This is a genomic window from Synechococcus sp. M16.1 (assembly GCF_014279895.1).
Taxonomy (GTDB): Bacteria; Cyanobacteriota; Cyanobacteriia; order PCC-6307; family Cyanobiaceae; genus Parasynechococcus.
Genome location: NZ_CP047954.1, coordinates 1,190,048 through 1,624,088 on the forward strand (window position 1 = coordinate 1,190,048; position 434,041 = coordinate 1,624,088).

The 434,041-nt window shown below is 61.9% G+C and carries 525 protein-coding genes, 6 tRNA genes, 4 pseudogenes and 1 riboswitch (2 of these 536 cut by a window edge); of the genes and pseudogenes, 258 read left to right on the forward strand and 277 right to left on the reverse strand.

Annotated elements, in window-relative coordinates; translation table 11 throughout:
* A protein-coding gene (locus tag SynM161_RS06780; protein ID WP_170950614.1) for a hypothetical protein crosses the window boundary here: on the forward strand, window positions 1-185 show its 3' portion. 58 nt of this gene lie to the left of the window's left edge; only the last 185 of its 243 coding nucleotides appear in the window; its start codon lies off the left edge, out of view; the stop codon is at window positions 183-185.
* Window positions 186-228: 43 nt separating this feature from the next.
* On the opposite strand, the gene SynM161_RS06785 is transcribed toward SynM161_RS06780, so the two are convergent.
* Window positions 229-393 (reverse strand): hypothetical protein, encoded by a 165-nt coding sequence (locus tag SynM161_RS06785; RefSeq protein WP_186540441.1) that lies wholly within the window; start codon window positions 391-393, stop codon window positions 229-231.
* Window positions 394-415: 22 nt separating this feature from the next.
* On the opposite strand from SynM161_RS06785, the gene SynM161_RS12060 reads away from it, so the two are divergent.
* From SynM161_RS12060 to SynM161_RS12070, 3 genes are all read left to right on the forward strand, one after another.
* Window positions 416-697: a hypothetical protein gene (locus SynM161_RS12060; protein WP_255441725.1), complete on the forward strand. Its 282-nt coding sequence runs from the start codon at window positions 416-418 to the stop codon at window positions 695-697.
* An 82-nt stretch (window positions 698-779) separates the two neighbouring features.
* A complete protein-coding gene (locus SynM161_RS12065) occupies window positions 780-944 on the forward strand; it encodes a hypothetical protein (RefSeq protein ID WP_255441726.1) in 165 nt (54 codons plus the stop codon).
* Between the two features lie 51 nt (window positions 945-995).
* Window positions 996-1,637, forward strand: coding sequence for a serine hydrolase (locus SynM161_RS12070; protein ID WP_255441727.1), 642 nt, complete (start codon window positions 996-998; stop codon window positions 1,635-1,637).
* Between the two features lie 227 nt (window positions 1,638-1,864).
* On the opposite strand, the gene SynM161_RS06795 is transcribed toward SynM161_RS12070, so the two are convergent.
* Window positions 1,865-2,056 carry a hypothetical protein gene (locus SynM161_RS06795; protein ID WP_115082393.1) on the reverse strand — a complete coding sequence of 64 codons (192 nt, stop codon included), beginning with the start codon at window positions 2,054-2,056 and terminating at the stop codon, window positions 1,865-1,867.
* Window positions 2,057-2,153: 97 nt separating this feature from the next.
* Between SynM161_RS06795 and SynM161_RS06800 the strand changes: the two genes are divergently transcribed.
* Together SynM161_RS06800 and SynM161_RS06805 are read left to right on the forward strand one after the other, a co-directional pair.
* A complete protein-coding gene (locus tag SynM161_RS06800; protein ID WP_186540443.1) occupies window positions 2,154-2,405 on the forward strand; it encodes a hypothetical protein in 252 nt (83 codons plus the stop codon).
* 146 nt (window positions 2,406-2,551) lie between these two features.
* Window positions 2,552-2,881 carry a hypothetical protein gene (locus SynM161_RS06805; protein ID WP_186542693.1) on the forward strand — a complete coding sequence of 110 codons (330 nt, stop codon included), beginning with the start codon at window positions 2,552-2,554 and terminating at the stop codon, window positions 2,879-2,881.
* 12 nt (window positions 2,882-2,893) lie between these two features.
* Here SynM161_RS06805 and SynM161_RS06810 read toward each other — a convergent pair whose 3' ends face one another.
* Window positions 2,894-3,259, reverse strand: coding sequence for a hypothetical protein (locus SynM161_RS06810; RefSeq protein ID WP_255441728.1), 366 nt, complete (start codon window positions 3,257-3,259; stop codon window positions 2,894-2,896).
* Between SynM161_RS06810 and SynM161_RS06815 the strand changes: the two genes are divergently transcribed.
* Both SynM161_RS06815 and SynM161_RS12075 read left to right on the forward strand, forming a co-directional pair.
* The gene (locus SynM161_RS06815; RefSeq protein ID WP_186540445.1) at window positions 3,259-3,645 is read left to right on the forward strand and encodes a DCC1-like thiol-disulfide oxidoreductase family protein; all 387 of its coding nucleotides are present in this window, start codon (window positions 3,259-3,261) and stop codon (window positions 3,643-3,645) included. The genes SynM161_RS06810 and SynM161_RS06815 overlap by 1 nt on opposite strands.
* Window positions 3,646-3,649: 4 nt before the next feature.
* Window positions 3,650-4,015, forward strand: a complete 366-nt coding sequence (locus SynM161_RS12075; RefSeq protein ID WP_255441729.1) for a hypothetical protein — start codon at window positions 3,650-3,652, stop codon at window positions 4,013-4,015.
* Here the strand turns inward: SynM161_RS12075 and SynM161_RS06825 are convergent.
* The 3 genes from SynM161_RS06825 to SynM161_RS06835 form a co-directional block, all read right to left on the reverse strand.
* Window positions 4,000-4,293: a hypothetical protein gene (locus tag SynM161_RS06825; RefSeq protein WP_114989309.1), complete on the reverse strand. Its 294-nt coding sequence runs from the start codon at window positions 4,291-4,293 to the stop codon at window positions 4,000-4,002. The genes SynM161_RS12075 and SynM161_RS06825 overlap by 16 nt on opposite strands.
* Complete coding sequence (locus tag SynM161_RS06830; RefSeq protein WP_170951019.1) at window positions 4,293-4,439, reverse strand: hypothetical protein; 147 nt, start codon at window positions 4,437-4,439, stop codon at window positions 4,293-4,295. The genes SynM161_RS06825 and SynM161_RS06830 overlap by 1 nt, the downstream gene beginning before the upstream one ends.
* Window positions 4,440-4,609: 170 nt before the next feature.
* Window positions 4,610-5,470, reverse strand: coding sequence for an SDR family oxidoreductase (locus tag SynM161_RS06835; protein ID WP_186540447.1), 861 nt, complete (start codon window positions 5,468-5,470; stop codon window positions 4,610-4,612).
* 65 nt (window positions 5,471-5,535) lie between these two features.
* Between SynM161_RS06835 and SynM161_RS06840 the strand changes: the two genes are divergently transcribed.
* A complete protein-coding gene (locus SynM161_RS06840; RefSeq protein ID WP_186540449.1) occupies window positions 5,536-5,940 on the forward strand; it encodes a YccF domain-containing protein in 405 nt (134 codons plus the stop codon).
* Between the two features lie 31 nt (window positions 5,941-5,971).
* On the opposite strand, the gene SynM161_RS06845 is transcribed toward SynM161_RS06840, so the two are convergent.
* Both SynM161_RS06845 and SynM161_RS06850 read right to left on the reverse strand, forming a co-directional pair.
* Entirely contained in the window at window positions 5,972-6,325 is a 354-nt protein-coding gene (locus SynM161_RS06845; RefSeq protein ID WP_186540451.1) for a hypothetical protein, read from the reverse strand.
* A gap of 449 nt (window positions 6,326-6,774) precedes the next feature.
* Window positions 6,775-7,011 carry a hypothetical protein gene (locus SynM161_RS06850; protein WP_006851383.1) on the reverse strand — a complete coding sequence of 79 codons (237 nt, stop codon included), beginning with the start codon at window positions 7,009-7,011 and terminating at the stop codon, window positions 6,775-6,777.
* 85 nt (window positions 7,012-7,096) lie between these two features.
* On the opposite strand from SynM161_RS06850, the gene sodC reads away from it, so the two are divergent.
* Window positions 7,097-7,633: a superoxide dismutase family protein gene (sodC, locus tag SynM161_RS06855; RefSeq protein ID WP_186540453.1), complete on the forward strand. Its 537-nt coding sequence runs from the start codon at window positions 7,097-7,099 to the stop codon at window positions 7,631-7,633.
* 1 nt (window position 7,634) lies between these two features.
* On the opposite strand, the gene SynM161_RS12080 is transcribed toward sodC, so the two are convergent.
* Entirely contained in the window at window positions 7,635-7,769 is a 135-nt protein-coding gene (locus SynM161_RS12080) for a hypothetical protein (protein ID WP_255441730.1), read from the reverse strand.
* Window positions 7,770-7,829: 60 nt separating this feature from the next.
* On the reverse strand, window positions 7,830-8,000 hold the full coding sequence (locus tag SynM161_RS06860; protein WP_186540455.1) for a hypothetical protein: 171 nt from the start codon (window positions 7,998-8,000) through the stop codon (window positions 7,830-7,832).
* Window positions 8,001-8,112: 112 nt separating this feature from the next.
* Here SynM161_RS06860 and SynM161_RS06865 point away from each other — a divergent pair, with 112 nt between their 5' ends.
* Window positions 8,113-8,379 carry a hypothetical protein gene (locus SynM161_RS06865; protein WP_186540457.1) on the forward strand — a complete coding sequence of 89 codons (267 nt, stop codon included), beginning with the start codon at window positions 8,113-8,115 and terminating at the stop codon, window positions 8,377-8,379.
* A gap of 24 nt (window positions 8,380-8,403) precedes the next feature.
* On the opposite strand, the gene SynM161_RS06870 is transcribed toward SynM161_RS06865, so the two are convergent.
* Entirely contained in the window at window positions 8,404-8,649 is a 246-nt protein-coding gene (locus SynM161_RS06870; RefSeq protein ID WP_186540459.1) for an RNA-binding protein, read from the reverse strand.
* A gap of 192 nt (window positions 8,650-8,841) precedes the next feature.
* Between SynM161_RS06870 and SynM161_RS06875 the strand changes: the two genes are divergently transcribed.
* A complete protein-coding gene (locus tag SynM161_RS06875; protein WP_186540461.1) occupies window positions 8,842-9,015 on the forward strand; it encodes a hypothetical protein in 174 nt (57 codons plus the stop codon).
* On the opposite strand, the gene SynM161_RS06880 is transcribed toward SynM161_RS06875, so the two are convergent.
* Both SynM161_RS06880 and SynM161_RS06885 read right to left on the reverse strand, forming a co-directional pair.
* Window positions 9,012-10,205 (reverse strand): glycosyltransferase family 2 protein, encoded by a 1,194-nt coding sequence (locus SynM161_RS06880; RefSeq protein ID WP_186540463.1) that lies wholly within the window; start codon window positions 10,203-10,205, stop codon window positions 9,012-9,014. The genes SynM161_RS06875 and SynM161_RS06880 overlap by 4 nt on opposite strands.
* Before the next feature lie 30 nt (window positions 10,206-10,235).
* Window positions 10,236-10,553, reverse strand: a complete 318-nt coding sequence (locus SynM161_RS06885; RefSeq protein WP_025362236.1) for a DUF3303 domain-containing protein — start codon at window positions 10,551-10,553, stop codon at window positions 10,236-10,238.
* A 139-nt stretch (window positions 10,554-10,692) separates the two neighbouring features.
* Here SynM161_RS06885 and SynM161_RS06890 point away from each other — a divergent pair, with 139 nt between their 5' ends.
* A complete protein-coding gene (locus SynM161_RS06890) occupies window positions 10,693-10,872 on the forward strand; it encodes a hypothetical protein (RefSeq protein WP_186497653.1) in 180 nt (59 codons plus the stop codon).
* On the opposite strand, the gene SynM161_RS06895 is transcribed toward SynM161_RS06890, so the two are convergent.
* Window positions 10,861-11,397, reverse strand: coding sequence for a DUF924 family protein (locus SynM161_RS06895; RefSeq protein ID WP_186540465.1), 537 nt, complete (start codon window positions 11,395-11,397; stop codon window positions 10,861-10,863). The two genes, SynM161_RS06890 and SynM161_RS06895, sit on opposite strands and share 12 nt — an antisense overlap.
* Window positions 11,394-13,067, reverse strand: a complete 1,674-nt coding sequence (locus tag SynM161_RS06900) for a protein adenylyltransferase SelO family protein (protein ID WP_186540466.1) — start codon at window positions 13,065-13,067, stop codon at window positions 11,394-11,396. Before SynM161_RS06900 ends, SynM161_RS06895 begins: the two co-directional genes overlap by 4 nt.
* 108 nt (window positions 13,068-13,175) lie before the next feature.
* Between SynM161_RS06900 and SynM161_RS06905 the strand changes: the two genes are divergently transcribed.
* Entirely contained in the window at window positions 13,176-13,325 is a 150-nt protein-coding gene (locus SynM161_RS06905) for a hypothetical protein (RefSeq protein WP_170950618.1), read from the forward strand.
* A gap of 16 nt (window positions 13,326-13,341) precedes the next feature.
* Here SynM161_RS06905 and SynM161_RS06910 read toward each other — a convergent pair whose 3' ends face one another.
* From SynM161_RS06910 to SynM161_RS06920, 3 genes are all read right to left on the reverse strand, one after another.
* Window positions 13,342-13,518 (reverse strand): hypothetical protein, encoded by a 177-nt coding sequence (locus tag SynM161_RS06910; RefSeq protein WP_186540468.1) that lies wholly within the window; start codon window positions 13,516-13,518, stop codon window positions 13,342-13,344.
* A gap of 3 nt (window positions 13,519-13,521) precedes the next feature.
* Window positions 13,522-13,683: a hypothetical protein gene (locus tag SynM161_RS06915; protein WP_170950619.1), complete on the reverse strand. Its 162-nt coding sequence runs from the start codon at window positions 13,681-13,683 to the stop codon at window positions 13,522-13,524.
* Window positions 13,684-13,766: 83 nt separating this feature from the next.
* Window positions 13,767-13,919: a hypothetical protein gene (locus tag SynM161_RS06920; RefSeq protein ID WP_170951563.1), complete on the reverse strand. Its 153-nt coding sequence runs from the start codon at window positions 13,917-13,919 to the stop codon at window positions 13,767-13,769.
* Between the two features lie 106 nt (window positions 13,920-14,025).
* On the opposite strand from SynM161_RS06920, the gene SynM161_RS06925 reads away from it, so the two are divergent.
* Together SynM161_RS06925 and SynM161_RS06930 are read left to right on the forward strand one after the other, a co-directional pair.
* Window positions 14,026-14,187, forward strand: coding sequence for a hypothetical protein (locus tag SynM161_RS06925; protein WP_170950620.1), 162 nt, complete (start codon window positions 14,026-14,028; stop codon window positions 14,185-14,187).
* Between the two features lie 110 nt (window positions 14,188-14,297).
* Window positions 14,298-14,726, forward strand: a complete 429-nt coding sequence (locus SynM161_RS06930; RefSeq protein WP_115082409.1) for a tellurite resistance TerB family protein — start codon at window positions 14,298-14,300, stop codon at window positions 14,724-14,726.
* On the opposite strand, the gene SynM161_RS06935 is transcribed toward SynM161_RS06930, so the two are convergent.
* The 5 genes from SynM161_RS06935 to SynM161_RS06955 form a co-directional block, all read right to left on the reverse strand.
* Window positions 14,723-14,872 carry a hypothetical protein gene (locus SynM161_RS06935; RefSeq protein ID WP_170950621.1) on the reverse strand — a complete coding sequence of 50 codons (150 nt, stop codon included), beginning with the start codon at window positions 14,870-14,872 and terminating at the stop codon, window positions 14,723-14,725. The two genes, SynM161_RS06930 and SynM161_RS06935, sit on opposite strands and share 4 nt — an antisense overlap.
* A gap of 46 nt (window positions 14,873-14,918) precedes the next feature.
* Complete coding sequence (locus SynM161_RS06940; protein WP_170950622.1) at window positions 14,919-15,101, reverse strand: hypothetical protein; 183 nt, start codon at window positions 15,099-15,101, stop codon at window positions 14,919-14,921.
* 108 nt (window positions 15,102-15,209) lie between these two features.
* Complete coding sequence (locus SynM161_RS06945) at window positions 15,210-15,377, reverse strand: hypothetical protein (protein WP_186540470.1); 168 nt, start codon at window positions 15,375-15,377, stop codon at window positions 15,210-15,212.
* Between the two features lie 48 nt (window positions 15,378-15,425).
* Window positions 15,426-15,617 carry a hypothetical protein gene (locus tag SynM161_RS06950; RefSeq protein WP_115132746.1) on the reverse strand — a complete coding sequence of 64 codons (192 nt, stop codon included), beginning with the start codon at window positions 15,615-15,617 and terminating at the stop codon, window positions 15,426-15,428.
* Between the two features lie 71 nt (window positions 15,618-15,688).
* Complete coding sequence (locus SynM161_RS06955; RefSeq protein ID WP_006850785.1) at window positions 15,689-16,054, reverse strand: AbrB family transcriptional regulator; 366 nt, start codon at window positions 16,052-16,054, stop codon at window positions 15,689-15,691.
* Between the two features lie 244 nt (window positions 16,055-16,298).
* Here SynM161_RS06955 and SynM161_RS06960 point away from each other — a divergent pair, with 244 nt between their 5' ends.
* Both SynM161_RS06960 and SynM161_RS06965 read left to right on the forward strand, forming a co-directional pair.
* Window positions 16,299-16,508 carry a DUF1651 domain-containing protein gene (locus tag SynM161_RS06960; RefSeq protein WP_186540472.1) on the forward strand — a complete coding sequence of 70 codons (210 nt, stop codon included), beginning with the start codon at window positions 16,299-16,301 and terminating at the stop codon, window positions 16,506-16,508.
* Between the two features lie 124 nt (window positions 16,509-16,632).
* Window positions 16,633-17,088, forward strand: a complete 456-nt coding sequence (locus SynM161_RS06965) for a lipocalin-like domain-containing protein (protein WP_186540474.1) — start codon at window positions 16,633-16,635, stop codon at window positions 17,086-17,088.
* 18 nt (window positions 17,089-17,106) lie between these two features.
* Here the strand turns inward: SynM161_RS06965 and SynM161_RS06970 are convergent, their stop codons facing one another.
* On the reverse strand, window positions 17,107-17,364 hold the full coding sequence (locus SynM161_RS06970; protein WP_244276277.1) for a hypothetical protein: 258 nt from the start codon (window positions 17,362-17,364) through the stop codon (window positions 17,107-17,109).
* Between the two features lie 82 nt (window positions 17,365-17,446).
* Between SynM161_RS06970 and SynM161_RS06975 the strand changes: the two genes are divergently transcribed.
* On the forward strand, window positions 17,447-18,685 hold the full coding sequence (locus SynM161_RS06975; RefSeq protein ID WP_186540476.1) for a cytochrome P450: 1,239 nt from the start codon (window positions 17,447-17,449) through the stop codon (window positions 18,683-18,685).
* Here SynM161_RS06975 and SynM161_RS06980 read toward each other — a convergent pair.
* From SynM161_RS06980 to SynM161_RS07015, 8 genes are all read right to left on the reverse strand, one after another.
* Window positions 18,667-18,933 (reverse strand): hypothetical protein, encoded by a 267-nt coding sequence (locus SynM161_RS06980; RefSeq protein WP_186497637.1) that lies wholly within the window; start codon window positions 18,931-18,933, stop codon window positions 18,667-18,669. The genes SynM161_RS06975 and SynM161_RS06980 overlap by 19 nt on opposite strands.
* A 65-nt stretch (window positions 18,934-18,998) precedes the next feature.
* Complete coding sequence (locus SynM161_RS06985) at window positions 18,999-19,223, reverse strand: hypothetical protein (protein WP_186540478.1); 225 nt, start codon at window positions 19,221-19,223, stop codon at window positions 18,999-19,001.
* 12 nt (window positions 19,224-19,235) lie between these two features.
* On the reverse strand, window positions 19,236-19,844 hold the full coding sequence (locus SynM161_RS06990; RefSeq protein WP_186540480.1) for a hypothetical protein: 609 nt from the start codon (window positions 19,842-19,844) through the stop codon (window positions 19,236-19,238).
* Between the two features lie 71 nt (window positions 19,845-19,915).
* Window positions 19,916-20,155, reverse strand: coding sequence for a hypothetical protein (locus SynM161_RS06995; RefSeq protein WP_244278654.1), 240 nt, complete (start codon window positions 20,153-20,155; stop codon window positions 19,916-19,918).
* A 163-nt stretch (window positions 20,156-20,318) separates the two neighbouring features.
* Window positions 20,319-21,188: a phycobilisome rod-core linker polypeptide gene (locus SynM161_RS07000; protein ID WP_186540482.1), complete on the reverse strand. Its 870-nt coding sequence runs from the start codon at window positions 21,186-21,188 to the stop codon at window positions 20,319-20,321.
* 175 nt (window positions 21,189-21,363) lie between these two features.
* Window positions 21,364-21,597 (reverse strand): hypothetical protein, encoded by a 234-nt coding sequence (locus tag SynM161_RS07005; RefSeq protein ID WP_115082419.1) that lies wholly within the window; start codon window positions 21,595-21,597, stop codon window positions 21,364-21,366.
* Window positions 21,598-21,717: 120 nt separating this feature from the next.
* Window positions 21,718-22,428 (reverse strand): response regulator transcription factor, encoded by a 711-nt coding sequence (locus SynM161_RS07010; protein WP_186540484.1) that lies wholly within the window; start codon window positions 22,426-22,428, stop codon window positions 21,718-21,720.
* Between the two features lie 25 nt (window positions 22,429-22,453).
* Window positions 22,454-22,639, reverse strand: a complete 186-nt coding sequence (locus tag SynM161_RS07015) for a hypothetical protein (RefSeq protein WP_186540486.1) — start codon at window positions 22,637-22,639, stop codon at window positions 22,454-22,456.
* Window positions 22,640-22,836: 197 nt separating this feature from the next.
* On the opposite strand from SynM161_RS07015, the gene SynM161_RS07020 reads away from it, so the two are divergent.
* The 7 genes from SynM161_RS07020 to SynM161_RS07050 all read left to right on the forward strand — a co-directional run bounded on the left by SynM161_RS07020 (window position 22,837) and on the right by SynM161_RS07050 (window position 26,630).
* On the forward strand, window positions 22,837-23,064 hold the full coding sequence (locus SynM161_RS07020) for a hypothetical protein (protein ID WP_186540488.1): 228 nt from the start codon (window positions 22,837-22,839) through the stop codon (window positions 23,062-23,064).
* Between the two features lie 665 nt (window positions 23,065-23,729).
* Complete coding sequence (locus SynM161_RS07025) at window positions 23,730-23,909, forward strand: hypothetical protein (protein ID WP_115009186.1); 180 nt, start codon at window positions 23,730-23,732, stop codon at window positions 23,907-23,909.
* Window positions 23,910-23,943: 34 nt separating this feature from the next.
* Complete coding sequence (locus tag SynM161_RS07030; RefSeq protein ID WP_115009187.1) at window positions 23,944-24,135, forward strand: hypothetical protein; 192 nt, start codon at window positions 23,944-23,946, stop codon at window positions 24,133-24,135.
* A gap of 103 nt (window positions 24,136-24,238) precedes the next feature.
* Window positions 24,239-24,394 carry a hypothetical protein gene (locus SynM161_RS07035; RefSeq protein ID WP_170951393.1) on the forward strand — a complete coding sequence of 52 codons (156 nt, stop codon included), beginning with the start codon at window positions 24,239-24,241 and terminating at the stop codon, window positions 24,392-24,394.
* 176 nt (window positions 24,395-24,570) lie between these two features.
* Window positions 24,571-25,527: an orange carotenoid-binding protein gene (locus tag SynM161_RS07040; protein ID WP_186540490.1), complete on the forward strand. Its 957-nt coding sequence runs from the start codon at window positions 24,571-24,573 to the stop codon at window positions 25,525-25,527.
* A complete protein-coding gene (locus tag SynM161_RS07045; RefSeq protein WP_255441731.1) occupies window positions 25,517-26,260 on the forward strand; it encodes a fatty acid desaturase in 744 nt (247 codons plus the stop codon). Before SynM161_RS07040 ends, SynM161_RS07045 begins: the two co-directional genes overlap by 11 nt.
* Window positions 26,261-26,309: 49 nt before the next feature.
* Window positions 26,310-26,630, forward strand: a complete 321-nt coding sequence (locus tag SynM161_RS07050) for a hypothetical protein (RefSeq protein WP_115161907.1) — start codon at window positions 26,310-26,312, stop codon at window positions 26,628-26,630.
* Window positions 26,631-26,642: 12 nt separating this feature from the next.
* Here SynM161_RS07050 and SynM161_RS07055 read toward each other — a convergent pair whose 3' ends face one another.
* Together SynM161_RS07055 and SynM161_RS07060 are read right to left on the reverse strand one after the other, a co-directional pair.
* A complete protein-coding gene (locus tag SynM161_RS07055) occupies window positions 26,643-27,527 on the reverse strand; it encodes an LOG family protein (protein ID WP_186542585.1) in 885 nt (294 codons plus the stop codon).
* A gap of 57 nt (window positions 27,528-27,584) precedes the next feature.
* A complete protein-coding gene (locus tag SynM161_RS07060; RefSeq protein ID WP_186540494.1) occupies window positions 27,585-28,973 on the reverse strand; it encodes a PhoH family protein in 1,389 nt (462 codons plus the stop codon).
* Between the two features lie 967 nt (window positions 28,974-29,940).
* Here SynM161_RS07060 and SynM161_RS07065 point away from each other — a divergent pair.
* The 4 genes from SynM161_RS07065 (at window position 29,941) to SynM161_RS12090 (ending at window position 32,258) form a co-directional block, all read left to right on the forward strand.
* Window positions 29,941-30,252, forward strand: coding sequence for a hypothetical protein (locus SynM161_RS07065; protein ID WP_186540496.1), 312 nt, complete (start codon window positions 29,941-29,943; stop codon window positions 30,250-30,252).
* A gap of 1,299 nt (window positions 30,253-31,551) precedes the next feature.
* Window positions 31,552-31,812, forward strand: a complete 261-nt coding sequence (locus SynM161_RS07070; RefSeq protein WP_186540498.1) for a hypothetical protein — start codon at window positions 31,552-31,554, stop codon at window positions 31,810-31,812.
* A 49-nt stretch (window positions 31,813-31,861) separates the two neighbouring features.
* Complete coding sequence (locus SynM161_RS12085) at window positions 31,862-31,987, forward strand: hypothetical protein (protein ID WP_255441732.1); 126 nt, start codon at window positions 31,862-31,864, stop codon at window positions 31,985-31,987.
* 148 nt (window positions 31,988-32,135) lie between these two features.
* Entirely contained in the window at window positions 32,136-32,258 is a 123-nt protein-coding gene (locus SynM161_RS12090) for a hypothetical protein (RefSeq protein ID WP_255441733.1), read from the forward strand.
* Window positions 32,259-34,874: 2,616 nt separating this feature from the next.
* Here SynM161_RS12090 and SynM161_RS07075 read toward each other — a convergent pair.
* Window positions 34,875-35,114, reverse strand: coding sequence for a hypothetical protein (locus SynM161_RS07075; RefSeq protein WP_186540500.1), 240 nt, complete (start codon window positions 35,112-35,114; stop codon window positions 34,875-34,877).
* A 525-nt stretch (window positions 35,115-35,639) separates the two neighbouring features.
* The gene (locus SynM161_RS07080; protein ID WP_186540502.1) at window positions 35,640-35,915 is read right to left on the reverse strand and encodes a hypothetical protein; all 276 of its coding nucleotides are present in this window, start codon (window positions 35,913-35,915) and stop codon (window positions 35,640-35,642) included.
* A gap of 935 nt (window positions 35,916-36,850) precedes the next feature.
* Here SynM161_RS07080 and SynM161_RS07085 point away from each other — a divergent pair.
* Both SynM161_RS07085 and SynM161_RS07090 read left to right on the forward strand, forming a co-directional pair.
* A complete protein-coding gene (locus SynM161_RS07085; RefSeq protein ID WP_186540504.1) occupies window positions 36,851-37,030 on the forward strand; it encodes a DUF4278 domain-containing protein in 180 nt (59 codons plus the stop codon).
* Between the two features lie 1,169 nt (window positions 37,031-38,199).
* Window positions 38,200-38,433: a hypothetical protein gene (locus SynM161_RS07090; RefSeq protein WP_186540506.1), complete on the forward strand. Its 234-nt coding sequence runs from the start codon at window positions 38,200-38,202 to the stop codon at window positions 38,431-38,433.
* A gap of 215 nt (window positions 38,434-38,648) precedes the next feature.
* Here SynM161_RS07090 and SynM161_RS07095 read toward each other — a convergent pair whose 3' ends face one another.
* The 3 genes from SynM161_RS07095 to SynM161_RS07105 form a co-directional block, all read right to left on the reverse strand.
* Window positions 38,649-39,128, reverse strand: coding sequence for a nucleoside deaminase (locus SynM161_RS07095; RefSeq protein WP_186540508.1), 480 nt, complete (start codon window positions 39,126-39,128; stop codon window positions 38,649-38,651).
* A gap of 1,066 nt (window positions 39,129-40,194) precedes the next feature.
* Complete coding sequence (locus tag SynM161_RS07100) at window positions 40,195-40,446, reverse strand: hypothetical protein (protein ID WP_186540510.1); 252 nt, start codon at window positions 40,444-40,446, stop codon at window positions 40,195-40,197.
* 323 nt (window positions 40,447-40,769) lie between these two features.
* Window positions 40,770-41,024 carry a hypothetical protein gene (locus SynM161_RS07105; RefSeq protein WP_255441734.1) on the reverse strand — a complete coding sequence of 85 codons (255 nt, stop codon included), beginning with the start codon at window positions 41,022-41,024 and terminating at the stop codon, window positions 40,770-40,772.
* A gap of 1,098 nt (window positions 41,025-42,122) precedes the next feature.
* Between SynM161_RS07105 and SynM161_RS12095 the strand changes: the two genes are divergently transcribed.
* The 3 genes from SynM161_RS12095 (at window position 42,123) to SynM161_RS07115 (ending at window position 43,276) form a co-directional block, all read left to right on the forward strand.
* Window positions 42,123-42,254 (forward strand): hypothetical protein, encoded by a 132-nt coding sequence (locus SynM161_RS12095; RefSeq protein WP_255441735.1) that lies wholly within the window; start codon window positions 42,123-42,125, stop codon window positions 42,252-42,254.
* A 645-nt stretch (window positions 42,255-42,899) separates the two neighbouring features.
* Window positions 42,900-43,052 (forward strand): hypothetical protein, encoded by a 153-nt coding sequence (locus tag SynM161_RS07110; protein ID WP_186512982.1) that lies wholly within the window; start codon window positions 42,900-42,902, stop codon window positions 43,050-43,052.
* Window positions 43,053-43,114: 62 nt separating this feature from the next.
* Entirely contained in the window at window positions 43,115-43,276 is a 162-nt protein-coding gene (locus SynM161_RS07115) for a hypothetical protein (protein ID WP_170951390.1), read from the forward strand.
* Between the two features lie 2,169 nt (window positions 43,277-45,445).
* Here the strand turns inward: SynM161_RS07115 and SynM161_RS07120 are convergent.
* A complete protein-coding gene (locus tag SynM161_RS07120) occupies window positions 45,446-45,940 on the reverse strand; it encodes a hypothetical protein (RefSeq protein WP_186540512.1) in 495 nt (164 codons plus the stop codon).
* A gap of 190 nt (window positions 45,941-46,130) precedes the next feature.
* On the opposite strand from SynM161_RS07120, the gene SynM161_RS07125 reads away from it, so the two are divergent.
* The 3 genes from SynM161_RS07125 to SynM161_RS07135 all read left to right on the forward strand — a co-directional run bounded on the left by SynM161_RS07125 (window position 46,131) and on the right by SynM161_RS07135 (window position 47,794).
* Window positions 46,131-46,331, forward strand: coding sequence for a hypothetical protein (locus tag SynM161_RS07125; protein WP_186540514.1), 201 nt, complete (start codon window positions 46,131-46,133; stop codon window positions 46,329-46,331).
* 774 nt (window positions 46,332-47,105) lie between these two features.
* On the forward strand, window positions 47,106-47,294 hold the full coding sequence (locus SynM161_RS07130; protein ID WP_115132832.1) for a hypothetical protein: 189 nt from the start codon (window positions 47,106-47,108) through the stop codon (window positions 47,292-47,294).
* Window positions 47,295-47,404: 110 nt separating this feature from the next.
* On the forward strand, window positions 47,405-47,794 hold the full coding sequence (locus SynM161_RS07135) for a putative quinol monooxygenase (protein WP_115161896.1): 390 nt from the start codon (window positions 47,405-47,407) through the stop codon (window positions 47,792-47,794).
* A gap of 42 nt (window positions 47,795-47,836) precedes the next feature.
* On the opposite strand, the gene SynM161_RS07140 is transcribed toward SynM161_RS07135, so the two are convergent.
* Together SynM161_RS07140 and SynM161_RS07145 are read right to left on the reverse strand one after the other, a co-directional pair.
* Window positions 47,837-48,091, reverse strand: coding sequence for a hypothetical protein (locus tag SynM161_RS07140; RefSeq protein ID WP_186540516.1), 255 nt, complete (start codon window positions 48,089-48,091; stop codon window positions 47,837-47,839).
* On the reverse strand, window positions 48,084-48,476 hold the full coding sequence (locus tag SynM161_RS07145; RefSeq protein ID WP_255441736.1) for a hypothetical protein: 393 nt from the start codon (window positions 48,474-48,476) through the stop codon (window positions 48,084-48,086). The genes SynM161_RS07140 and SynM161_RS07145 overlap by 8 nt, the downstream gene beginning before the upstream one ends.
* Window positions 48,477-48,817: 341 nt before the next feature.
* Here SynM161_RS07145 and SynM161_RS07150 point away from each other — a divergent pair, with 341 nt between their 5' ends.
* A complete protein-coding gene (locus SynM161_RS07150; RefSeq protein ID WP_186540518.1) occupies window positions 48,818-49,105 on the forward strand; it encodes a DUF1651 domain-containing protein in 288 nt (95 codons plus the stop codon).
* Between the two features lie 176 nt (window positions 49,106-49,281).
* Here the strand turns inward: SynM161_RS07150 and SynM161_RS07155 are convergent, their stop codons facing one another.
* Window positions 49,282-49,473: a hypothetical protein gene (locus SynM161_RS07155; RefSeq protein WP_186540520.1), complete on the reverse strand. Its 192-nt coding sequence runs from the start codon at window positions 49,471-49,473 to the stop codon at window positions 49,282-49,284.
* A gap of 185 nt (window positions 49,474-49,658) precedes the next feature.
* On the opposite strand from SynM161_RS07155, the gene SynM161_RS07160 reads away from it, so the two are divergent.
* Window positions 49,659-49,838, forward strand: a complete 180-nt coding sequence (locus SynM161_RS07160) for a hypothetical protein (protein WP_115009204.1) — start codon at window positions 49,659-49,661, stop codon at window positions 49,836-49,838.
* Window positions 49,839-50,476: 638 nt separating this feature from the next.
* Window positions 50,477-52,240, forward strand: coding sequence for a gamma-glutamyltransferase family protein (locus SynM161_RS07165; protein ID WP_255441737.1), 1,764 nt, complete (start codon window positions 50,477-50,479; stop codon window positions 52,238-52,240).
* 16 nt (window positions 52,241-52,256) lie between these two features.
* On the opposite strand, the gene SynM161_RS07170 is transcribed toward SynM161_RS07165, so the two are convergent.
* Window positions 52,257-52,649: a DoxX family protein gene (locus SynM161_RS07170; RefSeq protein ID WP_115161890.1), complete on the reverse strand. Its 393-nt coding sequence runs from the start codon at window positions 52,647-52,649 to the stop codon at window positions 52,257-52,259.
* 424 nt (window positions 52,650-53,073) lie between these two features.
* Here SynM161_RS07170 and SynM161_RS07175 point away from each other — a divergent pair, with 424 nt between their 5' ends.
* Window positions 53,074-53,247 (forward strand): hypothetical protein, encoded by a 174-nt coding sequence (locus SynM161_RS07175; RefSeq protein ID WP_186540524.1) that lies wholly within the window; start codon window positions 53,074-53,076, stop codon window positions 53,245-53,247.
* A gap of 16 nt (window positions 53,248-53,263) precedes the next feature.
* Window positions 53,264-54,145 (forward strand): GNAT family N-acetyltransferase, encoded by an 882-nt coding sequence (locus tag SynM161_RS07180; protein WP_186540526.1) that lies wholly within the window; start codon window positions 53,264-53,266, stop codon window positions 54,143-54,145.
* Window positions 54,146-54,297: 152 nt separating this feature from the next.
* On the opposite strand, the gene SynM161_RS07185 is transcribed toward SynM161_RS07180, so the two are convergent.
* Window positions 54,298-54,525, reverse strand: a complete 228-nt coding sequence (locus SynM161_RS07185) for a DUF3136 domain-containing protein (RefSeq protein ID WP_186540528.1) — start codon at window positions 54,523-54,525, stop codon at window positions 54,298-54,300.
* Window positions 54,526-54,670: 145 nt separating this feature from the next.
* On the opposite strand from SynM161_RS07185, the gene SynM161_RS07190 reads away from it, so the two are divergent.
* From SynM161_RS07190 to SynM161_RS07205, 4 genes are all read left to right on the forward strand, one after another.
* Complete coding sequence (locus SynM161_RS07190) at window positions 54,671-54,889, forward strand: CP12 domain-containing protein (RefSeq protein ID WP_115162222.1); 219 nt, start codon at window positions 54,671-54,673, stop codon at window positions 54,887-54,889.
* A gap of 63 nt (window positions 54,890-54,952) precedes the next feature.
* On the forward strand, window positions 54,953-55,639 hold the full coding sequence (locus tag SynM161_RS07195) for a response regulator transcription factor (protein WP_115132776.1): 687 nt from the start codon (window positions 54,953-54,955) through the stop codon (window positions 55,637-55,639).
* A gap of 83 nt (window positions 55,640-55,722) precedes the next feature.
* Window positions 55,723-55,962 (forward strand): DUF3136 domain-containing protein, encoded by a 240-nt coding sequence (locus tag SynM161_RS07200; RefSeq protein WP_186540530.1) that lies wholly within the window; start codon window positions 55,723-55,725, stop codon window positions 55,960-55,962.
* A gap of 23 nt (window positions 55,963-55,985) precedes the next feature.
* Window positions 55,986-56,234: a hypothetical protein gene (locus SynM161_RS07205; RefSeq protein WP_186540532.1), complete on the forward strand. Its 249-nt coding sequence runs from the start codon at window positions 55,986-55,988 to the stop codon at window positions 56,232-56,234.
* Window positions 56,235-56,277: 43 nt separating this feature from the next.
* Here SynM161_RS07205 and SynM161_RS07210 read toward each other — a convergent pair whose 3' ends face one another.
* Window positions 56,278-56,442 carry a hypothetical protein gene (locus SynM161_RS07210; protein WP_011364523.1) on the reverse strand — a complete coding sequence of 55 codons (165 nt, stop codon included), beginning with the start codon at window positions 56,440-56,442 and terminating at the stop codon, window positions 56,278-56,280.
* A 532-nt stretch (window positions 56,443-56,974) separates the two neighbouring features.
* The gene (locus SynM161_RS07215) at window positions 56,975-57,394 is read right to left on the reverse strand and encodes a hypothetical protein (protein WP_115009208.1); all 420 of its coding nucleotides are present in this window, start codon (window positions 57,392-57,394) and stop codon (window positions 56,975-56,977) included.
* A 168-nt stretch (window positions 57,395-57,562) separates the two neighbouring features.
* On the opposite strand from SynM161_RS07215, the gene SynM161_RS07220 reads away from it, so the two are divergent.
* Both SynM161_RS07220 and SynM161_RS07225 read left to right on the forward strand, forming a co-directional pair.
* A complete protein-coding gene (locus SynM161_RS07220) occupies window positions 57,563-57,739 on the forward strand; it encodes a hypothetical protein (protein WP_186540534.1) in 177 nt (58 codons plus the stop codon).
* 131 nt (window positions 57,740-57,870) lie between these two features.
* Window positions 57,871-58,053, forward strand: coding sequence for a hypothetical protein (locus SynM161_RS07225; RefSeq protein WP_186540536.1), 183 nt, complete (start codon window positions 57,871-57,873; stop codon window positions 58,051-58,053).
* Window positions 58,054-58,475: 422 nt separating this feature from the next.
* On the opposite strand, the gene SynM161_RS07230 is transcribed toward SynM161_RS07225, so the two are convergent.
* Together SynM161_RS07230 and SynM161_RS07235 are read right to left on the reverse strand one after the other, a co-directional pair.
* Window positions 58,476-58,652 carry a hypothetical protein gene (locus SynM161_RS07230; protein ID WP_255441738.1) on the reverse strand — a complete coding sequence of 59 codons (177 nt, stop codon included), beginning with the start codon at window positions 58,650-58,652 and terminating at the stop codon, window positions 58,476-58,478.
* A gap of 8 nt (window positions 58,653-58,660) precedes the next feature.
* Entirely contained in the window at window positions 58,661-58,930 is a 270-nt protein-coding gene (locus tag SynM161_RS07235; RefSeq protein WP_186540538.1) for a hypothetical protein, read from the reverse strand.
* Window positions 58,931-59,030: 100 nt separating this feature from the next.
* Between SynM161_RS07235 and SynM161_RS07240 the strand changes: the two genes are divergently transcribed.
* Genes SynM161_RS07240 through SynM161_RS07250 form a run of 3 tightly spaced genes read left to right on the forward strand, consistent with a single transcriptional unit; the run spans window position 59,031 to window position 59,795 of the window.
* Window positions 59,031-59,288, forward strand: a complete 258-nt coding sequence (locus tag SynM161_RS07240) for a hypothetical protein (protein ID WP_186540540.1) — start codon at window positions 59,031-59,033, stop codon at window positions 59,286-59,288.
* A gap of 4 nt (window positions 59,289-59,292) precedes the next feature.
* Complete coding sequence (locus tag SynM161_RS07245; protein WP_186540542.1) at window positions 59,293-59,514, forward strand: DUF3721 domain-containing protein; 222 nt, start codon at window positions 59,293-59,295, stop codon at window positions 59,512-59,514.
* Window positions 59,511-59,795: a hypothetical protein gene (locus tag SynM161_RS07250; protein WP_186540544.1), complete on the forward strand. Its 285-nt coding sequence runs from the start codon at window positions 59,511-59,513 to the stop codon at window positions 59,793-59,795. The genes SynM161_RS07245 and SynM161_RS07250 overlap by 4 nt, the downstream gene beginning before the upstream one ends.
* Window positions 59,796-59,809: 14 nt before the next feature.
* Here the strand turns inward: SynM161_RS07250 and SynM161_RS07255 are convergent, their stop codons facing one another.
* On the reverse strand, window positions 59,810-59,980 hold the full coding sequence (locus SynM161_RS07255) for a conjugal transfer protein TrbI (protein WP_186540546.1): 171 nt from the start codon (window positions 59,978-59,980) through the stop codon (window positions 59,810-59,812).
* Between the two features lie 992 nt (window positions 59,981-60,972).
* On the opposite strand from SynM161_RS07255, the gene SynM161_RS12220 reads away from it, so the two are divergent.
* Entirely contained in the window at window positions 60,973-61,239 is a 267-nt protein-coding gene (locus tag SynM161_RS12220; RefSeq protein ID WP_370593138.1) for a helix-turn-helix domain-containing protein, read from the forward strand.
* A gap of 391 nt (window positions 61,240-61,630) precedes the next feature.
* Complete coding sequence (locus tag SynM161_RS07265; protein WP_186540550.1) at window positions 61,631-63,175, forward strand: iron uptake porin; 1,545 nt, start codon at window positions 61,631-61,633, stop codon at window positions 63,173-63,175.
* A gap of 96 nt (window positions 63,176-63,271) precedes the next feature.
* Here SynM161_RS07265 and SynM161_RS07270 read toward each other — a convergent pair whose 3' ends face one another.
* Window positions 63,272-63,502 carry a hypothetical protein gene (locus SynM161_RS07270; RefSeq protein WP_186540552.1) on the reverse strand — a complete coding sequence of 77 codons (231 nt, stop codon included), beginning with the start codon at window positions 63,500-63,502 and terminating at the stop codon, window positions 63,272-63,274.
* 86 nt (window positions 63,503-63,588) lie between these two features.
* On the reverse strand, window positions 63,589-64,254 hold the full coding sequence (locus SynM161_RS07275; RefSeq protein ID WP_186540554.1) for a Fe2+-dependent dioxygenase: 666 nt from the start codon (window positions 64,252-64,254) through the stop codon (window positions 63,589-63,591).
* A gap of 109 nt (window positions 64,255-64,363) precedes the next feature.
* Between SynM161_RS07275 and SynM161_RS07280 the strand changes: the two genes are divergently transcribed.
* Window positions 64,364-65,383 carry an extracellular solute-binding protein gene (locus tag SynM161_RS07280; protein ID WP_370593038.1) on the forward strand — a complete coding sequence of 340 codons (1,020 nt, stop codon included), beginning with the start codon at window positions 64,364-64,366 and terminating at the stop codon, window positions 65,381-65,383.
* A gap of 145 nt (window positions 65,384-65,528) precedes the next feature.
* On the forward strand, window positions 65,529-66,113 hold the full coding sequence (locus SynM161_RS07285) for a ferritin (RefSeq protein ID WP_186542597.1): 585 nt from the start codon (window positions 65,529-65,531) through the stop codon (window positions 66,111-66,113).
* Window positions 66,114-66,460: 347 nt separating this feature from the next.
* Here the strand turns inward: SynM161_RS07285 and SynM161_RS07290 are convergent, their stop codons facing one another.
* The 9 genes from SynM161_RS07290 to SynM161_RS07330 all read right to left on the reverse strand — a co-directional run bounded on the left by SynM161_RS07290 (window position 66,461) and on the right by SynM161_RS07330 (window position 75,588).
* Window positions 66,461-67,009 (reverse strand): Crp/Fnr family transcriptional regulator, encoded by a 549-nt coding sequence (locus SynM161_RS07290; RefSeq protein WP_115162219.1) that lies wholly within the window; start codon window positions 67,007-67,009, stop codon window positions 66,461-66,463.
* Between the two features lie 320 nt (window positions 67,010-67,329).
* Window positions 67,330-68,916: an iron uptake porin gene (locus SynM161_RS07295; RefSeq protein WP_186540556.1), complete on the reverse strand. Its 1,587-nt coding sequence runs from the start codon at window positions 68,914-68,916 to the stop codon at window positions 67,330-67,332.
* A 78-nt stretch (window positions 68,917-68,994) separates the two neighbouring features.
* A complete protein-coding gene (locus SynM161_RS07300; RefSeq protein WP_186540558.1) occupies window positions 68,995-69,627 on the reverse strand; it encodes a HupE/UreJ family protein in 633 nt (210 codons plus the stop codon).
* Window positions 69,628-69,634: 7 nt separating this feature from the next.
* A riboswitch (cobalamin riboswitch) is annotated at window positions 69,635-69,784 on the reverse strand.
* Between the two features lie 27 nt (window positions 69,785-69,811).
* Window positions 69,812-70,063, reverse strand: coding sequence for a hypothetical protein (locus tag SynM161_RS07305; protein WP_115131945.1), 252 nt, complete (start codon window positions 70,061-70,063; stop codon window positions 69,812-69,814).
* Window positions 70,060-70,368 carry a hypothetical protein gene (locus tag SynM161_RS07310; protein WP_114987787.1) on the reverse strand — a complete coding sequence of 103 codons (309 nt, stop codon included), beginning with the start codon at window positions 70,366-70,368 and terminating at the stop codon, window positions 70,060-70,062. Before SynM161_RS07310 ends, SynM161_RS07305 begins: the two co-directional genes overlap by 4 nt.
* 34 nt (window positions 70,369-70,402) lie before the next feature.
* Window positions 70,403-71,107 (reverse strand): 16S rRNA (uracil(1498)-N(3))-methyltransferase, encoded by a 705-nt coding sequence (locus SynM161_RS07315; protein WP_186540560.1) that lies wholly within the window; start codon window positions 71,105-71,107, stop codon window positions 70,403-70,405.
* An 81-nt stretch (window positions 71,108-71,188) separates the two neighbouring features.
* Window positions 71,189-71,494 carry a hypothetical protein gene (locus SynM161_RS07320; RefSeq protein WP_186540562.1) on the reverse strand — a complete coding sequence of 102 codons (306 nt, stop codon included), beginning with the start codon at window positions 71,492-71,494 and terminating at the stop codon, window positions 71,189-71,191.
* A gap of 118 nt (window positions 71,495-71,612) precedes the next feature.
* Entirely contained in the window at window positions 71,613-71,897 is a 285-nt protein-coding gene (locus SynM161_RS07325) for a hypothetical protein (RefSeq protein WP_255441739.1), read from the reverse strand.
* Between the two features lie 25 nt (window positions 71,898-71,922).
* Entirely contained in the window at window positions 71,923-75,588 is a 3,666-nt protein-coding gene (locus SynM161_RS07330) for a hydantoinase B/oxoprolinase family protein (protein WP_186540566.1), read from the reverse strand.
* Between the two features lie 119 nt (window positions 75,589-75,707).
* On the opposite strand from SynM161_RS07330, the gene SynM161_RS07335 reads away from it, so the two are divergent.
* The 3 genes from SynM161_RS07335 to SynM161_RS07345 are packed head-to-tail and all read left to right on the forward strand — an operon-like array spanning window position 75,708 to window position 78,650.
* On the forward strand, window positions 75,708-76,664 hold the full coding sequence (locus tag SynM161_RS07335; RefSeq protein ID WP_186540568.1) for a permease: 957 nt from the start codon (window positions 75,708-75,710) through the stop codon (window positions 76,662-76,664).
* A gap of 13 nt (window positions 76,665-76,677) precedes the next feature.
* Window positions 76,678-77,331 (forward strand): TIGR03943 family protein, encoded by a 654-nt coding sequence (locus tag SynM161_RS07340; RefSeq protein WP_186542598.1) that lies wholly within the window; start codon window positions 76,678-76,680, stop codon window positions 77,329-77,331.
* Window positions 77,328-78,650 (forward strand): hypothetical protein, encoded by a 1,323-nt coding sequence (locus SynM161_RS07345; RefSeq protein WP_186540570.1) that lies wholly within the window; start codon window positions 77,328-77,330, stop codon window positions 78,648-78,650. The genes SynM161_RS07340 and SynM161_RS07345 overlap by 4 nt, the downstream gene beginning before the upstream one ends.
* A 77-nt stretch (window positions 78,651-78,727) precedes the next feature.
* Here SynM161_RS07345 and SynM161_RS07350 read toward each other — a convergent pair whose 3' ends face one another.
* Complete coding sequence (locus SynM161_RS07350; RefSeq protein ID WP_186540572.1) at window positions 78,728-79,759, reverse strand: hypothetical protein; 1,032 nt, start codon at window positions 79,757-79,759, stop codon at window positions 78,728-78,730.
* 58 nt (window positions 79,760-79,817) lie between these two features.
* On the reverse strand, window positions 79,818-80,735 hold the full coding sequence (locus tag SynM161_RS07355) for a metal ABC transporter substrate-binding protein (RefSeq protein WP_186540574.1): 918 nt from the start codon (window positions 80,733-80,735) through the stop codon (window positions 79,818-79,820).
* Between the two features lie 105 nt (window positions 80,736-80,840).
* Here SynM161_RS07355 and SynM161_RS07360 point away from each other — a divergent pair, with 105 nt between their 5' ends.
* Complete coding sequence (locus SynM161_RS07360; protein WP_186540576.1) at window positions 80,841-81,530, forward strand: metal ABC transporter ATP-binding protein; 690 nt, start codon at window positions 80,841-80,843, stop codon at window positions 81,528-81,530.
* A complete protein-coding gene (locus SynM161_RS07365; protein ID WP_186540578.1) occupies window positions 81,523-82,317 on the forward strand; it encodes a metal ABC transporter permease in 795 nt (264 codons plus the stop codon). Before SynM161_RS07360 ends, SynM161_RS07365 begins: the two co-directional genes overlap by 8 nt.
* Window positions 82,318-82,332: 15 nt before the next feature.
* Here SynM161_RS07365 and SynM161_RS12100 read toward each other — a convergent pair whose 3' ends face one another.
* From SynM161_RS12100 to SynM161_RS07385, 5 genes are all read right to left on the reverse strand, one after another.
* Window positions 82,333-82,458, reverse strand: a complete 126-nt coding sequence (locus SynM161_RS12100) for a hypothetical protein (RefSeq protein WP_255441740.1) — start codon at window positions 82,456-82,458, stop codon at window positions 82,333-82,335.
* A 55-nt stretch (window positions 82,459-82,513) separates the two neighbouring features.
* Entirely contained in the window at window positions 82,514-82,747 is a 234-nt protein-coding gene (locus tag SynM161_RS07370; RefSeq protein WP_186540580.1) for a hypothetical protein, read from the reverse strand.
* 187 nt (window positions 82,748-82,934) lie between these two features.
* Window positions 82,935-83,126, reverse strand: coding sequence for a hypothetical protein (locus tag SynM161_RS07375; RefSeq protein WP_186540582.1), 192 nt, complete (start codon window positions 83,124-83,126; stop codon window positions 82,935-82,937).
* A gap of 38 nt (window positions 83,127-83,164) precedes the next feature.
* Window positions 83,165-84,268: a glycoside hydrolase family 10 protein gene (locus tag SynM161_RS07380; protein WP_255441989.1), complete on the reverse strand. Its 1,104-nt coding sequence runs from the start codon at window positions 84,266-84,268 to the stop codon at window positions 83,165-83,167.
* Between the two features lie 147 nt (window positions 84,269-84,415).
* Complete coding sequence (locus SynM161_RS07385) at window positions 84,416-85,411, reverse strand: ribose-phosphate pyrophosphokinase (RefSeq protein ID WP_115161855.1); 996 nt, start codon at window positions 85,409-85,411, stop codon at window positions 84,416-84,418.
* Window positions 85,412-85,467: 56 nt separating this feature from the next.
* On the opposite strand from SynM161_RS07385, the gene SynM161_RS07390 reads away from it, so the two are divergent.
* On the forward strand, window positions 85,468-85,968 hold the full coding sequence (locus tag SynM161_RS07390; RefSeq protein ID WP_186540586.1) for a hypothetical protein: 501 nt from the start codon (window positions 85,468-85,470) through the stop codon (window positions 85,966-85,968).
* On the opposite strand, the gene SynM161_RS07395 is transcribed toward SynM161_RS07390, so the two are convergent.
* On the reverse strand, window positions 85,965-86,897 hold the full coding sequence (locus SynM161_RS07395; RefSeq protein WP_186540588.1) for an LCP family protein: 933 nt from the start codon (window positions 86,895-86,897) through the stop codon (window positions 85,965-85,967). The genes SynM161_RS07390 and SynM161_RS07395 overlap by 4 nt on opposite strands.
* Before the next feature lie 79 nt (window positions 86,898-86,976).
* On the opposite strand from SynM161_RS07395, the gene SynM161_RS07400 reads away from it, so the two are divergent.
* Window positions 86,977-88,005, forward strand: a complete 1,029-nt coding sequence (locus SynM161_RS07400) for an NAD(P)-dependent oxidoreductase (protein ID WP_186540609.1) — start codon at window positions 86,977-86,979, stop codon at window positions 88,003-88,005.
* A 32-nt stretch (window positions 88,006-88,037) separates the two neighbouring features.
* Window positions 88,038-89,606, forward strand: a complete 1,569-nt coding sequence (gene malQ / locus SynM161_RS07405; RefSeq protein WP_186540626.1) for a 4-alpha-glucanotransferase — start codon at window positions 88,038-88,040, stop codon at window positions 89,604-89,606.
* On the opposite strand, the gene SynM161_RS07410 is transcribed toward malQ, so the two are convergent.
* The 6 genes from SynM161_RS07410 to SynM161_RS07435 form a co-directional block, all read right to left on the reverse strand.
* Window positions 89,540-90,475 (reverse strand): helix-turn-helix domain-containing protein, encoded by a 936-nt coding sequence (locus SynM161_RS07410; protein WP_255441741.1) that lies wholly within the window; start codon window positions 90,473-90,475, stop codon window positions 89,540-89,542. The two genes, malQ and SynM161_RS07410, sit on opposite strands and share 67 nt — an antisense overlap.
* Window positions 90,451-91,203, reverse strand: coding sequence for a pseudouridine synthase (locus SynM161_RS07415; RefSeq protein WP_186540628.1), 753 nt, complete (start codon window positions 91,201-91,203; stop codon window positions 90,451-90,453). Before SynM161_RS07415 ends, SynM161_RS07410 begins: the two co-directional genes overlap by 25 nt.
* Entirely contained in the window at window positions 91,200-92,342 is a 1,143-nt protein-coding gene (locus SynM161_RS07420; protein ID WP_186540630.1) for a cell wall metabolism sensor histidine kinase WalK, read from the reverse strand. Before SynM161_RS07420 ends, SynM161_RS07415 begins: the two co-directional genes overlap by 4 nt.
* Window positions 92,343-92,349: 7 nt before the next feature.
* Window positions 92,350-93,078 (reverse strand): response regulator transcription factor, encoded by a 729-nt coding sequence (locus SynM161_RS07425; RefSeq protein WP_186542600.1) that lies wholly within the window; start codon window positions 93,076-93,078, stop codon window positions 92,350-92,352.
* Between the two features lie 71 nt (window positions 93,079-93,149).
* Entirely contained in the window at window positions 93,150-93,569 is a 420-nt protein-coding gene (locus SynM161_RS07430; RefSeq protein ID WP_006850033.1) for a hypothetical protein, read from the reverse strand.
* A 71-nt stretch (window positions 93,570-93,640) separates the two neighbouring features.
* Window positions 93,641-95,290 (reverse strand): AarF/ABC1/UbiB kinase family protein, encoded by a 1,650-nt coding sequence (locus SynM161_RS07435; protein ID WP_186540631.1) that lies wholly within the window; start codon window positions 95,288-95,290, stop codon window positions 93,641-93,643.
* A 50-nt stretch (window positions 95,291-95,340) separates the two neighbouring features.
* Here SynM161_RS07435 and SynM161_RS07440 point away from each other — a divergent pair, with 50 nt between their 5' ends.
* Together SynM161_RS07440 and SynM161_RS07445 are read left to right on the forward strand one after the other, a co-directional pair.
* Window positions 95,341-96,744 (forward strand): aminotransferase class I/II-fold pyridoxal phosphate-dependent enzyme, encoded by a 1,404-nt coding sequence (locus tag SynM161_RS07440; protein ID WP_186540632.1) that lies wholly within the window; start codon window positions 95,341-95,343, stop codon window positions 96,742-96,744.
* Window positions 96,745-96,828: 84 nt separating this feature from the next.
* Window positions 96,829-97,695, forward strand: a complete 867-nt coding sequence (locus SynM161_RS07445; RefSeq protein WP_186540633.1) for a phosphatidate cytidylyltransferase — start codon at window positions 96,829-96,831, stop codon at window positions 97,693-97,695.
* 6 nt (window positions 97,696-97,701) lie between these two features.
* Here the strand turns inward: SynM161_RS07445 and SynM161_RS07450 are convergent, their stop codons facing one another.
* The 5 genes from SynM161_RS07450 to rimI form a co-directional block, all read right to left on the reverse strand.
* Window positions 97,702-98,322, reverse strand: a complete 621-nt coding sequence (locus SynM161_RS07450) for a DUF2993 domain-containing protein (RefSeq protein WP_186540634.1) — start codon at window positions 98,320-98,322, stop codon at window positions 97,702-97,704.
* Window positions 98,315-99,181, reverse strand: coding sequence for an alpha/beta fold hydrolase (locus tag SynM161_RS07455; RefSeq protein WP_186540635.1), 867 nt, complete (start codon window positions 99,179-99,181; stop codon window positions 98,315-98,317). Before SynM161_RS07455 ends, SynM161_RS07450 begins: the two co-directional genes overlap by 8 nt.
* Window positions 99,178-100,278, reverse strand: a complete 1,101-nt coding sequence (locus SynM161_RS07460; protein ID WP_186540636.1) for an iron-containing alcohol dehydrogenase family protein — start codon at window positions 100,276-100,278, stop codon at window positions 99,178-99,180. Before SynM161_RS07460 ends, SynM161_RS07455 begins: the two co-directional genes overlap by 4 nt.
* Window positions 100,278-102,818 carry an ATP-dependent Clp protease ATP-binding subunit gene (locus SynM161_RS07465; protein WP_186540638.1) on the reverse strand — a complete coding sequence of 847 codons (2,541 nt, stop codon included), beginning with the start codon at window positions 102,816-102,818 and terminating at the stop codon, window positions 100,278-100,280. Before SynM161_RS07465 ends, SynM161_RS07460 begins: the two co-directional genes overlap by 1 nt.
* A 176-nt stretch (window positions 102,819-102,994) precedes the next feature.
* Entirely contained in the window at window positions 102,995-103,510 is a 516-nt protein-coding gene (gene rimI / locus SynM161_RS07470) for a ribosomal protein S18-alanine N-acetyltransferase (RefSeq protein ID WP_114987812.1), read from the reverse strand.
* A gap of 3 nt (window positions 103,511-103,513) precedes the next feature.
* On the opposite strand from rimI, the gene lysA reads away from it, so the two are divergent.
* The 8 genes from lysA (at window position 103,514) to SynM161_RS07510 (ending at window position 110,569) form a co-directional block, all read left to right on the forward strand.
* A complete protein-coding gene (lysA, locus tag SynM161_RS07475) occupies window positions 103,514-104,893 on the forward strand; it encodes a diaminopimelate decarboxylase (RefSeq protein ID WP_186540640.1) in 1,380 nt (459 codons plus the stop codon).
* A gap of 22 nt (window positions 104,894-104,915) precedes the next feature.
* Window positions 104,916-105,746, forward strand: coding sequence for a diadenylate cyclase CdaA (cdaA, locus tag SynM161_RS07480; protein WP_115131972.1), 831 nt, complete (start codon window positions 104,916-104,918; stop codon window positions 105,744-105,746).
* Complete coding sequence (locus SynM161_RS07485; RefSeq protein WP_186540641.1) at window positions 105,743-106,525, forward strand: isoprenyl transferase; 783 nt, start codon at window positions 105,743-105,745, stop codon at window positions 106,523-106,525. The genes cdaA and SynM161_RS07485 overlap by 4 nt, the downstream gene beginning before the upstream one ends.
* Window positions 106,522-107,517, forward strand: a complete 996-nt coding sequence (bioB, locus tag SynM161_RS07490) for a biotin synthase BioB (protein ID WP_186540643.1) — start codon at window positions 106,522-106,524, stop codon at window positions 107,515-107,517. Before SynM161_RS07485 ends, bioB begins: the two co-directional genes overlap by 4 nt.
* A gap of 264 nt (window positions 107,518-107,781) precedes the next feature.
* On the forward strand, window positions 107,782-107,952 hold the full coding sequence (locus SynM161_RS07495; protein ID WP_170950638.1) for a hypothetical protein: 171 nt from the start codon (window positions 107,782-107,784) through the stop codon (window positions 107,950-107,952).
* Between the two features lie 66 nt (window positions 107,953-108,018).
* Window positions 108,019-109,017 (forward strand): rhodanese-related sulfurtransferase, encoded by a 999-nt coding sequence (locus SynM161_RS07500; RefSeq protein WP_186540645.1) that lies wholly within the window; start codon window positions 108,019-108,021, stop codon window positions 109,015-109,017.
* A 48-nt stretch (window positions 109,018-109,065) separates the two neighbouring features.
* A complete protein-coding gene (locus SynM161_RS07505; RefSeq protein WP_186540647.1) occupies window positions 109,066-110,037 on the forward strand; it encodes a DUF952 domain-containing protein in 972 nt (323 codons plus the stop codon).
* Window positions 110,038-110,071: 34 nt separating this feature from the next.
* Complete coding sequence (locus SynM161_RS07510; RefSeq protein ID WP_186542601.1) at window positions 110,072-110,569, forward strand: hypothetical protein; 498 nt, start codon at window positions 110,072-110,074, stop codon at window positions 110,567-110,569.
* On the opposite strand, the gene lipA is transcribed toward SynM161_RS07510, so the two are convergent.
* Window positions 110,554-111,453, reverse strand: a complete 900-nt coding sequence (gene lipA / locus SynM161_RS07515; protein WP_186540649.1) for a lipoyl synthase — start codon at window positions 111,451-111,453, stop codon at window positions 110,554-110,556. The genes SynM161_RS07510 and lipA overlap by 16 nt on opposite strands.
* Window positions 111,450-112,025: a recombination mediator RecR gene (gene recR, locus SynM161_RS07520; RefSeq protein WP_186542602.1), complete on the reverse strand. Its 576-nt coding sequence runs from the start codon at window positions 112,023-112,025 to the stop codon at window positions 111,450-111,452. Before recR ends, lipA begins: the two co-directional genes overlap by 4 nt.
* 107 nt (window positions 112,026-112,132) lie before the next feature.
* Here recR and psbP point away from each other — a divergent pair, with 107 nt between their 5' ends.
* Complete coding sequence (gene psbP / locus SynM161_RS07525) at window positions 112,133-112,714, forward strand: photosystem II reaction center PsbP (RefSeq protein ID WP_186540651.1); 582 nt, start codon at window positions 112,133-112,135, stop codon at window positions 112,712-112,714.
* Here psbP and SynM161_RS07530 read toward each other — a convergent pair whose 3' ends face one another.
* From SynM161_RS07530 to SynM161_RS07540, 3 genes are all read right to left on the reverse strand, one after another.
* Window positions 112,715-113,659 carry an LCP family protein gene (locus SynM161_RS07530; protein ID WP_186540653.1) on the reverse strand — a complete coding sequence of 315 codons (945 nt, stop codon included), beginning with the start codon at window positions 113,657-113,659 and terminating at the stop codon, window positions 112,715-112,717.
* Between the two features lie 65 nt (window positions 113,660-113,724).
* On the reverse strand, window positions 113,725-115,824 hold the full coding sequence (locus SynM161_RS07535) for a cation:proton antiporter (protein ID WP_186542603.1): 2,100 nt from the start codon (window positions 115,822-115,824) through the stop codon (window positions 113,725-113,727).
* A 62-nt stretch (window positions 115,825-115,886) separates the two neighbouring features.
* Entirely contained in the window at window positions 115,887-117,644 is a 1,758-nt protein-coding gene (locus SynM161_RS07540; RefSeq protein WP_186540655.1) for an ABC transporter ATP-binding protein, read from the reverse strand.
* 101 nt (window positions 117,645-117,745) lie between these two features.
* Between SynM161_RS07540 and SynM161_RS07545 the strand changes: the two genes are divergently transcribed.
* A complete protein-coding gene (locus tag SynM161_RS07545) occupies window positions 117,746-117,940 on the forward strand; it encodes a hypothetical protein (RefSeq protein WP_186540657.1) in 195 nt (64 codons plus the stop codon).
* A 3-nt stretch (window positions 117,941-117,943) separates the two neighbouring features.
* On the opposite strand, the gene SynM161_RS07550 is transcribed toward SynM161_RS07545, so the two are convergent.
* Window positions 117,944-118,231 (reverse strand): RNA-binding protein, encoded by a 288-nt coding sequence (locus tag SynM161_RS07550; protein WP_011364605.1) that lies wholly within the window; start codon window positions 118,229-118,231, stop codon window positions 117,944-117,946.
* Between the two features lie 197 nt (window positions 118,232-118,428).
* On the opposite strand from SynM161_RS07550, the gene SynM161_RS07555 reads away from it, so the two are divergent.
* Window positions 118,429-118,623: a hypothetical protein gene (locus SynM161_RS07555; protein ID WP_186540659.1), complete on the forward strand. Its 195-nt coding sequence runs from the start codon at window positions 118,429-118,431 to the stop codon at window positions 118,621-118,623.
* A gap of 20 nt (window positions 118,624-118,643) precedes the next feature.
* Here SynM161_RS07555 and SynM161_RS07560 read toward each other — a convergent pair whose 3' ends face one another.
* The 5 genes from SynM161_RS07560 to SynM161_RS07580 form a co-directional block, all read right to left on the reverse strand.
* Window positions 118,644-118,892: a hypothetical protein gene (locus SynM161_RS07560; RefSeq protein ID WP_186540661.1), complete on the reverse strand. Its 249-nt coding sequence runs from the start codon at window positions 118,890-118,892 to the stop codon at window positions 118,644-118,646.
* Window positions 118,892-120,673, reverse strand: coding sequence for a DEAD/DEAH box helicase (locus SynM161_RS07565; RefSeq protein ID WP_115162210.1), 1,782 nt, complete (start codon window positions 120,671-120,673; stop codon window positions 118,892-118,894). The genes SynM161_RS07560 and SynM161_RS07565 overlap by 1 nt, the downstream gene beginning before the upstream one ends.
* Window positions 120,674-120,776: 103 nt before the next feature.
* On the reverse strand, window positions 120,777-121,118 hold the full coding sequence (locus tag SynM161_RS07570) for a phosphomannose isomerase type II C-terminal cupin domain (RefSeq protein ID WP_186540662.1): 342 nt from the start codon (window positions 121,116-121,118) through the stop codon (window positions 120,777-120,779).
* A 13-nt stretch (window positions 121,119-121,131) separates the two neighbouring features.
* A complete protein-coding gene (locus SynM161_RS07575; RefSeq protein WP_186540664.1) occupies window positions 121,132-122,712 on the reverse strand; it encodes an ATP-dependent RecD-like DNA helicase in 1,581 nt (526 codons plus the stop codon).
* The gene (locus tag SynM161_RS07580; RefSeq protein ID WP_255441742.1) at window positions 122,709-126,365 is read right to left on the reverse strand and encodes a UvrD-helicase domain-containing protein; all 3,657 of its coding nucleotides are present in this window, start codon (window positions 126,363-126,365) and stop codon (window positions 122,709-122,711) included. Before SynM161_RS07580 ends, SynM161_RS07575 begins: the two co-directional genes overlap by 4 nt.
* A 198-nt stretch (window positions 126,366-126,563) precedes the next feature.
* On the opposite strand from SynM161_RS07580, the gene SynM161_RS12105 reads away from it, so the two are divergent.
* A complete protein-coding gene (locus tag SynM161_RS12105) occupies window positions 126,564-126,734 on the forward strand; it encodes a hypothetical protein (protein WP_006851171.1) in 171 nt (56 codons plus the stop codon).
* Here SynM161_RS12105 and SynM161_RS07590 read toward each other — a convergent pair.
* The 5 genes from SynM161_RS07590 to SynM161_RS07610 all read right to left on the reverse strand — a co-directional run bounded on the left by SynM161_RS07590 (window position 126,731) and on the right by SynM161_RS07610 (window position 132,056).
* Window positions 126,731-129,973: an exodeoxyribonuclease V subunit gamma gene (locus SynM161_RS07590; protein ID WP_186540666.1), complete on the reverse strand. Its 3,243-nt coding sequence runs from the start codon at window positions 129,971-129,973 to the stop codon at window positions 126,731-126,733. The two genes, SynM161_RS12105 and SynM161_RS07590, sit on opposite strands and share 4 nt — an antisense overlap.
* Window positions 129,967-130,587 carry a metallophosphoesterase gene (locus tag SynM161_RS07595; protein WP_186542607.1) on the reverse strand — a complete coding sequence of 207 codons (621 nt, stop codon included), beginning with the start codon at window positions 130,585-130,587 and terminating at the stop codon, window positions 129,967-129,969. The genes SynM161_RS07590 and SynM161_RS07595 overlap by 7 nt, the downstream gene beginning before the upstream one ends.
* 67 nt (window positions 130,588-130,654) lie before the next feature.
* Window positions 130,655-130,990, reverse strand: a complete 336-nt coding sequence (locus SynM161_RS07600; protein ID WP_186540668.1) for a hypothetical protein — start codon at window positions 130,988-130,990, stop codon at window positions 130,655-130,657.
* Window positions 130,990-131,310: an MgPME-cyclase complex family protein gene (locus tag SynM161_RS07605; protein ID WP_114987831.1), complete on the reverse strand. Its 321-nt coding sequence runs from the start codon at window positions 131,308-131,310 to the stop codon at window positions 130,990-130,992. Before SynM161_RS07605 ends, SynM161_RS07600 begins: the two co-directional genes overlap by 1 nt.
* Window positions 131,307-132,056, reverse strand: coding sequence for a pyridoxine 5'-phosphate synthase (locus tag SynM161_RS07610; RefSeq protein ID WP_186540670.1), 750 nt, complete (start codon window positions 132,054-132,056; stop codon window positions 131,307-131,309). The genes SynM161_RS07605 and SynM161_RS07610 overlap by 4 nt, the downstream gene beginning before the upstream one ends.
* Window positions 132,057-132,082: 26 nt before the next feature.
* On the opposite strand from SynM161_RS07610, the gene SynM161_RS07615 reads away from it, so the two are divergent.
* From SynM161_RS07615 to grxD, 4 genes are read left to right on the forward strand one after another with little or no spacing between them, the layout of a single operon-like run.
* On the forward strand, window positions 132,083-132,838 hold the full coding sequence (locus tag SynM161_RS07615) for a 1-acyl-sn-glycerol-3-phosphate acyltransferase (RefSeq protein ID WP_186540673.1): 756 nt from the start codon (window positions 132,083-132,085) through the stop codon (window positions 132,836-132,838).
* Between the two features lie 28 nt (window positions 132,839-132,866).
* Window positions 132,867-133,394, forward strand: coding sequence for a hypothetical protein (locus SynM161_RS07620; protein WP_186540675.1), 528 nt, complete (start codon window positions 132,867-132,869; stop codon window positions 133,392-133,394).
* Window positions 133,395-133,442: 48 nt separating this feature from the next.
* Window positions 133,443-133,691, forward strand: a complete 249-nt coding sequence (locus SynM161_RS07625) for a BolA family protein (RefSeq protein WP_114987834.1) — start codon at window positions 133,443-133,445, stop codon at window positions 133,689-133,691.
* Window positions 133,692-133,710: 19 nt separating this feature from the next.
* Window positions 133,711-134,034, forward strand: coding sequence for a Grx4 family monothiol glutaredoxin (grxD, locus tag SynM161_RS07630; protein ID WP_006851683.1), 324 nt, complete (start codon window positions 133,711-133,713; stop codon window positions 134,032-134,034).
* 1 nt (window position 134,035) lies between these two features.
* Here the strand turns inward: grxD and SynM161_RS07635 are convergent, their stop codons facing one another.
* A complete protein-coding gene (locus tag SynM161_RS07635) occupies window positions 134,036-134,308 on the reverse strand; it encodes a DUF6761 family protein (RefSeq protein WP_186540677.1) in 273 nt (90 codons plus the stop codon).
* Window positions 134,309-134,382: 74 nt separating this feature from the next.
* On the opposite strand from SynM161_RS07635, the gene SynM161_RS07640 reads away from it, so the two are divergent.
* On the forward strand, window positions 134,383-135,150 hold the full coding sequence (locus tag SynM161_RS07640; protein ID WP_186540678.1) for a response regulator transcription factor: 768 nt from the start codon (window positions 134,383-134,385) through the stop codon (window positions 135,148-135,150).
* An 827-nt stretch (window positions 135,151-135,977) separates the two neighbouring features.
* On the opposite strand, the gene SynM161_RS07645 is transcribed toward SynM161_RS07640, so the two are convergent.
* The 7 genes from SynM161_RS07645 to SynM161_RS07675 all read right to left on the reverse strand — a co-directional run bounded on the left by SynM161_RS07645 (window position 135,978) and on the right by SynM161_RS07675 (window position 141,638).
* A complete protein-coding gene (locus SynM161_RS07645; RefSeq protein WP_186540680.1) occupies window positions 135,978-136,532 on the reverse strand; it encodes a hypothetical protein in 555 nt (184 codons plus the stop codon).
* Entirely contained in the window at window positions 136,529-136,813 is a 285-nt protein-coding gene (locus tag SynM161_RS07650) for a hypothetical protein (protein WP_186540682.1), read from the reverse strand. Before SynM161_RS07650 ends, SynM161_RS07645 begins: the two co-directional genes overlap by 4 nt.
* A 35-nt stretch (window positions 136,814-136,848) precedes the next feature.
* Window positions 136,849-138,405, reverse strand: a complete 1,557-nt coding sequence (gene crtH, locus SynM161_RS07655) for a carotenoid isomerase (RefSeq protein ID WP_186540684.1) — start codon at window positions 138,403-138,405, stop codon at window positions 136,849-136,851.
* A gap of 24 nt (window positions 138,406-138,429) precedes the next feature.
* Complete coding sequence (locus tag SynM161_RS07660) at window positions 138,430-139,395, reverse strand: cation transporter (RefSeq protein WP_186540686.1); 966 nt, start codon at window positions 139,393-139,395, stop codon at window positions 138,430-138,432.
* Complete coding sequence (gene trmFO / locus SynM161_RS07665) at window positions 139,392-140,762, reverse strand: FADH(2)-oxidizing methylenetetrahydrofolate--tRNA-(uracil(54)-C(5))-methyltransferase TrmFO (protein WP_186540695.1); 1,371 nt, start codon at window positions 140,760-140,762, stop codon at window positions 139,392-139,394. Before trmFO ends, SynM161_RS07660 begins: the two co-directional genes overlap by 4 nt.
* A 47-nt stretch (window positions 140,763-140,809) precedes the next feature.
* Window positions 140,810-140,932 carry a photosystem II protein Y gene (locus tag SynM161_RS07670; protein WP_025362202.1) on the reverse strand — a complete coding sequence of 41 codons (123 nt, stop codon included), beginning with the start codon at window positions 140,930-140,932 and terminating at the stop codon, window positions 140,810-140,812.
* A 193-nt stretch (window positions 140,933-141,125) separates the two neighbouring features.
* Window positions 141,126-141,638, reverse strand: coding sequence for a gamma carbonic anhydrase family protein (locus SynM161_RS07675; RefSeq protein WP_186540697.1), 513 nt, complete (start codon window positions 141,636-141,638; stop codon window positions 141,126-141,128).
* 79 nt (window positions 141,639-141,717) lie between these two features.
* On the opposite strand from SynM161_RS07675, the gene SynM161_RS07680 reads away from it, so the two are divergent.
* From SynM161_RS07680 to SynM161_RS07695, 4 genes are all read left to right on the forward strand, one after another.
* A tRNA-Lys gene (locus SynM161_RS07680) sits at window positions 141,718-141,789 on the forward strand.
* A 13-nt stretch (window positions 141,790-141,802) separates the two neighbouring features.
* Entirely contained in the window at window positions 141,803-141,976 is a 174-nt protein-coding gene (locus SynM161_RS07685) for a hypothetical protein (RefSeq protein ID WP_170950646.1), read from the forward strand.
* Window positions 141,977-142,000: 24 nt separating this feature from the next.
* Window positions 142,001-143,152, forward strand: coding sequence for an NAD(P)-binding protein (locus SynM161_RS07690; RefSeq protein WP_186540699.1), 1,152 nt, complete (start codon window positions 142,001-142,003; stop codon window positions 143,150-143,152).
* 13 nt (window positions 143,153-143,165) lie between these two features.
* Window positions 143,166-143,239, forward strand: a tRNA-Pro gene (locus SynM161_RS07695).
* A gap of 745 nt (window positions 143,240-143,984) precedes the next feature.
* Here SynM161_RS07695 and SynM161_RS07705 read toward each other — a convergent pair.
* Together SynM161_RS07705 and SynM161_RS07710 are read right to left on the reverse strand one after the other, a co-directional pair.
* On the reverse strand, window positions 143,985-144,146 hold the full coding sequence (locus SynM161_RS07705; RefSeq protein ID WP_170950951.1) for a hypothetical protein: 162 nt from the start codon (window positions 144,144-144,146) through the stop codon (window positions 143,985-143,987).
* Between the two features lie 73 nt (window positions 144,147-144,219).
* Complete coding sequence (locus SynM161_RS07710; RefSeq protein ID WP_244278641.1) at window positions 144,220-144,453, reverse strand: hypothetical protein; 234 nt, start codon at window positions 144,451-144,453, stop codon at window positions 144,220-144,222.
* 95 nt (window positions 144,454-144,548) lie between these two features.
* On the opposite strand from SynM161_RS07710, the gene SynM161_RS07715 reads away from it, so the two are divergent.
* Window positions 144,549-144,710 (forward strand): hypothetical protein, encoded by a 162-nt coding sequence (locus SynM161_RS07715; RefSeq protein WP_255441743.1) that lies wholly within the window; start codon window positions 144,549-144,551, stop codon window positions 144,708-144,710.
* 138 nt (window positions 144,711-144,848) lie between these two features.
* Here the strand turns inward: SynM161_RS07715 and SynM161_RS07720 are convergent, their stop codons facing one another.
* The 3 genes from SynM161_RS07720 to SynM161_RS07730 form a co-directional block, all read right to left on the reverse strand.
* A complete protein-coding gene (locus tag SynM161_RS07720) occupies window positions 144,849-145,064 on the reverse strand; it encodes a hypothetical protein (RefSeq protein WP_115132236.1) in 216 nt (71 codons plus the stop codon).
* 1,048 nt (window positions 145,065-146,112) lie between these two features.
* Window positions 146,113-146,373 (reverse strand): hypothetical protein, encoded by a 261-nt coding sequence (locus SynM161_RS07725; protein ID WP_186540705.1) that lies wholly within the window; start codon window positions 146,371-146,373, stop codon window positions 146,113-146,115.
* A 920-nt stretch (window positions 146,374-147,293) separates the two neighbouring features.
* On the reverse strand, window positions 147,294-147,524 hold the full coding sequence (locus SynM161_RS07730; RefSeq protein ID WP_186540707.1) for a hypothetical protein: 231 nt from the start codon (window positions 147,522-147,524) through the stop codon (window positions 147,294-147,296).
* 144 nt (window positions 147,525-147,668) lie between these two features.
* Here SynM161_RS07730 and SynM161_RS07735 point away from each other — a divergent pair, with 144 nt between their 5' ends.
* Together SynM161_RS07735 and SynM161_RS07740 are read left to right on the forward strand one after the other, a co-directional pair.
* A complete protein-coding gene (locus tag SynM161_RS07735) occupies window positions 147,669-147,866 on the forward strand; it encodes a chlorophyll a/b-binding protein (RefSeq protein ID WP_115010181.1) in 198 nt (65 codons plus the stop codon).
* Between the two features lie 156 nt (window positions 147,867-148,022).
* A complete protein-coding gene (locus SynM161_RS07740; protein WP_170950551.1) occupies window positions 148,023-148,181 on the forward strand; it encodes a hypothetical protein in 159 nt (52 codons plus the stop codon).
* Window positions 148,182-148,514: 333 nt separating this feature from the next.
* Here SynM161_RS07740 and SynM161_RS07745 read toward each other — a convergent pair whose 3' ends face one another.
* Both SynM161_RS07745 and SynM161_RS12110 read right to left on the reverse strand, forming a co-directional pair.
* On the reverse strand, window positions 148,515-148,832 hold the full coding sequence (locus SynM161_RS07745) for a hypothetical protein (RefSeq protein ID WP_255441744.1): 318 nt from the start codon (window positions 148,830-148,832) through the stop codon (window positions 148,515-148,517).
* A gap of 75 nt (window positions 148,833-148,907) precedes the next feature.
* Window positions 148,908-149,033: a hypothetical protein gene (locus SynM161_RS12110; RefSeq protein ID WP_006850800.1), complete on the reverse strand. Its 126-nt coding sequence runs from the start codon at window positions 149,031-149,033 to the stop codon at window positions 148,908-148,910.
* Window positions 149,034-149,261: 228 nt separating this feature from the next.
* Between SynM161_RS12110 and SynM161_RS07750 the strand changes: the two genes are divergently transcribed.
* The 7 genes from SynM161_RS07750 to SynM161_RS07775 all read left to right on the forward strand — a co-directional run bounded on the left by SynM161_RS07750 (window position 149,262) and on the right by SynM161_RS07775 (window position 152,490).
* Window positions 149,262-149,513 (forward strand): hypothetical protein, encoded by a 252-nt coding sequence (locus tag SynM161_RS07750; protein ID WP_115161805.1) that lies wholly within the window; start codon window positions 149,262-149,264, stop codon window positions 149,511-149,513.
* Between the two features lie 441 nt (window positions 149,514-149,954).
* Window positions 149,955-150,206 (forward strand): hypothetical protein, encoded by a 252-nt coding sequence (locus SynM161_RS07755; protein ID WP_186540709.1) that lies wholly within the window; start codon window positions 149,955-149,957, stop codon window positions 150,204-150,206.
* The gene (locus SynM161_RS07760) at window positions 150,206-150,397 is read left to right on the forward strand and encodes a hypothetical protein (RefSeq protein ID WP_186540718.1); all 192 of its coding nucleotides are present in this window, start codon (window positions 150,206-150,208) and stop codon (window positions 150,395-150,397) included. The genes SynM161_RS07755 and SynM161_RS07760 overlap by 1 nt, the downstream gene beginning before the upstream one ends.
* Window positions 150,398-150,405: 8 nt before the next feature.
* Window positions 150,406-150,657 (forward strand): hypothetical protein, encoded by a 252-nt coding sequence (locus SynM161_RS07765; protein WP_186540720.1) that lies wholly within the window; start codon window positions 150,406-150,408, stop codon window positions 150,655-150,657.
* 71 nt (window positions 150,658-150,728) lie between these two features.
* Window positions 150,729-150,851 (forward strand): hypothetical protein, encoded by a 123-nt coding sequence (locus SynM161_RS12115; protein WP_255441745.1) that lies wholly within the window; start codon window positions 150,729-150,731, stop codon window positions 150,849-150,851.
* A 122-nt stretch (window positions 150,852-150,973) separates the two neighbouring features.
* A complete protein-coding gene (locus SynM161_RS07770; protein WP_186540722.1) occupies window positions 150,974-151,891 on the forward strand; it encodes a histone deacetylase in 918 nt (305 codons plus the stop codon).
* The gene (locus SynM161_RS07775; protein ID WP_186540723.1) at window positions 151,888-152,490 is read left to right on the forward strand and encodes a pyridoxamine 5'-phosphate oxidase family protein; all 603 of its coding nucleotides are present in this window, start codon (window positions 151,888-151,890) and stop codon (window positions 152,488-152,490) included. Before SynM161_RS07770 ends, SynM161_RS07775 begins: the two co-directional genes overlap by 4 nt.
* On the opposite strand, the gene SynM161_RS07780 is transcribed toward SynM161_RS07775, so the two are convergent.
* The 3 genes from SynM161_RS07780 to SynM161_RS07790 all read right to left on the reverse strand — a co-directional run bounded on the left by SynM161_RS07780 (window position 152,491) and on the right by SynM161_RS07790 (window position 154,790).
* Window positions 152,491-152,838 (reverse strand): hypothetical protein, encoded by a 348-nt coding sequence (locus SynM161_RS07780; RefSeq protein WP_255441746.1) that lies wholly within the window; start codon window positions 152,836-152,838, stop codon window positions 152,491-152,493. It lies immediately after the preceding gene.
* Between the two features lie 43 nt (window positions 152,839-152,881).
* Complete coding sequence (locus SynM161_RS07785; RefSeq protein ID WP_255441747.1) at window positions 152,882-153,883, reverse strand: hypothetical protein; 1,002 nt, start codon at window positions 153,881-153,883, stop codon at window positions 152,882-152,884.
* A gap of 406 nt (window positions 153,884-154,289) precedes the next feature.
* Window positions 154,290-154,790 carry a hypothetical protein gene (locus SynM161_RS07790; RefSeq protein ID WP_186540727.1) on the reverse strand — a complete coding sequence of 167 codons (501 nt, stop codon included), beginning with the start codon at window positions 154,788-154,790 and terminating at the stop codon, window positions 154,290-154,292.
* 67 nt (window positions 154,791-154,857) lie between these two features.
* Between SynM161_RS07790 and SynM161_RS07795 the strand changes: the two genes are divergently transcribed.
* Together SynM161_RS07795 and SynM161_RS07800 are read left to right on the forward strand one after the other, a co-directional pair.
* Window positions 154,858-155,571, forward strand: coding sequence for a putative 2OG-Fe(II) oxygenase (locus tag SynM161_RS07795; protein WP_186540729.1), 714 nt, complete (start codon window positions 154,858-154,860; stop codon window positions 155,569-155,571).
* A 42-nt stretch (window positions 155,572-155,613) separates the two neighbouring features.
* Window positions 155,614-155,865: a hypothetical protein gene (locus SynM161_RS07800; protein WP_114987861.1), complete on the forward strand. Its 252-nt coding sequence runs from the start codon at window positions 155,614-155,616 to the stop codon at window positions 155,863-155,865.
* A 36-nt stretch (window positions 155,866-155,901) separates the two neighbouring features.
* Here the strand turns inward: SynM161_RS07800 and SynM161_RS07805 are convergent, their stop codons facing one another.
* Together SynM161_RS07805 and SynM161_RS07810 are read right to left on the reverse strand one after the other, a co-directional pair.
* Complete coding sequence (locus SynM161_RS07805) at window positions 155,902-156,135, reverse strand: TIGR02450 family Trp-rich protein (protein ID WP_186493537.1); 234 nt, start codon at window positions 156,133-156,135, stop codon at window positions 155,902-155,904.
* Window positions 156,135-156,401 carry a DUF3764 family protein gene (locus SynM161_RS07810; protein WP_114987863.1) on the reverse strand — a complete coding sequence of 89 codons (267 nt, stop codon included), beginning with the start codon at window positions 156,399-156,401 and terminating at the stop codon, window positions 156,135-156,137. Before SynM161_RS07810 ends, SynM161_RS07805 begins: the two co-directional genes overlap by 1 nt.
* Window positions 156,402-156,547: 146 nt before the next feature.
* Between SynM161_RS07810 and SynM161_RS07815 the strand changes: the two genes are divergently transcribed.
* Entirely contained in the window at window positions 156,548-157,003 is a 456-nt protein-coding gene (locus SynM161_RS07815; protein WP_006851655.1) for a Fur family transcriptional regulator, read from the forward strand.
* Between the two features lie 15 nt (window positions 157,004-157,018).
* On the opposite strand, the gene SynM161_RS07820 is transcribed toward SynM161_RS07815, so the two are convergent.
* The 5 genes from SynM161_RS07820 to stpA all read right to left on the reverse strand — a co-directional run bounded on the left by SynM161_RS07820 (window position 157,019) and on the right by stpA (window position 160,385).
* Complete coding sequence (locus tag SynM161_RS07820; RefSeq protein ID WP_186540731.1) at window positions 157,019-157,219, reverse strand: hypothetical protein; 201 nt, start codon at window positions 157,217-157,219, stop codon at window positions 157,019-157,021.
* Between the two features lie 104 nt (window positions 157,220-157,323).
* Window positions 157,324-157,719 (reverse strand): hypothetical protein, encoded by a 396-nt coding sequence (locus SynM161_RS07825; RefSeq protein WP_186540733.1) that lies wholly within the window; start codon window positions 157,717-157,719, stop codon window positions 157,324-157,326.
* 3 nt (window positions 157,720-157,722) lie between these two features.
* Window positions 157,723-157,938 (reverse strand): DUF3721 domain-containing protein, encoded by a 216-nt coding sequence (locus SynM161_RS07830; RefSeq protein ID WP_255441748.1) that lies wholly within the window; start codon window positions 157,936-157,938, stop codon window positions 157,723-157,725.
* 48 nt (window positions 157,939-157,986) lie between these two features.
* Window positions 157,987-158,940 (reverse strand): arsenosugar biosynthesis radical SAM (seleno)protein ArsS, encoded by a 954-nt coding sequence (gene arsS / locus SynM161_RS07835; protein ID WP_186540735.1) that lies wholly within the window; start codon window positions 158,938-158,940, stop codon window positions 157,987-157,989.
* A 236-nt stretch (window positions 158,941-159,176) separates the two neighbouring features.
* Window positions 159,177-160,385, reverse strand: coding sequence for a glucosylglycerol 3-phosphatase (gene stpA, locus SynM161_RS07840; RefSeq protein ID WP_186540737.1), 1,209 nt, complete (start codon window positions 160,383-160,385; stop codon window positions 159,177-159,179).
* Window positions 160,386-160,565: 180 nt separating this feature from the next.
* Here stpA and SynM161_RS07845 point away from each other — a divergent pair, with 180 nt between their 5' ends.
* Window positions 160,566-161,870: a Rieske 2Fe-2S domain-containing protein gene (locus tag SynM161_RS07845; protein WP_186542614.1), complete on the forward strand. Its 1,305-nt coding sequence runs from the start codon at window positions 160,566-160,568 to the stop codon at window positions 161,868-161,870.
* On the opposite strand, the gene SynM161_RS07850 is transcribed toward SynM161_RS07845, so the two are convergent.
* Window positions 161,871-162,203, reverse strand: coding sequence for a hypothetical protein (locus SynM161_RS07850; RefSeq protein WP_370593042.1), 333 nt, complete (start codon window positions 162,201-162,203; stop codon window positions 161,871-161,873). It abuts the gene before it with no gap.
* A gap of 406 nt (window positions 162,204-162,609) precedes the next feature.
* Here SynM161_RS07850 and SynM161_RS12225 point away from each other — a divergent pair.
* The 9 genes and pseudogenes from SynM161_RS12225 to SynM161_RS07890 all read left to right on the forward strand — a co-directional run.
* Window positions 162,610-162,774, forward strand: a pseudogene (locus SynM161_RS12225) (glutathione S-transferase family protein); the annotation flags it as partial.
* Window positions 162,754-163,107: a glutathione S-transferase family protein gene (locus tag SynM161_RS12230; protein WP_370593139.1), complete on the forward strand. Its 354-nt coding sequence runs from the start codon at window positions 162,754-162,756 to the stop codon at window positions 163,105-163,107. The pseudogene SynM161_RS12225 and the gene SynM161_RS12230, both read left to right, overlap by 21 nt.
* Window positions 163,108-163,252: 145 nt before the next feature.
* A complete protein-coding gene (locus tag SynM161_RS07860; RefSeq protein ID WP_186540739.1) occupies window positions 163,253-164,767 on the forward strand; it encodes a hypothetical protein in 1,515 nt (504 codons plus the stop codon).
* A gap of 82 nt (window positions 164,768-164,849) precedes the next feature.
* Window positions 164,850-165,968 carry a phosphotransferase enzyme family protein gene (locus tag SynM161_RS07865; RefSeq protein WP_255441750.1) on the forward strand — a complete coding sequence of 373 codons (1,119 nt, stop codon included), beginning with the start codon at window positions 164,850-164,852 and terminating at the stop codon, window positions 165,966-165,968.
* Between the two features lies 1 nt (window position 165,969).
* The gene (locus SynM161_RS07870; protein WP_186540743.1) at window positions 165,970-166,545 is read left to right on the forward strand and encodes a DOMON-like domain-containing protein; all 576 of its coding nucleotides are present in this window, start codon (window positions 165,970-165,972) and stop codon (window positions 166,543-166,545) included.
* Between the two features lie 39 nt (window positions 166,546-166,584).
* Window positions 166,585-167,574, forward strand: a complete 990-nt coding sequence (locus SynM161_RS07875) for a lytic transglycosylase domain-containing protein (RefSeq protein ID WP_186540745.1) — start codon at window positions 166,585-166,587, stop codon at window positions 167,572-167,574.
* A gap of 43 nt (window positions 167,575-167,617) precedes the next feature.
* On the forward strand, window positions 167,618-168,289 hold the full coding sequence (locus tag SynM161_RS07880; RefSeq protein WP_186540747.1) for a hypothetical protein: 672 nt from the start codon (window positions 167,618-167,620) through the stop codon (window positions 168,287-168,289).
* A 28-nt stretch (window positions 168,290-168,317) separates the two neighbouring features.
* Complete coding sequence (locus SynM161_RS07885) at window positions 168,318-169,643, forward strand: O-acetylhomoserine aminocarboxypropyltransferase/cysteine synthase family protein (RefSeq protein WP_186540749.1); 1,326 nt, start codon at window positions 168,318-168,320, stop codon at window positions 169,641-169,643.
* A 17-nt stretch (window positions 169,644-169,660) separates the two neighbouring features.
* Window positions 169,661-170,554, forward strand: a complete 894-nt coding sequence (locus SynM161_RS07890; protein ID WP_186540751.1) for a homoserine O-succinyltransferase — start codon at window positions 169,661-169,663, stop codon at window positions 170,552-170,554.
* A 26-nt stretch (window positions 170,555-170,580) separates the two neighbouring features.
* Here SynM161_RS07890 and SynM161_RS07895 read toward each other — a convergent pair whose 3' ends face one another.
* Window positions 170,581-170,898 carry a hypothetical protein gene (locus SynM161_RS07895; RefSeq protein WP_115081774.1) on the reverse strand — a complete coding sequence of 106 codons (318 nt, stop codon included), beginning with the start codon at window positions 170,896-170,898 and terminating at the stop codon, window positions 170,581-170,583.
* Between the two features lie 59 nt (window positions 170,899-170,957).
* On the opposite strand from SynM161_RS07895, the gene SynM161_RS07900 reads away from it, so the two are divergent.
* Window positions 170,958-171,542 (forward strand): alpha-ketoglutarate-dependent dioxygenase AlkB, encoded by a 585-nt coding sequence (locus SynM161_RS07900; RefSeq protein ID WP_186540753.1) that lies wholly within the window; start codon window positions 170,958-170,960, stop codon window positions 171,540-171,542.
* Here SynM161_RS07900 and SynM161_RS07905 read toward each other — a convergent pair.
* Window positions 171,533-172,447 carry an AEC family transporter gene (locus tag SynM161_RS07905; RefSeq protein WP_186540755.1) on the reverse strand — a complete coding sequence of 305 codons (915 nt, stop codon included), beginning with the start codon at window positions 172,445-172,447 and terminating at the stop codon, window positions 171,533-171,535. The genes SynM161_RS07900 and SynM161_RS07905 overlap by 10 nt on opposite strands.
* Before the next feature lie 471 nt (window positions 172,448-172,918).
* Here SynM161_RS07905 and SynM161_RS07910 point away from each other — a divergent pair, with 471 nt between their 5' ends.
* Together SynM161_RS07910 and SynM161_RS07915 are read left to right on the forward strand one after the other, a co-directional pair.
* Window positions 172,919-173,308, forward strand: a complete 390-nt coding sequence (locus SynM161_RS07910) for an AbrB family transcriptional regulator (protein WP_186497474.1) — start codon at window positions 172,919-172,921, stop codon at window positions 173,306-173,308.
* A complete protein-coding gene (locus SynM161_RS07915; protein WP_186540757.1) occupies window positions 173,298-173,699 on the forward strand; it encodes a hypothetical protein in 402 nt (133 codons plus the stop codon). Before SynM161_RS07910 ends, SynM161_RS07915 begins: the two co-directional genes overlap by 11 nt.
* A gap of 27 nt (window positions 173,700-173,726) precedes the next feature.
* On the opposite strand, the gene SynM161_RS07920 is transcribed toward SynM161_RS07915, so the two are convergent.
* The 4 genes from SynM161_RS07920 to SynM161_RS07935 are packed head-to-tail and all read right to left on the reverse strand — an operon-like array spanning window position 173,727 to window position 177,392.
* Window positions 173,727-174,470 (reverse strand): amino acid ABC transporter ATP-binding protein, encoded by a 744-nt coding sequence (locus SynM161_RS07920; protein WP_186540759.1) that lies wholly within the window; start codon window positions 174,468-174,470, stop codon window positions 173,727-173,729.
* The gene (locus SynM161_RS07925; protein ID WP_186540761.1) at window positions 174,467-175,441 is read right to left on the reverse strand and encodes an amino acid ABC transporter permease; all 975 of its coding nucleotides are present in this window, start codon (window positions 175,439-175,441) and stop codon (window positions 174,467-174,469) included. The genes SynM161_RS07920 and SynM161_RS07925 overlap by 4 nt, the downstream gene beginning before the upstream one ends.
* Entirely contained in the window at window positions 175,441-176,331 is an 891-nt protein-coding gene (locus SynM161_RS07930; RefSeq protein ID WP_186540763.1) for an ABC transporter permease subunit, read from the reverse strand. Before SynM161_RS07930 ends, SynM161_RS07925 begins: the two co-directional genes overlap by 1 nt.
* Complete coding sequence (locus SynM161_RS07935) at window positions 176,331-177,392, reverse strand: amino acid ABC transporter substrate-binding protein (RefSeq protein ID WP_186540764.1); 1,062 nt, start codon at window positions 177,390-177,392, stop codon at window positions 176,331-176,333. The genes SynM161_RS07930 and SynM161_RS07935 overlap by 1 nt, the downstream gene beginning before the upstream one ends.
* Before the next feature lie 90 nt (window positions 177,393-177,482).
* Here SynM161_RS07935 and SynM161_RS07940 point away from each other — a divergent pair, with 90 nt between their 5' ends.
* Window positions 177,483-177,806 (forward strand): hypothetical protein, encoded by a 324-nt coding sequence (locus tag SynM161_RS07940; protein WP_186540765.1) that lies wholly within the window; start codon window positions 177,483-177,485, stop codon window positions 177,804-177,806.
* Here SynM161_RS07940 and SynM161_RS07945 read toward each other — a convergent pair.
* Window positions 177,785-179,347 carry a SulP family inorganic anion transporter gene (locus SynM161_RS07945; protein ID WP_186540766.1) on the reverse strand — a complete coding sequence of 521 codons (1,563 nt, stop codon included), beginning with the start codon at window positions 179,345-179,347 and terminating at the stop codon, window positions 177,785-177,787. The genes SynM161_RS07940 and SynM161_RS07945 overlap by 22 nt on opposite strands.
* A 30-nt stretch (window positions 179,348-179,377) precedes the next feature.
* Window positions 179,378-180,583 carry an FAD-binding oxidoreductase gene (locus tag SynM161_RS07950; RefSeq protein WP_186540767.1) on the reverse strand — a complete coding sequence of 402 codons (1,206 nt, stop codon included), beginning with the start codon at window positions 180,581-180,583 and terminating at the stop codon, window positions 179,378-179,380.
* A gap of 48 nt (window positions 180,584-180,631) precedes the next feature.
* Between SynM161_RS07950 and SynM161_RS07955 the strand changes: the two genes are divergently transcribed.
* Together SynM161_RS07955 and SynM161_RS07960 are read left to right on the forward strand one after the other, a co-directional pair.
* Window positions 180,632-181,765 (forward strand): sirohydrochlorin chelatase, encoded by a 1,134-nt coding sequence (locus SynM161_RS07955; RefSeq protein ID WP_186540768.1) that lies wholly within the window; start codon window positions 180,632-180,634, stop codon window positions 181,763-181,765.
* 406 nt (window positions 181,766-182,171) lie between these two features.
* Window positions 182,172-182,438 (forward strand): DUF2811 domain-containing protein, encoded by a 267-nt coding sequence (locus tag SynM161_RS07960; RefSeq protein WP_115161778.1) that lies wholly within the window; start codon window positions 182,172-182,174, stop codon window positions 182,436-182,438.
* On the opposite strand, the gene SynM161_RS07965 is transcribed toward SynM161_RS07960, so the two are convergent.
* The 6 genes from SynM161_RS07965 to SynM161_RS07990 all read right to left on the reverse strand — a co-directional run bounded on the left by SynM161_RS07965 (window position 182,419) and on the right by SynM161_RS07990 (window position 186,719).
* Window positions 182,419-184,062, reverse strand: coding sequence for a GMC oxidoreductase (locus SynM161_RS07965; RefSeq protein ID WP_186540769.1), 1,644 nt, complete (start codon window positions 184,060-184,062; stop codon window positions 182,419-182,421). The two genes, SynM161_RS07960 and SynM161_RS07965, sit on opposite strands and share 20 nt — an antisense overlap.
* A gap of 59 nt (window positions 184,063-184,121) precedes the next feature.
* A tRNA-Met gene (locus tag SynM161_RS07970) sits at window positions 184,122-184,198 on the reverse strand.
* A gap of 45 nt (window positions 184,199-184,243) precedes the next feature.
* Window positions 184,244-185,212, reverse strand: a complete 969-nt coding sequence (locus tag SynM161_RS07975; protein ID WP_115081785.1) for an asparaginase — start codon at window positions 185,210-185,212, stop codon at window positions 184,244-184,246.
* A 16-nt stretch (window positions 185,213-185,228) separates the two neighbouring features.
* Window positions 185,229-185,723: a CGLD27 family protein gene (locus tag SynM161_RS07980; protein WP_186540770.1), complete on the reverse strand. Its 495-nt coding sequence runs from the start codon at window positions 185,721-185,723 to the stop codon at window positions 185,229-185,231.
* 11 nt (window positions 185,724-185,734) lie between these two features.
* Window positions 185,735-186,091, reverse strand: a complete 357-nt coding sequence (gene rsfS / locus SynM161_RS07985) for a ribosome silencing factor (RefSeq protein WP_038554011.1) — start codon at window positions 186,089-186,091, stop codon at window positions 185,735-185,737.
* Window positions 186,084-186,719: a DUF3318 domain-containing protein gene (locus SynM161_RS07990; RefSeq protein WP_011364772.1), complete on the reverse strand. Its 636-nt coding sequence runs from the start codon at window positions 186,717-186,719 to the stop codon at window positions 186,084-186,086. The genes rsfS and SynM161_RS07990 overlap by 8 nt, the downstream gene beginning before the upstream one ends.
* A 104-nt stretch (window positions 186,720-186,823) precedes the next feature.
* On the opposite strand from SynM161_RS07990, the gene carB reads away from it, so the two are divergent.
* The 3 genes from carB to SynM161_RS08005 are packed head-to-tail and all read left to right on the forward strand — an operon-like array spanning window position 186,824 to window position 192,257.
* A complete protein-coding gene (gene carB, locus SynM161_RS07995) occupies window positions 186,824-190,147 on the forward strand; it encodes a carbamoyl-phosphate synthase large subunit (RefSeq protein ID WP_186540777.1) in 3,324 nt (1,107 codons plus the stop codon).
* Window positions 190,148-190,182: 35 nt separating this feature from the next.
* The gene (locus SynM161_RS08000) at window positions 190,183-190,848 is read left to right on the forward strand and encodes a DUF3386 domain-containing protein (RefSeq protein WP_186510211.1); all 666 of its coding nucleotides are present in this window, start codon (window positions 190,183-190,185) and stop codon (window positions 190,846-190,848) included.
* A 56-nt stretch (window positions 190,849-190,904) separates the two neighbouring features.
* The gene (locus SynM161_RS08005; protein ID WP_186540779.1) at window positions 190,905-192,257 is read left to right on the forward strand and encodes a sodium:alanine symporter family protein; all 1,353 of its coding nucleotides are present in this window, start codon (window positions 190,905-190,907) and stop codon (window positions 192,255-192,257) included.
* A gap of 59 nt (window positions 192,258-192,316) precedes the next feature.
* Here SynM161_RS08005 and SynM161_RS08010 read toward each other — a convergent pair whose 3' ends face one another.
* On the reverse strand, window positions 192,317-192,547 hold the full coding sequence (locus SynM161_RS08010) for a DUF6447 family protein (protein ID WP_114987892.1): 231 nt from the start codon (window positions 192,545-192,547) through the stop codon (window positions 192,317-192,319).
* 49 nt (window positions 192,548-192,596) lie between these two features.
* Window positions 192,597-194,342, reverse strand: a complete 1,746-nt coding sequence (locus tag SynM161_RS08015) for an ABC transporter ATP-binding protein (protein WP_186540781.1) — start codon at window positions 194,340-194,342, stop codon at window positions 192,597-192,599.
* A gap of 39 nt (window positions 194,343-194,381) precedes the next feature.
* Here SynM161_RS08015 and SynM161_RS08020 point away from each other — a divergent pair, with 39 nt between their 5' ends.
* The 4 genes from SynM161_RS08020 to SynM161_RS08035 are packed head-to-tail and all read left to right on the forward strand — an operon-like array spanning window position 194,382 to window position 197,146.
* The gene (locus SynM161_RS08020) at window positions 194,382-194,579 is read left to right on the forward strand and encodes an RNA-binding S4 domain-containing protein (RefSeq protein WP_006851620.1); all 198 of its coding nucleotides are present in this window, start codon (window positions 194,382-194,384) and stop codon (window positions 194,577-194,579) included.
* A gap of 32 nt (window positions 194,580-194,611) precedes the next feature.
* Complete coding sequence (gene tpiA / locus SynM161_RS08025; protein ID WP_115010249.1) at window positions 194,612-195,343, forward strand: triose-phosphate isomerase; 732 nt, start codon at window positions 194,612-194,614, stop codon at window positions 195,341-195,343.
* Between the two features lie 43 nt (window positions 195,344-195,386).
* Window positions 195,387-196,166, forward strand: coding sequence for a dihydropteroate synthase (gene folP / locus SynM161_RS08030; protein ID WP_255441751.1), 780 nt, complete (start codon window positions 195,387-195,389; stop codon window positions 196,164-196,166).
* Entirely contained in the window at window positions 196,073-197,146 is a 1,074-nt protein-coding gene (locus SynM161_RS08035) for a UDP-N-acetylglucosamine-transferase (protein WP_255441752.1), read from the forward strand. Before folP ends, SynM161_RS08035 begins: the two co-directional genes overlap by 94 nt.
* Window positions 197,147-197,226: 80 nt before the next feature.
* On the opposite strand, the gene SynM161_RS08040 is transcribed toward SynM161_RS08035, so the two are convergent.
* Window positions 197,227-201,237 (reverse strand): magnesium chelatase subunit H, encoded by a 4,011-nt coding sequence (locus tag SynM161_RS08040; RefSeq protein ID WP_186540785.1) that lies wholly within the window; start codon window positions 201,235-201,237, stop codon window positions 197,227-197,229.
* Between the two features lie 117 nt (window positions 201,238-201,354).
* On the opposite strand from SynM161_RS08040, the gene dapB reads away from it, so the two are divergent.
* The 5 genes from dapB to SynM161_RS08065 all read left to right on the forward strand — a co-directional run bounded on the left by dapB (window position 201,355) and on the right by SynM161_RS08065 (window position 204,605).
* Window positions 201,355-202,188: a 4-hydroxy-tetrahydrodipicolinate reductase gene (dapB, locus tag SynM161_RS08045; RefSeq protein WP_186540787.1), complete on the forward strand. Its 834-nt coding sequence runs from the start codon at window positions 201,355-201,357 to the stop codon at window positions 202,186-202,188.
* A gap of 10 nt (window positions 202,189-202,198) precedes the next feature.
* Entirely contained in the window at window positions 202,199-202,855 is a 657-nt protein-coding gene (locus SynM161_RS08050) for a hypothetical protein (protein WP_186540789.1), read from the forward strand.
* Window positions 202,856-202,933: 78 nt separating this feature from the next.
* Window positions 202,934-203,185, forward strand: a complete 252-nt coding sequence (locus SynM161_RS08055; RefSeq protein WP_114987899.1) for a high light inducible protein — start codon at window positions 202,934-202,936, stop codon at window positions 203,183-203,185.
* Window positions 203,186-203,226: 41 nt separating this feature from the next.
* A complete protein-coding gene (locus tag SynM161_RS08060; RefSeq protein WP_186540791.1) occupies window positions 203,227-204,372 on the forward strand; it encodes an FAD-dependent monooxygenase in 1,146 nt (381 codons plus the stop codon).
* Window positions 204,373-204,392: 20 nt separating this feature from the next.
* On the forward strand, window positions 204,393-204,605 hold the full coding sequence (locus SynM161_RS08065) for a DUF2949 domain-containing protein (RefSeq protein WP_115010222.1): 213 nt from the start codon (window positions 204,393-204,395) through the stop codon (window positions 204,603-204,605).
* On the opposite strand, the gene SynM161_RS08070 is transcribed toward SynM161_RS08065, so the two are convergent.
* Window positions 204,596-205,150 carry an adenine phosphoribosyltransferase gene (locus SynM161_RS08070; protein ID WP_186542616.1) on the reverse strand — a complete coding sequence of 185 codons (555 nt, stop codon included), beginning with the start codon at window positions 205,148-205,150 and terminating at the stop codon, window positions 204,596-204,598. The genes SynM161_RS08065 and SynM161_RS08070 overlap by 10 nt on opposite strands.
* A 7-nt stretch (window positions 205,151-205,157) precedes the next feature.
* Between SynM161_RS08070 and SynM161_RS08075 the strand changes: the two genes are divergently transcribed.
* From SynM161_RS08075 to SynM161_RS08095, 5 genes are all read left to right on the forward strand, one after another.
* Window positions 205,158-205,706 carry a DUF3038 domain-containing protein gene (locus SynM161_RS08075; RefSeq protein WP_186540793.1) on the forward strand — a complete coding sequence of 183 codons (549 nt, stop codon included), beginning with the start codon at window positions 205,158-205,160 and terminating at the stop codon, window positions 205,704-205,706.
* Between the two features lie 7 nt (window positions 205,707-205,713).
* The gene (locus SynM161_RS08080) at window positions 205,714-206,328 is read left to right on the forward strand and encodes a DUF4335 domain-containing protein (protein WP_186540794.1); all 615 of its coding nucleotides are present in this window, start codon (window positions 205,714-205,716) and stop codon (window positions 206,326-206,328) included.
* Between the two features lie 59 nt (window positions 206,329-206,387).
* Entirely contained in the window at window positions 206,388-206,756 is a 369-nt protein-coding gene (locus SynM161_RS08085; RefSeq protein WP_186540795.1) for a hypothetical protein, read from the forward strand.
* A gap of 94 nt (window positions 206,757-206,850) precedes the next feature.
* Window positions 206,851-207,765, forward strand: coding sequence for a polyphosphate kinase 2 (ppk2, locus tag SynM161_RS08090; protein WP_186540796.1), 915 nt, complete (start codon window positions 206,851-206,853; stop codon window positions 207,763-207,765).
* A gap of 237 nt (window positions 207,766-208,002) precedes the next feature.
* The gene (locus SynM161_RS08095; RefSeq protein ID WP_011364797.1) at window positions 208,003-208,215 is read left to right on the forward strand and encodes a hypothetical protein; all 213 of its coding nucleotides are present in this window, start codon (window positions 208,003-208,005) and stop codon (window positions 208,213-208,215) included.
* Between the two features lie 166 nt (window positions 208,216-208,381).
* Here SynM161_RS08095 and SynM161_RS08100 read toward each other — a convergent pair whose 3' ends face one another.
* The 3 genes from SynM161_RS08100 to SynM161_RS08110 all read right to left on the reverse strand — a co-directional run bounded on the left by SynM161_RS08100 (window position 208,382) and on the right by SynM161_RS08110 (window position 210,959).
* Entirely contained in the window at window positions 208,382-208,603 is a 222-nt protein-coding gene (locus SynM161_RS08100; protein ID WP_041435027.1) for a hypothetical protein, read from the reverse strand.
* 89 nt (window positions 208,604-208,692) lie between these two features.
* A complete protein-coding gene (arsJ, locus tag SynM161_RS08105; RefSeq protein ID WP_186540797.1) occupies window positions 208,693-209,940 on the reverse strand; it encodes an organoarsenical effux MFS transporter ArsJ in 1,248 nt (415 codons plus the stop codon).
* Window positions 209,937-210,959, reverse strand: coding sequence for an ArsJ-associated glyceraldehyde-3-phosphate dehydrogenase (locus SynM161_RS08110; protein ID WP_186540798.1), 1,023 nt, complete (start codon window positions 210,957-210,959; stop codon window positions 209,937-209,939). Before SynM161_RS08110 ends, arsJ begins: the two co-directional genes overlap by 4 nt.
* 60 nt (window positions 210,960-211,019) lie before the next feature.
* Between SynM161_RS08110 and SynM161_RS08115 the strand changes: the two genes are divergently transcribed.
* The 3 genes from SynM161_RS08115 (at window position 211,020) to SynM161_RS08125 (ending at window position 213,048) form a co-directional block, all read left to right on the forward strand.
* Window positions 211,020-211,337, forward strand: a complete 318-nt coding sequence (locus SynM161_RS08115) for a metalloregulator ArsR/SmtB family transcription factor (RefSeq protein ID WP_186540799.1) — start codon at window positions 211,020-211,022, stop codon at window positions 211,335-211,337.
* A gap of 2 nt (window positions 211,338-211,339) precedes the next feature.
* Window positions 211,340-211,957: a DUF938 domain-containing protein gene (locus tag SynM161_RS08120; protein ID WP_186540801.1), complete on the forward strand. Its 618-nt coding sequence runs from the start codon at window positions 211,340-211,342 to the stop codon at window positions 211,955-211,957.
* 65 nt (window positions 211,958-212,022) lie between these two features.
* On the forward strand, window positions 212,023-213,048 hold the full coding sequence (locus SynM161_RS08125) for a mechanosensitive ion channel family protein (protein ID WP_186540803.1): 1,026 nt from the start codon (window positions 212,023-212,025) through the stop codon (window positions 213,046-213,048).
* Here SynM161_RS08125 and SynM161_RS08130 read toward each other — a convergent pair.
* Together SynM161_RS08130 and SynM161_RS08135 are read right to left on the reverse strand one after the other, a co-directional pair.
* Window positions 213,009-213,323: a Tat pathway signal protein gene (locus tag SynM161_RS08130; protein WP_186540805.1), complete on the reverse strand. Its 315-nt coding sequence runs from the start codon at window positions 213,321-213,323 to the stop codon at window positions 213,009-213,011. The two genes, SynM161_RS08125 and SynM161_RS08130, sit on opposite strands and share 40 nt — an antisense overlap.
* Before the next feature lie 38 nt (window positions 213,324-213,361).
* Window positions 213,362-213,766: a hypothetical protein gene (locus SynM161_RS08135; protein WP_255441753.1), complete on the reverse strand. Its 405-nt coding sequence runs from the start codon at window positions 213,764-213,766 to the stop codon at window positions 213,362-213,364.
* A 55-nt stretch (window positions 213,767-213,821) separates the two neighbouring features.
* On the opposite strand from SynM161_RS08135, the gene purS reads away from it, so the two are divergent.
* The 3 genes from purS to SynM161_RS08150 are packed head-to-tail and all read left to right on the forward strand — an operon-like array spanning window position 213,822 to window position 215,676.
* Window positions 213,822-214,076 (forward strand): phosphoribosylformylglycinamidine synthase subunit PurS, encoded by a 255-nt coding sequence (purS, locus tag SynM161_RS08140; protein ID WP_011364806.1) that lies wholly within the window; start codon window positions 213,822-213,824, stop codon window positions 214,074-214,076.
* Window positions 214,073-214,723 (forward strand): phosphoribosylformylglycinamidine synthase subunit PurQ, encoded by a 651-nt coding sequence (purQ, locus tag SynM161_RS08145; RefSeq protein ID WP_114987919.1) that lies wholly within the window; start codon window positions 214,073-214,075, stop codon window positions 214,721-214,723. The genes purS and purQ overlap by 4 nt, the downstream gene beginning before the upstream one ends.
* A complete protein-coding gene (locus SynM161_RS08150; protein WP_186540807.1) occupies window positions 214,723-215,676 on the forward strand; it encodes an LD-carboxypeptidase in 954 nt (317 codons plus the stop codon). Before purQ ends, SynM161_RS08150 begins: the two co-directional genes overlap by 1 nt.
* Window positions 215,677-215,777: 101 nt before the next feature.
* Here SynM161_RS08150 and fba read toward each other — a convergent pair whose 3' ends face one another.
* The 19 genes from fba to hisA all read right to left on the reverse strand — a co-directional run bounded on the left by fba (window position 215,778) and on the right by hisA (window position 232,028).
* Window positions 215,778-216,851, reverse strand: coding sequence for a class II fructose-bisphosphate aldolase (gene fba, locus SynM161_RS08155; protein WP_114987921.1), 1,074 nt, complete (start codon window positions 216,849-216,851; stop codon window positions 215,778-215,780).
* A 60-nt stretch (window positions 216,852-216,911) separates the two neighbouring features.
* On the reverse strand, window positions 216,912-217,994 hold the full coding sequence (locus SynM161_RS08160; RefSeq protein ID WP_186540809.1) for a Gfo/Idh/MocA family protein: 1,083 nt from the start codon (window positions 217,992-217,994) through the stop codon (window positions 216,912-216,914).
* Window position 217,995: 1 nt separating this feature from the next.
* Window positions 217,996-218,367, reverse strand: a complete 372-nt coding sequence (locus tag SynM161_RS08165; RefSeq protein ID WP_186540811.1) for a hypothetical protein — start codon at window positions 218,365-218,367, stop codon at window positions 217,996-217,998.
* Window positions 218,364-219,245 carry an acetyl-CoA carboxylase, carboxyltransferase subunit beta gene (gene accD / locus SynM161_RS08170; RefSeq protein ID WP_186540812.1) on the reverse strand — a complete coding sequence of 294 codons (882 nt, stop codon included), beginning with the start codon at window positions 219,243-219,245 and terminating at the stop codon, window positions 218,364-218,366. Before accD ends, SynM161_RS08165 begins: the two co-directional genes overlap by 4 nt.
* Before the next feature lie 55 nt (window positions 219,246-219,300).
* Complete coding sequence (locus tag SynM161_RS08175; RefSeq protein WP_186540814.1) at window positions 219,301-220,098, reverse strand: A24 family peptidase; 798 nt, start codon at window positions 220,096-220,098, stop codon at window positions 219,301-219,303.
* A complete protein-coding gene (locus SynM161_RS08180; RefSeq protein WP_115132082.1) occupies window positions 220,086-220,373 on the reverse strand; it encodes a hypothetical protein in 288 nt (95 codons plus the stop codon). The genes SynM161_RS08175 and SynM161_RS08180 overlap by 13 nt, the downstream gene beginning before the upstream one ends.
* Before the next feature lie 67 nt (window positions 220,374-220,440).
* Window positions 220,441-221,343 (reverse strand): phosphoribulokinase, encoded by a 903-nt coding sequence (locus SynM161_RS08185; RefSeq protein WP_114987927.1) that lies wholly within the window; start codon window positions 221,341-221,343, stop codon window positions 220,441-220,443.
* A 64-nt stretch (window positions 221,344-221,407) separates the two neighbouring features.
* On the reverse strand, window positions 221,408-222,481 hold the full coding sequence (gene leuB, locus SynM161_RS08190; protein WP_186540815.1) for a 3-isopropylmalate dehydrogenase: 1,074 nt from the start codon (window positions 222,479-222,481) through the stop codon (window positions 221,408-221,410).
* Between the two features lie 32 nt (window positions 222,482-222,513).
* Complete coding sequence (gene lpxD, locus SynM161_RS08195; RefSeq protein WP_186540816.1) at window positions 222,514-223,557, reverse strand: UDP-3-O-(3-hydroxymyristoyl)glucosamine N-acyltransferase; 1,044 nt, start codon at window positions 223,555-223,557, stop codon at window positions 222,514-222,516.
* A 35-nt stretch (window positions 223,558-223,592) separates the two neighbouring features.
* A complete protein-coding gene (proB, locus tag SynM161_RS08200; protein ID WP_186540817.1) occupies window positions 223,593-224,666 on the reverse strand; it encodes a glutamate 5-kinase in 1,074 nt (357 codons plus the stop codon).
* Entirely contained in the window at window positions 224,663-225,184 is a 522-nt protein-coding gene (locus tag SynM161_RS08205) for a YqeG family HAD IIIA-type phosphatase (protein WP_186540818.1), read from the reverse strand. Before SynM161_RS08205 ends, proB begins: the two co-directional genes overlap by 4 nt.
* Entirely contained in the window at window positions 225,172-225,726 is a 555-nt protein-coding gene (locus SynM161_RS08210; RefSeq protein ID WP_115009429.1) for a DUF3727 domain-containing protein, read from the reverse strand. The genes SynM161_RS08205 and SynM161_RS08210 overlap by 13 nt, the downstream gene beginning before the upstream one ends.
* 20 nt (window positions 225,727-225,746) lie before the next feature.
* A complete protein-coding gene (gene ruvX / locus SynM161_RS08215; RefSeq protein WP_115132089.1) occupies window positions 225,747-226,223 on the reverse strand; it encodes a Holliday junction resolvase RuvX in 477 nt (158 codons plus the stop codon).
* Window positions 226,223-227,254, reverse strand: coding sequence for a hypothetical protein (locus SynM161_RS08220; protein ID WP_186540819.1), 1,032 nt, complete (start codon window positions 227,252-227,254; stop codon window positions 226,223-226,225). Before SynM161_RS08220 ends, ruvX begins: the two co-directional genes overlap by 1 nt.
* A 38-nt stretch (window positions 227,255-227,292) precedes the next feature.
* The gene (locus tag SynM161_RS08225; protein ID WP_186540820.1) at window positions 227,293-228,453 is read right to left on the reverse strand and encodes a F420-0:Gamma-glutamyl ligase; all 1,161 of its coding nucleotides are present in this window, start codon (window positions 228,451-228,453) and stop codon (window positions 227,293-227,295) included.
* Between the two features lie 64 nt (window positions 228,454-228,517).
* On the reverse strand, window positions 228,518-229,084 hold the full coding sequence (locus SynM161_RS08230; RefSeq protein WP_186497352.1) for a thylakoid membrane photosystem I accumulation factor: 567 nt from the start codon (window positions 229,082-229,084) through the stop codon (window positions 228,518-228,520).
* Window positions 229,085-229,099: 15 nt separating this feature from the next.
* Window positions 229,100-230,695 carry a DUF3685 domain-containing protein gene (locus SynM161_RS08235; RefSeq protein ID WP_186542620.1) on the reverse strand — a complete coding sequence of 532 codons (1,596 nt, stop codon included), beginning with the start codon at window positions 230,693-230,695 and terminating at the stop codon, window positions 229,100-229,102.
* 68 nt (window positions 230,696-230,763) lie between these two features.
* Window positions 230,764-231,132 (reverse strand): Fur family transcriptional regulator, encoded by a 369-nt coding sequence (locus SynM161_RS08240; protein ID WP_255441991.1) that lies wholly within the window; start codon window positions 231,130-231,132, stop codon window positions 230,764-230,766.
* Window positions 231,133-231,260: 128 nt separating this feature from the next.
* A complete protein-coding gene (hisA, locus tag SynM161_RS08245) occupies window positions 231,261-232,028 on the reverse strand; it encodes a 1-(5-phosphoribosyl)-5-[(5-phosphoribosylamino)methylideneamino]imidazole-4-carboxamide isomerase (RefSeq protein WP_114987937.1) in 768 nt (255 codons plus the stop codon).
* A 71-nt stretch (window positions 232,029-232,099) separates the two neighbouring features.
* Between hisA and SynM161_RS08250 the strand changes: the two genes are divergently transcribed.
* Window positions 232,100-233,020: an NAD-dependent epimerase/dehydratase family protein gene (locus SynM161_RS08250; RefSeq protein WP_186540822.1), complete on the forward strand. Its 921-nt coding sequence runs from the start codon at window positions 232,100-232,102 to the stop codon at window positions 233,018-233,020.
* Here SynM161_RS08250 and SynM161_RS08255 read toward each other — a convergent pair.
* Window positions 232,989-233,525, reverse strand: coding sequence for a CDP-alcohol phosphatidyltransferase family protein (locus SynM161_RS08255; protein ID WP_186510169.1), 537 nt, complete (start codon window positions 233,523-233,525; stop codon window positions 232,989-232,991). The two genes, SynM161_RS08250 and SynM161_RS08255, sit on opposite strands and share 32 nt — an antisense overlap.
* A 31-nt stretch (window positions 233,526-233,556) precedes the next feature.
* Between SynM161_RS08255 and SynM161_RS08260 the strand changes: the two genes are divergently transcribed.
* Together SynM161_RS08260 and SynM161_RS08265 are read left to right on the forward strand one after the other, a co-directional pair.
* Window positions 233,557-234,030, forward strand: coding sequence for a CBS domain-containing protein (locus SynM161_RS08260; RefSeq protein ID WP_186540824.1), 474 nt, complete (start codon window positions 233,557-233,559; stop codon window positions 234,028-234,030).
* Between the two features lie 34 nt (window positions 234,031-234,064).
* Window positions 234,065-234,340, forward strand: coding sequence for a hypothetical protein (locus SynM161_RS08265; RefSeq protein ID WP_186540826.1), 276 nt, complete (start codon window positions 234,065-234,067; stop codon window positions 234,338-234,340).
* On the opposite strand, the gene SynM161_RS08270 is transcribed toward SynM161_RS08265, so the two are convergent.
* Window positions 234,337-234,489, reverse strand: coding sequence for a hypothetical protein (locus tag SynM161_RS08270; protein WP_170951377.1), 153 nt, complete (start codon window positions 234,487-234,489; stop codon window positions 234,337-234,339). The two genes, SynM161_RS08265 and SynM161_RS08270, sit on opposite strands and share 4 nt — an antisense overlap.
* A gap of 137 nt (window positions 234,490-234,626) precedes the next feature.
* Between SynM161_RS08270 and SynM161_RS08275 the strand changes: the two genes are divergently transcribed.
* Both SynM161_RS08275 and SynM161_RS08280 read left to right on the forward strand, forming a co-directional pair.
* Complete coding sequence (locus SynM161_RS08275) at window positions 234,627-234,836, forward strand: hypothetical protein (RefSeq protein WP_186540827.1); 210 nt, start codon at window positions 234,627-234,629, stop codon at window positions 234,834-234,836.
* Between the two features lie 278 nt (window positions 234,837-235,114).
* Window positions 235,115-235,405, forward strand: coding sequence for a 2Fe-2S iron-sulfur cluster-binding protein (locus SynM161_RS08280; protein WP_025362165.1), 291 nt, complete (start codon window positions 235,115-235,117; stop codon window positions 235,403-235,405).
* Here the strand turns inward: SynM161_RS08280 and dcd are convergent.
* From dcd to SynM161_RS08295, 3 genes are all read right to left on the reverse strand, one after another.
* Entirely contained in the window at window positions 235,402-235,926 is a 525-nt protein-coding gene (gene dcd / locus SynM161_RS08285; RefSeq protein WP_186540828.1) for a dCTP deaminase, read from the reverse strand. The two genes, SynM161_RS08280 and dcd, sit on opposite strands and share 4 nt — an antisense overlap.
* Before the next feature lie 484 nt (window positions 235,927-236,410).
* Complete coding sequence (locus tag SynM161_RS08290) at window positions 236,411-236,752, reverse strand: hypothetical protein (protein ID WP_038023460.1); 342 nt, start codon at window positions 236,750-236,752, stop codon at window positions 236,411-236,413.
* Window positions 236,753-236,833: 81 nt separating this feature from the next.
* Window positions 236,834-237,259, reverse strand: a complete 426-nt coding sequence (locus SynM161_RS08295; protein WP_186540829.1) for a cupin domain-containing protein — start codon at window positions 237,257-237,259, stop codon at window positions 236,834-236,836.
* A gap of 470 nt (window positions 237,260-237,729) precedes the next feature.
* Here SynM161_RS08295 and SynM161_RS08300 point away from each other — a divergent pair, with 470 nt between their 5' ends.
* Window positions 237,730-238,173: a hypothetical protein gene (locus tag SynM161_RS08300; RefSeq protein ID WP_186540830.1), complete on the forward strand. Its 444-nt coding sequence runs from the start codon at window positions 237,730-237,732 to the stop codon at window positions 238,171-238,173.
* Window positions 238,173-238,571 carry a hypothetical protein gene (locus SynM161_RS08305; protein WP_186540831.1) on the forward strand — a complete coding sequence of 133 codons (399 nt, stop codon included), beginning with the start codon at window positions 238,173-238,175 and terminating at the stop codon, window positions 238,569-238,571. The genes SynM161_RS08300 and SynM161_RS08305 overlap by 1 nt, the downstream gene beginning before the upstream one ends.
* A gap of 275 nt (window positions 238,572-238,846) precedes the next feature.
* Here the strand turns inward: SynM161_RS08305 and SynM161_RS08310 are convergent, their stop codons facing one another.
* The 5 genes from SynM161_RS08310 to pdeM all read right to left on the reverse strand — a co-directional run bounded on the left by SynM161_RS08310 (window position 238,847) and on the right by pdeM (window position 242,073).
* Window positions 238,847-239,176, reverse strand: coding sequence for a hypothetical protein (locus SynM161_RS08310; RefSeq protein ID WP_370593043.1), 330 nt, complete (start codon window positions 239,174-239,176; stop codon window positions 238,847-238,849).
* Complete coding sequence (locus SynM161_RS08315; RefSeq protein ID WP_186540832.1) at window positions 239,146-239,331, reverse strand: hypothetical protein; 186 nt, start codon at window positions 239,329-239,331, stop codon at window positions 239,146-239,148. Before SynM161_RS08315 ends, SynM161_RS08310 begins: the two co-directional genes overlap by 31 nt.
* Window positions 239,332-239,371: 40 nt before the next feature.
* On the reverse strand, window positions 239,372-239,941 hold the full coding sequence (locus SynM161_RS08320; protein ID WP_186540834.1) for a 4'-phosphopantetheinyl transferase superfamily protein: 570 nt from the start codon (window positions 239,939-239,941) through the stop codon (window positions 239,372-239,374).
* Window positions 239,942-239,944: 3 nt separating this feature from the next.
* Entirely contained in the window at window positions 239,945-241,321 is a 1,377-nt protein-coding gene (locus tag SynM161_RS08325; protein ID WP_370593140.1) for a hypothetical protein, read from the reverse strand.
* A gap of 77 nt (window positions 241,322-241,398) precedes the next feature.
* Window positions 241,399-242,073, reverse strand: a complete 675-nt coding sequence (gene pdeM, locus SynM161_RS08330) for a ligase-associated DNA damage response endonuclease PdeM (RefSeq protein ID WP_186540838.1) — start codon at window positions 242,071-242,073, stop codon at window positions 241,399-241,401.
* A 41-nt stretch (window positions 242,074-242,114) separates the two neighbouring features.
* Here pdeM and SynM161_RS08335 point away from each other — a divergent pair, with 41 nt between their 5' ends.
* Together SynM161_RS08335 and SynM161_RS08340 are read left to right on the forward strand one after the other, a co-directional pair.
* Complete coding sequence (locus tag SynM161_RS08335; protein WP_186540840.1) at window positions 242,115-242,342, forward strand: hypothetical protein; 228 nt, start codon at window positions 242,115-242,117, stop codon at window positions 242,340-242,342.
* 87 nt (window positions 242,343-242,429) lie between these two features.
* A complete protein-coding gene (locus tag SynM161_RS08340; protein ID WP_186540842.1) occupies window positions 242,430-243,503 on the forward strand; it encodes a transporter substrate-binding domain-containing protein in 1,074 nt (357 codons plus the stop codon).
* A 19-nt stretch (window positions 243,504-243,522) separates the two neighbouring features.
* Here the strand turns inward: SynM161_RS08340 and SynM161_RS08345 are convergent, their stop codons facing one another.
* Window positions 243,523-243,759, reverse strand: a complete 237-nt coding sequence (locus SynM161_RS08345) for a CopG family transcriptional regulator (protein WP_115009451.1) — start codon at window positions 243,757-243,759, stop codon at window positions 243,523-243,525.
* Window positions 243,760-243,844: 85 nt separating this feature from the next.
* Here SynM161_RS08345 and SynM161_RS08350 point away from each other — a divergent pair, with 85 nt between their 5' ends.
* Window positions 243,845-244,453: a PCC domain-containing protein gene (locus SynM161_RS08350; RefSeq protein WP_186540843.1), complete on the forward strand. Its 609-nt coding sequence runs from the start codon at window positions 243,845-243,847 to the stop codon at window positions 244,451-244,453.
* A complete protein-coding gene (locus SynM161_RS08355) occupies window positions 244,431-244,682 on the forward strand; it encodes a DUF6737 family protein (protein WP_186540844.1) in 252 nt (83 codons plus the stop codon). The genes SynM161_RS08350 and SynM161_RS08355 overlap by 23 nt, the downstream gene beginning before the upstream one ends.
* Here SynM161_RS08355 and SynM161_RS08360 read toward each other — a convergent pair.
* Both SynM161_RS08360 and SynM161_RS08365 read right to left on the reverse strand, forming a co-directional pair.
* Window positions 244,673-244,873: a hypothetical protein gene (locus SynM161_RS08360; RefSeq protein WP_114988545.1), complete on the reverse strand. Its 201-nt coding sequence runs from the start codon at window positions 244,871-244,873 to the stop codon at window positions 244,673-244,675. The genes SynM161_RS08355 and SynM161_RS08360 overlap by 10 nt on opposite strands.
* A gap of 43 nt (window positions 244,874-244,916) precedes the next feature.
* Window positions 244,917-246,452 carry an NAD(P)/FAD-dependent oxidoreductase gene (locus SynM161_RS08365; RefSeq protein ID WP_186540845.1) on the reverse strand — a complete coding sequence of 512 codons (1,536 nt, stop codon included), beginning with the start codon at window positions 246,450-246,452 and terminating at the stop codon, window positions 244,917-244,919.
* Between the two features lie 44 nt (window positions 246,453-246,496).
* Here SynM161_RS08365 and SynM161_RS08370 point away from each other — a divergent pair, with 44 nt between their 5' ends.
* Entirely contained in the window at window positions 246,497-247,036 is a 540-nt protein-coding gene (locus SynM161_RS08370; RefSeq protein WP_186540848.1) for a rhomboid family intramembrane serine protease, read from the forward strand.
* A 43-nt stretch (window positions 247,037-247,079) separates the two neighbouring features.
* On the opposite strand, the gene SynM161_RS08375 is transcribed toward SynM161_RS08370, so the two are convergent.
* Complete coding sequence (locus SynM161_RS08375) at window positions 247,080-247,811, reverse strand: peroxiredoxin-like family protein (RefSeq protein ID WP_186540849.1); 732 nt, start codon at window positions 247,809-247,811, stop codon at window positions 247,080-247,082.
* Between the two features lie 83 nt (window positions 247,812-247,894).
* Here SynM161_RS08375 and SynM161_RS08380 point away from each other — a divergent pair, with 83 nt between their 5' ends.
* The 6 genes from SynM161_RS08380 to SynM161_RS08405 all read left to right on the forward strand — a co-directional run bounded on the left by SynM161_RS08380 (window position 247,895) and on the right by SynM161_RS08405 (window position 249,908).
* Window positions 247,895-248,293: a hypothetical protein gene (locus SynM161_RS08380; RefSeq protein WP_186540850.1), complete on the forward strand. Its 399-nt coding sequence runs from the start codon at window positions 247,895-247,897 to the stop codon at window positions 248,291-248,293.
* Between the two features lie 134 nt (window positions 248,294-248,427).
* Complete coding sequence (locus SynM161_RS08385) at window positions 248,428-248,712, forward strand: DUF4278 domain-containing protein (protein WP_186540851.1); 285 nt, start codon at window positions 248,428-248,430, stop codon at window positions 248,710-248,712.
* A 75-nt stretch (window positions 248,713-248,787) separates the two neighbouring features.
* A complete protein-coding gene (locus tag SynM161_RS08390) occupies window positions 248,788-249,024 on the forward strand; it encodes a hypothetical protein (protein ID WP_186540852.1) in 237 nt (78 codons plus the stop codon).
* 126 nt (window positions 249,025-249,150) lie between these two features.
* Complete coding sequence (locus tag SynM161_RS08395) at window positions 249,151-249,348, forward strand: hypothetical protein (RefSeq protein ID WP_244273020.1); 198 nt, start codon at window positions 249,151-249,153, stop codon at window positions 249,346-249,348.
* Window positions 249,349-249,380: 32 nt separating this feature from the next.
* Window positions 249,381-249,650 (forward strand): hypothetical protein, encoded by a 270-nt coding sequence (locus tag SynM161_RS08400; RefSeq protein ID WP_255441754.1) that lies wholly within the window; start codon window positions 249,381-249,383, stop codon window positions 249,648-249,650.
* A gap of 48 nt (window positions 249,651-249,698) precedes the next feature.
* Entirely contained in the window at window positions 249,699-249,908 is a 210-nt protein-coding gene (locus SynM161_RS08405; protein ID WP_186540853.1) for a TFIIB-type zinc finger domain-containing protein, read from the forward strand.
* Here the strand turns inward: SynM161_RS08405 and pepN are convergent.
* The 3 genes from pepN to SynM161_RS08420 form a co-directional block, all read right to left on the reverse strand.
* A complete protein-coding gene (gene pepN, locus SynM161_RS08410; protein ID WP_186540855.1) occupies window positions 249,898-252,501 on the reverse strand; it encodes an aminopeptidase N in 2,604 nt (867 codons plus the stop codon). The two genes, SynM161_RS08405 and pepN, sit on opposite strands and share 11 nt — an antisense overlap.
* A gap of 242 nt (window positions 252,502-252,743) precedes the next feature.
* Window positions 252,744-253,187 carry a cAMP phosphodiesterase gene (locus SynM161_RS08415; RefSeq protein ID WP_186540857.1) on the reverse strand — a complete coding sequence of 148 codons (444 nt, stop codon included), beginning with the start codon at window positions 253,185-253,187 and terminating at the stop codon, window positions 252,744-252,746.
* A gap of 370 nt (window positions 253,188-253,557) precedes the next feature.
* Window positions 253,558-254,145, reverse strand: a complete 588-nt coding sequence (locus SynM161_RS08420) for a hypothetical protein (RefSeq protein ID WP_114988554.1) — start codon at window positions 254,143-254,145, stop codon at window positions 253,558-253,560.
* A 107-nt stretch (window positions 254,146-254,252) separates the two neighbouring features.
* On the opposite strand from SynM161_RS08420, the gene SynM161_RS08425 reads away from it, so the two are divergent.
* Complete coding sequence (locus SynM161_RS08425) at window positions 254,253-255,404, forward strand: histidine kinase (RefSeq protein WP_006850655.1); 1,152 nt, start codon at window positions 254,253-254,255, stop codon at window positions 255,402-255,404.
* Between the two features lie 47 nt (window positions 255,405-255,451).
* Window positions 255,452-255,524, forward strand: a tRNA-Glu gene (locus SynM161_RS08430).
* A 125-nt stretch (window positions 255,525-255,649) separates the two neighbouring features.
* Here the strand turns inward: SynM161_RS08430 and SynM161_RS08435 are convergent.
* Window positions 255,650-256,171, reverse strand: coding sequence for an SRPBCC family protein (locus SynM161_RS08435; RefSeq protein ID WP_186540859.1), 522 nt, complete (start codon window positions 256,169-256,171; stop codon window positions 255,650-255,652).
* Window positions 256,172-256,332: 161 nt separating this feature from the next.
* Here SynM161_RS08435 and SynM161_RS08440 point away from each other — a divergent pair, with 161 nt between their 5' ends.
* From SynM161_RS08440 to SynM161_RS08465, 6 genes are all read left to right on the forward strand, one after another.
* Complete coding sequence (locus SynM161_RS08440; protein ID WP_115008661.1) at window positions 256,333-257,523, forward strand: FAD-binding oxidoreductase; 1,191 nt, start codon at window positions 256,333-256,335, stop codon at window positions 257,521-257,523.
* A gap of 166 nt (window positions 257,524-257,689) precedes the next feature.
* On the forward strand, window positions 257,690-259,213 hold the full coding sequence (gene zwf, locus SynM161_RS08445; protein ID WP_115161344.1) for a glucose-6-phosphate dehydrogenase: 1,524 nt from the start codon (window positions 257,690-257,692) through the stop codon (window positions 259,211-259,213).
* A gap of 56 nt (window positions 259,214-259,269) precedes the next feature.
* Window positions 259,270-260,556: a glucose-6-phosphate dehydrogenase assembly protein OpcA gene (locus SynM161_RS08450; protein ID WP_115161343.1), complete on the forward strand. Its 1,287-nt coding sequence runs from the start codon at window positions 259,270-259,272 to the stop codon at window positions 260,554-260,556.
* Window positions 260,557-260,570: 14 nt separating this feature from the next.
* A complete protein-coding gene (locus SynM161_RS08455) occupies window positions 260,571-261,998 on the forward strand; it encodes a cobyrinate a,c-diamide synthase (protein ID WP_186540861.1) in 1,428 nt (475 codons plus the stop codon).
* Complete coding sequence (locus SynM161_RS08460) at window positions 261,926-262,246, forward strand: acylphosphatase (RefSeq protein WP_255441992.1); 321 nt, start codon at window positions 261,926-261,928, stop codon at window positions 262,244-262,246. The genes SynM161_RS08455 and SynM161_RS08460 overlap by 73 nt, the downstream gene beginning before the upstream one ends.
* 85 nt (window positions 262,247-262,331) lie before the next feature.
* Window positions 262,332-262,706 (forward strand): hypothetical protein, encoded by a 375-nt coding sequence (locus SynM161_RS08465; protein ID WP_186540864.1) that lies wholly within the window; start codon window positions 262,332-262,334, stop codon window positions 262,704-262,706.
* A 139-nt stretch (window positions 262,707-262,845) separates the two neighbouring features.
* Here the strand turns inward: SynM161_RS08465 and SynM161_RS08470 are convergent, their stop codons facing one another.
* From SynM161_RS08470 to folD, 6 genes are read right to left on the reverse strand one after another with little or no spacing between them, the layout of a single operon-like run.
* Window positions 262,846-264,297: an ATP-dependent RecD-like DNA helicase gene (locus tag SynM161_RS08470; protein ID WP_186540865.1), complete on the reverse strand. Its 1,452-nt coding sequence runs from the start codon at window positions 264,295-264,297 to the stop codon at window positions 262,846-262,848.
* Window positions 264,294-264,806 carry a divergent PAP2 family protein gene (locus SynM161_RS08475; protein WP_186540866.1) on the reverse strand — a complete coding sequence of 171 codons (513 nt, stop codon included), beginning with the start codon at window positions 264,804-264,806 and terminating at the stop codon, window positions 264,294-264,296. Before SynM161_RS08475 ends, SynM161_RS08470 begins: the two co-directional genes overlap by 4 nt.
* A complete protein-coding gene (gene crtE, locus SynM161_RS08480; protein ID WP_186540867.1) occupies window positions 264,803-265,693 on the reverse strand; it encodes a geranylgeranyl diphosphate synthase CrtE in 891 nt (296 codons plus the stop codon). Before crtE ends, SynM161_RS08475 begins: the two co-directional genes overlap by 4 nt.
* A gap of 40 nt (window positions 265,694-265,733) precedes the next feature.
* The gene (locus SynM161_RS08485) at window positions 265,734-266,189 is read right to left on the reverse strand and encodes a TIGR02466 family protein (protein WP_255441755.1); all 456 of its coding nucleotides are present in this window, start codon (window positions 266,187-266,189) and stop codon (window positions 265,734-265,736) included.
* A complete protein-coding gene (locus tag SynM161_RS12125) occupies window positions 266,190-266,411 on the reverse strand; it encodes a hypothetical protein (protein WP_255441756.1) in 222 nt (73 codons plus the stop codon). It abuts the gene before it with no gap.
* A gap of 8 nt (window positions 266,412-266,419) precedes the next feature.
* Window positions 266,420-267,301 carry a bifunctional methylenetetrahydrofolate dehydrogenase/methenyltetrahydrofolate cyclohydrolase FolD gene (gene folD, locus SynM161_RS08490; protein WP_115161470.1) on the reverse strand — a complete coding sequence of 294 codons (882 nt, stop codon included), beginning with the start codon at window positions 267,299-267,301 and terminating at the stop codon, window positions 266,420-266,422.
* Window positions 267,302-267,371: 70 nt separating this feature from the next.
* Here folD and SynM161_RS08495 point away from each other — a divergent pair, with 70 nt between their 5' ends.
* Window positions 267,372-269,462 (forward strand): HDIG domain-containing metalloprotein, encoded by a 2,091-nt coding sequence (locus tag SynM161_RS08495; RefSeq protein ID WP_186540868.1) that lies wholly within the window; start codon window positions 267,372-267,374, stop codon window positions 269,460-269,462.
* Between the two features lie 29 nt (window positions 269,463-269,491).
* Here SynM161_RS08495 and SynM161_RS08500 read toward each other — a convergent pair whose 3' ends face one another.
* From SynM161_RS08500 to SynM161_RS08515, 4 genes are all read right to left on the reverse strand, one after another.
* Window positions 269,492-270,097 (reverse strand): RluA family pseudouridine synthase, encoded by a 606-nt coding sequence (locus SynM161_RS08500; protein ID WP_255441757.1) that lies wholly within the window; start codon window positions 270,095-270,097, stop codon window positions 269,492-269,494.
* 8 nt (window positions 270,098-270,105) lie between these two features.
* A complete protein-coding gene (locus tag SynM161_RS08505) occupies window positions 270,106-270,594 on the reverse strand; it encodes a hypothetical protein (RefSeq protein WP_186540869.1) in 489 nt (162 codons plus the stop codon).
* An 82-nt stretch (window positions 270,595-270,676) separates the two neighbouring features.
* Window positions 270,677-270,979, reverse strand: coding sequence for an MTH1187 family thiamine-binding protein (locus tag SynM161_RS08510; RefSeq protein ID WP_115008649.1), 303 nt, complete (start codon window positions 270,977-270,979; stop codon window positions 270,677-270,679).
* Window positions 270,979-271,227 carry a hypothetical protein gene (locus SynM161_RS08515; protein WP_186540870.1) on the reverse strand — a complete coding sequence of 83 codons (249 nt, stop codon included), beginning with the start codon at window positions 271,225-271,227 and terminating at the stop codon, window positions 270,979-270,981. The genes SynM161_RS08510 and SynM161_RS08515 overlap by 1 nt, the downstream gene beginning before the upstream one ends.
* A gap of 90 nt (window positions 271,228-271,317) precedes the next feature.
* Between SynM161_RS08515 and SynM161_RS08520 the strand changes: the two genes are divergently transcribed.
* Together SynM161_RS08520 and SynM161_RS08525 are read left to right on the forward strand one after the other, a co-directional pair.
* On the forward strand, window positions 271,318-271,764 hold the full coding sequence (locus tag SynM161_RS08520) for a hypothetical protein (RefSeq protein WP_186540871.1): 447 nt from the start codon (window positions 271,318-271,320) through the stop codon (window positions 271,762-271,764).
* Window positions 271,765-271,834: 70 nt separating this feature from the next.
* Window positions 271,835-272,044: a hypothetical protein gene (locus tag SynM161_RS08525; protein WP_186540873.1), complete on the forward strand. Its 210-nt coding sequence runs from the start codon at window positions 271,835-271,837 to the stop codon at window positions 272,042-272,044.
* A gap of 42 nt (window positions 272,045-272,086) precedes the next feature.
* Here SynM161_RS08525 and SynM161_RS08530 read toward each other — a convergent pair whose 3' ends face one another.
* Window positions 272,087-272,332, reverse strand: a complete 246-nt coding sequence (locus SynM161_RS08530; RefSeq protein WP_186540882.1) for a Nif11-like leader peptide family natural product precursor — start codon at window positions 272,330-272,332, stop codon at window positions 272,087-272,089.
* Between the two features lie 61 nt (window positions 272,333-272,393).
* On the opposite strand from SynM161_RS08530, the gene SynM161_RS08535 reads away from it, so the two are divergent.
* Window positions 272,394-272,708, forward strand: a complete 315-nt coding sequence (locus SynM161_RS08535) for a hypothetical protein (RefSeq protein WP_186540884.1) — start codon at window positions 272,394-272,396, stop codon at window positions 272,706-272,708.
* Here the strand turns inward: SynM161_RS08535 and SynM161_RS08540 are convergent.
* Together SynM161_RS08540 and SynM161_RS08545 are read right to left on the reverse strand one after the other, a co-directional pair.
* Window positions 272,625-273,449, reverse strand: coding sequence for a carbohydrate ABC transporter permease (locus SynM161_RS08540; RefSeq protein ID WP_186540886.1), 825 nt, complete (start codon window positions 273,447-273,449; stop codon window positions 272,625-272,627). The genes SynM161_RS08535 and SynM161_RS08540 overlap by 84 nt on opposite strands.
* Window positions 273,450-273,459: 10 nt before the next feature.
* Window positions 273,460-275,082, reverse strand: coding sequence for a 2-isopropylmalate synthase (locus SynM161_RS08545; RefSeq protein WP_115081872.1), 1,623 nt, complete (start codon window positions 275,080-275,082; stop codon window positions 273,460-273,462).
* A 109-nt stretch (window positions 275,083-275,191) separates the two neighbouring features.
* Here SynM161_RS08545 and SynM161_RS08550 point away from each other — a divergent pair, with 109 nt between their 5' ends.
* Entirely contained in the window at window positions 275,192-276,787 is a 1,596-nt protein-coding gene (locus SynM161_RS08550) for a glycoside hydrolase family 57 protein (RefSeq protein WP_186540888.1), read from the forward strand.
* Window positions 276,788-276,868: 81 nt separating this feature from the next.
* Here SynM161_RS08550 and crtL read toward each other — a convergent pair whose 3' ends face one another.
* Both crtL and gyrA read right to left on the reverse strand, forming a co-directional pair.
* Window positions 276,869-278,107 carry a lycopene beta cyclase gene (gene crtL, locus SynM161_RS08555; RefSeq protein ID WP_186540889.1) on the reverse strand — a complete coding sequence of 413 codons (1,239 nt, stop codon included), beginning with the start codon at window positions 278,105-278,107 and terminating at the stop codon, window positions 276,869-276,871.
* A gap of 2 nt (window positions 278,108-278,109) precedes the next feature.
* The gene (gene gyrA / locus SynM161_RS08560) at window positions 278,110-280,707 is read right to left on the reverse strand and encodes a DNA gyrase subunit A (RefSeq protein WP_186540890.1); all 2,598 of its coding nucleotides are present in this window, start codon (window positions 280,705-280,707) and stop codon (window positions 278,110-278,112) included.
* Between the two features lie 91 nt (window positions 280,708-280,798).
* Here gyrA and SynM161_RS08565 point away from each other — a divergent pair, with 91 nt between their 5' ends.
* The 5 genes and pseudogenes from SynM161_RS08565 to rsmD form a co-directional block, all read left to right on the forward strand.
* Window positions 280,799-281,329: a CAAD domain-containing protein gene (locus SynM161_RS08565; RefSeq protein ID WP_186540891.1), complete on the forward strand. Its 531-nt coding sequence runs from the start codon at window positions 280,799-280,801 to the stop codon at window positions 281,327-281,329.
* A 63-nt stretch (window positions 281,330-281,392) separates the two neighbouring features.
* Window positions 281,393-282,556, forward strand: a complete 1,164-nt coding sequence (locus tag SynM161_RS08570; RefSeq protein WP_115081876.1) for a GuaB3 family IMP dehydrogenase-related protein — start codon at window positions 281,393-281,395, stop codon at window positions 282,554-282,556.
* Window positions 282,557-282,736: 180 nt separating this feature from the next.
* Window positions 282,737-283,060 (forward strand): thioredoxin, encoded by a 324-nt coding sequence (gene trxA, locus SynM161_RS08575; protein WP_006851354.1) that lies wholly within the window; start codon window positions 282,737-282,739, stop codon window positions 283,058-283,060.
* 26 nt (window positions 283,061-283,086) lie between these two features.
* Complete coding sequence (gene hisH / locus SynM161_RS08580) at window positions 283,087-283,728, forward strand: imidazole glycerol phosphate synthase subunit HisH (protein ID WP_186540892.1); 642 nt, start codon at window positions 283,087-283,089, stop codon at window positions 283,726-283,728.
* Window positions 283,725-284,264, forward strand: a pseudogene (gene rsmD, locus SynM161_RS08585) (16S rRNA (guanine(966)-N(2))-methyltransferase RsmD); the annotation flags it as partial. The gene hisH and the pseudogene rsmD, both read left to right, overlap by 4 nt.
* 10 nt (window positions 284,265-284,274) lie before the next feature.
* On the opposite strand, the gene petG reads toward rsmD, so the two are convergent.
* A complete protein-coding gene (petG, locus tag SynM161_RS12130) occupies window positions 284,275-284,391 on the reverse strand; it encodes a cytochrome b6-f complex subunit V (RefSeq protein WP_071823076.1) in 117 nt (38 codons plus the stop codon).
* A gap of 56 nt (window positions 284,392-284,447) precedes the next feature.
* Between petG and SynM161_RS08590 the strand changes: the two genes are divergently transcribed.
* The 13 genes from SynM161_RS08590 (at window position 284,448) to SynM161_RS08650 (ending at window position 295,589) form a co-directional block, all read left to right on the forward strand.
* Complete coding sequence (locus SynM161_RS08590) at window positions 284,448-284,861, forward strand: c-type cytochrome (RefSeq protein ID WP_025362444.1); 414 nt, start codon at window positions 284,448-284,450, stop codon at window positions 284,859-284,861.
* A 9-nt stretch (window positions 284,862-284,870) separates the two neighbouring features.
* On the forward strand, window positions 284,871-285,617 hold the full coding sequence (locus SynM161_RS08595; RefSeq protein ID WP_186540893.1) for an RNA methyltransferase: 747 nt from the start codon (window positions 284,871-284,873) through the stop codon (window positions 285,615-285,617).
* Between the two features lie 28 nt (window positions 285,618-285,645).
* Window positions 285,646-286,791, forward strand: a complete 1,146-nt coding sequence (locus tag SynM161_RS08600; RefSeq protein WP_186540894.1) for a serine hydrolase — start codon at window positions 285,646-285,648, stop codon at window positions 286,789-286,791.
* Window positions 286,788-288,140: a DUF3370 domain-containing protein gene (locus SynM161_RS08605; protein WP_186540895.1), complete on the forward strand. Its 1,353-nt coding sequence runs from the start codon at window positions 286,788-286,790 to the stop codon at window positions 288,138-288,140. The genes SynM161_RS08600 and SynM161_RS08605 overlap by 4 nt, the downstream gene beginning before the upstream one ends.
* A gap of 20 nt (window positions 288,141-288,160) precedes the next feature.
* The gene (gene bchI / locus SynM161_RS08610; protein ID WP_114988646.1) at window positions 288,161-289,249 is read left to right on the forward strand and encodes a magnesium chelatase ATPase subunit I; all 1,089 of its coding nucleotides are present in this window, start codon (window positions 288,161-288,163) and stop codon (window positions 289,247-289,249) included.
* Window positions 289,250-289,267: 18 nt separating this feature from the next.
* Entirely contained in the window at window positions 289,268-289,732 is a 465-nt protein-coding gene (gene ruvC / locus SynM161_RS08615; protein ID WP_186510113.1) for a crossover junction endodeoxyribonuclease RuvC, read from the forward strand.
* Window positions 289,729-290,277: a 5-formyltetrahydrofolate cyclo-ligase gene (locus tag SynM161_RS08620; RefSeq protein WP_186540897.1), complete on the forward strand. Its 549-nt coding sequence runs from the start codon at window positions 289,729-289,731 to the stop codon at window positions 290,275-290,277. The genes ruvC and SynM161_RS08620 overlap by 4 nt, the downstream gene beginning before the upstream one ends.
* A gap of 11 nt (window positions 290,278-290,288) precedes the next feature.
* Window positions 290,289-290,732 carry a hypothetical protein gene (locus tag SynM161_RS08625; RefSeq protein ID WP_186495840.1) on the forward strand — a complete coding sequence of 148 codons (444 nt, stop codon included), beginning with the start codon at window positions 290,289-290,291 and terminating at the stop codon, window positions 290,730-290,732.
* A 7-nt stretch (window positions 290,733-290,739) separates the two neighbouring features.
* Window positions 290,740-291,162 carry a SufE family protein gene (locus tag SynM161_RS08630; RefSeq protein ID WP_114988587.1) on the forward strand — a complete coding sequence of 141 codons (423 nt, stop codon included), beginning with the start codon at window positions 290,740-290,742 and terminating at the stop codon, window positions 291,160-291,162.
* A 99-nt stretch (window positions 291,163-291,261) separates the two neighbouring features.
* Window positions 291,262-292,569 carry a homoserine dehydrogenase gene (locus tag SynM161_RS08635; RefSeq protein WP_186540899.1) on the forward strand — a complete coding sequence of 436 codons (1,308 nt, stop codon included), beginning with the start codon at window positions 291,262-291,264 and terminating at the stop codon, window positions 292,567-292,569.
* 101 nt (window positions 292,570-292,670) lie between these two features.
* Window positions 292,671-292,907 (forward strand): hypothetical protein, encoded by a 237-nt coding sequence (locus tag SynM161_RS08640; protein WP_186540901.1) that lies wholly within the window; start codon window positions 292,671-292,673, stop codon window positions 292,905-292,907.
* 88 nt (window positions 292,908-292,995) lie between these two features.
* The gene (locus tag SynM161_RS08645) at window positions 292,996-294,570 is read left to right on the forward strand and encodes an ABC transporter substrate-binding protein (protein WP_186540903.1); all 1,575 of its coding nucleotides are present in this window, start codon (window positions 292,996-292,998) and stop codon (window positions 294,568-294,570) included.
* A complete protein-coding gene (locus tag SynM161_RS08650; RefSeq protein WP_186540904.1) occupies window positions 294,570-295,589 on the forward strand; it encodes an ABC transporter permease in 1,020 nt (339 codons plus the stop codon). Before SynM161_RS08645 ends, SynM161_RS08650 begins: the two co-directional genes overlap by 1 nt.
* Here SynM161_RS08650 and SynM161_RS08655 read toward each other — a convergent pair.
* Window positions 295,583-297,157, reverse strand: coding sequence for an alpha/beta hydrolase (locus SynM161_RS08655; protein WP_186542627.1), 1,575 nt, complete (start codon window positions 297,155-297,157; stop codon window positions 295,583-295,585). The two genes, SynM161_RS08650 and SynM161_RS08655, sit on opposite strands and share 7 nt — an antisense overlap.
* Window positions 297,158-297,294: 137 nt before the next feature.
* On the opposite strand from SynM161_RS08655, the gene SynM161_RS08660 reads away from it, so the two are divergent.
* Both SynM161_RS08660 and SynM161_RS08665 read left to right on the forward strand, forming a co-directional pair.
* Window positions 297,295-298,518, forward strand: a complete 1,224-nt coding sequence (locus tag SynM161_RS08660) for an MFS transporter (protein WP_255441759.1) — start codon at window positions 297,295-297,297, stop codon at window positions 298,516-298,518.
* Between the two features lie 139 nt (window positions 298,519-298,657).
* A complete protein-coding gene (locus SynM161_RS08665; RefSeq protein WP_186540905.1) occupies window positions 298,658-298,993 on the forward strand; it encodes a hypothetical protein in 336 nt (111 codons plus the stop codon).
* Between the two features lie 96 nt (window positions 298,994-299,089).
* Here the strand turns inward: SynM161_RS08665 and ychF are convergent, their stop codons facing one another.
* Entirely contained in the window at window positions 299,090-300,181 is a 1,092-nt protein-coding gene (gene ychF, locus SynM161_RS08670) for a redox-regulated ATPase YchF (protein WP_186540906.1), read from the reverse strand.
* A gap of 51 nt (window positions 300,182-300,232) precedes the next feature.
* On the opposite strand from ychF, the gene SynM161_RS08675 reads away from it, so the two are divergent.
* Genes SynM161_RS08675 through SynM161_RS08690 form a run of 4 tightly spaced genes read left to right on the forward strand, consistent with a single transcriptional unit; the run spans window position 300,233 to window position 306,172 of the window.
* Complete coding sequence (locus tag SynM161_RS08675) at window positions 300,233-301,399, forward strand: efflux RND transporter periplasmic adaptor subunit (protein ID WP_255441760.1); 1,167 nt, start codon at window positions 300,233-300,235, stop codon at window positions 301,397-301,399.
* Between the two features lie 24 nt (window positions 301,400-301,423).
* Window positions 301,424-304,381, forward strand: coding sequence for a DNA polymerase I (polA, locus tag SynM161_RS08680; RefSeq protein ID WP_186540907.1), 2,958 nt, complete (start codon window positions 301,424-301,426; stop codon window positions 304,379-304,381).
* A 46-nt stretch (window positions 304,382-304,427) separates the two neighbouring features.
* Entirely contained in the window at window positions 304,428-305,909 is a 1,482-nt protein-coding gene (gene cysS / locus SynM161_RS08685; RefSeq protein ID WP_186540908.1) for a cysteine--tRNA ligase, read from the forward strand.
* A gap of 35 nt (window positions 305,910-305,944) precedes the next feature.
* On the forward strand, window positions 305,945-306,172 hold the full coding sequence (locus tag SynM161_RS08690; protein ID WP_115008620.1) for a hypothetical protein: 228 nt from the start codon (window positions 305,945-305,947) through the stop codon (window positions 306,170-306,172).
* A gap of 20 nt (window positions 306,173-306,192) precedes the next feature.
* Here the strand turns inward: SynM161_RS08690 and SynM161_RS08695 are convergent, their stop codons facing one another.
* The gene (locus SynM161_RS08695) at window positions 306,193-307,512 is read right to left on the reverse strand and encodes a sodium-dependent transporter (RefSeq protein WP_186495848.1); all 1,320 of its coding nucleotides are present in this window, start codon (window positions 307,510-307,512) and stop codon (window positions 306,193-306,195) included.
* Window positions 307,513-307,591: 79 nt separating this feature from the next.
* On the opposite strand from SynM161_RS08695, the gene SynM161_RS08700 reads away from it, so the two are divergent.
* The 3 genes from SynM161_RS08700 (at window position 307,592) to SynM161_RS08710 (ending at window position 310,573) form a co-directional block, all read left to right on the forward strand.
* Window positions 307,592-308,839, forward strand: a complete 1,248-nt coding sequence (locus SynM161_RS08700; RefSeq protein WP_186540909.1) for a 1-deoxy-D-xylulose-5-phosphate reductoisomerase — start codon at window positions 307,592-307,594, stop codon at window positions 308,837-308,839.
* Between the two features lie 2 nt (window positions 308,840-308,841).
* On the forward strand, window positions 308,842-309,204 hold the full coding sequence (locus SynM161_RS08705) for a ferredoxin (RefSeq protein WP_115132927.1): 363 nt from the start codon (window positions 308,842-308,844) through the stop codon (window positions 309,202-309,204).
* Window positions 309,205-309,427: 223 nt separating this feature from the next.
* Window positions 309,428-310,573 carry a fatty acid desaturase gene (locus tag SynM161_RS08710; protein ID WP_186540910.1) on the forward strand — a complete coding sequence of 382 codons (1,146 nt, stop codon included), beginning with the start codon at window positions 309,428-309,430 and terminating at the stop codon, window positions 310,571-310,573.
* Between the two features lie 35 nt (window positions 310,574-310,608).
* Here SynM161_RS08710 and SynM161_RS08715 read toward each other — a convergent pair whose 3' ends face one another.
* Genes SynM161_RS08715 through SynM161_RS08730 form a run of 4 tightly spaced genes read right to left on the reverse strand, consistent with a single transcriptional unit; the run spans window position 310,609 to window position 314,496 of the window.
* Entirely contained in the window at window positions 310,609-311,640 is a 1,032-nt protein-coding gene (locus tag SynM161_RS08715) for an alpha/beta fold hydrolase (RefSeq protein WP_186540911.1), read from the reverse strand.
* Window positions 311,640-313,061 (reverse strand): NAD(P)(+) transhydrogenase (Re/Si-specific) subunit beta, encoded by a 1,422-nt coding sequence (locus SynM161_RS08720; RefSeq protein WP_186540913.1) that lies wholly within the window; start codon window positions 313,059-313,061, stop codon window positions 311,640-311,642. The genes SynM161_RS08715 and SynM161_RS08720 overlap by 1 nt, the downstream gene beginning before the upstream one ends.
* Window positions 313,061-313,357, reverse strand: coding sequence for an NAD(P) transhydrogenase subunit alpha (locus tag SynM161_RS08725; RefSeq protein WP_011364925.1), 297 nt, complete (start codon window positions 313,355-313,357; stop codon window positions 313,061-313,063). The genes SynM161_RS08720 and SynM161_RS08725 overlap by 1 nt, the downstream gene beginning before the upstream one ends.
* The gene (locus SynM161_RS08730; RefSeq protein WP_255441761.1) at window positions 313,357-314,496 is read right to left on the reverse strand and encodes a Re/Si-specific NAD(P)(+) transhydrogenase subunit alpha; all 1,140 of its coding nucleotides are present in this window, start codon (window positions 314,494-314,496) and stop codon (window positions 313,357-313,359) included. The genes SynM161_RS08725 and SynM161_RS08730 overlap by 1 nt, the downstream gene beginning before the upstream one ends.
* 124 nt (window positions 314,497-314,620) lie before the next feature.
* Here SynM161_RS08730 and SynM161_RS08735 point away from each other — a divergent pair, with 124 nt between their 5' ends.
* Window positions 314,621-315,199, forward strand: coding sequence for an EF-1 guanine nucleotide exchange domain-containing protein (locus SynM161_RS08735; protein WP_115008613.1), 579 nt, complete (start codon window positions 314,621-314,623; stop codon window positions 315,197-315,199).
* Window positions 315,200-315,247: 48 nt separating this feature from the next.
* Here SynM161_RS08735 and SynM161_RS08740 read toward each other — a convergent pair whose 3' ends face one another.
* Window positions 315,248-315,481: a hypothetical protein gene (locus tag SynM161_RS08740; RefSeq protein WP_136975370.1), complete on the reverse strand. Its 234-nt coding sequence runs from the start codon at window positions 315,479-315,481 to the stop codon at window positions 315,248-315,250.
* A 27-nt stretch (window positions 315,482-315,508) separates the two neighbouring features.
* On the opposite strand from SynM161_RS08740, the gene SynM161_RS08745 reads away from it, so the two are divergent.
* The 3 genes from SynM161_RS08745 to trxB all read left to right on the forward strand — a co-directional run bounded on the left by SynM161_RS08745 (window position 315,509) and on the right by trxB (window position 318,862).
* Window positions 315,509-317,026 carry a DEAD/DEAH box helicase gene (locus tag SynM161_RS08745; protein WP_370593141.1) on the forward strand — a complete coding sequence of 506 codons (1,518 nt, stop codon included), beginning with the start codon at window positions 315,509-315,511 and terminating at the stop codon, window positions 317,024-317,026.
* Between the two features lie 97 nt (window positions 317,027-317,123).
* On the forward strand, window positions 317,124-317,372 hold the full coding sequence (locus SynM161_RS08750; RefSeq protein WP_186540915.1) for a hypothetical protein: 249 nt from the start codon (window positions 317,124-317,126) through the stop codon (window positions 317,370-317,372).
* Window positions 317,373-317,479: 107 nt separating this feature from the next.
* The gene (trxB, locus tag SynM161_RS08755) at window positions 317,480-318,862 is read left to right on the forward strand and encodes a thioredoxin-disulfide reductase (RefSeq protein ID WP_186540917.1); all 1,383 of its coding nucleotides are present in this window, start codon (window positions 317,480-317,482) and stop codon (window positions 318,860-318,862) included.
* A 12-nt stretch (window positions 318,863-318,874) separates the two neighbouring features.
* Here the strand turns inward: trxB and infA are convergent, their stop codons facing one another.
* On the reverse strand, window positions 318,875-319,144 hold the full coding sequence (infA, locus tag SynM161_RS08760; protein ID WP_006041809.1) for a translation initiation factor IF-1: 270 nt from the start codon (window positions 319,142-319,144) through the stop codon (window positions 318,875-318,877).
* Window positions 319,145-319,346: 202 nt separating this feature from the next.
* Between infA and SynM161_RS08765 the strand changes: the two genes are divergently transcribed.
* The gene (locus SynM161_RS08765) at window positions 319,347-320,009 is read left to right on the forward strand and encodes a pseudouridine synthase (RefSeq protein WP_255441762.1); all 663 of its coding nucleotides are present in this window, start codon (window positions 319,347-319,349) and stop codon (window positions 320,007-320,009) included.
* On the opposite strand, the gene SynM161_RS08770 is transcribed toward SynM161_RS08765, so the two are convergent.
* The 5 genes from SynM161_RS08770 to SynM161_RS08790 are packed head-to-tail and all read right to left on the reverse strand — an operon-like array spanning window position 319,942 to window position 323,317.
* Window positions 319,942-320,769: a methyltransferase domain-containing protein gene (locus tag SynM161_RS08770; protein ID WP_186540922.1), complete on the reverse strand. Its 828-nt coding sequence runs from the start codon at window positions 320,767-320,769 to the stop codon at window positions 319,942-319,944. The genes SynM161_RS08765 and SynM161_RS08770 overlap by 68 nt on opposite strands.
* Window positions 320,769-320,984, reverse strand: a complete 216-nt coding sequence (locus SynM161_RS08775; protein ID WP_186495858.1) for a hypothetical protein — start codon at window positions 320,982-320,984, stop codon at window positions 320,769-320,771. The genes SynM161_RS08770 and SynM161_RS08775 overlap by 1 nt, the downstream gene beginning before the upstream one ends.
* A 53-nt stretch (window positions 320,985-321,037) precedes the next feature.
* Window positions 321,038-322,000, reverse strand: a complete 963-nt coding sequence (locus SynM161_RS08780) for an NAD(P)H-binding protein (protein ID WP_186540924.1) — start codon at window positions 321,998-322,000, stop codon at window positions 321,038-321,040.
* 56 nt (window positions 322,001-322,056) lie between these two features.
* The gene (gene petM, locus SynM161_RS08785; protein ID WP_011364936.1) at window positions 322,057-322,158 is read right to left on the reverse strand and encodes a cytochrome b6-f complex subunit PetM; all 102 of its coding nucleotides are present in this window, start codon (window positions 322,156-322,158) and stop codon (window positions 322,057-322,059) included.
* A 28-nt stretch (window positions 322,159-322,186) separates the two neighbouring features.
* Entirely contained in the window at window positions 322,187-323,317 is a 1,131-nt protein-coding gene (locus SynM161_RS08790; protein WP_186540926.1) for a N2,N2-dimethylguanosine tRNA methyltransferase, read from the reverse strand.
* Between the two features lie 37 nt (window positions 323,318-323,354).
* Here SynM161_RS08790 and SynM161_RS08795 point away from each other — a divergent pair, with 37 nt between their 5' ends.
* Together SynM161_RS08795 and ilvN are read left to right on the forward strand one after the other, a co-directional pair.
* Window positions 323,355-324,320: an alpha/beta fold hydrolase gene (locus SynM161_RS08795; protein ID WP_186540927.1), complete on the forward strand. Its 966-nt coding sequence runs from the start codon at window positions 323,355-323,357 to the stop codon at window positions 324,318-324,320.
* Window positions 324,292-324,822, forward strand: coding sequence for an acetolactate synthase small subunit (gene ilvN, locus SynM161_RS08800; RefSeq protein ID WP_115132937.1), 531 nt, complete (start codon window positions 324,292-324,294; stop codon window positions 324,820-324,822). The genes SynM161_RS08795 and ilvN overlap by 29 nt, the downstream gene beginning before the upstream one ends.
* Window position 324,823: 1 nt before the next feature.
* On the opposite strand, the gene SynM161_RS08805 is transcribed toward ilvN, so the two are convergent.
* Both SynM161_RS08805 and SynM161_RS08810 read right to left on the reverse strand, forming a co-directional pair.
* Entirely contained in the window at window positions 324,824-325,495 is a 672-nt protein-coding gene (locus SynM161_RS08805; RefSeq protein WP_186510090.1) for a peptidylprolyl isomerase, read from the reverse strand.
* A 4-nt stretch (window positions 325,496-325,499) separates the two neighbouring features.
* Window positions 325,500-326,036, reverse strand: coding sequence for a photosystem I assembly protein Ycf4 (locus tag SynM161_RS08810; protein WP_186540928.1), 537 nt, complete (start codon window positions 326,034-326,036; stop codon window positions 325,500-325,502).
* A 188-nt stretch (window positions 326,037-326,224) separates the two neighbouring features.
* On the opposite strand from SynM161_RS08810, the gene psbD reads away from it, so the two are divergent.
* The 5 genes from psbD to cysK all read left to right on the forward strand — a co-directional run bounded on the left by psbD (window position 326,225) and on the right by cysK (window position 332,438).
* Complete coding sequence (gene psbD, locus SynM161_RS08815) at window positions 326,225-327,280, forward strand: photosystem II D2 protein (photosystem q(a) protein) (RefSeq protein ID WP_006851499.1); 1,056 nt, start codon at window positions 326,225-326,227, stop codon at window positions 327,278-327,280.
* Complete coding sequence (gene psbC / locus SynM161_RS08820; protein WP_011364942.1) at window positions 327,264-328,652, forward strand: photosystem II reaction center protein CP43; 1,389 nt, start codon at window positions 327,264-327,266, stop codon at window positions 328,650-328,652. Before psbD ends, psbC begins: the two co-directional genes overlap by 17 nt.
* A 109-nt stretch (window positions 328,653-328,761) precedes the next feature.
* Window positions 328,762-329,904 carry a PLP-dependent aspartate aminotransferase family protein gene (locus tag SynM161_RS08825; RefSeq protein WP_186540929.1) on the forward strand — a complete coding sequence of 381 codons (1,143 nt, stop codon included), beginning with the start codon at window positions 328,762-328,764 and terminating at the stop codon, window positions 329,902-329,904.
* A complete protein-coding gene (locus SynM161_RS08830) occupies window positions 329,901-331,397 on the forward strand; it encodes a PLP-dependent transferase (RefSeq protein ID WP_186540930.1) in 1,497 nt (498 codons plus the stop codon). The genes SynM161_RS08825 and SynM161_RS08830 overlap by 4 nt, the downstream gene beginning before the upstream one ends.
* Window positions 331,398-331,451: 54 nt before the next feature.
* Window positions 331,452-332,438, forward strand: a complete 987-nt coding sequence (gene cysK / locus SynM161_RS08835) for a cysteine synthase A (protein ID WP_114989385.1) — start codon at window positions 331,452-331,454, stop codon at window positions 332,436-332,438.
* 75 nt (window positions 332,439-332,513) lie between these two features.
* On the opposite strand, the gene queA is transcribed toward cysK, so the two are convergent.
* The 5 genes from queA to lipB all read right to left on the reverse strand — a co-directional run bounded on the left by queA (window position 332,514) and on the right by lipB (window position 338,185).
* Window positions 332,514-333,614 carry a tRNA preQ1(34) S-adenosylmethionine ribosyltransferase-isomerase QueA gene (queA, locus tag SynM161_RS08840; protein WP_186540931.1) on the reverse strand — a complete coding sequence of 367 codons (1,101 nt, stop codon included), beginning with the start codon at window positions 333,612-333,614 and terminating at the stop codon, window positions 332,514-332,516.
* A gap of 12 nt (window positions 333,615-333,626) precedes the next feature.
* Window positions 333,627-334,952 carry a dihydrolipoamide acetyltransferase family protein gene (locus tag SynM161_RS08845; protein ID WP_186540932.1) on the reverse strand — a complete coding sequence of 442 codons (1,326 nt, stop codon included), beginning with the start codon at window positions 334,950-334,952 and terminating at the stop codon, window positions 333,627-333,629.
* 56 nt (window positions 334,953-335,008) lie between these two features.
* Window positions 335,009-335,452: a YlqD family protein gene (locus SynM161_RS08850; RefSeq protein WP_114989554.1), complete on the reverse strand. Its 444-nt coding sequence runs from the start codon at window positions 335,450-335,452 to the stop codon at window positions 335,009-335,011.
* Between the two features lie 92 nt (window positions 335,453-335,544).
* Complete coding sequence (locus SynM161_RS08855) at window positions 335,545-337,458, reverse strand: AMP-binding protein (protein WP_186540933.1); 1,914 nt, start codon at window positions 337,456-337,458, stop codon at window positions 335,545-335,547.
* 28 nt (window positions 337,459-337,486) lie between these two features.
* On the reverse strand, window positions 337,487-338,185 hold the full coding sequence (gene lipB / locus SynM161_RS08860) for a lipoyl(octanoyl) transferase LipB (RefSeq protein WP_186540940.1): 699 nt from the start codon (window positions 338,183-338,185) through the stop codon (window positions 337,487-337,489).
* 11 nt (window positions 338,186-338,196) lie between these two features.
* On the opposite strand from lipB, the gene hpf reads away from it, so the two are divergent.
* The 5 genes from hpf to SynM161_RS08885 are packed head-to-tail and all read left to right on the forward strand — an operon-like array spanning window position 338,197 to window position 342,863.
* Window positions 338,197-338,784 carry a ribosome hibernation-promoting factor, HPF/YfiA family gene (gene hpf, locus SynM161_RS08865; protein ID WP_011364962.1) on the forward strand — a complete coding sequence of 196 codons (588 nt, stop codon included), beginning with the start codon at window positions 338,197-338,199 and terminating at the stop codon, window positions 338,782-338,784.
* Between the two features lie 14 nt (window positions 338,785-338,798).
* Window positions 338,799-339,479 (forward strand): deoxyribose-phosphate aldolase, encoded by a 681-nt coding sequence (deoC, locus tag SynM161_RS08870; RefSeq protein WP_186540942.1) that lies wholly within the window; start codon window positions 338,799-338,801, stop codon window positions 339,477-339,479.
* On the forward strand, window positions 339,480-340,253 hold the full coding sequence (gene recO, locus SynM161_RS08875; protein ID WP_186540944.1) for a DNA repair protein RecO: 774 nt from the start codon (window positions 339,480-339,482) through the stop codon (window positions 340,251-340,253).
* A gap of 28 nt (window positions 340,254-340,281) precedes the next feature.
* A complete protein-coding gene (locus tag SynM161_RS08880; RefSeq protein WP_115010005.1) occupies window positions 340,282-341,661 on the forward strand; it encodes an MFS transporter in 1,380 nt (459 codons plus the stop codon).
* A 32-nt stretch (window positions 341,662-341,693) separates the two neighbouring features.
* Entirely contained in the window at window positions 341,694-342,863 is a 1,170-nt protein-coding gene (locus tag SynM161_RS08885; protein WP_186540945.1) for a glycosyltransferase family 4 protein, read from the forward strand.
* Between the two features lie 9 nt (window positions 342,864-342,872).
* Here the strand turns inward: SynM161_RS08885 and SynM161_RS08890 are convergent, their stop codons facing one another.
* The 4 genes from SynM161_RS08890 to SynM161_RS08905 all read right to left on the reverse strand — a co-directional run bounded on the left by SynM161_RS08890 (window position 342,873) and on the right by SynM161_RS08905 (window position 345,031).
* The gene (locus SynM161_RS08890; protein ID WP_186540946.1) at window positions 342,873-343,391 is read right to left on the reverse strand and encodes an isoprenylcysteine carboxylmethyltransferase family protein; all 519 of its coding nucleotides are present in this window, start codon (window positions 343,389-343,391) and stop codon (window positions 342,873-342,875) included.
* Window positions 343,392-343,958, reverse strand: a complete 567-nt coding sequence (locus tag SynM161_RS08895) for a L,D-transpeptidase (RefSeq protein ID WP_255441763.1) — start codon at window positions 343,956-343,958, stop codon at window positions 343,392-343,394.
* 107 nt (window positions 343,959-344,065) lie between these two features.
* Window positions 344,066-344,449, reverse strand: a complete 384-nt coding sequence (locus SynM161_RS08900) for a hypothetical protein (RefSeq protein ID WP_186540947.1) — start codon at window positions 344,447-344,449, stop codon at window positions 344,066-344,068.
* A 21-nt stretch (window positions 344,450-344,470) separates the two neighbouring features.
* Window positions 344,471-345,031, reverse strand: coding sequence for an acireductone dioxygenase (locus SynM161_RS08905; RefSeq protein ID WP_186540948.1), 561 nt, complete (start codon window positions 345,029-345,031; stop codon window positions 344,471-344,473).
* Window positions 345,032-345,099: 68 nt separating this feature from the next.
* Here SynM161_RS08905 and cobI point away from each other — a divergent pair, with 68 nt between their 5' ends.
* Complete coding sequence (gene cobI / locus SynM161_RS08910) at window positions 345,100-345,810, forward strand: precorrin-2 C(20)-methyltransferase (protein WP_186540949.1); 711 nt, start codon at window positions 345,100-345,102, stop codon at window positions 345,808-345,810.
* Here the strand turns inward: cobI and proC are convergent.
* The 6 genes from proC to der all read right to left on the reverse strand — a co-directional run bounded on the left by proC (window position 345,807) and on the right by der (window position 350,497).
* A complete protein-coding gene (gene proC / locus SynM161_RS08915; RefSeq protein WP_370593142.1) occupies window positions 345,807-346,583 on the reverse strand; it encodes a pyrroline-5-carboxylate reductase in 777 nt (258 codons plus the stop codon). The two genes, cobI and proC, sit on opposite strands and share 4 nt — an antisense overlap.
* 44 nt (window positions 346,584-346,627) lie before the next feature.
* The gene (locus SynM161_RS08920) at window positions 346,628-347,194 is read right to left on the reverse strand and encodes a cell division protein SepF (RefSeq protein WP_114989400.1); all 567 of its coding nucleotides are present in this window, start codon (window positions 347,192-347,194) and stop codon (window positions 346,628-346,630) included.
* Window positions 347,195-347,269: 75 nt separating this feature from the next.
* The gene (locus tag SynM161_RS08925) at window positions 347,270-347,932 is read right to left on the reverse strand and encodes a YggS family pyridoxal phosphate-dependent enzyme (RefSeq protein WP_186540951.1); all 663 of its coding nucleotides are present in this window, start codon (window positions 347,930-347,932) and stop codon (window positions 347,270-347,272) included.
* Between the two features lie 4 nt (window positions 347,933-347,936).
* Complete coding sequence (locus SynM161_RS08930) at window positions 347,937-348,203, reverse strand: PipX family protein (protein ID WP_115161687.1); 267 nt, start codon at window positions 348,201-348,203, stop codon at window positions 347,937-347,939.
* 14 nt (window positions 348,204-348,217) lie between these two features.
* Complete coding sequence (locus tag SynM161_RS08935; protein WP_186540952.1) at window positions 348,218-349,126, reverse strand: energy-coupling factor transporter transmembrane protein EcfT; 909 nt, start codon at window positions 349,124-349,126, stop codon at window positions 348,218-348,220.
* A gap of 3 nt (window positions 349,127-349,129) precedes the next feature.
* Window positions 349,130-350,497: a ribosome biogenesis GTPase Der gene (der, locus tag SynM161_RS08940; protein ID WP_186495879.1), complete on the reverse strand. Its 1,368-nt coding sequence runs from the start codon at window positions 350,495-350,497 to the stop codon at window positions 349,130-349,132.
* Between the two features lie 129 nt (window positions 350,498-350,626).
* Here der and SynM161_RS08945 point away from each other — a divergent pair, with 129 nt between their 5' ends.
* The gene (locus SynM161_RS08945) at window positions 350,627-351,010 is read left to right on the forward strand and encodes a L,D-transpeptidase (RefSeq protein WP_186510071.1); all 384 of its coding nucleotides are present in this window, start codon (window positions 350,627-350,629) and stop codon (window positions 351,008-351,010) included.
* Window positions 351,011-351,024: 14 nt separating this feature from the next.
* Here SynM161_RS08945 and SynM161_RS08950 read toward each other — a convergent pair whose 3' ends face one another.
* Window positions 351,025-351,492 carry a DUF1823 family protein gene (locus SynM161_RS08950; RefSeq protein ID WP_186540954.1) on the reverse strand — a complete coding sequence of 156 codons (468 nt, stop codon included), beginning with the start codon at window positions 351,490-351,492 and terminating at the stop codon, window positions 351,025-351,027.
* Between the two features lie 6 nt (window positions 351,493-351,498).
* On the opposite strand from SynM161_RS08950, the gene dusB reads away from it, so the two are divergent.
* From dusB to SynM161_RS08980, 6 genes are all read left to right on the forward strand, one after another.
* Window positions 351,499-352,503 carry a tRNA dihydrouridine synthase DusB gene (dusB, locus tag SynM161_RS08955; protein ID WP_186540956.1) on the forward strand — a complete coding sequence of 335 codons (1,005 nt, stop codon included), beginning with the start codon at window positions 351,499-351,501 and terminating at the stop codon, window positions 352,501-352,503.
* Between the two features lie 123 nt (window positions 352,504-352,626).
* Window positions 352,627-353,565: a glucose-1-phosphate thymidylyltransferase RfbA gene (gene rfbA / locus SynM161_RS08960; RefSeq protein ID WP_186540958.1), complete on the forward strand. Its 939-nt coding sequence runs from the start codon at window positions 352,627-352,629 to the stop codon at window positions 353,563-353,565.
* Complete coding sequence (gene rfbC / locus SynM161_RS08965; RefSeq protein WP_186540960.1) at window positions 353,555-354,145, forward strand: dTDP-4-dehydrorhamnose 3,5-epimerase; 591 nt, start codon at window positions 353,555-353,557, stop codon at window positions 354,143-354,145. The genes rfbA and rfbC overlap by 11 nt, the downstream gene beginning before the upstream one ends.
* Complete coding sequence (gene rfbD, locus SynM161_RS08970) at window positions 354,142-355,026, forward strand: dTDP-4-dehydrorhamnose reductase (RefSeq protein ID WP_186540962.1); 885 nt, start codon at window positions 354,142-354,144, stop codon at window positions 355,024-355,026. The genes rfbC and rfbD overlap by 4 nt, the downstream gene beginning before the upstream one ends.
* Before the next feature lie 57 nt (window positions 355,027-355,083).
* A complete protein-coding gene (gene rfbB / locus SynM161_RS08975; protein ID WP_186540964.1) occupies window positions 355,084-356,229 on the forward strand; it encodes a dTDP-glucose 4,6-dehydratase in 1,146 nt (381 codons plus the stop codon).
* Between the two features lie 74 nt (window positions 356,230-356,303).
* Complete coding sequence (locus SynM161_RS08980) at window positions 356,304-357,701, forward strand: class II fumarate hydratase (protein WP_186540966.1); 1,398 nt, start codon at window positions 356,304-356,306, stop codon at window positions 357,699-357,701.
* Window positions 357,702-357,703: 2 nt separating this feature from the next.
* Here the strand turns inward: SynM161_RS08980 and SynM161_RS08985 are convergent, their stop codons facing one another.
* Window positions 357,704-360,478, reverse strand: coding sequence for an RNA helicase (locus SynM161_RS08985; protein WP_222930175.1), 2,775 nt, complete (start codon window positions 360,476-360,478; stop codon window positions 357,704-357,706).
* A gap of 246 nt (window positions 360,479-360,724) precedes the next feature.
* On the opposite strand from SynM161_RS08985, the gene SynM161_RS08990 reads away from it, so the two are divergent.
* The gene (locus tag SynM161_RS08990; RefSeq protein WP_114989413.1) at window positions 360,725-360,955 is read left to right on the forward strand and encodes a hypothetical protein; all 231 of its coding nucleotides are present in this window, start codon (window positions 360,725-360,727) and stop codon (window positions 360,953-360,955) included.
* On the opposite strand, the gene SynM161_RS08995 is transcribed toward SynM161_RS08990, so the two are convergent.
* Window positions 360,952-361,872, reverse strand: coding sequence for a bile acid:sodium symporter family protein (locus SynM161_RS08995; RefSeq protein ID WP_186540967.1), 921 nt, complete (start codon window positions 361,870-361,872; stop codon window positions 360,952-360,954). The genes SynM161_RS08990 and SynM161_RS08995 overlap by 4 nt on opposite strands.
* Before the next feature lie 54 nt (window positions 361,873-361,926).
* On the opposite strand from SynM161_RS08995, the gene SynM161_RS09000 reads away from it, so the two are divergent.
* Genes SynM161_RS09000 through SynM161_RS09020 form a run of 5 tightly spaced genes read left to right on the forward strand, consistent with a single transcriptional unit; the run spans window position 361,927 to window position 365,306 of the window.
* Window positions 361,927-363,066 (forward strand): 8-amino-7-oxononanoate synthase, encoded by a 1,140-nt coding sequence (locus SynM161_RS09000; RefSeq protein ID WP_186540969.1) that lies wholly within the window; start codon window positions 361,927-361,929, stop codon window positions 363,064-363,066.
* Complete coding sequence (locus SynM161_RS09005) at window positions 363,066-363,752, forward strand: alpha/beta hydrolase (RefSeq protein ID WP_255441764.1); 687 nt, start codon at window positions 363,066-363,068, stop codon at window positions 363,750-363,752. Before SynM161_RS09000 ends, SynM161_RS09005 begins: the two co-directional genes overlap by 1 nt.
* Complete coding sequence (locus SynM161_RS09010; protein ID WP_186540972.1) at window positions 363,734-364,498, forward strand: methyltransferase; 765 nt, start codon at window positions 363,734-363,736, stop codon at window positions 364,496-364,498. The genes SynM161_RS09005 and SynM161_RS09010 overlap by 19 nt, the downstream gene beginning before the upstream one ends.
* Window positions 364,495-365,154, forward strand: coding sequence for a dethiobiotin synthase (gene bioD, locus SynM161_RS09015; protein WP_186540973.1), 660 nt, complete (start codon window positions 364,495-364,497; stop codon window positions 365,152-365,154). The genes SynM161_RS09010 and bioD overlap by 4 nt, the downstream gene beginning before the upstream one ends.
* Complete coding sequence (locus SynM161_RS09020; protein ID WP_170951106.1) at window positions 365,151-365,306, forward strand: hypothetical protein; 156 nt, start codon at window positions 365,151-365,153, stop codon at window positions 365,304-365,306. The genes bioD and SynM161_RS09020 overlap by 4 nt, the downstream gene beginning before the upstream one ends.
* Window positions 365,307-365,310: 4 nt before the next feature.
* Here the strand turns inward: SynM161_RS09020 and SynM161_RS09025 are convergent, their stop codons facing one another.
* Entirely contained in the window at window positions 365,311-365,586 is a 276-nt protein-coding gene (locus SynM161_RS09025; protein WP_370593048.1) for a hypothetical protein, read from the reverse strand.
* Between the two features lie 16 nt (window positions 365,587-365,602).
* Between SynM161_RS09025 and bioA the strand changes: the two genes are divergently transcribed.
* Entirely contained in the window at window positions 365,603-366,901 is a 1,299-nt protein-coding gene (bioA, locus tag SynM161_RS09030; RefSeq protein WP_186540974.1) for an adenosylmethionine--8-amino-7-oxononanoate transaminase, read from the forward strand.
* 11 nt (window positions 366,902-366,912) lie between these two features.
* On the opposite strand, the gene SynM161_RS09035 is transcribed toward bioA, so the two are convergent.
* Together SynM161_RS09035 and SynM161_RS09040 are read right to left on the reverse strand one after the other, a co-directional pair.
* Window positions 366,913-367,185: a DUF3143 domain-containing protein gene (locus tag SynM161_RS09035; protein WP_255441765.1), complete on the reverse strand. Its 273-nt coding sequence runs from the start codon at window positions 367,183-367,185 to the stop codon at window positions 366,913-366,915.
* Window positions 367,127-367,666, reverse strand: coding sequence for a J domain-containing protein (locus tag SynM161_RS09040; protein WP_186540975.1), 540 nt, complete (start codon window positions 367,664-367,666; stop codon window positions 367,127-367,129). Before SynM161_RS09040 ends, SynM161_RS09035 begins: the two co-directional genes overlap by 59 nt.
* 25 nt (window positions 367,667-367,691) lie before the next feature.
* Here SynM161_RS09040 and rsmG point away from each other — a divergent pair, with 25 nt between their 5' ends.
* The gene (gene rsmG / locus SynM161_RS09045; protein WP_186540976.1) at window positions 367,692-368,423 is read left to right on the forward strand and encodes a 16S rRNA (guanine(527)-N(7))-methyltransferase RsmG; all 732 of its coding nucleotides are present in this window, start codon (window positions 367,692-367,694) and stop codon (window positions 368,421-368,423) included.
* 9 nt (window positions 368,424-368,432) lie between these two features.
* On the opposite strand, the gene SynM161_RS09050 is transcribed toward rsmG, so the two are convergent.
* From SynM161_RS09050 to rpsT, 14 genes are all read right to left on the reverse strand, one after another.
* Window positions 368,433-369,632 carry an aldo/keto reductase gene (locus SynM161_RS09050; RefSeq protein WP_186540977.1) on the reverse strand — a complete coding sequence of 400 codons (1,200 nt, stop codon included), beginning with the start codon at window positions 369,630-369,632 and terminating at the stop codon, window positions 368,433-368,435.
* Entirely contained in the window at window positions 369,632-369,982 is a 351-nt protein-coding gene (locus tag SynM161_RS09055; RefSeq protein ID WP_244272378.1) for a ferredoxin, read from the reverse strand. Before SynM161_RS09055 ends, SynM161_RS09050 begins: the two co-directional genes overlap by 1 nt.
* Before the next feature lie 3 nt (window positions 369,983-369,985).
* The gene (locus SynM161_RS09060) at window positions 369,986-370,378 is read right to left on the reverse strand and encodes a DUF1257 domain-containing protein (RefSeq protein ID WP_186540979.1); all 393 of its coding nucleotides are present in this window, start codon (window positions 370,376-370,378) and stop codon (window positions 369,986-369,988) included.
* The gene (locus SynM161_RS09065) at window positions 370,378-370,581 is read right to left on the reverse strand and encodes a DUF2997 domain-containing protein (RefSeq protein ID WP_115010030.1); all 204 of its coding nucleotides are present in this window, start codon (window positions 370,579-370,581) and stop codon (window positions 370,378-370,380) included. The genes SynM161_RS09060 and SynM161_RS09065 overlap by 1 nt, the downstream gene beginning before the upstream one ends.
* Window positions 370,582-370,656: 75 nt before the next feature.
* Entirely contained in the window at window positions 370,657-371,469 is an 813-nt protein-coding gene (locus SynM161_RS09070) for a HEAT repeat domain-containing protein (RefSeq protein ID WP_186540981.1), read from the reverse strand.
* Window positions 371,470-371,499: 30 nt separating this feature from the next.
* The gene (locus tag SynM161_RS12135) at window positions 371,500-371,625 is read right to left on the reverse strand and encodes a hypothetical protein (protein ID WP_011365010.1); all 126 of its coding nucleotides are present in this window, start codon (window positions 371,623-371,625) and stop codon (window positions 371,500-371,502) included.
* Window positions 371,626-371,655: 30 nt separating this feature from the next.
* On the reverse strand, window positions 371,656-373,410 hold the full coding sequence (locus SynM161_RS09075; protein ID WP_186540982.1) for a sodium:solute symporter family protein: 1,755 nt from the start codon (window positions 373,408-373,410) through the stop codon (window positions 371,656-371,658).
* Window positions 373,411-373,464: 54 nt separating this feature from the next.
* On the reverse strand, window positions 373,465-374,523 hold the full coding sequence (gene rlmN / locus SynM161_RS09080; RefSeq protein WP_186495892.1) for a 23S rRNA (adenine(2503)-C(2))-methyltransferase RlmN: 1,059 nt from the start codon (window positions 374,521-374,523) through the stop codon (window positions 373,465-373,467).
* Window positions 374,520-374,672, reverse strand: coding sequence for a hypothetical protein (locus SynM161_RS09085; RefSeq protein ID WP_006850847.1), 153 nt, complete (start codon window positions 374,670-374,672; stop codon window positions 374,520-374,522). The genes rlmN and SynM161_RS09085 overlap by 4 nt, the downstream gene beginning before the upstream one ends.
* Window positions 374,673-374,707: 35 nt before the next feature.
* The gene (locus SynM161_RS09090) at window positions 374,708-378,796 is read right to left on the reverse strand and encodes a DNA-directed RNA polymerase subunit beta' (RefSeq protein WP_186540983.1); all 4,089 of its coding nucleotides are present in this window, start codon (window positions 378,794-378,796) and stop codon (window positions 374,708-374,710) included.
* Between the two features lie 47 nt (window positions 378,797-378,843).
* A complete protein-coding gene (locus SynM161_RS09095) occupies window positions 378,844-380,748 on the reverse strand; it encodes a DNA-directed RNA polymerase subunit gamma (protein ID WP_115080893.1) in 1,905 nt (634 codons plus the stop codon).
* 48 nt (window positions 380,749-380,796) lie between these two features.
* Window positions 380,797-384,090, reverse strand: coding sequence for a DNA-directed RNA polymerase subunit beta (gene rpoB / locus SynM161_RS09100; protein ID WP_038553495.1), 3,294 nt, complete (start codon window positions 384,088-384,090; stop codon window positions 380,797-380,799).
* A 281-nt stretch (window positions 384,091-384,371) separates the two neighbouring features.
* Entirely contained in the window at window positions 384,372-385,160 is a 789-nt protein-coding gene (locus tag SynM161_RS09105; RefSeq protein WP_186540984.1) for a TatD family hydrolase, read from the reverse strand.
* A 48-nt stretch (window positions 385,161-385,208) separates the two neighbouring features.
* Complete coding sequence (gene rpsT / locus SynM161_RS09110) at window positions 385,209-385,505, reverse strand: 30S ribosomal protein S20 (protein ID WP_186540985.1); 297 nt, start codon at window positions 385,503-385,505, stop codon at window positions 385,209-385,211.
* 108 nt (window positions 385,506-385,613) lie between these two features.
* Between rpsT and hisD the strand changes: the two genes are divergently transcribed.
* Entirely contained in the window at window positions 385,614-386,921 is a 1,308-nt protein-coding gene (hisD, locus tag SynM161_RS09115; protein ID WP_186540986.1) for a histidinol dehydrogenase, read from the forward strand.
* On the opposite strand, the gene rpiA is transcribed toward hisD, so the two are convergent.
* A complete protein-coding gene (gene rpiA / locus SynM161_RS09120; protein ID WP_186540987.1) occupies window positions 386,914-387,633 on the reverse strand; it encodes a ribose-5-phosphate isomerase RpiA in 720 nt (239 codons plus the stop codon). The genes hisD and rpiA overlap by 8 nt on opposite strands.
* Before the next feature lie 38 nt (window positions 387,634-387,671).
* Complete coding sequence (locus SynM161_RS09125) at window positions 387,672-388,736, reverse strand: trypsin-like peptidase domain-containing protein (RefSeq protein WP_186542632.1); 1,065 nt, start codon at window positions 388,734-388,736, stop codon at window positions 387,672-387,674.
* A 462-nt stretch (window positions 388,737-389,198) separates the two neighbouring features.
* Between SynM161_RS09125 and SynM161_RS09130 the strand changes: the two are divergent.
* From SynM161_RS09130 to SynM161_RS12140, 7 genes and pseudogenes are all read left to right on the forward strand, one after another.
* Window positions 389,199-389,366: pseudogene (locus tag SynM161_RS09130) on the forward strand (GRRM system radical SAM/SPASM domain protein); the annotation flags it as partial.
* A gap of 116 nt (window positions 389,367-389,482) precedes the next feature.
* Window positions 389,483-389,740 (forward strand): hypothetical protein, encoded by a 258-nt coding sequence (locus SynM161_RS09135; RefSeq protein WP_115131921.1) that lies wholly within the window; start codon window positions 389,483-389,485, stop codon window positions 389,738-389,740.
* 110 nt (window positions 389,741-389,850) lie between these two features.
* Window positions 389,851-390,318 (forward strand): ribosome maturation factor RimP, encoded by a 468-nt coding sequence (gene rimP / locus SynM161_RS09140; protein ID WP_115080911.1) that lies wholly within the window; start codon window positions 389,851-389,853, stop codon window positions 390,316-390,318.
* A 54-nt stretch (window positions 390,319-390,372) separates the two neighbouring features.
* Complete coding sequence (gene nusA / locus SynM161_RS09145) at window positions 390,373-391,812, forward strand: transcription termination factor NusA (RefSeq protein ID WP_186540988.1); 1,440 nt, start codon at window positions 390,373-390,375, stop codon at window positions 391,810-391,812.
* Complete coding sequence (locus SynM161_RS09150; RefSeq protein WP_115080914.1) at window positions 391,809-392,087, forward strand: YlxR family protein; 279 nt, start codon at window positions 391,809-391,811, stop codon at window positions 392,085-392,087. Before nusA ends, SynM161_RS09150 begins: the two co-directional genes overlap by 4 nt.
* A gap of 69 nt (window positions 392,088-392,156) precedes the next feature.
* Window positions 392,157-395,510, forward strand: a complete 3,354-nt coding sequence (infB, locus tag SynM161_RS09155; RefSeq protein ID WP_186540989.1) for a translation initiation factor IF-2 — start codon at window positions 392,157-392,159, stop codon at window positions 395,508-395,510.
* Window positions 395,511-395,524: 14 nt separating this feature from the next.
* Window positions 395,525-396,085, forward strand: a pseudogene (locus tag SynM161_RS12140) (low-complexity tail membrane protein); the annotation flags it as partial.
* 576 nt (window positions 396,086-396,661) lie between these two features.
* Here the strand turns inward: SynM161_RS12140 and SynM161_RS09160 are convergent.
* Window positions 396,662-396,934 (reverse strand): DUF3493 domain-containing protein, encoded by a 273-nt coding sequence (locus SynM161_RS09160; protein ID WP_370586607.1) that lies wholly within the window; start codon window positions 396,932-396,934, stop codon window positions 396,662-396,664.
* Window positions 396,935-396,977: 43 nt separating this feature from the next.
* On the opposite strand from SynM161_RS09160, the gene SynM161_RS09165 reads away from it, so the two are divergent.
* From SynM161_RS09165 to SynM161_RS09185, 5 genes are all read left to right on the forward strand, one after another.
* A tRNA-Thr gene (locus SynM161_RS09165) sits at window positions 396,978-397,050 on the forward strand.
* A 455-nt stretch (window positions 397,051-397,505) separates the two neighbouring features.
* A complete protein-coding gene (locus tag SynM161_RS09170) occupies window positions 397,506-398,132 on the forward strand; it encodes a succinate dehydrogenase cytochrome b subunit (RefSeq protein ID WP_186540991.1) in 627 nt (208 codons plus the stop codon).
* On the forward strand, window positions 398,129-400,048 hold the full coding sequence (locus SynM161_RS09175) for a fumarate reductase/succinate dehydrogenase flavoprotein subunit (RefSeq protein ID WP_186540993.1): 1,920 nt from the start codon (window positions 398,129-398,131) through the stop codon (window positions 400,046-400,048). Before SynM161_RS09170 ends, SynM161_RS09175 begins: the two co-directional genes overlap by 4 nt.
* Window positions 400,045-400,773: a succinate dehydrogenase/fumarate reductase iron-sulfur subunit gene (locus SynM161_RS09180; protein ID WP_186540995.1), complete on the forward strand. Its 729-nt coding sequence runs from the start codon at window positions 400,045-400,047 to the stop codon at window positions 400,771-400,773. Before SynM161_RS09175 ends, SynM161_RS09180 begins: the two co-directional genes overlap by 4 nt.
* 113 nt (window positions 400,774-400,886) lie before the next feature.
* Window positions 400,887-401,666: a prohibitin family protein gene (locus tag SynM161_RS09185; protein ID WP_186540996.1), complete on the forward strand. Its 780-nt coding sequence runs from the start codon at window positions 400,887-400,889 to the stop codon at window positions 401,664-401,666.
* A gap of 19 nt (window positions 401,667-401,685) precedes the next feature.
* Here SynM161_RS09185 and SynM161_RS09190 read toward each other — a convergent pair whose 3' ends face one another.
* From SynM161_RS09190 to SynM161_RS09210, 5 genes are all read right to left on the reverse strand, one after another.
* Complete coding sequence (locus tag SynM161_RS09190; RefSeq protein ID WP_255441766.1) at window positions 401,686-401,958, reverse strand: hypothetical protein; 273 nt, start codon at window positions 401,956-401,958, stop codon at window positions 401,686-401,688.
* Window positions 401,959-402,176: 218 nt separating this feature from the next.
* Window positions 402,177-402,365: a hypothetical protein gene (locus SynM161_RS09195; protein WP_115080922.1), complete on the reverse strand. Its 189-nt coding sequence runs from the start codon at window positions 402,363-402,365 to the stop codon at window positions 402,177-402,179.
* A 66-nt stretch (window positions 402,366-402,431) separates the two neighbouring features.
* Complete coding sequence (gene gluQRS / locus SynM161_RS09200) at window positions 402,432-403,316, reverse strand: tRNA glutamyl-Q(34) synthetase GluQRS (protein WP_186540997.1); 885 nt, start codon at window positions 403,314-403,316, stop codon at window positions 402,432-402,434.
* A gap of 78 nt (window positions 403,317-403,394) precedes the next feature.
* Entirely contained in the window at window positions 403,395-403,670 is a 276-nt protein-coding gene (locus tag SynM161_RS09205) for an HU family DNA-binding protein (protein ID WP_006850925.1), read from the reverse strand.
* Window positions 403,671-403,803: 133 nt separating this feature from the next.
* Window positions 403,804-404,463: an MBL fold metallo-hydrolase gene (locus tag SynM161_RS09210; protein WP_186540998.1), complete on the reverse strand. Its 660-nt coding sequence runs from the start codon at window positions 404,461-404,463 to the stop codon at window positions 403,804-403,806.
* A 41-nt stretch (window positions 404,464-404,504) separates the two neighbouring features.
* Between SynM161_RS09210 and SynM161_RS09215 the strand changes: the two genes are divergently transcribed.
* Window positions 404,505-406,610 carry a glycogen-debranching protein gene (locus tag SynM161_RS09215; RefSeq protein WP_186540999.1) on the forward strand — a complete coding sequence of 702 codons (2,106 nt, stop codon included), beginning with the start codon at window positions 404,505-404,507 and terminating at the stop codon, window positions 406,608-406,610.
* A 4-nt stretch (window positions 406,611-406,614) separates the two neighbouring features.
* Here the strand turns inward: SynM161_RS09215 and SynM161_RS09220 are convergent.
* Window positions 406,615-406,685, reverse strand: a tRNA-Gly gene (locus SynM161_RS09220).
* A gap of 131 nt (window positions 406,686-406,816) precedes the next feature.
* On the opposite strand from SynM161_RS09220, the gene SynM161_RS09225 reads away from it, so the two are divergent.
* From SynM161_RS09225 to plsY, 5 genes are all read left to right on the forward strand, one after another.
* Window positions 406,817-408,145 (forward strand): MFS transporter, encoded by a 1,329-nt coding sequence (locus SynM161_RS09225; protein WP_186542634.1) that lies wholly within the window; start codon window positions 406,817-406,819, stop codon window positions 408,143-408,145.
* Window positions 408,142-408,891: an ABC transporter permease gene (locus SynM161_RS09230; RefSeq protein ID WP_186541000.1), complete on the forward strand. Its 750-nt coding sequence runs from the start codon at window positions 408,142-408,144 to the stop codon at window positions 408,889-408,891. The genes SynM161_RS09225 and SynM161_RS09230 overlap by 4 nt, the downstream gene beginning before the upstream one ends.
* Window positions 408,888-409,313 carry a DUF3119 family protein gene (locus tag SynM161_RS09235; RefSeq protein WP_186541001.1) on the forward strand — a complete coding sequence of 142 codons (426 nt, stop codon included), beginning with the start codon at window positions 408,888-408,890 and terminating at the stop codon, window positions 409,311-409,313. Before SynM161_RS09230 ends, SynM161_RS09235 begins: the two co-directional genes overlap by 4 nt.
* Window positions 409,314-409,420: 107 nt before the next feature.
* Window positions 409,421-410,440, forward strand: coding sequence for a DUF3086 domain-containing protein (locus SynM161_RS09240; RefSeq protein WP_186541002.1), 1,020 nt, complete (start codon window positions 409,421-409,423; stop codon window positions 410,438-410,440).
* A complete protein-coding gene (gene plsY / locus SynM161_RS09245; RefSeq protein WP_186541003.1) occupies window positions 410,437-411,042 on the forward strand; it encodes a glycerol-3-phosphate 1-O-acyltransferase PlsY in 606 nt (201 codons plus the stop codon). Before SynM161_RS09240 ends, plsY begins: the two co-directional genes overlap by 4 nt.
* A 19-nt stretch (window positions 411,043-411,061) precedes the next feature.
* Here the strand turns inward: plsY and pyrF are convergent, their stop codons facing one another.
* The 3 genes from pyrF to SynM161_RS09260 are packed head-to-tail and all read right to left on the reverse strand — an operon-like array spanning window position 411,062 to window position 413,427.
* Window positions 411,062-411,790: an orotidine-5'-phosphate decarboxylase gene (pyrF, locus tag SynM161_RS09250; RefSeq protein ID WP_186541005.1), complete on the reverse strand. Its 729-nt coding sequence runs from the start codon at window positions 411,788-411,790 to the stop codon at window positions 411,062-411,064.
* The gene (tyrS, locus tag SynM161_RS09255; RefSeq protein ID WP_186541007.1) at window positions 411,790-413,037 is read right to left on the reverse strand and encodes a tyrosine--tRNA ligase; all 1,248 of its coding nucleotides are present in this window, start codon (window positions 413,035-413,037) and stop codon (window positions 411,790-411,792) included. The genes pyrF and tyrS overlap by 1 nt, the downstream gene beginning before the upstream one ends.
* 60 nt (window positions 413,038-413,097) lie before the next feature.
* Window positions 413,098-413,427, reverse strand: coding sequence for a DUF1825 family protein (locus tag SynM161_RS09260; protein ID WP_011365051.1), 330 nt, complete (start codon window positions 413,425-413,427; stop codon window positions 413,098-413,100).
* A gap of 201 nt (window positions 413,428-413,628) precedes the next feature.
* On the opposite strand from SynM161_RS09260, the gene SynM161_RS09265 reads away from it, so the two are divergent.
* The 5 genes from SynM161_RS09265 to SynM161_RS09285 all read left to right on the forward strand — a co-directional run bounded on the left by SynM161_RS09265 (window position 413,629) and on the right by SynM161_RS09285 (window position 417,332).
* Window positions 413,629-414,336, forward strand: a complete 708-nt coding sequence (locus tag SynM161_RS09265; protein ID WP_186542635.1) for a response regulator transcription factor — start codon at window positions 413,629-413,631, stop codon at window positions 414,334-414,336.
* A gap of 95 nt (window positions 414,337-414,431) precedes the next feature.
* On the forward strand, window positions 414,432-415,001 hold the full coding sequence (locus SynM161_RS09270) for a hypothetical protein (protein WP_186541009.1): 570 nt from the start codon (window positions 414,432-414,434) through the stop codon (window positions 414,999-415,001).
* Complete coding sequence (locus SynM161_RS09275; protein WP_186541011.1) at window positions 415,001-415,573, forward strand: GIY-YIG nuclease family protein; 573 nt, start codon at window positions 415,001-415,003, stop codon at window positions 415,571-415,573. Before SynM161_RS09270 ends, SynM161_RS09275 begins: the two co-directional genes overlap by 1 nt.
* 56 nt (window positions 415,574-415,629) lie before the next feature.
* Window positions 415,630-417,099, forward strand: coding sequence for a leucyl aminopeptidase (locus tag SynM161_RS09280; RefSeq protein WP_186542636.1), 1,470 nt, complete (start codon window positions 415,630-415,632; stop codon window positions 417,097-417,099).
* A complete protein-coding gene (locus SynM161_RS09285) occupies window positions 417,096-417,332 on the forward strand; it encodes a hypothetical protein (RefSeq protein ID WP_114989453.1) in 237 nt (78 codons plus the stop codon). The genes SynM161_RS09280 and SynM161_RS09285 overlap by 4 nt, the downstream gene beginning before the upstream one ends.
* Before the next feature lie 31 nt (window positions 417,333-417,363).
* On the opposite strand, the gene SynM161_RS09290 is transcribed toward SynM161_RS09285, so the two are convergent.
* The 5 genes from SynM161_RS09290 to SynM161_RS09310 all read right to left on the reverse strand — a co-directional run bounded on the left by SynM161_RS09290 (window position 417,364) and on the right by SynM161_RS09310 (window position 419,068).
* Complete coding sequence (locus SynM161_RS09290) at window positions 417,364-417,546, reverse strand: hypothetical protein (RefSeq protein WP_114989454.1); 183 nt, start codon at window positions 417,544-417,546, stop codon at window positions 417,364-417,366.
* Between the two features lie 223 nt (window positions 417,547-417,769).
* Window positions 417,770-417,937: a hypothetical protein gene (locus SynM161_RS09295; RefSeq protein WP_170950489.1), complete on the reverse strand. Its 168-nt coding sequence runs from the start codon at window positions 417,935-417,937 to the stop codon at window positions 417,770-417,772.
* 197 nt (window positions 417,938-418,134) lie between these two features.
* Entirely contained in the window at window positions 418,135-418,287 is a 153-nt protein-coding gene (locus tag SynM161_RS09300) for a hypothetical protein (protein ID WP_170950490.1), read from the reverse strand.
* 133 nt (window positions 418,288-418,420) lie between these two features.
* Window positions 418,421-418,588: a DUF4278 domain-containing protein gene (locus SynM161_RS09305; protein WP_244272886.1), complete on the reverse strand. Its 168-nt coding sequence runs from the start codon at window positions 418,586-418,588 to the stop codon at window positions 418,421-418,423.
* A 189-nt stretch (window positions 418,589-418,777) separates the two neighbouring features.
* The gene (locus SynM161_RS09310; protein WP_114989456.1) at window positions 418,778-419,068 is read right to left on the reverse strand and encodes a DUF3104 domain-containing protein; all 291 of its coding nucleotides are present in this window, start codon (window positions 419,066-419,068) and stop codon (window positions 418,778-418,780) included.
* 231 nt (window positions 419,069-419,299) lie between these two features.
* On the opposite strand from SynM161_RS09310, the gene SynM161_RS09315 reads away from it, so the two are divergent.
* Window positions 419,300-419,452, forward strand: coding sequence for a hypothetical protein (locus SynM161_RS09315; protein WP_170950491.1), 153 nt, complete (start codon window positions 419,300-419,302; stop codon window positions 419,450-419,452).
* 211 nt (window positions 419,453-419,663) lie between these two features.
* On the opposite strand, the gene msrA is transcribed toward SynM161_RS09315, so the two are convergent.
* The 8 genes from msrA to SynM161_RS09355 are packed head-to-tail and all read right to left on the reverse strand — an operon-like array spanning window position 419,664 to window position 427,457.
* Window positions 419,664-420,287, reverse strand: a complete 624-nt coding sequence (msrA, locus tag SynM161_RS09320; protein ID WP_186541016.1) for a peptide-methionine (S)-S-oxide reductase MsrA — start codon at window positions 420,285-420,287, stop codon at window positions 419,664-419,666.
* Window positions 420,284-421,465 carry a lipid-A-disaccharide synthase gene (lpxB, locus tag SynM161_RS09325; RefSeq protein ID WP_186541017.1) on the reverse strand — a complete coding sequence of 394 codons (1,182 nt, stop codon included), beginning with the start codon at window positions 421,463-421,465 and terminating at the stop codon, window positions 420,284-420,286. Before lpxB ends, msrA begins: the two co-directional genes overlap by 4 nt.
* Window positions 421,465-422,289 (reverse strand): acyl-ACP--UDP-N-acetylglucosamine O-acyltransferase, encoded by an 825-nt coding sequence (lpxA, locus tag SynM161_RS09330; protein ID WP_186541018.1) that lies wholly within the window; start codon window positions 422,287-422,289, stop codon window positions 421,465-421,467. The genes lpxB and lpxA overlap by 1 nt, the downstream gene beginning before the upstream one ends.
* Window positions 422,290-422,294: 5 nt before the next feature.
* On the reverse strand, window positions 422,295-422,750 hold the full coding sequence (gene fabZ, locus SynM161_RS09335) for a 3-hydroxyacyl-ACP dehydratase FabZ (RefSeq protein WP_186541019.1): 456 nt from the start codon (window positions 422,748-422,750) through the stop codon (window positions 422,295-422,297).
* Complete coding sequence (gene lpxC / locus SynM161_RS09340) at window positions 422,747-423,574, reverse strand: UDP-3-O-acyl-N-acetylglucosamine deacetylase (RefSeq protein WP_186541020.1); 828 nt, start codon at window positions 423,572-423,574, stop codon at window positions 422,747-422,749. Before lpxC ends, fabZ begins: the two co-directional genes overlap by 4 nt.
* Window positions 423,574-425,757: an outer membrane protein assembly factor gene (locus tag SynM161_RS09345; protein WP_186541027.1), complete on the reverse strand. Its 2,184-nt coding sequence runs from the start codon at window positions 425,755-425,757 to the stop codon at window positions 423,574-423,576. Before SynM161_RS09345 ends, lpxC begins: the two co-directional genes overlap by 1 nt.
* 42 nt (window positions 425,758-425,799) lie before the next feature.
* The gene (purC, locus tag SynM161_RS09350) at window positions 425,800-426,552 is read right to left on the reverse strand and encodes a phosphoribosylaminoimidazolesuccinocarboxamide synthase (protein ID WP_186541029.1); all 753 of its coding nucleotides are present in this window, start codon (window positions 426,550-426,552) and stop codon (window positions 425,800-425,802) included.
* On the reverse strand, window positions 426,549-427,457 hold the full coding sequence (locus tag SynM161_RS09355; protein ID WP_186541031.1) for a hypothetical protein: 909 nt from the start codon (window positions 427,455-427,457) through the stop codon (window positions 426,549-426,551). Before SynM161_RS09355 ends, purC begins: the two co-directional genes overlap by 4 nt.
* Window positions 427,458-427,515: 58 nt before the next feature.
* On the opposite strand from SynM161_RS09355, the gene purD reads away from it, so the two are divergent.
* Entirely contained in the window at window positions 427,516-428,823 is a 1,308-nt protein-coding gene (purD, locus tag SynM161_RS09360; protein WP_186541032.1) for a phosphoribosylamine--glycine ligase, read from the forward strand.
* A complete protein-coding gene (locus tag SynM161_RS09365) occupies window positions 428,820-430,886 on the forward strand; it encodes an ATP-binding protein (protein WP_186541033.1) in 2,067 nt (688 codons plus the stop codon). The genes purD and SynM161_RS09365 overlap by 4 nt, the downstream gene beginning before the upstream one ends.
* 1 nt (window position 430,887) lies before the next feature.
* Here the strand turns inward: SynM161_RS09365 and kaiC are convergent, their stop codons facing one another.
* The 3 genes from kaiC to SynM161_RS09380 form a co-directional block, all read right to left on the reverse strand.
* The gene (gene kaiC / locus SynM161_RS09370; protein WP_186541034.1) at window positions 430,888-432,426 is read right to left on the reverse strand and encodes a circadian clock protein KaiC; all 1,539 of its coding nucleotides are present in this window, start codon (window positions 432,424-432,426) and stop codon (window positions 430,888-430,890) included.
* A gap of 65 nt (window positions 432,427-432,491) precedes the next feature.
* Window positions 432,492-432,857 carry a circadian clock protein KaiB gene (kaiB, locus tag SynM161_RS09375; RefSeq protein WP_006850278.1) on the reverse strand — a complete coding sequence of 122 codons (366 nt, stop codon included), beginning with the start codon at window positions 432,855-432,857 and terminating at the stop codon, window positions 432,492-432,494.
* Entirely contained in the window at window positions 432,854-433,738 is an 885-nt protein-coding gene (locus SynM161_RS09380; RefSeq protein ID WP_115161641.1) for a circadian clock protein KaiA, read from the reverse strand. The genes kaiB and SynM161_RS09380 overlap by 4 nt, the downstream gene beginning before the upstream one ends.
* Before the next feature lie 132 nt (window positions 433,739-433,870).
* Here SynM161_RS09380 and rplU point away from each other — a divergent pair, with 132 nt between their 5' ends.
* On the forward strand, window positions 433,871-434,041 hold the 5' end (the start) of the coding sequence (gene rplU, locus SynM161_RS09385) for a 50S ribosomal protein L21 (protein WP_011365073.1). The gene runs 195 nt beyond the window's last position; only the first 171 of its 366 coding nucleotides appear in the window; the start codon lies at window positions 433,871-433,873; its stop codon lies beyond the right edge, outside the window.

The window sequence follows — 434,041 nt, forward strand, 5'->3', positions numbered from 1 at the left end:
CCAGAACACAGATGGCACGGGCCTACCGCCACCAGGGCCACACCGACCGGGTGCACACCCCGGTGGGGAGCAAAACCAAGGTGCTGCGCTATCGCGGCGTCGCCTACGAACAAATCGACCCACAACAGCACCCAAGCGGCGGACGGGAACTGCGTTATCGCGGCGTCAGCTACGACGTGTACTGAAGCCAGCGTTCCATCCATGATTGAAGCGGGGACACCCCCCGCTTCAATCATGGCCATTGAGGGTGACAAAGCAAGGGTGACAAAGCAGCAGTGGCGGACGGTGGTGATCTCCATAGCGGCCATGGCCTTCAGCGCCACAGCAGGCCTGGAGCCTCCGCTGCGCAACCTGATCTCGTTCGGCCAGGGCGGGGGCGAGTTTCAGCGCCAAGCAGCTCTGCAGCAGCGTGCTGATGGCTGGAATGGATCCAGACCAGGTGCTCAAGGAAGACCTGGCCGCCGGCCAGGGGATGATCCACACCCTGATCAAACCAAACGCTGGACGCGTTGAGGCCAGCGCCCTATTCGGACTGATTCGTGCTGAAGCGATTCAGAACGGCGAACGGGGCTGCACCTGGCAGATCGATGGGCATCCAAAACCTCGGCTGCCCAAGCCAAACCAGCCTGACTCCGCGACGCCCCATCTCATTGGCTCTGCCTGGCCCCTGATCGCCACAGCCGCCGCAGATCGATGAGCAGGCACTGAAGGACGCTCTCGATCGCGCCTTTGAGGAGAACGAGCCGCTCACACCCAAACGCACCCGCGCCGTTGTGCTGGTGCAGAACGGCTGGGTGATCGCCGAGCGCTACGCCCAAGGCATCCAGCCCGACATGCCACTGATTGGCTGGTCGATGAGCAAAAGCATCACCCATGCCCTGATCGGACGGGCCATCCAGGAAGGACTTCTGGATCCAGGCAAGCCACCGAAGGTGCGCGAATGAAGTGATCCGCAGGATCCACGCCAAAGGATCAGCCTGGATCAACTGCTGCGCATGAACAGCGGGCTGGCTTTCGAGGAATCGACGGGGACTCTGAACTCGGACCTGGTGCAGATGCTGACCCAGGAAGCCGACATGGCCGGGTTCGCCGCCAGCCAACCCCTCAGCAAAAAACCGGGAAAAAAGTGGAGCTATTCATCCGGAACCACCAACATCCTCAGCCGGATCCTCAGACACGCCATCGATGACGATCAGCGCTACTGGAGCTTTCCCAAGCAGGCATTGTTCGGGCCTCTCGGGATGACGACTGCTGTTCTCGAAAACGACAACAGTGGAACCTTGGTGGGCTCATCCCTGGCGTGGGCCAGCGGCCGCGATTGGGCCCGGTTTGGCCAGTTGTACCTGGATCAGGGCCGCTGGGATGGCAAGCAACTTCTGCCCGCAACCTGGGTTCGACAGGCACGGACGGCGTCGCGGAGATCAAAACAGGCCTATGGCGCGCAATGGTGGCTCAGCCGCCGCAAATCAAGGCCGGATTTGCCCAATGACAGCTATTCAGCTGAGGGCTATCAGGGACAACTTCTTCTGGTGGCTCCATCACAGCGCGCGGTGATCGTGCGACTGGGACAGACACCCAAAAAGCCGGGATTTGATGCCAATGCTTTCGGGGCTGATGTTCTCTCAGCCCTTCGATAAGGCGAACGGCAGGGCTCAGTTCTTGTCGCCGCCCTTGGGAACGAACGCCTGGGATGCCGCAACGAGAAGTCCGGTGATCAGCAGGGCCGGAAGAATGACAGTCGGACCGCCTGGAGCTGTCTGGGAGGCGAACAACAGCATGATCTGGCAATAAAAACCACTAATCACCCTGGCAGAACAGGGGGCAAACAGCGATCCCTGCAAATGTTTGTCGCAGAGACCAAGGCTCAGCAGATCACGACGGGAAAGAGAAAAAGCTCGCCCTGCACGGCATCACAGGCTCGAACAGCAGCGGTGGGCCTGGCACGAGGTTTCGCCACCGCCGAGGCTGCTGCCGGAAACGCCTTGCGGGGTCGGATCAAGGAATGCCGCATCCACTCGTCAGCGCGGAAGGTGGCGTAAGGAGAACTCGCAGCCATGGGTTTCGGAGCAGTACATCTGTTTTAGTGCACATGTACTACAGCGTCAACCCAGGCGCTCTCCGCAACAATCACGGGTACCACTGCTCATCCGCAGGTGACGCAACAGGACGACGCCATCGGCAGCCGCTTGAACCGGATCGAAGCTCGGCTGGCCAGGATTGAAGAGCTTCTGCTCAACGCAGGAGTCGGCGAAGGTCAGAACCCATCAGCAACGCAGGAACAGTGCTACGAGGCATGGATCCACTATCTGAACAACACCCCTGAGGCCGTCGAAGCTCACCTCACCGCCCACGAGATGGCCGCCCTAAAAGCCTCCATCAACGCCCAAGTTCCAAGCGATTCGTAGAGTTATACACAGCTTTTCCACAGGGCCAAAACAGCTGATCCTGGCGAGCACAGTGGTTTTGGCCATCGGCGTGGAAAACAAGCTTCAGATGCTCGGCAGTCCCCGGCACATCCTGCCGCTCAATGTGAAGAATGCTGTGCTGGCAATTGATTTCAAGCAATAAATGCATCAGTGATTTCGAACACGCCTCAAGTAGCAACGAGGCGCTCCCTGCTGTGAACGAAGCAAGCAATCCTCAGGAAAAGCTTCAGGGCACCGATCCGCCAGAGGAGTCGGTTGAAAAACTGTGGAAAAACAAAAGATTCTGTTGTGACCACTGCAGACAGCCGGGAGACGTGCACTTCCGGGTGATGACCGCCCGACTCGCAGACTGGATCCTGGTGTGTGAAACCTGCTGGCCGAACTTCCGCGAACAAGCTGGTTATCGCTATGGAGGAACCCGCAAGGCCAACCGCCGCAAGCGAAAACGGCGTTAGCTGGAGGAAGGCTCAGATCAGTTCACATTGGTGGCGGATCACCGTGCCGCGGCGTTCCCAAAATTCCGGCGCTGATTGATCAACGACCCGCCACCACCAACGACCATCGGTGTAACTGGGGGCACCTGCATTGTTGGTGCGCGGTAGTTGCAACTCCACATCGCGCCAGCGCAGCAGCACTCCGTCACCCGGCAGGGTTCCCTCCAACGTGTTGGGAATGCCTTCGGCCAACCCGGTGAGATCAACGGCTCCCCGCGTGATCTCAACACTGAGCCGATCCCCATCGCAGATCCAATCGGCCCATGAAGGCTGGGGAGCCAGCAGCAGGCAGAGCATCAACAGCGCCAGGCCCAGGCCCTTCGCGACAGAATTCAGCAATGCTGTTGACCCTCATCTACGACGGCGGATGCCCATTCTGTCGAGAGTTCGCCCTCCGCAGTGAGCTCCAGGCGGGTGTTCCCAACCTGCGCATTGTTGACGGCCGCGCCGATCACACGATCCGTCGCGAGCTCAATGCCCTCGGCCTGCCTCTGCGCAATGGCGCCGTTCTTGTCGAAGGGGAGCAGACGTGGCATGGAAGCGAAGCCATTGCGGAACTCAGCCGGCGCATGAACCCCAGCGATCCCCTGCTCGGACTGCTGGCCAAGCTGTTCAGTGACAACCAACGTTCAGCACTGGCTTATCCAGCCCTGTTGGCAGCCCGGCGCCTGGCCCTCGCCACCCGCGGGCTGAGCGTTGACCCGGATCAGGCTCGATCACGCTGACGCAATGAGCCAAAACACGGGTGGTCGCAACCGATACCCCTGCACTACGGTCGAAGCAAGCCTAAAGATTCTCTTAAGCATCGATCCTGATCCCTTTGTTCCTGACGCGCTGAGCCATCAGCAACTCAACGCCTTGCTGAAAGCGGCGATGGACACATCCGCCGTTCCGGAAGGGCGACTCAGCGATGACGAATTGCTCCGCGCAGCACTGAGTGCATGGGCCGACCAAACCCAGGAGTTGCTGCGCTGGATTGAAGGACAGGGCGATGCAGTGAGCGACACGCGATCGCCCAAGCAGGTGATGGCGCTGGGAAGTTTTCGCACCCATCTGGTGATGGGCCTCAAGGCCCTTCGTTATTCCGAAGGCTGAGCCCGCTGCTCTTCCCGACGGGCATCACAACACTCCTCGAGAACGGAAAGAAACTGTTCCGGCTCCGGTTGATCGTCGAGATCGAAGCGGGTGGCTGTGGTCACCGTGAAGTTGATCCAGGTTTCCACTTCAGGGCCGCCGGATGCCATCACAAGGTCGTAACAGGCCTGAAAATCTGAATCCGGTGCAAGATCACGCGCCGCATTGATGACGTCATACAGCTGATCCATGCCCTCGGCTTGGGCTTCAGCAAAGACGGCACGAATGCGATCCAGCATCAGCAGGCACGCTCAAGCTCAACAACAGAAAGCTCTGCTGTGACGTTAGAGGCTTCGTCTGCAAGCTCAAGAAGTTCTGCGTTGAGCTCCAGCAACATCAAGGCCAAGGAGGACGCAAATTCGATGCAGAACGATTCGTCTTTCACAGCGCCGCCGCGTTGAATGCGATTGGTCTAATCAACGCAGCAAGTTGAACGTGGATTCCGCAATCCTGTTTTACAACAACAACGAAAAATGAGAAATCGATGCGCAATCTGTATCGAAAAATCAAATCCGCCGCGAACGTTGAACAGCTTCGCTAGGCGGGGTTGGCCCCTCAGGCCGCAACAGGTTCCAGCATGGAGCTGACGCTGGGCTGAAATCCGATTTCGCGCAGCCGAGCGTTGCTGACACGGGCATTGAAGATGCGTGCACCGGGGCGATCGTGGTTGTCCCAGATCACAGGGGGCAATCCGAAGTCATCACACAAGGCGTTGGAAAGCTGACGCCGGGTGAACTGGAGATCATCCACAAGGTTGTAGATGCCTTGGAGGCGCCGGCCGAAGGCGAAATCAACACCGCGAATGATGTCGTGAAGATGAACCCAGGCATTGATGTGATTGCCGTTCTTGCGAACCGGCTGCCCAGCAGCACTGCGGATGTACGACGGGATGTCCTTGCCAGGACCGTAAATACCACCCAGCCGCAACACAGAGGCCTGGGTTGAAGCGTCGTTCAAGGAAAGAACAGACGCCTCAGCGCTGGCCAGAAGAGCGTTGGCGTTGTTGGAACAATCCGGAGGCGTCAGCTCATTGCAGATCGCGCCGGCCTGATCGCCATACACCCCTGCACTGCTCAGGTAGGTGACATGCAGCGGTCGACGTCCCTGGCGCTGACGCAGCGCCTCAACAAGGGCCGGCACCGCCTGGCCATAAACCTTCTCGTACTGATTTTCTTCAAAGGTGGCGGTGGTGGGCGCCATCGCAATCAGAACCCCATCGAGCCGATCCAGGAAACTGGCATCCGCCATCGAATCGCCAGCGCTGTAGAGGCGGGGGTGGTCGACCAGATCGCAGAGCTCAGCCAACCGCCCGGGGCTGGTGGTGGTGCCGACAACCTCATGGCCCTGGCGCCTGAAATGGGTGGCGACAGCGGATCCCACATATCCACAACCCACAATCCCGTAACTGCCCGCCATACCCGGTCAAACACCTTTTACAGAATTTAACGAACGAGCTTTAGGCCTGCCGTGACAATGGAGACATGATCTCGATGATCCTCAACCTGCTCTGGGTTGTTCTCGGCGGACTTCCCATGGCTCTGGCCTGGTGGCTGGCCGCGTTGATCTGCGCCATCACCATCGTTGGCCTGCCATGGGCACGGTCGTGCTGGGTGGTCGGTTGTTTCTCGCTCTGGCCCTTCGGCTCCGAAGCCGTGAGCCGTCGTCAGCTGAGAGGACGAGGTGATCTGGGAACGGGCCCCCTGGGGGCGCTCGGCAATGTGATCTGGTTCCTTGTGGCCGGCTGGTGGCTGGCTCTTGGTCACCTCAGCAGTGCCCTGGCCTGCTTTGTGACGATCATCGGCATTCCCTTCAGCATTCAGCACATCAAACTGGCTTTGATTGCTCTGGCCCCCGTCGGCATGACGGTGGTGAAATCTCGCAACTGATCTCAGCAGAGCTGATCAGAACAGCACCTGATCAGAACAGCAACTGAATCAGCCAGACCATCGCCAAACCAAGCACGCCGGCCAACAGCAATCCGCCCACCAGAAAGGTGATGGCGGCGGCCAGCCCGATCCTGGCCATGGTGTCTGGATAGAGAAGAAACAGGGTCAGCCACAGGGCCACAGGCCACAACGGCGGAATCAACAAGCAGACCCCGGTGAGGATCATCAGCTTGCGATCACGCTGTTGCTTGGCCTCCACCAGAAGGGCTTCGGCATCAGCTTCACGATCTAGCGCAGCCTGCTCATCGTCACTGAGCCAACGGCCACGAGCCTTGGCACGATCGAGCTCGTCCTCGAGCCGTTCAGCGGGGTTGCCCTTGCTCATCGGCTCACCATAAGAAGCAAGGGATCAACCCAAAAACAAAGACCGACCATCACAATCGATCTGATATAGGTAATTTTATCTAGGTATTTACCCGCCGCAATAATTTCATTGCCCAAAAAAGAAAAACGGCATAGTGTCGCTCTGCGAATTGAGAAAGACGTGCTGAATACAAACCTGGAGTCACCGAATCCTTCCCAAGCTTGCGTCACTGAATCACAAGTGAATGCCTATTTTGAATGCCTAACCCTCTGCAATCTCGATGATGGCAGCTGTTACGAGCAATGCATTCTCGTGCATCTAAAAAACGAGGTTGATGCATGAAAAGCCTGAGCCATCAAACACAAATGGGCTTGGCATCCATTGCCTCAACCGTTGCTGTTGCGCTTCTCGTGATCGGTTTTATGGGCATGGCCCAGCACATCAATGCCAGCCCGCTCTGAAGCAGCTGCTCACTTCTGACGTTTGAAGGTGTAGCAACCACCGTGGTAGCCCGTGAAGGGTTGGGCGTAGGTCACCAATTCCCACCCCTGCTCTCCCAATTCATTCATCAAGCCCACCAGGGTGACGTCTCGCTGCGGATGACTTCTGGAGATCAGCTGGCGATCATCCAGCCAGAGCTCCTCGATTTCCCCGGTCCACGACTTCCCCCGGGGCACGAAGCGCAACTGGGTGTACTCCCAACGCATCACCAAGCATCAGCTGAACGACGCACCATCTTCACCGCAGACGGCACCAACCGGGGGCGAGAATTAAAGAACCCGCTGTTCTGTGATGCGTCGCTTGCTCGCCCAGCTCGTTCTGCTCATCAGCCTGCTCACGCTCACACCGGGCTGGTGCGGAGCCCTGGAGGTGACCATGCAACGCATTGATTCCAACGGCATTGGCGAATCGATCGGCAGCGTCACCGCGCAAGACACCGACCAAGGCCTCGTGATTTATCCCGATCTGGCCGGGCTGAGCCCTGGGGAACACGGCTTCCATCTCCACAGCACGGGAAGCTGTGACGTGGGCGAAACCGCCGAGGGCACTCCTGTTGCCGGCTTGGCCGCCGGAGGTCACTGGGACCCGGACGAAACGGGGCAACACCTCGGCCCCTTCGGAAACGGTCACCGGGGCGATCTCAGCAGGCTGGTGGTGGATGACGACGGCAAGACCAACACCAGCGTGGTGGCGCCACGGCTCAGCACCGCTGACCTGAAGGGGAAAGCCCTGATTGTTCACGCAGGCGGCGACACCTACAGGGACGAGCCCCCCCTGGGTGGAGGTGGAGCACGGGTTGCCTGTGGTGTGGTGCCGGACGAGCGCTGACTCAGCCGTTCACCAGGCGGGCATGTAGGCGACAGACCCTGATGGCCTGAGCGGGTGGCTCCTGACAGAGGGCACCGAGTTCCCTGTTCAGCTGTTGGAACAGGGACAGATCCGCTCCGGGAATTGAGGGAAACACCAGGAACAAACCTGAGGCGATCAAACCGATCACAACATCGCTCCAACTCTTAAGAAAACCCTAAGCCCGCATCGATTCGGGGTCGTGTTCGTCCCTGCAGACCACGGCCATCAGCGCCTCGATGTGCAACATCAGGCCAGCGCGCCAGGCAGCATCTTCGTCACAGGCCTCGATGGTGTCCACCACGATCGAGCCCCCACGCTCAATGATCAGGTCATAGGCGGGTGGCATCGGAGCGTTGCAGTGCCTCCCCATTCAGCAGGCAAAGCGCGTCTGGCACATCCCCCAGTTGAGAGAGTTCAACGGCAGGAGAACATGATCAAACGCTTGAGCTCTCACAACGTTGTTCAAATCTCCCCTGTTTCGGCGCGTCGGGATCTACCTCGTGCTCAGCACCGCAGCTGTCACCGTCGTCAATCAGCTCGAGATTGAGCAACAGAGTGCCTATCAGATCTACATCCCGATGTTCATTGGGATCTACATCGTTTCGCGTTGGCTCGACAGCCGGTTCAACAAGGCCTCATCACAGCAGGCCTCTCAACAGCCACAGCCCAACGCAACGCAGAACAAAACCTCACCATCCACAACCGACCGCGGTTTTGGACAGTGAGGTGAAGCGAAGCTGTTGTGAAGCTCAGCGGCGGGGTTCGGCCTTGCGAACGGAGATGGCACGGCCCATCCACTCAACGTTCTGCAAGTCGTCGATCGCCGACTGCTCATCGGCTTCGTTGCTGAGATCCACAAATGCGAAACCACGCTTGCGGCCCGTCTCCCGGTCGAGGGGCAAGGAGCATTTGCTCACCTCGCCGTACTGACTGAACAGATGCGTGAGATCCTCCCGCTCAGCGTCCCAGGAGAGATTTCCAATGAAGATCGTCAAAAAAAGAAATTGATCAAGACTTCTTACCTTCGCACACAGCGGCCAAATGCCGAGCCCTCAGAAAGGAGGGCTCATCAATGGGATCAAGGACTACCAAACAATTCCGTTCAAACCTGAATTCGATAGAAAGCCTTTGCTTCGAGCCCAACGAAGCCGCAACGGAACCAGGCTTGATTCAGTTGAGGCATGGAAATGGGTGGACTCAGCGGTACCAAAGCGGACGATTTCATCAACGCAGCCAAAGCCCGCGGCGAAGCTGCCCTGCAAGACAAACAACCCAAATTGACCAAGCTGGAAAAAGCATTCCGGCATGCGGCAATCCGGCGGCGGGCTGAAGATGCCCGCAAAAAGGGACACCACGCCTAATTCAAAGCCCTGCCTTTCCAGGTCCAACCGCGTCCCGTGCGGGTGCGCCAGATCGAGACGGGGCCAATCGCACCCACCAGCAACCCGCCGGCTCCCATCAGCCACCAGTAACTAAGGGGCACATCAAAGTTGCTGCGCGTCCACAGCCGCAGCAGCAGCTGTTGAAGGATGGACAAGCTCGCTAGGGCCAACACCCACCACCAAGCCGAAGCCAGCAGGGGTTGGAGCCAGAGCAGCAGCAGCGATGCCGGCAGCAACAGCCAGGGCACGGTGAACATCAACACCACCACCAAAGCGGCGCCAAGGGCTTTGACGGGGTCCCGGTCCAAGCCCAGAAACCAGTTCTTGGTCCAGCCCTCCCAAAGCGCCGCGAGGTCGCTGTACATCCGCAGATCAACCGCATCAAGCCCCAGGAGATAACGCAGCCGATGGCCTCCTCCCTTGATGGCGCGAGCGAGGGCCAGATCTTCCACCACCTCACCAGCCAGGGCCCGGTGACCACCAATCTGCGCATAGGTGGAGGCCTTGAACAACATGAACGGCCCCGCCGCAAATGCCACCGGCGATGCCGGGTCGTTGGTTTCGAGGATGGGAAAGCCGAGGCCCAGAAGGCTGGCCATGATCGGCTGCACCATCCATTCCGCCAGGCATCCGCAACTCAACCGCGGCGCCAGGCTCAGCAGATCGGCCTGCTCATCAAGGGCCTGAGCCAGGGACCGTTTGAGGGCATCGGGCTTGAGCCGAACATCGGCATCGATGAACAACAGCCAATCGCTGGAGACCTGGTCAACGGCCCTGCTGCAGGCCCAGTTCTTGCCCACCCAGCGTTCGTTGACGGGCCTGGGTCCGGCCTGGATCAGCCGGAAGTGGGGCGCTGCAGAGCCAGCCCGGAGGGCGTTGTCCACCGTTGCATCGCTGGACTCGTCATCCACCACCAGCACCGACCAGTTCCGGCAGGGGGGCTGATTGGCCAGCACGCTGGCGACACAGGCCTCGATGTTGTGGGCCTCGTTGAAGGCGGGGATCACCACGGTCAGCGACGTGTCCGGAGCAGCAACGTCCTGGCCAGGCTTCAAGCGCGGTGCCACTGAAAACACCCGTTGCAGCCCCAGCTGAAGGATCAGCAATCCCGCTGCAGCTGAACCAGCCGCAGCAAGAAACAGCAGGGGCTCAAGCAGGGCAAGCGTCAAGGCCGGGCCATGGTGTGGTGGGCAGCCGTCTTAGCTGACGGATGCTGCAGCTTCCACCATCGGCCACATCGCAGCAAATTCGGCATCGGACACCACGGCAGTGACCTCGAACTGAATGCCGAAGTCCTTGATCCAGGGCCCGAGATGCGCCCACACCTTGCCGATGTCACTGGCCACGGCAATGGCGACACCACTACCGCTGATCGGTTCGCAGACGCGGTATTTGAGAGCAAATCCATCGAAGGCATCTCCCGGTGCTCCCGAGTTGATGTAGTCAGCAAAGCCAGGGCATGACTCCCACGCCCCCTCAACGGTCGGGAACGTCCAAACGATCAAGTAGTGCTGCACGGTGAAGGGAGGCATCCACTTGCTGCCTAGCCACGAACGACCGTTCAGGCTGGATTGCAACTGAATTCAGTAGTCATTCCGCAGACGCCTCAGGCGGTGCTGGCACGGGGCTACAGCTGAATTAAGACCCAGCTCAACCATGACTCTCCACGTCGCCAATGAGATGGATGAAGTGGAAGTGGCCGTCTGGTGGGACCTGTCACGCATCGTTCGGCACTTCGAACGCCAGGGGCTGGAGCGCCGGGCGGTGAAAGCTGCCGTGATGAATGCAGCGCTGCGCCTGATGAAAGACGAAGGCGAGGGACCCTCAACGTTGTGATTGCTGCATCAACACCACTTCCTCCGGGGAACTCACCCGTCCGAGAGCAGCATTGCGATGGGGATAGCGGCCAAAGCGCTGCAGCTGGAGGCGATGGCGGCGGGCCACATCGGCGGTGGCAGCGTCCGCGAAGTGCTCCAGCAAAGGGATGGCCTGGGCCACCACGCTGATGTTTTCGCTGTGCAAAAGAGGCATCAGCCAGAACTGCCGCCGCGGTCGTTGCGATTCCGCTGCGATCCATCCCCGCTCCAGCGCTGCCAGGCTCAGCTTCAGAGCCTGAGGATCTCCGGCAAAAGCCTTGGCTTCACCACGCCAGATCTGACGGGTGAATTGATCCAGCAGCAGCACAAGGGCCAGACCGCTGCTGGGCCCACAGATCCAGTGGTCCAGCTCTCCAGCGAGGGCGCCCTCAACGGCCTCGCCGAATCGCTCTCGCACCAGGGCATCGAAGCTGTCGCGGCGACGAAACCACTGCCAGGGACGGCACTGCTGAAACCAGAACTCCAGAACGTCGTCGGCGCTCAAGACGAACAGCTGTAGTGGGACACCCCACCGGCGCTGAAGAACTCTCGCGGTTTCAAGCGGTCATAGCGGGCCGCCATGTCGGCGGAAGGGGTGTCGTAAGGCGTGCTGAACAGCTGCTGCAGTTCAGCCATCAAGGAGGTGTCGCCTTCGGCGGCCTGCTGGTAGGCCGGAGCGATCAACCATTCGCGCCAGGTGATCGCCGGGTTGACCCGCCGCATGCCAGTGGAGATCACCGACGGATCAACGCCGCTGGGCCACTGGGCACGCCAGCGAAGCAACCAGTCGTTCCACTGGGATTCGAGCGGGGCCGAAAGGGGCAGATAGAAACAGTCCCGCAGCGGATCGATCTGCTCGGGAAGATCCGACAAGCGGCGGAAGAACATCGCGTAATCGGCGCTGGACTCCACCATGAGCTTCAACAGTTCTTGCACCAGCGCGTCGTCGGCACTGGGCAGGCCGAGTTTGCTGCTCCACATCCGTTGCATGGCCTCCTGCATGGCAGCGGGGAACTCCTCCAGCAACTGATCCAGTTGGGCCTGAACCTCCGCCTGGCCCTCCATCAGCGTGCGCAGGGATTTCCAGAACATGCGGTAGTTGGCCTCCGCGGCCACCGGCTGGTTGAAGAAGCAGAAGTGGGCGCCGCCCCCGGTCCAGGGCTGAAAGCGCGGATCGAACAGCTCGCAGAAGCCAAACGGGCCGTAGTCGAGGGTGAAGCCACCGGCGGCGCAGTTGTCGCTGTTGAAGTTGCCCTGGCAATAGCCCACACGGATCCAGTTGGCAACGAGGGTCGTGAGCCGATCACAGAACAAGCGCGCCAACAGCACAACCTGGTCGCTGAACGGCAGGCCAGGGTCGATCTCCTGGCGGTAATTGCGTTCGATCAAGTGCACCACGATCTGGTGCAATTCCTGATGCGCCCGGGGATGGGCCTCACTGCGGGCACGGCGAGCGAACAACTCCAGCTGACCCACCCGCAGAAACGATGGTGCCACCCGGGTGCTGATGGCCGCCGGGTTGTCGACCATCACGTCCGGATCCATCGAGCGTGAATTCTCGGAATACCAGGGGCGACACACCCTCTCGGCATGGGAGACGTAGAGCGTCAACGAACGGGAGGTGGGCACACCGAGGGCATGCATGAAGTCCTGCGCCAGAAACTCACGGACGCTGGAGCGGAGCACGGCGCGACCATCGGCGCCACGGCAGTAGGGGGTGGGACCACCACCTTTGAGCTGCATCTCCCAGCGGCGCCCTTCAAACAACCCCTCAAACACCGACATGGCTCGACCATCGCCGTAGCCATTGCCATTTCCAAAGGGGCACTGCTGGGTGTACTCGGTGCCGTAGATCGAAAGGGCGTAGCCGGTGGCCCAGCCCCAGGGCCGCATCGGACCGGTGGCCACACCGAGATCACCGGAAAACATGCGGCGGAACTGATCGTCCTGGGCGAGGTCATCGCTGAGACCTAGCTCCCTGAAAAAGCTGCGGCTGTGCGCCAGGTATTGGGGTTCGGGGATCGGGGTGGGCATCACCGGCACGTAGTGGCCGGAGAGCACCTGGCGAGGACGGTGGTCCTCCCCATCCGCTGTGGACTCCGGGTCAGGCGTGAGGGCTTCAAGAAGGGAGTAGTCGGCCCGTTCGGCGAACTCAGCAAACGTGGCGGTGCTCATCGGACCCTGACGCTGAACCCATCATCGCCAGAGCTGCGGCCGGGTGTTTTGACCGATGGCCAATGCCGAGCCGAGGCCTTACACCGAGGGAAGCATCCAAGGACAACCGTGGGCAAAGCCAGGAAACTTCGCTCCGACAACCGGCAGGAGGAGCTGATCACCAGCCTGATCGGCCTCACCGCCATTTTTGTGGCCACGGCCATCTGGTGGAGCGTGGCTCCCCAGTGGCTCACCAGCAGCTGGCAGACCTTTCAGTAGTCGGGTACTGGTCGACCTAGTAGTCGGGCATGGACGACTCAGCCCGCAGCTTGCACCAGGGCTCCAGCAGGGTGGGGCGACCGCAATGGGGGCAATCCTGCCCCCGCTTCTCCACCTGCACGAAGGGGATCCAACGGGAGTTGGCCTGCCCCTCATAGCCGCAATGCTTGCAGTGAATCCGGTATTCAGCCATGGCTCAGAGGGCGGGCTTTTCCTGACGTTGCACGGCCTCATGGGCCTGGCGCAGGCCATGCACCATGAAGCAATAGGCCGGATTGCACACCAGGTACTTGCCGTCGCCGATGGCGTCGATGGTGGACCCGCGCGAGGTGGCAAAAATTCGACTTTTGAACTCCATCTCATCTCCAGTGCTGACCTCACTGTTGTGGGGACGTGGAGGAGCGGCAACCCGTGTAAACGCGCATTGTGCGCAGGGCTGACTCAGTCGACGGGTTCGCAGTGATCGCCATCGCACTGCAACCCGCATTGAGGTTGCTTGGTGCCGTACTGCCAGGGACGACGCATGGCCCAGTACTCATCCACCAAACCGAGCAGGTAGGTGCCGATGCGCCGGAGCAGGGAAGCCTGTTTCATGCCTTCAAGCTGGCAACGGCTCCGCAAGCCTGCAACCGAACGCGACCAAATCAATGTGGCGAAACACAGCCGAGGTGGGTTAGGCCCGATGCAGTGCTCTCGGCCCATGACCACCACGCAACATTCGAACCAGCTGCTGGAAGAGCTGGTGGCCGAAGAGATCGGCTTTCAGATCGATCAGATCGCTGAAGACCTGCAGCGGGAAGGCTGGCCGATAGCCATGGTGAAGCGCTTTATGCATGTGGCTGTGGAGCGCCTGCCGGAATGATGCGACAGGCCGACTAGGTGCAACGACTCATCTGCACAGAGCTGTTGCGCTTTTAACAACAGGGATCGCAACCATTCGTTGAGAGTTGGCTAACGCTTGCGCCATTCCCGATGAATGTCGTCACTGCTTTTGCGGCCGTTGGCCTGACCGCGGTGTCGTGGGACGACACCCTCAGCCGGGCTGGGGCCAGGGCATTCCGGCATGCCCTGGACTACCGCGAGCCCTACTGCCGGATGAGTGAAAACGACGTGGTGCTGCTGATGGATGCAGTGCTGGCCATGCGCCTGGAGAAGGGCACCAAGGCGCTGATGCTGGAAGCAGCCAAGGCGCTCACGGCCGATCAAGCGCTCACGGCCTACGCCATGGCCTCAGAACTGATGCGCTCGGATGGGCCCTATTCCGCCGAAGAGCGGCGACGACTGGATCTGCTGGCCTTGATGCTCTCGATCTCGCAGGTGGAGGCTGAGCGCATCGATTCGGTTTTTGAGTTGCTGCACGCCCCCCTGGAGCCAGCCCTTCTGGTCAATGGCGCGCCTTAGGCCGCACGCTTGTCATCACCGAACCAGATGCCCCGGCGGCTGTCGGGCAGACGGACCACGGCGCGCTCATAGCGCTGGCGGCAGCTGCGGGCACGGAGATGCTCTTCTGCCTCTTGAAGCAGCTGTTGCAGCCTGACGTCGTCCATGGCGTTGCCTAGATGCCCACCCATTCAGGCCACGATCCGAGCGGCGTCAATAGGCCACGTTCAACTCGTCAGATCCGTAGCGGAGCAGGAAATCCGCTTCGGATTGATCGGAGAGCAGCAGACAGGTGTGGTCGTTGGCGCCGCTTCGGTAGCAGTAGACGTCGAGCTCTTCGGGGTTGCGGTTGGAGTGGATCACCTCCCCCGTCCGAAGCACGTAGCGCGTTGCCATCACCTTCCACCCACGGATTCCTTCGCGATAGCGCTGATCCAGCCCCAGCGATCAGCTCTGTGCTGAGCTGCGCACCGGAGGTGATTCGGCATTGAAATCAACTCACCCTCATTCGTTGTCGACGCGGATGAAAAAGCGACTCTCCACGTCCATCTCGCCCTGATCGTCGGTCGCCGGATCGCCCTCCACCAGCTCCACAGCGAAATCCTTGTCATCCAGTTCGTGCACAACGCTCTGACCGTGCACCAGGTTGTGGACGAGCAGGAGTCGTTTCATGGGGGGAGGGAGACGCCGTTCCACCGGTTGATAGCAACAGCTTGATCTTCAGCGGAAGCCGAAACCTTCTCGGATCGGCTGCTTGGCGGAATACTCCCGCGAGAGCGCATCGAGCATCAGGGCGATGTAGCGGTCATCCATGCCGATGTCCTGCTTCAGCTGACGCATCAAACTATTGATGCTCTTGAACGCGTCTGGAATCTGATGGTCCAGATGCTCCTTGGTGGGTTGGTAGGGCATCGGAGCCAAAAAAAGTCCCCGTGGAACCTAAGGGAACCACGGGGAGAATGGTGTTGCTGTTGAACCGGAGGTCAATCCTCTTCTTCGGAGCCGCCAACAGGGATCAGGCGGATCTGCTTGCGTCCAAGCTTGATCTCATATTCATCGCCGGGCTGCAGTTCCAGCAGAGCGGTGTAGGCCTTGCCAATCAACAGATTGCCGTTGCCCTGAACCACAGCTTTGTAGGACAGCTTGCGGCCACCTTTGCCCACACCAGATCCACCGGTGGAGAAGGAAAGGCCCTTGGCTTCCAGGAGGGCCTCGTAGAAAGCGGTGAATTTCACCTGCTCAGAGCCGTCTTTCTTTTTGACGACGTAACCACAACCCCTGGCCAGATCTGTTTTGGCGCAATCGCCAAGTTCCTTGACGCGGTTGAGCAATTCAGCTCCGGTAAGCATGGGTCTGTGAAGTCGTTACTTCTCTATTAGAACAAATATTGTGCTGCTCACAAGGGGAAAAAAGGTTGAATTCAGTTGATTGGCTGGAAAAACAAAAAATCAGCATGTGTTAGCAGCTTGTGTTGGTGGTTTGACAAAGCCCTCGGCGTCAAACAGTTGGCCTCGAGAATGCGCTCAAATGACCAAAACCCAGCACCAATCAACATCCCAATCAAACCCTGACCAGGGTGGACGGGGATGGTTGGTGAACACAACCCAACAGCAGCTGGTGCATTTCAAGCCGGAACTGAATTCAGAAACCACGACCTGGGTCTCGATCAGGACGTATCACTACGACCCGCCTCAAACACCGCAACCCCTCAGCCATCGCCGCGTTCTGGATCAGAACGCTATCGACACCTGGAACGTGATGGTGAAACGGGGCTGGCGGCCCTGCCGCGCTCCAGCACGCTGATCACTTTCGTTGTGGTTGCTACTGGTTCGGCAATCCATCGCATCAATTGCGCAGCAATGCCTCGCTTCAGGCTGTCAAAGCCAAGCCACGATCGATAGGTTGCCGCTCAGGAACAGATTCAGTTGTGAGCGTCAGTTCGGTTCAGCCCGCCCAAGCGATCAGTTCCACCAGCGTGCATGGCGCCTGGCAATTGTTGAGCTACGACGTTGAGGAACAAGCCAACGGCAACACCTTTGCACCGATGGGGGACAACCCCAGCGGCTATGTGATCTTCACGGCGGAGGGTCGCCTCTCCTTCATGCTCTCGGCAGAGGATCGCCAACCGGGCAGCAACGCCGAGGAGCGATCGGCCCTGCTGAGCAGCATGATCGCCTACACCGGCACCTACCGGCTCGAGGATGACCGTTGGATCACCCAGGTGGATGTGGCCTGGAACCCGGAATGGGTGGGCACGGAACAGACCCGCTATTTCGCGATCGATGGCGATGTGCTCACGGTGCACACCCCCTGGCGGGTGATGCCCAACTGGCCCGAGAAAGGCCTCACCCGCAGCATTGTTCGTTTTCAGCGCTGCCGCTGAAGGGTTTCAAGAGAAGGCTCAGGCATCGGTCTCGCCTTTCTGGCCACCACAGGCGTGGCGGGGTTGGTAGCCCTGCTGCTCAGCCAAATAGCGCAAATAAACGATCTGATGACGGTCCGGCATGCCAACCGCAGCAATCAGACCCAAAGGGCCAAAGAGAAACCCAGCAACAGCCCAGCGGTTGCTGTTGCGCGCCTTCTGGGCGGCAACGGTTTTCGAGAGGCCAGCGCTGATCAGATGAGCGATCAGCACAAATAGCAGAGACTTGAGTTCCACGGAGAAGGCGCAGCACACCCGTTGAGATAGCCAGCGTCTGCAGCACTGTCAGCCTTAGAACGTCAGCTCACGCCGAGCTGCGATGGCCACCACCCCCCTGCCCAGCACAGGCGCCGTGAGCGGACTGGCGGAAACCCTGGCCTTCTTCACCCAGGCGGATTTCGCCCAGCGGCGCTTTGAGGCCCACGGTGATGTGTTCGAAACCAAGCTGCTGGCCCAGCGGATGGTGTTCATCCGCGGCGAACGGGCCATCGGCGACCTGCTGGGGCAGGGGGATGCCTTGCAGGGCTGGTGGCCCGAAAGCGTGCGGCAACTGCTGGGCAGCCGATCGCTGGCCAACCGCAGTGGTCCGGGGCATAAAGCCCGGCGCCGGGTGGTGGGGCAACTGTTCTCCAGCGCAGCGCTTGCGCGCTACACCCCGTCGATCGAGCAGTTGGTGGCGGAGCTCTGCCAGGAGCTGATCACCACCACAACAGCGCTGCCGCTAGCGGCACGGATGCGGCGCTTCGCCTTTGCGGTGATCGCCACCACGGTGCTGGGACTGGATGGCGCCAGCCGTGATGCCCTGTTCGCCGACTTCGAGATCTGGACCCGGGCTCTGTTCTCGATTCCGCTGGCGATTCCCGGCACCCCCTTTGCGAAAGCGATGGCGGCACGCCAACGGCTGCTGAAGCGGATCAAAGGCGTGCTCCAGGCGGGCACCAACCAAGGCGGGCTTGATCTGCTGAGCGGCGGCTTGGATGAAGCCGGCATTCCTCTGGACGATGACGACCTGGCCGAACAGCTGCTGCTCTTACTGTTCGCCGGCTACGAGACAACGGCCTCATCGCTGAGCTGCCTGTTCCGGGCGCTGCTGCTCAACCCCGAGGTGGAGAGCTGGTTGCGCGATGGGTTGGCGAATGAGGCGGCATCAGCACGGTTGGACGCAACAGTGCTGGAGGTGATGCGGCTGACGCCGCCGGTGGGTGGGTTCTTCCGGCGCAGCCTGGCGCCGATCGAACTGGCGGGGGTGGCCGTTCCCGAAGGCAGCGTGATTCAGGTGGTGCTGAGCCCGACGTCGGCCGGTGATGACGAGGATCTGGCGGTATTCCGGCCGCAACGGCACCTGGATGGCTCGTTTAAGCAGACCCTGCTGCCCTTCGGTGGCGGCGAACGGGTCTGCCTGGGCAAGGCCCTGGCGGAACTGGAGATCCGCCTGATGGCGGTGGGACTGCTGCAGGCGGTGGAGCTGCAGCTGCAGCCGGATCAAGACCTGGCGCTGCAGCTGATCCCCAGCCCCACTCCCAAGGACGGGTTGCTGGTTCAGGCCACCGCGCGGTGATGGTTACTGCGACGGCGACGGCCGAGGGGTTCGATCCAGTCCACCAGCACCTCCTGGTGGCGCAGCATCGGCTCCGGCAGGCGGCAGCCAAGGTTGATCTGGCCTTGGTCCATCAGGCGTCCGAGCCGGATCGCGGCGGCCTCTTCGGGCCGATCAAAGCTGGTCTGATGGGAGGCCAGCCAGTTCACCTCGTGCTCGGTGATCACCCCGGTGGAGAGGCTCTCCAGGAAGATTTCTCCGACGGTCATGAGAAACGTGTAACGGATTCGTTACATCCTGGCGCGGCCAGCCGGCAGCTGCGATGCAAGGCCGTTCAGGCCAGCCACCGATCGGCATCCATCACCTTCTTGATCAGCAGGCCGAGGCGCTTGAACTCCGCGAAGTTCACATCCTTCACCGCCTGATCCAGGCCGCAATCCACCCAGGCGCCGTCGCGCTTCTCCTCAATCGTGAAGTCCTGCTCGAGGCTGTCGCGGCGGATCCGGTAGGTGATGCCGTCCTCGTGCAGGTAATCCGCGGAAACCAGCTGCAGACCCATCGATCGCTCGCGTCAATCCAGCGATGGTGGCGTGAAGGTGTCAGCCACCGCAACAATCCAGCGTGCCGCCGCCGCCGTCACCTGTTCCTTGGTGACGTTGAACTCCAAATCATGCCCCTGCTCGAGCAGATCGGGAATGATCGTCTGCCAGGCCATGCCGGCGGCACTGGCATTGAGATCACCTATCAACACGAAGGCCTTGGCCGCCCCGGTGACGGCATCGGTGTATTCGGGATTAGCGCTCACCTTGCTGCGGTACCAATCGCCCACCAGATCCCGCTGGGCCTTGCTCAGAAACGGCGGGGCGCCAACGAGATAGGCGTCGAGCACCAGCATCGGGCTGGGCACGCTCCTGCCGGGGTGTTTGAGCTCGAACCAGGCCTGGCCGATGGAGGCGGCATCGGGCCAGTGGCAGAGGATCGCGGCGTCCTGACTGTCGAGGGAACGCTGGCTGGCCAGCTGATCGATGCGCTCCAGCAGGGCCGGCCCGGCGAGGGGCGGTTCACTGCGGGCATGCTCCGCGCGGGCCTCATTGATCGCCTCGGCCACGGCCGCCTCGTTCTCGTTGAGCTGCTCGAGGGCCCGCTTGAGGTTGGCATCGGCGTCGGCGGGGCTGGCCACGAAGCATCAGGCGGAGTCAATCCCCAAGATGTCATCTCCGCCAGCGAGCAGCATCCAAATCAATCAGCAGGTTATTGATAATTTTCCACTTGAAGGTTGTAACCCGACACCAACAGATTTTTATCCAAACAGATCTCTGCAGGAAATTTTGGCGATGCTGATTTAATTAGGCGCAGATGAACATCAATTGGCTTATAACCCGCTCGCAGACAGCATTCAAAGAATTTAGATACAGCCACTTCGAGAATTTCAGTGCCAAACAGGGGCGTGACTTGTCCGCTCTCATGCACCAACATCCCGAAGTAATGCATCAACAATTTCAAAGCGACGAGACTTTACAAAAATGAGAATCATTTGCAATGAGCACAAATACCCAGGGCCAATCAAGGGCACGACGTCGCGGCGCATAAAAAAGCAGGAGGGTTGCCCCTCCTGCCGATCACTGATCTGTTGATCGCTGCCTGAGGCAGAGGATCAATAGCTGCCGTAGTTGAACTTGCCGCCATACATGCGGCGGTAGGCGCTGTTGCGAGCGTTCTTGACGGCGTTGGTGTAAGAGAAGCCAGCTCCATCGCCGGAGAAAGCACCGCTGCCAGCAGTGAAGCCGCTGAGGTCTTTGGTGAGGCGCTTCACCAGCAGAGGGCCGGTGTACATCACGTGCTCGGCACTGGCGTTGGCCGGGGTGAGGTCAGCCATGCCCACGAAGGTGGAACAGGCAGCACGGGCTTCCGACTTGAAGCCGCGCAGGTAGGGAACCGTGTCGGTGCCGAAGGTCTCGAGGTACTCCTCGGAGTGGGTGAGGCTGTCGACGAAGGCATCGAAGCCCTGGTCAGCGATCAGCTGGATGCCAGCGCTGATTTCCTGCTGACTCACCGGAGGACGACCCAGCAGGTGCTTGGTGGTGAGCTCGATGCCGCGCATGGGCGACACGGCGTGGAAGAACTTCTGCTTGTAGAGGTCAGACTTGACCAGGCCGCCCATGAAGCCCTGGACGTTGATACGGCCATCACAGAGGAAGGCTTCCAGGGAGGTGAGGCGCTGGCTGTCGGCGATGCCGATGTTGCCGAACACCTGCTTGTAGGCCGCGGCGATGGCGGTTTCCAGGGCCGAGCTGCCAGTGGCGGCATAGGAGTGGTTCACCGCTCCGAAGGGGCAGACCTCATGGATCCGAGGACCCATGCCGATGCCCATCGAGGCGCATTGGTTCTGCTTGTATTCAGCGTTGCTGGATGCAGCTTTGCCGGCGTTGGAGCTGGCGCTCTTGGTGGCAGTCGCGGAGTTCGCAAAGGCGAAGGACACCCGTTGATCGTGGGTGAAATCCCGCTTGTACTTCAGAGCTGGCATCCGAAAGACCAATGAAATTCAGTTCAAGTTATGGCGATGACTTCATGCGCGCTGATGAACTTATAAATAGTTAAAAGTGAGCGTTACATGGCGCAATCAAAGCCGCTGACTGCAGCTCGATCACCACAACTTGAAACGGCTGAAAAGCCTGATCTGAACTGAAGTTCCGGCGGAATCAACCGCCATTGCAGTAGCGAACGGCTTCGGCTTGAGAGCGGCCCTCAGCCACAACGGTTTCCACGCAGCCGTTGAACAGACGGCTCTCCTGCTTCACGGCACAGAGGCCAACGGCAATGGCCGCCAAAGACACAGCCGACACCACGGTGGCGGAGATCTGAACCAGGCCATAGGCGAGCATCGCCCGCTTCTTGCCGCCGCAGGACTGCTGGTTGGTGGTTTCCTCGGACATAACAACAAAGCAACGCCGAGACCCTATGGATCGGGCGTTGGTCACCGAAGCACGATCACGACCGTGATCACCGAACAGCCAATCACCAAACAGGCGATCACCGAACACCCCCCCCAGGACTCAGCCGAGGGGATCGATCAGGCCGTAGAGCAACGCCATCACCGCCAACTGGGTGCGATCCGCGGCACCCAACTTGTCTTTGGCATTCACCACGTAGGTCTTCACCGTTTCCACCGAGATACCGAGGCTGCTGCCGATGCCCTGGTTGGTGAGGCCGCGGGCGACGCCAGCCACCACCTCCAGTTCTCGCTCGGTGAGCTCTTCAATCAAGGGCGGCAGGTTTGGGTTTGGAGCCTGGGCCGCACCGAGCTGGCGAATCTCTTCGGGGAGATACACACCGCCTTCGGAAAGGGTCTGGAGGGCTTGAACGAAATCACCCTTGCCGGTGCCGAGGCTTGATTTGAAGATCACCGCATCGGCGTAGGCCTGCATCGCCTCCTGCACCACGGCCTGGGTTTCACGCACCAGCACGATCAACAACTGACAGGTGGGCAGCTCCGCCTTCACCCGCCGCAGCAGGTTCATGCCGTAGCCGGTCTCCAGATCCGACGTGCAGATCAGCAGGCTCGGCTTGTGGCGCAGCACCAGCTCAAAGCCCTCGTCTTCGGTGGTGGCGGCACCCACCACGGCACGGCGAATTGGCTCGGCCAGGCAAAGGCAAGCAAGGGTGAGGCGATCACCACAGCAGGCCACCACCCGCTGGGTCTTGAAAAACTGCGCCGTCACCACGACGGCTTCGTTTAACGCGCGCGAATCGAGCCGCAGCTCCATCCCAGGCTTTTCAGATGCCCCTCTTTTAGCGGCGTTTGGATGGCTCAGCTGCAGAGCCATCACGGCCACCTTCGCGACGTACAACACCGCGGATGCAGTGGGGATAGCGCTCACGCCCCAGGCGCCAGGCCTGGGCGGCATCGACCACCTGCACCGTTTCGGTCTGCAGCTCTCCTTTGCGTTGAAGAATCAGGTCATACAGAGGAGACATACCAACCGGCGACGTGCTCTTTTATTGAGCAACACGCCATTGGATTCCACATCCCTCAGTTGAGGGTGCCATCTGTGTAGCCATATCCCTCAACTGAGGGATTTAGAGCAACGAATTAGGCGCCAGACCCCCTTCGTGTCATTTGGCACAACAGCATTGATAAGGAGCCAGCACATTGATTCGGTTGCTTCAAAGCTGTGGCCAGCCGGCTACGCCAATCCCTGCTTCAACTCGGTGACCGTGTTGGTCGCCATGTTCAGCGCTGGCCGGAGGGATCCTGGCCCGATGCCATGCAACGCAGTCCCCGCCGGGTCCGCAGCACCGCCAAGGATGTGATCAAAAGCACCGCCAAAGCGGCAGTGGACCTGGGCCGACGGGCTGCACGCCTGGGGATGGACTCGATCAAACGCGCCAGCAACCGATGAACAGTGGCTTGCTGGTGTTGTCTGTTCTGCTGTTCGTGGCCGGTGTCACCTTGATCAGCATCGGCTGATTAAGCACAAACACTCAACACGATCAAACGGATTGATCGGCAACCAAATACAAGAAACACGACAGCGGTTGATACAGCTTCTCGTTGGAATCCACCGGATCGTGGCTTCAACCAAGTCCAAAGCCCATGGAATTCCTGATTGCCGGCTGCTTCATCTTTCCGCTATCAGCCCTCTGGATTCAATCGAGGGAAGACGACAACAACGAAGACGAAATGGACTTCCTCTGAATCAAGCCCTGGAAGACGGCAAGACCGAGGCCTTCAGTTCATGGGCCAGAAGATCGGTGGCCAGCATGGTGAGAGCAACACCCATCAGGGCGAGAGCCATGCCCTGATTTTTGTCTGAGGCAACAGCTACATTCCTGGACAATTCCAGATGTTTTTCCCAGGAGAAATGCATCAGCTCCAGGCCTGTACATGCTTTCTAAGGCCATAAGCCTTTGCGATCCGAGCGATCAGCGGCATTCAGAAATGTTCTGTAATGCAAGCAATGCATTGAGTTGAGCATTCTTTCCTCAAATCGGTTGCAACTACTACGTTTTCCATTTGCAGCCTCAAAAGTTCTCGGGTACGTTCCGCTCACAAAGCCACAAGCCAATGGAACCGATCGCGTTGACTCTGGGCCAGAAATTTGAAATCGAGAAATTCTCACGCGAGATCGATAACTCTGATGATCTTGCGGCTCTGAAAAGCATTGCCAAAGACCTCTTGTTGGCCTGGAAACAACAACAAGCCGCCTCAGCCTGGATCGTGCGCCAGCAATCCCAGGGCCTCTGAAGTCAGCTGATTTCGTTGCTCACCACTAATAACGATGGAAGACAACCAAATGATCACCACCATCTCGGTGGAAATGGATGCCTTGCGTCTTCTGCACCGGGCTGTATCCGATGCCTACGCCAACTGGCCCGGTGGTGATGCCAACGAACAGGCCTGCCTGTTGAACATGAAGACCCAGCTCTATGCGGCCTTGATGGACCACCTGCTGGAATCGGGTTCCATCTGAGCCCCATTCCGAAGCAAATCAGTCGTTTTCCCTTAGCCAGTAGAAAAACTCATGTGGGGGCAGCAGTTGCGGCAACAGACTTGATCCGGCCATGGAGTTCGCCATGCAATCTGATCGCTCCCGCCTGCGCGAGCTGGAGATCCGTGTCGCCAACCCGCAGCACTGGAGTTCCGGCGAACACCAGATCAATGTTGAAAACCTGAGGCAGCTGCGCTTTCAGATCGAGGATCAACTCAAGAAACTGCGCCAGCAGACTTAGGCCTCTGCCTTAAACCGCCTCAGTAGGAACAGAGAAGAACCCCATCAGCAGGCGAGACACCAGGCAAAACCCTGCAGCAGCGAGTGCTCGCTAACGAGCAAAAAACCAAGCAGAGAGGCTTGTTTACATAACGAAACATAGTGTTACAGTCCGTAAATCCCCTCGATCCGTCCTGGATGTTCACGCTCGATAAAGCCCGCCAGATTTTCCCGGACACCCTCACTGCTGATGCCGTTCCGGCCATCACCGCACGCTTCAAGCTGCTCTCGGCAGAAGACCAACTCGCCCTGATCTGGTTCGCCTACCTCGAGATGGGGCAGACCATCACTGTTGCCGCCCCCGGCGCGGCAAGGATGGAACTGGCTCGCCCGATCCTCGACCAGATCCTGGCGATGAGCTTCGACGAGCAGACCAAGGTCATGTGCGACCTGGCAGCCAAAATCAACAGCCCGATCTCCAGCACCTACGCCTACTGGTCAGTGAACGTGAAGCTCTGCTTCTGGTACGAGCTGGGCGAATACATGCGCCAGGGCAAAGTCGCCCCGATTCCCCAGGGCTACAAGCTCTCCGCCAACGCAAACTCCGTTCTGGAAGCGGTGAAGAAGGTGGAGCAAGGCCAGCAGATCACCCTGCTGCGCAACTTCGTTGTCGACATGGGATTCGATCCCAACATTGACGACGACAAGATCGTCGCCGAGCCGATCGTCGCCCCCACCCCGGTGGAAGAACGCGAGGAGATCTTCATCCCCGGCGTTCTCAACCAGACGATCCTCAGCTACATGCAGCTGTTGAACGCCAACGATTTCGATCAGCTGATCGATCTCTTCCTCGACGACGGTGCGCTTCAGCCCCCCTTCCAGCGTCCGATCGTGGGCCGCGAAGCGATCCTCAAGTTCTTCAAGCGCGATTGCCAGAACCTGAAGCTGATGCCCCAGGGCGGCTTCGGCGAACCGGCAGAAGGTGGCTTCAACCAGATCAAGGTCACCGGCAAGGTGCAGACCCCCTGGTTTGGTCGCGAAGTGGGCATGAACGTGGCCTGGCGCTTCCTGCTCGATGAAAACGACAAGATCTACTTCGTTGCCATCGACCTGCTCGCCTCGCCCGCTGAACTGCTCAAGCTTGGTGCCAAGTGACAACTTGAAGGGCAGCGCGGGGCGCGGTCTCCAGCTGGGAGCCCTGATCGGCGTCTCTTGGCTGTTGACTCTGGTCATCGGCCTGCAGCTCGACCTCGATCAGCTGCATCCCCTGGCGACCACCGCCTGGGTTCTGGTCCGCAGCTTCCTGCACACCGGCCTGTTCATCCTTGCCCACGACGCCATGCACAACAGCCTGGTGCCGGGTCATGCAGGGATCAACCAACAAATCGGCCGGGTGTGTTTATGGCTCTACGCCGGCCTCAACTACGACGCCTGCAAACGCAACCACTGCCGACATCACCGGATGCCTGAATCGGAGGGTGACCCCGACTTCTGCCCCACCAACAACAGATCGGTGCTGGCCTGGTTGGTTCGCTTTATGCGCAACTACCTCAACGCAGCACAACTCAGCCGACTGGTGCTCGTTCTCACGGTTCTACTACTTGCAGCGCAACCGCATCAGAGCCAGCCGCTGATCACAGTTTCTGTGGTTTTTCTGCTTCCTTTGCTGATCAGTACCGCACAACTTTTCTTTGTTGGCACTTACCTGCCCCATCGCAAAGAACACAAACAAACAGGCCACGAAGTTTCAATCAAAAGCTTGAATCTTCATCCGTTTGTATCACTGCTCGCTTGTTACCATTTTGGCTACCATCGCGAGCACCACAACCATCCCAAGGCTCCCTGGTTCCTCCTGCCGGAACTACGCACTGGTCGATTGGTGCACTGAGTTCTGAATCAGAATCAGTTTCCCTACGCTCCCTCCCCCTCACACCCCAATGTCTGCAACCGATTGGACCTCTGAAGAAGAAGCGGTTGCCCGGCAGGCTTTTGATCTGGGCAAACAGCGATCTATCGTGACCTTGATTGACAATCTCAAGAATTTGAGCACCAAGCTGGACACGCCTGAATCAATCTGGCAATTTCACGATTATCTGAGTACGGAGCGCTATCAATATGAAGGGAGGATGGAATTTGATTTCAGTAACATCCTGTTCACCTTGGCCGACATGATCAAGCAGAAGCTGATCAACTACGACGACCTGAATGGTCTCAATCAACTGAAACTGAGTAAGATCAAAGCCATGTCGATGTTTTGATCAATAATCTGATCAATTACTCTCAGGCTCTGCTCCCGTTCGGCTGCGGATGAAATCCCAGGCCTCTTCCGCTGAATCCGAGAAATGAATCAGATCAAGATCATCATCTGAGATCAAGCCCGTCTCGGCGAGGTAGTCGAAATCCACCAGCCTGCGCCAAAACTCTGTTCCAAACAGAACGATGGGCATGCTGCCCTTGGTGCCGACCTGCCGCAGGGTAAGCAGCTCAAACAGTTCATCCAGCGTGCCGAAACCACCCGGGAAGAGGATGGCGCCAATCGAACGCATCACAAAATGGAATTTGCGCAGTGAGAAGTAGTTGAACTTGAAGCAAAGATCGGGGGTGATATAGGGATTGGGGTGTTGCTCAAACGGCAGCGTGATGTTCAGCCCAATCGAGCGGCAGCCTGCCTCAAAGGCGCCCCGGTTGGCGGCTTCCATGATTCCCGGCCCGCCACCGGTCACGATCACATGGGATGAGCAATCGTGGGGTTGTTCCCTGTTGCACTGCCCGTGCCGGGACGCCAATGAGGCGAACTCTCGGGCTGCATCGTAAAAACGAGACAACTCCACGAGCTGTTGCGCATGGACGACTTGCCGCTTCAACAGCGGTGAGCCTGGATTTTCACTAAGCCGTTGCTCGGCTTGCGCCAGCTTCGCTGCTGCGGTGTCGTTGTCGACGATCCTGGCACCACCAAAAACGATGATCGTCGATTCGATCCCGGCTGTTTCCAGATGCAGATCAGGCTTGGTGATTTCAAGCAGCATGCGCACACCACGCATATCGTTGCTGTTCAGAAGCTCTTGATCTTCGTGGGCAATTCTGTAGGTGGGGGACGTCAGAATCGCGTCCAAGTTGGCTTGCTCAGGCGATGAAGTATTTGGGAATTGGGTCATGTGTTCAACAGTCACGGGTGTCAGTGATGTCGGAGGTATCGGCGATGTCGTCTTGATTCAGAGGATGTTGGCGGCTAGTTCAGCCAATTCACTGCGCTCTCCCTTGGTGAGGGTCATGTGTCCCACCAGGGGCTGACCTTTGAGCTTTTCCACCAACCAGGTGAGCCCGTTGCTTTCGGCATCCACATAGGGATTGTCGATTTGATACGGGTCACCGGTGAAGACAACCTTGGTTCCTTCACCCACCCGCGTCACGATCGTTTTCACTTCCAGGGGTGTGAGGTTCTGCGCCTCATCCACCACCAGGAACTGATGGGGGATCGATCGGCCGCGGATGGTGTTGATCGCTTCAACCTCAAGCAAGCCCATGCCTTGCAGGTCGGCCCAGGCGTTGCGTGGTTCGCGCTGCCGCTGTTTCTTCGTCTGATCAGCCTCCTCACCAGGGGTTGAACCGGTGATGAAGTCGATGTTGTCGATGATCGGCTTCATCCAGGGGCCGAGTTTCTCCTCAAGCGTGCCCGGGAGGTAGCCGATGTCTTTGCCGAGGGAGATCGGTGGGCGCGTCACCAACAGGCGGGCGTAGTGATGGGTGTCGGCCACCTGGTGCAGACCCGCGGCGATGGCCAGCAGCGTTTTGCCCGTACCGGCCTTGCCCACCAGAGTCACCAGAGCAACGGATGGATCGAGCAGCAGATCCAGCGCAAAGCTCTGTTCCCGGTTTCTCGCTTTGATACGGCCCAAATGGGCGCGTTGCAGCCAGTGCAGCGGCTTGATGGTGTTGCTGTTGCCTTGATGCCGGGCCAGCAGGGTGTGGCTGTCGTTGCGCTGATCCACCAGCACCACACCTTCATTTGCCTGGAGATGCTGCCCCTCGGGATCGGCCACAGCTTCCAGCGGCAGCTGCTCCTCGTCATGCAGGGTCTTGATCGTCTCTGCATCGGTGCTGAGTTCACGAAAGCCTGTGTAGAGATCGTCGATCGAGACGTTGTCGTTGACGTAGTCCTCGGCCTGCAGGCCCACCGCATCAGCCTTGATTCGCAGGTTGATGTCTTTGCTGATCAGCACAACCTCAGGTGCCTGTTTCAGCCCACTGCATCGCATCTGCTCGAGGGCCACCGCGAGGATGTTGTTGTCACCACCACCACCCTGCAACTCTGCCGGTAAGTCTTGAAGAGCTTGGGCCTGACAGAAAATCACCTGAAGCATGCCGTGGTTCGTTCCCTCAATCGGAACGCCATCGGCAAGGCTTCCGCGGGCCCGGTAGGAATCCAGGAGCCTTGAAATCCGCCGGGCATTTCGGCCTTTTTCAGAGTGATCTTTCTTAAAGCGATCGATTTCTTCAACCACTTGCATGGGGATCACAACCCTTAGATCACCAAAGCGGTGCGGCGCCTCAGGATCGTGGAGCAGCACATTCGTGTCGAGAACGACAACTTTGTCTTTCATTGGAGTTCACACCGGAATGTTGATTGGCGTTGACATGCCAACCCTGAACTTCTGAGCGAGCAGAAAAAGCCACAGCATTGTGCTTTGCCACATCAACGGTGGGCTTTTCGCTTCTCTTGCAAATATCATGGAGGCAAAGAAAGCCCTCCCGGATAGCAAACAACAACCCAAAGCAGAACAACCAAGAATTGTTGTTTGACCAGAAGGCAATTCATTGGATTGCCTCGCACGTCTCAACTCGAGTGAGCTGCGCTCAGTCGTCGTAGATCTTGCATCCAGGCGCAGTAGGGGACTTGTCGCAACGTTCCTCCCAGTACAAATCGTGCTGAGATTTCATCGCTTGCTTGGGTTCATCCGCCTGGTATGGCTGCGTCTTGTCAAAGGCGTTGAGCGGGATGCATAGATCGAAAAAACCTGAACAGATCGTGACCATCTCTCTCCTTGTCGCTGACTCATCTCTACTCCTCTCCCCTCCAGAATCAATAGGTACTTAACCCATTCCTTTACACAAACAAAAAACCGCTCTTCCCAAAGGAAGAGCGGTTGATGGGTCACGCAGATGGATGGACTTGACCGCGCTCTAATCAGTTGTTCGTTGATTGATCAAGCAGCCTGTTGGTTGCCTGAATCTTCTTCCTCCGAGCGGATGAACCGCTTGCGTTGAGCAGACTCGTTGCCGGATAGATCGTTTGCCTTCGAAGGCTCAACGGGATTGCGCTCGGGTTTGTCCATGCCCATCAAAAGGGGATGAATACCTCTCCTGCTCATTGAAGTCTCCTCTTATTCAGATCTCGCGTCGTGGTCTGTCGGCCCTTTCGCGTCAATTAACTATCGCGCAGATCAGATGCAGACGCGCCCCACAATGCTTAAGAGAATCTTGCGAGTCACCCACAAAGACCGGCCGCAGAGGGATTGAGGAAGCAAAGTGAGTTGACGAATCGAACGCAACGCACTGCGGGGTGCTCCGATGATTTGGATTCGAACCAGCCTCACCGCGGCAGGCCTTGCCATCGCCACAGCCATTCCGGCAAACGCTGAGATCGTTGCCTCAACCTGCCGACTGCTCAGCTACGACGGTCCCAATACCAGCGTGGAGACCTTTCGCTGTGACTTCATGCAGCGCGGCGGCAACGTATTGGTGAACAGTGCTGAGCATGAGTTCAGCTTTCTGGCTGCCGAGCAGGGCGAGACCTACATCCGCATCAACTCGATCCCGCTGCGCTTCACCCGCACAGGGGAGTACACCCTGGAGGTGACCCAATCGCCTTGGCTGCGATGACCGTTGCGATGACCACCCCAAATGGGGGTATCGAGAATCGGATGCACAGGAGTTGATTAATCACACCGGCGGCAGATCCTGCAGTCTGTCGACGGTCGTCGAGTGACTGCCCTGAGGACCTCCATGCTCTTGGGGTTTTCCTCCTCGAATCCGAGAGAGTTTTGAAACTGACTCTTTCGGGTGAATAAGGGAAGCCCTGGAGCCGTCACTCCAGGGTTTTCTTGTTTGGGAGGAGCTTACGGTGGGAGGAACGTCTCAGGGAAAAAGCTACAAAAGAATGAAGCCACCCTCCCCGATTGCCTGCCGCCATGAAGGCAGGATCGTGCATGGATGAAAGCGTGACCAACCAATGAGTATCGAGTGGTTACTCAGTTCAGGATTTCTTCCGTGAATCTTCAGGGGGCATGGCCTCAGCAGGCATCTCGATGCTCATAGCTTCAAATCAGTATCACGCTCCCCTATGTGCCCCCTTGACCTTTCCAGTCTGAAGTGGGGCGATGACGGCGATTTGTCTCCCAACGACACCCTCAACCTTGTGGAGCGATTGGCCAGAGCGGAAGAGAGGAGCCAAGGGTCCGACCAATCGGGACTCAACTCCAGTTCAATTCCCCAGGAAGAACCATCAAACGAGCCCTGATCTGAGCGGACGGAGCGAGCCACCCCCAGCTGAACGGCTCATCCAACCAGCCGGTCATCGGAATTCAAAAGTGCCTTTCCTTTGGCAACCCTCAGCACTTCGCCTGAGAGACCAGGGCTTTGATAGATCACGCGATACACGTTCGTGCAAGCAAGCGATTTGCCGCGTGCATTCACGAACGCCTTGAACTCAGTTTTGAAGCACTGTTCTTGAACCCATTGGTCGGAGCCATCGCTTCGCTCAACGCAGTACATCGTTTGGAGCACGGAGGACACGCAGCCTGATGAGGCTGCGGCCGCTTGCCCTCGATCGACAGGCCAGCTTCGGGATCACGTCTTCAGTTGGTGACGCGAAGCCTGGCGCCAACACTCTCAAAAGTTGTTCTTTCACCTTGAACGTCGATCAAAGTTGAATGCAAAAGTTGGAGCCACACGACGGAATCACATCGCGTCGAGCGATGAGGAATGCGATTCCGCCACCTGTGTGCCCTCGAACGCACAGCACGGCACTTCGGTTGTATCCCCACTCGACCGCTTGAAATCGAGTCACTGACTACCAAAGCCCGTTCTTGCTCGAGCATTGAGGGTGTGATCGTCAGTGCCGTCGACGATTCCAATCCTGAGACCAAATCGTGTTAAGTTTCGATAAGGCGCACTCGGTTGATGCTCAAGGCCTTGTTCTCCCTGGTTTTTGCAGCAGTGATGTGGGTCCAGGTGCCGCAGTGGCAGCCGGATTGGTCGGAGTGCTCCGTTGATACGCCCGATGTGGACTGTCACTGGTACGTCACGGCACCCGACAACACTTTTGGTGAAGGCTTCAGCTGGGAGAACGCACCCTGGTTCAGCGCCGAAGGACTACGGGATGTGGGTGATCTGAACAACACGATGACCACGATCCACAGCCAGGCCCTTTCGGGCAATTGACGCAGCCAGCAAAGCGTCAGCCCTAACCTTTCTCTTTGAAGAAACTTCCGTGAACGACTACTCAGCAGCCATCACCGCTCTCATCGTGGTCACCGTGGTGATCTCTGCTGCCGTCGTTTACGTGCTGGCTCAGCCGACCGACCTGCCCAGATACAAAGAAAACAAGGATCAATAAAGGCCACCGCGTGGGTGAACACTGACCGTGCCACCCACATCGCCACGCAGATCTGAATCCAGCACTAGGGTCACCAAACCTCCGGCACACACCTGGCGTGAAAGGTCCGAACCTTGCTTTCGTAGGCGGCTCTGTGATCGTCGCGATCATGGCAGTGGTTGTCTTTATTGGCGCGGCAAACGCTGGCGACTGCCCTCGCAGCAAATCAGCTGAGGCCACCTCAGTTGAGGCCCACCACAACGCCGATGACAAGGCTGACGTTGAAGCCTGATCGGCTCCAACACTTCAGCGAAGCGGATCAACCTGAACTGGGGAGATGGTCTGAAGGGTGCTCAACGCCTCACTGATGGTCTGCCCAACAAAGATTCCTCCTGTGAGCACCGCGGCGAAACAAGCCAACCCGAGGATGAGCCCAGCTGCAATGCGAGTGGAGCTCGTTGTTTCTGTTTTGTGTTGCTCAGTGCTGGAAGCCATCTGAGTTGCTGCAATAAACCAGTTGTGGCTCAAACCACTACGGGTTTCAACTGCGCATCGAATCTTTGGGCTTTTCAATTAGCCCTGTTCCCATGCGTTTCCTCACGAAGGGTGCCGAAATGGTTTCAGAGTGAAGAGATTTCTCTTGTTGTCACAGCCAAACAGCGGGTACAAGCTGATACATATAAACGGTATCCGGACGAACCCACATCAACAACCATCACGCATCTTGGGGGTTTTTACTTGTGCCAACTAGCGTCATGCGGCTTGAAAAGACTTGTGCCTCTCAAGACTTCTCCACTCTCAGGGCCCTTCCGTGTGACCAATCCCAAACCCAAACGGTGGAGAACCGCCATCAAAGCCCGAGAGAATCAGCTGCTGACTCTTGCCAAGGAAGCGTTGCAAGAGAAGAAAGAAAGAAGAGTGATTCATTTTCTGGACTATATCGATCAAGACATCGCTGCATAGCCAAAAGTTCGTGCAATAAATTGAACATATCCAACTGAACTAGCCCTTACCGATTGGGCTATAGCCCTGGGCGGGAGATTCCCCACCCAGAACCAAGAGGAACAAAAAGAAGCCCCTGGAGATCTCACCTCCAGGGGCCCGTGTCCCTCGTTTGACGACCGCTTCAGTTTCGTCCAGATACCTGGTGAAAGGGAGTGGGAGAACCGTCGGAGCAGGTCGTGGACACCGGCCATGGTTCGGTCGACCAGAGGCAAAAAAAAGGCGGCAGGGAATGCCGCCCATCAACAAGGGGACGTATGCGTCGAATGTACTGGCGTCCCAGCCACACCACCCTCTTTAACCAGCCTGCGGTGCCGTGGGCATCGTTTTTACGAACTGCCAAAAAAAAGGGGGGTGTTCCCTAAGCACCCCCGCGTTCGACGCATCGCCCCTTCACCGAAGAAGCAATCGAATGATGACGCGAGATTCAGCGACTGGTCGTCGCCATCACGACAAAACAAGGGGTGTGGTCAGCAACCCAGGAAAAAGACAGGGTTCCCTCGCCGCTACGGGTAGAAGCGCTTATATGGGCTCTCTGGTGCCGAACGCTACGACAGCTCTGCATCAACCCGAGGCATGACAGAAGCAGGCCACACCACAACCTTCATGGAGTTCGCACTGCTTGCGTTGTTCACTTGCTCGCTTGCTTCAGTGATCGCAACGGTTTTCCGCGGGACCTACTGATGAGGAGCAAGTCCCATCGGTTGGCATTGGAGCACCGCTTCGCAAGCACCGTGCTTTGGTCGCTTTTTGCGGCTCTGATCTTCCAAGCACTGGCGAGTCAATAGACAAGTTCATCGTCACAAGTCAACAACCCGTCTTGCGACGGGAGAATCTCACTGCTTGAACGACAACCGCCTTATGCAGACAGAGGGTTGAGCTCTTGCCTGTTCTTCAGAAATTGAGCATTAATGTGCAGTAAAACATTGTCTGCTTCCTGAATAAATTTTTCCCGACACCATTCATCCGTAACCCTTCCAGCCGCATCCATAGAGTGATGTATTGATCTTCAAGCGTCACTTACTTTGTGCAGTTAATCAATGATGGCAGGGCTGACACTGGCTCCAGTAGTTGCCGATACCTGAAGCTCGACAACAAGAAAACGGCTCTCTTCACAACTGGGCAGTCAAAAAAAGACCTCCGCCAAAGGCAGAGGCCTCAAAAAATCTCAGGGATGCGACCTTGTTTCCATCCCATGAGGTGATTCCTCACAACTTCATCGTGTCTAGAGGATGGGAAATGGGGAAGCAAACTATGGACAGCCTGTGGCTTGTCCCTCTGCCTGATCGCTCATCAAAAGGCGTTGGGGCAGAAGACGGTGGGGCGGTATCCCTACGCCCTGGTCCATGTTCAAAGCTTTTCGGACAAACCGTGGGTAATGCCCAAGAAAAAGTCCCGGTGTTCGATGCCGGGACTTCCGTCTCTCATGACGTACCCCAGTCCTAACAGAGCGACTAAGTATTTATGCGTACGGCTTACACGACCAGCGTATAGCAGGTGGCACGTCTCGGCCTGGTTCGACAGGGCTACGACTGGAGTGCCCCGGGACGGCCCGAACCACTCAGGGGCGGCGGAACCAACTTCGAGCGGTCACCTGACCGATGGTTTCGCCTGGGGAAGATCTGCGGCTCGTCTCAGTTTCGTCCAACGGCCCTGGCAAGGGCCTGCTCCATACGGACATACACGGGAAGCAGCTTCGAGGGGACCTGCCGGAGGAACTCCCTTTCAGCCATAACCGTGGCCAACGCATGGATCAGTTGCCCTTTTGGTTTGCGTAGGTGAAGACCTCAAGCACTTCTGGTGAGACCTCAGCACCAACCTTGTTCCCGTCCCTGAGCAGAACTCGCGCCACCCTCGAACCTCCAGCGAAACCAGGCGGTGGAGATTGGTTATTACCGCTGCATCCCTAGGTTTCCTGATCAGCGTGCCTTCTCCACGGAGTCCATGGATGCTGGGCTTGAGGAGCAATCTCCTGTTGAACTGCGATGTGCTGTGCTGTCTCGGCTTTTTGCAGGGCTTGCTGATCGAGTTCCGCAGAAAGAAACAGTCCTGCAATGAAGATCATGAGGATGCTGAGGAGTACCGCGACCAAATACATCGTTGACCGAGCGATGGCTTGTTCCTGCTCTCTACTCAGGTCGCCCATGGCTTGGCCCAAATCTGGTCAAGATGTATCAGTAAGAACTCTTTGCTGCGATTACAGAGGGTGTTGTTTTGTGTGCTCAGTTCAAGCTGGTGGGTTCCGCCCCGCCCGGCAATCCCAGTGAAACAGAACAAATTTCAAAGGAGATCCCTACAGACAACGCTGGTCTGACTCCCTGCATCGCAGGAAGGGAGTCAGTGCAGTGACCAACGCCCAATGGTCAACGGAACAACCATTGGAAAGAAGGAGCCTTCGTCTGCACCTTCCGGTTCCACCATGGATTAGGTGAAACAAACCAGGGAACGCCAATGACACGTTGAGACGGAACAAATGACGTGCCGCGATGTTGAGGCGCTTGAAAAACGGTAAGAGCACCGCCATCTCGGTCTCTTCCTCACCCAATGGCCTGCACCAACACCCAAGCTGCTGCAATCAGTATCACCTGCCAAGTGGCATGACTTCAGATCCACCAAGAGCTCTCCCTTTGGTGGCAAAGGCGCGCATTCACTGGCACCTTTTTGCATCTGGTCAAAAACCATCTTCATCAAGAAGGAAGAGGTCACCGAGAAAAGGGTCATTGGTACCCGCTTCTTCATTGCCGAGAACTGCCTCACGGATGGCTTCATCTGCCTTGAAATAAATGAGGTCATCTCGCTCAAGATCAACTCCGCGCATCTCTGGATGACCACCAACAAGCTGGCGCGCTTCCTGCCATTCGGATAATCGCTCATAGAAAAGCTTTCCGAGATAATCAAGCAACGCAAAACTAGCAAGCAAGTAGAAACAAAAATTGAGGAAAGCCATCTCCCCTCCTCGTCTCTATGGACAACTTATTCCTCAAGATCGATTTCGAGAAGTGGTGTAATTACCACAGTATTTTTACTGGTTGTCCATGTGAATAAAACAGAAAAGAGACTTTCTTTCCATCCGCAACGAAGGACTGGATCGAACGTCGCCTCGAAATGGCGAGTCTGGATGAGTGCCCTTGCGGTTCTGTCGCAACGGCGACAGGCAGGTGGGCAAGTGAACGGAAATGATCGCTTAAGTCATTTCACACCCATGGGTTTTCTCGCTGTCGCCGGCTGCATGCTGTTGGCCACTGCAATGTCCGCAGCTTTAAGCAGCAAGCCTTCGAAGGCCTGATGGTTGGGAGGGGGCGAGCTTGGCGGCGGCCCCCAACAGATCAGGTCAGCTTCAAAACGAGGCACTGAACAGACCTAGGCCAACCCTAGGTTTTTTAGTGCTTGCACGTACTAAGCATTAGTACCGGATTGGCAAATGGGAATCGGGCTTTGGCTGCTCCGAAGATGGTTACCGCTCAAAATCAAGACTCCTTCTTCACCTTCGGCAAAACCTTGGTGAGATAGAGATGAAAGGGGGTCTTTTTTTTGGAGATGTCCTCGGTGCAAATCCTTCCGCCACCCATGATGGTCCAGCATTGGCTTGTCATCGCTCTCCTATCGGCTAATCCAGGTCTAGCCACGTTGCGATAAGGGGATGGGGCGGGAAACAACACCCTCCCCAATTGGGGGTAGCTAAGACGCATGAGCATGAGTTGATTGGGTATGCCGATGGGGTTGCTGGTAACTCCATCAGCCGTCGAGCAAAAGCCCTGTCTTTTACTGCAGGGCTTTTCTCTACGAATGCCGAAGGAGGCTTCGGAACACCTCTCTCGGTTGCTAATGGAAACCCTGAAACCGTCACGACCAGGTTTTCTCTCCTATTCGAGGAACATCCCCATGAATGATCTGCTGTATCGAGGTCAAACCTACAAAGCACCCACACCCAAGCCAAAGACTTGTTTGGAGCTCACGTACAGGCAGGAGCACTACAACACATGCCGGCAGGTTGGGTCACGACCGATCGACCAAATTCACCTCACCTATCGAGGAGCCTGTTACATCAAGCACCGGGGATAACTCCAGATTGAACAGGAACCTGTTGCTTTGGTCAGGACGTTAACGCGTGGTTGGAAGGTACAACCAAAGACCAGCTCGAAGTTAGCCGAGCACTGAATGTCACGACTCGTATGCCTCAGGTTCACTGATGGTGTGTTCTGTCTTCTTGTTGATCGGCATCGTGTATAACAATAAGAAGGAAAAGAATCAACCAGATGAATGGAACAACAATAGGTTCAATCATAATCCCCTCCCATGTTGTCGGGATGCATCTTTTTTGGCAGCCTCAAGCATGACCATCAGGGCGTAGAGACCAATGAGCAGTTGGGCCGCAAGTGGTTCAAACATCTGCTCCTCCTCGAAGAGCTACTTCTGGTCTAGATCCGATGATCTTGAGATCCATTAAAAAGAGCAGGTTTGTTACATAAACTTGGCGGATCGACAAGCAATACTGTCGCTTTGCCGTGGCTGGATGCTCGCAGCAACTCCATTCCGTTGAAACAAGCTTTGTCGTCCTGGTGATCAGGCCAGGCATGCCCTCAACCAGAGGCGGGATTCCTGAAGGTGGTTAAGCGCGAATGCTCCTAAATGGGGGTAGTGCCGTGGAACGCCAAAGCCAGAGACTTCTTAAAGCATTAAAAATGCTTGATGTGGTTCGTTCAGTGTTCATGAGCGTGTGGGCTGCGTGCACGGTGATGGGGTTTCAAAACGCCATGCCGCCCCGCCTCAAAGGCCGATTAGCCCTCTCAAGACAGGCAAACCATTCCCGCACCTTGCTGGATGGTCACACCAGCTGCCTCATACCACCCACTGGGATGCTCTGCTCTCCTGACGCTGGCTGAAGCGAGGTTGCTGCAAACACTGATCGAGAGAAAAAAGCGCCTCGACCCACGAAGCGCCTGAATCTCAGCTCAAACTCGATAACACATCAGCAAATTATCGATGCCAACCATGACCTCCTCTCGTATCAACGAGAAGCAGGTAAATGACACAGATAATCAGCAACAAAGAATAAACATCCATAGGCACCCATTGGCTTATTTAGTTCTAAGACAGTCGTCGATGACTGCATCGAGTGGTTACAAACAAAAATGCCTAGCAGGCCTCACTGTCATCAAAAGACACTCTGAACGCAGCCAGGTTTGAATCCGTCCTGATTCAACTGGCACAGTGACAGTTGAATCATTTTGGTGGATGAAGTTGAGGTGAGTGGGATGTTCTGTGTTCACAAGCAAGTTGCTCATGGTGAATGTCTCGATCAATGCTGTTTCAAGACTGAGTTTGACGCCTATGTCTCAGCGATGACGAAATCAACAAGGACTACGGGAACGTACAGGGTCTATGACTCGACATTCCAAGAAGTGACCATGGCGTTCGAAATGGGAATGGAAATCGACGTCGGCGGAAAAGAAACTGCAGCATGATCATGAGGGTTGCCGTCCAGCAAGCCACTGCGGCAGGGCAGCTCAATCCCCTTGGTTGCGACGAGAGCCCCAGATGGGGGTGTCGAGTTGTGCTTTAAAGGAGTTAATTGGCAACAGGGAGACGTCTTGGACCCCGTCTCCCGTGTTCGAAGCCAAAGCAACCCTGGGAGAGTTCAGTTCACTCCTGGGGTTTTCTTTCTGAGTGGATCGGTGATTCAGTAGCGAGCACCGTCAGGCAACTGACGAAACTCGGCCCACACCGCCTGGGCTTCGCTCTGAAGGATCTGCTGCATTCGAATTTCCTTTTCCAGCACCGGTCTGCGGATGTCGTCATTGATCGCCCGATCCGAGAAGAGATCCTCGTAATCGCTCCAAGATGCTGCATAGAAGACCTGGCGAATGTTGGCCCAGTAGGCGGTGGAATAACACATCGGACAACATTCACAGCTCGAATACATCACGCAACCACTGAGATCCCAGTTCTCGAGGGTGCGGCAGGCCTGGCGGATGGCATTGACCTCAGCATGGGCACTGGGGTCCTTGTCCTGAATCACGCTATTGCCTGCGGCGGCGATCACTTGGCCGTCCTTGACGATCACTGCGCCAAAGGGACCACCGGTTTTGTACACCACACCGGCATCCCTCATCACCTGGATCGCCTGCCGCATGAAGGCTTCATCTTGATCCGAGGCCATGGCGTCCCCATTGAACAACTCCTCCAAAGCTGGCAGCAGGAAAGCCTCGGAACGGAAATGAAACGCTTTGGCGCTTCTTACTCACCCAAGCCAGTGAGGGATGGCTGCTCGCCCATCCCCCCTACCGCCAACTCAGGGAGACTGATTAAGCCGACCAGGTTGGAATTCCATCTGCGCAAAGACGACCTCGCTCAAAAAACAACTCTTTTGCGGAAATAGCGATTCCGTTGAGGTTGCAGTACCAGGCAGCTTCAGTGGTGCTGGTTAATGCACGCAGCCCTTTGGCAAATTCGGCATCTCTACCAATCCGTCGCTTGAGCTGGTGCGCTGGAGTCAGTCTTTTCATCGCGTCCTCAGTGGCTGTTTCCTGTCTAGACAGGAAGATGATTTTTGGGATCAGCTTTTCTGCTCATCACCAGGGCGACGAACGGGAACCAAACCAGATGATTGAGGTTGGTTAAGTACCTATTTATTTTTTCCATTCTTGATGATAAATAGTGAAAAGAGGATAAGGAGCGGTATGTCTTTTAGCTCTAAGCAGTGCTCGCTTGAACGTATCAAGCCAGTTTATTTGAGGCCAAACAATTTAAAGCCGTCCCCCTCCTGGCAGATGGCCGAGAGGCACTTTCGCAACCGCAGAGAGGATTACTGGAAAAATCGCTGCTCAATAGATCCAGACGCTTCAGCTTGCAAAATTTTTGACGAGTAAAGGAGAACGATCATGTCAATTCATGTTTTGCCCCTCGCCAACGGCGATTGTCCAACCTTGATCTGCGAAAGCGCAGAAGTTTGCTATTTTGGCGACTGGCGGGTGGACATTGACCATTCAAAACACGAATGGATCAATTTGATCCCTGGGCTTGGTGATCTTCCCACGGATTCAGGCTACAGGTTGGGATTGGATTACGGCTCTATCCCTTAACGACTCATCCGAGCCTATTAAACAGCCTGCGGATTTCTGGATTTGAAAACCACAAGACGCTAAGTCTCTAGGCATGGCATGAGGCTTAGGTCTCCTATCCCTCTGCTCACAACAGTCTTTTAGGCAGCAGAGGGCTTCTAAAACTCAGAGCCCTGAGGATTGAAGGGCTCTCAGGCTCAGCATCAAATAGGTTCGAAATGATCCAAGAGCCATGAGCTGGTCGGCTGTTTTGTCCTGGGTGGAGTCGTCCAAAGAGCTTTCAAACTCAAAAAGAATTTCGCTTAAGCGATCCTCCCAATCCAGAGCAACTTCTTGGGCGAAATCATCTTGCGATACCTTTGCCTTGAGAAAGCTGCAGAGCTGACTGAAGCTGACGGAGTCTGGAATCGTGTTCATCACATTCCTCAGACATTATGAAAATACTAAAGGACAAGGTCCCACCCCCTTCCTTGGGTTAATCAAACGCAAATGAGTAATGCCTGAGGATTAACTCCTGAATGATTATCATTCCCCAAGCAGTGCACTGACAGCGAATGAATGTTCTGCGAATGGGGCTTCAGCTACGCATGCAAGGATGATTTGATGCCTTGATTAACCGAGGTACGTTGCAGTCAGACAACAAGCGACAATAAAAAGACCGTCTTCCATGAGAGGTAGACGGCCTGTTGATGTTGTTTTGGATGAGTTGAAGAACAGCTGAATCGAGCTGTATCCGACAATCAATCCACCTTGAGAGACAGGAACTGCTGGTCTGCTTCAAGCAACTCTTCATCGTCTTCAACATCCCAGCCGCCATAGAGCAGATGAAGAAGCCTCGATACATCCAACTCCCGGTCGGCGACATCTTGCCAAAGACGACAGCTCAACTCCAAGTCAGCAAGGACGAATTGTGCATGGGCCAACTCACGGGCCAAAGCGAAATAGCTTTGCCTGTCATTGCGGATGCGGCATTCCATCGCTGCACCCACAGACATCAGAAGGCGCTGTTGGCTTAGAGACTTAGATTGGGTCTGCATGGTTCTCCTGGAATGCATTGAGGCAGGGGCAGGCGCTCTCCCCCTGAAAAGAAGGCACAGCTCGCTCGTTCGTTCATTCTTGACCCCGCGATGCGATCGGGGGATGAGAGGCCAGCCCATCTACGACAGGAATGGGGTGACCTCTCCTATTGCTCGCTTCCGACACCCCTGTGATTGCTGAACAGGGGCCATGCCATATGCCATTGCTGGCGAGAGGCGAAGTGTCGGGCCTTTCAAGCTTCTGGGGCCAAGGTTCCAGGTGATGGACTTTCTGACTCAATGTTGAGCGCCCCCCGGCAGTGATGGTGCCGAGATTTAGGGCAAGCCCATGGGTGGTGAGAAAACTCGTGGAGCAGATGCTCGAAAGGTCAGGCGACTTCTAAAACCTGCTCGGTTGGACCGTCGTCTCTCATTGACGCCTCCGATCTCAGTTGACTCACTCTCGTCAGCGGACACGCATAAGGCAATCGGTCTTAACGCTCATTGCCTTACGAGGCAAAATCGTCGAAATTGAGAACGATTTGCTGAGCGGAAAGCAGATAGCAGCTCAACCTACCCACAAAAAACCCTCCTGCATCAAAGAAAACAGGAGGGAAGTCTGATCTCCATCAATCCAATGACCTGAAATGGCATCGGGAATGCTCGGACCTAACAATTCATAGACCTAGTAACCGTGTCCCCTCTTCATCGGCTGGTCTCGGTAAGGAGTCATGCCAATTGGGGGCGGAACATGGCTCTTCTCCTCTGCATCAATCGCACCCATGGCATGGGCGAAAGCATCTCCAAACCACTTCAGAAAACCCTTCATAGGACCTCTCTGTAGGAACTGACTTAGACCTAGGACGGAAGTGTCTTTTTTGGAACTAGGTACTTAACCCAAGTTTGGACAATGGGCTTGAGAGGATAAATACTTAGGTACTTTATCTTCATTCATAACAGGCTTGCCGCTTGCAAGCCATCATCGTATTTTCTCTCTTGAATGAACTGGAGGCGGGTATGTCTCTTGCCCCTTCACTTGTTCGGAGAACAAATCTAGGCGGGACAATTCACATGCTGGTGGGTGATAGCAACCCCCGCTACCTAGCCGAGTTGAACGGCAGCCGTGTTTACTGCGACGACATGGCCACCGCCGAGGCCCATCTTGACTACTGGAGCAAGGAGTTATTGCACTGCTGGGGAAGGCGGTAACAAAAAATCTGGAAGCGGCTTCACTTCCAGATCAGTCTGCACGGCAGAGAGCTGCTTCCGGGTCAACTCTCTGCCCTGTCACTCAACGGCTGCGAGGCCGTCAACAGCTACCCCCAGATGGGAACAACATCCGACTTAGGACGTCGAGCCCTCACCTGTCATCTTGGTGTTGACACAACTAACGCTCAACATGTTGAGCGTTCGATCCAGAGAAAAACCCCGGAGTGACGGCTCCAGGGTTTACTTCGGATACGAGGGAAAAGCACTGGTCGTCTCAGGTCCAGGGCTTTTGCTCGAGGACCAGTGGAGCTTCTAACGACACCACCGGCTTATTCAGTCAACTCCTGTTTGCTATGCACCAATACCCCCGCATGGGGGTATCAGGCTTCTCATTTGGATGAGAGATTCGTTTCACGCGGAAGGGCCGAAAGACCAAGACGCGAGATCTGCATCGGAGGTCTCAACAATGAGCAGAAGAGGAATGCATCCCCTGTTGATGGGGTTGGACAAGCCAGATCGCAAGGCCGAGGACAAACCTCTGGAAAGGCCGAGCACTCAGATGACTGGTCTTGAGTCACCTCAACACAAACGCTTCCTTCGTGCCGAGGCAGCAGACAAAACACAGGCCAAAACTGGATGAATGAGATGAGTCCGACCAAGCTCACCAACGCGCCCGAAGGTTTTGAGTACTACAGGGTCTGCGACCAGGAAGGGGTCTGTCATGTGGTCAGGGGAATGCAGGAAGTTCGGCGACTTCTTGAGAAGACACCTGGTCTGAATGTCACCAAGATCCCCTGATTAAAGCCATCACGCTCTGGAGGGCTTGTCACGCAATACCACTCACTTGCTTCGAGGGGGGAATGACCTTTTCCTCAGAACAAATCCAACGTGCCCGTGAGCTGGCGCGAGAACGAAGAAAACATGGCGCGATTCAACGCCTGCTGATCGATGAATTCAACTTGCGACCCGCCCAGTGCCGTGCGCTCCTGATGACCGCTCTTGCAGACGAGAAAGCTGCTTGATCAATCCTCGATTATCGCAGCCAAGCTGTGTTAGCACCGATAGGAGTGACTCAGGACGAGCCTTGTACTGCATCCAACAAGAGGACGCTCCTGATCATTGGATTAAGGATTTGTGCTTTAAAACGGAGGTGAGGGCCTATCTGCGGGCACGTGTCATGTCGAGGGTTAAAGCGTGCAGTTACAGAGTTGTTGACCAGACCACTAACGATGTGAGAGCAATCGTTCGCGACGGTCAAGATTTGATTGGGTGATGGGAGTCCGAGTCAGCTCTTGCCATCTCTTGAACTGAGGGCTCACTGGCATTCGATGCACGCAGGATTCGTATGTCTACGTTGCGTGCATCGTCCTCTTTAGGGAGAGGGGATTCGATGGAATAGACGAAACTGACAGCTTCATCCTTGCTGCCAAGCGACATGCCGAAGCTGCCTTGCATGAGACGTCTCCAAAGCTGACGGCACTTGAGAAAGCGATGTGGCTGAAGTTGAAAAGAGGTGAACGCCCCTGCAAAAACAACACGTGGTCGTAGGCGAACAGTGATCTGCTCTCAAGGTGGAAGGCCGCCCCTCCCAGCTGGAAGAGACGGCCTAGTTCGCTCGTTTGTGCATGGTTGAACCCGTGATGTGATCGGGTGTTGAGAGGCCAGCCCACCTACGACAGGAATGAGGTGGCCTCTCTTATTCCTCGCTTCCGACACCAACTGTCCCTTCCATCCCATCAGGAGCAGAGGTCAAGTCGTAGTGCCATCTCTGGCGAGGGGCGAAGCGTCTGGCGTGGTGGCACCTGGGGCCATTGGGTCCAGGGGTGTGGCTGATGAAGCTCCGGGGCACCTGAGGCGGTGAAGCTTTGGCCTACGGGACGGTGCAAGTTGGAGTGTCGATTAGCGTGGCGTTTCGCTCGCCTCGTCAAAAGACCAGCCTCACGGGTGGGTGGAAACTGTTGGAGCAGGGGCCAGAAAGTCAGTCTGCTTCTGCTCTTTGCTCAGGTGGAGTGTCGGCCGTCATGGGCTCCTCCGATCTCGATGGACATACTTTCCACCCGTCAGCGGTTAATGGCTATCCGAGTTAACGCTCATTGCCTTCTGGGGCAAAACCAGCAAATGTGTTGATGGCGTGCCTCACCCAGCTGTGGTTTTTTCAGATCCACCCAGCTGAGCCACTGATGATCTGTGGTAGGTGCCGAGCTGCAGAACGACAGCACATGTCTCCCAGCTCCTCCCTTTGACCCTGTTCCATTTCTCCCCAGGCTTCATAGAAAAAAGCGCAGGACAAAAAAAGCCGGGGCATCACACCCGGCTCATGCGCAGATGACCCTGTTTATCGGCTTCCGATCAAAACGCAAGGGGCTGTGTCAACACAGTCCAAGCGATCACGCTGGTGATGCGGTAACGCGCTGCCAACTCACCTGACGGAAACAGCCGACAACGAAATCGATCTCAGGCTTACTTAACTTGATGGAGATAACGCTCGGAGATAACGCTCCAGCGTGGCTTGTTTGCCTCGACTTCTGCTTCCTTCGCTAGATGCAAGAACTACGCTTTTGATAAGCGCTTTTGCTGGGCTTCTGGAGGAAAATGCATGAGCTTCTCCAATAATTAAAAAGCTATGACGGTGCAGCAAACCACAAACACGAAATTAACCAAACTCAAATGAGTATTCACTGAGAACGATCATCAAAGAATGAGAATCATTTTTACAACCTCGCCGTTCCGTTGGCGTTAAACCGACCCCACCTTGGGGGAAGTGTCAAACAAGGGGCGCAGACCTCTGAAGGAGGACAAACTTCAGAGGTCTTTTCTTGGCGGGTTATGAGGCGTCGACGCATGCGGCATGAAACCCCAGGCTTAGATCGCCAGCTCATACGCAAGTGTTGTTGTGAGCCGACCCATCGAACCTCCGAAAATACCGGACGTCACTAGGTGTTCTGCATCCACCGAACAGTGCCGTAGAGGAGGACCATCACGCCAACGATTGCTGCGCAGGCCACAGCTGTGAGTAACAGGGTGTGAAGCATCTGAGCCTCCCTTCGTCTGATCTTTTTCTAAAGGTGCCGCACAGAAATACAAAGAGGGCAACCGGCCTATTTCGTTCCTTTTCCCGTCTTGATCAACAGGTCAGTGGCTGGTTGTTTCATCACTCACAACATTCACACCCCACACACGAGCAATTCCCCTTAACGGCTGAGGGGCATGACTTCAGATCCACCAAGGGATGTTCCTTTGGTGGCCAAGTCGTACATCTCTTGGTGAATATTGTCCGATTCGTTGCTGAACCAATTGGTCAACTCTGGCTGCACAATTTTTTTGGGGCCCAGGTCAATGAAGGAATACTCAAGCGTGATGAAGTCACCACCAACCGTGCGATAACCAAGCTCAAGAAGCATCTGACCGCTTGCAGATGGGGCTTCTATCTGTGCTTGCGTTGCCTTGAGGCTGAGCTCCACCAACTTGCTTGCAACCGTGCCATCACCGGATGCATCCCTGATTCTGATCATCAACGCTGATCCTTTGCTTTGCCTTAGCATGAGATGCGTTTGCTTCCTCAGAAGCCATTGACATGCAATGGCATTGGCCTGAAGCGAGGTCTTGAAAAACGAGAGGTCGTCCTGGAGATCCTGGGGCTTTTTGTGCTGCTTGAGTAAACCGAGTTTCGAGAGCAGCCACTTCATCGCATCATTTCCAAACGAGACAGTAAATAGCCCATTTCTGGGCTGGCGCGAAAGATTCTTTTTATCGCTTAACCCGAGTATCTATTGTTACCAAGAAACTTGAGTGAATGACATTGTCGAAGTGTGAGCGTTGTAACGACCAAACGAAAACGATGAAAGCCATGACAGGGGAGATTTGCCAGCACGCTGCATGGCTCAAGCAGATTTGATCGTGCAGACCCCGCACGGTTCATCCATCCAAAAAATCGAGACCGGCAAATTTCTGGTGTGCGACAGCGAGAACGTGTGCTTCTTCACGCGCAGCCTCTACCTCGCCGAAGAGCAGCTGGAGGAAATGGAGCTTGGCTACCGGTTCCCGTATTCAACCAATTTCCGCAAAGCGCCCGCATGACATGTGGAGCAATTTGAGTAGCGGATTTCGCTGAATCAACTGGCTCCAATGGCTTATCTGTATCTCGTCCTGGTCTCATGCACCTAGCCCGGGACGCGGACCCATGTCAGCGGCAACTGCTGGGTCCGTTTGTCTAGCGAATCCAGCCGTTCTCCCGAGGCCAATCGAGCTTTTAGGCAGTCCGTATCAGTCGAAACCATCGCCGGGATCTACCGAAATTTTTGGCGGATCAGCACATCTTCAATAATTTCCAGACAAGCCTGCTGAATGGCCTCATCATTGAGCCCTCAGTTGCCACACACCAGATGTGGTGCTGAGCAGCACGGGGAGAGCGACCCTGAGGCTGGTAGAAGGGTTTCCCCGTTGAGAGCGATCAATGGGGAGATCTCTTTATGTCTGAAAGCTGTAGACATTCAGTGCATCGGGCACAAATCAGTGTGACGTAGCGAACGTGTTTATGCGGATACCGCATCGCTCGGGGAGGACTCGCTTCTCCTCGCGGTTCCGTGGCTCCACATCGTTAAGTCGCAGCTTGGTTGAAGGTCAGCCATCGCGGCAGAGGGAGCTGCTCAAAAACCTCGGCCACGCCCCTCCACACCAATCGATTCAATGTGTACTTGATGAGCAAATCATGAAAGAAATATAATTACCTATTTGCGATATTTAAAGCTTTGAAATCAAACAAGTAATCAAGTGCTTAAGTCGTCCCGTTATTTCATGGAGGACAGTATGCACAGTCAGAAGAACTCCCCGGCCTGCTTTTTGCGCTGGTCTGTGAGCAAAGTTGCTGACAGGCTTTATGCGGTTGCGGCAACGGTTGATGGAAAGGAATACGACTTTGTCGGCAATTTTAAAAGCGTTCGAGAAGCGCAACAAGCGGGCCGCCGCTACGCCGAAGACCTGGTTCACAACTCGATGGCTGGCGGTCGCTTGTCGCTGAAACAACAGCCTCTAGCGGCCTGATCGCCCCCATCAATTTGTGGCTTGAACACATGTTGGGTTCCCCTGGAGAGTGCACCTCCAGGGGTTTTTCAGCCTGATCCATGGAACACTTGGGCACCGCCTGAGAGCCCATGGTCAGCTTCGACAAATCCACACCGTTCATGTTGCTGGCGCGAATCCACGTCAAGCCCGGTTGTGTTGACCAGTACCTGGAGCTGGCTCGCGTCACCGACGAAGCCGTTCAAGCTTCTGAGCCAGGCATGATTCATCACACCTTTGATCAGGACCCAGACGATCCCCAGGCGTTCGTTTGGTCAGAGGTCTACGCCAACGACGAGGCGTTCAGCGCCCATGTGTCGAACCCTCCCGTTCAGCAATATCTGCAAAAGCATGCGGAACTTGGCGATGGCTTCAGCGTTGAGGTTTACGGAACGGTGGGCGATGACTGCCGGCAGCTGATGGAGTCGTTTGGACTTCCACTCAAGATCTTTGAAACCAAGCTCGGATACAGCAGGGTCTGAACAACCTGGCGGAAAGAATCCATCGAGTCTTGGAAATCATACCTATGGGTCGCTGTTCAGCTCATCCTTGAGCTTGTCAAGACGAGTTTTGAGTTGCCTGGCGCGACGGGTTGTGGGTTTGTTGTCATGGCCCTTCAGCGCTGATTTGATCACGGCGATCTCCTTCTCAAGCTTCCGTCTCCTGGTAAAGGAAAGCGCTTCCTGAGCAAGACCGATCAGAAAATCGCCCCGCGGGGCATAGCAAGGAGCATCTTCTTTGGACTCGTTGTATGCGGCCGCGTCCTCAGGATCAATCATGATCCAGGGCTTTCTCAGCGACATCGGCCGCCACAAGAAACACATAGGAGAGTGCATTCATATGACTGGCCAGATCTTTGATCGATTCAACGATTTCCTTTCTCGATAAACCACTCTCCCGCTGAAGTCGAATGATCTGGTGCGTCAGACGGGTTACATGGTCGCGACCGTAGTTGTAAGCAGTCCCAAAACAATCCTCACTCTGCTCATCAGTCCTGCAGGCTGCAGCAAAGTCTGAGGTAATTTTCTGGGAAAAATCTTCAACCTGGCGGCAGGGCATCGCTTTCTGGATTTGCCGGAATGTATGCGAGAAAAGAATGAAGCCCCAATAACTTTTCGAACCAATGCGTTGAACTTCGCATCCTTGCTTATCAAGTAAAGACAAAACTTTATGTTTTTTCTTGCAGAAACAAAAAATTGCTCAACATTTTTCGCCAAGACATCGATCCATACATCGACCCATGCAAAGGTGCTCTGCCTTGGTTGGACCGTGGTCGCAAGCCAAGGCCACCAGAAGCTTCTCTCAAGCCTCATTTTGACTGAGACAAGCTTCTTTTCCTCGAGGACAACAACAACTCATTCATCCATAGACCGTCGGACTCGCCAGCGTCGTTTGGGCCTGACCAGCGTCCTGCTCGATATAGCTCACCGTTCAAGCAGCGAATTCGCCATCGTGAAGCCGGGGCGTCGCCTCGGCAGCAGATGCTTTGCAGAGCTGTCTTCTGTTTGCCGTCGCCCCACCCCTTGCCCCGTTACCGCGCCACCCACGAACCACCACAACAGCCCGGCGGAGAAGGCTGGCTGGTGAGCGCAGAGCAGCAGAAGGTGGTGCAGTTCAAGCCAGATGCATCCACCTTTCATGCCCAGTGGGTGGCGGTGCGCACCTACAACTGGATCCCGCCCAACCCGCCGGTGCCTCAGACCCGGCGACGGATGCTGCGGCACAACGCCATCGAAGCCTGGAACACGATGCTCAAAACGGGCTGGCGACGCTGTCCACCACCGGTGCGCTGATGGCGAAAAAGACCGATCCCTTGCGGGACCGGCATGACGCGATCAGAAAAACACTTGGCTTGGTCTTAGCCCTTTCCATTGGACTCCATGGTGATGGGCTTGGGTGTACGAGTGGAACCATGGGCGCCATGACGCCTTGACGAAAGGGCGATCAGGCATAGAGAAAGAAGCGTCAATCACATTCCCTCCATCTCTGTCTCTGCGTCGAGCTCGAGGCCGACATCATCGATACAGGCTTGTTTGTCCACTTGGCACAACAGCTGCATCAGGTTCTTTCGATCAAGAGATGACAACTCACCGTTGATTTCCCACTTCAGGCAGGTTCTGCGCTGGCAGCTGCCGGTATGACCCTTAAGAACCTCAAACATGACAGCCTCCTTTGGGCTGATGATTTGATCCTTACGACGGATTGGTGGAGCTATTCCAGAGCAGCAATACCTAACTTTTCTTGGCACTCGCCAGAGCCCTCCAACCTTGAGCTGATGAATCTCGGTGACGAGTGCTGGCCCCCTGCGGCCTCTTTCGCCAACGTTATTGAAGTTGCGATCAACCGATGACCAACGGATCCGGCACCTGGGCCAACAATCAGCCCCCAGCAGCAGCCGAAAAACTTTGGAGAGGCCTGGCTCTGGTAGGAGCTTTCCACATCGGAGGAATGCTGATCAACGTCATCTTCCAGATGATGGGCAACAACAGCCTGGATGGAATTCCAGCCAAATTCCTCGGCCTCTGAGCCCATCTTCCACAACAAAACGGTTATGCGCCCCTGCAGCAGGCAGGGGTTTTTTATTGGATATCTGGGACGCGCCAAGCGACTCAGAGCCAGGGCAATCAAAGCGAGACCCAGCCATCTCGGGCTGAGCACAATTACCCATTGTTAAGGGAGATTGCGCAGCATTAAGTTCTCTTCGCATGCACGAGTCGTTCCCGAGGAGTGGGCTCTTCGGGAACCTTTTTTTGGGTAAGTTCCAATCAGGTGTGTGATGTATCCCGTAGGTGGGCCTGCGGATACATCTCCTCCTAAAGAACGGCCGCTTCTCGCTAACAGCCGAGAGGAGAGGAGCAGGCGAGGGAACCCGCTCCCTATTCCCTCCAGAAGCGTTTGCAGTGGTGCTCGCGCCGGCACGATCATCGGCCATGCGGGAATGATTCTCATTGAGCTGAAATGCCTATTCCACCTCCTGAGAATTCCCTGAGAAACGCTCCAATCGCACCTCGAACGGCCCTCCACTGATCCACTCTTGGAGTGAAGGCTGTGGTGCCTTCAATGCGTCAAGCAGGAGCGGGCTGAGGGGCCGGCTCTTTTTTTTGATCAGAAGGACAGCAGTAGGCCTCACGAGCCACAAGACTGAAACCAGCCGATCCAACGCCGTGCTCCGCAAGCTCAAAGCGTTGCTGCTGGCGCTGAGCCTTTGGAGCAGCCTCCCAGCATCGGCAGCCCCGATCAGCAGGGACGATCCGGAATCCACAGACCCCGGCCACAAGGGCATCTCCACCGCCCGCGGATCCGCCGTGGTTGTCACCGCCAATCCTCTCGCCAGCACTGCGGCGCTAGCTACGTTGAAGAAAGGCGGCAGCGCCATCGATGCTCTGGTCACAGCCCAGGCGGTGCTGGCGGTGGTGGAACCCCAGAGCTCCGGCCTGGCGGGTGGTGGTTTTCTGCTGCACTGGGATGCCACGCAACGCCAGCTTGCAGTGCTCGATGGCCGTGAAGTGGCCCCCGAACGCAGCCGCCCCGGCGATCTGCTTGATGCCGCGGGGGATCCCCTCCCCTGGCGTCAGGCCACCAGCCAAGCCAACGCCATCGGCATTCCCGGCACCGTGGCCCTGCTCTGGAAGGCCCATCAAAACCACGGCCAGCTGCCCTGGGCACAAAGCCTGCAACCGGCGATCCGCCTGGCCAGCGCTGGCTTTCTGCCGAGCCCGCGACTGTTGCGCTCCATTCGCTTGGCCCAGCGTTTCGGCGTGGCCCACAGCCCTGCATTTCAAGCGCTTTACCTGCCCGGCGGCCAGCCACCAGCAGCGGATCATCCCTTCCGCAACCCAGCCCTGGCACGCACCCTGAAACTGCTGGCCAGGAAAGGGGGACCAGCCTTTTATCAAGGGCCTCTGGCGGAGCAGATCCTGGACGGGGTGAATGCCCTGCAGGCCAGCGAGCCGAACTTCCGCGGCTGGAGTTCCGCTGATCTGAGCAGCTATGCCGTGGTCCGGCGAACTCCCCTCTGCAGCCAGCAGCTGCAGCACCGGATCTGCACGGTGCCGCCCCCCAGCAGCGGTGGCTTGGCGCTGCTGCAAACCCTGGCGCTGTTGAACCAAACCACCAACCTGGCCAGCTCCAGTGCAGCTGAGCCGCAGGTGTGGCGGCAGCTGGCCTTCGCCCAGGCCTGGGCCGATGCCGACCGGCTCTACTGGGTGCACGACCCCATCGATGGAGCAGTGCCCAGCGCAGCCCTGCTGGATCCGGCCTACATCGCCTACCGGGCCAGAACCATGCAGAGCACCAACGGCGCAAGGCCAACACCGGGGCTACCCCCAGGCATCGATCACTTTCCCTACGGCAGGCCAGATCAGGGCATCGAACAGGGCACCAGCCAGATCACCATCGTGGATGCCAGCGGCAACATTGCCTCCTACACCTCCTCGGTGGAGACGATTTTCGGGAGTCGGCACCTTGTGGGAGGCATGGTGATGAACAATCAGCTCACCGATTTCGCCTTCAAGCCCAGCATTGGCGGCAAACCGGTCGCCAACCGCCGGCTGCCCGGACGGCGACCGATGTCGTCAATGGCGCCGACGCTGGTGTTCCGCAAGGGCGAGCCGGTGCTGGCCCTAGGCAGCCCCGGCGGCCGCAGCATTCCCCATCTGCTCAGCCGGGTGCTGTTGGCGTCCTTGGCCTGGAACGAACCGCCGGCGCGGGCGGTGGGCCTTCCCCATCTCTCGCGCCGGCGCACAATGCTGGTGCTGGAAAGCGATCCACCGCTGCCCTGGCCGTTTCCGCTGCAGCAGCTCAAAAGCGAAGCAAGGCCACGGCGTCAGAGCATCGGCAGCGGCACCGCTCTGATTCAAAAAATAGGTGCTGGCTGGCAGGGGGCCGCTGATCCGCGCCGCGAAGGCACAGCCCTGGCCCTGCCCTGAGCCAGCCAGCCGGCGATCAACCCTTGGAGCGCAGGTGCGTGAAGCTGGGCACGCCATTGCCCCAGGCACGGGTGATGGCCAGGATCAACCCCCCGATCAGGGCCAGGTTCATCGCAAAGCCGCTGTCCACCGGGAAGGTGTGGAAGATCAGCGTGGTGGGCACCAGGAACAGCAGCAGCAGTGAGGCCCCCAGCACCGTGTTGCTGCCGAACACCAGCAGGATCGATCCGGCGATCAGCACCACAATCGCCGCCACCAACAGCACAGAGGCCAGGGGTTCGGGAATGCCCTTGGAGGCGATGAAGCCTGCGGTTTCAGCGAAGTTGGTGAACTTGGCCGGCAGGGCATTCACAAACACAGCCGCCATCAGCACCCGGCCGAGGAAATCGAACAGCTTCGAAGCAGTCATGGGGATCAGAAGCCCTTGGGGCAAAGGAGTCGTGATCAGCACACTAGAGAGCAACTGTTCACCAAGAACAGTCATGAAAAACCCCTGAGGAGCGAGCCTCAGGGGTTGGTCCCCTCATGAACATCCGTCCGACATCAGCGTCGCTTGGGAGGCTGATGAGCGGGGAAAGGAGAACCGAGCGCAACGGTTCGGATCACCCACGCGCCGTTTGATGCAAACAACGAATTGTCCCCAGATGGGGGATGAATCAGCGGGTTCAGACGCAGTAAGACAGTTCCATTCGAGGCAAAGCCATGAAGCTCGACCTTGCTCAAGCACAACCCATGGGAAGCCTCATTGTTGAGGGAACCCACCGGCCATTCCACGCCCTTGCCTGCGCCATTAGGCCAGCAACCGTGCGCATCGGACGAAAGGTCTCAGCGCAATGACAACTGCATCACAACGTTTTCTGGTTCGATACAAGAAAAACGACGGAAGCCAACACACACTGCAACTCCAGGCGGCCAATCCCCGGGAAGCACGCATCGTCGCTATGGAAACCGATGCTTATGTGCGCCGTTATCCAACCAGTGTGGATTCGATTCTTCAGGCCGCCTGACGCCACCTGAATAGTGATGCTTGAGATCAAACCGTTCATGCCAGCCGATCTCGACGTCGTGATTGGGATGGCCCGTGAACAGGATTTCGCTCCAGGAATGGGCGACATTGAGATCTATGCCAACACCGATCGCCAGGGAATCTGGTTGGCCTGGCAAGACAACGTGCCAGTGGGCTGCATCGCCGCCGTTACCTACAGCCCCAGCTACGCCTTCATCGGCCTGTTCGTGGTGAAGCCGGAGCATCGGGGTCAGGGAATAGGCCGTCGCCTCTGGCAACACGCCTTAAAAACCCTCAACAGCGTGGAGTGCGTCGGCCTGGAGGCGGCAGTCCAGATGGTGGGTTTCTACGAGCAAGCCGGATTTCAGAAGGACTGCATCACCACACGCCGGCAGATGCTCTGCCGCAGCGACCAATCAGAACACCCGAACACCACCCTGCTCCAACGCAGCGACATCACCGTTGTGCCACTGCGTGAGATCTCTCTCGAGGCGATTCAGCGCTACGACGAACGCCACGAAATCAGCCCACGGCCCCATTTCCTTGAACTGTGGTTACGCCACAGGGCAGGAGACGTGTTTGTGGCAAGAGATTCCCAGGGGACATGCCATGGCTACGTGCGCATTCGGCCTTGCCTACTCCCCATCGGTGAAGGTTGGCGGGTGGGGCCCTGGCTGGCAGAAGATCCCGCCATGGCATCGCTGTTGCTGAACAACGCCATCGATCGCCACAAGGGAATCGTTCTGATCGACACCCCAGGGCATAACCCATCTGCCAAAACGATCACGACGGCGAAGGGCTTCAAACCCATGGGCTCGACTGTGCGCATGTACAAGGGCCTGATGCCGGAGGGCCACGACCGCAACATTTATGGCCTGGCCTGCCTCGAGCTCGGTTGAATCTGCGGGTCTAGCAACCACTCCCTGAATTCCTGAGTCAACGCATAGCTCTCTTCATAGCGTTGCTCTTGATCAAGGACGGCAATTCTCTGCATCACATTGCTCACAATTTGAGCCCTGATGGCATTAGCTTCGGTTGACATCATCTCTCTTTAGGCATCAGTTACTGACGAAAACTCGGCCTGGATCATCAACATCAACCGCTCGGGCGATTTGTATTGCCGAGGCAAGGATCGGTGCAACAGGCGCAAACGATCCCAGCAAAGTGTTCGCTCAAGTTCAGTGCTTGTTTTCCCCTGCTTGATCAGTAGCTTCAAGGCCTTGCAGTACAGCGGATATTTGGCTTCGAGCTCTCCGATGCTGAGGTTGGATGTGCTCATGGAACCTTCACGCTGCCGAGCAGAACTATGCAATGAATGAGGCCGTTTTATCGCCTCCCAAATGGGGACAATTGCTCTGTCCCCGGATGGGGGTAGCTCAATAATCCAGCCAGCGCGTTAGATGGCTTGGATTGCAATTTTGAGCGTGGAATCAATCGAAACCCACATCGCCAAAGACCGTGAGGAACTGGCCAAGGCTCAAGCCAGCGGTGATGAGGCCAAGGCGCGTCACTACGCCACCGAGCTTGAGGGACTCGAGGCGTATCGCAGCCACCATCCCGAGGAGCACAAGGACCCCACCTCCCTCGAGGTGCATTGCGACCTGAACCCCGATGCTCCGGAATGCCGCGTCTATGACGACTGACGAAGGTCGAAACCAGATGGGCCGATTGGCCCGCAAGGATGGATAAAAGATGCAGGGAAGCCCATGGATCTGACCCCATACCTGCAAAGTGAGCCCAAGTCTCCCGACGAAGAGCCCCTGCTTTCCGTTGCCATCAGCGGAAGCATTGCCTTGGCAATGAAGGGACGATTTTTCCTGCGCTGCTTCTGCGAAAGTTTTAGCGAACGATCTCGTATCGGCTGTGCCGTTACGGATGAAGAGTCCTGCCTGAGTTATCTCAAAAAGGATTCCTTTGAGCTACTTCTCTGCACGGATCTACTTGAAAAAGGCAACGGCTTTGAGTTGGCGCGCAAAGCCCAAGAGCTTCAATCCGGCCTGAAGGTCGTGGTGCTGGCATTAAGCGATGCCATTCCGGTGGAATACGACAACGCGCCATGGCTGGAAGCCGTGGTTGCCGAAGCCGACATCATCGAAGACCGCAAACCTCTTGAAGCAGCTGTGCTGGCAGTGATGGGACATCACTCCTATCGCAGCCCATCACTACGCTCCGACGAACTTCCCTATCTCAGCTGCCCGCGACTGACACCTCGCGAATACGAAGTTCTCGACCGCCTCGCCCGCGGAATGTCCGATAGAGAAATCGCCGAGGATCTCATCGTCACCGAAGAAACCGCACGCACCTACACCAAACGGCTCCTGCGAACCCTTGAAGTGAACAACCGGGTTCAGGCGGTGCTGAAAGGAATGCGCTGCGGCATGGTTCAGATCTGAGCCATTGAATCACCCCAAATGGGGGTAGAGAGCAAGTCCCTAAAGGGGCATGAATGGATGGCGATAAGTGATGTCGAGAAGTGATGGCAACTATCACCTTCACCCATGAACCATCCCTCGCTGAACTGCGAGAAACAGAAGCGGTGTACACCCGCGCCATGGAATACCTGGTGGCAGATGGCGTGAAAGAAGGCGAAGCCAGCAAGAGCGTCTGCTGGCGACGCCTGTACCGACTCCATCAAGCTCTACCTGAGCGTTACGGCAACCCCCGCGCGCTCTTTCTTTCACTTCGTGCGCATCAGCGAAGCCAGAAGGCGGCCTAGTTACCTCGGCACTGAATCAGCCCATGGACAGTGAATATCAGCCAATCAGTCGGGTGGAACGGTTAACGGCAGCTCACCCCTGGTTGCTCGAGTCCCAGGCCTGGAAATTGCTCAGCATTAAGTACGTGCTGATTGGACCAGAGCTCACCATCCACAATCCCGATCACCTCGAACTGATCATGCAGGAGTGGGCCGATCATCTGGTGGAGATGGATGACGAAGCACTTCAGCAAATGTGTGCCTGGATCGATCGAAGCCGTCTTGAGGGTTAGTGGGGCAAGCCCTGACTCTTAAGAAAGCAGCACGTGACAAGCATCACTCCACCAGGAATTCGCTGCGCAAAGCCCGAGCATCCTGAATCCGCTGCCCCACCGCGAGCTGGCGGAGGCGGGTGTTCAGCCAGGCGCGCAGTCGGGTGGATGACACCGACTTGTTGAGCAGACCGTCCGAAGGCTCAGGCGTGCCGAAGGGAATCGTCATCAGCCACGCGCGGTGGTTCAGGCTAATCAGATCGCAGCCACGCCAGCCCCACTTTCAGCCGGTTCTGCCCTGAAAGGCAATGCGTGTTCGTGCTGATTGCCAGGGCCTGGCCCAGCCCCAAGACTGTGTGCATCGAGATCGGAGGCGTCCATGCGAGACGACGATCCAACCGAGCAGACGTCAGAAGCAAGCTGACTTTCAGGCCCCTGCTCCAACAGTTTTCACACCTCTTGTTGGGTGCGCCCTTCGACAGGCCTTGTGCGAAAGGCCAGGCCGATCGGCACTCCATCTGCACCGTGCCAGGTGCCCTAAGGAGCTCCCATCACCCGACCCCTTGGAACATGGCCCCAGGCGCCATAAGCCAGACGCTTCGACCTTCCTTCAGCCCCATCTGATGGATTGCGTCATGCACAAACGAGCGAGTTAGGCCGCCTGTTCAACGGAACGGGACGGCCACACCAACCCTGAACACTACCGTTCAGACACAGACCCCCGGCCCCTCCGTCACAGGGACCGGGGGTCTGCTGCTGATTCAGGCCTTGCGCTTTTGATCGGCCTGCCGCAGTTGCTCACGAAGGATGATCGGATCATCACAGTGGGATCTGCGGTAAAGCGCTTTGATCTTGCGTGACTCCTCATCGAGCAACTCCAGCTCAACCGCGTCTGCCATTCCCACGGTGAAATCTTCGATCTGGCGGTCTTCAAACTGATTCTCAAGAGCCATCAACTCCTTCAACGAATCACTCATATACAGACAACTCGACGCCATCAATTTGAGGTTTTCCCGGATCTTGATGTCGGCCTGCTCGCGAACATCCCGCGCCTTTTCCAGCGTGGCAATCAGATCACCACTGGCCGCCTCCTCAATCGTTGCCGCAGACACCGTTGAGGTTGTTGCACAACCGAGCACCAGCACCAGCAACAACGCCAGAACGGATTGCAGAACCTTCATCGGACCCCCATAAGACAGGTCACGTTAAGGGGAGACATCAGACGACGTCCCCTCAGATGAGGGAGACATTGCTTGGAATCACCACCCCACAACCCCTCGAGTGGGTGATGTGTGGCCCTCAGGTTTTGCCGATGCTGATGGAACACGAGCCGAGGAGAACCCAAGAGCATGACCAACACAACCGCCAAAGCCCAACTGCTCGATCTGCTGATCGAACCGCTGAAGGGATGCAAAGGGCTTTATGTCCATCGGCAGAACCTGATGCAACGGGTGATGCGCATGCCCGATCTGGAGGTGAGCGATCACCTCGATCGGCTCAGGGCCAGCCATTTCCCAGGCACCTGAACCATGAAGAGCCAAAGAGCCCAATTCTTAAGGAATGATGAGAGACGCAAAGAAAGCCAAACCCGTATCGGTTGTCGCAGTCCGGTCCAACCATGGATCCGTAGGACAGCTGCAGTTTCAAACGTGATCCCATGGCCGAGACCCTGCATCTGCCCTACTCCGTTCAAGGCAATGGAACCGTGGAATCGATCGGCAATCACCTGTATCGGGTCTGCGGGCCAGCCGGATGCACCGTTGTGATGGGGCTCAGCAACGCCCTTTATCTGAGTCGCAACGTGCCAGAGGTGGAACACCACCACCACTCACATCGATGACAAAAAAATCGCTCCAGCCATGGAGCGATTCATCCAGCCGAAGCAATCCCCATCACCCGGCTCACAGCACCAGATCTTGATGCGTTGGCCCGATAATACTCATCCAGCCCCAGATCTAGGGGGAGCACGATTACTTATGTAGAGCTCCTTGATCACACATCAACGCTGCATGTGGTGGCCTTGCTCGTTATATTGAGAGACCCCCATCACCCGGCCCGCCTCTTCGGCGGGCTTTTTTGTGGCTTTACGCCAGATGTAGCGCAGGGACAAACACTGCAAAGGAAAGCATAAAAAAGGAAGGGTTCCCTAATCCCTCCCCTGTTCGACGCAGTTTCCCCCTGTTCTGAGCTGGGGGTTACCTGTTCATTCTGTATCTCCAGGAACCAAACGGCATCGGTGATTGCACCTAGCGAACAGTCGCATCAGCGATCAAGCAGGCCAGCATCGATCTTGGCGTCGGGATTGAGCTTGATCAGCATCCAAAGCAACATGGCCGAGCAATCGCGATCACTCACGCCGTAGTCATATTTCCAGTCAGCCACCATTCCCTTGAGCTCATGCTGAGCCTGGGTGATGAACTCATCGTTCCATTCCTGCACCAACCGATTCAGTCCTCTTCGAGATCCTCTTCTGTGACGTAGAAGGGCTCATCAGAACCGGGCTGATTGTTCTCCAGCACGAGCACCTTGAGCGAATCATCGCTCTCAAACACAAAGAGGCCGTCCTCATCTGGATGCACCCCCTTCATTTCAGGGTGCTGGTTGACGAGGCGCTTGAGGCGGCGCTTCTCCTTCCAGAACTTGGTCCCTTTTTCAACCAGATAAACCGTCAGAGCCAAGTTCACCAGCACAAGGGCGAGGAACTCCAAGGCCTGCATAGATCAAAATCGGGTTCTGATGACCCTAGCGAGAGAAGCAGGGAGCGCCATAGCAAGCGATACCAACGCCCGCCAAGCTGGGATCAATCAACCGCGACGCATGGTCGACCACAACCAGCAAAAGCTCACGGCTCGCGAGATGGTTCGAGCTCACGCCTACCCCGTACTAGCGGCCGTCAGCAGTCTCAGCTTGCTCAGCATCACGGTTCTGCTGATTCCACAAGCCGTCAAAACCCATCGCTACAACCGCTGCATCGATGCGCAGATCGCCATGCGCGCCAGCATCAATCCCAAGGGAGGCACAGACCCCGGCAAGATGAACTACCTCAAAGCCGTCGAACACTGCGAAGGCTTCTGAACCGATGCGCGCCATCCAACCCTTATCGGCTCTCAGCTTCGGCGTTTTGGCCCTGTTGGTGAACCAAACACCAGGGATGGCCCACGGCAAGGGGCTCTACGCCACTGAAGCCGAAGCCCGGCAGCGGGCAGCTGAAATCGGTTGCAGCAGCGTTCACGAAAACAACGACCGCTGGATGCCTTGCACTGATGAACGGGAACTCCACCAACAACTGCGCAAGCAATGAAAGCCTCCAGAACAACCAGCCGGCAGGCGCGGCGCATCCATCGCTGGCTTGTGCCGATCGCCGCAGCACCACTGCTGATCACCGCAGGAACCGGCTCCCTATACAGCCTGCTGCTGGAGCAGAACATTGATGCTTTCTGGCTGCTCAAACTGCACACAGGACAGTTCGGATGGCTCAACCTTCAGCCCGTGTACCCAATCCTGCTGGGAGCTCTCACCATTGTTGTGACCGTGTCTGGGCTGACGATGCTGCTCAGACCAGCCCGCACGACAGGGGGTTAATCACCCCGGTGGCCTCAGTCCGCGCAGGTGCAGCCGCAGGAGCCACTGCCATGGCAGGGCTCGTGATTGGGGTGACTAGTGGCACAGGCCTCTGAACAAAAACTCTGGCCATCGCGAACAACGGCTTGGGACGATTGCACCTCACAGGTGCAACGCGGACAGGCACAGGGCGTAACGGAAGCCATCACAACCAATCAACTCGCTGTTGTATAGGCCGAAAAAAGATGAGCCCAACACAAACACAGCATATCCACACACAATTCATGCGGAAGGATTGACAATGATTCTCACATCACACAGCGACCTATAAGCAAAGGGCCACTCCCAATAGCAGCAATGAAGAAGAAGAATTACAAGACAAACGCCAACAATCACAGCGCAATAGGCCAAATAGCACAAGCGGAAGCAATTAAATTCACTACGAATCAATCAGAAAGCAGAAAAATAACGAGAGCAGCGACTCAAAGCACATGAACAGTAATGATCAACTGAGAAGCAATACGCTGCGAGAAATCAATGCATGGTGCTACCGACGCGCATCTCACCTTTCACTCACAGGACACGACCAGGCAGCGCAAGCCCTAACGGAAGAGCACATGGAAGCACTCCAGAACGCTAAGCCCGAAGAGACGCTATGGGTCGAGAACTAACAGACATAGCCCCTTTATCGCGCCGGCGCAATGTGTCATATCTTATCTCAAAGAAAGCAAATATCACAAGAGCAGACAAAAGCAGCAAGCCACATCGTGCTATAAAAAACATGAAACACGCACAAAATCTTGAACAATCTGTTGATACATAGAAAAAAGATTTTAGCAAAAAAATTAAGCGCATCTTGGCGTAGCAAAAATCACAAGTCAGCACATCAATGAATACAGATAACGACTCCCGGCCTAAGAGAGGCAGACCAATATCCCTGAATCCGTCCGAAACAATCGGCCTAGAAAGGCCTCAAGCCGGAAAGAAAATAGAATTAATAGTCAAAAACGGAGTCATCCGGATTGCAGCGAAACAATTCAATAACGCAGAAGACATAACTTTAGCCTTTACATGCAAAACAGATGTTTTCAAATTCCAGTATCCAAAAAACCTAGAACTCTCGATAGAGGCCATAACAGACACAACATATACAGTTGAATCAACAAGCAAGACAGAACCCGACACAAGCGATGCAATTATGGACTGGATCATTCAACTGCATATTGTGAGGCATGAGACAAATCTAGAAAATCGACTGATAAAATTTTTTAGATTACTAATAACAAGACTAGGAAAGAGGACATCAGAAGGGCTACTACTAGAGCACACACTGTCTCATGCACGTATTGCTGAAATCGTTGGGTCTACGAGATCGACCGTATCAAGAACGATTAGTACTCTTAGGAAGACCCGTCAAATTTATATTGATGAGCTAAGGGGCCAGATCGTTCTACCCGTGAATTAATTAACGCCCACAACGACATGTTCCACCTTTCCACTTGGAGCATTTGGATTTCTTGCAACCCTTTTTCTTATTTATCGAAAGACGCTTTTCGGAAGACTCAGCCAAGATCCTAGACATTCATTTCAACAACAATACTGCTCATCTCTGGGTTAGAACCACCCTGGAGAAGCAACAAAAGACACAATCTCGTAAGTCATCTGATCAGAGTCAAGGAACCTCTGCATAAGATTTCGGGTACTCAGGGAGATACAAACAAACAGTAAGGGCCTAAATCAAAAGAACTCGCAGGCGTATAAAAAGCTACTTTGAAATGAAGTAAACGAGTAGCAGGCAAAACAGCGGAAGCGCAATATGGGGTCGCCCGTATGGGCTTTCCTGTGTGAGGAATCAAATGAAGCTTTTCCAGCAACTGCTGGTGGCTCCTGCCGCCCTTGGCCTTCTGGCCACCGGCGCCAATGCCGCCGAGCTGAACATCAACGGCGTTTCTGATTACGCGGCTTCCGCTGATCAGGTCACCAGCGTCACCCAGTTCTCCGACGTCTACCCCACCGACTGGGCTTATCAGGCTCTGGCTGGTCTGGTTGAGACCTACGGCTGCGTCGCCGGCTACCCCAATGGCACCTTCCGTGGCAACCGTGCCATGACCCGCTACGAAGCGGCTGCCCTGCTGAACGCTTGCCTCGACCGCGTCACCGAAGTGACCGACGAGCTGCGTCGCCTCATGGCTGAGTTCGAGACCGAGCTGGCCATCCTCAAGGGTCGCGTTGACGGCCTCGAGGCCCGCGTTGGCGAACTTGAAGCCACCCAGTTCTCCACCACCACCAAGCTGCGTGGTCAAGCTGACTTCTTTATGGGCGCCGTTAAATACGACGATCGTGATGAATGCAACGAGGAAGTAGCCGGAGCTTGCGAAAGCGACGGCTTCAACTTCTCTTACCGCTACACCCTGAATTTAGACACCTCCTTCACAGGTAAGGATCGGCTGTACACCCGTCTGCGCACGGGCAACATGAAGAACGTCTGGACGGAATCAGACTCATATCTGTCTGACGCCAAAAGTGGTGATAACACCCTGAAGGTGGACAAGCTCTGGTACAGCTTCCCCATCGGCAATGAGTTCAAGGTCACGGTTGGTCCTTTGATCGAGAACTACTACATGATCGAAACTCCAACCCGTTACAAGCCGATCCTCAAGGCCTTCAAACTGGGTGGATACGGTGCTGTCCTGGGTGCTAGCACCGGTCAGGGCTTTGGTGTGCAGTGGCGTCAGGATGTTGATCCTGGTGATGCAGCCTTCAACATTGCGGTCAACTATGTTGCCGATGGTGGTGATGGTGCCAAGAGCGAATCCAAAGAGGGGATGTTTGGTGAAGACACCGATGCTTACCTGCTGAGCCAAGTTGGCTACGGCAACCGTAAGTGGTATCTCTCAGCGCTTTATGCCCTGAAGAATGCACGCCAACCTGATGGGTCATCGACCGCTAAAGCAGCTATGGGTTATTCAACCCCCACTGCTAAGAACCTGGCTCACCCGCTGCACGCCGTCGGCCTGCGCGGCTACTGGTCACCTGAGGACGATGGATTCATTCCCACGATCAGCGCGGGTCTGGACTTCGGCTGGGCAGATAGTGAGTATTACGGCAATGCCGAGGCCGTAAAAGGATGGATGGTTGGCCTGAACTGGAAAAATGCCTTCATGGACGGCAACAAACTGGGACTGGGCTTCGGTTCCTATTCCAGCTACGCAACCGAAATTCGTGACCGGCCCAATGGCGGCGACCAAAACTTCGCCATCGAGGCTTACTACGACTTCGCTGTAACCGACAACATCACCATCACTCCTGCAGTGTTCTGGGTTGATGATGCCAAGGGCAAGGATCAAATTGATGGTGCCAACAAGTTTGGCGGCCTGGTCAAGACCACGTTCAAATTCTGATTACCAACATCAATCAAACAAATGGCGCCCTACGGGGCGTTTTTTGTGCAAAAAAATAGAGGGGCTAGCGCCCCTCAAACGACCTGAATCACGGATTCACCAGCAGTTCTCACCCTCACCAATGGGAACACAAACATCTTCTTGTTCAGCTTTTTTGAGAAGAGCCTCAGCCTCTTCATTCATCACACTGTCGTCATCGACAGCTTGATCCGTCGACCACTCCTTCAATCCGCCGCCATCTTGGGCCTGGACCACCGGTAAATCAGCTGAGGCCAACAGCAGAGATGAAGCAGCTAAAAACACAGTGACTGCAGAGGGTTTGGCCATGGTCGAACGCCAAAAAATCATTCTGATTAACGCTAGCGCCTAAGCAGCCACGAATGAGTCAGGTCAACGCATCATTTGAAACACCATCAATCCGAGAGCCGCCGCACGGCGTTGGTATAGGCCTGAAAAATGAGATCAAGCTCATCCGAACGTCCATGCTTGGCCAGCAATCCGCGCGCCCCAGCATCCAGATTGAACAGCAAGGAACGATCCTCAGCGGATTTCACATAGCTTTCGATCCAGCCGACACAGGCATAGCGCGTCCCCTGCGTCACTGGCGTAACGCAGTGCAATAAGGAGCTGGGGTACACAACCACCTCACCAGCAGAACAACGAAATTCTTCACCATGCTGCCCCATCTGCAATTGCAAAACTCCCCCTTGATAGGAGGGCGGCTCGCTTAAAAAAACAGTGAAGGAAAGATCGCGCCGGCCATAACGGGAAAACGGATTATCCACATGCCATCCATATCCATCGCCGGGTGCACAGCGGGAGATCAAGACACTGTGCACCTTGCGCATCAAAGTGAAACTCTTGATCAAAGGATCTGCTTTCAATGCGTTCGACACCGAGTTCGCCACCCGAATTGCCAAAGGGGATTCAGGATCAAGTTGATGGTTCTTTTTAACCGAAGCCGCTTGCTCTCCCGCCGTGAGTCTTCCATCCAGCCAAGGCAGGCCGGCAGCACTCAGTTGCTGATGAATGGAATCAACATCAGCCTGCAAAAGCAGTGGACGCACAAGATGATCCATCCGCAATGAGTGCAAAACCTTTGCACCACCCTAGGCAGCCGACCAAATGATACGAAAACATCGCACAAACTGACTCAGTGAGATCACATCCAAGACCTATGATGGTGAGATGAAGAGTAAAGCCATGATGAAGGTTCTCGCTGGACTCTGCCTCGTCGCTCCACTGTTTGGATGCGCCGCTGTTGGTGCGCAGGAAGTTCGAGTTTATTCAGGCCGCCACTACAACACTGACCGACAGGTTTTTAAACGTTTCAGCGAGAAAACAGGGATCAAAGTCCGCCTGATTGAAGCCACCGGAATCTCTCTGGTGGAACGGCTCAAGCGAGAGGGAAGCAACTCCAAGGCAGACGTGATTCTGTTGGTGGATGCTGCGCGCATCAACGATGCAGCCAATGCAGGATTGCTACAGCCGGTTCAGAGCAACACACTGAAAGCGAACATCCCCGAGCGCTATCGGGATCCATCCAACCGGTGGTTCGGATTAACAAGGCGCGTGCGGTCAATCATCATCCACCCCAAGCTTGTTGACCCCTCCACGATCAGCAGCTACAACGATCTCGGCAAACCGGAACTGAAAGGAAAGCTTTGCCTACGCAAGCGAAAAAATGTCTACAACCAATCCCTTGTTGCTGACCAAATTGTCTTGAAGGGTCAAGCCGGAGCAACAGCCTGGGTCAGGTCAATGGTGGGCAATGTCAAGCAGCCCTTCTTCTCCGGAGATACATCTCTCATTCGTGCTGTTGGCCAGGGGAAATGTGGCGTTGGCGTTGTGAATCACTACTACCTGGCACGCATGCAAGCCGGAGACAATGGCAAGGGTGATCAGGAGCTGGCAAAGAATGTGAAATTGATCATGCCCAATCCAGCACACGTGAACATCAGTGCAGCGGGCATTGCCACCTCAGCCCAAAACAAACGGGAAGCGCTGAAATTGATTGAATTCCTCTCATCTCGGAATGGGAGCAAGACGCTTGCTGGACCAACCCACGAATACCCGCTAAAAAGTCAGGGCTCCTCAACCGTGCTGAAACAGTACGGACGATTTACCCCCGACAATGTGTCCATCAGCGCGATCGGTGCCAACCAAAAGAAAGCGATTCAAGTGATGGCGCAAGCTGGCTGGCGTTAAAAGCAACTTTTGATTTATTTGCAGGAGAAAGTTCTAAGATCGACTGTTTATTGATAATGAGTCTCATTTAACTTGGTGCAAATGACACGCCAAGCGTGCATTTCAATCCCCCGGTATGTATCGTTTAAACATCAGCGGGAAAAAAATGTTTGCAACATCTAATTCAAGTCCCTCATCTTCGATTGTTTGCGGTCCAGCCGGTCGAGCAATTGCTGAAGCAATTGATACTGATCTGCTGAATGCCATCCAAGCCCATCTCAATATGGAGAGGCAAGCCCATGCCTCCTATTTCGCGGCAGCAATCTGGTTTGCTGAACGGGAGTTGAGAGGATTTTCCCGATTCTTCCGAGATGAATCCAACAGCGAGCATGTACATGCTGCAAAATTCGCGGAATACATCATTACTCGAGGGCAAAGCGTTGCACTACAAGTGGTCGAAGCCCCCCTGCAGAGCTGGGCATCTCCTGCAGATGTGATGGCAACAGCATTTCAAATGGAGGTTGATGTCACAGCTTCGTTGCAACAGCTGTATTCCATGGCAGAGAGAGTGAACGACACGCGTACCACAGTGTTTCTCGACCCGATGGTGGAAATGCAAACCCAGTCAGAACATGAATTCGCGCACCTTCTTGGACGCGTGAAGTTTGCAGACAATCAAGCTGCAGCTTTATTACTCATCGACAATGAGCTTGATCAAGGAAATAACAAGCCTGCGTCTCTTCAAGAATAGAAGAGATTAAACGAAAGAAATTCGATGACATACAAGACCACAAATACTTTCTAACTTTATTCAGTGCATCCAACATGTCATTTGAATAGTATTAAAACACCTTCGGAGCATTTCTTCAAGCAATAACCTTTGAATCGAATGCGGTTTTGAATAGCAATTAATTTCCGGCAATATAGATTTTATCGACAAACATCGGTAGTGGTAGAAAGATATCTCCGCAAGAAGTCGTTCTACTAATCCCTGATCCTGGCATCGTTGAATTGATCGAGTGGCACATTGCATACGCCGCCAAATCCAATCAACTTCGCTGCAAAGGTCACCAAGTAAACCGAGCGAATTCACAACTTTCAGAATTGGAGTGGTGAAGAATCGATGAGCTCAGGTGAAATTCGCATGCTGACATCTCCAGATGCCATAGCCACCAAACCCGCTTGACGCCATTTGGAGAGGAGACGTGTTGTGGTTACCCGTGTAGCACCAATCAGCTCACCAAAGCGATCATGAGTGAGACGGAAAGGAAGCTGATAACAATCGCTGCAACGGACGCCTAGACGGTTCACCAAAAGAGCCAAAAGAGCGTGAAGACGCTGCTCTGCCTGACCGAGATGGCGGACTCGCAGAAGCTGCAATGTCCATTCGTTCACTGCATCAAGACCCAGCTCATCCGTTGAGACAGCATCACGCCGAAATTTCAAGGCGGTAAGGGCCTCGATGCACACGCCATCACTGCAGAGACGATCGGTGCGCAGGCGATCGCCCGACTGCAAAAACGCCAGGGTCATTCCCTCCGTTTCTTCGCAGGGGCAATACACGCGGCACACCCCTTCAATCACCTCAAGAACCGTGGCCTGATCACGCCCGGATGGATCAATCAGCACCGTCTGCGAGCGGGGCATGCTCAACGGAGCAATCGGATTGTCCGGCAGGAAGCGGTAGGCGGACGCGGTCACGGATTATCGCGATTGAGAATTACTCGCAACAGTACAGATCTCTTGTCGATATTGCAAGTCATTCTCAATAAGGCCCCTGATTTGAGATCTTTTCTCAACTGCGGTCGACACCTGCTCGTTGGCGTGCAGCAGCAGGGCGCGGAGCAACTGGGCATCCCCTTGAATCCGAAGCATTGGCGTGGTGACGGGCTGCCACCACGTTCAACGGGGCCTTCAACACGAGGTTGATCCGTTGCAACCGCGCGACGTCGCGATTGATTCACGGCTCAGAACACAAATGTCGTTTTGATCAGGCCGCCCAGTTGCTGGAAGGTTGAACCATTCGGTGTGAACCCACCCATCGGACGCGACAGATAGAACAGCGCCGGGGTGACGCCGATGTTGTCGGTCACTTGAAACTGATACCACCACTCCCAGATGAACTGACCATCAGCAGGGGTGTCGCCACCTCGCAGATCGGTCGCAAACACGGGCTGGCCGACAGCCATTCCGGCGTTGTTCCCCGCCATCAACACATCGTTCCACTGCAGCCCAGCCCTCCAGGACTGACTGGTCCTCACCTGGCCTTCGCGCTGGGTGTCGGACTGATTGATGCCCCAACCGAGTGACAGCGATGGAAGCCAGCCGCTCTCCAATGGCTGCCAGAAACCACCCAGTGCATAGGCGTGAGTCACGCCCCGATCACTGAAGCGATCCTTGACGAAGGGCGTGGCGTAGACGATCAGGTCTTGACCGTTTTGAACCTTGGAATACAGGGCAGCAACGCCCCAGTTGTCACCCTCCCAACCCAGCTGCAAAGTGCCGGTGCCTCCCGCCTCGTCGGTGGCGAAACCACCGGTACGGGTGTCGCTTGATGCACCATTGGCCGCCACATAGTTGGCCGACGCGCGGGCTCCGCTTTCCGCAGCCCAGCTGATGCCCACGCCTGCACCTTTGTTTTTGTTGTAGCCCCCCGGCGCTCCATTCACCGTGAGCACATCGAGAATCGGGTCACTGGGATAGACGCTCGGCCAGATCGCGAGCATGTCTTCCTGACCAACAATCGGGCCGGTGGTGATGGTGATCTCATCCCCCAACGGGAAGGAATAGAAGAGCTTGTCGATCGCCACCAGATTGGGGCGATCACCCTCCTGAAACGCAGTTTCCAGGGTGGCCAGACCCGACGGACCACCACTGCCGAAAACGTTGCCGTCTCCATCGAAATTGCCGCCACGCAACACCGTGGTCAATTGATCCTTGCCGGTGAAGGAGGTCGCCAACCCCAGCTGAAGGTCGTAATTGAATACCGTTCCGCCGAACTCGGAATTGCTGTCCGAACGCAGCCGGGATGCGGACCCTTTGAAGCGGCTGGCTCCGAACACCCAGGAGGCTTGTCCTTTGAGTTTGGTGGTGGTGGAGAACTGGGTGGCTTCCAGTTCGCCCACGCGGGCCTCGAGGCCGTCAACGCGACCCTTGAGGATGGCGAGCTCGGTTTCGAATTCCTTGAGCAGGCGACGCAGCTCGTCGGTCACTTCAGTGATCCGCTCGAGGCAAGCGTTCAGCAGGGCAGCCGCTTCGTAGCGGGTCATGGCCCGGTTGCCACGGAAGCTGCCGTTGGGGTAACCGGCGACGCAGCCGTAGGTCTCCACCAGGTTGGCCAGAGCCTGATAGGCCCAGTCGGTGGGGACAACGTCGGCGAACTGGGTGACGCTGGTGACCTGATCAAGGCTGTTGCCAATGGCAGTAGCCGCGTAATCAGAAACGCCGTTGATGTTCAGCTCGGTGGCTTGGGCTGCTGGGCTGTTGACAACAGCCAACGGGGCGATCAGGCCAAGGGCGGCAGGAGCCACCAGCAGTTGCCGAACAAGCGTCATGGGTAAAGAGCGATGTGCCCATGACGCAACATCGGTTTCTGAGCGTCAAGCCATCTGGGCAAGACGCAACAAGAGGTTTCAGTCGATCAGGGCCACCCAGGCAAAGGCCATGCCGATGCCCATCCAGATGCCGGCACCAAGCCGTTGCCCCTGGGAGCCGAGGCGCTCAACCAGAGACTTGGACCAGTTGCTCACCACCAGCAGCAGTGCGCCTTGGCCAATCAGCAGGCCCAGGAAATAGGTGAACAGCGGGGTGGGTTCCGCACCGACGATGGTGCTGCCGAGCAGAAAACCATGCAGGGCCACCAGCGGCAGCAACCAACGGGTGGAGGCCACGGTGAGAGCCATCAAACCCTCCATCACCAGGCTGAGGGAGACCATGGCCTCCGCCCAGGGAGCCACGGCATCCGGCAGGGGAATGAACTGCGACAGAACACTGCCGCCCAGGCCAGCAGCCAGCAGAGGAATCACCCAGGCGCGGGGACGTTGCAGGCCGATGAAGGCGATGGCCAGCAGAAACAGGAGATGGTCAGGACCCAGCAGCGGGTGACCAATGCCACTGAGCAATCCCTGCAGGGGGGTGAGGGCAGCGCTGTCGCCCATGCCAAAGGGGTGGTGGGCGAACGCCGGACTGGCCAGGAGAAGAACGGCCAGAAGCGAAGGGCCGGCGATCTGCAGCGGCCTGCGCAGGGCCAGAGGCAAAGAATTCAAAAGTCGATCCTCGTCGGTTTGATCTGGCGGGCGTTCTGACTGACGTGGGCGGAGGGCCGACGTTTCACAGCTGCGGGACAGCGGCAGATTTTCACTGCTCTTTCCCCGTTTCCTTCAGCGGCTGTTCCCCGCTGAAACCAGCACACCACCCTACCGGCGCTTGGCCGTCGCGCCTGACCAACAATCATTCGGCCTGTGGCGGTGCATCGGCAAGGTCGGTGGTGTGGAAATTCCAGCGATCACCGTCTTCCAGCCAGAGCTCCCAGGCCAGGCGACGGCCGCTCCGTTTGAGTCGCAGCTGGCCGCCAAAACCCGCTGGAGAGGGCTGATAGAGCTCGGTGATGTCGTCAACAGGGGCTCCATCCCGGGTGAACACCTGCTCCACCTGCTCACCCAGCCGAGCCGTCAGGTCGCTGCGCAGCTCATCAACCGTCACGCCGGCTGACTCGAGAAATCGAGCACCAGATCGCCGACGTCATCCCGGCTGATCTGAAATCCGAAGCCATCAACGGTGCCGGTCCACAGGCCCGCATCTAGATCCGCCTCGATTCCCTCCAGCTGCTCCACCTTGTGATCAAAGAGCAGGCCGAAGCAATGGGCGGCGACCTGCGCGGCCTGGGACGCATCCATTTCATCGAGTTCGTGGGCTTCCACCGGACACCCATCGAGCAGTTCGGCATCGATGACGTTGCCGGACCCGACGTCCTCCACAAGAGCTTGCAAGCCAGCCAGATCGTTCATTGCCGTCGCCGTTGAAGCAACACACGCAACACCATCATCCCTGGGCCAGAGCGGTGGTGAGGGCCGTGTCCACGCTCAATGTGCGCGATCCCAGATGCACGGGCTGCGCGATCACCGCCTGGGCCAACTCCAGTTCAAACGGAACAAAACCGCCCTCCGGCCCCACCATCACCACAGCGGCCCCCGCTGGGGTGTCGCGCAAGGGAAGGGAGGCCCCCATCTGGGCCATCCAGCAGGGCCGTCCGGCACAAAGCCCCTTGAGCTGGTCTTCGACAAAGGGTCGAAAGCGCCTGTGCTGATGCACCCGGGGCGCCACCGTGTCGCTGGCGCGCTCCATCCCGGCCAGCAGGGCATCGTGCAACTTCTCGGGTGCGAGCAAAGGCGACTGCCAATAGCTCTTTTCAACCCGGGCACAGTTGATCAGGTGAAGGTTGGCCACGCCGTATTCGGCCACGGTGCGGAATAGACGGCGCAGCACCTTGGGCCTCGGCAAGGCCAGAACAATGTCGAACCGATGGCGGGGCGGCGGTGGCTGGTTGAGGTCCACCTCCAGCACCACGGCATCAGCATCCAGGGCACAGATGCGGCCCTGACCCAGATCACCATTCAGCTCACCAACCCGGATGCTGTCGCCAACCGCAGCCCGTAGCACCGAACGGATGTGATCGGCCCGCCGATCCACAAGACGAACCCTCCGTTCATCCAGCCAATCCGAACGGTTGAGAACAACGATGTTCATGGCTGGATCTCAGGGATCAACAGAACGCCGTCACCAACAGATCAGTCAGTTCAGCACAACCATCCCCACGGCCAACAATCCTCAGCAGTGTTCGAACACCCCGGGGATCAACTCCTGCTCGCGGCGCGCCTGAAACTCAGCGTCGGCAGCACGCAGCGCCGCAGGATCGTCCTGGAACCAGCAGCCATAAAGGAGATTCAGGATCCGATCAACATCGAGATCACGATCAGCCACGTCCTGCCAGAGGCGTTGGCTTAATTCAGCATCAGCCAGCTGAAATTGAGCCTGGGCCAGGCGTCGGGCTGCGTCGAAATGGGCCTGTTGCAACTGCCGCGACGGGGAGTCGTACTGAAGCAACCGTCCCTGGATCGTTTGAAGCAAACCCATGCCATCAGCTTTGCTGCATTCAGATTGAATCCGCAGATGCCGATCGACAATGGGTCGTCATGCTGGTTTTCAAACAGCAGCCCCAAAGCCGATCAGGAAAGATCGATCAAAGGCTCGATCAACACTGATCAAATCCCCGCAGGATTCGGTCCTGCAAGGCAGCGTGATTGAGGCCTGGACGATGCAATTGCAAGACCGGAAGAAGATCAAGCACAAGATTGTTGGCCCGGCGGGATTCAACGCAAACGCCAACGCGATCCCCCACGGAACGGGCCAGACGGATCTGATCCATCACCAGCTGCAACTGGAAAATCTGCTGGTCGAGGCTTCTGGCATGGGCAGCCCCGTTGAGGCTGCAGCCCAGCAGCACGCTCAACCACCAACCCTGTGATCGCATCGGCATCACACCACCAGAAGGCATCCCCTCCTCAACGTCCCATGCCGCCTCCCCCTGGGGTGAGCATGCGAATGGCCTCGCCCGCCTGGAGCTCCAGCTGCACGGCACCGGGCAGGGGATGGGCCACCCCCTCACGGTCCAGCCGCAGGTTCTCGCCACAGGCACCACTGGCCCCACCGTTGAGACCGAACGGGGCCACCTGCCGCGAGCCACTGATCAGCGACACACTCATCGGCTCGAGGAAGCGGATCGTCCGCTCCAAGCCGTCGCCCCCGGGCCACAAGCCCTGGCCGCCACTGCCGGAGCGCACCGCGAAGGATTCCAAGCGCACCGGATAACGGCTCTCCAGCACCTCGGGATCCGTCAGCCGCGAGTTGGTCATGTGCGATTGAAGCCCCACCGATCCAGCAAAACCCTCACCCGCGCCGCCACCCCCGGCCACCGTTTCGTAGTACTGGCAGCGGCCATTGCCGAAGCTGAGGTTGTTCATCGTTCCCTGGCCAGCCGCCTGGGCGCCGAAAGCCGCAAACAGCAGATTGCAGAGGGCTTGAGACACCTCCACGTTGCCGGCCACCACAGCGGCGGGGGTCCGCGGATTCAACAGACAGCCCTCCGGCACCACCAGATCGAGCGGCGCGAAACAGCCCTCGTTCAAGGGGATGTCGCTGTCGAGGAGACAACGGATCACGTACAGCACAGCCGCCCGGGTCACTGCCAGGGGGGCATTGAAATTGCCCGGCCGTTGGGGCGATGTTCCGCTGAAATCCAAACGCAACCGTTGGCGTTTGGGATCAAGGCTCACCTGCACCACCAGACAGGAGCCGTCATCCAGGGCCAGCTGATGCCGGGCGTCCGTCAGGCGCAACAGCAGCCGCTGAACACTGCGGGCTGCGTCCTGCTGCAGCAGGGTCATCTGCCGTTGCACCAGGGTCTGCCCCTCCCGCTTCACGAGGGATTGCAGCGCCACAATCCCCGCCTGATTGGCCGCCACCTGCGCCTGTAGATCGGCCAGCAGTTCCGGAGGGTTGCGGGGCGGCGTCGCCATGCCGCTCCACACCGCTTCCAAATCAGCGGCGAGAACCCGGCCCTGATGCACGAACAGCTGGTTGCGCAGCAGCAGGCCCTCATCGGCAATGGTGCGACTGAAGGACGGCATCGACCCGGGAGCGATGCCACCCACATCGGCGTGATGGCCACGGCTGGCCACAAAGAAGCTGGGCTGATCCCCATCGCAGAACACCGGCGAGATGGCGGTGATGTCAGGAAGGTGGGTGCCGCCATGGAAAGGGTCATTGCTGAGTAGCGTGTCGCCGGGCTGCAGCGGTGCGACATCACCAATCGCCACCTGGGCCAGCAGGTCGCGAACGCTGTCGCCCATTGATCCGAGGTGCACCGGAATGTGGGGGGCATTGGCCACCAGGGCCCCAGTGGCATCAAACAACGCACAGGAGAAATCCAAGCGCTCGCGGATGTTCACGGAGCGACTGCTCTGCCGCAGCTGTTCCCCCATCTGTTCAGCGATCGCCATGAAGCGGTGACGAAACAGTTCCGCCTGCAACGGGTCGTGGGCACCGGCCTGGGCCAGCAGCAGTGATCCGTCTGCGGGATGCGAGCGCTCCAGCAACAGCGTGCCCCCCTCAGCCACCCTGGCCTGCCAGCCCGGCTCCAGCACCGTGCAGCCCGTGGCTTCGGCGATCAGGGCCGGGCCTGCAAGCCGCTGATTCAGCCGCAGGGCAGCGCGGTTCAGCAACGGCACCTGCGTCCAACCGCTCGACTCCAGGTGCATCGACACCTGCGGCGATGGCTGCACCTCTGGCGTTGGTTCGGCCTTCTCAGCTGCGGCTGTTGCTGTAGCTGTGGCTGTGGCTGTGGTTGTGGCGTCGAACTGTTGGGGAGCCGTGACCTCAACATTGAGCTGTTCGACGATGAGGGCCTGATCGGCATCAATGCAGTAGCCGTAGCGTTGCTGATGGCTCGACTGGAAGGCCGAGATCACGGCATCAACGCCTTGCTCGGCGACCCAAGGGAGCACCAGGGTCTGCTCGGCAGAGGGATAACGCAGAGCCAGGCTGACCCAGACCTCCGGCTCCCCCGCCTCGGCATCAGCACCATCCCCCTGGCGATGCAACATCTCCCTTGCTTCAGCCATCAGTAGCTCCACCTGATCCGGCAGGGCCGCCAACAGCTCGGTCGAGAGGGCAGTGCCGAGATGCACCTGCCGCCGGCAGCGCTGGCGGGCCTGACCCATGCCAAAGGCGGAGAGAACGCCGGCCATGGGATGCAACAGCACCGTGTTCAGCCCCAGTTCGTCCGCCAGGCGACAAGCGTGCTGACCACCAGCCCCCCCGTAGGCCACCAACACCCCGCCGCGAATGTCCTCACCGCGATGCAACGAGACCCGGCGAATGGCCGCGGCCATGGTTTCCACCGCCAGTTGCAACGCCCCGGATGCAACCCGCTCCGGGGTCTGCCCCAGCGCTGCCGCGAGCTCCGCGAAGCGATGCCGCACCACCGCCACATCCGGTGGTAGATCCCCGGACGGTCCGAACACCGCCGGGAAGCGGTCCACCTGCAGCCGCCCCAGCAGCAGGTTGGCGTCGGTGATAGTGAGCGGTCCGCCGGCGCGATAACAGGCCGGGCCCGGTTGCGCTCCAGCGGAGCGTGGCCCCACCCGCAACCGCTCCCCCTGGAGCTCCAGCACTGATCCGCCACCGGCCGCCACGGTTTCAATCGGCAGCCGTGGGGCCAGCAACTGCAAACCGGCAATCTCGGTCTGCTCCTTCACTTGCCGCAAAGCCTGCGCATCGGCGCAAGCCACACAGAACACATCCGTCGACGTTCCCCCCATGTCGAAGCCGAGCACGGGCACCCCGTCAAAGCCGGCCATCCGCGCCGCGGCGATCGCCCCAACCATCCCCGCCGCCGGCCCCGAAAGGATGGTGTCTTTGGCCTGCAGCCTGTCTGGAGCCTGCAACGCTCCGCTGGAGGTCATCACCCGCAGGGGCGTGGCGGCACCCAACGCCCCCTGCACCTGTTGCAGGTAGCCATCCAGCACCGGATGCACGGCCCCCTCCACCAGGGCCGTCTGCCCCCGCGGCACCAGGCGGGGCATCACACTCACCTCGTGGGAGCAGACCACGGTGCGAAAGCCAAGTTCCCGCAGCAATGCAGCACAGCGCTGCTCATGGGCTGGGTTGCGCTGGGCATGCAACAACGCCACCACGGCGACGTCCAGGCCGGAACGGCGCAGCTCCTCAAGACGCAACCGCAGCGGCTGATCCAGCACCAGAGGCTCCACCTCCTCACCCCGGGCATCGAGCCGACCGGTCAGCTCCAGCACCATTTGCGCCAGGAAGGGGCGCTGGAGCTGCTCAAGCGCGAACAGATCATCGCGATGTTGATCGCCGATCCACAGTTGATCCCTCAGCCCGGCATTGGTGAGCAGCAGCACAGGAGAACCAGCCCCCTCCAGCAGCGCATTGGTGGCCACGGTGGTGCCGAGACGCACGTCGTCGACGTCCCCCAGATCCACGGGCGGTGAAGCCGACGCCAACATCGCTTCCATGGCCGACACCGCAGGGTCTCCAGCACCGGCCTGCTCCGAGAGCACCTTGCGCACGTGCAGCTGGCCTTCTGGATCGCGACCGATCAGATCGGTGAAGGTGCCACCGCGATCAATCCAGAAGCACCACCCCATCTCAGGCCCTGGCCAACGTCGTCCCAGCCTGCCGCCCAGGCCGATCAACAAACCATGTCGACGCTCCCCGATGGGCGAGTTGAACTGAGAACGTTGAGAAGCAACTGCCGCCCGAACGCTTGGACAAGCTCGCCACGGCCTGGGCGATCTTTCAGGGGTTACTGCTGGAAGCCGTTCCTTTTCTGCTGCTCGGCGTTGCCATCGCAGGACTGGCCCGATGGGCCGTGCCACCGGGTGCCTGGATCGAGCGGCTCCCCAAGAATCCAGTGCTGGCACCGATCATCGGGGCCCTGATGGGTTTTGCACTTCCGGCCTGCGAATGCGGCAACGTCCCTGTCGCTCGCCGTCTGCTGGCCAGCGGTGCACCGATGGGCACGGCCTTCGGCTTTCTGTTTGCAGCTCCGGTGCTGAATCCCATCGTGCTGGCCAGCACCTGGGCCGCGTTTCCCGATCAGCCCTGGCTGCTGGTGGCACGGCCATTGGGGGCCTTTCTGCTGGCGATCTTGCTGAGTTTGTTGCTGGTGCAACTGCCCGAGACGCAGCTCCTGGCCGCTGCGCTTCTGGAGGAACGCCGCATGAGCCAGCCCCTCAGCAACCTTGGGCTGCTGCAGCGCAGCAGTGGTGTGATCGGCGGATCACCCAGCCCCCCCAGATCCATGAACGGCAGGCGCCTCAAGGCCTGGCAGGTGCTGGATCAGAGCTGCCGCGAATTTCTCGATCTGCTGGCTCTGCTGGTGCTGGGGTGCGTGATTGCGGCCCTGGTGCAGACCTGGCTACCGCGCAGTTGGCTGTTAGCCGTGGGGGGCGCGCCGACGGCATCAATCCTGGCCTTGATGCTGCTGGCGGTGGTGGTGTCGGTCTGCTCAAGCGTGGATGCCTTTCTTGCCCTGGGCTTTGCCGCTCAGATCACCCCCGGAGCCCTGCTGGCCTTCCTGTTGCTGGGGCCCGTTGTGGACCTCAAACTCGCGGGCCTGTTCACCGTGCTGATACGGCCAAGGGCAATCCTGATCACGGCGATCGGTGCCAGTCTTGGCGTGCTGCTGATCGGTCAGTGGATCAACCTGTGGCTGCTGTGAGGGGCCGGTTGTGCTGAAGCGCGGAACCCTGCTGCTGCTCTGGGGCCTAACGCTGTTGTGGAGCTTCCACAGCGGACGCCTCGATCTGCTGCTTCGCGGGGTCTTCCATGGCCTGGTGGGGGTCACCGGCCTGGTCTTGCTGATGCTGGGCGTGGCCGTTCTTCTGAAAAGAGAGAAGCAAGAAGAACGCTGGCGCTGGCCCTGGCTGCTCAGCGGCGTGATGGCTGCGCTGGTGCTGGTCCTTCCGCCGAGTCCCTCCTTCAGCGATCTGGCCAGCAACCGCCCCCAGGGCCTGCCCGATCCACCGGAATTGGCCTTTGTTTTACCCCCCGAACAACGCAGCCTCACGGAATGGGTGCGCTTGCTGCGCAGCCAGCCCGATCCCGACCTTGTGGCCGGCAATCCTGTGCGCATCAGCGGTTTTGTCTGGAGGCAACCCCAGGGCCCACCGCTGATCGCCCGGCTCACGGTGCGCTGTTGCCTGGCCGATGCCACACCCGCTGGCCTGGCCGTGGAGTGGCCGGAGTCGTTCATCCCTCAAACCAACCAGTGGTTGGCCATTGAGGGAACGATGAGCGTGCAAACGCGGAAGGAACGGCGCATCCCCGTCGTGATTCCCCAAAACATCACGCCGATTGCCAGGCCCGAGCGGCCCCTGGAACCATGACGCGGCGGCCCTTGCTGCTGATGCTGATGGCCTGCGCCGCAGTTCTGGCGCAGCAACAGCTGCTGTTGCGACAGCCTCCGCGGCTGCTGCGCCTGGTGCCCCAGCTGGTGCAAAGCGGCAGCGCGGCCATGGATCTGCAGTTCAGTCGCCCGATGGATCGGCCCCAGGTCAGCGAGGCCACTCGAATCACTCCAGCCGTGCCCCATCAGTGGCTGGGGGAGACGACAGCACTGCGGATGGTGATTGATGCGGATGTCGTGCTCACGGCTCCGCTCGAGCTATCGATCGCAGGGGAGGACCAGCGCGGGCTGCAGCTGGGGCAGCAGCAATGGTGGTGGGACCCGAGACCCTGGCTGATCGCAACACGGCCCGTGCCGGGAGGTGAGCAGGTTCAACTGCAGACGCGATCGGGGGCGTGGACGCCGATCAGTCGGATCTGGCCCGCCATCCCCAGCGTCGTCCCCCTTGGGAATGGCCGGGGCATTGCCCTGGTGGGACGCGATCAGAACGGCACCGAACAGGTGTGGTGGGACCAACTGACACCCCGCAGCACCGCCAACCGCCGGGCGGCCTTGGGGCCACCAACGCTGAGCCGCACGGAACCACTGTTGAAAGGCGAGGTGCTCTTCGCCCATCTCAGCAGCAACCTCAATGGTGATCTGCTGGTGCAGAGCGGTGGGTTCCAGCCGGGCAGTGACCAGGCCCTGTTGCTGCAGGCCGATGGCAAACGCAAGGCTCTGGCCCTGAAACCCTCCGGCCCGATGCAGTTGCTGCCGGCGGGAGGGGGCGTGGTGATGCCCACCAGCAACGGCCTGAGCCTCCGCCCCTTGCAAGCAACCGAGCAAAAGCCGCAGATGCTGCCGGGCAGCCGGGAGCTGGGGGCCTTCTGCGGTGCCTCAGGACGTGCCGTGTTGATCCGGCACTGGCCGGATTACAGGCGCTCGATCGAGCTGGTGGTTCCAGGGCAGGCACCAAAGCAACTGCACCTCGGTGATCAGGCGGTGCTGGGGGTGGTCTGCGACAACCGCGGCAAACGGATCTGGGCTGTGCTCGGGCGCTGGGAGCAGCAACGGGGCAATCACGAACTGGTGCTGATCAGCGACGCGGGAGAACTGACACAACGCAGGGCCCTGGAGCCGTGGACGCTCAAGGCGGGCAGCCCCATCCAGTGGAACCCGGTGACCAACCAGCTGTTGATGACGCTGACGCGAGCGAAGCAAACCCATGCCCGTGCCGGCCTGATCGATGGCGACAGCTTGAAAATCATCAAGGTGATCAACACACCCATCAGCGAAGCCCAGTGGCTGAATGCGGGCTAAACGACAAACGCTGAGCAACAAAAAAGGAGGGCAATGCTGCCCTCCCGATCAAACAAAGTTCAAGCGATTGTTGAAACTTAGAAGGTAAATGTCACGCCAGTGCCGACATGGTGCTGCCAACCTTCACCCCAGCCCGATGCATCTTCCCAGGTGTAAACATGCTGCCAGTGCAGAAACAGCGTCGCATCACCAACGGGTACCGAAAGTTCGATTTCACCAGCGTAATCCGTGCGCGAATCCAACCCTGCGTAGCTGCCTGGAACATAAAAGCTAGGGCCAGCTTCAATCATCAAAGAGATTTCATCACCACCAAATGTGAAGCCCAGACCCACACGAGGATCGGTGTAGTTGCCCACATACATCCCATCGGATTCCCAACCCTGACGGTGATCCACCGACAGATAAACACCATTCACCAGATCCTCGATGCCATCGCCAAGGGCGAAATTCACATCTCCATCACCCAAAGCCCAGATCGCCTTGGCGCCGAGCTCATTCTTCAAGCCCTGAATGTCCTCACCCTGGTCTTTGGTGACGTAGTAGGGGTTCCAGGACAGCTCAAAACTTAAGCGGTCGTTAGGTGCATATCGGGCCTGGAGGAAGCCCTTGATGTCGGTGCGCTTGAAGTCGGTGTCATGGCCGTGGTCGTCATGACCTTTGTGATCGCCATGATCGTCGTCATGGTCGTCTTCGTGATCATCGTGGTCGCCATGATCTTCATCATGGTCGTCGTGATGATCATGGTCCTTTTGATCATCATCATGGTCATCGTCGTGATCATCGACGTGAACCTTGCCGTAGAAGTGCTCAGCCTCTCCCCAAACCAAAGCGGGGCCAATGGCAGCTTCGATTGCAAACGAGCCGCCATTGCCCAGGCCCCACTCGAAAACGCCACCAAAAAGACCATCGAGGGCGTAATGCCTTGGCTGATCTTCGAGATTGTTGTCGAAACCGCCATGGCCCTCGATGGTGAGAATGGGCGTGAAGTCGAAATCACCAGCTTCAAGGGCTTCACCCGATCCACCATGGGAGCCATGGGCTTCGGCAGGTGAAATGGAAGCGAACGGGCTCAACAGAAGAGCCAGCAGGGCAAGGCGTGAACGGAACATGAGACGAGACGGAAGAAATAAGAAGAGAGAAGAGGAGAGAAGAGGACGAAGCGTTAAGTCACCGGATCGATGACCACTGCGCGTTCAAAGCATTGGCTCCAGCGGTGTCACAGGAACCGCCCTGGCCCTTGACGATCGTGCAGACGTTGAGGGTCGCCGTCGAAACAGCATTCCGACCAGCAGCAATGCCCTCCCCATACAGCGGTGTGGACGCAATCGGTAATCCCGTGGCCTTGCTGATGCGCCTCAGGGTTTTGTTGGGAGTGGCCGCAGGGGAAAAGATGGTTTTCGCACCGGATGCTTTCACCTCCTGAGTGATTGATTTGAGGCTGGAAGGCCGCAAAACGCCACCGGTGGTGTGGCTGTCCAACATCGCGATCTCAACAAGTCCAAAGCGATCAGCGAGATGGCTGTAGGTCCTGTGATCAGTCACCAGGACCCGCTGCGCTGAAGACAAAGATCCGAACTGCTTGGCTTCCCAGCTCTGAAGTGCATTGAAGACAGCCACAGCCCGCGCTGTGCGTTGCTGCAAGGCCGCACGATCGTTGGCCGCCAGCACGGGGGACAAAGAGCGGGAGATGACCCGCACCATCGCAGCGGAATTGGCCGGATCGTGCCAGACGTGGGGGTCGCCGCCGCCATAGGACGGCAGAGCGACTTCACCAACCGCCACCACTGTTCCTGGTGACTTGAGCTTTCTGGCGGAAGGGGTCAACCCAAAACCGATGTGCAAGACCAGATCGCTTTTGGCGATCTGGCTGCGATCACTGGGCTTCAAGCGATAGGAATGGGGATCACCACCAGGAGGGATCAGGCAGGTGACTGAGGCGGCACCGGCAGCCAGGGTCTTGGTGAGGTCGCACAGCGTGCCGTCGACGGCCACCACCACAGGTTGTGCCGCATGGGCGGGAACAACGGCCGCACCAAGGGCAAGGACAACACCAACACCCGCTGATCGAGCCAGGAAAGCACGCATGACCACCTAGGTGAGAATGATTATCATTTTGCTGAGCACTTGGTCCCTTGCCAACATGGGGTGTGCAAAACATCAAGAGGCCCACATCCGGCCACTGAAGAGTTGATGAGCCAATCGTCGTGCGTGCTGAGCACAACCGAGCTGTGCTTCAGCTACGGGGGTCGCAAGACCGTTGACCGCGTCAACCTGCAGCTTCAAGCAGGGACGCTATCGGCGCTGGTGGGTCCCAACGGAGCCGGAAAGTCAACGCTGTTGCACCTGCTCGAAGGCCGACTGAAACCCAGCCAGGGAACGGTCAACTCCAGCAAGCCCATCGGCCTGATGCCCCAGCGGGCCGCCATTGATTGGTCGTTTCCGATCACCGCCCGCGACGTGGTGCAGCTGGGGGCGCCCAGAAAGGGCAAAGCCACAGCAGCGGACTACTGCGATCAGCTGCTGGAGCGGGTCGGCATGGGAGCCATGGGATCTCAACGCCTCAACCAGCTCTCCGGCGGCCAGCAACAACGCGTCTTGCTGGCCAGAGCGTTGATGCAGCAGACCGAGATCCTGCTGCTGGACGAACCCTGCAGCGCCATCGATCCACCAACGCGTGAGCACCTGCTCAAGGTGATGCGGGATCAGGCGGAAGCCGGCCAGACGCTGCTGGTGAGCAGCCACGATTGGGGCAGTGCCCTCGACAGCTACGACCAGGTGGTGGTCATGGATGGCCAAATCCTGGCCAACGGATCACCCGACACGGTCCGCGAAAAACTGAGCGATCTGACTTGCATGATGGGGAGTTCCTGCTGTGGCTGAGCCCGACATCTGGTGGCTTCTGCCACTCACGATCTCGCTGCTGATCGGAGCCATCTGTCCGGCCACGGGAGCGTTGCTGATCACCCAACGCCGGGTGTTGCTGGCCAACCTGATGGCCCATTCCGTTCTGCCCGGCTTGGTGATCGCCCTGGCCATCGGCATCGAGCCAAGCATCGGAGGCCTGATCAGTGGACTGCTGGGCGCCCTGGTGGCTGAACGCCTGAACCGGCGCTTCAAGGGCAGGGAAGAAGGCGCCATGAACGCCGTGCTGGCGGGCTTCACGGCCCTGGGCGTGCTGTTGGTTCCCTTGCTGGATGCCCGGGTGGACCTGGAAACGATCCTGTTCGGCGACCTGCTTGCCGCCAACACAACAGATCTGCTGCGAACAGCGCTTTCAACCTGCGCTCTGATCGCGATGGTGGTGTGGGGCTACCGCGACCTGGTGTTCGTTGGCATCGACCCTGAGGGAGCAGCCATCGCCAAACGACCGGTGCTCCTGATCCGGCTGATCTGCAGCCTGATCACCGCCCTGGTGGTGATCAGCGCCATCACTGCCGTGGGGGTGATTCTGGTGATTGGCCTGCTGTGCGCTCCGGTGCTGATGCACGTGGAGCGCAGCCGAAGCCTGAAGGAACTCATGCTGCGCAGCGCGAGCACGGGGCTGCTTCTGTGTGGTGGCGGAATGATGCTGGCGATTGCTGTTGACCTGCCACCGGGCCCACTGATCGGAACACTGTGCTTGGCGCTTCTGTTCACCTACAGGGTCAACACTGCAGAGCAACAGTGATAAGAGAAGCCTTCTTTACGGCTTTTGCTTCAGGAACATCCGATCCAGGCGGCGCCGCATTCTCCGCATCAATGTGCGTTCCTGCTCCAGGCGGAAGGTGCGCCGGAAGGCCAGGAACAACACGGTCAGCGTTGAGGCCATCCCCACGCTGAACAGGGCAATCAAACTTGCATCATTCATGGCTCCATTCACCCCACTACTGAACAACGGCGAACCAACCACCAGCCAGGGCTGCAATCAAGCCACAGGCGAGGGCTTGAAGCACAAATTGGCCTGAATCTTTCTTCTCCCAACGATCAATGGCCTTCGATGCCGTCACAAACGGTTCTTTGTTCCTGATCAACTTATCGATGAAGCGCTCGATGAACTGATCATCGAGGTCAAGCCGCCGCAGCTTGGAACGAATCTGGTTGAGCTCAAACTGATTCATGGCTCAAAACACCGAAACTTTGCAGCCTGTTCATCATTGAAGGGCTGTTCCTCGAAACACAATATTGAATGGCCGAAAATTTTAGCGAGGCTATTCCCTCAGTGTGACCCTTTGGCGCAAGAAAGAAAGATGCTGCTGACTGAATCGATCCAAAGCTGATCAATGAACAGCACGTTGAACAACACATCTAAAAGCCTTTGGCACGTCTTCGCCCCTTCGGTTGCATCACTTCAATTGTTGTTGGCCGTGTCTTGCTGGAATACCAAATGCGTTGCGCTGCGTCGTAGCTCTCGACATCCTTGAACGACCCATCACACAACCAGACGCGGTAGTGATGACGGTCATAGGGGTCGGAACTGGTTTCGGTGAACTGTTTCATGCAACTCAATAACGATCGTGTCGAGCTAGGTCTGCTGGTCAATCAGATCCAAGCCTGGTGAATGCTGCGCGGCGAGGATCTCGATACCGCTCCGCCACATGCTTGCCCCATAAGCCTTCCCAGTAGAAGAAGATCACGCCATGACCGCGTTGCCGGGCCAGGCGGACTTTTTGTTCCAGAACGGCCATCGAGGTGGTGCGTTTGCCGAATCCCGCCAACACGCCAATCTGCGAAGGGATGCCCCAGCTGCGCACTTTGCGCAGCGCCGGCTGATCCAGGTCTTTGGCGAATCCTCGAACCGAATAGGCATAGTTCTGAACCACCAACTCTTCAATCAGTCCGCCCAAAGCCCAGAGCTCCCAGTCCTGCAGCCAGAGGTTGTAGGCCGAACGGAAGGGACCTGGAGACAGGCTGATTCGGGTGGAAAGGCGCTCCTGCTTGAGACGTTGCCGCAACTCACGCAAGAGAGAGGTGAGTTGATTGCGCCGCCATTTCATCCACTGCCGATTGCTGTGATCCCGAGGAGGGACCCGTCCCGTCTCCTGCCGGTATAACGCCACGGTGGTGGGGTCATAACCGAACTGAACCGGCCAGGCGAAGTGGTCGTCCAGTTGCAGGCCATCCATCGGACAGCGCTTCAGGGTTTCCACCACCAAACCGATGAAACGGGCACGAACCTCCGGATGGGCAGGATTGAGCCAAGCCATCCGATGGTTGCCATGCATCGCCATCCAACGCTGGCCATTGGCTTTGGCCAACACCCAGCTGGGGTTGTTGCGCACAACGGATGAATCGGCCGGCTCCATCAAGCCGTACTCAAACCAGGGCATCACCTTGATGCCACGGCGCCGACCTTCAGCCGCCAGGGTGCAGATGGGATCAAGACCGACCCCAGCCTTCTGCAGCGGCGGCTCCACTGGAGCGAAGCGGCTGCGATGAAACGTGGTGCCACGGCTCCAGACATTGGGCACCACGCGATTGAAGCCCGCATCCTGCAGCTGTTGCATCGCAGCGCTGATGCGCGTCCGGTCGTAATAGAGCTGGCTGGGGCTGTTGGTCAGCCACACCCCCATCGTGCTGCGATTTCGGAGCAACCGGTCCAATCGGGACTCAGCCATCAGAGGTGCGGGAAGCCCCGCCATCAGGCTGGCCAGAGCAATACCAAACAGAGGCTTCCACCGCTGAGCCAACGCCGTTGAAGCACCGGGCCTCAAGGATGGCGCGGATCAACCGTGATCAAGCCGAACCAAGCCCGATCGTTCAACAGTCCATGGGGCCGCGGCCAACGATCAGCGGAACATCGAGCTCACAGAGCTCTCTTCATGGATGCGCCAGATCGCTTCCCCAAGCATGTTGGCCACAGAGAGCACCTTCAGCTGAGGGAAGACCCGGTCCTGCGGGATCGGGATGCTGTTGGTTACCACCACCTGCTCAAACAGGCCCTCGACGGACAGGCGTTCGCTGGCGGGGGGAGAGAAGACGGCGTGGGTGGCGCAGGCCAGCACCCGCTTGGCCCCTTGCTCCCTCAACAAGCGAGCGCCGGCGCAGATCGTGCCGCCGGTGTCGATCATGTCGTCGATCAGGATCGCTGTCCGCCCCGCCACATCACCAATCACCGTGAGGCTTTCGGCCATGTTGTGGCCGGTGCGGCGCTTGTCGATGATCGCCAGCGGGGCATCGTTCATCTGCTTGGCGAAGGCCCGGGCCCGCGCCACACCGCCCACATCCGGAGACACCACGACGACATCCCCCAGATCCTGGGTGGAGAGGTAGTCCACCAGCACGGGAGAACCGTAGATGTGATCGCAGGGAATATCGAAATAACCCTGAATCTGGGCGGAGTGCAGGTCCATTGCCAGCACGCGGTCAACGCCCGACTTCACCAACAGGTTGGCCGTGAGCTTGGCGGTGATCGATTCACGACCAGCGGTCTTGCGGTCGGCTCGGGCGTAGCCGTAGTAAGGCACCACCGCGGTGATCTGCCGTGCAGAAGCCCGTCTGCAGGCATCCACCATGATCAGGAGCTCCATCAGGTGATCGTTCACCGGTGCGCAGGTGGGCTGGATCAGGAACACGTCGCAGCCACGGATCGACTCCTGGATCTGCACGTAGAGCTCACCGTCGGCAAAACGCTTGCAGACGCGGGGACCATCAGGCACCCCGAGATACGCGGAAATCTCCTTGGCCAGAGCAGGGTTCGAGGTGCCGCTGAACAGGCGCAGACGGCGACTGTCCGGGGTCATCTGCTCCTGTTCGGCACGGGCTGCTGTCAGGAAACTTGTCACGGCGCCCGCGGAACGAATTCTGCTGTAATCCGATGGTAGAGGTGAGCAGTGCCCCCATGTCCACAGGTTTCCCACTGTTGGTGGGTGCGGGCCCCCTGCCTGAACTCAAAATGCGTAAGGCCTGCGAAGCCCTGGCAAGGGCTTGCCGATGCCCTCTCACCACGGTGGCCAGTGGTGCATCACCGGCTGAGGTTCTGCAGACCAACCCGGCGGCAACAGGGCTGGTGCGGCTCAGCGGCGACGCAGCCCGGCCGACCCCGCAGGGTGATGCCAGCTGGCTGCAGGCCCTGGCCGACTGGCGTCAGCCGGTGCTGCTGCTGACCACTGCTGAACAGGACGGTTCAATCTCTGGCGCAGCCGCGGCCTACGCCGCTCTCTGCCGGGAACTGCAGGTGCCCCTGTTGGGCCTGGTGCAGCTCCAGGGCCCCTGGAACGGCCCAGCGCGACGCCGGGACGGCCTCAGCTGGCTGGGCTGGATCCCCGATGAACAGCATCCGGAACAGAGCGAGTGCATCGACGCCCTCGCCCGGAGGCTGCAACTCCGCAGCCCCGCTTAAGGCTGGGGCCAGAGGGGAAGGCTGGCTCCGGCGTCGATCTGGCGCAAGGTCTGCTCACCGGCCCGCTCGGCCAGGGGCAGCCGGCTGATCCGTGCGGGTTCAGGGCTGGCGATGATCGCCGCGGCCAGGCTCAGCTGCTCCGAACGACTGAGGTTGGTCTCCAGCTCAGTGTTCAGTTGGTTCACCAAACCAGGGATCACTTCGATTCCACTGGGGGCCTTGACCTGTTCGATCAGACCCTCAACAAGGATGTTTTGGCGTTGGCGACGCTGGGGGACAGCCTTGGGATCGGGCAGATGGCGCACCAGCTGTTCCGCCTGGGCACCGTTGAGACGCTGTCGTCCGGCCTGGAGCATGACGGTGTAGTCCTGCGTCTTGTCCTGACGTTTGTAGGAGTCGCTCAACACCACCTCCACCTCGCCCAGACCATCCACCAGGCGGCGTAGGGCAGCACGAGGCATCACCACATAGCGCTTGGGATCACCCTGCTGAAGACCAACAATGTCGCGGATGGCATCGCCAAGAAGACTGACGCCACCCCGTCGCCACAACTGAGCCAAGCGTCCCGGATTCTCTTCGCCAGGGAGCTGAACAGCGAGCTCCGTGGGGATCTGGAGAACCTGAAGCGGCTCCTGGGCGGCAATGCGAAGCAACAGCAGTGCATCGGCATTGGGGGGCCCCTTGGGCGCGGCCTGATTGGAGGCGGCACCCAGCCGATCCGCATCAACACCGATCACCAACACCGTCACCGGGACCTCCGGGAAGGGGGCCAGAGTTTTAGGTTGATCCGCACTCAGCGGAGCGCCCGCGGCAACGCGATCGGGTTTTGGCCAGAGGGTCGCCATCAACCACCCGGTCACACCAATCCCCAGCACGGCAGCACCGACACACAGCGCACCGCGAACTCGGGATGGCGACAACCAGTTCATTTCGCTGGACGAACCGCAATGGCGCTTAGTTTCGCCCAGATCTCCAGTTCCTAGCCTGGGCCCCGTGAAGCCGTCATCGATGTCCCTCCGCCACGACTACCGCAGCCGACCACCCGAACAGGTGCGCGTGGTGGTGTTCGGAGCCACGGGCTACATCGGCCGCTTTGTGGTGAAGGAACTGGTGGACCGGGGCTACCAGGTGATCGCCTTCGCACGCGAGCGCAGCGGCATCGGTGGTCGTCAGAGCAAAGACGAGGTGATCGCCGATTTCCCGGGTGCTGAGGTGCGCTTCGGGGATGTCACCGATCCAGCCTCAATCGCAGCCGAGGCCTTCGATCAACCCACGGATGTGGTGGTGAGTTGCCTGGCGTCCCGCACCGGCGGCCGCAAGGATTCCTGGGCGATTGACCACGCAGCAACCCTCAACACTTATGAGCAGGGACGGGCAGCCGGGGTGGCCCACTACGTGCTGCTCTCGGCCATCTGTGTGCAGAAGCCGCTGCTGGAATTTCAGAAGGCGAAGCTGGCCTTCGAAGCCGTGTTGCAGGCGGATGAGGAGATGAGCCACTCCATCGTTCGCCCCACCGCCTTTTTCAAAAGCCTGGGCGGACAGGTGGAAAGCTGCCGCAAGGGCGGCCCCTACGTGATGTTCGGAGGTGGAACCCTCGCCAGCTGCAAGCCGATCAGCGAAGCCGATCTGGCCCGGTTCATGGCCGACTGCATCCATGACGAGTCCAAACGCAACCAGGTGCTGCCCATTGGGGGGCCGGGTCCGGCACTAAGCGCCCGGGAGCAGGGAGAGATGCTCTTCCGCGCTCTCAACAAGCCCGAACGGATGCTGTCGGTGCCGATTGCCCTGATGGATGCACCGATCGCCGTGCTGGACGCCCTGGCTCGCGTGTTCCCAGGCATCAACGACACGGCGGAATTTGGTCGGATCGGCCGCTACTACGCCAGCGAATCGATGCTCGTCTGGGACGAGCAGAAGCAGTGCTACGACGCGGATGCAACGCCGTCCTATGGAACCGACACGCTGGAGCAGTTCTTTGAGCGCGTGGCCCGGGAGGGCATGGCCGGGCAGGACCTGGGGGATGCGGCGCTGTTCTGAAGCCGCCATCCTTGGGTGACAAAGGCCCCCCCATGGATCACTCCACCGTTGACCCGGCCAAGGCCGGGAGGGGGCGCAGCACCGGGGTGCTGCTGCATCCCACCGCTCTGCCTGGCAGCCCCGTCTGCGGCAGCTTTGGTGAGCCCTGCCGCCGTTGGCTCCAGCTGCTGGCCGACCATGGCATCGGCGTCTGGCAGATGCTGCCCCTGTCCCCGCCGGATCCCACCGGCTCGCCCTACAGCTCTCCCTCCTGCAATGCCCTGAACCCCTGGTTCCTCGACGGCCAAGACCTGGCCAACGAGGGGTACATCGGCGAAGAAGCGCTCAGGGCCGCTCCAGGGGCTGATGCAGCGCTGGAGGGTGCGGAGCGTGTGGAGTTCCAGCTGGCCCAGCAACAGGCCAGTGCCCTGGGGGATGCCCTGCTTGACGCCTGGCCTGAGCAGGATCAGGTGCGACATGACGCCTTCAATCGCTGGGCGCAACAGCAGCGCAGCTGGCTGCAGGACCATGCCCGTTTCCAGGTTCTGCACGATCAACACAACACCGCTTGGTGGGAGTGGCCGCTGCCGCTGGCCCGGCATGACAACAAAGCCCTCAAGACCTGGGCGCAGCAACACGATGACGCGTTGCTGCGGGAACAGCTGATCCAATGGCAGCTCGACCGGCAGTGGCAGGCAATCCGCCGCCAGGCGACCAACCTGGGCATCCAGCTGTTTGGCGATCTGCCCTTCTATGTGAGCAGTGACAGCGCCGATGTCTGGAGCAACCGTTCGCTCTTCACCGTCAAGGAGAACGGCCAGCTCACCACCCAGAGCGGTGTTCCGCCCGATTACTTCTCGGCAACCGGACAGCTGTGGGGCTCACCGGTGTACCGCTGGGGACAACATCGAATCACGCGCTTCCGCTGGTGGCGGCAAAGAATTGCGCGCCAGCGGGAGATGGTGGATCTGCTGCGCCTGGATCACTTCCGGGCCCTTGCGGCCTTCTGGGCCGTCCCCGGAGGAGACAGCACCGCAGAGAACGGACAGTGGCAGCCCTCGCCGGGTCACGCCCTGCTGCGCAAGCTGCGCAGGGATGCCGGTGGCTCTCTCCCCTTGATTGCCGAGGATCTCGGCGTGATCACACCGGATGTGGAACAACTCCGCGATGCCTTCCGGTTGCCGGGCATGAAAGTGCTGCAGTTCGCATTCGACGGCGCATCCGACAACCCCTATCTGCCGGAAAACACCGATGGGCATCGCTGGGTCGTCTACACCGGCACCCACGACAACCCCACAACGCTGGGCTGGTGGAACGCGTTGGATGCCGACAGCCGCGCCCGCATCGCCACGCGGGTGAATGGTGAGATCAGTGCTCCGGCCTGGCATCTGCTCGACATGGCCTTTGCCACAACCGCAGGCCTGGTGATCGCCCCATTGCAGGACCTGATGCACCTCGACGACCGGGCCAGGTTCAACACCCCCGGCACCTGCGACGGCAATTGGAGCTGGAGGCTGGGCAGCTTTGATGCCGCGCTGGGGAATGCCCTGGGCGGCTACGGGAGCAGGGGAGCGGTCTGGGGGAGGTCGCTCTCCGGAGCCGGCAATTTGTTGACCCGGTAGATCCCCGGCCGCTCTTGATCCACAGGCAGAGGCTCTCCATTCCAGAGCACCTGATCCTCAGCACCAGCCGGAGGGTCCAGGCGCACCTCGATCGGGGCCATCAACTGCAGAGTGAGCGTGCCGGCGCTCGTTGCGAATTGAACCCGATCTCCCCCACCGCTGGAGAGCTGCAGCTCTCTTGGCTCAGCCACAACAACCTCCAGCACCCCCTGGGACTGCGGCAGGGCATCCCGCACCAGATCAAGCCACTGCTGAGGCGTGCGTTTCTGAACCTGTTCCAGGGGGCGCAGGGCCGCGATGCCTTCGTCTGAACCCACCGGGTTCGGACCACGGCTAATCGCCTCCACATCAGCACGCACTGGTTCGAGGCTGAGGCTGTTGCGCAGGGCCAGGTCCTGTTGTTGACGGTTGATGGCCAGCAGGCTGAAGGCGATCACTGCCGCATAAACGACCGTTCCCTGCCACGTGGTGAACACATCGATGTTGCCCAGGGTGAAGCGACCCAGGCCCGCTTTGGCGGGTCCGCGGCGGAGCAACACCGGCGGGGGAAGCAGGGGGGCGAGGCATCCGCCGGGCAGGGCCAGGCGACGCTCGATCTGAGGAAGCATCGAGGCGAGGTAGGCCCGCTCGGGCAGGCGATCACGCCAGCCCCGCTCCAGGGCCTCGATCACGGGGGTGGTGATCCGGGTCTCATTGGCCAGATCACGCAGCGAGAGGCCCAGCTCCTCGCGGCGCCGTCGCAGCAGCAGCCCCAGATCCTGACGCTGCTGCTCCTGGGCCTCAACCGTGCCGGCATCAGGGCTGGAACCCTTGCGCGGACGTCGCCACCAAAGTCCTGGACGCTTCAGTCGCATGGGCTGTTGGGCCACTCCATCGGGTCAGCCCGTTTGAGCAAGGGCTTCCATTCTCCCTCGCTCAACCAGATCCAGCACCCCTCGGCCAGATCACCGAGCGGCAACCCAGCAATGGCCGTGCGCTGCAGGTCCAGCACCGGATGGCCCAGGGCTTCCGCCATCCGGCGGATCTGTCGGTTGCGCCCTTCCCGCAGCTCAATTTCCAGAAGCGAGCGGTCACCCCAGGCCCGCAACCGGCGCACCCGAGCGGGGCGGGTCAAGCGTCCATCCAAAGGCAGACCCCGACGCCAGCGATCGAGGACCGGCTCCGGCGGCACACCCTTCACCCACACCCGGTAGGTCTTGGCGTGGCTGTAACGCGGGTGGGTGAGCTTCAAGGTGAGCTCACCCAGATCGGTGAGCAGAAGCGCACCATGGCTGTCGGCATCCAGACGGCCAACGGAGTGAAGACCAGCCCGATGCTGCGGGGGCAGCAGGTCCAGCACCGTGCGGCGACCCTGCGGGTCATCGCAGCTGCAGATCACCCCCACCGGCTTGTTGATCAGCAGAACCCGCGCCACACCACGGGACGGCAACGGCAGACCATCCACATGAATCGTCTGCTGCTGCGGATCGGCCTGGTCGCCAACGCGGGCGATCTGTCCATCCACCGTCACGCGGCCGGCCTGCAGCCATTCCTCAGCCCGGCGCCTGGAGCAGAGGCCGGCAGCAGCGATCAGTTTCTGCAGGCGCTGGCGCGTCATTGCAGGGGTTCCCGGGGCAGGAGCAGATCCATGCAGGCTCCACCGGCGGGATGGTTGCGAGCTTCGATGCGGCCGCCATGGTTAACGGCGATCTGCTGCACGATCGCCAGTCCCAGGCCACTGCCGCTGCGGTTGGAGCGGGTGCGGGAGGGATCCCCCCGATAGAAGCGTTGAAACATGCGCGTGAGATCGGCCTCACTCAAGCCAGGGCCATGGTCACGAATGCTGAGCAACCACCAGCCACCGCTCTGGCGGACGGACACGTCGATGCTGCTCTCATCAGGGGAGTAGCGCAGGGCATTGTCGAGAAGGTTGAGCACCGCACGGTGCAACCGGCGCTGATCACCACGCAGGGGGCCGGATTCGCTGCGGTCCAGCTGCAGCGTCACCCGCCGTTCCTCCGCGATCGGGCCAATGGATCCCCAGGCGCTGTCCACCAGATCCTCCAGGGTGAGGGGCACATGCTCGCTGTCGTCCTGCGGCAGGCTGTTTTCCAACCGCGACAGCTCCAGCAGGTCTTCCACCAGCAGCTGAAGACGCCGGAGTTCCTTCTGCAGCCGTTGCACCAGAGCCGTGTCGTCTTCCTTGACGGCCAGTTCCAGCCGATCGCTCACCAGCATCAGGGCGGTGAGGGGGGTCTTGAGCTCATGGGCCACATCACTCACCCAGCGTTCCTGCTGCTGTTGCTGGGCTTCGAGGGACTGACGGCTCTGGATCAGCACCAGCCAGCATTCGTCACTGCCCGGCAGAACAACTGCCTCCAGCGGGGTCCCCTGTTGATCCCATTCACAACGCTGGGAACGCAGCTGATAGCGGCTGCTGAAGATCAACTCCTCCAAGACAGGAATGTCGAGGACATCCCGGAGCTTCATGCCACGAACCAGGCGATTGGAGGGGATATGAAGAAGGCGTTCGGCCCGGTCGTTGATGTAGGCGATGGAGTGGTCCGGGGCCAGGATCATCCAGCCCTGGGTGGCCGCATCAATCCAGGCCAGCAGCTGGGGAGCGTTCAAGACGATGGAGCGATCCTTGGACGTTCGCTTCGACGTTCCCTTGGACACCAGAACGCGGCGTCGACGCTGCAGCAGAAGCGTGATCCCAATGCCAGCTGCAAAGCCGAGTGCGGCGGAGATCACCACAGCACCCTCAGCCGAAGCGATAACCGAAGCCGCGAACCGTACGGATCAACTGAGGCGATGAGGGCTCCTGCTCAACCTTTTCCCGCAGCCAGCGGATGTGAACATCCACGGTTTTGGTGTCACCGATGAAGTCGACACCCCAGATTTTCTCCAGCAGCTGATCGCGACTCCAGACGCGCTTGGGGTTCTGGATGAACAGCTCGAGGATCTTGTATTCCTTGGGAGAGAGTGTGAGGTCCGTTCCATCCCGGGTGACCCTGCATTCACTGGGATACAGGCACAGGTTGGCGTGAGTGAAGGAATGCTGTTGGGAGGGCGACGTCTCCGATTGACTTGACCGACGCAGTAAGGCCCTGCAACGGGCCACCAGTTCGCGCAGCCCAAAGGGTTTGACCAGGTAATCGTCGGCGCCCACCTCAAGCCCCAACACCCGATCGGTCTCACTGTCACGGGCGCTGATCACCAGGATCGGGGTGGTGTTGTTGATGCGACGGAGCTCGCGGCAAAGGTCAAGCCCCCCCAAGCCGGGGAGCATCAGATCGAGCACGATCAGATCCACCGGATCTGAAGTTTCAGCGGTGATCAGATTGAGGGCTGAGGCGCCATCGGCGCAGGTTTGCACCTCAAAACCTTCCGCGCGCAGGGCCTCTCCGACTGTTTCCCGGATGCTGTCGTCGTCTTCCACCACGAGGAGACGACGGGTGGAGACAGCCGCAGACAGGGTTGTCACGTCCATAAGGCGGGAGCGCATCCATTCTGACCGAGGACGAAACCCGACAAAGCAGAACAGCGGCTTCGCTTAAGGGCTTAGAAGAATTCGTCGAAGTTGTCGAAATCAACCGCTTTGAACTTGCCCGCTTCTACCTGCTGCATCAGGCGCTCCAGCTGAGAGAACAAGGCACCACCGGTCAGCAGCGAGAGCAGCAGGGCCACCAGCAGGGCAGCGCCAGAGGCAAACCCGAAGATCTGAAGGCAGCAACCGATGAACAGGGTGACCCCGATGAGGGTGCCGGCATAGCTGAGGTTGATCTCGGCAGTCCCCAGGGGCATCAGAGGGAGTCGGTCCTGCTTCCAGCCATCCAGTTTGTTCTGCACCTGACGGCCGAAGGTGAGGCCGCAGAGCACACCCATCAACAGACCGATACCCGCCAGCAGGTAGGGGGGCTGGGGCAGGGTCATCATCTGGAGCAGCTGCTCAAGCTCCTGGGCGCTGATCTCCTCAGGCATCGACGCCGATCTCAAAGAGCTGAGACCTTAGCGGTGAGTTCCACAATCTCGCTGGAATCGTGATCTCGGGATCACGCTGCCGCCAACGGGTTGAGGCGCTGCAACAGGCCGCCGGCCAGACGCCCTGGGCCGAAGGTGCGACCCAGCAGGCCGACCAGGGCACGCACGTCGTCGGTGTGAAGACGATCGTCACGGATCAGCGTCATCAGCAGACGTTTGCGCAGGTCGGCACCATCTCGGCTGAGCAGCAGCCGCAGACCTGCCCCAGCCACAGGGATCAATTCCTTCCCAGGAGCGGGAGCGTCCTGACCCACCACATCCAGCAAGCTTTCGAGCCGATCCAGGCGCAGGCGGCCTGATTCATCAAAGATCACCTCCAGCAGCTTCTCGCGCATTTCGCTGGTGTCACCCGCCAACAGTCGACGGGCCACGTACGGATAGGCCACAGCAATGATTCGGAAGTTCGGATCCAGCCGCAAGGCAAGGCCTTCCTGACTGACGACGGCCCGGATGATCAAGGCGAAGCGCGCCGGAACCCGGAAGGGGTAATCGAACATCAGCTCCGAGAAACGGTCGGTGATCGCCTTGAAGTTGAACGATCCAACCGAGTCGCCGAGGCTGCCGCCGAGCACCTCTTCAAGGGCAGGAATGATCGGAGTGAGATCGGCCGTGGGGCTGAGAAACCCGAGGGATTGGAAGTCCTTGGCCAACCCGGAGAAGTCACGGTTGATCAGGTGCACCACAGCACCGGTGAGGGTGAGCCGGTCGCTATCGCTGATGGAATCCATCATCCCGAAGTCGACATACCCCACATGGCCGAGATCGCCGGTGCGACCCGGCAGGGCGAAGAGGTTGCCGGGGTGGGGGTCGGCATGGAAATAGCCGAACTCCAGGAGTTGCTGCAGGCCGCAGATCACGCCGGTGCGGATCAACGCCGTTGGGTCAAGACGCTGGGAACGCAGCTCTTCGCTGTCACGCATCTTGGCGCCATCGATCCAGGTGGTGGTCAGCACCCGGGTGGAGCTGAGCATCCGCTCCACCTTCGGGATGTAGACCGCATCGTTATCTGCAAAAAGCGCCGAAAACCGCTCGGCATTTGCCGCTTCCAGGCCGTAATCGATCTCCTCGAACAGGCTGCGGCCGAACTCATCAATGATTCCGCCCAGCCCGAAACCGAGGTTGAGCGGCAGCAACGGCGCCGTCATCACCCCCAAAGCCCGGATCAACAGCAGATCCCGCCGCAGGATGAAGGTGAGATTGGGCCGCTGCACCTTCACCGCAACCCAGTGCTGGCCCTGCAGACGGGCCTTGTACACCTGGCCCAGGCTGGCGGCGGCGATCGGGGTGTCGGGAAACTCCTCAAACAATTCCTCTGCCGGCGCACCGAGTTCCTCGCGGATGCAAGCCAGGGCGGTGGCATGGGGAAAGGCCGGCAGATCGTCCTGCAGGCGTGTCAGTTCCTCCAGCCAGTCCCGACGCACCAGATCAGGTCGGGTGGAGAGGGCCTGTCCCAGCTTGATGAAGCAGGGCCCCAGACCCGTCAGGGTGTTGAGAATGCGACGCGCCAGCCCCTGCTGAACGGCGGGGTCATTGCTGCCTCCACGCAACAGCAGCACCAGCACCAGCCCCGCCAGGGACCACAGCACCTGAACAAGGCGCGGAATGGCGACCCAGGGACGCAGCAGCAGCCAGCCGAGATCCCGCCCGGGGTCGTAACGCATCGCATCGCGCTGAGTACAGAGAGAGACTTTAAGGAGATCAGGGGGATTTGATGGCGCTTCTGCCCCAGCTCACCCGTCGCCTCGGTCAGCCCCTGTTTCTGCCGGCCCACGGACGGGGGGCTGCCCTTCCGGATGGACTGCGTCAATTGCTGCGACGCCGCGCCGGCGTCTGGGACCTGCCGGAACTACCAGCCCTTGGCGGTCCGCTGGAGGCGGACGGCGCCATCGCAGACAGCCAACGCTCCGCCGCGGCAGCGATGGGGGTGGCGCGCTGCTGGTACGGGGTGAACGGGGCCACGGGGTTGCTGCAGGCCGCACTGCTGGCCATGGTCCGGCCCGGAGAGCGGGTGCTGCTGCCCCGCAACGTGCATCGCAGCCTGATTCAGGCCTGCGTTCTTGGGGACCTGCGGCCGGTGCTGTTCGATCTCCCCTTTCAAAGCGACCGGGGCCAGCCGGCACCGGCGGATTCGGCCTGGATCGAACGGGTGCTTCAGGCCCTACCCCGCGATGGAGCCCCCCTCCGTGCTGCAGTTCTGGTGCATCCCACCTACCAGGGCTATGCCAATGACCCAACGGCAGTAATTCAGCGGCTGCAGCAACAGGGCTGTTGCGTGCTGGTGGATGAAGCCCACGGCTGTCATTTCGCCGCTGGGGTGGACCATCCCCTCCCCCCCAGCTCTCTGCACTGCGGCGCTGATCTGGTGGTGCATTCCCTGCAGAAGTCGGCTGCAGCACTGGCGCAAACAGCGGTGCTCTGGCTGCAGGGGGAGCGTCTGGATCCCGTGCGCGTGGAACGCAGCCTGGGCCTGCTGCAAACCACCAGCCCCAGTGCGCTGCTGCTGGCCTCCTGCGAAGAAGCTCTTCAACACTGGCAGCGGCCCAAGGGACGCCGTCAGTTGCTGCAGCGTCTGCAGGAGGCGGAAGCGCTCGCCGATGGCCTGCGCCATAGCGGCGTGCCTCTGCTGAGCAACCAGGATCCTCTGCGCCTGATCCTGCACACGGGGCAGGCGGGCATCACCGGCCTGGATGCCGACGATTGGTTCCTGCCCCGCGGGTTGGTGGGCGAATTGCCGGAGCCAGCCAGCCTCACCCTCTGCCTGGGGCTGGCACGCCATAGAGGGCTGGAGCGGCAAATGAGACACCACTGGCAGAACCTGCTGCAGAGCTTCCCCGATCGCACTCCCTTGCCGGCCTTCGAAGCTTCACCGCTTCCGCTGGTCACCTCCCCAGCCCAGTCACCAACCCAGGCCTGGACGGCGGAGCATCAACAGGTGGCGTTGAAGGATGCGGAAGGGTGCATCGCGGCTGAATTGCTGTGCCCTTACCCACCGGGCATCCCCCTGCTGATTCCCGGCGAACGCCTCGATCGCCAGCGGCAGCACTGGCTTGAACGCCAGCAGCTGTTCTGGGGAGACCAGATCCCCGACGCACTTTCTGTGGTGAGCGAGGGCTGATCTGGGACGGCAGAGGTGCCCTCAAACCTCGGGATCACGACCGACAGCGATTGATAGTGTGAAACCAGGACGCCTCCAATCAGCGTGATCCGTGAGGTTGTCCTCGATCAGAGCCAAGCACCAGCGGCCCGAGCAGCCCTGCGCAAGCGCTTGATCAGTGGCCTCGGTGTAGGCGGCTTTGGCCTGCTGGTGGTGAGCCTGGGGGGGTGGTGGTTCACCGCCGCCCTGGGGGGAATGGTGCACCTTGGCCTGCTGGAGTTCTTCCGGATGGCGCAATTCAAGGGAATTCGCCCCGCGACCAAAACCACCCTGGTGGCCTGCCAACTGCTGCTGTTCACCACCCAGTGGGCGATCCAGGGCGGGCTGCCGGCTGATGTGGCTCACGCTGTTCTGCCGCTCTCTGGAGCCGCCATCTGCGGTTGGCTGCTGCTGCAACCGATAACGGGGTCCATCGCCGACATTGCGGCATCGATCTTCGGGCTGTTCTACCTGGGGTTTTTGCCCAGCCACTGGCTGAGTCTGCGCGGTTTGGACAACGGTCTGGAGATCACCCTGTCGGCCTGCCTGATGATCGTGGCCACCGACATCGGCTCCTGGGCCGTGGGACGGCGTTACGGGCGTCGGCCCCTCTCACCGATCTCCCCAGGGAAAACCATCGAAGGAGCGATCGGGGGATTCATCTCGGCCATGCTGATCGGCCTGATCTGCGGCCAGCTGATGGGCTGGGCGCTGCATGGCCTGCCGGGCCTGCTGCTGGGGGCGCTGATCGCTCTGTTCGCCCTGGTGGGAGACCTGACGGAATCGATGATGAAACGCGATGCAGGCGTGAAGGACTCCGGTGACGTGCTGCCCGGCCATGGCGGGATCCTGGACCGGATCGACAGCTATCTGTTCACCCCAGCTGTGGTCTTCTACGCGATCGCTCTGTGCCAACCACTGTTGGCCCCATAAGCAGCGCTATGGAGTGACGCTGGCCTGGCCTTTGAGGGCCAGCTGGCCACCCGCCAGCTGCACCTGCTCGATTCGAATGGCGGGGTCCATCGGCAGCAGGGTGCGCGGTTCATCGGCGGTCTCCGGCAGGAAGCACAGTGTTCCCTGCTCCGCATTGAGGCGGAAGCGACGGCGAACAGGGTCTTGATGGGCCGCGACGGGCACCTGCAACTCGAGCAGATCCACGTCAATGCGCAGCGCCCCCAACGGGCTGAGCCCCATCAGCTGTTCAGCCATCCAGTCCCCGAGCCAGCGCCAGGGTTCGGCCAGAAACGCGCTGTTGAGCTGACGGCCGTTGAAACTCACCTCGCCCGCCACCTGGAACGGCTGCTTCAAGGCCAGCATCTGACCGGGACTGAGCAGCTTCATGTCCACCGCAATCGGACCGCTGCGCAACTCAACATGCTGCAAGGGCAGCCCCTGGAAACAGGCATCCCTCGCCGTGAGGGTCACACCATCCAGACGCCCCCGCAGCAATGACCAGCTGGAGCCGTTCAGGGCCAGTTCGAGGCTACCGATGCTGTCGCATTGGCTGCGAATCCACAGGCGCAGGGCCCCTGCCAGCACATTGAGAACAGGATCAGCCATGGTTCAACAGCGCCTGACACCGCTCAGCCACCTTGCGGGGCTGATCGATATGGGGGAGATGGCCGCAGGAGGGGAAGGTCTCCACAGGCTGATCCAGCAAGGCCTGAAGCGCCTGCTTCTGCGGGGCACGCAGAATCCGATCGTTGTCACCCCAAATCACGTGCAGTGATTGGGAGGGCAGGGGATCCCCACATCCGGCGAATCCACCACTGCGTGCGAAGGCCGCCAAGGCCTCCGCCCAGCCGGGGCATTGCAGGTGCAACGAGGCGATTTGCTCTTCCGGAGCACCCACATCCGCATCGGGATCAGCGAAAGCCTGGCGACAAAGACCACGCCGCACACCAGGACGCCCCAGGAACCAGGCACCAAAACGATCCAACAGGGGCGGAACAGGCATCGGACGCCCCGTGAGACCGGCAGGAGCCAGCAGCAGCAGAGAAGCCACACGCTCGGGATGACGCCGGGCCAGCTCCACGGCTACTGACCCTCCCATGGAGGCCCCGATCAGGCTCAGGGGAGCGTCTGTGGGGAGCCGCTCCAGCAGGGCATCGAGATGCCGCAACACAGCCTCTGGCCCGTAGGTCAGGCCCCGGGGACGCGGCGAAAAACCAAAACCGAACAGGTCGGGGATGAACAGCTGAAAGCGATCGGCCAGGAGGGGAGCCAGGCGCCGGTATTCGAGAAAACTGCTGTCGAAACCATGCAGCAACAACAACGGAGCGCCATGGCCAAGCACCGCCACCGGGAACGGATCATCCACACCCAGACCTGGCAACGTCCACCACTGCACCTCAGCGGCCAGGGACTCGGCCTGCGGGTCAAGCAGAGCCGGCCGCAATTGATCCAGAAGCGTCTTCAAAGGCTGCTGGGGCTGAGTTCGGCAGCGCCCACAAGGGCCTCCAGCAAAGCACCAGGCGTCACAGCGAAAGGCAAATGATGCAGATCGGAACCCTCGCGGCAGGCGAAGCGGCACACCTCCTGCAACTCACTGAGGCTGGCCTGCGCCAGACACAGATCATCAAGGCTGACAGGCAAACCAAGCTGCCGCAGCAGCGGCAACAGCTGGCGGTGTGCCTGGCCTGCAAGCCGGTTGCCGCCCAGACGTTCCTCCAGGCGGAGCTGCACAAGAATTCCGAAGCCCACCTTCTCGCCATGCAGAACGTGGTGACAGGCCTCCAGCTGGGTGAGGCCGTTGTGAACGGCATGGGCCGCAACAGTGCGGCAACGGGAACCGCCCAGTCCTCCCATCACGCCAGCAGTGAGAGCACAGGCTTCGGCGGTGCGCACCCAGGCTTCACTATCTGGATCCTTCAGCGCCGTGAGGCTGTCGATCAGCAATTGATCGCGCAGCACCCGTGCCATCTGCACGGCCTGCTGCACCAGACCATCGCTGCTGTCGCCGCTGCTCACCGAGGCTTCGTACCACTTGGCCAGGGCATCAGCGACACCACTGGCCAGCGTGCGGGGTGGGGCCTGGCGCACCAGGCCGTGATCGAAGACAAGAAGATCAGGACAGCGATCAAGGGCCACATCCCCTTCGAAAGCACCCTGAGGGGAATAGATGTTGGAGAGAGCCGTCCAGCCAGCACATGTAGAGGCGCTCAGTGGAACGGTGATGCAGGGCAGGGAAAGGCGATGGGCCAGCAACTTACCGGCGTCCAGCACTTTTCCGCCCCCGGCAGCCAGAACGGCGTCACAGCCCTGGGCTTCAGCAGCCACCCTCTGGAGATCCTGCTCACAGCAGTCGAACTGAAGCTGAGCCTGAAGAGGTTGGAGCCCATGGGCCAAGAGATCCGACACCAAACGCTGTCGCTGATCGGCAGTGGAGGCACTGCGGCCCAGCACCAGCTGACGTGAACAGAGGGATTTGATCTGAGGCAAGGCCTCATCCCAGGCTCCATCCCCCCGCAAGACGCTGGCGGGGGCAATCGAGTGGGACGAGATGGATCGAACCATCAGACGATGGCACCGGCGAGTTGCGGTGCCGTGTCCACCTGACCTTTATGGCGGACCACCACCTTCTTGTTCTCATCGACATCCACTTCGGCGTGGTCGCCGTCCTTGATCCGACCAGACAACACCTCTTCGGCGAGGGAATCCTCGAGAAGACGCATGACAGCCCGACGCAGCGGACGTGCGCCATAGGCAGGGTTGTAACCCTCCTCCACCAGACGCTCCTTGAAGGCATCGGACACGGTGAGGGTGATGCCCTTCTCGCCCATGCGGCCAAAGACCTCCTTGAGCATGATCTCGGCGATCTCCTTGACCTCGTCGCGGTTGAGCTGACGGAAGACAATGATTTCGTCGAGACGATTGAGGAATTCAGGCCGGAAGTACTGCTTGAGCTCCTCATTCACCAGGGAACGGATCCGGGTGTACTGAGACTCCTCAGCGCTCTCACCGGAGAACTCGAAGCCGAGGCCGCCGCCACCCTTCTCGATCACCTTCGAACCGATGTTCGAGGTCATGATGATCAGGGTGTTCTTGAAGTCGACCGTGCGGCCCTTGGAATCGGTCAGACGGCCGTCTTCGAGGAGCTGCAGCAGCAGGTTGAACACGTCGGGGTGTGCCTTTTCGATTTCGTCGAAGAGCACCACGGTGTAAGGCCGACGACGCACCGCTTCGGTGAGCTGGCCGCCTTCGTTGAAGCCCACATAGCCCGGAGGCGAGCCGATCAGCTTGCTGACCGTGTGGCGCTCCATGAATTCCGACATGTCGAGCCGGATCATCGCCTCTTCGCTGCCGAAGAAGTAGGTGGCCAGAGCTTTGGTGAGCTCGGTTTTACCCACACCGGTGGGGCCGGAGAAGATGAAGCTGGCGATCGGGCGGTTGGGGTTCTTCAAACCGACCCGAGCACGGCGGATGGCCTTGGACACCGCCTTGACGGCTTCGTCCTGACCGATCAGGCGCTTGTGGAGGGTTTCCTCCATGTTGAGCAGCTTGACCGACTCGCTCTCGGTGAGCTTCTGCACCGGAACACCGGTCCAGGAGGCGACGATCTGGGCGATGTCCTCCTCGTTCACCATCGGTGAGCTGTCCGAAGCAGGCGCTTCTGTTGCAGATGTTTCACCGGATTCGGAGGTTGCGTCAGCCTTGACCTCGTCCTTGTTGGCCTGAAGCAGAGAACGGATCTGCTCCCGCAGTTCCACTTCCTTCTCGCGCAGTTCACCGGCTTTGGTGAAGTCCTGATCGCGGACGGCATCTTCCTTTTCCTTCTGGACGGAACGCAGTTCCTTGTCCACTTCCTTGGCTGCGGGGGGCAGCTTCGAATTGAGCAGACGCACGCGGGAACCGGCTTCATCGATCAGGTCGATGGCCTTGTCGGGCAGGAAGCGATCCGAGATGTAGCGATCTCCGAGGGTTGCCGCTGCCACAAGGGCGTCGTCGGTGATCTTGAGGCGGTGGTGCTGCTCGTAACGCTCGCGCAAGCCACGCAGGATTTCGATGGTGTCGTCGATGGACGGCTCTCCCACATTCACCGGCTGGAAACGGCGCTCCAGGGCGGCGTCCCGTTCGATGTGCTTGCGGTACTCATCGAGGGTGGTGGCACCGATGCACTGCAGCTCACCGCGGGCGAGGGCCGGCTTGAGGATGTTGGCGGCGTCGATCGCCCCCTCAGCAGCACCGGCACCGATCAGGGTGTGCACCTCGTCGATCACGAGGATCACGTTGCCGGCCGCCTTGATCTCCTCCATGATCTTCTTGAGGCGCTCTTCGAACTCACCTCGGTACTTGGTGCCGGCCACCAGCAGACCGATATCCAGGGTCAGGACGCGCTTGTCTTCAAGGATGTCGGGAATGTCGCCCTGCTGAATGCGCTGGGCAAGACCTTCAGCGATGGCGGTCTTACCGACACCGGGCTCGCCGATCAGAACGGGATTGTTCTTGGTGCGGCGACCCAGGATCTGGATGACGCGATCGATTTCGTTGTGACGACCCACCACCGGGTCGAGCTTGGCTTCGGTGGCGAGCTGGGTGAGGTTGTTGCCGAACTCGTCGAGGGTGGGGGTTTTGGTGGATCCCTTGGCACCGCCGCCACCGCCGCCGGCGGAGACTTCAGCGGTTTCACCGAGCATGCGGATCACCTGGGTGCGCACCTTGGCCAGGTCGACGCCAAGGTTCTCCAGCACACGGGCAGCGACACCTTCGCCCTCACGGATCAGACCGAGCAGCAGGTGCTCTGTGCCGATGTAGTTGTGACCGAGCTGACGGGCCTCTTCCAGAGACAGCTCAAGGACGCGCTTGGCGCGGGGTGTGAAGGGGATCTCAACAGCGACAAAGCCGGATCCACGGCCGATGATTTTCTCAACTTCAACCCGGGCATCCTTGAGGTTCACCCCCATGGACTTGAGCACCTTGGCGGCAACCCCCGTTCCTTCGCCAATCAGGCCGAGGAGGATTTGTTCGGTACCAACAAAGTTGTGACCAAGTCTGCGGGCCTCTTCCTGGGCCAGCATGATCACCTTGATGGCCTTCTCGGTGAAGCGTTCAAACATCGCTGGGCCAATGCAGTGATGTGACCAAGCTATCAGGGTTGAGGGACTGCTGCGAGTGTTCGGTTTGTTCGGTCACTTTCCAGTCTGAGACTGGCCTGAAGCGCACAAAAAATAACAATGAATCCCACAAGATTCACCGCTTTTTTTGTCTCCCAGGGACGGGAAACCGAACAACTTCAAGCCGCCGACGTGGGCGACGGCGCTGACGGGATGCGACACCACTGAATGAGGGCGTCGCGACCATCGGAGTAGTACCCGGAACGGGTGCCTGCGGTGCGGAAACCGGCTTTGGCGTAAAGCGCCAGAGCGGCAACGTTGTCGCTGGCCACCTCGAGGGTGGCGTGCACGGCACCGTGCTGTCGTGCCCGTTGCAACAGTGCTTTCAAAAGCACACCTCCATGGCCGCTGCGACGCCTGTCGGGATCCACAGCCACCGCCGTGATGTGCAGTTCATCGGCCACCATCCAGCCGCAAGCCACCCCCAATAGGGCTTCGGGCTGCACAAGACCGATGCAGAGGCGCCGGGGGTCGTCCAGCTCACGCCGCCATTGTTCTGCAGTCCAGAGGCCGTTGAGAGCCCGTTGATCCAGTGCCAGACAGGCTTGCTGCCAGGACGGGTCAAGGCGCAGGATCTGCGCAGTCGGTTCGCCCCCTGCAGGGTCGATTCCTAGATTGCCCTTCGACGCCGCCACTCCGTGACCCAAACCATCACCAGTCAACGGCCCTTCGAGGCCAACCGGGATGCGGAGAGCCCCAATCGCAACCTGACCCCGATCACCACAGAACTCGACGACACCGACCGTCTTGTTGTGGGCGGGTGTCGTCTTAGCGATCTGGCCGAGCGTTACGGCACACCGTTGTATGTGCTGGATGAAGCCACCGTTCGGGCCACGTGCCGGGCCTACCGCCAGGCCCTGGAAAAGCATTACGCCGGGCCATCCCTGCCGATCTACGCCTCCAAGGCCAACAGCTCTCTGGTGATGAGCAGCCTGGCGGCCTCCGAGGGGCTGGGTCTGGATGCGGTGTCAGCCGGTGAACTGCTGACCGCACTGCGCGGTGGGATGCCCGGAGAGCGGATGGTGCTGCACGGCAACAACAAATCCGACGAGGAGCTGCTGCTCGCGTACGCCAACAAGGTGACGATCGTTGTGGACAACCAGCACGATCTCGATCGCCTCGCCGAACTGGTGCCCGCTGGAGCCGAACCGGCTCGCCTGATGCTGCGCTTCACCCCAGGCATCGAGTGCCACACGCACGAATACATCCGCACCGGTCACCTGGACAGCAAGTTCGGCTTCGATCCCGACCAGGTGGAGTCCGTGCTGCGCAGCCTGGTGGGACAGCCCTGGGCCCAACTCACCGGGCTGCACGCCCACATCGGATCCCAGATTTTTGAACTCGAGCCCCACCGGGATCTGGCGGCGGTGATGGCCGACAAGCTGAAACTGGCCCGTGACCTGGGCCATCCCGTGAGCGACCTCAACGTGGGCGGCGGCCTGGGAATTCGCTACGTGGAGTCGGACGACCCCCCGAGCATTGAGCAGTGGATCCAGGTGGTAGCCGAAGCCGTCACCACCGCTTGCCAGGAACGGGGCCTCGAGCTGCCACGGTTGATGTGCGAACCGGGCCGTTCCCTGGTGGCGACCGCCGGCGTGACCCTGTACTCGGTGGGCTCGCGCAAAACGATCCCGAACGTGCGCACCTACGTGGCCATCGACGGTGGCATGAGCGACAACCCTCGCCCGATCACTTACCAGTCGCTCTACACCTGCTGCCTGGCCGATCGCCCCCTGGCCAAGCCAGACGAAAGCGTGAACCTGGTGGGCAAGCACTGCGAATCCGGCGATGTGCTGCTGAAGGACCTGCCCCTGCCCACCACCGAGAGCGGTGACATCGTCACCGTGTTTGCCACCGGTGCCTACAACGCCTCGATGAGTTCGAACTACAACCGGATCCCGAGGCCCGCTGCCGTTCTGGTGCACGACGGGGCAGCTGAACTGGTGCAGAAGCGGGAGCAGCCGGATGACCTGCTGCGCTACGACGTTTTGCCAGAACGATTCAACGCGTTACGTTGACAGCAGTGATGAGAAGGGCGGAGTGAACGTGTTGGCGGTGGTGGATCCGCGCCTTGTGCTCGACGTTCTCTTTGCCTCTTCCATCGGCTTTCTGCTTTTTTCCCGCGTCAACGAGCAGCGCACCCTCTGGCTGCTCCGGGGATGGTTGTTTCTGGTGGCGATGGCCTGGTTCGTCCAGCGCTTCGCCAACCTGCCCCTCACCACAAAGCTGGTGGACGCGCTCGTCATGGCCTGTTCGCTCTCCCTGGCCATCCTTTGGCAAGGGGAGCTGCGGCGTCTGATGGAACTACTGGGCACCGGCCGTCTGGCCGTGTTGCTGGGCAATCCCCAGAAAGAGTTCAGCGCTTCGGCAGGCACCGTCAGCCAGATCACCGAGGCGGCGGGCCGGCTGTCGCAGTTGCGGCGTGGGGCCCTGATTGTGGTGGACCTGGGCAGCGACCTGAGGCCTGAGGACTTTCTCAATCCCGGCATCCCCATTGGTGCGGTGCTGAGTCGCGAGCTGATGCTCAACCTGTTCGCCGCCGACACCCCCCTCCACGACGGTGCCGTGCTGGTGCGGGGCAATCGCATCGAATCGGCGGGAGTGATTCTTCCCCTGTCAAGGGACAGCGTGAGCCGTTTCGGCACCCGCCATCTGGCGGCCCTCGGGATCACGGAACGCTTCGATCGCTGCATCTGCATCGTTGTGTCGGAAGAAACAGGCACGCTGTCTCTGGCGAACCAGGGCAAGCTGGAACGACCGATCACCAGTTCACGCCTCCAGGAACTGCTCAGGGAGCTGTTCAGCACCGCCGAATCGATGCCGCCAGCACGGCGTACGGTGGGTAGCGCTCCGTCCGAATCGCTGTCTTGAGCCGCCCTCCGGCCACCAGCACTGACACGGCCGATCGTTCGCTTCTGCCTGCGGACCTCGACCCGGGTCGGCTCCCGCAACACGTGGCCCTGATCATGGATGGCAATGGTCGCTGGGCGAAATCCCGCGGTTTGCCCCGCGTGATGGGGCATCGGGCTGGGGTTGAAGCGCTGAAAGCCACTCTGCGACTGTGCAGCGACTGGGGAATCCAAGCCCTCACGGCCTACGCCTTCTCCACAGAGAACTGGTCGCGCCCAGGGGAGGAAGTGAACTTCCTGATGACCCTGTTCGAACGGGTGCTGCAGGCCGAACTGCAGGCGCTCGAGGCCGAACAGGTGCGGATTCGCTTTCTCGGCGATCTGAAGGCCCTGCCCCAGAAACTGCAGGAGCTGATTGCCGATGCCACGGCCCGGACGGCGGGAAACAACGGCATTCACTTCAACGTGTGTACCAACTACGGCGGCCGACGGGAGCTGGTGCACGCCGCTCAGCGTCTGGCCCAACGCGCTGCTGCCGGGGAGCTGGACCCCGACAGCATCGACGAGAACAGCATCGCCGCCGAACTGTTCACGGCTGGCGAACAGGATCCCGATCTATTGATCCGCACCAGCGGCGAATACCGGATCAGCAATTTCCTGCTCTGGCAACTGGCCTACGCCGAGATTCACGTCACCGATGTGCTCTGGCCTGACTTCAATGCCGATGCACTGAAAGCCGCCCTGCTCGATTTCCAACGTCGCCACCGCCGCTTCGGCGGTCTTGATCCGATCCGCCCATGACCCTCAGCATCCGCCACGACTGGACCACCGAGGAGATCCAGACCCTGCTGGAACTTCCCTTGATGGAGCTGCTCTGGCAGGCCCAAACCGTGCATCGGGAAGCCAACCCGGGCTACCGGGTGCAGCTGGCCTCGCTGCTGAGCGTGAAAACGGGGGGCTGCGAAGAAGACTGTGCCTACTGCTCTCAGTCGATCCACAACAGCAGTGACGTGACGGCCTTTGAAGCCCAGATGCAGGTGGAGCCGGTGCTTCAGCGGGCCCGGGCCGCCAAGGAAGCCGGTGCTGACCGCTTCTGCATGGGCTGGGCCTGGCGGGAGATCCGCGATGGCGCTCCCTTTGAGGCGATGCTCGAGATGGTGCGAGGGGTGCGCGGCATGGGGATGGAAGCCTGCGTGACCGCGGGGATGCTCACCGACCAGCAGGCGGAACGGTTGGCAGAAGCCGGCCTCACGGCCTACAACCACAACCTCGACACCAGCCCCGAGCACTACGACCGGATCATCTCCACCCGCACCTATCAGGAGCGACTGGAAACCCTGCAAAGGGTGCGCAAGGCCGGCGTCACCCTCTGCTGCGGCGGCATCATCGGCATGGGTGAAACCCTGCGGGACCGCGCCTCCATGCTGCAGGTGCTGGCCAGCATGAACCCCCATCCCGAAAGCGTTCCGGTGAACGGGCTGGTGGCGGTGGAAGGCACCCCCTTGGAAGAGCAGGCTCCCTTCGAAGCGCTGGAGCTGGTGCGGATGGTGGCGACGGCAAGGATCCTGATGCCCCATGCCCGGGTGCGGTTGAGCGCCGGCCGTGAATCGATGAGCCGGGAAGCGCAGATCCTCTGCCTCCAGGCGGGGGCCGATTCGATCTTCTACGGCGATATTCTGCTCACCACCGGCAACCCGGACGTGGAGGCCGACCGCCAACTGCTCGCCGATGCGGGGGTGACCGCCAACTGGCAGGAGGGCGCGGCGGCTCCGGCCAGCTGCTCGCCCCGTTGATCAGCTGCACCCATGCAACGATCGCCCCACTGGCACACAGGCTGAGCTGGCGGATGGTCAGACAGGAAACAGCCTTCGATGAGGCGCCGTGATTGATCCCGTCGTCATCCCCTCGCTGCTCAGCCTGTTTGTTCTCTCGGTGATCGTGGAAGCGATCAAGGACGACAAGCAGCGTCACCGCTATTGAGATCGGGCCCGACAGGTTCTGCGCGAACCATCCCGACTGTCACCAACCGGAAACACTGCACAAAACACTCATTGTGGGTGGCATCCCGCTTGAGCTACACCGTGCTGGTCTGTGGCTCAGCCATGAAGATCGACAGCGCCAACGCTCAACCGATGGGAAGCCTGATCTTTGAAGGAGGGCACAAGCCCTTCCATGCCCTGGCCTGTCCCCTGAAGCCGGCTTCGGTGCGGATCAGCAGGAAAGCCTGACAACCAACAACGCGGTGGCACGCCCCGGCCTGATGCAGGCTGGAGGACTGTTGAACCCGTAACAGCGTGGATCCAAGCAACCTGGAGCCTGTGCTGGCCAAGGACAGCCGACTCCTGGTGGCTGCGTTCTATGCCTTCACGCCGCTGGATGAGGAGCGTCGGGAGGCATTGCTGACCAGCTTGCCGAGCCTGGCTCGCGAAGGCAGCGTGCTCGGATCTGTGTTGGTGGCCCATGAAGGGGTGAACGGCACGATCAGCGGACCAGAGCACGGCGTTGACGCGCTGCTGGATCACCTGCGTGCCTCGTTGGATCTGGGCGACGACCACTACGCACGGCTCGAGGTGAAGCGCAGCTGGGCCGAACAACCGGTGTTCCGCCGTTTCAAGGCCCGCCGCAAAAAGGAAATCGTGACCATCGGCGTGGCCAGCGTGGATCCCAGCGCCAGCGTGGGCACCTATGTGGAACCCGAACACTGGAATGCCCTGGTGGATGATCCCGACACCCTGGTGATCGACACCCGCAACAGCTACGAAACGGCGATCGGCAGCTTCGAGGGGGCCATCGACCCCAGCACCGAGAGCTTCCGCGACTTCCCGCACTGGGCAGAGTCCACGCTGCGGCCCCTGATCGAAGAGCAGGGCAGCAAGCGCATCGCCATGTTCTGCACCGGCGGGATTCGCTGCGAAAAAGCCAGCAGCTACCTGCAGCAACGGGGTTTCGGGGAGGTGCACCACCTGCGGGGCGGCATCCTCAAGTACCTCGAGCAGGTGCCGGAAGCCGAGAGCCGCTGGCAAGGGGAGTGCTTTGTTTTTGATCAACGGGTGGCGTTGAACCACCGGCTGGAACCTGGAGAGCACAGCCTTTGCCACGCCTGCGGCCTGCCGGTGTCAGCCCAGCAACGCGAACTGCCGAGCTACATCAAGGGGGTGCAGTGCGTGCACTGCGTGGATCGCTTCAGCGATGCCGACCGGGAACGCTTCGCCATGCGGCAACTCCAAATCGATCAAAGCCAGATTGATCAACCCCAGATCGACCAACACAACATCGACCAGCAGCAGGCCTGAGCAGTCAGTCCGCATCGGACAATCGCTGCCAGGGACCACCCTGATGCCGTGCTGCCGATCCTCTACAGCTTTCGACGCTGCCCCTACGCCATGCGCGCCCGCTGGGCTCTGCTCGAAGCAGGACTGTTGGTTCAGTGGCGGGAGATCGCACTGAAGGCCAAGCCGGCGGAGATGTTGGCGGTCTCCCCCAAGGGCACCGTGCCCGTGTTGGTGTTGCCGGACGGCAGCGTGATCGAAGAAAGCCTGGCGGTGATGCACTGGGCCCTGGATCAAGCAGACCCTCGCGAGCTGCACAACGCCGGCGATGCCTCAGCGCTGATCGAGCAGAACGACGGCGCGTTCAAACATCATCTCGACCGCTTCAAATACACCGACCGCTACCCCGGCACCAACAAAGACGAGCAACGGGCCGCCGGGCTGGCCATCCTTCAGGACTGGAACCAGAGGATCGCTGATCAGGGCTGGCTGCTGGGCGAGCGCTGCTCACTGGCGGATGTCGCCCTCTGGCCGTTCGTGCGGCAGTGGCGCATCGCCGATCCCGAGGGATTCGACAACGACAACAGCCTGGAAGCTCTTCGCCACTGGCTCCAGCGCTTCCTCGAGGATCCCCGCTTTGAGCGGCTGATGCAGCGGGCCGACCCCTGGAATGCCGGGGGGCAACAACACCACTTCCCCGCCGATGCTGTGCCGGTGCCCTTGGATCAGCCTCTGTTTCACCTGACCCTCAAGGCCGACTGGCAGGGCGCCCAGGCCAACGGCAGCTACCGCATCTCCACCCGGGGAATGAGCTTGGAGCAGGTGGGCTTCATCCACTGCTCCTGGCAGGAGCAGGTGCAGGCCACCTTTGAGCGGTTCTACGCCGACGCCGGCGAGGTGCTGCTGCTGGAGATTGATCCCGCCGCCGTGAACGCTCCCCTGCGGGCCGATGCCATCCCCAGCGGCGAGCTGTTCCCCCATCTCTACGGGCCGCTGCCTTTGAAGGCTGTGCGCTCGGTTGGCACCATGCAGGCGGCAGCATGACCGGACGACCATGACCGTGGCCAGATCCCGATCGATGCTTGAGCAACTGGAAGCCGAAGCCCGTGATCGGGGACTGCTGCTGAGGTTGCAGGTGGGCCGCCCCCTGGGGCTGTGGAGCCTGCGGCTGGTGGTGGCCCAGCAAGCCTCCAGCGGCAGCCTGCTGCTGCTGGGGGAAATGAAGGGATGGGCTTATTCCGCCGCCACTGGCCTGCAGCTCGACACGATGCGGGTGATGCCAAAGGCGCCTACCGGCGTGGGTGATCTGATCTGGGCGGCCACCATGGCCTGGGCCCAGGAGGCCACCCCCTGCTCACGGGCCCGGTTGCTGGCCATCCGCGACGACGAGCAGCAGCACCGCCGGCTGGTGCGCTACTTCCGCCAACGCGGCTTCAGCAAAACTCGCGATGTGGAAGCGGCGCTCTGGGATCTGCCCCTGCGCATGGTCTGGGGCGGCGCCGGGGCCCTGATGAGTGGTGATGTGGCCACCGTGCTGGAGCGCAGTCGGCGGGGCTGGCGTCAGTCGGCGGCGTGATAACTGCTGCGCACCAGCGGACCACTGCGCACCTGGGCAAAGCCCAGCTCTCGGGCCACCTCCGCCAGCTCATCGAACTCCTGGGGCGTCCAATAGCGGGCCACCGGAATGTGCACCAGTGAGGGGCGCAGGTACTGCCCCAGGGTGATCCGTTGGCAATCCACGCTGCGGAGATCCTTGAGGGTGGCGATTACCTCATCGCGGTTCTCGCCCAAGCCGAGCATCAGGCCACTCTTGGTGGGAATTTCCGGCGCCAGCTCACGGGCGGCCGCCAATAAACCCAGGGATCGTTCATAGGTGGCACCGCGGCGCACCTCCCCCTGCAACCGCTGCACCGTCTCCAGGTTGTGGTTGAAGCACACCGGTTGGGCCTCAAGCACCGTGGCCAGCCGCTCCCGTTGAGCCGCCAACGCCTGATCGTGATCCGCCACGCCCCCCCAGAAATCGGGGGTGAGCACTTCAAGGGCAATCAGCGGATTGCGGGCTCGGATCGCCGCCATGGTGCTGGTGAACAGGCTGGCGCCGTGATCGGCGAGATCATCGCGGGCCACCGCCGTGAGCACCACATAACGGAGCTGCATCGCCTCAACGGCATCGGCCACCCGCTCGGCTTCGGCGGCATCCACCGGCATCGGGGCCTGGCCCTTGTCCACCTGGCAGAAGGCACAGCTGCGGGTGCAGATCGAGCCACCCAAGAGAAACGTCGCCGTTCCGGCGGCATAGCACTCGCCGCGGTTGGGGCAGCGCCCCTCCTCACAGATGGTGTGGAGCCGGTTCTGCTTCACCAGGCCCTGCACCCGCTCCAACTCCGAGGCGTTGCCGATCGGCCGCCGCAGCCATTCCGGCAATCGTTCGACCGGAGGGATGGCGCTGTACTTGCTCATACCGGCCGGCGGCCTTCAAGGGCCCTGCTCAGGGTGACCTCATCGGCGTATTCCAGTTCACTGCCCATCGGCAGGCCGTAAGCAATCCGGCTCACCGAACAGAAGGGCTTGAGCAACCGCCCCAGATACAAGCTGGTGGTGTCCCCTTCCACGCTGGGGGTGAGGGCCAGGATCACCTCACTGATCTCCTCGTTGGTGATGCGCTGCACCAATTCGGTGACATGCAGCAGCTCCGGACCAATGCCATCCATGGGTGAAATCAGACCACCGAGAATGTGGTAACGCCCCTGGAATTCGCGGGTGCGCTCGAGGGCCAGCAGATCCCGGGAATCCGCCACCACACAGATCACGCCATTGCGACGCTCGGGGTTGCGGCAGATCTCACATTCGGGATCGGCGGAGAGGTGGAAACAGGTCTGGCACTGGCCCACCTGGGTGCGGGCCGCCAGCAAAGCGTCAGCGAACTGATGAATCTGCTCCTGCGGTTGGTTCAGCAGATGCAACGCGAGCCGCTGGGCCGTGCGCGGGCCGATGCCGGGCAGACGCTCGAACTGATCAATCAGTCGAGCCAACGGTTTGGTGAAGCCGCTCAGGGGTCTGCCGCCGATGCGGGAAATGTAGGAGTTGCGGAGATCATCTGCCGCAACAGGGGCCACGACCATCAGGCCACAACGGCAGAATGGCCCGTGGATTGATCGCCCCGCTGATGCAGCTCCTCCAGTCTCTGAGTCGCGTGATCCTTTGCGGCGTTCTGGCTCTGGTGCTGGGGGCCTGCGCGGCGGGACCAACGGCAGGGCTGCAGTCGTACCAGAGCCCGGATGGCCGTTTCGCCTTCCTCTATCCCACCGGCTGGACCGAGGTGCAGGTGAGCAACGGACCCCGGGTGGTGTTTCACGACCTCATCCACAGCGATGAAACGGTGAGCCTGATGATCAACAAGGTGAACGAAGACAACGAGCTGAGTGAACTGGGCAGCGCCGTTGCCGTTGGCGAGCGCCTGCGCCGTGAAGTGATCGCCACCGCCGGCAGCGGCCGCACCGCCGAGCTGGTGGAAGCGCAGGAGCGTGAAGTGAATGGCCACACCTTCTACGACCTTGAATACGCCGTGCACCTGGAAGACCGCGACCGCCACGAGTTGGCGACCGTCGTGGTGGACCGCGGCCGGCTCTACACCCTGGCCACAAGCGTCAACGAAGACCGCTGGGGCAAGGTGGGTGACCTCTGCGGCCGGGTGGTGCGCTCACTGACCCTGCTGATCTGATCAGAACAGGAAGCGAAAACGCCGGCCCTTGGGGTCACCTGAATCGGCGCCAGTGCTCGAGTGCGCCGGCCACTCCGTATCCAGATAGCTGATGCCGTCGGCATCGAACGGAACCGCCCTCAGGCTGGAGGCCTTCAGTTCGGTGGTGCCCATGGCGGTGACCAACCCGCCCAGTTCCATTGGCCCCAGATCCGTCTCCAACGCCTGCCCCGCCGCAGTGATCAAGGCCGGCAGGCGGATCAGATTCTGCGGTTGTTTCATCTGCTCAAACAGCCCCTTCAGCGCCAGCTGCTGCCGTTCCAGCCGGCCGAAATCGCCGCGGCCGTCGTTGCGCCAACGAAGAAAGCCCTCCAGATCCTTGCCCTTCAACAGCTGAGGTCCTGGCTGCAGGTCGATCAACAGGTTCTGACTGCGATCGACGTAGTACAGGCGCTTGGGAACATCCACTTCGATGCCCCCCACCAGGTTGGCCAGGGTTTCGATCGCATCCAGGCGCACCACGATGTGATGACGGATTGGGCGGTTCATCAGGCGCGACAACTCCCGCTCCACCGCCTCCACACCGCCATAGGCCATCAGCGCATTGAGCTTGATGCCGCCGAAGCCCTCGGCATCGATGTAGCTGTCGCGGGGGATCTGGGTGATCGATGTGGTGGTGCCATCCAGCCGCACCGTGAAGATCACATCGGTGTTGCTACTGGTGCGGTCCCGGCCCAGCACCACCACCTCCCTGGCCCCGAAGCCTGTCCAACCGGCAAACGGGTTGGACAGCGGCGCGGGCTGAAGCAGCGCGAAGGGTTGATCTGCCGTGCTGGATGGCGCCGTGACCAACCGGCTCAGCGGAACCGAAAGAATCAGGCCACCGCTGAGACCCGCCACCACAGCAGCAACCACCGGCCAATTGATGGCCTCAGATGACGCCTTAGCAGGGGGGGCTTGTGGCATGGAACACGTGCTGTGAGCATCTTGGCGCGCTCGTCCCATCTCGGGTAGAGGGGCGCAGGCCTCTGTTAAACCAACGGATCGCTGATCACCATCGAGGCGCAGGGGAGCTGACGGATCAATTTGCTGGTGCGATCACTGCCGGGAATCGGCAGACCGGCAACCCGCCTGCGCTGGGTGCGCAGGATCACCAGATCGTGTTCGCGACTGAGGCGATGAATGGCCCCGTCGATGCCGGGCCCCCGCACGATCACGATGTGGAACCGCTCCTCCGGAATCCCCGGCGGGCGCCAGCGGATCAGCTGCTGTTCCATCCAATGACGGTCATGGCCACTGAAGCGGGGGTCGTGCACATGCAGCAGGGTGATCCGCACGCGCTGATCCTCCGGGGCTGAGTTGATCACCCGCAGCGCCAGTTCGAACTGCTCGCGGGCACTGGCGGAGAGGTCTTTGATCGGAACGAGGATCCGGCCCAGGCCGCTATCGGTTTCACGTCCCAGATTCACCACCACCACCGGACAGTGGGCCGTGCGGCAGACCCCATCAACGATGTCGCCCATCAGCCAGGCCCGGAGTTGATCACTACGGGCTGCACCGATCAGCAACAGATCCGCGGCCTGCTCCAAGGCTGTGCGGCTCATGCCGCCGGCGATGTCTTCATCCAGCCGCAGCAGGCTGCGGGTGGGCACAGCCAACTGGGCGCCGATGCTCTCCGCCGTGCTGAGGCGTCCGCGCGCTGCCGCAACGGCCCGGTTCAAGCCACCGCGCATCTCCTCGAGGCTGGGATTCACCATCGCCAGGGGCAACAGCACACCTTCAGCCCCCGATGAGCCCTGCACCAGCCGAGCCGCCATGCTCAGCAACCCTTTCTCAGTGCTGGGGTTGGCCACCGGCACCACGATGCGCAGGGGGCGCTGCACCACCTCGTTAACGCCGTCCAGCACCGCCGCCTCCTCCCCGAAGCTGACCGGCACCGCATCGGGGCTGGGATCCTTGAGCCGAGTCACCGACTGCTCGGTGAGGATCGGCCCCAGGGTGGCGGTCACCACCATCACCGCCAGCACGCTGTTCAGCACGGTCTGATTGAGCAGGCCCGCCTGGTAGCCGATGAAGGCCGTGGCCAGGGTCGCCGCCACCTTGGGCATCGTCAGCGACCACATCATCAGGATCTGGGCGCGGCGATAACCGAACAGCCGTCCGCTGACCCACGACGCCAGGCCCTTGCCGCCGATGGCGCCCACCAGCATCAGCGCGGTGAACTGAAAGTTGCCCAGGCTTTCGCCAAGGCTGCCCAGATCCAGCAGCAATCCCAGATCGATGAAGAAGATCGGGATGAACAGCACGCCACCCACAAAGATCACCTGCTCCTTCACCCGGCCCTCGGGCAACACGGAATTCACCGCCAAACCAGCCAGGAAGGCGCCGACGATCTTCTCAACGCCGGCCAGCTCAGCCCCCAGGGAGGCCAGGAACAGGGCCACCAGAACAGCAAGCACCATCCGGTTTTCATCGCTGATGCCGCGCAGCACCAGGCGCCGGCCCAGCCAGCGGATGCCGATCACCACCACCAGAGCGAAGCCACCGATCTTGAGCAGCAGCAGGCCCAGGCCCAGCCCGCTGAGGCTGCCCTGGCCGAGCCCCAGCCCCACCGCCAGCAGCAGCAGAGCCACGATGTCGGTGAAGATCGTGCTGCCCACGCTCACCACCACCGACTCATCCTTCTGGGCGCCGTAACTGCGCACGATCGGGTAACCCAAAGGGGTGTGGGTGGCCATCAGGGCGCCGAGCAACAGGCACGACACCGAGGCGAAGCCCGCCATCAGGCCGATCGAGACGCCCGTGCCAACACCGATCAACAGGATCAGCAGGCCATAGATGAACGAGCGGCGTTTGACCCGGTTGAACTCCTCGAGGTCGATCTCCAGACCCATGGTGAACAGCAGATACACCGCCCCGAGATCGGAAAGCAGCCGCACCGTTTCGCTGCTGCTGTCGACCCAGTTCAAGGCATGGGGGCCCACCACCACACCCGCCGCCAGCAACCCCACCAGGTCGGGCAGACCCAGCCGCCGGATCAACGGCGGCACCGCCGCACTGATCGCCACCAACATCGAGAACACCCCAAGGGGGTGATGCATGACGTGGCTGATCGAGGCCTGCATGGCCATGGCTGCACCGCCGGCTTGCGGACCCAGCATGGTCGCGGGATCTGCCGGCAACAACAGCTGCTTCAGGAAGCGATAAGCCCTTCGCCGGCCTGGACCTGCCAGAGGTTGGTGTAGATCCCGCCCTGGTCCACAAGGCTGTCGTGACTGCCCTGCTCCACAATCCGGCCCTGATCCATCACCACAATCCAGTCGGCATGGCGCACCGTGCTGAGCCGGTGGGCGATCACCACGGTGGTGCGGTGCTGGGTGATCTGCGCCAAGGAGCGCTGGATGGCGGCTTCGGTGTCGTTGTCCACCGCAGCGGTGGCTTCATCGAGCACCAGCACCGGCGCATCCTTGAGGATGGCGCGGGCCAAAGCGATGCGCTGGCGCTGTCCTCCGGAGAGGCGCTGCCCTCGCTCCCCCACCAGGGTGTCGTAACCCTGGGGCAAGGCGTCGATGAAGCCAGCGGCTTCCGCCAGGCGAGCGGCCTGCTCAATCGCCACCGGATCGGGATCTGCAACGCCATAGGCGATGTTTTCGGCCACGGTGCCGTGGAAGAGGTAGACGTCCTGACTCACCAGGGCGATGCAGCGGCGCAGGTCCTGCAGTTGCAGGGTGTCGATGGGGACTCCATCCAGACAGATGCGTCCGCCATTGCGCTCATAGAGCCGCAACAACAGCTTCACCACGGTGCTCTTGCCAGACCCCGTCGCCCCAACAATGCCGAGGGTCGATCCCGCTGGCACGGTGAGATTGAAGCCCTTCAGCAGCGTTGATCGGCCGGCATAGGCGAAATCCACCGCTTCAAAGCGAATCTCACCCCGCAGCCGCTGCGGATCCACCGGCACCGTTCCTCCCTGGATCAACACCGGCGTATCGATCAGATCGAGCACCCGTTGCGTGGAGGCCATCGAGCGCTGGTACTCATCGAGGGTGCGGCCAATGGCGGTGAGCGGCCAGAGCAGCCGCTGGGTGATGAACACCAGAACGCTGTAGGTGGCCACCGGCAGTTCCCCGGCCAGGGCCTTGAACCCACCGATTAACAGAATCGCCAGGAAGGCGAACAGAATCGCGAAGCGAATCAAGGGAATGAAGGCCGCCGAGAGACGAATCGCCCGGGCATTGCTCTGGCGGTAGGCCAGGCTTTCCGCCCGCAGGCGCTCAAGTTCCAGACCCTCAGCGGTGAAGCTCTTGATCGTGAGCATCCCCCCCAGATTGTTGGCGAGCCTGGAGGCGAGGTCGCCCGACCGGGCCCGCACCTCCCGGTAGCGCGGCGCCAGCTGGCGCTGGAAATGCAGCGATCCCCAGAGAATCACCGGAATCGGCAGATAGGCGAACAGGGCCACCTCCGGCGCCACCATCGCCATGCCGATGCCCACCACCAGCACGGTGGTGATCAACTGCAGGATCTGGTTGGCACCCCGATCCAGAAACCGTTCGAGCTGGTTGATGTCGTCATTGAGCACCGCCATCAGGCGACCGGTGCTGTCCTGCTCGAAAAAGCCCAGCTCCAGCTTCTGCAGATGGTCGTAGGCCTCGAGCCTGAGGCTGTGCTGAGTGGTTTGCGCCAGGTTGCGCCAGAGCACGTCGTAGAGGTATTCGAACAGCGACTCCGCCGCCCAGATCACAAAAGTGAGCAGGGCCAGACCCCACAGTTGCTGGCCGGCGGTCTTCAGACCGAAACCCGCCAGCACGGATTGCTCCTTGAGCAACACAACATCCACGGCCAAGCCGATCAAGATCGGCGGGGCCAGATCGAACAGCTTGTTGAGCAGGGAGCAGATCACAGCTGCAACCACCAGGCGGCGCTGCGGCGCCAGATGGCGCAACAACCGCATCAAGGGGGAGCGATTTCCTGAAGCTTTCCTGAGGGTTCGTTCCGACACGGTTTTCACCCCTGAAGACGCACTACAACGGAACCACAACTGAAGGAGGTGCCATGAGCCGATCAAGGTCGTTCAACCGCTTTCATCGCTACCTGGCGCGGCAGAAACGCCGCGGACTGCGGGCTGTCTTGCCCCAGTTCCAGGACGCCCGTGAGCATCAGGAAAGCTCAGCCAACAGCAGCAATGGCGTGCTGCGTCGGCTGAGCTTGCGTGAAATGGAATTGGACCTGATGGAGGCCGAGGCCTGAGCCTCAGCCGCGGTAACCGCCGCCACCACCACGGGGGCCGCCGGAGCGCTCCCGAGGGGTGGCTTTGCTGACGCGGATCATGCGGCCCATCCACTCCACGTCCTGAAGATCGTCGATGGCTTTCTGCTCATCGGCATCGTTGACCATTTCGACGAAGGCGAAACCGCGTTTGCGGCCGGTCTCACGATCCAGGGGCAGGCTGCAGTTCTTGACCTCGCCGTACTCACTGAAGAGATCGAAGAGGTGCTCCTGCTCCGCCTGGAACGAAAGATTGCCGATGTAGATGGTCATGGACCGTGGAACCGTTGAACGTGTTCAGTCGCTTGAGCTGGTTCCGAAAGCTCGGAAAGGGCCAGTGCTCAAGCTTGAACCCGATGACGTTACAGGGCAGTCGCACGAATCAACACAAAAAAAAGAAGCAATTGCGAAGACTCGCCAGCAACCGAGCCATCCACTCCATTGTCAGAAGACCCTGACGCAGGAGAGAGATGACATTCGACGGCCTTTGTTTCCAAGCCCTGGCTTGGACCGCCGACGGAGAACTGGATCCGCTGGACAAGCTTGTGCTGCTCAACAACTTGATCCGGCAAGCCACGCCGAGCGAGCAGATCGAGCTGATTCAGGTGGTGGAAAAATTAGCCCTGCTTCAGCCGGAGACCACCGTTCAGGTGAGCCATCTCTGACGGTTTTTGATCCCCGGAGATCAGAGGCCGTAGGTCTCGGCAGCGTTGTCCTTGCAGGTGGCCTGGGCCGTCTGAATCCCCGCCCCGTTCTGCACCTCGGCGAGAAAACAACGGCAGGTGTCATCCACCATTCCCTCCGGAGGAACGGTCCCAGCCCTATGAAGCTCGGCCTTAACGGCCGTTTTGCAGAACTGAGTGATCAAGCTGTTGTCCGAGGCTGAAGCAGCCAGGGGAGCCGACATCAGACCAACGGCCAACAGCACACGCATCAAGAGGCCTTGCTGATTTGCAGTTCGCGGTTCATCACGCGCAGGCGCTGAAGGCTGTTGAACACATCTTCCGGCATGCCCTTGGGAAGATCCACCAGGCTGTGATTGTCAAAAATCTGGATGCGGCCGATCATCCGGCCCTGCAGACCGGTCTCGCCGGCGATGGCACCCACCAGGTTTCCGGGTTTGACCCGATCGCGGTGACCCACCTCAACGCGGTAGCGCTGCATGTTCTCCTCAGGAGCCCGTGCCGGACGCTCGCGCCGTTCACGGCGGTCCCCTGAATGGCGATCGCGGTCGCGGTCGTTGCGACGGGTGTTCTGAATCCAGTCGTCGTCGCCCTTGCGGAGCAGGGCATCAGGGCCGATGGCCAGGTTGAGCGCCGCCATGGCCAGCTGCTCGGGGCTGAGCTCAAGCTCCGTGGCCACCCGCTGCATCAACTCCTGGAGCAGGGCCGCTTCATCGGCATCAGGGCGTTGGGATTGGGCCGCATCACTCAAACGCTTGCGCAGGCGGTCCAGCCGTCCCTGGTTGATGGCCGTGTTGCCGGGCACCTCCATCGCTTCGATCGGTTGGCCCGTGGCGCGCTCGAGGTTGCGGATGAAACGGCGTTCCCGTGGAGTCACGAACAGAACCGCTTCGCCGGTGCGCCCAGCCCGGCCCGTCCGGCCAATGCGGTGCACGTAGGCCTCGCTGTCGAACGGCATGTCGTAGTTGATCACAAGGCCGATGCGCTCCACATCGAGACCCCGTGCTGCAACGTCGGTGGCCACAAGGATGTCGACCGATCCACTGCGCAGCCGCTCCACGGTGCGTTCCCGTTGGTTCTGGGGAACATCGCCATTGAGCACCGCCACCTGATGGCCACCGGCCTCAAGGGTTTCGGCCACGGTCAGGGTGATCGCCTTGGTGCGGGCAAAGATGATCACACCCTCACCACCACAGGCATCGAGAACCCGCTGCAGGGCCTCGAGCTTGTGCGGCATCGGCACCGTGATCGAACGCTGGCGGATCCGCTTGCCTTCCTGATCCTTGGTGCGGATCGTGACCTCAGCCGGATCCTTGAGATAACGCTTGGACAGGCGACGGATCTCAGGAGGCATCGTCGCGGAGAACAGCACCACCTGACGCTGCTCAGGGAGCTGATCGAGGATCCACTCCACATCGTCGATGAAGCCCATGCGGAGCATTTCGTCCGCTTCATCGAGCACCAGGCTGCGCAGACCGCTGGTGTCGAGCGTGCCCTGACGCATGTGGTCCATCACCCGGCCGGGGGTGCCCACCACCACATCAACCCCGCGCCTGAGGGCACTGATCTGGGAGCGGAAATCCGTGCCGCCGTACACCGCCAGCACCTTCAGATGGGGATGGCCGGCGGAATAGGCCTTGAACGATTCGGCCACCTGCATCGCCAGCTCCCGTGTGGGGGCGAGCACGAGGGCCTGGGGGGTTTTCTGGCCGCTCTCGAGACGCTCGAGCAACGGCAGGGCAAAGGCTGCTGTCTTGCCGGTGCCGGTCTGGGCCTGCCCCACCAAATCGCGGCCGAGCATCAGCTCGGGGAAGGCCGCCTTCTGAATGGGAGAAGGTTCGCTGTATCCCTTGTCCGCCAGGGTGCGGAGCAGGGCCTCACTGAAACCAAAACCGGCAAAACCGGATTCCGGTTCAGCCGATGTGATGGTGGTGGTGAACACCTCAGCATTGGTGTTGGATTCCGGCAGATCGGACGCAGAAAGATCCACTGCGCAGGCGGAATCGTCGCGCTGCTGTTGCTGTTCAGTCATGAAGGTGGCTTCGCCTGATTGATCTCTGAAATCAGGCTCACAACCTCCCTGCAACGTAAGAGTTGCGCTCTGGTTGTGTTGCCTACGCTTCAAAGGTTGGCCATCAAGTTATCACCCGGCCGTAATCATCCTGCAGCCGTTCGATGTCGTCTTCCCGCAGATCATCACCGTGCTGAACTTCCAGAATCAGCAGATCTGACCGGTCTGCACGGGCGCGATGCACAGCGCCGCAGGGGATCGAGAGCATGACGCCCGCGCTGGCGGCGTGCCAGGTCTCTCCGCAGAGCAGAGCCCCCGAGCCAGACACCACGGTCCAACTTTCGCTGCGATGACGATGCCGCTGCAGTGATAACTGCTGACCGGCACGAACCAGCAGCCGTTTGACCAAATAGTTGTCCCCCTTGGTGAGCGATTCGTACCAGCCCCAGGGACGCTCAACCCGCATCAGTCCACCCGCGTCAGATCAGCGCCACCAGATCAAGGCTGGCACGGGCACGGGTGATGGCTGTGTACAGCAATCGGCGTTGATGTTCTTCAGCCGGGCCGTCCTCAAGAGGGTCTGGCCAGAGCACGATCACCCGATCCGCCTCACTGCCCTGGGCCCGATGGATGGTGAGCGCAACCGCCGGCTCCAGACGCCGCAAACGGGCTGGATGCAAACGGCGCACCTGCAACTGGCCGTCCGGATCCACCACCTGGAACAACAGGCGTCGTTCAGAGCCTGCCCCGATCACAACCCCGAGGTCGCCATTGGCCAAGCCGAGTTCCGGTTGGTTGCTGCCGCAGATCACCGGCAAGCCGATCGGCCAACGCTCGACCTTGCCGGCGGCATTGGCCCCCAGCAGCGTGCGGTGCACATCATCAAGGCTCCACGGCCCCCGGCGACGTGGACAGAGCAACAGGTCCTGCTCGAGCAACGCAAACAAGGGCCGGGACGCCGCCATCAGCTCCTGCTCGGTGCAGCGGTCGAGATCAACCGTCAGCGCCTGAAGCTGCTGAAGGCGCTGATTCCAGCGCTGGCGAACCAAGGCAGGGAAACGACGCAAGGGCCAGGGATGCACCTGAAGATTGGCCTGCTCAGGCAAGGCGGCCAGATCCGCGGCAAAGGCCTGCAGATCCCCCTGGCGCAGCTGTTGCGCCACCTGGGCCAGGGCACCGCGGTTGCGGTAGGTGCGCTCCAGATGCACGGCGCCGGCACCGAAACGGCCGCGCACGTCCGGCTGCTGAAGCCGATGCCAGACCGCTCCACTCCCCACCGGCGGCAGCTGGGCTGGATCCCCCACCAACAGCAGCCGGCACCCACTGGGCAACGCCTCCAGCAGGGCCTGGGTCAAGGCCAGATCCAGCATCGACATCTCGTCGATCACCAGCAGATCCAGCTCCAGGGGACGCTGGCGGTGCCTGCCGAAGCCACGGCTTCCGGCCTCCAACCAGCGGTGGAGGGTGCTGCAGGGCAACGGAGCCCGCTGCGCCATCACCGCCTCCCCCAGGCGCCGGGCCGCCTTGCCGGTGGGGGCCGCCAAACCGATGCGCAGGCCGGGATGGCGGGCTTCCGCCCGGGCCAGAATCTCCACCACCGTGCTGGTTTTGCCCGTGCCCGGACCACCGCTGAGCAGCACCACCGAGGCCTGATCCAGGGCGCGCACGGCGGCGCACTGTTCAGCGTTGAGACGATCCGACAGCTCGGGATCAGCAGCCTCGACGGGTTGAGGAAGCGGAGCCTTGGCCCGCTCCACCAGCTCAGCCACCACCTGCTCCATGGCCAGCAACCAGCGGCGCCAGCCCAGCCGATCACCCTGAAGCAGCAGGGGGGAGGCATCCCCCTCCAGCCATCCACTGGCTTGGGCAGCGGCCAGCCGCTCCGGCGTCAACGCCACCGTCAACTCCCCCTGCTCCAAGGCCAGCACCAGATCGCGGCTGAGCTCCTCCAAGGCGGAGCCATCAGCCCGGGGCGGGATCCGTCGCCGCAGGGCGGCATGGAGTCCGGCCGTGAAGCTGGAGGGCCAGGTGCTGGTTCCCTGGGGCAGCAGCTCCGTCACTCCGGCACCTCCCCCAGGGCTCGATCCAGGGCCGCGATGCGATTGAGCGGCACGGGTTCAACGATGCGCCCCGGCCCAACAGCATTTTCCGGAGAGGCAATCACCGCTCCGGGCATCCCCCGCAAGAAGCAGTAGACGTAGCCCCCCAGATGCTGCTCCGGGTCGTAATCCGGCAGCCGCCAACGCAGATGGCGATGCAGAGCCACCAGGTAGAGGTGGGCCTGCAGGGGGTAGTGGTGGTGCAACATCTGCTCCTCCATCGCCTCCTGGGAGTAGTGATGCGGACCACAAAGCCCCGGCTCAGCACCGGTGCGCCGTTCACCGATCCAGTTGCTCTTCCAGTCGAGAACCCACCAGCGTTGGTGCTGAGGGTCCTGGAACACCAGATCGATGGAACCGGTAAGAAACCCACGGCTGTTGATCGAGAGCGATGCCAGCGCCGGGCTGTAGGTGCGGCCAAAACGGGCCTCGGCATCACAGCCGAAGGCGGCCACCAGATCGGCCGTGCGCACGTGTTGCACCGGCAGATCAAAACTGAGTTCGGGCAGGCGCTGGTGCGGCCCCAGCCGATCCAGCGATAACGCACCCAGCGGTCCCCCCAGGGGCGTCTGCAACACCTGCTCCAACCCCGACAACACATCGTTCTGTAGATCGGGATCAAGCCCGGCCCGGCGCAACTCGGCGGCGATCAGCTCGAGCCGTTGGCGGGGCTCGGAGGCCTCCGCCGCAGAGAAGGGGAACTGTTCGAGGATCCGGTGCAGGCAGTCCCCGGCCCCGGCCCCACGCGGAAAGGCCGCCAGCGGCCCCGTCTCGGACCATGCCAGTTCTGTCGCGGCCAAGATCGATTCCTCGGCGCCGGGATCGCGATCACGACCCTGTTCATGCAGCTGAACGTCGTCGGATGAGGCAATCCAGGCCGAATAACTGGCCCGGCCCCAACTCCGGTCGATCCGCTTGGGGATGGAACCAAGGGCCAACGGCTCGGCCCGCAGCGGAGACCGCCAACGCTTGCCGCTGGGCTGGCTCTGGGCCAGGCCAGCGATGCTGATCGGAACCTGCCGCTCCGCCAGGGCTTGGCTCAGCCGCTCATCGGTGAGGCTATCGATCGCATCGCCAGCGGCCTCAGCACCGAACAACCAGGCGGGCAGGGGGGAATCCTCCTGGCCATTGGCCCTGGCCCAGATCAGAACCAACTGGGATTGGGCTCGGGTCATCGCCACATAGGCCAGCCGCTCGGCCTCGGCCGCAGCCTCCCCCTGCGCCTGTTGCGCCGCCTGCCAGCCCTCCCCCCAATGGACATCCACCCGCACCAGGCACTCTCCGGAGCGGGGGTCACGCCAGAGCGGACCGGACACGGCGGGGGGGGACTGCCAGAGGTAGGGGCAGATCACCACCGGATATTCCAGACCCTTGCTGCGGTGGACGGTGACCACGGCGATGGCGCTGTCGGCCTGATCGCTGTGGGGCTGACGAGCCTCAGGCACCGGCTGGCTGGGGTGCAACCGCTCCCTCCGCAACCAATCCGCAGCGGTGGCCACATCAAGCCCCTGGCGGTGCATCGCCTCCTGCACCAGCCGTGCCGCCTGCTGCAGATCCCCCAGCATCCGGCCCCGTTCCGACAGCCCCGCCATCTGTTCGCCCTTGAGCAGATCGGCCAGCGCCCCGAGCAGGCCCAACCGCGGCATCGCCTCAGCCAAACCGCGCAACTGCAGCGCCAGCTGATCCAACAGGGCCGGCTCCAGGGCATCGGGCGCGATGGTCATCAGTCCCGAGCAGGCCAGCAGACGCAAGCGAGCGTCATCGCCCGGTTCCGCCAGGGCATCGAGGAACCACTGCAACAGCAGGGCAGCTTCACTGTCGAGCACATCCCCCTGAGTCACCAGGCGGGTGGGGAGTCCGCAGACCCCAAGGGCGCGGCGCAGGTCTTCGGCCTGTTGATGACGACTCACCAGCACGCAGAGATCTTCGGGGGTGAGGTCGTCCCGTTGCTGCAGTTGCTCCAGCACCATCGCGGCGAGCCGCTGGGGCAGCTCTGCTTCCAGGGCACTGCGGCTGGAGGGCGCCTCGGTGGAGAGCAGCAGCAGTTGCAACGCCGGGGCATCCTGCGGTGGGGTGGCGGAGCTGCGGGGCTGCACCGCGGGCACAGGCAGTTCAGATCGAAGGAGACCCGGAGCCATCAAGCGGTTCAACCCCTCCATCAGCGGTGCCGTTGTGCGGAAGTTGTCGAGCAGGTGATCGATCCGCTCCACCTGATCCCGCGCTGCCATGTAGGTGGCCAGATCACCACCCCGGAACCGGTAGATCGCCTGCTTGGGATCCCCCACCATCAGCAGCAGGTGGCGTTCACCACCACCGAAGGCCCGCTGCAGCAGGCGCCACTGCACAGGGTCGGTGTCCTGAAACTCATCCACCATCACCGCCCGGTAGCGCTGTTGCAGCGGGGCAAGCCAGGCAACGTCGCCATCACCGGGGTCCATGGCGGCCAACAAACCGCCAAAGGTGATCACCCCGCGGCGTCGACGGCGGCGGTCCAGCTCCTGCAAACCCCGTTCCAGCAGGTACTGCCAGGTGCGCTCAATCGGTGCATCCCAGAGCGCCGCAACAGCGGCCTGCAAGGCCGGCGTCACCAGGCTGGGGTCGGTCTCACCGCACTTGCGCGCGACCTTGCACCAACTGCCGGGATGGAAGTACTCCTTCAACGGCTTCTCATGGGCGGCAATCTCCAGCAGTGACGGCACTGCGGTCTGCCCATGCAGCCACTGGTTGATCTGGGCGCAGCGATCGCTCTTGGGCTTGGCCGAATAAGGGGTGGTGGTTCCACAGCCCTGGGCTTTCCACTGCTCGGCCCCCTGACGGAACCCGGCATCCAGGGCGGCATGGTCCCGCTGCCAGAGCGGCACGAAGTCGTCCCAGAGCTGCGCCAGCCAGTGCTCCAGCTGTGGGGCGAGGGGCTGGTCGAGATCGATCGCCCCATCAAAGGCCCTGAACCGCGGCTGCTGTTCGCCATCGAGTTGCGCCAACCCCCTGCGCAGGGACTGGGGCGAGAGGCCGCGTTGACGCAACGCCTTGAACTGATCCGGCGGCAGGTTGAGCAGCTCCTGTTGCCACAGGTCCTGAACCACCTCGGCCTGGAGCGCGGTGGCGTCGGTGTCCAGCTGAGGCTCCATGGCCGCAGCGTTGCTGAGGGCCAGACGGCGCAGACTGCGGCGGCAGAAGCCGTGGATGGTGGTGATGTCGGCCCGGTCCAACTGCTCCAGGGCCACCAGCAAGCGCCGAATCCACCGCTGACGCGCCTCCCCTGGTTCGGAACCCGACAGCCAGTCCGCCAGGACGGGGTCTGGAGCGGAAGCCTCCATCCCCTGCTCCAGCTGCTCGAGACCCTGCAACGCCTGTTGCAGCCGCTGGCCGATGCGGGAGCGCAGCTCTTCGGCCGCCGCATCGGTGAAGGTCACCACCAACAACGCTTCGAGGGCGTGGTCGGCCTCCGTGATCAGCCGCAGGCAGAGATGCGCCAGAGCAAAGGTTTTGCCGGTGCCAGCGCTGGCCTCAAGCAGGCGGACCCCAGGGCCGAGGGGGTAGGTGTTCGCATCGAAGCGCTGGGCCATGGATGGAGTCTGCTCAACTTCGGCCTCAAAACCAGTGTTAACTTCCATAAAGCAGCCGGCGAAAGCTGCGAACTGGACTGGGTGTTGTCACACCCCAGAACAGAAGACGACCTGAGCGGGGGCCTGAAGAACCCTCGTTTTTTTTATGGGCTTGTGAACGGATGCAACCCAACCCTTGAGAGAACAGGGGCTTGTGCGGGTGCGGGGCCATCAGACCAACACGTTGGTGAAAGCCAACGGCCTGTTGTGTCCCCCGAACGTCGTCAGAAATTGGCCCAGCTGCTGGTGCGCAAAGCCGCCGCTGTTGAAAGCATCAACCAGGAACATCGGGCCTACTTCTTCCGCCGTCAGGCCGGCGAGCCCATGGTGATTTCCAACGAACGCATGCGCGAAATGCTCGACGAGCTGTTCGACTAACGCAGCTGGGCCAGAAGGGGGCCGTACAGCAGCTGACACGCCTCCTGGAATCCGGCCTCATCCATCAATTGCTCCGCAGCGATCTCCGTGCCGAAGCAGAGCTGCATCACCGGGGTGGCCCCTTCGTCCTGCCAGGTCTTGCGGAAGTCCTGCGGCCCCTCCCCCGGTTTGCGCCGGTCTTTGGCCACCATCTGCCAGCCGCTCTTCGGGGGGACCGGCCAGCACCGCTCCAGCCCCTGTTGCGCCAGCCGCGCCAGCTGCTGCAGCTGGTGCTCGGCTTCAGCCGTCGGCAACGCCGACCAGCGCAAGTGCACCTGGGCGCCGGCAACCCGGGTGCTGCGGGCCACCACCGCTGAGCCGGCAGCAGGCGCCAATCCCTCAGCGCACAGCAACAGATGCTGCAACCAGCCGCGCATCACCGCCGCGGCCGTGAGCATGCCGGGCTGCACCACCACCTGGGTGTTGCCGGCGTAGAGCAGGGGCATCGGCAGGCCGGCGAGCACAGGCACCTCCCGGCGGCAGGGACCAAGCGATGCCAGCTGCCGTTGCAGGGCCTGCCAACGCTGCTGCAGTTCCTCTTGCTCAAGGGCCGCACCAGCCCCCGCCGGCAGCACACCCTGGCCCGCCAGCGACGTCGTCCAATCCGGAGCCGATCCAAGAATGAACTGCTCCTCAAGCTCGTGGTTGAGCAGCAAATAGCGCTGCAGGCCCTCCAACTCGAGCGCCTCAAGATCCTCCACCGCCTCAATGCCTTCCCCAGGCCGCAACCCCCGTGCCTGCAACCAGGCCTTCTGGGGCTGCTGCATCCAGGCCAGCAAGGCTTCAGGGTCCAGGGCCAGGTCGTCTCCGTCACGTCCCTCGGCCTCGTCATTGTTGAGCTCCGGCTGCCAGAGCGATGCCCAGGCCAGCCCCTGGACCTGATCCGACACCGGAGCACGATCCAGGCAGCGCCGGGCCTCCAGCTGGCGGCGATCACAGCTGAGCGGCGCCTCGGGCCGAAAGTTCTCTCGGGATAGGGGGTTGGCCGCCGGCGTGATCAACAACCCCTCCGTGGAGGAACCGGCCCGTTGCAACTGCTCCTGCAGCACCGCAAGCCACTGTTCCACCGGCGCAGCAGGCGGCTGGGGCTCACCGGTGCGCTCCAGCCGGCCGCACCAGCTGATCAGCAGATGACGGCGTGCCGACATCAAGGCCTCCAGCAGCACGTAGCGGTCCTGGTCGCTGCTGCGGGGATCCCCCAGGCGCCGTTGCTGCTCGAGCAGGTGAAAGCCAGGGCGGCGGCTCGGGCGTGGAAAGTCGGCGCTGTCGAGGCCCATCAAAACCACCACCTTGTGGGGGATCGCCCGCATCGGCTCCAGGGCACTGATAGTGAGGGCGCCACTGCGGTGACCGAAGCGACCGCTGTCCACTGACAAGGCCTCCTGCAACACCTCCAAGGCCACGGCTGCATCGAGGTCCAGGGGGCAGTCTCGGGCCCGCAATCGCCACTCCTCAAGGGCCGCCGCCCAGCTCTGCGACTCATCGGCCCAGGCCCCACCCTCAGCGAACAGCTCCTGCAACAGGGTCTGCAGCAGCTGCACCCAGTCATGGCATGGCCGGGGCTGTCGCAGGCGATCGAGCATCCGCGCCAAACGGTCCAGCAGCGTCCACCAGCGCACCAGGCGATCCGGATCCAGCTCCTGCTGGAACGGTGCCGCCCCTGCTGGAGCCAGGCCCGGCTCCACGGGCAGCACCAAGCCCAGCAGCCAACGGTCGAGACACCAACGCAGGCTGTGCACCTCATCCCCACCCCGCTCGCGGGCATCCAAGCCCCAGCGAAAACCGCTGCGTTGCAGCGTCTGGGTGATCAACACCGCCTCCTCCGGCGTGAGTCCCTGCTGGCCCTGCAGGGCCGGATTGGCCAGCAGACGTTCCAGCCCCGTGGCGGTGAGGCGTGTGGCCGCCAGCTCCAGCAGCGTGAACATCGCCATCGACAACCCCGGACTGCTCTGCTGACTGCGGTCGGTGAGACGCCAAGGCAAATCGACACCGATGGCCGCCGTGTCGTTGAACACGGAGCTGAGCAGCGGTGCATAGCGCTCAATCTGCGGCGTCATCACCAGCACGTCGCGGGGCGCGAGATCGGGATCGGCCGCCAGCCACTGCAAGATGCGATCACGCACCAGTTGCACCTCCCGCCAAGGCCCCGGTGCCGCCTGAAACAACAGCGACTGATCGTCGGAGGAACGCTCCAGTGCGGGGACGCTGTCGGCATCCACCAGCTGCTGCTGAAGCTGATCGAGCAGGGTGGGTTGGCGCTCTTCCGCTGCGGCCATCTGCAGGGAACCTGCAAACAGATCCCCCTCGCGTCGCTCCCCCAACTGGGATTCACCGGAGCCCTCCAGCAACTGCTGAAATTCGGCACCCATCCGCCCAAGAACAGCCTCCAGGCGCGGCGCCTCCGCCAACCAGCCCCCGTCGGGCGGAACCAGCCAGTCATCCCCGAGCGAGGCACGCCGACTGCCGCAGCGCTGCCACAGATCCGGACACGGGGTGAGCAGGTAGATCTCCACCTCCAGCAGACCGGACAAGGCCTGAATCAGATCCACCTGCACCGGTGCCAGGGCACTGATGCCAAACAGCCGCAGCCGCTCCGGCAGCAGGGCTGGATCAACGTCTCCTCGCCGGAGACGATCTACGGCCTCACGCACCTGCAGCCCAAAGGGAGCCCGGGGAAGCCGTTGGGCCAGCAGTCGCCAGAGCACGGGCTGCCAGTCGTCATCTGGCCGCGGCCGTTTCCACTGCTCCAGTTGATCGGGGCGGTAGAGGGCGTAATCGTCCATGGCATCGGCGATGGTGCGTGCCAGCTGCCAACGGTCCCGCGTCAACCCCGAGGCGGTTCCTTCACGCTGGGTAAGCCAGGTCCGTAGCGGCTGGGCGACGGGCTGCTCCAACAGCTCCGGCAGCAGCTCGAGCACAGCCCACACCAGCTGGACCGCCCGCCAGGGATCGTCCTCCTGCGCGGGGAGATGCAGCACCTGGCGCACCAGCTGCCGCAGGCGACTACCCGGGAAGGGGAAGCGCACCAGGGAACTGATGCCGTTGGCCGTGGCCAGCTGTTCCCCCAACCATCGGCTGGTGGGCCAGGTGTTGACCATCACCTCCACCGTTTCAAGGGGGCCCGGCTGCTGCTCGATCAACTGACGGGAGAGCAAGCGAGCCAGAAATTCAGCCCTGTTGCTTCGATAAACCGTCAGCAAGGGCCAACTCCAGCCAGCACGGCATCGGTTGCAGCTCCTTCAACCTGAACGACCGCATCGGTTTGCGGGCAGTAGGCCGATAAACAACCGCCGTAGACCGCACCGGTGTCGATCAGAACAATCGCGCCAAGGCGTTCCACCTGGGGGCGGGGCGTATGGCCCACAACAGCCTGACCAAAACGACCGTCATAGGCCTCCCAGAAGGGATCACGAATGGAGAGATCCGGTTGACCCTCTGCATCGAACCCGGCATGGGTGGCGCACCAACCGTCACCGCGATAGACGAGCGGGAGCTGTTGCAGGCGCGGCAACCATTGGCGAGCGCTGCTGTCACCCAACTGGGCATAGGTGGCGTGCTGACTCAAGCCGTCCCTGGATTCCAGGGCATCAATGAGGTCTTGCTCATGGTTCCCGCGCAGCCATGTGGCACGGCCGGCCTGGACCAGATCCCAGACCAGATTCATCGTGGCGGGAATGGCCTCACCACGGTTGATCACATCCCCGCAGAAGACCAGATGGTCGTTCGGCGGCAGGGTGGCGAGCAGTTGGCATAGGGGCTGATGGCAGCCATGCACATCTCCAATCACCCAGTGCCGGCGGCTGTGCAGGTTCAAAGCAACAACCTGGAGATGTGTCAATTCTGATGCTCAGCCAGGCAGCGCCAAGAATCCGGCATGCAGATCAGAACAAACCGAGAAAGCGCTTGCGCTCCTTGGGTTGGATCGGGTCTGGCTTGGGTTTTTCGGGGGTTTCCCGGCGGTAGCGGGGCTTGGCATCACCAACGGTGACCAGGGGATCGTTGTTCTTGAACCAGATCCAGTCGCGAATCGGCGGCGTCTCCGTGAGATCACGGCGGGTCAGCCCCAACCCCAGCTTTGCTGAAGCCCCCAGCAGGATGTCCACCATCGCGTCCCCGTCGGGACAAGTGGCCAATGCCTTGTTGGTTTTCTCCGCACCATCGAGGGCCTGCACCAGGAGTGCAATGCGCTGCTGAACCGGAAGGGAACTGGGATTCATCAGACGGCACCGGCAAGGGCATCGGGAATCCCCGCGGAGGGAGCTTCAAAGGTGCCCACAGCCACATACTCCAAACGGAGTTTGAGGAAGGTGATGAAGGTGGGATCGGTGGACACCACAGCGGCAGCGGGCTGGGGAATGGTTGCCTTGAGCTCAGCCAGCTCAGGAGAAGAGAGGAAAGCCGGTTGCTTCACCAGCCAGAAATCGATGGTCTTGCCGGTTTCGGCGTAGTTGCGCTGACGCTCCCGCAGCACTTCCTCCAACGGCTCCTCCACGGTGAGGAAGCGCTCGCTGGCTGCAACGAAGTGATAGGTGGTCATCCGGGCGCCTGTCCGAAAAGGGGATCAAGGCGGGGATTCTGAACCAAGACCTTCATATCCCGCACAGCCTGTTGCAGTCCGACGGCGACAGAGCGGGCCACGATCGTGTGGCCAATGTTGAGTTCTTCCATCCCAGGGATGGCCGCGATGGGCTCAACGTTCTGATACGTGAGGCCATGGCCGGCATTGACCCGCAGACCGAGCTGCCGGGCGATGGCCGTCCCCTCCTGCAAGCGCGCCAGCTCCTGGGGCTGGGTGCTCCAGTCCGAATCGGCATAGCGCCCGGTGTGCAATTCCACCCAGCAGGCCCCCGTGGCTTTGCATGCCTGGAGTTGGGTGGCCTCCGGATCCACAAACAGGCTCACAGGTATCCCGGCGGCCTGAAGGGTTTGCACCATGCCCCCCAGGGAGGCCTCTTGTCCGGCCACATCCAGGCCCCCCTCCGTGGTGACCTCCTCCCGCCGTTCCGGCACCAGGGTGACCATGTCGGGCTTGATCCGCAGCGCAATCGCCACCATCTCCTCGGTGGCGGCCATTTCCAGGTTGAGGCGGGAGCGCACGGTCTGGCGCAGCAACTCCACATCCCGATCCTGGATGTGACGCCGGTCTTCCCTCAGATGCACGGTGATCCCATCGGCCCCACCGAGTTCGGCCAGCAGTGCCATCGACACCGGGTCTGGCTCGACGGTCCGCCGCGCTTCACGGATGTTGGCGATGTGGTCGATATTGACGCCGAGGCTGGCCATGACGGGGCAGTCGTTGGCCGGATCCTATGCAGCTTTGCCTGGGGGATTTAGGTTCTCAGGCACCGAATTCGATCAGCCCGTTGCAAGCGGCCCTGGCGACCCGAGAAAACAGCCTGCGTGTCGGCATCGACAGCTTCTGGGCCCCCCTGGCGATGTTCACCACCCAGGATCTGGCGCTGCGCCTTCAATTCCGTGAGCGTCTGGTGCTCAACCCAGAGCATCTCCCCCATCAGGGCCCGGTGCTGCTGGCACCGACGCACCGCGCCCGCTGGGATGCCCTGATGCTGCCGATGGCCGCTGGCCGTCGGGTCAGTGGCCGCGACTGCCGCTTCATGGTGACCACCACCGAAATGCGGGGGCTGCAGGGCTGGTTCCTACAACGGCTCGGCTGCTTCCCAGTGGACCAGGGACGGCCTTCGATGACCACCCTGCGTCTGGCCATCGACCTGCTGGCCGACGGACAGCAAGTGGTGATGTTCCCCGAAGGCAGGATTCACCGGCAGGACGCGGCGATTGAGCTGCGGCCCGGCCTGGTGCGTCTGGCCCAACTGGCCCAGAGCCGCGGCGTTTCAGTTCCTGTGGTTCCCGTTGGCTTGGGCTACAGCCAGGCACCACCGCGGCCCTTCAGCCGGGCAGCGCTCTGTTTCGGAGCACCGCTCAGCGTGCCAGCCAAGGGAGACCGGGAAGCGACGCGGCAGTTCAACAGCGAACTCGCTGCGGCGATGCATACGGCTGAACAAGCGGCCCGTGCTGCCGTTGGCCGACCGCTTCAAAGCTTCTAAAGTCCGCCCACGTTTTCTTGCTGGTTTCATGGGTTGTCGCGCATTGCTGACGACTGCTGCACTGGTGGCAACCCTGGGCGTGACCGGCGCTGCTGGGATCGCCCAAACGTCATCCGAAGACAAGGTTCTCGCCCAGAAACAAGGTGGATTCAATCCAGACGCCGTTCGCGCAGCAATCGCCAGCGGTGATGCAGCCGCTAGCCGAGGAGACCTGGCAGAGGCCCGTGTGAATTACGACAAGGCTCGCGAAGCATCGACCCTGCTTCTGGGCTTCTATCGCAACCTCAGCGGTTCCTTCCGCGGATTGGATGCGCGGATCCCCCGTGAGATGGATACGAAAGGGCGGGAGACCCAAGCACTTCTTGCGGAAACAAATCTCAGGCTTGCTGCGCTCTTCCGCCGTCAGAACCAGCAGCAGATGGCTGTTCCTCTCCTCGTTGAGGTCATCAAGCTGATGACGCCGGCCAAGCCTCAGGGTCAGAAGGCCTATCAAAGCCTGCTGGAACTGGGCTTCGTTGAAACCGAATTCCGGGGTGCATCGGCTGCCGGCCAATGAGCCGGTCTGTCAGCATCTGAGCCAGTCCTCTTTTGCACAACCGCCGCCATGGTGCAGCCGGATGCCGTTGAAGCCGCGATCCAACAGGTCATTCCCGACGCCAACGTCACCGTTGAAGACCTCACCGGTGGCGGTGATCACCTCCAGGTGACTGTGGTGTCGTCTGCTTTTGCTGGCCTTTCACGCATCCGTCAGCATCAAATGGTGTACGGCGCGCTGCAGCAGGAATTGGCCAGCGAAGCGATTCACGCCCTCGCCCTCAACACCTCAACCCCTTCGGACGCTGCGTCCGCTTAACGCCAACTAACGCTCAACGATGGACCCCTCCACCAAAGCTCGCATCGAAACTCTGGTCGCTTCCAGCCCGATCTTCGTGTTCATGAAGGGCTCCAAGCTGATGCCCCAGTGCGGATTCTCAAACAATGTGGTGCAGATCCTGCACTCCCTCGGTGTGGCATTCGAGACATTTGACGTTCTCTCTGATCCAGAGATTCGTCAGGGAATCAAAGAGTTTTCCAGCTGGCCCACCATCCCCCAGGTGTACGTGAAAGGGGAATTCATCGGCGGTTCCGACATCCTGATCGAGATGTACAACTCCGGAGAACTTCGCGAAAAGCTGGAAATCGCTCTCGCTAGCTAACTCAATAGCCCTGGGGTTGGCGCATGTACAAGCTGCTCACATCCCCGTCAGGGCCAATAAAGCTGGAGGGATCCAGGATCCAGCGATCAATCAATTGCTCAAGACGATGCTGAGAGCGGGGATCAAGCGATCCTGACTTCCGCAATGCGTGCAGGTAGCCATCGGAGTACAGCCGCAGCTCCGACGGTGTGTGATATCTCGTCGTCAGCTCCTGACAGGCATCGCAGAGCGATTGAAAATGGCGGATGGCTTCAGGTTCGTCGAGTGATGTCATGAGATACAACAGCAGCCCCTGCTACCAGCCTGCCAGGAATTTCGGCTTAGCGTAGGCGCGCCCGGGCCGATCCAGTGACCTCCACTCCCCACGACCTCACGGCGGAAGCGTCTGCAGCCAGCACCGATCCGGTGGTGATGCCAAGCGCAAGCACCGGTCAGGAACCTTCGCGAGTGTTGGTGGTCGAACCGCACCCCACCCTGCGCACGGTGCTGGTGCAGCGACTGCGTCAGGACGGTCATCTCACTGCAGCAGTGGCCAGTGCCGCTGAAGCTTTGGAGGTCTGTCAGGAACAGTCACCCGATCTCCTGGTGAGTGCAGAACTGCTGGAGCGCAGCTCCGCCCTGCGCTTAGCGGAGCAGCTGCGTTGCCCGGTCATTGTGCTGACTGCACGGGCCGGAGCCGAACCGGTGGTGGGCCTGCTGGATGACGGTGCAGACGATGTGCTGCGCAAACCCTTTGGCCTCGAGGAACTCGCCGCCCGCTGCCGCACCCTGCTCAAGCGGGGGCACAGCGGCCTGCAGGAGCGGGTCACCGTTGGGCCTCTGGAGGTTCATCTGCTCCTCCGTCAGGTGACGCTGCGGGAGCAGCCGGTGGAGCTCAGCCCCCGCGAATTTGCCCTGCTTTGTGCGCTGTTGATGCCGCCTGGGCTGGTGCGAAGCCGACAGGAACTGCTGCGAATGGCCTGGCCTCCCTTCAGCGGTGGCCCCCGTTCGGTGGACACTCAGGTGCTGACCCTGCGCCGCAAGCTGGAGCAGGCCGGTCTTGGCGAGGGCGGTGGAATTACCACCGTGCGTCAGCGGGGCTATCGCTTCAGCCTCGACAATCTGCCATCCAGCTGAATCAAGTGAATTCATTCCAGTCAGCGACTGGAATTCTGGGGTCAGAGCCCATCACCGCCACCCCGAAACAACCTTGGTGCTCAAGCCGTTGGAAGGTCCTTAATTCGTCTTGTGATGACGCAGGGCCTGCTTCAGCTGAGCCTCTTTGGTCGGAACCAGATGGTGCGAGGTCACCCAACCCAATTCACAGAGGTGATTCGCGCAGACTTTGATCTGAACAGTTCCGCAGGGGAGGTTGGTGAGTTCGGTTGTCATCCGATCGGAACAACTGCATCGATTTCAACGTCTGAGCGACCCATGGCAACGCCAGACATCTGGACAAAATCAAGAGTTGTTTGCAGGAGCGTCTTCATTGCTTGATCAGCGCAGCCGGGTCAACATGGCGCTGTCGACACCCGGGAGCCCCCGCCGTGATCGGATTAACCAGGCTGTATTGCAACCAGGGCGAGAGATTTCTCCTCATCGATGTTGCCTCTGAAGAGGCTCCGAAACGAGCCGAAGAGCTGCTCAACGACGGCTGGGAGATCGAAGCGGCAATACCGGTCTGAAGCGAGACAGCGTTTCACGTCCGGATTGGGAGTGGCTGGTGGGATGACGTCCCTGGAATGGGGGAGCTCCGCTGGTGAACAAATCCCTCAAACGGGGGAGTTGCTCTCAGACAGGAACGGAGATGGTGTGCTCAGAGAGGAGAACAGGATGCTTCCATTGCTCACCATCGCCCACATGCAAGTGGATTGCTGATGGCTGAAAGATTGCACCCGACCAAACCTCACCCTCACAACCCTGTCAGCAATGGCGGGTTTTTCTGTTGAAAGAAATAGCTCTGATCAGCCTGGATAACCCGCCGGCAAACTGATCCAGCCCTGGGCCAGCGCCAGAGACGTGAGCATTTCGCCGGCAATCATCAGCACGGCCAATCCAGCCAAGAGCTGATACGTCCAGGGCGGGGTCAGACGCCCGATGCCCTTGGTCGACACAGGGGTGTTGGCGGCCAGAAGCTCCAGGAATCGATCGAAGCGCTCAATGCGTTGCGGCAGGAGCTGGTGGCGCAGATCAGCTGCCTTCACGTAATACACCGTTCCCCCCTGACTGGTGCCAACGGGAACCAGGGCCCGAATGTCCTGCCAACGCATCGACCAGCCGCGCCGCAGCAACCAGCGGATCCAGGCGGGGTAACGCACCTGAATGCCTTCGGCATCGGTCTCCACCCGTTCACTCAACAGACCGATCACCAACACCAAGCCCAGCAGCAGCCCTGCCACCAACAGCCAGCGAGTCTCTGCAGGGGCCAGCAACGGCAAGGGCAGCACCAAGGCCCCGTAAAGGCTGAGCAGGGTGAAGCGGATCAGGGGCGATAACCCGAAGCGTTCCATCCCGTTCATCGGTCGTCTGGAGAACCGGGCAGCGGTTCAATCAGTTCAGAGGGCTGATAAATGCCACCAAACACCTCCTGTTCACGCCCCTTCCAGAACTGCCCAAGCCGCATCAGATCGGCATGGGCCTCCTGCACCTTCTCGAGGTACAGCTGAGGATCCATCGAATCCTTGGCTTCCTTGAGCTTCTTGAGCCTCAGCATCTGCAGATTCCAGGGCTTGGTCAGCTCTCCCCTCTGCTCGAGGTAGCGGGCCAGGTCGTCCGACGACGGCTGAAACTCAGGCGGCATCCCAACTCCTACGGAAGGTCACGCTAGGCAGAAGATCAGGCCGGCAGCGCCCAAGGGTTCAGGCCGAGGTCGGCCCCAACCCGATGGGCACAGGCAAACCCACTGAAGGCCACAGCGTTGAGGCCCTGGCCGGGGAAACAGGAATCACCCACGCAGTAGAGGTTTTTCAATCCCGTGCGGTTGAACGGCATCGGCAGCAGTCCCGGCAGTTGCATCGCCGGAATCGGGCCGTAACTGCCCTGAAAGCGACCCAGAAAACGCCGGTGGCTGCGGGGCGTACCGATCTCCTTGTGGGTGATGGCATCGGCGAGGCCGGGAAGGATCGCCTCCAGGCGCTGGATCAACCGTGCCGCATCCGCCTCCTTTTTCTCGCGGTACTGGCTGGGGGTCAGTCCCTGCCAGGCCTCCATCGATGAGGGCGTGAAGGTGTGAACGATGTGATGCCCGGCCGGGGCCAGATCCGGATCCAGCAGCGAGGGCATCGACACGAAGATCACCCCCTGCTCGTCCTCCATCCGGTTCCAGTCTTCGAGCAGGAGGTGATGGCAGTGGGTGCCGGCCGGAATCAGGTCAGCCCGAACCCCCAGATGCAGCGACAGGAACGAAGGGGAAGGCACATAACGCTTGCGCCAGAACTGCTCTTTGCCCGGCGTGTGGGCGGCATCCACCAGGGCCTGGCCGGAGCGGTGCTGCTCATCACCCGCTCCCGAGAAGGTGTCCCAGCGGGTTGCATTGGAGATCACACGCTTGGCGCGGATGACCTCGCCATCGGCCAGCTTCACGCCAACCGCCTGATCGCTCTCGATCAAGACCTCGGTGACTCGGGCCTTGTAGCGAATGGCGCCGCCGTGGCGTTCCAATCCCTTCACCAACTTTTCGGCGATCACGCCGACGCCTCCCTTGGGGTAGTTGATTCCCCCCGCATGGCGATCGGAAAACACCATGCCGGCATTGATCATCGGCGTGCGATCCGCCGGCATCACCGACCAGCAAAAGCACTCGATATCGATGAACTTGAGCAGCTGCTCGTCTTTGATGTGCTGCCGGGCCACCGCTCCGACGTTGAACGGCAGCCAGCGGGCCAGCCCCAGGCAGGCCAATGGTGCCTTGAAGAACACCTTGGTGAGGTAGGCCGGATCCTCCAGCGAGAGAAGCGGCATGGCATCGAGGCAATTGAACACCTGCCAGCAGGTGTCGTAGAAGCGGCGGATCCCCTCGGCCTCATGGGGAAACCGCGCCGTGAGGTCGGCGATGAACTGCTCGTAGTCGCGGTCCACCGCGATGCGCAGCCCACCGGGCATGTGGTACTCGAGCTGGGCGGGGTCGGGGATGGTGTCGCACTGCTCCCCCACATCAGCAAGGGCCCGGGTGAGCAGGTTGGTGAAACCCTTCTTGCCGAAGCCGAAGATCATCGAGGCCCCCACATCGAAGGTGTAGCCCTCGCGTTTGAAGGCACCACCACTGCCGCCGGGGATCAGATACCGCTCCAAAACGAGGGTCTTGGCTCCCTTGGCCGCCAACTGACTGGCGGTGACCAAACCACCGATGCCGGAACCGATCACAACGGCATCCCACTGCTGGTTCTCGCTCATGGCATCGCTTCTTTGGGGGTGACGCTAAGGGGCCGTCTGCGGCCTTGGATCCTGGCGGTGAATCGGCGGCATCACCGTGAGGATCACCTCAGAGCGCACCGGACGTCCGAGTTCGGCACTGCAGCGGGCATCGATGTGATGGCGCAACCCATCAATCACCCGACTTTCTTGAGGCTGCAGCGGATTGATGTAGACCACGACAAAGGCCGTGCGGCCGAGCTGCTGCACCGTGAAATCCATCATCTGCAGCTGAAGCCCCACCAGCTCCTGCATCAACACCATGCGCGTGCGCTGGAGCACATCCGGGTCGGCGGCACAGCCCGCCGCCTGGGCCATGGCATCCCGCAGCGCCGCCAACGGTTCCCGCAGCAAGGCCAGGCTCACCGCCAGCACCAGCAGGGCATCGGTGATCGGCGCAAGGGCAGACAAGGGCGTTGCCAAGAGCAGCGGCGACGCCAGCAGGGCCAGACCCGTGGCCAGGGTGATCACGGCATCGATCCGGGCATTGCGGGCCTCGGTGAGCAGCAGCAGCGACACCCGACCCGTGCGGCGCCAATCGCGGCGGTGCCGCCAGGCCAGCAGTCCACAGAGCGCTGTAATCAGCGCGGTGTAGAGCGCCACCGGCTCCAGATGCAACGGCGCAATGCTGTTCCCCCGCCACCAATCGATCAAGGTGGAGCAGGCGCTGCCAACGCCAAAGCCGATCACCCCGAGCAGCACCAGGGAGCGAAACAGCACATACAGGGCTTCCTGGCCTTCGTAGCCGTAGGGCCAGGCTCGATCCGGTGGCCGCACCACGTTGCGGCTGATGCGACTGGCAATCAAGGACGACCCCACCAACACGGCGGAATAAAGGCCGTCCAACAGCAGGGCCGAGGATCCGGTAAGCACATGGGCGGAAAACCCAGCCAGGGCCATTACTGCGTTGGCTCCAACACCGAAGCGCAGGGAGCGCTGTTCGATCCGGCGAGCCTCCGCAGGGGTTGTCATGCCGTCACGGTCTGGGGTTGGAGGGCCCGCATCGGCTCCAAGTCCTGCAGAGCACGATCGCGGTAGGCGCCATAGCGCGCTCGCTTGTCGCGAATGCGTTCCGACAGCTCCGGCAACAAACCGAAGTTGGGGGGCATCGGCTGGAACTTGGCCGTTGGTGCCTCGCTGACAAAATGGGTGAGGGCTCCACTCATGCAGGTGGCGGGCAGGTCAATGGGCTCCAGGCCCAGGGCCAGCCGGGCCGCATTGGTGCCGGCCAACCAGCCACCGGCCACGGCGGCGGCATAACCCTCGGTGCCGGTGATCTGGCCTGCCGCCAGGAGGTTGGGGCGCTGGCGGAACTGCAGGGTGGGCTGCAGCAGCTGCGGCGACTCCAGGAAGGTGTTGCGGTGCATCACCCCGAAGCGCACGAATTCCGCCTGGCCCAGCCCGGGAATCATCTGCAGAACTCGCTTCTGCTCACCCCATTTGAGATTCGTCTGGAAACCCACCAGATTCCAGAGGCGCCCGTCCTTGTCTTCCTGCCGTAGCTGCACCACCGCATAGGCGCGCTTGGCCCGGCGCACATCGCGATCGTTCACATCGCCCCAACGGGGATCCCAGAGCCCGATCGGCTTCAGGGGGCCGTAACGCATGGTGTCTTCACCACGACGCGCCAACTCCTCAATCGGCAGGCAGCCTTCAAAGAAGGTGGCGTCGTTCTTGTCAAAGTCTTTGAGTTCCGCCTGTTCCGCCTCCAGCAGGGCCTGGCGGAACGCCAGGTACTGCTCCTTGTCCATCGGACAGTTGATGTAGTCGGCATCCCCCTTGTCGTAGCGGCTGGCACGGAAGGCCACTGACAGATCAATGCTGTCCCCATGCACGATCGGACTGGCCGCATCAAAGAAGTGGCAGTCGGCACGACCGGTGAACTGGCGCAGATCCTCCGCCAACAGTTCACTCGTGAGCGGCCCCGTCGCCAAAACGGTGATCGCATCCTCCGGCGGTAGAGCCTGCTGCTCCCGCCGTTCAATCGTGACCAGAGGATGCTGGTCGAGAGCTTCCGTGAGGGCAGCGCTGTAGCGACCGCGATCCACGGCCAAAGCTCCGCCGGCCGGCACGGCATGGGTGTCGGCCTTGCCGATCACCAAAGAGCCAAGCCTACGCAGTTCCTCCTGCAGCAAACCTGCGGCACGGTCGCTACTCAGAGCGCCAAAGCTGTTGCTGCACACCAATTCAGCGAAATCACTGCTGTGGTGCGCAGGGGAGCGTCGAATCGGACGCATCTCCACCAGGGTGACCGCAACCCCTGCTCTGGCGATCTGCCAAGCCGCCTCAGTGCCGGCCAGACCGGCACCAAGAACGGTGACATGGGGAGATTGAGACAACCGGCTGCATCAAGCAGCCTTCAGCCTACGAAGCTCGCTTGCCTGGATCAGGCGCGGCTGCGCTTGAGCATCAGCTGCAGCTGACCCACAGCCGCACGGCCGATGTTGAAAGCAGCCCAGCTGACGGCGGCCAAGATCGGGGCAACCACCAGGAACAGGCGGGCATCGATACCCAGAACCTGGCCCGTGGTGATCACGCTGAAGGCCGAGTAACCGACGATCACCAGGATGAGGACCAGACCGATGGCAACTCGGACCATTCTTGAAAACGGAAATCTGTGTCGCCGATCTTACGGACTTCTCCGTTGATCCCACGACCTTCCTTGAAAGCTGATCGAATTCGCAGCAATCAGAGGAGTGCGTTCAAGGACTGATCTGGGCGTGGGAGGCCGCCAATTGCGCGTAGCGCCGGGCATGGCAGCGCTGTTGATCAATCGCCTCAGGCGATAACTCCCGCTTCACCGCCGCTGGCGCGCCCATTACCAGCGTTCCGGAAGGCACATCCCTGGTGACAACAGAACCAGCAGCCACCAGGGCGCCTGCACCGACGGTGACGCCATTGAGAACGATGGCCCCAATGCCCACCAGGCATCCATCCTCGAGCGTGGCGCCGTGGATGACGGCCCTGTGCCCCACGGTGACGTCAGCACCGAGGCGAACCGGCTGTCCCGGATCGCCATGGAGCACGGCACCGTCTTGAACATTGCTGCCCGCTCCGATGCTGATCTGCGCGAGATCTCCGCGCGCAACGGCCGTGGGCCAGAGGCTGCTGCCCGCTGCCATCTGCACATTGCCAATCACAACGGCGGATTCAGCAACCCAGGCGTTGGCATCGATCTGGGGATCGGGCCAGGGCGTGGAGCCAGTCATGGCCATGGTTCAGCAGCTACCAGTCTCCCCGGCGACCTGAGTGATAACCTCATTTGGTGCCGAAATGGCATGCCCAAGCGGGCACGGGTCGCTAGCTCAGCGGTAGAGCATCCGGCTTTTAACCGGCTGGTCCTGAGTTCGAATCTCAGGCGACCCATATCCACGATTTGATGTCGTCTCGTGACTCAACCGAGCCGACGACCGAGCGGCTGTTAGAAAGCCGTGAATCTCTGATCAGGCCAACAGTTCAGATGGCGTATTTCGCATTCTTTGGCGTCACGATTCTTCTGGCATTGCTGGGTGGTTTGTTTTCTCGAGTGGCCGCAGAGCGCTATTGGATGTGATCAGCGGAAGAGGCTTCAGCGAACGTGGCTGAGGTTGATCTCGCCGTTATCGGTGCAGGACTGGCTGGCTGCAGCCTGATTGGCCGGCTCAATCAGCTGGGATCTGACCTCAACATCGCTTTGATCGAGGCCGGCCGGGGGCCAGGTGGACGCACGGCCACCCGCAGGAGACGCGACCAAAGTGGCTGGCTGCTCAACCATGGAGCACCGGGATTCAACCTCAGTGAATCCATGCCGGAGGGCATGGATTCACTGCTGAAGCCATTGCGGGCAGCAGGTGTGCTCCAGCGGGACGAGCGAGCTGTGCTTTCGCTCAATGTCGAAGCCGGTTTGTCGCCTGCCACCAGCCCAGACGCCTGGCCAAATGGTGGCTGGTGGCAGGGTGTTCCCAGCATGGCCAGCATCTGCGAGGCGCTTCTCGATACTGCTGGCACAGCGCAACTGAGCCGTCAGTTCGAAACCCGAGTGCGCTGGTTGGAGCACCGCCGGGACCATTGGCTGCTGGAGAACGAGGATCGAACCTGGAGCCTCAGGGCCAAGCGCCTTGTGCTCAGTGGAACCCTGCTGGCCCATCCCCGCTCACTGAAGATGCTGGCTTGGGATGACGTCCCCCTGCGCACAGCCGTTGCGGAAGGCGTGGATGACGACCTCGACAAGGCATTGAGCCTGCTGCAACACAGCCAAGCCGAAGTGCGCTGGAACCTGATGGTGGATCTGGGCGTGCTCGCGCTCAACGCTGAGGAGCTGCCCGCTCAGATCTGGTTGGACGACGCCGCCAAGGCGCACTGGGAGGTGGAACGCCTCGTGCTGCAGCCGCAAAGCGATGGACGCTGGGGGCTTGTGGTGCATGGATTGGATTCCGGGGAAGCAATCACGCCCGAAAGCCAGGGGCACCTGCTGGCTCAGGAGCAACAGCGCCTGGTGGAGCTGTTGCCCGAACTGCTGCAAGCCCTGCCGGTTGTTTCAGCTGCGTTGAACCAGGCGACGCCGTTGGGTGTGATGCGCTGGGGCGCCTCACGGCCCCTCAACAACCCCTTGCCACAAGAACTGCAGTGGTGCCCCACCAGCGCCGTTGGGTTCTGTGGCGACTGGATCGCAGGGCCTGGCTTCGGCAGAGCGGAAGGAGCGATCAGCAGCGGCGTCAACCTGGCTGAACAGCTGCACGCTGACCGCTAATCTCTTTGTGCGCCGGGGAGTGGCGCAGTTTGGTAGCGCGCTTGCTTTGGGAGCAAGATGCCGCAGGTTCGAATCCTGTCTCCCCGATGCGTTAAAAAGTCAGTCCCCAGCTGACATCTCGACCGTCCCACAAGGGGCGGTTTTTTTATTGCTCTCCCTGCTCAAGCAAGCTGCTAGAACGGGCTTCTCACTACGCGGTGGCGCCAGAAATCCCAAGGTCCCCACCCTCGTCCAGGTCGCAGACGTGGACAACGGCCATATCAACTGACTCAACACTGAGCTGGCCACCCACATCGCGCCAAGGGCCTGAATTGAAATTGCGCCTGTTAAGCCATCCAAGGATTTGTAACAACCTGAACTTTTTGTCTCAATTCGCCTAGTCGGGACTCATCTTGTTGTCTATTTGTTGGATCAGCGGAGATCAAGAACATGAAAGGAACAAAGACCAGACTCACCACCGCTCCAGAGGGCTTCGAGTACTACAGGGTTTGCGACCAGGAAGGTGTCTGCCAAGTCGTCAGAGGCATGTGGGCAGCACAGCACCTCACAGAAGACATCCGTGAACTGAGCGCCACCAAGACAAAGTATTCAGATGATTGGGTTTAGGACTCTGAACGACAACCCGCTTCCCCCTATACAAGGGCGATGGCATACGCCAAAAAGAGGAGATTGAACAAATCGAAAGAGCACTGGTAGCTCTGACGACCACCGAGGAAAGGCCCTGAACGAATCGACAGGACTTTGATCTTCGTGATGAAGAGATTCCTGGTGCCGTCACGCGCCGGAGTTTTGTCTTGCCCCTACCAGCGATGAAACCGGCTTCGTTGGTGGCTCAGATGATCTCTTTACGGCCTGCCTTGATCTTGGCTTTGGCAGATACAAGACCAAAAATCAGCAGGATCAGAAGCCCCGCATTCACGCCAACGAAAAACATTGTGTCCATGACTTCAAGATGGCTTTGCTCGTCATAAGGAAAGCGAACAAAACAGCCCATCGGTCAAAAGACTCATTCAGCTCCGAAGAAAGAAGAAATCTTCGGCTGATCTTGGGAGATCTGGCGAGACCAACTACAACTGCCAATCGCCATCGCCATCAGTACAGTCCTTCCCTTGCAACTCTTGCAAACGCGCCAAGAGCTCTGGATCACCAACAATCTGCCGGCGGCATCCGTCTTCACCCATGTAGGTCAGATGCCCATCGGCATCGATGACCAGCGCGGTCATGGGGGTAACTGGAGACGTCTCGTCGATGGCGATGCGCTCCTTCTTCAGATCCACCCAGTCTGCGTCCTCTAAGCGCACTAGCCCAAAGCCATGAACAAACCAGACAGTGGTGGCAGCCGCCTGGGCAGCGTTCCTCTATGAAGGATGCGATGGACTGGCACCTTTCCAAACGCGTGACTGAACAACAAGGCAAAGACAGGGCCTACTGGATTGATGAGATCGCCTTCCTGGAGGAACGCTTGAACGGCAGTCAGGGTGACATCGACAGCGAAGACCGAGCGGCCTGCGAGGAAGCCCTAAAAGCAGCGAAAGCGAACTTGGCTGCCTCTCGGTGAACCCGGGGCTGACGGAGGCCCGAGCCACAACTATGGTTTGAAGGTGAGAGGGAGACCTCTTCGGGCGTGGTTGCTTGATTTGGTGGGTGGTGTCACGACCTACTGCCTCTCTCACACCTCTTGATCAAGACTGATTGGTCACGGCTGAACCAGGCCCCTCTCCTTGGCATAACTCTTGTAGTGATTGGGAAATTCATCGGCAAGCCGAGCAAGTACATCACTTGAAGAGCCCATTTGCTCGTTCACTTCATCAAAAACCGATGCAAAACAGCTCTCACACCTGATTTCAAGACAAAGCTCTTCCCAGCTCGTGCCTTGTTTGTTGAAACTGGCCACAAGCTCTTTAAAGGTCACGAGAAACAAACTGTTCTGCTGCGGACAAGCTTAGAGGCAATGACAACAACCAATTTGATGCCGAATGAAATCAGGATTGGCATAGCCTGATGGCACATGGCTTTGATGAACCAACATTCAAGGGATGAAAAGATTGCTGCAGCTGCTTCGGCGATGGACTGGCCAACGGGAGAAACCCCCATTGCATACACCCGAAGAGTTGGAGTGCTTTAAAACGGATGCGATCGACAATCGCGGCAAGCACTACTGATGCAGGGGGCAACCGAACTGGCACTACTGGCCCTGGCGTTTGTCGGGATTCAGCTCTGGTGGCTCAGCAAGGTCTTTTTGAATCGACCCCGGCAGCCAAGGCCACTGGGCAACCCCATGAGGGCGAATTCGCTTCAAAACGAGCGAACTGCCCTGCAAAAGATCTTTGATCAATCCTGAGAACCGCCAAACCTTGGGATCGAACTAGGGACAAACACCGATGCCTGATGCGATCTGAACAATCAGCGTGGTGCATCAGCAACAACAGCCATGGCACTGATTTGTTGTGCGCACTGTGGTCACATGCACTCGAGCCTGAGAGGGGACTGCCCCCAGTGCCATCAACAGAGGCGCCTATGGTCTCCCAGGCGTTGTCAGAACGGATCAAACCAACACCGATCAACACCAAGGAGTGACCACCATGGCCTTTGAAGCCCCCCCCAGCAGAGGGACGTCAGTGCATCAGCTACGGTGACATCAAACCTCTGAATTTCTTTGGCTTGGATCAACAGGAGTGCCGGAACTGTGAATCAAGTCGACGCCAACAGGGCATCAAACAAAACGCCGATGATTCCGTCGAGGAGGCTTGAATCAAACCGAGCCTCAATGAGCATATGCACCAATGTTCAATTGATATCCATGGGCTATCACATGGGTAGCGTTGCAAAGAGGTGTCATGGGCAAGGTTCTTTCAGCAGCAAAGTGGTCATTCGAACTACTTGGCCAACGCATCACTGCACTTCGTCTTAAAAAGAGCTTTTCAGAATCAAGGATTTACAGCGACTGGGCTTATGACGAATCACAGATGAAAGAGGCCGATTTTGGCAAGCGTGAGCAGAAATCTCATCTCGAATACGATTGCTGAAGCCACAAGCTGATTCATCAGAACCAAAAACAGCGGCTTAACAGGCATCAAACCAAAGCATTGAATGGCGAATTGACCAGCCTGAGAGAAAGGTTGGCAATTTGCGTCCAAGTCTCCTAGAACGCTGTTCAGCATCGTTGTTGTAATGGCCTTGATTCCCCGCTGGCAGTTCATGACTGACAGCAGCAAAGCCATGGTGAAGCGATCTGCGATCACACTTGTGGTCGTCCTGATTGGATTAACACTGCTGCGCGCAATCTTTCCCTGGATCCTGCTTGGCCTTGCCCTTTATGGTGCTTGGTGCTTGTTGAACCGGAAATAACCGATGAGCGATGACTCAACCCAAGCCAGACGCACGCTTTATCTCTGGGCCCTTGGCCTCAACGTTGTCGCTTGGGGCGGATACCTCGTTCTAACCAAAGTGATGGGTATCGATTTTGAATCGATTCGGCAAGCCAGATTGGCTGGTTAACATTGACTTTCTTGAACAAGGGCTCTGCTTTGAACAATAGAGATAAGTAGCAGAGCACAACTCATGCACTAGCGATGCAAGGTTTAGAGGTGCAGATGCACAGCTGACCTAATTCAGCCGCAGCGGACTTGATCCACGGGGCACCAAGGGTATAAATCGTTCGGTGCAGACAAAAAATCGCTCCATCCCTGGAGCGGCTCATCAGCCAAGGCAATCCCCATCACCCGGCGATCTGCACCAGTCTTTGATGCAATCAATAAATCATACCCACCAAACACTAGATGTGGTTGACGTCAACACTCACTTAAGACTCTGGTGAACATGCATGAAGAAGCCAGACCATGCAGCAGCAGTGCATCTAGCACCAGGAAGCCTGCTTTTGGGAAACACTAAATCTGGAGCAGGAGGTCCAAACCCCTCGAAATTGTGATGCTTCATGCTGAAGACATCCTCAAAGGAGAAGCCATGATTTCTGGCCCATCCTGCCCATTGCGGTTGGGAGTTCTCGATAGTCCCGACTATTGGACTGATGACGCACTGATGTCTGCAGTGCATCCATTGAATCCAGAGGAACTTCACCACCTGGCCGTTGGATCCCAACAACGAAGGAATCAACAACGCGGTGTTCGCACCACCCGTTCATTCAATTCCGGCGGCTGAACGCAGCCAGGAGTTGTTGAAGCGGCGCAACCAGCTTGTCGACCCAGGTGGCTGAGCGTCGACCAGCAGGCCGCTGCAACGCCGAGGCATGCAACAACGGCCCGTTGGCGCCATACCCCTCAAAGGCAATCAAGGCGTCTTGGGCTCCCTGCAGCTCCTGATTGATTCGACGGGAGGAGAAGCGGCTGTGGGCTCGGTTTCGCGACGTTGACATGACTGGAGCGGTTGCACCTACATCCGGTCTGGCTACGGACCGAGCTGCTTGGCAGCAATTGGTGATGCTTCTTAGGGAGCCGAAGCACCACCCATTTACAAACCGTTACGAGGGGCTTAACATTTCGCAACTTGCCTACTAGTAATGGCTTCTTCGACTCCCAACGACGACTGGTTCCAAAGCGCCGCAGCAGCTCAAATCCGCAGCGAGCGTTTCGAACGGGCAGAGCTCCTCAATGGCCGCGCCGCCATGATCGGCTTCGTGGTGGGCGTGCTGACGGAAGCTCTGACGGGGCACGGGATCGTGAGCCAGATCACCTTTGGCGTGTTCGGCTGCAACTGAATCGATCAGGCCAATGGGGCAGAACATGCCATTGAAATCACGCGTTCCTCACCCCATTGGCCGTCGCCAAGCCCTGAAAGATCAAATTTTTTTGGGTTGAAACGCTTGATATTGCAGGCGTTTTGCGATAAAAAGTTATGAATCGGTTATGAAGAGATGAAGACAAGCACCGCCCATTCACGCCTCGAGTCCCTCCAGCTCGCCGCTGAAGAGTGCCTGACCCGCGATGAAGCTCAGAAGATCCTGAGGAAGGCAGACAAGGCCCACGCCAAGCTCGAGTCGTCCGCAGCCCCCTTCCACCGCCCCAAGAACTGACAGGCACCTCAAGCCAGCAGCAGACGAAGAAATAAACCCTCTTACTCATGAACTGTAGTGTGCCCATCCACTCCAACGCCCATCAAGTCAACGCAGGATGGCTGTGCCGCCCTTGATAGGCCCTTGATTCGTGGGCTGGATTGGCGTCACTCCTTTCCATCAACAGAACGGTGGCCGTCCTGTTGATCTGTTGAGCTGCCGAGAAAACACTGAAGGGTGCAGATCGATCGTGGGCGATCTGCTTCCATGCCATCCGGATCTCTCCAGAACCGGAACCCAGATCAATCAGGAAAGACGGAGATGACTTGAAGCCTCTACAACGAATCTCTTCGCCTATCCCATGTCGAGCAGATAGTGCATGACAGCAACCCGATGGGACACAGCAATGCCCTCGGGGGAGTCGGGACCGATCAACACCTCGGGAACACCATGAATACGCGTGAGAGGTTTGATCTCGTAGGCCGTTCCCTCGGGAGCACCGTTACCGCGACTGCGGTCCCAGATCCCACTAGCGTCACCCTTGTAATGCCCCGCCACGTGCGAGAGGTGCGCATAGAAGTTGGGCCCCATGCGACAGACCACGATCGCCAGACAGGCATCGAAATCGTCGGACGAGAGCACATTGCCCATCACGAACGGCACGTTCGTCAACCCCGAGAACCATGTCCTCGAGAGCTGTTTCACCCGTCAATTGCCAGCAGCGGATGGTGACAGCGTTGTGTTGGCTCACTTTCTACGGGTGAGATCACCGAAATCATCGTCGTTGGGCTGCAGAAATTGCCAAACGACAGGAACGGTGAGGGCGACCGTCAGGCCAATGGTGACCCAGATCGCTGTTGTGTAGTCACCCATGCCATGTCCACCAATCTTGCGGACCTTAACCAGTCCGGGCTGAAGAAGCAGCGAAAACGCCAGTCACACCTGGACATCCCACCACCACAACCTGGTCATCCTTCACAAGGCCACTGCTATCACACTTCATTCGGGGAACGAGACACCCCGCACACACGGACCGAGAGTCCTTCATGAGTCCAGCACGCCTCATCATGGGATAATTAAGCAATCCTTAAGGGCTGCCCAATGGGTCACTTCGCTAAGCAGCTCAGCGCGCAGGAGATCAAGCAGGGCTACGCCCTGCTCAACCTGATGGAACATCTCGACCGCGAGATGGACCTGCTCAATCAGCAGCGCATCCGCGTTGGGCCAACAACCCAGGAAGGACAGCGACTCACCCAGATCAAGCAGAGCCATCTGCGCAAACTGCAGAGCTGCATCAGCGAACTGAACACCAGTGGCTTCAACGACTGGTTGCTGCACCAACAGCCTGCCTGACCCTTGAATGGGGCTGAGCCATCCCGGGTGAGACAACCCCTTGCCGCTTCCGGTCGTTTACCACCCGCATTACTCCGCGCCGCTGCCGAGCACCCATCGCTTTCCGATGGCTCTTGAAGTCACAAACCCTGTTATGACAGTCGATCTCAGGGAAGAGTCCTTCGAGAAATCACAACGCAAATAACAACGCATGGGCACAACTCAATTCTGCGTTTAAGGGGTGAAGCCGCTCAGCGAATGCTGCATTCAAGAAACCAAAAACTGGCTGTGAAGACACAGGAGTCCCACACGTCAAGCATTGACTGCAGCTTTGTTTTGTCAAACCCATCCATTTGCGATGGGATACAACAACGTTCAAATAGGCAGGAAGCGAGGTAATGAGAGGTAGGTAGGCAGCTTGAGGAATTACCCCTAGAACCAGTTCAGCCTTAACCAGCCTCAATGAAGTTCAACGTCGAGAAGGGTCTGATCGGGGCAGCTGTCCTCGGTGCTCTTGTCCTGTTGGCACCCATGGCCAAGCAGTCGAAGGAGTTCGTGAACTGCGTGAAGAATGCAGAGACCGGGATCGTCAACCTGTCTGGCGTTGAGTTCACCGACGTAGATGGTGAGGGTGGCTTCATCGAGCGCCCCGTGGCTGTCCACTGGTGCAATGGCGGCGACATCAGTAAGTACCTCCAGCTGGTGGGTCAGTGATGAAGGTGACGGTCAACTGGAAGCGTGATGGGCTTGTGGTTTGGAGACCGGTCAAGGCACTGCTGTTTGCAGACAAGAAGGCCTTCTATTGGATCAAGGAGAAGCTCGGTCTGTCTGAGTACCAAATGGCTGCCTTGGTTTGGATAAAAGGGCTCATCGTTGGCCTGCTGCTCGCCTTCTTCATGTTCTGACGATGTCGATGAAAGCTCTGCTCACTGCTGTCCTTCTCCTTACTTCTGCTGCACCTGCTGCATTGGCTCAGAAGGAGATCCCAAAAGCTGAGGGCCATGACCAGTGCCCTCTGGGTTACGTGAACACCCTCGGCACTACCTGCGTCTCCCCGATCTATTACGAGGTCGCTCCCACCAACGGCAAAGCCTGCAAGGAGGGGTGGATGAACATCAGCGCTGGCTACTGCAAGAAGAAGAAAGGTCCTCTCGGAATCCTGTGATCAACCCGGAGCCTGCCTTGAAACCTCTGCTTGCCGTGCTGGTACTTGCTTCAGCTGTTGCCGCGCCAGTCTTGGCTGAGGAGTCGAGCACGTTTAAGGAGCATCTCCTTTACTGCGAAGAGTTGGTGGAGCTCGACGATGACTTCACCGTCTTCCGTCAGTACTTCGAGGCCTGCATAACTGCCTCGTATTGATGAGAGATGGGCATGGAGCTCGTTCAGCGGACTGAACACCAGTGGCTTCAACAACTGGTTGCTGCACCAGCAGCCTGCCTGACCCTTGAATAGGGCTGAGCCATCCCGGGTGAGACAACCCTTTGCCACTTCCGGTCGTTTACCACCCGCACTACTCCGCGCCGCTGCCGAGCACCCATCGCTTTCCGATGGCGAAATTCCGGCTGCTGTATCAACTCCTGCTGGAGCAGGGAGTCGTTCAAGCCGACGAGGTGCATCGGCCCTTGAGCATCGCCCGCAGAGATCTGGAGAGCGTCCATCCCCGCAAATATCACGAAGCCTTCAGCCGTGATCACCTGACCCGACCGGAGCAACGTCGCATCGGGCTTCCGGCCACGCGGCCTTTGGTGCAGCGCACCTGGCTTGCCGTGGGCGGCACCCTGTTAACGGCACGACTGGCTCTCCAGCGGGGCTTGGCCTCTCATCTGGCGGGCGGCACCCACCACGCCCACCCCGGCTTCGGGAGTGGCTTCTGCATCTTCAACGACTGTGCTGTCGCCGCTCGGGTGTTGCTGGGAACAGGGGAGGTGCGGCGAATTCTGATCGTGGATCTCGATGTGCACCAAGGGGATGGTTCAGCGGCCTGCTTTCAAAACGACCCCAGGGTGACCACCCTTTCGGTGCACGCCGCCAGCAATTTCCCCTTGCGCAAAGTGGAGGGGGATATCGACATCCCCCTCGCCGACGGCACCAACGACGACGACTATCTCGCTGCCATTGCTGACCGGTTGCCCGATGCCTTGGACAGCATCGCCCCGGACTTGGTGCTCTACAACGCGGGCGTCGACCCCCATCGCGATGATCGGCTCGGCCGCCTCGCCCTCAGCGATGCGGGATTAAACATGCGCGATCGCCTCGTGCTCGATGCCTGTCTGCGCCGCAGGATTCCTACCGCAACAGTGATCGGCGGCGGCTACGACGCCCTCGCTCCCCTGGTGCAGCGCCACGCCATCGTGGTGCGTGCTGCTGCCGAGCAGGCTCGCTTGTTCAACCTTCCATGACTGAGGGAATCTCTGGGGCCATCACTGAGCCCATCACTGGGGCCATCCCCCCTTGGAGACCTCTGCTGCGCGCGGCCATGCAGCGGGAGGGACGCTCCGTTGCCGCCCGCTGGGTGCAACTGGCCACAACAGGACGCGATGGCGCACCCCGGGTGCGAACCCTCGTGTTCCGCGGCTGGGCCGGTGCAGACCAGCTCGAACTGTTCAGCGATCAGCGCAGCGAGAAGGTGACGGAACTCGCCAACGATGGAGCCGCTGAACTGTGCTGGTTGTTCCCCAAAGCTCGCCAGCAGTACCGCCTGCGGGGAAAGGTGACGTTGATCACAGCCACCGAACAACCTGAGCTCTGCCAGCAGCGCTGGCAAAATCTCTCCGACACAGGACGAGCCGTCTGGGGCTGGCCCACCCCGGCGGATCCGCTGGACTCCACCGCGGCCTTCCCCGATCAACTGGCTGAAACTGCACCGCTGCCAGAGCATTTTGTGGTGCTGAGGCTGCAGGTGATCAGCGTTGAGCGGCTCAACCTCGGCCCCCATCCCCATCAACGCACGCGTTGGAACGCGGACACGCTCTGGCAAGAGCAACCGCTGAACCCCTGATCACCACCATCGCTCAACGCGACCAACCGACGGACGGCCCGGTTCACTGGGCACCGTCACCACCGACAGCCGCTGCAGGTCTCGGCGGTAATCAAAGCGGCAGAAGCCAACGCCCGTGCCGGAACAGGCCGAAAGGCTCTCGAGCGCCACAGAGGCCCAGCGCCGTTCCTGAGGCGTTGGCTTTTTTTCCGGCGCTGGACGCCAGCCATCGGCAATCAGGTGGCGATTCGCCTCGAGGATGGTTTGCCTGGCGCTGAGCTGCGGCTCAGGTCTGGCCAAGGCAGACCCGCCTACCAACCAGGGCAGCAACAGCGACAAGACAAAACAACGGGCCATGGAGAGGCTCATCCCTCTCTGACCTAGCCATGGATCGGAGCGCTGACCACAGGGGTCAGCCTGCGGTGAGCTGAGCGAGGGGCTGGATGCTGAGGGCGATCACCACACTCACCACAACGCCAACGGCGGCTTTCCAGAGATCCGTGCCGATGACCTTGGCCAGACTTCCCCCCTCCCTGTTGGTGAACGGCAGATCTGATGTTTGTTGCTTGATCCGCAAGGCCAACTCACGGCCTCCGATCAGCCCCAGAAACACCCAAGTGGTGCTGAGGGGGAAGCTGGAGAGGAAGGCCTTGTAGAGCAGGCAAAGACCGAACAACAAATCAATCAGCGTGGCCGAACGCAAATCGGAGCTGTTGGTCTTGGTGCGGAGCACGGCCTGGATCGGCCCTCCACCGGTGGCCACCAGAACACAGAGGCCCACGCAGAGCACCAGCGTGCAGATGAGCATCGGAACGAAGTCCAACTGGCGCGGCAGGAACACAAAAATGTTGGCCAGGTCCTGCACCAGCCACATGCACCAGAGAAAGCCGGTGGAGAACCACTGCAGGCCGTACCAAACCTTGCTGGGGTCTTTGCCGTCCTGGGAACGACAGAACACCCAGCGCTCCAGCGACCACAACCCAAGGCCATAGGCCGCCAGACCCACGCCGAAGGCGAGGCCATACCCCGTCAGCGAGCTGCTGAGCAGCGTGCCGATGTTGGCTGGCATGAACGATGACAACACCAGAAACGAGGTGCTCACCGGTGCTCCCCACTGGGTCAAGGCCACAACAGCGAGCGGTGGAATCACATAGACCCAGGTGAACGGCTCGGGCCAAGGAAACTCCTTGCCAGGCACATTGAGGCGGCCCCAAGTGGGATCACCGTTGTTGAGGAACCAGCCCAACAGCAGCACTCCACAGGTGACCGTGCAGATGAACAGCATCTGCACGGGCTTCGGCGTGCGTTTCAGGTTGGAGGAGAGATAGGTGCCGAGGGTCTGCAGCGAGTCGTTCGCCACCACGGAATAGGCCGCCAGCAGGAATCCGACGAGCATCCAGATGCTGACGTCCATGAATCCGATCAAGCCGATGATTTGCCTTCCTTGTAAAGAGCTCTAGGAGGAACGTCGGTGCTCCAGGCAACTCGGACGTGTCGTGATCAAGGAATGTTGTGTGGTCGACGGTGATGCACCACCGGAGCGATTCGACCACGAACGTACGTTGTCGTACGGATCGGTGTTTAGGGATACACACTCAAATGTCTTAAGAACGAACGGATTTGACCTCAGCCAAAGCCGAAGCCAAATCGCAGTTCCCGTCGGGCATCGCTCGGCCCGGCTTCCAAGCCCCTTAGCGGCTTGGCCCACGCATCATGAGCCGAAAAGAACGAGATTGCAGGGATGTCGGCAACGATTTTTCGACATTCACAAATTCCGTTCGAGACCGAATTTGGGACAGCTGCACATCAAGGCTCTCCCATCAGTTCACCACCTTCAGGCTGCGAATCCCAGTGGCCTTGACCCAACTGGCGAGCGCATCGATATCAGCCCGCTCGGGAATGCAGATGCAACCCGTGCCGGGGTAACAGCGGTGGATGCCCAGTGCACTTCTGGTGGTGTCGAAGCGCGGGGTCAGGTCAAACCAGAGATCATTCCCCCACGGTTCCGGACGCCCCAGGCTGTACTCACCAGCGGGCAAAGGGGCTGCATTGCCGGGGCTCCAGCGACGATCAGCACTCTGACGCCGGGCCACACCACTGGCCGCTGGCCAGCTGGCCAACAAGCGCAAGCCTCGATGCAGTTCAACCTTCCAGATGCGGTTGCCGTCCGGGAACAGCTCGGCCGTGCGACGGGTGCTGAGCTGCAGTGGGCCGCCCTGCAGCAGCGCTGTTGTGGGCCCCTGTTGCCCAGGGAGATCAGCGGCCGTTGCAGCGACGCAACTCCCCAGCAGCACAGGCACCAGAAGGACGTGGCGCAGCATCAGGATCGTCATGAACGGTGCACCCACTTTGGGGCTGCCACGATGGCCTGCAGCAGACCAAGCCTTGGTGGACGTTCTCGATCTGTTTCCCCGCTCCATCCTTCGGGGCACCCTTCCGGATCCTCTGCTCCAACAGCTGACTGCGCTGAGCGAAAGCGTGCTCGCCCATCCCGAGTCCAGCCCCGATGCATCAGCGAAGCTGGCGGGTCAACTGCGTCAGCAGCGCGAACTGAGACCTGATCAACCCAGCGTGCAGGAGCTCAGCAACAACCACCTGCTGCCGGCATGTGATCGCTGGATCCGCCATGTGATGGACCGTCAGCCTCCCCAGGGTCGCGGCCCCTGGGTTCCCGGTCGTTACCGCCTGCAGATGATTAATCTCTGGCTCAATTGCCAGACCGCCGGTGATTACAACCCCACCCACACCCATGGCGGCAGCTTCTCCGGAGTGATCTTTCTGAAGGTCCCACCGCAGATCAACTCCAACAGTTTTGATGGCCAACTCTGCTTCCACGGCCCGGAAGACTGGCACATTCAATCGTTCCGCACCGGCATGGCGCACTATGTGCTGCCTGTGCCCGGTGAGTTCTATGTGTTTCCGGCCTGGCAACCCCATTCGGTGATGCCCTTCCGCGGGGACGGGGAACGCTGGTCGCTGGCATTCAATGTGGTGGCGGCCCCCGGTGTTCCACCCACAGCGATGCAGCAGCCCGCCGCCCAGCAACAACCCCTGGGCAACGTTTCGCTCTCGAGTCAGCGACCCACGGCCAAAGGATTCTGAGGGGAACTGTCAGAGTCGTCAGATTGCATCTGTTCAGGATTCATGGGTGACTCCGCGCCGCTCCAGCAGGCCAAAGCGATCGCAGCGGCGCTGGAGCAGTTGGCCGACCAGCTGCGCCCTGAGGTGATTCGTGCAGCACGACTGGATGACGACGGACGCCGCGACCTCGACCGGATCGAATACGCCCTCGGGACCATCGGCAAGGCCTTGATCCTGACGGACTATTCCATCGACGAAGAGAAGGACATCGACAAACTCAAGGCCTTCCGCGAGTCGCAGAAGGGAATGGGCTGAATTCAGATGCTGCTCCAGCGCAGCACCCGGTGTGGATCACTGCGTTGAAGAATCCTCATCGCTCTCCGGAATGGACTGCCAGCCGCTGCTCCAGCGGGTTGGATCCTTGAGCTCACTCCAGAGCACCCGCTCGCGATGAGACGGAGCCAGCACAGCCGCCAACTCAACCCATCGCAGAGGGCCACGCCCGCCTTGCGTGATCAGCTCGAAATGGCGGTAACCGGCCACCGGGCGTTGGCTGGTCCAGGCCCGGGCAGGACGCCAGGCCATCAGCTGGCGACGAACACCTGACTCACGGTGCTCTCAATCACGTGCCCCGAAGCCGCGATCATGTCGGTGTTGTCAGCGATGAATTGCTCCATCACCCCGGGAGCGGCTTGCATCACCGCGCAGACCTTGCTGGGGTCGTCCTTGCTGACACCCCGGTAGAGCGAGGTGATGCCAGCGATTTTCTGAAGCGGCAGGGATGCGTCATAGGTGGCGACCCATTCGGCAAATGACTTGGTGATGGTGAAGGTGAGGACGTGGGTTTCCATCGACCAGAACAACAGTGTCGGCGGACGCTATCACCAACGTTCATCGTCCTCATCGGCGACCGTTGGGATCCGACGAGGGGCCTGATCCTGAGGGCGAGACATCACTCTCATTAAGGCCTACTCTTGAGAATGAGCGAGGAGAAGCTATGACATCGTCCTCCGCGCCTGCCGCAACGGACATCACCCTGCAGCAGGGGCTGCATCAGGACGGTCGCCGTCTGACCCCGCAGCGCAAACGGGTTCTTGAGCTGTTCGAGCGCTGTGGGTCCGGCTGCCACCTCAGTGCCGAAGAGGTGCACCAGCAGCTGGCGGCCCTTGAGATGAAGGTGTCTCTGGCAACGGTGTATCGCACCCTGCGCCTGCTGGCCGATATGGGTCTGCTCCAGGAACTGGAGCTCAGCGAAGGGGGTCGACGCTTCGAGCTTGCCGTTGACGATCACCGCCAACATCACCATGTGGTGTGCATCCGCTGCGGCCGCACCGAGGAATTCGAAAGTGAACCCGTGCTGGCAGCAGGAGCTGCCGCCGCTGCCCATGTTGGTTTTCAGTTGATTGAGTCGAGCCTGAACGTGCGTGCGATTTGCCCCAAATGTCAGGGATAGATCGCATCACCGGAATCATTCGGCACGAAATTCCTTGTCGTAGAGATCAGCCACCAGAAGCTCGATCAGCTGAACGGACACCAGTTCCTTTTCGCGTCTCAACGTGTTCAGCAAGATCTGAACCTGGCGGTGATGGATCAATGACACTTCACCCATCTCCAACCATCGGGCACTCAGCAGGGTTTGAAGACGTTGGCGTGGCGACGATGGTGACATCAGATGCGCCCTGTTTCACACACTGAAGCCAGCAGCACAGCCTCTGAAAAGGCGTGAGCAACAGAAGTCTTCCGAAGCTTTTGTGAAGCGGAAGCGCGGGCTGCTTACTGAGGATGCTCGTTGCAGGGCATCCAGTAGCTATCGCCCATGCGATGCACACCCTCACAACCCAATTGGCGCGCCTGTCGCTCCGCCTCTTCGCGACTGGGATAGGCCACATAGCGGGGATTGGTGGTGGAGCGGATCTGAATCAAGCCCATGCTCATCGGGCCGGCGGTGATCACCCCCATGGTGTTGACACCAACCGCCACCAATCCCATCCCGACGATGGCGGCATTGATCACGCCCATCGCCACCACACCAATCGAAACCACACCCATCGGCACGACACCGATGCAGATCACCCCCATCGGCACAATGCCGATGGAGATGGTGCCGAGGGGAGCAACGCCGATCGCGATCCGCTTCGGCTTGCTGCCGCAATGCCCGCCTTCAGTCATGGATCAGTGGGCTCCCTGGTGATCCGCATCACCGTGCTTGTCACAGACCATCCACATCTCGCCCATCTGGTGAGCCCCGGCGCAGCCAAAACCTGGGGCCGCCGCCTCAGCTTCAGCCTGCGTTTTGAACATCGCCTGCTTGGGCTTGCCGTGGGATCCGGCCATGGCCGTTGTTGCCGTGAGCATCAACGCGGCGACAGCAAAACAGATGCGTTGCAACGGGATGGCCTCTTCACAGATCCACCCACTATGCCCATAACGCGCTGATCAGCCCTGAAGCGCCCCGCCACAACTTGAGCCGGCGCCAGCGGTGCAGCCGAAACAATGCGGGGCCGTATGGATGGGCTGATCCAGCGGAACGGCCTCAAGCTGGATCAGATCACGAAGGTGACGCACCTCACCGGGGCAGGGCAGGCCGAGCTGCTGGTTGAAATCACAGTCGTAGAGATGGCCCTGCCAATCCACACTGATCAGCTGACGGCACATCACAGCCCCCAGATTGTCAGGGTTGTGCGCATCCTCAAGAAGGGTCTGATAACGCTGCAAATCGCCACTGCGTTCCAGTTGCTTGGCGAAACGTTGGATGGGCATGTTCGCCAACGTGAGCAGACGATCGAAACGGATTCCCAACCCGCCCAACACCTCCTTGTAATCCGCCTCCAAGGCTTGCTGGGGAGGAGGCAGCACCGGACCCAGCGGGTTGTAGACGAGATCCAACTGCCGGTTTGGATCACCCGTTCCATAGCCCAGGGCATTGAGCTGGCGCAGTCCGCTGATGCTGCGCTCAAACACGCCATCGCCCCTCTGTTGGTCAACATTCTCGGCGCTGTAACAGGGCAGGGAGGCAGTGATGCAAACGCCCTGCTCCGCCAGGAATTCAGCCAGATCGTCCTGGCCGGGTTCGCTGAGGATCGTGAGATTGCAGCGGTCAATCACGGTGGTGCCGCGTGAACGTGCCTGGCGCACCAACGCGCGAAAACCCGGGTGCAACTCCGGAGCTCCCCCCGTGAGATCGAGGCAGGAAATGGAATGCCGTTCAAGGATCTGCGGAATCAACGCCAGCAGATCCGCACTCATCATTTCGGTGCGGGTGGGCCCTGCATTGACATGGCAGTGGGCACAACTCTGGTTGCAGCGGTAGCCAAGATTGACCTGCAACGTTGTGAGCTGTCCGCGCTTCAGGGGCGGGAAAACGGTCTCAACAACAGCCACCGGCTCCACGCGGATGAGGCTGATTCTTCCAGACAGATCACTGATGTGAAAAAAACAGGCGGTTCGCCCCTTTCATACCAATGGGTTTCGGTCTTCTCAGATTCGAGAAACCCCCACAAAAACCCCCACGCTGGCGCTTAAAACTCGTTTGTCCGGTTGTGATCAGGCTTGCTGAACCTCAGAGTTCTTCCAGACAGAACATGTCCTGGCGAAAGAAACGGATGCTCCCGCTGCTGCGCAGCTGATCAACCCACCCGGCGACGCTCAGAAAGCTGACGGAACCAGGCGATGTACTGCTCCGGGCCATCGGGCATGAGCGTGTCAATCCGCAGGGGATCCTCCGGATCAGTGATGCCTCGCAAAGTCCCATCGGCATGGCTGGGGCGATCCACCTCTCCATGGCTGCTGTCAACAAGGACAACGCGATTGGATCGACCGCACCAGGCACCGAGGTCCTGCAGCAGGTTGAGGAAACCGCGATCACTCCCACCCCGTAACCAGCCCGTGCCATCACCCGATGCCGTGGATGTGACCGTGTCTCCCACACCCACCAGCAACGGCATCCGTTCCGCGGGGATGCGCTGCTGCACCAACGCCAACAGCGCTTCGGGATCGTGGGGAGCCGTTCGCACATTGAACGTCTCACCCAAGGGAGATTCACCCCAACGGCACTGGATGTGCTGATTGAGCAGCACCAGAAGGCCGGCCTCCTTGATGGAGCCGGTGAGCATGAATTGAATGTCGGTGGTTCCCACATCACCTGCCGCAGCGGGCTTGATCCGTTCCTGACCTTGCGCATCACGACCCAGGTTGGGAGCCACATGCAGGAAAAACGATTCCTCCAGGCCCTGGCCTGCAGCCTCAGCAAGCAACTGATGCATCAGCTCCGAGAGCATCGTCTGCAGGGCCTGCTGAGTGCTGACATCAGCGGGGACAAATTCAAAAATCCCGTTGAGATTGATGGTGGGTGACACCTGGGTGTCCAACACCGCGGCTTTGGCCACCTCGGCCAGATCATCCACACCCAGCTGCGGCAGCAGGCCGGGCAATCGCTCCATCAATAGAGCTTCCATTCGGGTGGGGGCTGCAGCGAGGAACGCCATTTCCGCCGGCGAGACCCCGGGGTGGCTCAAGTCGCCAAAGCGATCCTGCAGCTGCACCCCTCCAGCCGCCAGGCCTGGCAAATAACGGCCCTCATGTCTAGGGAGATCGGAATTTCCCAGGGCCTGCTCCACGAGGCGGTTCACCCCGCGCCGCCCTTCATGCTCACCGTTGGTCAACACAGCGAATTGACCATCCAGAGCGGCGACCGCATCCACATAGGACGGGTCCATGCGCCGCGTCAGTGGATCCTTCACCAGTTGCATGCAGACGCCGTCCAGGTCCTGCACGATCAGCAGATCCTCAGCACCGGTGAGTTCCTGCAGCAACTGGTCGGGCGTCAAACGGGGCATGAAGGTTCAGGGGAGGTCGCTGCAGCCGACGGAACAGCGGTGCACTTTTATCGGGCAACTGATTAGTGCCAAACCCGTAAGAAGTCCAGTGGGGGGAGGCAGTCAGAAGCACGGATGACAAGCGAAACACCGCAGCCAAGCCATCCGGCCAGCGAACATGACGGCCTTGATGCTCCTGCCATGCACCCCACCTGGACCGAACAGTGGTGGCCGATCAGTTATGTGCAGGACCTCGACCCCAATCAGCCGAGCCGGTTCACACTGCTGGAACGGGATCTGGTGATCTGGTGGGATCGCGCCGCATCGAGCTGGCGGGTCTTCCCGGATGTCTGCCCCCATCGTTTGGTGCCCCTCAGCGAAGGGCGGATCAACGAGGAAGGGCTACTGGAATGCCCCTATCACGGCTGGAGTTTCGACGGCGGCGGCCAGTGCCAGCGCGTGCCGCAGGCTCTTGAGAACACCCAGCCCAACAACCGTCGATCCCGCTGCGCCAGCCTTCCCACAGCCACGGGGCAGGGGCTGCTGTTCGTGTGGATGGGGGCCCCCGACGCCGCGGACCCCAGTCAGCTCCCCCTGGTGCCAGCCCTGGGGGAGAACCCCGACAGCTGGACGGTGCAGGACACCTTCCGGGATCTGCCGATGGATGCCGTGACCCTGCTGGAGAACGTGCTGGATGTGAGCCACGTTCCCTTCACCCACCACAAGACCGTCGGCAAACGGGAGAACGCCGCGCCGGTGGAAGCTTCCATCACGGGGGAAGACGCCGGCGGCTTCACGGCCCACTGGGAGGAGGGGCCGCGTCGGGGCAAACTCGGCGCCCAATCCACCACCTTTCATGCCCCGCAGCTGATGTGGCATGACCTCACCGCCAAGGGCTTCGGGCGAATTCTCACGGTGGTCTACGCCGTTCCGATTCGCCGCGGCGAGTGCCGCCTCTTCGCCCGCTTCCCCTTCCAGTTCCAATCCGCCGTCCCCCGGCTGTTGATCGGATTAAGACCCCGCTGGTTGCAACACATCGGCAATCACAAGGTGCTGGAAGACGATCAGGTGTTCCTGCACTGGCAGGAGCGGGTGCTGGAGCGAGCCGGCGGCAGCCCCGCCGTGGAACGCAGTTTTTTCATGCCCACAACGGCAGACGTCTACGTGGCGGCGCTGCATCGCTGGTTGAACGCCAACGGCGGCGAGCCCTTTGCAGGACAACCCCTACCTCCACGGCAAAGCACCACGGCGCTGATGGATCGATACAACAGCCACACCATCCATTGCCGCAGCTGCTCGTCGGCGCTGAAGCGGATTCGTGCGGCACGCCCCTGGGCCTGGGCCCTGCTCTGGGGATCCGCCGTGCTTGTGGGCATCCAGCAGGGCAGCGGCTGGAGCAGCACCGGCTTGGTCACTGCCGCACTGTCGGCCCTGGCACTGCGGCAACTCCACCGCTGGGAGCAGGGGCTGACCATTGGCAGCGGCGCGGCCCCCCGCAACCGCTGATCAGAGCCCCGGAACAGGAAGCAAGGTCGGCTTCACCTTGCCCTGGATATCGACCTTGCCGCCGATGGTGACTTTGTTGTCGACAGACACGTCTGCCCGTACCGCAAGCGGGTCTTCAGCTGTGACGGACACATCTCCTTCAATCGCCAGGGGTGCAGCGCCACCAATGGTGACCTGCTCCTGCACCACGACCGGCAAAGGGGTATCGCAGCGGATGGTGACACTGGGCGGAAGCACCAACTTGTCGACCTGCAATCCGCCCTTGATCGCGATGGGAATGGGCCGACTCAACAGCTTGGCGGCCGTGACCGCCAGTACCAGGCTGGACAACACAACCGCTGCAGGCCAGCGCTACGCCATCAGCAGATCACGGCTGGTCACAGGCCTACAGGCAATGGTTTGAGCGCATTACAGCGTGTTTGAACCGGTCCTGCCCGTGATAACGCCCGCCCAGCCCCATCAGGCCGCTGTCGACCAGATGTTTTTTGCTTGTACGCCGACGCAAAGGATTGACATGTCACATGTCCAGCACAACGGGATCCCCATCAATGCGTCCAACAAGGCATCCAACAAGGAAGGCAACATTGATATCAAACCCGACCAGAGCTTGCACCACGCAACAACGACACCGGTCAATCCCAAGAGATAAAATGGATGAAATTAAAGACCAGGGATGACGCTTTATCTCTACGGAGGCCCCAAGACCCGTGTTTCGATGCCGAAATAGTACTTAGCAGAAAAAGGAATTTCTTACGAATACGTCAACATTGACCTGGCAGCTCGTCAAAACCTTGCAGCGAGCTATCTGGAAGTGAATCCTTTCGGCAAATTGCCCGCCCTCAAAGACGACACCAATGGCTTGGTGCTGTTTGAGTCAGGCGCCATTCTTCAGTATTTATCTGAGAATTACGCCAACGAAGTCCATGACGCCGCAACACGTGCTTCGATCAGCCAGTGGATTCTTTTTGCAAACTCGACTTTAGCGATCGTCTTGTTCGTTCCCTCAAATAAGGAACGGGAGTTTCCCCGACTGATGGCAACCCTGAATGATATCTACACCAAGAAACAGTTTTTAGTGGGGGATGCCTGGACCGCAGCAGACTGCGCCGTCAATGCATACCTCGGCTATCTCCCCATTTTCTATCCCAACGAAGATCTCTCGGCTTATCCCGAAATCCAAGCTCTCAATGAGCGAACACGATCCAACCCGAATTACAGAGCAATCATGGGGCTTTGAATCATTTAATTGCCGTTGAATTTTCACGTTCTGCTTGTATTTAACTTTCTGCCCTGCTCGATGCTTCCAACTCCGCATCACCCAAGGGACTGGCGTCTGTCTGCTGTGAGCAGTCCTATCTGGAACGCTGCTTAGTCTTGCCGGCATGCGCAATTCCTTCTTCGATCAGAGCCTCGACGCCGGCGCAATCCGTCGTCGCGTGCAGGAGCTCTCGACCGGCAAGGTGGGGTTCTACAGCGTCGGGCTTTATCCAGCTTCGCTGGCCTACAACTGCGCCATGCAGAACGCCAAAGGGCGTCTGCTGCTGGCCCCTCGCCCCGGCCGGGACCTCCTGGGAGCCTTCCCCCAGGAGACGATTGCAACGATGGACGATGAGCACGTGGAGACCGTGCTCAACATGGGCGGCCAGCGCATCGGAGGTGAGCTGGTTGCCAACACCCTGAGCGATCTGATCCAGCGCTGCGAGCTTGTGGTGCTCAGCGCCAACAGCAATCACATCGAAGAAGACCTCCAGGAAGCCTGCCGCCTGCGCAAGGAGCTCCATCGGGAGCAGGTGGTTCTGGCCTGCCTGGCGGGATCCTTCAGCCATGACCCGATCAGCAACAGCGCCTATGTGCTGTGCGAACAACAACCCGAGCTCGCCTTCTTCTCCGGCTTCCATCGCCATGGGGCTCTGCGCAACCCCTTCGACAGCTTCACCGCCAATTTCTGCCATCCCAATGCCCTGACGGCCATGTTGGGGGCTCAACTGATGGATCAACTGTCCCCGAACATCCAGGTCTCCGCCGGTGTTCACAACGTGGAGGGGCAGTTCATCAAGGCCGCCAAAAACATGGCCTCGGTGTTCGCCGGTTTCGGCTACGGCTTCCATCAGGAAAATCCCGGGATATTGCCAACGCTGCTGACCCTGCTGCTGAACCAGTGCCTGGACCAGGCGGCCACCGTTTCGATGGCACGCCCCGACCGTCAACGGCTGTACCACCGGCAGCCCTTTCCGCTCACGGAACTGGGCTACGCCGTCCCCAGGATTGAATCCACCCTGGTGCGCGATGGCGACTTTGAGCGGGTGCGTGACCACACCTTCAGCCAACTCACGGCAATGGTGGCCGATGTGCGCGGCAGCATGATGCTGCCGGTCTCCGGAAGCCCCACCCGCAACTTCCAGGCCGGGCAAGTGATGGCCGAGGCGATGCGCGATCAAGGCCGCTGCCCCCATTCCATGGAGGAATTGGAGCAGTGGTGTGAAGCCGCAGGCCTGCGCAAGGGTGGACTGGAGGGGCTCAAATCCCTGCGGTACTGGCCTCAGATCGCCCGCAAGTACGCCATCCCAGCCAACGACGCCTCGATGGTGAACCTGCTGTACATGGCAATTTACGGGCGGGCAGGCGTGAAGGAGACCGCCTACCGGGTGATGACGGAAAGCCGTGAACTCTCCAGTTACTGCCAGGAATCCGTGCGGCCCAGCCACAGCCGTCGCTACGCCGAGGCACTTCAGAACCTCGATGTTCCCAAAGCCCTCGAGCTGGTGGTGAATGCCGTGATTGCCGACAACGCCAATCAGGCCATGGGCAGCAAGATGGCCCTGAACGAGAACGGTGAGACCGGGGCACCGGCCTACCTGGAGCTCATGGATGTGATCGAAAGCCAGCTCGATGCCTGAGTCGGCTGTGGTTCTGCACACCTGAACGGGGCAAGGCACCGGAAGAACGGCAAGGTGCCATGTGAGACCCATGCGACCGTTCATGACCGAGGCCCTGGAAGCCATCGCCGATCGCTTCCATCCTCGCGAGGGGATCAAAGCCATCCGTTCCCTTGGTTCGGGCAACGTCAACGAAACGTTCCTCGTGACCCACGAGGGACAGGACGGCGCGTTCGTCATGCAACGCCTGAACACAAACGTGTTTGATCGGCCTGACCTGGTGATGCAGAACCTGCAGGCCCTGGGCGACCACATGGAACGCCGTCTCGCCTCTCCACCACCACAATTGAAGGGGCGGCGCTGGGAAGTGCCCAGGGTGGTTCCCTGTCGGCGAGAGGCCTCCCCCTGGATCGAACAGAACGGAGAGTTCTGGCGCTCGATCACGTACATCGGCGCAGCAACCACCAGCGATGTCATCCGGGACAGTGCCCATGCCCAGGAAGTGGGCTACGGGCTGGGAATGTTCCACCACCTGATCAGCGATCTGCCCATCAATCAACTGGCGGACATCCTCGAGAATTTCCACGTCACGCCGGCCTACCTCCAACACTTCGATGCGGTCGCCAAAGCCACAGACCGCCTTGGTCCTGCCGAACGTGACGCCTGCGCGTTCATCGAGGCACGTCGTCAGGGCATCGATGTGCTGGAAGCAGCGCTCAGCCGCGGTGAACTCCATCACCGCCCCATCCATGGGGACCCCAAGATCAACAACGTGATGATCGATGAGGCCAGCGGCCAGGCGATCGGTCTGATCGATCTGGACACCGTCAAACCGGGGCTTGTTCACTACGACATCGGTGACTGTGTGCGCTCCTGCTGCAATCCAGCCGGAGAGGAAACCCTCTGCCTCGACGATGTGAACTTCGACATGGAGCTCTGTGAGGCGATCCTCACGGGCTATCTCTCCGTTGCTGGTGGGTTCCTGAGTGACTGGGACCTGCACTATCTGCCCCACTGCATCCGCCTGATCCCCCTGGAGCTTGGCCTGCGCTTTCTCACGGATCACCTGGAGGGCGATGTGTATTTCCGCTGCGATCGACCTGGGCACAACCTGCAACGGGCCCTGGTGCAGTTCCGACTTACCGAAGCGGTGGAGCAGCAGTTCAACGCCCTGGAGCAACTGGTTGCGCGGCTGAAGCAGCAGCCAAGTCCAAACCTCTGAGATGGCGCGTTCTGCCGTGATGCTGCGTCAGGCCTGCCGCCTGATTCCCTTTGAACGGTCCATTCCAGCGGGGGTCCAGATCAGCGCGGAACTGGTGTGGAGGCGCGAGGGTTGGCTGGAACTCAGCTACGGGGTTCTGGCCCGTGCGGCCAAGGGCATTGGCGTCCTGAAGCTGCCGGCAGGGCTGAACGATGGGCCCCAACAGGGGCAGCGCAAAGATGAGCTCTGGACCACCACCTGCTTCGAAGCCTTCATCGCTGCCCCCGGGGAGCAGCGTTACTGGGAAGTGAATCTGGCTGCCAATGGCGATTGGGCGCTCTATCGCTTCGATGGCTATCGCAGTGGACAAACGCAGCAGGAACTGAGCACACCCCCAACGGTGCGGCTGCAACGTGGGTTGCACCAACTGCGGCTCGACGCCCGTATTGCATTGGAGCCCTGGTGGACACCAGACGTCTGCCCAGACCTGGCACTGACAGCCGTGATTGACCGTGGACAGGAGGGGCTGAGCCATTGGGCCCTCCGCCACGGCCCCAAGGCCGACTTTCACGACCGCAGCACCTTTCTTGCCGCCTGAACCGCACCGGTAGGGTCAACACAGCGCCCCTGCCCCACCATGCGCAGCCGCAATGTGCTTGTTGTCTCAGCCATCACGGCAAGCCTGCTGAGCGGGCTGTGGCTGAGACCAAAACAGCCGCAGGCCGCAGCCGAAGCGGTTGTTTCCAAGCAAGCTGTCACCAAGCCAGGGGGGAAATCACCTGTGCTGCTTCCTGCCCAGGCCAGCCAACCGAAAACCAAAGATGGCCGGCAGTACCCCCTTGTGCCCGCTGATCCAGCCGAGCTGGCAACACTGCTGGCGGCCGTTGAACAGGCGCTGAGGGATCCCGCCACAGCGGCCGAGGCCCTGCCCGATCTCGGCCACCAACAACAGGTGATCTACCGGGTCTTGTCGACGGACCAACCCAGATCTCAGCAGGTCGTTGACGCGTTACCCCCGCGCTGGCGCAGCGTGGCGGAACGCCACCTGGCAGCACGGCGTGAATTCGTTCGCATGAGCCGCGGCCGTGGACCGACGATGCTCCCCGCCTGGCGGATCATCCAGCCCGAACCAGCGGCGAAGCTGCTCAGCTATTACCGCAAGGCCGAGGCAGCGACAGGAATCGAATGGGAGGTTCTGGCGGCCGTGAACCTCGTGGAAACCGGAATGGGACGCATCGATGGCATCTCCGTAGCCAATGCCCAGGGCCCGATGCAGTTCCTGCCCACCACCTGGGCCGAACCCGGTATTGGCGCCGGGAACATCCGCGATCCCCACGACGCCATCCAGGCAGCAGCGCGTTACCTGGTGAGGCGGGGCGGACTGCAGGACATTCGCCGCGGCCTCTGGGGCTACAACAACAGCGATTACTACGGCCGCGCCGTGCTGCTCTATGCCTCACTGATGAAGGAGAACCCTGCGGCCTACACCGGCCTGTATCACTGGGAGATCCACTTCAACGCAGCGGCCGGTGATCTTTGGCTGCCGGTGGGTTACAACCAACCGCAGCGCATCACGGTTGAGCAGCATCTGCAGGCCAACCCAGCCAGCAGATCACCAAACGGGTGAGCATCGACACCTACGCTGATACCTGGCGTGATCCAGGAAGCGGGTGTCCAAGGAAACCTCCCATCGCGGTGATGAACTGAAGGGTCTCGGCTGGTCCGAGGCGGATGTGGCTCGCTACGTCGAGCTGTGGGAATACCGGCAGCGCTGGGGGGCCATGAATTTGGAACGGGAGGATCGCCTGTTCCTGCGCAAAGCCGAAAAAGCTCTGCCGGCGATTGTGACCGGACGGGCCGCCGCCAAGAAATCAATCAAAGACAAGACCTACTACCGCTGGCTGCGCTTCCATCTCGATGCGATGACCGAAGCCGAGGCGGGGATGGGCCTTGGCGACGGTGAGCGAGGAGCATGGCCGGTGCTGCTGGAGGCTGAACTCCGTTTGCTCGACCATTACGAGCCCGTGCTCGGCTTGCCCGACACGTTGAAAGCCAAAGCCCTCAGCCCTGTGCGTGAAAAGCTCACGGCCCAAGTGGCTGCTCTCGGCAACACCAAGGCCTACGACTTCCAGGCGCCCCTGATTGCGCTGAAAGCAGAAGACAGCAGCAACCGCTGGAAGCATCTGCGCGAGGTGGATGCAAGTGATCGCACTTATCCCCTGCTCAGCGCCGATGGCGTGGATGGATTCCGCAGCGAAGCGCACCGCGATATTCAAGAGGTGATCCGCAACACATTCCCTTCTTTGGCGGAAACCGACAAACCCGAGCTCTCTGACGACTAGAACTGGGGCAGTGGCCCCGCCGAAGACCATGTCTCACCGCTTCGAGACCCTGCAGCTACACGCCGGGCAGTCCCCGGATAGTGCAACCAACGCGCGGGCGGTTCCCATCTATCAGACCAGCTCCTACGTCTTCAATGACGCCGAACACGGAGCCAACCTCTTCGGTCTGAAGGAATTCGGGAACATCTACACCCGCCTGATGAACCCCACCACCGACGTGTTTGAAAAACGCGTCGCCGCCCTTGAAGGCGGGGTGGCCGCACTGGCGACAGCCTCAGGCCAGTCGGCTCAGTTCCTGGCGATCACCAACTGCATGCAGGCGGGAGACAACTTCGTTTCAACCTCTTACCTGTACGGCGGCACTTACAACCAGTTCAAGGTGCAGTTCCCTCGCTTGGGAATCGACGTGCGCTTTGCCGAAGGCGACGACGTCGCGAGCTTTGCAGTGCAAATCGACGACAACACCAAGGCGCTCTACGTGGAAGCGATGGGAAATCCCCGCTTCAACATCCCCGACTTTGAGGGTCTTTCAGCGCTTGCCAAAGAGAAAGGTATCCCCTTAATCGTCGACAACACCCTGGGAGCCTGTGGAGCTCTGCTGCGACCAATTGACCACGGCGCTGATGTGGTCGTTGAAAGTGCGACCAAGTGGATCGGGGGCCACGGCACCAGCCTGGGGGGCGTGATCGTGGACGCCGGCACCTTCAACTGGGGCAACGGCAAGTTCCCGTTGATGAGCCAGCCCAGCGCGGCTTATCACGGCTTGGTGCACTGGGATGCCTTTGGCTTCGGCAGTGACGTTTGCAAAATGCTTGGCTTGCCCGATGACCGCAACATCGCCTTCGCCCTGCGGGCCCGGGTGGAGGGCCTGCGGGATTGGGGGCCGGCCGTCAGTCCGTTCAACAGCTTCCTGCTGCTGCAGGGTCTGGAAACCCTGAGCCTGCGCGTTGAGCGCCACACCGAAAACGCCATGGCCCTGGCCACCTGGCTGCAGGACCATCCCGCCATCGCCCATGTGAGCTATCCCGGTCTGGCCAGTGATCCTTACAACGCTGCCGCGAAGAAATACCTGACAGGCCGTGGCATGGGATGCATGCTGATGTTCTCCCTCAACGGTGGCTACGACGATGCGGTTCGCTTCATCGACAGCCTCAAGCTGGCCAGCCACCTCGCCAACGTGGGCGATGCCAAAACGCTTGTGATTCACCCCGCGTCCACGACACACCAACAACTCAGTGAGGCGGAACAAGCTTCGGCTGGCGTAACCCCCACGATGGTGCGGGTCTCCGTGGGACTCGAGCACATCGACGACATCAAGGCCGACTTCGAACAGGCCCTCGCCGTTCTCAGCTGAATGACGTCCCAGCTTCCATGGCGCTGATCCTTCCTGGCAGTTACCACAAAATCGCAGAGGTTGAACGCAACCGGATTTCCTGGATTGAGCCCGAACAGGCTGAACGCCAGGACATCCGGCCCCTGCGGATCGGCATCTTGAACATCATGCCGCTGGGCAAGCAGTACGAGTTCAACCTGCTGCATCCGCTGGGCCTATCGGTGCTGCAGATCGAACCGATTTGGATTCGCCTCAACTCCCACGCCTACAAGAGTTGGGATCAGCACCATCTCGACCAGCTCTATGTGAGCTGGGATGAAGCCTTGTCCCAGGGTCCCCTGGATGGCTTGATCATCACCGGTGCCCCCGTGGAACACCTGCCCTTTGAACAGGTCAGTTACTGGAACGAACTGGTCCAGTTGATCGAGGAAGCGCGCAGCACCTGTGCCAGCACCCTCGGACTTTGCTGGGCCGGTTTCGCCCTCGCTTACCTTGCGGGCGTCGACAAGGTGGCCTTCCAGCAGAAGCTGTTCGGGATCTACCCGATGCGCAGCCTTGTCCCGGGGCATCCATTGATGGGAACTCAGGACGACCATTTCGTCTGCCCCCAGAGCCGTCATGCGGGACTGCCGGATGCCGCGATGGAAGCCGCCGAACGGGACGGACGTCTTCGCTTGCTCGCCCATGGCGAACAGGTGGGCTACACCATTTTCGAGACACCAGATCAGCGGCAGCTGATGCACCTCGGCCACCCCGAATACAACGTGGGGCGGATCCTCGGAGAAATGGAACGCGACCGAGCCCGCGGAGATGTTCCGCCGCCCGAAAATTTCGATGCGGCCCAACCCCAGACCCTCTGGCGCTCCCACCGGAACCTTCTGTTCCAGCAGTGGCTCTGGTTCTGCTATCAGCGGGTCAGCCTCAAAGCCTGATCAGGCTTGGTTGCAGCAACACCCCCTTAGCTGTGTCGTTTCGGAGTGGGTTCCAGATTGGCCGAAGGCTCCTGAGCGACGGCCTCTGGACGCTCAGCGGATTTGCGATTGAGTTCCCGCTCCAGCGAGGCGATCCGTCTCTCGCGAAGGCAATGACGGCAGCCACCCAGGGTTTGAAGATGCTTTTCCGGTGTGATCGTGATCGGCTGAACCGGATGGGCGTTGCAACGGATTTGAACGGGGCTCTTGTAACTGCGCCAGCGGATCAAGCTGTAATCGAACTGATCACCAAAGCGCTGTACAGCACGCTTGAGGAATTCGTCTTGGGTGATTCGGGCTCCCATGCCACCGAATGTATGGGACAGTCTCGGGATCGAACCGACCTCGTCATCCGACGTCACGAATGACCATCCATCCAGCTGCAGCTGAAACGGACTGGTCCCTGCATGGGGGTTGGCTGAAGCCAGAACTTGCCAGGCACTGGCAAACACAGCTTGAACACCAGCTCCAGTGGGAGCAGCCCGTCGTTCAGGTCTATGGCAAGCGACACCCGGTCCCCCGACTGACGGTGTTTCTTGCCAATGAAGGAATTCACTACCGATACAGCGGTGCCATTCACACCGGTGATGGCTGGCCTGCATGGTTCAAGCCATTGCTGCAGCAGGTGAATCAAGCCTGTGAGACCAACTTCAACGGATGCCTGCTCAATTGGTATCGCCATGGCGATGACCGCATGGGTTGGCACGCCGATGACGAACCGGAAATTGATCAGCGGGCTCCGATTGCCTCCCTTTCACTCGGGGCGACGCGGGATTTTCAGCTCCGCCACCGCAGAACTGCTCACCTGAAAATGTCTCTGCCGTTGGCCGATGGTGACCTTCTGGTGATGCACCCGGGCTGTCAGAGCCGATGGATGCACAGTGTTCCTCAGCGGCGCAAAGTGCAGAGCCCCCGCATCAATCTCACCTTTCGCCGTTTTCAGAACTGAGAGCGCAGCAGCACGCCCCATGCAGGCGCAGTGATCAAGGCCAGCAACGTGCTCCAAAACACCAACCCGGCGGCCCGCTCCTGATCAGCACCCACAGATTCTGCGATGAGCAAAAGAGAGATTGCCGTCGGCGCGGCTCCTTGCAGAGCAACCGCCTGAACCATCAAAGGCTTGAACTGCAGCAGAGACGCCAGGAGCCCAAGCAACAACGGATAGAGAAGGAGTTTGGCCACCAGTGGCTTAATCAACTGCAGAGGACGTACCTCCGGCGCAATGCCCTGGCGATGAATGCTGCCCAGGCGCATGCCCACCACCATCAGAGCCAGCACGATCACGCAGCGTGAAGGCCACCACAGCGCATCGGCCACCGAAGCAGACCATGGGGTCGCCTGAACCAGCAACGCACCGATGAGTCCTCGGGTTGCCGGACTCCCAGCAACACTGCTGAGCAACCCTCGCAACCGCTGAGATCCATCGACCTGCCCCCCGATCAGCAGCGGTCCCAGGCTCCAGACCAGCAGTGTCGCCCCGAGGTCGTAGCCAATGCTGATGGGCAGAGCCTCGTCGGGCAGGAAAGCCAGGGCGAGAGGAACCCCGAAATAGGCCGTGTTTCCGGTGCAGCTACCAAGCCGCAGCGTGGGAGACGCCAGCTCAGCCAATCCTGGCAGGCGCGCGGCACCCACAAGAACAAGACCCATGGCAAACACCGCAAGGCCTGCGGCCTGCAACATGTAGCTGCTGAGGCCACCCTTCAACAGCAGGCCCATCACACTGATCGGCACACCGAACCTCACCAGCGGTGCGGCCAAGCGAGTGGACAGGGTTTCATGGCGACGACCAGCCCAGAACCCAATCAGAAGGGAGGGCACAAGCTCCAGCAAGAACCGAAGAATGAACACCTCCATCAGATCAATCGACCCTAGAAAGCTGTGGTGACTGATGCCTCAGCCCCAGGCTTAATCTGACTTTTGATTGGCCGCGTGGATTCAGCTGATGCAACCAGCTTCACGCCATCGCATCGTGCGCAGTGATCAATCAGAGGATCAGCTGACAAGGCTGCGCTTTGACAGCTACAACGCTGCCTACGATGAACTCGAGCGTTACTACGGGGATTTTTGCTGCTCTGATGATGATCGTGTCGAGTACACGATCGTTTCTGAACCCTCAGACAGTGCTGAGGTTTAAACCAATGAGGACGCCTCAACATCAGCCCGCAAGCTTCATCGCAGGAGAGCAGTCTCAAAAGCCAGACCACAGAGACGCATCCCTAGATACCCACCTTTCAAAGCACTGAGCCTTGGCAATATCGGCTTGATTGATTGACATCCAGCCAGCCAACCAGTTATGAACTATGTATCCATTGAGACGCATTTAAAATGCTGACCGGTTCCGATCTGCTTGCCAAGGTCAAAGAACTTGGAGATGTTTCCAAATCCGATCTGGTGAGAGCTTGCGGATACGTCTCTGACAAGAAAGATGGTGGCGATCGCCTGAATTTCACAGCGTTCTACGAGGCCCTGCTCGAGGCCAAGGGCGTGAATCTGAGCAGCGGTGGTGCTGCGATTGGCAAAGGTGGTCGCAAACTGAGCTACATCGCTAAAGTTCAGGGCAATGGCAATCTGCTGATCGGCAAGGCTTACACCGCCATGCTGAACCTCGAACCCGGCGACGAGTTCGAAATCAAGCTCGGCAAGAAAGCCATCCGTCTGATCCCTACGGGTGCAGCTGCGGAGCACAGCGAAGCTGCCGACCAGGTTGACGAGTGATCAACTGATCCATCATTCCAAGCTGAATCCCCTACAGCCCCTCCCTTACCTGGAGGGGCTTTTTTTTGCGCAACGAAGCAACCGAGGCCCTGAGGCAATCACACTGGGGCTGGCATCACAATTGTTGCTCGGTAATGTGAGCCGGATTGGCGCGACAGAGTTGAAATCCTTCAAGGCAACCGTCGCTTCGTTCCTGAGCAATACGTTTCTGTTGGGGGGCTCAGTCGCCCTGTCCATCCATGTCGTGCTGACCTTCTTTCGGATGCACGGACTGGCGCTGACCCTTGCTTTTGTGGCGTTTTGGCTGATCTGCGTGACGGCCTACTTCCGTTGGCAGGGCAAGCACAGCCGAAAGCCCACTGAGGCTTGGAGAGAACGACAATCGGCCTGAAGCAAGTCACACGGTTATGCAAACCGTTCAGTGCTGCATCTGATTGAGGAACCTGCGGCTGCGTTCCTCCCTGGCATTGCTGAAAAAGGTCTCTGGATCGGAGGTCTCCACCACCTGGCCCCGATCCATGAACATCACCCGATCCGCCACCTCACGGGCAAATCCAAGTTCGTGGGTGACCACCACCATCGTCATGCCGCCTTTCGCCAGCTTGCGCATCGCATCCAACACCTCCTTCACCCGCTCCGGATCCAAGGCACTGGTGGGCTCATCGAACAGCATCACCTCAGGATCCAGGGCCAGAGCCCGGGCGATCGCCACCCGCTGCTGCTGACCACCGCTGAGCTGCGCCGGGTACTTGTGGGCCTGCTCGCGAATGCCCATCTGGTCAAGGAGATCTATTGCCCGCTGCTCGGCAGCCGCCTTGGCACGCTGTTGCACCTTGATCAGGGCAAGGGTGATGTTGTCGAGGATGGAAAGGTGAGGGAAAAGGTTGAACTGCTGAAACACCATCCCCACGCGCTTGCGGATCTCCCGCACCTGACGTTCTGCATGGGTGGCGTCCAAGCGAACCCCAAGCACATCCAAGGCGCCGCCATCCAACGACTCCAGACCATTGAACGTACGAATCAGCGTGCTCTTGCCAGAGCCGGAAGGCCCCATCACCACCAGCACTTCGCCGCTGTTCACCTCAAGGGTGACGCCATCGAGAGCTCGAACCCCTTGGGAATAGCTCTTGACCAGATCAGTGGCACGAATGGCGACAGTCATGAAGCGGAGCGGGCAGGGTCAAGCTGAACTTCCAGGTGGCGGGCCAGCAGCGCCATGGCGGTACACGCCAGCCAGTAAACCGCAGCAAGCCAGAGGTAGACCTCCAGATAGCGGCCGATGAAAGCAGGATTCGCCAACAGGCTGCGGCTGATGCCCAGCAATTCCATCAAACCGAGAATGGCCATCAGGCTTGTGTTTTGCAGCAGACCCACCGCCTGATTGGTGAGCGATGGAAGTGCAACCCGCAGCGCCTGAGGCAGCACCACCAGTTGCAGCACTTGGCGTGGCGACAGCCCCAGCACGGCTGCAGCTTCCCGCTGAGTAGGCGGAATCGCCTGCAGGCCTCCGCGAACATCCTCTGCGATGTAGGCCGCTGCAAACAAGGCGAAGGCCACAACCGCCCGCAGAACACGATTGATCTCAAGCCCTGGCGGCAGGAACAACGGGATCAGCAGTTGTCCAAAGAACAGAACCGCAATCAAGGGCACAGCCCGCATCAACTCGATGTAGGCGGCGCTGCTCCAACGCAGCACCGGCAGCTCACTGCGCCGGCCGAGGGCCAGGAGGATCCCTAACGGAAGCGCCAAAGCTCCACTGCCTCCCGTAAGCAGCAGCGTGAGCGTCAGACCACCCCAACTGCGTGTCCCCACCGGCAGCAGACCCAAACCTCCGGTCAACAGCCAGAGCCCCAGCGGTGCCATCGCGATCCAGACCAACGGCAACCAACGGCGAACCCAGCCAGGCTTCGGACCAGTGAGGGTCAGCAGCGTCAGCGTGATCAGTGCTGCCATCCACAGCAACGGACGCCAGCGTTGATCCGCAGGGAAACTGCCCACCGCGTACAGCGGCAGATTGGTGGCCACCACAGACCAGTCGGCTGCCACCAGCAGCCAATGCAGCATGGACCAGCCAGCCCATCCGAGCAGAACCAGCAGCAGCAGGGTGATCCCACGATCCAACCAACGGTTCATCAGCGGCTCCTGTTCAGACGACCCAGCACGGCACGGTTGAAGGCAGCCATGCCCCCGCTGATCAACAGATTCAGCAGCAGAAAGCTGAGCAACAGCAGCAGGAAGCCCTCAATGGCGCGGCCGGTTTGGGTGATGGTGGTGTCACTGACGGCGTAGAGATCGGCGTAGCCCACGGCAATGGACAGGGTGCTGTTCTTGGCGAGATTGAGGTACTGGCTCGTGAGCGCAGGAAGAATCGCCGGCAGGGCCTGCGGCAACACAATCCGACGCAGCCCAAGCCCTTCTCCAAGCCCAAGGCTGCGGAAGGCCTCCCACTGGCCCCGCGGTACCGCATTGATGCCACCGCGCACGATCTCGGCAATCGATGCACCCGTGAACACCGTGAGCCCCACAAGGACCGCACAAAATTCAACGCTGAGGTTCAGGCCCAACAGCTGAATGCCCTGATTCGAAAGCCGGATCAACCCACCGATCGGCACCGAGGGAAGGCCAAGGAAGGCAACGAAATACCAGAACAGCAACTGCAGCAGCAGAGGAATCTGACGAATCAAGGCCACGTAGCTTCCGGCCAGGCTGCGCAGCAGACGGTTGTTGCTACCGCGGGCTGCACCGGCAGCCACACCCAGGCCGGTGGCCAAGACCAGGCCAGCCGCGATCACCTTGAGGCTGTTCAGCCAACCAATGGTCAGGGCCCAGAGGTAGCTATCAGATGGGGCATAGGGAAGGGCTGTTTCCGCCAGAGCAAAACCAGCGGGTCGGCCCAGCCAGCCAAAACCCAGTCCCAAGCCCGTTCGAATCAGGTTGACCGCCAGATTGTTGACCAGCAGAGCCACAAGGCCCAGCAGTACGGCGGCGACAGCAACCTGAACCAGGAGACGACGCTGCCGCATCAGGTGAACGGTGGGGAAATCATCAAACCACCTTCACCGGACAGCCGGTTCGCCCCCCGGGGAATCGCCACGGCACTGTCGGGTCCGAGATGGCGGTTGTAGATCTCGCCGTAATTGCCGGTGGCACGGATCACCTGAACAACAAAGTCATCGGCGAGTCCGAGTTTTCGACCCAGACCTGGGTCCACCCCCAGGAAACGCCGCAGAGCGGTCTGGGAGGGGTCAGCTGCGGCTTGCTTCACCACCGCATCAACACTGACTTGGGTGATACCCCGTTCCTCGGCTTCGATCAGAGCGTTGATCACCCAGGTCATGGCATCACCCATGGGCTGATCCCCACCCACCACAGCTGGAGCCAGAGGCTCCTTGCTGATCCGGTCGTCGAGGATCTGATGCGCCTGGGGATCACTGAACCCTGAGCGTGCCGCCGCCAGTTGCGAGCGATCAGACGTCATGGCTGCGCAGCGCCCCTGGAGGTAGCCGCCCACCACCTGATTGAGATCTTGATATTTGATCGGTGTGTAGGGAAGCCCCTCGGAGGCGAAGGCGTCGTTGAGGTTTTGCTCGGTTGTGGTGCCCGATCCCACGCAAATGGACTTACCGCTCAAGTCAGCCAGCGAACGCACTCCGCTGGCGGCATTCACCATCAAGCCCTGTCCGTCATGGAACACCACAGGTCCAAAGCGAAGCCCATTGCCCCCCATAGCATCGCGGCTGAGGGTGTGGGTGGTGTTGCGAGACAACAGATCGATCTCGCCCGATCGCAAGGCCGTGAACCGCTCGGGCGCGGTTAAAGGCCGGTATTGAACCTTCTCGGCATCACCAACGAAAGCGGCAGCCATGGCACGGCAGATGTCGATATCCAGGCCGGTGTAACGACCATCAGGACTGAGAAAACTGAAGCCTGGAATCTTGCCGCTCACCCCACAAAGCAACTCACCACGCGCTTTGACCAGATCCAGACGCGAGCCAGCTGCACTGTCCAGTGACGCGCAGGACGCCAGGAACGAGGACAACCCGGCCAACGCAACGATCAGAACACGTGAACTGGATCGGAACATCAGCGTTGGTACGGATCGGGTGGGATTGTCCCAGATCCCCAGCACATCCCCCACATCCGACCTACGTTCATGGCAATCAGCCTGGCTGCAATGAAGGTCTGGGCCTGCCTTTTGGCCGGACTGATCGCTGGAAGCACGACTCCCTGTGCTGTCGCGGGGGACGAGCACGACCGTGGGACCTACAACAACAAGATGGCGCTGTTGGGCTTACTTCTAGAGAGTGCTCAGCAACGGGCCGGACGTGATGTTCAAACCCTTTGCCTCTTGATGAGCATCAGCAACGACGTCACCGAGCAGTACGTGGAAACCAACCCTGAGGACGTGCAGATCCAGCAGCGGCTCATGGCGATGCGCCAAGACCTCAGGGCCTGTCTTGCCAACCAAGCCGATGCTCATGCATGGGCTGATTCCTGACCACCGATCCGCTCGAACAGATCAAGGCTTTCCTCGTTCAGGCCAATCACGCTGACCACAGATCCACCGCTGCGGTATTTGCGGATGACCTGATCCAGCGCAGCCACGCCGCTCTGGTCCCAGATGTGGGCTTGGGAGAGGTCAACCGTGATGCGCTCGGGATGGTCGTGAAGATCAAATCCCTGGAGGAAGTACACCTTGCTCACAAAAAACAGCTGCCCCTGCACCCGGTACAACCGCTCCTGATCGCTGATCTCGACGGCCTCCACCTGAATCACCTTGGCCACCTTGCGACTGAACAAAATTCCTGCCAGCGCCACGCCTGCCAACACGCCAAGGGCGAGGTTGTGCGGGGTGGTGAGCATGGTGACTGCAAAGGTCATCAGCATCACCGAGGTGTCGCTCTTGGGGATGCGACGCAGGTTGCGCAGACCGTTGATGTCAGCAGTGCTGACTGCGATGCTGATCATCACGGCCACAAGAGCCGCCATCGGAATTTGCTTGAGCCAGGGCCCAGCCAGCAGGATCATCGCCAGCAGGCTCACCCCCGAGAACAGGGTGGACAGTCGCGTGCGGCCGCCGTTGTCCACATTCATCACGGACTGACCCACCAGGGCACAACCGGCCATGCCACCGAACAGGGAGGAAACGATGTTGGCGATGCCCTGGCCCCGGGCCTCAACGTTTTTGTTGGTGGTGGTGTCGGTCTTGTCGTCGAGGATGTCCTGAGTCAGGAAGGTTTCCATCAGACCCACCAAAGAGATGGCCAAGGCGGTGGGAAGCACCAAGCCAAGGGTGTCCAGACTGAAGGGAACACCACCTTCACCAAAGGGAAGGCTGAAGGAGGGCAGACCTGCAGGAAGGGTGCCGAGGCTGCTGACCGTGGGGATGTCAAAGCTGAATCCCACGCTGATCGCGGTCAACACGATGATGGCCACCAGCTGTGAAGGCACCACCCGGGTAATCCGGGGAAGGCCATAGATGATCACCAGGCCCAGCAGGACCAAGCCCCAGACGACGGGGATCTGGCCGCCGTGGGGGAGCAACGACGAGGCCCCATGGTCACCATCTCCAGCGTGAAGGTTGAGACCGAGCTGAGGCAGCTGGGCCTGAAAAATCAGCAAAGCCAGCGCATTAACGAAGCCGCTCAGCACCCCTTGGGGAACAAAGCGCATCTGATAGGCAAGACGCAGATACCCCCAGAGGATCTGCAGCAGACCCGTCACCAGCCCCGCCACCATCAGGTACTGGACCCCCAGGCCTGGCCCCCGGGCTTCACCGGTGGCCACAAGGCCTGTCATCAACAGGGCGGTGGAGCCCGTGGCTGAGGTGATCATGGCCATACGACCACCCACGACGGCGATGGTCAGCGACAGGCAGAAGGCTCCGAACAGGCCCACTTTGGGGTCCACCCCAGCGATCCCCGAGAAGGCAATGGCCTCGGGAATCATCGCGAAAGCCACCACCAGACCTGAAAGCAGATCTTTGCTGGGGTTGGCCAACCACTGATTCATCAGGGTTGGGCTTGGTCGTTTGGCCATCAAAGGATGCCGATTAGGGGCGACCGTAAATCAGAGCGCCGGCAGGGTGCCTGCTGGATCCAAGCGCTGTTTCAGCTTTCGCAACTCGGGCAACCAGGGGCCGAACGCCGCCTCCAACTCCTTGTGATGGAAGGGCAGATGGTCATGAAACTGCGCCAGATGCACACCAGGGCAGACCGACTGAAGGACCTGCCAGACCTCCTCCAACCAAGCAAGACTGCGTTTCTGGCCCGGGGCATCTCCAGGAGTCCAGGCGGCGGTGATCCAGGGCTTCCACTCGGCAGTGCGATGCACGAACGAGCTGGCCTCCGCGGCAACCTGTTGCGTTGCCGCCCCCAGCTGCTGACAGGCCAGGCTGCAGAAGGGATGAGGACGATGCTGCAGCAAACGGCATAAATCCGGCATCACGACCCTCCAGAGCTCAGCAGCTGCCGGCCCCAGCAAGCCAACCACCTCCGTGTGAGATCGCGAAGGCATCGGAGCCGATCCCCGCAAGGGTGGGAGCTGGTGCAACCCTTCGATCTTCTGCGCACCGGTCCAGGGGGCATCGGCAATCCGGAGCAACTGCACAGCGTCAGCCCTCTCCCAATGCCACTGCAGGCTGGTGCTGGCGTTTGATGCTTCGGCCCTGAGCATGAGCTCTGGCAGTTGATCCGGAGACACCACGCACTGCTCCACCCACAGCGGCAGGAGCGGCTGGGTGGCCATGCGCAGCGCGCTCACCACCCCTAGAAACGGGGCTGCACCGCAGAGGCCTCTCCACTCCAGCGAACCGGCATGGTCAACCCGAGACAGGGCAAAGGGGCTGCCATCACCCCAGACCCCATGGATCTCGAGCACTTGATCCACAGCAAGCCCCACCTGCCGGCTCAGCGGTCCCATGCCACCCGTGAGCACATAGCCAAGCCCAGGCAGACCCGACAAACCAGCCGCGACGGTTCGGCCGTGGGGAAGCAAGGCCTCCAGCACGTCCCCCATGCGGCAGCCTGCGCCAATCCAGACCGACTGATCCGCGGACTGCCACTCCACACGTTGGAAATGGGTTTGAAGGTCCAGGGTCCAGTGGTCAGCCACGGCAGCCCGAGATGTGGTGCCCCCGCCACAGAGACGCAGCGGCCGGGGACCGGACCAGTTCTGAACTAACTCAGCCAACTCCGCTGGTCGAGGGGAGACCAGACCGGATCGCCTCGCATCAGCCGCCTGCGCGTTGAAGAAAACGGGACGGTCTGAATCCATTGCGATGCGACTGATATCGTCAAACCATTGGAACAGCAGAGCGACCTTTTGGCCGAACAGCACGCGGAAACCAGCAACGAGCGTCTTGGCGTTCTGATCTGCGGCCACGGGAGTCGCAACCGACTGGCCGTTGAAGAGTTCGCCCAGATGGTGGACGCCCTGCGGCCTCGGCTGGCCCCGATGCCGGTGGAACACGGCTACCTGGAATTTGCCCGCCCCATCCTTCGGGATGGTCTTGAAGCGCTCCGCGAGAAAGGCGTCACCAAGGTGCTGGCCATTCCCGCCATGCTTTTCGCAGCGGGGCATGCCAAGAACGACATCCCCTCCGTTCTGAACACGTACACGGCCGAAACGGGGTTACCGATCGATTACGGCCGGGAGCTGGGGGTGGACCGGTTGATGGTGTCGGCCGCCGGGGCTCGCGTTCAGGAGTGCCTGAATGCCGCTGAGCACGACGTTCCCCTGGCCGAAACTCTCTTGGTGGTGGTGGGTCGAGGCTCCTCGGATCCAGACGCCAACTCCAACGTGGCCAAGGTGACCCGGCTGTTGGTGGAGGGATTTGGTTTCGGCTGGGGAGAAACGGTGTATTCCGGTGTGACCTTCCCCCTGGTGGAACCGGGGCTGCGTCACGCCGTAAAACTGGGCTTCCGCCGGGTGGTGGTGGTGCCCTATTTCCTCTTTTCAGGGGTTCTGGTGAGCCGAATCCGCCAACACACCCAGCTTGTGGCTGCCGATCACCCCGAGGTGGAGTTTCTCTCTGCGGGCTATCTGGGCGACCACACACTCGTGGTGGACACCTTCAAGGAACGGGTCGAGGAGGTGCTGCGGGGGGACACCGCCATGAACTGCTCGCTCTGCAAGTACCGCGCCCAGGTGCTGGGCTTCGAACAGGACGTGGGACGCGCCCAGGAAAGCCACCACCACCATGTGGAAGGCCTTGCGGAAAGCTGCACGCTTTGCGAACTGGAGTGCACGGGTGCCTGCCAACCCGACGGCATCCCGATTGCCCATGACCACAGCCACTCTTCAAATCACAGCCATGGCTCAGACCACAGCCATGGCTCAGACCACAGCCATGGCTCAGACCACAGCCATGGCCACCATCACCCCACTTATCCCCACGCCGACCATCCCCTGGGCCCTACCACGCTGAAGCGCAACAACGGTGCGCCTAAAGATTGATTCCATGGATCCAAAGAGAACCTGCTGATGGCTTGTCGCCAATGACACGGTTCTCGAAAGCGACAGCAGCGACGAAGTAAAGATCAGGTTTTCTTATCGAAATTGCTTCGCCAGGGTTCACCCCCTTTTTCCACACAAAAAAACGTCGTTTTCCACAGGCTGAAGTTGGCTCGCCGGCTGTGACGGTCAACCTGTGAATTTCCGAGGGAATCGCACCACCGGGTTGACAGACCGTCTATTCGGCCTAGAGCAACCGCGCCTCGTCACTTCCCGTACTCCCAAACCCAGTCACAGACTGCTGTCTCATCTCGTCTCACCCGCAATTCAACAAATGGCGACGGCTTTGACGCAAGCGCCGGTTGTGTGGCTTTCTTGGTGGGCGTTGAACAGGGACAAGCTGGACGGAATGGATCGAAATCACCTCGAGCGATGCCATGAAATGGGAACCACGGAGCGCGGAACTGCTTCAAAAGCCAGCTACGTGAGCCTTGAGACGGAAATCCCCGAGGTGCTCTATCGAGGCATGAAGGATTTCATCGGTGAGCACCCCAACTGGGACCAATACCGCGTGATGAGTTCTGCTCTTGCCCACTTCCTGTTTCAGAACGGCTGTGACGACCGCGCCGTGACCGAGCGCTATCTCGACGATCTGTTCATCCGCCCCGACCACTGAGGGCCAGCAGGCAGGCCCGACGGCTCAAGGCCATCATCGTCAGCGTTGGGCTCTGCCAGGCCGACGTCGGCCAACAGGCGCCATCCACCACAAGAACGTTGGGAGCACGCCAAAGACGGTTGGAGGAATCAACGACGCTGCTGGTCTCGCTTCTCCCCATCGCAGCCCCTCCCACCTCATGGATGTAGTACCCAGGGGGGGCTGCGCCTTCAGACAGAGCAACAGCACCCTCCAGGAAAGGTTCAACCAAGGGGAGGTGAAAGAGGTCTTTGATCGATTTGGCTTCACCTCCGGCGGCAGCGATGCAGGCCTGGATCGAGGTACGCATGTGCCTGACCATGGCCAGTTCATTGCTGCTCCAACGGCAGGCAATCGAGGGAACACGCACACCCCAGCGATCCGTGCGCTCACTCAGGGTCACCCTGTTGTCAGCCCTGGGAAGAACTTCGCCATGACCAATCAGAAACCCGGTGATGCTTGAAGGGCGACGACGTAACCATCGCGGCGGATCAAACCGTCCAATGCCACCCCAGAGGCCATAGCCGCCCTGAAAATCAGCCGATGGCAGGTGTCGGCCAAACGGAACGAAAAAACTTCCAGCGCCCGTGAGCATGGGCTGTTCCCCCTGAACAGGCTCGGGGAAGGCAAAAAACTGCGATGTGGAGACATGGTCCATCAAGCGTGTGCCCAGTCGTCCTGAAGGGTCGTCCAAACCGTTGCTCTGTTCACCACGACGGGAGCGCAACAGGATGGAGACGGTCTGAATCGTGGAAGCGGCCAAGACCACGAGATCCGCCTTCAACTCCCTGCGGTTGCCATTGGATTGGTCAACGGCAACCACACCAATGGCTCTGTCTCCGCCGGCATCCATCAAGAGATGCTCCACCAGATGAGCAGAGAGCAGCTGGGTGCGTCCTGTGGCCATGGCGCGAGGAAGGCTGCTGCCGCGACTGCTGGAGCGGGGCCAGGCGGGATCTTCTCCCTGCGGCGCCGGACCAAACCCCCTCGAGGGGATCACGGGATAGCCCAACCGTTGCCGCACAGCATCAGCAAAACGCTGTTCCGCCGGCGTCGCCGCCAGAGCCGGTTGCGTTTCACCGTCCGGCAGATGCTGCAAACCATCGCGCCCACCACGAACGCCCAGCCAGCGCTCCAGTTCGGCGTAGTGCGGTGTCAGCTCACCGCTGCGCAACGGCCAACGGACCTGTTCACCCTCCACATCCACTCCGGCCAGATCCTCATCCGAGAGACGCAGGGTGATGCCACCCCAGGTGAGGCTGCGGCCGCCAACCTGCAGGCCTCGCGTCCACAGAAACGGCTGATCCGCCGGGTGCTCATAGGGATGCAGACGCTCGTCGGCATACAGACGAGGGTTGGCTTTCCAGTAGCCGGGATGCTGGGACTGCTGGCGATGGCTGCCGCTGGTCAGGCCCACGATCCGACGCAGCAGATTTCCCGGTTCAGCCCCGAAGGCTTGCGTGCTGTTGAGGTCAGGTCCTGCCTCCACCACAAGCACCCGAGCTCCTGCTTCAGCCAGGGTCATGGCGGCCACGCCGCCACTCGCTCCCGAGCCAACAACAATGGCGTCCCAGGGGCCATCGCAGTTCATGGAGCGACTGCTCATGGAGGTACGACAGACAAAAAAAAATCTCCCGAAAGGGAGATTATTGATTCAATCAGAGTTGGTGGCGGGGGGGAGATTTGAACTCCCGACCTTCGGGTTATGAGCCCGACGAGCTACCAGACTGCTCTACCCCGCGACGACCCAAAAATCATACATGTCGGTGTCGCAGGTGACAGCAAAGTCACGACTGCAAGGCACCGGACACGCTGAGCTTGACGCTCGGGTTCACGACCAGCACCTGCTCATCGAGCTCGTCTAGCCCCATGGGTGTGAGCCACTCGAGTTGACGCAAGAGATGCAGTGCAACCGCTTGCTTGGCACGACGGGAGCCGTCTTCCACCTTAATGGCTACTCCAAGACCTTCACCCACGCGGCTGAGGCATTGAATGCCCTCTGCACCGCCCTTGCTCAAGACCTGACCGTGGCTGCGCCGCATCAGCTCGGTGTCGAAACGACCCTCACCAGCCACAAGGTCGGGGTGACTCAGCATCGCCCGACTGATCTGCTCGAGTTCGGCATGTTGTGAGGCACCGAGGTGGGCATAGAGCAAGGCCATCTGAGCCAACTGCAACACCAGGGTGGGAGCGCCACAGTCATCCCGCTCGGCAACCAATTCCTCAGCAGGCAAGCCGATCAGTTCAGCGACCCTGCGGTTCACTTCGACCTGGAGAGGGTGGTCCTGCTGGAGATAGGTCTCGATCGGCCAGCCCATCTTTCGGCTGGTGGCCAGGAAGGCAGCGTGCTTGCCGGAACAATTGTGCTGAAGCGGACTGTCAGCCCCATTCGGCACAGGGCATTGAAGTGATGCGCTATCCAACTCCGCTTTCCAGAGCAACCGAAAGGCTTCCCGGGCGTGAGCATTGGTGCCCGCATGGGACGCGCAGCTGATGGCGATGCCCCGTTCATCAACATCCAGCTGGTCAGCGGTGCCACTGCTGAGAAACGGCAGGGCCTGAAAGGGCTTCAGAGCCGAACGAATGAAGCTTTCCATGCCTGGATTTCCTGCCGACATCAACACCCGTCCTCGGCCATCACAGACCACGGCATGAACACGGTGCACCGATTCCGTGATCGATCCGCGCCGCAAGCAGACCTCAAGGGGGGCTGACCCGGACCGGGCTGCAGGGCTGAAGCCCGAGGGCAAAGTCATCGGAACCCCGATTGGTTCAGAGAGCCTGACAGAGACTGGCACCGGCCAGCATCAAACCCGCTGAGGTGGCCATGGCCCGTCCCAGACGACCCAGGATCGGACGAACCTCATGCCGGGCCACCAGCAGGTCGCGTTCCCGCCAAGACAGAGGCTTTTCCCAGGTCTGCCCGTCGTACCAGCCGGATTCCTCGTAGTCGACGGACTCACGCAGAAGCCGCTGCATGACGTAGGTCCAGCCCAGCCATTGCCGCACCAGCAACAGCAGGGGAAGCACAAGAGCGGCCACAGCGGCTGCGGCCAGGAGCCGGGGCGGATCCTGCTTCAGGGTCCAACTCCCACTGGCGATCAGGATGCACACCGGCAACATCAGCAGCCAGAAGCCTGCTAGGCGTTGGCTCAGGCGAGGTTCCTGACCCGCTGGCCAGGAGAAGAACCACGACTCGCAGAGCTGTTGAAACTCCTCAAGAGGCCGCTGCTCCGGTGGAACCGGGCAGGACACCGCTTCTGGCATGGATCAAGCGGCTACTTCACCGACGGTAAGAAGGTTCTGCTTTCGCCGTGACTCCAGAACGCCTCAAGGTCGTAGTAGCCGCGCTCATCGGGCATCAGCACGTGAACGATCACATCGCCGTAATCAAGAAGCGCCCAGCGCCCCTCATTCAGCCCTTCCTTGCGCAAGGGGAGCAGGTCTGCCTCAGTTTCCAGGCGGTCTTCAACCGACCGGGCAATGGCACGCACCTGAACGTCGGACTGACCGCCTGCGATCACCATCCAATCCGCCAGGCTGGACACCTCATCCACACGAATCAGACGGATGTCGGTGGCCTTGCGGTCATCGCAGGCATCGGCCACCAGTTCAGCAAGCTTTTCGCTATCCATAAACGTTCTCGCTGGTAACGGAGCTGCGTGAGCCCTCCTGTTGGGCCATTTCAGCTCTGGCCTTACTGGCACTCTTGCGCAGCGCCTCAAGCCGGTCTTCGTAGTAGCTGCGGCGGCGCTTCTTACGGGTCTTTTCGACCAGCTCCTTCAACGCGCCCCCAAGACTGCGATAGGCATTCGGCACGCTGTAACCAAATCGGCAGGCCAGATCGATCGCGCGCTCGTCTGCACTGATGGCGTCCTGCAGGCGTTTTTCGGAATTGTTCTTCAGATAAAGACGATACCCCGCAAAACCGGACAGGCCCAGGGCCATCAACAGCAGCAGGCCGTCCTGAACCCACAATTCACCGATGGCACCTCCGAGGCCGATGGCCAGAGCAGCCATCTCCCAACCGTCCCGGGGAATTGTGTCGTTCTGGATCCGACCAACTTCATGCCAAAACAGCAAATTGCGGTGATCCAACGCCAAGGCATCCCATTCGTCGAGATCCACCTGGATCTCCACTTCATCCCGGCCGATTTCCTCAAGGGTGATCAATGGAGGATCAACTGCAGCAGCTGATTCCACAAACACCCAGCTCTGCATTTCCGGTGGCAGCAGCCCCTTCAGGCGCTGGAGCTCACTCATTGCAACTCTGGTGCTGATCTCCCTTCACCGTAGCGAGGCCAAGTCCCCCAGTTGGGGCGAGGCCGCGTGAGAGGCTTGATCTGTTTGGCCAAGGACGATTTCCCATGCCGAGGCGGTCTGATCTGCGTCGCATTCTCCTGCTGGGATCTGGTCCGATCGTGATCGGCCAGGCCTGTGAGTTCGATTACTCCGGAACCCAGGCCTGCAAGGCCCTCAGAGCCGAGGGATATGAAGTCATCCTGATCAACTCCAATCCGGCGTCGATCATGACCGACCCGGAAATGGCCGATCGCACCTACATCGAGCCGCTCACGCCGGACGTGGTGACACGGGTGATCGAGCAGGAGCGCCCGGATGCTCTGCTGCCGACCATGGGGGGGCAGACCGCCCTCAACCTGGCGGTCACCCTGGCGGAAAACGGCACCCTCGATCGCTTTGGCGTTGAGTTGATCGGTGCCGATCTCAAAGCGATCCAGAAGGCGGAAGACCGTCTGCTGTTCAAGCAGGCCATGGAGCGCATCGGGGTGAAGGTCTGCCCTTCGGGCATCGCCTCATCTCAAGAAGAAGCTGAAGCCGTCGGGGCCGCGATTGGAAGCTTCCCCCGGATCATCCGGCCCGCCTTCACGCTGGGGGGAAGTGGCGGGGGCATTGCCTACAACCCCGAGGAATACGCAGCAATCTGCAAGAGCGGGCTTGAAGCGAGTCCGGTATCTCAGATTCTGATCGAGCAATCGCTTCTGGGCTGGAAGGAATTCGAGCTTGAGGTGATGCGTGATCTGGCGGACAACGTCGTGATCGTCTGCAGCATCGAAAACCTCGACCCCATGGGGGTGCACACCGGGGATTCGATCACGGTGGCTCCAGCCCAGACCCTCACGGACCGGGAATACCAGCGGTTGCGCGACCAATCGATCGCCATCATTCGGGAGATCGGTGTCGCGACGGGCGGCAGCAACATCCAGTTCGCGATCAATCCCGACAACGGCGACGTCGTGGTGATCGAGATGAATCCCAGGGTGAGCCGATCGTCGGCATTGGCCAGCAAGGCCACCGGCTTCCCGATCGCCAAGATCGCCGCTCGCCTCGCCGTCGGTTACACCCTCGACGAAATCCTCAACGACATCACCGGCAAGACGCCTGCCTGCTTCGAACCGACGATCGATTACGTCGTCACCAAAATTCCACGCTTCGCCTTCGAAAAATTCCGAGGCAGTCCGGCGGTGCTCACCACCTCAATGAAATCGGTGGGCGAAGCGATGGCCATCGGCCGTTGTTTCGAAGAGTCGTTCCAGAAAGCAATGCGTTCCCTGGAAACCGGATTCTCGGGCTGGGGAGGCGACCGGGAGGAACCGGAACTCACGGATGCTGAGCTGGATCGTCAGCTGAGGACCCCCTCTCCGGAGCGCATCCTCAGTGTGCGAACGGCGATGGTGCGCGGACGCAGCGATGAGGAGATTCATCGGATCAGCAGGATTGACCCCTGGTTCCTGGCCAAACTGCGGCGGATCATTGAGGCGGAGGTCAGGCTGATCAAGGGCAAAAGCCTGGATCAGCTGGATGCCGACAGCTTGTTTGAGGCCAAGCAGCTGGGTTTTTCAGACCGACAGATCGCCTGGCACACCAAAAGCGACGAATTGTCGGTGCGTCAGCGGCGCCATCAGCTCGATGTTCGGGCCGTCTTCAAAACCGTCGACACCTGCGCAGCGGAGTTCGCTTCCTCCACTCCTTATCACTACTCGACCTACGAGCGTCCCTTGCAGACCCTGCAGGCCGACGGATCCCTCAAGCCCCTTCCCGCTTCATCCGAGGTGAGTCGTCGTGAGGACGGCCGCAAGATGATGATCCTCGGCGGTGGACCCAACCGAATTGGGCAGGGCATCGAATTCGACTACTGCTGCTGCCATGCCTCCTTTGCCGGGCAGGATCAAGGGATCACCACGGTGATGGTGAACAGCAATCCGGAAACGGTGTCCACTGATTACGACACCAGCGACAGCCTCTACTTCGAACCGCTCACCCTGGAGGACGTTCTCAATGTGATCGAAGCGGAGCGTCCCGATGGCGTGGTGGTCCAATTCGGTGGACAAACGCCTCTGAAACTCGCCATTCCTCTGCTGCGCTGGCTGGACAGCGATGAGGGGCGCGCCACGGGCACCAGCATCTGGGGCACCTCCCCTGAATCGATCGACCGGGCCGAAGACCGCGAGCAGTTCGAAGCCATCCTCCGCGATCTGAATATCCGCCAACCCCGCAACGGCTTGGCACGCAGCGAAGAGGAAGCACGGGCCGTGGCCACACGAGTGGGCTACCCGGTCGTCGTACGTCCCTCTTACGTCCTGGGCGGACGGGCCATGGAAGTGGTGTTCGACGAAGAGGAACTCAACCGCTACATGCGCGAAGCCGTGCAGGTGGAGCCCGACCATCCGGTGCTGATTGACCAGTACCTCGAAAACGCTGTTGAGGTGGACGTGGATGCCCTCTGCGATCACACCGGTGCTGTGATCGTGGGTGGTCTGATGGAGCACATCGAACCGGCGGGAATCCATTCCGGCGATTCAGCCTGCTGCTTGCCTTCGGTTTCCCTCGGCGAGGCGGCACTGAACACGATTCGTGAGTGGAGTCGCTCCCTGGCGCAAACCCTCGAGGTGCGGGGTCTGATCAACCTCCAGTTCGCTGTACAGCGCAACACCGATGGTTCGGAAGTCGTCTACATCATCGAAGCCAACCCCCGCGCCTCCAGGACGGTCCCCTTCGTTGCCAAGGCCACAGGTCAACCCCTTGCTCGCCTGGCAACCCGACTGATGGCGGGCGAAACCCTGGCCGACATCGGCATGACCAGCGAGCCGAAGCCGCCGCTTCAGTCGATCAAGGAGGCGGTGCTGCCGTTCCGGCGCTTCCCGGGGGCCGACACGGTGCTGGGGCCGGAAATGCGCTCCACGGGAGAGGTGATGGGATCCGCCGACAGTTTCGGCATGGCCTATGCCAAGGCTGAGCTCGGCGCTGGAGAAGCGCTGCCCACCCAGGGGACGGTGTTCCTCTCCACCCACGACCGCGACAAACAGGCGCTGGTGCCCATCGCCGCTCGGCTGATCGAACTCGGGTTCGATGTGACGGCCACATCAGGCACGGCTCAAGCGCTCGCCAACGCGGGATTGAAGGTGCAATCGGTGCTCAAGGTGCACGAGGGGCGCCCCAACATCGAGGATCAAATCCGCTCCAATCAGGTGCAGTTGGTGATCAACACGCCGATTGGCCGCCAAGCCGCCCATGACGACAAGTACCTGCGTCGGGCAGCGCTCGATTACGCCGTTCCAACGGTGACGACCCTCGCGGGAGCACGGGCAGCTGTGGAGGCGATCTCGGCGCTCCAGCAAGAGCCGAGGCTCAGCATCCATGCCCTGCAGGACGTGCACGCCATGCAGCGTTAGGCCACCGGTAGGGTTGCGGAAGCCACCTCAACGCTGTGACAGCCTCCGTTCCCGTCAAGCCTGGAAGCGACCTGCGTGATGACTTCCGTCGCGCCTACGAGAACCGCTACACCTGGGCGCCTGGATTCTCCGGCTATCGCGGCCGCTGCATCTGGCAGCAGGGCGATCAACGGGTCGAGGGCACCTTTGAGATCGGTGCCGATCTCAAAGCCAAGGTGGACGGCATTGAAAACGAAGAGATCCTCAAGGCGGTGAATTCCCAGCTCTGGGAAGTCGCGATCCATCGCGTGCGTCGCAGCTTCGAGCAGACCCACGGTGAGAACACCTTCACCGCCGGTGACACCAACGAAGTGGGAACCGAAGTGCTCGTCGGCGGCAAGGGAGCCGGGGACAAATACCGCATCAAAGATGACGTGGTGACCATGGTTCACCGCCACATCCACGGCACCGTCGTGACGATCTACACGACCGATGTCACCGACACGGGTGCGGGCTACCTCAGCCACACCTACACCAGTCAGTACGCCGACCCGGCAACGGGAGAAGCCCGGGGCGGTCGCAGCAGCTTCAAAGACAGCTTTGCTGCTCTTCCTGGAGATGGTCCCTGGGTGCTGACCGAGCGGGTCGTGACCACCGAAGCCCATGGCGATACCCCCGCCGGAAGCCAGACCTTCCGTTTTGAAGATCTCGAATCGCTCTGAGTTGATTGCCGGTGCAAGCCGGCTATGAGACCATCCGCCCAAACCTGTTGAAAGGCATGGGCGGAGTCGAGTCGACCATTCAGGCCATCAATGGCCCGATCAACAGCATCGTCTGGGGATGGCCCACCGTTCTTTTGATTGCCGCGACGGGCATTCTTCTGATGGTGGGCCTGCGGTTCATGCCGCTGCAACGGCTGGGCTATGGCATCTCGATGATGCTGCGGCCGGCTGCATCACAAACGGAAGGGGAGATCACCCCCTTCCAAGCGCTGATGACCTCGTTGTCGGCCACGATCGGCACGGGAAACATTGCCGGTGTGGCGGGAGCCATCGCCGTTGGTGGACCTGGTGCCGTCTTTTGGATGTGGATCATCGCGATCTTCGGCATCGCAACCAAGTACGCCGAAGCGGTGCTCGCGGTTCAGTTCCGCGAAACCGATGGAGACGGAAACCACGTGGGTGGGCCGATGTACTACATCCGCAACGGACTCGGCAGCGGCTGGAGCTGGATGGCGGGCCTGTTTGCCCTCTTCGGAATGTTGGCGGGCTTCGGCATCGGCAATGGAGTGCAGGCCTTTGAGGTGTCGTCTGCCTTGAGCCTGATCGGCATCCCGAGGCTGGCGACCGGAGTCGTTTTGGCGGCCCTGGTTTTCGCTGTCGTGATCGGGGGCATCAAACGCATTGCCCAGGCGGCCTCCGCCATTGTTCCGTTGATGTCGATCCTCTACATCGCTTCATGCCTTCTGGTGTTGCTGGCCAATCTGAACAGCGTGCCTGAAGCATTCGCCACGATTTTCTCCAACGCCTTCTCCGGTCAAGCTGCAGCCGGTGGGGCCCTCGGTCAGGTGGTGCTGATGGGCTTCAAGCGGGGCATCTTCTCCAATGAAGCGGGCCTGGGCAGCGCTCCGATCGCCCATGCGGCTGCCAAAACCGATGATCCCGTTCGCCAGGGCACGGTGGCCATGCTGGGCACCTTCATCGACACCCTGATCATCTGCACGATGACTGCCCTGGTGATCATCACCACCAAAGCCAATCTGATCCTCGATGCAGCCGGCGACAAGCTCAGCGGCGCAGACCTCTCCATCGCGGCCTTCAACACCGGCATCGCCGGCAGCGGCGTGGTGGTCACCCTGGGATTGGTGGTCTTCGCCTTCACCACCATTCTCGGCTGGAGCTTCTACGGCGAACGCTGCACCACCTATCTCTTCGGTGATTCCGCCGTGCTGCCCTTCCGTCTGACTTGGGTGGCTGTGGTCGTGATTGGTGCTGTCGCCGGCGACCGCGGTGTGATCTGGTCGATTGCCGACACGCTCAATGGCCTGATGGCCCTCCCGAACCTCGTGGCCCTGATCCTGCTCTCCGGAACCGTGTTCAAACTCACCAAGGCCTACAGCTTCAGCGACTGAGCAGAACGACGAGCAATAAAAAGGGGGGCTTACAGCCCCCCTTTTTTGTTGGCAGTCAATCAACCCTGATCGGGCAACGGAGTCACGGACTTGAGCCTTTCATTGAGCTGAGTCGCCAAGCTCTGACGACCCACCGCCAGAACCTTGAGGGTGTCTTCGTGCATCCGCAGTTGAGCATCGGCAACCTGCATGCCACGCACAAGCTCCTTGAGCTCATCAGGAAGGGTGTTGAGGTCGTAGCGCTTGCCTTCAAAGGTCAAGACGGGGTTGTTGGCTGCGGAATCAGTCATCGTTCATCGCCGGGATGGCGGTGTACCGGCGGCCAGATCGTAGAGGGCTTCAGGACTTCTGCCGATCTCGAATGAACTGCCGTTCGCACAATTCGCGGTAACGCCCACCACGCTGCATCAACTCGTCGTGGGTTCCTCGATCGACCACGGCTCCCTTTTCAAGAACCACAATGCGATCGGCCTCCTGCACCGTCGCCAGACGATGGGCGATCACCAACACGGTTCGCCCCTTCATCGCCTGCTTCAGTCCGAGTTGCACCGCCGCCTCGGCTTCGGCATCAAGGGCACTGGTGGCTTCATCCAGCAGCAACAGCGCTGGATTGCCAAGCACCGCCCGTGCAATGGCGATCCGCTGCAGTTGGCCACCGGAAACGTTGGTTCCCCGTTCCTCGAGCTGGGTGTCATACCCCTGGGGCAAGGCACGGATGAAATCATCCGCATTGGCCAACCGTGCCGCATCGCGCACCTCGTCGTCCGTCGCACGACGGCCAAACCGAATCGCTTCGGCAATGGTTCCGGAAAATACGGTGGTGCGCTGCGGAACCAGGGCCACCTGCTGACGCAGCTCGCGAGCGCGCATCAAGCTGATGTCGGTGCCGTCGAGACGGATCTCGCCCTGTTGCGCCGTGTTGAACCGGAGCAGAAGCGACAGCAGGGTGCTTTTACCCGCACCGGAGGGGCCAACGATGGCCAGCACCTGGCCCGCATCCACCCGCAGATTCAGCTGACGCAACACCTGCTGGGCTGGATCATAGCCAAAGCTCACCTGGTCAAAGACCAGATCACCCTGAAGTACACCGATGGCTTGCGCCTCAGCTGGATCCGCAGCCTCCTGAGGCTCGCGCTCGATCTCCCGCAGACGTCGCAGCGACGCCTGACCCTGCTGAAATTCGTTGAAGTTGTTGGTGACGTGGGCAATGGGATCGATCAGCACGATCAGCCCTGTCAGGTAACTGCTCAGTCCGGCAATACTCAGATCACCGCTCTGGATTCGCCAGGCTCCGAGAGCCAGCACGGCAAACAGACCCACCACCTCGATGGTGCCAACCACCGGATGCTGGAGCGCCACAAGGCTGTAGGTGCGGTGGCGGGCCTGCCGGTGTTGATCGATTTCCGTCTCAAAACGGTCCTGCAGCCAGGGTTCGGCGGCAAAAGCACGCACCAGGGGCAAACCTTCGATGGCCTCACCCAGCAAACCGGCCAGTTCGCTCACCTTTTTCTGACTGCGTTCAGTGGCCGCCATCACGCGAGCACCAAACAGGCTGATCAGCCAGACGATCACCGGCGCCAGCAGGAGGATGGCCAGCGTCAGTTTCCAGTCGAGCCAGAGCATCATCCCCAGCACCGCAACGAGCTGAAGAACGCTGGGGACCGTGTCGTGAATGGTCTTGTACAGCACCTCGCTGACGCGATCGGCGTCTTCGGTGAAGCGGTAGGTGAGATCACCGGCCGAGAGCTTCTCCAGTGCCCCCAGCTCCACGGTCTGCAGGCGGCGGAACAGATCACGCCGTAAGTCCTGGCTCACCAGCAATGCAGGGCCGGCAAGAAGCGAGTCCTGACCGAACTGGGCGATCTTCTGAACAGCAAAGATCAGCAACGCCAGCCCGATCAGCGGAAGCACGCGAGCCAAATCACCCGAGCCCAGCGCGGGAAACAACTCCCCGGCCAGCTGCACGAGCAGCGGAAAGCTGCCCACGTAAATCGCCATGCAGCAGCCCCCCCAGAGCAGTTCCCGCAGGTGGGGGCTAAGCAAAGGCAGCAGCCGGCGAAAACCGGCCTGGGATGAGGTCAGCATCGCGGCACAGTATCAATGGTGAGCTCAAAACTCTGCCCAATGAAGCTGGATCAGTTCCTGAAATGGAAGGGTTGGGTCTCCACCGGCGGTGAAGCGAAGCAACGCATCCAGATGGGTGAAGTGGAGGTGAATGGAAGCGTTGAAACCCGGCGGGGACGTCAGCTTTCCCCGGGAGATCGGGTTGTGCTTGCTGGGGAGGAGTCCGTTGTCGGCAGCGAAAACGCGACCGGGCCGTAAGTTGGCTGCCACATTCCATGGGGAAGCAAGGCGTGCGCAGACCGGTGATCGCTGGCAACTGGAAGATGCACATGACTTGTGCCCAGTCGCGGGAGTTCATGGAAGCCTTCCTGCCACTGATTGCTGACACCCCGGACGACCGCGACCTGGTGCTGGCACCACCCTTCACGGCGCTGTCGACCATGGCGGAACTCAGCCAGAACTCCCGGGTCTGCCTTTCGAGCCAGAACGTGCACTGGGAAGGCCAGGGAGCCTTCACCGGGGAGATCTCCCCAGCCATGCTCAAGGAGCACGGGGTGACCCACACGATCGTGGGCCATAGCGAACCGCGGAAATACTTCAGTGAAAGTGACGAACAGATCAACCACCGGGCCCGCTCCTCACAGTCCAACGGCCTGATTCCGATCGTTTGCGTTGGCGAAAGCGATGAGCAGCGCGAGCGGGGCGAAGCTGAACGGGTGATCCGCCGTCAGATCGAGCAGGGCCTGGAGGGTCTCGATGCAGAGAAACTGGTGGTGGCCTACGAACCGATCTGGGCGATTGGCACAGGCAAGACCTGCGCAGCCGAAGAAGCCAACCGCATCTGTGGTCTGATCCGTAGCTGGGTGGGTTCCCCCGATCTGGTGATTCAGTACGGCGGCTCCGTCAAACCCAGCAACATTGATGAGTTGATGGGCATGAGCGATATCGACGGTGTGCTGGTGGGGGGTGCTTCCTTGGAGCCCGAAAGCTTTGGACGAATTGCCAACTACCAAGCGGCTTGATTCAGGCGGCTGGCCCCAGGGTTGGGGCCAACGCACAGCTGTGATGGGGGTGATCAACGTCACCCCGGATTCCTTCAGTGATGGAGGGAGATTTCTGGCGAGCGAACGGGCCCTTGCTGAAGCTCAGCGGCAACTGAGCCGTGGTGCGGACGTGTTGGATCTGGGGGCGCAAAGCACCCGACCCGGAGCGGAGGAGGTGGGCGCCGAAGAGGAGTTGCTAAGGCTCCTGCCAGCGCTGAAGAGCATCCGGCAGCACTGCCCAGCGGTGCTGATCTCCATCGACACGTTTCTGGCGCCGGTGGCCGCCAAGGCACTGGAAGCAGGGGCCAACTGGATCAATGATGTAAGCGGTGGCCGTCGGGATCCCGATCTGCTGAGGGTGGTCGCCGATGCGGGCTGTCCGGTGGTGCTGATGCACAGCCGCGGCGACAGCCAAACCATGGATCAGCTCACGACCTATGCCGATGTCGTGGCAAATGTGAAAGAAGCGTTGCTGGAGCGCAGTGAAGCTGCGATTCAAGCCGGCGTTGATGAAAGCCAAATCATCTGGGATCCGGGTCTCGGCTTCGCCAAGACCCACGAGCAGAACCTGCAGCTGCTGCGGGATCTGGAACAACTCACTGCAGGGCCGCGACCGGTGCTGATCGGCCCTTCACGCAAACGCTTCATCGGGGCCGTGCTGGATGAACCCAGACCCAAAGCGCGTCTCTGGGGAACAGCTGCCGTGGCATGCCGCTGCGCCCAGGCCGGTGCTGCCGTGCTGCGGGTGCACGATGTGGGGCCCATCAGCCAGACGCTGCGCATGGCAGCTGCACTCTGGTGAGCTCCACGATCTTTGTTCAGATCGCGGCCTACAGGGATCCGGATCTCCCCGCCACACTGCACAACCTGATCGAGCGGGCGGCCAAGCCAGAGCGCCTGCGCTTCGGCATCTGCCTGCAACTGGCGACTGATGACCCGCCCCACTGGGGAACAAGCGCATTTCCGGATCATCCACACCTGAAGTGCATCAGGTTCGATGCAGCGGAAAGCCGCGGGGCCTGCTGGGCCCGACGACAGGCTCAGGGTGTTTACGGCGGAGAAGACTTTCTGCTGCAAATCGACAGCCACATGCGGGCCGTGGAGCACTGGGATGACCTGTTGCTGACGACCTGGAGGGAATGCAGCGATGAGCGCGCCGTTCTCAGTGTTTACCCGAACGGCTTTCAACAGCCGTGCCGTTTGCAGACATCAACCCTGCCTGTGATGGCAGCCGCCGGTTTCGATTCCTACGGCATTCTCAAACTGCGAGGCATCAGCCGATTCCAACTTCCAGAAGAACAACCTGATCGCCCCATCCCCGGTGCATTTATCGCCGGAGGATTCCTGTTCGGCCCGGGCTCAATCGTGAGCGACGTGCCCTACGACCCCGATCTCTACTTCTATGGAGAAGAGATTGCCATTTCGGCACGACTGTGGACGTCAGGCTTCAACATCTACGCCCCAAATCGCCTACTGCTGTTTCATCTCTACAAGACAGAACATACCGATCAAGAGCATGCAGCCACCCATTGGGGCGATCACAGCAATTGGCACGATTACAACCTTCACGCACTCAAACGTGTACACACACTGCTCGGCAGTCTCAACAACGCACCGGCATCAATCCGCTGCCTGAATGATGAGATTGGCGAACTTAAACCCTTTGGATTAGGGAAAAAACGTAGCCTGCATATGTATCAACAATGGGCTGGAATTGATTTCAAAACGGCAGCGATCAGCCAGGCCGCAAGACATGCAGAATTCAAACCCATGAAAGCCTGATTTGCACAGCATTCATCGCCAATAAAAAAACCAGAGTCCGGCAGGGACTCTGGTTTTGATGCTCAACACTTGGTCGACGATCAGTCGGTGACAACACCCTCAATCCGATCCTCAACCTCCTGGTACAGCTCCTGAAGCTGCTCGATGTTTTCATCCGAGGTCTCCCAGTATCCGCGGCCATGCACCTCGAGCAGGGTGCCCACGATCTGACGGAAGCTGTTGGGGTTGAGTTCCAGCAGACGCTTGCGCATCTCAGGATCGTTGATGAAGGTTTCGTTGGCTTCTTCGTAGACGAAGTTGTCAACGGCACCGCTGGTGGCACTCCAACCCAAGGTGAAGTTGAGGCGCTTGGCCACCTCACGCACACCCTCGTAGCCGGAGTCGAGCATGCCTTCGTACCACTTGGGATTCAGCAGCTTGGTGCGTGAATCCAGGCGGATCGTTTCACTCAGCGACCGCACCTGGGCGTTGGCCGTGGTGGTGTCAGCGATGTAGCTGGTGGGAGCTTTGCCGTCATCACGCAGGCCAGCAATGAGCTTGGTGGGGTCGGAGTCGAAGTAGTGGCTCACATCGGTGAGAGAGATCTCAGCCGAATCGAGATTCTGGAAGGTGACATCCGCCGTCTTCATCACGTTCTCGAACACCTCCCGCTTCTGGTTCATCTCACCAGGATTGTCGGCATTGAAGGCGAAGGTCTTGCGAGAGAGGTACATCTCCTGCAGCTCACCTTCCTCCTCCCAGGTGCTGTTCTCCACCGCGAGGTTGACGTTGGAGCTGTAGCTGCCGCTGGCATTGGAGAACACCCGGCACGCCGCATCGCGCAGGCTCGTGCCTTCTTTCTCCGCCTGCTCGAGGGCGTGCTTGCGGACGAAGTTCTGCTCCAGAGGCTCGTCGGCCTCGGCAGCCATCTTCACGGCCTGATCTATCAGCGCCATCTGGTTGATGAACAGATCGCGGAACACACCGGAGCAGTTCACCACCACATCAACGCGGGGGCGGCCGAGTTCTTCCAGGGGAATCAGCTCAAGCTTGTTCACCCGACCCACGGAATCCGGCATCGGCTTGACGCCAACGAACCAGAGGATCTGAGCCAGAGATTCGCCGTAGGTCTTGATGTTGTCGGTTCCCCAGAGCACGCAGGCGATGGTTTCGGGCCAGGTGCCCTGCTCCTCGCGCTGACGCTCAATCAACTTGTCGACAACACTCTTGGCTGCAGCCACCGCCGCACGGGTGGGGATCGCCTGCGGGTCGAGGGCGTGGATGTTCTTGCCGCTGGGCAGCACACCAGGATTCCGAATCGGATCACCACCGGGGCCCGGAAGGATGTATTCACCATCGAGAGCCTTCAGCAGACTCTCCATTTCCATGTCGGCACACACCTGCTCAAGGCAGAAGCGCAGATAGGCAAAGAGCTTGTCGAGCTCGGTGGCATCGATCTGCACGAAGCCAGCACTGCAGCAGGCCCGCAGCCAAGGTGAGGGGAGCTTGAAGCCGAACTTGGCCAGCAGGTCGTAGAACCAACCGAAGCTGTTGCGCAGGCTGACCCGGCCATCACGGCCGGTGAGGGTGCGAACCATGGCGCCAATGGCAGCGCGGGATGTCTCCGTGATCGTGCGGTTGAGCTCAACATCGGCGAGGACGCCCTCGTCGTTGCCTTTGTAGATGTCTTCGATCGAGCGGCCCATCGCCTCAGCCAGCAGGCCGGGGAGTGAGCGCAGCCCATCCTCCTCACGCTCGAGAGCAGCGATGTTCACCAAGGTGGCGACAGCTTCCTCTGCGGTGGGGGGCTTGCCAATGGTGTGCAGGCCACAGGGAAGGAGACGGCTTTCGATCTCCATCAACTGGCGGTAAACTGCGCCCACCAAGGCATCACGACCCTCCAGGTCGAGGGTCGAGGCATCCTCCTCAGGAAGGTCGACATCCTTATCGAGATTGCACTGACGTGCCGTCTCGATGATCGTGTTGACGATCTGAATGCCGCGGCCACCCTCACGCAGCTGCTGGTAGGAGCCCACCAGCTCACCCAGTTCCTTCAGGCCTTTGTAAAGGCCTGCATTTTCAGCCGGAGGGGTGAGGTAGCTGATGGTGGAGGCATAACCCCGCCGCTTGGCGATGGTGGCCTCTGAGGGGTTATTGGCGGCGTAGTAGTAGAGGTTGGGCAGCGCACCGATCAGTGAATCGGGATAGCAGGTTTCGCTCATGCCCATCTGCTTGCCGGGCATGAACTCAAGGGAGCCGTGGGTGCCGAAGTGGAGCACCGCATCAGCCTTCCAGATCTTCTGGAGATAGGTGTAATAAGCGGCGAAGCCGTGGTGGGGGCTGGCGCTGCGGGAATAGAGCAGGCGCATCGGATCACCCTCGTAGCCGAAGGTGGGCTGAACGCCAACGAAAACGTTGCCGAAGTGGCGACCGAAAACCAGCAGGTTCTGGCCATCGCTGTTGAGGTTGCCGGGGGGCTTGCCCCAGTTCTCTTCGAGCCGTTCGGAGTAGGGCGTCAGACGCTCATACTCCTCAACGCTCATGCGGTGGGCGATTGAAAGCTCCGGAGAGCCCTGCATGGCATCGGCGTCGTTGATGACGGCCTCCAACAGCTCTCGGGGCGTGGAAGGCAGGTCCTGCACGTCGTAGCCCTTCGCCTTCATCTCCTGCATCACCCGATGGATGGAGCCGAAGACGTCGAGGTAAGCCGCCGTACCGACATTGCCCTTGTCGGGAGGGAAGCTGAACACGGTGATCGCCAGCTTCTTCTCGTTGCGGGGCTTGATCCGCAGCGAAGACCAGCGGATGGCCCGCTCAGCAATGGCATCAACCCGGTCTTGAAGGGTGTGCGCCTTGCCGGTGGCATCGTCGCGACCCGAAAGAACGATGGGCTCGATGGCGCCATCCAGTTCCGGAATGGCGATCTGCAGGGCCACCTGCACCGGGTGCAGGCCAAGGTCGCTCTGTTCCCACTCCTGGGTGGTCTGGAAGACGAGGGGAAGCGCCACCATGTAAGGACGGTTGAGCTTCTTCAGCGACTCAATCGCCTTGGGGTGGTCCTGACGGGCCGGACCTCCGACCAGCGCAAAACCGGTGAGGGAGACGATGCCGTCCACCAGGGGCTGCTCGGGATTGAGCGGGTCGTAGAAGAAAGCGTTGACCGGCTTGGAGAAGTCGAGACCGCCGCAGAAGATCGGAATCACGCGAGCGCCACGGAACTCCAGCTCCTGGATGGTGGCCACGTAATGGGCATCGTCACCGGTGACGATGTGGCTGCGCTGCAGCACCAAGCCGATCACCGGCCCTTTGCGGGCTTCCTCAGAAAGGTCGGTGCGGCTGGAGGTCCAGTTCAGATATTCCTTGAGGTCCTCGAACATCGAGGGGGCTAGGGGGTGCCAGATGCCGAGGTCGGGGAACACTTCGGGCTCCGCCACCTCCATTGCCGGGCGCTTGTCACCTTCTGCAGCTGGGAAGACGTACTTGTCCGCCAGCATCAACAGGAAGTTGCGCAGGTTGTCGGGGGTACCGCCCAGCCAGTACTGGAAGCTGAGCATGAAACTGCGGGCGTCCTGCGCCTTCTCAACCGGCAGGTACTTGAGAACGGTGGGCAGCGTGTTCAGCAGCTTGAGCATCGCGTCCTGGAAACCAGCACCTCCGGCTTCCTTCCGCTTCTTCATGAAGCCGGCGATGGCGCTCTTGCTCTGACCGAGCTGGGCCATGGAGAAGCTGCCCAGCTTGTTGAGACGCATCACCTCCGGCATGGACGGGAAGACCACAGCCGCCTTGAGTCGGTCGCGGTGGGGGGCAACGGCGTCCACAACCTTCTGCGCCAGATCTTCGATGAAGATCAAGGAGGCCACAAAGACATCAGCCTCAGCCACATCGGCACAGAAGCCGGAGTAGTTGTCGTCGTCGCGGAGTTCTTCGATCAGATAGCCGCTGAGCTCGATCCCGAGATCGCCACCCGATGCATTGAGAGCCGTCGCTGCCTGGGTGAGGGCGTTTTGGTACTGGGGCTCCAGCACCACATAAACCGCCTTCATGACGGACTTGTGGTTCTGGCCCTCCACAGGAGCAACGCGGCGATCGGCGGAGCGGACCTGTGTGAACATCAGCGCGCTTTGAGCAATGTGAAGAACCTTACGGCGACTGGCCCTTAGGGCGCGAGGATTTCTGATCGGCCGTTACACGAGCCGACCCATAGGCTTTGAAGCGTCTGCTGCGCTTTCATGACCGCTCCGATTCCCGTCGTTGTTGCCGGTGCCCTGGGGCGCATGGGCGCCGAGGTGATCAAGGCTGTGGTGGGAGCCGAAGACTGCAGCCTGGTTGGCGCCATCGACAACACCCCCGGCAAAGAAGGGGCAGACGTGGGTCTGGAGCTGGGCCTTGGCGAACTGGAGGTGGCCGTGACGGCTGATTTCGAAGGCTGTCTCTGCGCTGTGAGCCAATCGGTGCGGGACAGCGGCAGCGGCGCCGTGTTGGTGGATTTCACCCACCCCTCCGTTGTTTATGAGCACACCCGCGCGGCGATCGCCTACGGCGTTCACCCCGTGATCGGAACCACTGGACTCTCGCCTGAACAACTCAACGACCTCACCGAGTTCTCGGCCAAAGCGTCCGTGGGTGGGGCCGTGATTCCCAATTTCTCCGTGGGCATGGTGCTGTTGCAGCAAGCCGCAGCCGCAGCGGCGCGCTTCTACGACCACGCGGAGCTGACGGAACTGCACCACAACCGCAAGGCGGACGCCCCCAGCGGCACCTGCATCAAAACCGCTGAGCTGATGGAGGAGCTGGGCAAGAGCTTCAATCCCGAGGAAGTGGATGAGCACGAATCCCTTACGGGCTGCCGCGGCGGACAGCGGGACAGCGGCCTGCGGCTGCACTCCGTACGGCTGCCAGGCCTGGTGGCTCACCAGGAAGTGATGTTCGGTGCCCCGGGGGAGACCTACACCCTGCGTCACGACACCATCGATCGTTCCGCCTACATGCCTGGGGTGCTGCTCACGGTGCGCAAGGTGGGCAGCCTCGGCAGCCTTGTGTACGGCCTCGAGCGGCTGATCTGAAGGCGACACCATGCTCATTCCCCTCCGCCCCGGTGAACTGCAACGGCTGATCCCCGCTGTTGCCACCGGCAACCAGTTCCGCTTTGCACTTGGCAACCCCCAAGAGGTGCTGCAGCGCCTGATGATCGCCGCCATCGGTGGGGTGATCACGTTCCTGATCTACAACCAGGCGCAGCTCGGCAGCCGCTGGGGCCCCGTCTGGCTGGTGATCAGCGTTGTGTTCTTTCTATATGTGCTGTGGGGCCCGATCGTTCAGGCCGGCCAGCGCAACGCCACGCTGCGGCGCTATCCCGCCGCTGCCCTGTTTGAGGGCGAGGTGGCGGACGTGATCAGGCGAGAGCGGGTGGAAAACCGCCACGAACAGGCCGACAGCCGCGGGCGGCTGGAACTCGTGGAGAACCGACGCACCTGGATGCTGCTCGAACTGGAAGACGAGGAGGGTTACCTCGGCCGGGTGGCCTTTCCGATGGAGAAAAAACATCAGTCGATCCGCCGCGGCAGCCTGATCCGCTGCCTGGTTCTGAGCGAGCGCAAGGATTTCTCAAAAGTCGGAGCCCTCAGCGATGCCTGGCTGCCGGGCATGCGGATGTGGGTTGGCGAGTACCCCTTCCTGCTCCGCCCCGCCTTTGAGGAGCTCTGCCAACTCCGCCTGAACAGCCGGCGTTGAGCAACAGGCGTTGAACAGCCACTGCTGAACATTTCTTAAACCTGGTTTACACTTCTTAGCAATCAATCGGCGGCATCCATGTCCCAGTCCTCTCCCACCACTCCTGTCGTGCGCGGTGCACAGGTCACCACGGAAGATGGCGGCCGCCTCAACGCCTTTGCCACGGAACCCCGCATGGAAGTGGTTGAAGCAACCCAGGGTTGGGGTTTCCACGATCGCGCCGAAAAACTGAACGGCCGCATGGCCATGCTCGGTTTCATCGCTCTGCTGGCGACTGAACTGGCCCTGGGCGGCGAATCCTTCGTTCACGGGCTGCTCGGCCTGGGCTGATCACCTCGCGCTGGATCGGGATGGCTGGTCAGACTCCCTAAATGGCTCCATCCCCTCCAGAGATTCATGTTTTGGGAGCTGGTCCCACCGGTGCCCTCACCGCTCTCGCCCTCGGCCTCCGTGGTCAGCGCGTGGTCCTGTTTGACCCGCTGACGGCATCGGAACTTCAGGCCAGAAGCCGGGCATACGCCATCACCCACTCCAGCCGCCGGTTGTTGACCAATCTGGGCCTTTGGAACGACCTGCGCGATGCCTTGGTTCCCTTCCGTGATCTGGATTTGCGGGACGGAGCCACCAACGCCCGCGTTCTCTTCGGCGAGGACGATCTGGCATCAGCCAATCGACACCACGACGGCATTGGCTGGATCCTCGATCACCGGCCCTTGATGAAGCTGTTGCTGGCTCGGCTCGAGGCCAATGGCAACGTGGCGATGCACCTGTCCGAACCAAGCCCTGATCCAAGCGCTGATGCTCTGATCGTGGCGGCTGACGGACCTCGCTCCCCCACACGGGAGGCCTGGGGCATCCGTCACTGGGGCATCCGCTATCGCCAGGGGTGTCTGACCGCCAAAGTTGTCCTGAGGGGACTCCCCCACGACAGGGCCTGCGAGTTGTTTCGCCCGGAAGGCCCTCTCGCCGTTTTGCCCCTGGGGCAGGGCACGTTCCAGGTGGTGTGGAGTGCACCCTGGCAGCGTTGCCAGCAGCGCAGCACGTTGCAGCGCAGTGCCTTTCTCGATCAGCTGGCCGCTGTTCTACCGGAGGGGATTGAACCGGATTTCCTTCTGGATCAGCCCCGAGCCTTCCCCCAGCAATGGCTGCTGGCTCGCCGCTTTCATCTCGGACGGGGCGTGCTGATCGGCGAAGCGGGCCACCGCTGCCATCCCGTGGGAGGCCAGGGACTCAATCTCTGCTGGCGTGATGTGGAAGGTTTGTTGCGCGCCGTGGAGCGGGGCGGCAGCGCCACAACAATCGCTCGACGCTACGGGATGAGCCGCTGGCTCGATGTGCTTCAGGTGGGTGTGGCGACGGATCTTCTGGTGCGGGTGTTCTCCAACCGCCAACCGCTGTTACTGCCCCTGCGGCGTTTGGCCCTGCTGCTGCTGAAACAGTTCTCTGGGCTGCGCCAGCTCAGCCTGCGGGCCATGAGTGACGGCCCCATGCAGCTCTGGCGGGCCTTGCCAAACTGAGCCAAGCGCGGGTCGCGACCATGGTGATGTCCAGCCAGCGGCAACCCCCAGCAACAGACGCCTTGCTGCAATTCCTTCAGCGCCGTTTGGGGTTGAGTCCAAGCGCCCTTGAGCTGGGGCAACGCCAGGCGGAACTGGAACAAGCCCCCCTCCCGATCGTGCTGTGGAGCTTCGGGTTGTTGAGTTTGCAGCAGTTGGAAGACGTCTTCGACTGGCAGAACAGTCAGCCGTAGCGCAACAACGCGTCCACGGGCTGGCCTGCGGGCAAGGCTTGACGGCCTCCAAGCCCTGCCAGCTCGATCACAAAGGCAAAGCCCACCAAGCAACCACCGGCCTGCTCCACCAGTTGTCCCGTTGCTGCAGCCGTTCCACCGGTGGCCAACAGATCGTCCACCACCAGCACCCGGGGTGAATTCTCAAATGCATCGGCTTGGATCTCCAGCCGATCGGTGCCGTACTCCAAGGCGTAATCCAGACCCACCACCTCACCGGGCAGCTTTCCGGGCTTCCGGACAGGCACGAAGCCAAGCCGTCGGTCGCTGGCCAAAGGTGCCCCAAAAATGAATCCCCGGGATTCGATCCCCACGATCAGATCAGGCTTCACCTGGTCGCAGAACGCACCCAGCTGGCGGATCACCTCGGCCATGGCTTCGGGCGACCGCAGCATCGGGTTGATGTCTCGAAACAGAATTCCAGGCTTGGGAAAATCTGGAATTGAGCGAATGTGCGACTGAAGATCCAAATCCAGGTGACGCAATGGCGGTGCCCCTGGCATCATCGCAGCCATGACTGAAGCTCCAGCCCCCAGCGCACCCACCGACGGCGCGCGTCTCAGCCGACGGGGCGTCGAGCGTCTCGACCTGTTGCTACTGACCATTGAGGCTCTCGACCTCAATGGTGGCGAGGCGATGGTCTGGACCAGCCAGCAGATGGGACTCCAGGCGCAATTCCCCAACCGGGTTGAACTTTGGAAGCGGCGCTGTCACAACCCGCTTCGGCGCACCACCCGGCGGGACCAGCTCGACCCGGTGGACGCCGAATCGCTGATCTGCCTGGTGTGTGCCATGGCTGATCGGCTCTACCCCATGCTCCATCAACTCCTTTCGAGCCGCGAACCGGAACAGCTCACCCAACAGCGTTGGCAGTTGTTCCACGAGCGCCTGCGGGACCTGATTGAGGAGCGGATGAATCAGCGCCGGGAAGCCGTTGTTCGCCTGCTCACGATGGAGCCGGCGGGCCCTGTGCACCGTCAGCTGATCAGCACCCTGGCGTTCTGCGCAGGCCCAGGAGGAATCGATCGTCTTCGCGCAACCCTGCTCGACCCCACGCCCTAGGCCGACCATGTTGAAAACGACATACCAATACGAACAGACCGCAGCACGGCTGGTGGTGGAGGGCTTGCCTGACCTCTCCGCCGGACATTCGAATGAAGTGATCGGCATCCTGTCGTCCTGGCGGCTGCAGTTGATCGGAGCACCGGAACTGGAAGGCACTCGAGATCATCTCGAGGCTCTGATGGCAGCGGTGATGCCCTACGCAAGGCATCGCTTGTCCGGCGTGCAGCGCCGGTTTGGCCTGGAAAACGGTTTTGTGAGCATCGCGCCGGATCAGGCCAACCATCGGCTGGAACTGCGCAGCAGCCGAGAGGGCGTTGAGCCTCTGCAACTGAAGCTCGATGACGCCGAACTGGCCGATCTGGTGCGTTGCCTCGATCGCTTGCGGCTCGACAACCGGGTCAAGCTGGCCTGGACGTTCCCCGAGGACCGCCCGTTGAAGCGTCAGGAGATCGTCGATCGCATTCCTCTGCAGAAACGCCTCGGACCTCCCCTTCTGGCTGGTGTTGCTCTGGCGTGCAGCATCGCCACCGCCTGGCTTGTGCCTCTTCCCCAGGAAACCAAGGAGACATCGCCAACACCGGCACCGGTGGGCAAGCCTGAAACGCAGTCCGACCGTTGACGTGCAGGAAACACGCTTCAGAATCGCCGCAGTGACGGCACCCTGATCACACCGATGCCATGAGGAAGGCGCGCCGAAGCAGCAAACGTGATCAACGACGGGTCTTCCGCCCCCGTCGTCGCTTCCCCTATGGCCCCGTCCTGCGTCAGTTGACGGTTGTCGTGCTGATGCTGGCTGCTGCCGCAGGGATTGCAGTGCTGCTGAATCAGCTGCCCCAGCAGGTGGACATCATGCTGCTGCTGAGCAAGGCCATTGATGACCTGATCGGCGGCGTTCAGCAACTGCTGGAAGCCATGCTCGGGCTCGCCGCCATCGTGCTGGTCGCTGCTATCGCACTTCTGGCGGGCATCCTCTTGCTTGGTGCGCTCTGGAGGTTGATTCGCATCATCCGACTGGTGTTGTCGCCCCCTATTCAAGGCAGGCGCTGAAGCCGAAAGCACCAGACATTCCGTAACAAATCGGACCAGATCGACCCCGCAGATTGCAGCGCTGGCAGAACTGAACTGGCGATCCACCGAAAGCATGAGCCAGCCCGTCGACCACGACATGACAGCCGTCCTCGAGGCCATCGATCACTACAGCGATGGCGACGTCGACCAACCGCAGGAAATCATGGTGGAGCTGCAGGAGGGTTGCTCCAACAAGCACAAACGGCTGAACAAAAAGGTCTACGAAAAAGAGCTGGCCAAACTCCAGACGGAACTGGTGAAGATGCAGTACTGGGTGAAAGTCACCGGCTTTCGCATGATCATCCTGTTCGAAGGGCGGGACGCCGCAGGCAAGGGAGGATCGATTAAACGGCTGACGGAGCCCTTGAACCCCAGGGGATGCCGGGTGGTGGCCTTGGGCACGCCTTCAGAGCATCAGAAAAGCCAGTGGTATTTCCAACGCTATGTGGAGCATTTTCCCAGTGCCGGAGAAATCGTTGTCTTTGATCGGAGCTGGTACAACCGGGCCGGCGTGGAAAAGGTGATGGGCTTCGCGACACGCGAACAAGTGGAGCAGTTTTATGTGTCGTGCCCACAGTTTGAGCAAATGCTGGTGCAGGACGGAATCCTGTTACTCAAATACTGGTTCTCCATCAACGATGATGAACAGGAAAAACGTTTCCAGGAACGCATTGATAACGAAGAGCGTCGCTGGAAGATGAGTCCGATGGACATCGAGTCGCGCAACCGCTGGGTGGAGTACTCGAAAGCGAAGGACACCATGTTTGCCAAGACGCATATCCCGGAGGCCCCATGGTTCACCGTGGAGGCCAATGACAAGCGCCGCGCCCGCTTGAATTGCCTGCGCCACATTCTCAGCAAGGTGCCCTATGAAGACATGACACCGCCACCCATCAAGATGCCGAAGCGCCCGAAGCAAGGAAGCTACAAACGGCCTCCTTTCAACGAGCAATTCTTTGTACCTAACAACTATCCATACAAGGACTGAGAAAACAGTGAGCAAAAGAGAAAAGCAATAATTTCAGGGCAACTATTAGCTTGGGCTGCTTCAATCAAGCAGCCCTTTTTCATGCGAAAAATAATTATTTTTACGTTCACTTACTCAAGTAAAAGCTAGCCGACCCGCAAAAAACCACCTCGCTTGGCTTGAGGTCACACAGCAGCACGCTTTAAGGTGATCGACCATCCAGTTCTGCAGGCTTTGCTCGGTTCCTGGCAAGTCCTAATGCGGTGTATCGCCAGCGCACTGTTCCTGGTGGCCCATGGTCTGCTGGTGCTGGAGCACATCACCATTGGAACGGCACTGCATGGGATTGCGGAGTTGTTCCTTGCCCCCTGGGCCATCCGCCACAAAGCCTGGGACATCATCGTGATCGGACTGATTTTCTGCGTCTTCGACCTGTGGGGAACGCTGCGTCTGACCGGCGTGTTGGTCTAAGGCCCTTCAACCACTCAGCCTCTGGGACCAAAACCCAAACAGCTGCCACGACGACCAGAGGAACATCCCCAGGAAGACCCAGTTCAGCCAAGCCGGACGTCGGTCGTTTTCAAACATCTCTCAGGACAGCGAAAGGCGACACCTGACCTTATCGGTGTCGACCGGATCACTTCGCCGACGAACTCCAATCGGCGGAACGAAACGACACATTGGCACCACCACTACGTTTCAGGTCGTGCATGCCCTCCAGCTGGTTGTACACCGACAAGAGCTGCCGCCGCATGTGGTCGGTATGGGGCAGATCAGCGATCAAACGCAACACATCCTCCAGGGATCGCTTGGCATCGATTACCAAACGACAATCGGGGCTGCCAGGCTCGTCTCGCATAGGATCTGAAGCGATTTAATCCATTCAGCAGAAAATCTCTGCTTGCGGGTGTCTGATCCCATACCAACGCGGCGATATTCAGCAGAAATTCAGAGTTTGGCCACAACCGGCAATCTGAGGCTGCTGAACCACGACAACAACACCAGCAGGGATGAAGCCCAGAGGCAGGCCTGCATGCCCGCGGCTTCGGTTCGGCCGAGCATGAACACTGCCCCTGAGAGCAACGTGCCCATCAAGCGTCCGGCCGCATTGGCCATGTAATAGAAGCCCACATTGAGGCTGACGCTCTCCGCATCGGTGTAAGCCAGCACCATGTAGGAGTGGATCGACGAATTCATCGCGAACACCACCCCAAAGGCGGCTAGGCCTGCGGTGATGGCGACCGCCACATCCACCTGGCGCCACAGCGCCACCGAGATCAGGGCGGGAATGGCGGTGAGCAGAGCACTCCAGAACTGCACAGCAGATGCTCCCGGGGATGTGGTCTGCCCCCAGAGCCGTCTCAGACCAGGCGATGATCCCTGAACGATCCCGTAGCCAATCACCCAGAGACCAAGGAAGCCACCGATCTCCCAGAAACTCCAACCCAGGGAGGCCTCAAGGAACACGGGCAAAGCCACCACGAACCAAACATCCCGGGCACCAAACAGAAAGAAGCGCGCCAGGGACAGCACGTTGATGCCCTGGGATTTGGAGAACAGCGAGGAGAAGGCCGGCTTGGACTTCATCTTTCCGATCTCCCCGGGCAGCACCAGCGTGAGCAGGAAGGCCAGGGCCAGACCTGCCGCCATCCAGCCCACGGCAGCATTGAAGCCAAAGGCGGTGAGCAGCACCCCACCGAGGAAGAAGCCCACACCCTTGAGGGCGTTCTTGGATCCCGTGAGGATCGCCACCCACTTGAACAGCTGCTGCTGCCCCTGCTGCTGATCCTCCGGCGTTTCCGAAACCACCGTCTTGATGGCACTCTTGGCGCTCATCTTGTTGAGATCTTTGGCGATGCCGCTGATGGCCTGAGCGGTCATCACATAGATCACGCTCAACAGTTTCGGCCAACTGGCGGCGACGGGCATCAGCATCAACAACGCAAGAATCTGCAGCAGCGTTCCCACCCAGAGGGTGAGCCGAAGCCCATAGCGGGCACCGATCCAACCGCCGTACAGGTTGGTGAGCACCCCAAACAGCTCATAAAAGAGAAACAGGAAGGCGATCTCGAGGGTGGTGTAGCCGAGTTGATGGAAGTGGAACACCACCAACATCCGCAGGGCCCCATCGGTGAGCGTGAAGGCCCAGTAGTTGGCGGTGACAATGCCGTATTGCTGCAGAGGGGAGAGCTTCATCCGTCCAGACCAACCACGTGGCAGGTGAGATCGGCCATGCGGCAGCTGTAGCCCCATTCGTTGTCGTACCAGGCAAACACCTTCAACTGGTTGCCATCAACAACCATCGTCGAGAGGGCATCGACAATCGAGCTGCGGTTGTCGTTGGTGTAGTCGCACGACACCAACGGGCGTTCCTCGTAACCCAGGATTCCCTTCAGAGGCCCTTCCGCAGCTGCTTGGAACGCAGTATTCACCTGCTCCACCGTGACGCTCTGCTTGAGCTCGAACACCGCATCGGTGAGCGATCCATTCAGCAGGGGAACACGAACGGCATGACCGTTGAGTTTGCCCTTCAGCTCAGGAAAGATCATCGCGATCGCCTTGGCCGAACCGGTGGTGGTGGGAATGAGTGAGCTGAGCCCGGAGCGTGCCCGGCGCAGGTCGCTTTTGAAGGAATCGATCGGCACCTGGGTGTTGGTGATGTCGTGAATGGTGGTGATCAGGCCGTGCTCGATGCCGAAGCTCTCGTGCACCACCTTCACCACAGGCGCCAGGCAGTTGGTGGTGCAGGAGGCGGCCGTCACCAACTTGTGGCGCGCCGGTTCATAGAGGTGGTGATTGATCCCGTAAACGATGTTGAGCGCGTCCTCACCGGCAACCACACCCTTCACGGGACAGGCCACCACCACCCGTTTGAGGCCCAGCTGATCGAAATAGGGATTGAGCGTCTCCGGCGTTTTGATCTTGCCGCTGGCTTCAAGCACCATCTCCACCCCCCGATCGCTCCAAGGCACGGCGGTGGGGTCCTTCTCGCTGGACCAGGTGAGGGCGGATCCCTCCACGCTGAATCCATCAGCACTGCTGGTGATGCCTCGATCCCAGCGACCATGCACAGAATCGAACTCCAGCAGGTGGGCCGCCGTTGCTGCATCGCCAGCGGGATCATTGACATGCACCAGTTCGATGCCGGGCCGTCCCCAGAGGGCCCGGAACACCAGGCGACCAATCCGTCCAAAGCCATTGATGCCGATCCGCATACCAGCTCCTTTGATCAATCAAATTATGTTGATCCAAACAGAGCGGGGGACACTGCTCTTGTGATCCAGAACACCCTCAACAGGGAGCAGTCGAGGCAGCTGCTCAAAGCACTGGCCGACCCGATCCGTCTCGACGTGATCCATGCGCTGGCACAGGGGGAACGATGCGTCTGTGACCTCACCGGTGAGCTCAACCTCTCCCAGTCGAAGCTCTCGTTCCATCTCAGGGTGCTGCGAGAGGCGGGGCTGGTGACGGATCGGCAGAGCGGCCGATGGATCTACTACCGCCTGCAACCGGACGCCCTGGCAGCCCTGGAAGCCTGGCTGGCCGAACTGCGCCTCCACTGCAGCCAGAGCGCTGCCCCCTGCCCGAGCTGACGATGGACCAACGGCTTTTCTTCCCGGCCACGGAACGCAACCGCGGCCCCATCGGAGATCTGCTGAAGCAGCTCTTGCCTGGCTCAGGAGCCGTGCTGGAGCTGGCCAGCGGCAGTGGTGAGCATGCCGTCTGCTTTCAGCAGCGCTTTCCCCATCTGCGCTGGCAGGCCAGCGATCCGGATCCAGACCATCGCGCCAGCATCAACGCCTGGATCCAGCACCAGGGTCTGAGCCAGGTGATGCCAGCAGCCCTCAACCTCGATGTTGAACACCGCCCCTGGCCCCTGCCCCAGAACCTCCAAGGGGCCGTGAAGGCTGTTGTGTGCATCAACCTGCTGCACATCAGCCCAGCCAGCTGCACGGATGCCGTGCTCGAGGAATCAGCCCTATTGCTGCCCAGCGGCGCCCCCTTGATCATTTATGGCCCATTCAGGCGCAATGGTGCTCACACCAGTGCAAGCAATGCCGCCTTCGACCAATCCCTGAGAGAACGCAACCACCAATGGGGATTGCGGGAGCTGAATCACGTAACAGCCATCGCCGCCAAGGCTGGCTTCAACACCGAAAACGTGGTCTCCATGCCCGCCAACAATCTGACTTTGGTGTTTCAGCGCGCTTGAGCCCCATCTCGCTTGCCAGCGTCTGGAAGGCCACCGACAATCACGCGGTATCTCCGGTGTGAGCGATGGATCTGACTGATTTCCTAGCGAAGCTGCTGATCGGTTCAGCCATCACCTTGAGCCTGGCGTTCCTTTGTAAGACAGTTTTTCCTCGGTTCACCAAGCGAAGCAAAACCGACTTCGACGACTTTGTGCTCAATGCCTTCGCCGCTTCGGTGGTGCCTTTCGGCTTGGTGGTCACGCTGATCCTTGCTCAGGATGATTTGGGCTTGCCCACCAACATTTCAAGGGCCTACGACACATCGCTGCGCATTGTTGGCACGATCATTCTGATTCGGTTGGTCAACCGAATCGGAGCGCGATTCCTGTTCGGATTGGTGGGCCGTGCAGGCGCGGATGATCTTCAACAACTCCTCCAAAGCCTGCTCCCGCTGCTGAAAACCGTGGTTTGGGCGATCGGCACCTTGGTGCTGCTGCAGAGCCTTGGCGTGAAGATGACGGTGATCTGGGGTTTGCTCAGTGCCGGCGGCATCGGCATTGGCTTGGCCCTGAAAGAACCGGCCCAGGAATTGTTCGCCTACCTGATGATTCTTCTGGACAAGCCTTTCACCGTTGGGCAATTCATCACGGTGGGCTCCACCTCAGCAACGGTGGAACGCATCGGTGTTCGCTCCACCCATCTGCGCAGCCTCCGCGGCGAACAGGTGGTGATGAGCAACTCATCACTTACAGGCTCCACCATCCTCAATTTCGCTGAAATGGCGCAACGCCGGATGATCTATTCGATTGGCGTCACCTACAGCACATCGGTCGAGCAGATGAAGGCAATCCCGACGATGATTCAGGCCGTGATCGACGCTCAGGCCCACAGCACCTTCAACCGCTGTCACTTCACCGAATTTGCTGATTCAAGCTTGAATTTTGAACTGGTTTATTACATCGACACCCGCGATTTCACGGTCGCTCTGAACGAACAGCAAGCCATCAATCTCGGAATCATGGAGGCCTTCGCCCAAGAAGGCATCGACTTTGCCTTCCCAAGCAGGACGCTCTACTTGGAGGGAGATTCACTCGCCGGCAAAGCCTCCTGAGCCGTCGGCACAGCAGAGCGCCAAACAACACCCCCGATCAACAGGGACAAGGCCGCCACAGCAGCTGTGAGGGGGATCAGGCGACGACGATCAGAACTGGAAGCAAGGGCAATCGGGCTGGAGATGTTGTCGCGTCGTGACGCCAGAAATGCCCCCTGCCGGCAGCGGATGCACACCGTGTTGGTGACGCCTGCACTCTTCAACTTGAAGCCGTAACGCCCCGGAATCTCAACGGGTGTTCCACAGCTGGAACAAGGGAGAGAAAAAACTGCCATGGGGAATCTGCCCTCAATTCAGATCTATCACCCCGGTTTCACTCCAAGGGAACGGCACCCGTGGCACAAACGGAACCCCAGCAGAGGCTGTGGTCAGCCGTCCAGAAGGGTTGCACCTCCCGCCAGTCCTCGCCCTCACCAACCCGCATCATCATCTGGCCGCTGCCGTCATGGACAAATTCGACGCGCTGCTGATTCCAGGTCAACACCCAGCGCTCTCCAGGACTGGCGGCCACCATCCGACAGGGACTCCAGGCCTGCTGCGCGATCCGGCAGCGCATCGAAGCCGCTGCTGCGGAGCTTCCAGCTGCAGAGATGCCCATCAGCAGCAGAGCCGCGGTCCAGAGCTGAATGCGAAACACAGACACTAACTCGGCAGCACGCTGGCGAAAGGCCTCCTTTTCACCATGGGGCCGGGCGATGGTCACGCCGTTGAGGCGCACCGGATCTCTTCAGGGTTTGGTGTCTGTCAGGATTTGATCAGACCAGTTGCTGATCGTGCCGCGTTTTCAAGCCCGCGTCCTCGTGCGTCTGCGCCCCTCCGTCCTCGATCCAGCCGGAGAAGCCGCGCGTGGTGCCGCTGAACGACTTGGGGTGGAAGGCCTCAGCAAGCTGCGGATCGGTAAAGCCGTGGAAATGGAGCTTGAGGCCCCTGATGAGGCCGAGGCCCGCCGCAGGTTGGAACTGCTCAGTGATCGCTTACTGGCCAACCCGGTGATCGAAGACTGGAGCCTGGAGCTGGAGCAGTCATGAGCATCGGGGTCATCGTTTTTCCCGGCTCCAACTGCGACCGGGATGTGCAATGGGCAACCGAGGGTTGCCTTGGGATGAGCACGCGTCGGGTCTGGCATGAGGAAACCGACCTCAGCGGCTTTGACGCCATCGTTCTGCCGGGCGGTTTCAGCTACGGCGACTACCTGCGTTGCGGCGCCATTGCCCGCTTCGCTCCAGCCCTGCAGTCCTTGATCGACTTTGCCGCCAAGGGCGGTCGCGTGCTCGGCATCTGCAACGGATTTCAGGTGCTCACGGAACTGGGCCTGCTCCCCGGTGCCCTTACCCGGAACCGGGATCTGCACTTCATCTGTGAAGACGCACCCCTCAAGGTGGTGAGCCAGCGCACGGCCTGGATGCAGGGGTACAACGACGGGGCCCTGACCCTGCCGATCGCCCACGGTGAAGGCCGCTACCAGTGCAGCGATGACACGCTCAAGCAGCTGCAGGACGACGACGCCATCGCCCTGAGCTACGGCAACAACCCCAACGGGTCGGTGTCCGACATCGCGGGCATCACAAATGCCAGCGGCAGCGTTCTGGGCCTGATGCCCCACCCCGAGCGGGCCTGTGATCCGGCCACGGGAGGAACCGACGGCCGCCGCATGCTGGAAGCCCTGCTGGGCTGATGCCAACCCGCCGGACGCTGCTGATCTCAGGGGCATCCACGATCATCACGGCCCTGCTCTCCCCCAGGGCCATGGCGGCCCAGCGCAGGCTGAAACCCTTGAAGCCTGGATCACGCATCCGCGCCGTAAACCCCGGCACCTGGATGGATCCGGATACGGATCTCCAAGCCTTGCGCGAGCGCTGTGATCAACAGCAGTGGCATCTGGAGATTCCCGCAGCCGTCACCCGTCAATGGCGCTATTTCTCAGGAACCGACCAGGAACGGGTTGAAGATCTGAGGTCAGCCTGGAACGATCCAACGGTGGATGCCGTGGTGACCCTTAGCGGGGGCTGGGGGGCCGCCCGCGTGCTCGAAACCGGTTTTCGTTTTCCGCGCCATCCCAAATGGAGCCTGGGGTTCTCCGACACCAGCTCCCTGCTTCTGGCCCAGTGGGCCGCTGGCCTGCCGGGGGCCATCCATGGATCCAGCGGCGGCACAGAGGCGCAATGGCAACGCACAGTTGATCTGCTCTGCGGACGTCAAGTGGCACCCCTGCTGGGCGAGCCACGACGGCGGGGGATCGCCCGCGGACCCTTGGTGGTCACCAACCTGACCGTGGCGACCCACCTGATCGGCACGCCCTGGCTTCCCTCCCTGAAGGGGGCCATCCTGGTGCTGGAAGACGTGGGCGAAGCGCCCTACAGGGTTGATCGGATGCTGACCCAGTGGCGCAGCGCAGGCCTGCTGCAGCAGTTGGCGGGGGTGGCCTGCGGCCGCTTCAGCTGGGCTGAAGACGACATCCTTCCCGGCGATTTCAGGATGGAGGAGATCCTGGAGGAACGCCTGGGCGATCTGGGCATACCGCTGGTGCTGAATCTGCCGCTGGGCCATGGACGGCCCAACCAAGCCTTGCCCCTGGGAGCGCAAGCGCAACTGGACGGCAACCACGGCCTGCTCAGCCTGATGGCCTGATGTGATGGCCTGATCAAAGCGTGACGCTGCTCCCGATCGAGCAGCACCACAAAAAAAGGGGGCCTTTCGGCCCCCAGCGAGTGATCGATTGATCGTGATGGTCAGGCAGCGACGGCAGCCTTGGGATCGAGAGCACCCTTGGCGTAGAGGCCGGCGTAGTAGGTGATGCTCTGCTGCTGGATCTTGCTGGCGTTGCCGGCAGCCCAGAACTGCTGGTAACGGTCCAGGCAGACCTGCTTCATGTACTTGCGAGCCGGCTTGTTGAAGTGGCGGGGGTCGAAGTTGGAAGGATCGGCCATGGCCGCTTCACGCACAGCAGCGGTGAAGGCGAGACGGTTGTCGGTGTCGATGTTCACCTTGCGCACACCGTTGCGGATGCCTTCCTGGATTTCCTCGACGGGAACGCCGTAGGTCTCGGGGATAGCACCACCGTGCTTGTTGATCATCTCCAGCCATTCCTGGGGAACGGAGGAGGAGCCGTGCATCACCAGGTGGGTGTTGGGGATGGCTTTGTGGATCTCAGCGATGCGGCTGATGGCCAGCACTTCACCCGTGGGCTTGCGGGTGAACTTGTAAGCGCCGTGGCTGGTGCCGATGGCGATGGCCAGGGCGTCGCACTTGGTCTTGGCGACGAAGTCGGCAGCCTCAGCGGGATCGGTGAGCAGCATGTCCTTGGACAGCTCGCCTTCGAAACCGTGGCCGTCTTCGGCTTCACCCTTGCCGGTTTCCAGGGAGCCCAGGCAACCCAGCTCACCCTCAACGCTCACACCGACGGAGTGGGCGAAGTCCACCACCTGCTTGGTGACGTTGACGTTGTAGTCGTAGCTGGCGGGTGTCTTGGCGTCGGCTTCCAGGGAACCGTCCATCATCACGGAGGTGAAACCGTTGATGGCAGCGGAGTAGCAAGTGTCAGGTGCGTTGCCGTGGTCCTGGTGCATCACCACGGGAATGTGGGGATAGGTCTCGGTCGCGGCCAGGATCAGGTGACGCAGGAAGATCTCACCGGCGTAGCTGCGAGCGCCGCGGGAGGCCTGGAGGATCACAGGGCTGTCGGTCTCGTCAGCCGCTTCCATGATGGCCTGGACCTGCTCCAGATTGTTCACGTTGAACGCAGGAATGCCGTAGCCGTTCTCAGCGGCGTGGTCGAGCAGGAGCCGAAGCGGAACGAGCGCCATGGATAAATCCTCGGAGGGTTGGGGTCGTCAAAGACGAATCGCCGGCAATTTTACCGCGTGTTACGCAAGATCCAATGTGCCGCCTGCTGCTTGATCGCAGGCCACACGACTGGCCACGCCCTCGGCCAGTCCAGGCAGCATCGGTCGCCCACTACGGATGCTCTCGGCCCACCAGCTCAGCACCCTGGCCACAGGGGCGATGCGGCCATCCGACCAGGTTTCAGGGAAGGCGAAATCGGCATCAGCTTCCACGGCGCGGAAGGGCTCACCGAGCGGGGCGTGCTGAAGCTCAAAGCCGTGGACGTAGTCCTTCTGATTGGTGCTGCTGAGCAGCAGCGATCCCGACGACCCCACCACATCCAGGCAGAACCCGCGTCCGTTGCGCGACACGGAACTTAGGCTGACCTGCGCCGGCACCGGCAGGTCCTGCCTTCCCTGCCAATGGGCCACGGTCTGCAGCAGCGACACATCGGGGGCATCCACGGCGGCCAGGCCACCCTCTGGGTGGGGGCGTTGCTTGATCGAAACGCTGTTCAGGGCCTGAACGGCCCCCAGGGGACCGATCAGCCAGGCCAGCATGTCCATGGCATGGGTTCCGAGGGCTCCGATCACACCGCCGCCCTGATCCGCCTGGGCATACCAGTTCCAGCCGCGCTGGGGATCGGCACGGCTGCCCATCAACCAGTCGAGCTTCACCAGCCAGGGCGTGCCGACAGCACCGGCCTGCAGAAGGCGTGCGGCCTGCATGAACAGGGGAACAGCGCGGTATTCGTAATCCACAGCCACCGACAGCCCCCGTGCCAGGGCCAGCCGCTGCAGCTCGCGGGCTTGATCGGCATGCAGCGCGATGGGCTTCTCCAGCAACAGGTGCTTGCCTGCCTCCAGGGCCCGACGGGCCAGGTCGAAGCGAGGAGCCGGTGGGGTGGCAATGATCATCGCGTCCACCGCGGGATCAGCCAGCAGGGCATCCCAGTTACTGAATCCCTTCAAGCCATGGGCGGCTGTGGCGGCATCCAAGCGCTCCTGGCGCGGGTGCCAAAGCGCCACCGCCTCAAGATCAGTTGCTGCTGCAAGAGCCGGCAGGTGCACCTTCTCCCCGAAGCCGAGACCGGCGACGGCAACACCAAGGGGTTGTGGGGACATCTCAGCTGGGGAGGGGTTCGGTGCAGACAGCCTCAATCACGGAGGTGATCAGCCCGTCATCCCCGGCAGGCTGCCATTGGGCACGAAAACGCGGCAGACCATTCACCTGTTTGTCGCGATACAGCTCCTGGGAGCAGTCCAGCTGCATCACATAGAGCTCGCCGGAGGGCTGCTCTCCAGCTTCAGTGGCCGCTGGGGTGAAGCGGCTGAGCACGGTTCGGTATCCATCCCGATCGATGCGCACACTGCCGCGATCCCACCACTGCTGGCCCGCGTCGGTGGCAGGCACCTCAATCCATTCCACGGGACCCGCCAGCACGGGGGCGACCCAACAGACCAAAGCCAGGATCAGCACACAACCAGCTCGGATCATGCGCTGGTGAGCTCCATCGGTTTGCAGCCGTGCAGGCGCAGAAGATTGGCCAGGGTGGAGCGCAGCTGGGTGCGGGGAACGATCGTGTCCACGAAGCCGTGCTCCTGCAGGTATTCAGCCGTCTGGAAATTGTCGGGCAGCTTCTCCCGCAGGGTCTGCTCGATCACCCGGCGCCCAGCAAAACCAATCAACGCCTTCGGTTCCGCCAGGATCAGGTCGCCCAGCATGGCGAAACTGGCGGTCACACCCCCCGTGGTGGGGTGGGTGAGCAAGGGCATGTAGAGCAGCTCGGCTTCGCGGTGGCGTTCCAGCGCTCCGGAGATCTTCGCCATCTGCATCAGGCTGAGCATCCCCTCCTGCATCCGGGCACCGCCGGAGGCACAAACGATCAGCAGCGGCAGCTTGCGGGCGGTGGACTCCTCGATCAGACGGGTGATTTTCTCCCCGACCACCGAGCCCATCGATCCCCCCATGAAGCGGAAGTCCATCGCTGCCAAGCCCATGGGGATGCCTTCCACCCGGCAGAGCCCGGTGACCACACCATCCCGCAGCCCCGTTGAGGCCTGACTTTCCCTCAGCCGGTCGGCGTAGGCGCGCCGGTCTTTGAATCCGAGGGGATCCACCGGTGACAGATCCGCATTCAGCACCTGGAAGCTGTCGGGGTCAGCAATCAGTGCGATGCGCTCAGCACTGTCGATCCGGTGGTGATGGCCGCAGTTGGCGCAAACACTGGCGTTGAGTTTCAGGTCTTTGAGATAAACGACCTGACCACACTCCGGGCATTTGCTCCACAGCCCATCGCCTTCATCGGGTTCCTGCTTGATGTTGGCGACGTACTGACCCTTGCGGCGATCAGCAAACCAATCGAACAGAGACACACAGGGCTGTCAGCTCACACCATTAAAAGCCGGACTGGGAAGAGACGCTGGGGAATCAAGCGCCCAACAGCATCACCCAGGTGCTCCACCACCACTGCGGACCGGTCAACCAGACCAGCCAAATGCCCAGGGCAATGAAGGGACCAAAGGGGAACGGTTCCCTGGGGCCCAACCGGCCACTGAGGCGAGCGGCGCTTCCAACCAAAGCTCCCGAGACAACCGCAAGGGCCATGGCCGCTGCGATGCCCCCGGGGCCCAGCCATGCCCCACCCAGCGCCGCCAACTTGGCATCGCCCAGGCCCAGCGCAGGCTGTCCCAACAACCGTTCGGCCAGGGCACTGAGACCTTCCAACAGCAGCAGGGCCAGCACCGCAGCGATCAAATGGCTGGCCAGAACAGGAATGCCAGCAGCCGTGCTGACGAGCAGGCCCAGCACCACCCCCCAGCGGCACAGGGGCTCCGGCAGCCAAAGGTGATCCAAATCGATCAACACCAGCGGCAATAGCAGCGCGATCAGGGGGAGACCAGCCCAGGGGAGCCAGAGATCAGGCAGCCCCCCACCAGCACCAGGCCACACCAACAGCGCCGAGATCCAGAGGCCGGCACTCAGGGCCTCCACGGAGGGATAACGCCAGCTGATCGCTGCATCACAGTCGCGGCAGCGGCCCCTCAGCAGCAGCCAACCGAGCAACGGGAGATTGTCATGCCAGCGGATGGCATGGCCGCATTTGGGGCAGTGGCTGCCGGGAAAGACCACCGATTCCTGGCGGGGCAAGCGCCAGGCCACCACGTTGGTGAAGCTGCCGACGCAGGCGCCCAGCAGGCCGGCCCAAGCCAGGATCAACCCTTCCATCGGGTCCGACCGCGGCTCGTGCGTCCCCGGATCAGATCGATGGCAATGAACTCTTCGTCCGGCAGAAGAACAGGGGTCTCGAAGACCACGCGGCCATCGGGTTCCTGCGGATCCACGACCACACCGAGAGGCTCCTGCCCCGCAGGAGTGCTGGAGAGATAGGCGAAATAAATGCGACGGGCCTGGGCGATCAGCGAGCGGCTGTCAATGCGATCCCAGCGGGGCGTCGAGGGCGCCCCCGAGGCTCCGCGGATTTCAAAGGAGGGCGTTGACAAAGAAATAGAGCCCACCTGATCACTCAGATGGGCCCATTGTAGAGACGATTGTTAGTGGGAGAAGCGATCAGCTGAGCTTGTTCTTCTCTTCGATCATGCGGTGAATGATCGGAGTGAGGATCAGTTCCATGGCGAAGCCCATCTTGCCGCCGTTCACCACGATGCTGGTGGGGCTGGACATGAAGGAATCGTGGATCATGTTCAGCAGGTAACCGAAGTCGATTCCCCACTTCTCGCGAGCTCCCTTGCGGAAGTGGATGATCACGAAGCTTTCATCCGGGGTCGGGATGTTCCGGCAGATGAAGGGGTTGGAGGTGTCCACAGTGGGAACACGCTGGAAGTTGATGTCGGTCTGGCTGAACTGCGGGCAGATGTGATTGATGTAATCAGGCATCCGGCGCAGGATCGTGTCAACGATCGCTTCAGCGGAATAACCACGCTCAGCGTTGTCGCGGTGGATCTTCTGAATCCACTCAAGGTTGGTGATCGGCACCACACCCACCAGGAGGTCGGCCAGGGCGGCCACGTCGTAGCCCTCGCCCTTCACACCGCCGTGGAGGCCTTCGTAGAACAGAACGTCAGTGCCGGTCGGGATGTCTTCCCAAGGCGTGAACTGACCCGGCTCGAGGTTGACGCCAAGACGGGCATTGTGTTCAGCCGCTTCTTCAACGCTGTGGAGGTAGTAGCGCTTCTGACCAGCACCGGTTTCGCCATAGGTGCGGAACAGTTCCTCGAGCTTGTCGAAGAGGTTGGCCTCAGGGCCGAAGTGGGAGAAGTTCTCACCCTTGGCCAGGGCATCCGCCATGGCCTGTTTCATGGGCATCCGCTCGTAGCGGTGGTAGCTGTCGCCTTCCACCACTGCAGGGGTAATGCCTTCCCTCGCAAAGATGTGCTCGAAGGCGCGCTTGACGGTGCTGGTTCCAGCTCCGGAAGAACCGGTAACAGCGACAACCGGATGACGCTTCGACATCGACGCAGGGACTACGGGCCCGGCGATCCTGCCAGATCAGGGCCCGATTGCACCAATCTCTGGCTTACAGAGCTTTGAGCAATTGCTCACCCATGGCGCGACAACCCAGCTGGGTGCAGCCTTCTGCCATGAGATCACCGGTGCGGAAGCCACCGGCCAGAACGGCATCCACAGCAGCCTCAAGATCATCGGCAGCCGCGGCCTGCTTGAGGCCGATGCGCAGCATCATTGCGGCCGACAGCACCATGGCCATGGGATTGGCCTTGTCCTGGCCGGCGATGTCGGGGGCTGAACCGTGCACAGGCTCAAACAACCCCGGGCCCTCACTGCCGAGGGAGGCGGAGGGCAGCATGCCGATGGAGCCGGTGAGCATCGCGGCCTCGTCGCTGAGAATGTCGCCGAAGAGGTTGCCGGTGAGCAGCACATCGAACTGGCGGGGATCACGCACCAGCTGCATCGCCGCGTTGTCCACATACATGTGGCTCACCTCCACAGCGCCGTAGCTGGGCGCCATGGCATCCACGCGGTCCCGCCAGAGCTGGCTCACATCGAGCACATTTGCCTTGTCCACCGAGCAGAGCCGGCCCCGCCGCTCCTGGGCGATCTCAAAGGCCACCTTCGCGATCCGATCCACCTCCGAGGCGGAGTAGGTCATGGTGTTGAAGCCGCGCTCGTCCGTCTCGGTCTCAATTCGTCCCTTGGGCTGACCGAAGTAGATCCCCCCGGTGAGTTCCCGCACCACCATCAGGTCCACCCCCTCGATCACCTCACGCTTGAGGCTGCTGGCATCGATGAGGGCCGGAACAATCTTCACCGGCCGCAGATTGGCAAACAGCTCCATGCCGGCGCGCAGGCCAAGCAGGCCGGTTTCCGGGCGTTTCTCTCGGGGAAGGCTGTCGAAACGTGGGCTGCCGATGGCGGCCAGCAACACCGCATCGGCTGCCTTGCAGGCTTCGAGGGTGCTGGCGGGCAACGGCTCACCGGTGGCATCGATGGCGCTACCACCGATCGGCTGCTCCTCGAAGCTCAGCGAAAAGCCATGGCGCTGGCTCACCACCTCCAGCAGCTGACGGGCAACAGCGGTGATCTCGGGGCCGATGCCATCACCGGGCAGGAGAACAACGCGGTGCTGAGCCATGACGGTGCGGTGCGGCAGGTCGACCGCTGAGGTTACTGAGGGGTGTCCCGCTTGAGCTCCCGCAGGGTCTTGGCCATCTCCGGCAGCTTGCTGAAGGTGGAGGCACATCGCAGCCAGAGGCGATTCGGAATCGCGGGAAAACCACTCACCACCTCTCCGGGGGCCACATCAGCGTGAATGCCGGTCTTGGAGCTGGCGATGACGCGATCGCCGACGACAACACGATTGGCGACCCCCACCTGGCCCGCCAGGATCACCCCCTGACCGATGTGGGCGCCACCGGCGATGCCCACCTGGGAGGCGAAGGCACAGCCACGGCCGGTGGTGACGCCATGGCCGATCTGCACAAGGTTGTCGATCTTGGTGCCGGCACCAATGCGGGTCTCGCCGACGGAAGGGCGATCAATGGTGGTACCGCTACCCACCTCAACGCCGTCTTCAAGAACCACCTGGCCGGTCTGCGGCATTTTTCGCCAGCCCTTGGCCGTCGGCACGAAGCCAAAGCCCTCAGAGCCGACAACGGCATTGGAGTTCACCACACAACCACGCCCGAGACGGCTGCCGGGGTGGAGCACGGCATTGGCATGCAACTCGCAGCCATCACCCACCACCACGTTGTCGTAGATCACCACCCCGGGGTGAACGATGCAGTCGGCACCAAGACGGCTTCCCTCCCCGATGCAGACCCGCGGGCCCACCGCTGTGCCGGGGCCCACCACAGCCCGTTCATCGATCACCGCCGAAGGGTGAATCTCCGCCAAGGGCCGGCGGCGGGGATTCAACTGATCGAGGGCTTCAGCAAAGGCCAGACGCGGATCCGCGAAGACCGCAAAGGCGATGCCACGCTTCGAGGCCAGATCAATCAGATCCTGTTGGTCGGGCAGCAAAAGGGCACCCACACCGCTGGCGCCCAAGGCCGCGGTGAGGGCGTTGCCCTTCTCCAGAAAGCTGAGCTGCGCGGCTGAGGCCTGATCGAGTGAAGCGGCACCCTCAAGCCATGGGTCCAAGCCCGGCTGGCTCCAACGCAGACCTGCATCACCGGTCTGCAGAACCTTGATCAGGGTGCTGAAACGCATGGAGGCCAGGGCAGTCCGGCGGATCGTAGACGTGGTTAACGGCTGCGAAGCACCAGACCATCGCGATGCACCACCACCGGGGAGGACTCCCCCGGCGATGGGTCATTCATCGCGGCCCGCAGCTGGTCGCTGTCCATCGAACAGAGGCCACGGCCCAGGTCCTCTCCATCGGGGTCCAGCAACTGAACGGGTTGATTGGCGGCGAACTCACCCCGCACCGCCGTCACACCCACCAGCAGCAGGGACGCACCACGGTGCTGCAGCGCTGCACAGGCCCCCGCATCCAGCTGCAGTTCACCCTCAGGCCGAAGCACGTGGGCCAGCCAACTGCGTCGGTTGCCCAGGGGTTCGGGGTGGGGATGGAACACCGTCCCCCCCCGTTCGCCCAACAGCAAAGCCTCGAGGCGAGCAGGGTCGCGGCCATCGGCGAGCTGCACGGTGATGCCACTGGCGGTGGCGATGCGGGCTGCCGCCAGCTTCGTGGTCATGCCCCCGGTGCCCCAGCGCCCCCCGTCGCCGGCCCCCTGTTCCAACGAGTCCAGCTCCCGGGGGTGGCGAACATCAGAGATCGGTTCGGCGTTGGCATCAACCCGCGGATCCGAGGAATAGAGGCGATCAACATCCGTGAGCAGGATCAGTTGCTGGGCTTCAACGGCGGCGGCCACCAACGCCGAGAGGGTGTCGTTGTCGCCGAAGCGCAACTCCGCCGGCGAAAGGGCATCGTTCTCGTTGATCACCGGCAGCACCCCCCAGCTCAGCAGCTGCCGCAAAGTGCCCGAAGCGTTCTGATACCGACGCCGATCGGCCAGGTCGGAGCGGGTTAACAGCACCTGCGCCACGGAACGACCATGGCGTTCCATGGCCCGTTCGTACAGCGCCATCAGTGCGCCCTGGCCGATGGCCGCAGCCGCCTGCAGGGCCACCACCGTGTCGGGTCGGTTGGTGAGGGCCAACTTTTGGCAGCCCAGGCCAACGGCACCACTGGTGACCAGCACCACCTGGTCACCGCGGTGCATGGCCCCTGCAAAGCAGCGGGCGTAGCCATCAATCGTGCTGGCGGTCTCCCCCCGAAGCAGGCTGGTGCCGATTTTCACGACCCACAGGGTCATGCTGAAGGCGCCCCCATCACGCGGGCCATGGCGCGTTCAAACCGCTGAACACGGTCATGGCGGCAGGGCTTTCCGTCGTCTCGAACCGGGCGAACCAACACTGTGTAAAGCCCCATCCGGTTGCCGCAGAGCACATCCGTGAACAGGCGGTCGCCGATCATCGCGATCGCCTCCGGGGGCAGCGAGAGATCGCGAACCACGCTGCGCAGGGCGCCACGGCGGGGCTTGCCGGCACCAAAGGTGAAGCTGACCTGCAGCTGATCAGCCACGGCAGCAATCCGGTCGCGGGAGGGGTTGTTGCTGAACAGATGCAACTGCAGGCGGCGGCCGGCATCCACCAGCCAGTCGCGCACCGGCCCTGGCAGGGTCACGTCACGACCGGGCAGAAGGGTGCGGTCAACATCGACCACGGCGGCCTTCAGGCCGTGGGCCGTGAGGTGAGGCAGCGAAAGCTGGGCAATGGTGAGGTGGGGATCCCAATCGGGGGTCAACCAGTGCTGTGCCGTCAATCCGGCCATTCACGCTCCTCCAGTTCCGCCTCAATCAGGGGTTGAACGCGGTCGAGCTCATCGTCGCTCAGCAGCACCGCCTGGCCATCCACCATCCGCACCAACACCAGGAACGGATCAAGGGGGATGTAGAGGCCGTATTCCTCCGCGTCGACCATGAAGCTCACCAGCAGCTCAAAGGTCTCAGCATCCTCATCAACGTCGTCGTCCTCTTCCAGCTCGTCGAGCTCGTCCTGATCCGGCTCCTCCAGTTCACCACTGACGGTGAGGGTGATCGCCGATCGCACCAGAACCAGGTCGTGCTCCTGGAGCACCACATCAGCCACCGAGAGAATCGGCTCGCTGCTGGCGACTTCCGTGATCGGCACCGGCTCTGCATCGTCATTGAGCCGAAACAGCGACACCGGTGTGTCGACCGGCGAGAGCAGGGCGTAGTCCTGCCCCTCGATGGGGATCAGATGCTCGAGGAAGCACAGCAGATCATGGCCCTCGCGGTCGCGGACCAGCAGGGTGGGGTGATCGCTGCTCTTACCGGGGCCCGACTCAGACATCGACGCGGCTCTGACTGGGCTCAGGATCCACCATCGCCCGCCCCGGCGCCCGACCTTGACGCACTCTGTTGGGCCGGTTTGAGCTCCGGACCCTCCGCCAGCCATTGCTCCAGCAGCAGGGCAGCAGCTGCACTGTCCAGACGTCCGCTGCGATCGCCCGTCAACCCGAACTGTTCACCGGCCGCCCAGGTGCTGCTGTGTTCATTCACCCAGGCCAAGGGCAGATCGAGGGCGGCAGCCAGCCGTAGGCCGTAACGCTGGCAATGCTCCGCCTGGGCCGTAGGCTGGCCCGCGGCATCCAGAGGCAAACCCACCACGAGCCCCTGCACCGACCGTTCACGGCAGTGGGCCCGCAGAACCACCAAATCCGCATCAAAGCGACCACGACGCAGGGCAGCGAGGGGCGTGACGCTGATGCCCAGGGCATCGCAGCCGGCCAGGCCGATGCGCCGCCGGCCCACATCGAGGCTGAGGATCGAACAGGGACGCGGCCGCATCAGTGCCGATCACCCAGGCTTGGTGTAGGCAAGGGTGTGCCCTGGGGCCGCAATCGGCCCAGCACCTGATCGAGCGATCGGGTCAGCTGCAGGTTGCGCTGGGGTGACTGACGCCGCCACATGCTGCGTCCGAGCAGCAGCTGCTCGTCGCCACGGGTCCAGCCCTCCGCCTCCAGGATCAGGCTGAGGGGGGCATCGTCAAAGGCCGTGAGCAGCCCGCGGGGGCGGCCGCGCTGAAGGATCCCGTTCAAAACCTGGGGAAGGGCCTGATCCAGCCGGGGATCCCAGGCAACGTCGCGCATCAGTTCCAGGAACCCGGCCTCTCCCGCATCGGGAAGGCGGATGCAGCCGGCCAACACAGCATCTCCAGCCATCAGCACGCCGCAGCCGGGGCCGTTGCGGTCCAGCAGATCCAGCCAATGGCGGTCGGTGATCTGACGCAGGTGGCTGTGGCTGCCCCCCTGCTCGATCGGCCAGAGCAATTGGGCGGTGCGGCGGTTCAAGGCCGCCCAGCGCAGACCCCCTGGCAACTGATCGGTGCCATGTGGATCAACCCCAGCCCCTGGTGGACACCAGCACTGGTACGGACGAAGCGGTTGAAAGCCCAGCTCCCGCAGCAGAGCAATGGCATCGGCATCGGTGGCCGGGCAGCGGATCACCCAGCTGCAGATCTGGGCCGTCCAGGACTGCAGAGCCTGCTGAAGCAGGGACTGCTGAATGGTGCGATGGCTGTAATCGTCCAGCGGGCCCAGCAGCTCCGGCAGATGAAGGATCCAGCAGCTGCCGCGGCGGTTGAACGGCCGGGCCACCACACTGGCCACCGGGCGATCCCCCGCGAGGGCCATCAGGCAACGGGGCGAGCGGCTGGGGAGCAGATCGGGAAAGCGTTGCTCGACCCTGGAGAGCCATTCACCGATCAGAAACCCCTGAAACCGTGAGAGCTGATCGATCGGCGCATCCTGAACCCACTGGGCCAGGTGGGCCGGATTGAGGGGCTCAATGCGGATGGAGGTGGTCTTGGGTTCTGTCACCGGACACCCTCCAACTCCAACTGCTCACAATGTATCGCTCATTCCAGGCCTGGCCGCACCAACACCAGGGGGGTGCGCTCATTGGCATTGCCGGCGGGATTGGGACGCAGGGCCCGGCCCAGCAAGCCCTCATCACAGCCGGGGCTGGAGGCCAGCACCTTCACTCGGCCAAGGTCGTTGACGTCAACGATGGCAACGTCGACCCCGAGTTCGGCAGAAGCATCACGACAGAACTGCTCAGCCCGGGATGGCCCCAGAACAATGGTCTGGTCATAGGGCGGTGTGGTGCCGGTGATGTCGTCGATCAAGCGAGCCTGATCACCGGCGAGGCGATAGAAGCCACCGGGGATGCCCACCAGCTTCATCAGCAGCCCCCCCAGCCAGGCGGCCAGCACCCGGGTGGGCCCCACCAGATCGATCAAGGTCTGCATCCCGCAGGCCGTGGCCAGGCTGCTGGTGGGGTGAAACACACGGCAGGCCAGGCGCGCCACCATGCCGGGCTCCACCTCACTGGGATGGCGGTAGCGACCCTGGATCACAGCCACGGGGGTCTCGCCGATGGTGAGGATGTCGCCGGGCTGCACCAGATCAGCGGCGTAGGTGCGCAGGACGTCGATGGCGTCGTCCAAGGGACCGAGCAGGTGGGTGCGCAGCGGCAAGACGCGGCAGCCTTCCCCCTGGCGGAAGTGGGCTTGATCGGGCTGCAGGGGTTGGGGACGGCTCAAGGGCACCAGCACGCCCTGACGGCGCTGCAGGCGACCGAAGGGTCCGTAATTCACCCAGTGGGCATCCACCCAGAGGCTGTCGACCCGAGCGGATGGGGTCGGGCCGGTGATCTCGATCGAGACCCGGGCACGCGTGGTTTTGCGTCCTTTGACGATGTAGGCCGCCCAGTAGCCGTCTGCGCGGGTCTCCTCGTCGGGATGGTCGGCAATGATCCGCGTTGTCACCTCCAGGCCGGCGGGATCAGAGGACCCCAGCAGCACGGGATCGACCCGCAGCTCCGGCACAAAAATCTCCATGCGGGGGTGGGGGTTGCTGATCTCCAGCACCCCCTCGATACGGAGCCGCCCGCCCAGATCATCAACCCGCCAGTCGCGAGGCGTCATCCGCAACGGTGAGGCGGGTCTGAGGCGATGGCGGAGCTCCAGCCAGGCCACAGCAAGTCCTAGGCCGAGCGGAGCAAGCAGCAGCGACACAGCGGATCCGGCTCAGCGACCGGGACAACTGGCCGGCAGCGTAGGCGCCATGGCGGTGGGCGTCTCAGTTGGCGGTGACTTCGATGTTCACTTCGTTGAAGCTGCCTTCCTGATCAATGCGTCCCAGATCCGGAGCGGGAAGACCGGTGGAGGCGCTGATGGCGTCGTTGATCGCCGCCAGGGGAACCTGACCGTTCTGATCAAGCACAACCCGGCCATCGGTGCCGATCACCACCACCTGCGGAATGGTTCCGGACCAATAGGTGGCTGGATCTCCGGCCCCCAGCGCTTCACGGCCCTGCAGCGGATCGGTGGAGAGGGGAAGCAGATCGATGCTGCGGCCCCACAGCCGTTGCAGTTCCGACACCACAGGAGCGAAGCGTTTGCTCACGGCGCTGTCATCCAGGTAGTAGACGATCACGGCCGTGCGTCCCTCAGCGAGGGACTCCTCCAGGGTGCTGGCGGGGGGAACCAACGAGCCATTGCCGGCGTAGAGGGCATAGATGTTGCCGTCGTAGCTGTCGCTGTTCAACACAGCGGCGGCTGGTGCGACATGGAGCAGCAGCGCGATCGAAACGGTGATCAGACAGCGCACCAAAGCAAGCATCAAGCCGAAGCAGCGGATCGCCATTGTGGACCCAGGGGCCTAACCGCGGCCGAAGCTGCGTCCCATGCCCTGGGCAATGCCCCGCCCCACCAGACCGATAGCGCGCCCCAGCACCTGGGTGAGCAGGATCACGGCAAGGTCGCCGATGCGGCGCACCAGGGCCTGCACCTGGGGTGCGATGGCATCCCGGGCTTCCAGGAGCAAGGCCACCTGCCGCTGCCACCAACCCAGCTGATTGAGCTCCTTGTCGCGGGGCTCCGTCAGCAGCAGCGGTTCGATGCGACCGGAGCGCAACTGAAACAGGGTGCGCTGGCTTTCGTAGAGCTGAATGGGGCGCTCCACCCAATCCGCCCAACGCAGCTGGGTGTTCAAGCGGTTCCTGAGCCGGTCGAGTTCCCGGGTGGCCAGGAGGGGGTCCCGCAGCAGGTAACGGCGCAGCTCCGGCCAGTCACCACAGGCATCGAGCAATTCGGCACCAATCAGTTCCGCCGTCCTCACCAGCCAATTGCTCACCAGGGTTTCCAGTTGCAGGAAGGCCCTGGGGTCATCGGCCGGCAGCAGCAGGCCGTTCACCAGCATCGGTTGATCGGCCACCAGCGGCGCCAGCATTCCGGTTGGATCGGGCAGCTCGCCGTCGGCGCCGGTGAGATCAGCGCGGCTGAGCAGCGAAGCCACCACCGGCTGCAGCTCGCCGTCGCAGGGGATCTGGACGTAACTGCCGGCCAGGGCGGTGAGGGCCTGCTGGCGCAACTCGGGCTGCAACGAATCCCAGACCTGAGCGATCGCCGTGGCGTCCTGGCGGCTGCGCAGGCGCTGCAAGACCTGATCAAGCTGTTGCAACAGGGCCAGCAGCAACTCCCGGCGACGATCCGGGTGCAGGCCCTCAATTGCCAGCAAACGGCCGGTGGAATTGGTCAATCCAGCCTGAACCGATGCATCGATGCGGTCGCGGATGGCATCCCAAACAGCAACGGCATTGCGTTCGCGCAGGCTGATCGCCGTGGTGGTGGGTGATCCATCGCTGGAGACGGAGGGGCCCAGGGGTTCTGCATGCTCGAGGCCCATCTGCAGTGGCCCCCATAGCCAAAGCAGCAAGCCCTTGGCGAAGCGCAATTCACGGCGGCGCCCCTGCAGCAGCAGGAACAGCAACGGCTGCTCCGGGGGTGGATTGAGCAGGGCCTCCACCCGTTGCAGGTCCCGGCTCACCTGCTGCAGGCCACTCACCAGCAGCCACTGGCCCAGGCCCATGGTCTGCTGCTGGCTTGGCGTCTCCGGCGCAGCCTCCAGGCGAATGTCCCGTCCGCCCTGCAACAGGGTTTCGATGGCGTTCTGCAGGCCCTGGGCATCGACGTTCTGCAGCAGGCCGGCCGCGGGCAGCTCCAGCAGCTGCTCCCGAGACAGGCGTAACTCGCTGGGCAGCAGCAGCAGCACCGGGGCGGGCTGCCAGCGCTCCTGCAGAGCGAACAGCTCCTGCTGAAGCGACGCCAATGAGGCCACGCTGTCGATCGACCAGATCACCAACGCCGGGGCACCCGTCAGGCGCTCAGGGCGAAGCACCACCTCCCAATCGTCCCGGGAGGAGGTGAGTTTCAGCGCCAGCGACTCCCCGAGCAAATCCGGAGCGAGTAGCAACATCCGCACCGGCGAAGGGGAGACCAAGGATTGAACCCGAAACAGTTGGGCTCAAGGTAACGAGCTTCTGCTCAGTTCTCCAGGGTGCGCCGACCGTTCAATTGCAGGGTGTACGACTCAATGCGAAAGCCGGTGCGCTGTTCGATCTGACGCAACAGGTCGTCGGGAAGAACAACGTCGATGTCTTCGATCGAACCGCTGTCCATACAGGTGAGATGGCTGTGGGGATCACTGCGGTAGCCGTAGAGGCGACCACTGGCGCGGTCGAGACACTCGATCACCCCAGCCGACTGCAGGGCTTCGAGGTTCTGATACACCGAGGTGTGGCCGATGCTGCGGCCCCTCAAATTCAGCCGTTCGAAGATGTCGCGGGCGCTGAGGTGGCTCTTCTCGCTCCAGAGCAGGTCGAGCACCATGCGCCGCTGACGGCTGAGGCGCATCCCCAACCGCCGGCACTGCTCAAACACCTCCTGCAAGCTGCCCGCGGGGGACGGCGTGCTGCTCTTGCCAGCGGCTGCACTTACCACAGAAGGTGCCTGCTTCTTCAACCATAAGGCCCTAGGCCAGCTCAGGCGATGTCTGCCGCCACGGCGGTGACGTCTTGAAGCCTTGCCTCACCCAACGCGGCGATGGCCTCCGCCAGGTCGACACGGCCGTCGTAGAGGGCTCGGCCAACGATCACCCCCGTCACACCAAGGGGCTCCAGGGGCAGGAGCGAGAGGAGGTCGGCCATGCAGCCGATGCCACCGGAGGCGATCACCGGAACGGCGCTGCACTGCGCCATGGTTCGCAGGGCCTCAAGGTTGGGGCCGGCGAGGGTGCCATCGGTGGCGATGTCGGTGGTGATGATCGCCGCGATGCCGGCGGCACTGAACTGCTTGGCCAGATCGGTGGCCAGAACATCGCTCTGCTCGATCCAGCCCCGGGTGGCCACCCGGCCATCGTTGGCATCAATGCCCACCACGATGCGGCCGGGATGGCGTTGGGCCAACTCCTGAACCAACTCCGGCTGTTCAATCGCCACCGTGCCGAGGATGACCCGATCCAGGCCACAGGCGATCAATTCTTCGGCGCGCTCGAGCGAGCGCACACCACCACCGAGCTGAACAGGGATGTCGAGGGCGGCGGTGATGGCCCGCACCGCTGCGTCATTGATCGGCTCACCCCGTTTGGCGCCATCGAGATCCACCAGGTGCAAACGGGTTGCCCCCTGGCTCTGCCAGCTGAGGGCCTGCGCCACAGGATCCTCACTGAATCGGGTCACCTGGTCGTAATCCCCCTGGTGAAGCCGAACACAGGCTCCATCGAGCAAATCAATGGCGGGAATGATCTCCATCGGGGTCGGACCAGAGACCCTCCATCCTGCAGCGCCACGCTTCAATGGCTGCGCTTTTCGGGCCCAACTGCATGAAGATCCTGGTGATGGGGGGAACCCGCTTCGTGGGCCGGCCCCTGGTGGCCCGCCTGCAGGCCCAGGGCCATGCACTCACCCTGTTCACCCGCGGCAAGAACCCCGTCCCCGCCGGCGTGGAACACCTGTGTGGCGATCGCAGCAGCGATGAAGGTCTCAGCGCGCTGCAGGGCCGCAGCTTCGATGTGATCGTCGACAGCTCCGGACGCAAGCAGGAGGACAGCAGCCGGGTGGTGGCCATCACCGGGGCCCCCAGCCATCGCTTTGTGTATGTGAGCTCAGCCGGGGTGTACGCCGATTCGGAGCAGTGGCCCCTGGATGAATCCAGCCCCACCGATCCGCAGAGCCGTCACGCCGGCAAGGCCGACACCGAGGCCTGGCTGCGCAAGGAAGGCATCCCCTTCACCAGCTTCCGGCCCACCTACATCTATGGACCGGGCAACTACAACCCGGTGGAACGCTGGTTCTTCGATCGCATCGTTCACAACCGCCCGATTCCGCTGCCCGGTGACGGCAGCACGATCACCCAACTGGGCCATGTGGAGGATCTGGCGGAAGCGATGGCCCGTTGCATCGAGGTGGATGCTGCCGCCAATCGCATCTACAACTGCTCCGGCAAGCAGGGCATCAGCTTCCGGGGCCTGATCCGCGCCGCCGCCGTGGCCTGCGGCCGCGATCCCGATGGCCTCGAACTGCGCAGCTTCAACCCCAGCGACCTGGACCCCAAGGCGCGTAAGGCCTTCCCGCTGCGGCTCAATCACTTCCTCACCGACATCACCCGGGTGGAACGCGAACTGGCCTGGCAACCCAGCTTCGACCTGGCGAAGGGCCTGGCCGACAGCTACAGCAACGACTACGCCCTGAACCCAACCGCAGCGCCAGACTTCAGTTCTGACGAGGCGCTGATCGGGGCGTGATGTAGCCCAGAGCTGAGCTCAGAGCCAGGGCGAGGGAGGGCCAGAACAGCCACCAGCCCAGGCTCTGAAGCCCGGCAGCAGCGATCCAGCCGGAGGGCCAGAGCATCAGCAGCAGGCTGAGGAACTGAAGGATTGTCTTGGCTTTGCCCGACAGCGAAGCCGGCCCACCATCACTGGCCTGAGACCGCCAACCCGAGATCAGCAATTCACGGGCCAGCAACAACCAAACCGCCCAGAGCGGCAGCACAGCCGACGACGCCAGCCAGAGCAACGGTGCCGCGATCAGCACCTTGTCGGTAAGGGGGTCGAGGCGAGCGCCCCAGCTGCTGCCACCCCCGGCGCGCCGGGCCAGCCAGCCATCGGCTGCATCACTGAACCCGGCCAGCAGCAGCAACCACCAGGCCCAGCCCTGCCAGCCGAACTGCAGGGCAAGGATCAGCGGGAAACCGGCAACGGCTCGTGCCACGGTGAGCCCGTTGGCAATCGAACGCAAGGACAGAAACAACGCTCAGAATGTGAGGAGCTGAACCTTGATCATGGTCCTGCAGCTGACGGTGGCTGATGTGATGACCCAGCCGGTGCTGACGGTCACGCCCGACACCCCGTTGCAGCAGGCCGTGCAGATGATCAGCGACCACCACGTGAGTGGTTTGCCGGTGGTGAATGCAGAGGGACGTCTGATCGGCGAGCTGACGGAGCAGGATCTGATGGTGCGGGAGAGCGGTGTTGATGCCGGCCCCTACGTGATGCTGTTGGACAGCGTGATCTACCTGCGCAATCCCTTGAACTGGGACAAGCAGGTGCACCAGGTGCTCGGCACCAAGGTGAGCGATCTGATGCGCAAGGACTCCCATAGCTGCGATACGGCGTTAGCGCTGCCCAAGGCGGCATCCCAGCTGCATGAACGGGGCACGCAACGCCTGTTTGTTCTGGACGGCAACCAATGCCCCGTCGGCGTGATCACCCGGGGCGACGTGGTGCGTGCCCTCGCCGCCCATCAAGCCGGCTGATTCAACTCATCCTTCGTTCCCCCTTTCCAGGCCGATGCTGCGCTCCTTACTCATGGCCTGTGTGCTGGTGGTTGTTCCCCTGTTTGGGCATGCCAACCCCACGGCTGAGACCGAGACCGAGGAAATGGATTTCCTGGACCTGGTGGATGGCGAGGGAAACGTGCTGATCCAGGCCCGAGGCGTTGATGCCGTTAACGCCGAAGCCCGGGCCCAAGGCCTGGCTTTTCCAGCTCTGGGGTACTGGTCTGTTGAGGAGCACTGCTTTGTGAAACCTGCTCCAGGCGACTGCAACGGTGTGTTCAGGCGCTAGGGGCGTTCCGCGGTTTGCGATGCCGGAGCAGGCGGCACGCGGTTGTCCACGCGCAACGGCGAAAACAACACGAGGTTGCCCGCCACCAAGCCGGCGGTGACAACAACAGCCGCGAGAACCTCTAAGCCTTCCGATGTTTTGGCTTGCATGCTTCGAGCATGCGCCGCTGGGTTGCCCATGGCGAGGCCTTGTTTGGCTTTCAACGTGTGCGAACAAACGGAGTCAGTTGATACGTCAACCGTCGAACCAGGAGAGTTACGACGGAGCAGTTGATGCGCCCAATCCTGTGTCGCTCATCTCACGATTTCACGACGACACAAGTGATGTGCCTCCGATCAAGTTCGAGACCGGGCATCAGGGCAAGGAGGCAGAACGCCTGACTCGATTCATCTGGAATCAAGTGATTCAACTGCTGCTGGCTGGCAAGGAGTTAGAAGCCAACTCTCTGTTGGAAGAATTTGATGAACCACCGCTTTGGGACGACCCACTCGACTGACAAGCCATGGGAACGCCACTCACGCAATGGCTTCAGCTGGTGGGCTGGGTGCTGCTCGCCACAACCCTGATTTGCCTGAGTGCAACCGGGGTTTTCTGAGTTGAGCGGTTGAATCAAAACACCCTCAACAGCAATCAATCTGACCTGCAAAATCAGTGATCAAGAACATCAAAATCAATCCGGTATGACTTGCTACATCGATCCCGAAGTCTTCCTTGAATGCATCAGCGAAGGCATCCAATTGGATTTTTGATTGATGCATGCATTGATTGAAACCAATGGCTTCGTATCAAATCACGATCACCACATCGGAAGGCTCTTCCAGCTTTGCCTGTGCCGACGATCAGTACATCCTTGATGCTGCAGAGGAAGCGGGTGCTGATCTGCCCTATTCATGCCGAGCTGGTGCCTGCTCCACCTGCGCAGGCAAGCTCTCAAGTGGCTCTCTGGATCAGTCGGATCAGAGCTTTTTGGACGACGAACAAATCGCCAAAGGATTTGCCCTGCTTTGCGTGGCTTACCCAACAAGTGATTGCCAGATCAAAGGAGAAGCCGAAGAAGACCTCTAAAAACTGCTCTGGCTCTGCCCAGCGAAGCGGCCGGCGTAGTGCTCTTCACCATCCATGCGCTGAAAGATGAACTGACAGATCAGCGTGCCCGGCACCACCGCCAGCGGAGCTGGACCGAAGTTGCTCATTTCCAGCACCTGCTGACTGTCGATCCCCGGCCCCATGAACGGTGCACTGATGTGCACCATCAGCCCCAGGCGAGCAAAGCGGCTGCGACCCTCAAGCCAACCGCAAAGGCCAGGCCCGAGCCTGACCCGTTCGCGGGTGATCCCCAGCACGGTCTCCCCCGGCATGATCAGGATGTGGCCGCCCTCAGGGATCTCCAGCTTGTCGGTGCATTCGCGGTAGTCGGTGTGATCGCGAACCTCGATCACTTCATGCACCTTGCGGAACACCCGAAATGTGGAGCCGAGGGTGAGGTCCACCGATGCCGGCCCTACATGGTCGGCATTGAAGGGCGTGATCGCGATCAGGCCCTCGCCAACCGCTTGAAGAATGGCCTGACGTCCAAGCACCGCCATGGGTCAATCCCTTGCTGGGCCATGAGTATGGACGCCTCAGACACCTGGGTGCTCAAACAGAACCGTCGACAGGTCTGACTCGCTCAGCTCGGCAGCATCTTGCTTCTGAGGCTGCTCAAGCGGTGGAGCGTCAGGAAACCGGAAGGCTTTTTCGAGATCTGTCTTGATGACACCAAAGGGGTAGGTCATAAAAAAAGAGGACCGCCCACAGCCCCCTCGGAACGACTTGACGACGCAGTCCTGCGCCTCCGTTACATTAGTCAACAAAGTTTTGTAACGAGAGCCGTGGCCTTCACCACCCAAGACCTGCTCATCGCCTTCGGCAGCTTCGGCATGGCCCTCTTCGCCTTGAACCTCTACAAGCTGACCAAGCCGGCCAACGGCTGATAAGGCAGTGAAAAACGCTGTCTTCCGACGGGGTGATTTTTTGTCGGGAGATGGATAGCGAAAACATCAGCACCCCGAGGCTGTCGACAATTCGATATCAGAACTTCCTCGGGTAAGGGGGTGTTCCTGCCATCTCAACGTTGATCTCCCGGCAGATGTTCATCCATGCCCCCAATCCGAAGTTCACGCCATTGGGGCCATCGATGAATTCCTGGAATTCCTCTGCAGTGATTCCCTCGCGGACTTCCCAGATGCAAAAGGCAGGGCCCTCAGGGCCAATGGGACAAAACGAATGGTTGTAGAAGCCCGCCTCCAGGTTTTTGGCTACAGCCTCATCCCAGCCACCACCTGGCGCCATCGCCGCTTGTGCTGTCTCCCACCACTGCTGGGCTTTGCCAGCACGGAACTCATGATGAACGTGGAAAAATTTTGATGCCATTACGGATAAAGCGTGGGAGTGGATGGAAGAGCGGCCATCAAAGGATCCGCCGCCCTTCTGAATGCGAGCACCGCTCGTTAATCAACCAGCGATGTTGACCCCTTCCTTGGTCACGATCTCGACAACCTTGCCCATATCACTGAGGTCCTTCTGGTTCGCCTTAAGGCTCTTGAAGACAGACTCAACGCCGCCAGGCTGGCCGACCATGACGTAACGGCAGAAGTCACCGTTGGGGGTGGGGGCATGGACCACACCGGCTTTGACCTGATAGCAACCGCCTGTTCCTACAACGGTTGGCTGGCCATTGATGTTGAGGTTCAACTCTCCTTCCAGCACCAGATAGGTTTCGTCCCAGGCATGGGTGTGGGGAGGCTGACCGACTCCGCCAGGGGTCGCGAACTCAGCAACGCTGTACTTCCCATCGGTTTGCTCAGCGGTGAGGCGCAGGGTGATGGAATCACCAAGAACGTTGCAGACCTCGGGCTTCTTCTGAAACAGACCAAACATGGGATCAGCACAAATTCGTCGTCAGCTTCTCAGCTTTTTTCTACGAAGGGCGTTTTGCTGGCGACTGCTGACTGATTCTTTTGTTCTGCGCTGCCGACTGTCCGTGCGGCATCACTGTTCAATCTTTTGGTCATGGAGGTGCAGCGGGTTCAATCACCCTTGCCTGACCAACCTCAAACCGGACACTTGAAAACCTTCAGCCGGCGCCCCTCATCGGTTTGAACGTGCCCTGACTGGACGCAACCCAGCTCTGCTGGCGGCAACCGCGAACCGATGTGGGTCGTGAAACGCTCGGTGCTCTTCTCTCCAGTCGCCAACACCAACGCACAAGCCGCGATTGAGAGGAGAACCGTGAGCAGCACTCGCATCCGCAGGCAAGACAAGGAGTTCCAGTCTGCTCGGGTGAAACAGTCGGTGGGGGGCCGCGGAGAAGAAACGCCTCCTTAGGTTTGGCTGGGGAGAGCGAGCCGATGGACAACACCAGAGAGCCGGTTGGTCATCTCAGCGCAATCATCGGGATCGGGCTCTTGCTGATTGGCCTCGTTGTCTTTGGATTGGACCAACAGAAAGCCTGGAGCCATCAAGCGGAACTCACAAAGCGCTTTGAAGCATGCATGGAGGGCGCTCCCTTCAAACAGGCTCTAAAGGTGCCGCGGCCAGAGGCTGTGCTCACAAACGAGCAACTGCAAAGCCACTTTGACGCCTTTGATCAGTTGCTCAAAGAAACAGGCTTGCCGCCGATCTGGAATGGCAAAACCTTGGTGCCCTGGAAGGACTACCACAAAAACTCGATTGAATTTGCAAGCCAATGCCATGGCCAGCTGGGCATCGATCAGCCTCAACGGCAATTGAAGGGCACCTACGCCAAACCCGTCTGGGATCCGAACTCTTCCATCTGGCGGCAGGCTGATTGATGAGCAAGCGTCGGTTCAAAGGGCTCTACCTGCAAGCCACCGGTGATCCCTGCTGCTTTTCTTTTGTGACCTACACACCACAAAACAGAGAACAAATGCTGGCTTGTGGGGATCTGGATGAAAGCGAAGAATATTTCAATCCAGTGATTTTTGATTTCCTGTTGTTCGCCTCAGAGGCTGCCCTTGGAGCACCAGCTGGCAGCCCATTCCCCATCACCTACGACGACGTTTCAATCATCACATCAAGGCAAAGAGGCTCAGGCATTCAGCACGAATATCTGATCAGACTCTCAAACCACGACTGGAATGATGCAAAGCAGCTTGCGGTTGATCAACTCCAAGAGGTGTTATCGAGTGAGCGATGGAATGGAGCTCGGCTTAGGGATTGGCGCGATTGAAACAGGATCAAACCGCCAAGGGACAGCCGAGTCCTTTAGCTTGCCGGCTTCAACAGCTCTTCCAATGATTCCAGAGCCCCACGAGCCCTTTGACATCAACCGCAAGGAGGACTCAATCTTCCTGCTGGGTTCCATGTTTACGGTGATCTTCCTCTTCCTGCTCTAAAGAGAAAAGACTCAACCTCAGCATCAATCAAAAAGCACCTGCTCGAATCGAACAGGTGCTTTTTTGTGGTTAATTAAATATCAAAAAACCGTTGGTTGCTAGTTCAATCTCAGCGGCGCGGCAGGCTCACTTGATACATCGTGTCGTCAGCTGGTTTCCACTGAACAAGGTGGAGCCGGTCGATCTTGTTGTTATCCAAACAATCCCAAATTGTGGCTCCAGACAGTGTGGCCATCGACCACACATCGCCCTGACTCTTCATCTGCTTGCGGTTGCGATCTTTCCATTCCGTCCAGTTGATTTTTGGGTATGAGCCAACCTGCTCACTCAGAATCACAACCGTGAATTTCACCGAACGCGAACCAAAACCGGCCGGAACTCTAAGTTGCTCAACCGCAATTCCCTGGCTCAGCCCACGGGTTTGCGCCAGATCCGCCACACCAGCCAGCCCGTCACCCCGAGCCAGAGGAACGCCACAGCCGAAAGGATCGGCACGACGATCAGATAGCTCCACACCCCCAGGGCCACCCAGGCGAGCAGAGACGTGATCAACGCCTTCTGAAAGTTGTTGGCCTTGGCGAGACGATGCTGCAAAAGAGATCTCACGCTGTTGCTCGATGCTCCATCCCTTCCTCTAGCCACGGATGCCCTCAGCGACCGCAACGCTGAAGCCCTCCTGGGTCCAGAGGCGGAGCGAATAAGGCGAACCATGCAGCCATGCCGCGGCCCCGTCCGAGGCGATCGTCACGTTCGCCAGTCCGCCGCCCAGCCCTAAACCCGCTGCCTTCAACACAGCCTCCTTCGCCGTCCAGGCCTGAATCAGCGTCCAATGCTCCAGGCAGTCCGTCGCTTCAGCGGCCGAGGCAAAGAGGCGCCGCGTCAGCAGGTCAGATGCCACACGCAACGGCCGGTCCAGCGCTTCCACATCGATGCCAATCGGATCTAGCCCCACCACGCCGATGCTGAGGGATCCGGTATTGGAAATGCTGTGGTGCAGCGGGGAATCTCGCAGCTGCGGCTTGCCGTAGATCGTGCGGCCGATGTCATCACCAGAAACCATCTGACCTGCATCGGCAAACAACCGGCAGGTGAGGCTGTCGCTCAAGGCCCGCTGCTCAGCGCGCGTTGGGGGCTGAGCGAGATGGGCCACCAACACCCGACGTTGCGTGCTGGGGATCGACCACCAGGACCAAACGGCATCCAAAGCTCAATCCTGAACAGCCGGCACGGGCACTGGCGGCAGAGGCGGCAGAGCTGGCCGCGGCACCACCGATGGGGCTGGCTGATCCAGCAGAACCTCGGCGGGGTTGAGCATCGGCTCATCGAGCACAATCGGCGGCGGAAGATCGGGGGGCAACGGCACAAACAGCTGCGGCTCTGTCCAGCTGTCATCGGAGCTGGCATCTGAGCTGTCATCGGAACCGAGTTCAACCGGCTCCGCCCCCCGGATCACAGCCGGCGGCTCGCGCAACACCAAAGGATCCGCCGTGATCGGGGGTTCCCGCAGGGGCGCACGGTCCAGATCGACGCTGCGGTCGTCGGCATCCGCGGGCAAACCCGGCTTGGTGAGGGTGTTGGAGGGCCCCCAGATCATCCGGGCCAGGGGTTCCACGCCCTGTTCCATCACCCGGTTCAGTCCCGCCAGGGCGCGATCGGCGAGGTGATTGCCGAAAGACGACACACAGTCGAGCGGGCCATCGCAACCTTCATCCAGCGCCAGCTTGGGCGTCAGCGCCGCAATCAGATTGCCCTGCAGGGGGATCTGGCGGGGGCTCAACCGCAGCAGATAGGGCACATGCACAAAGCTGGTGGCACCGCCGCTGATCCAGTTGGCGTCTTCTTCGGTGAAGCCCTTCACCCCAGGGATGATCAAACGACTCTTCGAGGCATGGTCAGGCATGTAGGCCGCCAGATAGCCGCGGCGACGGGAGAGGTCTTTGGTCTGCTCGAGGGTGAGGCCATCACGGCTCATCAGCACCTCCATGTGGCCGTCCTGACGCAGGCCCATCACCATGCGGATCCGCGGCAGGTAGTAACGGATGCGCTGGCCCATGCTGATGCTGTAGGCCCCCTTGTAACTCGCCGGCGGAGCCTCGATGTCGTTGTAAAGGCTGTGCAGGCCGCCGATGAAGGTGTCGTAAGTGCGGCTGCGCTCATCGGTCAGCTCCCCGTAGCCGAAATCAATGCTGCCGTCGTGGCGGATGCCGACGAAGGCCCGTTGGCGTGAAGCCGAGCGGTTACGACCGCGCCAAACCTGCCTGCCGAATTTCAGATCCCCCAGGGGAACCGTGATCTCGCGGCCATCGTCGTCCACATGGCGCTCGTACATCGGGCCGGACACGTAGGCCAGGGCAGCGCTGTCCTGGTAGGCGTCCTGCTCGCGATCCCAACCCTCCAGCAGCCCGAAGCGCACCCGCCGTGGATCGAGATCCAACGCGTAGACCTCATCGTCGGGGATGTAGCGGAACGGCTTGGCATCCCGGCCGCGCCGCTGGGCCGAACGAACAGCTTGATCCTGCAGCTCGGAGCGCTCGGGAGCCACAGGCGCCAAGGCGATGAGGCCGCCGAACACCACAAACGGCATGGCCAGCAAGAGCCAGCGTTTGCGCAGACGGATCCTGCGCTTGGGCCGGGGCTTGGGTCGCGGCGCAACAGGCTGAGTCACGCGACCCTTCGCTCTCGGTTGTTGGGGGTTGGATCGAACCAAGGAACGATGGAGCCTTCGGCCACCAGCCATTGCTGGTAACGCTCGCCGCAGTCATGGCCTCCCGTCAACTGCCCGAACGAAGGAATCACCAGACGCGGGCCCTCCGGATCAAAGGCGAAGCAGGGCAAACGCAACTGATCGGAACGGCTGCGGATCCGGGTGGTGGGGTGCAGGTGACCACACACGTTCAACAACCCCAGCTCCGGCACCCTTTCGGGCATGTGGCTCAACCAGAGATGGCCCAGACGCTGAGAAGGCTGCTGGGGTAAGCCTTCAATCCAGCTGTCCTGGTCATGGTTGCCACCGATCAGGACCACCGGACAACCGCAGAGATCGGGCAGCGCCAGCAGGGTTTCGCGCAGGGGAGCGGTGATGCCGATCCGGGCATGCACGAGATCACCCAGCACGAACAAGCGCTGCGGTGACCAGGCATGGCAGAGCTCCAGCAGCGGATTCAGGGTGCCTTGATCCCCATCGCTGGGCATGGGGATGCCGTGGGCCTGGAACACCTCGGCCTTGCCGAGATGCAGATCGGCAACAAACAGCTCCCGCCCCTCAGCCCGCCACAGGGCCCGCTGGGGTAGGAACGTGAGTGGGCTGTCGCCCCAGGTCCACTCCAATGCGCTCATGAACGGTGCAGATCGCAGATCTGTAGCGCTGGCTGCATTGGATGGCTGACGTCGTGCCGCAAGCTTCGGAGGCCTCCAGAAAACTCATTGTGGCGCGGAGCAATGGCCTCCACCAGGTCGCGGGTTCAACCCTGCGCACGCTCGAACAACGCTTGAGCCTGCTGGAAGAGGAAGGACGTTTCGAATGTGCCTACGCCCTGAGAATGGAAGTGGCCGACTGGCTGCTTGGGGCGAGGGATGCCAACCTGAGCGCACCATCGTTGACCTGACCCTTCCATGACCATTGCCCTGCTGATCGCGCTGGCGGGTTCCCTGGCGGCAATGGCCGTGATCGTGCGTCGTCTGGAACAGCGTTGATGCGAGGGGTCCGGCGCTGGTCCGTCGTTCTCGCGCTGGCCTGCTTCGGCAACGCACTTCCCCTACAGGCCAATCAACTGAAGGTGGGGATCAGTGGATCGGCCCCCTTCGTAATCAAGAACGGCGATCAGCTCAGCGGCATCAGCCTCAACATCTGGCGCCGCGTCGCCGAAGACAACAACCTCAGCTACGAGCTGGTGGAGCAGCCATCCCCCAAAGCCGGGATTGAGGCGGTTGATGACGGTGAGATCGACGTGCTGGTGGGCCCGATCAGCATCACCTCACGCCGCCTGGCCATGCCGGGCATTGACTTCACCCAGCCCTACTACCTGGGCAAATCCGGGGTGTTGCTGCCGATGCGCCCGCCCTCGATCCTGAGCCGCGTGCAGGTGTTCTTCGGCTGGGCGGTGATCTCCTCGGTGCTGGTGCTGATCAGCGTTCTGCTGGTGGTGGGCAGCCTGATCTGGCTGGCGGAACGCAACCGCAACAGTGAGCAGTTTCCGCGGAACTGGCTACCGGGCATCAGCAGCGGCATGTGGTTCGCCCTGGTGACCTTGACCACGGTGGGCTATGGCGACAAGGCGCCGATCACACGAACCGGCCGGGGCATCACCGGTGCCTGGATGGTGATCTCCCTGATCGCGGTGTCGTCCCTCACCGCCAGCCTTGCCTCGGCATTCACCCTGTTCCTCTCCGGTGCCACCGAATCGGCCATCAGCGCTCCTGCACAACTGAACGGACGTCGGGTTGCTGTTGTGGAGGGCACCAGTGGCATGGAGCTGGCCCAACGCGGCGACATGCGGATCGTTAGCGCCACCAACCTCAGGAGCGCCGTTCAACTGTTGGTTGATCAGCAGGCCGATGCCTTGATCTTCGATCGACCAGCCATTCGCTACCACCTCAAAAACAATCCCGACCTCGCCCTGCGCCTCGCCCCCTTCACCCTTTCGGAAGAGACCTACGGCTTTGTGATCAAACCGAACAGCCCCCTGCGCACGCCCATGGACGTCTCCATCCTCAAATTGCAACGGCAGGGGAAGGTTGCAGCCATTGCCAACCGGCTGCTGGATTGAACCTGAAGCCTCAGCCCACTCAGCCCAATGGGCGATGACGACGCAGGGCCTCTTCCAACAGATAAGCGGCCAGATTGCCGCAACTGCGCCCTTCAGCGAGGGCATGACGCTTGAGGTCATCCATCACCCCGCGGGGCAGGGTGACGTTGATGCGCTCGGAACCAGCCGCATCCGCCACCGCAGCCGTGCTGGGAGCCGCGGCCTGGCCTTCAATCCGCTGCTGCAGCTCCTGAACCAGATCCTGAAGGAGAGACACGATTTCGTGAAAATATACTCACATCAAATAAACGATATCGTGCTAGACAAGATTGCGTAATCTTGGACACACTTTTTGAGGCGCCATGCAACCCCTGCCGCTGAAGCTTGCTCCCGGCAGTGATCTGCGCCTCAGCCTCGAAGAACTGGCCCAGCGGGACGGCATCAGCGGCTTTGTCCTTGGCGTGGTCGGCAACCTGACCAAGGCGTCGTTCCAGTGCCCCGGCCAGGCAGAGCCCACCGTGCTGGAGGGCGATCTTGAGGTAATCACCCTCAATGGAACCTTTTCCCCCGAGGGCGTGCACCTGCACCTGAGCCTCTCGGATGGGGCCTGTCAGGTGTGGGGAGGCCACCTGGAGCCCGGCACGATCGTGCAGAAGGGCGTCGATCTGCTGATTGGCGTGCTGGAGCAACGCGAAGGCCGCCCCGCGCGTCAAACTGCAGCAGCAACTCCAAGGATTGAGATCGCCGTGCTGCCGGGATGCCCCTGGTGCAGCCGCGCCCTGCGCATCCTGAGAACCCTGGATCTACCCCACAACGTCACCACCATCAACGACGACGCAGCCTTCCAGGCCGTGCAGCAGCGCAGTGGGATGACCACCTTCCCCCAGGTGTTCATCGACGGATCAGTGATTGGTGGCTACGACGATCTCGCCGCCATGCAAGCCGCCGGTGAACTCGACGCCCTCCGCTGATCAGCCGGAGCAGCCACCTCAGAAACAGCCTCCCTTCTGGTCGCTGAAACCCTGGTGGTGCCAGCCCTGGTCGATCATCTCCACGGGAATGCTGATGGTCGGCGGGTCCTGGGCGCTGCTGCACCGCCTCTGGATCAGCCTTCCCCTGAGCTTGGGCGTGCTGGCCTGGTGGCTTCTGTTTCTGGTGCTCGTGCCCGCCGCCTACCGGTCGGCCGCAGATCAGGCCTGACGTGAGGCTTCACGGGAGCGCTGCTTCTCATCCAGCAGTTCCCCTTCCAGTTGCTCGATCAAACGACTCACCAACGCCTGAAATTCAGGCTGGCAACCACGAAACGCCGCTTTGTGACGGATCGGCTCGTTGCGCATGCGCAGATCCGTGAGCATCAGCTGCAGCGAATCGATCCGGGCGTTGGAAGTCATGAACTGCGTCGGCGTTCCAGAACGAGGTTATGACGCAGCTGCTTCAAAGCTCCAGCTCCCGAAGCAGACTGTTTTGCGTCTCCCGGCCGAGGACGGCATGGGCCGCCATGGCACCACTCGCCGCAACGGGTGGAATGCCGATCCCGGGGAAGGTGCTGGCACCACAAAGCCAGAAATTGGCCAGGGGCGTCGTCACGCCCGGGAAGAGACCTTCCGCTGCTGAAAGGGCAGGGCCATAGCTGCCCTGATGAACATTGAGGAAATGGCTGTGGGTCAGCGGCGTTCCCTCCATGATCAGCTCACAGCGGTCGCGGATGTCGGGAATACGGCGTTCCAGCACCCGCCAGAACACAGCACATCGCTCCTGTTTTCTCTGCTGATACGCCGCACTATCGCGCTCCAGATCAGCCCAGAGCTCCCAGGGTTCGCTGGCCGGTGTGTAGGCATGCAGCACATGGCGACCGGCCGGCGCCATCGAGGCATCCAACACCGACGGAATCGACAACACCACGGCATTGCGCTCGGCGTCGATCCCACGCTCCCAGTCATCCACCCAGACGGTGTGGATCGGCAGATCCTCCAGCCCCGTGGCATCGAAGCCCAGATGCAGATGCAGGAAGCCATTGCAGGCCGGCGTGGCCTGGCGCTGACGCTGCCACTTCGGCGCCACGGACTCCGGCAGCAGAGCAAGGGTGGACCAGATGTCGGCATTGCAGATCACCTGCCGCGCCGCAATCTGCGTTCCATCAGCCAGAGTCACACCCACCACACGATCCCCCTCCACCCGCAGCTGCTGCACCGCCTTGCCCATGTGCAGGCTGCCGCCGTGAGCTTTCAAGCCACGCACCAGGGCCTCAACCACCGCAGCACTGCCGCCAACGGGATAGTCGAGATGGGCATCCGGCTCAAACCACTCGCCGAACAGCGTGGCCATGGCTGCGGCGTTGGTGTCTCCCATCGGCATGCCGCTGATCAGGAAGGAGAGCAGATCCACCCAATGGCGCAGGAAAGGATCGCTGAGGTGACGATCCACCAGGGGCCCAAAAGAACCGGAGAGGTGACGCATCGCCGCAAGATGCGGCAACAGACGTCCACCACGTTTCAGCAGTTGCGCCATGCCATCCACCCCAGGCCGCAGGGCCAACAAGGGCAAAGCATCGGCAGCGGCGGCAATCGGCTGGAGCGCCTCAACAAAACGCCGCCATTCAGCGGCCACCTCGGGGCCGCGCAGGCTGCGCACCACAGCCTCAAAGTCGTCGTGCCCAACGGCGATACGCAGATCCCCTTCCGGCAACAGCACATCCCAGCTGCGATAGGGAATCACCTCCAGGGTCTGCCCCAGCGCGCGCAACACCTGGGCCAGGGGATTGCTGCTGGGCCAACGCCCCAGGCCACTCCAGAGGGATGGACCGGATTCGAAGTGGTACCCCTGGCGTTGAAAGCCATGGGCGGCTCCACCGGGTTGGTGATGGGCTTCCAGCACCAGCACCTCACGGCCGGCGCGGGCACACAAAGCTGCGGCACAGAGTCCGCCGATGCCGCTGCCGATCACCAGAACGTCGACGTCGCTTCTGATCATCCGCTCAGCATCCGCGACATCATTGTGGTCATTGGCGCAAGACGATGCGCACTCGACTGCTGCTTCCCCTGCTGCTCCTGGCCTTGGCCTGGGGGCAGGAGCTGATCGACCAACTGCTGTTTGCGGGGCAGTGGAACCTGCCGATGGGGCCGGATCAACCGTGGTGGGGGGTGATCACAGCGCCATTCAGCCATGCCGGCGTCGGCCACCTGATCTCCAACAGCCTGGCGTTTCTGCCCCTGAGCTGGCTGGTGCTCAGCCGGGGGATGCGCGATTACCTGAGCGTCTGGCTGTCGGTGCTGCTGATCAACATTCCAGTGGCCCTGTTCTGGCCCGCCCGCAGCCATGGACTCTCGGGCGTGGTGTACGGACTGCTGGGATACCTGCTGCTGATCGGCTGGCTGGAACGCCGCATCCTCTCCATCGCTCTGGGCCTCGTGGCGTTCTGGCTTTACGGCTCAGCCCTGATCGCCTTGATCCCCGGTGTCTCACCCGCGGGCGTCAGCTGGATCGGCCACAGCGCAGGGTTCATTGGCGGCCTGGTGGCGGCTCTTGCGGTGTATCGAGAGCCCACTGCCAGGTGAAGACAGCCATTGAAGACAGCTGATTGAACACCTCCAGTTGAGCTCAGCCCTCGGCCAGAACCTCATCGAGAAACGCCAAGGGGCGTTCCATGGTGGCGGAGTAGCCGAGCAGGCTTTGATCGCGGTGGCAATAGATCACGCTGTCATCGGCGTCGAGCAACACGGTTGCGCCGCGCTGGGTGATGTAGTCGTCACAGGGCACGTAGGTGCGCCAGTTGCGGAGCACTTCATTCATGTTGCGCAAACGCTTGGTGGCGAGCTCAAACGGTCGCTGGAACCCAGCACCACCGGCCTGGCGGAACAGAGCCCCACGGAAGCGCGGCAGAGGAAAGGCTTCAACCCACTCTTGATCGTCGAAGATCTGGGCCGCCGAGCGATCTCCGGTGTAACCGCGCAGCACCTCGCGCAGGGTGCCCGGCGAACCCACGCCGGCGCACATCAGCAGAAAACCAGGCCAGGGCCCACCGGGGAGCTTCAAGCCGCTCTCCAACCCCAGGGCCTGATGCAACAGCGGCGATGGATCGGCGATCAGCTGCTGCAGGGGAAAGCCGGTGAAGGCCGCGAAGCGCTCAGCACTGGCGGCGTTGCCGATGCCGAACAGCTGAACCTTGACACCAAGCGCCGCCAACTGGGGAAGCCTTGGCACCAGCGCCTGGGCGTATTCGATCGAGTCAAAATCCCCCAGCTGACCCTGCACAACAACAAGGCGCTTGCAGCCGCTCTCCATGCCGGCGACTCCGGCCAGCCGTTGCAGCAGTGGGTCCAGTGGAATCATGCCGACAGGCTGACATTTCGCCTCCGGAAACGTGGATGGCGCTTCGCACCGCCTGAGAGAATCAAATTAAAGGAAGGAAGCAGGTGGGCAAGAAATCTGGCTTCACAAGTGCTGAGATCGAAGAGATCAAGCGTCTGTATCTGCAGGAAGGGCGATCAATCCTGCAGATCCCCAAAATCCTGGGCAAAGGCAGTGAAAACTCCGTGCGCAACGCCCTGCACAAGGCCCGGGTGAAGCATGCGCCCGAGGAACGCACCAAGCTGGAGCGATTCAAGCCCGATCAAGTTTTTGGCAACGTCACCCTTTTAAAACGACTCAAAAAAGCGAAAAAACTGAAGTTCCATGCCCGCTGCTCCTGTGGCTACGAATTTGACGTTGACCCATTCCGACTGACGCTGCCGGAACACCACAAAGACAGAATTGCTGCATGCCAGCGCTGCAGCAAAGCGCAAACAGAGGAGCGCTCCAAGCCTGAAGACTGAGAGAATCAATCAAAACAAGCTCAACAGCGCACACAAAACCAACAAATATTTCAACGGCTTCACATCAATAAACACAAAATCCCACAAGTCGAATCAACCCTTTCTCCTGCCAGGACAGGGGTTAAGAGCAGAACTTGTATCAAGCTGACGCAGCCTTAACAATGGCTAAAGAGCAAGGTATCAAGCGGAACCTTGCTGCATTCGGGCGACGACGTAGAACTCAAAAAGTTTTACTCATCCCTATTCACGCCATGGAACTCACTTTCTTGGGCAACAAATATGCAAAAGCTGAAGCAGTATCGACGCGGCCAACAATCCAACTGAAATACATGGGCAAAAGCTATCAGGCTGAGCAGATCAAATCCGTTCGCAATAGCGTTGCTCTCACCTACCGCGGCGTCTCCTACTTCAAAGTCTGAAAAGGCCTTGAGGCAGGGCACTGAGAACGCAGCCGACGTGACGGCATAACGCTGCAGGATCGGCACAATGGCGCGATGAGACTTCTGATCACAGTCCTGATCGCGTCCAGTGCTTTGGCCTGGCCGGCAAAGAGTGCGGAACCGATCCCCCTCGTGGTGGTTCCCTTCGATGCCGCATGGGGGTCGCGACGTCTTCCCGTTCAGCCCGCAGCGTTGTTGCCGCCACCTCCAATCCCTGGTCCGACTCCAGCCAGCGAAGCCAACGCTGCACCAAGGCCGCAACGCCAACGCTGGTGCCGGGGTGGCTGTTGAACGGGACTAGCTGCTGAGCGCGGCGGCTGTTGAACACAGGACGGCTGTCACCTGGAAGCGTTCTGTGTAAACCGAAAGGAGAAGCCCCCCCTTCCAGCCCTAACGATGCGAAACGCGGCGCTGTTGATGGCGAGCCTCCTTCTGGGATCCATGGCTCTTGCCGGTGGCAAGCGGGCCACAGCCCAAGGGCCGTCCGAGCAGTTCGCCACCGCTGAGGCGATGCGGGTGATCCCGAAGGGGGCAACGATCACCAACACCACTTGCAAGAGCATTGATGTGGGAGCCAGCAGCCGCTATCAGTGCACCATCACCTACAGCCCCTGAGCTGATCGATGAAAGGCTGGCGTGCTGCGTGTTTGAGCCTGATCCTGCTGGGGATCCCGGCTGCGGGGCGCGCCGAATCTGATCAGTGTCGCTTGATCGATCAGGTGCTGAATCGCCTGGGCAACGCCATGGCCATCAACCGTTTGATCATTGCGGAAGGCAAGGACAGCACGGCTGTCGCTGCGGCGAGTGATGCTCTGGCCGAACAGAACGAGAGCTACCGGCGCACCAAGCGCCAACGCGCCAAAGCGCCAAAGCCGGCTGCGATGGCTGGCAACGGGACTGACTGGCTGGCTGTATGACTCACTGGCTCAGGCCAGGCAAGCTGGTGAAGCGCTGATCGAGAGACCTTGGCCGTCACCGTCTGCCAGAACTGCGGAAGCCGCCGGTTTCGTGCCGACCGATCCATGGCCGGGCGGCTGGTCTGTCAGAACTGCGGCCTTGCGGCCGGTAGCCGAGCTGCACGGTCCACACCGGACATCAGGCGGCGCAGCAACGCAAAACGCTGGCTGGTGATCCTGCTGATCGCGGCGATCGTGCTGGTGGTGGTCACGTCGTAAGCAACTGCACCACCTCAGCGGTGTTCGCCGACAAAGGCTTGGCGGCCAGCTGGTCGATGGCCTGACGCATGACCATTTGACGCTCGGTGCCGTAACTGCCGCAGCGACTAAACACCTTGGCCATCCGTGATGCGGTGATCGGATTGCGGGAGTCGACCGCTGCGATCTGCTCCGCCATGAACCGGTAGCCACTGCCATCGATGGCGTGAAATGCCTGAACATTGGCGGTGAATCCACCGAGAACAGCGCGAAGGGAATTGGGCGCCAGGGGATCGAAGCGCGGGTGCTCCAGCAGCTGTTGAACCCGCTCCAACGCGTTGGACCTGAGGGCCGATGCCTCCATCGCGAACCAGGCATCCAGGATCACGGGCTTGTCTTGCCAACGCTCGTAGAACAGCGCCATCGCCTGCTCACGCTCGGCGCTTTCCTCCGGCAGCAAGGCCCGCAGGGCTCCCCGTGCCAGGGTCATCGAGGGGCCGGAAACAGCAGCCAATGCCTCCGCTTGAACCGTGGCATCACCAGCCGCGGCAAGCCAGCGCCAGGCCAAGGCGGTCAGGGCCCGGCCACCCTGACCCGCCGGCCAAGCCAGGGTCCAGTCAGCCCGGGCCAGCTCCAGCAGTCGACGCAGGGATGACTGCAATTGAACGCCCATCTCATGGGTCCACGCCCGGAAGGCTTGATCCAGCGCCAGCGGATCCACCGAGGATTGCAACGCCTCCAGTTCCGCCATGCCCGGCAGCGCCAGCAGCGCCGCCAGATCCATGCCATCACCACCGTCGTAGGCACAGATCCGCTGATCGAGGGCCTGGATCAGCGCCGCTTCCACGGCAGGCTTCGGCTGGTTTTCAGCCCGCGCCAACAGCACCTGGCGTGCCAGGCGCTGGGCCGCATCCCAGCGGCAGAACGGGTCATCATCGGAAGCCAACAGCTGCAGGCACTCCTCCAGCGGCTGCTCGAGACGCACGTGCACCGGGGCCGAGAAGCGGCGCAGCACCGAAAGGGCAGGGGGGGTGTCGCCGGGCTCGCCCTGCAGGGTGATGCTGGCGCGCTCAGCCTCCATCACCAGAAGCTGCTCCTCACCAACACGGCCTTGCTCACCCACCAGGGCCATGGCAACCGGCAGCACCAGGGGCTGTTTGTCCGCCTGCCCCGGCGTCGGAGGCGTCGCCTGGTGCAACTCCACCGTGAGCTCACCCGATTCGGGGTTCCACTGCCGATCAATGCTGAGTTCCGGAGTTCCTGCCTGGTGGTACCAGCGCTTGAAGCGTTCCAGATCAAAGCCCAGCGGCTCGCCCTGCCTGGTGGCGCCATCGGCGATCGATTGAACGAAGTCTTCCGTCGTGGCGGCCGTGCCATCAAAACGTTGCACGTACACCTCCATTCCCTTCATGAACCGCTCGGGTCCCAGCAGGGTGCGCAGCATGCGGATCAATTCCGCACCTTTTTCATAGATGGTTGTTGTGTAGAAGTTGTCGATCGCCTGGTATTCCGCTGGCTTCACCGGGTGGGCCGTTGGGCCAGCATCCTCACGGAATTGGGTGTTGCGCAACATCGCCACATCCTCAATGCGCTTCACCGCCTCCGAATGGAGATCTGCGGTGAAGCACTGATCACGGAACACCGTCAGGCCTTCTTTGAGCGACAGCTGGAACCAATCCCGGCAGGTGATTCGATTTCCGCTCCAGTTGTGGAAGTATTCATGGGCAATCACACTTTCGATGCGTTCAAGTTCTGCATCGGTGGCCGTTTCCGCATCAGCCAGAACAAGCTTTGAGTTGAAAATATTCAGACTCTTGTTTTCCATCGCGCCCATGTTGAAATGTCGGACGGCTACGATGTTGTATTCATCCAGGTCGTATTCAAGGTTGTAAACCGATTCATCCCATTGCATGGATCGTTTCAACGAAGCCATGGCATGGGCTGTGAAGGGTTCATCCCCCTCCTCCACATGCAAGCGCAGGGTGACCTGCCGGCCCGACGCCGTTGTGTAGTGATCACGAATCTCCCTGAGGTCTCCGGCCACCAGGGCGAACAGATAGGAGGGCTTGGGGAAGGGGTCATCCCACGTGACCGCATGACGATCAGCGCCGACGGATTCCTCCTGAACCGCATTGCCATTGCTCAACAGCACAGGGCAGCTGCTGCGGCTGGCCTCAATCCGCACCTGCCAGCGGCTCAGCACATCCGGACGATCAGGGTGCAGGCTGATGCGCCGGAATCCCTCGGCCTCGCACTGGGTACTCAGCAGACCACCACTGGCGTACAAGCCTTCGAGCGAACTGTTGGAGTAGGGATCCAGACGGCAACGGGTTTCCAGCACAAACGGCTGGTCGGGCACGTTGGGGATGGTGAGACGTCCGTCGGCAAAGCTGTATTCCTCTGGCGACAACGGCGCCTGGTCAATCACCAGGGATTCGATCGCCAGATCAACGCCGCACAGCACCAAGGGCTCTCCAGGCCGACGCGGTTCAAGGCTGAGCCTGGAGGCAACGACGACATGGTCGTCCTGGATGTTCACGTCCAGGACGATGGAAGGGAGTTCAAAGCCCCACGGCGTGTAGTCCGCCAGACGAATCGAAGCAGCTGCAGTCATGGCCGAACCACGCGAGGACCGAACGATCCTGACGGATGAGCCTCAAAACCGGTGAGTATCAAATCAATAAAAGAGCCCTAAGCAACAAGTGACCTAATTATTTAAAGTAATTTCGAAAACACCAAGCGAAACAATGTACGAAAGGCTCAAAAAGCAAAATATTAAAAATTAAATACTACTAGAAACAAGACAATCAGCGATGCTTAGCCAAGCAGCAAACTCTCTCAAGCAAGCCATAAGCATCACTTTTTCTTCATCTTTTCAAAGGCGCTCTTAACTTGTTTTTGCACATCCTCAGGAACGAACTCTGGACAGGTAGCCATCGCTCTCAAAAGAATCTGCTGCTCAGCACCCATAACCAGCTCTTTATCGCTTAAAGGTTTTTTATTTTTCAGATCAGCTATTTTGCCATCATGAACATTCTTCAAAAGGCCTGCATAAACCTCAACTGGAATTGACAAAGAATTGGGCCACTCCACCCCTTTTGCAGAGGCCGTACAGAAAGTGGATACACCAATACTTGAATAAAGAAAAGTTTCTTTATTCGTTGCTGGAGCAGCAGCAACTTTCTGAGCTTGCGCAGCTCCATCGCAAACGGACAATAAAGAAAGAATTGCTGATGCAGCAGCAGCTTTGAGTGCTATGCGATTGAAAGCCAAGACGTCTGGGCTGATCTGTTCACACATTTTTACCGAGGAAAGCAAGCTCAAGCTTGTGGGGTGGGCCAGTTAGAAAACTTTTATTACCTCAGCCGTGACGCACAAAATCACCTTTCGGCGCAGGAGAACCAAAAACCCGCACCACTTCGGAAGCAACAGCACAGGCTGCTGTCGGCCTCGAGCGTTGAATATCACCACTAGGCCAATACAAGAGATAAAGGCCTGCTCAGAAAGTTAACGCGGAGGAGCCGACATCAAAAACGACTAACCCCGCTTGAGCCCATAGCAGATCAGAACAACTTCGACCACACCACTGCTCCCTAACTCAGTTGTCAACACCAAAAAGTGGCTAGAAGGTTTAGCCCCTATTGGGAAATTCAAATATCCAATACACAGATCAGTCGTCCTCGATCAGTGGCAGGGGATCGGACATTCGAATCTCATGGTGGTGCTCAACGATCGAGAGATCACCGTTCTCCCAGCTGTAGATGGCGCGGTAGCGGTAGCGATCCTGATCGACAAGGCGAATGTGCTCAAGGATGTCCCACTGCTGGTAGTGGGATTCCAGGATGGTTTCGTGCTCGTCCACCTGACGCAGCCGTGTACGCACCGGGTCTCCCGTCAAATAACCACGACTTCTCTGGAGTTGATGGCCCCACAACGTGGCTTCCATCACGCCACTGCGTTCAAACCAGGGCTTGCGGGCAAAGAATTCGTCGGAATGCTGGTCCTCCTGGTCAGACCACCAGCTGAAGCGGTAGCGGCTCTCACCCACCTCAGGGTGTGCGAACGCCTCCATTTTCAGGTTCATGTCCAAGTGGAGAACCTGGTCGTCACTGAAGGTGTATTGCCGCCGGGAACGCCACAACCCCAGATTGCGGCTGAACCAGCGGCGCAGGTTGCTATCCACCTGAATCGAAGGCTGGGCAGCCACTCCGCCGGGAACGGTCAGAGGAACACGGTTTTGCGCAGAAAAAAGCGACATGGACCGCGTCAATGACGCAACGGAGTGTTCCTGTTCGTCTTAGCGCTGCTGGCGGCGCAGTCAAAAACCCATAAGGTGAGCGTCGGTTTTGCTGTCTTGCAGTCCGCGTGGTCAAGGACGCTCCCAAGACACGGCAAACCCTGAAGCTGTTGCTGGTGGCTGCTCGACATCACCTGTCGGGTCAGGACCTCCGATCGCTGGTGCAGTTCCTGGAACGGGAGGACCTGGGCTTCGAAGTCACCCTGCAAGTAGCCGATCCCGCCCAGCAACCCGAACTGCTTGAGCTGCATCGCCTCGTGGTGACGCCAGCGCTGATCAAATTGGCGCCCAACCCCAAGCAGGTGTTCGCGGGAAGCAACATCCTTCAGCAACTCAAAGGATGGGTGCCCCGCTGGAAACAGGATGGGGTGGTGAGCGGCCTTGGCCTCAGCCTCAGGCCCACCGAACTTGATGGCAGTCGCACCCAGAAGGAACTCCAGCTGGAGGATCAGCTGCTGGTGCTACGCCAGGAGAACGAAACGCTGATCGATCGCGTCAGCGCCCAGGAACGACTGTTGCGCATGGTGGCCCACGAACTGCGCACCCCACTCACCGCAGCGGCCTTGGCCCTGCAAAGCCAGAAGCTGGGCCAGATCGACATGGATCGCTTTCAGGATGTGATCACCCGCCGCCTGCAGGAGATGGAGGCGCTGTCGAAGGATTTGCTGGAGGTGGGCACCACCCGTTGGGAAACCCTGTTCAACCCTCAACGGCTTGACCTCGCCAGCGTTTCAGCCGAAGTGATCCTCGAGCTCGAAAAATTGTGGTTGGGGCGCAACGTCGAAATCAAAACCGACATTCCCGCTGACCTGCCCAAGGTTTTCGCTGATCAGCGCCGCATGCGCCAGGTGCTGCTGAATCTGCTCGAAAACGCCCTGAAATACACCAACGACGGCGGGCACATCTCGCTCACGATGCTGCACCGCACCAGCCAGCGTGTGGAGGTGAGCGTTTGTGACAGCGGCCCGGGCATTCCGGAAACGGAACAGCAGCGAATTTTTCTGGATCGGGTGCGGCTGCCGCAAACCTCCGACCAAACCACCGGTTACGGCGTGGGGCTGTCGGTCTGCCGCCGCATCGTTGAAGTGCACGGCGGCAAGATCTGGGTGGTGTCGGACCCTGGCGAAGGCGCCTGCTTCACCTTCACGGTGCCGATCTGGCAAGGACAAGGTGTCGAATGGGGTCAAGCTGTCTTGACGGAGGGTCCGACCAAGCCCTAGTGTTCACAAGTGATCAGGAGCACAGACCGCTCGCTGATTACGGCCTCGCCCCCATCGTCTAGAGGCCTAGGACACCTCCCTTTCACGGAGGCGACAGGGGTTCGAATCCCCTTGGGGGTATGACGTCATCATCAGACTTGTTTTGGTGATGAATTGAGTACAAATTCAAGTTTTTGATGCTGCCTTCAGGCCCAGGATCACTGGGTCATCAAAGGCTCCCAAACTGCTGCGCCCTCGCTGCTCGTTCAGCTGTTTCTGCGGTGGGCTTCCTGCACAACGGCGTTGAGGTTGCTGGAGAGATCGTCCCGCAGCCGCTCCTCGATCAGACCGATCGGCATGCCAAGACAGCCTTGAACCGTCAGCTCATAGAGCAGTGAGCTGCCATCGGGACGCTGACGGATCTGCCAGGACCCTTCAAAACGTCGAAAATCCCCTTTCACCATGCGGAACTGCAGCAGTCCGTCCTGGCGGTATTCCGTCAGCTCCAGCTGAACCTGGGCCGAGAAGCGAAGACCCAACAGCTGCTGGCTGCCCACCTGTTGAAGGCGCACCGTCTGACCCTGGCGCTGAATCAGCTCACTGGTGCTGAGATTGGGAATGAAACGAGACAGATTCTCGTAGTCCGTCAGCACATCCCAGAGCAGCTGAACAGGCAATGGAGATTTGAGTTCAGCGGCCAGACGCCGGGTCCCCTGGGGCAGCCGCTCCATGGTCTGCTCGATCGCAGTCCCTGAATCTGCGGAGGTTTCAAGCCCTCGTCCAAACATTGTCTGGGGGAAAACCAAAAGAGACGCCGAGATGAGGGGCCGAACCCGAGGATCTTAATGAGGTCGCCTGGATCACATCAGATTCTGTTCCGAACAGCAACCTTTTTGTGTGAAATCAAAGGCCACGCCTATAGTCGCGCCACCAAAGGCAGGTGATTTCTATGCGGGTGTCCAATGCAGCGACAGAGCACTGCAATGAAGCTCTGTTCACTGTTGTGGCTCGTGGTCCCCAGGTCGGTGCCAAACCGTCCGTGGTTCAGACCTACACCGTTGCAATGAACCAGTTTTCCGCACTTTTCAAACGATTGGGGGCCACGGGCGCCAAGATCGTTTCTGTGAATGGTGCGGGCGAAGAGCGTTCCGCCGCTCCCGCTGTCGCCACCCCGGCACCTGCCAAACAACCCGCCAAAAAAACCGCCAAGAAAGCCGTGACGTCAAGCGCCCCGAAGAAGAAGCCCCACGCCGACGTTCCGGTCAACACCTACAAGCCCAAAACACCGTTCATGGGCACGGTCACGGAGAACTACTCCCTGCTGAAGGACGGTGCGATCGGCCGTGTGCAGCACATCACCTTTGATCTGGCCGGCGGCGACCCGCAGCTGAAGTACATCGAAGGCCAGAGCATCGGCATCATTCCCGAAGGGGAAGACGCCAACGGCAAGCCCCACAAGCTGCGCCTGTACTCCATCGCCAGCACCCGCCACGGCGACAACCTGGAGGGCAACACCGTCTCTCTCTGCGTTCGCCAGCTCGAATACAAGAACGACGCCGGTGAGCAGATCTACGGCGTCTGCTCCACCTACCTGTGCGACATCGAACCTGGCACCAAGGTGAAGATCACCGGTCCGGTCGGCAAGGAGATGCTTCTCCCTGACGACGAGGACGCCAACATCATCATGCTGGCGACGGGCACCGGCATCGCTCCGATGCGCACCTACCTGCGTCGCATGTTCGAGCCCCGTGAACAGGAAGCCAACGGCTGGAAATTCCGCGGCAAAGCCTGGCTGTTCATGGGCGCACCCAAAACTGCCAACCTGCTCTACGACGAGGACTTCCTCCACTACGAGAAGGAGTATCCCGATAACTTCCGCTACACCAAAGCGATCAGCCGGGAACAGCAGAACGCCAAGGGCGGCCGGATGTACATCCAGGACCGCGTTCTGGAGCACGCTGAAGAGATCTTCGCGATGATTGAAGACCCCAAGACCCACGTGTACATGTGCGGTCTGCGCGGCATGGAGCCGGGCATCGACGAAGCCATGACCGCCGCCGCGGCCGCCAAGGGGCTCGACTGGGCCGAACTGCGCCCCCAGCTCAAAAAGGCTGACCGCTGGCACGTGGAAACCTATTGATCGATCAAACGCTGATCCATCAGCCAACCCGTTTTCAGTCCACCCCTCGGGGTGGACTTTTTTTTGGGTTGGCAACAAAGGCTGACACCAACACGGAAACAAAGCGGCGAGTCCATGTCTGTTGCCGGTTCCGTGCCTAAACCATCGTCAGAAGCCTGGACACTCCATGGTTGCCACGATGACGAACCCCCTCAGGGTTGGACTGCGTCAGGAGCGCGTGATCGCGCCGCAGTGTCTGGTGATCTTCGGCGCCAGTGGTGATCTGACCCACCGCAAGCTGGTGCCAGCCCTGTTTGAACTGTTCAAGCAACGGCGTCTGCCCAGTGAGTTCGCCCTGCTGGGCTGTGCGCGACGGCCGTGGAGTGACGAGGAGTTCCGCGGAAAGATGGCGGAGGCACTGGCCAGCACGATCGAGGACGATCCCCAGGCCTGGGAGCAGTTCGTGGGCAAGTTGTTCTACGAGCCGGTCGACCTACAGAACACCGATCACATGCTGAGCCTGCACACCAGGCTCGAGCAGATCGATCAACAGTGCGCCACCCGCGGCAACCGCACCTTTTATCTATCCGTCTCCCCCAAGTTCTATGGCAGTGGCTGCCGTTCACTGGCCGACGCTGGCCTGTTGAAGGACCCCAAACGCAGCCGGGTGGTGATCGAAAAGCCCTTCGGACGCGACTACGGCAGTGCCCAGGCCCTCAATCGCGTGGTGCAGGCTTGCGGTCAGGAGAACCAGATCTTTCGCATCGACCATTACCTGGGCAAGGAAACCGTCCAGAACATCATGGTTCTGCGCTTTGCCAACACGATCTTCGAGCCCATCTGGAACCGCAATTACATCTCCAGTGTTCAAATCACCGCCGCTGAAACGGTTGGAGTGGAGGAAAGGGCCGGGTACTACGAATCGGCCGGTGCCCTGCGGGACATGGTGCAGAACCACCTGACCCAGATGCTGGCGATCACCGCCATGGAACCTCCCGGGCGCTTTGACCCGGAGGCCATCCGCAACGAAAAGGCCAAGGTGCTCCAGGCTGCCCGCCTGGCCGATGAGCTCGAACCCTGGAACTGCTGCATCCGTGGCCAGTACGGACCCGGTGGTTCCGCGGAATCGCCCCTGGCCGGATACCGCCATGAACCCGGCGTGGATCCCAACAGCACCACCGAGACCTACGTGGCGATGAAGCTGTTCATCGACAACTGGCGCTGGCAGGGGGTTCCGTTCTATGTGCGCACCGGCAAACGGCTGGCCAAGCGCACCAGTGAGGTGGTGCTCACCTTCCGTGAAGCACCGGTGCATCTGTTTGATGCAGCCACCGGAGGCCCCACGGCCAATCAGCTGATCCTGCGCATCCAACCGGATGAGGGGGCCGAATTCCGCTTCGAGGTGAAGTCACCCGGATCTGGCATGCGCAGCCGCCCGATCGACATGGAGTTCTCCTACGACGAATCCTTCGGGGAACCCTCCGATGAGGGCTATGTGCGGCTCCTGGCTGACGCCATGCTCAGCGACCCCACCCTGTTCACCCGCAGCGATGAGGTGGAAGCGGCATGGCGGCTCTACACCCCGCTGCTGGAACTGATTGAAGACAGCCCCTGGCAGCTGCCGGTTCATCCCTACGAATCCCGCACCTGGGGACCGGCCGCCGCGGATGCCCTGCTGGCGAAGGACGGACTGCTCTGGCGACGCCCCTGACCGCGCACGTTCACAGCCCTGTTTCTCAGCTCTCCACGTCTCGTTTATCCGTCAGCATGTCCCCTCAGCTCACCCTGCAAACCCCGCTCGAACTGGCACCGGCGGAGGTACCCCACTACCTCGAACAGCTCTGGTCCCCCGAGCAGCAGGGCAGCACGGGCACGGGGGCCAACACCTTCTGCCTGCTGATCTGGCAACCCGCCTGGGCCGAGCAGCAATTGATCCGCAGTGGTCGTTTATCAGGCCCCATCACGGGCCAGCAGTCCGCCCCCTTGATTGCTGCGGGACGTCAGGCGGTGCTGGATGCAGACCTCCCGCTGAGCACGCCGCCCCTGGATGGGGCTGTGGTGAAGGCGGTGGCTGATTTGGAAGGGCAAGCCAACGCCGAAGACCTGCGTGGGCAGTACATCGACCCAGCCCTGAGTGCACTGATGCCCCGGCGCCTGATCACCCTGGCGCCCACCATCGATGCGGCCCAGCCCCTGGAAACACTCGTGGCCGCCTACTGCCCGCTGCCTGAAGAAGGCGGTGGTACGGCCGCCTGCGGCGATGTGGTGGTGCTGCGGGGCGGCCATGGCGCCCTGCATGAGGGCTTTTCGATTCTCGACCCCCTGCTGCCGGAATCGATGCCGGCCTGGGTCTGGTGGAACGGCTGCATCGACGAAGCACCGGAGCTGATGCAACGGCTCACCAGCGCACCACGGCGCCTGATCATCGACACCGCGCTGGGGGATCCACATCAGTGCCTTGAGCTTCTACGTCACCGCGTGGAGAGCGGCCAGGCGGTGAACGATCTCAACTGGCTGCGCCTGCGCAGCTGGCGCGAGACCCTGGCCATGGTGTTCGACCCGCCGCAACGGCGTGATGCCCTGAGCCACATCACCCGTCTCGACATCGACGTTGAGGGCCATCACCCTGCCCAGGGGCTGCTGCTGGCCGCCTGGATCGCCGATCGACTTGGCTGGACGCTGCTCTCGACCGCTGCGGTCGAAAACGGAACCACCGCCCAGTTCAAGCGCTCCGATGGCACCGAGGTGCGCTTCCAACTGATGGCCGTGCCAGTCGCTCAGCCCAACGTGCACGCCGGCCAGATGGTGGGGCTGCGGCTGATCGCTGAACCGGAGAACGGCCAGGGCGTGTGCGTGATTCTCTGCGCTGAATCCGGGGGCTGCATGCGTTTGGAGGGAGGAGGCATGGCCAATCTCGAGCTGCATGAGGAAGTGGTTCCCGTGCAGCACGACACCCCTGAAATGGATGTGGCCCGTCTGCTGGGCGGCGGTCACGACAGCACCAATCCCCTGCTGGCCGCTGCGGCTCCGCTGGCTGCCAGGCTGCTGGGCTGATCCGCATCTGAGCCATGGCCGCTGTCATCGCTGCACCAGCCAGTGGCAGCGGCAAAACCCTGTTGAGCCTGGCGCTGCTGAGCTGGGCCCAGCAGAACGGACGCCGGATCCAGGCCTTCAAGGTGGGACCGGACTATCTCGATGCCCAGCTGCTCAGCCAGGCCTCGGGGCAGGCCTGTCGCAACCTCGATCTCAATCTCTGCGGAGAAACCTGGGTTCGCCAGGCCTTTCACGGTTACGGCGGTGCCTCTGAGCTGACCCTCGTGGAAGGGGTGATGGGGCTCTTCGATGGCATCGGCAGCAGTACAACCGGAAGCACGGCCGACGTGGCCCGCCTGCTGGACCTGCCGGTGGTGCTGGTGCTGGATGCCGGTGGTCAGGCCGCCTCCCTCGGCGCCATCGTGCGCGGATTCCGCGATCACGATCCCCAGCTGCGCATTGCCGGCGTGGTGCTCAACAAGGTCAGCAGCCCCAGGCACCGGGAGCTGCTGGCCGACGTGCTGGAGCGCATGGAGGTGCCATTGCTGGGCTGCCTGCCGCGCAGCGAAGCCCTGGCCCTGCCGGGCCGGCATCTCGGCTTGGCCCCGGCCCATGAATTGGAGGCCCCCGAGCAGCGACGCCAGGCCTGGGCCGCTCTGGCCAGCCAGCACCTGAACCTGGAACGCCTAGTCCCCCTGCTGCAGGCGCCCCGCCCCGGGCCGCATCCCCTGGCCAGCATCCCCGTGGAGCAGGGCCAGCCCCTGCCGGTGGCTTTGGCCAGTGATGCCGCCTTTCATTTCCGCTACCAGGAAACCAGTGAACTGCTGGAGCACATGGGCATGCCCGTGCTCCGCTGGAGCCCCCTAGCCGATGAGGCCATCCCTGCAGACGCCAAGGGCCTGATCTTGCCGGGCGGTTTCCCCGAACAGCACGCTGCCCAGCTCAGCAACTGCACGCGAAGCCTGGGCTCGCTGCGGGCGTTCGTGCAGCAGCGACCGCTCTACGCCGAATGCGGCGGGATGCTTGTGCTCGGAGAGCAGCTGACCGACCTCGATGGCACCAGCCACCGCATGGCGGGCCTGCTTCCCTTCACAGCCAAGCGCGGCCCGCTGCAGGTGGGCTATCGCCGCCTGCAGGCGCGGCGGGACAGCCCTGTGGTGGAGAGCGGTCAGCAGCTGGTGGGCCATGAATTTCACCGCTGGGAACTGCACACCAACCGGCCGTCCTCCGATAGGTCAGTGCTGTGGGACATTGAGGGATGGAAAGTCCATCGACATTCGGAAGGATGGGTCGATCAGACGGTTCACGCGAGCTGGGTTCACCTGCACTGGGCAAGCTCTACGACGATCTGCTCCCGATGGCGCGCCGCGCTCGAATCCGGGGAGAGAAGATCGCCAAACGCTTCGTCAGCCGCCAGCAGCCCCCGCGGGTCCAACCCTTCTCCGAACGCTGGCGCTGGGTGATCGAAGGTCGCGTTCAGCGGGTGGGGTTCCGCGCCAGCTGCAATCGGCGCGCCCTCGATCTCGGCATCAGCGGCTGGGTGCGCAACCTGAGTGATGGCCGTGTGGAAGTGCAGGCCGAAGGCCCACCGCTGGCCTTGTCTGAACTGCGGGCCTGGTGCGAAGTCGGGCCGCCGGGCGCCCGGGTGGTTCGGGTTACCCCCAGCCAGCTCCCGATCACGGGCGACGACTGGTTCGAAGTGCGCTACTGAGACACGCAAGCGAAAACATTGGGAAGGAGGTCTCCACGCTCCGCCCATCTCGCTACGGCTGAAGCAGGACCTTCGCGCCTGCCGCATGCTCCGCTTTGGATTTGCCCTGTTGATCACTGCGCTGCCCCTGCTCGGCATGGAGGCCATGAGCACGCGACGGGAAACCACCAAGCAGGTGTTCGATTCCGCGGCAGAAGCCCTCAACGCCTGTCAGAGCTGGCGACTCAGGGAAGGACAGTTTTCGGCCCTGATTCCCGCCGCTGCACCGGTGTCAACACAGGCGCGGCCTGTGCAGACCGACATCCGCAGCTGCGAGGCCGATCTGGACCATGCGCTGGTGCTGGGGCGCCGTTACAGCGTGGTGCCCGGCATGCACTACAACAAAACACTGCGGTCGCTAAACCGCCCGATCCATCGCAACTTTCCTTACCTGCTGCCAGATGGCACAACTGGCGAATAAAGCCCCAGGCATGTCTTGAGCAACTTCCTCGACACCAAAGACAAAGCCTTCTGGAGAGCCCTGCTCGGCGTTGTGAGTTTGGGGGTGAGCATTGGCCTGGCGGCCCTGATCCTGCGCCTCTGAGCGCTGATCCTCGGATTCACTCGGAATCCCGCGTGGTGTCGAATTGGCGCTGCCAGGTAGCGCGCAGATCAGGCGACGTCTCGCCGCCGAGCAACCAAACCCCCGTGCGGGCACGGGACACGGCCACGTAACAGAGCTGCTGGCGGATGGCTGGATCGGCCCGGAACACATCCGGCGCCACGAAGACATCCCCGAAACTGCTGCCCTGACTGCGATGCACCGTGAGCACTGCCGCAGGCCCCAGGGAAGCGAAGGCATCGCGAATCAGGAAGTACTGCCGCCAGATCGCGCGACCGTTTTTCTTGCCGGCATCACGGGCCTGCTTGCGCAGCCGCTGCATCACCGCATCAAGCTCCTGACGACCTGGGCTGCCAATCGGCGGCTGCAAGCGCAGGGTGAGCTCCAGGTCCCCCGCATTCACCGATGCGGAGAGGGTCTCGATCACCGGCACGGGCACATCGGCGGAGGAGAGGCCGAAATCCGCCAGGTCACAGGCCTCAGGCTTGACGTCCCGCACCGTGACTTCGCGGTTGGAGCCGAGCACCATGTCGGGTTCTTCACCCGCCTCTTCTCCGTCCCTTGAGGCCGGGGCCATCACCGCGGTGCGACTGATCAACACCTCACCGGGCAGCACCGGCATCTGATCAGCCATTTCCCCATGGATGGCCCGGCGCGCATGGGGCACCAGACGATCCAGGGTGCGGTTCGTGTAGCAGAGGATGCGTGCTGCATCGGGGTTGTCTTGCACCGAGGCGTCGCGCAATGCACGCCTGGCCTGATCCAGCCACTCCCGTTGCACCAGGCTGCGCACCTGCCCCTGCGGGGAACGAATCGCCGGCAGCAGCGGCGGCATCTGGCAGGGCAGGCGCCCCTCCCGCAGCCCCGCCGCCAACTGCAGCACCGGGCCTTGATGCCGCACCACCTGGGTCAAGCTGGCGGAACAGGACCGTTGCATCGCAAACACGGGGCTGTTCGGCTCACCCACCGGAGGCAACTGGGCGGGGTCGCCGACGAACACCAGACGGGTCTTGAACGGATGGGCGCACTGGAGGGCAATGCCTAACAGGGTGCTGTCCACCATCGAGGCTTCATCAATCAGCACCAGGCCCAGGTTCTCCAGGGCCATGGCCGTCTGCTCGGTGGGTTCACAGAGTTCAGCGTCGGCGGAGCGCTTGAGCTTCAGCCGCAGCAAGCGATGAATGGTGGAGGGGTACCAGGTGGGTTGGAGACCCTCCAACTCCAACGCCTGGCGCAGAACGCCCACCGCTTTATGGGTCGGTGCCACGACGGTCCAACACAAACCGCTGGCCTCCACCTGGCGCAGCAGGCGCATGGAGAGGAAGGTTTTGCCGCTGCCGGCAAAACCACTGAGCACGAAAGGCGTGCCATCCACGGGCTGCTTGAGCCAGGCCGCAAAGGCGTCCGCCGCTGCCTGCTGATCAGCGGTGAGGTCCGCAGCAGCGGTCACCCCAGCCCAGCTCCAAGACCCGACAGCAGATGCAGCGGGGACCCCACAAATTCCAAACCGGGCAGAGCAACGGCCGGACCCATCAGGCTGCCCACCAGCACCTGCAGCCGGCTGTGGCCAAGGCTTTCCTTGAGGGGTTTCTCCGGAGCGTCCGGCCAGAGCGAATCAGGCAGACCATTGACCCGTTCAGCCGTCAGCCCGGCGGCGCGACGAATGCCACTGGCGTCGTACATGACGACGAACGCCACCATCGCCGCAAGGGCGAAGAGGGGGTGATCAAAGCCAAGAGTCCAGCCCACACAGGCCGCCGTGCCGGTGACCAGAGCGGAGTGGCTCGACGGCATGCCGCCGGTTTCGATCAGCACCGCCGGACGCCAACGGCGATGCAGGAGCAACTCAAGGAACAATTTCGAGAGCTGGGCGACGCCACAGGCCATCAGGCCCCAGGTGAGCGAACTGTTGTCGAAGAGCTCCCGCAGCACCGCATGGGAGGGCGTGGCGTCGATCATCGGTCGCGGCTGGTGATGAAGTCGGCCAAGGCCAGCAGGGGAATCGCCTTCTCAGCCCAGGGTTGAAGTGCCTCTTTCGCTTCATTGACCAACGCATCGGCCCGACGGCGGGACTCGTCGAGCCCGAGAAGCTTGGGATAGGTGGTCTTGTCGGCGATGAGGTCCTTTCCGGCGGTTTTGCCGAGCACCTCGCTGCTGGCGGTGATGTCGAGGATGTCGTCGATGATCTGGAAGGCGAGGCCGATCCCCCTGGCGTAGGTGCGCAGGGCCTTGATCAGCGCCTCATCGGCGCCGCCGATCATCGCCCCGGTGATCACACAGGCACTCAACAGGGCTCCGGTTTTGTGGAGGTGGATGTACTCGAGGGTTTCAAGATCCACCTCCTGGCCTTCGCTTTCCAGATCCACCACCTGGCCGCCCACCAGGCCAGGGGCGCCGGCCACCAACGACAGTTCTCCCACCACCTTGAGCAAACGCTCAGCCGGCACATCCGGACTGCGCAGCGCCACCATTTCGAAGGCGCGGGTCAGCAGGGCATCACCGGCAAGGATGGCCACGGCTTCGCCGTACACCTTGTGGTTGGTGGGACGACCACGGCGCAGGTCGTCGTCATCCATGGCCGGCAGGTCGTCATGGATCAACGACATGGTGTGGATCATTTCCAGCGCCACCGCCGTGGGCAGGGCCTGCGTCGCTTCCCCGCCCGCCAGCTCGCAGGCGGCAAGGCAGAGAATCGGGCGCAGGCGCTTGCCACCGGCAAGCAGCGAATAGCGCATCGCTTCCCTGAGGGACTCCGGACGCTCCGGACCGAGCGATCCATCGAGGGCCGCTTCCACCCGCTCTTTGGCCTTGCCGAGATAGGCCTTGAAATCGAACTCGGCGCTCATGGGTGGACCCTGGCTGGCGGGATTCTCTCAGGCCGAGCCCTTAGCTGCCGAGGGGAACCCAATCCATCGGATGGGGTGTTCGCATCTCGCGTCCCTTGCCCGGCGCCGTGGTGATGGCCAGGTCGTAGGACACCGAATAGCGGGGGCTGCTTCCCTCATAGGGGAGCACCCGATGGCGCAGGTCCGAAGGGAACAGCAGAAGACGGTGGGGTAACGGCGCAAACACACCACCGGAAACCGCCGCATCGCGGTAGGGAATCGCCATCACATGGCTGAAGTAATCGTCGGGCGCCTCAAATTCCAGCTCCCCGCTCTCGTTCGCAGGATCCATCAACACGTAGAACACCGCGCTCAACTGGGCGTTGCGGTGGCTGTGCAGATCCACCGTTCCGCCATTCCTCGCACACACCACAGGCCAGGCCTTCTGGATGTGGGCCACAAGACCGTGCTCCGGGCCCAACAGCGCATGGAGATAGGCCGAAACGTGCTCAGCCAACTACCCGTTCAGCCACTGAAACGCATCCATGCGATGCAACTGATCCAGGCCGGCATGGCCCAGCAGATCTCCGGTGAGGTTGTTGCGATCGCTGAACTCAGGGTGCTGATACACCTGGGCATCGAACTGCTCCAGCTGCTGCTGCATGGCTGCGGCTGTTGCGGCATCCGGCTCAAGGTCCACCTGCAGAACGGGGGTGGGGAACAGCCAGTGCAGCGCCATGGAACCGATCAGGGCACGAGATCGTCCAAATCATGGTCAAGGTTGTGGCGTCTGCACCAAGCCACAACGGTGTTCACCAGAAGCATCGTCACCGTCATCGGTCCCACACCGCCGGGGACGGGCGAGAGCGCAGCAGCGATGGACTCGACTTCAGCCGCACGAACATCCCCGCACAGTCCGCCTTCCGGCTTGCGGTGGATGCCCACATCCACCACCGCAGCTCCCGGCCGCACGTGCTCGGCCCCGATGAACTCAGGACGGCCTGCTGCCACCACGAGGATGTCGGCTTCGCGGGTGTGGGCCGCCAGATCGGCCGTGCGGGAGTGGGCGATGGTGACGGTGGCGTTGGCGGCCTGCAGCATCAAGGCCATCGGCTGCCCCACGAGAATGCTGCGGCCGATCACCACGGCGCGCTTGCCCGCAGGATCGATGCCATTGCTGCGCAGCATCGCCATCACCCCGGCGGGGGTGCAGCTGCGCGGGCCCGGCTCCCCCTTGAGCAGCCGTCCGAGATTGAGGGTGTGCAGACCATCGGCATCCTTTTCAGGATCAATGGCCATCAGCAGCGGCCCCTCATCGAGGCCAGCAGGAAGAGGCAGCTGCAGGAGGATCCCGTCCACTGCAGGGTTGGCATTCAGCCGTTCAATCGTCTGAAGCACCTGCGCTGGAGGCGTGTCGCCGGGGAGGTGATCACCAAAGCTGGCCACCCCGATCCGAGCACAGGCTTTTTCCTTGTTGGCGACGTAAACGGCGCTGGCGGGATCATCACCAACCCGCAGCACCGCCAAGCCCGGCGGTCGCCCCGCCTCGGCCAGACGTCGTTCGATCAGGGTTTGAAGACGATGCTCCACATCCCTTGCCAGCACCTTGCCGTCCAAACGCAGGGCCATGGCATTCCCATGCACTCCCTCCAGCATGCCCTCTGAGGAGAGCTAGCGTTAAGCCGCTACAGGGTCCTTTTTGGTTCGTGTTCCACGGCTGAGCAGCCTTTGGCGGAACTGGGTGCGGCTCGAAGGCCCAGGGCGACGCCTGCTGCGCTGGACGCGACTGCAGACCTTTGTTGTGCTGTTGCTGTGCCTTTCCGTGGCCGCAGCCTCAAGCCTGCCCTGGCTGATCAAGCCGAAACTTCAACCCGGATCACTGGCCCCGTTTGAAGCCATCGCTCCAAAGGATGCTTTGGTGCAGGACAGCACCGCCCTCGAGCAGCAGCGGGCCTCGCTAGTGGCGCGATCGGTGGTGCAGGTGATCGATCAGGAGCAGACCCAAGCACTCAAACAACGGCTCGAGCAGCAACTGCTGCAACTGCAGGAGGTCACCAACACCGGATCTGGAGACCGGATCGGGCCGGTGAACCTTTCTGATCAAGAGAAAAGGTGGCTGGAACGACGCAGCGAATGGGAGCATCTGGCCTGGGATAAAGCGGTGCGCAGCACCGCTGATCGCATGCTCAGCCAAGGGCTGGTGAGCAACCTGGCCATTGAGCAATTGCGCAAGGCCGCCGACCAGCAACTCAAGGCGGTTGCCCTACAGCCAGAGGCGGCGCGCACCCTGGCCGGAAAGGTGCTCACCAGCGCCATGCGCGGCAGCAGCAACCTGCGCACGGACCCGAACCTGAGCAAACAGCTGATCGAGGAACAGCTGACCAAACAGGCCATCCCCACCATCGAGGTGCGCAAGGGAGATCTGATCACCCGCAAGGGCGAGCTGATCAGTCCCCAGGCCTACGACGTACTGGATTATTTCGGCCGCGTGCGCCGCGAACCCCAACCGTTGATCTGGTTCCAACGGTTCGTTGAAGCCGCTGCAGCCTGTGCCGTGATGCTGCTGGTGATGCGGCGTGAACGGCCTGGCCTGGAGGTGCGCCACGCGCTGCTGGCGGTTGGCCTGCTGTTGCTGGTGCAGGGAGCCAAGCTCTGGTTTAAAAGCTCCGTGAGCCCTCTGGCCGTGCTGGTGGCGCCCACCCTGGTGCTGACGGAAGGCCTCGGCACCGGCTGCGGGTTGGTCTGGATGGGGGTGGCCGCTCTGCTCTGGCCAGAACCCGTCCAGGGGTTAGGAGACGGTCGCCTGATTGTGGCGGCAACGGTGGCCGCCGCTGGGGCCGTGATCGCAGGCCGTCAGCGCAGCCGCGGCCAGCTGCTGCAACTCACGGTGCTGCTGCCGATCGGCGCCTTTGTGGGGCAGTGGCTGCTGCTGCAGCTGCAACCGGTCACCGGCCTGCGGCTCTGGGGAAATCTGAACCCAAGCCTGGATGAACTGGCCACCGATTCCTTTGTGCTCGGTGTGCTGCTGATGTTCAGCCTGCTGCTGATCCCGATGCTCGAGGGCTCCTTTGGCCTGCTCACCCGGGCGCGGCTACTGGAACTGGCGGATCAGGAGCGCCCCCTGCTGCGCCGCCTCTCCTGTGAAGCCCCGGGAACCTTTGAACACACCCTGATGATCTGCGGCCTGGCAGAAGAAGGGGCGCGGGCGATTGGTGCGGATGTGGATCTAATCCGGACCGGTTCGCTGTATCACGACGTGGGCAAGCTGCATGCGCCGGACTGGTTCATCGAGAACCAGAAGGACGGTCCCAATCCCCACGACGCGCTGGATGACCCCCAGGCGAGTGCGGCGGTGCTTCAAGCCCATGTGGATGAGGGGCTGAAGCTGGCGCGGCGCCACCGCCTGCCCCGGCCCATCGCCGATTTCATCCCTGAGCACCAGGGCACCTTGAAAATGGGCTACTTCCTGCACAAGGCCCAGGAGCGTGGCGGGGTGGTTGAGGAACGCCGCTTCCGTTACAGGGGCCCGGAACCCCGCACCAAAGAAACGGCGATCCTGATGCTTGCCGACGGCTGTGAGGCGGCGCTTCGATCCCTCCCCCCCGACACCTCCGATGCCCAGGCGGTGGACACAGTGCGGCGGATTGTGGAAGCGCGGCAGCGGGATGGACAACTGCGCAAAAGCAGCCTCAACCGCAGCGAAGTGGAACTGGTGATTCGTGCCTTCGTGCAGGTATGGCGGCGGATGCGCCACCGCCGCATTCCCTACCCAATCCCCGCCCGACGCTGATCGCAGCGTCTAGTTCAGCACTCACGAGTTCAGCACTCAGTGGCAAAGGGAACCTCCTGCGCGATCAAACGGACGCGCTCCTGGGTGAAGGGATGGCAAAAGCTCAGGGCCAGGGCATGCAGATGCAAGCGGCAGGACCGGCCGGCATCCCCGTAAATGGGATCGCCCACGATGGGATGGCCCAATTCAGCCAGATGGGCCCGCAGCTGATGGGAGCGCCCCGTGAGCGGACGCAGCCAGAGCCGCGTGCTGCGGGCACCAGCGGCGCGGGCTCTCCAGATCGTCAGCGCCAGACGTCCCTCCGGGTGGCTGCCGTAGCGCGGCGGTTGGCGCGACAGGCGCGCCAAAGGGCTGGCGATGCAACCGCGGCCATGGAGCTCCCCCTCCACATCCGCCTGATACAGCTTGTTGATCCGCCGTTCAGCAAACAGGGCACTCAGGCGGCGCAGGGCGTCAGCGCTTCGGGCCAAGAGCAGCACCCCCGAGGTGTCGCGGTCCAGGCGGTGAACCAGGCGCAGGCTTTGGTCCTGCTGCTGCAGGCGGGTGATCACGGAATCGCTTTGCTCGGGCCCCAGGCCCGGTTGGCTCAGCAGGCCGGCGGGCTTGTCGACCGCCATCAGCCACGGGTCCCGCATCAGCAGCTTCAAGGGGAGAGCCGCTGGGCGCAGTGTTTTTCAAACAAGGCCACCACCTGCTCCGCGGGCAGGGCCTGAATGAGCCGGGCTTCCGCCTCAACGTGATGCTGGCTGGAGTGATACAGCTGCAACTCGTGAAAAGGATTGGGCTCCTGCTGGCGGGCCACCTCCACCTCACGGCTGAGCAAGGCCGTCGGCATCAGGTTGCCGCCGTTACACGACTGCATCACATGGGCTGATTCATGGGCCAGCACCACCCAAACCACGGCGGGATCGTCGGGCAGGTTGTTGCCGCACATCAACAGGGCCTGCTTGCCCTCATGGAAAGCACCCAGCAAGCCCAAAGGACAGTCGGGCGCCACCAGGGCCTTCACGCCCGCCCGCTGCAGCAGCCGCAGGTAACTGGCGATGCGATCCCAGGTTGAGGCTTGAACAGCACTGCCCGTGAGCTGCAACACCAGCAGAGCCAACAGCACAGCCCTGAAACGGCGACCCATCAAGCCAGGGACCACAGAACAATCTCATTGGTCTCAAGATCGGCTCAAGCCGGCTTGATTCCCACCGAAGTTCTAAAGATTTTCAGTCGTCAAGCAGCTGTTCCACGGAAGTGACCTTCTCAGCAAACGACTGCTGCCGATCGGTGCGGGTGTTGAGCTTGAGCGTTGTGTAGAGACGCGGGGCGCCCATGCCGTGCAACTCGGCATGACACGCGCGCACACAGTCCATCACCTCGTCCCACGGGCCTTCGATCGCTGTGCCATTGGGCCCCAGCTGATGGGTCAGCCCCGTGGCGGCGATCACCCGCTCACAGGCGGCGATGTAGGGCGAAAGACTGACGCCCACACCGATCGGCACCACGCAGAGATCAACACTGACCCACATCAGCCCTGCATCGAACTGGATCGGCTCAAGCAACTGACGGGGTAGTCGATGGTGCGCCAACTGCCGCTGTCGGTTCGCACTTCAACCGCAATGCCCTGCTGACCCATGGAACAGCGGGACCCTTGTCCCGTGCACCAATCACTGGCATCAGCGAGGGCCAGTTCCAACGTGTCGTAGGGGGCGTCGAGCACCGGATGCGGCTGACCGTCGAGGCCAACCAACCGGTAGCGGGAGCGATGCTTGGCCATCGCAGTCCAATCCCGGAAGTGTCACCATCTTCCCATGGTCCCGACCCAGCGGCATTCCCACACTGGAGCCAGCAACGGGACGCAAAGGGCATGAGTGATCAGCTGCAGCAGGCCTACAACGCCTTGATGGCGAAGGCTCCGGGGGCAGCGTTTCAAAAAGCACGGGCCCTGTATCTCAACAAATATCCACTTCCCCAGGCCGATGGCAGTGCTCCGCTGCGGCTCTACGTCTGCGACGAGCAGCTGGAGGAATCGATTCAGCCCGCCAACGACGGCGATCCGAATCACCGTCTGGCGATTCTCCGCGCACGGCCCGGGCAGTTGGCCTTGGTGCACTGGCAACAGGCCGATCCGCCGGAACCCGAGCAACTGCGCCGCTACCTGCAGGACACCTGGTCGCTCAACCCGGACGAACTGGAGATCGAGGCCCTCAGCACCCCATGGTTCCGGGAGGGCGGGCATCAAAGCCGCTTTGCCGCACCGATGGGGTTGGGCTGGCAACAACAAACCCTCTTAACCCTCAAGGAAGAAAACTAAAAGCAATTCCGCAGAACGACGACAGCCGCGCAACGGCATCGCTAGCGAGAAGAAATAGCCCTCTCAGCCAATGTTCACCAAGTACGCCGAACGCTATGTGCTGAGGTCCTGCTCGGAGGGCGGCTATCTCAGCATTAATGCGGTGAACCAGCGCATCGAAAGCCAACCTTCCCTCGACAAAGCCTGGATCTTTCACAGCCACGATGGCGCTGTTAACCACGCCCTTTCGATCGGCGAGGTGCACGGGGAAACACCGGACGTGATGAAGCTGGATCAATGACTGGATCTGTGGACAGATCTGTGAACTGAAACGTGGTGGTGATCAGCCGTGGATGAAATTGCGCAGGCGGCGTGATTCGGCGGCTTGATCCTGCTGAAGCTCAGCTGCCGTTCGCGCATGGTGTTCACGCTGCTGTCCCGCGAAGACATCCGCCTCACTCAGGGCAAAGCCGTGCTCGGCTGCGAGCCCGAGAAACCGCTCAAGATCCATGGGCTGCGGGAGGGCCTTGGCCAGATCAGGGTCGCTGTCGCGAAGCGTGAGAAACCGATCCAGATCCTCGAGAGACATCCCTGCACCACTTGTTGCGTGCCCCCATTCAAGTCAGCATCAGCCCAAGTGGGGAGGTTGCATGCTGTTGAAACTGATCAGCTGCGGCAGCCTGGCGCTGGTGAGTGTTCTGGTGGTGACCCTGCTGCAGGGTTTGCGGCAGCACAACCACCGCATCCATGCGCTGCAGGAGCGGATCGATCAACTGGAGGAGCGCACACCGAACCGCGCCCACAGTGAGCTGCTCAGCCAACAGATGGGTGTGATGCAGGAACGCATGGATGCCTTCTCGGCCATGCGCACCTCGGCCGCTTCATCCCTTCACCGCATCCCCGCTGGCATTGGGCAGGATGAAGCGCTGCAAGAGAACGAACACGACCAACACCGGCAGGATTGAGACCACCGAGCCGGCGGCAACGATCCGCCAATCCAGCGAAAAGCTGCTGGAGAGCTGCTGCAACCCCAGAGGCAAGGTGTAGAGGGACGGGTCGTCGAGGATCACCAGCGGCCAGAGGAAATCACTCCAGGTGCCGATGAACACGAACATCGCCAGGGTGATGAGATCGGCTTTTGCGGCGGGAATCATCACGTTCCACCATTCCCCCAGGCGGCTGCAGCCATCGATGCGTGCCGCCTCCTCCAGCTCCTTGGGGACACCCAGGAAGCTCTGGCGCAGCAGATAAAGGCCAAAGGCTGTGGCCGCCTGAGGAATCACCAGGGCCAGCAGGGTGTTGCGCAGCCCCAGCTGCACCATCAGCAGATACAGCGGAATCATCACCACCTGAAACGGGATCAGGATCGTGGCCACCACCAGAGCCAGCACCAGGCCCCGGCCGGCGAAGCGCAGCCGGGCCAGGGGGTAGGCGGCCAGGGAGCAGAACAGCAGGTTGGCCAGCACCGCCAGGCCACTCACCACGGTGCTGTTGAACAGATAGGTGGTGAGGGGATTGTCCTGAAACAGCCGCACGTAGGCATCGAGGCTCGGCTGGGCGGGCAGCAACGCCGGTGGACTGCTGAAGATGTCTTCCGCCGGGCCCTTGAGCGAGGTGCTCACCAACCAGAGCAAGGGCGTGAACACCAGCAGCGCTAGAAGAATCAGCAGCACCAGCTGAACAACCCGGGCGGTGGAGGTGCGCATGGCGTCGGCTCTAGAGCGTCGGTCGGGTCTCCAGAACAACAGGATCCTTCTGGGGATGCAATGACTGGCGCTCCTCACCGGCCACCAGGCGATTGAGGGCGTTCACGAAGGCCATGGCCGCCGCCACCACCACATCGGTGTCGGCAGCGTGACCGGAATAGAGCGCTCCGTTGCGGCGCAGGCGAATGGTCACATCGCCCATGGCATCGATGCCCTCGGTGACCGACTTCACCGAAAACTCGATCAACTCATTGGGCACACCCGCCAGATCATTCAAGGCACGGCAGACGGCATCCACCGGACCGGTGCCCACTGCCGAGCCCGTGGTTTCACTGCCCTCTTCATCCGAAAGGGTGACGGTGGCGGTGGGGCGCAGGCTGCTGCCGCAGCTGACCTGCACCAGCTTGAGCTGGAAACGGGCTTCCGGCTGCTGCACCTGTTCGCTGACGATCGCCTCCAGATCACGGTCGGTGATCTCGCGCTTGCGATCAGCGAGTTCCTTGAAGCGGGCAAAGGCCTCATCGAGATCCTCACGGGTGAGGTCGTAGCCCAGCTCCTCCAGTCGAGCGCGAACGGCACTGCGGCCGCTCAGCTTGCCAAGGGAGATGCGGTTGTCGGACAAGCCCACCGTCTGGGCGTCGATGATTTCGTAGGTGAGCCGATTCTTGAGAACGCCGTCCTGGTGGATGCCGGATTCATGGGCGAAGGCATTGGCACCAACGATGGCCTTGTTGGGCTGCACCACCATGCCGGTGAGATTGGAGACCAGCCGTGAGGTCTTGGTGATCTCTTCGGTGCGCACAGCCGTGAGTGGCGTGGGGCTGTCCTCCTCCCGGCCAAAGAAGGGGTTGTAGTAACGACGCCTAACGTGCAGCGCCATCACCAACTCCTCGAGGGAGGCATTGCCGGCCCGTTCGCCGATGCCGTTGATCGTGCATTCGAGCTGACGGGCGCCGTTCTTGACGGCCTCGAGGAAATTGGCCACGGCCAGGCCGAGATCGTTGTGGCCGTGCACCGAGATCACGGCATCGCCGATGTTGGGCACGTGCTGATTGATGCCAGCGATCAGCGCACCGAACTCCGAGGGGGTGGTGTAGCCAACGGTGTCGGGAATGTTGATCGTGGTGGCACCCGCGGCAATCGCCGCCTCAATCACCTCGTAAAGGAACTCCGGATCGCTGCGGCCGGCGTCTTCACAGGAGAACTCAACATCCTCCACAAGAGAGCGGGCGTAGCTCACCATCTCGGGGACGATGCCGAGCACATCGGCACGGCTCTTGCGCAGTTTGTGCTCGAGGTGGATGTCGCTGGTGGCGATGAAGGTGTGAATGCGGCGACGCGGGGCTGGCGCCACGGCATCGGCGCAGGCCTTGATGTCGGCCCTTGAGGCACGGGCCAGACCACAGATGATCGGGCCGTTGTCGCCACCCACCTGCTGGGCGATCCGCTGCACGGCAGCGAAATCCCCGGGGCTGGCGAAGGGGAACCCCGCCTCGATCACATCCACACCGAGCCGGGCCAGCTGCTGGGCAATGGCCAGCTTTTCCTCCAGGTTGAGGCTCGCCCCGGGCGACTGCTCACCATCCCGCAGGGTGGTGTCAAAAATCAGGACGCGACCGGGGTCCTTGGCCATGGAAGGGGCTCCAGCGGAGGTCTTAGTCGGAATGACTATGAGTTAACCCATCTTAGTTCAGCCCCCGAGGGGGAATCGGATTAAATTCAGCCACCGTTTGGGCTTGTTCGTGACCAAAGGCGCTGTCGCCCTGGTGTTGCATGCCCATCTGCCCTACGTGCGGTCGGCACAACCTGGCTCCCTGGAGGAGGACTGGTTTTTCCAGGCCCTGATCGAGTGTTATCTGCCGCTGCTGGAAACGCTGGAGCTGGCCAGCGCCGACCCCCACCAGCAACCCAAGCTCACCATCGGCCTATCGCCGACGCTGCTTTCTCTGCTGAGCGATCAAGACCTCAAGCAGCGCTTTCCCGCCTGGCTGAACGAACGGCTTGATCTGCTGCCAAAGGCTGACCCGTCCCTGCGCGCAGGCGCCGAACACCTGGCGGCCACGATCGAGCGGCACCGGCGGGCCTGGCAGAGCTGCGACGGCGATCTGATCCAGCGCTTCGCCGCCCTGCAACGCCAGGGGGTGGTGGACCTGCTCACCTGCGGCGCCACCCACGGCTATTTGCCCCTGCTGCGCCATCACCCGGAAGCGGTGCGCGGGCAACTGCGCACGGCGGTGCGGGAACACCAACGCCTCGTGGGCGAACGCCCCTTGGGGATCTGGTTGCCGGAATGCGCCTATTACGAGGGCCTGGATCGCTGGATGCGCGATGCGGGGCTGCGCTACGCCGTGCTGGATGGCCATGGGTTGCTGCACGGCCGGCCCAGACCCCGCTATGGGGTGTACGCCCCGATCTGCAGCCGCAATGGGGTGGCCTTCTTCGGGCGCGACAGTGACGCCACGCTGCCGGTGTGGTCGGCCAAGGACGGCTACCCCGGCGATCCCCACTACCGGGAGTTCCACCGGGATCTGGGTTGGGATCTGCCGATCGAAGAGCTCAAACCCCTGGGGCTCGACCAGCCACGACCGCTCGGTTTGAAGCTGCATCGGGTCACCGACCACAGCGCGCCGTTGGATCGCAAATACCCCTACGAACCGGGGGTGGCGGCTGAACGGGTGAAAGAGCACGCCGCCGATTACCTGCAGGGCCGCCGGCGGCAACTGGATCAGCTCGCCAGTGCCATGGACGTTTCGCCCCTGCTGGTGGCCCCCTTCGATGCCGAACTGTTTGGCCACTGGTGGTTTGAAGGCCCGGCTTTTCTCAGCCAGCTGTTCCAGCAGGCACCTCAGGAAGGGGTGAGCTTCACCCGCCTGCGCGATGTGCTGAACAACGTTGGCCAGCTTCAGCTCTGCGATCCCTGCCCCTCCAGCTGGGGGCAAGGGGGCTATCACGACTACTGGCTGAACGACAGCAACGCCTGGATCATCCCGGAGTGGGAAAAGGCCAGCGCCGCGATGGTGCAGCGCTGCAGCCGCGGCGTGGGCAGCGAGCAGGCGATGCAGTGGCTGCAGCAGGCGGCGCGGGAGCTGTTGCTGGCGCAGTCGTCGGATTGGAGCTTCATCCTGCGGGCCGGCACCACAACCGAACTGGCCAAAGAACGGGTGCAACGCCACCTGGGCCGCTTCTGGCAGTTGATGCAGGCGATCGACGGAACCAGCGAACTACCGGAGGGCTGGCTTGAGGAGGTGCAGGCGGACGACCGCCTGTTCCCGCTGATTCAGCCGTTGGACTGGGCTCCGCTGCAGCCCGCTGCTCAGCCTTCTGCGCCGCGCGCATAGACAAACGCCTCCCTCATCTGAGGGAGGCGTGGATGTTCATCGCTCCCTCAACTGAGGGATCGGGTCTTTCCCGAAACGATCTCAAAAACGCGGCGCCTGATCCTTCGCCGCCCCCAGCACCAATCCCCGCCGCAATTCCCAGGGGGATAAGGCAAACAAACGCAGCATCACCCACATCAAGCGCGGCAACGGCAGGGTGTTGGTGAGGAAGCCAAACCACTCCTCCCGCGGCAATGAGAAGAAGGTGGCGAAGTGGGTGCGCAGCAGCGCTTCGTTGAAGCCCATCAAACGGCCCAAACCGAATTGATAGAGCTGATGGCGCAGCACCAATTCGATTGGCCACAGCGCTTGCCAACCCCGATGGGCCAAGGCCGCTGAACCAAGGCTTGGATTAGCGAGGGCTTCGGAGATGGCCTGGGCCAGATCCGGACCCCGCCGCAGCAGCGATCCCACCATGTAGCCCGAGGCCGGGTGCACCATGCTCGCGGCACCACCAAAGGCCAGCACCGGCTGGCTGCGATCCGGCAGCGGCAGGTTCATCGGGAAGAGGCAGAACTCCTCGTGAATCACCTCGGTGATCTCCACGCCGCGCCGATCCAGGCGCTGCTGCAGCCGTTGCTTGAGCACGTCGTAGGGGACCCCTGGCGCCAAGGCGAGTGAGGTTTCCTCCACGAAGAACACCCCATCGCCCAGATCCATCGCATACAAAAACGTGGGCGGTTCGCTGCGCTGCTCCTCGCTGAGGTGATCACAGCGGTAGTCCATCAACACAAACCGGCCCGGCTCAATCGGCGGTTTGGAGAAACGCCCAACCACGCCGTAAGCCGCCTGGCCCGCCACCGGCCCCTGATCCGGCCGGCGAATATGGGGCGTGCGCGAGCCGGAGGCATCAATCACCAAGCGCGCCTGCAGGGTGGTTCCTGATGCGCAATACACGTTGGTGGTTGCACCATTCACGTCTACCCGCTGAACGGTGTCTTGATGAAAGACCACACCCTCAGCCCGCTCTAGCCAATAGCGCTGCAGGGCCGCCCGATCGAACAGGCCGTAGTCGATCCCGTGGGCATGGCTCTGATCTTGAGCCGTTGAGCCACCTTCGCCGAAGTAACTGACGGTGTTGCTCCAGCGGTGCTCCAGCAGCTGCTCAAGCCCCACCGCTTTAAGTTCATCGGCCCAGATGCCGTAGGTGTTCGGCCAGGGATCGTCGACCGGATCCGGGGCAATGGCCGCAACAGCCACACCCCGTTGGTTCAGTTCCGAAGTGATGCAGAGGGCAGCAGGACCGCCCCCCAGCACCAGCACATCCACCGGCTCAGCCAAGGTCAGCTGTCCTGTGCCTCAGATTCAGTGTCGTTGGACTCGTTGACGTCAGCAGAATCGTCCTCCGCTTCCGGCGGCACCAGCACCACCTTCAGAAGCCGGTCGCCCTTGTCGAGCTTCTGCAGACGCACCCCCGTAGCAGCACGGGACTGCTGAGGGATGGCATCGGCGCTGGTGCGCACGATCACCCCTTTCTCGCTCACCAGCAGCAGCTCCTCCCCGGCACCGAGCACACTCAGCCCCACCAGCTCGTCGGCTTCGGTACGGAACTTCATCGCCCGCAGGCCCATGCCGGCCCGCTTCTGCAAACGGAATTGCGTCACCGGCACCCGCTTGCCCAGACCCGAAGCCGACGCCACAAGCACCCAGGGGCCCTCGCTGGCGGCATTCTCTTCATCGTCTGCACTGGCGGCCACCTGATCGGCGAGTTCCACCGGCAGCACATCCATGCTCACCAGGGCATCGCCATCGCGCAGGTTCATCGACCGCACGCCGCGGGCCGTCCGCCCCAGGGGCCGCAATTCCTCATCACTGAGGCGGAAGTGGATGGTCATCCCGGCTTTGGAGCCGATCAAGACGCTGTCACCGGGCACAGCCAGGCGCACCCAGGTGAGGGCATCGCCTTCCTCCAGGTTGATGGCGATCAGGCCATTGGAGCGGATGTTGCTGAAGGCCGAAAGGCGGGTGCGCTTGATGAAGCCACCGCGGGTGAGCATCACCAGGTCGGTGTCGTCGCTGAATTCCGACACCGGAATCAATGTGGTGATCGCTTCTTCCCGGGGAATTGGCAGCAGCTGCACCACCGGCGTTCCCTTGGCCGCACGGCTGCACTGGGGCACGCGGTAGGCGGGCAGGGCATACGACACACCGCGGTCGCTGAACAGCACCAAGGTGTCGTGGTCGTTGCAGCTGATGAACAGCTTCACCGCATCTTCACCCTGGCTGCGGGTGCCGGCCTTGCCGCGGGTGCCACGGCTGGTGGCCTCAAATTCACTCACCGGCATCCGCTTGAGATAGCCGGTCTCGGTGAGCAGCACCACCGACCGCTCGTTGGCGATCAGGTCGATGTCAGACAGGCCACCGCCGAGGTCGAGGATTTCGGTGCGGCGGGGCGTCGGGTAGCGCTCCTGCAGCTGACCGAGCTCGCTCTGGATGATCCCGAACACCCGCTCACGCCGGCCAAGGATGTCCTTGTAGTCGGCGATCTTGGTGACCAGATCCTCATGCTCGAGCCGGATCTTGTCGGCTTCAAGCGCAGTGAGGCGACGCAGCTGCATCTGCAGGATGGCGTCGGCCTGGATGTCGGACAGGCCATGGCGATCCTGCAGCTGTTGCCGTGCCGTGGCCGTGTCGGGTGCAGCCCGGATCAAGGCAATGATCGGATCGAGCTGATCAAGGGCCAGCAGCAGGCCCAGCAGGATGTGATCACGCTCTTCCGCCTTGCGCAGCAGGTAGCGGGTGCGGCGCTCGATCGTCTCGACGCGGAAGTCGAGGAACACCTCGAGCATCTTGCGCAGGGTGAGCAGGATCGGCTCACCGTTCACCAGCGCCAGCATGTAGGCACTGAAGTTGCTCTGCAGCGGGGTGAGTTTGAACAGGTTGTTCAGCACCACCTGCGGGTAGGCATCGCGGCGCAGCTCCACCACGATCCGCATGCCATCGCGGTCGCTCTCGTCGCGGATGTCGGAGATGCCCTCAAGCTTCTTGTCGTTGACCAGCTCTGCGATGCGCTCGATCAACGCGGCCTTGTTGGTCTGATACGGCAACTCGGTGATGATCACCGCATCGCGATCGGGCCGCCCTGGTGCCTCGATCGTTTCGATGTTGGCCACGCCGCGCATGGTCACCGAGCCGCGGCCACCCAGGTAAGTCTCGCGGATGCCTTCGCGCCCCAGGATCTGACCGCCGGTGGGGAAGTCCGGTCCGGGGATCAGCTGGATCAACTCCTGATCGGTGATCTCTGGATTGGCGATCAGCGCCTGCAACCCGTCGATCAATTCATTGAGGTTGTGGGGAGGGATGTTCGTTGCCATCCCCACAGCGATGCCCGCTGACCCATTCAGCAGCAGCTGCGGTATCCGCGCCGGCAGCACCGTGGGCTCCTGCTGGGAGCCATCAAAGTTGTCGGCGAAATCAACGGTCTCCGCCTCGATGTCCTCCAGGAGGCTGTCGGTGGTGAGCGCACGCAGCCGCGATTCGGTGTATCGCATGGCCGCCGGTGGGTCGTTGTCCACCGAACCGAAGTTGCCGTGCCCATCGATCAGGGGCATCGACATGGAGAAGTCCTGGGCCATGCGCACCAGGGCGTCGTACACGGCGGTGTCGCCGTGGGGGTGATATTTGCCGAGCACTTCGCCCACCACACGGGCGCACTTGCGGTAAGGCCTGTCGCTGGTCAGGCCCAGCTCATACATCGCGTAGAGGATCCGGCGATGCACCGGCTTGAGGCCATCGCGGGCATCGGGCAGGGCCCGACCCACGATCACGCTCATCGCGTACTCCAAATAGGAGCGCGACATCTCGTTGCGCAGGTCCGTCTGGATGATCCGATCGTCGGAATCGCCGGGACCGCCGCCGCCAGGCCCCACAGAATCCGTCATACGTGCATCAGACGTCCTTTGTCAGTCTATCTCGGACAGTGGAAGCAACAGAAAAATCTGGATAAACTGCCGAACGCTTTCCACTGACGTGATGGGTCCTGTCGACGAGCCGCGCCCTGAAGCCGAAACCCCAGGCAGCGACCCCACCCCCACGCCAGCCCCAACGCCGGAACCTGAGCCGACTCCGGAACCTGAGCCAGCCCCAATGCCGGCGCCCACTCCGGCACCGACCCCCGCTCCAACAGCAGACCCGGTGATCGCCTCCACCGTTTCGATCCCTGCTCAGGAGAGCTCCGATGGGGATGGCGGCGAATGGGAGCTGCTGGTGGGCAAGGTGAAGGACTGGCTCGAGCAGAACGATCTGGCTGAGCTCTGGACCAAAGCCCAGCTGCCGCTGCGGGTGGTGGGCGGCCTGATCGTGTTCAGCCTGGTGGCGACGGTTTACTCCGGCGTGCTCAGCACCATCAACAGCATCCCTCTGGTGCCAGGCCTGCTGGAGCTGGCCGGCGTGATCTGGCTGGTGAACTTCGCCCTGCGCAACCTGATCCGCAACAGCGATCGGGACAACTTCATCAAGAGCGCCCGCTCCACCTGGACCCGCGTGACGGGCCGATCGAGCTGACCCGGTCAAGCTGAGCCGATCATCCCGATTGGTAGCTTGATCTGACTTTATTGAAGTCGCGCGGTGGACATTCAGCTCGGACGCTCCAAGACCGTTCGCCGGGCCTACGGAATCGATGAAATCGCTCTGGTGCCTGGGGGTCGCACGGTGGATCCCGAGGTCACCGATACCCGTTGGACCCTGGGCGGCATCGAGCGCGAGATCCCGATCATCGCCAGCGCCATGGACGGCGTGGTGGACGTGGGCATGGCCGTTCGCCTGTCCCAACTGGGCGCCCTCGGCGTGTTGAACCTTGAGGGTGTTCAGACCCGCTACGAAGACCCCAACCAGGTGCTGGATCGCATCGCCGCCGTCGGCAAGGACGAGTTCGTCCCGCTGATGCAGGAGATCTACAGCCAGCCGGTTCAGGAGGCGCTGATCCGCAAACGCATCCAGGACATCAAGGCCCAGGGCGGCATTGCAGCCGTCAGTGGCACTCCGGTGGCAGCCATGCGTTTCGGCAAGGCCATCGCCGAAGCCGGAGCCGACCTCTTCTTCGTGCAGGCCACCGTGGTCTCAACGGATCACACCGGTCCTGCAGGCCAGGAGACTCTGGATCTGGAAGCCCTATGCCGCGACATGGGCGTTCCCGTGGTGATCGGCAACTGCGTCACCTACGACGTGGCCCTGCAGCTGATGCGGGCTGGTGCCGCCGGCGTGATGGTGGGCATCGGCCCCGGTGCCGCCTGCACCTCCCGTGGCGTTCTCGGCGTGGGCATTCCCCAGGCCACCGCAGTGGCCGACTGTGCTGCCGCCCGGGCCGACTACGAAAAGGAAAGCGGTCGCTACGTGCCGATCGTTGCCGACGGTGGCATCGTCACCGGCGGTGACATCTGCAAGTGCATCGCCTGTGGCGCCGACGCCGTGATGATCGGTTCTCCCATCGCCCGTGCTGAGGAAGCTCCCGGCCGTGGCTTCCACTGGGGCATGGCCACCCCAAGCCCTGTACTGCCCCGCGGCACCCGCATCAATGTGGGCAACACCGGCAGCATCGAACGCATCCTGCGCGGCCCGGCCAAGTTGGACGACGGCACCCACAACCTGCTGGGCTGCCTGAAGACATCCATGGGCACCCTGGGCGCCCAAACCATCAAAGAGATGCAGCAAGTGGAGGTGGTCGTGGCACCCTCCCTGCTGACGGAAGGCAAGGTCTACCAAAAGGCCCAGCACCTCGGAATGGGCAAGTAAGGCAGGGCTAAATTGGAGCTGTGCGGGCTTCGGCCCACACACTCCTCACACCCCCCGGCCCGGCGCGATCGGGCTTTCACTCTTTGTGGAGAGCGACTGTCACAGTTCCCTTCTCAGCAGGGAAGAGCTGTGTTTTCGCTCGAAACCGTTGCTAAATTCTCCCTAAATTCCCCTGCTCATATGTCCAGCGCTGCTGCTGTCACCGACGCATCCTTCGAGCAGGACGTGCTCCAGAGCGATGTGCCGGTTCTCGTGGACTTCTGGGCACCCTGGTGCGGACCCTGCCGCATGGTGGCTCCGATCGTGGAAGAGATCGCCAAAGAATTTGACGGCCAGATCAAGGTGTTCAAGCTCAACACCGACGAAAACCCCAACGTGGCCAGCCAGTACGGCATCCGCAGCATCCCGACGCTGATGGTGTTCAAGGGCGGCCAGAAGGTTGACACCGTCGTGGGTGCTGTTCCCAAGGCAACCCTGTCAGGCACCATTTCCAAGTACCTCTGAATCCGTCTTCAGAACGGATCAACCGGTTGAGTCTGAACCTCGGGTTAATCGATTACGGCATGGGCAATCTCCACTCGGTGGAGAAATGCCTCGAGCGGCTGGATCAAGGCTGCTCGTTGATCCATAACGCCGATGATCTGGAGGGCGTCGATGCGCTGATCCTGCCCGGGGTCGGCGCCTTCGACCCGGCCATGGCCAACCTCAGGGCCACCGGACTTGTGCCCCACCTGCTGCGCTGGGGCCAGAAGGATCGCCCCCTACTCGGCATCTGCCTCGGCCTGCAACTGCTGTTCGAGCAGAGCGATGAAGGCAGCGATCCAGGCCTCGGGCTCTTGGGCGGACGGGTGAGCCGCCTGCCCAGCAACAGCGGCGAACGCATCCCCCACATGGGCTGGGCACCGTTGAAGCATCACGGCAGCTGCCCACTGCTCAGCAGCGATGCCCCATCGGAATGGGTTTATTTCGTGCACAGCTACGCCGCTGTTCCCAGCGATCGAAATGACCTCAAAGCCTCGGCCCCCTTCGGCGATCAGGAGGTGACCGCTGTGGTCTGGCGGGGCCGCGTCGGCGCTTGCCAGTTCCATCCGGAGAAGTCGTCCGATGCCGGAGAAGAGATGCTCAAGCGCTGGTTGACCTGGCTGCGCAACGGGGCTGAACCCTGCCCATGAGCGGTGGCGGGCAACTGCGCCTCAGCGGGGGGCGACGGCTGCTGAGCCCCGGGGGTCGCACGGCTCGGCCCACCACCTCCAGGGTGCGCGAAGCGGTGATGAACATCATTGCCCCGCACCTGCAGGACTGCCGCTGGCTCGACCTCTGCAGCGGCAGCGGCGTGATGGGCTGTGAGGCCCTGCAGCGGGGGGCGCGCTGTGTGGTGGCCGTTGATCAAGACCCGCAGTGCATCCGCGTCAGCCGCAGCAACCTCAGTGTCGTGGCGGCAAGCCGTTCACCGGCTCCGGAGATCCGCACCGAACGGCGGGAACTGATCTCGTGGCTGCGCAAGGGCTGGAGCCAGGAGCCCTTCGACATCGTCTATTTCGACCCTCCCTACGACCAGGGCCTCTACGAACCCTGCCTGATCGCCCTCGCCGAGGGGAATTGGCTTCACCAGGATTCTCTGGTGGTGTGTGAACACCGCTCCAACCTGAACCCAGAACCGGGCTCAGATTGGACAGTGGTGGATCAACGCCGCTACGGCATCAGCAGCGTGATGCTGCTCAGCCCCCCAGAGCGCTGCCACCACGGCGGTACTGGTTCCATGCCGCCACGAACAGACCCATCAGCGTGACGGGGATCAGACCCAGAACGATGCCGCAGAGCAGAGGTTCGATCATCGCGTCGCGTCAGCAATCAGAATTAGGGAGAATTCTCTCATTGGAACTCCGGGTCTGTGGTCCAGCCGTCACGAATTGCGGCCGAATCGGCATCAGCTGATGCAAATGATTCGAGCGATCGGGGTCGCGGCCTGATCGCCGCGCTCGTGGTGTCGGCTGCCACGGCCTGCGTGGTGCTGGTGCTCTGGGTACTGGGCAGCGCCCAACAGGACCCCTACATCAAGGCCAGCCTTGAGCTGCAGGGGGCCGTTGACCACGGCGGCCAGCTGTTCCGAATCAATTGCGCCGGCTGCCATGGCCTTGCCGGCCAGGGGTTGGTGGGCCCTCAACTTCAGGGCGTCAGCAACCAACTCAAAGACCCCGTTCTGGTGCACCAGATCATCAGTGGCGAAACTCCCCCCATGCCGAGCTTTGAGATGGAACCGCAATCGATGGCCGACCTGCTGGCCTACCTGCACACCCTCAGCTGAGCCGCTGCCTTGAATGCCGTTGTCGTGCTGGTGGAGCCGGCCGGCCCCCTAAACATCGGAAGCGTGGCCAGGCTCTGCGCCAATTTCGGGGTGAGCGAGTTGCGGCTGGTGGCCCCCCGCTGTGACCACCTCAGCGAGGAGGCCATGCTGATGGCCGTGCACGGCCAGGCGCTGCTTCAGGGCGCCGTGGTGGTTCCCGACCTGCTGACGGCCATCCATGACTGCCGCCGCACCGTGGGCAGTTGCGGACGCCTGGACCATGGCGAGATCCCCCTGCAAACACCCGAGCAGGCCCTGGGTTGGTTGCTGGCCGGCGATGGCAGCAGCTCCAACTCAGACGCCCCCGTGGCCTTGGTGTTTGGACGGGAAGACCGCGGCCTCAGCAACAGTGAGCTGCGGCTCTGCCAGAGGGTTCTCTGCCTGCAGAGCGGGGAGGCCTATCCCTCGCTGAATCTCTCCCACGCCGTGGCGGTGGTGCTGCATGAGTTGGCCCGCCTCAACAGCGGGACCACGGAAACCCGCTGCATCGAGCCCCCATCGCCGGACCCGGCAGCCGCCAAGGCGCTTTCAGCCTGTCTTGACGACGCCACTGACCTGCTGCTGGAGGCCGGTTTCCTGCTGGAGCACACCGCCGCCGCCCGCATGGCCAAGGTGCGGGATCTGCTGCAACGCGCCACGGTGCGCGCCGAGGAGGTGGCTCTGCTGCGGGGAATGGTGCGCCAACTGCGCTGGGCCATCCGCGCCAAGCGCCCCTAATCTCTGCCGAACAGTCACGGCTGAAAGGTTGAGCAGCAGTCGTTCGTCACGTCGCTCCGCCGGCTGGAAAGGTCCGGCCCAGCTCATTCTGCGGCTGGTGTTGATGGGGGTGGGTCTTGGACTGCTCACCGGCAGCGGCCTACGGCTGCTGGCGCCCCGCGTTCAGCAACAGGAGATCGCGCTGCCCAACTGGCTGGCCGATCAAGCGCTGATCACCACGGTGCTCGGTGACGCCGTGGAGCCGCCCAGCACTGAAAATGCCTCAGGGAAGAAAACTGCTCCTGTCGTGGCAAAGGGCCTGAAGCAGGCACGCTTCGCCCCCAGGCAGGAAATCAGGGCGCTGAGTGAGCGCTGGCTGGAGCTGGCCGCGCAACAGAGCGATCTGCAGGCCAGCGCCTACATGCTGATCCTCGACGACGGACGCTTTGCAGCCATGCAGGCCGAACGGCCGATGGCTGCCGCCAGCTCGATCAAGACGCCGATCCTGCTCGCAGTGCTGGAACTGCTGGATCAGGGAACACTGCAGTGGAACGAACCGCTCACGCTCACCGAAAAGCTGGTGGGGGGAGGCGCCGGATGGATGGCCTCCCGGCCCCTGGGCAGTCGCTTCCCCACCCATGAGGTGGCCACGGAAATGATCCGGGTGAGCGACAACTCCGCCACCAACCTCATAATTGCCCGGGCGGGCGGAATGGATGCGATCAACGCCCGCTTTCAGGAGCTGGACCTGCCCTCCACCGTGGTGAACAACTGGCTGCCGGATCTCGACGGAACCAACACCACCAGTGCCAGAGATCTCAGCCGGGCCATCGCCTTGGTTGACAGCGGTGAGCTGCTGGCTCCCCGCAGCCGGGATCTGTTTCGCGAGGTGATGGGCACTTCGATCACCAACACGCTGCTGCCCAGGGGCTTGATGCGCGGCCTCGGTGGCGCCCAGGGCGAACCGGACGCAAGCCTGGCCCGCAAGGGATACCGCGTCTACAACAAAACAGGTGACATCGGCATCGCCTACGCCGATGCCGGGCTGATCGAACTCCCCGACGGACGACGCGCTGTGGCGGGATTTCTGGTGGAGGGCCCCTTCAACGACCCCCGATCCACCGAACTGATCCGTCGGCTCGCCGCTGCCATGGCACCGCACCTCAAACCCGTCCCTGTTCCGCCCAAGCCATGAAGCTCGCTCCGCTGTTGTCTGCTGCCTGGCTGGCTGTTGCAGCCATGCCCGGCGCTGCGGAGGTGATTGAGCGTCAGCAGAGCGTTCGCCCCCTGCCGGGAGGCCTCGACAGCGTGTTGATGGTGAACGACAACAACCCCGAACTGATTGATGACGACGGCATCCTAATTTCGACCTTCCCCGATGGGGAGGCGGCGTCGGTTCCGGTGGTGCTCAACGGACGCTTTGACCTGTTCAGCCACCACGTGTATGCCGGTGATGCGGAGGGCAGCCCCAGCTCAACCCTGTGGCTGGCGGTGCTGGCGGCTCCGCTGGGGAATGCTCCTGTGACCCTGCAGCTGCTCGCAGGCAGCACCTCGCTCTCGCAGGCCACAGGGCCCGGCCAGACCCAGGCCCCTTTCCTGCCCTTGCCGAGCCTGATGCCGGAAACCACCGAGGTGGTGGCGGCAGGACCCGGCAGCCGTGTGGCCGGAGATCTGTTGGCCGGCCGCCGCGCAGCGGAACTCAGCAACCGCCGCTGGACACTGGCTCCCGGCGCACCAACACAGCTGCTGCTGTTGCCCATTCCCGTGGCCGGTCTTGATCCCCTGCTGAACGGCCGCAACCTGCAACTGCGCTTCCACAGCTCCGGCCCTGTGGCGCTGGCCACCCTGGCCGCTCACGGTGAAGACGGAAAGGCTCCAAGCGAGGAGCGATGGCTGCAGCTGCTCAAGGACCAACGCATGAGCAGCAAGGAGCATCAACCCACCCCACGGGGCAGCAAGGGCAAGATCATTTATTCCCGGGTGAGCGGTGTTCAGATCGGCAGCAGCTGGCGGGCGCGCATCACCGACCCGGGCAGCCCGGTGCTGGCCGCACCCACGGCCCCCATCTCCTGGCCGATCAGCAGCCTGGAGCGCGGCACCCTGGCCACCAACCAGGTGCAAACCGCGGAACTCAAAAACTTTTATCCCGGCACCGCCTGGGCCGCCCATGGCAACTACGGAGTCGAGTACGACCTCACCCTGCCCCTGCAAAACACCGGCTCAGACGCGGTGACGCTGCAACTGTCGCTGGATTCGCCCCTCAAAGGCAACAGCACCACCTCCTTGCTGCGCTTCCGCGATGACCTCAACGGTCCGGTGATGTTCCGCGGGCCCGTGCAGACCACGGGTCTGGAGGATCCAGAGGGAGTTTCCCAGGGACGCCAGACCCAGCACCTGGTGCTACGCCAGGGGCAGCAGGGGCCGTCCCTGGGACAGCTGATGCTCAAGCCAGGGGAGGCCAAGCAGGTGCGCGTTCGCCTGGTCTATCCCGCTGATGCCACGCCACCGCAGGTCATCACCGTGCAGCCTGTGAAACAATCCTGAGCACGCCTAGAGAATTGCTCGTGACTGCACCCCGGAAGCGCAGGGTCTTCCCCTTCACTGCGGTGATCGGTCAAGAGGAGATGAAGCTGGCCCTGCTTCTCAACGTGATCGATCCGCGCATCGGCGGCGTGATGATCATGGGAGACCGTGGCACCGGCAAATCCACCACGATCCGTGCCCTGGCCGATCTGCTGCCGGACATCGACGTTGTCGCCGGCGATCCCTACAACAGCTCGGCCAGCGATCCCGACCTGCAGAGCAGTGAGGTGCGCGAGCGGATGCAGCAGGGGGAAACCCTGAGCACCGAACCGCGGCAGGTGCCGATGGTGGACCTGCCCCTCGGCGCAACGGAAGACCGCCTCTGCGGCACCATCGACATCGAGAAAGCCCTGAGCGAAGGCGTGCGCGCCTTTGAGCCCGGCCTGCTGGCCAAGGCCAACCGCGGCCTGCTCTACGTGGATGAGGTGAATCTGCTCGACGACCACCTCGTCGACGTGCTGCTCGACTCCGCCGCCTCCGGCTGGAACACCGTGGAACGGGAAGGCGTCTCCGTGCGTCACCCCGCGCGTTTCGTGTTGATCGGTTCCGGCAATCCCGAGGAAGGCGAACTCCGCCCCCAGCTGCTCGACCGTTTCGGCATGAGCGTGGAAGTGCGCACCGTGCGTGATCCGGAACTGCGGGTGCAGGTGGTGGACCAGCGCACCGCTTTCGACAGCGATCCCGATGGCTTCAGCACCGCCGTGGAGGGCAACCAAAACGCCCTGCAACAGCGGGTGGTGGAGGCTCAGCAACGCCTCGGTCAGGTCACCATCGATGAGGATCTGCGCCTGCGCATCTCCGCCGTCTGCGGCGAGCTGGATGTGGATGGTCTGCGGGGTGACATCGTCACCAACCGTGCCGCCCGTGCCCTGGCCGCCTTCGAAGGACGCACGGAAGTGAGCGAGGAAGACGTGGCCCGCGTGGCCTCCTGCTGCCTGCGCCACCGCCTGCGCAAAGACCCCCTCGAGCAGGTGGATTCCGGCGACCGCGTGGTGAAGGTGTTCTGCAAGGTGTTTGAGCGCAGCGAGAGCAGCGACCGCGCTGATTTCGAACTGGCCCTCGCCGCCTGATCCCCCCACAATCAGCCCATGCGGATCCTCGGCATCGACCCGGGCCTCGCCCGGGTGGGCTACGGGGTGATCGACATCCAGGACGGATGCCAGCGCATGCTCGATTGCGGCATCATCCAGACCGATTCCGATCGCTCCGACGGTGATCGCATGGTTGAGATTGCGGGCGACCTGCGGCAGCTGATCCGGATCTGGCGCCCGGAACTGGCGGCCGTGGAGAAGTTTTTCTTCTACCGATCCAGCAACACCATCAACGTGGTGCAGGCGCGTGGCGTGGTGGTGATGACCCTGGCCCGCTTCAAGATCCCGATGGTGGAGTTCCCTCCCATGCAGATCAAACTCGCCGTGGCGGGGTTCGGCCATGCCGAGAAGGATGAAGTGCTGGAGGCGGTGATGCGGGAGTTGAACCTGGAGCAACCGCCCCGGCCGGATGATGCGGCCGATGCCCTGGCGGTGGCGCTGACGGCCTGGTTGCAGCGATGAACAGCAAGCCAACCCTGCGCCGTCACTTCAAAGCCCAGCGTCATCTGGGGGAGGCGGCCACGCGATCCATCCAGGACGCCGTGGCGGCGCTGATCGACCAGTCCAACTGCGGCAACCGCCATGTGGGGATCTACTGGCCCCTTCCAGGGGAGGTGGATATACGGCCGCTGCGGGATGGTCCCCATCCGCCCTTGGCCTTGCCGGTGGCCGATGGCAACGGCCGGCTCATCTACCGGAGCTGGGGTGAGGACCCGCTTCAGCCCGATGGCTGCGGCATTCCCGCTCCTGCCACAGGAGATGCACTGAACCCCGATCAACTGGCGCTGCTGCTGGTGCCGGCGCTTGCGGTGGACGGCGCGGGAATCCGCCTGGGCTACGGCGGTGGGTATTACGACCGGCTCAGGGCTGATCCCGCCTGGGCTGCCGTGCCGGCCTGGGTGGTTCTCCCCTCAACCTGCCTTGCGGCCGAAGCGTTGCCTCGAGAGTCCTGGGATGTTCCGTTCACCGGCTGGATCACGGAACAGGGTGCTGGTCGGCCCGCCTGAGGGGCCGCATCATGGGCACCATTGATCGCCCTTCCATGCTGCGTCTGCTGGCTCCACTGCTTCTGCTCGGCTCAGTGCTGCAGGGCGCGCTGCTGGCCCCTGCCAAAGCCCATCAGATCGAAAGTGCTCTGCAGTATCTCGATGGCGATCTGCAATTGAGCAGCAGCTTTTCAAACGGTGAGCCCACCCAGGGGGCCGTTGTTCGCCTGCTCAATGCCGATGGCACGCCAGGGCAGGAACTGGGCCGCACCGATGCCGAGGGACGCCTCAGCCTCGATCTCAGCAGCGTGGGCAACGGCACCGTTGATCTCCAGGTGGACGGTGGTCCAGGCCACCGCGACTACCTCGAACTTCCCGTTCAAGACGGCGAAGTGGATCTGAACGAGGTGGTCATGTTCCCCTTCAGCCTGGTGATGGTGGGGCTGCTGGTTAGCGTGCGACGTCGAAACGACTGAGCCCCGAATGGCCACCAGCACCGGCAGTGATGCCCTCGACCGGATGGTGGAGCGCCTGGGCGGCACCGCCGATCCAAAACGCCGCTACGAATACGTGCTCTGGTTGGCCAAGAAGCTCGCACCCATGCCGGCCGAGGAGCAGACCGACGACATCAAGGTGAAGGGATGTGTGTCGCAGGTGTTTGTGCGGGGTGCCCTCGATGAGGGAGTGATGCGCTGGCAGGGCGACTCCGATGCGCTGATCACCAAGGGACTGCTCGCATTGTTGATCCAGGGGCTGGATGGATTGACGCCGGCCCAGGTGCAGGCGGTGGACCCGGCCTTCATTGCAGCAACAGGCCTGCAGGCCAGCCTGACGCCCTCACGCGCCAATGGCTTCCTCAACATCCTCCTGGCCATGCAGGAGCAGGCCCGTCAACTGGACAGCTGACCCAAGCGCTGATCAGGACAGGGACAGAGACAGGAACAGAAGCCGAATCACGTCAATACATAGAGTCGCTCGCAAACGTTCCAACACGGATCACAGGGGATGGCAGCAAAGGTCGGCGTGGGTCTGCTGGGACTGGGCACGGTTGGCGGTGGAGTGGCATCGATCCTCCAGAACCCCAGCGAACGTCACCCGCTGGTGGGTGAACTGGAGCTGATCCGTGTTGCCGTCCGCGATCTGAACCGCCCCCGGCCCGTTGCTCTGGACGAAAGCCTGCTGACCACCGACCCATCGGCGGTGATTCAGGACCCAGCCGTGGACGTGGTGGTGGAGGTGATCGGTGGTCTAGAGCCGGCCCGGAGCCTGATTCTCCAGGCGATTGAAGCCGGCAAATCCGTGGTGACCGCCAACAAGGCCGTGATCGCACGCCACGGTCAGGAAATCGCTGAAGCCGCGGCCGCCGCCGGGGTGTACGTGCTGATCGAGGCCGCCGTGGGTGGCGGCATTCCCATCATTGAGCCGCTGAAGCAGTCCCTGGGGGGCAACCGCATCAACCGCGTCAGCGGCATCATCAACGGCACCACCAACTACATCCTCACCCGCATGGCTGAGGAGGGGGCCGCCTATGACGCGGTGCTCAAGGATGCCCAGGAGCTGGGCTACGCCGAAGCCGATCCGGCAGCGGATGTGGACGGTCTTGATGCGGCCGACAAGATCGCGATCCTTGCGACTCTGGCCTTCGGCGGCAGCGTGGATCGCGCTGCCGTTCCCACCGACGGCGTCAGTGGCCTGCAGGGCGTGGATGTGGATTACGCCAATCAACTGGGCTACGGCGTGAAGCTGCTGGCGGTGGCCGAGCGCATGGCGGAAAGCGGCGATCCCCTGCCCCTCTCCCTGCGGGTGCAGCCCACGCTGGTGCCCAAGGACCACCCCTTGGCCGGCGTGAACGGCGTCAACAACGCCATCCTTGTGGAAGGTGACCCCATCGGCCGGGTGATGTTCTACGGCCCCGGTGCGGGAGCCGGCCCGACCGCCTCTGCGGTGGTGGCCGACATCCTCAACATCGCTGGCATCCGCCAGGCCAGTGAAGGTCCCGGGAACGTGGATCCCCTGCTGGCCGCCAGCAGCTGGCGACCCTGCGCTCTGGTCGACTCAGGCGACATTCGCCAACGCCACTATGTGCGTTTCAAGACAAAAGACGCCCCCGGCGTGATCGGCAAGGTGGGTGGCTGCTTCGGCGAACGCAACGTGTCGATCCAGTCGATCGTGCAGTTCAATGCCAGCGACGCCGGCGCCGAGATCGTTGTGATCACCCATGAAGTGAGCCAACGCCAGATGAATGAAGCCCTGGACGCCATCCAGGCTTTGCCGGAGGTGTCTGGTCTCGCTGCTCACCTCGGCTGCCTCTAAGGAGAGCTTCCGCCCTGGCGAATGCCCCCTGGCGTGCGTCAGAGTGTCAAGAACTTTCACGGCACAGGCCTGAATCCTCAGATCTGTGCTCGAAACGGTTCATGCAGAACCTCACCTGTTCGAGTCCCGGTCAAGGCTGCCCCCTAGAGGAGGGGGTGAATCCGATGACGGTGCACCAGGGAGATTGCGTCAATCTCGACAGTGACAACGACACCTATCAAGTGATCGGCGTGGATGGTGACCACGACCGCTGCTGGGTGCGCCGCTGGCCCCTGCAGAGCAACGAGGGCTCACCGGTGTTCGAAATCTCGTTGGAAAGGATTCGCCAGGTCGGGTAAGTCCCTGTTGAATAGGCCGACCCGTGTTGATTGAGGCCCGTTGAAGCGCACCGATCGCCCCACGAGATGGACGTGTGGTGGCGCGCTGATGGCCATAGCCCTGACCATCACCCAGATGGGGTGTCAGGCCCCGCCCTCCACCAGCCGCATCACGGTGGCCTCAGCGGGCCGCATCAGCTCCCTGGATCCAGCCCAGGCCAGCACCCTCGGCGCCACGCAGCTGATCAGCGCCCTGGGGGATCCGCTCTATCGCCTCAGGCGGGATGGCTCCCTAGAACCCCGCCTGGCAGCCTCGGCCCCGGTTCTGAGTGATGGCGGTCGCACCGTCACGGTTCCCCTGCGCACCGATGTGCGATTCCACGATGGAACGCCGTTCGATGCCGCAGCCATGGCCTTCAGCCTGCGGCGCTTCCTCGAGATCGGAACCCTCAGCTATGTGGTGGGCGACCGGATTGCGGCGGTGGAGGAAGCCGACAGCCACACCCTGCGGCTGCGCCTCAGTCGCCCCTCCACATCCCTGCAGGGTCTGCTGACGTCGATCAACCTCACCCCGATTTCACCAACGGCCTACAGCAACCATCAGGACCGTTTTCTACACGACCGCTTTGTGGGGACAGGCCCCTACAAACTGACCCGCTTCAGCGAACATCAGCAACGACTGGAGCCCTTCGCCCAGTACTGGGGTGAGGCGCCGCGCAACAACGGCCTCGATCTGATAACGCTGAGCAACTCCACGGCGCTCTACGGGGCATTGCGCAGTGGCGAGGTGGATCTGCTGCTCTCCGCCTCGATCGACGAAGACCAGCGCCACACCCTGCATGAACGGGCCAGCGCGGGGGAGCTGCACGAGTCAGTGGGGCCGGCGATGGAGATCGGCTACATCACCCTGCTGAGCAACCGGGAGCCATTCCAAGACCCCAACCTCAGACGGGCCCTGGCCGTCAGCCTGAACCGAAGCGAGATCAGTGAACGGGTGAGCTACGGGCTGCGCCGTCCACTGCGGGCACTGGTTCCCCCCAGCCTGGCCGGCGGCGCCATGGCCCCTTGGCCCGAACACAACCCCGAGCAGGCCCGCGAGCTGCTGCAGGCGGCGGGCTACTGCAACGGCAGCACCCTGCGCTTTCCGCTCACCTTCCGCTCCAATGTGCCCGCCGACAAATTGCTGGCCCTCACCTGGCAGGCCCAGGTGCAACGGGACCTCTCGGATTGCCTGGTGTTGGATCTCGATGGAGTCGAATCCACCACCATCTACCGCCAGCTGGGGGAAGGTGCCTTCAAAGCCGTGATGCTGGATTGGCGCGGCAGCTACCCCGATCCGGAGGCCTATCTGACGCCGCTGTTGAGCTGCACCTCGGTGGAGGGCAACATCTGCATGGAAGGAGAAGCAGTCATCAGCGGCAGCTTCTGGAGTGCCCCCGGATTGCAGACCGCCCTGCTGAAATCCGACACGCTGACGGGCGATGACCGCCGCACCGCCCTGGATCGTGTGGACCATCTCTCCGCCGACGGTGCCGCCTACATCCCCGTCTGGCTGGATTCACCTCGGGCCTGGGCCCAGCTGAACCTCAACCCTCCACGATTTGATGGCAGTGGTCAGCTGATGCTCGCTGAGCTGGAGCGCCGGCAGGACGGAGCATCAAAGAAAGGAGCGACGAACAACTGATGGGACGCGCCCGAGACCTCGCCCGCTACAGCGCCACCCGCCTCGCCCTGGCGCCATTGATGTTGTGGCTGATCGCCAGCCTGGTGTTCCTGTTGCTGCGCGTCGCCCCAGGGGATCCCGTGGATGCGGTGCTCGGCAGCCGTGCCCCCGCCGCTGCCAAAGCAGCCATGCGAGCTCGGCTTGGCCTGGATCAATCGTTGCTGGATCAATACCTTAGCTATCTCAATGGATTGATCCACGGCGATCTGGGGCAGGCCCTGATCAACCAGGAGCCGGTGCGAGCCATCATCGGCAAAACCCTGCCCGCCAGCCTGGAGCTGAGCGTGATCGCCCTGGTGTTGGCTGCTGTGGTGGGGCTGAGCATTGGCTTCAGCGGTATTGCCCGGCCCGAGGGAAAGATTGACCTGGGCGGACGCCTCTATGGATTGGGCACCTATGCCCTGCCGCCCTTCTGGGTGGCCATGCTGGTGCAGCTGGTGTTCGCCGTCAGCCTGGGCTGGTTGCCGGTGGGCGGGCGCTTCCCCCCCAGCCTTCTCCCCCCCGAGGGCAGCGGCTTTTTCCTGCTGGACAGCGCTCTGCAGAACAACTGGGCCGCTTTCCGAGGCACCGTGCGTCACCTGATCCTGCCCGCGGGGACCCTGGCTCTGCTGCTCAGCGGCACCTTCACGACCGCCCTGCGACTGAACCTGCGACGCACCCTGCGCGGCGACTACGTGGAAGCGGCGCGCAGCCGCGGCCTCAGTGAGCGGCAGGTGATCCTGCGCCACGGACTGCCCAATGCCTTGCTGCCGGTGCTCACCATTGCTGGCATCACCGTGGCCTCCTTGATTGGTGGAGCCCTGCTGATTGAAGTGACCTTCTCCTGGCCAGGCATTGCCTTGCGGCTGCAGGAAGCCATCAACCAGAGGGACTACCCCGTCGTTCAGGGGATCGTGGTGGTGATCGCCGCCCTTGTGGTGTTGGTGAGTGTTGCCGTTGACCTGCTGGTGGCCAGCCTCGATCCGCGGGTGCGCTACTGATCCAGCAGCTGCTGGGCCCTGCGACGGCCCAAGCGATGCCAGCGTGTCTTGGAGCTGGCGTCCATCAGGTGAACGGCATCGTTGCGGGATGACGTGGAGCTCAGGGAATCGAGGAAACGGATGACCTCATGGGCAATCACCCGCTGAACGCTGAGGGGATTGACGCCCACCAACTCTTCGCCGAGCCGGAAGATGTCGTCCCCCTCTGACGCCATTCCCTGGCCATCCACACGAATCGGCGAAAAGTGACTGGCCCCCTCAACCACCACCACCTGGCTGGCGGGATGCTCCGCCAATCCAGCCAAAAGAGCCAGCTGCTCATCCAGAGGAGGGGTGATCAGATCGAGGGTGCCACCAACCATCAACAGCGGAATCGGCAACGCCCGACTGGCGCGGTGCGGCCAGATCAACCCGCCAAAGCTGTTGAGCCCCACCACCGCCCGGGGCGGCGGGTCCATCGCTTTGCTCTCGAGCACACGGCCTGCCGCCAGTTCACACTGAAGCAATTCCGACAGGTTGGTGAGGGGCAAGCCCGCCAGGGCCGCTTCACAGCGCTGGGCCATACCGGGCACCAGCTCCGCCCCACTGGCCAGGAGAGCCGTTAGGGCACCCAGGGAATGCCCCATCAGCACCACCTCGGTTCCGGGGATGTTCAGATCGCCCCGTTGCTGCGCCTCAACCACCGCCGCCAGGTCAGCCAAGCGATCACGAAGTGCTGCGGCACCATCGAACGACTGCCGCCCCTCGAGCAAACCCTGAACAGCCGCGGCATCGCTGCCGGGATGCTCAAGCACCACCACGGGCCAGCCCGCCTGCATCAGCGAACGCGCCAGCCAGTGGAAGTGGTTGGGGTCCCCGCCCAGCCCCGGCATCATCAAAACCCAGGTCCGGTCCGCACGAGGCGACTGGGGAATCCAACGTTCCAGCCGCAATGGCCGCGAAAGATGGCCCACCGCAAGCGTTGCGTGACGGGGCGCATCAGCCGTGGCAGAACGCTCCCTGCCCTGCAGGGGCTGCAGCCGAGCCTCCTCCTCAGCCAAAGCCCACATTAGGGACTGATGACGCTTCAATTCCAGCCGCCAGCGGTTGGCAGCAGCCACCAACGCATCCAGATCAAGACGCAACTGCGGGGTGGGCAACGCCTCCAACACATCCAGCGTTGAAACGGTTTCCTGCCGTTCGAGCAGCTGCTCCAGCGTGGAGAGCACCAGCGAACGGTTGATGCGCCGTCCGTCCTCCACGCGAATCAATTCCCCCAGGGCATCCAGTAGCGGCCCCGCTCCCCAGCTGCTGAGCAGCTGACGCCCGAGGCTGCGGCGGGTGAGCACCGGAGCCTGGAGCAGACGGATCAGCCCCTCGCGACTCTCGGGTGCGAGAAGCCCCATCCAGGTGGACAACTCCGATCGCGAGAGCTGCGGTGGATCAGCCGTCGGCGAGCGCACAAAGGATCCGAGTTCCTCCACCGAAACCGGAAGAACCACGCCGTCGATCTTGACCTCCACACGTTCTGTGGAGCCAACAGGCCACGATCCGCACGTGCTGAGCAGCAGACTGCCCATCAAGCCCATCGCGATGCATCGTCCTGTTAAGCGTCCGCGCAGCAACGCCTGACCCTCTGCGGTGGTGGAACCAGTTTCCATCACCCCTGAGAAATGTCACCCGACTGAGGTTCCTGGCGTCCATCGGTGCCGGCGGGGTGATGTTCATGACGCCGCTGATCTTTCATGCCATCGACTTCTCAGCGCGTGAAGTGGGAAGCGGCCTGGCCGTCTCTGCCCTGATCGGCACGGTGGTGCGCCTGCTGAGCGGTGCACTGCTTGATCGCGGCATCCGCTGCTCCTGGCCGGTGAGGGGCACAACCCTTTTGGCCATTGCAGCTGATCTGATCCTGCTGCAGGCCGACAACTACAACAGCTACTTGCTCGGACAGCTGCTGCTGGGCTGTGCGGCGGGTCTGTACTGGCCTGCCATCGAATTGGCCGTTCCCCTCAGTTGCGGCAACCTTCCCTCAGGGCGGGGCTACGCCCTGGTCCGCAGCGCCGATGCCCTCGGCATCGGCATCGGGACGCTGATCGGAACCGCTGCCGCCACCCTTGGAATCCTGCGGACGGTGTACGTCGTTGAAGCGGTGTGCATGGGCGCTGTGTTGGTGCTGATCAGCCTTGTTCCGCTCCAGGACGGTCCGCCCTACCGCAACCTCAGCAGCAACAGCCCAGCGCCGGTTGGTCAACGGCCACGGCCAACAACCCGACTGCCCTGGCTGCTTCCCCTGCTGCCGGTGCTGCTGATCAGTGTGGTGGCCACCGGGATCCTGGCCCTTCAACAAAGTGCGCTTCCCCTCGATCTGGTGCGCGGCGGGCTGGTGCGACCGGCCCTGAGCGAAAGCCACAGCAGTGCCCTGATCGCCCTTCAGTTGACCTTGCTGGTGAGCCTGCAGTGGCCGGTGGGCCGATGGCTGGCGGAGCGCAGCGTTGCCTTCGGCCTCGGCCTGAGCCTGGCGGGATTCAGCCTTGGCTGCAGCCTGATTGCCCTGTCCTCCTTGTTCGAGAACGGAACGATCCTGGTGCTGGCAGCCCTGCTGCCAATGGCCTTCGCCCAGGCCGCTTTCCTGCCCACGGCCACAGAAGCCGTTATTGAAGGGACACCACCAGAACACTGTGGCTTGGCGATGGCGCTGTTTTCCCAGTGCTTCGCCATCAGCGCCATTGTGGCCCCCCTCGCTGGTGGAGCCCTGCTGGACTTTCAAAACAATGGCCTGCTGCTCTGGCTGCTGATGGGTGGGGCCTGCCTGGTCGTGCTCCCTACCCTGCGCAGCCTCAAGCCGCGCTACGGGGTGACAGAAACAGGCCAGGACATCGCCCCGCCAGAACAACAACGCTTTGATGCTCTGGCACAGGCAGTTCAGGTCAACAACATCGTTGAGAGCTGACGGCAGAGGATGAAGACCATCCGAGGACCAAGAGAAAGCCATCTCTCAGTTAGATGCTGACTATAAATACTGAAGAAGACCTGACTCCTCTTTTTGCCCTAAAAATTGATCTCAACCAGAGAACAGATGTTCATGCTCTATGGACGTACAAAGAATTGATCAGCAGCCAAACTGTGTTGACCACAACACCGCAAAAGCAAGATCAGATCGCTCAATGAAATGGTTCACTGCGATGCTGCTCACCGTCATATTTTCTCCGCTTGCCAGTGCCACTCAGCACGATGGACGGGCACTGGTGGCTCACGGAGAGCGCAAGAAAGCGGCTTACCTGGTTCTAAGCACAATCACCCAGGAGATCGAACTCATTCCAGTTGAATCCCTGAATCAATGCGAGACAATTGGAAGTGAGATCATGAAGGGTGGAAAGTTGAGCAAGTTCCTCAAGGGATACAAATGCATTCCGGGCTTGCTCTAGGCGAACCAACTAGAGATCACTGATATTCCCCCAATCAAGCACTCTTGAAAAGTCAAAGAGCGCTAGAGGGAATATCTAGGGAATCAAATGCTTTGACTAAACGTTAAACAAAAACTCCATCACATCGCCTTCATCCACCACATACTCCTTTCCTTCACTGCGCAGCCAGCCTTTGTTGCGGGCTTCTGCCAGTGAGCCGGCCTCCAGCAGCTTCTCCCAACCGATGGTCTGAGCGCGGATGAAGCCCCGCTCGAAATCGGTGTGAATCACACCGGCAGCCTGGGGAGCTGTCATCCCGGCTTTGAAAGTCCAGGCCCTTGTTTCCTTTTCACCGGTGGTGAAGTAGGTGCGCAGCCCGAGCAATCGATAGGTGGCCCGAATCAGGCTTTGCAGTCCACCTTCCGTTACCCCGAGACCTTCCAGATAGTCCGCGGTTTCCTCATCTCCCAGTTCCACCAGCTCCGCTTCCACCTGGGCAGAGATCCGCACCGTTTCGGCACCTTCCTTGGCGGCCAGTTCAACCACCTCGCTGCAGAAGGCATTGCCCCCAGCCAGATCGTCTTCACTCACATTGGTGGCGTAGATGATCGGCTTGGCGGTCAACAACCCCAAGGGCTTGATCATCGCCGCTTCTTCCTCGTTCAGCTCGACGCTGCGAGCCGCACCACCGTTCTCGAGCACCGCCTGAATCCGTTCAAGAGCAGCGTCTTCCACCTGCGCTTCTTTGCTGGTGCGCATCTGCTTCTTGAGACGCTCCCGGCGCTTCTCAATCTGAGCCAGATCCGCCAGACCCAGCTCAAGATTGATCACCTCCGCATCCCGGGAGGGACCAACTGACCCTGAAACGTGAATGACGTCATCGTCCTCGAAGCAGCGGATCACGTGAACAATCGCGTCCACCTCACGGATGTTGGCCAGAAACTTGTTGCCCAGACCTTCGCCCTGGCTGGCGCCTTTCACCAGACCAGCAATGTCGACAAACTCCATCCGGGTCGGAATGGTGTCCTGGCTTTTGCTCAGTTCTGTGAGCCGGTCCAGTCGCTCATCGGGCACCGCCACGGTGCCGACGTTGGGCTCGATCGTGCAGAACGGAAAATTGGCAGCCTGCGCCTGAGCGTTGGCGACCAACGCATTGAACAAGGTGGACTTGCCCACGTTGGGCAATCCGACAATTCCAGCTTTGAGCATCGGCGGAATCTACCGGCCAGCGGCGAGACTGTTGTGAAGTTTTGTGGGCCCATGCTGCAGTCCTTGCGCTCCCCTGCGTCCCCATCGCCTGAAGCAGAGCTGGCCTCAGTGGCAAAAGCACGATCCAGCCGGCGCAAAACCGCAATGGTGGGAGTGCTACTGCTGGCCTTGGGCGGGGGTGGGCTGCTGCTGCGTTTCGGTCCCTGGAGCAACCGTCAACGGGATCTGACGCCCTTCACCACCACAGCTGAACGCGGCGTGCTCTCTGGAGTGATCAGCGCCAGCGGGGAACTGCAGGCCCAGCAGAAGGTGAACGTGAGTCCGCGCCAGCCGGGTCTGCTGGCGGAGCTGATGGTGGATGAGGGGGATGTGGTGGAGAACGAGCAGGTGCTGGCGGTGATGGATCGCGGCGATCTCGATGATCGGCTGCAGGAGAAGCAGGCTCTGCTGCGTCAGGCCGACGCCAACTATCAGAACAAGAGGGAGGATTTCGAACGTCGCAGCCAGCTGTATGCCAGCGGCGCGCTCAGCGCTGACGACTTCAGTGATGCGCGCTTCGAGATGCTGGCCAGGCAGGCGGGTCTGGTGGCAGCCCGGGAACGGGTGGAGCAACTGGAACAGGAGAGCCGCGAAAAGACGATCCGCGCCCCCTTCTCAGGAACGATCACAGCGCGCTACGCCGAACCGGGGTCATTTGTGACCCCCACTACAGCCGCCTCGGCCACAGCCGGTGCCACCAGCGCCTCGATCGTTGAGCTCTCGCAAGGCTTGGAGGTGAGGGCCCGCGTTCCGGAAAGCGACATCGGCCGCATCCAGCCCGGCCAAACCGCCGAGATCAGGGTGGATGCCTATCCCGATGAGCGCTTCCAGGCAACGGTGAGTGAGGTTGCCCCGCGCGCCGCGAAAGAAAACAGCGTCACCTCCTTTGAAGTGAAGCTGAACTTCGTCAACCCACAGAAGAAACTGAAGATCGGCATGACCGCCGACATCAATTTCCAAACCGGGCGCAGTGCGCCCGAAATCCTGGTGCCCACCGTGGCGATCACACTTGAAGACGGCCAACAGGGTGTGTTGCTGGTGGATGAAAACCAGCAACCACGTTTTCAGCCGGTGGAACTGGGCAACAGCAGCGGCGACAAGACTGCAATCCTGAACGGTCTCGAATCAGGAACCCGCGTGTTCATCGATCTGCCCCCATGGGCCGATCGCCGCGATTGATCCACCCACACTTTCAACACCGTCATGCCTGAGGCCCCCGCCAAGCCCCTTCTGCTGCTTGTGGATGGCCATTCCCTGGCATTCCGCAGCTTCTACGCCTTCAGCAAGGGGGGGGAAGGCGGTCTGGCCACCAAAGACGGCCGGCCCACCAGCGTGACCTACGGCTTTCTCAAAGCCCTGCTGGACAACAGCAAAACCCTGAAGCCAGAGGGCGTTGCCATCGCCTTCGACACAGCCGAGCCCACCTTCCGCCACAAGGCGGACGCCAACTACAAGGCCCACCGGGATGTGGCCCCTGAGGTGTTCTTCCAGGACCTCGAACAGCTGCAGCAGATCCTCGAAACGCACCTGCAGCTCCCCCTCTGCATGGCACCGGGCTACGAAGCCGACGATGTGCTGGGAACCCTGGCGAACCGAGCGGCCGACTCGGGATGGGGCGTGCGGATCCTTTCGGGAGACCGCGACCTGTTCCAGCTGGTGGATGACAGCCGCGACATCGCAGTGCTCTACATGGGTGGCGGCCCCTACGCCAAAAGCAGTGGCCCAACACTGATCCGCGAAGAGGGGGTGCTCGGCAAGCTCGGCGTGATGCCCGACAAGGTGGTGGACCTCAAGGCCCTCACAGGGGACAGCTCCGACAACATCCCCGGCGTACGCGGGGTTGGCCCGAAAACAGCCATCAACCTGCTGAAGGACAACAGCGACCTCGACGCGGTGTACGCCACCCTCGAGCAAGTGGAAGCCGAAGGGCCGAAAGCCAGCCGGGGCGCCATCAAAGGTGCACTGAAAGGGAAGCTGCGCGCCGACCGCGACAACGCCTACCTGTCGCGCAAGCTGGCCGAGATTCTCGTGGATGTTCCCCTGCCCAAGGAACCCAGCCTGCCGTTGTCGTCGGTGGATGCTGATGGCTTGAGCAGTTGCCTGGAAGACCTCGAACTCAACAGCCTGCTGCGCCAGGTGGGGGGCTTTGTGGCGGCCTTTTCCGCCGGCGGCTACGGGGCCAATGCGGGAGCCGCTGCAGCCAAGACCAACCATCAAGCCAGCTCAAAACAGGCGCCTGTCGAGGCCGCATCCGATCCGGCAACCAACGACGACGTGGGGCTGCCCGCGCTGAAACCCCAGTTGATCCAGACCGAAAAGGCCCTGGATGCATTGATGCAGACGCTGATGGCCTGCACCGACAGCGCCCTGCCCGTCGCCTTTGACACCGAGACCACCGATCTCAACCCATTCCGGGCCGAGTTGGTGGGCATTGGCGTCTGCTGGGGGGAGGCCCTGGACACCCTCGCCTACATCCCGCTGGGGCACAAAGGCAGCGACGACAGCAGCCCTGAGCAGCTGCCGTTGGAAACCGTGCTCACCGCCCTCTCCCAGTGGCTGGCCAGCAGCAACCACCCCAAAGCCCTGCAGAACGCCAAGTACGACCGCTTGATCCTGTTGCGGCATGGCGTTGCCCTGGAGGGCGTCGTGATCGACACGCTGCTGGCCGATTACCTGCGGGATGCCGCCGCAAAGCATGGCCTGGAGGTGATGGCCGAACGCGAATTCGGATTCCAGCCCACTGCCTTCACCGACCTGGTGGGCAAGAAGCAAACCTTCGCCGATGTGCCGCTGGAGCCCGCCAGCCTGTACTGCGGCATGGACGTGCACGTCACCCGACGTCTCGCCCTGCTGCTGCGCGATCAGCTGGAGGCGATGGGTCCCCAGCTGCTGCCGCTGCTCAAACAGGTGGAGCAGCCCCTGGAACCGGTGCTGGCCCGGATGGAAGCCACCGGCATCCGCATCGATGTGCCCTACCTCCAGGGCCTCTCAAAGGAAATGGGCGCCACGCTGCAGCGACTGGAATCCGAGGCCAAGGCAGCTGCCGGGGTGGAGTTCAACCTCGCCTCGCCCAAACAGCTGGGGGAACTGCTGTTCGACACCCTTGGCCTGGATCGCAAGAAATCACGGCGCACCAAAACCGGCTTCAGCACCGACGCCACCGTGCTGGAAAAACTCGGCAACGACCACCCGGTGGTGCCGCTCGTGCTGGAGCACCGGGTGCTCAGCAAGCTCAAGAGCACCTACATCGACGCCTTGCCGCAGCTGGTGGAAGCGGAAACCGGCCGGGTGCACACCGATTTCAACCAGGCGGTGACGGCAACGGGGCGGCTGAGCAGCAGCAACCCCAACCTGCAGAACATCCCGGTGCGCACCGAGTACAGCCGGCGCATCCGCAAGGCCTTCCTGCCGCAGGAGGGCTGGACCCTGCTCAGCGCTGATTACTCCCAGATCGAGCTGCGCATCCTCACCCACCTCTCGGGAGAAGAGGTGCTGCAGGAGGCCTACCGCAGCGGCGATGACGTGCACGCGTTGACGGCTCGGCTGCTGCTGGACAAAGACGAGGTCAGCCCAGACGAACGCCGCCTCGGCAAGACGATCAACTTCGGTGTGATCTATGGCATGGGCGCCCAGCGCTTTGCGCGGGAAACCGGCGTGAGCCAGGGCGAAGCCAAGGAGTTTCTGGCCAAGTACAAGCAGCGTTACCCGAAGGTGTTCGCCTTCCTCGAGCTGCAGGAGCGGCTCGCCCTCAGCCGCGGTTATGTGGAAACGATTCTCGGCCGCCGGCGGCCGTTCCACTTCGATCGCAACGGCCTGGGGCGGCTGCTGGGCAAGGACCCGCTGGAGATCGACCTGGACGTGGCCCGCCGCGGCGGCATGGAGGCGCAGCAACTGCGGGCGGCGGCCAATGCCCCGATTCAGGGCTCGAGTGCCGACATCATCAAAGTGGCGATGGTGCAGCTGCAAGACGCCCTGCAGCGTCAGGGCCTACGGGCCCAGCTGCTGCTGCAGGTGCACGACGAACTGGTGCTCGAGGTGGCGCCGGACGCCCTGGACGCCATCCGAGAGCTGGTGGTGCAGACCATGGAACAGGCCGTTGCGCTGAGTGTTCCCTTGGTGGTGGAGACCGGCGTCGGCGCGAACTGGATGGAGGCGAAATAAACGCAGCCGAACAGGCCGTAGCCTCAGCCGCAGCTTCTGAACGGCTGTGTCCCTGCGGCTCACCAACACCCTCACCCGCCGCACCGAGCCGTTCACACCCCTAACCCCGGGGAAGGCGAGCATCTATTGCTGCGGCGTGACGGTCTACGACCTCTGCCACCTGGGCCATGCCCGCAGCTACATCAACTGGGATGTGCTGCGCCGCTATCTGATCTGGCGCGGCCTCGAGGTGACCTTCGTTCAGAACTTCACCGACATCGACGACAAGATCCTCAAACGGGCCGGCGAGGAGAACTCCTCGATGACGGAGGTGAGCGAGCGAAACATTGCCTCGTTCCACCAGGACATGGACGCCCTGGGGATCTTGCGGCCCGACCGGATGCCCCGCGCCACCCAGTGCCTGGATGGCATCCGCGCACTGATCGGCGAACTGGAAGCCAAGGGTGCGGCCTACAGCGCTGAAGGGGATGTGTATTTCGCGGTGATGAAGCATGCCGGTTACGGCAAGCTCAGCGGCCGCGACCTGAGCGAACAACAGGACAATGCCGCCGGGCGGGTGGCCGATGCCGAAGAGGCCCGCAAGCAGCACCCCTTCGATTTCGCGCTCTGGAAAGGGGCCAAACCCGGAGAGCCCAGCTTCCCCTCCCCCTGGGGTGAGGGACGCCCCGGCTGGCACATCGAATGTTCAGCCATGGTGCGGGCGGAACTCGGCGACACGATCGACATCCACCTGGGTGGTGCCGACCTGGTGTTCCCGCACCACGAAAACGAGATCGCCCAATCCGAAGCCGCCACCGGTCAAGACCTGGCCCGGGTGTGGATGCACAACGGCATGGTCAATGTGGGCGGCCAGAAGATGAGCAAGTCGCTCGGCAACTTCACCACCATCCGTGCGCTGCTGGAGAGCGGGGTCTCGGCGATGACCCTGCGCCTGTTTGTGCTGCAGGCCCACTACCGCAAACCGCTTGATTTCACCGCCGAGGCCCTTGAGGCCGCAGCCACCGGCTGGAAGGGTCTGAATGCAGCCCTAAGCCTTGGCGATCGTCACGGCGAGAGCCTCGGCTGGAGCACGGCCGCACCGCTCACAGAGGGCGCCATCACGGCCGATGGAGGTCCAGCCGACACCGCTCTGGTGGAGCTCGAACAACGCTTCATCAGCGCCATGGACGATGACCTGAACAGCTCGGGCGGACTGGCCGTGCTGTTCGATCTTGCCAAGCCCCTGCGGGCCCTCGCCAACCGGCTGGAACGGGGGGAAGACGCCACCCTGCCTGAGCCGGAGTTGAAGGGTCTGGAGGGGCGTTGGCAGCTGCTTCGACACCTGGCGGCAGTGCTGGGACTGCGCTCGGAAGCGGAAGCCGCCACCAGCCTCGACGACGGCGCGATTGATGCGGCCATCGCAGCCCGCAAGGCAGCGAAAGCAGCGAAGGATTACGCGGAAGCCGACCGGATCCGGGATGAGCTCGCCGCCCAAGGGGTGGAGCTGATCGACAAACCCGGCGGGGTGACGGAGTGGATCCGCGCCTGATCCCGTCAGACTGAACCCCGATCCTGTTGCTCCCCATGCTCTGGCTGAAGAAGCTGAACTTCATGGAAACCGCCAAGCTCGAGATGGAGCTGATGAAGGCCCTCGATGCCGGCGAGGATCTTGAGGCGAAGCTCACGGCTCAGAAGCAATTGGCCGCGTCCACGGGCGATGCGGAGCAAGCCTGGAAAGCAGAGGTGTGGGACAAGATGCTGCAGAGGATTCGCAAGATGGAATCCATGCTCAATTCTTCGGATCAGCCGTAGGCACTCGCCAGGCGAATCCTTCAGCTGGGGATCAGATCAACCACGCTGATCACCAGACCAACGGCGATCACCGGCGGCGAAATCCAGCGCAGCATCACCAGCAGAAAACGCTGCAGCCAGATCGGACTCCCCGAATGGCTGAGCTCCTCCTGAAAACGGGCGGGGAGCACCCAACCCAGCAACAGGGCCAGGAGCAAGCCCCCCAGAATCAGCAGCAGGCCCCCAAACACGGAATCCATCCAGCCGAGAACCTCCATGGAGGTGGCCGCGGGAAGACCGGCCACGAAGATCAATGCCGCGGACACCCAGACGGCCCGGGAGCGGCTCCACCCCAGGCGATCGATCAAACAGGCCACCGGCACCTCCAACAGCGACACCGCTGAGGTGATCGCTGCGATTAGGGCCAGTGCAAAAAAGAGCACCGCCACCAGCTGACCTGTGGCGCCCAGCGAGCCCAGGCCCGTAGGCAGCGCGATGAAGATCGTGCCCAGGGTTGAGCCACTGATCACATCCTGGAGGCCAAAGCTCATCACCACGGGGAAGGTAACCATGCCGGCCAGCAAGCCCACAGCGGTGTCCATCCCCACCACCGCCACGGCTTCCCGCGGCAGGTGGGCGCGCCGGCTCAGGTAGGCCGAATAGGCCAGGATGCAGCCGATACCCGTGCCAATCGAGAAGAAGGCCTGGGTGAAGGCATTACGAATCGTGGTGGGGTCCTGCAGCTGGCTGTTGTCCCAGCGGAGCAGGAAGGTGCGATAGCCCTCCGAGGCCCCATCAAGACCAGCGGCCCAAACCGCAAGGCCAATCAGCAGCACAAACAAGAGCGGCAGCCCCCAGCGGGACAACCGCTCAATGCCTCCGCGCACGCCGGCCGCAACCACAGCAGCAGTTGCCACCAGGCTGAGCAGCTGGCCGATCAAGGCGGAGCGGCCGCCACTGAGACCGGCAAAAAAGGCTTCCGCTGAAGCGATATCCGCTGGGAGCCCCTGGGTGAGGGTCTGCACCAGGGTGGCCCCGGTCCAACCCATCAACACGGCATAGAAGGCCAGGATTCCACTGGCCGCCAGCACGAACAGCCAACCCATCGGCTGCCAACGGCGACCGGCGGCCGCCACTGGCGCGAGCAGGGGGCTTTGGCCGGTGCTGCGCCCCAGCACCATTTCGGCCACCAGCACCGGCAGGCAGACCAACAGCACAATCACCACGTAGAGCAGCAGGAAGGCGCCGCCACCTCCCTGGGAGGCGCGGTAGGCAAAGCCCCAGAGATTGCCCAGACCCACGGCACTGCCTGCAGCCGCCAGGACAAACCCCAGGCCCGATCGCCACTGTTCCTTCGCCATGCGCTCTCCACAAGCTGTCCGCCAGCTTGCCAGCGTTCAACGGTCCTGGTGGGAGACTTGTCGCAACTGCCGGAACAGCATGAAAGCCATCAGCGTGCTGGGATCCACCGGTTCGATCGGCACCCAGACCCTCCAGATCGCCGAGGAGTTTCCGGAGCAGTTCCGCGTTGTGGCCCTGACGGCCGGCCGCAACCTGAAGCTTTTGGTTGACCAAGTTCAGAGGCATCGCCCTGAGGTGGTGGCCCTGGCCGATGCCGATCTCCTGCCCGAACTGCAGGAGCGTCTGCAGGATGCCGGCGTCACAGGCGCTGATGCACCCCAGTTAGTTGGAGGTGCTGACGGTCTCAACGTTGCTGCCGCCTGGGACAGCGCCGACCTTGTGGTGACGGGCATTGTTGGTTGCGCCGGTCTGTTGCCGACCCTGGCGGCGATCCGCGCCGGCAAAGACCTGGCTTTAGCGAACAAGGAAACGCTGATTGCAGCCGGCCCCGTGGTGCTGCCGGAGCTGAAGAAGAGCGGCAGCCGTCTGCTGCCGGCGGATTCGGAGCACTCGGCAATTTTCCAGTGCCTGCAGGGAACCCCCTGGGCTGAAAACGCACGCCTCTCCACCGGCGTGCCCACACCGGGGCTGCGCCGGATTCAGCTCACAGCCTCCGGCGGCGCCTTCCGCGACTGGACGGCCGCCGACCTTGAAAAGGCCACCGTTGCTGATGCCACCAGTCATCCCAACTGGAGCATGGGCCGCAAGATCACCGTGGATTCCGCCTCCTTGATGAACAAGGGGCTGGAGGTGATCGAAGCCCACTACCTGTTCGGCCTGGATTACGACCACATCGAGATCGTGATCCATCCCCAGAGCATCATCCATTCGATGATCGAGCTGGCGGATTCCTCCGTGCTGGCCCAACTGGGCTGGCCCGATATGAAGCTGCCGATCCTCTACTGCCTCAGCTGGCCTTCACGCCTCGAGACGCCATGGCGGCGACTGGATCTCACGGAAGTGGGTCAGCTCAGCTTCCGGGCCCCCGATCCCGCCAAGTACCCCTGCATGGAGCTGGCCTACGCCGCTGGACGCGCCGGCGGCACCATGCCTGCGGTGATGAATGCTGCCAACGAGGAAGCCGTGGCGCAGTTCCTCGAAGAGAAGATTCACTTCCTCGATATCCCCACAGTGATCGAGGCCGCCTGCGAGCGTCATAAACCCGATCTGATGGCCCAACCCCAGTTGGACGACGTGCTGCGGGTGGATCAGTGGGCGCGAACCGCCGTGCGAGAACAGGTGAACCGCGGTGTGACCCGTTTGCCTATGGGAGCGCTCGCCGCTTAGGCATGCAACGGGTCAGCCATCACCTCCTGCTCTGCGCAACCGCCACCAAAGCCAAATGCTGCGATTCAGCGCTTGGGGCACAAACCTGGAATGAACTGAAGAGCGTTGTTCGCGAACTGAATCTCGAAAACACGGAACGCCCGGAGGGGATTGTTCTGCGCAGCAAAGCCGATTGCCTCAGGGTGTGCGAACGAGGGCCGATTCTTCTGGTCTGGCCAGACGGAATTTGGTACGCCGACGTTTCGCCTGATCGCGTCAAAAGAATCATCGAACAACACATCATCGGCCAACAACCCGTTGAAGAATGGATCCTCAAAAGAACACCATTCGAGACAACCACTGGCGCCCCTTCAGGCGAAATTTGATCCCAAATAAATCCAGCAAAGCATGAGCGAAAGGCTCAATTTGCACCCAAGAGAAGGAACTCTGAGCAAAAAGAGCTTGAAATTCAGCCGTAATTCCAAACAACGAAATCCGAACAATTGCTATTGGGCTCTGGAGCACCATGCGCCCACAGGTCGCAGCCCAAGCAATTATGATGAAAACCTTAAAGCGCTAACTCATGAGCGCTTGTCTTGAGGCTTCCATTTGGCATTTGCAACAGCGACCCGACCCGCAAATCCAGCCCCTGAAGACAGCGCTGAATCAATCCTCTACCCGAGCAAGGCTGAGCTGCTCAGCGCCTTGCCAGCCGAGCTCTCCAAGCTGAGCCCAGTGAAGTCATGGGCGAGCCTGGCCATGTCTTCTGGCCTTTCGCTTCTGGCCGTCGGCCTTGGAACCCTGATTCCGCTCTCGGCAGCCGCCATCCCCCTCTGGCTCCTCTACGGCGTGATCACCGGCACCATCTCGATGGGCTGCTGGGTGATCGCCCATGAATGCGGCCATCACGCCTTCCACCCCAACCGCCGGATTGAAGGCGTTGTGGGCTTTGTGCTGCACAGCATTTTGCTTGTGCCGTACTACAGCTGGGCCCACAGCCACGCGGTTCACCACGCCCACTGCAATCACCTGGAACAGGGAGAAACCCATGTTCCGCCGCGGGCAACATCACCGATGGGGCGAACCACCGAAAAGCTCAAGCAGAGGTTGAATCCCACCGTCTTCGGGATCATTTCTCTGTTCAATCACCTCGTGATTGGCTGGCAGCTTTATCTCTTCCTGGGCGCCACCGGCGGCGAGGACTACGACTCCCCCACCTCTCATTTCTGGAATCGCAAGCGCAATTTCAACGGCAAACGCCGCCTTTTCCCTCAGTCCTTCGGCAAATGGATGCTGCGATCCAACCTGGGATTGCTCGCCATAATTGCCCTGTTGATCATCGCCTCTGTGCAGTTTTCCCTGCTCCGTGTGCTGTGCGTCTATGGCCTGCCCTACCTGGTGATCAACATGTGGCTGACCACCTACACCTGGCTGCAGCACACCAACACCGATATCCCTCACTTCTCCAACGAAACCTGGACTTGGTCGAAGGGTGCCCTGCAAACGGTTGATCGTCCCTACGGGCCCATCCTCAACCTGCTGCACCATGGAATCGGCTCAACCCACGTGTGCCATCACGTGAATTCATCGATTCCGCATTACAACGCCTGGCGTGGAACTCAACTGCTGAGGCAGAGGTTCCCTGAGCTGGTGCGCTACGACTCCACACCGATCCACAAAGCGCTGTGGAGGATTGCCACCCGCTGTGGTGGCGCTGTGTACCAGAACCCAAGCGATCGGGCCTTCTACTACTGAAGTGCGGAGGCCCCACAACAAGTGGGGCACACGGCTTAACCAGCAACAACGTCCCTGAGCCAGGCCGCCGCCAGCTGGTCGCCCCAGCAGCCGTCGCGGCCATGGAAGCCGTTGTGCCCTCCCCGTGGCGTGAACAAGGTGCGAATCGCAGCCTCCGGCGGCAGCGCCTCTGCGAGATCCATTGCAGAGGAAGCAGGAACCCAAGGATCATCCAGGGCCTGCAGCAGCAAGGTGGGCGGCATCGCTTTACAGGCGGGCACCAGATGCTGCAGGGGTGAAGCCTCGCGGTAGTAGGCCTCCACATCAGCAAACCCCCAGCGGGGAGCCGTCACGGCACTGTCGAAATCACGAATCGAACGAGGGGGCGTCGCCTGCAGCTTGGCTTCCTCGTCGGCGCTCACCCCAAAGGGATCTGCCAGGGTCTGACGCACCAACCGCTTGAGCAGCCAGCGTTGGTAAACCCGATTGCGCGGTCGCTCGATCGAGGCGCTGCAGGCCGCCAGATCCAGGGGACTGCTGGCACAGAAGAGGCCATCAAGCACACCGGGGGAAGCCAGAGCGGCATTGAGCAGCATCGTGCCGCCCAGGGAGATGCCTGCCCCCAGCAGTGGGCGACCCGCCGCCAAGCTTCGGGCCCGAGCAATCACCGGCAGCAGATCGCTGTTGCAGCGTGCTGCATACGTGCCACCCGCAAGGTGGCGGCCTGGATCAGCACCGCGCAGGTTGAGGCGCAGCACTGCAAAACCGGCGGCCTGGAGCGTCACACCCATCCGCCTCAGGCCTTCCCGGGAACTGGATCCACCCAGCCCATGGAGCAGCAAAACCAAGCCTTTGGGGTCCCCTTCCGGCAGATCGAGCAGGGCCAGCAACGACCCGGCAGCCGCCGCTCCACTGGGCAGGGCTGGCACGGGAATTTCAATCGGAACCCCTTGATCGTGGGGGAGATCCACCTCGCGCAGGGTGTCGCGCAGGGTTTGCAGGTCACCGCCAATCCAGGGCCAGCGCTGCTCAAACGACGGAACCCCCAGCCGCTCCCGCAGCTGGGGGTTATCCACGCCGCGGGCCATCACTTCTTGCCCAGTCCCAGATCCTTGAGTTCCACCAGGAGATCGCCAAGCACCTTCTTGGCATCGCCGAACAGCATCGAGGTGTTGGCCAGCTCGAACAGATCGTTCTTGATGCCGGAGTAGCCAGCGCTCATGCCCCGTTTCACCACGAACACCGTGCGGGCGTCCTGCACATCCAGAACGGGCATGCCGTAGAGCGGCGAATTGGGGTCGTTCTTGGCCTGGGGATTGACCACATCATTGGCACCCAGCACCAACACCACGTCGGTGGCAGGGAACTCGGGATTGATCTGATCCATCTCCTGCAGCTGCTCGTAGGGCACATCGGCCTCAGCCAGGAGCACGTTCATGTGACCCGGCATACGACCGGCCACCGGGTGAATGGCATAGGCCACATCGATACCAGCGCTCTCCAGCACCCGAGTCACTTCCCTGAGCGTGTGTTGCGCCTGAGCCACGGCCAAGCCATAGCCCGGAACAATCACCACCCGTTCAGCGGCCTCAAGGGTGAGAGCGCACTCCTCAACACTGCAGCTGGTGATGTTGGTGTATTCACCGCCGCCACCGCCTGCAGCGGTCGTGGCACCCAGGGCGCCACCGAACAGCACAGACACCAGGGAACGGTTCATGCCGTTGCACATCACCTGGGTGAGGATCAGGCCAGCAGCACCAACCATGGCGCCGGCCACGATCAGCAACTGGCTGCCCACCACGAAACCGGCAGCAGCGGCAGCCACACCGGAATAGCTGTTCAGCAGGGAGATCACCACGGGCATGTCGGCGCCGCCGATCGGCAGCGTCACCCCGATTCCCAGCAGCCCGGAGGCCACCACCAGCAGCCAGAGGCCCGTGCTCGAATCAGCGTTGCGCAGCATCTCAACGGCACCCACAAGGGATGCCACCGCCAGCGCAATATTCACGGCGTGGCGCGCCTTGCTCTGCATCCAAGCCGGCGTGGACAGCCAACCCTGCAGCTTGGCCATGGCCACGATCGAGCCGGTGAAGGTGATCGCACCCACGAACACGGAGACAACGATCGACACCACGGCCACAGGGCCTGCCGCATCGAGGGCCGCCGGGTAAAGCGCAGCAGCCAGAGCCACCAGCAGTGACGACATGCCACCGCAGCCGTTGAAGAGGGCGACCGTCTCCGGCATCGAGGTCATCGGCACCCGCTGGGCGGTGATGGCGCCGAGCACACCACCCACCAACGTTCCGGCGATGATCCAGGTCCAGGCGGCGATGCTGATGCCGCTGGTGCCGAGGTAGTTGATCAGCAGACCCAGCACCGCAAGGCCCATGGCCACAGCGGCCAGCTGGTTGGCGCCCCTGGCGGAACGCACCTTGGAGAGACCTTTGATGCCGAGGGCCAGCAGCAGAACCGCAACCAGCTCGATCGCGTATTTGAGAAGGTCAGTCATCAGCGGTTCTCCTTGCGAGCAGGCTTGCGGCTGAACATGGCCAGCATGCGATCGGTCACGAGGAAGCCACCGATCACGTTGAACAGGGCAAAGCCCAGCGAGACGGAACCGAGCAGCAACAGCACGGTGTTGTCGCCGGCTTTGATGATGGCGGTGAGTGCTGCCAACACGGTGATGCCCGAGATGGCATTGGCACCACTCATCAAAGGAGTGTGCAGGGTGGGGGGAACCTTGCCGATCAGCTCCAGCCCAAGCAGGCTGCCAAGCAGGAGAACCCAGAGGAATTCAACAAACATCAGTTGGCACCTGGGGTAAGGACATCGCCACGACGGATGGTGCCGTCCTGGGCGATCAGACAGCCGGCGATCAGTTCATCCTCGGGATCAAGGCTGAGGACGCCGTCCTTCAAGGTGGGCTCCAGCAGAGCCACGAGGTTGCGGGCGTAGAGCGCACTGGCGTGATTGGGAACACTGCAGGGCAGGTCGTTACCACCGATCAGCTTCACACCCTTGCGATCCACGGTCTTGCCAGGAACGGTGTCGGCACAGTTGCCGCCCTGGGCCACGGCCAGATCCACCACCACCGCGCCGGGGCGCATCCGATCGAGCATGTCCTCGCTGATCAGACGCGGAGCGCGGCGGCCGGGCACCTGGGCGGTGCAGATGGCCACGTCGGCCTCCGCCAGCTGATCCGACAGCTGCTGACGCTGGGCCGCCAGGAAGGCATCGGAGGCCTGTTTGGCATAGCCACCGGATTCCGAAGGCTTGTCCTCCATTTCCGGAGGCTCAATGAAACGGGCGCCGAGGGATTCCACCTGCTCCTTCACCGCAGGTCTGATGTCACTGACGTACACGACAGCACCCAGACGGCGCGCCGTGGCCACGGCCTGAAGGCCGGCCACACCGGCTCCAAGAATCACCACCTTGGCCGGCTGAACGGTGCCCGCCGCCGTCATCAGCATCGGGAAGTAACGGTCCAGCGCGGCGGAGGCCAGCAGCACAGACTTGTAGCCCGCGATGTTGGCCTGGGAAGACAGCGCATCGGCGGACTGCGCCCGGCTGATCCGGGGCAACAGCTCGAGCGCCATGGCTGAAAGGCCGCTGCGCTTCAGGGCGGCCGTCAGCTCTTCGTTGGCGTAGGGAGACAGCAGACCCACCACCAGCGCTCCCTGGCGCAGGCAGGCCAGGGTGGCTGCGCTCGGCGATTGAACGCAGAGGAGAACGTCGGCCTGACCCCAGGCCGACGTGTCTCCTTTCTCAATGAGATCTGCACCCTGCTCGGCGTAGGCCTCATCGAGGTAACCGGAAGGGGTACCGGCTCCGCATTCGACTGCGACGCTGCAGCCCAATGAGATGAATTTTTTGACCGTGTCCGGCGTTGCCGCGACCCGGGTTTCTCCCGGTGTCGACTCCACCGGTATCAGAAGTCTGGGCAAGGCGAACACATCCACCGACCCAAGCGAGGTTACGAGGTCGCCTTCTCGCGATCAGGAACCTTCCTGAAGAAAGGCCCTCAGTTCTGTCGCTCTTGCTACGTGAAGTGCACCCTCTGTGCTCCCCATGGGCCTCAGCGCAATCGAGTGTCCGGACGGCCTCTGCCACAGCCACCACGGTGGCCATGCCGTTGAACGAGAAACCATGCAGTCCACCCTCCAGTTGCACGGCAAAGACTGGTGTGAACGGCTGGCGGAGCGGATTTATGAAATCTCCGTCGACACCTTTTCGCAAAGCGTGATGCCGAGCCTGCACACGGCCGGCTGGCAGCGACGCCATCTCGACTGGGAGTTCAAGCTCAACGACGGCGAGAGCGAACCCGATCGCACCCTGGTGGACGGGATGATCAACGCCACGGAAAGCTTCCTGCGCAGCAGCGAGGTGCACCGCCTGTTCATCCAGGAACTCGTGCAGGGCACCTTCGCGGAGGCCGAAAACGACGACCTGCGCATTCAGGCGGTGCGCACCTTGGTGGAGACCGAGATCGTGGCGATGCTTGAGGAGCACAAAGAGGAGCTGCTGGATCGGCTCGCTCAGCAGCTGCTGGACACCGCCAAGGGGGATTTCACGGCAGCTCGCTCCGCCTCGGAGGAGGCCTTGAAGGAGGTGGAGCACCTGGTGGTTAACCACGCCGAAGCGCTCTGAAGCAGGCGCTCTACAGCAAGCGCTGAGGATCCAAGACTTGCTGCCGGATCAGACGATCGGCAGCACTTCCTGTTCGAGGCCGGCGGCCCCGTTCACCTCTCCGCGGCGGTGCAGGACGCGGGCCCGAAGAATCAACGGATCGATGTCGCATTCGAGTTGCCAGCAGCCATCGAGCTGGTCGCGCTGCTGATCGAGGGGGCTGCTGAAGAAACGACGTTGGGCCATGGCGATGGGCGGGACCCGATCCCGATGGAGCTGATGGCCGGACGGTAGAGATGCCACGGCGCAAAGGAATGGTTAAAAAGACTCATCTTCCCGGGAGGTGATATCTCAGCCGTCAGCTTCAACCTCCCGGCCAGGCAAACCACGAACGAGGTCCAGGCCCGCCAGGTTCAACCAAGACAAGTTCAACCAAGGCACGTTCAACCAAGACACGTTCAACCAAGACAGTGGCAGCAACAGCTGATCCAGCTGCTGCGGCGCAGGCTCGAGCTCGAGGGCAGCAGCCGCGACCTGCTGGTGTTTGCCGGCCCCGGGGCAGGCAAAACCCTCGGGGCCTTGCTGGGATTCCGCGCCATGCGCGATCAAGGCCGGCTGGACCATTTCCTGGTCTTCTGCCACCGAACCTCAATCCTCAATCAATGGAAATCCGCCGCGGCGCGTCTTGGCTTGCGGCTGGAGGAGTGGCCCTGCCCGCCGGAGCAAAGCCAGGACGCCGATGGCTTGTTGGTGACCTATCAGGGGGCCGGTCGCCAGCGCGAGGCTTTGGGGGCACGACTCGTGCAATGGGGCCTGAGCTCCTGCATGGCGATCGCCGATGAGGCCCATCATCTCGGCGTTGATCCCGACGAACCGGATGCCACCGCCTGGGGGCAGACCTTTCTGGAGCTGACCGGCAGCGTGCGGCTGCGCCTGGGGCTCACGGGCACCCCCTTTCGTGCCGACAACCTGGCGTTCTGCGCCGCCCGGCGCATGCGTGTGCGGCTCGATGACGGCGGGTGGGTTGAGCAGATCCGACCGGATCTCTGCGTTGAACCCAGGGACTTGATCGCCGCAGGGGATGTGCGCCCCCTGGAGTTCCGTTTTCAGGACGGCTGGGTGGAACACAGCCGCGAAGGACAACCCGACCGCGACGTTTCCCCCCTCTCGGCGGAACAACGGGAAAGCTGGCGCGCGCGAAACCTGCGTCGCGCCATCCGCCTGGCCGACAGCAGCAGCATTGGCCAGCAGGTGCTGCTGCGCGCCCAGCAGAAGCTGAACCTGTTGCGTGAGCGACAGCCGCAGGCTGCTGGTCTTGTGATCGCCCGCGACATCAGCCACGCCGAAGCCATCAGCCGGGTGTTGATTGACGACGGCAACCGAGTGGAGTTGATCCATTCCCAGAGTCCCCAAGCTACGGAGCGCTTGAACGCCTTCCAAAGCGGTGACGCCGATTGGCTGGTGAGCATCGACATGTGCGCGGAAGGCTTTGATGCGCCACGTCTGCGGGTGGTGGCCTACCTGACCACCGTGGTGACCCGAAGCCGTTTCGTGCAGGGCATCACCCGGGCCGTGCGGATGACGCCCGAACTGGCCGCCCGCGAAGCCATTCCCAGAGAAGCCTCCTACGTCTTTGCTCCAGCAGACCCACTGCTGATGGACTACGCCCGCTCATGGTCGGTGGCCGAGCCCTATGTGCTGCGGCCTCAGGAGCAGGAGGCCGAAGACGAGCAGCCGGGGGTTGGAACATGGCGCGGACCGAGCCTTCCCCTGGAAGCGGTGGAGGACGGAGCCGGTGCCGTGATCCGGCTGAAAACGCCCGAATTGCCCGCTTTTTTGCAGCGCTGAGCACAGCATTGGCCAGAGGAAAATGCGAACTTGTGCAAATGGGCGCCCTCAAAGGGACCCCTGGTCCGCCAACCTGATCAACAACGAGGAGAGAGCCATGGATGCCGCAATGGAACGCCGGATCGTCGTTGCAACAGGCTGGGCATCCACGCGCATCGCAGTCCTGGACAAGGAAGAGCGCTATGAAGACAGTTATGCGATAACGCAAGAATTCTGCGAGTGGATCACAACCATCGGCGAAAACATGGAGATGCTCGAGGCCAATGTTTTGGCGGCTCCGCGCAACCCGAGCAAACGGCGCCCGATTCACGACCCAAGCTCCAACGACTCACAAGTTGAAATCTGAAGTTTTTCTTAAATTCCTCGAAACTTCATTCATTCATTTCCAAGCCTTTGCTCACGTCGGCTTCCAACAGGGCTTTAGATTTAACTCATAGTCAATTCGCTTAAGCGGTGGGTCAAGATGGTACGGATCACGTCGAAAACCTGGTCATTGTTGGGTCGGGGCCAGCCGGGTACACAGCCGCCATCTACGCAGCACGAGCCAACCTGCAACCGCTGCTGATCACTGGGTTCCAGCGCGGTGGCATCCCCGGTGGCCAGCTGATGACCACCACCCATGTGGAGAATTTTCCGGGCTTCCCTGATGGTGTGCTCGGGCCCGACCTGATGGACCTTATGAAGTCCCAAGCCGTGCGTTGGGGCACCCAACTGCTGGAAGCAGATGCCGACAGCATTGATCTCAGCTCCAAGCCTTATTGCATTGAGGTGGAAGGCCAGACCATCCGCACCCACGCCCTGGTGATCGCCACCGGCGCCAGTGCCAACCGCCTCCAACTTCCCTCAGAGCAAACCTTCTGGAGCAAAGGCATCAGCGCCTGTGCGATCTGTGACGGCGCCACACCGCAGTTCCGCAATGAGGAACTCGCCGTGGTGGGCGGCGGCGACTCCGCCTGCGAGGAGGCGGTGTACCTCACCAAGTACGGAAGCCATGTGCATCTGGTGGTGCGCTCCGACAAGCTCCGCGCCAGTGCCGCGATGGCTGATCGGGTGTTGGCCAACGACGCGATCACGGTGCACTGGAACAGCGAAATCGAGGACGTGAGCGGGGACGACTGGATGCAGTCGATGACCCTGCGCAATCGCATCGAGGCCAGTTCATCCACCATCGCCGTTAAGGGGCTCTTCTATGCCATCGGCCACACCCCCAACACCGATCTGCTTCAGGGGCAAATCGATCTGGACGACAAGGGTTACCTGACAACGCAACCCGGACGACCGGAAACATCCATGGAAGGCGTTTTCGCGGCCGGCGATGTGGCCGATGCCGAATGGCGACAGGGCATCACCGCAGCTGGCAGCGGCTGCAAGGCGGCCTTGGCAGCGGAGCGCTGGCTGAGTCACCACAACCTGGCCACCCGGGTGCAGCGTGAGCAGGTGGAGCCGGCGGTGGCCGAACGCCCGGTCAATGTGGATGTCACCACGGAAGCCACCTACGACCCCCAAGGGCTTTGGCAGAAAGGGAGCTTTGCCCTGCGCAAGCTGTATCACGACAGCGCCAAGCCGCTGCTGGTGATTTACACCTCACCGAGTTGTGGACCTTGCCACGTGCTGAAACCCCAGTTGCAACGAGTGATTGAAGAACTGGATGGATCCGCCCAAGCCGTTGTGATCGACATCGAAGCCGATCAGGAGATCGCTGAACAGGCAGGAGTGAACGGCACACCCACAGTGCAGCTATTCCACAACAAGGCCATGGTGAAGCAGTGGCGCGGCGTGAAGCAGCGCAGTGAATTCAAAGCTGCGATTGAAGCTTGCCTTCAGGCTGCTACCTGAGGGCGACAGCCCTCAGCGGCGGCGCGGTCCGCCGGGGCGGTTGCCGCCGGGACGACCGCCGGGAGCACCGGCATTGCGCTCGCGGTAGGTGATGCGGCCGCGGGTGAGGTCGTAGGGGCTGATCTCCACCAGCACCTTGTCACCAGCGAGCAATTTGATCCGGAACTTGGTGAGCTTTCCAGCGGCTCTGCAGAGGCATTGGTGGCCAGCAGGCTGCTCGAGGGTGACCAGATAGAACCCGTTGCCCTGTTCCTTCTCGATCACGCCCGAGGTTTCGATCATGCGCTGGTGGCCAGTTCTGTCTTGCTGCGGCCAGTTTAGAAGGCCACTTGCACCCCGCAGAGACAACACAGCCCTTAGGCTCCAACGCCGACACACATCCCCCCTGCCGTGATTCTCCCCCCGTTGAGCCTGGATCTCGGCCTGCTGTTGATCTCCATTGGCGTGGTCAACCTGTGGAGGATGCGCGAAAACGCAAGCTGACTTGACGACGCTGCTGCTGAACAAGCCCTACGGGGTTTTGAGTCAATTCACGCCGGAGGAAGGAAGCCTCTGGCGTTGCCTGAGCGACTTTGTTGATGTGCCCCAGGTGTATGCCGCGGGCCGACTCGATGCCGACAGCGAGGGGCTGCTGATCCTCACCAGCAACGGACGTTTGCAACAGCGCCTCACCGACCCTCGCTTTGGCCATTGGCGCAGCTACTGGGCGCAGGTGGAAGGGACGCCCAACGCCGCTCAACTGCAACAGCTCTGCGATGGGGTTGTGGTTCAGGGGCGCCGGACCTTGCCGGCGAAGGCGCGCTGGCTTCAGGGCCAAGACCAACCGCAGTTGCCCGAACGAACACCTCCGATTCGTTTTCGCGCTGCGATTCCCACCAGTTGGTTGCAGCTGTCCCTCACCGAGGGGCGCAACCGGCAGGTGCGCCGGATGACGGCGGCTGTTGGCCTGCCGACGTTGCGTCTGGTGCGCTGCTGCATCGATCTGATGGACAACGGTCCCCCTCTGGACCTCACGGGCCTTCAACCCGGCAGTTGGCGAGTGGTGACTGCAGCTGAACAGGAACGGCTCAACCGGCTGATCAGCAGCAGCTCAAGGGCTGGTGCTCAGCGGGGAGGACATCGGCGGGGAGGGCACCGACGAGGGTGACCGCCCGGAATTCAATGCCCTCCACCACACGCCAGGGCTGCTCACTGCGATCGGCGTAGCGAACCTGCTCAAAGCCAAGAGCTTCGAAGGCCTCCAGGAAGGCCTGCTCCTGCCATGCGCCGCTGATGCAGCCACTCCAGAGATCAGGGTCCTGCTGCAAACGCAGGGGCACCACCTGATCGCAAACAATGTCGCTGATGGCAACGCGACCATTGGGGGCCAGGACCCGGCGAATGTTGGCCAGGAGCCTGTCGCGTGCTGATGGGTTCACAAGGTTGAGCACACAGTTGCTCAGCACCACATCGATCGAAGCGTCAGCGATCAGGGGTTCACCTGTGGCCGTGGGGGCATCCAGGGCTTCGATGGCCCCATCAACAAAACGGACGTTGTCGAAGCCCACGGCTGAAGCAACAACCGGGATCGCTTGACGCGACAAGGCCAGCATGTCGGCGTTGCGGTCCACACCGGTCACACGGCCGGATGCACCGACAATTTGGCTGCAGATGAAGGCGTTTTTTCCGCTACCGCTGCCCAGGTCCAGCACGCGGTCCCCTTGCTTCACCCAGCGGGTGGGGTCACCACAGCCGTAATCCCGTTCAACGACTGCATCAGGAATCACCTTGAGCAGGGCAGGGTCGAAGCCGACCGGGGTGCAAAGGCAGGCTTCCTGCTCTTGGGCCGCAGCCCCGTAGCGGGCTTCCACCGCCTGGGTTTGATCCAGCGACTGGGGCACTGGGGACGAACAACACGGTTCCGCCATCAACCGATCGACTCCTGCAGCTCACGCACCACATTCCACTGGCCGTACCAGTAGTTGGCCTCAGCCCGTCGATCGGGGTCCTCCACACCATCCACCGCATCGGGGCCCACCGACTTCCACAACTCATGGCCACAGACGCGGTTGAGGCCTTGTTCCGCCTCATCCGACAACAACTGCAGACGCCGCTGCAGATTTTTGAGCTGAGCGACAGCCATCAGAACAGGAGCAATTGAGGCGATAGTACAAAAGAACCAAGAGGGATCAAGGTTCAGAAGGGCAGCTTTTTCTTCGCGTCCTTGTCGAGATCGGCTTCCATCTCGCGAAGGCGCTTCAGGATCGTGTCGTAGTACTCACCGATGTAGCCCTCCATGTCCGTGGTCTCCGAGGCCTCAAGACCGAAGGCGGCGTAGCTGTTCTGCATGGGGGCATCCAGGGTCTGACCGCTGCCGGTGACCTCAGCAAAAGCCAAGCGCTCCGCCACGTTGACGGCGGGTTCGAAGAAGGACGCCACCCCCTGCATCAGGTTCATCAGGACGGGCTGCACACGAAACACGCGGGCTGTCTTGCCACTGCAGCGTTCACAGAGCTGCACCAGTTCGCCGGTGTTCCAGGCCTTGGGGCCAACAACGGGGTAGGTGCCACGCACGGTTTCCTCCCGCTCGAGCGCCGCAACGGCGAAGCGGGCCATGTCCTGAGTGTTCATGTAGGCGATGGCCGTGGGGCTGCCACTGACCCACACCGTCTGGCTCTCCAGAACAGGAATGGCGAACTGACTGATCACCCCCTGCATGAAGGCGGCACCCTGCAGGATCGTGTAGTCGAAATCCGACGACTCCAGCAGTTTCTCGGTGCAGGCCTTGATGTCCATCAAGGGAACCTGCCGGTGCTGATGCGCACCCAGCAGTGAGAGAAAGACAAAGCGCTTCACCTCTGCCCGCTCACAGGCACGAAGCAGATTGAGCTTTCCGTCCCAATCCGTTTCGTAGATGCTGCGGGGGTCGTTGGGGCGACTGGTGGATGCATCGATCACGGCATCCATGCCCTCAAGGGCGTAATCGAGGCTGTCGGGCTCCAACAGGTCACCCCGGGTCAGCTCACAACCCCATTCCTGCAGAAAGGCAGCCTTGCGAGGGGTCCGCACCATGCAGCGCACCTGGTGGCCGGCATCAAGGGCACGACGGGCGACCTGTCGTCCCAGGGTGCCGGTGCCACCCACCACAAGCACTTGCATCGGCGCCTTCCTCACGAAGGGTGGAGCTTAATGGCCCCAGTACCAAAGCGACTGCTTCAGTCGTCGCCCTGCAGTTTCAGGAGCAGAGCACCACCAGCAAGGCCGACGGGAATCAAGACCCAGAAGATCGCAGCAGTTCCAAAAATCTCAGCAGCCATGGTCTGGGCAAAGCGATCACCCGCCTATTTAAATCCCTTCCCCCCGCAGGCTGGCGCAGATCTGTAACAGCTGCGGTAATTCCGCATCAGTTCGCACCTGGCCCGGCATGACGCCACTGGCACTGGCGCGATAACCCGCCGCCTGGAGCGCCTGCACCAATGGCCCCAGAGCTGGTGGTCCACCGATGTCCAGCCGTCGAGCCAGCTCATCAGTGGGCCAAACCGTGGGGCGATCACCGGGATCCGCCTGCAGGCGCTGCATCAATCGAAGGGTGACAGGGATGATCTGCTGACGCCCCAGCTGTTGAGCCTCGGCAATCAGCTGCTGCAACAACTGCGGCTCCTGCAAAGGACCGATCCACAGCGGGCCGCTGATGCTCCAGCGCCCCCGCCCAGCCACGCAATCACAGGCGGGCCAACCGCTGAGCTTGAGCAGGGGCTGCACCCGCTGGGCTCCGCAGCGTTCGCAACGGGCCACAAGCCCCAGCTTCTGTTCATCGCCCGCGGGGATCTGACGCCGCAGGCGCAGGGCGAGGCGAAAGGTGCGGCCTTCACTGAAGCTGAACAGCGGCTGCAGTCCGCGACCCAGCATCCAGGCCTGCCTCGCCACCAGCCCGATCTGCTGCCGCAGGGCCATTTCCCAGCTGGAAGGATGGGCGCGAGCGGCAGCCCCGAGGCTGCGGATAGCGCCCGGCCGGTCATGGCCGGTGGGGGAGCGACCATCCGTGGAGGCCAGAAACAAAACGCCCTCGAAGCGCAGAGCCTGAAGGGCCGGCTGAATCAGAGGCCCAGGAGCACCAAAGGCATCAAGGTCGATGAAATCGAACCAGTGGCGCTCAACAATCGAGCGGTGCAGCAGCAGGTCTGCAGCCTCAGCCGTGAGCCGGGTTGAACACCCCAGTCCCGCCGCATTGGCCTGGATCAGCGACAGCCGGTCGGGATCCCCATCATTGATCCAAAGCTCCGTTTCAACGGCCGGGTTGGCCAGCGCCTCCAACCCCCAGCGCAGGGCCCTGATCCCGCAACCGGCCATCAGATCAAGCCATCGCAGGGGGCGCGTGGCGTGGAGGCTCTGGTGACGAGCCAGCAACACCGAAAGGTCCCGGGCCGGACGCGACTCAGGCCTGAAAAAGCCTGGGCCAAGGCTGAGTTCAGCCAAACCTTCGCGATAGTGATGATCGGTTGAGGTCAGAAGGGTGCCGCCTGCTGCTGTCCAGACTGCCGAGTGGGGTGTTCAGAGCACCTGGCAGTGGAGGGGCTGGCCCTGCCACTGGCGGGTCAGCGGCCCTGAAGCGGGCCCTGCCCTGCTGCTGTTGCACGGTTTCGGCGCCGCCAGCGGACACTGGCGCCACTGCGCGCCGCGCCTGGCTGACCAGGGCTGGCGGGTCTACAGCCTGGACCTACTGGGTTTCGGTCAATCCGCCCAGCCGGCGCGGCCGATGGACAACCGGCTCTGGGCCCTGCAGGTGTGCGCCTTCCTCGACCAGGTGGTGCAAGGGCCAGCGGTGGTGATCGGCAATTCGCTGGGGGGCCTGACCGCACTCACCGCGGCGGTGCTGGCGCCGAACCGGGTGCGAGCAGTGGTCGCCGCGCCCCTGCCGGACCCTGCCCTGATTCAACCGTTGCCGAAACGGCGGGCGCCCTGGCGACGGCGCTGGCAGCGGCGCCTGCTCGCCCTGGTGCTGCACGTGCTCCCGCTTGAACTTGTGGTGCCCTTGATCGCGCGCACGGGCTTGCTCAAAGCCGGGCTTCAGGGGGCCTACTGGCATTCGATCCAATCGGATCAAGAGCTGCTGCAGCTGATTGCCCGTCCTGCCCGGCGCCCGACAGCAGCTCGGGCTCTGCGGGGCATGAGCCTGGGCATGGCCAACCGTCCCCGAGGCGCCACCGCCCCAGCCCTGCTCGAGCAACTGCGGGTGCCCATGCTGCTGATCTGGGGCCGTCAGGATCGGTTTGTGCCCCTGGCCATCGGGGAATCCGTGGCCGCCAGCCACCCAGAACTCGAGCTGAGGGTGCTCGATCGCTGCGGCCACTGCCCCCATGACGAAGCGCCTGATCGCTTCCTGGCTGTGTTGTTGCCCTGGCTGGACCGTAACTTGGGAGGACCAGACCGGCAGGGGACGACCAGCGGCGATGAAACACACCCTTTCGGTGGTGGTTGAAGACGAATCCGGCGCACTCAGCCGGATCGCAGGACTCTTCGCCCGACGCGGCTTCAACATCGACAGCCTGGCTGTCGGCCCAGCAGAGGCCGAAGGGCAATCGCGCCTGACCATGGTGGTCGAGGGCGATGACCAGACGCTCCAGCAGATGACCAAACAGCTGGACAAGCTGGTGAATGTGCTTCAGGTGCTCGACCTGACCCAGCGCCCGGCGGTGGAGCGGGAGCTGATGCTGCTCAAAGTTTCTGCACCGGCGGCATCCCGGGGCGCCGTGATCGAACTCGTTCAGGTGTTCAGGGCCAAGGTTGTGGATGTGGCCGATGAAGCCCTGACCCTGGAGGTGGTGGGGGATCCCGGAAAGCTGGTGGCCCTTGAACGGTTGATGGCCCCCTTCGGCATTCTCGAAATCGCCCGCACCGGCAAGGTGGCCCTGGAGCGGGCCTCAGGCGTGAACACCGAAATGCTCAAGGTGTCACCCAGCCACAGCCGGGTGCCCGCCTGAGTTACTGCGTGATCGCAGCCTTGGTAATGCGATCTCCCTGTTGGATCGCATCCACCACCTCCATGCCGTCCACCACACGGCCGAAAACGGCGTAACGACCGTCGAGTTCCGGCAAGGGACGCAAGGCCACATAGAACTGGGCGCTGGCGGAATCAGGAGCCTGAGAGCGGGCCATGGCCACCGCTCCACGCTCATGGGTCAACTCCAGGCCATCAAGTTCCGCCGGATTGGTGCTCACCCTGCTGTAGCGGGGCTGCGGCTCGGATCGGAACTTGATCTCCAGCGGGATCATCCGCGCCTGGCCGTTGTCGGGATCCACAAAACTGCCGGTACCGAGCTGTCCCAGAGGAACCGATCGATCACTGGATTGCGGATCGCCCCCTTGCACCACAAAGGGAACGGGCTCGCGAACAACGCGGTGGAACATGGTTCCGTCGTAGGTGCCACGCCGCACCAGATCGATGAAATTGCCGGAGGTGAGGGGAGCGGCATCGCCGTTCACTTCAATCGTGAACTCGCCCTGGCTCGTCTGCATGGTGACGGTGGCCAAGCCCTGCAGGCAGGCCGCCTGAGCATCGGCACAACCGGTCACCACCGATGCTCGCGGGGAAGGGCTGCAGCTCACCAACAACGGGATGAGCAGCAGCAGCGCCCAGGAACGAAGACGACGCATCGGATCAGAGGCCCTCAAGGTTGACGCCCAGGAAGCGGGCCAATTCAGCACCGTCCTTCTCCAATTGAGCCAGAGGAAGCGGTTCACCAACGCGGGTGAGCGGCATGTCACGGCGTCCCTGGATTCTCAGGGCGACGCGGCGGCGCGCATTGAAGCCATCGCGCACCTCCACCTTCACCGCCTTGATGTCTTTAAGCGGAATTTCCACCAGAACGGGTTTGCGGAAACCACGACGGCTGATGGTCACCACGCCGGCATCTTTATCGAAGCGATTGCTGCCGCCGCCAACGTTCACGGCAATCACGTACCAGAGGTAAGTGGCCAGCAACGCCGCAGCCAGGCTGTACAAGCCCATCACCAGTCCCTGGGGCACGAACACCAGCGCAGCGGGGTGCCCCAAGGGGAGCAGGTCGCGACCGAGGTAGCTCGAGAGCGAAGCCAGAAGGAAGCCCACGCCCCCAATCGTGACGGCCGAAGCCACCAGAAAATTCGAGAGACGACGGGAGCCGAGCACGGGTTGCTCGAGCACTGCTGCGGACATGACCCAGCCAGAACGAAGCGCCATTGTGACCGCAGAAAGGCCCCGACGACGAAATAGGAAAAAATCCCTAAGAAACAGAGCGATACAGGGCGTTTCAGCTCACGCAAATCAGCCCCGCAGGTCGCGTGAAGATTGTTAAGGTCGCGGCGTATCCCACAGCCTGCGGCTTTCCGCACCGTTCACCTCTCATGACGATCGCTGTAGGACGCGCGCCACAGCGGGGATGGTTTGACGTCCTCGATGACTGGCTCAAGCGCGACCGCTTCGTTTTTGTCGGCTGGTCCGGCATCCTTCTTCTCCCAACGGCCTACCTGGCCATCGGTGGCTGGCTGACAGGCACCACCTTTGTTACCTCCTGGTACACCCACGGCATTGCCTCCTCGTACCTGGAAGGTTGCAACTTCCTGACCGCTGCTGTGTCCACCCCCGCTGATGCGATGGGTCACAGCCTGCTGCTGCTCTGGGGCCCTGAAGCCCAGGGCGACTTCGTTCGCTGGTGTCAGCTCGGCGGCCTCTGGGCCTTCGTGGCCCTGCACGGCGCCTTCGCACTGATCGGTTTCATGCTCCGTCAGTTCGAGATCGCTCGTCTGGTCGGCATCCGCCCCTACAACGCCATCGCCTTCTCCGGTCCGATTGCGGTGTTCGTCAGCGTCTTCCTGATGTACCCCCTCGGCCAGAGCAGCTGGTTCTTCGCGCCATCCTTCGGTGTGGCTGCGATCTTCCGCTTCCTTCTCTTCCTCCAGGGCTTCCACAACTGGACCCTGAACCCCTTCCACATGATGGGTGTCGCCGGCATCCTCGGCGGTGCACTCCTCTGCGCCATTCACGGCGCCACCGTGGAAAACACCCTGTTTGAGGACGGTGAGCAGGCCAACACCTTCAAGGCGTTCGAGCCCACTCAGGAAGAAGAGACCTATTCCATGGTCACCGCCAACCGCTTCTGGAGTCAGATCTTCGGTATCGCCTTCTCCAACAAGCGCTGGCTGCACTTCTTCATGCTGTTCGTGCCTGTGATGGGCCTGTGGACCAGCTCCATCGGCATCATCGGCCTGGCCCTCAACCTGCGCGCCTATGACTTCGTGTCACAGGAAATCCGCGCTGCAGAAGATCCCGAATTTGAGACCTTCTACACCAAGAACATCCTTCTGAATGAAGGTCTGCGTGCCTGGATGGCACCGGCTGACCAGCCGCACGAAAACTTCGTCTTCCCTGAAGAGGTTCTGCCCCGTGGTAACGCTCTCTAATCCCGGTCTTGGCGCCACTGGCGGCAAAGACCTTCCCTCCACCGGGTATGCCTGGTGGTCCGGCAACGCCCGCCTGATCAACCTGTCCGGCCGTCTGCTTGGTGCCCACGTGGCCCACGCTGGTCTGATGGTCTTCTGGGCCGGCGCAATGATGCTGTTCGAGGTGAGCCACTTCACCTTCGACAAGCCCATGTACGAGCAGGGCTTCATCTGCATGCCCCACGTCGCCACCCTTGGCTACGGCGTGGGCCCCGGCGGTGAGGTCACTGATCTCTTCCCATTCTTCGTGGTCGGTGTCCTGCACCTGATCAGCTCCGCTGTGCTCGGCCTCGGCGGCCTTTATCACGCCCTGCGTGGTCCGGAGATCCTGGAGAACTATTCCTCCTTCTTCTCCCAGGACTGGCGTGACAAGAATCAGATGACCAACATCATTGGTTATCACCTCATCCTTCTGGGCGTCGGCTGCCTGCTGCTGGTCTTCAAGGCCATGTTCTTCGGCGGCGTCTACGACACCTGGGCCCCCGGCGGCGGTGACGTCCGCATGATCACCAACCCGACCCTCGATCCGGGCGTGATCTTCGGTTACCTGTTCCGCGCTCCCTTCGGTGGCGAGGGCTGGATCATCGGTGTGAACTCCATGGAGGACATCATCGGTGGCCACATCTGGCTGGGTCTGACCCTGATCTTCGGTGGCATCTGGCACGCCATCACCAAGCCTTTCGGCTGGGTGCGTCGCGCCTTCATCTGGAACGGTGAGGCCTACCTGAGCTACAGCCTTGGCGCTCTGAGCTTCATGAGCTTCATCGCTTCGGCCTACATCTGGTTCAACAACACCGCTTATCCCTCCGAGTTCTGGGGCCCCACCAACGCTGAGGCATCCCAGGCTCAGAGCTTCACCTTCCTGGTGCGTGACCAGCGCCTTGGCGCCAACATCGGTTCCGCCATGGGCCCCACCGGCCTTGGTAAGTACCTGATGCGCTCACCCACCGGTGAAATCATCTTTGGCGGTGAAACCATGCGCTTCTGGGACTTCCGTGGTCCCTGGCTGGAGCCCCTGCGTGGCCCCAACGGTCTCAGCCTCGACAAGCTGCAGAACGACATTCAGCCCTGGCAAGTGCGCCGTGCGGCTGAGTACATGACCCACGCGCCCAACGCCTCGATCAACTCCGTGGGCGGCATCATCACCGAGCCCAACTCGGTGAACTACGTGAACCTCCGCCAGTGGCTGGGTGCAACGCAGTTCGTGCTCGCCTTCTTCTTCCTGGTTGGTCACCTCTGGCACGCCGGCCGCGCTCGCGCTGCTGCTGCTGGATTCGAGAAAGGCATCGACCGCAAGGCTGAGCCTGTGCTCGGCATGCCCGACCTCGACTGATCCACAGGTTCAACCCAAACGATCGTCATCAACCCTCGCCACACGGCGGGGGTTTTTTATTGGGATGGGAGAGGCGATTTCTTAGCCTGTCCGAATCGATGGATCGTCCGTGAACACAGGCCTGAACACCCGGGTGATCCACCACGGCGACAGCTTTGCGGGAGACACCGGCACGGTGATGCCGCCGATCTTCCCCACCAGCACCTTTGCCCATGGCAACGCTGGCGGATTTGATTACACCCGTTCCGGCAACCCCAACTTCCGCATCCTTGATGGGGTGCTCGCTTCGGTTGAAGGTTGCGCCCACGCCACCGTGTTCGCCTCCGGCGTCAGCGCCATCACCGCCGTGGTCTCCCAGCTGAAGCAGGGCGATCTGGTGCTCTGCGAAGAGAACCTCTACGGCTGCACCGTGCGGCTGTTCGAGCAGGTGTTCGCCAAGTTCGGCCTGAAAACCGCGTGGGTGGACTTCACCCAACCAGCCGCACTCGAGCAGATCAAAGCCCAGAAGCCGGCGATGGTGTGGCTGGAGAGCCCGACCAACCCTCTGCTCAAGGTGATCGACCTGCAGGCGGTCTGCGCCATCACCCAACCCCTCGGCATCCCCGTGGTGGTGGACAACACCTTCGCCACCGCCCTGGTGCAGCGCCCTCTGGAGCTGGGCGCCACCCTCTCACTTACCAGCACGACCAAGTACATCAACGGCCACTCCGATGCCCTCGGGGGAGCCGTGTGCACCAACGATCCTGAGTGGCACCAAAAAATGGTGTTCTCCCAGAAGGCCCTGGGCCTGCAGCCCTCCCCCTTTGATTGCTGGCTGATCACGCGGGGCATCAAGACCCTGCCGCTGCGGCTCAAGCAGCAGATGGCCAATGCCGCGGCCCTGGCCGATCAGCTGGCGGGGCACGCCAAGGTGAACTGGGTGCGTTACCCACACCGCAGTGATCACCCCCAGCATCAGGTGGCAACCCGTCAGATGCGTGCCGGTGGCGCCATCGTGACGGTGAGCTTCAACGCCAGCCAGGAGCAGACCTATGCCCTCTGCAAACAACTGCGCTGGTTCACCATGGCCGAAAGCCTGGGCGGCATCGAAAGCCTGATCTGCCACCCCGCCACCATGACCCACGCGGCGGTATCCGCCGATGTGAAGGCCAAGCTGGGCATCGACGACGGCTTGGTGCGCTTCTCGGTGGGCTGCGAAGACCTCGCCGATCTACAGGCCGATCTGGACCAGGCCCTGGAGCTGCTGGCGTGAGTCCCCGCAATCTGCTGAGCGATCCGGCCTGGCAGGGCTCTGATCTCGGCCATCCCCTGCCCGACTCCCCCCATGCGGTGTCTGTGGCGCTGCCGCGCTGGCGCGATGTGATCGCCTACGAGGAGAAGGATCCGGCCTGCCGCGATGCCCTGCAGACGATCTATCCCCGCTTCGGCCTGCATCCGCTGATCCGACAACTGGTTCAGCCTTCAGAACTTGCAGGCACCACGGTCTGGCCCTACCCCACCGAAGCGGCAGCCCAAGCAGCCCTGGCCCACTGCCAACGCAAGGCACCGGAGAGCCGCTCGGAGCTGATTGCCATTGCTGGGCTGACCTGCCTGCGCAGTGATGCAGCGGCGAGCGCCCATGCCAAAGCGTTCTGGCAGCACACCGGCCTGGGCCTCTCCTCCCGCCAGGCCGCCATCGCCCTGGGGAAAGAGACATCCCCCAGCAGCACATCCGGCGACGCGGCCCGCGAGCTGATTCGAAAGCGCCTGGCTGGCATCCATGGCGTCGACGCCCAGCAGATCAGCCTGCATCCAGCGGGAATGGCCGGCCTGTATGCGGCCCTCAGCGCCATCCAAACGCTGCGGCCGGGGAAGCCCACGCTGCAGCTGGGCTTCCCCTATGTGGATGTGCTGAAGCAGCCGCAGGTGGTGTTTCACGGTGGCGAGCTGTTGCAACCGCAGAGCCTCGCCGAGGTGGAAGCGGCCCTGGATCAGCTCCAGCCGGCGGCCGTGATTGTGGAGCTGCCCAGCAATCCGCTGCTGCGCTGCATGGATCTGCCGGGCGTGTCGGCCCTGGCCCGCAGCCGCGGCATCCCAGTGATTGCCGATGACACGATCGGCACCGGCATCAACCTCAACGCCCTGCCCTACGCCGATCTGATCTTCACCTCACTCACCAAGAGCTTCGCCGGCCGCGGTGATGTGATGGCTGGCAGTGTGCTGGTGAGCCCGCAGTCGCCCTGGGCGGCCTCCCTGCTGGCGGCGGTTCCAGCCATCGCCCCCCTCAGCGATGCCGATGCCATCTCCCTGGAGATCGCCAGCCGGGATGTGCTCCAGCGGGTGCCGCAACTCGATGCGAACGCCCTGCTTCTGGCGGAACGGCTCGAAGCCCATCCAGCCGTGAAGCGGGTGCTGCATCCAAAGAGCTGCCCCAACTTCCGCGCCTTGATGCGCAGCGGAGCTGGCCACGGCTGCCTGCTCTCCTTTGAACTGAAGGGAGGCCAAGAGCACTCCAAACGGGTTTACGACGCGCTTCGGATCAGCAAAGGCCCCAGCCTTGGCACCGATTTCAGTCTGGTGTGCCCCTACACCCAGCTGGCCCACTACGACGAACTGAGCTGGGCGGAGCAATGCGGTGTGCCGGCTGATCTGCTCCGGGTGTCCGTCGGTCTGGAAGACCCCGAGGCACTGTGGATGCGATTTGAGCAAGCGTTTGCTGACGAAGAGTCCGGTGAGACTCTGAAAAAGCCCTTAACAACTGGGTGAGGAGAGGCTTTCGATCATTAGCTTGTTTTCTTCGGGCCCCTCTACAGCAGCTCCATGTCCCGCATTTACGACGACAACAGCCAGGCCATCGGCAACACCCCGCTGGTCAAGCTGAACAACGTCACCAAAAACTGCAAGGCCACTGTGCTGGCCAAGGTTGAGGGGCGCAACCCCGCCTACAGCGTCAAATGCCGGATCGGCGCCAACATGATTTGGGACGCAGAAAAGAGCGGAAAGCTCACCAAGGGCAAGGTGATTGTTGAGCCCACCTCCGGCAACACCGGCATCGCTCTGGCCTTCACCGCCGCAGCCCGCGGGTACAAGCTGATCCTGACGATGCCCGAGTCGATGTCGATCGAGCGGCGTCGGGTCATGGCCGTGCTCGGGGCTGAACTGATCCTCACCGAGGCCGCCAAAGGCATGCCCGGCGCGATCGCCAAGGCCAAGGAAATCGCTGATAGCGATCCGGCCAAGTACTTCATGCCCGGCCAGTTCGACAATCCCGCCAACCCCGAAATCCACTTCAAGACCACCGGTCCTGAAATCTGGAACGACTGCGATGGCGCCATTGACGTGCTCGTAGCCGGCGTCGGCACCGGTGGCACCATCACCGGCGTCTCCCGTTACATCAAGAATGAAGCGGGCAAGGCGATCGAATCTGTGGCCGTTGAACCGACCAACAGCCCGGTGATCACCCAGACCATGAACGGTGAGGCCGTCAAACCCGGTCCCCACAAAATCCAGGGCATCGGTGCCGGCTTCATCCCCCAGAACCTCGACCTCTCCGTGGTCGACAAGGTGGAGCAGGTGACCAACGAGGAGTCCGTTGCCATGGCCCTGCGCCTGGCCCAGGAGGAAGGCCTGCTGGTGGGCATCTCCTGCGGTGCCGCCGCTGCAGCCGCCATTCGTCTGGCCGAGAAAGATGAGTACGCCGGCAAAACCATCGTGGTGGTGCTGCCCGACCTGGCCGAGCGTTACCTCTCCTCGGTGATGTTTGCTGAAGTGCCGACCGGCATCATCGAGCAACCGGTGGCTGTCTGAGCTGGCTCCACCAGAAGCCTTGGCCCCGTCGTTGACGGGGCTTTTTTTATGGCCTCAGCGTGAACCGTTCAGGTCTCAGCGTGCTGGTGGGCGGGCCTGGGGCTGCACCGCCGCTGCATCAATCCACATGGCATCGCCATAGGAGAAGAAGCGATAGCTCCTTTCAATCGCTTCGGCGTAGAGCTTCAACAGGGTTTCCCGGCCGATCAGGGCACTCACCAACAGCAGCAGAGAGCTTTTGGGCAGATGGAAGTTGGTGAGCAGGGCTTGAATCACCTTGAACTGATAGCCCGGCTGAATCACCAGATCCACCGGCCCGGTGTAGGGCTTGAGAACACCGCCATGGGCTTGAGCGGCCCCCTCCAGGGCACGAACACTCGTGGTGCCCACCGCAATCACCCGGCCTCGACAAGCCTGCACCGCCTCCACTACAGCAGGGCTGACATCCACCCATTCACTGTGCAACTCCAAGGCGGTGAGGTCTTCCGTTTCAACGGGGCGAAAGGTGCCGAGGCCCACATGCAGGGTGATCCGGGCCAGATCCACCCCTTTCTTCTGCAAGCCCGCCAGCAGTTCATCACTGAAATGCAACCCCGCCGTCGGGGCGGCCACCGCACCGGGGCGGTCGGCGTAACGGGTCTGATAGCGCTGGCTGTCGCTGGGGTCGTGCCGTTCGATGTAGGGCGGTAGAGGCACCTCGCCCACGTCATTGAGCAAACCCTCAATGGTTTCGGCATCCCTGCAATCACTGGGGAACTGCACCACCCGTCCACCACTGGCGGGGTCTTCTGCAAGCACCGTCAGGCTGATCGAGGTGCCATCAATCGTGAGGCTGTCGCCGGGCCGCATGCGCTTGGCAGGACGGGCCAGGCAAAGCCAGCGGCCCTCCCCCCGCGGCTCCAGCACCAGCAACTCGGACAGCCCACCCCCGGAACGACGCACCGCCAGGCGGGCCTTCAACACCCGGGTGTCGTTCACCACCAGCAGATCACCAGGCTGCAGCTGCTCGAGCAGATCCCACACCTGGCCGTGAGCAGCATCCATTGATGGCTCCCCCTGGGGGGGAGCCATCAACAAGCGAGCGCTGTGGCGGGGCTCAACCGGTGCCTGAGCGATGCGCTCAGGCGGCAGCGGGTAGTCGTAGCTGCTGAGTTGCAGGTCCCTGGGGTCAGGCACGCGGGCGACCGATCAGAGCGCCAGGCTTTCTGGACGGTTCTCGATCAGATCGGCGAGATCCTTCAGGAATGCGGCACCGTCGGCGCCGTAAATCACGCGGTGATCCGCCGTGAGGTTCACCTGCATCTGACGCTTGACGGCGATGGAGCCGTCCTTGTTCGCCACCACCGTGGGGCGTGATGCCGCCACGGCGAGAATGGCCCCGGTGCCTGGGGGAAGGATCGCGTCGAAGCGATCAACACCGAACATGCCGAGGTTGGAGAGGGTGAAGGTGCCCGTGGAATACTCCTCCGGCTGCAGCTGCTTGCTGCGGGAGCGCTTGACCAGATCACCCCACTGACGCGACATCTCGTAGAGATCGGTGCGATCGGCATTGCGCAGCACCGGCGTGATCAAGCCACCGTCTTCCATCGCCACGGCAACAGCCACGTTCACATCGGCTGGATAGGCCATGCCTGCAGCGGTGGTGGCGGCATTCACCTGGGGATGACGCGCCAGGGTGGCGGCCACAGCCTTGGCCAGCAGCGCCGTCATCGTGACGCCCTTGGGCTTCACCTGTTTGTAGAAGGCATCCAGCTTGTCGGTGGTGATGGTGTAACCAACGCGGAAGCAGGGAACCGCCAGGCTCGCCTCCATGTTTTTGTTCACCGCACCCTGGAGGGTGTTGAAGGCCACGGTTTCGCCGGGCCGACCAAAACTGTTGCCCGCAGGCGCTGCTGGGGCCCCTGCTGCTGCAGCGCCTACCGAGGCAGCAGCGGGAGCCGTTCCTTCCGCCACCCTGGGCACGGAGATGGGCTGACCGGAGGCTTGCTCCACGTCTTCGGCCTGAATCCGGCCATGGGGGCCGCTGCCGCGCACGGTGGCCAGGTCCACACCCATCTGGGAGGCGAGCTTCTTGGCCCGGGGGCTGGCCACGATGCGACCGTCGTTCACCACCGGTGCCGACGGTGCAGGGGCAGCAACAGGTGCCGGGGCGGGGGCAGGAGTCGGAGCTGGGGTCTGAACCGCAGCTTGAGTGGGCGCCGGAGCCGGTGCAGGGGCGGGCGCCGCAGCAGGAGCGCTGGGGGCCTTGGCCTGGGCGTCGGCGATTTCAGCCTCTGTTTCGACAATCAGACCGATGGTTTCGCCCACCGGTGCCGTGCTTCCAGCAGGCATCAGGACCGCTGCGAGGTAGCCGTCCTGGAACGACTCAACGTCCATGTCCGCTTTGTCGGACTCAACGACAAGAACCGACTCGCCCCGAGCCACCTTGTCTCCGGGCTGTTTCAGCCACTCCACGATCTTCCCCTCCGTCATGGTGGAGCTGAGGGCAGGCATGAAGATGTCTGTGGTCGCCAAAACCGTCTCCGGGAGGGCAGATCAGGGGAGTTTACGAGTCAGCAGAGGCCAGCCGATCAGGCTTCCTCAATCGACTGCACAACGCCATCCTTCACAACGATGGCCACCTGCATCTTCTGCACCAGGTTGTCGCCGACCTTCAGCTCACAGCTGCTCTCCAGCTGACCCTGCTCAACGATCTGGTCCATCTCCAGCTCACGCACCTGGGCCTGCTGCTGAAGCAGGTTGCGCTTCTGCTCCTCCAGCTCGGCGCGCTTGGCCGCCACCTGCTGTTGGATCTGCGCCACCTGATCCTGCACGCGGGGATCAAGGGGGTTGGCGCTCTGACGACGCACCTGGTCCACCACGTCCTGACCTTCCTGTTCCAGCTGAGCCAGCTGTTGGTCAGCGGTGGCGATGCCATTGCTGAGCTCGCGCTCTGCTTCTTCTTTCCAAGTGGGCGTCACGACGGCGCGGACGGTGATCGGACGCTTGATCGTCAGGGAGGTGCCGTCGGACATGGGTTCTTGGGAGACGGCCAAAGCGTGTCAGCCCTTCCACGTGGGGTCAATCACCGGACAACCGACCACCCGCAAAGCCTCGTCAGCCGCGGTCAACGTCCGTAAAGGCCATCGATCAACTGCTGATCGCGGCTGGTGATGCGATCACGGCGCTGCTTCAGGGTCTGGGTCAGGAGTCCGTTCTCAATGCTGAAGGGATCCACAAGCACCACCCCGGCCAGCCGTTCATCACCCCGGGAACCCGACCGCTGCTTGAGCAAGCGGTTGCATTCGCGCATCAACAAACGAAGCAGGGCCGGATCACCGGGTTGGCCGCCCAGATCCTGCGCCACGCTCACGCCGGCTTCAGCCGCCCAGGCCACGATCGCCTCAGCACGGGGAACGATCAGGCCACCGAGCTGGCGTTCGTCCTGACCCACCAGCATCACCTGCTCGATCAGGGGGCTGGCCACCAGGGCCTCTTCCAGGGGGCCGGGCTCGATATTCTCGCCACTGCTCAACACAATCGTGTCCTTGGCCCGTCCGGTAAGGGCCACCGAACCATCCGGCAAGAGCATGCCGAGATCGCCGGTGTCAAACCATCCCGCGGCATCGAGAACCTTTGCGCTGGCCTCGGGTTTGCCGAGGTAGCCCGCCATCACCTGGGGGCCCCGCACCATCACCCGCCCCCGTTGCCGGAAGCCCAGGGGCTGGCCGTTGTCGGGATCGACGATCCGGAATTCGGTCTGGGGCATCGGCAGCCCGGAGCTGCCGCGGATGTTGCGCCAGGGCCTGCGGCAACTCACCACAGGGCTGGTTTCGGTGAGGCCATAGCCCACCAGCAGCTCAATCCCCACCGCTTCAAAAAAGGCATCGATGTGGGGGGCGATAGCACCGCCACCACTGATCGGATAGGCGAGCTGACCGCCACTGAGCTGGCGACGCAGCTTCGGCCAGATCAAGGTCGAGGCCAGGGCATGCAGGGGCCAGCGCAGGGCCGCGGAGCCGCAGGCACGCAGCCGGCCGGCCGCTGACACCGGTTCCAGCAGGAGGTTGCGCGCCGTGCGCACGGCTTTGCGCTGGGCAGCGCTGTTGGCCAACGCCGCCCGCAGCAGGCGCTGCCGGGAGGGGGGGAAGGTCTTGAGCACATCCTCAAATCCAGCCTGAACCGCCTCCCACAGCCGCGGCACGGTGGCCATCGCGATCGGCCGGACCCGCGGCAGATCCTTCTTGAGTTGCTTGATGGTTGTGTAGGTCTGCGTGCAGGCGCAGGAGAGGAAGAAGTAGCTGGCACTGCGCTCGTAGGCATGCCAGATGGGCAACACACTCAGCACCGGAGCACCGGGATCGGGATAGGCCACACAGGCCAGTGATCTCATCTGATGCAGCAGGTTGGCGTGGGTCAACGGGACCCCTTTGGGTTGGCCGGTCGTACCCGAGGTGTACAGAACAGTGGCCACGGCGTCTCGCCCCCCCGCCGGGCCAACGGGATCAAGGCCGGCCCCTGACGCCAGAAACGCCTCCCAGCCCATGGCGCCCTCGGCAGGCTCCCCTTCCAGCTGAAGCACGAAACGGAGCTGAGCCCTTTGCTCTGGGAGAAGGGCCAGACGACGCCACACATCAGCGTTCTGCACCACCAGGGCCGTCGCCCGGCAATCCGAAAGGATGTAGCGCAGCTCCTCCACCGGGGCCGAGGCACCGCGCACGGCATCAGCGGCACCGGCACGCATCAGGCCCTGATCCGCCACCAGCCAGCGGGGGCTGTTCTCAGCAAACAGAGCCACCACATCGCCATCGTTCACGCCATGGCGCCGGAAGGCGGCGGCAGCGGTGGCGATGCGCTCCGCCAGTTCGCCGAAATTGAAGCGTTCGGGATGCGCCACATGGGGCGCATCGACGGCGGCAATCAGCCCGTGGCGGTCGGCGAGCCAGGGCCACACCGCATCGACCCTCTGCAACTTCTGAACGTGGGCATGACGCTGCAAAGCGTCCGTTTCACGGGTTGTCGGGCTCCAGCTGGCCGTCATCCGAGACAGGGGTTCAAACAGCTCAGGTCTATCTCGCTTCCTCCTCCCAGACCAGACCGAAACGATGGGCCAGTGCTTGCCGAAGCAACGGCTGCACCTCAGCCGACGTGAGCCCTGGCAACCAGTCTGCAAGCCGCCCAACCGCACGACCGGTGAGCCCACAGGGGGTGACCTGCTCAAACCCCTGCATCGAACAATCAACGTTCAGGGCCAGGCCGTGCTGGGTGATCCAGCGACGACAACCCACACCGATGGCGGCGACCTTGCGGTTGTCCAACCAGAGGCCGGTCAACCCCGGCAGACGCTGACCCTCCAGGCCCAACTCCGCCAGAACATCAAGAACGACTTGTTCCAGCTGCCGCAGATACCAGTGCAAATCGGGCGTGCGGCGCTGAAGGTCCAACACCGGGTAGGCCACCAGTTGGCCGGGCAGGTGATGGGTCACCTCCCCGCCCCGATCGATCCGGTACAAAGGTGCCGGTGGCTCAGCGGGATCGAAATGCAGGTGCTCCTCGCTGGCACCACGGCCAAGGGTGTAACAGGTCTGGTGCTGCAGGATCCAGACCGCCTCCGGAGCCGATGGATCAGCAAGAAGAGTGCTCTGCCAGCGCTGTTGCGCCGACCAGGCGGCATCGAATCGAACCGGATCACCGGGCTCGAAAAGAAATGCACGCTGGGGGTGGGCCGAATCGTGCGCCGTATCTAATTTGCCGATAACAACCGGCACAGGAGTGAGGCATGAAGTTGCTGATCCATGGTCGCAACCTCGAGATCACGCCGGCGTTGCGGGATTACACCCAAACCAAATTGGAGCGGGCCACATCGCACTTCGGTGATGCTGTTCGCGAGGCCGACGTCCATCTCTCCGTGGCCCGCAATCCCCGTGTGCCGCAACAGACCGCCGAGGTGACGGTCTTTGCCAACGGCACGGTGATCCGCGCCCAAGAACGCAGTGAAAACCTGTACGCCAGCATCGATCTGGCCGCCGGGAAACTGGCCCGCCAACTGCGCCGCTGGAAGGAACGCCACAGCGATCACCATCACAGCCACGGCCACAGCGCCAGCCACACCCCCAGCACGGATGTGGTCAACGATGCATCCCCCGTTGAAGCCTCCCTTTTGCAAGGGCGCGAGGCGGAACTGCCGGATCCAGGTGTGCGACGAAAATATTTCGCCATGCCGCCCATGGGCCTGGAGGAGGCACGCCGTCAATTGGATCTGATCGACCACGACTTCTACCTGTTCCGGGAGAAGGAAAGCGATCAGTTGCAGGTGATCTACCGACGCAACCACGGGGGGTATGGGGTGATTCAGGCTCGTGAGTGACCTCCCGGCCCGCCATGGCTGATTCAGCCCAAGAGCTCCCCGACCTACCCCCCCGGCTTGATCAGGCGATACTCGACCCCCTGCTGACCCGGGACCAGCTTCAAGCCCTCTGTGATTCCGGAATGCAGGAGGGCGTGCGGGCCATCTGCACCACACCCCGTCAGCTGCCGCTGCTGCGGGAACGCATCGGGACGACCGACGCAGGTCCTCGCCTGGTGGCGGTCATCGGCTTTCCCTTCGGAACCATTCCCGCTGAGCTCAAGCTGGCGGAAGCGGAGTGGTGTGCCGCCCATGGCGCCCAGGAACTCGATGTCGTGCCCGATTTCAGCGCTTTGGCGAACGGCGATTCAGGCGCGTTTGCCGAGGAACTCGCCGCACTCTGCGAGCTGGGGCTTCCCGTGCGGGCCGTCCTGGACATGGCCCGTCTGGAGAATGAACAGCTGGAACTGGCCGTGGAGGCCGCCATTGATGCTGGCGCTGCGGGACTGCAGACCAGCAACGGCTTTGGCCCGGCTTGCCATGCCGATCAGATCCTTGCGTTGAAACAGCTGATCCGCAAACGCTGCGCCATCAAGGCAGCCGGTGGTATCCACAGCCTCAGCCATGCAGGAGACCTGCTGTTGGCGGGGGCCGATCTGCTGGGCACCAGCAGCGCGCCGGCTCTTCTGCAGGCCCAGCGCCGCCCCGCGGCCTGAATGGCAGAACGACGCCTCACCGGACTCGCCCTCAAAGTGGGACCCCTCGGCGAGCACGACCGCCTGCTGAGCCTGCTCAGTGATGCGGAGGGCGTCAGTCGCTTCGCCGTTCCCGGAGCGCGCCGCCCCAAGAGCAGTCTGGCCGCCGCGGCCCCCCTCACCCTGCTGGAACTGCAGGTGGGAGGACGCAGCGGCCTGGCCCGGGTGCGACAACTGCGGGTGCTGCGCAGTTTTTCCGGCCTCGGGCAACAGCTGGAAACCCTGGCTGCGGCGCAGGCGCTTTGTGATCTGTGCCTTCAACTGGCGGCCCAGGACCCTGTGGACGGGCTGCTGGACACGATGCAGCTGCACCTGGAACGCCTGGAGGAGCACCGAGCTGACCCGGAGCTGGTGCTGGCCGGAACGGTCCAGGCCTGCATCCATCTGCTCACCCTGGGGGGTTATGGACTGCCGTTGCAAACCTGCTGCATCACGGGCGATCCCCTCGAGCCACCGCTTGGCCAGTGGGACTGGCGCTGCAGCCTGCTGCCGCAGGACGGCTTTGCGATCGATGAGCAGCCTGGGGCGGCGATTCAGCTGAATCCCTCCGAACTGGCCCTGCTCCAGCGACTGACCCGGGCCGAACTGCCCCGTCGCCGGGACGGTGCGCTGATGGGCCCCCCAGCCGTGTGGCGCCGGCTGCTGCGGGTGGTTGAGATCTGGAGCCGGACGCATCTGAATCGACCCAGCAAAGCCCTGGCCATGCTGCGAGAGACGCTCCTGGAAGGCGCGTGAGCCATCATGGCCGCGATGCAATTGCCCCTTGAGCGGACCGAGCCTCACCACCCCTGAACCCGCTCTGCCCACCGGCAGCAATCCGGAGGGAAAGCGTGGCTTGGAAGCCGTGCTGCGCCTCAAGGACTTCCGCAAACTCTGGCTGGGCCAGATCTTCTCGCAGCTGGCGGACAAGTTCTACATCGTGCTGATGGTCTTCCTGATCGATCAGCACCTGCTGCTGAAGGGGCAGGGAAGCGGCGTGCTGGCGGAGATGGCCTCGGATTACGGCCTCGACATCAGCACACGCACCCAGGTGATCACCCTGCTGGCCACAGGCATTTTTGTGGCCAACACCATCCCGGCCATGCTGCTGGGAACGGTGGCTGGGGTCTGGGCGGACCGCTGGCCCAAGCGTCGGGTGATGGTGGCCAGCAATGCCATCCGAGCCCTGTTGGTGGTGTTCGCACCGCTCTGTCTGCTGCCGGGGCCCATCTGGCTTGGTCTGCCCTGGGGCTACTGGGGGCTGGTGGGGATGACCTTCCTGGAATCGATCCTGACCCAGTTTTTCGCCCCCTCGGAACAGGCCACGATTCCTGTGGTGGTGCCGGGGGATCATCTGTTGGCGGCCAACTCCCTCTACCAAGCCACCAGCATGGGGGCGACGATCCTGGGATTCGCGCTGGGGGAACCGATTCTTCGTGCCCTGCACAGCAGCCTGGCGATCATCGGCATCGATGGCGGCGAGTTTCTGCTACTTCCGCTCTGTTACGGCCTCGCGGCCCTCAGCCTGTCGCGCCTGAAGCTGCAGGAAGCCCCCAAGCCCCCCTCAAATACATCGGTGTGGACGGAGATCGGCGAAGGATTGCAGGTGCTGCGCCGGGTGCCTTCAGTGCGTGGCGCCATGATTCATCTGGTGCTGCTCTACAGCCTATTGGCAGCGCTTTACGTGTTGGCGCTCCAGCTGGCTGCCCTGATCGAGAACCTGGGGCCCTCAGGCTTTGGTGCCCTGCTGGCCATGAGTGGACTGGGCATGGCGATCGGAGCTGTGGTGATCGCCCAACTGGGCCATCGGTTCAGCCGCCGCCGGCTCACGGCAGCAGGCCTGGGAACCATCACCTGGACCCTGGTGCTGCTCAGCCAGCTGCGGGGATCCCTGGCCTTCACCCTGAGCCTCTGCGGAATCCTGGGCATCGGCGCAGCTCTTGTGGCGATCCCCGCGCAGACCACGATTCAGGAAGAAACCCCCGAAACCGAGCGCGGCAGGGTGTTCGGACTACAGAACAACCTGATCAACATCGCCCTGAGCCTGCCGCTTGTGCTGGCGGGCACCCTGGTGAGCAGCATTGGTCTTCAACCGGTGCTGTGGCTGCTGGCGGGGTTGGCCCTGGTGGCAGCGTTGATCGAACGACCGTGGCAGCGCTGCTAACTTGCCTTTTCGCCTGAGGAGGCCCAACCCGCTTGGCGCAGATTGCGTGGCTCGGCAAGAAGTCTCCCTTCTGCGGGAATGTGTCCTACGGGATCAGCACCACGGAGGCCCTGCGCAAACGCGGGCATCAGGTGCACTTCATCCATTTCGATAACCCGCGCAGCCCGGAGCGCGACAACACATCGCTGCTTGCCAACGACCCGGACGTCAGCCTGCCTTATCTGGTCAAATCGCAGGTCTACACGATCCCTTCACCCGGGGCGCAGCGGGAGCTGAGGGAATCCCTGGAGCGGCTGCAGCCCGATCTCGTGCACGCCAGCCTCACCCTTTCGCCTCTGGATTTCCGCCTGCCTGAGCTGTGTCAGCAGCTGGGCGTGCCCCTGGTGGCCACCTTTCATCCCCCCTTCGATGCAGGCCTGCGCAACCTGACGGCGGGCACCCAACAGCTCACGTACCAGCTGTATGCACCGGCCCTGGCCCGCTACGACCGGGTGATCGTGTTTTCACAGCTTCAGTCGGACTTTCTCGAGCGCCTGGGCGTTCCCGCCGATCGACTGACGGTGATTCCCAATGGTGTGGACCCCGACCGCTGGTGCCCCACCAGCCCCGGCACCCTTTCGCTGATGCATCAGCAGGTGCGGCAACGGCTGGGGCGAGAACGGATTTTCCTCTACATGGGACGTCTTGCAACGGAGAAGAACGTTGAAGCCCTGCTACGGGCCTGGCGGCTGGTTTCACCGGAGGGCTGCCGATTGGTGATCGTCGGCGACGGGCCACTGCGCAACAGCCTGATGAACCAGTTCAACGACGATCGGATCCTCTGGTGGGGCCACGAGCCAGACCTGGACACCCGGGTTGCTCTTCTCCAGTGCGCTGAGGTCTTCATCCTGCCGAGCCTTGTGGAGGGCCTGTCGCTGGCCTTGCTGGAGGCGATGGCCAGCGGAACAGCCTGCGTGGCCACCGATGCCGGTGCCGATGGCGAGGCGCTGGAGCAAGGGGCGGGAATCGTGCTGAGTACCCAGGGCGTCACCACCCAGTTGCGCACACTGCTGCCGGTGCTCAGGGACCAGCCGGTGCTGACCGCGGAACTGGGCCGCAAAGCCCGCCTCCGCGCCTTGGAGCGCTACACGATTTCCAGCAACATCGACGCCCTCGAACAGCTCTATGCCGACCTGATGCAAACCAGCACGGTCGCCGCCTGAGCCAGGCCCTCAGCGCCAGTCCAAGCCAGGAACCCAGTCCACAATCGCTGGGGTAACTGCGGCGTATTGGCTGTAATCCGGATGCAGCACCCGCAACCCCTGCTCCTCGAAGCGGGCTTTGCCCCGCAGCACAGCCGCCAGGCTGACCAACAGCAACAGATGCAGCGGGCTGCCTGTGGCCAGCACCACTCCTGCGGAACACAGCAACACCGCCCGGTACAAGGGATGCCGACAGATGGCGTAGGAACCTGTGGCGATCAACTGATTCGCCGGCTTGGGCGCCGGCAGCGGCGAAAGGCTGGCCCCGAGACAGCGAAACGCCTCAAGGGCCCGAAACAGACCAAAAGCCAACAGCAGCAGGCCCAGCCCGAACAGGGGTTTGGGCCAAATCGCCACACCGAAGCTGGCGGGAGCTGGCCAGACCGGCAGCAGATGGGCCGTGATCAGCAGCAGCTGGGCCAGCAGCCACCACTCACCCCGGCGGTTGTCCAACCAGCCGCCCCAACTGAAGCCCCAATCGGAGAACATTCACTCGCTCACCACCAATGTTCGGACGTTACGGCGCTGCACCAAACCCGCCAGGGTCTGCATGTCGTCCCAGCGAATCAAGCCCACACAGCCGAGTGTGCCGCTGTTGGCGTTGCGGTTGGCACTGGGGTCGAGATGGATGCCCAGATGGCCTCGCCCCGTGGGGAACTGCGGTTCAATCCCAATCCAGATCGGCCCGAGCTCCCGCGGATCCGCGGGGCCCAGGGGCTCCACCGGCCCAAGGACGTAGCGACCGGCGGGAAGCGGCGCGCGGGTGCCGGAGCGATAGCGATCGGCGTTCTGACGGTGGGCCCGACCGCTGACGGCATCGAAGTGCTGCACGGGCTGACCTGGGGTTTCCAAACGCAGACTCCAGATGGGATCGCCCGTGCGCGGGAGCGATCGCGTGGTGCGGTTCAGCACCAAGACCGACTCGTTGGCGGAGGTGGAGATGGATGGCGACGTGGTGGGGAGCCTGGAGGCAGAGGCCAGATCCATCTCAGCGGCAGAACAGGGCACAACCAACAGCGCCAGCAGCTTCAACGCGAGACACGACCGAACGACCACAGCAGCCAGGCAAAGAGGCCGGAACCCTATGGGCGGTTTTTATTCGCTGAGAAAATAAAAACCAGCACTCTCACTGTCCCCTTCTGAGACCCAGCTCGAGAAAAGGCTCAGAGCTCGTTTTCGGCCAGCCGCAGCGCTTCAGCCTCCTTGGTTGGATCCAGGGCGCAGCTGTCATCCAGCAGGCGCTGCAGGCGCAGGCTGACGGCGACCACCAGGGGATTGGTCAGCACGCGCCGGCTGATGCCCAACTCCTCGAGCGAAATCGCCAGGGCTTGGCCGGCCTGGCGGCGCGGCAAACGCCCCTTCTCCACCTGACAGTCGCTGCTGGCCTTGGCCATGGCGGCATAGCCGCGAATGCGGCGGGCCAGCACCACCACGGCAACCCGGCGCTGAACCTCGGGTGCCAAAGGAGCATCCTCGGCAGCAACAGGAATGGGTGTTGCCATCGGCAGACCCAACAACAGCGCAGCCAGGAAGCGGTGGAGACGCATCAAGGTGTCTGGAACGCCCCCTCAGTCAAGCCTGGGAAATCGCTGGGCGATGCTGCTGCCGGTGTACTGCGCCACCCATCCCTCGGGGTTGTTGAACCAACGCACAGCACAGAACTGAGGCTGAGAGCCCATGTCAAACCAATGACGGGTCCCGGCAGGGACCCGCATCAGGTCGCCCCGTTCGCACAGCACGCTGAGCACCTCGGAACCGATGTGCAGCACAAACAGGCCGCACCCTTCCACAAAAAAGCGCACTTCGTCTTCGGCATGGGTGTGCTCCTCAAGGAACTTGCGGCGCAGGGGCTCGCGATCGGGGTGATCCGGCGTCATCCGAATCGCGTCGACCGTGGCGTAACCGCCATCGCGTTGAACCCGAGCGATGGCATCGGCATAGGCCTGGAGAATGGTGGCCTGGTCGGCTCCCTCCGGCAGACCCTGCTCCGCCAGCCATTGCTCAAAGCCGATGCCCCGGCGGCTGAGCTCCGACTGAATCACGGCCGGATCGTTGCTCTCCAGCGCAGGCATGGGCCCATTCGCAGCATGGGCTGAGCTTTCGTCTGGAAAGATGCTGAGACGACTCATCGTCTGGACCCCGGGCGCATCGACTGCTGACCATCATCGATCCCGCCACGACTGGGGGTCTCACACTGGTGGGGGTCGGCCCCGGCGATCCTTCCCTGCTCACCCTGGCCGCCGTTGAAGCCATCCGCCAAGCGGAGGTGGTGGCCTACCCGGTCGGACGACCGGGGGCCGACAGCATGGCCGCCAAAATCGCCGCAGCCTGGATCCGCAGCGACCATCAGCGTCTGCCCTTGTTGTTCCCGATGGTGGAAGCCCCCGAACCGCGTCGCACCGCCTGGGGAGCAGCGGCGCAGGAGCTGCAGCAGGCCATCCGTTCCGGCCAGCAGGTGGCACTGCTGTGTGAGGGAGATGCCTCGCTGTTTGCGAGTTGCAGCTACGTGCTGCTGGCCCTGCGTCAGGCGTGGCCCGACTGTCCCATCAGCGTGATTCCCGGCATCACCTCCTGCTCGGCAGCCGCGGCTGCGGGCCTCTGGCCCCTCGCTCTGCAGCAGGACCAACTGCTGTTGCGCCCTTGCCCAGACACACCCGAGGAGCTGGAGCGGGTGCTGGACACCGCCGCGGCAGCGGGGCAAGTTCTGGCCCTGCTGAAGCTGGGTCGGCGCTGGAGTTGGGTGCAACCCCTTCTGAAGCAGCGAGGCCTGCTGCAACAAGCCCTGTTTGCCGAGCGGGTCGGCTGGCCCGACCAGCAGATCTGTTGCGCGGATGCAGTGGCAGCCGACCCTCGCCCCTACTTCTCGCTGCTGCTGATCCGGCAGGGATGGCCGGAGGTGCTGCCCTAGGCCAACTCCCGGCTGCGTTCCGCAGCAGCGACAACCGCTTCGATCAAGGCGGAGCGCAGGCCGATGCGTTCGAGCGCGCGGACGCCGGCGATGGTGGTGCCCCCCGGGGAGGTGACCATGTCCTTGAGCTGGGCAGGGTGCAGATCGCGACGGTCCAGCAGCTCAGCCGTTCCAGCCAGGGTGCGGTGGCTCAGCCGCAGGGCCAGGTGCCTGGGAAGACCGGCAGCAACAGCCCCATCGGCCATGGCTTCCGCCACCAGGGCCACAAAGGCAGGGCCCGACGAGGTGAGGGCAAGGAACGCATCGAGCTTGGCTTCCGCCAACTCCAGAACTTCGCCCACATCGGCGAACAGCTGCCGCACCTGATCCCGTTGCCCTTGGTCGATCCCCTCCCCCCAGGCCAGAGCTGTCAAACCAGCTCCCACCAGCGCAGGGGTGTTGGGCACCGCCCGCACACAGCGATGACCGGGAAACAAATGCTGCAACCGCGCCAGAGACACCCCCGCCAACACAGAGATCAACAGCGGTTGACCCACAACAGGTCCTGCAGCTGCCGCAACGGCATCGAGTTGCTGCGGCTTCACCGCAAGCAGCTGGATCGGAGCCGTCCAGACCTGCTGAGCGGAAGGATCATCAGCGGCAACCAAACCGATGCCAGCTGGAAGGCCCCCACGTCGTTGCTCAAGCGAGCCGGATCCTCCGACCACTGCCAACAGCTGGTCGGCCGAAATCCGTCCACGCTCCAGGAGAGGAACCACAAGGGCCTGAGCCATGCGACCCAGGCCGATCACACCGAAAGCGGGCTGCACTGCGGGCTTCAGAGAGCGGCTGCCCCCCAGGCGGGAGAGGGTGCGCTGGCGGATTCGTCGACATCCGCCACATCGGCCTCACGGCTCACCACCGTTGGAGCCGAGGCTTCGTCTTGACCGGTGTTGGTCACGGTGACGCAGCTGGGGGCGAACAGGAAGATGCTCTCGCCGACGCGCTCCTGGTGTCCATCGATCGCGAAGGTGCCACCAGCAACGAAATCAACAGCACGCTGGGCCTGGTCGGGCTCCATCATCGTGAGGTTGAGGATCACCGTCTTGCGCTCCCGCAGCGCCTGAATGGCCCGAGGCATTTCATCGAAGCTGCGGGGTTCCATCACATTCACCTCGGACACAGCATTGCTGATGCCGGGCATGCCGATCACGTTGGATCCAGGCAGATCACCACCCAGGTCAAACGGGTTGGAGTCTCCAATGGTGGCCAGTGCACCACCGTCAGCCTGCAGGGCGCGCTGGTCCTGGTCATCTTGCTCGTCGTCGTAGGCGAAATCATCCAATTCGCCATCGAGGTAGTCATCGCCAGCGACGACGGCACGGAGACGGGAGATCAGCGACACCTTGGGATTCCTCTCGGTCTGAATGTGGTTCGAAAACCATGTCCCTGGATACCGTTTTCGCTGCGGCGGGGCAAGTCAATTCGCAGCGTCTGTTGACACCAATCTCGAACCGAACAGGGCCGAACCGATCCTGAGCCAGGTGCTGCCCGCTTCAGCAGCCTCTTTCCAGTCCGTGCTCATCCCCATCGAGCACTCCGCCAAGGCCAGCCGATCCGCCAGGGCGCGGCAGTCGGAAAACAACGCCTTGCGCTGCCCTGGGGCCATCTCGAGCGGCGCCATGGTCATCAGACCCGAGATCCGCAACCCCGGCAGAGCCTGCAGATCAGACCAAATGGCACCGAGTTCATCGGCCGACAGCCCCCCTTTGCTGGGATCGGGCCGCAGTTTCACCTGCAGCAGCACTTCAGGCTGACGGCCCTCCTCCACGGCGATGCGCGACACCCGTTCGGCCAGCGCCAGAGAATCCACCGAGTGAATGACGTCAAAGGCCTTCACCACCGGCCGCACCTTGTTGCTTTGCAGGCGACCAATGAAATGCCAGCGCAAGTTCAGATCGATCAGCTCCTCCTGCTTCGGTAGAGCCTCCTGAACGCGGCTTTCCCCGAAATCACGCTGACCAAGCTTCGCCACGCAACGCACGGACGCGGCTGGATGCCCTTTGCTCACGGCCAGAAGCCTGGATGAAGAGGGGAGGTCTGTCTGGAGCGCCTGCCAACGCGCCGCGAAGGAATCGGTCAAGGGTTCAGATGAACGTCTGATCGAACAGCTGACTCCAGGACTCAAGCTCGTCCGAGCCATCACGACGGCAACGGCCCAGATGCACCTCAGCGTGGTGACGCGCATCCCCGTAGGGAATCACTTCGAACTGGGCACCACGGGGCTGCAAGGTGACCAGGAAAAACATGCGCTGGGCGTACAACGTGGCATAGACGTCACGGCCCTCACCTGCCGGAGCCACCCGGTAGAGCATCCCGAAGGTGGGGTGATTCAAATATCGCTCGGACGCCATGCCGTGATCGGAGCTCATAGAGCACCGTACTGACCGCGGAGCCCAATCACCAACACAAGAACGACCAACGCCAGGCCGTTCAACAGGGGAGCAGCCCGATCGGAAGGGATGCGGAAGTACGACGGACCGAGAATTCGCCCACCACGGGCGACCAGAGCATCGGCCCCCTGCTCAGCCCTGAGAAGGATGTTGGCCAGCAGCCGCTCTCCGACCGCCAGCACCAGGCCGAAACCCGCCTTGAAGCCAAGCTGGCGCAGGTTGACCGCACGGCTGGCGAGAGAACGCAGCAGATTCTGGAGCTCCTCCTGCACCAGAGGCAGAAAGCGAAGTGCCAGCAGCAGTTGAAACCCCAGTCGCTCCACTGGACACCCCAGCCACTTCAATGGCGCCAGGCACCAGCTGAGGGCCCAGACCAGATCCTCAGGAGGGGTCGTGATCAGCATCAGGTTGACGCTGTGAATCACGGTGAAGGTCAAGGTGGACGTGCGCAGCCCCAGCAGCGCCGAGGCCCGATCCACCACCAGCGGCCCCAGCTGGAGACCGCCCAGCTGCAGGGGCCCTAGGCGCAACAGATCCCAGGAGGGGCCTTCCATCTCAAGCCCCGGAAGCTCAGCCGGACTGCGCAGCGGGAAGGCCGCAGGGGGATCCACAGCCGGCAACAACATCGAGAGGAGACCCACCAAAACAGCCAAGGCCGTCAGCACCAGCACAGACCTCCACCACAGCGAGCGAGCCAGGCCACTGCCAAGGGTGATCAGCACCAGAGCCACCACCAGGCCAACGCGCCAGAGGGGCCCCGCCAGAACAGGCGTGAGCAGAAAGACAAGGGACCAGGCCAGCTTCAGGCGAGGGTCCAAGCGCCGGAGCCAACCCGTGGAGCCATCGACGTACTGGCCCATCGGGACCTGGCGCAACCAGTCCATGGTTCAGCCTTTACGACTCTGCTGACGGGCCAGGTCGCGTTCGGCATCGCGCTGTTGCTTACCGCGCCAGAACAGACGCAACGGGCTGCCATCGAAACCGAGGCCCTCGCGGATCTGACGCTCCACATAGCGCCGGTAGGTCTCTCCGAACAATTTGGGGTCGTTGACGAACAGGGTGAAGCTGGGCGGCCGGCTGGCCACCTGGGTGCCGTAATACAGCTTTCCTTGGCGTCCACCGCGAGTGGTGGGGGGACTGCGCCAGCTCAGCGCTTCCTTGAGCACCTCGTTGACAACGGATGTACTGACGCGGCGACGGTGCTGCTCAACCGCCAGGGCAGCCAAGGCAAAGATGCTCTCCACGCGCTGGCCGGTGAGCGCCGAGGTGAACAGCATCGGAGCCCAGTCGAGGAAATAGAGCTTGGAGCGCAGCTCCTTTTCCATCGCCGTCATGGTGTGGCTGTCTTTTTCCACCGCGTCCCACTTGTTGACGACCACCACGCAGGCACGGCCGTCCTCTTCAATGCGACCCGCCAGGCGCTGATCCTGCTCGGTCACCCCATCGAGGGCATCGATCACCAGAACACACACATCACTGCGTTCAATGGCCTTGAAACTCCTGTTGATGCCGAAGAATTCCGGGCCGTAGTTGACGCTGCGCCGCCGGCGGATGCCCGCCGTGTCCACCAGGCGCCAGGGACGATTCTCACGAATGATGCTGGTGTCAATCGTGTCGCGGGTGGTGCCGCGGATCGGGCTGACAATCGCCCGCTGCTCTCCGCAGATGGCATTCAGCAGACTGGATTTCCCGACATTCGGCCGTCCGATGATGGCCATCTGAATCGGCTCCTCCTCGTCACCCTCCTGATCCTTCGGGGGGAAAAAGGTGAGCACCTGATCCAGCAGTTCTCCGGTGCCGGCGCCGTGGATGGCCGAGATCGGATGGGGTTCACCCAGGCCAAGGCCCCAGAATTCGCCGGCCATCGCCAGGCCCTGTTCCGGCGACTCGCACTTGTTCACCGCCAACAGCGTGGGACAGCGGTGACTGCGTAGAAATTCCGCGATGGACTCGTCAGCGGCCGTTAGCCCCTGCTGACCGTCCACGATCACCAGAGCCACACTGGCTTCCTCGAGCGCCAGAGCCGCCTGCTCCCGGATCTCCGGCAGGAACTCGCTGTCGTCGTCGAACACCAGTCCACCGGTGTCGACGACCTTGAACTCCCGATCGCCCCAGTAGCCGTCCTGGTATGTGCGATCACGCGTCACGCCAGGCTGATCGTGAACGATGGCTTCCCGGCTGCGGCACAGCCGATTCACCAAGGTCGACTTACCGACATTGGGGCGTCCGATAATTGCGACGACAGGACGCGCCAAGGGTCTGCTCAGGCCAATCTTTCACCCTACAGAGACGGCATAAAGCCGCTGGAAAACCGAAATTCTTTCGGGGCGAGACTAATAAGTCTCAACTGAGACGGCCAGGGCGAGTTCAGTTGTTCCCTCGCCATGCTCGAGCTCGTCGCCAGCCTTGTGGTCGACCTCTCCGACCAACGCCTGACCGTCTACAACAGCGATCAGGAGGTGGTTCGCGTGATTCCGGTCAGTACCGGCAAAGCCTCAACGCCAACACCGATCTTCAACAGCAAGGTTTATACGAAGTACCGATCCACCACGATGTATGGACGCACCTACACCGTTCCCGGGGTGCCGTTCACGATGTGTGTGAGCGCGAACGAGTCCATCTGCCTCCACGCCGCCCCCTGGCAGGAGAACGCCGGGAAACCCTTCGGCGTGCCCCGCAGCCATGGCTGTGTGCGCATGCCGCTGAACCACGCCCGTTGGCTGTTCCACAACACCCCGAAAGGCACACCCATCACGATTCAGGCCTGAGTTAGGCCACCAGATCACTTCACCGGCAGATCGCCGGGGTGCCCCTGCACCGGATCGGTAGGAGGGGGAAGCTCAGGGCCCAGGGGCCCCTGCTCCGGCAGGGGCTCGCTCCGCTGGGCCAGCCAGGCCAACAGCCAGTTCACGGCGGTGGCCCGTCGGGTTCGGCGGGGGTACAACTCACCGATGCGGTACCCCGCGAAATTGAGCTGTTGTTTGAGCAGCTGTTTGTGTTCCTTGGGAACCGAGCGGGTTAAACGAACCGACGCCGGACGCTCCGCGATCAGCTCGGGAGCCTTAGGGAAAGCATCGGCCCATTCGGGGGGTGTGTCGGGACCGGCGCACCACTGCGGTTCAGCAGGCTGATAGCCCAGACGTTCCCAGATCCTTTCGCAGACAAAGCGATCGCTGCAGCGGTCCTCGAGGATCTGCAACAGCAACGAACGACTGAGCGGCCAGGGCATGTCGGTTGCGTTGTGCAGCATGGACCCATGATTGCTTCACCCCCTCTGCAGCTTCCCGGCAATGGAACCGCGCGTCAGCTGCGCTGCCGCGTGTTGCAGTCGCCGCTGGCAGGGGTGAGCGATCGAATCTTCCGCGGCCTGGTGCGGCGCTGGGCGCCCGACGCGCTGCTGTTCACCGAAATGGTGAACGCCACCAGCCTCGAGATGGGGCATGGACTCTGCAAGGTGGAGTCGCTCGCCGAGGAATCCGGCCCCATCGGCGTGCAACTGTTCGACCATCGCCCCCAGGCCATGGCTGATGCGGCACGACGGGCCGAAGCCAGTGGTGCCTTCCTGATCGACATCAACATGGGTTGCCCTGTTCGCAAGATCGCCCGCAAGGGGGGTGGTTCCGGCTTGATCCGTGATCCCGAGCTGGCCATCAAGATCGTGGAAGCGGTGGCAGACGCCGTGGCCGTGCCCGTCACGGTGAAGACACGCCTGGGTTGGTGTGGCAGTGATGCCGATCCCGTGCACTGGTGCCAACAGCTGGAACAAGCCGGTGCACAACTGCTCACGCTGCATGGACGCACCCGCGAACAGGGCTTCAAGGGCGCTGCGGACTGGAGCGCGATAACTAACGTCCGAAAAGCCCTCACGATCCCCCTGATCGCGAACGGCGACATCAACAGCCCCGATGATGCCCTGCGCTGCCTGGATCAGACCGGCGCAGCGGGAGTGATGGTGGGCCGAGGCACGATGGGAGCTCCATGGCTGGTGGGACAGATCGACGCCGCCTTGGCCGGTCGTGCAATCCCCGCCACACCCAACCCGTCAGCACGGCTTGCACTGGCCCGCGATCAACTGGACGGTCTGGTGGAGGATCGCGGCGACCATGGGCTGCTGATCGCCCGCAAACACATGGGCTGGACCTGCACGGGCTTCCCCGGCGCCTCACGACTGCGGCATGCCCTCATGCGAGCCCCCACGCCCGCCCTGGCCAGGGAGCTGCTGACGCAGCAGATCGACGCCCTTGCCGCGTCCGCCGCATGACAACGGCAGACAACTCCACATGAGGAGCGATCTGTTGCAACGGCTTTGCGATCGCCTCAAATGAAGTGATCGCAAGGGGTCTCATGCTGTAATGGCGCCGACTTCACGCCGGTGAGCCAGCCGATGAGCACCGCATCCAAGCGACGGGGAATCATCCTGGCTGGCGGGAGCGGCACTCGGCTGCATCCGATCACCCAGGCCGTCAGCAAACAACTGCTGCCGGTTTACGACAAGCCAATGATTTATTACCCGCTCAGCACCCTGATGCTGGCGGGAATCCGCGAGGTGCTGATCATCACCACCCCCCACGACCGGGAGTCCTTCCAGCGCTTGCTCGGTGATGGCAGACGCTGGGGGATGACCATCGAGTACGCCGTGCAACCGAGCCCGGATGGCTTAGCTCAGGCGTTCTTGATTGGTGCCGACTTCCTGGCGGGCCACCCCGCTGCCCTGGTTCTGGGAGACAACCTCTTCCACGGGCATGATCTGGTGCCCCAGCTGGTGAACAGCAACGCTCAGGCCCTAGGAGCGACGGTGTTTGCCTACCCCGTCAGTGATCCAGAGCGTTATGGCGTGGCCGAGTTTGATGCCGATGGCCGCGTGCTGAGCCTGGAGGAAAAACCTCAGCAGCCCAAGAGCCGCTACGCGGTCACCGGGTTGTACTTCTACGACGACAGCGTCGTGGAACGAGCTCGTCAGGTAAAGCCATCAGCACGTGGCGAGCTGGAGATCACCGATCTCAATCAGATGTATCTGAATGAAGGGCTGCTGCGGGTGGAGCTGATGGGCCGGGGCATGGCTTGGCTCGACACCGGCACCTGCGATTCCCTCAACGATGCCGGCGGCTACATCCGCACGCTCGAACATCGCCAGGGACTGAAGGTGGGTTGCCCGGAGGAGGTGGCCTGGCGCCAGGGCTGGATCACAGCAGAACAGTTGAGTCAGCTGGCGCAGCCCCTCAAGAAAAGTGGCTACGGCTCCTATCTCCTGCAAATGCTTGAGGAAAGCGTGAGCGATCACGCGGCTCTGCAAACCAGTCTGGAGGTGAGCCATGCAGGTTGAACAACTCAAAACACCGTCCGGTGCGGTGATGCAGGGTCCCCTGCTGATCACGCCCCAGGCCTTCGGCGATGACCGTGGCTGGTTTTACGAAAGCTGGAACCAACGAAAGTTCGATGAAGCCGTCGGCGAATCGGTGCTGTTCTCGCAGGACAACCACTCCCGCTCGATTCAAGGCGTGCTGCGTGGACTGCACTACCAGCTCGCACCGGAACCCCAGGCCAAGCTGGTGCGTGCCTCGGTCGGGGTGATCTACGACGTCGCCGTCGATATCCGACGCAACTCACCAACCTTTGGCACCTGGGTCGGCGCCGAACTGAGTGCCGAGAACAAATGCCAGCTTTGGATTCCTGAGGGCTTCGCCCACGGCTTTCTCACCCTCAGTGACGTTGCTGAGGTGCAATACAAGGCACGAGGGTTCTGGAACAAATCCTGTGAACGGGCCATCGTCTGGAATGATCCAGATCTGGTCATTGCCTGGCCGATCGATCGGCTGCAGGGTGCCGAGGTGAGCCTCTCGAGCAAAGATGCCGAAGCAGCAGGGTTCAAAGCCGCTGAAGCCGCCGGAGACGTTTTCCCATGAAAGTGCTGCTCACCGGAGCTGGCGGTCAGCTGGGTCAGGCTCTGATCACTTCCGCCCCTGAGGGACTCGAGCTGGTGGCCACCAGCCGTGAGCAGCTTGACCTGGCGGACCCTGAAGCCTGCCGCAGCGCCGTGGAACAGCACCAGCCCGACTGGGTGCTCAACTCCGGTGCTTACACAGCGGTGGACAAGGCTGAGTCGGAGCCCGAACTGGCCCACGCCGTGAATGCCGGGGCACCGGAGGCCTTCGCCCGCGCTCTTGATCAACAAGGGGGACGCCTGCTCCAGATCAGCACCGACTTCGTCTTCAACGGAACCCAGGGAACGCCGTATCAACCCGAGCAGGCCCGCGACCCTCTCGGTGCTTACGGCGCCAGCAAAGCTGCTGGAGAAGCTGCGGTCCAATCGATTTTTGGAGCAGGAGGCCGTGGCCTGATCCTGCGCACCAGCTGGGTGATCGGGCCCGTGGGCAGAAACTTCGCCCTCACCATGCTCCGCCTCCACCGGGAACGGGATCAACTGGGTGTTGTCGCCGATCAGGTGGGCTGTCCCACCAGCACCCTCAACCTTGCTCAAGCCTGCTGGCAAACCCTTCAGAGCGCTGGTGACCGGGAATTACCAGCCGTCATGCACTGGAGTGATGCCGGCGCCGCCAGCTGGTACGACGTGGCGGTGGCCGTGGGCCAAATCGGTGCTGACCTGGGGCTCATCGACACTCCCGCAGCCGTTCAACCGATCACAACAGCGGACTACCCGACCCCTGCTGAACGGCCGGCCTATTCCCTTCTGGACTGCACAGCAACCCGAGCCGCCCTGGAACTCAACGGTGAGCACTGGCAACAAGCCCTCAAAACCGTGTTGCAGCAGGCCAAAACGCCATGAACGGCCACTGAGTTCAACACCCCAGCCCCAAACAACCCCCAATCCACGCTCACACCAATGGTTTCGTCCATGCCCTCCGCCTCCGACCTGCTGGGAGATCGCCGCAGAGTTCTGGTCACCGGAGGTGCCGGCTTCATTGGCGGCGCTGTTGTGCGCAGACTTCTGCGGGAGACCAAGGTCACCGTCTTCAACCTCGACAAGATGGGCTATGCCAGCGACCTTTCCTCAATTGAGGAGGTGCTGAGCGAGCTGGGCGAAGAGGCGAACGATCGCCACAGACTGCAGAAGGTGGATCTGACCGATGCAGCAGCCGTTGAGGCTGCGGTGCATGAAGCCGATCCTGATCTGGTGATGCACCTGGCAGCGGAAAGCCACGTGGATCGATCCATCTCCGGCCCCGGAGTGTTCATCGAGAGCAACGTCAACGGCACCTACAACCTCCTGCAGGCGGTGCGGAGCCACTACGAGGGCCTAAGCGGTGAACGCCGGGATGCCTTCCGGATGCACCACATCAGCACCGACGAAGTCTTTGGGTCCCTGGGCGCCGAGGGGCGTTTCTCAGAGACAACGCCCTACGACCCCCGCAGCCCCTACTCCGCCAGCAAGGCAGCGAGCGATCACCTCGTTCAGGCATGGCACCACACCTTTGGGCTTCCTGTGGTGCTCACCAACTGCTCAAACAATTACGGCCCCTGGCAGTTCCCGGAAAAACTCATCCCTGTGGTCACCTTGAAGGCCGCTGGAGGTGAGTCGATTCCTCTCTACGGAGATGGGCTGAATGTGCGGGATTGGTTGTACGTGGAAGACCACGTCGATGCATTGCTTCTGGCGGCCTGCAACGGAGCCTCGGGCCGCAGTTACTGCGTTGGCGGCCACGGTGAACGCACCAACAAGGAGGTTGTTCACGCCATCTGCCAACAGTTGGATCAAAGCCGCCCTGCATCGGCTCCCCACGCCGACCTGATCACGCCGGTGACCGACCGTCCTGGCCACGATCGCCGCTACGCGATTGACCCAGGCCGCATCAGTTCCGAGCTGGGCTGGAGGCCTCGCCACAATGTGGAACAGGGCTTGGCGGAGACCGTGCACTGGTACCTGTCCCATCAGAAATGGTGCAGCAAGGTGCGAGAGCGGGCGGGATATGACGGCAGCAGATTGGGCATTGAAACGGTGAAGCATCAAGGCACAACACCGGACCGTTGATGCGGACCGACGCCACGACCACCGGACAGTGATCACGGATGATCGATGGAACGCTCGATCGCGCCGTGGATCCGATGACGCAGCCGTTCAGGATTGAAACCGACAGCCTGGGGGGCATTGAGGTGATGTCCGAGGCGCTCTGGGGAGCACAGACCCAGCGGTCGCTTCAGAACTTCGCCATCAGCGACGAACGGATCCCGCTTGAAATCATCCAGGCCCTGGCCTGGATCAAGCGCTCCTGCGCCACGGTGAACGGCCAGCATGCGCTTCTGAACCCACAACAGGTGGAGCTGATCTGCACGGCGGCCGATGCCATTGCCGCTGGCCAGCACAACGATCAGTTCCCACTGCGGGTCTGGCAGACCGGAAGCGGGACCCAGACCAACATGAACATCAACGAGGTGATCAGCAATCTGGCGTCTCAGGCCTCAGGCACCGCCCTCGGCAGCCACAGCCCAGTGCACCCGAATGACCACGTCAATCGGTCGCAATCCACCAATGATGTGTTTCCCGCAGCGATTCACGTCGCCGCGGCCAAGCACCTGAAGGACGGGCTGCTGCCGGCGCTCGATGCCCTGGTGCAGGCCTTGGATGCCAAAGCCCAGGCCTGGATGCCCATCGTCAAGATTGGCCGCACCCATCTGCAGGATGCGGTGCCCCTGCGTCTGGGCGATGAAGTGGGCGCCTGGCGGGATCAACTCAAACAAGCCCAGGCATGGCTGGAGGACTGTCTGGTCAGCCTCGGCGATCTTCCCCTGGGGGGCACCGCCGTGGGCACGGGGTTGAACACGCCGCCGGGCTTCCGCCATGCCGTTGCGGACGAGCTGAGCCGGGTCGCCGGCGTCAAGGTTCGTCCCGCTGACAACCTCTTCGCTGTGATGGCCGGCCATGACGCCCTCGTTCAAGCGATGGGCCAACTTCGCCTGCTGGCGGTGGCCCTGCTCCGGATCGCCAACGACGTACGGCTGCTTGGGTGTGGCCCCCGGGCAGGTCTGGGCGAGTTGCGGCTGCCCGCCAACGAACCCGGCAGCTCGATCATGCCGGGAAAAATCAATCCCACCCAGTGCGAAGCCATGGCCATGGTCTGCACCCAGGTGATCGGTCTCGATGGCGCCGTGGCAGCCGCTGGCGCAGGAGGCCATCTGCAGATGAATGTCTACAAGCCCTTGATCGGCTTCAACCTGCTGCAGTCGATCCGCATGCTCAAGGACGCCATGACCAGCTTCCGCCAGAACCTGGTGGAGGGTTTGGAGCCGGATCGGGAGCAGATTCAGCGGTTCGTGGATCGCTCCTTGATGCTGGTCACCGCCTTGACCCCCAGCATTGGTTACGAAAAGGCCAGTTCCATCGCTCAGCATGCCCACCATCAGGGGTTGACGCTGAAGCAGGCGGCCCTGGAGCTCGGCCACATCAGCGAAGTCGACTTTGATCAGCAGGTGAATCCCGGCGCCATGGCCGCTCCGGAGGCCTGACCTCAGGCGGCCCGCTCCGTTGCCGGGTTGAGCGCAGCGGAAGCCGGCACCAGATCCTCGGCTTCAGCCACGGGGAAGCGGTTGATCGCTTTCAGCGCCTGACGGGCATGGCTGCGCAGTTGCTCGCTGATCGCTTCGCAGTAGGGCACCTGGGCCAGAAGGTCCACGGTGCGGCGCATGATGCGCACCACATCGCCCTCATCCAGCGAGGTATTGGCGATCAGATCGCTCCAGGAGGTTCCCCGCGCCCAGGCATCCACAAGGCCCATGAGCTCGGGTTCCCACCAGGCCGGCACCACCACACCGGCGCGTTCCTGGGCCCGCAGCAGCTCGCGACGCAGACCCGAAAGATCCTGCAGGGCTTCCTCAGCTGCAGCAGGCGGTGGAAAGCCACTCCACAGGTCGGGGCGGTTGACCTCGGTGCTGATCGCCTCGAACACCGCTGCCAGGTCTGGGGGGGAAAGGTCATCGAGATGGCCACTCATCAGCGCCAGCCCCAGCCAGAGTTCGTTGTCGCCCCGCAAGGCAGCAACGGTGCGGCCGATCTCCGTGGGATCCAGCTCATCGAGGCATCCGAAGTGCTGGAGGATCTCCATCAAAGCCAGGAAGGTCTCCCAGTGGCGGTTGGCCCGCTGATGCAACAGCTGCTGCCGTTCAGCGATCTCCAGCTCCAGATCTTCCATGCGCCGGCGGTGCTTCTTCAGCTGTTTGCGATCTCCCCAGCGATGGGCCGGATGCTGCTCCTGCTCCTGCTCCAGATCCCGCACCAGCCGGGCCTGGGTCAACACCTCCCCAGCCAGGTCGTATTGCGGGGTGGTCATGTCGTGGCGCCGGGCCATGTGGGCCACGGCTAACGCCAAACCACCACTGGCCTGATCGCCATGGCGCAACTCACCGGAGCGGGAGAGCTCCGGGACATCCAGGCCATCCACCTGCAGGCAACTGAGCTCCGCATGGATGCTCACCACGGCCTGACAGGGCAGCAGGATCCAGACGTTTTCATCGGTCAGGCAGAGCAGCAGCGGGAACTGACCGGGCCCCTTCACCTTCTCAACGATCACCGCGGGCGCGACGCGCCCCCGCAGCTGCGGCGATTTGAGGCTGACCAGGGTGCCGGTGCTGGCGAACTGCAGGGCCATCGTCAGCTCATTGGCCAGCGTCTCCTCGGCCTGCTGCTGAAGGATGCGGAGCAAGCGCCGCTCTTCGCGGAGCCGCCCACGCATTTTTTCGTAGTCCTCAAAATCTTCCCAGGGGATGTCACCGGCGACACCCTCCAGCTGGCTGAGTTGCAACCGCAGCTGCGACAGGTTCTCCTCGTCCTCCACGAGGTCCAGCCCCGCCAGGTAGCGGCCAAAACTGCGCTCCACCAGCTCCCTGGCCTTGGCCAGATCGTGGCGCTGCAGCAGGTTGAGAACCATGCCGTAGCTGGGGGTGAACTGGCTCACCAGGGGGTCGGCGGGACTTGTCGCCAGTTGACCTGCCTCACGCACACCTTCAAACCGGCTTTGCACCGTCACGACGTAGCCCTGAGAATCGAGGCCCCGCCGTCCGGCCCGGCCGGCCATCTGGAGGAACTCACTGCCCATCAGCGGGCGATGCCCCCGCTCGGTGCGTTTGGAGAGGGCCGCAATCACCGTGCTGCGGGCCGGCATGTTGATGCCTGCCGCCAGGGTCTCCGTGGCGAAGACCACCTTCACCAACCCCTGCTGGAAGAGCTCTTCGATCAACTCCTTCCAGGCGGGCAGAACACCGGCGTGGTGGGCAGCGATGCCCCGCAGCAGCGCATCAGCGTGAATTCCATCCCGAACGGCCTCGGGGTTGTTGTGGCTGTAGGCGGTTAGGCGTTCCTTGATCCGCGCCTGCTCCTCCTGGGTCACCAGGCATTGCACCCCCAGATCACGCACCGCCTTGTCACAACCGCGGCGGCTGAAGATGAAATAAATGGCCGGGAGCATCTGCCGCTCCGCCATCTGAGCCACAACAAAGCTGATCGGTGGTGGCTCGGGTTGCGGCGGCCTCTGGGAACGCCCTTTGCGCTTGTGCCCCTTGGGCGCGCGCCAGACCTTGCAGTTGGGATGAAGACCCGTACCGGCTTCGTTGAGCAGTGGATGCAACCCCTTGGCACTGCAGAAGCTGAACTGCAGCGGTACCGGCCGGTGATCACTCATCACCAACGTGGTCGGACCATGCACCTTCTCGATCCAGTCGGTCAGCTGCCCGGCATTGGCCACGGTCGCGGAGAGCGCCACCAGCTGCACCGTGGGTGGGCAGTGAATGATCGACTCCTCCCAGACCGTGCCGCGCTGGGAATCGTTCATGTAATGGCACTCATCGAGCACCACCGCTTCCACATCAGCCAGGGGATCGTCATGCTCATCCGCCTCGGCGTAGAGCATGTTGCGGAAGATCTCCGTGGTCATCACCACGATCGAGGCCTCGCGATTCACGCTGAGGTCACCGGTCATCAAACCCACGTTCTCCGCACCGAAGTGATCGCGGAAATCGCGCAGTTTCTGGTTGGACAGAGCCTTCAGCGGTGTTGTGTAAAAGACCTTCTGGCCATGGGCCAGGGCGCGATGAATGGCGTATTCCCCGATCAGCGTCTTACCGGATCCCGTAGGGGCACTGACCACGACCGAGTGCCCCTGGTTGAGGGCATCCGTGGCCTCCAGCTGGAAATCATCCAGGGGGAAAGGAAAGATGTCTGAAGCCTTCAGCGGAGCACTGGAATCGACATCGGACTCGGATCGGGGGGTGACCGGTGTCGATTGGTTCATCGAATGATCTTAAGGAGCCTGGCTGAGCACTCTTTTCAACCAAGCGATAAGCCACGCCAATGCAATCAATCAGATGTGCCGACCTCCTTTGACGGGACCCAACCGAATCATTAAAAATGTTGAAGAGAATGTATCGAGCTCTGGCAAGCACACCAGAGCTTTTTTTGTGCCTGCAATTAAGCGGTCGAAATGGTGACAGCGGCACTTCGCCGGTGCCATGACAGAGGAGAACGAACGCCACGGCCTGTGACCAGCACCCAGCTCACCAAGCCGCGGCCGGCTGAAGACACCCTGATCGATGCCCTGAGGGGCTGCCGCGACGTGAAGGAGCTGAAGGCCCTCGAACAACGCCTGGCATCCACAACCGATGCGCCGCCGCTGTTCACCTGGATCTGCGATCTGCTCGTGGCACGACGCATCTCCCGTGGCCTCGCCGCCCGCCTGCTGTTTGAACTCCACAACGGGGACTCGACCTAGGGCGAGCGGCGCCTCCACACGGCAGCAAGGGCACTGCCGATCAGGCAGTGAATCACTGCAGAGATGGCACCCGGCAACGCCGTAAGGGGACTGGCGAACCCGCCACTGCGGGCGAGCACCACGGCCAGTCCCGAGTTCTGCATGCCCACCTCGATGCTGATGGTGCGCTGAGCCTGCACGCTCTGCCCCGCCAGCAGGGGAATCAGCCAGCCGAGCAGGAAGCCGCCGCCATGCAGCAGCAGGCAAGCCAGGATCAGCACAGGCCCCTGCTGACGCAGCACAGCCGTCTGGCTGCCCACGATGCTGGAGACGATCATCACGATGGCCATCACCGCCAGGGGAGGCATCACCGGCTCAATCCGCTGGGCCACACCAGGCAGACCACGCTTGAGTACAACCCCAACGGTGACCGGCAGCAACACCACCTGAAGCACGGCCAGGAACAGAGCCCAACCGTCCACCGGCACGTACTGGCTGGCCAACACCTGCGTGAGACGCGGGGTCAACACCACCGCCGCCAGGGTGCTGATCGTGGTCATGACCACCGACAGCGCCACATCGCCACGGCCGATCAGAGCCACCACATTGCTGGCGGTCCCCCCCGGGCAGCAGCCGACCAGAATCAAGCCCACCGCAAGCGGGGCAGGCAGATGAAGAGCCGCCGCGATCCCAGCGGCAAGGCCCGGCATCACCAGAAACTGCACCAGCACCCCCAGCAGCATGGCGCGGGGGCGTCGACCCACCCGGACGAAATCAGCGGGTGTCAACCCAACGCCCATGCCGAGCATGATCACGCCGAGTCCAAGGGCGATCAGTGGCCCCTTGAACCAGATGAACAGCGGGGGATGCAGCAAGGCCAGCAGAGCTCCCAGCAACGTCCAAAGCGGAAAGAGCAGAGTGAAACGCTCCCAGGTCATGACGATCAGAGGACTGCGGCCATCCTTGTTCAGGGCGGATTCCAGACTGTTGTGATGCGGGACCACGCTTCTCCCATCCCCCCAGCCCGCCGCCGACGCCTGCGGAGCTTGAACTCCGGCCAGGAGCCCTGGCAGCTGCAGGATCCCGCCGGAGCCGGTCAGCTGGTTGATCTGGCGAGCAACGACTACCTCGGGCTCAGCCGTCATCCCGATGTGCTCGCAGCGGCATCGGAGGCCATGGCCTCCGATGGCGTTGGTGCCGGTGGATCTCGCCTGATCACCGGAACCCGACCACGCCATCTGGAGCTGGAAGCAGCTCTCGCCACCTGGCTGAACCGTGACCGGGTGCTGCTGTTCCCCAGCGGATTTCAAGCCAACATCGCCGCCCTAACGGCCCTGAGTGACAGGCACACCATCGTGTTGGTGGACCGGCTGATCCACCACTCGCTGCTGGCCGGCGTCCGCACCAGTGGGGCGCGGCTGCAACGCTTTGCCCACAACGATCTTGAAGATCTCGACCAGCGGCTGCAGCGGCTCAAGCCGACAACACGGCCACCACTGGTGGTGACGGAAAGCCTGTTCAGCATGGAAGGCACCAGCCCTGATCTGCAGGGCATCGCCGACCTTTGTGCCCACCACGGTGCACAGCTTCTGGTGGACGAAGCCCATGGCCTGGGGGTGCTGGGGCCCGGCGGCCGTGGGCTTTGCCATGGACTTCAACGGCCTGTGGCCTTGGTGTGCGGCACCTTCGGCAAGGCCTTCGGCAGCGGAGGTGCGTTTCTGGCTGGGGACCACACCACGATGGAGCTGCTGCTGCAAACCAGTGGGGCCTTCCGCTACACCACGGCCCTGGCCCCACCGCTGGTGGCGGGAGCCCAGGCTGCCCTGCGCCTGATCCAAGCCCATCCCAACTGGGGAAGCGAGCTGAGCCTGCGCTCAGAACGCTGGAGGACAGCACTGGCGCACCAGGGTTGGGCGAAACCGGCAGGACACGGCCCCGTTCTCCCGCTGTTGGTCGGGGACGACCAGGACGCGCTCGACCTCCAGCAACAGCTGGAGCAGGCGGGGCTGCTGTCGGTGGCGATCCGGCCGCCCACCGTGCCGGAGGGGACCGCCCGTTTGCGCCTGGTGCTGCGGCGGGACCTGCCGGAGGGCACATTGGAGCAACTGCTCGCAGCCCTCGGCTCTCGATGATGCAGGTCCTGGCGATGCATGGTTGGGCTGGCCAGGCCGGCACCTGGTCCCACTGGCGTCAACGCTTTGAAGACGGGGGAGCGAAATGGTCCAGCGCGGACCGGGGCTACAGCGGCGGTGAGACCGTTGCTCCGGCATGGCCCCCCGGCCCAGGACGCAACCTGTTGATCGCCCACTCCCTGGGGCTGCACCTGCTGCCGGCAGCTTTGCTGGCGCAGGCCGATGCGGTGGTGCTGCTGGGGAGCTTCAGCGCCTTCGTGCCCCACGGGCGCGCAGGGCGCGCGGTGGCGGTGGCTCTGAAGGGGATGCAGGCGGCCCTGGGCACCGACGAGGAACTGATGATGCTGGAGCGCTTCCTCGACAAAGCCGCTTCACCCCATGCCCGCAGCGCCCTGCCCCCAGCCCCCCTGCTGCAGGGTTTGACGAGCCTGGGGCGCCAGCGGCTGCAGCAGGATCTGGAGCTTCTGGCGCGCTGCCAGAGCCTGCCAACGGGCTGGCCTGAAGCGGTGCCTGTGCTGGTGGTGCAGGGCGAACAGGACGCTGTGGTGCACGCCGCATCAGCACAGCAGCTGATCGATGACCTCGGAGCGCAACCGCTGACCCTGCAGCGGGATCCGAATTGGGGCCACGCACTGATCACACCAACGGTGCTCTCGGTGGTGCAGCAATGGCTGGGGGCCCTGTGATTCGCCCCGACCAGGTGCTGGAGCGCTTCAGTCGCGCAGCACCGACCTATGCAGGCGAGGCGTTGCTGCAACGGGCCATGGCCTGGCGCCTGGCCCAACTGAGCCGTCGCTGCTCCATCCGACGCGGCCTGTGGGCTGACCTCGGCAGCGGCACCGGTCATCTGGCCGCAGCCCTGGAAGTCGCTCATCCAGGCCAGCAGGTAATCCGTCTTGACGGAAGTGCCGCCATGTTGAACAGCCACCCCCATGGAACTCACACCCTGCGGCATGACCTGAGCCGCGGGTTACCGAACTGGAGTGAGCCTCCGCAACTGCTGGCCTCCAGCTTTGTTTTGCATTGGTTGCCGGATCCAGCCCAGCAGCTTCGGCGTTGGGTGGATGCCCTGCCAAAGGGGGGCTGGCTGGCCCTGGCGGTGCCGGTGGCTGGAAGTTTTCCGCAATGGCAGCACGCCGCCCGGGCAGCGAATCAAACCTGCACGGCCTTGTCCATGCCGGTGCGGGAGCAACTGATGGCAGCCCTGCCGGATGGGGTGGTGCAACGGGACGAGTGCCTGAGCTTCACCCAACGCGCCGCCAATCCACTGCGGCTGCTGCGACCGATGAGCAACATCGGCGCCTCCGTCACCAACGGGGGCCAGCTCTCCACAGGCCAATGGAAGGCCGTCTTCCGAGCTTGGCCCCAAGCCGATGCATCAGACGAGTTCGCCCTGACCTGGAGGATGTGGGTCCTGATGGTGAAGCGATGAACGGCAGCGTCAGTCGCCTGGTGGTGTGCGGAACCGACACGGACGTCGGCAAAACCGTGGTGAGCGCGTGGCTCGTGCAGGGGCTTCAGGCCAGCTACTGGAAACCGGTGCAAAGCGGACTGGAGGGCGGCGGTGACCGCGAACGGGTGCGGCAGCTGTTGAACCTCCCGCCGGAACGGATGCTGCCCGAGGCCTATGCCTTCCGAGAGCCGGTCTCCCCCCACTGGGCCGCCGAACTGGACGACACGCCACTCGACCCTGCCCAACTCGCCATTCCCCAGCATCAGGGATCCCTGGTGGTGGAGACGGCTGGAGGGTTGATGGTGCCCCTCACCCGCAACTGGCTCCAGATCGATCAACTGGTGGAGTGGCAGTTGCCCATCGTTCTGGTGGCCCGCAGTGGACTGGGCACCCTCAACCACACCCTGCTCAGCCTGGAAGCGTTGAGACGGCGGAATCTCACGGTGTTGGGACTGATCCTCAACGGCCCCCTCCATGCCGACAACCCGGGGACCCTCAAGCAGTTCGGTGACGTCCCCGTTCTGGCGCAGCTCCCGCCCCAGGCCTCGCTCTCAGCAACGGTTCTGGAGCAGCTTTGGCACGAGCAGAATCTCACCACTACATTCCGAGAAGTGTTGAAGCGCTCGTCCCCGTGACTTCACGTCAAACCCTCGCGACCCTGGCTGTTTCAGCACTCTGCGTTGGGATTCTGGTGCTGTTCACCGACATCGAGGTGCAGCTGGTGCGCTGGGTGAACTGCAGCGCCATCGCCACAGAGGCGGAAAAGAACAGTGACGTCTGCCGCTGACCCCTCAACCCAGGGCCTTTGAACCGGTAGGGCAGGTGCCCAGACGCATCGCGGCATGGCGGACGGCGACCCGCAGCGGCCATCCGTGACTGAGTTCAGCCTGGATCACCTCCAGCTGGGACGACGACCAACCCCGCAGCTCGAGATCACTGCGAATCGCTTGCCAGTCGCCCTCAGGGACAACGAGACGTCGCTTGGCCGACGGCTCAGGCCGCGTGGTGGGAACAAAACGCTTGGATTGACGACGGGTGCGTGGGGCAGCCATCCGGGGCATCTCCAACAGCTCCAGATTCAATATGGCAAAAGCTGCCGCTGCTGCCATGGGGTCGATCCGCCATCCGAATCTTTGGCCCCCCTTCACCCAGATGGCCAGCGCAGCCAACTCCCAACGGGTGGTGTCTGGAGACGGTGCCCTGCTGATCCGTGAGCAAGGCGAGCCCCTGATCGATGCCATCAGCAGCTGGTGGGTCACCCTGCACGGCCATGCCCATCCGGTGTTGGCCAAGGCCATCGCCGATCAGGCCGCCCGCCTCGAGCAGGTGATTTTTGCCGACTTCACCCATGAGCCTGCGGAACAGCTGGCCGTACGCCTGAGCGGCCTCTGCGGCCTGCAACGGCTGTTCTTCTCCGACAACGGCTCCACGGCGGTGGAGGTGGCGCTCAAGATCGCCTGCCAGTGGTGGGCCAACCGGGGCCAACCGCGCTATCAGATCGTCGCCTTCGACGGGGCTTATCACGGCGACACCTTCGGAGCGATGGCCGTTGGCGAACGCAACCTGTTCAGCGCCCCCTTCGAAGACAAGCTCTTTCCCGTCGCCCGAGTTCCCTGGCCGGCCACCTGGTGGGACGACGATGCCGTGGAGGCCAAGGAATCTGCGGCACTCGAGGTGCTCGAGCGCGTGCTGGAGACACCGACAGCGGCGGTGATCCTCGAACCGCTGCTGCAGGGGGCCGGGGGCATGGCCATGGTGCGGCCAGAGTTTCTGAGGCAGGTGGAGGCACGCACCCGCCAGGCGGGAGCCCTGCTGATCGCCGATGAAGTGCTCACCGGCTTCGGACGCTGCGGCGACTGGTTCGCCAGCCGGCGAGCGGGCATCCGGCCGGATCTGATGGCCCTGTCCAAAGGCTTGACGGGGGGATGTCTGCCGATGGGCGTGACCATGGCCAGCGAAGCGGTGTTCGAAGCCTTCGTCGGTGACGACCCCTGCCTGACCCTCTGGCACGGCCACAGCTTCACGGCCAATCCACTGGGCTGCGCCGCGGCCAACGCCAGCCTCGACCTGCTGGAGCGCAACCCCGCTGCCTTTCAACAGTTCGAACAACGGCATCGTCCTCATCTGGAGCGGTTGGCGCGCCATCGGAAGGTGCAACATCCCCGGCTGACGGGGACGGTGGCCGGCTTTGACCTCGTTGTGGAGGGGAGCTCGGGCTACCTCAACCCGGCGGGGCCGAAGCTGAAACGGCTGGCGATGGAGAACGGCGTCTTCCTCCGCCCCCTGGGCCAGGTGGTTTATCTGCTGCCACCGCTCTGCATCAGCGATGCCCAGCTGGAACGCTGCTATTCGGTGCTGGAGCAGGCCCTCGATCAGCTCTGAAGCTGCTGGTCTCAGGGTCCCGCCTGAATCGCCGCCTCGACATCGGCCCTGGAGAGGCCATAGGGCAGCGAACACTGCACCATCGCCTCCAGGGAACCCGGGTGCCAGATCACTTTGAGGTCCTCCCGTTCCAGCAGCAACAACGCTCGCCATTCAGAACGTTCGAGCATCCACTGGCAGGGGTTGTCGTCCATGCGGACGGCACCCAGCTGCTGGAGCCAGGCCTCAAGCGCCGGGAGAGAGTGCTGATTCAGCGGGGTGCTCTCCGGGGGCAGGGCGGCCATCAAGTTGCGAACGCACGGATGTGTTCTGAGTCTGCTCATCCGCCAGCCAACTCGGCGACACCTGCCAATCGCGGCCCTGGGCAAGCGCCACCCCCAACCCCAACACCAGGCTGAGCAACAGCGCGATGCTCAACAGCACCAGCGAGAACCATTCCCCACCGGAGAGGGGCCTTCGTTGACCAATGCCCTGCCAGGCATCCGGGCGGGACTCACGCTGCAGTGGCGGGGGCGATGACGGCGCCTGGGCGCCAAGACTGAGGGTTGCCTGGCTCTGGCGCAGCAGAACGTCGTAGGACTCCTTGAGCTGCTGAAACGCAATGCTGGCCTGCTCGGGCGGCAGTTGCGTGGTGTCGGGATGCAGGGCCTTGGACTGGCGTCGAAAGGCCTGGCGCAAGGTTTCAGCGTCAACCCCGGGACGCACGCCAAGCCGTTCGTGATGGCTGGGGCGGGCTTCGGACACAGGGGACGGCCGGTCCTTCATCCTAAGAAGAGTTGTTGCTGCAGCCATGGCCGCCACCGCGCCTGAACCGGCGTTCTGGGACGCCCTGGAATGGCAGCCATCGCAGGCGCAGCGCGACCAGCTGATGGAGCTTCAGGGCCTGCTGCAGAGCTGGAATGAACGGGTCAACCTGACGCGCCTGGTGAACGGCGACGATTTCTGGATTGGTCAGGTGTTCGACAGCCTCTGGCCGCTGGCGGCGGAACTCCAGTCCGCAGACGAGCCGCAGCACTGGATTGATGTGGGAACCGGAGGAGGCTTCCCCGGCCTCGCCATCGCCATTGCCCTTCCCCAGGCACAGGTGACCCTGCTGGATTCCGTCGGACGCAAGACCGCCGCCGTGGAGGCCATGGCCGGAAGCCTGGGCCTTGCCGATCGGTTGCGGGTCCGCACCGAGCGGATCGAAACCACCGGGCGCGATCGCCACTTCCGCGGCAGCTTCGATCGCGCCGTAGCCCGGGCTGTGGCAGCAGCTCCCGTGGTGGCCGAATACCTGGTGCCCTTGCTGAAGAGCGACGGCCAGGCCCTGCTGTATCGGGGCCAGTGGACGGACAGCGATGCCGTGCCGTTCAACAGGGCCCTGCGGCTGCTTAAGGGCCATCTGATCGAGGTGCAGCACCGGGAACTGCCCGGTGATCGCGGCACGCGGCACCTGCTGCGGGTGCAACCGAACGGCCCCTGCCCCCGCAGCTACCCAAGGGCCGTGGGAACACCCAGCCGGGATCCTCTGGGGAGCTAAAAGGAACGCTCAGACGCTCGACAAGCGCATCTGGGATTCGCCCTTGAGCCGCTGCTTGAGGCTGCGCAGAATCTCTGGGATGCGCTCACGCCACGGGCTCTCCTGCAGGACGCTCTGCAGCTCTTCGGCACTGACCTCCGCATCAAAGCCATCGGCATTGGCCCCGGCAAACCAGTGGCCGCCGGAGCCCAGCAACCCATAGCGGGCCTTGGCATAACTCTCGAGATCCCAGGCCTCCAGCAGGTTGTACAGCCAAAGCAACACCGGCAGGTTGATCTCCCCAGGCGTCGCATGCCAAGGCGGCAGACCGACGGACCAGGTGGCCATCCAGTCACGACCCAATGCTTCATCGGCCGCCTGCCGAAGCCGCTGATCCACTGGAGCAACCAAGGACGCTGCCTCCGGCAGAAGGCGCAACGCCTCCAGGTGAAGCTCGAGATCCTCCGGCCGGGCCGCTCCCACGCTGATGGTGTGAACCCGCGGATCCTGGAGACAGAACAGGTCGTTGAAGACGATGGGATGCAGCGGTGCACACAGCTCCAACAGCCGTTGGGATGGCGTGTGCAGATGGCCGCCCTTGTCAGTGGGACTGATGATGAACACCCCCATGTCCTGACGGCGGGCCGCATCCAAGGCAGGGCCGTTGTCCTGGCGGATGTAATACCAGTGCAGATTCACGTAATCGAAGGCACCGGAGTCGCAGGCCTGTGCGATCAAAGCGGTGGGGCCATGGGTGGAGAAACCCACGTGACCAATACGGCCCTCCGCCTGCCAGCGGCGCACCACCTCCATGCAGCCCCCGGGTTGAAGGGTCTGCTCAAGATGCTCCGGCAGGTTGATGCCGTGGATGGCCAGTAAATCAAGGCGATCACAGCCCAACCGCTCAAAACTGAGCTCCAGCTCCGCCTCGAAGGCGTCGGCATCGGGCCGGGGAGGCACCTTGCTCTGCAGCAGACGGGAGGGGTCGGGTGTGCGCGGCAAGGCCCAGCCCAGCTGACGTTCGGAGCTGCCGTAGTGCCGCGCCGTTTCCACATGGTGAAAGCCCAGATCCACCGCGCGCTTCAGAGTCGCCTCGAGCTGGGTCTGCGATGCAGACGTGATCTCATCAGCTGGAAGGTCGGTCCAGCTCTGCTGAAAGCGCATTCCCCCGAGAGACAACAGGGGGATCTCAAGCTCCGTGCGGCCGAATCGGCGGGTGGGAAGCGCCATCAACCCTGGGGACGCGGTTGCAGATTCTGGCGAATCAGGTTTTGCCGCAACGTTTCCAACGATTCAAAGGGAACCCAGTGAATGCAATCCACAGGACAGGTGTCGATGGCCTCCTGAATGCATTCGGTGGAGTCACCGTCCTGCCGGATGGCCCTTGAGCGTCCCAGATGCGGCTCAACAACAAAGGTGTTCGCAGCCACGTGAGCGCAGTATCGACAGCCGATGCAGACGGCTTCATCCACCCAGACAGCCTGATCGCGCATGTCTCCCCCGAGCAGGGGTTCCCTCCCGGTGGCCTGCTCCTGCGGGCGAGCGGGGGCGGAAAAGGCGTGAGATGAAGGATCAGCCAGGATTCAGGCGTCCCAGCGGGTCACCACGAGTTCGATCGAACCATCCTCGGTTTGGGTCTGCTCGGCAACCTGAAATCCTTCCTTAGTGGTTGCAGCCAGAACCGTATTCAGGGCGTAGCGCTGGGTGAGCTTGGAGAGAAAACGTTCCACAGGAATCTGCTGCTTCCACAGATCAAGGTCGGTGACCAGCTCATAGGACTCCGATGAGCTGTTCCAGCGGAAACCGATGTCACCACCGTCCTGCACGGCGATGGCCAGATCAGCGGTGACGGTCTGGCCGCGGTAGCCGCGCACGGGACGTTCACCCTGATCAGGGGCATAGCCCATGTCTTCCAGGGCTTTCACCAGAGGCTCCAGCTGACGCAGTTCGGTTTTGACGGTGCTGAAATGCGACATCAGTTCAAATGAGCGGGAAGAGACTGGGACTGGACCTCAGGCTGCAGAAACGCTTCGGATGTGGACTCCTGACGTTCAACCGTTCCAAGAGCAGCTTCCACTTCTTCAGTGAGCTGCTGGCACGCTTCACCAGCAACACCCTCGACCCGTTCTTCCACACGGCCGTCAGGCCGAATGGTGAAACGAATGGTCTTCTGGGGCATCGAAGAAGCGTGTTTTGCGCAGCAATCTAGTGGGGGTCACCCCTGAATGTTGCGTTTGCCGTTACAAGAGCGGCGCTACAGGATGAAACCGTCGTTGATCAGAGCCTGCAGGCGTTCCAGCACCAGCGGATCCTCCAGCTGCTCGAGGGCCGTTCTGGCCTCATCGCGCACGGAGATCTCCCCGTCATGGAGCAGGGAACTCACCAAGGCTTCAACGATCTCGGCTTGCCGCGGCTGCACCAGCTGATCCATCAAACGGCCCAAAGCCCAGATGCAGTTGCTGCGCACCACCGCTTCACTGTCGATGCGCAGACTCACCAGCAATTGCCCCGCTGCGGGATCGGCCTTGACCGGGGAACGGCTGCCGGCTTCCGCCAGGGATCCCGGACACCAGAGGCGCACCGCTGCGACATCCGTCTGCAGCGCCCGGATCAACGGATTGAGCACCGGAGCATCGGGGAAATTGCCCAGGCTCCAGGCCGCAGCCTTGCGGACGTAGGCATTGGCATCGAGCTGAAGCAGCTGCAACAGCGGCTCAACAGCCGGCGGCGATGGATTGCGGCCCAAGGCGTAGACGGCACTCATCCGCTCCACCGGACAGGAGTTCTGGAGCAAGGGCAGCAGCAGGGCAATCGAACGGGGATCACGGTGTTCACAAAACACCTGCAGGCCCTGCAGCCGTTCTCCGTGGTTGCCACGCAACCAGACCAGGCCCTGGTCACAGGCCCGGGCAATCTCTAGGGAGGAATCCTGCTCGGCGTCATCGAGCTGGATTGCATCAAGCGGATCAACGTCGTCTTCCGCCGCCAGCTCACGCGCCAGCAGATCAGGATCAACAGAGAGGCTGGACAGCCCCTGGTCCTTCTGTTGGCTGCGGTCGTCAGTCATGCGGGGATGCTACGGGAGCCATTCCAGGACTCAACCCATCGGGGCTGGAGCCAGCATGTCACCGGGAAGCCAGATGCGGGCACTCACAGCGAACAACGCCAGGGCAAACAGAAGAACAATCAGAGCCGGCAGAAGCGTGGAACGAAAAAACGACACCGGAACAGGCCAATCAAGGCGTCATTCTGCTCAAGAGGGCACGGCATCGACTCGCCGCCGCAGCTGCCAGATCGAGAGGATCAGCACCGACAGACCGATCCAGCCACTCCACTGTTGATGCAACAGGAAGCCTCCGGTGCCGAGCAGGCCGCCAAACAACACACCACAGGCCAGCATGAAGCGCCGCAGCATGGCCGGCAACGACTCCATCGGCATGACGCCGAAGCGATGGCGCAGGCGTGACCACCCGGGGCCCGGAGGACGCACCGTCCGCACAAACCGCTCCAAAACAGCATCCGATTCCGGCGGTGTGCTCAGCATCACCGTCAACCAGACCACAGCGGAGAGGCCGGTGATCACCGCAATGCGAACCCCGTAATCCTCGATCCGAACCAGGGGCACCACCGAAGTGAACACCCCAACGAAAAAGCCGCAGAGCATCGCCGACAGCTCCGCGGCTGCATTCACGCGCCACCAGAACCAGCGCAGCACCAGAACCACACCGGGGCCGGACCCGATCGCGATCACCAGCCGAAACACCGTGCCGATGCTGTCGCTGATCAAAGCGGTGATCACCCCAAGAACGAGCAGCAGAACCGTGGTGAGTTGTCCCACCAGCAACAGCTCCCGCGAACCGGCAGAGGGGCGAACAAAGCGCTGATAGAGGTCGTGGGTGAGGTAGCTGGCTCCCCAGTTCACCGAGGTGCTCACGGTGCTCATGAACGCCGCCACCAAAGAGATCACCACCAGGCCGAGCGCCACCGGGGGCAGCAGTTGCACGGCCAGGGCGGGATAGCCGAGCTCAAGATCAGCGCCAGCCGGCAACAGCACCAGGGCCGCCAACGCGACCACGATCCAGAGCCAGCTGCGCACGAGGTAATTCACCACCAGAAACACCCAACCCGCCAGCCGCGCCTGCTGCTCATCGCGGGTGGCCAGCATGCGCTGGATGAACTCGCCACCCCCATCGCTGCGGCGGAAACTCCACCACTGCACAGCGATGTAAGCCGTGAACATCGGGATGCTGATGCCGCTGCCCTGCAACCAGTGGAAGCCCGCGTCATCCCAGGTCCAGGGCACCAGAGACAGCAGCTCCGGCCGCTGCAGCGCCTGCAGTTGTTCCAACAACGCTGTCATCCCTCCTGCGGCATGGAGGGCAGCCGCAGCCACGGCCAGGGCACCCGCCAACGCCAGCACAAGCTGGACCAGATCGGTGACCACGACGGCCCAGAGCCCACCGGCCACGGTGTAACTCATCACAAGCAGAGCCACGACCATCAGGAGCCAAACCGTGTCCGTCAGTCCCAGTGCTGCGGGTTGACCCGACACCAGCCCCAGCGCTTCCACCACCTTGCGGAGGGCGAGAAAGGCATAGCCGATGCCAATGCAGTTCACCGGCACGGCCAGCAGGAAAGCCTTGATGCCGCGCAACCAAGCCGCCGCCGCTCCGCCATAGCGCAGCTCGGTGAAGGCGGCGTCGGTGAGCACACCGCTGCGGCGCCAAAGGGGTGCGAAGACAACAGCCATGGCCACGTGGGCCAAACCAAAGCTCCACCACTCCCAGTTGCCCGCCAGGCCGCGGGCACCCACCAAGCCGGCGACGTAAAGCGGCGTATCGATTGAGAAGGTGGTGGCCGCCATCGAGGCGCCGGCCAACCAACCGTTCAGACGACGGCCAGCCACGAAATAATCCGCCTCGCCGCTGTTGCGGCGGGCCAGCCACAACCCCAACACCAGGGTGAGAACGAGGTAAGCAGCGAGAAGCAGCCAATCGATCGCTGTCATGCGCAGACCCCGTTCCTCAGCAGTCTGCTGAGGAACGGGGCATCAGCCCACCCTTCAGCTCCCGGATGAATTGGGGGCCATCTGCTGACGCCGGAGCTGACCGCAGGCCGCATTTTGATCGAGCCCCCGGCTGGCCCTGAGGCTCACGGCAACACCGCGCCGCTCCAACACACGACGAAACGCCTCGATCCGCTGCGGCGTTGGTCGTTTGAACTCCTCCTCCTCAATCGGGTTGTAGGCGATCAGGTTCACGTGGCTCTGAAAACCACCAACGCGATCCGCCAGCTCTGCGGCGTGCTCGGGCTGATCGTTGAGTTCACCGAGCAGGATGTACTCAAAACTCACCCGCCGACCGGTCACATCCAGATAGTGACGGCAATCCTCGAGCAAAGCCTCATAGGGGTAGGCATGGGCTGTGGGAATGAGCTCCTCGCGCAGCCGCTGGTTGGGGGCATGGAGGCTCACCGCCAGGGTGAACTGGGCGCGGCCCAGCCGCTGCATGGCCAGTTCCGCGAGTTGCGGCAAGGTTTTCGGAACACCCACCGTGCTGACGGTGATGCGCCGTTGGCCGATGCCGAGATCATCATTGAGGCAGCGGATCGCCTCCAGCACAGCGCTGCTGTTGAGCAGGGGCTCGCCCATGCCCATGAACACGATGTGGGAAGGACGACGGTCCATCGCCTCACGCACACTCAGCACCTGATCCACGATTTCGTGGGTCTGAAGTGAACGCTGCAGCCCCCCTTTGCCGGTGGCACAGAAGCGGCAGGCCATGGGACAACCCACCTGGCTGGACACACAGACGGTGAGCCGTTGGTCGGTGGGAATCCCGACCGTTTCAATGGTTTCGCCGTCCTCGGTGGAGAGCAGCAATTTGGTGGTGGCATCCGTGGCCACCGAACGATGCACTTCCTTCAGCCGGCCCACATCAATGCCGCTCTCCAACAAGGCGGCACGCCAGGTCTTGGGGAAGACCGTGATGTCGGCCAGGGATCGAGCCCCCTTGGCATAGATCCAGTCATGCAGCTGACGGCCGCGGAACGGCTTCTGTCCCTGGGCGACGGCCCAGTCCTGCAGCTCGGCCGCGCTGCGACCCAGCAGAGCCTGGGTCACCAGATCAGCAGACCATGGCCAAGCTTGATCTCCACCGCCATCAGGGCGATGAAGCCAAGCATGGCCAGACGTCCATTCAGCCGCTCGGTATGGGTGTGGAACCCATATTTGGGCAGGCGTCTCTTGGGGATCTCAGTGGGCTCAAGCATGGAAGGGGCTGCAATGGTGAACGATTGAGCGGAGCTCATTCGTCAGAGAGCAGGCCCTCTTCCTGAAGACCCTCAACGGCTTCAGCATCGACCACCTGCTCTTCCTTCAGCTCATTGTCGGCGTCCGGACGGGTGAACGCGGCGAAATTACTCGCCGAGGGGTCGATGTTGTGGCGGGTGCGGGTGGCCTCGAGGTCGGCGTCACTGGGGTCATCCAGCACCGCACTGGCGCTGGCCGCAGGGGGCATGTCGACGGTGTAGTCGGGACGCAGGTTCTGCATGCGGCGGTAGCCGGCTGGATCCTCCGAAAGGATGTCGGGGTGGGGGCCAGCCTCCTTCTGCAGCTCCTCTTCGAAGCCGCTGAAGCCGGTACCTGCAGGAATCAGGCGACCGATGATCACGTTCTCCTTGAGACCACGCAGCCAGTCGCTCTTGCCCTCGATGGCGGCTTCGGTGAGCACCCGGGTCGTCTCCTGGAAGGAGGCGGCGGAGATGAAGCTGTCGGTGTTGAGCGACGCCTTGGTGATACCCAGCAGAACCGGGGTGAACTCGGCGGGAGCGCCACCGGTGATCGCCATGGCCTGGTTGGTGTCTTCCACCTGACGCAGTTCGATCAGCTCACCGGGCAACAGGGTGGTGTCGCCGGCATCTTCAACCCGCACCTTGCTGGTCATCTGACGGACGATCACCTCGATGTGCTTGTCGTCAATCGAGACGCCCTGGGACTTGTAGACGTTCTGAACCTCAGTCACCAGACGGTGCTGCAGGTTGGCGATCGCCTCCTGGGCGGCCTCCATCAGAGGCTTGCGGCTGCGCAGATCTTCGAAGTAGCACTCGAGCAACTCGTGGGGGTTGATCGGGCCATCGGTCAGCAGTTCACCAGCGGTGACCTGTTGGCCATCGCTCACCATGATGTTGCGGCCGAGCAGGATCGGATATTCACCGATGGCGTCATCGGATTCGATCACGTTGACGGCGAGGGACTCGTCGTCTTCACCCTGCTTGATCTCAACGGTGCCAGGCTTCTTGCAGAGAATCGCGGATTCACGGGGGCGACGGGCCTCCAGCAATTCCTCGATTCGGGGCAGACCCTGAACGATGTCACCGGTCTTCTGGCGTTCGAACACCAGCAGTGCCAGGCCATCACCGCGCTGCACCAGATCTCCATCACGCACGTGCAGGACGGAGTCGGGCGACACCATGTAGGGACGTCCCAGACGCAGGGTGACGCTGTTGCCGCTGACGGCCTCGATCTCACCACAGCAGGTGGCGGTTTCGCCGTCGGCAAGGGCATCACCATCGACAATCCGCTGACCGACGCTCACCACCGGCTTGCCGGAGGTGCTCAGGGTGGTGGTGTCTTCGGGGCGTTCCACGATCATCCGACGCACCGGGTCGGCTTCCGTGGCTTCAGGCAACTGCGCCAGACCGGCCTGCTTGCAGAGGATCTGCGTGGTGGCGACGACATCGCCAGCCTTCACAGACACGCCATCTTCGACCTGCAGCTCGGTGTGGGTTGAGCCGTGGCTGGAGTCGGACATGGTGTCGCGACGCACCAGGATCGACTCGAGGATCACAAGGCGCAGACGGGAAATAGTCTTGGCCCGCTTGTCAGGAGCCTTCTCCACATCCACCGTCATCTGCGGGGTGGTGTCGAAGGTCTCGAGCAGCAGCTGGGTCTTGAGCAGCTCAACACCTTCAACGGACTTGATCAGTTCGTTGTCCTTGAACGCCAGACGCTGGGTGGCCTTGATGCCGAGGTGAGGGCCATTGGCCTGCTTCACATGGGACAGCTCAGGCAGCTGGGCCTCGTTGGGAATGGTGTATTCCTCAACCGGACGCAGCAGCAGACCCTTGCCTTCGGGGGTCTCCACCGTCTGCACGTACTTCATCGTGTCAACGGAGAGCCCCTTGGCGATGTCCTCGCCGGGGTTGACCATCTGGCCATCACCCTCGAAACGCTCCAGCGCCTTGGCATCGGTGCAGAGGTGGAACTCACCACTGCGGACGATGATTTCGCGCAGGATGTCGTTCTTCTGGGTGACGGTGACGATGCCCGCGGTCTGGCTGAAGATGTCTTTGACAACCTCGGTGCCGGCCTCGATCCACTGACCGTCGGTGATCATCAACAGGGAGATGTCCTTGTTGATTTCGTGGGTCTCCTGGGGGATCCACAGCAGGGTGCCGCCCTTGTTGACCTCGTAACCGTTCTTGGCAGAACGGGCCTTCTTGATCGCCAGACCAGGGGCGAACTTGACCAGACCACCGGTGCCGGTGCGGAAGCGGTCATCCGCCAGTTCAGCGATGACCTCACCGGAACCGATCTTGCTGCCGGGAATGGTGTTGAGGCGGTAACGGGTGCCGTCTTTGGCCTCGAGGTTCCAGATCTCCCCGGAGTGGGTGGACTCCTCCAACAGTTTGAAGTCCTTGAGGGTCATCGCCGTGGTGACGATCTGCACCTCACGGGAATCACCGATGGAGTCGCGCAGGCGCACTTCACCGCCGTACTCACTCCGCTGGCTGGCTTCCGCCAGCACCTGACCCTCAGTGACCTGGGTCTCACTGCTGACCACGGGCTGAGCGTTGGGCGGCAGGTTGTAGACGTCGCCGGAAAGCACCCACATCCGGCCAAGACGCTGGGCCTTCAGGGTGATGTTGCCCTGGCGGTCGGTGACCTCACGGGGCTGGATCGCCTCCTCGTAACGCACCTGGCCAGCCAGGTCGCAGATCACGTCCTTGGTGGCCTTCTCCACACTCTTCTTGACCGCACCAGCGGCGATCTGCGCCACCGTGACGTCGGCATCGATGTCAGCACCGTTGTCGACGAACAGCAGGGAGCCGTTGGTGATCTCGATCTTCTGGGCCTTGCCCTTGCCGGACGGCTTGATCGTGAGGTTGAAATCAACCTCAGCCTGTTGGGCGTTCACACCGTGGGGGGTGCGGTAGGGACGCACCCGCGCCTTGCTGCCGAACTCGACGGTGCCCGCCACCTTGGAGCGAACCACACCGGTCTCAGCGGTGGACACACCACCGGTGTGGAAGGTCCGCATGGTGAGCTGGGTTCCGGGCTCACCGATCGACTGGGCCGCGATGATGCCGACGGCTTCGCCCAGGTCGACCAGTTCGTTGTGGGCCAGTGCCCAGCCGTAGCACTTACGGCAGACGGAACGGTTGGCTTCACAGGTGAGCGGCGAACGCACACTCACGGCCTTGACGCCAGCGGCCTCGAAGGCCTTGGACAGCGGCGGATCGATTTCGGTGTCGCGCTCAGCCAGCACCTCGCCATCGGCATTCACCACCTGGGCAGCGGTCAGGCGACCCACAAGCCGGCTGCCGAATTTGCCGTCCTCAGCGTCCACCACGATGTGGCGGGTCGTGCCGCAGTCGTCCTCACGGACGATCACATCCTGGGCAACGTCCACCAGACGACGGGTGAGGTAACCGGAGTCGGCGGTGCGCAGCGCCGTATCCACCAGACCCTTCCGGGCGCCATAGGAGGAGATGACGTACTCGGTGACCGTCAGACCCTCACGGAAGTTGGTGCGGATCGGAAGGTCGATGATTTCACCCTGCGGGTTGGCCATCAGGCCGCGCATGCCCACCAGCTGACGCACCTGGGACATGTTTCCCCGGGCGCCGGAGTTGGCCATCATCCACACCGAGTTCAGCGGTGCGTTCTCGTCAAAGTTCTTTTTGACGGCATCCACCAGACGCTCGTTGGTCTCGGTCCAGGTGTCGATCACCTTGGTGTGACGCTCCACCTCGGTGATTTCACCAAGGCGATAGCGCTCCTCGGTGGCCGTGATCTGTTCCTCGGCCTGGCCCAGCAAATCCTTCTTCGCCTCGGGCACCTTGAGGTCGTCGACGGAGATCGACACAGCCGCCTGGGTGGCGTACTTGAAGCCGAGATCCTTGAGGTTGTCGGCCATGGCCGACGTCACCGCAGTGCCGTGGTTCTTGTAGGACCAGGCGACGAGCTGCTTGAGGGCCCGCTTGTCGATGACCTGGTTGCGGAACGGCGGTGGGGTCTTCGAGAGCGGACGCGATGCGCTCACGGGAGCCTCTTTGGCGGCCTTGGAGGCCTTGCTGGATTTGGACTTGCGGGATTTCGAGGACGAGGTCATGGCTGCGCGCGGATCAGGAGTTAAGGAGGAAGGACGTCTGGCTTGATTCAGGCGGCGGCCACCGCGTCGATGATCGTGTGATTCATCACCACGCGGCCCACAGTGGTGAGGATGTAGCGGCTGATCAGGGCACCGTCTTCATCGAAACGGTCGCGGCGGTAGCTCCACTCTTCGATGCGGGTGCCATCGCTGAGGGATTCGCTCTTGCTGGGCGCATCCAGCTCTTCATCGTCCTGAACTTCACCGTTGAAGCGGACCCACACCCAGTCGTGCAGACCGATCCGGTTGTCTTCAAAGGCGTGGATGACATCCTCCAGACCCGCGAACGTGCAGCTGCGATCGCCGAAGTCGGGCTTGGAGACACCGGGTTGCAGCGCCGTCAGGTAGTAGGAGCCGAGCACCATGTCCTGAGACGGGGTGATGATCGGCTCACCGGTCGCAGGGGACAGGATGTTGTTGCTGGCCAGCATCAGCATGCGGGCCTCGGTCTGCGCCTCGATGGCCAGGGGCACGTGAACTGCCATCTGGTCACCGTCAAAGTCAGCGTTGAAGGCTGGGCAGACGAGGGGGTGCAGCTGAATGGCACGGCCATCCACCAGCTTGGGTTCGAAGGCCTGAATGCCGAGACGGTGCAGGGTTGGAGCACGGTTCAGCAGGATCGGGTGACCGTCGATCACCTCTTGCAGCACCTGCATCACTTCATCGTCGGCCCGCTGAATCAGCTTCTTGGCCGCCTTGATGTTGTTGACGATGTTCTGGCGGATCAGGCGGTGGATCACGAAAGGCTGGAACAGCTCGATCGCCATCTCCTTGGGCAGACCGCACTGGTGCATCTTCAGCTTCGGACCCACCACGATCACGGAACGACCGGAGTAGTCGACCCGCTTACCCAGGAGGTTCTGACGGAAGCGGCCCTGCTTGCCTTCAATGATGTCGCTCAGTGACTTGAGCGGACGGTTGTTGGCACCCACGACGGTGCGACCGCGACGGCCGTTGTCGATCAGGGCGTCGACGGCCTCCTGCAGCATCCGCTTCTCGTTGCGGACGATGATTTCAGGGGCCAGGATTTCCTGGAGCCTCGCCAGACGGTTGTTGCGGTTGATCACCCGCCGGTAGAGATCGTTGAGATCGCTGGTGGCGAAGCGACCACCATCGAGCTGCACCATCGGGCGCAGGTCGGGCGGAATCACCGGGATCACATCCAGCACCATCCACTCGGGACGAGCGTTGGTGGCGATGAAGTTGTCGATCACGCGCAGACGCTTGATCAACTTGGCGCGCTTCTGACCCTTGCTGCCGTTGATCTCCTCCCGCAGCTGCTCAGCCACTTCATCGAGGGTGAGGTCTTCCAGCAGTTGCTTGAGGGCCTCGGCACCGATGCCCACCACGGGCTCGTTCTCGATCTCGGAATCTTCGGCGTAGATCTCGTCTTCAATCTCCAGCCACTCGTCTTCGGTGAGCAGCTGCTTGTACTTCAGGTCCTTGTGGTCGCCGGGATCCAGCACCACGTAGCAGTTGAAGTAAACGATCTGCTCCACATCCCGCAGGGGCATGTCCAGCAGGATGGCCACGTAGCTGGGGATCCCCTTCAGATACCAGACGTGGGAGACGGGGGCCGCCAGCTTGATGAAGCCCATGCGGTGACGACGCACGCGGCTCTCGGTGACCTCCACACCGCAGCGTTCACAAACGATGCCCCGGTGACGCACCCGTTTGTACTTGCCGCAGTGGCATTCCCAGTCTTTGGACGGGCCAAAGATCTTTTCGCAGAACAGCCCGTCCATCTCGGGCTTGAGGGTGCGGTAGTTAATGGTCTCCGGCTTGGTGACCTCACCGACCACCTGGCCGTTGGGCAGGGTGCGCTGTCCCCACTCCATCACCCGATCGGGTGAGGCGAGGGTGATCTTGACGTAATCGAAGTGGTTCTCGGTGCGGAGGTTGCTGTTGGTCATTGACGGTTAAGGAAGAAGGAGCGGGGAATCGGTTCGTTCGTTGATCCGTCAGTCCTCGTCGTAATCCGCGACGCCGAGGGATTCGTAGGTGGGCCTGCTGGGGGTGCTGCGACGTGGGTTCACGTCCTGCATCAGATCCACTTCCTTGCCTTCGTCGGTGTAGACGGCGATGTCCAGACCCAGGGACTGAAGCTCGCGCATCAGCACCTTGAAGGATTCCGGTGTACCCGGGCGGGGAATCGGCTTGCCCTTGACGATGGCGTTGAGGGCTTCGTTGCGGCCCTGCATGTCGTCGGACTTGACCGTGAGCAGTTCCTGCAGGGTGTATGCGGCGCCATAGGCCTCGAGGGCCCACACCTCCATCTCACCCAGACGCTGACCACCTTGCTGTGCCTTACCGCCCAGGGGCTGCTGGGTGACCAGGGAGTAGGGGCCGGTGGAACGGGCGTGAATCTTGTCGTCCACCAGGTGAACCAGCTTGAGGAAGTGGGAGTAACCCACGGCCACGGGCTGATCGAAGGGCAGACCGGTGCGGCCATCCCTCAGCTGCAGCTTGCCGGGATCCTCAGGGTCGTACACCCAACCCTTGCCGGGCTGCTTGGCGGCTTCCTTGAGGAAGGTCTCGACGGTCTGCTGGGACTTCTCAGCACCGTGCATCTCATCGAAGGGAACGATGCGCACGCGGCAATCCAGGTTGGACGCGGCCCAACCCATCAGCAGCTCGAACACCTGACCCACATTCATCCGGCTCGGCACACCCAGGGGGTTGAGGACAATGTCGACCGGGGTGCCGTCGGGCAGATAGGGCATGTCCTCCCGAGGAAGGATGCGGCTGATGATGCCCTTGTTGCCGTGGCGGCCAGCCATCTTGTCGCCGACCTGGATCTTGCGGCGCTGGGCCACATACACCCGCACCACCATGTTGGCGCCGGGGGGCAGCTCATCACCCTGTTCACGGGTGTAGATGCGCACATCCACAACGCGGCCACGCTCGGTGCCGGGCACCCGGAGGGAGTTGTCGCGCACGTCGCGCGCCTTCTCACCGAAGATCGCGCGCAGAAGCTTCTCTTCCGGCGGCTGATCGGATTCACCCTTGGGCGTCACCTTGCCCACGAGGATGTCGCCGCTTTCAACGAAAGCACCCACGCGGATGATGCCCATCTCGTCGAGGTTGCCCAGGCTTTCCTCAGCGACGTTGGGAATTTCGCGGGTGATCTCTTCAGGTCCAAGCTTGGTCTGACGGGCTTCGATCTCGTACTTCTCGATGTGAACCGAGGTGTAGAGGTCGTCGGTGACCAGACGCTCGCTGACCAGCAGCGCGTCCTCGTAGTTGTAACCCTCCCAGGGCATGTAAGCGATCAGAACGTTCTGACCCAGAGCGATCTCACCGCCTTCACAGGCGGAACCATCCGCCATCACCTGGCCGACAATCACCGGATCACCGCAGCGGACAATCGGGCGCTGGTTCAGGCAGGTGTCCTGGTTGGAGCGCTGATACTTCTGCAGGAAATGGGTGTGGTCGTTGCCGTCCTCGTCCTGAACAACGATGGCGTTGGCATCCACATAGGTGACGGTGCCATTCACCCGGGAGATCGGCACCATGCCGGAGTCGCGGGCCACCTGGGTTTCCAGGCCGGTGCCCACCAGGGCACGCTCAGGACGCAGCAACGGCACAGCCTGACGCTGCATGTTGGAGCCCATCAGGGCGCGGTTGGCGTCGTCGTGCTCCAGGAAGGGAATCAGGGACGTTGCCACGGAGATCACCTGCACCGGTGAAAGGGCGACATAGTCGACCTGCTCAGGGGGGACCTTCTCGAAGTCCTGGCGGTAACGCACAGGAATCAGATCCGCCGAGATCCGGCCGTCATCCTCGGTGGCCACGTCACCAGGGGCGACGCGCACTTCGTCTTCCCGGTCGGCAGACAGGTAGATCGGATCGCCATCCTTCAGAACGACACCGTTCTCCACCTTCCAGAACGGCGTTTCGATGAAGCCGTACTCGTTGACCCGGGCATGGGTGGCCAAGGAGTTGATCAGACCAGCGTTGGGGCCTTCCGGCGTCTCAATCGGGCAGAGACGGCCGTAGTGGGAGGGGTGAATGTCGCGGACGGCGAAGCCGGCACGCTCACGGGTGAGACCGCCGGGTCCAAGGGCCGAGATGCGGCGCTTGTGGGTGAGCTCAGCCAGAGGGTTGGTCTGGTCCATGAACTGGCTCAGCTGACTGGAGCCGAAGAACTCCTTGATCGCCGCCACCAGGGGCTTGGGGTTCACCAACTGGGCCGGGGTCAGCGAATCGGTTTCGCCGACGGTCATCCGTTCCTTGATGATCCGCTCAAGACGGTTCAGACCCACCCGAACCTGGTTCTGCAGGAGTTCGCCCACGGAACGCACGCGGCGGTTGCCGAGGTGATCGATGTCGTCGAGGCTGGCGCCGCCGACATCCAGTTCCAGGTTGATCAGGTAATCGAGCGTGGAGAGCACGTCCTCATGGGTGAGGGTGCGCACCGTGTCGGGGATGGTGAGGCGCAGCTTCTTGTTGATCTTGTAGCGGCCGACCCGACCGAGGTCGTAGCGCTTGGGATCGAAGAAACGGGTCTGCAGCAGCTGCTGACCGCCACTCACTGAGGGGGGTTCACCCGGACGCAGCTTCTTGTAGAGCTCAAGCAGCGCTTGGTCTTCCGAACTGATGCCCTCGTCGTTGGCGGCATCAATCGACTTCTTGTAGAACTCGGGGTGACGCAGCTTGTCGAGCACGTCGTTGTCAGACAGACCCATGGCACGCATGAGCACGTGCGCGTTGATCTTGCGGGTCTTGTCCACACGAACGTGGAGCAAGTCGTTTTTATCTGTTTCAAACTTCAGCCAGGCACCCCGGTTGGGGATGACGCTGGCGTTGTAGGTGCGCCGGCCGTTCTTGTCCATTTCATCCTTGAAATAGACACCGGGGCTGCGCACGATCTGGTTCACGATCACACGCTCAGCGCCGTTGATGATGAAGGTGCCGCGCTCGGTCATCAGCGGCAGTTCGCCGATGAACACCTCCTGCTCCTTGATCTCACCGGTCTCCTTGTTGACCAGGCGGCAGGTCACATACATCTGTGACGCGAAGGTCGCATCACGGCGCTTGGCCTCTTCCACATCGTGGCGGGGGCGCTTCAGGCGGTACTCGCTACCGATGAAGTGCAGCTCCAGCTTGCCGGTGTAATCCGTGATCGGAGAGAAGCTTTCCAGCTCCTCGATCAGACCTTGATCCAAAAACCACTTAAAGCTGGCCCGCTGCACCTCCACCAGATCAGGGAGGTAGGTGGCGGTCTTGGCGACCTGAATCGCGCTGCTGCTCATGCGGGGACCGGCAGAGAGGACGAAGGGACTGGGGAGGACTGGATTGGCGGCAGAAGCTCACCTGACAGGACGATTAGACACAACAGCGGCACCGACGGTTTCCAGGACGGAACCGACAGCGCCGCTGCTGCTGTTCAGAAATCGCGGGTCAGATCAGCTGACGACGACAAGTGCACCGGAAGGAAATGGACGCTTCAGGCACCACACACAAGACGGAATCCTGCGCATGGCCAGGCCAATACAACATCTTACATATGGACTCGACACCCTTGGAACTCCGGTTAAGGGAGTCCGAACAAACGCCGGGCGTTGGCGGTGCTGCTGCAGGCCACGCTGTCGAGATCCACGCCGCGCAGCTCAGCCACCCGCGTGGCAACGGAAGCCACGAAGGCCGGCTCATTGCGCTTGCCGCGGCGGGGCACAGGGGCCAGAAAAGGGCAGTCGGTTTCCACCAGGAAACGATCCTCCGGCACCTGACGGGCGCAGTCGTGGGTGGACTCCGCCTTGGGGAAGGTGACGGTGCCGCTGAAGCTGATGTAGAAGCCGAGCTCCAGGAACTGGTGCATTTCATCGGGGGTACCGCCCCAGCAATGCATTACCCCTCCGGGGCAACGGCCCTGCGCCTTGCGGGCCCGCAGTTCCTCCAGCATCGGCTCGGCGGCATCCCGGCAGTGAATGATCACCGGCAGGTTCAACTCAACCGCCAGGTCCAATTGAGGGCGCAGCACAGCAAGCTGCTCCTCGAGATTCTTGTCTCGAAAGAGATCGAGGCCGAGTTCGCCGATGGCGACCACCCGATCATCCTCCAGAGCTGCCCGGCGCAGCACCGCCACCGTGTCATCCCGCCAATGCTCGGTGTCCAGTGGATGGACGCCGACGGAATAACGCATCTCCGGGAATCGATCCGCCAGGGCGCGGATCGCCGGTATTTCGGAGGGTTCGACGCAGGCGTGCAGCAGTGCACCAACCCCAGCCTCACGCCAGCGTGAAGCCACCTCATCGAGGTCGTCGTCAAAGTTGCGGAAGACGATGTGACAGTGGCTGTCAATCAACGTCGGGGTGGGGGACACAGCTGGGCCGAAACGCGCTTTCGGCCCATTCTGCCGGTTGAAACCGAATCAGCTGGCGGGCTCGAGCACCTTGCGCACGGCCGCACTGAGGCGGGACTTCTGGTTGGCACCGTTGTTGCGGTGCAGCACACCCACCTTCACGGCCTTGTCGATCTTGCTGAAGGCGGCACGCATGGAGGTCTGCACGCTGGCCTTGGCTTCATCACCAGAGGTGGCGCTGTAGGCGTCACAGGCGGCGAAGCAGCGCTTCATCAGGGTGCGCATCGACGACTTGTAGGTGCGGTTGCGCAGACGGTTGCGCTCAGCAATCTCAATCCGCTTCTTGGCTGACTTGTTATTGGCCACTGAGGCTTCAACGTTGCGAACAATCCAGCACCTTACTCCTTGACAGGCCCCCCTTCCCTGGGTTGTGGAGTCCTAACTTGACCGAACTCTCCCACTGTTCCTTTGTCTGTGAGCCAGCCGGCCGTTGCTCCCCTTCGCATCGTGCGGGATCTGGACCGGGCCCAGACGGAGCTGAAACGGTTGTCGAGCCGCACCACACAAACCCAGCAGGGTGAAGCCCGTGAGCGGGTTGAAGCCATTCTCACAGCGGTGCGCGACCGCGGTGATGCCGCCATTGCCGACTTCACCGAACGGTTCGATGGCTTCCGGCCCGAACCAATGGCGGTGTCCCCCGAGGCCCTCGAACAGGCCTGGACGTCGCTGCCGACCAACCTGCGGGATGCCCTAGAGCTGGCCCATCGCCGCATCACCGACTTCCACCAACGCCAACGTCCCGCCGATCTGGCGGTGACGGGCCCCCACGGCGAACAGCTTGGGCGGCGCTGGCGGCCGGTGGAGCGGGCGGGTCTCTACGTGCCCGGAGGACGGGCGGCTTACCCCAGCACCGTGCTGATGAATGCGGTGCCAGCCCGGGTCGCCGGCGTCAAAGACGTGGTGATCTGTTCCCCCGCCGGACGTGATGGTGCGGTGAACCCCGTGGTGCTGGCAGCGGCCCACCTGGCCGGCGTGAAAACGGTGTTCCGCCTCGGAGGTGCTCAGGCTGTTGCCGCCATGGCCTACGGCAGCGAGAGCGTGCCCAAGGTGGACGTGATCAGTGGCCCCGGAAACCTCTACGTCACCCTTGCGAAACAGGCGGTGTACGGCCAGGTGGCCATCGATTCCCTGGCGGGACCAAGCGAAGTGCTGGTGATCGCCGACCACTCCGCCAAGCCCGATCAGGTGGCAGCGGATCTGTTGGCGCAGGCGGAGCACGACCCCCTGGCGGCGGCGGTGCTGATCACCACCGACCCTGCACTGGCCGACGGGATCAACGCCGCAGTGGCCGAACAGCTGGCCGATCACCCCCGCCAGGAGATCTGCGAAGCCGCTCTGCGGGACTGGGGGCTGGTGGTGGTCTGCGACGACCTCGAGAGCTGTGCCCGCCTCAGCGACAGCTTCGCCCCCGAACACCTGGAGCTGCTGGTGGAGCGGCCCGAACCCCTGGCGGATCGCATTCAGAACGCCGGAGCCATTTTCCTGGGCCCCTGGTCCCCAGAAGCGGTGGGGGATTACCTGGCAGGCCCAAACCACACGCTGCCCACCTGTGGAGCCGCGCGTTTCAGCGGGGCCCTCAGTGTTGAGACCTTCATGCGCCACACCTCGCTGATCGGTTTCAACCGGGCCGCCCTGGAAGCAACGGGTTCAGCTGTGCAGGAGCTGGCCACCAGTGAAGGCTTGCACAGCCACGCTGAATCGGTGCGACGGCGCCTCAGCTGAGGCGCTTCTCCAGGCTGCGGACACCCGCCACACCATCGGTGATCTCACCGACCAACACCTCATCGGTGATGTTGACGAACAGGCCGTTCTCCAGCACACCGGGAATGTTGTTGATCGTCTGCTCCAGGGCCACTGGATCGCTGATGCCGCCGTCGAGCTTGGCGTCCAGCACCAGGTTGCCCTGATCGGTAACCACAGGGCCGGCCTTGCGCTGGGCCATGCGCAGCTCAGCGCTGCCCCCGAGGGCTTCAAGCTGCTGCTTCACCTGGCGCCAGGCCCCGGGGAGCACTTCCACCGGCAGCAGAAAACCGAGGTTGAGACGGTCCACCAGCTTGGTGGAGTCCACCACCACCACAAACCGATCCGCCCGTGCCGCCACGAGTTTCTCCTGCACGTGGCATGCGCCACCACCCTTGATCAATTGGAAGCAAGGGTCGACTTCGTCGGCACCATCGATGGCCAGATCAATCCGGCTGACGGCGTTGAGACTGAGCAGGGGAATGTTGAGCTCAGCGGCCAGAACCTCTCCTTGGAAGGACGTGGTGACACCGACGATGTCTTTGAGTTCTCCGCTGGCGAGCTTGGCCCCCAGGCCCTGAATCATCAGAGCGGCGGTGGAGCCTGATCCCAGGCCCAGCACCATGCCGTCCTTGATCTGTTCCACGGCGGCATCAGCCACCGCCTGCTTCATCTGGGTCTGTAGATCAGCCATCGGGTCACGTCCTTTGGGCGCGACCGTAGCAAGGGGTTTCAGGCCATCCCAGGCAGGGGCTCCGGTTTGACGGACAGGGTGAGCTCGCGGCCAGCCCGCAGCACTTTCAGAGGCAGGGGAACATCGATGGCGGCGGCATCCACCACCTCGAGCAGCGCCTGAGGATCCGAAATGTCGCGCTCATCCACCGTGATCAGCAGATCGCCGCGGCGCAGTCCTGCTTTTTCGGCCGGGCCATCGGGCAGCACGGCTTGCACCAGGGCACCGCTGCGTTCCGGCAGCTGCACAAGGGCATTGGGGTCCTTGTTGTGCTCGCGCGCGATGCGCGGTGTGAGCGCCACCAGTTGCAGACCGATGTAGGGGTGCACCACTTCACCCTGCTGCTGGAGCTGATCAGCCACCCGGCGGGCCAGGTTGATCGGGATGGCAAAACCGAGGCCGGCCCCAGGGCCCGACCGCACAAGGGTGTTGATGCCAATCACCTGGCCATCGCCGTTCACCAACGGCCCACCGGAATTACCGGGGTTGATGGCAGCGTCGGTCTGAATGAGTTCCAGCCGTTTGTCGGCGAAGCCAAGGCTATTGATGTTGCGGTGCAGGCTGCTGACGATGCCCAGGGTCACCGTGCGTTCCAATCCGAACGGGGTGCCGAGGGCGATCGCCCAATCGCCCACCTGCATGGCTTCCGAATCACCAAGGGGAGCCCGTGGCGGCAGTCGATCGCCCTCGAGACGCACCAAGGCCAGGTCTGTCACCGCATCGGTGCCCACCACCCGTCCATCCCGCTGTTCCCCGTCGGCCAGGGTGACGCTGACGGACTCCACCCGATCCACCACATGGGCATTGGTGAGCACAAGGCCCTTGGCATCGATCACCACACCAGAGCCTTGCCCCCGTTCCCGCTCCGGACCTGCCGGAGGGTCCCCCAGCAGGTCCCGCAGCAGGGGATCAAGCAGCGTGGGGTCAAACGGCTGACGTTCCACGGTGCGCTCGGTGTCGATCCGAACCACCGCCGGCGCCACCCGCTGAACGGCATCGGCCACAAAGCTGTGCTCCAGGGCCTGCGCTGAGTCACCTTCACCGACCAGAACCGCTACGGCCATCAGAACGGCCAGGAGTTGACGCAGGGCGTACCGCAACACAAGACCTTTAATTGCCTTCTTTTTATCGGATCCAGCCGGAGAAATGGGCCCTGGTCCAAATCGATCGCAATCTCAGCACCTCCATTGCGATGCGCGGTCGAGCTTGGACATTCCAGCTAGCAAATCAGCAAACGCAGTTTTCGCATGCGTGCACTTCTGGCTCCAGCGGCAGCTCTGCTTGCCCTGGCTGGCCCGGTTGCCCTCACCCCTCAAGCCTCCGCGGAGAGCACAACGCTCAAGGCGGTGATCTTTGAGGAGGTCAAGCCGCTTTATCACAAAACAGATGCGGGCTACGAAGGCCTCGGGGTTGACGTTCTTGAACAGATCCGGATCCAGGCCAAGCGCCGCAAGGTGGACTACAGGGTGGCCAAGTCGGTGAACGACGGCATCGGCGCCGTGATCACCGGCAAAGCCGACATCGCCTGCGGCGGGGGCAACGGCAGCAACAAGTTCTGGGAACACGGCACCCTCGCCGCCAGCGAAACCAACGCCTGCCGCTTCGGCACCCAGATCCCCACGCAAGTGCTGTTGGAGCGCTTTGAAGAAGGCCCTCCCCTGACGCCACTCACACCCAATCCATCGGGGTCTTGATGCGATCGATCGCTGTTCTGCCCCTTCCAGCCAATGGGCGGGTTTTGATGGCCACCGATCGCACAGCGGCTCTTGCGTCCACTGCTTAGGGTCGAGCCGTTTTATGAGCTTCACCCTTGAGCGAATCCGCCGCTTCACAACGCTGTGAGCTCTGCCAGGTCGTGATCGAAGACCGCCCTGGCCTTTCCGATGTGGTGACGTTCAGCAATGGCCCCCAGGGCAGCCGCAGCAAACTCTGGAGCCGCGTCTGCCAGTACGTGACCGATCCGGAGCGTCGACGCCTCTGCATCAATCAGGATTCCGACGGGCGCGGCGCTGAACAGCCGGGCGACGCCTTTCCCGATGCACCGGCCATCGATCTGGGCAACAGCTGACGGCGGGCAGACGGTCCCGTACATTGAAGGTGTGTCCGACGGGCATCTCCCTGCGGGAGATCGGTCACAACTGAAATGCACGTCGGGCCGACGTCCGCCCTCAGTTCGCGTTGCCTCATCCTCTGCTTCCGGATCTCGAAACGCTGGTCACCGATGTGGCCGCCAGCAAAGGCTTTGCCCTTTGCGGCATTCAGCTGCTCACCCACATGAGCCCGATGACCCTGGAAGTGCAGATCCGCCACAGCAGTGGAGCGGATGTGAGCCTTGATGACTGCGCCGGTTTCAGTGGCGTGCTGGGGGATGCCCTTGAGGCCTCCACCCTGCTCACTGACGCGTATGTTCTGGAGATCAGCAGTCCCGGCATCGGCGACCAGCTGTCCAGCGATCGCGACTTTGAAACCTTCCGTGGGTTCCCCGTGGAGGTTCATCACCGCGACAAGGACGACAGCGAGCAACGCCTGGAGGGCCTCTTGCTCGAACGCGACGCCGACACGCTGCAGATCAACATTCGCGGGCGAATCAAACGGATTCCCCGGGATTGCGTGATCGGTGTCCGCCTCACGAGTCCAGGCAGCTGAACCCAGCGTTCACACCCCTGCAACCGCTCCTTTCTTTTCCCCTAACCCAACGCGATGGCTCTCGTCCTGCTTCCCGGTCTCAGCAACCTGATCGACGACATCAGCGAAGAGAAGAAGCTGCCGCCCCAGGTGGTGGAGGCGGCCCTGCGGGAGGCCCTGCTGAAGGGCTATGAGCGCTACCGGCGCACCCTTTACATCGGCATCAGCGAAGACCCCTTTGATGAGGAGTACTTCAGCAACTTCGATGTTGGCCTCGACCTTGAGGAGGAGGGCTACCGAGTTCTCGCCAGCAAGATCATTGTTGATGAGGTGGAGAGCGAAGACCACCAGATCGCGATCGCCGAGGTGATGCAGGTGGCCGATGACGCCCAGGTAGGCGACACGGTGGTGCTGGATGTCACCCCAGAGAAAGAGGACTTCGGCCGGATGGCCGCCGCCACCACCAAGCAGGTGCTGGCCCAGAAGCTGCGTGATCAGCAGCGCCGCATGATCCAGGAGGAATTCGCTGATTTGGAGGATCCGGTGCTGACGGCCCGGGTGATCCGCTTCGAGCGCCAATCGGTGATCATGGCGGTCAGCTCAGGCCTCGGCCGTCCGGAAGTGGAGGCTGAACTCCCCCGGCGCGATCAACTGCCCAACGACAACTACCGCGCCAACGCCACCTTCAAGGTGTTCCTGAAAGAGGTGAGCGAAGTGCCCCGCCGGGGACCGCAGCTGTTCGTCAGCCGCTCCAATGCCGGTTTGGTGGTCTACCTGTTCGAAAACGAAGTCCCCGAAATTCAGGAAGGATCCGTTCGGATCGTGGCCGTGGCCCGTGAGGCCAATCCCCCCTCCCGTTCCGTGGGCCCCCGCACCAAGGTGGCCGTCGACAGCATCGAACGCGAGGTGGATCCCGTCGGCGCCTGCATCGGCGCCCGCGGCTCCCGCATTCAGCAGGTGGTGAACGAACTGCGTGGAGAAAAAATCGACGTGATCCGCTGGTCGCAGGATCCAGGCCAGTACATCGCCAACTCCCTCAGCCCCGCTCGGGTGGAAATGGTGCGCCTGGTGGATCCCGTGGGCCAGCACGCCCATGTGCTTGTGCCCCCCGATCAGCTGAGCCTGGCCATCGGACGCGAAGGCCAGAACGTGCGTTTGGCCGCCCGACTCACCGGCTGGAAGATCGACATCAAGAACTCCACCGAATACGACCAAGAGGCAGAGGATGCCGTGGTGGCAGAGCTGATCTCCCAGCGGGAGGAGGAGGAAGCCCTCCAGCAGCAAGCCGAAGAACGACTGGCCGCCGAACAGGCCGCTCGGGCGGAAGAGGATGCACGCCTGCGAGAGCTGTATCCGCTGCCCGAAGACGAAGAGGAGTACGGCGAGCAGGAGTTCTCTAAGGAGGAGCCCGCTGAGGTGGAAGCCAGCAGCGAAACCGAGTTCGAGACCGAGGCTGAAACCACGGACGCAGCGGCTGAGGCCGATGCCGAGCCCGATCAGGAGCAGGTCCGGTGAGTGACCGCCCCGTCCTGCGTCGCTGCGTGGCCTGCCGCCAACTCTTGGATCGCCGCCAACTCTGGAGGGTGATCCGCGACCATCAGGACGGAGTTCTCCTCGATCAGGGGATGGGCCGTTCGGCCTATCTCTGCCGCGAGGAGAACTGCCTTGAGGAGGCGACCCGTCGCAAGCGTCTGCAGAAAGCCCTGCGTTGTCAGGTGCCCGAAACAGTGCTTGCGGTGTTGAAACAGCGGCTTAACCAAAGCGTTGGTGAATCCGCTGAGGCAGACTGAACATTGGCCCCACTTTGTGCGAGGCCACCGCGGCATTCCATGCCCGGACCGATCGGAGACCCGAACTGAATGACCAGCAGCGGCAAAGTCAGAATTTACGAGCTGTCCAAGGACCTCGGCCTTGAGAACAAGGACGTGCTGGATGCGGCTGAAAAGCTGTCGATCGCTGCGAAGAGCCACAGCAGCTCGATCAGTGACGCTGAAGCCGGAAAGATCCGTTCGCTCCTCGGCAAAGGCGGGAATGGTGCGAAACCCGCTGCCGCGGCCCCTGCCAAGCCCGCAGCTGGCAAGGCCATCCTCTCGGTGAAGAAAGCGGCCCCCGCCGCGCCAAGCAAGCCCGCCCCAGCGGCGAGCAAACCGGTCGCCAAGCCTGTAGCTGCCAAGCCCGTGGTCGCCAAACCCGTGGCGGCTGCCAAACCGCAGGCGGCCCCGAAGCCTCCCGCAGCGGCCACGCCCAAACCGGTGATCAGCAAGCCAGCGGCTGCACCGGTGAAAGCCTCAGCAGCACCGGCGCGGCCCGCCGCTCCTCAGAAACCCCCCGCAGCCCCAGCGCGACCAACGGCGGCAAAACCCGTTCCACGACCTGCCGCGGCCAAGCCGCAGGTTGTCAGCAAGCCGGCTGCAGGCAAACCGGAACTGGTGAGCAAGCCCAAGGCTGCTGCCAAACCCACGGCACCCACGCCGCGACCCACACCAGCTCGCCCGACGCCACGCCCCGCAGGTGCTGGAAGCCCAGCGCGGCCCACCCCTGGCCAGGGGCAACCCAAGCCACAGATCATCCGCGCAGGCGCTCCATCTCGGCCCGGTGTGCCCACCCGTGCCGGTGCCCCCACAAAGCCAGGTGCACCCTCACGGCCCACTCCGAGGCCTGAACTGGTGGGCAAACCTGTGCCCCGCCGTCCGGCAGGCACCGGCGTGCCTCAACGCCAGGGCGGTCCAAGCCGTCCCGGAGCCCCCACCCGACAGGGTCGCCCCGGGATGCCCCCCCGCAGCGGCAACACCCTGGAACTGGTTGGCAAGCCGATTCGTCGCGACGGCAGCACAACCGGTAGCGGTCGTCCTGGTGCGCCCACCCGTTCGGGAGCTCCTGGACGACCCGGCATGCCCGCTGGAATGCGCAAACCGGTGGCCCCCGGTGAGCTCATGCAGCTGCAGAAGCCTGTGGGCAGGCCAACGGCACCGGCACCCCGCCGTCCCGATGCACCCACCAAGACCGGTGCGGGTGATGGAACGGCCACCCCGCCCGTGGCGCGTCCAAACGCCCCCTCGGCACCCCGCCGTCCCAGCTTCCGTCCGGGTGGCCCCGGTGGCCAGCGGCGGCCAGGCCGTCCCGACTGGGATGACAGCGCCCGGCTCGATGCTCTTCGCAGCCGCTCGCCGCAGAAGCAGCGCCAGAAGGTGCACATCATCGGTGAAAACGATGATTCCCTGGCGGCACAGACCGGCGGCTTCGCTGGCGAACAGGAGAACATGGTTCTCTCGGCGAGCCTGGCTCGTCCCGCCAAGCCCAAGTCGCAGCAGCGCACCGCACCCAAGCCGGTGGCGGCGATGCGCAAGCGCAAGAAGGAAACCGCCCGTCAGCGTCAGCGCCGGCGTGCCATGGAGCTGCGGGCAGCCCGGGAAGCCAAGCAGGTGCGGCCCGAAATGATTGTGGTGCCGGAGGACAACCTCACGGTGCAGGAACTGGCGGACATGCTGAGCGTCGAAAGCTCAGAGATCATCAAATCCCTCTTCTTCAAAGGGATCATCGCCACGGTCACCCAGACCCTGGACATGCCCACGATCGAGGCCGTTGCCGACGAATTCGGTGTGCCGGTGCTCCAGGACGACGTGGAGGAGGCGGCCAAGAAGACCGTCGAAATGATCGAAGAGGCCGACAAGGCTCACCTGATCCGACGTCCGCCCGTGGTCACCGTCATGGGCCACGTCGACCACGGCAAAACAAGCCTGCTGGATGCCATCCGTCAGGCCCGCGTCGCTGCGGGTGAGGCCGGCGGCATCACCCAGCACATCGGTGCGTATCAGGTTGAGATCGAGCACAACAACGAGCAGCGCAAGCTCACCTTCCTGGACACTCCGGGCCACGAAGCCTTCACGGCCATGCGAGCCCGCGGCACCAAGGTGACCGACGTGGCTGTGCTGGTGGTGGCTGCTGATGACGGCGTCCGCCCCCAGACCCTGGAAGCCATCAGCCACGCCCGGGCCGCTGAAGTGCCGATCGTGGTGGCGATCAACAAGATCGACAAGGAAGGTTCATCGCCCGAGCGGGTGAAGCAGGAGCTGTCTGAGCAAAACCTGCTGGCGGAAGACTGGGGCGGCGATGTGGTGATGGTGCCGGTGAGCGCCATCAAGGGCGAAAACATCGACAAACTGCTGGAGATGCTGCTGCTGGTCACCGAAGTGGAAGACCTGCAGGCCAACCCGGATCGTCTGGCCCGCGGCACCGTGATCGAGGCCCACCTCGATAAGGCCAAAGGCCCCGTGGCCACGCTGCTGGTGCAGAACGGCACCCTCAAGACCGGCGACGTCGTCGCCGCTGGTCCGGTGCTGGGCAAGGTGCGCGCCATGGTGGACGACAACCGTCAACGCCTCAAGGAAGCGGGCCCCTCCTTTGCTGTGGAGGCCCTGGGCTTCAGCGAGGTGCCCACCGCCGGTGACGAGTTCGAGGTGTACCCCGACGAGAAATCGGCCCGGGCCGTTGTGGGCGATCGCGCCTCCGATGCCCGCGCCACCCGTCTTGCTCAGCAGATGGCGTCACGACGCGTCTCGCTCACGGCCATGTCCGGCCAGGCCAATGACGGTGAGCTGAAGGAACTCAACCTGATTCTCAAGGCCGACGTTCAAGGCTCCGTGGAAGCCATCCTCGGATCGCTCGAGCAGCTGCCCAAGGATGAGGTGCAGGTGCGGGTGCTGCTGTCGGCACCTGGCGAGATCACCGAAACCGACGTCGACCTGGCCGCCGCTTCCGGCGCGGTGATCGTGGGCTTCAACACCTCCATGGCCTCCGGCGCCAAGAAAGCGGCGGATGCCACTGGGGTGGATGTGCGCGACTACGACGTGATCTACAAGCTGCTGGAAGACATCCAGTTGGCGATGGAAGGTCTGCTGGAGCCGGAACTGGTGGAGGAAGCCCTGGGCGAAGCCGAGGTGCGCGCCGTCTTCACCATCGGCAAGAGCGCCGTGGCCGGCTGTTATGTCACCACCGGCAAGCTGCATCGCAATTGCCGGGTGCGGGTGCACCGCGGAAAACAGGTGGTCTACGAGGGCGACCTCGACTCCCTGCGTCGCAACAAGGACGACGTCAAGGAAGTGGCCACGGGCTTCGAATGCGGTGTCGGCACCGATCGGTTCGCCAACTGGGAAGAAGGCGATCGCATTGAAGCCTTCAAGATGGTCACCCAACGCCGCAAACTCACCACCTGACCCCGCAACCGATCGTGCAGCCCCGCAGCGAGCCCCTGCTCTGGCTTCAGTGCCTGGCCCTTGGAGCCATTCCCCTGGAGCTGCTGCTGATCCGCCTGGTTCTGGCCGGCGCGGATCCGGGTCCTGTTCCCGGTGTGGAGCGATTTCTGATCTGGGGGGTGGGGGTCCTGGCCCCAGCCGTCGCGTTGTGGCGACGGCCCGCCGACTGGGGATCTCTGCTATTCGTGCGTCAGCCGCTGGCCAGCCGCAACAGCGATCAACTCCGCATCAGTGCATCCCAAGGCGGCTTGAGCAGCCGCGCCGCTGTGGTGATCGCCGCAGTGGTCCTGCTGCCCGTGCTCTGGTGGATGGACGATTCAGCGGTGCTGGCGAGTGAATTCTCCCCGGTGTCGGGACAATCCCGTCTGGTCACCCTGTTGCTGGTCAGCCCATTGCTGGCCTTGATGGTGTGGCAGGTGCAGCAGCTGATTCAAGCCGCAGCACTGTTGCTTGGATCACCAGCAACCGTCGCCCCTGCCGATTCGGCTTTTCGTGCTGATGCTCTGGCAACGCAACGCACCAGCCTGGGCCTGCAGTTGCTCAACCTCCCTGGCCTGGAGTGGCCGGAGCCTGTGGTGGAGCCGATCAAGCAGGAGCCCGACCAGGCCATCGGGGTGGAAGACACTGCGTCGGAAACGGACGACAGCACGGATCAAGCCAGTACTGATCAAGCCAGCACTGACAACGAATCACCCGACGGGGAGAGTTCAGCCGACAATCCGGTAACGGCTGCAGTGTCTGACGAGGCTGATCCCGAAGCCGCTCCTGAGCCCGTCGTTGCCGAGGCTCAAGCTGAAGAAGCTGCTCCAACACCCGATCAGGACGCCGATGATGCCATGGACGTGGAAGACGAGGAAGACACCACGCCGGAACCGGACGACAGCACTGAACACGTCAACACCGCCGACATCAGCCCTGACAACGAAGAGCCAGACGACGAAGCACCAGACAACCAAGAGCCAGACAGCAAAAGTTCAGCCATCAACACCGCGACGGCTGAAGAGTCTGATGACGTCGAGCCCGAAGCGCTGGAACCCGTCGAGACAGAGGATCAAGACGACATGTCGGAAGACGACGACGCTGAAGACATCAGTGCGGTTGATGCCGACGAATCAAGCGTCGCTGCTGCTGTCCCTGTTGCGGTCGAACCAGAGCAGACCGGTGAAGAGCAGGAGAGCACCCCCCTGGATGCCGAAGTCAGCCAGATCGACAGTGTCGCCGGCGGAAGCACGGAAAGCCATCGTGAACAGGCCGAGTCCAGCGGAAGCAAAGAGAGCAAACCAGACGAGCCGTCTGAGCCCACGCCAGGGGGTCTGTGATTCCTTGAGCAACCGTTCCCGCAGGGCGGGATCCAGGCCAGATTTGGGGCGGGGATTATCGGGCAAACGTCCAAGTTTGATTCAGAGCAAATGTTAAATTGCTTGTGACGCCGATGTAGCTCAGCCGGTAGAGCAACGCTTTCGTAAAGCGTGGGTCGCCTGTTCAAGTCAGGTCATCGGCTTTTTAAGCAGTGGCGCATAGAATCAACCAGATTCAATGCGCATCTAATGAACACATAGCCGCTTCAATCCCGAAGACGAGCAGAGATCATTCCCGCTGGTCATCCTTCCACTGAGAAGATCATTCCAGGGAACAATCCAGTGATCTGGATACACATCAGCCAACACTTCAGCCGCCTCAGGATTCTGAAGCACCAGGATCCTTCGCGACCGCAGTTTGAGCTGTCGCCTTAACCAGGGCGTCATGATCGCTTCTTCAACACGGAACCTCAGCCTCACGCCAGCCAGCGTTCACAACCTCCCCACGATGACAAGGTTGAACGACGGCGACCAGAACGGAACCAGCCTTTTCCACGATCTGAATACAATTAGACTGGGAGTCAATGACGCCCCTGATGTCGAACCAACGCGTCGATCGCAGGTATCGTCCCAGCCGAAATCCTGTGGCCTGGGGTTCATGCAGGATCCAACCTTGATGCGCATTGGCTCGGCCATCAGCGGGTTGCTGCTGGTGCTGTTTCTGGTGGTTCATCTGGCCGGTTTGTTGCCCGCGCTGATAGCACCGGCGCAGTTCGAGCACTACACCACGGCCCTGCATCACCAGCCATGGCTGCCGGTGTTGGAGGTCGGCCTGGCCGCCACCGCAGCCGTGCATCTGAGCTGCACCATTGCCAAAACGCTGCGGAATCAAGGTGCTGGAAACACGGCGGCGCTGCGTAGCCGTCGCGATCGTCCGCTGGACGCTCTGGCCAGCCGCAGCAAGATGGCGGCCGGTGTGATCACCCTTGGATTTCTGGCCCTGCATCTGCAACAACTGCGCTGGCCACGCCCGAGCGATGGGCTGGAGCGGGAGCTGCTGCAGCAGGTGCTGCAGCAGCCGATCAGCCTTGTGGTTTATGCCGCCGGCAGCCTGGCCATTGGCCTGCATCTGCTCCACGGCGCGGAAGCAGCCCACCGCAACCTGGGTCTGCTTAACCCGGCCAACGGCCCCAGCATCCGCTGGGGAGGTCGCCTCTTGGCGTCGGGAATCGGAGGAGGCTTCCTGCTGATCAGCCTGGGACTGGCCCTCGGAGGGTTGGCATGACAAAGGGCCTGCCTGATCCCAGGATTCCCGCCGGTCCGCTCGCCGATGCCTGGCGACGGACCCGCGAAGGACTGCCGCTGATCAGCCCTCTGCGCAAAGGGCAGATGGACGTGCTCGTGGTGGGCACCGGCCTAGCGGGCGCTTCCGCCGCGGCGTCTCTGGCCCAACAGGGCTACCGGGTAACGGTGCTCAGCTTTCACGACAGCCCGCGCCGCGCCCATTCGGTGGCGGCCCAGGGGGGCATCAATGCCGCACGTTCTGTGGCGGTGGATGGCGACAGCGTCAGCCGCCTGTTCGCCGACACCCTCAAAGGAGGCGACTTCCGCGCCCGGGAAGCGGGCTGCCAGCGGCTGGCGGAAATCAGCAGCGGCATCATCGATCAATGCGTGGCCCAGGGGGTACCGTTCGCACGCGAATACGGCGGCAGCCTGGCCACCCGCAGTTTTGGCGGGGCCCTGGTGAGCCGCACCTTTTATGCCCGGGGGCAGACCGGCCAGCAATTGCTTTATGGCGCCTACCAGGCCTTGATGCGCCAGGTGGAGCTGGGCCGCGTTCAACTGCTCACCCGCCGGGACGTGCTCGAGCTGATCACCGTGGATGGGGTGGCCCGTGGCGTGGTGGCGCGCCATCTGCTGAGTGGTGAGCTGGAGGTGCACACCGCCCGCACCGTTCTGCTCTGCACCGGCGGTTACAGCAACGTCTACTTCCTCTCCACCAACGCACTGAAGTCGAACACCAGCGCGATCTGGAGGGCCCACCGCAAAGGGGCGCTGTTCGCCAATCCCTGCTTCACCCAGATCCATCCCACCTGCATTCCCAGTGGTGATGTCTTCCAGAGCAAGCTGACGCTGATGAGCGAAAGCCTGCGCAACGACGGGCGGGTCTGGCTGCCCAAGAAACCCGGCGAGACGCGCCAACCCGATGCGATACCGGAAGAGGAACGCGACTACTTCCTCGAGAGGCTTTATCCCACCTACGGCAACATGACGCCGCGGGACGTCGCCTCCAGGCGGGCCAGAGAACTCTGCAACGCGGGGCGGGGCGTCGGCCCAGGGGGACGCTCGGTTTACCTCGACCTCACCGATGCCATCAGAGCTGAAGGCAAAGACGCCATTGCCGCTCGCTACGGCAACTTGATGACGATGTACGAGCGCATCAGCGGCGATGACCCCTACAAGAAGCCGATGCGGATTTATCCCGCGCCGCACTACACAATGGGCGGCCTCTGGGTGGACTACCACCTGATGAGTTCCATCCCCGGCCTGTTTGTTCTGGGGGAAGCGAACTACTCCGAACATGGCGCCAACCGCCTGGGCGCCAGCGCCCTGATGCAAGGGCTCGCCGATGGCTACTTCATTGCGCCGTCCACGGTCACGGCCTGGCTGGCGGGCAACCCTGCGCAGAATGTGCCCATCGATCACCCAGCCTGCCGCGAGGCCTTGGAGAGCACCCGCCGCCGCATCAGTCAATTGATCAACAGCGCAGGCAGCACCCCGGTGGACAGCTTCCATCGCGAGCTGGGCAGCGTGATGATCGACCGCTGCGGCATCAGCCGCCATGCCGATGGTCTGCGGGAGGGGCTGGAACAGGTGAAGGCGCTGGAGGAGCGGTTCGAAGCCGAAGTACGGGTGCCAGGCGAAGCCGGCGGCCCCAATGCCGAGCTGGAGAAAGCGCTGCGGGTGAAGGACTTCTTCGGGCTAGCCCAGCTGATGCTGCGGGATGCCCTGGCCCGGGAGGAGTCGTGCGGGGCCCACTTCCGCGAAGAACACCAAAGTGACGAGGGCGAAGCCCGACGGGATGACGTGAACTTCGCCCACATCGCCGCCTGGGAGCACAACACCAACGGTGAGCCGATCCGCCACAGCGAACCGCTGCAGTTCACCGCGCTGCAACCCAGCACCCGGAGCTACAAATGAAACTCACCCTGCGCATCTGGCGCCAGAGCAGCGCCGATCAACCCGGTGGTTACCAGAGCCATCAGCTGGAGAACGTCTCCCCCAACCTCTCCCTATTGGAGGCCCTCGATCAGCTCAACGAACAACTGATCAGCGCCGGGGAACGGCCGGTGAGCTTCGAGCACGACTGCCGCGAAGGCATCTGCGGCAGCTGCGGCTTCCTGGTGAACGGCCAGGCCCATGGCCCTCGGGCCGCCACCTCCGTATGCCAGCTCTACCTGCGGGAGTTCAACGATGGTGCGGTGCTGACCCTGGATCCATGGCGCGCCAAGGCCTTTCCTCCGATCCAGGATCTGATGGTGGACCGCTCCGCCTTTGACCGGCTGATCGCCGCCGGCGGCTACTGCTCAACGGGCACCGGCCAGGCCCCCGATGGCAACGCCCTGCCCGTGGGCCGGGAGCAGGCCACCAGCGCCTTCAGCACGGCAACCTGCATCGGTTGTGGCGCCTGCGTCGCCAGTTGCCGCAATGCCTCGGCAAGCCTGTTCGTGGCCGCCAAGCTGGCGCACTTGGGGCAACTGCCGCAGGGGCAACCGGAACGGGCCAGCCGCGCCGACGCCATGCAACGCCAGATGGAGGCTGAGGGCTTCGGCAGCTGCAGCAGCAACCTCGAATGCGAGGCGGTCTGTCCCCAGGAGATTTCCGCAGACTGGATCAGTTGGATGCACCGGGAACGCAGAAGCTGACTGAGCCAAAACACCACAATCGCTGCTGCGCCAGCCCAGAGATCATCAGAAACTTTTTGCCAATAACCCACAACAAATCACTACCGTTTTAAGGATCGACGCAAGCCAAAAGCATGCAATCCAACCCCCAGCCGGAGCAGATCACCAAAACCGTGGTGGGCGTGACCACGGTTTTCATTGGAGGCATTGCTCTGCTCTCCAGCGTGTTTGTTGTTCCCGCTGGTGAAGTTGGCGTGCTCACCACCCTTGGCAAAGTCTCCAACACGCCAAGAGAGCCGGGGTTGAACCTCAAACTTCCGTTCATTCAGTCGACCCATAATTTCAGCGTCAGAACGCAGGTCATCCCCGAAAAATTTTCAACACTCACCAAAGACCTGCAGGTGATCGAAGCCACAGCAACGGTGAAATATGCGGTCAAGCCCGGAGAAGCTCCCAGGATCTACAGCACGATTGCCACCGATGACTCTGCGATTTACGCCAGGGTGATCCAGCCATCGCTGCTGAAATCACTGAAATCGGTGTTTTCGAAGTATGAACTCGACACCATCGCCACCGACTGGAACAACATTTCCACCCTTGTGCAGGAAAGCGTCTCCAATGAGCTGAGCAAATTCGACTATGTGGCCGTCAAAGGCCTGGACATCACGGGCCTCAAGATCGCGGAGGAATACCGAGCGGCCATCGAGCAGAAGCAGATCGCGCAACAGCAGCTTCTGCGCGCCAAAACAGAGGTTCAGATCGCCGAGCAGGAGGCCCTGAAGTTTCAGACCTTGACCCGCTCGCTCAATGACAGCGTTCTCTACAAGCTATTCCTCGACAAGTGGGACGGAAAAACAAAGGTGGTTCCGCCCATTCGTGGTGGCAGCACACCACCGGTGATTGTTGGCCGATAACGGGATGCAACTGGCTGCATCAGAGCCCAGCGCAGCCGCGGGTCGCCACCTGCAGATCAGCAATGGCCTCGGCGCCACGGCCCGCCCGCAGCTGCTGCATCACCAGATCCGCCTGAACCCCCAACAGCAGGGTCTGGCAGGGATAGGCACTGCGAGCTGACGCCTGTTGCTGCAGGGCCTCCGCCTCGATCAAGGCCTGTTCACAGAGCTGAGGCCGACGGCCCTCCAAGCAGCGCCTGGCTCGGGCCTGAAAGGCTGCCAAGGGCGACGCACGCACCACAGGGGCCGCCATGGCGAGGAGCAGCAGGACTGTGACGGAGCGCGCGAGCAGGGCTCAGGGGGGCGATTTGCTGAGATGATGCCTCAACTTCGACCCATCGCCCCGCCGTGTACACCGACTGGACCGCCATTGCCCTGCTGCTGTTCACCGCGGTGCCGCTGTTGATCGTTGTGGCGACGGCCACCTACTTCGTGATCCAGAACGATCAGAAGACTCCCCTGGGCTGAGGATCAAGCCAGGGGCCGGGTCGGACAGCTGAGTTTGGCCAGACCTGGGGTGTTGATGGGCTGGTGGTTCAACGGTGCCGACTGCACCGCTGAACTGATCTGACCGGTCCCCAGACAGACGATGCAGGTGCGGAAGCGGTCCCCCGACACCCGCTGCATCCCACTGCCACCACAGACGGTGCACGTGCACATGATCCCAAGGATCAGACGATGGATTCAGTGTGGGCGGAAAACCCGCCGCTGATCCCGAAGTGTTCCTTAAGAAATCACTGCATTGATCTCTTGCTGCGTCAAGTGTTCGAGCAACTCTGTTGCACTCAGGCGCGCACCAGGATCCAGCAGCTGAAGCCCTGAGGCCAAACGACCAATCACCGCAGCCGCATCGAGCCCCGCGGCACGGAGCGGTTCCAGGCCGGAACTGGCCTCACGCTTGGACAGTTTCTGGCCGCTGGCATCACAAAGCAGCGGCCCATGCCGGAACTGGGGCGGTGATTCACCCAGGGCCGCAAAGACACTTCGCTGGGCTGGCAGGGCCTCGCGCAGATCAGCACCACGCACCACATCGGTGATGCCGAAGCTGAGTTCGTCGATCACGGTGGCGAGCTGGTAGGCGATGAAGCCATCAGCTCGCCGCAACACCACATCGCCACTACTGTGGGGATCGTCATCAGCCACCCGCAGGCGCCAACTGGGGAGCCGCTGCTGCTGCCAGCCCCAGTGGTGCCCCGCCGTCCGGCAGACGCCGGGGTAGATCGGCTGACCGGCAAGCTGCCTTCGGGAGCAGCGACAGGCGAACAACCATCCGGATCGGCGTAACCACGACAACCAGGAGTGGTAGATGCCACGCCGTTCGCTCTGGAGCAGCACCGGCCCATCCCATTCCAGGCCCAGCCAGCGCAAATCGCTTTGGATCGCCTCGATGGCACCGGCGCGGTTGCGCGGCGTATCGAGGTCATCGATGCGCAGCAACCAGGCCCCACCGGCCTGACGGGCCGCCAACCACGAGAGCAGAGCCGTTTGCAGGTTGCCGAGGTGGAGCACCCCCGTGGGGGATGGGGCGAAACGGCCGCGGTAGCCACCGGCGGCTGCCAAGGCTCGCCCCCGCTCCAGATGCTGTTGCAGATGCTCCGGAAGTTCCTTCATCTGAACAGCCATCATGTGGAACAGCCATCAAAAAAGGCGACCCACTGGGCCGCCCGGAGAACGAGGTTGAGGCGCTGATCAGCCCTGAACGCGGTCCTTGAACATCTTGCCGGCGGTGAAGGCGGGAACGCGCTTGGCGGGAATCGCGATCTTCTCGCCGGTCTTGGGGTTCAGACCCTGACGGGCGGAACGCTCACGAGGCTCAAAGGAACCGAAACCGAGGATGGACACCTTCTTGCCTTCCACCACGGAGTCGATGATCGTGTCGATGGCGGCGTCGACAACCATGGAAACGTCGGTCTTGGTGAGCTCGGTGCGAGCAGCCACCAGATTCACCAGATCAGCTTTGTTCATTGGTTAGAGAGAGTCGGGGGGCGGGAGACGGCTCAGATACGGCGTCGTGGGCTCGCCGCTGCCTTCCCCAAGCGGCCCAATCGTATGGAGAGCAACCGGTTGCTGCAAGCGAAACGTGTTGTGCCGCAACGCTTTAGCAGTTGTCCGCAGCATCGCTCCAACCGCTGAAGGGCACGAGCCGCTCCCCACGCAAGGCACCAAGCCCAGCCCCAGAAAGCAGTTGGGGACTGGCATCTGAAGGAATCCACTCCCTGAGCCTGGCCAAGCTGTTCAGCTGTCTGGGCCAGTGGAATGTGCGGGCATGTCGCATCGGCGCGAGCTGACCGGGAGCCCATGGCGTCAGCAAACGCCCGCAGAACAACAGTTCATTTGGTACCGGGGCGAACACCACACAGCTCCCCGGCGTCGGCCCCGGCGTCCACAACAGCCGCAAACCACTCACCGTGGTGTGTTCCTCGGCAAAGGTGTCCAACGGCTCCACATTGGGCAGGAGATAGGCCTCCTGTTCCTGCACCAGAACCGGCCATCCCAGGCGCTCCTGAACGCGACGCAGGCGCCCGTGGCCTTCTCGACTGGTGAGCAGGATCCTCGGGCTGCGGGTTCCCGCCAGCTGGCACAGAGCCGTGAGGCTGGCCTCCGTCAACGGCGGGCAGTCCACCAGCACGGGCTCGGGATCCAGATCCAGCCACCAGGAGCTGCCGCCCTGGCTGTCGCGGTTGGGCGGAAACAACCAGAGGTCGTCACGCAGCTGCTGCGGCGGCCGGCCGGCCTCAAGTGTGGTGGTCATCGCCATTGGTTCAAAACAACGGACCAAACCACTAGTTTGAAGTCGAGATGCCCCAACGGGCCTTGAGTGGCATTCACCCCGGTTCTCCCTGGCCCCTGGGCAGCAGCCTCACCCGCCGAGGTGTGAACTTTGTGCTGGCGGCTCCCGGGGCCGACCGCATTGAATTGCTGCTCTACAGCAACGGCAACGACCGCAGCCCGGAGCGGGTGATCGAACTGGACGGTCGACGTCACCGCTCAGGCGACTACTGGCACGTGGAAGTGGAGGGGGTCGGTGAAGGCTGCTGTTACGGCTACCGGGTCTTCGGGCCGCTGGCGCCGGGGGGCCATGGCTTCCAGCCCTCCAAGGTGCTGCTGGACCCCGCCGCCCGTGCCATCAGTGGTTGGGACGTCTACGACCGGGTGCTGGCCACCGGCCCCACACCCAACGCCCATGCCTGCCTCAAGGCGGTGGTGTGCGAACGGGATCTGTTCGACTTTCAGGCCCATCCGCGCCCGCGCCACAGCTGGCAACGCACGGTGATCTACGAGCTGCACGTGGGGGGCTTCACCCGCCGTGAGGATGCCGGGGTCGCCGTGGAACACCGCGGCACCTACCTGGGCCTGATTGAAAAGTTGCCCTACCTCAAGGAGCTGGGCATCACGGCGGTGGAGCTGCTGCCGGTGTTCTGCTTCGACCCGGCCGATGCCCCCCCGGGCCGCGACAACGTTTGGGGGTACAGCCCCCTGAGCTGGTTCACACCCCACCACGGCTACTGCAGCAGTAGCGATCCATTGCAGGCCCGCCATGAGGTGCGCCAACTGGTGGCGGCCTGCCATGACGCCGGCATCGAAGTGCTGCTGGATGTGGTCTACAACCACACCACCGAGGGCAACCGCCATGGCCCCACCCTGAGCTGGCGGGGTTGCGCCGACAACGTCTACTACCACCAAAACGAGGCCGGCGACTATCAGGATGTGAGCGGCTGCGGCAACTCGATCGCCGCCAATACGCCGATCAGCACCCAGCTGATCCTCGAGTCGATGCGCTGCTGGGCCCTTGAACTGGGGGTGGATGGCTTCCGCTTCGATCTGGGCATTGCCCTGAGCCGCGGCGACCAGCTCAAACCCCTGAATGAGCCGCCCCTGTTCGCGGCGATGGAGGCCGACCCACAGCTGAGTGACCTCAAATTGGTGAGCGAACCGTGGGACTGCGGCGGTCTTTATCGGCTGGACGACTTCCCCGCCAAACGGATCGGCACCTGGAACGGCCATTTCCGCGACGGGGTGCGGCGCTTCTGGAAAGGGGACGACCACAGCACCTGGAGCCTGGCCCAGCGGTTCAAGGGCAGCCCCGATCTCTATGACGGCAAGCCCGTGGCCCTGGGGCGTTCGGTGAACTTCATCACCGCGCACGACGGCTTCACCCTGGCGGATCTGGTGAGCTACAACCGCAAGCACAACCTGGCCAACGGCGAAGACAACCGCGACGGCGAGAACCACAACAACAGCTGGAACCACGGCATCGAAGGCCCCAGCAGCAACCCCCTGGTGCAAAGCCTGCGGCGGCGTCAGCAACGCAACCTGCTCAGCTCTCTGCTGCTGGCCCGTGGCGTGCCGATGCTGCTGATGGGCGATGAAGTGGGCCGCAGCCAAGGGGGTAACAACAACAGCTGGTGCCAGAACAGCCCCCTGGGCTGGATGGTCTGGAATGAAGACCAGTGCGACCTGGAGCTGAAGCAATTTCTGCAGCGGCTGCTGCGGCTGCGCCAGGCCCTGCCGCAACTGTTCAATCCATTGGTGCCGCCGCGGGAAAGCAACCGCAAATCAGCGGAACAACCATCGGAGCAGCGCAGCGATCTCTGGCGTCAATGGCACGGGGTGAACCTGGCCAAACCCGACTGGGCCGCCTGGAGCCGCACGACGGCCACCAGCCTCCACCGCGGCAGCCGCGGGGCTCTGCTGTGGATGGGCTTCAACGCCTACAAGGAAAGCCTCAGCTTTGAGTTGCCGGTTCCGGCCTCCCCCTGGAAACGGGTGATCGACACCTCTTTGCCCAGCCCCAAGGATTTCCCAGCCGAGCAAGCCAGCTTCAGCGGCGTTGAAATCCCCTTGCAGAGCTGGAGCTTCGTGCTGCTGCTCGCCGAGGAGGAAACCTCAGGCCTGCGGTTGTGATCAAAGCGGGTGACGGGAATCGAACCCGTGTCATCAGCTTGGAAGGCTGAGGTCTTACCATTACACAACACCCGCGTAGTACAAACAAACCACTGCCCCAGGGGCTGGTGGTGTCGTGAGCACGCATCCATTATGGCAATCCGCCTGCCCGAAGCCTCCGCGTGACACCGACCGACGCATCCCTGCAGGGATCCCGCCGCAGGCTGATGCTGGCCTACGGCCTGGGCGACGCCGGCACCGGACTTGCCGCCACTCAGCTGGGCTTCTACCTCTTTCCGTTTTTCATCTGCGCCGCTGGCCTGCCGGCCTTCATCGCCGGTTCTCTGCTCACGGTGAGCAAGGTGTGGGACGCGCTGAATGATCCGTTGATCGGCTGGCTCAGCGATCACACCCGCAGCCGCTGGGGCCCGCGCCTGCCCTGGATGCTGACCGCAGCCCTGCCGCTGGGCATCAGCCTGACGGCGATGTGGTGGGTGCCCCCGGGCGAAACGCTGCAGCGCACCACGTATTACGCGGTGATGGCGGTGTTGCTGATGACCGCATACACCAGCGTCAACCTGCCCTACGCGGCCCTCAGCACCGAACTCACGCCGGACACCGCCATTCGCACCCGCCTGAATGCGGCACGGTTCACCGGATCAATCCTGGCGGGCCTGAGCGGACTGATCGTGGCTTCGGTGGTGCTCACCGACGGAGGCGGGGGCTACCTGGCCATGGGCCGGATCACCGGCAGCATCGCCGCCACCACCACGCTGCTCTGCTGCTGGGGCCTGGCCCCCTACGCCAAGCGGGCCCAACGGCCGGTGCCCAACAACGAGCCGCCGATGCAGCAGCTCAAACGGGTGATGGCCAACCCCCGTTTCCGCCAGGTGCTGGGGCTGTATCTGCTGCTCTGGTTCGGCCTGCAACTGATGCAGGTGGTGGCCCTGATCTGGCTGGTGCAGGTGGTGCATGTGCCCGCCAACCTCTCCACCTGGATCCTGCTGCCCTTCCAGATCGCCGCCCTGCTGGGGCTTCAGCTCTGGAGCAACCTCAGCAACCGCATCGGCCGCGTCGCCACCCTGCGCTGGGGCGCGGGGCTGTGGATCAGCGCCTGCTTGCTTTCAATGCTGTTCCCGCCCCTGGCGGCGGATCCCGGCCCGCTGCAACTGCTGCCGCTGGTGGGGCTGATCGCCCTGGTGGGAGTGGGAGCGGCGACGGCCTATCTGATCCCCTGGTCGCTGCTGCCCGATGCGATCGACGCTGATCCGAGCAAACCCGCCGGGCTTTACACCGCCTGGATGGTGTTCGGCCAGAAGCTGATCATCGGCCTCACCATGTCGGTGTTTGGCAGCCTGCTCTCGCTCACCGGCTACATCTCCGCCAAGGGGGGCAACTGCAGCGGGGCACTGAGTTTCATCGCACAACCGGATTCAGCCCTGCTGGCGATCCGCCTCTGCATGGGTTTGATTCCCGCCATCCTTGTGCTGCTTGGCCTTGTGGTGATGCGAGGCTGGCCTGACCGTGGAGCCCACCTGCACAAGGCCGCCGGATGAACACGCCCCGTCCCATCAAACGCCTGGGCACCAGCCTGCTGATCGGAGGCCAGGCCGTGGCCGCCACCCTGCGCGGTCGCATCAATCGGGGTGAGCTGTTTGAGCAAATGCTGGAGGCCGGCCCCGGCAGCCTGCTGATCGTGCTGATCATCTCGGTGGCCGCCGGCTCGGTGTTCAACATTCAGGTGGCCGCCGAACTCACCCGCCAGGGGGCGGGATCAACGGTGGGCGGCATCCTGGCGATCGGCCTGGCACGGGAGATCGCGCCCCTGCTCACCTCCTGCCTGCTGGCCGGCAAGGTGGCCACCGCCTACGCCGCCCAGCTGGGGACGATGAAGGTGACCGAACAGATCGATGCGATCACCATGCTGCGCACCGACCCGGTGGAGTACCTGGTGGTGCCCAGGATGATCGCGATGGTGGTGATGGCACCGGTGCAGTGCTTCTTCTTCCTCTTCGTGGCGGTGTGGTCGGGCCAACTCACCAGCACGGCCTTCTACAACATCCCGCCGGCGGTGTTCTGGACCTCGGTGCAGACCTGGATGAACCCGCTGGACCTGCCGTTCATGCTGGTGAAAGCCCTGGTGTTCGGGCTGATCATCGCCACGGTGGCCTGCGGTTGGGGCCTGACCACCCGCGGCGGCCCCAAGGAAGTGGGCACCAGCACCACCGGCGCGGTGGTGATGATCCTGATCCTGGTGGCACTGATGGATGTCGTTCTCACCCAGGTGCTGTTCGGAGCATGAGTTCAACCCCCACCCCCGTAACCCTCAAGCCGGACGTGCGGCTGCCTTTGCTGGTGGTGGCCCTTGGCCTGGCACTGCTGCCCCTGCCGCTTTCGCCCTGGCCCACCTTGGTGGTGGTGCTGTTCGGCCTGTTTCTGCTGATCCAGAGCGCCAGCCTTCGCTTGGAATTCAAGGAAGACGCTCTGATCGTGTGGCAAAACAGCCGCGAACTGCGGCGTTTCTCCTACGACCAATGGCTGAGCTGGCGACTGTTCGCCCCCTGGCTGCCGGGCCTGTTTTATTTCCGCGAAACCCAGAGCATTCACTTCCTGCCGATCCTGTTCAGCCCCAAGGAGCTGCGGGAACAGCTGGAACTGCGGGTGGGAGCACTGGAAGTGCCGAACGGCGACCCGGAAGACAGCACGAGCAAAAGCGAGGAATAGCACGATTTCGACACGATTTCGCGTAGACATCCATGCAATCTTGTGCGCCCTTGTCGCAGTTGTGATGCCACCTGTTTTTCTGCGGTCTGGTCGGCTGGAATGGAGGGATGGAGAGCACGGCAGCTGACGCAATGCCCGACGACAACGACCTGACCCCCAAGGCGCCTGAACCGGAGCAGCCCTCGGCGGAAACCAGCGGCGACACCAGCGCAGAACCCGCCAACACCACCAGCACCGAGCCCGCCGCCGCAGAAGCCAATCCCGTGATGGAGCTGGCACTGAAAGATCTGCAGGAACGCCGCGATGCACTGGAAGCGGAGATCACCGCCCTCAGCTCCCGCAAGCAGCAACTCGAGACCGAACTGAAGGCCAACTTCGCGGGCCAGTCCGACGCCATCGCCCGCCGCGTGAAGGGCTTCCAGGAGTACCTGGGCGGCGCCCTGCAGGACCTGGTGCAGAGCGTGGAAAACCTGGAGCTGGTGGTGCAGCCGATGGTGGTGCAGCCCTCCCCCCTCGATCAGGCGGAAGACAACGCAGCGGTGCCGGACAAGCCCGGAGAGAGCGCACCGCCTCCCGCGGTGGCCGACACCTTCCGCCCGGACGAAGAGCTGATCCGCCAGACCCTGGAGCGCTTCCTCAAACAACCCGACGTCTACGCCGACCCCTGGAACCTGCGGCGCAGCATCGATGCCCGTGACACGGCTCTACTGGAGGACTGGTTCTTCAATCAAGGCGGACGGGGCGCCCAGCCCAGCCGCGGCACCCGGCCGCGCAACATCCTGGTGAGCGCGGCCCTGATCGCGGTGATCGGCGAGCTGTACGGCGATCAGTTCCAGTGCCTGGTACTGGCCGGCGGCCCCGAACGGCTCGGCGAATGGCGGCGCGGCCTGCAGGATGCCCTCGGCCTGGGCCGGGAAGACTTCGGCCCCAGCAGCGGCATCGTGCTGTTCGAACGCCCGGAAGCCCTGGTGGAGCGGGCCGACCGGCTAGAGGAGCGTGGGGAAGTGCCCTTGATCCTGATCGATGCCGCCGAGCGCAGCGTCGACATCCCTGTGCTTCAGTTCCCCCTCTGGCTGGCCTTCGCGGCCGGACCAGGTGAACGCCTCGACGACAACGATCTGCTGTGACTCAAACAGCCCTCACTGCCCTGCTGCTCCTGGCCATCGGCTACCTGCTGGGAGCCATCCCCAGCGGTTACCTCGCCGGCCGCTGGCTCAAGGGCATCGACCTGCGCGACTGCGGCTCCGGCAGCACCGGAGCCACCAACGTGCTGCGCAACGTGGGCAAGGGCCCAGCCCTGGTGGTGTTCCTGATCGATGTGGGCAAAGGCGCCGTGGCGGTGCTGCTGGCGAAGAGCGTTGGCCTCAGCAACTGGCTGCAGGTGCTGGCGGGCCTGGCGGCGTTGGCGGGTCACATCTGGCCGGTGTGGCTGGGCTGGAAGGGCGGCAAGGCGGTGGCCACCGGCCTGGGCATGTTTTTGGGATTGGCCTGGCCGGTAGGGCTGGCCTGCTTTGGCCTGTTCATGGCCGTGATCTCGATCTTCCGGATCGTGTCGCTCTCCAGCGTGGTGGCCGCCATCGGATTACCGCTGTTGATGCTGCTCTCCGGCGGCAGCAGCGCCTACGTGGTGGTGTCGTTGGTGGCCAGCCTGATGGTGCTCTGGCGGCATCGCAGCAACATCGAGCGGCTGCTGGTGGGCACCGAACCCAAGATCGGGCAGAAGTCTTGAGCATTGCCGCCGGCAGCGATCAGCCAATGAGCTCTGCACAACAGGCGGCAAATGCCGCACTGGGATCTTCAGCCTTGGTGATCGGCCGGCCGATCACCAGCTGACTGGCTCCTGCTGCAATCGCCTCCGCAGGCCCCATCACCCGGGCCTGATCACCCACGGCAGCACCTTTGGGGCGAATGCCTGGGGTGACCAAGGCAAATGTTTCGGGGTGCTGCGCCCGCAATGCCGCGGCCTCCAGTGGTGAACACACACACCCACCGATGCCAGCAGTCGCCGACAGCTGCGCCAACGCCGGCACCCGTTCGGCGATGCCCTGGGCAATGGAGAGTTCCCGTTGCAGCCGTTGCTCCTCCCAGCTGGTAAGAACCGTCACCGCTAACAGCGTGGGGGCGGGTTGACCAGCACCTTGAGCTCCTTCCTCTGCCCCGGCCTGGGCTGCCTTGAGTGCTTCGCTGCCGGCGCAGGCATGCACCGTGATCAGCTCGGCCCCCAGCGCCGCCGCCCGCCGGCAAGCACCCGCCATCGTGGCCGGGATGTCGTGAAATTTGAGATCGAGGAACACCCGCAGCCCCTGCTCGCGCAGCTGGGCCACCACCTCCGGGCCCGCCTGCACAAACAGCTCCAGGCCCACCTTCACCCAGCGCAGCCCGTCCACCTGGCCGGCAAAGGCCAGCGCCTGCTCGGGCGCCATGCCATCGAGGGCAACGATGATCCGATCGGAGGGGTCAGCGGGATGCAAGGTCATCAGCCCACCAAACGACGGAAGGTCTTCTTGCCCAATTGCAGCACCTTGCCCTCAAGCTCCGCCGCTGAGGCGAACTCCTGGTTGGGGTCGGTGATCTTCTCCCCCTCCAGCCGCGCCGCACCACCCTTGATCTGGCGGCGGGCCTCACTGCTGCTGGCGCAGATCCCCACGGCACTGAACAGATAAAAGGCCTTGGCCGGGAAATTCACCTCCGCCAGAGACGCCTCGGGAACATCGGCGCCGGCATCACCGCTGCCTCCCACCAGCGTGGCGGAATCGCTCTGGGCCTTCTGGGCGGCTTCGATGCCGTGGCGGCTGGCGGTCACCGCCAGGGCCATCGCCTTCTGCTTCTCGCGGGGGTTCTCCGGCAACGACGCCAGATCCAGGTCGGTCAGCAACGTGACGTAGTCGTCGATCGCCGCATCGCCGACCTTCTCCAGCTTGGAGTACATCGAGAGCGGATCCTCCTCAAGCCCCACCACGTTGCCGAGGCTCTTGCTCATCTTCTGCACCCCGTCCAGACCCACCAGAATCGGCAGCAGCAGGCCGAACTGGGTGCCCTTGTTGAAGTGGCGCTGAAGGTCGCGGCCCATGACCACGTTGAACTTCTGGTCGGTGCCGCCCAGCTCCACATCCGCATTCACCGCCACCGAGTCGTAGCCCTGCAGCAACGGGTAAAGGAATTCATGCAGGGCGATCGGGGTTCCGCTGCCGTAGCGCTTGGAGAAGTCGTCCTTGGCCAGCATCTGGCCCACGGTGCCGGTGCCGAGCAGACCGATCACCGCCGGCAGGTCCATGGCCTCCAGCCACTCGGAGTTGTAGCGCACCTCCAGGCGGCCCGGGGTTTCGAAATCGAGCAGCGCCGTCTCCTTCGGCTGGTCTTGCCCCAACTGGCGCAAATAAGTGGAGGCGTTGGCGGCCACCTGCTCCTTGGTGAGCTGCACGCGCGTGGCGCTCTTGCCGGTGGGGTCGCCGATCCGCGCCGTGAAATCGCCGATGATCAGCACAGCCGTGTGGCCCGCATCCTGGAAGGCCCGCAATTTGCGGAACAGGATGCTGTGGCCCAGATGGATGTTGCTGCCGGTGGGGTCAATGCCCAGCTTCACTCGCAGCGGCCTGCCTTCTTTTTCGGCCTGGGCCAACCGGGCCGCCAGGGCCTGATCCGCATCACTGGGATCCCCGGCGGGGAAGAGGTCGGCCATGCCCCGCGACAGCCAATCCGGCAACGACGGGATGGAGTCCGGCATGGGGAGGCGCAACGAGCGAGCGCTGGCGATCGTACGAGTGCTGGTTCAGCTAAGGCTGTTTCAACTGGAAGGCGGCTGCTCGATCTGCGCCTTCATCCGCTCGAGGGTGGAGTTCATCTGATCGAACATCTGCTCGGGGGTGATGCCGAACTGGCTGAGCTGGGTGCGCAGCTGCTCCACCGTGAGCTTGGCCTGGAAATCCTCCGAGAGTTCAAAGCGCTTCATGAACACCCGGTAGCGGCCCATCAGCTCTTCCATCGTCTCGATGAACTTCTTCTTGCCCTCCCGGTCGAACTTGCCGTACTCACTGCCCAGCTGCATCAGCTGCTGGTAATCGCTGAACAGGCGCTTGGCTTCGTCCTGAACGATGTCGGAATCGAAGAAGGCCATCGTCGGCGTTGCTCACTGCTTCGGCAAAGTCTGCCAAGGATTCGCCAGGGGCAACGGGGGTGATCGCCGCACCTTTGATGGCCGTTCACGCAAAGGTTTTGTACGGTCTTGCTGACCCGCACCACCCTTCGAGAGCATCCAAATTCATGGTGAGTTTCGGGCCGCCTCCAGGACGTGGACTTCACTGCTCAGCTCGGCGCGATGCGTGAGCTTCCCCAGCGCCATCGGCATCTGTTGGAGGGCCGCCGCATTGTGGTGGCCTCCGCCGATCGCGTCTTGATCAGCGGCCTGGTACACAGCCTCAACGGCATCGGCTCCCTGGCGGGGGCCGCCAGCACCGAAACAGAAGCCCTCGCCTGCCTTCGCAACACAGCCGCTGATCTGCTGATCTGCAGCGACCAGCTCGAGCGCGGTACCGGCCCCTCCCTGGTGGCAGCCGCCAAGGCCCAGCAGCCCTCCCTGCGCTGCCTGATGTTGATTCAGCGCCCGTTGCTCAGCACGATTCACGCCGCGGCCAAGGCGCAATGCGAAGGGCTCTGCAGCCATGAGCGCATCGGCAACGGCGGCCTGCTCAGCGTGCTGCGCGCCATGGAGAGCGATGGCAGCCACATGGATCCGGTGATTGCCGGCGTGGCCAACCACGACCGTGGCCCCAAAGGCGCCGCCCATCCCCTCAGCGACGTGCTGAGCCTGCGGGAAGAGGACGTGCTGCGCGGGCTCTGCAAGGGCCTCAGCAATCAGGAGATTGCCGATCAGCTGCACCTCTCGATTGAAACCACCAAGCACTGCGTCACCGGACTGCTGCGCAAACTCGATGCCAAAAGCCGCACCCAGGCGGTGCTGATCGCCTTTCAGCGCAACCTGGTGGATCCACCGCTGCCGATTCCCCGCTGGACCCCCTCGACCTGAAGGAACCCGTTCGGTGCCAGAACAACCAGATGCGCCAGTTGCGCTGACGCAGTCCCTGCACACTCGTTAAGGTCAGCCCAACTCTGCTGAGCAGCATGCCCCGCAGCCACTGGTTGGATCCCCTGGCCAGGCGGGTGCTGCAGGCCACCGGACAGCTGCCAGCATCACCCCGGCAGGCCGCCGCGCAACCTTTACCAACACTGCCCGAGCCGCCGGCTTGGGTGATGGATGTGAACCGGGCCAGCCGCGATCAGTGGCTGCAACTGCCCGGCTGCAGCCAGGACACAGCCGATCTGCTGGTGCGGCTGCAGCGGGGTGGGGTGCAATTCGCCAGTGCCGATGATCTGTTCCGGCTGCTGGAGCTGCCGAGCGATCTGGCCAGGCTCTGGACCCCCCATCTGCTCTTCCAGTGGCACGGCGATGCCCCACCGCAGCCGCAGGCCGCTCCCCTCGACCTCAACAACGCCAGCGCCGATCAGCTGGCGCTGCTGGGCTGGCCCGAACAACGGCTGGCCAACCTGATGCGCGAACGCCGCCGCGCCGGTTTCAAGGATCTGGCCGATCTGCAGGAGCGGCTCTGCCTTCCCGCCAGCAGCGTGGAAGCCCTGATCGGCCGGGTGAGTTTCGGCAGCCGCCGCGCCGGGCCCAGCCTGCCGCTGCCCTGATGCAGGGGGATCTGTTCTCCACCGGTGCGCTGGCCTTCAACAACGGGCCTGACCTGCCCCTGCAACGGGAACAGCTGCTCGCCTGGCAAGCGCGGCTGCATGCCCATCAGGCGCCGCTGTTCCGCGGCGAAAGCGCCAGCACGGCCCAGGGGGATCTGTTCGGTGCCAGCCCCGATGACGCTGCGGCGGCCATCGATCCACTGGCCCTAACCCCCCTGGCGATGAGTTTCTGGCGCTGGCCGGAACCCTCTCACCGCGGAGCAGCGATTTATCTGGTGATGGACAGGCCAGTCCAGCTGGAGCAGCCGCTTCTGCTGTATGTGGGCGAAACCCTGGCGGCCGAGCGCCGCTGGAAAGGTGATCACGACTGCAAGGCCTACCTCGCGGCCTACGGCGAAGCCCTGCAGCGCTGTGAGCTGAGCGCTCAGCTGAGCATCCGCTTCAGTTGTGATGTGCCCAAGGCCACCCGCGCCCGGCGGGCCCTGGAACAACAGCTGATCCAACGCTGGTGGCCGCCGTTTAACAAAGAAACCCGCCAGCGCTGGGCCACCCCCTTCACCGCAGAGCTTTAGGGGCCGAGGGCGTCGCACAGGATCGCTACGCTCATCCTTTGTTGATGCGTCCACCCATGCGCTTCTCCCTGTCCTCCGCCGGTTTGCAGGATTGGAACGGCGATGTGCTGGCGGTGGGGCTGCCCCAGGGCGATGTCGATGCCACGGCAACGGCCCTGGAACAACGCTTTGCCGGCATCACCGAGGCCCTCAAGCAGCAGGAGTTCAAAGGCAAGCCCGGTGATCAACTGGTGATCACGCCCCTGGGCGGGGGCCCGCAGCGCCTGGTGGTGCTGGGCCTGGGCGAGAGCGATGGGATCGACGCCGAGCGCCTGCGCGGCGCCGCCGCCCGAGCCGCCAAGGCCGCCATCGGTTGTGAGGGCAGCCTCGGCCTGCACCTGCCCTGGGCGGGAACTGAGGCCACAGAAGCCGCCCGCATCTGTGCTGAAGCGGTGCGGCTCTGCCTCTACAAAGACCAACGCTTCCGCAAGGAGCCGGACCCGCGCCGGATCCCCGAGGGCCTGGAGCTGATCGACCTCGACCCCGCCGCCGAAAGCGGCTTTGCAGCAGTGAATGCCACCTGCGCCGGTGTGGAACTGGCCCGGGAGCTGGTGGCGGCCCCTCCGAACGTGGTCACCCCAGCGGCCCTCGCCGACACGGCCGCTGGCATCGCCAAGGACCATGGCCTTGAGCTCAAGGTGCTCGAGCGCAGCGACTGCGAAGCCAAGGGCATGGGGGCCTTCCTGGCGGTGAGCCAGGGCTCCGATCTACCCCCCAAGTTCATCCACCTGATCTATCGCCCCGAGGGCGAGGTGAAACGCCGCGTTGCCCTGGTGGGCAAAGGCCTCACCTTCGATTCCGGCGGTTACAACCTCAAGGTTGGGGCGGCCCAGATCGACATGATGAAGTTCGACATGGGCGGCAGTGCCGCTGTGATCGGTGCCATGCGCAGCATCGCCGAACTCAAGCCGGCCGGCATTGAGGTGCACATGGTGGTGGCCTCCTGCGAAAACATGGTGAATGGCTCCGCCGTCCACCCCGGCGACATCGTCACGGCCGCCAACGGCATGACGATTGAGATCAACAACACCGACGCCGAAGGCCGCCTCACCCTGGCCGATGCCCTGCTCTACGCCTGTGAGCAGAAGCCCGATGCCGTGGTGGATCTGGCCACCCTCACCGGAGCCTGCGTGATTGCTCTGGGGGATGAGATGGCCGGGCTGTGGTCCAACAATGACGATCTGGCGGAGGCCCTCGATGCCGCTGCTCAGACGGGCGGTGAAGGGCTCTGGCGCATGCCACTGCGGCAGTCCTACAGGGATGGATTGAAGTCGTTGCTAGCCGACATGAAGAACACCGGCCCGCGGCCCGGTGGTTCGATCACAGCAGCGCTGTTCCTCAAGGAGTTCGTAGCCAAAGACACCGCCTGGGCCCACATCGACATCGCCGGCCCGGTCTGGAGTGACAAGGGCAAAGGGGTCAATCCCGCTGGTGCCACAGGCTACGGCGTACGCACCCTGGTGAACTGGGTGCTGGCCCAGTCATGAGCCGCTCCCCGGTGCGCTGGTACATCAAGGCCCAGCTGGGGGTGCTGCTGCTCCCGGTGGGCCTCTGCCTGTTCGGCGAGGCGGTGAGCCGCAAGGTGGTTCAGATGCTGGGCAAGGACGCAGGCCCCTGGTTCTGGTACGGAACCCTCAGCCTGATCTGCATCAACGCCGGCATCGGCCTGATGATCGACAGCGGACTGACCCGAGGCTTTCCAGGACGACGTCAGAACTGATCAGGGTGCCCAGGTTCCGGACGAAAAATCCTCAGGAAGCAACAGCCTGCAATTCGAGTGTGCGGTCTGGGGTTTCCAATGCATGAATCTGCCACCGTGCTCGCTCGGAGCAGGTTTCCAACACCCGATCAAGATCATCCGATGCGTGCTTCGGCGACGCGTAGGGACCGATATGACGGGTGCCAAGACCATCCTTAATGGTCAGCAGATACATACAACCCTCCTCTCACCGCCTGATCGTAAGCATTGGCTCAAGCATCGTCGATGGCCGGAAACCCGTCTGTTCACTGAGAACTTGCTGAATCAATCAAGTTGCCGCGCTTAATCTTTTCAACAGGTTGGATGTTGGTTTCTTAAGGAATTCGACCAGATTTGATCAAGTAACGGCCGGCGAAATCCCCTGGAGCGATACGGGGTATCACTCCATTTCATCGGGCTCAGTTGGCTTCAGTGACAGCCGCTGGCGCAGCAGACCTGCCAGACATCTCACGCAAAGAGCCAGCAGCACAGAGGGTTGAAAGCGCGATCGCAACCAGGGCGGCGCTGTTGATCAGCTTGAGCGCGACGGGCAGATGGGTGTTGACCATCTCGCGAACGTTTGCCATGGAAAAAAGTTCATAGTGAACATCTTCATAGTGCGGCCCCTGTCAACGCAGCGAGGGCGCCCGCAGAGCCCGGCCTTTTTGTCGTAATGGCGACGACCAGCCACGGGAGCCCAGGCCATCCTGCGAGGGCTTCTTTCGGTGAAGGGGCAATGCGTCGAGTGGGGGCACTTAGGGAACACCCCCTCTTTTTTTGGGCATCAGGCCACAAGAACAAGGGCGACGTTGAGAATCGCCAACCCCACCAGGAACACCGCCGCCAGCAACGCGGCTTCGGGGAAGAACTTGGCAATCACAAAACCCACCCCAAGAAACACCGAGGAGATCACGATGGCGGTGAGATCCGATCCCATCGGCGAATGCTGACTGGTTCGCCCACAGGATGTCGGGATCTCCCTTGGACCGTGGCTTGCCCCCATCCGACTGCCCAACAAAACCCCCTGCCCTTAAGAGGGGGCAGGGGCAGGAACCAACGGGCGCTTCGGGCTACTTGGTGTAGGTGACGCCCCGGTAGGTGAGGGTGCGGCGGCTTTCGCCAATCAGTTCCTGGCGGCAGGTGTTGTAGTGCTCGCGGCGGTAGGTCAATTCAACGCAGGCCTTGGGAGTAGCTGGAGCTGCTGCGTAGGTGTGGCCTCGATAGAGAAGTGCAGTCATTGGATGTTCCTCGAAGAAATCCAAGTCCCCGTTCCATGGCTTGGAGCATCTGCGCCCCTCAAGAAGGGGTGAACGTTTTGTAGCAACCGCTACAAACCACTTATAAGACAGCCGTCAAGCCCGTGCCGTTCGCGCGAATACACACCGCCCCTTGATCAAGGCCCCTACTCGATCAACAGCCCTGCTCGATCAACAGCCGGAAGAGACAGGCGCACTGGTGGGCCATCCATCCATCGACCAGATCACATCAGAGACCGCATCGGCATTAATCCATTTGATGACGCCCGTATCCACGTCAGCCACCTGAAACAGCGACGGAAGCCTGGGGTGGCGAGCACTTCCCTCGCAGAAGAGCACCTGCCCCATCCACCAATCCCCTTGATCGAGCTGGTCTCCAGCGACGATCACAAAGTGCCCTGGGCGGACGTGGAGAAAGGGAGCCTCCGCCTTCACCGCGAGATCACCGTGATCAACCGACATGAGCCACCCAGGAATCAGTACGCCTGTACTCATAGCCATGGCGATATGGGTTTGGCAAGCCGTCAATCGCGCTGGCGTTGAAGCGCAGGCGTGTTGCCAGACACTGACGTAAGCACTTTTGCTCCCTGGACGTTGACCCGTGGGCGTCTAGGTTTCGACAGTCTTCAGACCCGTAGGCCCCCTTTCGATCGCACAAGGCCCTGCGCCTGCCGCCGTCGAGAACGCCAATCGATGACTGACCGCACTCTCAGCATTTCCGATGCCCTGCGCGAAGCGCAGCTGCAGCGCCTGGAAGCCTCCCTGGCCTGCAAGGCGGCATCCAAGCCTCAGGCCACGACACAGCCAGCAAAAGAGAAGGACAAGGACGCCAAAGCAAGCGACTGATCGCAACAGTCCCCACGCATTCCTTGATCAGATCGGCATATTGAGGAGCATCCGGCAATTGCCGGTGTCATCAAGTGCTGTGCTGTGGAGTCGCTGCTCTCGATCCTGCTGGGTGTCGCCCTCGCGTGGGTGATCACACGGGTGATCATCTGGCTGAGCGACCGTGCGCGCATCCGGGGGCACTCTGCCGAGGAATGAGGCTGCGGCAGCCCTACTTCCCCCAGGCGTTACCGGTGCGAGCGTTGTCGCCCCAGACGCTGTCGAGCCTGCGGTCACGACCGCAGCTGAACCGATAGAAGTTGTATTTGACGGCGTTGTTCTCCGCATAGTTCTGGTGGTACCCCTCGGCGGGCCAGAAGCGAGTCGCCTGCCGGAGCTCCACCTTCAAAGCAGACCGGGGTTGTCCGAGCTCACGGGCCGCCTCCGCCGCACTGGCTTCAGCCTCCTGAGCCTGGCCGTCATCAGCCGTGAAGATCACCGGCCGGTAGGAATCACCGCGGTCGCAAAACTGGCCGCCGCCATCGAGGGGGTCCACATTGCGCCAGTAGCTGCGCAACAGCTCCGCGTAGCTGATCTGATCCGGATCAAAGCGCACCTGCACCGCTTCCTGATGCCCCGTCGTCTCACTGCTCACCTGCCGGTAGGTGGGGCGCTCCAGCTGCCCGCCGCTGTAGCCGCTCACGGCATCACGCACCCCGGGCAGATGCTCCAGGTCGTGCTCCATGCACCAGAAACAGCCACCGGCAAAGACCGCCGTCTGTAGCTCAGCCATGGCGAGCTGGGGCCAGCTGAGCAGCATCAGGCAGGTGAACAGCAGCAGCAGGGTTCGTTTCATCCGATCACCTGATCCAAGATGGCCTTGGCCGCCCGCTCGGTGACCCCAGGAGCACCCAGGGTGGTCCGCAGCCGTGCGTACCCCTCCAGCATGGCCTGGCGCTCTGGGGTGTCAGTCAGCAGAGGAAGCGCCCTCTCCACCAAAGCTTCAGCCGTGAGTTCGTCCTGGAGCAGCTCCGGCACCAACCGCTGCTTGAGCAACAGATTCACCGGCGAGATGTGATCCACCTGGAAGCGCAGCACATGGCGGGCAAGCCAGGCCGTCAGTCGGCTCACGCGGTACCCCACCACCTGGGGAACCCCCTGCAGGGCCAGCTCCACATTCACCGTGCCGGATTTGCCCAGGGCAAGATCCGCCGCCGCACAGAAGGTAGTTTTCAACCCATCCGCTTCAGCAGCGGGAATCACCCGGGCGTGGCGCACACCGGCTTCGTGCAGCGCTGCCGCCAGGGGGGCTTCGAACTGCGCAAGCCCAGCGGGCAACAGCACCTGAAGATCAGGGTGGCGTTGCTGCAACTGGGCTGCCGCCTGGGCCAGCGGTGGCATCAGATAACGCAACTCCTGGAGGCGCGAGGCCGGCAGCAGCAGCAACACCGGCGCTTCAGGATCCAAACCCAGTTGGCGGCGGGCACTGGCGCGATCGGGCAGGTTCTGGAAGCTGTCAAGCAGGGGATGGCCCACCCAGCTCACATCCGCACCGCGGGCGGCATAGAACTCGGCCTCTGCCGGAAAGATCGCGAGGATCCTGTCGGTGAAGTCCAGCAGACGGGTGGTGCTGCCATCGCCAAAGCGCCAAGCCCACTCCTGGGGAGCGATGTAATACGTGATCGGCAGCTCAGGCTGCTGGCGCCGCAGCCGTGTGCCCAAACGCACGTTGGCCCCGACGTAGTCGATCAGCACCACCCCATCAAGGGCCTGTTCCTCCAACAGCGCATCTACCCGGGCCTGCAGCCGCAGCGTGGGAAGAATCAACGGAACGGCCTCCCACAGGCCAATGGCTCCCATCGGCGCGGTGTCGGCGATCAACAACGCACCCTCCGCCTCCATGCGCGGGCCACCCAGGGCCAGCACCTCCAGCTCAAGCCCCCGCCGTTCCGCCTCCAACCGCAAGGCGCGAATCAACAGGCTGCCCTGCAGATCACCGGAGACCTCCCCGGTGCTGATCAGCAGCCGAACCATCAGCGGCCCTGCACCGGCATCGGCCCCCGGCGCCCCTGCCCCGTGGAGGCTTCAAGGAACCGGCAGAAATGCTCAGCCGCCGGCAGCAAGGGCTGCCTTCGGGCCTGCTGAAGCGCATCGGCAATCACCAGGTCGGAGCGATACATCAGGGTCCAGATCTCCTGAAGCTGCTTGAGTTCAGCGCCGTCATGGTTGGCAGCCAGGCCACGGCGCCGCAGGCCCACGCGGTTCAGCCCACGCACGCGGCCCGGATGGCCTTCCACCAGGCAATAGGGGGGAACATCCCGGTCGACGCGGGTCATCCCACCGACCATCGCCATCCCACCGATGTGAACGAACTGGTGAATGCCCAGACAGCCACCGATCACCGCACGGTCTTCGATCACCACGTGGCCCGCCACCTGAATGGCATTGGACATCACGATGTTGTTGCCGAGATCGCAGTTGTGGCCCAGATGGCAGTAGGCCATCAGCAGGTTGCCGTTGCCGATGCGGGTCACCTCGCCCTCTTCGGTGGCGCGGTTGATCGTCACGCATTCCCGCAGCGTGTTCCCATCACCAATCAACACCTCGGTGTTGGCACCGCGGTACTTGAGATCCTGCGGCGGAAGCCCGAGGCAGGCGCCCGGGTACACCTTGTTGTCACGGCCCAGGGTCAGCCGACCATCCAACACGGCATGGGGACCGATCCAGGTGTTCTCTCCGATCACCACCTCAGGGCCGACCACCGCACCCGGGCCGATGACCACGCCGGAGGCCAGCTCAGCCTTCGGGTCGACCACCGCCGTGGGGTGGATTTGCTGTGACGCCGTTTGCTGCGACATCCCGCTCAGCCCACCAGGGAGAACATCAATTCCCCGGAGCAGGCCAGATCGCCGTCCACTGTGGCCTCCGCCTTCACCTTGCCGAAACGTTTGCGCTTGAGGCTGAGCAGTTCACAGCGGATCACCAGCTGATCTCCAGGAACCACAGGGCGCCGGAAGCGTACCCCGTCAATCCCGGCGAAAACGAACAGTCCCTTCGGCAGATCGGGCATCTGGGTCACGATCAGACCACCCACCTGCGCCATCGCCTCCACAATCAGCACCCCTGGCATCAGGGGACGCTCGGGGAAATGCCCCTGGAACTGGGGCTCGTTCATGGTCACGTTCTTGATCGCCGTGGCCGAAACCCCGGGCTCATGGGCGATGACCCGATCCACCAGCGCGAAGGGGTAACGGTGCGGGAGCAAACCGGCGATCTGCTCGCTGGTGAGCACGACGTTTGGGGTGGTGGATTCAGTCACAAAGCGGCTGCGAGATCGGTGTGAAGACCATGGGATCCCTTGTACACAAGAACCTGTGCCTGGGGAAAACCGACGAGGGCCAGGTCGCCGATTAGGTCCAAGAGCTTATGGCGCACAGGTTCATCCTCGAACCGCAGCGGTGGATTCATCCACTGATCACCGTCACAGACCAGGGCATTGTCCAGAGCTCCGCCCTGGATCAATCCCGCAGCGCGCAGCTGCTCCACCTGCTCCCGGAAGCCAAAGGTGCGTGCTGGAGCGATCTCATCGACGAAGCGTTGGGGCGTGAGCTCTAGGGCGAATTGCTGTCGCCCAATGGCCGCCTGCGGGAAGTCAATTATCCCTACAACGCCAAAGCAATCGGCCGGAGTGGCGGTGATCACACTGTTGCCCCGGGTGCGCAGCAGGGGTTGCTCCAACTTCGGTGGAGCCGGCCGCGGGGTGGCCGCCGGCACCAACCCAACACTGGCGATCGCCTCCACCCAACCCAGGGCTGAGCCATCCAGCAGCGGAACTTCATGGCCGTTAAGGCCAATCTCCACATGGCTGAGCCCACAACCTGCAAGAGCCGCAAGCAGATGTTCGACGGTGGCCACCTTGCTGGAACCCAGATCCAAGGTGGTGCACAACGGGCTGTCGCGCACCTGATCCGGCCGCAGCTGGATGGGCTGCTCCATGCCCGGCAAACGCATGTGGAACCCCGGCTGATCCGTCGGCCGAAGCTCCACCGTGGCCTCAGCTCCAGTGTGGAGACCAACGCCCGAGCGTGATGTTTGCTCCGCCAGTGTCCAACCAGCGGAGTAGTCGTGAGGCCAGCTGGTCACTAGAACTTCCAGCCCACGCCCAGATTGAACCGCCAATCGGAGCTGAAGTCCTTACTGGCCACTTCCACACGCAGCGGACCCACTGGGGTGGTGACGATCACGCCGGTACCCACGGAAACACCGGAGCCGCTCTTGTCCAAGAGCAAACCGGGCTTGCCGGGCACATCTTTCTGGGTGCCGATATCAGTACCGGCGTCCATGAACACTTCACCGGAAAAGATGCTGATCAGCGGGAAGCGGTACTCGAGCGTGAGTTCACTGAAAGCCTTCGAAACCGCAAGATCACAGTCGTACCAACCGCGAATCGAGTTGGATCCGCCCATGCAGAACGCCTCGTACGGGGGCGCTTCACCCATCAAGAGACCACCCTTGATCTGCACACCGATGGCCTGCGGGCAATCGGCCTGTTCACCGGCCTTGGGCCGGCAACCCTTGTGGATTTTCAGCCAGTTCACGGGGAAGAACTGGGTGTAACTCGCCCTCAGCCGGTTGAAGGTGGGTGAATCGTTGTTGATGCCGAAGAACTGCTCGGTACCAGCCGTAAAGAAGTTGCCGCTGGTGGGGTTCCGAGGGTTGTTGAAGTTGTTGTAAGTGGTGGCGACACGTACTCCCACAAGGGTGTTGCTGTCGGCGCAGTTGTACGCCACGCAAATCACGTCATCGCCGTCGACCACTCCATTCTTACGGTTGTTGGTGGAGACGCCGTATGGCCGAGTACTTCCTGCGAAATTGACTGGACGCACCTCAGCAAAGGACATGCCGGCCAGCACATTCCACTTGCTGTCCTTGTAGGGATTGCCTCCGTTTAAAGGGCGGGAGAAAGAGAAGCTGCCACCGGTCCTGCGCAGCACCACCGTGTCGCCCTCGTAGTCATACCAACTGCGGTTGGGGTACTCGCTATCAGCTTTGTTGACGTCGTCCGGAGCCTTGTTTCCATCGGTGAATCCATAACTGCGGCCTGTCTCATAAGCCTTGTTGGAGCCGTTGTCGACGTAGTCCTTCGCTGTGCGGATGTAACCGTTGTCATCGCTCTGGAACACCTGTGGCACCTGCTGGCTCAGGAACACCGACGTGCGGAAGCTGGTGCGGTGCTTGTCGCCATAGATCCAGGGATCCCTGAAGCTGAGGTTGGCGAGACCGCCGTACTGGCCGTAGGTGATGTTCGTAGACAGATTCCAAGCTCTTCCGAGGAGGTTGGTCTCCTGTAATTGCACCTGACCGAACACACCCTGACTTTGGCTGTAGCCAAGGCCTCCGGAAAGCTGGCCGGTGGACTGTTCAACGATGCCCAGCACGATCACCACGTCGCCGGGCTCTTCGGGCACAGGCCGCAGGGTGACCTTCACATCACTGAACAGCTGGGTGCCGTACAGGCGTTTGATGTCCCTCTCGAGCTGGTTGCGGTTGAACGGATCACCAGGCTGAATCGAAACCTCTCGGGTGATCACCCACTCCCTGGTCTTGCCGCGGATGGAGTTGCCGTTCTCATCGGTGTCATCACCATCTTGGGTGAGGAATTTCACCTCAACGCCAGACACATTGCCCTGCAGAAGTTTCAGCGTGACCACACCCTCAGGACTGACCCGTTCCGGACCGGACACCCGCGCCAGGGAATATCCCTGACCGGCCACGGAGGTCTGCAGGGCCTTCATCCGCTGCTGCAGATCGTTGAGGTTCAGCGTGCGGCCGTAATCGGAGGCAAACGCCTCCTCAATCAGCTCATCCGAGAGGAGATTCTCCTCGTCACCGTTGATCTCTACGGCACTCAGCGGAGGGAAGGGCTGCACCTGAACAACCACTTGAACCCCGAGCGGTCCGTTCTGAGGAACGATCCGCACATCCGAGAACCAACCTGTGGCCTGAATGCCATTCAGATCGTTCTGCAGCTCCTCGCGTGTCACACGCATCCCCGGACGCACCTGCATGGCGTCGTAGGTGGAGATCTGAAGACGTTCCTCTTCCGGGTGGCCCTCGATGCCCTCAATCAGCACCTCGGAGATCAGCACCCGGGGCTGTTCCACCAGGGTGTTTTCAGCAACAACCTCTTCAGCCTCAGCAGCTGGGTTCCCAGGCGTGGCCTCCTGAGCCATCACCGGTGGAGCGACCAGGGGGATCCCCAGCATCAGACCCAGAACCGTGCCACGAAAGGCAACCGAAGAGCGGCGGGTCGAACGGCGGGTCATCTAGACGCAGGCTGGGCCAGAGCCACAAAAGTTGCGCTGACCTTACAGGCAGTTGCGGGGGTTGGGGCAGCTGCTTTGGACCCGTTTAAGGACCTCCCCGTAGGCCTCCATCACCCCACCGAGATCCTTGCGAAAGCGGTCCTTGTCCAAAATCCGGTCTTCGGCATTGCTGTTGCGGCGATCCCAGAGCCTGCAGGTGTCAGGGCTGATCTCATCGGCGAGCAGGAGTGTTCCGTCCGCAGCCAGCCCCAACTCCAGCTTGAAATCCACCAATTGCAGATCAAGCCCTTCAAAGAACGGCAGGAGCACGGCATTCACCCGGCGGGCCAGTTGTTCAATCGCTGACAGTCGTGCTGGGTCTGCCACACCAAGCAGCTGCACACGCGCCTCCGTAAGCAAGGGATCGCCCAGGGAATCATCCTTGTAATAGAGATCCAGCAGGGCGGGTTCGATGGCGGTACCCTCCGCGATCGGCGTTTGACGGCACAGCGATCCGGTGGCGGTGTTGCGCAGCACCACCTCGAGGGGAATGATCTCCACCCGACGCACCAGCATCCAGGCCTCCCCGGCCAGACCGCAGTAATGGGTCGGCACCCCCTCACGCTCCAGCAGCTCGAACAACCGTGCTGAGATCTGGCAGTTCAGCCGACCTTTGTCGTCCAGCTGGGCTTTCTTCTGGGCATTGAAAGCGGTGGCGTCGTTCTTGAACTCCACCAGCACCCGCTCAGGATCCGTGCTGGCGAACACCCGCTTGGCCTTGCCTTCGTAAAGCAGCTCTCCGTGATCGGGCGTCATGGCGACGGTGCAACGGCAGTTGGTCTTACATCAGCATGGCCTCCGGGATCCCGAGGTGAACGCAGCAGGGGATCGGGTTCGGCCTCCGGCTGCAGTTGCTGGAGCGAATAACGATCGTTGAGAACAGTGGCCAACCGTTGGATCCGCTGCCGCGGCCGTGCGCCATCGCCCCCAGCCGCCAGCTGCAGTTGCAGTTGTTGATGCAGCAGGTCCATGGCCAGTCCCCAGGCCTCCGCTGCTGCCGCTTGGTCCAAGGCGGTTTCAAGCAGCTGATCGGCCTGCTCGAATTGTTCGACATCGAGCCATTGCACCGCCCGCGCCAGTCGTTTCGCCCCCCGCACGCCCGTTAGGTCGCCCAGCAGCTGCAGCTCCACAGCCACAGCGTTACGGCCCAGGGCTGCTTCATGCAAAGCCAACTGATCAAGCCCATTGCCCTGATCCGGCAACGGCTGCTCAGGGAACAGAGGCGCATCCAGGGCTTTCAGGTTGCCATCCACCAAACGGCGCAGCGCCAAAGCCGCCTGGTGGTGATCCAGGGCCGCTGCTGCTGCACGCCAGCGCAGCAGCAACCACTGACGCCGTTCATCGCCAACGCGGGGGATGTAGCGGCTGAGCACCACGGCCGCAGCTTCGGGGGCACCACAGCTCATCAGGGCTTCGGCGTTCGCCAGCACCAGTTCCAACGAATCGATCACCGGATGCAGCTCCAAAAGCCGATCGCGCAAAGCCTGGCGACGGCCATCGGAGTTGGCGATGCGGGGGTTGAGACAGGCCTGCTCCGCCGCGGCCAGATCCATCTCAGCAAGAACGCTCTGAAAACGTTCCTCGCGCATCACCTGCAGATCCGGGGCTGCCGTGACAGCAGCCAGAAGGGTGAGGGCGAAGGGGAAAAGGGACGTCCCCATGGCGGGCTGCGGTCTACAAAGGAAAACCTAAGAGGCCCTAACCGTTCCTCCCGCAACCATGGCCATGTCGTCCACCCGTCCCACCACGCTGCCCGCCCTCCAACGTGCCCTCGTCGTCGGTGGCGGAGGCAGGGAACAGGCCCTGGCCTGGGCCCTGGGCCGTTGTCCGGGCCTGGACACGGTCTGGATCACCCCTGGCAACGGCGGCACGGAAGGCAGCGCCATGGCGGTGGGCGAAACCGATAGCGCTGGGTTGATCGCGCTGTGCCAGCAGAACAGTGTCGACCTGGTGGTGGTGGGTCCGGAAGCGCCGCTGGCCGCTGGTGTTGCCGATGCGCTGCGCGATGCGGGCTTTGCCGTGTTCGGCCCGGGAGCGGAGGGGGCCCAACTGGAGGCGAGCAAAGCTTGGGCGAAGCAGCTGATGCAGGAGGCGGGGGTCCCCACCGCTGGCTACTGGGCGGTGAGCAGTGAAGCCGAGGCCCTGGCGGTGTTGCAGGAGGTGCAACGGCCTCTGGTGGTCAAAGCCGATGGCTTGGCCGCCGGCAAGGGCGTCACGGTGGCGGACAGCGTGGATGAATCGGAAACCGCCATCCGCGAAGCGTTTGAAGGGCGTTTCGGTGCCGCCGGCTCCCAGCTGGTGCTGGAGGAGCGGATGGAGGGCCCTGAAGTGTCGGTGTTCGCCCTCTGCGATGGGGAGCGGATGGTGCTGTTGCCCCCGGCGCAGGACCACAAACGGCTCAAGGACGGTGATCGCGGACCCAACACCGGCGGCATGGGCGCCTATGCCCCCGCCCCGCTTCTGAATGCCGAGGGCCTCGAGGAGGTGCGCCGCATCGTGCTCGAGCCCACCTTGAAGGCCCTGCGCCAACGGGGCATCGATTACCGCGGTGTGATCTACGCCGGCCTGATGATCACGGCCGATGGCCCCCAGGTGATCGAGTTCAACTGTCGCTTCGGCGATCCCGAATGCCAGACCTTGATGCCCCTGCTCGGCCCTGAGCTCGGCGCCGTGCTGCAGGCCTGTGCCTTGGGACGCCTGGACCTGGCCCCGCAGCTGAGCATCGCCGAACGCTGCAGTGCCTGCGTTGTGGCGGCCGCCGAGGGCTACCCGGAGGCTCCCCGCAAAGGCGATGCGATTCGCATCGACCTCGCCCCCAGCCCCAACCATCAGCTGTTTCATGCCGGCACCCGCCGCGACAGCTCCGGCGAACTGCTCACCGCAGGCGGCCGGGTGCTGGCCGTCGTCGCCCAGGGCGATGACTTCGATGCCGCCTTTGCCGGGGCCTACAACGGCCTCAATCAGCTGGATTACGCCGGAATCACCTACCGTCGGGACATCGGCCATCAGGTGCGCTCGGGCGGATGAGCAGCGGCAGCGGAGCAGCAATCGCTGATTGGGCGCTTCCCCCCAGTGGCAAGCCGCCGGGGGACGACCAGAACCTCTGGGACCGCATCACCGCCTGGTGGGCGGAATTCACCCTCCAGACCAAGCTGCTGGCGATTGCCACCCTGGTGGTGAGCCTGATGATGACGGGCATCACCTTCTTCGCGCTGAACGGAATTCAGCGCGATGCCGTGATGAACGACACGCGCTACGCCAGGGATCTGGGCTTGCTGCTAGCCGGCAATGTCACTGAGCTAGTGGCGCAGGGCCAGGACCGTGAGCTGGCCAACGTCGCCGAGAAGTTCTGGCGTTCCAGCCGCAGCGTCCGCTACATCTTCTTCGCCGATCCTGAGGGCGTCGTCTATCTGGGGATCCCGATCAGCGCCACCCCCAGCAGTGGCGATGGGGAGCTTCGTCTCAACCGACGACTGGAGCTGCCCGATGAGCTGCGTCGACGCCCCCAGAACCCCCTGGTGCGGCAACACCTCACGCCCCAGGGTGCCGTCACCGATGTGTTCGTCCCCCTGATCCGGGGGGGTCAGTACTACGGCGTTCTTGGCCTCGGGGTGAACCCGAATGAGACCGCCCTGGCCAGCGCAGCCCTCACCCGGGAGGTGACCGTGGCCGTGTTCATCTCGATCTGGGTGCTGGTGATCCTGGGCGCGGTGTTCAACGCCCTCACCATCACCCGACCAGTGAAGGAACTGCTACGGGGGGTGCGATCCGTCGCCTCCGGCAATTTCGGTGCCCGGGTTGACCTGCCAGTTGGGGGGGAATTGGGGGAACTGCTCACCGGCTTCAACGCCATGGCCTCCCAGCTCGAGGCCTACGACGAGGCCAACATCGAGGAGCTCACCGCCGCCCAGGTGAAGCAGCAGTCATTGATCGCCACCATGGCCGACGGCGCCATGCTGCTGGATGCCGATGGCCGCATCGTGCTGGCCAATCCCACGGCGCGGCGTCTGTTCCGCTGGGAAGGGCGCAGCCTGGAAGGCCAGGAGCTGGTGGGGGAACTGCCGGAACTGCTGGCCATCGAGCTACACAGTCCCCTTGATTCCCTGCTCGGTGGCGCGGCAGACAGTGAAGACCTGCGCTGCAGCGTGGGGGAACCGGCCCGCACCCTGCGCATCGTTTTGCAAGCGGTGCGTGATGCCAGCGGTGAAACCCTCAAGGGCATCGCCGTCACCATCCAAGACCTCACCCGCGAGGTGGAGCTGAATGCGGCCCAGAGCCGCTTCATCAGCAACGTCTCCCATGAACTGCGCACGCCGCTGTTCAACATCAAGAGCTACGTCGAAACCCTGCACGACCTCGGCGATCAGCTCAGCCCCGATGAACAGAAGGAGTTTCTCGGGGTCGCCAACGACGAAACCGATCGACTCACCCGGCTGGTGAACGATGTGCTGGACCTCTCCCGGCTGGAGTCGGGCCGGACGCTGCAGTTCGAACCGATCAGCATGCGCCCGGCCATGGAGCAGACCCTGCGCACCTACCGGCTGAATGCCGAAGATCGCCAGGTGGAACTGGTGCTGGATGTTCCCGAAGAACTGCCCGAGGTGCTGGGCAACTGGGACCTGCTGCTCCAGGTGCTCGACAACCTGGTGGGCAATGCTCTGAAGTTCAGCCGGCCAGGCGGCCCCCTGGCGCTGCGGGCCTATCCCTGGCCCGACGCCTGTTCAGTGGAGGGAACGGCGATCACCAACAGTGATGGACCCACCTGCGCCCTCACCTCACCGCTGCCCAAGCTGAGGGTGGAGATTGCCGACACGGGCTGCGGCATCAGCAGCGCTGATCAGGAGCGCATCTTCGATCGCTTCTTCCGGGTCGAGAACGCCGTTCACACGGAAGTGGGCACCGGACTGGGTCTTTCGATCGTGCGCGGGATTCTCGAGAAACACGGCGCCCAGGTTCAGATGGCGAGTGAGCCCGAGGTGGGCACCACCTTCTGGTTCGACCTGCCCCTGGCGGAGGCCGACAAGGATGAGCTGCAACTGCAGGCGGAACGGCGCAGCCGCACCGCCATCGCTGAAGCCGTCGAGCTGTAGATCAGTCCTCGGTGGAGACGCCGCGGGCGATGCGCGACAACTCGCTGCGCTCATCGGTGGTGACCCGATGGGGCACACCGGAAATGATCCGCTCGAAGTTGGAGAAGGAATCCTTGATCTGAGGGCCATTGCCCGTGATCACAAATTCGCGGATGCCCTTGTCGTGCCATGAACCGCGCATCTTGAACACGTTCAGGGCGCGGGCCATCTCCCCGCGGATCTCCACGTACTGCAGCAACAGGATCGTGTCGGTGATCGTGGAGATGTGGGAGTCGGTGATCGAATGGCTGCCCATGAACTCCTCGGAGGTGTTCGTGAAGAAGCCGGCGATCTCTTCCTGCTTGGCGTAACCGGTCACGCCGATCACGAACTGACGGAAGGCGTTATGGCTCACACCGCGGGCGAGGGCGGAGAGGGAATCGATCGCCATCCGCGACGGTTTGAACTGGCTGATCTCCGTCTTGATGATCTGCAGGTGATCCTCAAGGCCCGTTGATTCGGGATAGGCGCAAATGATCTTGAGCAGCCCGTCCTGCTCCATCTGCTCGAAGTCGATGCCCCAGCTGGTGCCGTTGCGCAGCAGCTGAGCCCGCGATTCCTCATAGGCAAACAGGATCGCGCGTTCCTTGTTGCGGCAGGCGTCTTCGATGAATTTGGAGACGAGCATCGTCTTGCCCGTTCCGGTGGCACCGGTGGCGAGGATGATCGAGTCCTTGAAGAAACCTCCGCCGCACATGTCGTCCAGGCGCGGCACGCCGGAACTGACCCGGACGTTGGATGACCGCTGGGTGAGGCGCATGGCCCCGAGCGGGAAGATGCTGATGCCGTGGGTTCCCATGGTGAAGGGGAACTCGCCCTTCATGTGGGTGGTGCCCCGCAGCTTGAGAATCTCCAGGGTGCGCCGACGCCGCTCTCCCTCGAGCACGTTGCGCAGAATCACCACGTTGTCGGAGACGAATTCCTCAACGCCGTAGCGGGCAATCGGGCCGTACTCGTCAATTCGTTCGGTGGTCATCACCGTGGTGACGCCGATTTCCTTGAGCCTTGCAATCAGCCGAAAGATCTCACGGCGCACCACGAACACAGCGTCGTACTGCTGGAACACCGCCGTGATCGAGTCGATGGCGACGCGCTTGGCCTTGTACTTGCGGATGGCGTAGTTGATCCGCTCGATCAGACCCGAGAGATCAAAGCTGCCAGCCACGTCCTGGCCGTCGGGATCTGGCGAGGCATCAAGAATGAAGAGTTTGTCCTGCTCGACCATCTCCTGCAGGTTCCAGCCGAAACTGGCGGAGTTGCGCAGGATGTCGAGGGGCGATTCCTCGAAGGTGACGAAGATGCCAGGTTCGTCGAAATCCTTGATGCCGTTGTGGAGGAAGTGCAGCGAGAACACCGTCTTGCCGGTGCCGGACGTGCCGCTGATCAGTGTGCTGCGGCCGATCGGTAGGCCGCCCTGGCACACATCATCAAAGCCCTCGATCCCCGTCGGGAGCTTTTGCACCTGCATCTGAGGCTGACCGCTGGTCGGAGGGAACTGCATAGAAAAGACCTATGACTTGACCGTAGTGAGCGCGAGATGAACCGTGCTGGAGCGCACCATGTCGCTTAAGGATCTGAAGAAATCGTCGTGTCGGTCTCCTCATCGACCGCGTCGATCAAGCTCGAATTGAGCGACGTATCGGACAACTCGTCGTAGAGCAGATCCAGGCCGATCAGCACGCGCTCCCGATCGGAGAGGTCACCGATGATGCGCCGCACCGGCGGGGGAAGAATCTTGGACAACGTTGGCGTTGCCAGGATCTTGTCTTCCTCCGCCAGTTGCGGATTTTTGAGCACGTCAATCACCTTGAGGGCATACACCCCCCGGAATTCGGTCTCGAGGATGTTGCGCAGCGTTTTCAGCGCCCGCATCGAATTGGGCGTGTTGCCCGCAACGTAGAGCTTGAGGATGTAGGTCTTGCGGGGACTCATGACGACTCCTCCGAGGCATCGAGCTGATCCATCGGGCGACGTACACGGCTGGAGGCCGTGCCCGACAGAGGAAGATCCGGCGGAATGGAGCGCCGGTACATCTCACACAGATGCGCCATCACGTCGAGAAGCGCAAGGCGGTAATCCTGAAGAAAGTCATGTTTGTGGCCCTCCAAACTCAGTTGTTTCCAGAATTCGTCGATCAAATCCACGTGGATCTCAACGGTGCGGGTGATCGGTAGATCACTGAAAAAAGCGGTGTTGACGAAGCTTTCCAGGGCCTGATTCGCCGTGGCCGGATCACTGAAGTAGCTCGCCAGCAGATCCCGGTAGGTGCGTTGGAGAGACAGCAGCAGATCCCGGCGTTCTTCAGGCGGCAGGCTGCCCAGGAAGCGGGATGGGTCCCGCTTGTAGAAGACCCCTAGGTAGCCGAGTCGCTCCTGCAGGCGATCGGAGAGGTTGCTGACGGCGCGGGAGGAGGAGCTGCTGTCGTCCGTGCGTCCGTCGGCACGACCCTGGCGCAGAAAACGCGAAATGGCCGCATCCACGTTGTATCCCAGCTGGGCCAGCTGGTCGTCGGGCAGATGCAACTCCTCGGGGTGGTAATCCACCTGCCCCTTCACCTCCCCAACGATCACGGCAGGGAAGAGCAGACCCGCCGCCAGCAGTTGCTCCTTGGCTGAAGCATCGAGCAGGCTCTGCTCGAGCACCACAGCGTCGAAGTCGTCCTGCCGGGGTCCGAGAACAGCCGCCAGGGTCTCCCCAGGATCAACCGTCAGAACAACAGACTCATAACGGTTGGCCGGCAGCCAGGGGCGGCAGGCTTCCACCAGGGCTGGGCTGGCCAGCACGAGAGCAACAGTGAGGGCCGGCCTGGCCATCCGGGCATCCGCAGCGTCGAGGTATCTGAATCTTGACGATGGGGCGCGTCAGAGACGAAGATCTTGGTTTGTCTTTCGATTGCGGCTCAGGCCTGAATCGGTTCGCCGAGCCTGAACGCGTCTTTTCACCTTATGGCCGACACCAAACCAGCCGCGGAACAGAGCGGGACCTACGCCATCGTTGAGGCGTCGGGCACCCAGATCTGGCTGCAGCCCAACCGCTACTACGACATCGATCGGCTTCAAGCTGAGGTGGATGACACCATCAAGCTTGAGAACGTTCTCTTGGTGAAGGACGGCAAG

Coding starts and splice junctions, on each gene's coding strand:
- SynM161_RS12060 (WP_255441725.1), top strand. CDS start 416: ATGGCTGGAATGGATCCAGACCAGGTGCTCAAGGAAGACCTGGCCGCC.
- SynM161_RS12070 (WP_255441727.1), top strand. CDS start 996: ATGAACAGCGGGCTGGCTTTCGAGGAATCGACGGGGACTCTGAACTCG.
- SynM161_RS06795 (WP_115082393.1), bottom strand. CDS start 2,056: ATGGCTGCGAGTTCTCCTTACGCCACCTTCCGCGCTGACGAGTGGATG.
- SynM161_RS06815 (WP_186540445.1), top strand. CDS start 3,259: ATGCTGTTGACCCTCATCTACGACGGCGGATGCCCATTCTGTCGAGAG.
- SynM161_RS12075 (WP_255441729.1), top strand. CDS start 3,650: ATGAGCCAAAACACGGGTGGTCGCAACCGATACCCCTGCACTACGGTC.
- SynM161_RS06825 (WP_114989309.1), bottom strand. CDS start 4,293: ATGCTGGATCGCATTCGTGCCGTCTTTGCTGAAGCCCAAGCCGAGGGC.
- SynM161_RS06835 (WP_186540447.1), bottom strand. CDS start 5,470: ATGGCGGGCAGTTACGGGATTGTGGGTTGTGGATATGTGGGATCCGCT.
- SynM161_RS06840 (WP_186540449.1), top strand. CDS start 5,536: ATGATCTCGATGATCCTCAACCTGCTCTGGGTTGTTCTCGGCGGACTT.
- SynM161_RS06845 (WP_186540451.1), bottom strand. CDS start 6,325: ATGAGCAAGGGCAACCCCGCTGAACGGCTCGAGGACGAGCTCGATCGT.
- SynM161_RS06850 (WP_006851383.1), bottom strand. CDS start 7,011: ATGCGTTGGGAGTACACCCAGTTGCGCTTCGTGCCCCGGGGGAAGTCG.
- sodC (WP_186540453.1), top strand. CDS start 7,097: ATGCGTCGCTTGCTCGCCCAGCTCGTTCTGCTCATCAGCCTGCTCACG.
- SynM161_RS06860 (WP_186540455.1), bottom strand. CDS start 8,000: ATGCCACCCGCCTATGACCTGATCATTGAGCGTGGGGGCTCGATCGTG.
- SynM161_RS06875 (WP_186540461.1), top strand. CDS start 8,842: ATGGGTGGACTCAGCGGTACCAAAGCGGACGATTTCATCAACGCAGCC.
- SynM161_RS06890 (WP_186497653.1), top strand. CDS start 10,693: ATGACTCTCCACGTCGCCAATGAGATGGATGAAGTGGAAGTGGCCGTC.
- SynM161_RS06900 (WP_186540466.1), bottom strand. CDS start 13,067: ATGAGCACCGCCACGTTTGCTGAGTTCGCCGAACGGGCCGACTACTCC.
- SynM161_RS06910 (WP_186540468.1), bottom strand. CDS start 13,518: ATGGCTGAATACCGGATTCACTGCAAGCATTGCGGCTATGAGGGGCAG.
- SynM161_RS06915 (WP_170950619.1), bottom strand. CDS start 13,683: ATGGAGTTCAAAAGTCGAATTTTTGCCACCTCGCGCGGGTCCACCATC.
- SynM161_RS06920 (WP_170951563.1), bottom strand. CDS start 13,919: ATGAAACAGGCTTCCCTGCTCCGGCGCATCGGCACCTACCTGCTCGGT.
- SynM161_RS06925 (WP_170950620.1), top strand. CDS start 14,026: ATGACCACCACGCAACATTCGAACCAGCTGCTGGAAGAGCTGGTGGCC.
- SynM161_RS06930 (WP_115082409.1), top strand. CDS start 14,298: ATGAATGTCGTCACTGCTTTTGCGGCCGTTGGCCTGACCGCGGTGTCG.
- SynM161_RS06935 (WP_170950621.1), bottom strand. CDS start 14,872: ATGGACGACGTCAGGCTGCAACAGCTGCTTCAAGAGGCAGAAGAGCAT.
- SynM161_RS06940 (WP_170950622.1), bottom strand. CDS start 15,101: ATGGCAACGCGCTACGTGCTTCGGACGGGGGAGGTGATCCACTCCAAC.
- SynM161_RS06945 (WP_186540470.1), bottom strand. CDS start 15,377: ATGAAACGACTCCTGCTCGTCCACAACCTGGTGCACGGTCAGAGCGTT.
- SynM161_RS06950 (WP_115132746.1), bottom strand. CDS start 15,617: ATGCCCTACCAACCCACCAAGGAGCATCTGGACCATCAGATTCCAGAC.
- SynM161_RS06955 (WP_006850785.1), bottom strand. CDS start 16,054: ATGCTTACCGGAGCTGAATTGCTCAACCGCGTCAAGGAACTTGGCGAT.
- SynM161_RS06975 (WP_186540476.1), top strand. CDS start 17,447: ATGGCCACCACCCCCCTGCCCAGCACAGGCGCCGTGAGCGGACTGGCG.
- SynM161_RS06980 (WP_186497637.1), bottom strand. CDS start 18,933: ATGACCGTCGGAGAAATCTTCCTGGAGAGCCTCTCCACCGGGGTGATC.
- SynM161_RS06985 (WP_186540478.1), bottom strand. CDS start 19,223: ATGGGTCTGCAGCTGGTTTCCGCGGATTACCTGCACGAGGACGGCATC.
- SynM161_RS06995 (WP_244278654.1), bottom strand. CDS start 20,155: ATGCATTACTTCGGGATGTTGGTGCATGAGAGCGGACAAGTCACGCCC.
- SynM161_RS07000 (WP_186540482.1), bottom strand. CDS start 21,188: ATGCCAGCTCTGAAGTACAAGCGGGATTTCACCCACGATCAACGGGTG.
- SynM161_RS07005 (WP_115082419.1), bottom strand. CDS start 21,597: ATGTCCGAGGAAACCACCAACCAGCAGTCCTGCGGCGGCAAGAAGCGG.
- SynM161_RS07010 (WP_186540484.1), bottom strand. CDS start 22,428: ATGGAGCTGCGGCTCGATTCGCGCGCGTTAAACGAAGCCGTCGTGGTG.
- SynM161_RS07015 (WP_186540486.1), bottom strand. CDS start 22,639: ATGTCTCCTCTGTATGACCTGATTCTTCAACGCAAAGGAGAGCTGCAG.
- SynM161_RS07025 (WP_115009186.1), top strand. CDS start 23,730: ATGGAACCGATCGCGTTGACTCTGGGCCAGAAATTTGAAATCGAGAAA.
- SynM161_RS07030 (WP_115009187.1), top strand. CDS start 23,944: ATGGAAGACAACCAAATGATCACCACCATCTCGGTGGAAATGGATGCC.
- SynM161_RS07035 (WP_170951393.1), top strand. CDS start 24,239: ATGCAATCTGATCGCTCCCGCCTGCGCGAGCTGGAGATCCGTGTCGCC.
- SynM161_RS07040 (WP_186540490.1), top strand. CDS start 24,571: ATGTTCACGCTCGATAAAGCCCGCCAGATTTTCCCGGACACCCTCACT.
- SynM161_RS07050 (WP_115161907.1), top strand. CDS start 26,310: ATGTCTGCAACCGATTGGACCTCTGAAGAAGAAGCGGTTGCCCGGCAG.
- SynM161_RS07055 (WP_186542585.1), bottom strand. CDS start 27,527: ATGACCCAATTCCCAAATACTTCATCGCCTGAGCAAGCCAACTTGGAC.
- SynM161_RS07060 (WP_186540494.1), bottom strand. CDS start 28,973: ATGAAAGACAAAGTTGTCGTTCTCGACACGAATGTGCTGCTCCACGAT.
- SynM161_RS07065 (WP_186540496.1), top strand. CDS start 29,941: ATGATTTGGATTCGAACCAGCCTCACCGCGGCAGGCCTTGCCATCGCC.
- SynM161_RS07070 (WP_186540498.1), top strand. CDS start 31,552: ATGCTCAAGGCCTTGTTCTCCCTGGTTTTTGCAGCAGTGATGTGGGTC.
- SynM161_RS12090 (WP_255441733.1), top strand. CDS start 32,136: ATGGCAGTGGTTGTCTTTATTGGCGCGGCAAACGCTGGCGACTGCCCT.
- SynM161_RS07075 (WP_186540500.1), bottom strand. CDS start 35,114: ATGGGCGACCTGAGTAGAGAGCAGGAACAAGCCATCGCTCGGTCAACG.
- SynM161_RS07080 (WP_186540502.1), bottom strand. CDS start 35,915: ATGGCTTTCCTCAATTTTTGTTTCTACTTGCTTGCTAGTTTTGCGTTG.
- SynM161_RS07085 (WP_186540504.1), top strand. CDS start 36,851: ATGAATGATCTGCTGTATCGAGGTCAAACCTACAAAGCACCCACACCC.
- SynM161_RS07095 (WP_186540508.1), bottom strand. CDS start 39,128: ATGGCCTCGGATCAAGATGAAGCCTTCATGCGGCAGGCGATCCAGGTG.
- SynM161_RS07100 (WP_186540510.1), bottom strand. CDS start 40,446: ATGAACACGATTCCAGACTCCGTCAGCTTCAGTCAGCTCTGCAGCTTT.
- SynM161_RS07105 (WP_255441734.1), bottom strand. CDS start 41,024: ATGTCTGTGGGTGCAGCGATGGAATGCCGCATCCGCAATGACAGGCAA.
- SynM161_RS07110 (WP_186512982.1), top strand. CDS start 42,900: ATGAGTCCGACCAAGCTCACCAACGCGCCCGAAGGTTTTGAGTACTAC.
- SynM161_RS07115 (WP_170951390.1), top strand. CDS start 43,115: ATGACCTTTTCCTCAGAACAAATCCAACGTGCCCGTGAGCTGGCGCGA.
- SynM161_RS07120 (WP_186540512.1), bottom strand. CDS start 45,940: ATGAAGTGGCTGCTCTCGAAACTCGGTTTACTCAAGCAGCACAAAAAG.
- SynM161_RS07125 (WP_186540514.1), top strand. CDS start 46,131: ATGGCTCAAGCAGATTTGATCGTGCAGACCCCGCACGGTTCATCCATC.
- SynM161_RS07135 (WP_115161896.1), top strand. CDS start 47,405: ATGGTCAGCTTCGACAAATCCACACCGTTCATGTTGCTGGCGCGAATC.
- SynM161_RS07140 (WP_186540516.1), bottom strand. CDS start 48,091: ATGATTGATCCTGAGGACGCGGCCGCATACAACGAGTCCAAAGAAGAT.
- SynM161_RS07155 (WP_186540520.1), bottom strand. CDS start 49,473: ATGTTTGAGGTTCTTAAGGGTCATACCGGCAGCTGCCAGCGCAGAACC.
- SynM161_RS07160 (WP_115009204.1), top strand. CDS start 49,659: ATGACCAACGGATCCGGCACCTGGGCCAACAATCAGCCCCCAGCAGCA.
- SynM161_RS07170 (WP_115161890.1), bottom strand. CDS start 52,649: ATGACTGCTTCGAAGCTGTTCGATTTCCTCGGCCGGGTGCTGATGGCG.
- SynM161_RS07175 (WP_186540524.1), top strand. CDS start 53,074: ATGACAACTGCATCACAACGTTTTCTGGTTCGATACAAGAAAAACGAC.
- SynM161_RS07180 (WP_186540526.1), top strand. CDS start 53,264: ATGCTTGAGATCAAACCGTTCATGCCAGCCGATCTCGACGTCGTGATT.
- SynM161_RS07185 (WP_186540528.1), bottom strand. CDS start 54,525: ATGAGCACATCCAACCTCAGCATCGGAGAGCTCGAAGCCAAATATCCG.
- SynM161_RS07195 (WP_115132776.1), top strand. CDS start 54,953: ATGGATCTGACCCCATACCTGCAAAGTGAGCCCAAGTCTCCCGACGAA.
- SynM161_RS07200 (WP_186540530.1), top strand. CDS start 55,723: ATGGCAACTATCACCTTCACCCATGAACCATCCCTCGCTGAACTGCGA.
- SynM161_RS07205 (WP_186540532.1), top strand. CDS start 55,986: ATGGACAGTGAATATCAGCCAATCAGTCGGGTGGAACGGTTAACGGCA.
- SynM161_RS07210 (WP_011364523.1), bottom strand. CDS start 56,442: ATGACGATTCCCTTCGGCACGCCTGAGCCTTCGGACGGTCTGCTCAAC.
- SynM161_RS07215 (WP_115009208.1), bottom strand. CDS start 57,394: ATGAAGGTTCTGCAATCCGTTCTGGCGTTGTTGCTGGTGCTGGTGCTC.
- SynM161_RS07220 (WP_186540534.1), top strand. CDS start 57,563: ATGACCAACACAACCGCCAAAGCCCAACTGCTCGATCTGCTGATCGAA.
- SynM161_RS07225 (WP_186540536.1), top strand. CDS start 57,871: ATGGCCGAGACCCTGCATCTGCCCTACTCCGTTCAAGGCAATGGAACC.
- SynM161_RS07235 (WP_186540538.1), bottom strand. CDS start 58,930: ATGCAGGCCTTGGAGTTCCTCGCCCTTGTGCTGGTGAACTTGGCTCTG.
- SynM161_RS07240 (WP_186540540.1), top strand. CDS start 59,031: ATGGTCGACCACAACCAGCAAAAGCTCACGGCTCGCGAGATGGTTCGA.
- SynM161_RS07245 (WP_186540542.1), top strand. CDS start 59,293: ATGCGCGCCATCCAACCCTTATCGGCTCTCAGCTTCGGCGTTTTGGCC.
- SynM161_RS07250 (WP_186540544.1), top strand. CDS start 59,511: ATGAAAGCCTCCAGAACAACCAGCCGGCAGGCGCGGCGCATCCATCGC.
- SynM161_RS07255 (WP_186540546.1), bottom strand. CDS start 59,980: ATGGCTTCCGTTACGCCCTGTGCCTGTCCGCGTTGCACCTGTGAGGTG.
- SynM161_RS12220 (WP_370593138.1), top strand. CDS start 60,973: ATGGACTGGATCATTCAACTGCATATTGTGAGGCATGAGACAAATCTA.
- SynM161_RS07265 (WP_186540550.1), top strand. CDS start 61,631: ATGAAGCTTTTCCAGCAACTGCTGGTGGCTCCTGCCGCCCTTGGCCTT.
- SynM161_RS07270 (WP_186540552.1), bottom strand. CDS start 63,502: ATGGCCAAACCCTCTGCAGTCACTGTGTTTTTAGCTGCTTCATCTCTG.
- SynM161_RS07275 (WP_186540554.1), bottom strand. CDS start 64,254: ATGGATCATCTTGTGCGTCCACTGCTTTTGCAGGCTGATGTTGATTCC.
- SynM161_RS07280 (WP_370593038.1), top strand. CDS start 64,364: ATGAAGAGTAAAGCCATGATGAAGGTTCTCGCTGGACTCTGCCTCGTC.
- SynM161_RS07285 (WP_186542597.1), top strand. CDS start 65,529: ATGTTTGCAACATCTAATTCAAGTCCCTCATCTTCGATTGTTTGCGGT.
- SynM161_RS07290 (WP_115162219.1), bottom strand. CDS start 67,009: ATGCCCCGCTCGCAGACGGTGCTGATTGATCCATCCGGGCGTGATCAG.
- SynM161_RS07295 (WP_186540556.1), bottom strand. CDS start 68,916: ATGACGCTTGTTCGGCAACTGCTGGTGGCTCCTGCCGCCCTTGGCCTG.
- SynM161_RS07310 (WP_114987787.1), bottom strand. CDS start 70,368: ATGAACGATCTGGCTGGCTTGCAAGCTCTTGTGGAGGACGTCGGGTCC.
- SynM161_RS07315 (WP_186540560.1), bottom strand. CDS start 71,107: ATGAACATCGTTGTTCTCAACCGTTCGGATTGGCTGGATGAACGGAGG.
- SynM161_RS07320 (WP_186540562.1), bottom strand. CDS start 71,494: ATGGGTTTGCTTCAAACGATCCAGGGACGGTTGCTTCAGTACGACTCC.
- SynM161_RS07325 (WP_255441739.1), bottom strand. CDS start 71,897: ATGCCGATGCGATCACAGGGTTGGTGGTTGAGCGTGCTGCTGGGCTGC.
- SynM161_RS07330 (WP_186540566.1), bottom strand. CDS start 75,588: ATGGGGTGGTGCTTCTGGATTGATCGCGGTGGCACCTTCACCGATCTG.
- SynM161_RS07345 (WP_186540570.1), top strand. CDS start 77,328: ATGACGCGGCGGCCCTTGCTGCTGATGCTGATGGCCTGCGCCGCAGTT.
- SynM161_RS07350 (WP_186540572.1), bottom strand. CDS start 79,759: ATGTTCCGTTCACGCCTTGCCCTGCTGGCTCTTCTGTTGAGCCCGTTC.
- SynM161_RS07355 (WP_186540574.1), bottom strand. CDS start 80,735: ATGCGTGCTTTCCTGGCTCGATCAGCGGGTGTTGGTGTTGTCCTTGCC.
- SynM161_RS07360 (WP_186540576.1), top strand. CDS start 80,841: ATGAGCCAATCGTCGTGCGTGCTGAGCACAACCGAGCTGTGCTTCAGC.
- SynM161_RS12100 (WP_255441740.1), bottom strand. CDS start 82,458: ATGGCCTCAACGCTGACCGTGTTGTTCCTGGCCTTCCGGCGCACCTTC.
- SynM161_RS07370 (WP_186540580.1), bottom strand. CDS start 82,747: ATGAATCAGTTTGAGCTCAACCAGATTCGTTCCAAGCTGCGGCGGCTT.
- SynM161_RS07375 (WP_186540582.1), bottom strand. CDS start 83,126: ATGAAACAGTTCACCGAAACCAGTTCCGACCCCTATGACCGTCATCAC.
- SynM161_RS07380 (WP_255441989.1), bottom strand. CDS start 84,268: ATGGCGGGGCTTCCCGCACCTCTGATGGCTGAGTCCCGATTGGACCGG.
- SynM161_RS07390 (WP_186540586.1), top strand. CDS start 85,468: ATGTCCACAGGTTTCCCACTGTTGGTGGGTGCGGGCCCCCTGCCTGAA.
- SynM161_RS07395 (WP_186540588.1), bottom strand. CDS start 86,897: ATGAACTGGTTGTCGCCATCCCGAGTTCGCGGTGCGCTGTGTGTCGGT.
- SynM161_RS07400 (WP_186540609.1), top strand. CDS start 86,977: ATGTCCCTCCGCCACGACTACCGCAGCCGACCACCCGAACAGGTGCGC.
- malQ (WP_186540626.1), top strand. CDS start 88,038: ATGGATCACTCCACCGTTGACCCGGCCAAGGCCGGGAGGGGGCGCAGC.
- SynM161_RS07415 (WP_186540628.1), bottom strand. CDS start 91,203: ATGACGCGCCAGCGCCTGCAGAAACTGATCGCTGCTGCCGGCCTCTGC.
- SynM161_RS07425 (WP_186542600.1), bottom strand. CDS start 93,078: ATGGACGTGACAACCCTGTCTGCGGCTGTCTCCACCCGTCGTCTCCTC.
- SynM161_RS07430 (WP_006850033.1), bottom strand. CDS start 93,569: ATGCCTGAGGAGATCAGCGCCCAGGAGCTTGAGCAGCTGCTCCAGATG.
- SynM161_RS07435 (WP_186540631.1), bottom strand. CDS start 95,290: ATGCGTTACGACCCCGGGCGGGATCTCGGCTGGCTGCTGCTGCGTCCC.
- SynM161_RS07440 (WP_186540632.1), top strand. CDS start 95,341: ATGGCGCTTCTGCCCCAGCTCACCCGTCGCCTCGGTCAGCCCCTGTTT.
- SynM161_RS07450 (WP_186540634.1), bottom strand. CDS start 98,322: ATGGCTGATCCTGTTCTCAATGTGCTGGCAGGGGCCCTGCGCCTGTGG.
- SynM161_RS07460 (WP_186540636.1), bottom strand. CDS start 100,278: ATGGTTCGATCCATCTCGTCCCACTCGATTGCCCCCGCCAGCGTCTTG.
- SynM161_RS07465 (WP_186540638.1), bottom strand. CDS start 102,818: ATGTTTGAACGCTTCACCGAGAAGGCCATCAAGGTGATCATGCTGGCC.
- bioB (WP_186540643.1), top strand. CDS start 106,522: ATGACCCTCAGCATCCGCCACGACTGGACCACCGAGGAGATCCAGACC.
- SynM161_RS07510 (WP_186542601.1), top strand. CDS start 110,072: ATGCTTGAGCAACTGGAAGCCGAAGCCCGTGATCGGGGACTGCTGCTG.
- lipA (WP_186540649.1), bottom strand. CDS start 111,453: ATGAGCAAGTACAGCGCCATCCCTCCGGTCGAACGATTGCCGGAATGG.
- psbP (WP_186540651.1), top strand. CDS start 112,133: ATGGCCCGTGGATTGATCGCCCCGCTGATGCAGCTCCTCCAGTCTCTG.
- SynM161_RS07530 (WP_186540653.1), bottom strand. CDS start 113,659: ATGCCACAAGCCCCCCCTGCTAAGGCGTCATCTGAGGCCATCAATTGG.
- SynM161_RS07535 (WP_186542603.1), bottom strand. CDS start 115,824: ATGGCCATGCAGGCCTCGATCAGCCACGTCATGCATCACCCCCTTGGG.
- SynM161_RS07540 (WP_186540655.1), bottom strand. CDS start 117,644: ATGCGGTTGTTGCGCCATCTGGCGCCGCAGCGCCGCCTGGTGGTTGCA.
- SynM161_RS07545 (WP_186540657.1), top strand. CDS start 117,746: ATGAGCCGATCAAGGTCGTTCAACCGCTTTCATCGCTACCTGGCGCGG.
- SynM161_RS07550 (WP_011364605.1), bottom strand. CDS start 118,231: ATGACCATCTACATCGGCAATCTTTCGTTCCAGGCGGAGCAGGAGCAC.
- SynM161_RS07555 (WP_186540659.1), top strand. CDS start 118,429: ATGACATTCGACGGCCTTTGTTTCCAAGCCCTGGCTTGGACCGCCGAC.
- SynM161_RS07560 (WP_186540661.1), bottom strand. CDS start 118,892: ATGCGTGTGCTGTTGGCCGTTGGTCTGATGTCGGCTCCCCTGGCTGCT.
- SynM161_RS07565 (WP_115162210.1), bottom strand. CDS start 120,673: ATGACTGAACAGCAACAGCAGCGCGACGATTCCGCCTGCGCAGTGGAT.
- SynM161_RS07570 (WP_186540662.1), bottom strand. CDS start 121,118: ATGCGGGTTGAGCGTCCCTGGGGCTGGTACGAATCGCTCACCAAGGGG.
- SynM161_RS07580 (WP_255441742.1), bottom strand. CDS start 126,365: ATGGAAGTTAACACTGGTTTTGAGGCCGAAGTTGAGCAGACTCCATCC.
- SynM161_RS07600 (WP_186540668.1), bottom strand. CDS start 130,990: ATGAATCCCAGTTCCCTTCCGGTTCAGCAGCGCATTGCACTCCTGGTG.
- SynM161_RS07605 (WP_114987831.1), bottom strand. CDS start 131,310: ATGACCACCTATCACTTCGTTGCAGCCAGCGAGCGCTTCCTCACCGTG.
- SynM161_RS07610 (WP_186540670.1), bottom strand. CDS start 132,056: ATGGCCAGCCTCGGCGTCAATATCGACCACATCGCCAACATCCGTGAA.
- SynM161_RS07615 (WP_186540673.1), top strand. CDS start 132,083: ATGCAGCTTTGCCTGGGGGATTTAGGTTCTCAGGCACCGAATTCGATC.
- SynM161_RS07620 (WP_186540675.1), top strand. CDS start 132,867: ATGGGTTGTCGCGCATTGCTGACGACTGCTGCACTGGTGGCAACCCTG.
- SynM161_RS07625 (WP_114987834.1), top strand. CDS start 133,443: ATGGTGCAGCCGGATGCCGTTGAAGCCGCGATCCAACAGGTCATTCCC.
- grxD (WP_006851683.1), top strand. CDS start 133,711: ATGGACCCCTCCACCAAAGCTCGCATCGAAACTCTGGTCGCTTCCAGC.
- SynM161_RS07635 (WP_186540677.1), bottom strand. CDS start 134,308: ATGACATCACTCGACGAACCTGAAGCCATCCGCCATTTTCAATCGCTC.
- SynM161_RS07645 (WP_186540680.1), bottom strand. CDS start 136,532: ATGAACGGGATGGAACGCTTCGGGTTATCGCCCCTGATCCGCTTCACC.
- SynM161_RS07650 (WP_186540682.1), bottom strand. CDS start 136,813: ATGCCGCCTGAGTTTCAGCCGTCGTCGGACGACCTGGCCCGCTACCTC.
- crtH (WP_186540684.1), bottom strand. CDS start 138,405: ATGAGCGAGAACCAGCAGTGGGATGCCGTTGTGATCGGTTCCGGCATC.
- SynM161_RS07660 (WP_186540686.1), bottom strand. CDS start 139,395: ATGACAACCCCTGCGGAGGCTCGCCGGATCGAACAGCGCTCCCTGCGC.
- SynM161_RS07675 (WP_186540697.1), bottom strand. CDS start 141,638: ATGGCCATGACTGGCTCCACGCCCTGGCCCGATCCCCAGATCGATGCC.
- SynM161_RS07685 (WP_170950646.1), top strand. CDS start 141,803: ATGTCGTCTCGTGACTCAACCGAGCCGACGACCGAGCGGCTGTTAGAA.
- SynM161_RS07705 (WP_170950951.1), bottom strand. CDS start 144,146: ATGGGCTGTTTTGTTCGCTTTCCTTATGACGAGCAAAGCCATCTTGAA.
- SynM161_RS07725 (WP_186540705.1), bottom strand. CDS start 146,373: ATGGCTTTGCTGCTGTCAGTCATGAACTGCCAGCGGGGAATCAAGGCC.
- SynM161_RS07730 (WP_186540707.1), bottom strand. CDS start 147,524: ATGTCAACGTCGCGAAACCGAGCCCACAGCCGCTTCTCCTCCCGTCGA.
- SynM161_RS07735 (WP_115010181.1), top strand. CDS start 147,669: ATGGCTTCTTCGACTCCCAACGACGACTGGTTCCAAAGCGCCGCAGCA.
- SynM161_RS07740 (WP_170950551.1), top strand. CDS start 148,023: ATGAAGACAAGCACCGCCCATTCACGCCTCGAGTCCCTCCAGCTCGCC.
- SynM161_RS12110 (WP_006850800.1), bottom strand. CDS start 149,033: ATGGGTGACTACACAACAGCGATCTGGGTCACCATTGGCCTGACGGTC.
- SynM161_RS07750 (WP_115161805.1), top strand. CDS start 149,262: ATGGGTCACTTCGCTAAGCAGCTCAGCGCGCAGGAGATCAAGCAGGGC.
- SynM161_RS07755 (WP_186540709.1), top strand. CDS start 149,955: ATGAAGTTCAACGTCGAGAAGGGTCTGATCGGGGCAGCTGTCCTCGGT.
- SynM161_RS07760 (WP_186540718.1), top strand. CDS start 150,206: ATGAAGGTGACGGTCAACTGGAAGCGTGATGGGCTTGTGGTTTGGAGA.
- SynM161_RS07765 (WP_186540720.1), top strand. CDS start 150,406: ATGAAAGCTCTGCTCACTGCTGTCCTTCTCCTTACTTCTGCTGCACCT.
- SynM161_RS07775 (WP_186540723.1), top strand. CDS start 151,888: ATGACTGAGGGAATCTCTGGGGCCATCACTGAGCCCATCACTGGGGCC.
- SynM161_RS07780 (WP_255441746.1), bottom strand. CDS start 152,838: ATGAGCCTCTCCATGGCCCGTTGTTTTGTCTTGTCGCTGTTGCTGCCC.
- SynM161_RS07785 (WP_255441747.1), bottom strand. CDS start 153,883: ATGGACGTCAGCATCTGGATGCTCGTCGGATTCCTGCTGGCGGCCTAT.
- SynM161_RS07790 (WP_186540727.1), bottom strand. CDS start 154,790: ATGCTGCGCCACGTCCTTCTGGTGCCTGTGCTGCTGGGGAGTTGCGTC.
- SynM161_RS07800 (WP_114987861.1), top strand. CDS start 155,614: ATGGGTGACTCCGCGCCGCTCCAGCAGGCCAAAGCGATCGCAGCGGCG.
- SynM161_RS07805 (WP_186493537.1), bottom strand. CDS start 156,135: ATGGCCTGGCGTCCTGCCCGGGCCTGGACCAGCCAACGCCCGGTGGCC.
- SynM161_RS07810 (WP_114987863.1), bottom strand. CDS start 156,401: ATGGAAACCCACGTCCTCACCTTCACCATCACCAAGTCATTTGCCGAA.
- SynM161_RS07815 (WP_006851655.1), top strand. CDS start 156,548: ATGACATCGTCCTCCGCGCCTGCCGCAACGGACATCACCCTGCAGCAG.
- SynM161_RS07820 (WP_186540731.1), bottom strand. CDS start 157,219: ATGTCACCATCGTCGCCACGCCAACGTCTTCAAACCCTGCTGAGTGCC.
- SynM161_RS07825 (WP_186540733.1), bottom strand. CDS start 157,719: ATGACTGAAGGCGGGCATTGCGGCAGCAAGCCGAAGCGGATCGCGATC.
- stpA (WP_186540737.1), bottom strand. CDS start 160,385: ATGCCCCGTTTGACGCCCGACCAGTTGCTGCAGGAACTCACCGGTGCT.
- SynM161_RS07845 (WP_186542614.1), top strand. CDS start 160,566: ATGCACCCCACCTGGACCGAACAGTGGTGGCCGATCAGTTATGTGCAG.
- SynM161_RS07860 (WP_186540739.1), top strand. CDS start 163,253: ATGCGCAATTCCTTCTTCGATCAGAGCCTCGACGCCGGCGCAATCCGT.
- SynM161_RS07865 (WP_255441750.1), top strand. CDS start 164,850: ATGACCGAGGCCCTGGAAGCCATCGCCGATCGCTTCCATCCTCGCGAG.
- SynM161_RS07870 (WP_186540743.1), top strand. CDS start 165,970: ATGGCGCGTTCTGCCGTGATGCTGCGTCAGGCCTGCCGCCTGATTCCC.
- SynM161_RS07875 (WP_186540745.1), top strand. CDS start 166,585: ATGCGCAGCCGCAATGTGCTTGTTGTCTCAGCCATCACGGCAAGCCTG.
- SynM161_RS07885 (WP_186540749.1), top strand. CDS start 168,318: ATGTCTCACCGCTTCGAGACCCTGCAGCTACACGCCGGGCAGTCCCCG.
- SynM161_RS07890 (WP_186540751.1), top strand. CDS start 169,661: ATGGCGCTGATCCTTCCTGGCAGTTACCACAAAATCGCAGAGGTTGAA.
- SynM161_RS07895 (WP_115081774.1), bottom strand. CDS start 170,898: ATGGGAGCCCGAATCACCCAAGACGAATTCCTCAAGCGTGCTGTACAG.
- SynM161_RS07900 (WP_186540753.1), top strand. CDS start 170,958: ATGACCATCCATCCAGCTGCAGCTGAAACGGACTGGTCCCTGCATGGG.
- SynM161_RS07905 (WP_186540755.1), bottom strand. CDS start 172,447: ATGGAGGTGTTCATTCTTCGGTTCTTGCTGGAGCTTGTGCCCTCCCTT.
- SynM161_RS07910 (WP_186497474.1), top strand. CDS start 172,919: ATGCTGACCGGTTCCGATCTGCTTGCCAAGGTCAAAGAACTTGGAGAT.
- SynM161_RS07920 (WP_186540759.1), bottom strand. CDS start 174,470: ATGACTGTCGCCATTCGTGCCACTGATCTGGTCAAGAGCTATTCCCAA.
- SynM161_RS07925 (WP_186540761.1), bottom strand. CDS start 175,441: ATGAACCGTTGGTTGGATCGTGGGATCACCCTGCTGCTGCTGGTTCTG.
- SynM161_RS07930 (WP_186540763.1), bottom strand. CDS start 176,331: ATGCGGCAGCGTCGTCTCCTGGTTCAGGTTGCTGTCGCCGCCGTACTG.
- SynM161_RS07935 (WP_186540764.1), bottom strand. CDS start 177,392: ATGTTCCGATCCAGTTCACGTGTTCTGATCGTTGCGTTGGCCGGGTTG.
- SynM161_RS07940 (WP_186540765.1), top strand. CDS start 177,483: ATGAAGGTCTGGGCCTGCCTTTTGGCCGGACTGATCGCTGGAAGCACG.
- SynM161_RS07945 (WP_186540766.1), bottom strand. CDS start 179,347: ATGGCCAAACGACCAAGCCCAACCCTGATGAATCAGTGGTTGGCCAAC.
- SynM161_RS07950 (WP_186540767.1), bottom strand. CDS start 180,583: ATGGATTCAGACCGTCCCGTTTTCTTCAACGCGCAGGCGGCTGATGCG.
- SynM161_RS07960 (WP_115161778.1), top strand. CDS start 182,172: ATGGATCGAAATCACCTCGAGCGATGCCATGAAATGGGAACCACGGAG.
- SynM161_RS07965 (WP_186540769.1), bottom strand. CDS start 184,062: ATGAGCAGTCGCTCCATGAACTGCGATGGCCCCTGGGACGCCATTGTT.
- SynM161_RS07975 (WP_115081785.1), bottom strand. CDS start 185,212: ATGACTTTGCCCTCGGGCTTCAGCCCTGCAGCCCGGTCCGGGTCAGCC.
- SynM161_RS07980 (WP_186540770.1), bottom strand. CDS start 185,723: ATGCCAGAAGCGGTGTCCTGCCCGGTTCCACCGGAGCAGCGGCCTCTT.
- rsfS (WP_038554011.1), bottom strand. CDS start 186,091: ATGGATAGCGAAAAGCTTGCTGAACTGGTGGCCGATGCCTGCGATGAC.
- SynM161_RS07990 (WP_011364772.1), bottom strand. CDS start 186,719: ATGAGTGAGCTCCAGCGCCTGAAGGGGCTGCTGCCACCGGAAATGCAG.
- carB (WP_186540777.1), top strand. CDS start 186,824: ATGCCGAGGCGGTCTGATCTGCGTCGCATTCTCCTGCTGGGATCTGGT.
- SynM161_RS08005 (WP_186540779.1), top strand. CDS start 190,905: ATGGGCGGAGTCGAGTCGACCATTCAGGCCATCAATGGCCCGATCAAC.
- SynM161_RS08010 (WP_114987892.1), bottom strand. CDS start 192,547: ATGACTGATTCCGCAGCCAACAACCCCGTCTTGACCTTTGAAGGCAAG.
- SynM161_RS08015 (WP_186540781.1), bottom strand. CDS start 194,342: ATGCTGACCTCATCCCAGGCCGGTTTTCGCCGGCTGCTGCCTTTGCTT.
- SynM161_RS08020 (WP_006851620.1), top strand. CDS start 194,382: ATGAAGCTGGATCAGTTCCTGAAATGGAAGGGTTGGGTCTCCACCGGC.
- folP (WP_255441751.1), top strand. CDS start 195,387: ATGGGGGTGATCAACGTCACCCCGGATTCCTTCAGTGATGGAGGGAGA.
- SynM161_RS08035 (WP_255441752.1), top strand. CDS start 196,073: ATGCCGCTGCGCCCAGGCCGGTGCTGCCGTGCTGCGGGTGCACGATGT.
- SynM161_RS08040 (WP_186540785.1), bottom strand. CDS start 201,237: ATGTTCACACAGGTCCGCTCCGCCGATCGCCGCGTTGCTCCTGTGGAG.
- dapB (WP_186540787.1), top strand. CDS start 201,355: ATGACCGCTCCGATTCCCGTCGTTGTTGCCGGTGCCCTGGGGCGCATG.
- SynM161_RS08050 (WP_186540789.1), top strand. CDS start 202,199: ATGCTCATTCCCCTCCGCCCCGGTGAACTGCAACGGCTGATCCCCGCT.
- SynM161_RS08055 (WP_114987899.1), top strand. CDS start 202,934: ATGTCCCAGTCCTCTCCCACCACTCCTGTCGTGCGCGGTGCACAGGTC.
- SynM161_RS08060 (WP_186540791.1), top strand. CDS start 203,227: ATGGCTCCATCCCCTCCAGAGATTCATGTTTTGGGAGCTGGTCCCACC.
- SynM161_RS08065 (WP_115010222.1), top strand. CDS start 204,393: ATGGTGATGTCCAGCCAGCGGCAACCCCCAGCAACAGACGCCTTGCTG.
- SynM161_RS08070 (WP_186542616.1), bottom strand. CDS start 205,150: ATGATGCCAGGGGCACCGCCATTGCGTCACCTGGATTTGGATCTTCAG.
- SynM161_RS08075 (WP_186540793.1), top strand. CDS start 205,158: ATGACTGAAGCTCCAGCCCCCAGCGCACCCACCGACGGCGCGCGTCTC.
- SynM161_RS08080 (WP_186540794.1), top strand. CDS start 205,714: ATGTTGAAAACGACATACCAATACGAACAGACCGCAGCACGGCTGGTG.
- SynM161_RS08085 (WP_186540795.1), top strand. CDS start 206,388: ATGAGGAAGGCGCGCCGAAGCAGCAAACGTGATCAACGACGGGTCTTC.
- ppk2 (WP_186540796.1), top strand. CDS start 206,851: ATGAGCCAGCCCGTCGACCACGACATGACAGCCGTCCTCGAGGCCATC.
- SynM161_RS08095 (WP_011364797.1), top strand. CDS start 208,003: ATGCGGTGTATCGCCAGCGCACTGTTCCTGGTGGCCCATGGTCTGCTG.
- SynM161_RS08100 (WP_041435027.1), bottom strand. CDS start 208,603: ATGCGAGACGAGCCTGGCAGCCCCGATTGTCGTTTGGTAATCGATGCC.
- arsJ (WP_186540797.1), bottom strand. CDS start 209,940: ATGAAGCTCTCCCCTCTGCAGCAATACGGCATTGTCACCGCCAACTAC.
- SynM161_RS08110 (WP_186540798.1), bottom strand. CDS start 210,959: ATGCGGATCGGCATCAATGGCTTTGGACGGATTGGTCGCCTGGTGTTC.
- SynM161_RS08120 (WP_186540801.1), top strand. CDS start 211,340: ATGGACCAACGGCTTTTCTTCCCGGCCACGGAACGCAACCGCGGCCCC.
- SynM161_RS08125 (WP_186540803.1), top strand. CDS start 212,023: ATGGATCTGACTGATTTCCTAGCGAAGCTGCTGATCGGTTCAGCCATC.
- SynM161_RS08130 (WP_186540805.1), bottom strand. CDS start 213,323: ATGGCAGTTTTTTCTCTCCCTTGTTCCAGCTGTGGAACACCCGTTGAG.
- purQ (WP_114987919.1), top strand. CDS start 214,073: ATGAGCATCGGGGTCATCGTTTTTCCCGGCTCCAACTGCGACCGGGAT.
- SynM161_RS08150 (WP_186540807.1), top strand. CDS start 214,723: ATGCCAACCCGCCGGACGCTGCTGATCTCAGGGGCATCCACGATCATC.
- fba (WP_114987921.1), bottom strand. CDS start 216,851: ATGGCGCTCGTTCCGCTTCGGCTCCTGCTCGACCACGCCGCTGAGAAC.
- SynM161_RS08160 (WP_186540809.1), bottom strand. CDS start 217,994: ATGTCCCCACAACCCCTTGGTGTTGCCGTCGCCGGTCTCGGCTTCGGG.
- SynM161_RS08165 (WP_186540811.1), bottom strand. CDS start 218,367: ATGATCCGAGCTGGTTGTGTGCTGATCCTGGCTTTGGTCTGTTGGGTC.
- SynM161_RS08175 (WP_186540814.1), bottom strand. CDS start 220,098: ATGGAAGGGTTGATCCTGGCTTGGGCCGGCCTGCTGGGCGCCTGCGTC.
- SynM161_RS08185 (WP_114987927.1), bottom strand. CDS start 221,343: ATGTCGAAGCGTCATCCGGTTGTCGCTGTTACCGGTTCTTCCGGAGCT.
- leuB (WP_186540815.1), bottom strand. CDS start 222,481: ATGGCTCAGCACCGCGTTGTTCTCCTGCCCGGTGATGGCATCGGCCCC.
- lpxD (WP_186540816.1), bottom strand. CDS start 223,557: ATGCGTTTCAGCACCCTGATCAAGGTTCTGCAGACCGGTGATGCAGGT.
- proB (WP_186540817.1), bottom strand. CDS start 224,666: ATGACCCTGTGGGTCGTGAAAATCGGCACCAGCCTGCTTCGGGGGGAG.
- SynM161_RS08205 (WP_186540818.1), bottom strand. CDS start 225,184: ATGGCCGGATTGACGGCACAGCACTGGTTGACCCCCGATTGGGATCCC.
- SynM161_RS08210 (WP_115009429.1), bottom strand. CDS start 225,726: ATGTCTGAGTCGGGCCCCGGTAAGAGCAGCGATCACCCCACCCTGCTG.
- ruvX (WP_115132089.1), bottom strand. CDS start 226,223: ATGCGGCCGCGTCCCTGTTCGATCCTCAGCCTCGATGTGGGCCGGCGG.
- SynM161_RS08230 (WP_186497352.1), bottom strand. CDS start 229,084: ATGGCGATCCGCTGCTTCGGCTTGATGCTTGCTTTGGTGCGCTGTCTG.
- SynM161_RS08235 (WP_186542620.1), bottom strand. CDS start 230,695: ATGTTGCTACTCGCTCCGGATTTGCTCGGGGAGTCGCTGGCGCTGAAA.
- SynM161_RS08240 (WP_255441991.1), bottom strand. CDS start 231,132: ATGCGCCTCAGCCGTCAGCGGCGCATGGTGCTCGACCTGCTCTGGAGC.
- hisA (WP_114987937.1), bottom strand. CDS start 232,028: ATGGAGATCATTCCCGCCATTGATTTGCTCGATGGAGCCTGTGTTCGG.
- SynM161_RS08250 (WP_186540822.1), top strand. CDS start 232,100: ATGAAGATCCTGGTGATGGGGGGAACCCGCTTCGTGGGCCGGCCCCTG.
- SynM161_RS08260 (WP_186540824.1), top strand. CDS start 233,557: ATGGTCCTGCAGCTGACGGTGGCTGATGTGATGACCCAGCCGGTGCTG.
- SynM161_RS08265 (WP_186540826.1), top strand. CDS start 234,065: ATGCTGCGCTCCTTACTCATGGCCTGTGTGCTGGTGGTTGTTCCCCTG.
- SynM161_RS08270 (WP_170951377.1), bottom strand. CDS start 234,489: ATGCAAGCCAAAACATCGGAAGGCTTAGAGGTTCTCGCGGCTGTTGTT.
- SynM161_RS08280 (WP_025362165.1), top strand. CDS start 235,115: ATGGCTTCGTATCAAATCACGATCACCACATCGGAAGGCTCTTCCAGC.
- dcd (WP_186540828.1), bottom strand. CDS start 235,926: ATGGCGGTGCTTGGACGTCAGGCCATTCTTCAAGCGGTTGGCGAGGGC.
- SynM161_RS08290 (WP_038023460.1), bottom strand. CDS start 236,752: ATGGCATCAAAATTTTTCCACGTTCATCATGAGTTCCGTGCTGGCAAA.
- SynM161_RS08295 (WP_186540829.1), bottom strand. CDS start 237,259: ATGTTTGGTCTGTTTCAGAAGAAGCCCGAGGTCTGCAACGTTCTTGGT.
- SynM161_RS08300 (WP_186540830.1), top strand. CDS start 237,730: ATGGACAACACCAGAGAGCCGGTTGGTCATCTCAGCGCAATCATCGGG.
- SynM161_RS08305 (WP_186540831.1), top strand. CDS start 238,173: ATGAGCAAGCGTCGGTTCAAAGGGCTCTACCTGCAAGCCACCGGTGAT.
- SynM161_RS08325 (WP_370593140.1), bottom strand. CDS start 241,321: ATGCCGTTTGTGGTGTTCGGCGGCCTCATCGCCTTGGCGCCTGTGGCT.
- pdeM (WP_186540838.1), bottom strand. CDS start 242,073: ATGAGCGCATTGGAGTGGACCTGGGGCGACAGCCCACTCACGTTCCTA.
- SynM161_RS08335 (WP_186540840.1), top strand. CDS start 242,115: ATGGCTGACGTCGTGCCGCAAGCTTCGGAGGCCTCCAGAAAACTCATT.
- SynM161_RS08340 (WP_186540842.1), top strand. CDS start 242,430: ATGCGAGGGGTCCGGCGCTGGTCCGTCGTTCTCGCGCTGGCCTGCTTC.
- SynM161_RS08350 (WP_186540843.1), top strand. CDS start 243,845: ATGCAACCCCTGCCGCTGAAGCTTGCTCCCGGCAGTGATCTGCGCCTC.
- SynM161_RS08360 (WP_114988545.1), bottom strand. CDS start 244,873: ATGACTTCCAACGCCCGGATCGATTCGCTGCAGCTGATGCTCACGGAT.
- SynM161_RS08365 (WP_186540845.1), bottom strand. CDS start 246,452: ATGATCAGAAGCGACGTCGACGTTCTGGTGATCGGCAGCGGCATCGGC.
- SynM161_RS08370 (WP_186540848.1), top strand. CDS start 246,497: ATGCGCACTCGACTGCTGCTTCCCCTGCTGCTCCTGGCCTTGGCCTGG.
- SynM161_RS08375 (WP_186540849.1), bottom strand. CDS start 247,811: ATGATTCCACTGGACCCACTGCTGCAACGGCTGGCCGGAGTCGCCGGC.
- SynM161_RS08390 (WP_186540852.1), top strand. CDS start 248,788: ATGAGACTTCTGATCACAGTCCTGATCGCGTCCAGTGCTTTGGCCTGG.
- SynM161_RS08395 (WP_244273020.1), top strand. CDS start 249,151: ATGGCGAGCCTCCTTCTGGGATCCATGGCTCTTGCCGGTGGCAAGCGG.
- pepN (WP_186540855.1), bottom strand. CDS start 252,501: ATGACTGCAGCTGCTTCGATTCGTCTGGCGGACTACACGCCGTGGGGC.
- SynM161_RS08415 (WP_186540857.1), bottom strand. CDS start 253,187: ATGTGTGAACAGATCAGCCCAGACGTCTTGGCTTTCAATCGCATAGCA.
- SynM161_RS08420 (WP_114988554.1), bottom strand. CDS start 254,145: ATGTCGCTTTTTTCTGCGCAAAACCGTGTTCCTCTGACCGTTCCCGGC.
- SynM161_RS08435 (WP_186540859.1), bottom strand. CDS start 256,171: ATGTTTGGACGAGGGCTTGAAACCTCCGCAGATTCAGGGACTGCGATC.
- SynM161_RS08440 (WP_115008661.1), top strand. CDS start 256,333: ATGCGGGTGTCCAATGCAGCGACAGAGCACTGCAATGAAGCTCTGTTC.
- zwf (WP_115161344.1), top strand. CDS start 257,690: ATGGTTGCCACGATGACGAACCCCCTCAGGGTTGGACTGCGTCAGGAG.
- SynM161_RS08450 (WP_115161343.1), top strand. CDS start 259,270: ATGTCCCCTCAGCTCACCCTGCAAACCCCGCTCGAACTGGCACCGGCG.
- SynM161_RS08455 (WP_186540861.1), top strand. CDS start 260,571: ATGGCCGCTGTCATCGCTGCACCAGCCAGTGGCAGCGGCAAAACCCTG.
- SynM161_RS08465 (WP_186540864.1), top strand. CDS start 262,332: ATGCTCCGCTTTGGATTTGCCCTGTTGATCACTGCGCTGCCCCTGCTC.
- SynM161_RS08475 (WP_186540866.1), bottom strand. CDS start 264,806: ATGATCGACGCCACGCCCTCCCATGCGGTGCTGCGGGAGCTCTTCGAC.
- crtE (WP_186540867.1), bottom strand. CDS start 265,693: ATGAGCGCCGAGTTCGATTTCAAGGCCTATCTCGGCAAGGCCAAAGAG.
- SynM161_RS12125 (WP_255441756.1), bottom strand. CDS start 266,411: ATGGCGCTGCACTGGCTGTTCCCCACCCCCGTTCTGCAGGTGGACCTT.
- folD (WP_115161470.1), bottom strand. CDS start 267,301: ATGGCCCTGCGTTTGGACGGCAAGGTGCTGGCAAGGGATGTGGAGCAT.
- SynM161_RS08500 (WP_255441757.1), bottom strand. CDS start 270,097: ATGCGGGACCCGTGGCTGATGGCGGTCGACAAGCCCGCCGGCCTGCTG.
- SynM161_RS08505 (WP_186540869.1), bottom strand. CDS start 270,594: ATGGGTCGCCGTTTCAGGGCTGTGCTGTTGGCTCTGCTGGTGTTGCAG.
- SynM161_RS08510 (WP_115008649.1), bottom strand. CDS start 270,979: ATGTGGGTCAGTGTTGATCTCTGCGTGGTGCCGATCGGTGTGGGCGTC.
- SynM161_RS08515 (WP_186540870.1), bottom strand. CDS start 271,227: ATGGCCAAGCATCGCTCCCGCTACCGGTTGGTTGGCCTCGACGGTCAG.
- SynM161_RS08520 (WP_186540871.1), top strand. CDS start 271,318: ATGAGTGATCAGCTGCAGCAGGCCTACAACGCCTTGATGGCGAAGGCT.
- SynM161_RS08525 (WP_186540873.1), top strand. CDS start 271,835: ATGTTCACCAAGTACGCCGAACGCTATGTGCTGAGGTCCTGCTCGGAG.
- SynM161_RS08530 (WP_186540882.1), bottom strand. CDS start 272,332: ATGTCTCTCGAGGATCTGGATCGGTTTCTCACGCTTCGCGACAGCGAC.
- SynM161_RS08535 (WP_186540884.1), top strand. CDS start 272,394: ATGCTGTTGAAACTGATCAGCTGCGGCAGCCTGGCGCTGGTGAGTGTT.
- SynM161_RS08540 (WP_186540886.1), bottom strand. CDS start 273,449: ATGCGCACCTCCACCGCCCGGGTTGTTCAGCTGGTGCTGCTGATTCTT.
- SynM161_RS08545 (WP_115081872.1), bottom strand. CDS start 275,082: ATGGCCAAGGACCCCGGTCGCGTCCTGATTTTTGACACCACCCTGCGG.
- gyrA (WP_186540890.1), bottom strand. CDS start 280,707: ATGACGGATTCTGTGGGGCCTGGCGGCGGCGGTCCCGGCGATTCCGAC.
- SynM161_RS08565 (WP_186540891.1), top strand. CDS start 280,799: ATGGGTCCTGTCGACGAGCCGCGCCCTGAAGCCGAAACCCCAGGCAGC.
- trxA (WP_006851354.1), top strand. CDS start 282,737: ATGTCCAGCGCTGCTGCTGTCACCGACGCATCCTTCGAGCAGGACGTG.
- petG (WP_071823076.1), bottom strand. CDS start 284,391: ATGATCGAACCTCTGCTCTGCGGCATCGTTCTGGGTCTGATCCCCGTC.
- SynM161_RS08605 (WP_186540895.1), top strand. CDS start 286,788: ATGAAGCTCGCTCCGCTGTTGTCTGCTGCCTGGCTGGCTGTTGCAGCC.
- ruvC (WP_186510113.1), top strand. CDS start 289,268: ATGCGGATCCTCGGCATCGACCCGGGCCTCGCCCGGGTGGGCTACGGG.
- SynM161_RS08620 (WP_186540897.1), top strand. CDS start 289,729: ATGAACAGCAAGCCAACCCTGCGCCGTCACTTCAAAGCCCAGCGTCAT.
- SynM161_RS08625 (WP_186495840.1), top strand. CDS start 290,289: ATGGGCACCATTGATCGCCCTTCCATGCTGCGTCTGCTGGCTCCACTG.
- SynM161_RS08630 (WP_114988587.1), top strand. CDS start 290,740: ATGGCCACCAGCACCGGCAGTGATGCCCTCGACCGGATGGTGGAGCGC.
- SynM161_RS08635 (WP_186540899.1), top strand. CDS start 291,262: ATGGCAGCAAAGGTCGGCGTGGGTCTGCTGGGACTGGGCACGGTTGGC.
- SynM161_RS08640 (WP_186540901.1), top strand. CDS start 292,671: ATGCAGAACCTCACCTGTTCGAGTCCCGGTCAAGGCTGCCCCCTAGAG.
- SynM161_RS08645 (WP_186540903.1), top strand. CDS start 292,996: ATGGCCATAGCCCTGACCATCACCCAGATGGGGTGTCAGGCCCCGCCC.
- SynM161_RS08650 (WP_186540904.1), top strand. CDS start 294,570: ATGGGACGCGCCCGAGACCTCGCCCGCTACAGCGCCACCCGCCTCGCC.
- SynM161_RS08655 (WP_186542627.1), bottom strand. CDS start 297,157: ATGGGCTTGATGGGCAGTCTGCTGCTCAGCACGTGCGGATCGTGGCCT.
- SynM161_RS08660 (WP_255441759.1), top strand. CDS start 297,295: ATGACGCCGCTGATCTTTCATGCCATCGACTTCTCAGCGCGTGAAGTG.
- SynM161_RS08665 (WP_186540905.1), top strand. CDS start 298,658: ATGGACGTACAAAGAATTGATCAGCAGCCAAACTGTGTTGACCACAAC.
- ychF (WP_186540906.1), bottom strand. CDS start 300,181: ATGCTCAAAGCTGGAATTGTCGGATTGCCCAACGTGGGCAAGTCCACC.
- SynM161_RS08675 (WP_255441760.1), top strand. CDS start 300,233: ATGCTGCAGTCCTTGCGCTCCCCTGCGTCCCCATCGCCTGAAGCAGAG.
- polA (WP_186540907.1), top strand. CDS start 301,424: ATGCCTGAGGCCCCCGCCAAGCCCCTTCTGCTGCTTGTGGATGGCCAT.
- SynM161_RS08690 (WP_115008620.1), top strand. CDS start 305,945: ATGCTCTGGCTGAAGAAGCTGAACTTCATGGAAACCGCCAAGCTCGAG.
- SynM161_RS08695 (WP_186495848.1), bottom strand. CDS start 307,512: ATGGCGAAGGAACAGTGGCGATCGGGCCTGGGGTTTGTCCTGGCGGCT.
- SynM161_RS08700 (WP_186540909.1), top strand. CDS start 307,592: ATGAAAGCCATCAGCGTGCTGGGATCCACCGGTTCGATCGGCACCCAG.
- SynM161_RS08705 (WP_115132927.1), top strand. CDS start 308,842: ATGCAACGGGTCAGCCATCACCTCCTGCTCTGCGCAACCGCCACCAAA.
- SynM161_RS08715 (WP_186540911.1), bottom strand. CDS start 311,640: ATGGCCCGCGGCGTGGATAACCCCCAGCTGCGGGAGCGGCTGGGGGTT.
- SynM161_RS08720 (WP_186540913.1), bottom strand. CDS start 313,061: ATGACTGACCTTCTCAAATACGCGATCGAGCTGGTTGCGGTTCTGCTG.
- SynM161_RS08725 (WP_011364925.1), bottom strand. CDS start 313,357: ATGTTTGTTGAATTCCTCTGGGTTCTCCTGCTTGGCAGCCTGCTTGGG.
- SynM161_RS08735 (WP_115008613.1), top strand. CDS start 314,621: ATGGGCCTCAGCGCAATCGAGTGTCCGGACGGCCTCTGCCACAGCCAC.
- SynM161_RS08750 (WP_186540915.1), top strand. CDS start 317,124: ATGGATGCCGCAATGGAACGCCGGATCGTCGTTGCAACAGGCTGGGCA.
- infA (WP_006041809.1), bottom strand. CDS start 319,144: ATGATCGAAACCTCGGGCGTGATCGAGAAGGAACAGGGCAACGGGTTC.
- SynM161_RS08770 (WP_186540922.1), bottom strand. CDS start 320,769: ATGGCGGAACCGTGTTGTTCGTCCCCAGTGCCCCAGTCGCTGGATCAA.
- SynM161_RS08775 (WP_186495858.1), bottom strand. CDS start 320,984: ATGGCTGTCGCTCAGCTCAAAAATCTGCAGCGGCGTCTGCAGTTGTTG.
- SynM161_RS08780 (WP_186540924.1), bottom strand. CDS start 322,000: ATGCAAGTGCTTGTGGTGGGTGGCACCGGCACCCTGGGACGACAGGTC.
- petM (WP_011364936.1), bottom strand. CDS start 322,158: ATGGCTGCTGAGATTTTTGGAACTGCTGCGATCTTCTGGGTCTTGATT.
- ilvN (WP_115132937.1), top strand. CDS start 324,292: ATGAAACACACCCTTTCGGTGGTGGTTGAAGACGAATCCGGCGCACTC.
- SynM161_RS08805 (WP_186510090.1), bottom strand. CDS start 325,495: ATGCGTCGTCTTCGTTCCTGGGCGCTGCTGCTGCTCATCCCGTTGTTG.
- SynM161_RS08810 (WP_186540928.1), bottom strand. CDS start 326,036: ATGTCCGCAGCAGTGCTCGAGCAACCCGTGCTCGGCTCCCGTCGTCTC.
- psbD (WP_006851499.1), top strand. CDS start 326,225: ATGACGATCGCTGTAGGACGCGCGCCACAGCGGGGATGGTTTGACGTC.
- cysK (WP_114989385.1), top strand. CDS start 331,452: ATGTCCCGCATTTACGACGACAACAGCCAGGCCATCGGCAACACCCCG.
- SynM161_RS08850 (WP_114989554.1), bottom strand. CDS start 335,452: ATGTCCGACGGCACCTCCCTGACGATCAAGCGTCCGATCACCGTCCGC.
- SynM161_RS08855 (WP_186540933.1), bottom strand. CDS start 337,458: ATGACGGCCAGCTGGAGCCCGACAACCCGTGAAACGGACGCTTTGCAG.
- hpf (WP_011364962.1), top strand. CDS start 338,197: ATGAAGTTGCTGATCCATGGTCGCAACCTCGAGATCACGCCGGCGTTG.
- deoC (WP_186540942.1), top strand. CDS start 338,799: ATGGCTGATTCAGCCCAAGAGCTCCCCGACCTACCCCCCCGGCTTGAT.
- recO (WP_186540944.1), top strand. CDS start 339,480: ATGGCAGAACGACGCCTCACCGGACTCGCCCTCAAAGTGGGACCCCTC.
- SynM161_RS08890 (WP_186540946.1), bottom strand. CDS start 343,391: ATGTTCTCCGATTGGGGCTTCAGTTGGGGCGGCTGGTTGGACAACCGC.
- SynM161_RS08900 (WP_186540947.1), bottom strand. CDS start 344,449: ATGCGTCTCCACCGCTTCCTGGCTGCGCTGTTGTTGGGTCTGCCGATG.
- SynM161_RS08905 (WP_186540948.1), bottom strand. CDS start 345,031: ATGAGTCGTCTCAGCATCTTTCCAGACGAAAGCTCAGCCCATGCTGCG.
- proC (WP_370593142.1), bottom strand. CDS start 346,583: ATGGCTCAGGCCCTTGTGGTTCCTCTCCTGGAGCGTGGACGGATTTCG.
- SynM161_RS08930 (WP_115161687.1), bottom strand. CDS start 348,203: ATGGCGTCCGAGCGATATTTGAATCACCCCACCTTCGGGATGCTCTAC.
- SynM161_RS08935 (WP_186540952.1), bottom strand. CDS start 349,126: ATGGACTGGTTGCGCCAGGTCCCGATGGGCCAGTACGTCGATGGCTCC.
- SynM161_RS08945 (WP_186510071.1), top strand. CDS start 350,627: ATGCTCGAGCTCGTCGCCAGCCTTGTGGTCGACCTCTCCGACCAACGC.
- SynM161_RS08950 (WP_186540954.1), bottom strand. CDS start 351,492: ATGCTGCACAACGCAACCGACATGCCCTGGCCGCTCAGTCGTTCGTTG.
- dusB (WP_186540956.1), top strand. CDS start 351,499: ATGATTGCTTCACCCCCTCTGCAGCTTCCCGGCAATGGAACCGCGCGT.
- rfbA (WP_186540958.1), top strand. CDS start 352,627: ATGAGCACCGCATCCAAGCGACGGGGAATCATCCTGGCTGGCGGGAGC.
- rfbC (WP_186540960.1), top strand. CDS start 353,555: ATGCAGGTTGAACAACTCAAAACACCGTCCGGTGCGGTGATGCAGGGT.
- rfbD (WP_186540962.1), top strand. CDS start 354,142: ATGAAAGTGCTGCTCACCGGAGCTGGCGGTCAGCTGGGTCAGGCTCTG.
- rfbB (WP_186540964.1), top strand. CDS start 355,084: ATGGTTTCGTCCATGCCCTCCGCCTCCGACCTGCTGGGAGATCGCCGC.
- SynM161_RS08980 (WP_186540966.1), top strand. CDS start 356,304: ATGACGCAGCCGTTCAGGATTGAAACCGACAGCCTGGGGGGCATTGAG.
- SynM161_RS08985 (WP_222930175.1), bottom strand. CDS start 360,478: ATGAACCAATCGACACCGGTCACCCCCCGATCCGAGTCCGATGTCGAT.
- SynM161_RS08995 (WP_186540967.1), bottom strand. CDS start 361,872: ATGACCTGGGAGCGTTTCACTCTGCTCTTTCCGCTTTGGACGTTGCTG.
- SynM161_RS09000 (WP_186540969.1), top strand. CDS start 361,927: ATGCGGGACCACGCTTCTCCCATCCCCCCAGCCCGCCGCCGACGCCTG.
- SynM161_RS09005 (WP_255441764.1), top strand. CDS start 363,066: ATGCAGGTCCTGGCGATGCATGGTTGGGCTGGCCAGGCCGGCACCTGG.
- SynM161_RS09010 (WP_186540972.1), top strand. CDS start 363,734: ATGGCTGGGGGCCCTGTGATTCGCCCCGACCAGGTGCTGGAGCGCTTC.
- bioD (WP_186540973.1), top strand. CDS start 364,495: ATGAACGGCAGCGTCAGTCGCCTGGTGGTGTGCGGAACCGACACGGAC.
- bioA (WP_186540974.1), top strand. CDS start 365,603: ATGGCAAAAGCTGCCGCTGCTGCCATGGGGTCGATCCGCCATCCGAAT.
- SynM161_RS09035 (WP_255441765.1), bottom strand. CDS start 367,185: ATGGCCGCCCTGCCCCCGGAGAGCACCCCGCTGAATCAGCACTCTCTC.
- SynM161_RS09040 (WP_186540975.1), bottom strand. CDS start 367,666: ATGAAGGACCGGCCGTCCCCTGTGTCCGAAGCCCGCCCCAGCCATCAC.
- rsmG (WP_186540976.1), top strand. CDS start 367,692: ATGGCCGCCACCGCGCCTGAACCGGCGTTCTGGGACGCCCTGGAATGG.
- SynM161_RS09050 (WP_186540977.1), bottom strand. CDS start 369,632: ATGGCGCTTCCCACCCGCCGATTCGGCCGCACGGAGCTTGAGATCCCC.
- SynM161_RS09060 (WP_186540979.1), bottom strand. CDS start 370,378: ATGTCGCATTTCAGCACCGTCAAAACCGAACTGCGTCAGCTGGAGCCT.
- SynM161_RS09065 (WP_115010030.1), bottom strand. CDS start 370,581: ATGCCCCAGAAGACCATTCGTTTCACCATTCGGCCTGACGGCCGTGTG.
- SynM161_RS09070 (WP_186540981.1), bottom strand. CDS start 371,469: ATGACTGACGACCGCAGCCAACAGAAGGACCAGGGGCTGTCCAGCCTC.
- SynM161_RS09075 (WP_186540982.1), bottom strand. CDS start 373,410: ATGACAGCGATCGATTGGCTGCTTCTCGCTGCTTACCTCGTTCTCACC.
- SynM161_RS09085 (WP_006850847.1), bottom strand. CDS start 374,672: ATGCTTGAGCCCACTGAGATCCCCAAGAGACGCCTGCCCAAATATGGG.
- SynM161_RS09090 (WP_186540983.1), bottom strand. CDS start 378,796: ATGACCTCGTCCTCGAAATCCCGCAAGTCCAAATCCAGCAAGGCCTCC.
- SynM161_RS09095 (WP_115080893.1), bottom strand. CDS start 380,748: ATGACCAACAGCAACCTCCGCACCGAGAACCACTTCGATTACGTCAAG.
- rpoB (WP_038553495.1), bottom strand. CDS start 384,090: ATGAGCAGCAGCGCGATTCAGGTCGCCAAGACCGCCACCTACCTCCCT.
- rpiA (WP_186540987.1), bottom strand. CDS start 387,633: ATGGCTGATCTACAGACCCAGATGAAGCAGGCGGTGGCTGATGCCGCC.
- SynM161_RS09125 (WP_186542632.1), bottom strand. CDS start 388,736: ATGGCCGTAGCGGTTCTGGTCGGTGAAGGTGACTCAGCGCAGGCCCTG.
- nusA (WP_186540988.1), top strand. CDS start 390,373: ATGGCTCTCGTCCTGCTTCCCGGTCTCAGCAACCTGATCGACGACATC.
- infB (WP_186540989.1), top strand. CDS start 392,157: ATGACCAGCAGCGGCAAAGTCAGAATTTACGAGCTGTCCAAGGACCTC.
- SynM161_RS09170 (WP_186540991.1), top strand. CDS start 397,506: ATGCAGGATCCAACCTTGATGCGCATTGGCTCGGCCATCAGCGGGTTG.
- SynM161_RS09175 (WP_186540993.1), top strand. CDS start 398,129: ATGACAAAGGGCCTGCCTGATCCCAGGATTCCCGCCGGTCCGCTCGCC.
- SynM161_RS09180 (WP_186540995.1), top strand. CDS start 400,045: ATGAAACTCACCCTGCGCATCTGGCGCCAGAGCAGCGCCGATCAACCC.
- SynM161_RS09185 (WP_186540996.1), top strand. CDS start 400,887: ATGCAATCCAACCCCCAGCCGGAGCAGATCACCAAAACCGTGGTGGGC.
- SynM161_RS09190 (WP_255441766.1), bottom strand. CDS start 401,958: ATGGCGGCCCCTGTGGTGCGTGCGTCGCCCTTGGCAGCCTTTCAGGCC.
- SynM161_RS09195 (WP_115080922.1), bottom strand. CDS start 402,365: ATGTGCACGTGCACCGTCTGTGGTGGCAGTGGGATGCAGCGGGTGTCG.
- gluQRS (WP_186540997.1), bottom strand. CDS start 403,316: ATGAAGGAACTTCCGGAGCATCTGCAACAGCATCTGGAGCGGGGGCGA.
- SynM161_RS09205 (WP_006850925.1), bottom strand. CDS start 403,670: ATGAACAAAGCTGATCTGGTGAATCTGGTGGCTGCTCGCACCGAGCTC.
- SynM161_RS09210 (WP_186540998.1), bottom strand. CDS start 404,463: ATGGCGATGACCACCACACTTGAGGCCGGCCGGCCGCCGCAGCAGCTG.
- SynM161_RS09215 (WP_186540999.1), top strand. CDS start 404,505: ATGCCCCAACGGGCCTTGAGTGGCATTCACCCCGGTTCTCCCTGGCCC.
- SynM161_RS09225 (WP_186542634.1), top strand. CDS start 406,817: ATGCTGGCCTACGGCCTGGGCGACGCCGGCACCGGACTTGCCGCCACT.
- SynM161_RS09230 (WP_186541000.1), top strand. CDS start 408,142: ATGAACACGCCCCGTCCCATCAAACGCCTGGGCACCAGCCTGCTGATC.
- SynM161_RS09235 (WP_186541001.1), top strand. CDS start 408,888: ATGAGTTCAACCCCCACCCCCGTAACCCTCAAGCCGGACGTGCGGCTG.
- SynM161_RS09240 (WP_186541002.1), top strand. CDS start 409,421: ATGGAGAGCACGGCAGCTGACGCAATGCCCGACGACAACGACCTGACC.
- pyrF (WP_186541005.1), bottom strand. CDS start 411,790: ATGACCTTGCATCCCGCTGACCCCTCCGATCGGATCATCGTTGCCCTC.
- tyrS (WP_186541007.1), bottom strand. CDS start 413,037: ATGCCGGACTCCATCCCGTCGTTGCCGGATTGGCTGTCGCGGGGCATG.
- SynM161_RS09260 (WP_011365051.1), bottom strand. CDS start 413,427: ATGGCCTTCTTCGATTCCGACATCGTTCAGGACGAAGCCAAGCGCCTG.
- SynM161_RS09265 (WP_186542635.1), top strand. CDS start 413,629: ATGCGTGAGCTTCCCCAGCGCCATCGGCATCTGTTGGAGGGCCGCCGC.
- SynM161_RS09270 (WP_186541009.1), top strand. CDS start 414,432: ATGCCCCGCAGCCACTGGTTGGATCCCCTGGCCAGGCGGGTGCTGCAG.
- SynM161_RS09275 (WP_186541011.1), top strand. CDS start 415,001: ATGCAGGGGGATCTGTTCTCCACCGGTGCGCTGGCCTTCAACAACGGG.
- SynM161_RS09280 (WP_186542636.1), top strand. CDS start 415,630: ATGCGCTTCTCCCTGTCCTCCGCCGGTTTGCAGGATTGGAACGGCGAT.
- SynM161_RS09285 (WP_114989453.1), top strand. CDS start 417,096: ATGAGCCGCTCCCCGGTGCGCTGGTACATCAAGGCCCAGCTGGGGGTG.
- SynM161_RS09290 (WP_114989454.1), bottom strand. CDS start 417,546: ATGTATCTGCTGACCATTAAGGATGGTCTTGGCACCCGTCATATCGGT.
- SynM161_RS09295 (WP_170950489.1), bottom strand. CDS start 417,937: ATGGCAAACGTTCGCGAGATGGTCAACACCCATCTGCCCGTCGCGCTC.
- SynM161_RS09300 (WP_170950490.1), bottom strand. CDS start 418,287: ATGGGATCGGATCTCACCGCCATCGTGATCTCCTCGGTGTTTCTTGGG.
- SynM161_RS09305 (WP_244272886.1), bottom strand. CDS start 418,588: ATGACTGCACTTCTCTATCGAGGCCACACCTACGCAGCAGCTCCAGCT.
- SynM161_RS09310 (WP_114989456.1), bottom strand. CDS start 419,068: ATGTCGGTTGATCACGGTGATCTCGCGGTGAAGGCGGAGGCTCCCTTT.
- SynM161_RS09315 (WP_170950491.1), top strand. CDS start 419,300: ATGACTGACCGCACTCTCAGCATTTCCGATGCCCTGCGCGAAGCGCAG.
- msrA (WP_186541016.1), bottom strand. CDS start 420,287: ATGAAACGAACCCTGCTGCTGCTGTTCACCTGCCTGATGCTGCTCAGC.
- lpxB (WP_186541017.1), bottom strand. CDS start 421,465: ATGGTTCGGCTGCTGATCAGCACCGGGGAGGTCTCCGGTGATCTGCAG.
- lpxA (WP_186541018.1), bottom strand. CDS start 422,289: ATGTCGCAGCAAACGGCGTCACAGCAAATCCACCCCACGGCGGTGGTC.
- SynM161_RS09345 (WP_186541027.1), bottom strand. CDS start 425,757: ATGACCCGCCGTTCGACCCGCCGCTCTTCGGTTGCCTTTCGTGGCACG.
- purC (WP_186541029.1), bottom strand. CDS start 426,552: ATGACGCCCGATCACGGAGAGCTGCTTTACGAAGGCAAGGCCAAGCGG.
- SynM161_RS09355 (WP_186541031.1), bottom strand. CDS start 427,457: ATGGGGACGTCCCTTTTCCCCTTCGCCCTCACCCTTCTGGCTGCTGTC.
- purD (WP_186541032.1), top strand. CDS start 427,516: ATGGCCATGTCGTCCACCCGTCCCACCACGCTGCCCGCCCTCCAACGT.
- SynM161_RS09365 (WP_186541033.1), top strand. CDS start 428,820: ATGAGCAGCGGCAGCGGAGCAGCAATCGCTGATTGGGCGCTTCCCCCC.
- kaiC (WP_186541034.1), bottom strand. CDS start 432,426: ATGCAGTTCCCTCCGACCAGCGGTCAGCCTCAGATGCAGGTGCAAAAG.
- kaiB (WP_006850278.1), bottom strand. CDS start 432,857: ATGAGTCCCCGCAAGACCTACATCCTCAAGCTCTACGTTGCGGGCAAC.
- SynM161_RS09380 (WP_115161641.1), bottom strand. CDS start 433,738: ATGGCCAGGCCGGCCCTCACTGTTGCTCTCGTGCTGGCCAGCCCAGCC.